At 40.2% G+C, this 461,373-nt stretch carries 396 protein-coding genes, 25 tRNA genes, 4 rRNA genes, 3 pseudogenes, 1 CRISPR repeat array and 1 riboswitch (1 of these 430 only partly in view); of the genes and pseudogenes, 242 read left to right on the plus strand and 186 right to left on the minus strand.

The features are described from left to right. The 3 genes from dnaA to recF are packed head-to-tail and all read left to right on the plus strand — an operon-like array spanning window position 1 to window position 3,564. Window positions 1–1,356 carry a chromosomal replication initiator protein DnaA gene (gene dnaA / locus CKV69_RS00005; protein WP_014325681.1) on the plus strand — a complete coding sequence of 452 codons (1,356 nt, stop codon included), beginning with the start codon at window positions 1–3 and terminating at the stop codon, window positions 1,354–1,356. A gap of 13 nt (window positions 1,357–1,369) precedes the next feature. Continuing rightward, the gene (gene dnaN, locus CKV69_RS00010) at window positions 1,370–2,470 is read left to right on the plus strand and encodes a DNA polymerase III subunit beta (RefSeq protein WP_005723553.1); all 1,101 of its coding nucleotides are present in this window, start codon (window positions 1,370–1,372) and stop codon (window positions 2,468–2,470) included. Window positions 2,471–2,487: 17 nt separating this feature from the next. Beyond that, complete coding sequence (recF, locus tag CKV69_RS00015; RefSeq protein ID WP_005754686.1) at window positions 2,488–3,564, plus strand: DNA replication/repair protein RecF; 1,077 nt, start codon at window positions 2,488–2,490, stop codon at window positions 3,562–3,564. Between the two features lie 5 nt (window positions 3,565–3,569). On the opposite strand, the gene CKV69_RS00020 is transcribed toward recF, so the two are convergent. From CKV69_RS00020 to coaBC, 6 genes are all read right to left on the minus strand, one after another. Beyond that, on the minus strand, window positions 3,570–4,325 hold the full coding sequence (locus tag CKV69_RS00020) for a class I SAM-dependent methyltransferase (RefSeq protein WP_014325682.1): 756 nt from the start codon (window positions 4,323–4,325) through the stop codon (window positions 3,570–3,572). Window positions 4,326–4,456: 131 nt separating this feature from the next. Then, window positions 4,457–5,098, minus strand: a complete 642-nt coding sequence (gene crp / locus CKV69_RS00025; RefSeq protein WP_005723550.1) for a cAMP-activated global transcriptional regulator CRP — start codon at window positions 5,096–5,098, stop codon at window positions 4,457–4,459. A gap of 39 nt (window positions 5,099–5,137) precedes the next feature. Beyond that, window positions 5,138–5,356 carry a YheU family protein gene (locus CKV69_RS00030; RefSeq protein ID WP_005733942.1) on the minus strand — a complete coding sequence of 73 codons (219 nt, stop codon included), beginning with the start codon at window positions 5,354–5,356 and terminating at the stop codon, window positions 5,138–5,140. A 21-nt stretch (window positions 5,357–5,377) separates the two neighbouring features. Then, window positions 5,378–5,977: a nucleoid occlusion factor SlmA gene (slmA, locus tag CKV69_RS00035; protein ID WP_005723548.1), complete on the minus strand. Its 600-nt coding sequence runs from the start codon at window positions 5,975–5,977 to the stop codon at window positions 5,378–5,380. Between the two features lie 3 nt (window positions 5,978–5,980). Further along, window positions 5,981–6,436: a dUTP diphosphatase gene (gene dut, locus CKV69_RS00040; protein WP_014325683.1), complete on the minus strand. Its 456-nt coding sequence runs from the start codon at window positions 6,434–6,436 to the stop codon at window positions 5,981–5,983. 15 nt (window positions 6,437–6,451) lie between these two features. Continuing rightward, entirely contained in the window at window positions 6,452–7,654 is a 1,203-nt protein-coding gene (gene coaBC / locus CKV69_RS00045) for a bifunctional phosphopantothenoylcysteine decarboxylase/phosphopantothenate--cysteine ligase CoaBC (RefSeq protein ID WP_014325684.1), read from the minus strand. Window positions 7,655–7,832: 178 nt separating this feature from the next. On the opposite strand from coaBC, the gene radC reads away from it, so the two are divergent. From radC to mutM, 4 genes are all read left to right on the plus strand, one after another. Further along, window positions 7,833–8,507 carry a RadC family protein gene (gene radC / locus CKV69_RS00050; protein WP_010907047.1) on the plus strand — a complete coding sequence of 225 codons (675 nt, stop codon included), beginning with the start codon at window positions 7,833–7,835 and terminating at the stop codon, window positions 8,505–8,507. Between the two features lie 241 nt (window positions 8,508–8,748). Further along, complete coding sequence (gene rpmB, locus CKV69_RS00055) at window positions 8,749–8,985, plus strand: 50S ribosomal protein L28 (RefSeq protein WP_005717521.1); 237 nt, start codon at window positions 8,749–8,751, stop codon at window positions 8,983–8,985. A gap of 11 nt (window positions 8,986–8,996) precedes the next feature. Continuing rightward, window positions 8,997–9,167, plus strand: coding sequence for a 50S ribosomal protein L33 (gene rpmG / locus CKV69_RS00060; protein ID WP_005733905.1), 171 nt, complete (start codon window positions 8,997–8,999; stop codon window positions 9,165–9,167). 67 nt (window positions 9,168–9,234) lie between these two features. After that, window positions 9,235–10,047, plus strand: a complete 813-nt coding sequence (gene mutM / locus CKV69_RS00065; protein WP_014325685.1) for a bifunctional DNA-formamidopyrimidine glycosylase/DNA-(apurinic or apyrimidinic site) lyase — start codon at window positions 9,235–9,237, stop codon at window positions 10,045–10,047. A gap of 2 nt (window positions 10,048–10,049) precedes the next feature. Here the strand turns inward: mutM and CKV69_RS00070 are convergent, their stop codons facing one another. The 3 genes from CKV69_RS00070 to rpmE form a co-directional block, all read right to left on the minus strand. After that, window positions 10,050–11,081 (minus strand): glycosyltransferase family 9 protein, encoded by a 1,032-nt coding sequence (locus CKV69_RS00070; RefSeq protein WP_014325686.1) that lies wholly within the window; start codon window positions 11,079–11,081, stop codon window positions 10,050–10,052. A gap of 2 nt (window positions 11,082–11,083) precedes the next feature. Further along, entirely contained in the window at window positions 11,084–11,752 is a 669-nt protein-coding gene (locus CKV69_RS00075; protein ID WP_005757279.1) for a glycosyltransferase family 25 protein, read from the minus strand. A gap of 62 nt (window positions 11,753–11,814) precedes the next feature. Further along, window positions 11,815–12,027, minus strand: coding sequence for a 50S ribosomal protein L31 (gene rpmE / locus CKV69_RS00080; protein ID WP_005757276.1), 213 nt, complete (start codon window positions 12,025–12,027; stop codon window positions 11,815–11,817). A 225-nt stretch (window positions 12,028–12,252) separates the two neighbouring features. Between rpmE and CKV69_RS00085 the strand changes: the two genes are divergently transcribed. Genes CKV69_RS00085 through CKV69_RS00095 form a run of 3 tightly spaced genes read left to right on the plus strand, consistent with a single transcriptional unit; the run spans window position 12,253 to window position 15,049 of the window. Then, window positions 12,253–13,089, plus strand: a complete 837-nt coding sequence (locus CKV69_RS00085) for a glycosyltransferase family 25 protein (RefSeq protein WP_223251314.1) — start codon at window positions 12,253–12,255, stop codon at window positions 13,087–13,089. 29 nt (window positions 13,090–13,118) lie between these two features. Next, window positions 13,119–14,132 (plus strand): glycosyltransferase family 2 protein, encoded by a 1,014-nt coding sequence (locus CKV69_RS00090; RefSeq protein ID WP_016504521.1) that lies wholly within the window; start codon window positions 13,119–13,121, stop codon window positions 14,130–14,132. Window positions 14,133–14,140: 8 nt separating this feature from the next. After that, the gene (locus CKV69_RS00095; RefSeq protein ID WP_014325688.1) at window positions 14,141–15,049 is read left to right on the plus strand and encodes a glycosyltransferase family 8 protein; all 909 of its coding nucleotides are present in this window, start codon (window positions 14,141–14,143) and stop codon (window positions 15,047–15,049) included. Here CKV69_RS00095 and CKV69_RS00100 read toward each other — a convergent pair. Both CKV69_RS00100 and CKV69_RS10750 read right to left on the minus strand, forming a co-directional pair. After that, on the minus strand, window positions 15,046–15,996 hold the full coding sequence (locus CKV69_RS00100) for a glycosyltransferase (RefSeq protein ID WP_328286108.1): 951 nt from the start codon (window positions 15,994–15,996) through the stop codon (window positions 15,046–15,048). The genes CKV69_RS00095 and CKV69_RS00100 overlap by 4 nt on opposite strands. Window positions 15,997–16,002: 6 nt before the next feature. After that, window positions 16,003–16,224, minus strand: a complete 222-nt coding sequence (locus CKV69_RS10750) for a hypothetical protein (RefSeq protein ID WP_038641827.1) — start codon at window positions 16,222–16,224, stop codon at window positions 16,003–16,005. A 155-nt stretch (window positions 16,225–16,379) separates the two neighbouring features. On the opposite strand from CKV69_RS10750, the gene priA reads away from it, so the two are divergent. The 6 genes from priA (at window position 16,380) to acrB (ending at window position 25,016) form a co-directional block, all read left to right on the plus strand. Next, window positions 16,380–18,593 carry a primosomal protein N' gene (gene priA, locus CKV69_RS00105; protein WP_014325690.1) on the plus strand — a complete coding sequence of 738 codons (2,214 nt, stop codon included), beginning with the start codon at window positions 16,380–16,382 and terminating at the stop codon, window positions 18,591–18,593. Window positions 18,594–18,670: 77 nt separating this feature from the next. Then, a complete protein-coding gene (gene ftsN / locus CKV69_RS00110; protein ID WP_075266248.1) occupies window positions 18,671–19,480 on the plus strand; it encodes a cell division protein FtsN in 810 nt (269 codons plus the stop codon). Window positions 19,481–19,632: 152 nt separating this feature from the next. Beyond that, entirely contained in the window at window positions 19,633–20,196 is a 564-nt protein-coding gene (locus tag CKV69_RS00115; protein WP_005751845.1) for a TetR/AcrR family transcriptional regulator, read from the plus strand. A gap of 29 nt (window positions 20,197–20,225) precedes the next feature. Further along, entirely contained in the window at window positions 20,226–21,437 is a 1,212-nt protein-coding gene (acrA, locus tag CKV69_RS00120; RefSeq protein WP_005751844.1) for a multidrug efflux RND transporter periplasmic adaptor subunit AcrA, read from the plus strand. 27 nt (window positions 21,438–21,464) lie between these two features. Next, window positions 21,465–21,908, plus strand: a complete 444-nt coding sequence (locus CKV69_RS00125; RefSeq protein WP_005751843.1) for a GAF domain-containing protein — start codon at window positions 21,465–21,467, stop codon at window positions 21,906–21,908. A 9-nt stretch (window positions 21,909–21,917) separates the two neighbouring features. Then, on the plus strand, window positions 21,918–25,016 hold the full coding sequence (gene acrB, locus CKV69_RS00130) for a multidrug efflux RND transporter permease subunit AcrB (protein WP_014325694.1): 3,099 nt from the start codon (window positions 21,918–21,920) through the stop codon (window positions 25,014–25,016). 58 nt (window positions 25,017–25,074) lie between these two features. Here acrB and CKV69_RS00135 read toward each other — a convergent pair whose 3' ends face one another. Beyond that, window positions 25,075–26,139, minus strand: coding sequence for an AI-2E family transporter (locus CKV69_RS00135; protein WP_005751840.1), 1,065 nt, complete (start codon window positions 26,137–26,139; stop codon window positions 25,075–25,077). Between the two features lie 79 nt (window positions 26,140–26,218). Between CKV69_RS00135 and arsC the strand changes: the two genes are divergently transcribed. The 3 genes from arsC (at window position 26,219) to CKV69_RS00150 (ending at window position 27,221) form a co-directional block, all read left to right on the plus strand. Then, on the plus strand, window positions 26,219–26,569 hold the full coding sequence (arsC, locus tag CKV69_RS00140; protein ID WP_005717494.1) for an arsenate reductase (glutaredoxin): 351 nt from the start codon (window positions 26,219–26,221) through the stop codon (window positions 26,567–26,569). A 72-nt stretch (window positions 26,570–26,641) separates the two neighbouring features. Next, entirely contained in the window at window positions 26,642–26,923 is a 282-nt protein-coding gene (locus CKV69_RS00145; protein WP_014325695.1) for an alternative ribosome-rescue factor A, read from the plus strand. 4 nt (window positions 26,924–26,927) lie between these two features. Continuing rightward, entirely contained in the window at window positions 26,928–27,221 is a 294-nt protein-coding gene (locus tag CKV69_RS00150) for a DUF5377 domain-containing protein (protein ID WP_005751839.1), read from the plus strand. Between the two features lie 50 nt (window positions 27,222–27,271). Here CKV69_RS00150 and argH read toward each other — a convergent pair whose 3' ends face one another. From argH to argC, 3 genes are read right to left on the minus strand one after another with little or no spacing between them, the layout of a single operon-like run. Further along, window positions 27,272–28,645: an argininosuccinate lyase gene (argH, locus tag CKV69_RS00155; RefSeq protein ID WP_014325696.1), complete on the minus strand. Its 1,374-nt coding sequence runs from the start codon at window positions 28,643–28,645 to the stop codon at window positions 27,272–27,274. Between the two features lie 15 nt (window positions 28,646–28,660). Next, entirely contained in the window at window positions 28,661–29,434 is a 774-nt protein-coding gene (gene argB / locus CKV69_RS10730) for an acetylglutamate kinase (RefSeq protein WP_005754630.1), read from the minus strand. Next, complete coding sequence (gene argC / locus CKV69_RS10735) at window positions 29,435–30,442, minus strand: N-acetyl-gamma-glutamyl-phosphate reductase (protein ID WP_016504369.1); 1,008 nt, start codon at window positions 30,440–30,442, stop codon at window positions 29,435–29,437. It lies immediately after the preceding gene. Between the two features lie 108 nt (window positions 30,443–30,550). Here argC and argE point away from each other — a divergent pair, with 108 nt between their 5' ends. After that, complete coding sequence (gene argE / locus CKV69_RS00170) at window positions 30,551–31,699, plus strand: acetylornithine deacetylase (protein WP_014325698.1); 1,149 nt, start codon at window positions 30,551–30,553, stop codon at window positions 31,697–31,699. An 85-nt stretch (window positions 31,700–31,784) separates the two neighbouring features. Here the strand turns inward: argE and CKV69_RS00175 are convergent, their stop codons facing one another. The 5 genes from CKV69_RS00175 to CKV69_RS00195 form a co-directional block, all read right to left on the minus strand. Continuing rightward, window positions 31,785–32,573, minus strand: coding sequence for a glycosyltransferase family 32 protein (locus tag CKV69_RS00175; RefSeq protein WP_005723324.1), 789 nt, complete (start codon window positions 32,571–32,573; stop codon window positions 31,785–31,787). Between the two features lie 110 nt (window positions 32,574–32,683). Next, window positions 32,684–32,759 (minus strand) — tRNA-Val (locus CKV69_RS00180). Window positions 32,760–32,822: 63 nt separating this feature from the next. Further along, a tRNA-Val gene (locus CKV69_RS00185) sits at window positions 32,823–32,898 on the minus strand. Between the two features lie 51 nt (window positions 32,899–32,949). Then, window positions 32,950–33,025 (minus strand) — tRNA-Val (locus CKV69_RS00190). A gap of 41 nt (window positions 33,026–33,066) precedes the next feature. Continuing rightward, a tRNA-Val gene (locus CKV69_RS00195) sits at window positions 33,067–33,142 on the minus strand. A 183-nt stretch (window positions 33,143–33,325) separates the two neighbouring features. Between CKV69_RS00195 and gltX the strand changes: the two genes are divergently transcribed. From gltX to CKV69_RS00220, 5 genes are all read left to right on the plus strand, one after another. Beyond that, complete coding sequence (gene gltX / locus CKV69_RS00200) at window positions 33,326–34,768, plus strand: glutamate--tRNA ligase (RefSeq protein WP_014325699.1); 1,443 nt, start codon at window positions 33,326–33,328, stop codon at window positions 34,766–34,768. An 88-nt stretch (window positions 34,769–34,856) separates the two neighbouring features. Further along, window positions 34,857–34,932: transfer RNA gene (locus CKV69_RS00205), tRNA-Ala, on the plus strand. Window positions 34,933–35,216: 284 nt separating this feature from the next. Beyond that, window positions 35,217–37,361, plus strand: a complete 2,145-nt coding sequence (gene pnp / locus CKV69_RS00210) for a polyribonucleotide nucleotidyltransferase (RefSeq protein WP_005723319.1) — start codon at window positions 35,217–35,219, stop codon at window positions 37,359–37,361. 83 nt (window positions 37,362–37,444) lie between these two features. Then, window positions 37,445–38,341 (plus strand): lipoprotein NlpI, encoded by an 897-nt coding sequence (gene nlpI, locus CKV69_RS00215; RefSeq protein ID WP_005723318.1) that lies wholly within the window; start codon window positions 37,445–37,447, stop codon window positions 38,339–38,341. A gap of 107 nt (window positions 38,342–38,448) precedes the next feature. Beyond that, window positions 38,449–40,281: a DEAD/DEAH box helicase gene (locus CKV69_RS00220; protein WP_005754621.1), complete on the plus strand. Its 1,833-nt coding sequence runs from the start codon at window positions 38,449–38,451 to the stop codon at window positions 40,279–40,281. 99 nt (window positions 40,282–40,380) lie between these two features. Here the strand turns inward: CKV69_RS00220 and modD are convergent, their stop codons facing one another. The 8 genes from modD to CKV69_RS00260 all read right to left on the minus strand — a co-directional run bounded on the left by modD (window position 40,381) and on the right by CKV69_RS00260 (window position 47,775). Beyond that, on the minus strand, window positions 40,381–41,229 hold the full coding sequence (modD, locus tag CKV69_RS00225) for a ModD protein (RefSeq protein ID WP_014325701.1): 849 nt from the start codon (window positions 41,227–41,229) through the stop codon (window positions 40,381–40,383). 17 nt (window positions 41,230–41,246) lie between these two features. Beyond that, window positions 41,247–41,846, minus strand: a complete 600-nt coding sequence (locus tag CKV69_RS00230) for an ABC transporter ATP-binding protein (protein WP_014325702.1) — start codon at window positions 41,844–41,846, stop codon at window positions 41,247–41,249. 1 nt (window position 41,847) lies between these two features. Beyond that, entirely contained in the window at window positions 41,848–42,645 is a 798-nt protein-coding gene (locus tag CKV69_RS00235) for an ABC transporter permease (protein WP_016504294.1), read from the minus strand. Continuing rightward, on the minus strand, window positions 42,620–43,357 hold the full coding sequence (gene modA / locus CKV69_RS00240) for a molybdate ABC transporter substrate-binding protein (RefSeq protein ID WP_005723309.1): 738 nt from the start codon (window positions 43,355–43,357) through the stop codon (window positions 42,620–42,622). The genes CKV69_RS00235 and modA overlap by 26 nt, the downstream gene beginning before the upstream one ends. A 136-nt stretch (window positions 43,358–43,493) precedes the next feature. Continuing rightward, window positions 43,494–45,128, minus strand: a complete 1,635-nt coding sequence (gene groL, locus CKV69_RS00245) for a chaperonin GroEL (protein WP_014325704.1) — start codon at window positions 45,126–45,128, stop codon at window positions 43,494–43,496. A gap of 95 nt (window positions 45,129–45,223) precedes the next feature. Further along, complete coding sequence (locus tag CKV69_RS00250) at window positions 45,224–45,514, minus strand: co-chaperone GroES (RefSeq protein WP_005717461.1); 291 nt, start codon at window positions 45,512–45,514, stop codon at window positions 45,224–45,226. 88 nt (window positions 45,515–45,602) lie between these two features. Further along, window positions 45,603–46,073, minus strand: a complete 471-nt coding sequence (locus tag CKV69_RS00255) for an FxsA family protein (RefSeq protein WP_005717460.1) — start codon at window positions 46,071–46,073, stop codon at window positions 45,603–45,605. Window positions 46,074–46,203: 130 nt separating this feature from the next. After that, window positions 46,204–47,775 (minus strand): AbgT family transporter, encoded by a 1,572-nt coding sequence (locus CKV69_RS00260; RefSeq protein ID WP_005723307.1) that lies wholly within the window; start codon window positions 47,773–47,775, stop codon window positions 46,204–46,206. 328 nt (window positions 47,776–48,103) lie between these two features. Here CKV69_RS00260 and aspA point away from each other — a divergent pair, with 328 nt between their 5' ends. Then, on the plus strand, window positions 48,104–49,522 hold the full coding sequence (aspA, locus tag CKV69_RS00265) for an aspartate ammonia-lyase (RefSeq protein WP_025248416.1): 1,419 nt from the start codon (window positions 48,104–48,106) through the stop codon (window positions 49,520–49,522). A 135-nt stretch (window positions 49,523–49,657) separates the two neighbouring features. Here aspA and glyS read toward each other — a convergent pair whose 3' ends face one another. From glyS to glyQ, 5 genes are all read right to left on the minus strand, one after another. Next, window positions 49,658–51,727 carry a glycine--tRNA ligase subunit beta gene (gene glyS / locus CKV69_RS00270; protein WP_014325706.1) on the minus strand — a complete coding sequence of 690 codons (2,070 nt, stop codon included), beginning with the start codon at window positions 51,725–51,727 and terminating at the stop codon, window positions 49,658–49,660. A 29-nt stretch (window positions 51,728–51,756) separates the two neighbouring features. Continuing rightward, window positions 51,757–52,137 (minus strand): hypothetical protein, encoded by a 381-nt coding sequence (locus CKV69_RS00275; protein ID WP_005751822.1) that lies wholly within the window; start codon window positions 52,135–52,137, stop codon window positions 51,757–51,759. Window positions 52,138–52,267: 130 nt separating this feature from the next. After that, window positions 52,268–52,891 (minus strand): glutathione S-transferase N-terminal domain-containing protein, encoded by a 624-nt coding sequence (locus tag CKV69_RS00280; protein ID WP_014325707.1) that lies wholly within the window; start codon window positions 52,889–52,891, stop codon window positions 52,268–52,270. A gap of 17 nt (window positions 52,892–52,908) precedes the next feature. Further along, window positions 52,909–53,172 carry a hypothetical protein gene (locus CKV69_RS00285; RefSeq protein ID WP_014325708.1) on the minus strand — a complete coding sequence of 88 codons (264 nt, stop codon included), beginning with the start codon at window positions 53,170–53,172 and terminating at the stop codon, window positions 52,909–52,911. Window positions 53,173–53,202: 30 nt separating this feature from the next. Continuing rightward, window positions 53,203–54,105: a glycine--tRNA ligase subunit alpha gene (glyQ, locus tag CKV69_RS00290; protein ID WP_005723293.1), complete on the minus strand. Its 903-nt coding sequence runs from the start codon at window positions 54,103–54,105 to the stop codon at window positions 53,203–53,205. Window positions 54,106–54,386: 281 nt separating this feature from the next. Between glyQ and CKV69_RS00295 the strand changes: the two genes are divergently transcribed. The 13 genes from CKV69_RS00295 to purL all read left to right on the plus strand — a co-directional run bounded on the left by CKV69_RS00295 (window position 54,387) and on the right by purL (window position 68,911). Beyond that, the gene (locus tag CKV69_RS00295) at window positions 54,387–55,640 is read left to right on the plus strand and encodes a DUF2254 domain-containing protein (RefSeq protein WP_016504292.1); all 1,254 of its coding nucleotides are present in this window, start codon (window positions 54,387–54,389) and stop codon (window positions 55,638–55,640) included. 110 nt (window positions 55,641–55,750) lie between these two features. Then, window positions 55,751–56,608 (plus strand): 1,4-dihydroxy-2-naphthoyl-CoA synthase, encoded by an 858-nt coding sequence (gene menB, locus CKV69_RS00300; protein WP_005723289.1) that lies wholly within the window; start codon window positions 55,751–55,753, stop codon window positions 56,606–56,608. A gap of 82 nt (window positions 56,609–56,690) precedes the next feature. Beyond that, complete coding sequence (locus CKV69_RS10690) at window positions 56,691–56,864, plus strand: hypothetical protein (protein WP_005717449.1); 174 nt, start codon at window positions 56,691–56,693, stop codon at window positions 56,862–56,864. Then, complete coding sequence (menC, locus tag CKV69_RS00305; RefSeq protein WP_005717448.1) at window positions 56,861–57,874, plus strand: o-succinylbenzoate synthase; 1,014 nt, start codon at window positions 56,861–56,863, stop codon at window positions 57,872–57,874. Before CKV69_RS10690 ends, menC begins: the two co-directional genes overlap by 4 nt. Before the next feature lie 70 nt (window positions 57,875–57,944). Then, a complete protein-coding gene (gene aroQ / locus CKV69_RS00310; RefSeq protein ID WP_005717447.1) occupies window positions 57,945–58,391 on the plus strand; it encodes a type II 3-dehydroquinate dehydratase in 447 nt (148 codons plus the stop codon). A gap of 154 nt (window positions 58,392–58,545) precedes the next feature. Next, window positions 58,546–59,007, plus strand: coding sequence for an acetyl-CoA carboxylase biotin carboxyl carrier protein (gene accB, locus CKV69_RS00315; RefSeq protein ID WP_005717446.1), 462 nt, complete (start codon window positions 58,546–58,548; stop codon window positions 59,005–59,007). 101 nt (window positions 59,008–59,108) lie between these two features. After that, entirely contained in the window at window positions 59,109–60,455 is a 1,347-nt protein-coding gene (gene accC, locus CKV69_RS00320; RefSeq protein WP_005723284.1) for an acetyl-CoA carboxylase biotin carboxylase subunit, read from the plus strand. An 82-nt stretch (window positions 60,456–60,537) separates the two neighbouring features. After that, complete coding sequence (locus CKV69_RS00325) at window positions 60,538–60,789, plus strand: YhdT family protein (protein ID WP_005723282.1); 252 nt, start codon at window positions 60,538–60,540, stop codon at window positions 60,787–60,789. Beyond that, a complete protein-coding gene (panF, locus tag CKV69_RS00330; protein ID WP_014325712.1) occupies window positions 60,779–62,212 on the plus strand; it encodes a sodium/pantothenate symporter in 1,434 nt (477 codons plus the stop codon). The genes CKV69_RS00325 and panF overlap by 11 nt, the downstream gene beginning before the upstream one ends. Before the next feature lie 142 nt (window positions 62,213–62,354). Next, the gene (gene prmA / locus CKV69_RS00335; RefSeq protein WP_005717441.1) at window positions 62,355–63,236 is read left to right on the plus strand and encodes a 50S ribosomal protein L11 methyltransferase; all 882 of its coding nucleotides are present in this window, start codon (window positions 62,355–62,357) and stop codon (window positions 63,234–63,236) included. A 282-nt stretch (window positions 63,237–63,518) separates the two neighbouring features. Continuing rightward, on the plus strand, window positions 63,519–64,517 hold the full coding sequence (gene dusB, locus CKV69_RS00340; protein ID WP_014667812.1) for a tRNA dihydrouridine synthase DusB: 999 nt from the start codon (window positions 63,519–63,521) through the stop codon (window positions 64,515–64,517). Continuing rightward, window positions 64,498–64,806, plus strand: coding sequence for a DNA-binding transcriptional regulator Fis (gene fis / locus CKV69_RS00345; protein WP_038641830.1), 309 nt, complete (start codon window positions 64,498–64,500; stop codon window positions 64,804–64,806). The genes dusB and fis overlap by 20 nt, the downstream gene beginning before the upstream one ends. Window positions 64,807–65,017: 211 nt before the next feature. Further along, window positions 65,018–68,911: a phosphoribosylformylglycinamidine synthase gene (gene purL, locus CKV69_RS00350; protein ID WP_014325715.1), complete on the plus strand. Its 3,894-nt coding sequence runs from the start codon at window positions 65,018–65,020 to the stop codon at window positions 68,909–68,911. A 433-nt stretch (window positions 68,912–69,344) separates the two neighbouring features. On the opposite strand, the gene CKV69_RS00355 is transcribed toward purL, so the two are convergent. After that, the gene (locus CKV69_RS00355) at window positions 69,345–69,917 is read right to left on the minus strand and encodes a hypothetical protein (RefSeq protein ID WP_014325716.1); all 573 of its coding nucleotides are present in this window, start codon (window positions 69,915–69,917) and stop codon (window positions 69,345–69,347) included. 13 nt (window positions 69,918–69,930) lie between these two features. After that, the gene (locus CKV69_RS00360; protein WP_014325717.1) at window positions 69,931–71,169 is read right to left on the minus strand and encodes a DUF262 domain-containing protein; all 1,239 of its coding nucleotides are present in this window, start codon (window positions 71,167–71,169) and stop codon (window positions 69,931–69,933) included. 1,017 nt (window positions 71,170–72,186) lie between these two features. On the opposite strand from CKV69_RS00360, the gene CKV69_RS00365 reads away from it, so the two are divergent. Beyond that, window positions 72,187–73,212 (plus strand): DUF6630 family protein, encoded by a 1,026-nt coding sequence (locus CKV69_RS00365; RefSeq protein WP_014325718.1) that lies wholly within the window; start codon window positions 72,187–72,189, stop codon window positions 73,210–73,212. Between the two features lie 500 nt (window positions 73,213–73,712). Further along, window positions 73,713–76,106 carry a TonB-dependent receptor gene (locus tag CKV69_RS00375; RefSeq protein ID WP_223251324.1) on the plus strand — a complete coding sequence of 798 codons (2,394 nt, stop codon included), beginning with the start codon at window positions 73,713–73,715 and terminating at the stop codon, window positions 76,104–76,106. 145 nt (window positions 76,107–76,251) lie between these two features. Here the strand turns inward: CKV69_RS00375 and CKV69_RS00380 are convergent, their stop codons facing one another. From CKV69_RS00380 to CKV69_RS00395, 4 genes are all read right to left on the minus strand, one after another. Then, window positions 76,252–76,989, minus strand: coding sequence for an ABC transporter ATP-binding protein (locus tag CKV69_RS00380; protein ID WP_005723258.1), 738 nt, complete (start codon window positions 76,987–76,989; stop codon window positions 76,252–76,254). Window positions 76,990–77,000: 11 nt separating this feature from the next. After that, on the minus strand, window positions 77,001–77,945 hold the full coding sequence (locus CKV69_RS00385; protein WP_014325720.1) for a FecCD family ABC transporter permease: 945 nt from the start codon (window positions 77,943–77,945) through the stop codon (window positions 77,001–77,003). Between the two features lie 12 nt (window positions 77,946–77,957). Beyond that, on the minus strand, window positions 77,958–78,746 hold the full coding sequence (locus CKV69_RS00390) for a heme/hemin ABC transporter substrate-binding protein (protein ID WP_005717426.1): 789 nt from the start codon (window positions 78,744–78,746) through the stop codon (window positions 77,958–77,960). Between the two features lie 307 nt (window positions 78,747–79,053). Then, window positions 79,054–79,608: a hypothetical protein gene (locus tag CKV69_RS00395; protein ID WP_014325721.1), complete on the minus strand. Its 555-nt coding sequence runs from the start codon at window positions 79,606–79,608 to the stop codon at window positions 79,054–79,056. Between the two features lie 480 nt (window positions 79,609–80,088). On the opposite strand from CKV69_RS00395, the gene CKV69_RS00400 reads away from it, so the two are divergent. Then, window positions 80,089–81,168 (plus strand): endonuclease/exonuclease/phosphatase family protein, encoded by a 1,080-nt coding sequence (locus tag CKV69_RS00400; RefSeq protein WP_014325722.1) that lies wholly within the window; start codon window positions 80,089–80,091, stop codon window positions 81,166–81,168. Between the two features lie 89 nt (window positions 81,169–81,257). Here CKV69_RS00400 and CKV69_RS00405 read toward each other — a convergent pair whose 3' ends face one another. The 3 genes from CKV69_RS00405 to CKV69_RS00415 form a co-directional block, all read right to left on the minus strand. Continuing rightward, window positions 81,258–82,913, minus strand: a complete 1,656-nt coding sequence (locus tag CKV69_RS00405) for a phospho-sugar mutase (protein WP_010907004.1) — start codon at window positions 82,911–82,913, stop codon at window positions 81,258–81,260. Window positions 82,914–83,130: 217 nt separating this feature from the next. Beyond that, window positions 83,131–83,685, minus strand: a complete 555-nt coding sequence (locus tag CKV69_RS00410) for a DUF5358 domain-containing protein (RefSeq protein ID WP_005723242.1) — start codon at window positions 83,683–83,685, stop codon at window positions 83,131–83,133. 147 nt (window positions 83,686–83,832) lie between these two features. Then, complete coding sequence (locus CKV69_RS00415) at window positions 83,833–85,590, minus strand: ABC transporter ATP-binding protein/permease (RefSeq protein ID WP_025248418.1); 1,758 nt, start codon at window positions 85,588–85,590, stop codon at window positions 83,833–83,835. A 184-nt stretch (window positions 85,591–85,774) separates the two neighbouring features. Here CKV69_RS00415 and CKV69_RS00420 point away from each other — a divergent pair, with 184 nt between their 5' ends. Next, window positions 85,775–87,436: a putative transporter gene (locus CKV69_RS00420; RefSeq protein WP_005723238.1), complete on the plus strand. Its 1,662-nt coding sequence runs from the start codon at window positions 85,775–85,777 to the stop codon at window positions 87,434–87,436. A 47-nt stretch (window positions 87,437–87,483) separates the two neighbouring features. On the opposite strand, the gene CKV69_RS00425 is transcribed toward CKV69_RS00420, so the two are convergent. Next, a complete protein-coding gene (locus CKV69_RS00425; protein WP_005723236.1) occupies window positions 87,484–87,774 on the minus strand; it encodes a YfcZ/YiiS family protein in 291 nt (96 codons plus the stop codon). A gap of 244 nt (window positions 87,775–88,018) precedes the next feature. Here CKV69_RS00425 and CKV69_RS00430 point away from each other — a divergent pair, with 244 nt between their 5' ends. The 5 genes from CKV69_RS00430 (at window position 88,019) to tnpA (ending at window position 92,052) form a co-directional block, all read left to right on the plus strand. After that, the gene (locus CKV69_RS00430) at window positions 88,019–89,329 is read left to right on the plus strand and encodes an outer membrane protein transport protein (protein ID WP_014325723.1); all 1,311 of its coding nucleotides are present in this window, start codon (window positions 88,019–88,021) and stop codon (window positions 89,327–89,329) included. A gap of 62 nt (window positions 89,330–89,391) precedes the next feature. After that, a complete protein-coding gene (locus CKV69_RS00435) occupies window positions 89,392–89,934 on the plus strand; it encodes a methylated-DNA--[protein]-cysteine S-methyltransferase (protein ID WP_014325724.1) in 543 nt (180 codons plus the stop codon). 9 nt (window positions 89,935–89,943) lie between these two features. Further along, the gene (gene mutH, locus CKV69_RS00440; protein WP_005757181.1) at window positions 89,944–90,612 is read left to right on the plus strand and encodes a DNA mismatch repair endonuclease MutH; all 669 of its coding nucleotides are present in this window, start codon (window positions 89,944–89,946) and stop codon (window positions 90,610–90,612) included. A 65-nt stretch (window positions 90,613–90,677) separates the two neighbouring features. Continuing rightward, a complete protein-coding gene (locus tag CKV69_RS00445; RefSeq protein WP_005717387.1) occupies window positions 90,678–91,406 on the plus strand; it encodes a TerC family protein in 729 nt (242 codons plus the stop codon). Window positions 91,407–91,587: 181 nt separating this feature from the next. Next, the gene (gene tnpA, locus CKV69_RS00450; protein WP_014325726.1) at window positions 91,588–92,052 is read left to right on the plus strand and encodes an IS200/IS605 family transposase; all 465 of its coding nucleotides are present in this window, start codon (window positions 91,588–91,590) and stop codon (window positions 92,050–92,052) included. Window positions 92,053–92,177: 125 nt separating this feature from the next. Here tnpA and polA read toward each other — a convergent pair whose 3' ends face one another. Continuing rightward, a complete protein-coding gene (polA, locus tag CKV69_RS00455) occupies window positions 92,178–94,970 on the minus strand; it encodes a DNA polymerase I (protein ID WP_014325727.1) in 2,793 nt (930 codons plus the stop codon). A gap of 246 nt (window positions 94,971–95,216) precedes the next feature. Here polA and CKV69_RS00460 point away from each other — a divergent pair, with 246 nt between their 5' ends. Beyond that, the gene (locus CKV69_RS00460) at window positions 95,217–96,035 is read left to right on the plus strand and encodes a 5'-nucleotidase, lipoprotein e(P4) family (protein ID WP_005717385.1); all 819 of its coding nucleotides are present in this window, start codon (window positions 95,217–95,219) and stop codon (window positions 96,033–96,035) included. 60 nt (window positions 96,036–96,095) lie between these two features. Here CKV69_RS00460 and CKV69_RS00465 read toward each other — a convergent pair whose 3' ends face one another. The 3 genes from CKV69_RS00465 to CKV69_RS00475 form a co-directional block, all read right to left on the minus strand. Further along, window positions 96,096–96,614 carry an MltR family transcriptional regulator gene (locus CKV69_RS00465; protein WP_005723216.1) on the minus strand — a complete coding sequence of 173 codons (519 nt, stop codon included), beginning with the start codon at window positions 96,612–96,614 and terminating at the stop codon, window positions 96,096–96,098. Window positions 96,615–96,656: 42 nt separating this feature from the next. After that, window positions 96,657–97,814 carry a mannitol-1-phosphate 5-dehydrogenase gene (locus tag CKV69_RS00470; protein WP_014325728.1) on the minus strand — a complete coding sequence of 386 codons (1,158 nt, stop codon included), beginning with the start codon at window positions 97,812–97,814 and terminating at the stop codon, window positions 96,657–96,659. Between the two features lie 66 nt (window positions 97,815–97,880). Next, the gene (locus CKV69_RS00475; protein WP_014325729.1) at window positions 97,881–99,755 is read right to left on the minus strand and encodes a PTS mannitol transporter subunit IICBA; all 1,875 of its coding nucleotides are present in this window, start codon (window positions 99,753–99,755) and stop codon (window positions 97,881–97,883) included. A gap of 282 nt (window positions 99,756–100,037) precedes the next feature. Here CKV69_RS00475 and CKV69_RS00480 point away from each other — a divergent pair, with 282 nt between their 5' ends. The 5 genes from CKV69_RS00480 (at window position 100,038) to CKV69_RS00500 (ending at window position 102,762) form a co-directional block, all read left to right on the plus strand. Beyond that, window positions 100,038–100,259 (plus strand): YceK/YidQ family lipoprotein, encoded by a 222-nt coding sequence (locus CKV69_RS00480; protein ID WP_005717374.1) that lies wholly within the window; start codon window positions 100,038–100,040, stop codon window positions 100,257–100,259. A 7-nt stretch (window positions 100,260–100,266) separates the two neighbouring features. Continuing rightward, window positions 100,267–102,282 carry a DNA helicase Rep gene (gene rep, locus CKV69_RS00485; protein WP_025248420.1) on the plus strand — a complete coding sequence of 672 codons (2,016 nt, stop codon included), beginning with the start codon at window positions 100,267–100,269 and terminating at the stop codon, window positions 102,280–102,282. A gap of 118 nt (window positions 102,283–102,400) precedes the next feature. Then, window positions 102,401–102,493 (plus strand) — tRNA-Ser (locus tag CKV69_RS00490). A 50-nt stretch (window positions 102,494–102,543) separates the two neighbouring features. Continuing rightward, window positions 102,544–102,620, plus strand: a tRNA-Arg gene (locus tag CKV69_RS00495). Window positions 102,621–102,685: 65 nt separating this feature from the next. Continuing rightward, window positions 102,686–102,762 (plus strand) — tRNA-Arg (locus tag CKV69_RS00500). Window positions 102,763–102,897: 135 nt separating this feature from the next. Here CKV69_RS00500 and CKV69_RS00505 read toward each other — a convergent pair. Then, window positions 102,898–103,278, minus strand: a complete 381-nt coding sequence (locus CKV69_RS00505; protein ID WP_005717372.1) for a PRD domain-containing protein — start codon at window positions 103,276–103,278, stop codon at window positions 102,898–102,900. Window positions 103,279–103,401: 123 nt separating this feature from the next. Between CKV69_RS00505 and CKV69_RS00510 the strand changes: the two genes are divergently transcribed. The 5 genes from CKV69_RS00510 (at window position 103,402) to purT (ending at window position 106,989) form a co-directional block, all read left to right on the plus strand. Then, window positions 103,402–104,001 carry a beta-phosphoglucomutase family hydrolase gene (locus CKV69_RS00510; RefSeq protein ID WP_014325731.1) on the plus strand — a complete coding sequence of 200 codons (600 nt, stop codon included), beginning with the start codon at window positions 103,402–103,404 and terminating at the stop codon, window positions 103,999–104,001. Between the two features lie 5 nt (window positions 104,002–104,006). Next, window positions 104,007–104,618 carry a sugar O-acetyltransferase gene (locus CKV69_RS00515; RefSeq protein WP_005754552.1) on the plus strand — a complete coding sequence of 204 codons (612 nt, stop codon included), beginning with the start codon at window positions 104,007–104,009 and terminating at the stop codon, window positions 104,616–104,618. Next, window positions 104,611–105,090, plus strand: a complete 480-nt coding sequence (locus CKV69_RS00520; protein WP_005723202.1) for a YqaA family protein — start codon at window positions 104,611–104,613, stop codon at window positions 105,088–105,090. Before CKV69_RS00515 ends, CKV69_RS00520 begins: the two co-directional genes overlap by 8 nt. Before the next feature lie 173 nt (window positions 105,091–105,263). Then, the gene (luxS, locus tag CKV69_RS00525; protein ID WP_025248422.1) at window positions 105,264–105,770 is read left to right on the plus strand and encodes an S-ribosylhomocysteine lyase; all 507 of its coding nucleotides are present in this window, start codon (window positions 105,264–105,266) and stop codon (window positions 105,768–105,770) included. 37 nt (window positions 105,771–105,807) lie between these two features. Next, the gene (gene purT, locus CKV69_RS00530; protein WP_014325732.1) at window positions 105,808–106,989 is read left to right on the plus strand and encodes a formate-dependent phosphoribosylglycinamide formyltransferase; all 1,182 of its coding nucleotides are present in this window, start codon (window positions 105,808–105,810) and stop codon (window positions 106,987–106,989) included. A 50-nt stretch (window positions 106,990–107,039) separates the two neighbouring features. Here the strand turns inward: purT and bcp are convergent, their stop codons facing one another. Beyond that, window positions 107,040–107,507: a thioredoxin-dependent thiol peroxidase gene (gene bcp / locus CKV69_RS00535; RefSeq protein WP_005751784.1), complete on the minus strand. Its 468-nt coding sequence runs from the start codon at window positions 107,505–107,507 to the stop codon at window positions 107,040–107,042. Window positions 107,508–107,681: 174 nt separating this feature from the next. Between bcp and dapA the strand changes: the two genes are divergently transcribed. The 4 genes from dapA (at window position 107,682) to gshAB (ending at window position 113,036) form a co-directional block, all read left to right on the plus strand. Beyond that, the gene (gene dapA, locus CKV69_RS00540; RefSeq protein WP_014325733.1) at window positions 107,682–108,578 is read left to right on the plus strand and encodes a 4-hydroxy-tetrahydrodipicolinate synthase; all 897 of its coding nucleotides are present in this window, start codon (window positions 107,682–107,684) and stop codon (window positions 108,576–108,578) included. Between the two features lie 106 nt (window positions 108,579–108,684). Next, window positions 108,685–109,698 (plus strand): outer membrane protein assembly factor BamC, encoded by a 1,014-nt coding sequence (gene bamC / locus CKV69_RS00545; protein WP_014325734.1) that lies wholly within the window; start codon window positions 108,685–108,687, stop codon window positions 109,696–109,698. Between the two features lie 10 nt (window positions 109,699–109,708). Beyond that, a complete protein-coding gene (locus tag CKV69_RS00550; RefSeq protein WP_014325735.1) occupies window positions 109,709–110,617 on the plus strand; it encodes a DMT family transporter in 909 nt (302 codons plus the stop codon). Window positions 110,618–110,762: 145 nt separating this feature from the next. Then, the gene (gshAB, locus tag CKV69_RS00555; RefSeq protein ID WP_014325736.1) at window positions 110,763–113,036 is read left to right on the plus strand and encodes a bifunctional glutamate--cysteine ligase/glutathione synthetase; all 2,274 of its coding nucleotides are present in this window, start codon (window positions 110,763–110,765) and stop codon (window positions 113,034–113,036) included. A gap of 48 nt (window positions 113,037–113,084) precedes the next feature. Here gshAB and CKV69_RS00560 read toward each other — a convergent pair whose 3' ends face one another. After that, complete coding sequence (locus CKV69_RS00560) at window positions 113,085–113,915, minus strand: HAD-IIB family hydrolase (RefSeq protein ID WP_014325737.1); 831 nt, start codon at window positions 113,913–113,915, stop codon at window positions 113,085–113,087. Window positions 113,916–114,108: 193 nt separating this feature from the next. On the opposite strand from CKV69_RS00560, the gene CKV69_RS00565 reads away from it, so the two are divergent. The 7 genes from CKV69_RS00565 (at window position 114,109) to mfd (ending at window position 124,076) form a co-directional block, all read left to right on the plus strand. Continuing rightward, window positions 114,109–115,227: a PhoH family protein gene (locus CKV69_RS00565; RefSeq protein ID WP_014325738.1), complete on the plus strand. Its 1,119-nt coding sequence runs from the start codon at window positions 114,109–114,111 to the stop codon at window positions 115,225–115,227. Then, complete coding sequence (ybeY, locus tag CKV69_RS00570) at window positions 115,228–115,704, plus strand: rRNA maturation RNase YbeY (protein WP_014325739.1); 477 nt, start codon at window positions 115,228–115,230, stop codon at window positions 115,702–115,704. A gap of 117 nt (window positions 115,705–115,821) precedes the next feature. Then, the gene (locus tag CKV69_RS00575) at window positions 115,822–116,550 is read left to right on the plus strand and encodes a DUF5358 family protein (protein WP_005751774.1); all 729 of its coding nucleotides are present in this window, start codon (window positions 115,822–115,824) and stop codon (window positions 116,548–116,550) included. 18 nt (window positions 116,551–116,568) lie between these two features. After that, entirely contained in the window at window positions 116,569–118,524 is a 1,956-nt protein-coding gene (locus CKV69_RS00580) for a tRNA(Met) cytidine acetyltransferase TmcA (protein WP_014325740.1), read from the plus strand. Between the two features lie 29 nt (window positions 118,525–118,553). Continuing rightward, window positions 118,554–118,745 (plus strand): DUF5363 family protein, encoded by a 192-nt coding sequence (locus tag CKV69_RS00585; protein ID WP_005723177.1) that lies wholly within the window; start codon window positions 118,554–118,556, stop codon window positions 118,743–118,745. Window positions 118,746–118,864: 119 nt separating this feature from the next. Next, window positions 118,865–120,496: a phosphoethanolamine transferase gene (locus CKV69_RS00590; RefSeq protein WP_014325741.1), complete on the plus strand. Its 1,632-nt coding sequence runs from the start codon at window positions 118,865–118,867 to the stop codon at window positions 120,494–120,496. 142 nt (window positions 120,497–120,638) lie between these two features. After that, on the plus strand, window positions 120,639–124,076 hold the full coding sequence (gene mfd, locus CKV69_RS00595) for a transcription-repair coupling factor (RefSeq protein ID WP_014325742.1): 3,438 nt from the start codon (window positions 120,639–120,641) through the stop codon (window positions 124,074–124,076). 100 nt (window positions 124,077–124,176) lie between these two features. Here the strand turns inward: mfd and mglC are convergent, their stop codons facing one another. The 4 genes from mglC to CKV69_RS00615 all read right to left on the minus strand — a co-directional run bounded on the left by mglC (window position 124,177) and on the right by CKV69_RS00615 (window position 129,081). Continuing rightward, the gene (gene mglC, locus CKV69_RS00600; RefSeq protein ID WP_014325743.1) at window positions 124,177–125,187 is read right to left on the minus strand and encodes a galactose/methyl galactoside ABC transporter permease MglC; all 1,011 of its coding nucleotides are present in this window, start codon (window positions 125,185–125,187) and stop codon (window positions 124,177–124,179) included. A gap of 24 nt (window positions 125,188–125,211) precedes the next feature. Continuing rightward, window positions 125,212–126,732 carry a galactose/methyl galactoside ABC transporter ATP-binding protein MglA gene (gene mglA, locus CKV69_RS00605; RefSeq protein ID WP_005717348.1) on the minus strand — a complete coding sequence of 507 codons (1,521 nt, stop codon included), beginning with the start codon at window positions 126,730–126,732 and terminating at the stop codon, window positions 125,212–125,214. A gap of 72 nt (window positions 126,733–126,804) precedes the next feature. After that, window positions 126,805–127,797, minus strand: a complete 993-nt coding sequence (mglB, locus tag CKV69_RS00610; protein ID WP_038641835.1) for a galactose/glucose ABC transporter substrate-binding protein MglB — start codon at window positions 127,795–127,797, stop codon at window positions 126,805–126,807. Between the two features lie 279 nt (window positions 127,798–128,076). After that, on the minus strand, window positions 128,077–129,081 hold the full coding sequence (locus tag CKV69_RS00615) for a substrate-binding domain-containing protein (RefSeq protein WP_014325745.1): 1,005 nt from the start codon (window positions 129,079–129,081) through the stop codon (window positions 128,077–128,079). 223 nt (window positions 129,082–129,304) lie between these two features. On the opposite strand from CKV69_RS00615, the gene galT reads away from it, so the two are divergent. From galT to lnt, 5 genes are all read left to right on the plus strand, one after another. Continuing rightward, the gene (gene galT, locus CKV69_RS00620) at window positions 129,305–130,351 is read left to right on the plus strand and encodes a galactose-1-phosphate uridylyltransferase (protein WP_005754530.1); all 1,047 of its coding nucleotides are present in this window, start codon (window positions 129,305–129,307) and stop codon (window positions 130,349–130,351) included. A 78-nt stretch (window positions 130,352–130,429) separates the two neighbouring features. After that, a complete protein-coding gene (galK, locus tag CKV69_RS00625) occupies window positions 130,430–131,587 on the plus strand; it encodes a galactokinase (RefSeq protein ID WP_014325746.1) in 1,158 nt (385 codons plus the stop codon). Further along, on the plus strand, window positions 131,581–132,612 hold the full coding sequence (galM, locus tag CKV69_RS00630; protein WP_005723159.1) for a galactose-1-epimerase: 1,032 nt from the start codon (window positions 131,581–131,583) through the stop codon (window positions 132,610–132,612). The genes galK and galM overlap by 7 nt, the downstream gene beginning before the upstream one ends. 116 nt (window positions 132,613–132,728) lie before the next feature. Continuing rightward, window positions 132,729–133,631, plus strand: coding sequence for a CNNM family magnesium/cobalt transport protein CorC (corC, locus tag CKV69_RS00635; protein ID WP_005733087.1), 903 nt, complete (start codon window positions 132,729–132,731; stop codon window positions 133,629–133,631). A gap of 58 nt (window positions 133,632–133,689) precedes the next feature. Beyond that, entirely contained in the window at window positions 133,690–135,231 is a 1,542-nt protein-coding gene (gene lnt / locus CKV69_RS00640; protein WP_014667842.1) for an apolipoprotein N-acyltransferase, read from the plus strand. Window positions 135,232–135,284: 53 nt separating this feature from the next. Here the strand turns inward: lnt and infA are convergent, their stop codons facing one another. After that, the gene (infA, locus tag CKV69_RS00645) at window positions 135,285–135,503 is read right to left on the minus strand and encodes a translation initiation factor IF-1 (protein WP_005717339.1); all 219 of its coding nucleotides are present in this window, start codon (window positions 135,501–135,503) and stop codon (window positions 135,285–135,287) included. 132 nt (window positions 135,504–135,635) lie between these two features. Here infA and rfbB point away from each other — a divergent pair, with 132 nt between their 5' ends. The 12 genes from rfbB (at window position 135,636) to cpdA (ending at window position 147,033) form a co-directional block, all read left to right on the plus strand. Then, window positions 135,636–136,673 carry a dTDP-glucose 4,6-dehydratase gene (gene rfbB, locus CKV69_RS00650; RefSeq protein WP_014325748.1) on the plus strand — a complete coding sequence of 346 codons (1,038 nt, stop codon included), beginning with the start codon at window positions 135,636–135,638 and terminating at the stop codon, window positions 136,671–136,673. Window positions 136,674–136,783: 110 nt separating this feature from the next. Continuing rightward, the gene (gene pepB, locus CKV69_RS00655; RefSeq protein WP_016504256.1) at window positions 136,784–138,082 is read left to right on the plus strand and encodes an aminopeptidase PepB; all 1,299 of its coding nucleotides are present in this window, start codon (window positions 136,784–136,786) and stop codon (window positions 138,080–138,082) included. Window positions 138,083–138,091: 9 nt separating this feature from the next. Continuing rightward, complete coding sequence (ndk, locus tag CKV69_RS00660; protein WP_005717335.1) at window positions 138,092–138,511, plus strand: nucleoside-diphosphate kinase; 420 nt, start codon at window positions 138,092–138,094, stop codon at window positions 138,509–138,511. Window positions 138,512–138,662: 151 nt separating this feature from the next. Beyond that, window positions 138,663–139,817 carry a methionine adenosyltransferase gene (gene metK, locus CKV69_RS00665; RefSeq protein ID WP_005751763.1) on the plus strand — a complete coding sequence of 385 codons (1,155 nt, stop codon included), beginning with the start codon at window positions 138,663–138,665 and terminating at the stop codon, window positions 139,815–139,817. Between the two features lie 54 nt (window positions 139,818–139,871). Continuing rightward, window positions 139,872–140,381, plus strand: a complete 510-nt coding sequence (locus CKV69_RS00670) for a SprT family zinc-dependent metalloprotease (protein WP_016504257.1) — start codon at window positions 139,872–139,874, stop codon at window positions 140,379–140,381. Window positions 140,382–140,444: 63 nt separating this feature from the next. Next, a complete protein-coding gene (locus CKV69_RS00675) occupies window positions 140,445–141,038 on the plus strand; it encodes an opacity family porin (RefSeq protein ID WP_014667845.1) in 594 nt (197 codons plus the stop codon). A gap of 168 nt (window positions 141,039–141,206) precedes the next feature. Continuing rightward, window positions 141,207–143,102: a molecular chaperone HtpG gene (htpG, locus tag CKV69_RS00680; RefSeq protein WP_014325753.1), complete on the plus strand. Its 1,896-nt coding sequence runs from the start codon at window positions 141,207–141,209 to the stop codon at window positions 143,100–143,102. A gap of 71 nt (window positions 143,103–143,173) precedes the next feature. After that, window positions 143,174–143,518, plus strand: a complete 345-nt coding sequence (locus tag CKV69_RS00685) for an ArsC family reductase (protein ID WP_005717328.1) — start codon at window positions 143,174–143,176, stop codon at window positions 143,516–143,518. A 79-nt stretch (window positions 143,519–143,597) separates the two neighbouring features. Then, window positions 143,598–144,734, plus strand: a complete 1,137-nt coding sequence (dapE, locus tag CKV69_RS00690; protein ID WP_014325754.1) for a succinyl-diaminopimelate desuccinylase — start codon at window positions 143,598–143,600, stop codon at window positions 144,732–144,734. Then, entirely contained in the window at window positions 144,731–145,417 is a 687-nt protein-coding gene (locus CKV69_RS00695; RefSeq protein ID WP_005757121.1) for a M15 family metallopeptidase, read from the plus strand. The genes dapE and CKV69_RS00695 overlap by 4 nt, the downstream gene beginning before the upstream one ends. 9 nt (window positions 145,418–145,426) lie before the next feature. Next, window positions 145,427–146,035, plus strand: coding sequence for an ADP-ribose diphosphatase (nudF, locus tag CKV69_RS00700; protein ID WP_014325755.1), 609 nt, complete (start codon window positions 145,427–145,429; stop codon window positions 146,033–146,035). A gap of 167 nt (window positions 146,036–146,202) precedes the next feature. Continuing rightward, entirely contained in the window at window positions 146,203–147,033 is an 831-nt protein-coding gene (gene cpdA, locus CKV69_RS00705; protein ID WP_005751755.1) for a 3',5'-cyclic-AMP phosphodiesterase, read from the plus strand. A 102-nt stretch (window positions 147,034–147,135) separates the two neighbouring features. Here cpdA and CKV69_RS00710 read toward each other — a convergent pair whose 3' ends face one another. The 17 genes from CKV69_RS00710 to CKV69_RS00790 all read right to left on the minus strand — a co-directional run bounded on the left by CKV69_RS00710 (window position 147,136) and on the right by CKV69_RS00790 (window position 167,828). After that, window positions 147,136–149,235: a polysaccharide biosynthesis tyrosine autokinase gene (locus tag CKV69_RS00710; protein ID WP_014325757.1), complete on the minus strand. Its 2,100-nt coding sequence runs from the start codon at window positions 149,233–149,235 to the stop codon at window positions 147,136–147,138. Between the two features lie 11 nt (window positions 149,236–149,246). After that, the gene (locus tag CKV69_RS00715) at window positions 149,247–149,690 is read right to left on the minus strand and encodes a low molecular weight protein-tyrosine-phosphatase (RefSeq protein WP_014325758.1); all 444 of its coding nucleotides are present in this window, start codon (window positions 149,688–149,690) and stop codon (window positions 149,247–149,249) included. A 1-nt stretch (window position 149,691) separates the two neighbouring features. Then, a complete protein-coding gene (locus CKV69_RS00720; protein WP_014325759.1) occupies window positions 149,692–150,855 on the minus strand; it encodes a polysaccharide export protein in 1,164 nt (387 codons plus the stop codon). A 101-nt stretch (window positions 150,856–150,956) separates the two neighbouring features. Next, a complete protein-coding gene (locus tag CKV69_RS00725; protein WP_025248425.1) occupies window positions 150,957–152,897 on the minus strand; it encodes a polysaccharide biosynthesis protein in 1,941 nt (646 codons plus the stop codon). A gap of 22 nt (window positions 152,898–152,919) precedes the next feature. Further along, entirely contained in the window at window positions 152,920–154,089 is a 1,170-nt protein-coding gene (locus CKV69_RS00730) for a DegT/DnrJ/EryC1/StrS family aminotransferase (protein ID WP_014325761.1), read from the minus strand. Between the two features lie 24 nt (window positions 154,090–154,113). Further along, complete coding sequence (locus tag CKV69_RS00735; RefSeq protein WP_014325762.1) at window positions 154,114–154,701, minus strand: GNAT family N-acetyltransferase; 588 nt, start codon at window positions 154,699–154,701, stop codon at window positions 154,114–154,116. A gap of 12 nt (window positions 154,702–154,713) precedes the next feature. Then, window positions 154,714–155,757 (minus strand): GNAT family N-acetyltransferase, encoded by a 1,044-nt coding sequence (locus CKV69_RS00740; RefSeq protein ID WP_014325763.1) that lies wholly within the window; start codon window positions 155,755–155,757, stop codon window positions 154,714–154,716. Window position 155,758: 1 nt separating this feature from the next. Beyond that, window positions 155,759–156,361 carry a sugar transferase gene (locus CKV69_RS00745; protein WP_005751751.1) on the minus strand — a complete coding sequence of 201 codons (603 nt, stop codon included), beginning with the start codon at window positions 156,359–156,361 and terminating at the stop codon, window positions 155,759–155,761. A gap of 43 nt (window positions 156,362–156,404) precedes the next feature. Further along, window positions 156,405–157,625 (minus strand): glycosyltransferase family 4 protein, encoded by a 1,221-nt coding sequence (locus tag CKV69_RS00750; protein ID WP_010906969.1) that lies wholly within the window; start codon window positions 157,623–157,625, stop codon window positions 156,405–156,407. Continuing rightward, a complete protein-coding gene (gene wecB, locus CKV69_RS00755; RefSeq protein ID WP_005751750.1) occupies window positions 157,625–158,755 on the minus strand; it encodes a non-hydrolyzing UDP-N-acetylglucosamine 2-epimerase in 1,131 nt (376 codons plus the stop codon). The genes CKV69_RS00750 and wecB overlap by 1 nt, the downstream gene beginning before the upstream one ends. A gap of 12 nt (window positions 158,756–158,767) precedes the next feature. Beyond that, window positions 158,768–159,889: a UDP-2-acetamido-2,6-beta-L-arabino-hexul-4-ose reductase gene (gene wbjC, locus CKV69_RS00760; protein WP_005754491.1), complete on the minus strand. Its 1,122-nt coding sequence runs from the start codon at window positions 159,887–159,889 to the stop codon at window positions 158,768–158,770. Between the two features lie 2 nt (window positions 159,890–159,891). Continuing rightward, complete coding sequence (locus CKV69_RS00765) at window positions 159,892–160,926, minus strand: nucleoside-diphosphate sugar epimerase/dehydratase (RefSeq protein WP_005723086.1); 1,035 nt, start codon at window positions 160,924–160,926, stop codon at window positions 159,892–159,894. A 23-nt stretch (window positions 160,927–160,949) separates the two neighbouring features. Then, entirely contained in the window at window positions 160,950–162,122 is a 1,173-nt protein-coding gene (locus CKV69_RS00770; RefSeq protein ID WP_014325766.1) for a glycosyltransferase family 4 protein, read from the minus strand. Beyond that, window positions 162,122–163,315, minus strand: a complete 1,194-nt coding sequence (locus CKV69_RS00775; RefSeq protein WP_014325767.1) for a hypothetical protein — start codon at window positions 163,313–163,315, stop codon at window positions 162,122–162,124. Before CKV69_RS00775 ends, CKV69_RS00770 begins: the two co-directional genes overlap by 1 nt. Next, a complete protein-coding gene (locus tag CKV69_RS00780; protein ID WP_014325768.1) occupies window positions 163,312–164,550 on the minus strand; it encodes an MATE family efflux transporter in 1,239 nt (412 codons plus the stop codon). The genes CKV69_RS00775 and CKV69_RS00780 overlap by 4 nt, the downstream gene beginning before the upstream one ends. 10 nt (window positions 164,551–164,560) lie before the next feature. Beyond that, window positions 164,561–165,835, minus strand: coding sequence for a Vi polysaccharide biosynthesis UDP-N-acetylglucosamine C-6 dehydrogenase TviB (gene tviB / locus CKV69_RS00785; RefSeq protein ID WP_016533423.1), 1,275 nt, complete (start codon window positions 165,833–165,835; stop codon window positions 164,561–164,563). An 817-nt stretch (window positions 165,836–166,652) separates the two neighbouring features. Then, window positions 166,653–167,828: an FAD-dependent monooxygenase gene (locus CKV69_RS00790; RefSeq protein ID WP_014325770.1), complete on the minus strand. Its 1,176-nt coding sequence runs from the start codon at window positions 167,826–167,828 to the stop codon at window positions 166,653–166,655. Between the two features lie 145 nt (window positions 167,829–167,973). Here CKV69_RS00790 and miaB point away from each other — a divergent pair, with 145 nt between their 5' ends. The 6 genes from miaB to CKV69_RS00820 all read left to right on the plus strand — a co-directional run bounded on the left by miaB (window position 167,974) and on the right by CKV69_RS00820 (window position 179,006). Next, window positions 167,974–169,398: a tRNA (N6-isopentenyl adenosine(37)-C2)-methylthiotransferase MiaB gene (gene miaB, locus CKV69_RS00795; RefSeq protein WP_005717221.1), complete on the plus strand. Its 1,425-nt coding sequence runs from the start codon at window positions 167,974–167,976 to the stop codon at window positions 169,396–169,398. 413 nt (window positions 169,399–169,811) lie between these two features. Then, the gene (locus tag CKV69_RS00800; RefSeq protein WP_014325771.1) at window positions 169,812–172,967 is read left to right on the plus strand and encodes an exo-alpha-sialidase; all 3,156 of its coding nucleotides are present in this window, start codon (window positions 169,812–169,814) and stop codon (window positions 172,965–172,967) included. Between the two features lie 221 nt (window positions 172,968–173,188). Next, on the plus strand, window positions 173,189–174,577 hold the full coding sequence (locus tag CKV69_RS00805) for a nicotinate phosphoribosyltransferase (RefSeq protein WP_014325772.1): 1,389 nt from the start codon (window positions 173,189–173,191) through the stop codon (window positions 174,575–174,577). 493 nt (window positions 174,578–175,070) lie between these two features. Beyond that, window positions 175,071–175,844, plus strand: coding sequence for a MipA/OmpV family protein (locus CKV69_RS00810; protein WP_014325773.1), 774 nt, complete (start codon window positions 175,071–175,073; stop codon window positions 175,842–175,844). 88 nt (window positions 175,845–175,932) lie between these two features. After that, complete coding sequence (locus CKV69_RS00815; RefSeq protein WP_014325774.1) at window positions 175,933–177,060, plus strand: efflux RND transporter periplasmic adaptor subunit; 1,128 nt, start codon at window positions 175,933–175,935, stop codon at window positions 177,058–177,060. Further along, window positions 177,057–179,006: a MacB family efflux pump subunit gene (locus CKV69_RS00820; RefSeq protein WP_023430155.1), complete on the plus strand. Its 1,950-nt coding sequence runs from the start codon at window positions 177,057–177,059 to the stop codon at window positions 179,004–179,006. The genes CKV69_RS00815 and CKV69_RS00820 overlap by 4 nt, the downstream gene beginning before the upstream one ends. 338 nt (window positions 179,007–179,344) lie before the next feature. Here the strand turns inward: CKV69_RS00820 and CKV69_RS00825 are convergent. From CKV69_RS00825 to CKV69_RS00835, 3 genes are all read right to left on the minus strand, one after another. Then, window positions 179,345–179,431 (minus strand) — tRNA-Leu (locus CKV69_RS00825). A gap of 43 nt (window positions 179,432–179,474) precedes the next feature. After that, a tRNA-Cys gene (locus CKV69_RS00830) sits at window positions 179,475–179,548 on the minus strand. Window positions 179,549–179,555: 7 nt separating this feature from the next. After that, window positions 179,556–179,631: transfer RNA gene (locus CKV69_RS00835), tRNA-Gly, on the minus strand. 274 nt (window positions 179,632–179,905) lie between these two features. Here CKV69_RS00835 and CKV69_RS00840 point away from each other — a divergent pair. Then, the gene (locus CKV69_RS00840; RefSeq protein ID WP_014325777.1) at window positions 179,906–181,015 is read left to right on the plus strand and encodes a methionine biosynthesis PLP-dependent protein; all 1,110 of its coding nucleotides are present in this window, start codon (window positions 179,906–179,908) and stop codon (window positions 181,013–181,015) included. A gap of 111 nt (window positions 181,016–181,126) precedes the next feature. Next, complete coding sequence (gene trxA / locus CKV69_RS00845) at window positions 181,127–181,450, plus strand: thioredoxin (protein ID WP_025248426.1); 324 nt, start codon at window positions 181,127–181,129, stop codon at window positions 181,448–181,450. 53 nt (window positions 181,451–181,503) lie between these two features. Here trxA and cobB read toward each other — a convergent pair. Then, a pseudogene (cobB, locus tag CKV69_RS00850) lies at window positions 181,504–182,207 on the minus strand (Sir2 family NAD+-dependent deacetylase). A gap of 80 nt (window positions 182,208–182,287) precedes the next feature. Next, complete coding sequence (gene rluC, locus CKV69_RS00855; protein ID WP_005754466.1) at window positions 182,288–183,268, minus strand: 23S rRNA pseudouridine(955/2504/2580) synthase RluC; 981 nt, start codon at window positions 183,266–183,268, stop codon at window positions 182,288–182,290. A 416-nt stretch (window positions 183,269–183,684) separates the two neighbouring features. Between rluC and rne the strand changes: the two genes are divergently transcribed. Continuing rightward, window positions 183,685–186,705: a ribonuclease E gene (rne, locus tag CKV69_RS00860; protein WP_016533283.1), complete on the plus strand. Its 3,021-nt coding sequence runs from the start codon at window positions 183,685–183,687 to the stop codon at window positions 186,703–186,705. Window positions 186,706–186,845: 140 nt separating this feature from the next. Beyond that, window positions 186,846–186,935 (plus strand) — tRNA-Ser (locus CKV69_RS00865). A gap of 272 nt (window positions 186,936–187,207) precedes the next feature. Here the strand turns inward: CKV69_RS00865 and priC are convergent. The 4 genes from priC to gloA all read right to left on the minus strand — a co-directional run bounded on the left by priC (window position 187,208) and on the right by gloA (window position 190,456). Beyond that, window positions 187,208–187,762, minus strand: coding sequence for a primosomal replication protein PriC (priC, locus tag CKV69_RS00870; RefSeq protein ID WP_005722991.1), 555 nt, complete (start codon window positions 187,760–187,762; stop codon window positions 187,208–187,210). Between the two features lie 50 nt (window positions 187,763–187,812). Continuing rightward, the gene (locus CKV69_RS00875; protein WP_005717191.1) at window positions 187,813–189,171 is read right to left on the minus strand and encodes a Na+/H+ antiporter family protein; all 1,359 of its coding nucleotides are present in this window, start codon (window positions 189,169–189,171) and stop codon (window positions 187,813–187,815) included. A 124-nt stretch (window positions 189,172–189,295) separates the two neighbouring features. Continuing rightward, window positions 189,296–189,958, minus strand: coding sequence for a ribonuclease T (gene rnt / locus CKV69_RS00880; protein ID WP_014325779.1), 663 nt, complete (start codon window positions 189,956–189,958; stop codon window positions 189,296–189,298). Between the two features lie 90 nt (window positions 189,959–190,048). Then, window positions 190,049–190,456, minus strand: a complete 408-nt coding sequence (gene gloA / locus CKV69_RS00885; protein ID WP_005717189.1) for a lactoylglutathione lyase — start codon at window positions 190,454–190,456, stop codon at window positions 190,049–190,051. 113 nt (window positions 190,457–190,569) lie between these two features. On the opposite strand from gloA, the gene CKV69_RS00890 reads away from it, so the two are divergent. Next, window positions 190,570–193,044, plus strand: a complete 2,475-nt coding sequence (locus CKV69_RS00890; protein WP_014325780.1) for a GDYXXLXY domain-containing protein — start codon at window positions 190,570–190,572, stop codon at window positions 193,042–193,044. 41 nt (window positions 193,045–193,085) lie between these two features. On the opposite strand, the gene cmoA is transcribed toward CKV69_RS00890, so the two are convergent. Further along, window positions 193,086–193,811, minus strand: a complete 726-nt coding sequence (cmoA, locus tag CKV69_RS00895) for a carboxy-S-adenosyl-L-methionine synthase CmoA (RefSeq protein ID WP_014325781.1) — start codon at window positions 193,809–193,811, stop codon at window positions 193,086–193,088. Between the two features lie 65 nt (window positions 193,812–193,876). Continuing rightward, on the minus strand, window positions 193,877–194,395 hold the full coding sequence (locus tag CKV69_RS00900; RefSeq protein ID WP_005722973.1) for an isoprenylcysteine carboxyl methyltransferase family protein: 519 nt from the start codon (window positions 194,393–194,395) through the stop codon (window positions 193,877–193,879). A gap of 218 nt (window positions 194,396–194,613) precedes the next feature. Here CKV69_RS00900 and aspS point away from each other — a divergent pair, with 218 nt between their 5' ends. The 8 genes from aspS (at window position 194,614) to ruvB (ending at window position 201,339) form a co-directional block, all read left to right on the plus strand. Continuing rightward, complete coding sequence (gene aspS / locus CKV69_RS00905) at window positions 194,614–196,380, plus strand: aspartate--tRNA ligase (protein ID WP_005757067.1); 1,767 nt, start codon at window positions 194,614–194,616, stop codon at window positions 196,378–196,380. A gap of 63 nt (window positions 196,381–196,443) precedes the next feature. Then, window positions 196,444–197,229, plus strand: a complete 786-nt coding sequence (locus CKV69_RS00910; protein ID WP_014325783.1) for an RsiV family protein — start codon at window positions 196,444–196,446, stop codon at window positions 197,227–197,229. Between the two features lie 4 nt (window positions 197,230–197,233). Further along, window positions 197,234–197,758, plus strand: a complete 525-nt coding sequence (gene nudB / locus CKV69_RS00915) for a dihydroneopterin triphosphate diphosphatase (protein ID WP_023430154.1) — start codon at window positions 197,234–197,236, stop codon at window positions 197,756–197,758. Then, entirely contained in the window at window positions 197,745–198,485 is a 741-nt protein-coding gene (locus CKV69_RS00920) for a YebC/PmpR family DNA-binding transcriptional regulator (protein ID WP_014325785.1), read from the plus strand. The genes nudB and CKV69_RS00920 overlap by 14 nt, the downstream gene beginning before the upstream one ends. 85 nt (window positions 198,486–198,570) lie before the next feature. Next, entirely contained in the window at window positions 198,571–198,981 is a 411-nt protein-coding gene (locus CKV69_RS00925) for a hypothetical protein (protein ID WP_005722963.1), read from the plus strand. An 81-nt stretch (window positions 198,982–199,062) separates the two neighbouring features. Then, complete coding sequence (gene ruvC / locus CKV69_RS00930) at window positions 199,063–199,635, plus strand: crossover junction endodeoxyribonuclease RuvC (protein WP_005751719.1); 573 nt, start codon at window positions 199,063–199,065, stop codon at window positions 199,633–199,635. A gap of 63 nt (window positions 199,636–199,698) precedes the next feature. Beyond that, a complete protein-coding gene (ruvA, locus tag CKV69_RS00935) occupies window positions 199,699–200,313 on the plus strand; it encodes a Holliday junction branch migration protein RuvA (RefSeq protein WP_005754448.1) in 615 nt (204 codons plus the stop codon). A gap of 18 nt (window positions 200,314–200,331) precedes the next feature. Next, window positions 200,332–201,339 (plus strand): Holliday junction branch migration DNA helicase RuvB, encoded by a 1,008-nt coding sequence (gene ruvB / locus CKV69_RS00940; RefSeq protein ID WP_014325786.1) that lies wholly within the window; start codon window positions 200,332–200,334, stop codon window positions 201,337–201,339. Window positions 201,340–201,397: 58 nt separating this feature from the next. Here ruvB and CKV69_RS00945 read toward each other — a convergent pair whose 3' ends face one another. Next, window positions 201,398–201,718 carry a DUF5339 domain-containing protein gene (locus tag CKV69_RS00945; RefSeq protein WP_005754446.1) on the minus strand — a complete coding sequence of 107 codons (321 nt, stop codon included), beginning with the start codon at window positions 201,716–201,718 and terminating at the stop codon, window positions 201,398–201,400. Between the two features lie 459 nt (window positions 201,719–202,177). Here CKV69_RS00945 and CKV69_RS00950 point away from each other — a divergent pair, with 459 nt between their 5' ends. From CKV69_RS00950 to recC, 18 genes are all read left to right on the plus strand, one after another. After that, window positions 202,178–203,740 (plus strand): cytochrome ubiquinol oxidase subunit I, encoded by a 1,563-nt coding sequence (locus CKV69_RS00950; RefSeq protein ID WP_005722953.1) that lies wholly within the window; start codon window positions 202,178–202,180, stop codon window positions 203,738–203,740. 14 nt (window positions 203,741–203,754) lie between these two features. Continuing rightward, complete coding sequence (gene cydB, locus CKV69_RS00955; RefSeq protein ID WP_005717141.1) at window positions 203,755–204,891, plus strand: cytochrome d ubiquinol oxidase subunit II; 1,137 nt, start codon at window positions 203,755–203,757, stop codon at window positions 204,889–204,891. A gap of 11 nt (window positions 204,892–204,902) precedes the next feature. Continuing rightward, window positions 204,903–205,001 carry a cytochrome bd oxidase small subunit, CydX/CbdX family gene (locus tag CKV69_RS00960; RefSeq protein ID WP_005717140.1) on the plus strand — a complete coding sequence of 33 codons (99 nt, stop codon included), beginning with the start codon at window positions 204,903–204,905 and terminating at the stop codon, window positions 204,999–205,001. A 5-nt stretch (window positions 205,002–205,006) separates the two neighbouring features. After that, window positions 205,007–205,294, plus strand: a complete 288-nt coding sequence (gene ybgE, locus CKV69_RS00965; RefSeq protein ID WP_005717137.1) for a cyd operon protein YbgE — start codon at window positions 205,007–205,009, stop codon at window positions 205,292–205,294. 129 nt (window positions 205,295–205,423) lie between these two features. Then, the gene (ybgC, locus tag CKV69_RS00970) at window positions 205,424–205,834 is read left to right on the plus strand and encodes a tol-pal system-associated acyl-CoA thioesterase (RefSeq protein WP_005722941.1); all 411 of its coding nucleotides are present in this window, start codon (window positions 205,424–205,426) and stop codon (window positions 205,832–205,834) included. Between the two features lie 18 nt (window positions 205,835–205,852). Beyond that, window positions 205,853–206,542: a protein TolQ gene (gene tolQ / locus CKV69_RS00975; protein ID WP_005732598.1), complete on the plus strand. Its 690-nt coding sequence runs from the start codon at window positions 205,853–205,855 to the stop codon at window positions 206,540–206,542. Between the two features lie 75 nt (window positions 206,543–206,617). Beyond that, a complete protein-coding gene (tolR, locus tag CKV69_RS00980) occupies window positions 206,618–207,040 on the plus strand; it encodes a colicin uptake protein TolR (protein WP_005722921.1) in 423 nt (140 codons plus the stop codon). Window positions 207,041–207,055: 15 nt separating this feature from the next. Further along, window positions 207,056–208,225 carry a cell envelope integrity protein TolA gene (gene tolA / locus CKV69_RS00985; protein ID WP_005757061.1) on the plus strand — a complete coding sequence of 390 codons (1,170 nt, stop codon included), beginning with the start codon at window positions 207,056–207,058 and terminating at the stop codon, window positions 208,223–208,225. Between the two features lie 73 nt (window positions 208,226–208,298). After that, entirely contained in the window at window positions 208,299–209,597 is a 1,299-nt protein-coding gene (gene tolB, locus CKV69_RS00990; RefSeq protein WP_005722919.1) for a Tol-Pal system beta propeller repeat protein TolB, read from the plus strand. Between the two features lie 20 nt (window positions 209,598–209,617). Continuing rightward, the gene (gene pal, locus CKV69_RS00995; protein WP_014325788.1) at window positions 209,618–210,070 is read left to right on the plus strand and encodes a peptidoglycan-associated lipoprotein Pal; all 453 of its coding nucleotides are present in this window, start codon (window positions 209,618–209,620) and stop codon (window positions 210,068–210,070) included. 194 nt (window positions 210,071–210,264) lie between these two features. Next, window positions 210,265–210,340, plus strand: a tRNA-Lys gene (locus CKV69_RS01000). A gap of 43 nt (window positions 210,341–210,383) precedes the next feature. Beyond that, window positions 210,384–210,459, plus strand: a tRNA-Lys gene (locus tag CKV69_RS01005). 43 nt (window positions 210,460–210,502) lie between these two features. Next, window positions 210,503–210,578 (plus strand) — tRNA-Lys (locus tag CKV69_RS01010). Window positions 210,579–210,749: 171 nt separating this feature from the next. Then, window positions 210,750–211,277, plus strand: a complete 528-nt coding sequence (locus CKV69_RS01015) for a prepilin-type N-terminal cleavage/methylation domain-containing protein (RefSeq protein ID WP_014325789.1) — start codon at window positions 210,750–210,752, stop codon at window positions 211,275–211,277. Between the two features lie 3 nt (window positions 211,278–211,280). Next, on the plus strand, window positions 211,281–211,994 hold the full coding sequence (locus tag CKV69_RS01020; RefSeq protein ID WP_014325790.1) for a PulJ/GspJ family protein: 714 nt from the start codon (window positions 211,281–211,283) through the stop codon (window positions 211,992–211,994). Continuing rightward, entirely contained in the window at window positions 211,991–212,638 is a 648-nt protein-coding gene (locus CKV69_RS01025; protein WP_014325791.1) for a DUF2572 family protein, read from the plus strand. Before CKV69_RS01020 ends, CKV69_RS01025 begins: the two co-directional genes overlap by 4 nt. Next, the gene (locus CKV69_RS01030; protein ID WP_005722908.1) at window positions 212,622–212,912 is read left to right on the plus strand and encodes a DUF5374 domain-containing protein; all 291 of its coding nucleotides are present in this window, start codon (window positions 212,622–212,624) and stop codon (window positions 212,910–212,912) included. Before CKV69_RS01025 ends, CKV69_RS01030 begins: the two co-directional genes overlap by 17 nt. A gap of 71 nt (window positions 212,913–212,983) precedes the next feature. Then, window positions 212,984–216,358, plus strand: coding sequence for an exodeoxyribonuclease V subunit gamma (recC, locus tag CKV69_RS01035; protein ID WP_014325792.1), 3,375 nt, complete (start codon window positions 212,984–212,986; stop codon window positions 216,356–216,358). A gap of 41 nt (window positions 216,359–216,399) precedes the next feature. On the opposite strand, the gene rimI is transcribed toward recC, so the two are convergent. Beyond that, window positions 216,400–216,843, minus strand: coding sequence for a ribosomal protein S18-alanine N-acetyltransferase (rimI, locus tag CKV69_RS01040; protein WP_014325793.1), 444 nt, complete (start codon window positions 216,841–216,843; stop codon window positions 216,400–216,402). Then, window positions 216,840–217,250: a DNA polymerase III subunit psi gene (locus tag CKV69_RS01045; protein ID WP_014325794.1), complete on the minus strand. Its 411-nt coding sequence runs from the start codon at window positions 217,248–217,250 to the stop codon at window positions 216,840–216,842. The genes rimI and CKV69_RS01045 overlap by 4 nt, the downstream gene beginning before the upstream one ends. 74 nt (window positions 217,251–217,324) lie before the next feature. Between CKV69_RS01045 and rsmC the strand changes: the two genes are divergently transcribed. Beyond that, window positions 217,325–218,311 carry a 16S rRNA (guanine(1207)-N(2))-methyltransferase RsmC gene (rsmC, locus tag CKV69_RS01050; RefSeq protein ID WP_014325795.1) on the plus strand — a complete coding sequence of 329 codons (987 nt, stop codon included), beginning with the start codon at window positions 217,325–217,327 and terminating at the stop codon, window positions 218,309–218,311. A gap of 95 nt (window positions 218,312–218,406) precedes the next feature. Here rsmC and fbpC read toward each other — a convergent pair whose 3' ends face one another. The 5 genes from fbpC to CKV69_RS01075 all read right to left on the minus strand — a co-directional run bounded on the left by fbpC (window position 218,407) and on the right by CKV69_RS01075 (window position 224,807). After that, window positions 218,407–219,456 (minus strand): ferric ABC transporter ATP-binding protein, encoded by a 1,050-nt coding sequence (gene fbpC / locus CKV69_RS01055; RefSeq protein WP_014325796.1) that lies wholly within the window; start codon window positions 219,454–219,456, stop codon window positions 218,407–218,409. 17 nt (window positions 219,457–219,473) lie between these two features. Next, the gene (locus CKV69_RS01060; protein WP_025248427.1) at window positions 219,474–221,531 is read right to left on the minus strand and encodes an ABC transporter permease; all 2,058 of its coding nucleotides are present in this window, start codon (window positions 221,529–221,531) and stop codon (window positions 219,474–219,476) included. 145 nt (window positions 221,532–221,676) lie between these two features. Further along, on the minus strand, window positions 221,677–222,711 hold the full coding sequence (locus tag CKV69_RS01065) for an ABC transporter substrate-binding protein (RefSeq protein ID WP_005722892.1): 1,035 nt from the start codon (window positions 222,709–222,711) through the stop codon (window positions 221,677–221,679). A 12-nt stretch (window positions 222,712–222,723) separates the two neighbouring features. Next, the gene (locus tag CKV69_RS01070; protein WP_005722890.1) at window positions 222,724–223,746 is read right to left on the minus strand and encodes an ABC transporter substrate-binding protein; all 1,023 of its coding nucleotides are present in this window, start codon (window positions 223,744–223,746) and stop codon (window positions 222,724–222,726) included. Window positions 223,747–223,769: 23 nt separating this feature from the next. After that, window positions 223,770–224,807 (minus strand): ABC transporter substrate-binding protein, encoded by a 1,038-nt coding sequence (locus CKV69_RS01075; protein ID WP_005717108.1) that lies wholly within the window; start codon window positions 224,805–224,807, stop codon window positions 223,770–223,772. A 254-nt stretch (window positions 224,808–225,061) separates the two neighbouring features. Here CKV69_RS01075 and udk point away from each other — a divergent pair, with 254 nt between their 5' ends. From udk to CKV69_RS01095, 4 genes are read left to right on the plus strand one after another with little or no spacing between them, the layout of a single operon-like run. Further along, on the plus strand, window positions 225,062–225,712 hold the full coding sequence (gene udk / locus CKV69_RS01080; protein WP_005722886.1) for a uridine kinase: 651 nt from the start codon (window positions 225,062–225,064) through the stop codon (window positions 225,710–225,712). 16 nt (window positions 225,713–225,728) lie between these two features. Further along, a complete protein-coding gene (gene dcd, locus CKV69_RS01085; protein WP_005717106.1) occupies window positions 225,729–226,313 on the plus strand; it encodes a dCTP deaminase in 585 nt (194 codons plus the stop codon). Between the two features lies 1 nt (window position 226,314). After that, on the plus strand, window positions 226,315–227,529 hold the full coding sequence (locus CKV69_RS01090; protein WP_014325799.1) for a membrane protein: 1,215 nt from the start codon (window positions 226,315–226,317) through the stop codon (window positions 227,527–227,529). A 3-nt stretch (window positions 227,530–227,532) separates the two neighbouring features. After that, window positions 227,533–228,747: a sugar transporter gene (locus tag CKV69_RS01095; protein WP_016533371.1), complete on the plus strand. Its 1,215-nt coding sequence runs from the start codon at window positions 227,533–227,535 to the stop codon at window positions 228,745–228,747. 19 nt (window positions 228,748–228,766) lie between these two features. Here CKV69_RS01095 and CKV69_RS01100 read toward each other — a convergent pair. Further along, window positions 228,767–228,856 (minus strand) — tRNA-Ser (locus CKV69_RS01100). Window positions 228,857–228,994: 138 nt separating this feature from the next. On the opposite strand from CKV69_RS01100, the gene dauA reads away from it, so the two are divergent. The 3 genes from dauA (at window position 228,995) to CKV69_RS01115 (ending at window position 232,145) form a co-directional block, all read left to right on the plus strand. Continuing rightward, window positions 228,995–230,734, plus strand: coding sequence for a C4-dicarboxylic acid transporter DauA (dauA, locus tag CKV69_RS01105; protein WP_025248428.1), 1,740 nt, complete (start codon window positions 228,995–228,997; stop codon window positions 230,732–230,734). Between the two features lie 21 nt (window positions 230,735–230,755). Further along, window positions 230,756–231,418, plus strand: coding sequence for a bifunctional 4-hydroxy-2-oxoglutarate aldolase/2-dehydro-3-deoxy-phosphogluconate aldolase (locus tag CKV69_RS01110; RefSeq protein WP_014325802.1), 663 nt, complete (start codon window positions 230,756–230,758; stop codon window positions 231,416–231,418). An 88-nt stretch (window positions 231,419–231,506) separates the two neighbouring features. Continuing rightward, window positions 231,507–232,145, plus strand: a complete 639-nt coding sequence (locus CKV69_RS01115) for a tellurite resistance TerB family protein (RefSeq protein ID WP_014325803.1) — start codon at window positions 231,507–231,509, stop codon at window positions 232,143–232,145. A 50-nt stretch (window positions 232,146–232,195) separates the two neighbouring features. On the opposite strand, the gene cysS is transcribed toward CKV69_RS01115, so the two are convergent. Further along, window positions 232,196–233,575 (minus strand): cysteine--tRNA ligase, encoded by a 1,380-nt coding sequence (cysS, locus tag CKV69_RS01120; RefSeq protein ID WP_014325804.1) that lies wholly within the window; start codon window positions 233,573–233,575, stop codon window positions 232,196–232,198. A 136-nt stretch (window positions 233,576–233,711) separates the two neighbouring features. On the opposite strand from cysS, the gene CKV69_RS01125 reads away from it, so the two are divergent. From CKV69_RS01125 to CKV69_RS01140, 4 genes are all read left to right on the plus strand, one after another. Beyond that, window positions 233,712–234,221: a peptidylprolyl isomerase gene (locus tag CKV69_RS01125; protein WP_005717092.1), complete on the plus strand. Its 510-nt coding sequence runs from the start codon at window positions 233,712–233,714 to the stop codon at window positions 234,219–234,221. A 48-nt stretch (window positions 234,222–234,269) separates the two neighbouring features. After that, window positions 234,270–234,821: a peptidylprolyl isomerase gene (locus CKV69_RS01130; protein WP_014325805.1), complete on the plus strand. Its 552-nt coding sequence runs from the start codon at window positions 234,270–234,272 to the stop codon at window positions 234,819–234,821. Between the two features lie 106 nt (window positions 234,822–234,927). After that, complete coding sequence (locus CKV69_RS01135) at window positions 234,928–235,719, plus strand: TatD family hydrolase (protein WP_005751698.1); 792 nt, start codon at window positions 234,928–234,930, stop codon at window positions 235,717–235,719. 38 nt (window positions 235,720–235,757) lie between these two features. Next, on the plus strand, window positions 235,758–236,000 hold the full coding sequence (locus CKV69_RS01140) for a hypothetical protein (protein ID WP_005722869.1): 243 nt from the start codon (window positions 235,758–235,760) through the stop codon (window positions 235,998–236,000). Between the two features lie 24 nt (window positions 236,001–236,024). Here the strand turns inward: CKV69_RS01140 and nrdG are convergent, their stop codons facing one another. The 7 genes from nrdG to CKV69_RS01175 all read right to left on the minus strand — a co-directional run bounded on the left by nrdG (window position 236,025) and on the right by CKV69_RS01175 (window position 245,534). Beyond that, window positions 236,025–236,501 (minus strand): anaerobic ribonucleoside-triphosphate reductase-activating protein, encoded by a 477-nt coding sequence (gene nrdG, locus CKV69_RS01145; protein ID WP_010906934.1) that lies wholly within the window; start codon window positions 236,499–236,501, stop codon window positions 236,025–236,027. 71 nt (window positions 236,502–236,572) lie between these two features. Next, window positions 236,573–238,714: an anaerobic ribonucleoside-triphosphate reductase gene (gene nrdD / locus CKV69_RS01150; protein ID WP_014325807.1), complete on the minus strand. Its 2,142-nt coding sequence runs from the start codon at window positions 238,712–238,714 to the stop codon at window positions 236,573–236,575. A 302-nt stretch (window positions 238,715–239,016) separates the two neighbouring features. Then, window positions 239,017–240,423 carry a cytochrome-c peroxidase gene (locus tag CKV69_RS01155; RefSeq protein WP_005722865.1) on the minus strand — a complete coding sequence of 469 codons (1,407 nt, stop codon included), beginning with the start codon at window positions 240,421–240,423 and terminating at the stop codon, window positions 239,017–239,019. 189 nt (window positions 240,424–240,612) lie between these two features. Next, window positions 240,613–241,911, minus strand: coding sequence for an adenylosuccinate synthase (gene purA, locus CKV69_RS01160; RefSeq protein ID WP_014325808.1), 1,299 nt, complete (start codon window positions 241,909–241,911; stop codon window positions 240,613–240,615). A 179-nt stretch (window positions 241,912–242,090) separates the two neighbouring features. Beyond that, on the minus strand, window positions 242,091–243,443 hold the full coding sequence (gene lysC / locus CKV69_RS01165) for a lysine-sensitive aspartokinase 3 (RefSeq protein WP_005751694.1): 1,353 nt from the start codon (window positions 243,441–243,443) through the stop codon (window positions 242,091–242,093). A gap of 134 nt (window positions 243,444–243,577) precedes the next feature. Next, entirely contained in the window at window positions 243,578–244,840 is a 1,263-nt protein-coding gene (gene proA, locus CKV69_RS01170) for a glutamate-5-semialdehyde dehydrogenase (protein WP_016504366.1), read from the minus strand. 13 nt (window positions 244,841–244,853) lie between these two features. Further along, window positions 244,854–245,534 carry a trimeric intracellular cation channel family protein gene (locus CKV69_RS01175; RefSeq protein WP_005717062.1) on the minus strand — a complete coding sequence of 227 codons (681 nt, stop codon included), beginning with the start codon at window positions 245,532–245,534 and terminating at the stop codon, window positions 244,854–244,856. A 131-nt stretch (window positions 245,535–245,665) separates the two neighbouring features. Between CKV69_RS01175 and CKV69_RS01180 the strand changes: the two genes are divergently transcribed. Beyond that, a complete protein-coding gene (locus tag CKV69_RS01180) occupies window positions 245,666–246,481 on the plus strand; it encodes a hypothetical protein (RefSeq protein WP_016504367.1) in 816 nt (271 codons plus the stop codon). A gap of 84 nt (window positions 246,482–246,565) precedes the next feature. Here the strand turns inward: CKV69_RS01180 and dcuC are convergent, their stop codons facing one another. From dcuC to fbp, 4 genes are all read right to left on the minus strand, one after another. Then, complete coding sequence (dcuC, locus tag CKV69_RS01185; protein WP_005754391.1) at window positions 246,566–247,954, minus strand: C4-dicarboxylate transporter DcuC; 1,389 nt, start codon at window positions 247,952–247,954, stop codon at window positions 246,566–246,568. Continuing rightward, the gene (locus tag CKV69_RS01190) at window positions 247,948–249,087 is read right to left on the minus strand and encodes a M20 family metallopeptidase (RefSeq protein ID WP_014325811.1); all 1,140 of its coding nucleotides are present in this window, start codon (window positions 249,085–249,087) and stop codon (window positions 247,948–247,950) included. Before CKV69_RS01190 ends, dcuC begins: the two co-directional genes overlap by 7 nt. A gap of 281 nt (window positions 249,088–249,368) precedes the next feature. Further along, window positions 249,369–249,860, minus strand: a complete 492-nt coding sequence (locus CKV69_RS01195) for a hypothetical protein (protein ID WP_005722854.1) — start codon at window positions 249,858–249,860, stop codon at window positions 249,369–249,371. Window positions 249,861–249,995: 135 nt separating this feature from the next. Then, the gene (gene fbp, locus CKV69_RS01200) at window positions 249,996–250,997 is read right to left on the minus strand and encodes a class 1 fructose-bisphosphatase (RefSeq protein ID WP_005717048.1); all 1,002 of its coding nucleotides are present in this window, start codon (window positions 250,995–250,997) and stop codon (window positions 249,996–249,998) included. Between the two features lie 145 nt (window positions 250,998–251,142). Here fbp and mpl point away from each other — a divergent pair, with 145 nt between their 5' ends. Next, window positions 251,143–252,516: a UDP-N-acetylmuramate:L-alanyl-gamma-D-glutamyl-meso-diaminopimelate ligase gene (gene mpl / locus CKV69_RS01205; protein ID WP_014325812.1), complete on the plus strand. Its 1,374-nt coding sequence runs from the start codon at window positions 251,143–251,145 to the stop codon at window positions 252,514–252,516. Between the two features lie 156 nt (window positions 252,517–252,672). On the opposite strand, the gene CKV69_RS01210 is transcribed toward mpl, so the two are convergent. Beyond that, window positions 252,673–252,749, minus strand: a tRNA-Met gene (locus CKV69_RS01210). 235 nt (window positions 252,750–252,984) lie between these two features. On the opposite strand from CKV69_RS01210, the gene mltA reads away from it, so the two are divergent. From mltA to znuA, 3 genes are all read left to right on the plus strand, one after another. Further along, on the plus strand, window positions 252,985–254,082 hold the full coding sequence (gene mltA, locus CKV69_RS01215; RefSeq protein ID WP_016504673.1) for a murein transglycosylase A: 1,098 nt from the start codon (window positions 252,985–252,987) through the stop codon (window positions 254,080–254,082). Further along, window positions 254,082–254,843, plus strand: a complete 762-nt coding sequence (gene tcdA, locus CKV69_RS01220) for a tRNA cyclic N6-threonylcarbamoyladenosine(37) synthase TcdA (RefSeq protein ID WP_014325814.1) — start codon at window positions 254,082–254,084, stop codon at window positions 254,841–254,843. Before mltA ends, tcdA begins: the two co-directional genes overlap by 1 nt. Before the next feature lie 146 nt (window positions 254,844–254,989). Then, a complete protein-coding gene (znuA, locus tag CKV69_RS01225) occupies window positions 254,990–256,078 on the plus strand; it encodes a zinc ABC transporter substrate-binding protein ZnuA (RefSeq protein WP_014325815.1) in 1,089 nt (362 codons plus the stop codon). A gap of 64 nt (window positions 256,079–256,142) precedes the next feature. Here znuA and CKV69_RS01230 read toward each other — a convergent pair whose 3' ends face one another. After that, the gene (locus CKV69_RS01230; protein WP_014325816.1) at window positions 256,143–257,963 is read right to left on the minus strand and encodes an AMP-dependent synthetase/ligase; all 1,821 of its coding nucleotides are present in this window, start codon (window positions 257,961–257,963) and stop codon (window positions 256,143–256,145) included. Window positions 257,964–258,215: 252 nt separating this feature from the next. Here CKV69_RS01230 and CKV69_RS01235 point away from each other — a divergent pair, with 252 nt between their 5' ends. Further along, window positions 258,216–258,347, plus strand: coding sequence for an entericidin A/B family lipoprotein (locus CKV69_RS01235; RefSeq protein WP_005717037.1), 132 nt, complete (start codon window positions 258,216–258,218; stop codon window positions 258,345–258,347). A 178-nt stretch (window positions 258,348–258,525) separates the two neighbouring features. Here the strand turns inward: CKV69_RS01235 and gap are convergent, their stop codons facing one another. Next, entirely contained in the window at window positions 258,526–259,530 is a 1,005-nt protein-coding gene (gene gap, locus CKV69_RS01240; RefSeq protein WP_014325817.1) for a type I glyceraldehyde-3-phosphate dehydrogenase, read from the minus strand. Between the two features lie 247 nt (window positions 259,531–259,777). Here gap and msrB point away from each other — a divergent pair, with 247 nt between their 5' ends. From msrB to rrf, 12 genes are all read left to right on the plus strand, one after another. After that, entirely contained in the window at window positions 259,778–260,170 is a 393-nt protein-coding gene (gene msrB / locus CKV69_RS01245; RefSeq protein WP_014325818.1) for a peptide-methionine (R)-S-oxide reductase MsrB, read from the plus strand. A gap of 97 nt (window positions 260,171–260,267) precedes the next feature. Continuing rightward, window positions 260,268–260,894 (plus strand): guanylate kinase, encoded by a 627-nt coding sequence (gene gmk / locus CKV69_RS01250; RefSeq protein WP_014325819.1) that lies wholly within the window; start codon window positions 260,268–260,270, stop codon window positions 260,892–260,894. Window positions 260,895–260,960: 66 nt separating this feature from the next. After that, window positions 260,961–261,230, plus strand: a complete 270-nt coding sequence (gene rpoZ / locus CKV69_RS01255) for a DNA-directed RNA polymerase subunit omega (protein ID WP_005717016.1) — start codon at window positions 260,961–260,963, stop codon at window positions 261,228–261,230. Window positions 261,231–261,290: 60 nt separating this feature from the next. Next, on the plus strand, window positions 261,291–263,414 hold the full coding sequence (gene spoT / locus CKV69_RS01260; RefSeq protein WP_005722820.1) for a bifunctional GTP diphosphokinase/guanosine-3',5'-bis pyrophosphate 3'-pyrophosphohydrolase: 2,124 nt from the start codon (window positions 261,291–261,293) through the stop codon (window positions 263,412–263,414). After that, window positions 263,411–265,492, plus strand: a complete 2,082-nt coding sequence (gene recG / locus CKV69_RS01265; RefSeq protein ID WP_005751676.1) for an ATP-dependent DNA helicase RecG — start codon at window positions 263,411–263,413, stop codon at window positions 265,490–265,492. The genes spoT and recG overlap by 4 nt, the downstream gene beginning before the upstream one ends. Further along, window positions 265,485–265,997: a chorismate lyase gene (locus CKV69_RS01270; protein WP_005757018.1), complete on the plus strand. Its 513-nt coding sequence runs from the start codon at window positions 265,485–265,487 to the stop codon at window positions 265,995–265,997. Before recG ends, CKV69_RS01270 begins: the two co-directional genes overlap by 8 nt. Beyond that, window positions 265,994–266,803, plus strand: coding sequence for a glutamate racemase (gene murI / locus CKV69_RS01275; RefSeq protein ID WP_014325820.1), 810 nt, complete (start codon window positions 265,994–265,996; stop codon window positions 266,801–266,803). The genes CKV69_RS01270 and murI overlap by 4 nt, the downstream gene beginning before the upstream one ends. Before the next feature lie 345 nt (window positions 266,804–267,148). Then, window positions 267,149–268,690 (plus strand): 16S ribosomal RNA (locus tag CKV69_RS01280). An 83-nt stretch (window positions 268,691–268,773) separates the two neighbouring features. Next, a tRNA-Ile gene (locus tag CKV69_RS01285) sits at window positions 268,774–268,850 on the plus strand. Between the two features lie 61 nt (window positions 268,851–268,911). Then, a tRNA-Ala gene (locus tag CKV69_RS01290) sits at window positions 268,912–268,987 on the plus strand. Window positions 268,988–269,308: 321 nt separating this feature from the next. Beyond that, a 23S ribosomal RNA gene (locus tag CKV69_RS01295) occupies window positions 269,309–272,208 on the plus strand. Between the two features lie 152 nt (window positions 272,209–272,360). Further along, window positions 272,361–272,476 (plus strand): 5S ribosomal RNA (gene rrf / locus CKV69_RS01300). The 16S, 23S and 5S rRNA genes sit together here with 2 tRNA genes alongside, the layout of an rRNA operon. Before the next feature lie 167 nt (window positions 272,477–272,643). Here rrf and CKV69_RS10740 read toward each other — a convergent pair. Together CKV69_RS10740 and CKV69_RS01310 are read right to left on the minus strand one after the other, a co-directional pair. Then, window positions 272,644–273,315: a DUF7424 family protein gene (locus tag CKV69_RS10740; protein WP_014325821.1), complete on the minus strand. Its 672-nt coding sequence runs from the start codon at window positions 273,313–273,315 to the stop codon at window positions 272,644–272,646. A gap of 260 nt (window positions 273,316–273,575) precedes the next feature. After that, window positions 273,576–273,660, minus strand: a tRNA-Leu gene (locus tag CKV69_RS01310). A gap of 311 nt (window positions 273,661–273,971) precedes the next feature. Here CKV69_RS01310 and hutX point away from each other — a divergent pair. The 4 genes from hutX (at window position 273,972) to rpsO (ending at window position 278,375) form a co-directional block, all read left to right on the plus strand. After that, the gene (gene hutX, locus CKV69_RS01315) at window positions 273,972–274,463 is read left to right on the plus strand and encodes a heme utilization cystosolic carrier protein HutX (protein ID WP_014325839.1); all 492 of its coding nucleotides are present in this window, start codon (window positions 273,972–273,974) and stop codon (window positions 274,461–274,463) included. A 15-nt stretch (window positions 274,464–274,478) separates the two neighbouring features. After that, on the plus strand, window positions 274,479–274,994 hold the full coding sequence (hutZ, locus tag CKV69_RS01320; RefSeq protein ID WP_005751227.1) for a heme utilization protein HutZ: 516 nt from the start codon (window positions 274,479–274,481) through the stop codon (window positions 274,992–274,994). A 41-nt stretch (window positions 274,995–275,035) separates the two neighbouring features. Then, window positions 275,036–277,939, plus strand: coding sequence for a TonB-dependent hemoglobin/transferrin/lactoferrin family receptor (locus CKV69_RS01325; protein ID WP_025248431.1), 2,904 nt, complete (start codon window positions 275,036–275,038; stop codon window positions 277,937–277,939). A 166-nt stretch (window positions 277,940–278,105) separates the two neighbouring features. Next, complete coding sequence (gene rpsO / locus CKV69_RS01330; protein ID WP_005721273.1) at window positions 278,106–278,375, plus strand: 30S ribosomal protein S15; 270 nt, start codon at window positions 278,106–278,108, stop codon at window positions 278,373–278,375. A 138-nt stretch (window positions 278,376–278,513) separates the two neighbouring features. On the opposite strand, the gene apbC is transcribed toward rpsO, so the two are convergent. Further along, window positions 278,514–279,626, minus strand: coding sequence for an iron-sulfur cluster carrier protein ApbC (apbC, locus tag CKV69_RS01335; protein ID WP_014325841.1), 1,113 nt, complete (start codon window positions 279,624–279,626; stop codon window positions 278,514–278,516). Between the two features lie 181 nt (window positions 279,627–279,807). Between apbC and metG the strand changes: the two genes are divergently transcribed. The 10 genes from metG to CKV69_RS01385 all read left to right on the plus strand — a co-directional run bounded on the left by metG (window position 279,808) and on the right by CKV69_RS01385 (window position 296,445). Further along, window positions 279,808–281,856, plus strand: a complete 2,049-nt coding sequence (gene metG / locus CKV69_RS01340) for a methionine--tRNA ligase (protein WP_014325842.1) — start codon at window positions 279,808–279,810, stop codon at window positions 281,854–281,856. A gap of 133 nt (window positions 281,857–281,989) precedes the next feature. Next, window positions 281,990–284,149, plus strand: coding sequence for a bifunctional 23S rRNA (guanine(2069)-N(7))-methyltransferase RlmK/23S rRNA (guanine(2445)-N(2))-methyltransferase RlmL (gene rlmKL / locus CKV69_RS01345; RefSeq protein ID WP_014325843.1), 2,160 nt, complete (start codon window positions 281,990–281,992; stop codon window positions 284,147–284,149). Window positions 284,150–284,379: 230 nt separating this feature from the next. Next, complete coding sequence (gene csy1 / locus CKV69_RS01350; protein ID WP_016504385.1) at window positions 284,380–285,714, plus strand: type I-F CRISPR-associated protein Csy1; 1,335 nt, start codon at window positions 284,380–284,382, stop codon at window positions 285,712–285,714. A gap of 9 nt (window positions 285,715–285,723) precedes the next feature. Continuing rightward, the gene (gene csy2 / locus CKV69_RS01355; protein ID WP_016504384.1) at window positions 285,724–286,707 is read left to right on the plus strand and encodes a type I-F CRISPR-associated protein Csy2; all 984 of its coding nucleotides are present in this window, start codon (window positions 285,724–285,726) and stop codon (window positions 286,705–286,707) included. A 2-nt stretch (window positions 286,708–286,709) separates the two neighbouring features. After that, window positions 286,710–287,717: a type I-F CRISPR-associated protein Csy3 gene (gene csy3, locus CKV69_RS01360; protein WP_014325846.1), complete on the plus strand. Its 1,008-nt coding sequence runs from the start codon at window positions 286,710–286,712 to the stop codon at window positions 287,715–287,717. A gap of 2 nt (window positions 287,718–287,719) precedes the next feature. Continuing rightward, complete coding sequence (gene cas6f / locus CKV69_RS01365; RefSeq protein WP_014325847.1) at window positions 287,720–288,280, plus strand: type I-F CRISPR-associated endoribonuclease Cas6/Csy4; 561 nt, start codon at window positions 287,720–287,722, stop codon at window positions 288,278–288,280. Window positions 288,281–288,420: 140 nt separating this feature from the next. Continuing rightward, a CRISPR array of direct repeats spans window positions 288,421–289,349; the repeat unit is 28 nt; unit sequence GTTCACCATCGTGTAGATGGCTTAGAAA. 169 nt (window positions 289,350–289,518) lie between these two features. Beyond that, window positions 289,519–290,499 carry a type I-F CRISPR-associated endonuclease Cas1f gene (gene cas1f / locus CKV69_RS01370; RefSeq protein WP_005753659.1) on the plus strand — a complete coding sequence of 327 codons (981 nt, stop codon included), beginning with the start codon at window positions 289,519–289,521 and terminating at the stop codon, window positions 290,497–290,499. Then, window positions 290,480–293,800: a type I-F CRISPR-associated helicase Cas3f gene (gene cas3f / locus CKV69_RS01375; RefSeq protein ID WP_014325848.1), complete on the plus strand. Its 3,321-nt coding sequence runs from the start codon at window positions 290,480–290,482 to the stop codon at window positions 293,798–293,800. Before cas1f ends, cas3f begins: the two co-directional genes overlap by 20 nt. 57 nt (window positions 293,801–293,857) lie before the next feature. Continuing rightward, entirely contained in the window at window positions 293,858–295,714 is a 1,857-nt protein-coding gene (locus CKV69_RS01380; RefSeq protein WP_005753664.1) for an ATP-binding protein, read from the plus strand. A 140-nt stretch (window positions 295,715–295,854) separates the two neighbouring features. Further along, window positions 295,855–296,445 (plus strand): hypothetical protein, encoded by a 591-nt coding sequence (locus CKV69_RS01385; protein WP_005725867.1) that lies wholly within the window; start codon window positions 295,855–295,857, stop codon window positions 296,443–296,445. A gap of 63 nt (window positions 296,446–296,508) precedes the next feature. Here CKV69_RS01385 and suhB read toward each other — a convergent pair whose 3' ends face one another. Further along, window positions 296,509–297,312: an inositol-1-monophosphatase gene (gene suhB, locus CKV69_RS01390; protein WP_014325849.1), complete on the minus strand. Its 804-nt coding sequence runs from the start codon at window positions 297,310–297,312 to the stop codon at window positions 296,509–296,511. 213 nt (window positions 297,313–297,525) lie between these two features. Here suhB and trmJ point away from each other — a divergent pair, with 213 nt between their 5' ends. From trmJ to fdx, 8 genes are all read left to right on the plus strand, one after another. Beyond that, window positions 297,526–298,242, plus strand: a complete 717-nt coding sequence (gene trmJ, locus CKV69_RS01395) for a tRNA (cytosine(32)/uridine(32)-2'-O)-methyltransferase TrmJ (protein WP_014325850.1) — start codon at window positions 297,526–297,528, stop codon at window positions 298,240–298,242. Between the two features lie 78 nt (window positions 298,243–298,320). After that, window positions 298,321–298,785 (plus strand): Fe-S cluster assembly transcriptional regulator IscR, encoded by a 465-nt coding sequence (iscR, locus tag CKV69_RS01400; RefSeq protein WP_005721326.1) that lies wholly within the window; start codon window positions 298,321–298,323, stop codon window positions 298,783–298,785. A 47-nt stretch (window positions 298,786–298,832) separates the two neighbouring features. After that, window positions 298,833–300,047 carry an IscS subfamily cysteine desulfurase gene (locus CKV69_RS01405; RefSeq protein WP_005721328.1) on the plus strand — a complete coding sequence of 405 codons (1,215 nt, stop codon included), beginning with the start codon at window positions 298,833–298,835 and terminating at the stop codon, window positions 300,045–300,047. Window positions 300,048–300,278: 231 nt separating this feature from the next. Continuing rightward, window positions 300,279–300,665, plus strand: coding sequence for a Fe-S cluster assembly scaffold IscU (iscU, locus tag CKV69_RS01410; RefSeq protein WP_005721377.1), 387 nt, complete (start codon window positions 300,279–300,281; stop codon window positions 300,663–300,665). A 69-nt stretch (window positions 300,666–300,734) separates the two neighbouring features. Then, window positions 300,735–301,058, plus strand: a complete 324-nt coding sequence (gene iscA, locus CKV69_RS01415) for an iron-sulfur cluster assembly protein IscA (RefSeq protein ID WP_005721379.1) — start codon at window positions 300,735–300,737, stop codon at window positions 301,056–301,058. A 29-nt stretch (window positions 301,059–301,087) separates the two neighbouring features. After that, window positions 301,088–301,606 (plus strand): Fe-S protein assembly co-chaperone HscB, encoded by a 519-nt coding sequence (gene hscB, locus CKV69_RS01420; protein ID WP_005725914.1) that lies wholly within the window; start codon window positions 301,088–301,090, stop codon window positions 301,604–301,606. Window positions 301,607–301,683: 77 nt separating this feature from the next. Then, window positions 301,684–303,546: a Fe-S protein assembly chaperone HscA gene (gene hscA / locus CKV69_RS01425; RefSeq protein WP_014325851.1), complete on the plus strand. Its 1,863-nt coding sequence runs from the start codon at window positions 301,684–301,686 to the stop codon at window positions 303,544–303,546. Between the two features lie 20 nt (window positions 303,547–303,566). After that, a complete protein-coding gene (fdx, locus tag CKV69_RS01430; protein WP_005721393.1) occupies window positions 303,567–303,902 on the plus strand; it encodes an ISC system 2Fe-2S type ferredoxin in 336 nt (111 codons plus the stop codon). A gap of 72 nt (window positions 303,903–303,974) precedes the next feature. On the opposite strand, the gene mtgA is transcribed toward fdx, so the two are convergent. The 7 genes from mtgA to CKV69_RS01465 all read right to left on the minus strand — a co-directional run bounded on the left by mtgA (window position 303,975) and on the right by CKV69_RS01465 (window position 309,307). After that, on the minus strand, window positions 303,975–304,715 hold the full coding sequence (gene mtgA / locus CKV69_RS01435; protein ID WP_014325852.1) for a monofunctional biosynthetic peptidoglycan transglycosylase: 741 nt from the start codon (window positions 304,713–304,715) through the stop codon (window positions 303,975–303,977). Continuing rightward, entirely contained in the window at window positions 304,693–305,001 is a 309-nt protein-coding gene (gene trpR, locus CKV69_RS01440; RefSeq protein WP_005751246.1) for a trp operon repressor, read from the minus strand. Before trpR ends, mtgA begins: the two co-directional genes overlap by 23 nt. A 26-nt stretch (window positions 305,002–305,027) precedes the next feature. Then, entirely contained in the window at window positions 305,028–307,070 is a 2,043-nt protein-coding gene (locus CKV69_RS01445; protein WP_014325853.1) for a transglycosylase SLT domain-containing protein, read from the minus strand. Window positions 307,071–307,213: 143 nt separating this feature from the next. Then, window positions 307,214–307,510: a YciI family protein gene (locus CKV69_RS01450; RefSeq protein ID WP_005721405.1), complete on the minus strand. Its 297-nt coding sequence runs from the start codon at window positions 307,508–307,510 to the stop codon at window positions 307,214–307,216. A gap of 25 nt (window positions 307,511–307,535) precedes the next feature. Continuing rightward, complete coding sequence (gene yciA, locus CKV69_RS01455; protein ID WP_005721408.1) at window positions 307,536–307,979, minus strand: acyl-CoA thioester hydrolase YciA; 444 nt, start codon at window positions 307,977–307,979, stop codon at window positions 307,536–307,538. Window positions 307,980–307,981: 2 nt separating this feature from the next. Next, on the minus strand, window positions 307,982–308,536 hold the full coding sequence (locus CKV69_RS01460) for a septation protein A (RefSeq protein ID WP_005728920.1): 555 nt from the start codon (window positions 308,534–308,536) through the stop codon (window positions 307,982–307,984). A gap of 6 nt (window positions 308,537–308,542) precedes the next feature. Beyond that, a complete protein-coding gene (locus CKV69_RS01465) occupies window positions 308,543–309,307 on the minus strand; it encodes a hypothetical protein (RefSeq protein ID WP_014325854.1) in 765 nt (254 codons plus the stop codon). Between the two features lie 266 nt (window positions 309,308–309,573). On the opposite strand from CKV69_RS01465, the gene CKV69_RS01470 reads away from it, so the two are divergent. Beyond that, complete coding sequence (locus CKV69_RS01470; RefSeq protein WP_005756163.1) at window positions 309,574–310,188, plus strand: OmpW family outer membrane protein; 615 nt, start codon at window positions 309,574–309,576, stop codon at window positions 310,186–310,188. A gap of 64 nt (window positions 310,189–310,252) precedes the next feature. Here the strand turns inward: CKV69_RS01470 and recN are convergent, their stop codons facing one another. Both recN and CKV69_RS01480 read right to left on the minus strand, forming a co-directional pair. Further along, complete coding sequence (recN, locus tag CKV69_RS01475; protein ID WP_005753685.1) at window positions 310,253–311,929, minus strand: DNA repair protein RecN; 1,677 nt, start codon at window positions 311,927–311,929, stop codon at window positions 310,253–310,255. A gap of 84 nt (window positions 311,930–312,013) precedes the next feature. Next, window positions 312,014–312,931, minus strand: a complete 918-nt coding sequence (locus CKV69_RS01480; protein ID WP_005725925.1) for an NAD(+) kinase — start codon at window positions 312,929–312,931, stop codon at window positions 312,014–312,016. A 162-nt stretch (window positions 312,932–313,093) separates the two neighbouring features. Between CKV69_RS01480 and grpE the strand changes: the two genes are divergently transcribed. Beyond that, window positions 313,094–313,687 (plus strand): nucleotide exchange factor GrpE, encoded by a 594-nt coding sequence (gene grpE / locus CKV69_RS01485; RefSeq protein WP_005721422.1) that lies wholly within the window; start codon window positions 313,094–313,096, stop codon window positions 313,685–313,687. 180 nt (window positions 313,688–313,867) lie between these two features. Beyond that, the gene (locus CKV69_RS01490) at window positions 313,868–315,205 is read left to right on the plus strand and encodes an L-cystine transporter (protein WP_005756167.1); all 1,338 of its coding nucleotides are present in this window, start codon (window positions 313,868–313,870) and stop codon (window positions 315,203–315,205) included. 56 nt (window positions 315,206–315,261) lie between these two features. Here CKV69_RS01490 and CKV69_RS01495 read toward each other — a convergent pair. Both CKV69_RS01495 and mnmC read right to left on the minus strand, forming a co-directional pair. Continuing rightward, window positions 315,262–318,403 (minus strand): annotated as a pseudogene (locus tag CKV69_RS01495) (TonB-dependent hemoglobin/transferrin/lactoferrin family receptor). A gap of 318 nt (window positions 318,404–318,721) precedes the next feature. Beyond that, the gene (gene mnmC, locus CKV69_RS01500; protein WP_014325856.1) at window positions 318,722–320,740 is read right to left on the minus strand and encodes a bifunctional tRNA (5-methylaminomethyl-2-thiouridine)(34)-methyltransferase MnmC2/FAD-dependent 5-carboxymethylaminomethyl-2-thiouridine(34) oxidoreductase MnmC1; all 2,019 of its coding nucleotides are present in this window, start codon (window positions 320,738–320,740) and stop codon (window positions 318,722–318,724) included. Window positions 320,741–320,899: 159 nt separating this feature from the next. On the opposite strand from mnmC, the gene fabB reads away from it, so the two are divergent. Next, window positions 320,900–322,120 (plus strand): beta-ketoacyl-ACP synthase I, encoded by a 1,221-nt coding sequence (fabB, locus tag CKV69_RS01505; protein ID WP_014325857.1) that lies wholly within the window; start codon window positions 320,900–320,902, stop codon window positions 322,118–322,120. A 132-nt stretch (window positions 322,121–322,252) separates the two neighbouring features. Here fabB and cmoB read toward each other — a convergent pair whose 3' ends face one another. Beyond that, a complete protein-coding gene (cmoB, locus tag CKV69_RS01510) occupies window positions 322,253–323,218 on the minus strand; it encodes a tRNA 5-methoxyuridine(34)/uridine 5-oxyacetic acid(34) synthase CmoB (RefSeq protein WP_014325858.1) in 966 nt (321 codons plus the stop codon). Further along, the gene (gene putP / locus CKV69_RS01515) at window positions 323,215–324,729 is read right to left on the minus strand and encodes a sodium/proline symporter PutP (RefSeq protein WP_005753700.1); all 1,515 of its coding nucleotides are present in this window, start codon (window positions 324,727–324,729) and stop codon (window positions 323,215–323,217) included. The genes cmoB and putP overlap by 4 nt, the downstream gene beginning before the upstream one ends. Before the next feature lie 154 nt (window positions 324,730–324,883). On the opposite strand from putP, the gene rng reads away from it, so the two are divergent. The 3 genes from rng to CKV69_RS01535 all read left to right on the plus strand — a co-directional run bounded on the left by rng (window position 324,884) and on the right by CKV69_RS01535 (window position 329,331). Then, a complete protein-coding gene (gene rng / locus CKV69_RS01520) occupies window positions 324,884–326,359 on the plus strand; it encodes a ribonuclease G (RefSeq protein ID WP_005721495.1) in 1,476 nt (491 codons plus the stop codon). Between the two features lie 198 nt (window positions 326,360–326,557). Further along, window positions 326,558–328,006, plus strand: a complete 1,449-nt coding sequence (tldD, locus tag CKV69_RS01530; protein ID WP_005753704.1) for a metalloprotease TldD — start codon at window positions 326,558–326,560, stop codon at window positions 328,004–328,006. Between the two features lie 128 nt (window positions 328,007–328,134). Further along, complete coding sequence (locus CKV69_RS01535; protein WP_014325860.1) at window positions 328,135–329,331, plus strand: aspartate aminotransferase family protein; 1,197 nt, start codon at window positions 328,135–328,137, stop codon at window positions 329,329–329,331. 55 nt (window positions 329,332–329,386) lie between these two features. Here CKV69_RS01535 and CKV69_RS01540 read toward each other — a convergent pair. Together CKV69_RS01540 and ispB are read right to left on the minus strand one after the other, a co-directional pair. Then, window positions 329,387–330,052, minus strand: a pseudogene (locus tag CKV69_RS01540) (epoxyqueuosine reductase QueH); the annotation flags it as partial. Window positions 330,053–330,166: 114 nt separating this feature from the next. Beyond that, entirely contained in the window at window positions 330,167–331,138 is a 972-nt protein-coding gene (gene ispB, locus CKV69_RS01545; RefSeq protein ID WP_005751266.1) for an octaprenyl diphosphate synthase, read from the minus strand. A 239-nt stretch (window positions 331,139–331,377) separates the two neighbouring features. Between ispB and rplU the strand changes: the two genes are divergently transcribed. The 5 genes from rplU (at window position 331,378) to cgtA (ending at window position 335,064) form a co-directional block, all read left to right on the plus strand. Further along, complete coding sequence (rplU, locus tag CKV69_RS01550; RefSeq protein ID WP_005721505.1) at window positions 331,378–331,689, plus strand: 50S ribosomal protein L21; 312 nt, start codon at window positions 331,378–331,380, stop codon at window positions 331,687–331,689. Between the two features lie 20 nt (window positions 331,690–331,709). Then, window positions 331,710–331,967 carry a 50S ribosomal protein L27 gene (rpmA, locus tag CKV69_RS01555; protein ID WP_005721506.1) on the plus strand — a complete coding sequence of 86 codons (258 nt, stop codon included), beginning with the start codon at window positions 331,710–331,712 and terminating at the stop codon, window positions 331,965–331,967. Window positions 331,968–332,031: 64 nt separating this feature from the next. Continuing rightward, the gene (locus CKV69_RS01560) at window positions 332,032–332,964 is read left to right on the plus strand and encodes a DMT family transporter (protein WP_014325862.1); all 933 of its coding nucleotides are present in this window, start codon (window positions 332,032–332,034) and stop codon (window positions 332,962–332,964) included. A 1-nt stretch (window position 332,965) separates the two neighbouring features. Then, entirely contained in the window at window positions 332,966–333,883 is a 918-nt protein-coding gene (locus CKV69_RS01565; protein ID WP_014325863.1) for a DMT family transporter, read from the plus strand. Window positions 333,884–333,891: 8 nt separating this feature from the next. After that, window positions 333,892–335,064, plus strand: coding sequence for an Obg family GTPase CgtA (gene cgtA / locus CKV69_RS01570; protein ID WP_005721510.1), 1,173 nt, complete (start codon window positions 333,892–333,894; stop codon window positions 335,062–335,064). An 84-nt stretch (window positions 335,065–335,148) separates the two neighbouring features. Here cgtA and fur read toward each other — a convergent pair whose 3' ends face one another. From fur to CKV69_RS01590, 4 genes are all read right to left on the minus strand, one after another. Beyond that, a complete protein-coding gene (fur, locus tag CKV69_RS01575) occupies window positions 335,149–335,589 on the minus strand; it encodes a ferric iron uptake transcriptional regulator (RefSeq protein ID WP_005721511.1) in 441 nt (146 codons plus the stop codon). Window positions 335,590–335,613: 24 nt separating this feature from the next. Continuing rightward, window positions 335,614–336,138, minus strand: coding sequence for a flavodoxin FldA (gene fldA, locus CKV69_RS01580; protein ID WP_005721513.1), 525 nt, complete (start codon window positions 336,136–336,138; stop codon window positions 335,614–335,616). Between the two features lie 5 nt (window positions 336,139–336,143). Continuing rightward, window positions 336,144–336,428, minus strand: a complete 285-nt coding sequence (gene ybfE / locus CKV69_RS01585; protein ID WP_005726023.1) for a LexA regulated protein — start codon at window positions 336,426–336,428, stop codon at window positions 336,144–336,146. Window positions 336,429–336,543: 115 nt separating this feature from the next. Beyond that, window positions 336,544–337,332, minus strand: a complete 789-nt coding sequence (locus CKV69_RS01590; protein WP_014325865.1) for an alpha/beta fold hydrolase — start codon at window positions 337,330–337,332, stop codon at window positions 336,544–336,546. Between the two features lie 79 nt (window positions 337,333–337,411). On the opposite strand from CKV69_RS01590, the gene seqA reads away from it, so the two are divergent. From seqA to dnaX, 9 genes are all read left to right on the plus strand, one after another. Further along, window positions 337,412–338,032 (plus strand): replication initiation negative regulator SeqA, encoded by a 621-nt coding sequence (gene seqA, locus CKV69_RS01595; protein WP_016504348.1) that lies wholly within the window; start codon window positions 337,412–337,414, stop codon window positions 338,030–338,032. Between the two features lie 2 nt (window positions 338,033–338,034). Then, window positions 338,035–339,453 (plus strand): o-succinylbenzoate--CoA ligase, encoded by a 1,419-nt coding sequence (gene menE, locus CKV69_RS01600; protein WP_005756188.1) that lies wholly within the window; start codon window positions 338,035–338,037, stop codon window positions 339,451–339,453. After that, entirely contained in the window at window positions 339,450–342,791 is a 3,342-nt protein-coding gene (gene mscK / locus CKV69_RS01605) for a mechanosensitive channel MscK (RefSeq protein ID WP_014325867.1), read from the plus strand. The genes menE and mscK overlap by 4 nt, the downstream gene beginning before the upstream one ends. A 3-nt stretch (window positions 342,792–342,794) precedes the next feature. Then, window positions 342,795–343,868 carry a chorismate synthase gene (gene aroC / locus CKV69_RS01610; protein WP_005753719.1) on the plus strand — a complete coding sequence of 358 codons (1,074 nt, stop codon included), beginning with the start codon at window positions 342,795–342,797 and terminating at the stop codon, window positions 343,866–343,868. Between the two features lie 64 nt (window positions 343,869–343,932). After that, complete coding sequence (gene mepA, locus CKV69_RS01615) at window positions 343,933–344,793, plus strand: penicillin-insensitive murein endopeptidase (RefSeq protein WP_005721537.1); 861 nt, start codon at window positions 343,933–343,935, stop codon at window positions 344,791–344,793. 9 nt (window positions 344,794–344,802) lie between these two features. Further along, a complete protein-coding gene (locus CKV69_RS01620; protein ID WP_014390915.1) occupies window positions 344,803–345,567 on the plus strand; it encodes a TSUP family transporter in 765 nt (254 codons plus the stop codon). Window positions 345,568–345,578: 11 nt separating this feature from the next. Beyond that, complete coding sequence (lpxM, locus tag CKV69_RS01625; protein WP_005721539.1) at window positions 345,579–346,529, plus strand: lauroyl-Kdo(2)-lipid IV(A) myristoyltransferase; 951 nt, start codon at window positions 345,579–345,581, stop codon at window positions 346,527–346,529. A 234-nt stretch (window positions 346,530–346,763) separates the two neighbouring features. Next, the gene (apt, locus tag CKV69_RS01630) at window positions 346,764–347,306 is read left to right on the plus strand and encodes an adenine phosphoribosyltransferase (RefSeq protein WP_005721540.1); all 543 of its coding nucleotides are present in this window, start codon (window positions 346,764–346,766) and stop codon (window positions 347,304–347,306) included. A gap of 34 nt (window positions 347,307–347,340) precedes the next feature. Next, window positions 347,341–349,485 (plus strand): DNA polymerase III subunit gamma/tau, encoded by a 2,145-nt coding sequence (gene dnaX, locus CKV69_RS01635; RefSeq protein WP_014325870.1) that lies wholly within the window; start codon window positions 347,341–347,343, stop codon window positions 349,483–349,485. A 53-nt stretch (window positions 349,486–349,538) separates the two neighbouring features. On the opposite strand, the gene CKV69_RS01640 is transcribed toward dnaX, so the two are convergent. Continuing rightward, on the minus strand, window positions 349,539–350,864 hold the full coding sequence (locus CKV69_RS01640; protein ID WP_014325871.1) for a cation:proton antiporter: 1,326 nt from the start codon (window positions 350,862–350,864) through the stop codon (window positions 349,539–349,541). 125 nt (window positions 350,865–350,989) lie between these two features. Next, window positions 350,990–351,343: a RidA family protein gene (locus tag CKV69_RS01645; protein WP_005721544.1), complete on the minus strand. Its 354-nt coding sequence runs from the start codon at window positions 351,341–351,343 to the stop codon at window positions 350,990–350,992. A gap of 101 nt (window positions 351,344–351,444) precedes the next feature. On the opposite strand from CKV69_RS01645, the gene CKV69_RS01650 reads away from it, so the two are divergent. Next, window positions 351,445–352,161, plus strand: coding sequence for a YwiC-like family protein (locus CKV69_RS01650; protein WP_014325872.1), 717 nt, complete (start codon window positions 351,445–351,447; stop codon window positions 352,159–352,161). 9 nt (window positions 352,162–352,170) lie between these two features. Next, window positions 352,171–352,899 carry a tetratricopeptide repeat protein gene (locus tag CKV69_RS01655; RefSeq protein WP_005753732.1) on the plus strand — a complete coding sequence of 243 codons (729 nt, stop codon included), beginning with the start codon at window positions 352,171–352,173 and terminating at the stop codon, window positions 352,897–352,899. Between the two features lie 31 nt (window positions 352,900–352,930). Here the strand turns inward: CKV69_RS01655 and parC are convergent, their stop codons facing one another. Both parC and parE read right to left on the minus strand, forming a co-directional pair. Next, on the minus strand, window positions 352,931–355,183 hold the full coding sequence (gene parC / locus CKV69_RS01660; RefSeq protein ID WP_005756208.1) for a DNA topoisomerase IV subunit A: 2,253 nt from the start codon (window positions 355,181–355,183) through the stop codon (window positions 352,931–352,933). Between the two features lie 266 nt (window positions 355,184–355,449). Next, on the minus strand, window positions 355,450–357,348 hold the full coding sequence (parE, locus tag CKV69_RS01665) for a DNA topoisomerase IV subunit B (RefSeq protein ID WP_016504284.1): 1,899 nt from the start codon (window positions 357,346–357,348) through the stop codon (window positions 355,450–355,452). Between the two features lie 202 nt (window positions 357,349–357,550). On the opposite strand from parE, the gene nspC reads away from it, so the two are divergent. The 4 genes from nspC (at window position 357,551) to CKV69_RS01685 (ending at window position 362,687) form a co-directional block, all read left to right on the plus strand. Continuing rightward, window positions 357,551–358,666, plus strand: coding sequence for a carboxynorspermidine decarboxylase (gene nspC, locus CKV69_RS01670; RefSeq protein ID WP_014325874.1), 1,116 nt, complete (start codon window positions 357,551–357,553; stop codon window positions 358,664–358,666). A gap of 199 nt (window positions 358,667–358,865) precedes the next feature. Beyond that, window positions 358,866–360,104, plus strand: coding sequence for a saccharopine dehydrogenase family protein (locus tag CKV69_RS01675; RefSeq protein WP_005751285.1), 1,239 nt, complete (start codon window positions 358,866–358,868; stop codon window positions 360,102–360,104). Between the two features lie 155 nt (window positions 360,105–360,259). Next, the gene (locus tag CKV69_RS01680) at window positions 360,260–361,174 is read left to right on the plus strand and encodes a DUF7916 family protein (protein WP_014325875.1); all 915 of its coding nucleotides are present in this window, start codon (window positions 360,260–360,262) and stop codon (window positions 361,172–361,174) included. A gap of 31 nt (window positions 361,175–361,205) precedes the next feature. Further along, window positions 361,206–362,687 carry a class I SAM-dependent methyltransferase gene (locus tag CKV69_RS01685; RefSeq protein ID WP_014325876.1) on the plus strand — a complete coding sequence of 494 codons (1,482 nt, stop codon included), beginning with the start codon at window positions 361,206–361,208 and terminating at the stop codon, window positions 362,685–362,687. A gap of 59 nt (window positions 362,688–362,746) precedes the next feature. Here CKV69_RS01685 and glnE read toward each other — a convergent pair whose 3' ends face one another. Beyond that, window positions 362,747–365,707 (minus strand): bifunctional [glutamate--ammonia ligase]-adenylyl-L-tyrosine phosphorylase/[glutamate--ammonia-ligase] adenylyltransferase, encoded by a 2,961-nt coding sequence (gene glnE, locus CKV69_RS01690; protein ID WP_016533013.1) that lies wholly within the window; start codon window positions 365,705–365,707, stop codon window positions 362,747–362,749. Between the two features lie 165 nt (window positions 365,708–365,872). Next, window positions 365,873–365,965: riboswitch (TPP riboswitch) on the plus strand. Window positions 365,966–366,002: 37 nt separating this feature from the next. On the opposite strand from glnE, the gene thiB reads away from it, so the two are divergent. The 4 genes from thiB to bioB are packed head-to-tail and all read left to right on the plus strand — an operon-like array spanning window position 366,003 to window position 370,345. Then, window positions 366,003–367,007, plus strand: a complete 1,005-nt coding sequence (gene thiB / locus CKV69_RS01695) for a thiamine ABC transporter substrate binding subunit (RefSeq protein WP_016504684.1) — start codon at window positions 366,003–366,005, stop codon at window positions 367,005–367,007. 12 nt (window positions 367,008–367,019) lie between these two features. After that, a complete protein-coding gene (gene thiP / locus CKV69_RS01700) occupies window positions 367,020–368,630 on the plus strand; it encodes a thiamine/thiamine pyrophosphate ABC transporter permease ThiP (RefSeq protein WP_014325879.1) in 1,611 nt (536 codons plus the stop codon). Further along, window positions 368,623–369,300, plus strand: coding sequence for a thiamine ABC transporter ATP-binding protein (thiQ, locus tag CKV69_RS01705; protein WP_005721584.1), 678 nt, complete (start codon window positions 368,623–368,625; stop codon window positions 369,298–369,300). Before thiP ends, thiQ begins: the two co-directional genes overlap by 8 nt. 34 nt (window positions 369,301–369,334) lie before the next feature. Further along, window positions 369,335–370,345 carry a biotin synthase BioB gene (bioB, locus tag CKV69_RS01710; protein ID WP_005751292.1) on the plus strand — a complete coding sequence of 337 codons (1,011 nt, stop codon included), beginning with the start codon at window positions 369,335–369,337 and terminating at the stop codon, window positions 370,343–370,345. 70 nt (window positions 370,346–370,415) lie between these two features. Here bioB and CKV69_RS01715 read toward each other — a convergent pair whose 3' ends face one another. The 8 genes from CKV69_RS01715 to rsxA are packed head-to-tail and all read right to left on the minus strand — an operon-like array spanning window position 370,416 to window position 378,389. Beyond that, window positions 370,416–371,783: a sodium-dependent transporter gene (locus CKV69_RS01715; RefSeq protein ID WP_025248442.1), complete on the minus strand. Its 1,368-nt coding sequence runs from the start codon at window positions 371,781–371,783 to the stop codon at window positions 370,416–370,418. A 24-nt stretch (window positions 371,784–371,807) separates the two neighbouring features. Next, window positions 371,808–372,440 (minus strand): endonuclease III, encoded by a 633-nt coding sequence (gene nth, locus CKV69_RS01720; protein ID WP_005721589.1) that lies wholly within the window; start codon window positions 372,438–372,440, stop codon window positions 371,808–371,810. Then, complete coding sequence (locus CKV69_RS01725; protein WP_005726063.1) at window positions 372,437–373,165, minus strand: electron transport complex subunit E; 729 nt, start codon at window positions 373,163–373,165, stop codon at window positions 372,437–372,439. Before CKV69_RS01725 ends, nth begins: the two co-directional genes overlap by 4 nt. Window positions 373,166–373,167: 2 nt before the next feature. Next, window positions 373,168–373,776, minus strand: coding sequence for an electron transport complex subunit RsxG (gene rsxG / locus CKV69_RS01730; protein ID WP_005721592.1), 609 nt, complete (start codon window positions 373,774–373,776; stop codon window positions 373,168–373,170). Window positions 373,777–373,785: 9 nt separating this feature from the next. Next, window positions 373,786–374,835 (minus strand): electron transport complex subunit RsxD, encoded by a 1,050-nt coding sequence (rsxD, locus tag CKV69_RS01735; protein ID WP_014325881.1) that lies wholly within the window; start codon window positions 374,833–374,835, stop codon window positions 373,786–373,788. A 14-nt stretch (window positions 374,836–374,849) separates the two neighbouring features. Continuing rightward, window positions 374,850–377,213 (minus strand): electron transport complex subunit RsxC, encoded by a 2,364-nt coding sequence (gene rsxC / locus CKV69_RS01740; protein WP_025248444.1) that lies wholly within the window; start codon window positions 377,211–377,213, stop codon window positions 374,850–374,852. 4 nt (window positions 377,214–377,217) lie between these two features. Beyond that, window positions 377,218–377,814 (minus strand): electron transport complex subunit RsxB, encoded by a 597-nt coding sequence (rsxB, locus tag CKV69_RS01745; RefSeq protein WP_014325883.1) that lies wholly within the window; start codon window positions 377,812–377,814, stop codon window positions 377,218–377,220. Then, window positions 377,811–378,389, minus strand: coding sequence for an electron transport complex subunit RsxA (rsxA, locus tag CKV69_RS01750; protein WP_005721600.1), 579 nt, complete (start codon window positions 378,387–378,389; stop codon window positions 377,811–377,813). Before rsxA ends, rsxB begins: the two co-directional genes overlap by 4 nt. Window positions 378,390–379,078: 689 nt before the next feature. Between rsxA and CKV69_RS01755 the strand changes: the two genes are divergently transcribed. Both CKV69_RS01755 and CKV69_RS01760 read left to right on the plus strand, forming a co-directional pair. Then, window positions 379,079–380,125, plus strand: a complete 1,047-nt coding sequence (locus tag CKV69_RS01755; protein WP_025248445.1) for a porin — start codon at window positions 379,079–379,081, stop codon at window positions 380,123–380,125. Window positions 380,126–380,277: 152 nt separating this feature from the next. After that, window positions 380,278–381,330 carry a porin gene (locus CKV69_RS01760; protein ID WP_014325885.1) on the plus strand — a complete coding sequence of 351 codons (1,053 nt, stop codon included), beginning with the start codon at window positions 380,278–380,280 and terminating at the stop codon, window positions 381,328–381,330. Window positions 381,331–381,433: 103 nt separating this feature from the next. Here the strand turns inward: CKV69_RS01760 and prmB are convergent, their stop codons facing one another. After that, window positions 381,434–382,375, minus strand: a complete 942-nt coding sequence (gene prmB / locus CKV69_RS01765; protein ID WP_016504485.1) for a 50S ribosomal protein L3 N(5)-glutamine methyltransferase — start codon at window positions 382,373–382,375, stop codon at window positions 381,434–381,436. Window positions 382,376–382,497: 122 nt separating this feature from the next. On the opposite strand from prmB, the gene smrB reads away from it, so the two are divergent. Continuing rightward, window positions 382,498–383,004, plus strand: a complete 507-nt coding sequence (smrB, locus tag CKV69_RS01770; RefSeq protein ID WP_005721623.1) for an endonuclease SmrB — start codon at window positions 382,498–382,500, stop codon at window positions 383,002–383,004. On the opposite strand, the gene yccS is transcribed toward smrB, so the two are convergent. The 4 genes from yccS to CKV69_RS01790 all read right to left on the minus strand — a co-directional run bounded on the left by yccS (window position 382,984) and on the right by CKV69_RS01790 (window position 386,924). After that, window positions 382,984–385,137, minus strand: coding sequence for a YccS family putative transporter (gene yccS, locus CKV69_RS01775; protein WP_014325887.1), 2,154 nt, complete (start codon window positions 385,135–385,137; stop codon window positions 382,984–382,986). The two genes, smrB and yccS, sit on opposite strands and share 21 nt — an antisense overlap. A 33-nt stretch (window positions 385,138–385,170) precedes the next feature. Beyond that, window positions 385,171–385,623 (minus strand): YccF domain-containing protein, encoded by a 453-nt coding sequence (locus tag CKV69_RS01780; RefSeq protein WP_005726091.1) that lies wholly within the window; start codon window positions 385,621–385,623, stop codon window positions 385,171–385,173. Window positions 385,624–385,750: 127 nt separating this feature from the next. Continuing rightward, a complete protein-coding gene (locus CKV69_RS01785; RefSeq protein ID WP_005721627.1) occupies window positions 385,751–386,209 on the minus strand; it encodes a methylglyoxal synthase in 459 nt (152 codons plus the stop codon). 58 nt (window positions 386,210–386,267) lie between these two features. After that, the gene (locus CKV69_RS01790) at window positions 386,268–386,924 is read right to left on the minus strand and encodes a curli polymerization inhibitor CsgI-related protein (protein WP_014325888.1); all 657 of its coding nucleotides are present in this window, start codon (window positions 386,922–386,924) and stop codon (window positions 386,268–386,270) included. Between the two features lie 175 nt (window positions 386,925–387,099). On the opposite strand from CKV69_RS01790, the gene CKV69_RS01795 reads away from it, so the two are divergent. Continuing rightward, window positions 387,100–387,372 (plus strand): acylphosphatase, encoded by a 273-nt coding sequence (locus CKV69_RS01795; protein ID WP_005721630.1) that lies wholly within the window; start codon window positions 387,100–387,102, stop codon window positions 387,370–387,372. Window position 387,373: 1 nt separating this feature from the next. Here the strand turns inward: CKV69_RS01795 and CKV69_RS01800 are convergent, their stop codons facing one another. The 6 genes from CKV69_RS01800 to CKV69_RS01825 form a co-directional block, all read right to left on the minus strand. After that, window positions 387,374–388,213 (minus strand): metal ABC transporter permease, encoded by an 840-nt coding sequence (locus tag CKV69_RS01800; RefSeq protein ID WP_014325890.1) that lies wholly within the window; start codon window positions 388,211–388,213, stop codon window positions 387,374–387,376. Further along, window positions 388,206–389,075 (minus strand): metal ABC transporter permease, encoded by an 870-nt coding sequence (locus CKV69_RS01805; protein WP_005721634.1) that lies wholly within the window; start codon window positions 389,073–389,075, stop codon window positions 388,206–388,208. Before CKV69_RS01805 ends, CKV69_RS01800 begins: the two co-directional genes overlap by 8 nt. After that, window positions 389,075–389,968 carry an ATP-binding cassette domain-containing protein gene (locus tag CKV69_RS01810; RefSeq protein ID WP_005753777.1) on the minus strand — a complete coding sequence of 298 codons (894 nt, stop codon included), beginning with the start codon at window positions 389,966–389,968 and terminating at the stop codon, window positions 389,075–389,077. The genes CKV69_RS01805 and CKV69_RS01810 overlap by 1 nt, the downstream gene beginning before the upstream one ends. Next, complete coding sequence (locus CKV69_RS01815) at window positions 389,968–390,849, minus strand: metal ABC transporter substrate-binding protein (protein WP_014325891.1); 882 nt, start codon at window positions 390,847–390,849, stop codon at window positions 389,968–389,970. The genes CKV69_RS01810 and CKV69_RS01815 overlap by 1 nt, the downstream gene beginning before the upstream one ends. Window positions 390,850–390,961: 112 nt before the next feature. After that, the gene (locus CKV69_RS01820) at window positions 390,962–391,291 is read right to left on the minus strand and encodes a TusE/DsrC/DsvC family sulfur relay protein (protein WP_014325892.1); all 330 of its coding nucleotides are present in this window, start codon (window positions 391,289–391,291) and stop codon (window positions 390,962–390,964) included. Window positions 391,292–391,389: 98 nt separating this feature from the next. Then, the gene (locus CKV69_RS01825; protein ID WP_016532769.1) at window positions 391,390–392,052 is read right to left on the minus strand and encodes a Bax inhibitor-1 family protein; all 663 of its coding nucleotides are present in this window, start codon (window positions 392,050–392,052) and stop codon (window positions 391,390–391,392) included. A 215-nt stretch (window positions 392,053–392,267) separates the two neighbouring features. Between CKV69_RS01825 and CKV69_RS01830 the strand changes: the two genes are divergently transcribed. Next, window positions 392,268–392,357: transfer RNA gene (locus CKV69_RS01830), tRNA-Ser, on the plus strand. Between the two features lie 157 nt (window positions 392,358–392,514). On the opposite strand, the gene fdhE is transcribed toward CKV69_RS01830, so the two are convergent. From fdhE to fdnG, 4 genes are all read right to left on the minus strand, one after another. Continuing rightward, window positions 392,515–393,444 (minus strand): formate dehydrogenase accessory protein FdhE, encoded by a 930-nt coding sequence (gene fdhE / locus CKV69_RS01835; RefSeq protein ID WP_014325894.1) that lies wholly within the window; start codon window positions 393,442–393,444, stop codon window positions 392,515–392,517. 90 nt (window positions 393,445–393,534) lie between these two features. Then, window positions 393,535–394,221: a formate dehydrogenase subunit gamma gene (locus CKV69_RS01840; RefSeq protein WP_005721669.1), complete on the minus strand. Its 687-nt coding sequence runs from the start codon at window positions 394,219–394,221 to the stop codon at window positions 393,535–393,537. Next, window positions 394,214–395,122: a formate dehydrogenase subunit beta gene (gene fdxH / locus CKV69_RS01845; RefSeq protein ID WP_005753782.1), complete on the minus strand. Its 909-nt coding sequence runs from the start codon at window positions 395,120–395,122 to the stop codon at window positions 394,214–394,216. The genes CKV69_RS01840 and fdxH overlap by 8 nt, the downstream gene beginning before the upstream one ends. Window position 395,123: 1 nt before the next feature. Beyond that, window positions 395,124–398,189, minus strand: a complete 3,066-nt coding sequence (gene fdnG / locus CKV69_RS01850) for a formate dehydrogenase-N subunit alpha (RefSeq protein ID WP_014325895.1) — start codon at window positions 398,187–398,189, stop codon at window positions 395,124–395,126. A 242-nt stretch (window positions 398,190–398,431) separates the two neighbouring features. On the opposite strand from fdnG, the gene fdhD reads away from it, so the two are divergent. From fdhD to alr, 4 genes are all read left to right on the plus strand, one after another. Continuing rightward, window positions 398,432–399,253: a formate dehydrogenase accessory sulfurtransferase FdhD gene (fdhD, locus tag CKV69_RS01860; RefSeq protein ID WP_016504495.1), complete on the plus strand. Its 822-nt coding sequence runs from the start codon at window positions 398,432–398,434 to the stop codon at window positions 399,251–399,253. 160 nt (window positions 399,254–399,413) lie between these two features. Further along, entirely contained in the window at window positions 399,414–401,594 is a 2,181-nt protein-coding gene (uvrD, locus tag CKV69_RS01865) for a DNA helicase II (protein ID WP_014325897.1), read from the plus strand. 160 nt (window positions 401,595–401,754) lie between these two features. After that, a complete protein-coding gene (locus tag CKV69_RS01870) occupies window positions 401,755–403,158 on the plus strand; it encodes a replicative DNA helicase (protein WP_005726119.1) in 1,404 nt (467 codons plus the stop codon). A gap of 5 nt (window positions 403,159–403,163) precedes the next feature. Next, on the plus strand, window positions 403,164–404,240 hold the full coding sequence (alr, locus tag CKV69_RS01875) for an alanine racemase (protein ID WP_016504316.1): 1,077 nt from the start codon (window positions 403,164–403,166) through the stop codon (window positions 404,238–404,240). Window positions 404,241–404,330: 90 nt separating this feature from the next. On the opposite strand, the gene CKV69_RS01880 is transcribed toward alr, so the two are convergent. Further along, window positions 404,331–406,268 (minus strand): glycosyltransferase family 2 protein, encoded by a 1,938-nt coding sequence (locus tag CKV69_RS01880; RefSeq protein ID WP_016504315.1) that lies wholly within the window; start codon window positions 406,266–406,268, stop codon window positions 404,331–404,333. Window positions 406,269–406,555: 287 nt separating this feature from the next. Here CKV69_RS01880 and CKV69_RS01885 point away from each other — a divergent pair, with 287 nt between their 5' ends. Both CKV69_RS01885 and pgi read left to right on the plus strand, forming a co-directional pair. Further along, window positions 406,556–406,765 carry a hypothetical protein gene (locus CKV69_RS01885; protein WP_016504314.1) on the plus strand — a complete coding sequence of 70 codons (210 nt, stop codon included), beginning with the start codon at window positions 406,556–406,558 and terminating at the stop codon, window positions 406,763–406,765. Window positions 406,766–407,319: 554 nt separating this feature from the next. Then, window positions 407,320–408,969: a glucose-6-phosphate isomerase gene (pgi, locus tag CKV69_RS01890; RefSeq protein WP_014325901.1), complete on the plus strand. Its 1,650-nt coding sequence runs from the start codon at window positions 407,320–407,322 to the stop codon at window positions 408,967–408,969. Window positions 408,970–409,052: 83 nt separating this feature from the next. On the opposite strand, the gene CKV69_RS01895 is transcribed toward pgi, so the two are convergent. Further along, window positions 409,053–409,742 carry a helix-turn-helix domain-containing protein gene (locus CKV69_RS01895; protein WP_016504313.1) on the minus strand — a complete coding sequence of 230 codons (690 nt, stop codon included), beginning with the start codon at window positions 409,740–409,742 and terminating at the stop codon, window positions 409,053–409,055. Window positions 409,743–409,939: 197 nt separating this feature from the next. On the opposite strand from CKV69_RS01895, the gene CKV69_RS01900 reads away from it, so the two are divergent. After that, window positions 409,940–410,149 carry a helix-turn-helix domain-containing protein gene (locus tag CKV69_RS01900; RefSeq protein ID WP_005721729.1) on the plus strand — a complete coding sequence of 70 codons (210 nt, stop codon included), beginning with the start codon at window positions 409,940–409,942 and terminating at the stop codon, window positions 410,147–410,149. A 477-nt stretch (window positions 410,150–410,626) separates the two neighbouring features. On the opposite strand, the gene CKV69_RS01905 is transcribed toward CKV69_RS01900, so the two are convergent. Together CKV69_RS01905 and metE are read right to left on the minus strand one after the other, a co-directional pair. Beyond that, window positions 410,627–411,664: a metal-dependent hydrolase gene (locus CKV69_RS01905; RefSeq protein WP_014325903.1), complete on the minus strand. Its 1,038-nt coding sequence runs from the start codon at window positions 411,662–411,664 to the stop codon at window positions 410,627–410,629. Window positions 411,665–411,820: 156 nt separating this feature from the next. Next, window positions 411,821–414,094: a 5-methyltetrahydropteroyltriglutamate--homocysteine S-methyltransferase gene (gene metE, locus CKV69_RS01910; RefSeq protein ID WP_014325904.1), complete on the minus strand. Its 2,274-nt coding sequence runs from the start codon at window positions 414,092–414,094 to the stop codon at window positions 411,821–411,823. A gap of 298 nt (window positions 414,095–414,392) precedes the next feature. Between metE and CKV69_RS01915 the strand changes: the two genes are divergently transcribed. Both CKV69_RS01915 and CKV69_RS01920 read left to right on the plus strand, forming a co-directional pair. Further along, complete coding sequence (locus tag CKV69_RS01915) at window positions 414,393–415,319, plus strand: LysR family transcriptional regulator (RefSeq protein WP_005753794.1); 927 nt, start codon at window positions 414,393–414,395, stop codon at window positions 415,317–415,319. 262 nt (window positions 415,320–415,581) lie between these two features. Beyond that, window positions 415,582–415,824 carry a YgjV family protein gene (locus CKV69_RS01920; protein WP_014325905.1) on the plus strand — a complete coding sequence of 81 codons (243 nt, stop codon included), beginning with the start codon at window positions 415,582–415,584 and terminating at the stop codon, window positions 415,822–415,824. Between the two features lie 39 nt (window positions 415,825–415,863). On the opposite strand, the gene ettA is transcribed toward CKV69_RS01920, so the two are convergent. After that, window positions 415,864–417,534 carry an energy-dependent translational throttle protein EttA gene (gene ettA / locus CKV69_RS01925; RefSeq protein WP_005726143.1) on the minus strand — a complete coding sequence of 557 codons (1,671 nt, stop codon included), beginning with the start codon at window positions 417,532–417,534 and terminating at the stop codon, window positions 415,864–415,866. A 558-nt stretch (window positions 417,535–418,092) separates the two neighbouring features. Between ettA and zevA the strand changes: the two genes are divergently transcribed. Beyond that, window positions 418,093–418,734, plus strand: a complete 642-nt coding sequence (gene zevA / locus CKV69_RS01930; RefSeq protein ID WP_014325906.1) for a zinc transporter binding subunit ZevA — start codon at window positions 418,093–418,095, stop codon at window positions 418,732–418,734. Further along, window positions 418,725–419,732, plus strand: a complete 1,008-nt coding sequence (zevB, locus tag CKV69_RS01935) for a zinc transporter permease subunit ZevB (RefSeq protein ID WP_014325907.1) — start codon at window positions 418,725–418,727, stop codon at window positions 419,730–419,732. The genes zevA and zevB overlap by 10 nt, the downstream gene beginning before the upstream one ends. Here zevB and CKV69_RS01940 read toward each other — a convergent pair whose 3' ends face one another. Together CKV69_RS01940 and CKV69_RS01945 are read right to left on the minus strand one after the other, a co-directional pair. Further along, on the minus strand, window positions 419,733–420,701 hold the full coding sequence (locus CKV69_RS01940; RefSeq protein ID WP_010906639.1) for a calcium/sodium antiporter: 969 nt from the start codon (window positions 420,699–420,701) through the stop codon (window positions 419,733–419,735). 187 nt (window positions 420,702–420,888) lie between these two features. Continuing rightward, window positions 420,889–420,964 (minus strand) — tRNA-Asn (locus tag CKV69_RS01945). Window positions 420,965–421,362: 398 nt separating this feature from the next. Here CKV69_RS01945 and uvrB point away from each other — a divergent pair. Continuing rightward, complete coding sequence (gene uvrB, locus CKV69_RS01950) at window positions 421,363–423,399, plus strand: excinuclease ABC subunit UvrB (RefSeq protein ID WP_014325908.1); 2,037 nt, start codon at window positions 421,363–421,365, stop codon at window positions 423,397–423,399. A gap of 12 nt (window positions 423,400–423,411) precedes the next feature. Beyond that, window positions 423,412–424,191 (plus strand): tetratricopeptide repeat protein, encoded by a 780-nt coding sequence (locus tag CKV69_RS01955; protein ID WP_014325909.1) that lies wholly within the window; start codon window positions 423,412–423,414, stop codon window positions 424,189–424,191. 46 nt (window positions 424,192–424,237) lie between these two features. On the opposite strand, the gene phoR is transcribed toward CKV69_RS01955, so the two are convergent. The 6 genes from phoR to pstS all read right to left on the minus strand — a co-directional run bounded on the left by phoR (window position 424,238) and on the right by pstS (window position 430,050). Beyond that, complete coding sequence (gene phoR / locus CKV69_RS01960; protein WP_014325910.1) at window positions 424,238–425,533, minus strand: phosphate regulon sensor histidine kinase PhoR; 1,296 nt, start codon at window positions 425,531–425,533, stop codon at window positions 424,238–424,240. After that, window positions 425,530–426,225 (minus strand): phosphate regulon transcriptional regulator PhoB, encoded by a 696-nt coding sequence (phoB, locus tag CKV69_RS01965; RefSeq protein ID WP_005753800.1) that lies wholly within the window; start codon window positions 426,223–426,225, stop codon window positions 425,530–425,532. Before phoB ends, phoR begins: the two co-directional genes overlap by 4 nt. A 126-nt stretch (window positions 426,226–426,351) precedes the next feature. Continuing rightward, window positions 426,352–427,131 (minus strand): phosphate ABC transporter ATP-binding protein PstB, encoded by a 780-nt coding sequence (gene pstB / locus CKV69_RS01970; protein WP_014325911.1) that lies wholly within the window; start codon window positions 427,129–427,131, stop codon window positions 426,352–426,354. 17 nt (window positions 427,132–427,148) lie between these two features. Continuing rightward, entirely contained in the window at window positions 427,149–427,991 is an 843-nt protein-coding gene (gene pstA / locus CKV69_RS01975) for a phosphate ABC transporter permease PstA (protein WP_025248447.1), read from the minus strand. Next, complete coding sequence (pstC, locus tag CKV69_RS01980) at window positions 427,992–428,954, minus strand: phosphate ABC transporter permease subunit PstC (protein ID WP_016504424.1); 963 nt, start codon at window positions 428,952–428,954, stop codon at window positions 427,992–427,994. Window positions 428,955–429,015: 61 nt separating this feature from the next. Further along, window positions 429,016–430,050, minus strand: a complete 1,035-nt coding sequence (gene pstS / locus CKV69_RS01985; RefSeq protein WP_016504423.1) for a phosphate ABC transporter substrate-binding protein PstS — start codon at window positions 430,048–430,050, stop codon at window positions 429,016–429,018. Between the two features lie 270 nt (window positions 430,051–430,320). On the opposite strand from pstS, the gene rlmE reads away from it, so the two are divergent. From rlmE to CKV69_RS02015, 6 genes are all read left to right on the plus strand, one after another. After that, complete coding sequence (gene rlmE / locus CKV69_RS01990; protein ID WP_005721753.1) at window positions 430,321–430,950, plus strand: 23S rRNA (uridine(2552)-2'-O)-methyltransferase RlmE; 630 nt, start codon at window positions 430,321–430,323, stop codon at window positions 430,948–430,950. A 131-nt stretch (window positions 430,951–431,081) separates the two neighbouring features. Next, window positions 431,082–433,001: an ATP-dependent zinc metalloprotease FtsH gene (gene ftsH / locus CKV69_RS01995; RefSeq protein ID WP_014325914.1), complete on the plus strand. Its 1,920-nt coding sequence runs from the start codon at window positions 431,082–431,084 to the stop codon at window positions 432,999–433,001. 132 nt (window positions 433,002–433,133) lie between these two features. Continuing rightward, entirely contained in the window at window positions 433,134–433,961 is an 828-nt protein-coding gene (gene folP / locus CKV69_RS02000) for a dihydropteroate synthase (RefSeq protein WP_016504422.1), read from the plus strand. A gap of 19 nt (window positions 433,962–433,980) precedes the next feature. Continuing rightward, window positions 433,981–435,315: a phosphoglucosamine mutase gene (gene glmM, locus CKV69_RS02005; RefSeq protein WP_014325916.1), complete on the plus strand. Its 1,335-nt coding sequence runs from the start codon at window positions 433,981–433,983 to the stop codon at window positions 435,313–435,315. Window positions 435,316–435,378: 63 nt separating this feature from the next. Further along, window positions 435,379–435,837: a phosphohistidine phosphatase SixA gene (gene sixA, locus CKV69_RS02010; RefSeq protein ID WP_005726161.1), complete on the plus strand. Its 459-nt coding sequence runs from the start codon at window positions 435,379–435,381 to the stop codon at window positions 435,835–435,837. A gap of 279 nt (window positions 435,838–436,116) precedes the next feature. Further along, complete coding sequence (locus CKV69_RS02015) at window positions 436,117–436,806, plus strand: Pm0442 family regulator (RefSeq protein WP_005756287.1); 690 nt, start codon at window positions 436,117–436,119, stop codon at window positions 436,804–436,806. A gap of 48 nt (window positions 436,807–436,854) precedes the next feature. Here the strand turns inward: CKV69_RS02015 and minC are convergent, their stop codons facing one another. Continuing rightward, complete coding sequence (gene minC / locus CKV69_RS02020) at window positions 436,855–437,532, minus strand: septum site-determining protein MinC (RefSeq protein WP_005726163.1); 678 nt, start codon at window positions 437,530–437,532, stop codon at window positions 436,855–436,857. Window positions 437,533–437,625: 93 nt separating this feature from the next. On the opposite strand from minC, the gene CKV69_RS02025 reads away from it, so the two are divergent. Next, window positions 437,626–437,877: a YcgL domain-containing protein gene (locus CKV69_RS02025; protein ID WP_005751337.1), complete on the plus strand. Its 252-nt coding sequence runs from the start codon at window positions 437,626–437,628 to the stop codon at window positions 437,875–437,877. Here the strand turns inward: CKV69_RS02025 and CKV69_RS02030 are convergent. The 9 genes from CKV69_RS02030 to CKV69_RS02070 all read right to left on the minus strand — a co-directional run bounded on the left by CKV69_RS02030 (window position 437,867) and on the right by CKV69_RS02070 (window position 446,308). Next, a complete protein-coding gene (locus CKV69_RS02030; protein WP_014325917.1) occupies window positions 437,867–438,256 on the minus strand; it encodes a pyrimidine dimer DNA glycosylase/endonuclease V in 390 nt (129 codons plus the stop codon). The genes CKV69_RS02025 and CKV69_RS02030 overlap by 11 nt on opposite strands. A gap of 59 nt (window positions 438,257–438,315) precedes the next feature. After that, complete coding sequence (locus tag CKV69_RS02035) at window positions 438,316–438,618, minus strand: c-type cytochrome (protein ID WP_005726164.1); 303 nt, start codon at window positions 438,616–438,618, stop codon at window positions 438,316–438,318. 3 nt (window positions 438,619–438,621) lie between these two features. Further along, window positions 438,622–439,122 carry a TlpA family protein disulfide reductase gene (locus tag CKV69_RS02040; RefSeq protein ID WP_014325918.1) on the minus strand — a complete coding sequence of 167 codons (501 nt, stop codon included), beginning with the start codon at window positions 439,120–439,122 and terminating at the stop codon, window positions 438,622–438,624. After that, complete coding sequence (locus CKV69_RS02045; protein WP_005751340.1) at window positions 439,088–439,783, minus strand: ABC transporter ATP-binding protein; 696 nt, start codon at window positions 439,781–439,783, stop codon at window positions 439,088–439,090. The genes CKV69_RS02040 and CKV69_RS02045 overlap by 35 nt, the downstream gene beginning before the upstream one ends. Before the next feature lie 48 nt (window positions 439,784–439,831). Beyond that, a complete protein-coding gene (locus CKV69_RS02050) occupies window positions 439,832–440,971 on the minus strand; it encodes an ABC transporter permease (protein ID WP_005753816.1) in 1,140 nt (379 codons plus the stop codon). Further along, window positions 440,958–442,280, minus strand: a complete 1,323-nt coding sequence (locus CKV69_RS02055) for an ABC transporter permease (RefSeq protein WP_014325919.1) — start codon at window positions 442,278–442,280, stop codon at window positions 440,958–440,960. The genes CKV69_RS02050 and CKV69_RS02055 overlap by 14 nt, the downstream gene beginning before the upstream one ends. Then, window positions 442,280–443,677, minus strand: a complete 1,398-nt coding sequence (locus CKV69_RS02060; RefSeq protein ID WP_014325920.1) for a Fe-S-containing protein — start codon at window positions 443,675–443,677, stop codon at window positions 442,280–442,282. The genes CKV69_RS02055 and CKV69_RS02060 overlap by 1 nt, the downstream gene beginning before the upstream one ends. 165 nt (window positions 443,678–443,842) lie before the next feature. After that, window positions 443,843–444,364 (minus strand): iron transporter, encoded by a 522-nt coding sequence (locus tag CKV69_RS02065; RefSeq protein WP_005726172.1) that lies wholly within the window; start codon window positions 444,362–444,364, stop codon window positions 443,843–443,845. A gap of 39 nt (window positions 444,365–444,403) precedes the next feature. Further along, window positions 444,404–446,308, minus strand: a complete 1,905-nt coding sequence (locus tag CKV69_RS02070; protein WP_016504301.1) for an FTR1 family iron permease — start codon at window positions 446,306–446,308, stop codon at window positions 444,404–444,406. A gap of 266 nt (window positions 446,309–446,574) precedes the next feature. Between CKV69_RS02070 and pepE the strand changes: the two genes are divergently transcribed. Together pepE and CKV69_RS02080 are read left to right on the plus strand one after the other, a co-directional pair. Further along, window positions 446,575–447,279, plus strand: a complete 705-nt coding sequence (pepE, locus tag CKV69_RS02075) for a dipeptidase PepE (protein WP_005721773.1) — start codon at window positions 446,575–446,577, stop codon at window positions 447,277–447,279. Between the two features lie 96 nt (window positions 447,280–447,375). Further along, entirely contained in the window at window positions 447,376–448,266 is an 891-nt protein-coding gene (locus tag CKV69_RS02080; RefSeq protein WP_014325923.1) for a Dyp-type peroxidase, read from the plus strand. A 74-nt stretch (window positions 448,267–448,340) separates the two neighbouring features. Here the strand turns inward: CKV69_RS02080 and mrcB are convergent, their stop codons facing one another. From mrcB to erpA, 3 genes are read right to left on the minus strand one after another with little or no spacing between them, the layout of a single operon-like run. Continuing rightward, a complete protein-coding gene (gene mrcB, locus CKV69_RS02085; protein WP_005753831.1) occupies window positions 448,341–450,668 on the minus strand; it encodes a penicillin-binding protein 1B in 2,328 nt (775 codons plus the stop codon). A 28-nt stretch (window positions 450,669–450,696) separates the two neighbouring features. Further along, a complete protein-coding gene (locus CKV69_RS02090) occupies window positions 450,697–451,053 on the minus strand; it encodes a YacL family protein (protein WP_014668095.1) in 357 nt (118 codons plus the stop codon). Between the two features lies 1 nt (window position 451,054). Then, on the minus strand, window positions 451,055–451,396 hold the full coding sequence (gene erpA / locus CKV69_RS02095; protein WP_005721778.1) for an iron-sulfur cluster insertion protein ErpA: 342 nt from the start codon (window positions 451,394–451,396) through the stop codon (window positions 451,055–451,057). Between the two features lie 138 nt (window positions 451,397–451,534). Here erpA and map point away from each other — a divergent pair, with 138 nt between their 5' ends. Next, the gene (gene map / locus CKV69_RS02100) at window positions 451,535–452,338 is read left to right on the plus strand and encodes a type I methionyl aminopeptidase (protein ID WP_005753833.1); all 804 of its coding nucleotides are present in this window, start codon (window positions 451,535–451,537) and stop codon (window positions 452,336–452,338) included. Between the two features lie 60 nt (window positions 452,339–452,398). After that, window positions 452,399–454,993 carry a bifunctional uridylyltransferase/uridylyl-removing protein GlnD gene (glnD, locus tag CKV69_RS02105; RefSeq protein WP_014325924.1) on the plus strand — a complete coding sequence of 865 codons (2,595 nt, stop codon included), beginning with the start codon at window positions 452,399–452,401 and terminating at the stop codon, window positions 454,991–454,993. Window positions 454,994–455,087: 94 nt separating this feature from the next. Here the strand turns inward: glnD and CKV69_RS02110 are convergent, their stop codons facing one another. Next, window positions 455,088–455,948 carry a DMT family transporter gene (locus CKV69_RS02110; protein ID WP_014325925.1) on the minus strand — a complete coding sequence of 287 codons (861 nt, stop codon included), beginning with the start codon at window positions 455,946–455,948 and terminating at the stop codon, window positions 455,088–455,090. 9 nt (window positions 455,949–455,957) lie between these two features. After that, entirely contained in the window at window positions 455,958–457,241 is a 1,284-nt protein-coding gene (gene hemL / locus CKV69_RS02115; RefSeq protein ID WP_014325926.1) for a glutamate-1-semialdehyde 2,1-aminomutase, read from the minus strand. A gap of 132 nt (window positions 457,242–457,373) precedes the next feature. Here hemL and wecA point away from each other — a divergent pair, with 132 nt between their 5' ends. The 6 genes from wecA to CKV69_RS02145 all read left to right on the plus strand — a co-directional run. Next, complete coding sequence (gene wecA, locus CKV69_RS02120) at window positions 457,374–458,447, plus strand: UDP-N-acetylglucosamine--undecaprenyl-phosphate N-acetylglucosaminephosphotransferase (protein WP_005751351.1); 1,074 nt, start codon at window positions 457,374–457,376, stop codon at window positions 458,445–458,447. Between the two features lie 5 nt (window positions 458,448–458,452). Further along, the gene (locus tag CKV69_RS02125; RefSeq protein WP_014325927.1) at window positions 458,453–459,286 is read left to right on the plus strand and encodes an LPS O-antigen chain length determinant protein WzzB; all 834 of its coding nucleotides are present in this window, start codon (window positions 458,453–458,455) and stop codon (window positions 459,284–459,286) included. Between the two features lie 137 nt (window positions 459,287–459,423). Next, window positions 459,424–459,500, plus strand: a tRNA-Arg gene (locus CKV69_RS02130). 35 nt (window positions 459,501–459,535) lie between these two features. Then, window positions 459,536–459,611: transfer RNA gene (locus tag CKV69_RS02135), tRNA-His, on the plus strand. Between the two features lie 14 nt (window positions 459,612–459,625). Beyond that, a tRNA-Pro gene (locus tag CKV69_RS02140) sits at window positions 459,626–459,702 on the plus strand. A gap of 173 nt (window positions 459,703–459,875) precedes the next feature. After that, window positions 459,876–461,373: ribosomal RNA gene (locus tag CKV69_RS02145) — 16S ribosomal RNA — on the plus strand (it continues 44 nt past the right edge of the window).

The raw sequence follows: 461,373 nt of genomic DNA on the forward strand, positions 1-461,373 counted from the left end.
ATGAAACCAGACCTATCTTCTCTTTGGCAAGAATGCCTTTTACAGCTTCAAGACCAGATTTCACTAACGGATTTTAGCACCTGGTTACGTCCTTTACAGGCCGATTTTAGCGTACAAAATACGATTGTTTTGTATGCCTCTAATGTGTTTATTAAACAAAAAGTGGACGAAAGTTATTTGGCACAATTGACTAAAGTTGCACAAGAGCTCAGTGACAATGCTGAGTTAGTGGTACAGGTCAAAGTTGGGGTGAAACCTGAACCGAAGCCCGCGCAACCTTCTGCTTTGCCAACACATCACAATAAAGAAGAAAATAAACCGCAAACGGTTATTCGTTCTTATTTAAATCCCAAGCATGTGTTTGAAAATTTTGTGGAAGGTAAATCGAATCAACTTGCTCGTGCAGTTGCACAAAAAGTGGCAGATAATCCTGGTGAACCGAGTTCCAATCCGCTTTTTCTGTATGGTGGTACAGGTTTAGGGAAAACCCATTTATTGCATGCTATTGGCAATGGTATTCTATCTCGTAATACAAATGCGAGAGTCCTATATATTCATGCTAATAATTTTATGCAACAAATGGTGAATGCGGTACGTGATAACAAAATGGATGAATTTAAAAAATTCTACCGCTCTTTAGATGCGCTGTTAGTGGATGATATTCAATTCTTTGCAGAAAAAGAAAAAACCCAAGAAGAGTTTTTCCATATTTTCAATAATTTATTTGATACGGGACGTCAAATTATCCTGACATCGGATCGGTATCCAAAAGAAATTGAAAAACTGGAAGAGCGTCTGAAATCGCGTTTCGGTTGGGGATTAACTACCGCGATTGAGCCGCCTGAACTGGAAACGCGCGTAGCGATTTTATTAAAGAAAGCCGAAGAAAAGAACATTTATTTACCTGAAGAAGTGGCGTTTTTTATCGGACAAAAATTACGTACTAACGTGCGTGATCTTGAGGGCGCACTTAATCGAGTAAGTGCGAATGCGGAGTTTATGGGGGCGGCGATTACAATTGATTTTGTACGCGAAACCTTAAAAGACATGTTGGCATTACAGGATAAATTGGTCACAGTAGAGAATATTCAAAAAGTGGTGGCTGAATATTATCGGATTAAAGTTTCGGATTTGAAAGGCAAGAGTCGCTCTCGATCGATTGCACGTCCACGCCAACTCGCGATGGCGTTGTCGAAAGAATTGACAAATCGCAGTCTGCCAGAAATCGGGAAAAATTTTGGTGATAAAGATCATACAACGGTCTTGCATGCCTGTCGTAAAATTGCAGAATTGAGAGAACAAGAACATTCTTTAGAAGAGGATTGGTCAAATTTAATCCGTACACTCTCTGTGTAAAAAGGGGAAAAATATGCAGTTTATTGTTTCAAGAGAAAATTTATTAAAGCCATTACAACAAGTGTGTGGGGTGCTAAGTAGCCGCCCAAATATTCCCGTATTAAATAATGTATTACTACAAATTCGTGGTGAGCGTTTAGTGATTACCGGCACGGACTTAGAAGTTGAGCTCTCCACTGAAACTGCACTATTACGTACAGATGTGCAAGGTAGTTTTACTATTCCTGCCAAGAAATTTTTAGATATTTGCCGCAGTTTACCCGAAGAAGCGGAGATCTCAGTTAGTTTTGAAGAAGATCGTGCCATTGTGAAATCTGGTCGCAGTAAATTTAACTTGTCGACTTTACCAGCTGAAGAGTACCCAAATTTAACTGATTGGCAATCAGAGGTTGATTTTACTCTTGAACAAAGCACATTGCGTCGTCTGATTGAAGCCACGCAATTTTCCATGGCGAACCAAGACGCACGCTATTTCTTAAACGGCATGAAATTTGAAACAGAAGGGAATTTATTGCGTACTGTGGCAACGGATGGTCACCGTTTAGCCGTTTGTACCATTGCATTAGAACAAGACTTACAAACCCATTCAGTGATACTACCGCGCAAAGGGGTATTAGAGTTAGTCCGTTTACTCGAAAACACGGATTTGCCCGCTCGTTTACAAATTGGTACGAATAACTTGCGTATTGATTTAGGCAATATTATTTTCACTTCAAAACTGATCGATGGTCGATTCCCAGATTATCGTCGTGTCTTACCACGCAATGCAACACGTATTTTAGAAGCGGAATGGGATGTGTTAAAACAGGCGTTTGTGCGCGCGGCGATTTTATCTAATGAGCGTTTCCGTAGTGTTCGTTTACAGTTAAGTGAAAATCAATTAAAAATTACGGCAACCAATCCAGAACAAGAAGTGGCAGAAGAAATTATCGATGTTTCTTATGTGGGTGAAGAAATGGAAGTCGGCTTTAATGTAAGCTACATTTTAGATGTATTAAATGCGTTAAAATGTCAGCGAGTGCGTATGCGTCTGACCGATGCCTCGTCAAGTTGCTTAATTGAAGATTGTGACGATGCTAGCGCGGAATATGTCATTATGCCAATGCGTTTATAGTTTTCTTTGCACACTGTATGGCAATTTCACGTTTACTGATTGAAAACTTTCGTAACTTAACAGCCGTGGATCTCGAATTTGATCACGGCTTTAACTTTTTAGTGGGTAACAATGGCAGTGGCAAAACCAGCCTATTAGAAGCGATTTTTTATCTCGGGCATGGTCGCTCCTTCAAAAGTGCGGTCAGTAATCGCATTATTTCTTACGAACAACCGCATTTTATTTTACACGCCAAAATTCAAGAACAAGCCCATCAATGGTCTGTTGGTTTACAGAAATTACGGCAAGGAAATTCAGTTGTAAAAATTAATGGTGAAGATGGCAATAAAATTGCCGATCTTGCCCATTTGCTTCCTATGCAATTAATTACCCCTGAAGGCTTAACCTTGTTAAATGGTGGTCCCGTTTACCGTCGTGCTTTTTTGGACTGGGGACTTTTTCATCATCATAATCACTTTCATTTAGCTTGGATAAATTTAAATCGTTTATTAAAACAACGTAATGCGGCGTTACAACAAGCCACTCATTATCAGGCGCTTGAAATCTGGGATCGTGAACTAGTGAAACTTGCGCATCAAGTCAGTGAATGGCGTGCACAATATGCAGAAGCATTGCGTCCTGAAATTGAACAGACTTGCCGCTTATTTTTACCTGAATTAGAGATCAGTGTGAGCTTTCATCAAGGTTGGGAAAAAGACAGTGACTATGCTGACTTGTTAGTTCGCCATTTTGAACGCGATCGTGCAATAGGTTATACCGTGTCGGGACCACAAAAAGCAGACTTTCGCTTTAAAGCCAATGGCTTGCCAGTGGAAGATGTGCTTTCTCGTGGGCAGTTGAAGTTATTGATGTGTGCACTACGCCTTGCGCAAGGTGAACATTTAATGAAGCAGAAAGAACGACATTGTATTTTTCTGATTGATGATTTTGCTTCGGAACTGGATCAATATAAACGCGCTTTATTAGCTGAGCGTTTGAAACAAAGTGGCTCACAAGTGTTTGTCAGCGCGATTACAGAAACACAACTAAAGCAAATGCAACCACAACAACACCGCACTTTTCGGGTTGAAGAAGGTTGCATTGCACCGCTTTAAATGGCTTATTTTTGACTACAAACCGCAATAAAATTGAGCTTATTTTGTGGGTCATTAAAGGTTTTGAACATTTGTTTAAATTGTTCTCGATTTTCTGACTTAAGGGCATTTTTAATGATTCTAAAAGTGCCTAGAACACCTTCGTCATAAAAGAGTCCTTTAGGGGAAAGTAAGGTCATTTCACCTGAATAAGCATCAATATTGCGGAAACCACATTCACTAAATAAACGTTTCCAGCCGTCTTTAGTTAATGGTGTAACTGTAACATTAATGACATCGCGTAATTTTTCCAAGATCTGTTGATGATCTTCTCCGACTAACATCACATCATGTGTGAGTAGAAAGCCGTTGGGCTTTAACACACGCCAATATTCTGTAATAGCTTTCTTTTTCGCTTCAATTGGCAACATGGTTAGCATGGCTTCATTAATCACAATATCAAAGCTGTTATCTGCAAAAGGTAATTTCATCGCATTGGCACGTTGCACATGAATCAAATCTTGTAAACCTTCATTACAGATATTTTGCTTTGCTTTCTCTAGTGCGCTTTCATCTAAGTCAACCCCTTCAATCTGGCAACCGTATTGTTTGGCTAAGGCAATAGCCGTCGTTCCCATATTACAGGCGACCTCAAGTACCTTTTTATTCACATGAAAATCACCATTGGCAATTAACCAATCTGTCGCGATTTTACCACCCGGGCGTAAGCGTGTTTTGCCTAAACGTGCTAAAAAATTGTGTCCAACTTCTGTTTTACCCATCATGTACTCCTCAATGTGTTGAATTGATTTTAGCTTACCATGTTCAAATCAAAATAAGAATGAGAATTAACAGGTCATTTGAATATAAAAAATGCGATCAAATGGATCGCATTTTAGCAGAGAACCGGGGGTTATCTTGTACCGTAAACGACAATGGTTTTACCATGTGCAGAGATTAAATGCTGATCTTCTAACATTTTGAGGATTCGTCCTACCGTTTCACGCGAACATCCCACCATTTGCCCAATTTCTTGGCGCGTGATTTTAATTTGCATCCCATCTGGATGGGTCATGGCTTCTGGCATTTTAGCCAGATTTAATAAGGTTTGTGCGATACGCCCCGTCACATCTAAAAAGGCTAGATTACTTACTTGTCTTGACGTATTTTGTAAGCGACGTGCTAGCTGAGCTGATAAATGCATTAAAATATCTGGGTTGACCTGAATTAATTGACGAAATTTTTTATAAGAAATTTCGGCAATTTCACATGGGCTTTTTGCCTTAATCCAAGCTGAACGTAATTGTCCCTCTTCGAAAAGACCAGCCTCACCAAAAAAATCACCTTGACTTAAATAAGTCAAAATCATTTCTTTGCCATCTTCATCTTTGACTAAGACTGCAACGGAACCTTTAATCAGATAATACAGCGTCTCGGCTTTTTCACCTGCATGAATCAATGTACTTTTGGAAGGATATTTGTGAATATGGCAGTGAGATAGAAACCACTCTAACGTAGGATCTATCGATGGTGTAGTTTGCATTTGTTCTTGCACGGAAGACCTCCATAAACTAATTTTTCCGACAAAGTAGAATCATTTTAACAAGTCCATTTTGTCTTTTATATCAATTGATTCGTGCAGTTCAGACCAAACTATCACGACAGTACCTTGTTGAATTTGAGAAAGTAAAGCTTGTTTTTTTTGTTCTAAGGAAAGCTCACATTGACCATAGTCTGTCCCTTCTCTTAAAATGAAACTCTCCACAATATTGTTTAACGTTTCTTCTTCCAATTCTTGCCAAGGAATGATCATATTCTTACCTAAATTCAGATTTTATGCAAATAACCTTTCAAGCAATCGCCATTGTTGCTCAAAACTTTGTTGTGTGGAATGGCGGAAATTGGAACGGACATAACGCATAAAGTGCCCTTCACACAGGTTCACCAGATGTGCCGCGATAACGCGCTCTTCATAGTCAAAACCTTTTCCTTCACGTAATTTTCGCATTTGTAAGATGTTGATGAATTGTAACTCAAGGCGATCAAAAAATTGGGCGACGCGTGCTTGTAATTGCGGTTCTTCAAACATTAAGGCGTGTCCCGTTAAAATACGAGTTAAGCCGGGATTTTTGCGCGCAAAATCTAACACCATTTGCATAATATTATGAACACGCGCGGCAGTATGGGTCTCATTTTTAACGGATTGCGTAATACGTGTGAATAAATGTGCTTCCAGATTATCAATCAAGGCTTCAAACATTTTGGTTTTACTTGGATAGTAACGATAAAGCGCGGCTTCTGAAACACCTACTTCGGCAGCAATGCGAGCTGTTGTCATACGTTCCATTCCCCGTTCCGAATGCAACATATGTGTCAGAACGGTCAGCACTTGCTGACGGCGTTCTTTCAGACTGCGTTTTACTGGTTTTTGCATAGCTTATTGTTTACCCGAATGTCCAAATCCACCTTCACCACGCTCAGTTTGTGCAAAATCACTGACGACATTAAACTCAGCTTGCACGACAGGCACAAACACTAATTGGGCAATACGATCACCTACTTCCACTTTAAATGGCTCAGTGCTACGGTTCCACAGCGAAACCATTAATGGACCTTGATAATCCGAGTCAATTAAACCGACTAAATTACCTAAAACGATGCCATGTTTATGACCTAAACCTGAACGAGGCAAAATAACGGCCGCCAGCGTAGGATCGGCAATATAAAGAGATAAACCTGTTGGAATTAACACGGTTTGTCCCGCTTCTACAGTCATTGGCACATCAATTAATGCTCTTAAATCTAAGCCCGCGGACCCTTCGGTTGCATATGTTGGCAAAGGGAATTCTGTTCCAATACGTTGATCGAGAATTTTGACATCAATTTTTTTCATTCTTTGTCCTATTGTTTAAGATTGGCGGTAACGCGCAATAATTTGATTAACTAATTGTTTGGCTAATGTTTTTTTACTCTCTAATGCTAATTTTGTGCTGCCATTGTGCCAAAAGAGATGCAGGCTATTTTGGTCTTGCCCGAAGACTTGTCCATCTGATACATCATTCGCACAAATCATATCCAGCTTTTTACGTTGTCGTTTGTCTTGTGCGTACTGCTCAACATGTTGGGTTTCCGCTGCGAAACCTACCGTAAATGGACGTTGTACCGCTAAATGCCCAACATCTGCAATGATGTCAGGATTTTTAACTAATGTCAGGTTGATTTCATCTCCTGCTTTTTTGATTTTTTGCGTCGCGATCTCAGCAACGCGATAATCTGCTACGGCAGCACAGCCAATAAATATCTGATTTTCGACCGCACTTTTGAGCGCTTGCTGATGCATGTCTTGAGCAGAGATGACATTGATGCGCTGGACTTTCTCGGGTGTCGCTAAATTAACCGGACCTGAGATTAACGTGACTGTTGCTCCACGTTCAGCAAAGGCTTCGGCAATCGCAAAGCCCATTTTTCCAGAACTGTGATTACTAATATAACGAACTGGATCAATGGCTTCTTGCGTTGGACCTGCGGTAATCGCCACTTTTAGTCCCACTAAATCTTGTTGAGTATGGAATAACTCACAAAGTGCGGTATAAATTTCAGAAGGTTCAGACATACGTCCTAAACCAACATCCCCACAAGCTTGCTCGCCTGTATTGGGACCGACAACATGGTAACCACGTTGAACTAGAGCACTCAGATTTTGCTGCGTTATCGCTTGAGCAAACATTTGCTGATTCATCGCTGGAGCGAGTAAAAGGGGGGCTTTGGTTGCTAAACAAAGAGTAGAAAGCAGATCATTTGCCATACCAACGGTTAAACGGGCGAGAAAATCTGCACTTGCTGGCGCAATCACAATGGCTTCTGCCCATTTGGCTAATTCAATGTGTCCCATCGCTAATTCAGCTTGGGGATCCAAGAGAGACTGAGCCACGGCATTGCCTGAGATGGCTTGTAACGTTAAAGGAGTAACGAATTCTGCAGCAGCCGGAGTGAGCACTACGCGTACATCAGCCTGATTTTTGCGTAATAAGCGGATTAATTCGATGGATTTATAAGCAGCAATGCCACCAGTAATACCGACGACGATACGTTTTGATTGAAGGGGTTGCATGATGAATCCTCGCGCTTAATTCTTATTCAAATCAACAAAAGCCTTATTTTACTGTAATTTTTGCCAAGAAAGAATGGTATTTTTGCGATCTTATTTCCAGAGTCGTGTGTGATCGTTTTCCTTGATAAGCGATATCAGTAATTTTAATGCGTTATGTGATAACTAAGAGGATGATATCATGCAGAATCAAGTAGAAAGCCTGAGTTTGATGCCACGTGAAAAATTATTGCGTTTTGGTGCACCGGCTTTAACTGATGAAGAATTGCTAGCGATTTTTTTAAGAACAGGGATAAAAGGCTGCTCCGTTATGCAACTTTCGCGACACGTTTTACAGCATTTCCATTCATTAAGAGGATTAATGTCAGCCACACAAACTGAGTTTTGTCAGCTGAAAGGATTAGGGATAACGCAATTTATTCAATTACAAGCCTGTACTGAAATGAGTAAACGCTATCTACAAGAAGAATTAAAATTAACACAAGCATTTAAGAATTCTGAAAATGTGCGATTTTATTTACAAGCGACATTGGAAAATAAGGAACGAGAAATTTTTCAGGTCCTTTTTTTAGATAATCAGCATCGCTTGATTAAACAAGAAGAAATGTTTTTAGGGACGATTAATTGTACAACGATTCACCCGAGAGAAATTATAAAAAGTGCACTTTTTTGTAATGCGGCGGCGTTAATTTTAGCTCACAATCACCCTTCTGGAAACCCCGAACCAAGTGCCTCGGATAAAATGGTTACCACAAAAATCCAAGCAGCTGCTGAGTTAGTTGAAATCCGAATTTTGGATCATTTTGTGATAGGGAAAGGCTGTTACTATTCGTTTGCAGAAAATAGACTCCTATAAGGTTTTTTGTTACCATTCAATTCCTTGGCGAAAATTTTTACATTTATTTGTTGAAATGTGGTATTTAGGCTTGAGAATAAAAGATAAAGTGAGTATAATTCACCACCTTTAATATAGTATGCGGGTCGGTTACAGCGACCTGACGAGGTTGCGTTTAAAACGCATAAAGTCGATATTGACACCGTTTTAATGTAATCCGAACCCTAAGCTCGAGCTTATATTTGATTTATTGGAGATTAATATGTCTAGAGTCTGTCAAGTAACAGGCAAGCGTCCAGCAGTTGGTAACAACCGTTCACACGCAATGAACGCGACTAAGCGTCGTTTTCTACCAAACCTTCACACTCACCGTTTCTGGGTTGAGAGCGAAAAACGTTTCGTAACTTTACGCTTAACAGCGAAAGGTATGCGTATTATCGATAAAAAAGGCATTGATGCAGTTTTAGCTGATATCCGTGCTCGTGGCGAGAAAATCTAAGGAGCTAAAACATGGCAGCTAAAGGACCTCGTGAGAAAATCAAATTAGTTTCAACTGCAGAAACTGGTCATTTTTACACTACAACAAAAAACAAACGTAATATGCCTGAAAAAATGGAAATCAAAAAATACGATCCAGTTGTGCGTAAACACGTTGTTTATAAAGAAGCTAAAATCAAATAATTTTAGTCCTATTTTGAAAAACCCGACATTGTTCGGGTTTTTTTATAACAGAAATTTGAGGAACGCCATGCCAGAATTACCTGAAGTTGAAACCACAAAAAATGGAATTAGCCCTTATCTTGAAGGGGCTATCATTGAAAAAATTGTTGTTCGCCAACCGAAATTACGCTGGATGGTAAGCGAAGAATTAGCGCAAATTACACAACAAAAAGTCATCGCATTAAGTCGCCGTGCGAAGTATTTAATTATCCAACTTGAAACAGGCTATATGATTGGACATTTAGGGATGTCAGGGTCATTGAGAGTTGTGGAGAAAGAGGATCTTATTGATAAACATGATCATCTTGATATCGTAGTGAATAACGGAAAAGTTGTGCGTTATAACGATCCTCGTCGTTTTGGCGCGTGGTTATGGACAGAGAAGTTGGACGAATTTCCTCTTTTTCTGAAATTAGGTCCAGAGCCTCTGTCTGAGGAATTTGATTCTGATTACTTGTGGCAAAAAAGTCGTAAAAAACAGACCGCACTTAAAACTTTTTTAATGGATAATGCTGTCGTCGTTGGCGTTGGGAATATCTATGCGAATGAAACGTTATTTCTTTGTAACCTACATCCGCAAAAAACAGCAGGGAGTTTAACTAAGGCACAATGTGGGCAGTTAGTAGAACAAATAAAACAAGTGCTGTCTAACGCAATCCAACAAGGTGGTACGACGCTAAAAGATTTTCTCCAACCGGATGGACGTCCAGGCTATTTTGTCCAAGAATTGCGGGTTTATGGTAATAAGGATAAGCCTTGTCCAACATGTGGCACAAAAATAGAAAGTTTAGTGATAGGGCAACGAAATAGTTTCTATTGCCCCAAGTGTCAGAAGAGATAAGACTATTTGATAAGCCATGCTGGGTCAATTTGTTCAGGCGAGAGCTCATTAATATTTTCTTTATAGAAAAGTATGTGCGTTTCTGCCTGACTTTTGGGTTGCCAATGTGTAAACGCAATAGGATCTTCTTTATAAATACCAATAATTGGCTTATTAAAACCTGAAGCAATATGTACAGTAGACGTGTCTGTAGAGATTAATTGATCACAGTGGCGAATCAATTCAATGGTATGAAAGATCTTGGTTGTTGGATGGACAAAAATATGCGGATAATCGGCTGACAATTGTGTTAATTTCTCTGTTACTTCAGGATAGCTTAATAGCACCAGACTTTTTCGCCCGCTGACTTGCGTGAGATAATCTAAATATTTTTTGATGTTGTCATCGTTTACTTTTTTGATTCTTGCAGCACCATAAAAATTAATAGCAATATACTTTTCTAGTTGGTTTTTCTGTAAAAATTCAGAAATTTCGACCGCACTTTGCTCATCAAATGGGACGTCATAGCTTATATCTTGTACCGTAATATTCACTTTTTCTAAGGCGAGTTTATAGAGTTCAGAAAAGTGAAATTGTCCCTCCAGATTAATATTAAATAAACCATAATTGGCTTTTTGATAGCCAATATAATTCTTGGCATTGATTAAGCGTAAAAGTAAAAGATCGCGATTACGAATCATAATCGTCGGATCAATCACTAAATCATATTGTTCTTTTTGAATTGCTAGACCACATTTGATGTAATCCAAAATACTTTTCTTTTTTACATAGTAAAGTTGATCGATATATGGATTTTGTTTAAAAAGATAAGCATTTTGTTTGGTACAAATTACACCAATTTTAATGTGGGGATTAAATTTTTTTATCTCACGGAATACAAATGAGCTCACCACATAATCCCCAATTTTTCCATCTTGGCGGAGGAAGAGGATGCTTCTAGGAACATTTGTTATTCTGTTTAATCCGTTTTTTTTATCAAGGAAATATTTGCCTAGATCCAACCTTAACATTTGTAATTTATTTTTTAATTTCATTGTTAGCGTTGCTCCATTGCATCAATTTCTGAAATTGCTCCTTTAAATACACAAGGTGGTTCAACACCATAAGCCTTTAGTCCAGTTAATTGTAAAGCACCAGTTAAGTAGTCAGCAGGCATACGGATAGGATAGGCTATTTGTAGGAGTTTTTGAGCGCCAGATAAAGTAATTAGATAAGCTGTTGCACACATGATTGCACGTTTAGACGTTTTAGAGGGTTTACGATAGTGAACTAAACGGTAATTTTCGACAAGTGTTTTTTTCCAGCAATAACTTTTTGCTTTACCATGATCATAAAATAAAATTTCAACATTTTTTGAAACTTTCTTCAAACTGTCTTTTACAATTGCTTCGAATTCGTGCGATACAATCGCATCATCTTCAAGAATAATAGCGCGCGCTATCTTTTCATTGCACATCATTTGGTAAATAGATAAATGGCTCATAGCACAACCTATTTCACCGACTGTCAGAGGTTTACGAGCAGCAAATCGTTGTGGGTAAAACGTGTAATCTATGTTATTTAATTCATCCTGAGAAAGTGTTTTGCCATTAATACCATCAATAAACTTAAAGTTGAGTTTTAAACCATTTAACCGTTGAGCGATTATATCTCGTCGAGGAGAGTTTTTGAGGCTGATAACGAAAATTGGGGGGAACTGTTCCATTTGATCCGTCCTTATATGTAATTAAACCCTGTAAAAAACAGGGTTTAACTTAATTTCATATTTTATTTCGTACTTGGAATACTAAAACGTTTGTTAAAGCGTTCTACACGACCACCGGTATCAACAACACGTTGTTTACCTGTATAGAATGGGTGGCAGTTGCCACAGACGTCTAAGTTTAAATCTTTACCCACAGTTGAGCGAGTTTTAATGACATTACCGCAAGAACATGTTGCTGTAACTTCTACATAATTAGGATGAATACCTTGTTTCATAGAAAACCTCGATTTGAAGCCACGCCGCTATCAAGTTCAAGGACTGACACCGCGTGTAATTAATATTACGCCATAAATGGCAGTTTGTATGTAAGGGTGCAGATTGTACAAAAAAAGGGACAGTCTTGCAAGTGTAGGACTATTGGAATGGACAGTAAAAAATGAAAGTGCTATATTTCAAACAATTTATTTGAGTTTTATCCCTTTAATTAATTTGTAATGCCTATGACTAACTATGTAATTAGCCTTTCATCAGCCAGAGAGCGTAGACAACACGTAATGAATGAGTTCTCTAAGCATCATGTACCGTTTCAATTTTTTGATGCAGTTAGTCCTTCTTCTCAATTAGATTTCCTTATTCAAAGATTGGTTCCAAATCTGAATGGAACATCGCTGACTGGTGGTGAAAAAGGCTGTCTAATCAGTCATGTAGCATTGTGGCATAAATGTATTCAAGATAATTTACCTTATATCGCTATTTTTGAAGATGACATCCTTTTAGGAAGAGATGCAAGGGCGTTTTTAGCTGAAGATGAATGGCTATTTTCTCGTTTTAACTGCGATGATATTTTTATTATTCGTTTAGAAACATTTTTGCAAGAAACAATATGTGAAGCGCTTCCTAATCCAGTGTCATATTGTGGAAGAGATTTTCTGGCCTTGAAAGATGAACACTTGGGAACTGCTGGCTATATCATTTCTTTGGGTGCAGCTAAATATTTATTAGAGATATTCAAAAATATGGAAAGTAATAATATCTTTCCTATCGATCATTTGATTTTTAATCGTTTTCTTGCAGGTGAAGAATTGATGGTTTATCAACTCTCGCCTGCACTTTGTATCCAAGAGTTACAATTGAACGAAAATGAATCTCTATTGGACAGTCAGTTAGAATCTGAGCGAAAAAATTATCGATTAGCTGAAAAGGCTAGAAACAAGAAAACTTGGAGAGAAAAAGTATATCATATATTTACTAAGCCACAGAGAATGCTAAAAAAGAGAAAAGAGCGAGCAGAAAAAAATGCAAAAATGAAATTGAAATGTATTGTGAAATTTGAATAAAAATATCTTTTTATTTGAGGGATGTCGTTATGAGCTATTTGGATCAACCATTAGTTTCAGTATTAATCTGTGCTTATAATGCAGATAAATACATAGAAGAGTGTATTGACGCGATTTTAAATCAAACATATAAAAATCTAGAAATAGTTGTTGTGAATGATGGTTCAACAGACACTACTTTGTCAAAGCTTCATTATTTTGCTGAAAAAGATCCTAGAATTAAAATTATTAATAATGAAGAAAATAAGGGTTTCATTGTTTCGCTAAATATAGGGATTTCCTCTATCAATGGTGATTATTTAGCGCGAACAGATGCTGATGATATTACGAAACCTGAATGGATTGAAAAAATTTTAGGATATATGTTGTCTCATCCCCAAATTATTGCAATGGGATCGTATCTAACTATTTTGTCAGAAGATGGGAATGGGAGTAATTTAGCTAATTATTATGAACATGGTGACGAGTGGAGAAATCCTTTAAGTCATAGAGAGATTGTTGAGGCAATGTTATTCCGTAATCCTATTCATAATAACTCGATGATTGTAAAAAGTACTGTCTTTAGAGAGCATGGATTACGCTTTGATCCTGCTTATCAACATACTGAAGATTACCAATTTTGGTTAGAAGTGAGCCGTTTGGGAGAATTGGCAAATTATCCTGAATCTTTAGTTTATTATCGTCTACACAATACACAAACTTCTTCTTTACATAATAAATATCAAAATCTCATGGCAAAGAAAATTAGAAAAAGAGCGATCAATTATTATTTGCAAGATTTGGGTATTATTCATAGGCTAGGTGAAGATATATTTTTCCATGATATTAAAACGATTCAGGCAGAACTGGCTAGCTTATCACTTTTAGATAATTGTATTATTAAAAGAATACTGTATGATTGTTATTTATCATTAGTGGATAATAAATTAATAAATATTCTTTATTTTTTGAGAGATAAAAACAATTCATATTTCAATAGAAAACAGAAAATAAAGATTATCAAAAGAATTATCCGTCCTTATAAATATGAGTCTGTATTGTGAGATGATATATGAATATTTTATTTGTTTCTGATGATGTTTATGCTAAACATCTGGTGGTTGCGATTAAAAGCATTATAAATCATAATGAAAAAGGTATTTCATTTTATATTTTTGATTTGGGTATAAAGGATGAAAATAAGAGAAATATTAATGATATTGTTTCTTCTTATGGAAGTGAAGTCAACTTTATTGCTGTGAATGAGAAAGAATTTGAGAGTTTTCCTGTTCAAATTAGTTATATTTCTTTAGCAACATATGCAAGGCTAAAAGCGGCAGAGTATTTGCCGGATAATTTAAATAAAATTATTTATTTAGATGTTGATGTTTTGGTTTTTAACTCATTAGAAATGTTATGGAATGTTGATGTTAATAATTTTCTTACCGCAGCCTGTTATGATTCTTTCATCGAAAATGAAAAGTCTGAGCATAAAAAATCGATTTCAATGTCAGATAAGGAATATTATTTTAATGCAGGAGTAATGCTATTTAATTTAGATGAATGGCGGAAGATGGATGTATTCTCAAGAGCTTTAGACCTGTTAGCTATGTATCCTAATCAAATGATTTATCAGGATCAAGATATATTGAATATCCTTTTTAGGAATAAAGTCTGTTATTTAGATTGCAGATTTAATTTCATGCCAAATCAACTTGAAAGAATAAAACAATACCATAAAGGAAAATTGAGCAACTTACATTCTTTAGAAAAAACAACGATGCCTGTCGTTATTTCACATTATTGTGGTCCAGAAAAAGCGTGGCATGCGGATTGTAAACATTTTAATGTATATTTCTATCAGAAAATATTAGCAGAAATAACGAGAGGCACGGATAAAGAACGCGTATTATCTATAAAAACTTATCTCAAGGCCTTGATTAGAAGGATTAGATATAAATTCAAATATCAAGTCTATTAACTATTGAATTTTTGCAAATGAGATAAGAGTATAGTGCTGATTTCTTCAAAGCGAAAAGGAGAAATAGCTTGTTCTAATTTATTACAATAATGGTTGTATTCATCTTGATTTTGAAGGAAAGAGAGTGTTTTTTGTATAAAAGCATTTTCGTCACCTAAATTTACTAATCCTCCAAATTCTCCTCCTCGGAGAATTTCTTTCGGACCGGTAGGGCAGTCCATGGATATTACAGGTGTACCGCAAGCCATGCTTTCTAGGATAACTGTCGGTAACCCCTCTTTCAAAGAGGTGTGTAAAAATAGCTTAGCATTTTTTATTAATGGATACGGATTATCTTTATTTCCTAAAAGAAAACAATCTTCTTGTAGATTGAGTGATTCTATTTGTTTCTCTAATTTTTCTCGACACTCACCATCCCAAACAATATATAATTTTTCTTGGATACCTCGTTTTTTTAATTGATAATAAATATTAATCATTTGTTCATGATTCTTATCTATATCTAAACGAGAAACGTTAATTAAGTATTGTTTATGATGAATGTCATGGGTATTTTTGATTGATTGTTCCTGGATAAAATTAATATCAATAGGATTGTATAAGATATGTATTCTTTCTTCTTGGATCCCGTAAGATAGTAAGATTTTTTGAGCATTTTTTTGCATTTCTTTTGTAATTGCAAAGAAATAAGTGTGTTTAGGAAGAATGTTTTGGTACCATTCTCTTCTGTTGCACCAGTCATCTAAATGAGCTTGACCGTGTATCCAACGAATTATCGGGATGTTAATTTGATTGTTTGATAAGAAGAAATCAAGGTGTGAGTTAAAATTAACAATTAAATCAAATTCCTTGTTTTTAATGTATTTTTTTATTCTATTTTCTTCTATCTTATTAATTTTTGATAGTTTGTATTTATATATTTTTCTGAAGATGCTGCGCTGATTTATTTTATTTTAAAATTCAGTATATTTTCTTGACTCACTATTGTCTAGAATAAAATCTATATTAATATTTTTATTGATTTGATTGATGTTTTTGTTATCTTCACCTTTATTTTCTAGTAAAAGTAATGTAACTTTGAATTCATTAAATCCAGATAGAATATTTAAATAGTTAATTAGAATTCTTTCAGCGCCTCCGACGACAAGGCTTTTATGTACAAATAGAATATTCATTTTGAACTTTTTCATTCCTTTTTTGTAATCAACAGGTTTTTTATTGAAGATTTGTTATGAGAAGAATTACTCTATGGCATATAATATAACAAAAATTATTCAATTTGAATGAAATGCATACAGGTTCTGTGTGAATTATTGGCAGAGTAAAAAACATGCAACTCATCCGTGTGGCACTGGCAGTGCCGTTATATCGTTTTTTTGATTATCTTTTACCTCCCGAGCTTGATGCTGTGATTGGGGGACGTGTCGTTGTGCCTTTTGGTAGGCAACAGCGTGTTGGGATTGTGGTGGCATTGCCTGTGGAAACAGAGGTTGAAACGGCGCAATTAAAGTCAGTAATTGAGGTGTTGGATACTCAAAGCGTGTTTAATCAAGATATGTGGCAGTTATTGCATTGGGCTGCTGGCTATTATCAAACTGCATTGGGTGAAGTGTTATTTCAAGCGTTGCCTGTCAAACTTAGACAGGGGGAAAGTGCGGTTGAAAAAGCGAAAATTTTTTGGCAATTGACCGAATGTGGTCTGCAAGCATTGGCACAACACACTGACAGCGGGGAGTTTAAGCGGGCAAAAAAACAGCTTGAGGTTCTCATTGCGTTATCTCAAACCCCACTAGAAAAAGGCAATAATCCGTTTAATAGCGCGATTTTCTCAACTCTTAAACAAAAAGATTACGTAGAAGACGTTGAGGTTCAACCGCAGTTACACGCATGGCAGACCGATTTCACCGATAAACCGATGGTGAATGACGAAAATCGATTGCGGCTAAATAAGCAACAAGCATTAGCTTTCAGTCAATTAGTGTTTCATCAAGGATTTGCGGTGTGGTTACTCGATGGTGTAACAGGGTCAGGAAAAACCGAGATTTATTTGCAACTGATTGAAGAGGTGTTGAAAAAAGGCAAACAAATATTAGTGCTTGTGCCTGAAATTGGCTTAACACCACAAACAGTACAACGTTTTGCCGCTCGTTTTCAGGTGGTGATTGATGTATTGCATTCTAATCTAAATGATACCCAACGTTTGGCAGTATGGCAGCGTGCAAGAACTGGACAAAGTGCGGTTGTCATCGGCACAAGATCCGCATTATTTACGCAATTTGCTGATTTAGGATTGATTGTTATTGATGAAGAGCATGATGCCTCTTTCAAACAACAAGATAATTTCCGTTATCATGCTCGTGACTTGTCGGTTGTATTGGCGAAACAGTTAAATATTCCAGTGTTAATGGGGTCAGCGACACCGAGTTTAGAAAGTCTAAATAATGTTCATAATGGCAAGTATCGCCATATTATTTTATCAAACAGAGCGGGTAATGCTGCATTACTACGTCATTCTGTGATCGACTTAAAGCAACAAGTTGTGCGTAATGGCTTATCTGAAGCGTTGTTACAGCGAATGGAAAAGCACCTACAAAAAGGTAACCAAGTGTTACTTTTTTTAAATCGGCGTGGTTTTGCTCCTGTGATGTTATGCCATGAATGTGGGTGGATTGCCGAATGCCAACATTGTGAGAAACCTTATACTTATCATCAACATCAGCGTGCTTTACGCTGTCATCACTGTGCGGCACAAAAACCGATTCCGCGGCAGTGTGGGCATTGTGGGTCCACACATTTGATCACCACTGGGTTAGGAACTGAGCAATTAGAGCAAACTTTAGCAAGTCGTTTTCCACAATATCAAATTACGCGTATTGATCGTGATAGTACGGCACGAAAAGGCAAATTAGAGGATTATCTCACCGATATTCAACAGGGGAAAAGTCAGATTCTGATTGGTACACAAATGCTCGCAAAAGGACACCATTTTCCTAATGTGACGTTGGTGGCGTTAGTGAACGTGGATAGTGCCTTATTCTCTTTAGATTTTCGTGCAGAAGAGCGCTTGGCACAACTTTATGTACAAGTGGCAGGTCGTGCAGGTCGTGTGGAGAAACAAGGGGAAGTGGTGCTACAAACCCATTACCCAGATCATCCATTATTACAGCGTTTGTTGCAGCAAGGTTATGCAGATTTTGCAGAGTACGCGTTACAATTACGACAAAAAATGGGCTTGCCACCGTTTAGTGCACAAGCATTGTTTAAAGCACAAAGCCGGCATTCAGAAGACGCCGAGCAAGTCTTGCAGCAAGTTGCTGAGTATTTTTACACTTGGAATCAAAGCTCGCAGTGTGCGATACAAATTTTAGGACCGATTGCGGCACCTTTCAGTAAAAAAGCTGGTCAATATCGTTGGCAATTATTGCTACAACATCCTTCCAGAGCCCAGTTACACCATGCCTTATCGGCATTTCAAGCAACATCAACGATTAAATTCGGTTCAGTACGTTGTGTATTAGATGTGGATCCTATTGATTTAAATTAGCTTGTGTTTGAGTTATAAGGGATTTTTCAGTAGAATTGTGCCAATTTTTATGAATGTTTTTAGGAATAGGTTTTAGCGTGGCAAGACGAAATTATGCCGGTCGTGGCAGTAGAAAGAAAAAGAAAGGAACAAGCAAAATGGTATTATTACTGTTAGTTGGGGTAATCATTGCCGTTTTCCTATCTGTGTTGATGTTGATGAAAGAGAAAACGCCAAAGGAAATTGTGGCGTTTCCTAAAAGTGAAAATCAATCAACGAAAAGTGTACTACCAAATCGTCCAGAAGAAGTTTGGAGTTATATTCAAGCATTAGAAACGCGTACTGTACCTGTTACAGATGATCCAAAAATCTTAGATAAGAATATGCGTTTGACAGAAGAACAACGAAAAATTTTATTGGCGATGGAACAAGAACAAAAAGCAACAGAACAGGCGCGTTTAAAACAACAAGAAGAACAGCGTAAAATAGAAGAGAGTAAAAAAGAAGAGAGTAAAAAAGACAATAGCGCAACGCTGATAAAAACAAACGAAACCCAAAATGGGCAAGCTAAGGCAGTCAATAAACCACAGACTACACCTGCTGTGATTGAAGTGAAAAAGGGAGAGCCGGTGAAAGAGGTGGTTAAAGTGGAACCGCCTAAAAAAGTCGAGGTTATCAATGCGACACCGAGTGAGAAAAAATATGGCTTACAATGTGGTGCATTTAAAAACAAAACGCAAGCAGAAAACTTGCAAGCGCGTTTAGCAATGTTAGGGCTCAATGCAAGGGTCAATTCTAATCAAGAATGGAATCGAGTAGTAATCGGACCGGTAGGTGATCGCGCCTCAACCTTGAAAGCTCAAGAAAAAGCGAAAGCAATCGCACAGTGTGTGGTGATTGGTATGTAAATGTGGTGTATGTAAAAAAACGTGGGAGAATCCCACGTTTTTTTGTTTTTACACTTGCTTAAATATTAAAAAGTCTTAAAATGAACGATCGTTCATTTCAGAAATACAGATCTGTTTCTGACTTTTTATTTCATTCATTTAGTGAACTTATTATGCGTCAATCTGATATAGACATGACTGAGCATATTTTTATAGCAATCGATCACCTGATGGCGAAAGAAGGGTTACATAATCTTTCTATGCATAAAATTGCAAAGGCTGCCAAAATTTCACCAGGGACCATTTATATTTATTTTAAGTGTAAAGAGGAACTGCTAGAACAATTTGCTCAGCAAGTATTCGCACGTTTTCAGCGTGCATTAGAAAAGAATCATGACGACCGTCAGCCATTCTTTGAACAATACCGCCAAATGTGGTGGAACATTTGGCATTTTTTGTTGGAAAACCCAAATATTTTGTTAAATATGCACCAATATCAATCCCTACCTGGGTTTGATAAGGTGATTAAATCGTGGGATCGTAGCCACTGGACATTGTTTTGCGAAAGAGCACAGCAAGCCGGTGAGGTATGTGATTTACCCACCAATATTCTTTTTGCACTTGGACTAGAAAGTGCAATAAAAATTGCTTGGAAACAAATTTATTTTAAAGAAACGTTCTCTGTTGAGTTGCTGGAATCTGTGATTCAACGGACATGGTGTGCTATTCAAAAATAATTTATCTTTTAATTTTACGGAGTTTTTGTATGAGTGTGACTCAAGCAAATCAACCAAAACGATCTCATTCGATTGCCATGAAAATCATTCTCGGCGTTATTGTCTTACTTTTTGCTGGGGTCATTATTTTTAATGTGATCAAAGGCAAAATGATTGAAAAATTTATTGCGGGTGCTGGGGAAAAAATTTATCCCGTAACTGCAATGACTATTCAGCCTCAGCAATGGACACCCGTGATTGAAACTACTGGCATTGTGCGTCCTAATCAGGGTGCGATGTTAAGTGCACAAACATCAGGTACTGTACAGCAAGTCTTAGTTCAATCTGGACAGCACGTGAAGAAAGGCGAGGTGTTAGTGGTATTAGACAGTTCAGTAGAACTAGCGAATCTGAAAGCATCCCAAGCTCAACTTTTATCTGTGAAGGCTACATACCAACGTTATTTAAGTTTGTATAAAACCAAGAGCGTGTCGCAACAAGAACTTGATAATGCAAAATCTGCCTATGAAGCATTAGAGTCAAATATCGCTGCTTTAAAAGCGGGCATTGCACGTCGTCAGATTTTGGCGCCTTTTGATGGACAAACCGGTATTGTGAAAGTCAACGTCGGGCAATATGTCAATCCAGGAATGGAAATTGTGCGTGTTGAAGACACCAGTAGTATGAAAATTGATTTCGCCCTTTCACAAACGGAATTGGAACACTTACATGTTGGACAAAAAGTGACAGCGACTGCCGATGCGCGTAGTGGTGAAACCTTTGCGGCAAAGATTACTGCCATTGAACCTGCGATCAGCGCAACAACAGGGTTAATTGATGTACAAGCCACCTTTGAACCAGAAGATGGACGTAAACTCCTTTCTGGTATGTTTACTCGCTTACGGGTTGCTTTGCCGACAAAATATGATCAAGTCGTTGTGCCACAAGTCGCGATTAATTACAACATGTATGGGGAAATTGCTTATATTCTTAGCGAACTTTCTGCAGAAGAGCGTGAAACATTAGTCGCACGACAGGATTTCGACCGCGAAAAAATTGACAATGCCTATCGGGTTAAACAAGTCACTGTATTTACCCAAGATCGCCAAGGGATTTATGCCCAGTTAAAAGGGGAAGAAATTAAACCCGGTGATAAAATTGTAACCGGTGGACAACAAAATTTAAGTAATGGCAGTTTAGTACTCGTCGCTGATAAAGCCGGGGTGGGAACCATGCAACCTGCTGTAAAAAATAACCTATAAAGTGCGGTTCCAAAGAGGAAAAATTTGATGAACTACGCCTTATTATTAAAACAACTTGAACAAATTCTAGAACCTGAAACCTATATCATTTCAAGAATGGCAAATACGTCTGCTTTTTTGTATCAGCACATGCCGGAATTAAACTGGGTCGGATTTTATCTTGTCAAAGACGGGGTACTCAAAGTCGGTCCCTTCCAAGGTAAAGTTGCCTGTTCTGATATTGGCTTTGGTAAAGGAGTATGTGGTTATACTTGGCAAACGGGCACAACGACCGTCGTAGATGATGTACATCAATTTGCGGGGCATATTGCTTGTGATAGCGCATCACAATCAGAAGTTGTAGTACCGATTTTTCAAGGGGGAGAGATGATTGCTGAATTGGATGTCGACTCACCTCGTTTAGCCCGTTTTTCCGCAGAAGATGTAGCCTTTTTAGAAAACTGTGCGGCACTTATCTGTATTAAGGAATAGGAAATTACCATGCGATTTACCGATATTTTTATTCGACGCCCTGTTTTAGCGGTTTCTATTAGCTTGCTGATTATTATTTTAGGATTACAAGCGATTGCGAAGTTAGCGGTGCGCGAATATCCCAAAATGACTACAACGGTGATTAATGTTTCTACGGTGTACCCAGGGGCAGATGCAAGTCTTATCCAAGCGTTTATTACTTCAAAACTAGAAGAAGCTGTTGCACAAGCCGATAACATTGATTACTTATCTTCAAAAAGTAGCCCAAATAACTCGTTAATTACAATTAAAATGAAGCTAAATACCGAACCGAACGGGGCTTTAGCAGACGTGTTAGCGAAAGTGAACTCTGTACGTTCGCAATTACCACGTGGGATTGATGATCCGGTCATTACGTCTTCGACGGGGGGAACGGGGATGATGTACATTCAGTTTAGCTCCACTAAACTGGATGCCAGTCAGGTAACAGACTACATTGAACGTGTGATTAAACCACAATTCTTTACGGTTGAAGGGGTGGCGGAAGTACAAATCTTTGGGGCATCGGATTATGCGCTACGGATTTGGTTAGATCCTGCCAAAATGGCCGCACAGAATTTATCCGCGATGGCAGTCAGAAATGCGTTATCTTCGAATAATGTGCAAACGGCGGCGGGGAATGACAATGGTTTTTATGTCACCTATAAAAATAAAGTGGAGACAACCACCAAATCAGTGGAAGAGCTGGGGAATCTGATTATTTCCTCACAAGGCGATAAGTTAGTGCGTTTACGTGATATCGCTGACGTAGAATTAAATAAATCGAGTGATAGCTCAAGAGCGGTTGCTAATGGTTTTGAATCTGTGGTGTTAGCAATCAATCCAACCTCTTCAGCCAACCCACTCGTTGTAGCAGAAAATGTGCGTCCATTGTATGAGCAAATTAAGCAAAATTTGCCAGATAGCATGCAGGCAGAAATTCTTTATGACACCACGATAGCAATTAATAGCTCAATTGATGAAGTGATCAAAACCATTTTAGAGGCGACAATCATTGTTTTAGTGGTGATCACATTATTTATTGGTTCATTGCGTGCAATTCTCATTCCGGTGATTACGATTCCGATTTCTTTGATCGGCGTAATCATGCTGTTACAGGCGTTTGATTTCTCCATTAATTTAATGACTTTACTTGCCTTAATTTTGGCGATCGGACTTGTTGTGGATGACGCCATCGTGGTGCTTGAGAACGTGGATCGTCACATTAAATTAGGCGAAACACCTTTCCGTGCTGCCATTATTGGTACACGTGAAATCGCCGTGCCCGTGATTTCGATGACCATTGCCCTCATGGCAGTTTACTCGCCAATGGCATTAATGGATGGCATTACAGGTTCTTTGTTTAAAGAGTTCGCCTTAACCTTGGCTGGTGCGGTATTTATTTCTGGGATCGTGGCGTTAACCCTTTCACCGATGATGAGCAGTAAGTTGCTTAAACCGCATACTGACCCAAGTAAGTTGGAACAATGCATCGAAAAAATGCTCACCACCATTAATCAGGGCTATAACTATGCTTTAAATCTGGTGATGGCAAGCCGTCGTTGTATGCTGGCTTTTGCAGCGGTTATTTTTGCTACGCTGCCTTTCTTGTTTAATGGGTTAGCGAGTGAGTTAACCCCAGCAGAAGATAAAGGGGCATTCATGGTGATTGGTCGTGCACCGTCCAATGTCAATGTGGATTATGTACAAGAAGCAATGCATGAGTATGAACAGATTTTGAAAGACACACCGGAAGTGGATTTTTCCATGGTGATTTCAGGGGCAATGGGGAGTAACCAATCCTTTAGTGTGGTGACATTAAAAGATTGGAAAGAACGTACCCGTAGCCAAGCGGAAATCTTAGCGGAGTTAAATAAAAAATCGGCGCATATTCCAGAAGTGGCGTTGACGGGATTTAACTTCCCAGAAATCAACACGGGAGAGCAAGGTCCACCAATTGGTTTTGTGATCAGTACTGCGAGTGGCTATGAAGATTTAGCCAATGTGGCAGAAAACTTCCTACAAGAAATGAAAAAATCCGGTCACTTTGTTTATACCGCGTTGGATTTAAAATTTGATACGGCGCAGATGCGGATTAAAGTCGATAAAGAAAAAGCAGGTACCTATGGTGTCACAATGCAACAAATCAGTGCCACATTAGGGAGTTTCTTGTCTGCCGCCACGATTGAACGAGTTGATATTGATGGACGTGCTTATCGAATCATCATGCAAGTTAAACGGGGTGAACGTTTGTCACCAGAAAGTTTAAACAACTATTATGTGACGGCAAGTAACGGGAAATCAGTACCATTAAGCAGTTTCTTAACCATGACGTTAGAATCACAGCCAACTTCTTTACCTCGTTTTAGCCAGCTTAATTCAGCGGTCATTAGTGCAGTTCCTCTCCCAACCAAAAGTACAGGTGAGGCGATTGCGTGGTTAAAAATGGCAGCGAAAGAGTATTTACCGCAAGGCTATAATTATGACTTTACTGGTGAAGCGCGTCAGTTAGTCCAAGAAGGCAATGCATTAGCTGTTACTTTCGTACTTGCTGTGGTGATTATCTTCTTGGTCTTAGCGATTCAATTTGAGTCAATTCGTGATCCGTTAGTCATTATGATTTCGGTGCCACTTGCCGTGAGTGGGGCGCTATTAATGCTGAATTTCTTAGGCTTCTTCCGTATTCCTGGAACCAGTCTGAATATTTACTCACAGGTTGGTTTAATCACGCTAGTAGGTTTAATTACTAAGCACGGGATTTTGATGTGTGAAGTGGCAAAAGAAGAGCAATTACAGCATGGTAAAAATCGTATTGAAGCGATTACTGAAGCAGCGAAAGTGCGTTTACGCCCGATTCTTATGACGACCGCTGCAATGATTGCAGGTCTTATCCCGCTCTTGTATGCTTCGGGCGCAGGTGCAGTGTCGCGCTTTAGTATTGGGATTGTGATTGTATCAGGTTTAGCGATTGGGACATTATTTACTCTGTTTGTGTTACCTGTGATTTATAGCTATATTGCAACGGAACATAAACCACTACCGGAATTTGATGAAAGTATAAAACCGTTAACGGATAATAGCGCACATTAATTTCAACATAAAAAAATACCGCACAAAAGTGCGGTATTTTTTTGCGTGAAAAACAGAATTAACGTGTATCTTGTTCGGTTGATGGCCATGCATTCACCACAGCTTTGACTAAAGTGGCTAATGGAATAGCGAAGAAAACGCCCCAAAAGCCCCATAATCCACCAAAAATTAATACTGCAATAATAATGGTTAGAGGGTGCAAATTGACGGCTTCAGAAAAAAGGAATGGGACTAATAAGTTACCATCTAAAATTTGGCTGATGACGTAGGCAGTAATGATATACCAAAAAGTAGGAGTGATGCCAAATTGCGCGACGGCAACGAGGGCAATAGGAATCGTGACAAGGACGGCACCAATATAAGGCACGAGTACGGATAGCCCTACCGCAACAGCTAACAATAACGAATAATTTAAGTTAAAGAAGACGAAAATCGCGTAAGTCACGGCGGTGACAATGATGATTTCGAATAATTTACCGCGAATATAATTCGCAATTTGTTGTTGCATTTCTTTCCAAACGCTCGATGCAAGCGTGCGGTTACGCGGAAGGAAACGGCTTACACTGGCGATTAATTCTGTTTTATCTTTTAATAAAAAGAACACCATTAAAGGCACTAAAAACGCATAAATCCCTAGGGTGACCAGGCTTAATAACGAGGTCAGGGAGAATTTGAGGGCGGATTCACCAAAGCCAAGAATTTTGGAGCGGACAGTACTTAATACAGAATCAATGGTTTGGTAATCCACTAGCTCGGGATAATGTTCAGGTAGAGAAAGTAACCACTCATTGAGTTTATTAAACATATGTGGCAAATCAGTCACTAAATTCAAGGTTTGAGTCCATAACGTTGGAATGAAGACCAATACGATAACGAGGATCAACCCTAAAAAACCACCAAAAATAATGGCAGTTGAGAGTAGGCGTGGAAACTTGAGTTTTTCTGTGAGAACGCGAATTGGCCATTCCAATAAATAAGCTAATACAATAGCGATGAGGAGTGGCGCAATGAGGTGACTAAAAAAATAAATGGATATAAAACCAAAGAGTAAGATGGCAAACAACCCCATGGCTTGTGGATCACTAAAACGGTTGTTATACCAGTTTTTCAACATTTCGATCATAAGATATCCTTAATTTAGGCATTTTGAGCGATTATAAGGTAAAATCTAATAAGATCATATCATTAAGCGAGGAAATTCTATGTGCGTGACTATATATCATAACCCACGTTGTTCTAAGAGCCGTGAAACGCTAGCCTTACTCGAAGCGAAATACGGTCAACCGAAAATTGAACTTTATTTAGAACAACAATTCTCTGCCTCACAGTTACAGCAAATTGCGCAAAAATTAGGAGTAACCAGTTTCCGAGAGATGATGCGCACAAAAGATGAACTCTATCGTGATTTAGGCTTAGATAAGCCGGAAGTCAGCGAACAACAATTGTTGGAAGCATTGGTTGCACATAGTAGTTTGTTGGAGCGTCCAATCGTCATTCATGGTGACAAAGCAAAAATTGGTCGTCCACCAGAATCTGTACTTGAGATTCTGTAATTTCGTTTTATAATGACGCCCGTTTGTTTCACACAAATGGGCAATTTTTTATCACAACTTATGAGGAAAAATATGGCTAAAAAGCAAAAACAGTCACTCAGTGCACAGCCTTATCAGCACAGTCGTGGTGTCATTCGCGATAATGCAATTTGTGCATTATTACATGATCCGTTGTTTCGTCAACGTATTGAGAAAAAAAGGAAAGGAAAAGGCAGTTATCAACGCAAAGCCAAGCATGTAGGGAAATATTTTGAAAAGCCCGATTATAAGATTTTTGATTTGAAAGATTTTATAATCGGGTTTTTCTTAACGATATTTTACAACAATGCAACTCATTTAAACTCAGCGAGGTAAATTTATGACTGTGCAAACGGAAGTCCTTTTTAGTAATAATTGGAATGTTAGAATCAGCGATCCGGGCGAAGAAGGGGCACATAGCCATTTCTTTGAAACTATTTATATTACCTTAGTCGCCCATATTGATGGTTCGAATATTTCTTATGAATTTACAAGAAAGGTCGAAGAACAAGTTAAAATTCACCGCACTTTTACTGATTTAAGTGAGCTTTTCAAATTCCTTGGTGATTACCTTGACCCTGTTAGCATGGGATTTTTAGGGATTAAAATTGGGAATTTGGGTGTTAAAGCCTAAATACAGTATAAAAAAACGCAATCTTACGATTGCGTTTTTTGTTACTCAGCTTAACTGAGCCTTGCTTTCGCTTCAGCGATGGCTTCTGCAACACGAAGTGGTGATACGCCACCTTTGGCACAGCGTTTATCTAAACAAGATTGCAGAGATAGGATCTGATACACATCTTCTTCGACAACATCACTAAATTGTTTAAATTCAGCAACGCTGAGTGCTTCAAGCGCTTTGTGCTGTTGGATGGCATAAACAACGGTTTCGCCCACAATATGGTGAGAGTCACGGAATGGTACGCCTTTGGCGACCAAATAGTCGGCCAGTTCAGTGGCATTGGAATAACCTTTTAAAGCGGCTTCTTTGGTACGTTCTACATTGACTTGAATGCCGTCTAACACAAGAGCCGCCATGTCGATACAGTCTTGCCAAGTATCTAGGGCATCAAAAATCCCTTCTTTGTCTTCTTGCATATCTTTATTATAGGCAAGGGGTAAACCTTTTAAGGTCATCAGCATGCCTGTTAAGGCACCCATTACACGACCTGCTTTACCTCGAATTAATTCACAAGCATCGGGGTTTTTTTTCTGTGGCATCAAGGAAGAACCAGAAGTCACGCGATCGGAAAGTTCTACGAAGTTAGATTCACCACTGTTAAAAATGATCATATCTTCCGCAAAACGTGAAAGATGTGCCATGCTTAGTGAGGCAGTAGAAAGCAGTTCGACGATATGATCGCGGTCTGACACACTGTCTAAACTGTTGCGTGTAGCAACGTCAAAGCCGAGATCGAGGGCTAACTGTTCACGATCAATCGCGTAAGCGGTGCCAGCGAGGGCACCACTGCCGAGTGGGCAGCTATTCATGCGTTGGTAAGCATCGGTTAAACGGGAATAATCACGATCAAGCATTTCCACATAAGCCATGCACCAATGGGCAAAAGTAATCGGCTGAGCTCGTTGTAAGTGTGTATAACCCGGCATCACCGCACGTTGGTTATTTTCGGCTGTTTCGACAAGTTTGCATTGTAAGGTGTGAAGCGAGGATTGCAGTTCAATCACACGTTGTTTACACCACATCTTAATGTCCAGTGCAACCTGATCATTACGGCTACGTCCCGTGTGTAATTTTTTACCTAAATTCCCGACTTTATCGATTAATTTACTTTCGACCCAGCTGTGAATATCTTCCGCATCATCTTGCAAAATCGCTTGTGGATTTGATCGCACTTCAATTAAGAGAGTATTCAGTGCACTTTCTAACTGTTGTTGCTCCTGCACGGTCAATACTCCAACGCTGACTAAAGCTTTTGACCAGCCAATGGAACCTTCAATATCTTGTTCTGCGAGACGATAATCGAAACGTAATGAGTCATTAAAATCTTTAAAACGCTTATCTGCGGCTTGTGTAAAACGTCCACCCCAAAGTGCCATAACATCCTCTTATTTTTATGGTTTAATTCTTGTGCCAATGATTTCACCTGCAAAAAGTGCGGTGAGTTTTTCTGGATATTTCCAATTGGCGATATCGACGCCCTGATTTAACATTTTAGCAGCGTCTAATGCGGCATTCACCTTGACAACCATACCATCGGTAATGACGTTGTCTTTAATTAATTGTTCAATTTGCGCACCATTTAATTCTGGTAAGCGCTGTTTGTTGGCATCCAATACGCCATCGACGTCAGATAACATGACTAAATCGGCTTGGATGAGCGCGGCGATAGCTGTGGCAGCTTGATCTGCATTCACATTCATTAATAAGCCCTGTTTATCGACCGCAATTGAGCTAATAATAGGCAAGAATGCCTCACCAAGCAAATTGTTTAATAATGCGGGATTTTTAGGAACCACAGTCGCCACATGTCCAAGTTCTGGATCTAATTGCGTTGCATAGGTTAAATTCCCGTCTGCCAAACATAGTCCGACGGGATTTAAATGAAATTTGGCGGCTTGTGCAACTAAAGTTTTATTGGCAATGCCGGCTAACGCACCCGTAATAATCTCAATGTGATCACTTGGCGTGACACGCAAACCATTTTTCTTTTGTACTGGCAAATGTAAACGTTGCATCAACTCATCAACAATACAGCCACCACCGTGCACAATGACCAACGGGCGATCAAAGTTTTGTTGGTAATTTGCTAACGCCGTAAATAAATTTTCCATTGCTGCAGGTGTATCAAGTAAGACACCACCTAATTTAATCACTAAAGGTTTCATTTAAAGTAATCCTAATGTTTCAGTCAAACCATAACGAATGTTAGCACATTGTACTGCCTGGGCTGCCGCCCCTTTTAATAAGTTGTCTTCTGCGCCGATGATAATGATATGACCATTTTGAGTTGCAAAACCAATATCACAATAAGGAGTAAATTCGACGGCTTTGATACTTGGTAAACCTTGTTCATAAACACGGACTAATGGTTTGTCAGCATAGGCGTGTTGATAAGCTACACGAATCTGTTCGTCACTCACGCCGGTTTTTAGTTTTGCTGTGATTGTCGCTAAAATACCGCGTTTAAAGTTACCTAAGTGTGGTATGAAAATGACCTCTGTCCCCAAATGGGTCGCGATTTCGGGTTGATGACGGTGATTAAACACACCGTAAGCATTTAAACTGACTTCACAGAAACTGCTTGTTAAGGTTGCTTTGCGACCGGCACCACTAACTCCGCTGACGGCATTAATCACGGGTAATTGGGTTAAATCTAATAAATTGTGTGCAATTAAGGGTTTAAGGCTTAATTGAGAGACGGTTGGATAACAACCCGCGACGGCCACTAAATCCGTTTGTTTAATTTGATGTGCATTCCATTCCGCTAAACCATACACCGCTTGTGTGAGCAATTCAGGATGTTGATGCTCAAAACCATAAAACGTGCGATAAAATGCCGCATTATTCACACGAAATGCGCCAGATAAGTCAAAGACTTTGCATTGATGTTGTAAAAAAACAGGTGCAAGATCATGACTGACTTCATGGGCTGTGGCGAGGAACACGAGATCGACTTGTTGTGCGAGGGGACTTAATTGCTCTGGGAGTGGCTGTAAAGGTAAATCCACAAGATGCTTGAGTTGTGGATAAATTTCACTCATGCATTTATTGGCATCTTGGCTTTGGCGAGAGACGTACAGTCCGGTGAGCTCAAACTTGGGGTGTTTGATTAAAATACGGGCAAGTTCAGCCCCCGTATAACCACTTGCACCAATGATAATCGCTTTTTGCATATTGTGTTGTGCCTTATAATAAGATAAATTTTTTAAATGACTAATTATGCTATTATTATGCATAAATATTTAAAAGGCAATGTCTTTCTATTTATCAAGGGAAAAACGATGAAAAAAATTCCTTCTTTTTTGCAAATGTATTCCGCACTGATCGCTTCACCAACGATGAGTAGTATTGATCCACATTTTGATCAATCTAACCGCACCTTAATTGAATTATTAGCGAATTGGCTGAGTTCCCTTGGTTTTAAAACAGAGGTTATTCCTCTAGAGGGGAGTCGTGATAAATTTAATTTATTAGCGACTTATGGTGAAGGGGAAGGCGGTTTACTCTTAGCGGGACATACAGATACTGTGCCTTTTGATGAGGGGCGTTGGCAGTTTGATCCGTTTAAACTTACTGAAAAAGACGGTAAGTTTTATGGTTTAGGCACGGCAGATATGAAAGGGTTTTTTGCTTTTGTCATTGATGCGGTAAGCCAGTTGGATTTAACGAGATTGACAAAACCCTTGCGCATTTTGGCGACGGCGGATGAAGAAACTACCATGTTAGGAGCAAGAACTTTTATTCAACATAGCCATATTCGTCCTGATTGTGCGATTATCGGTGAGCCAACATCATTAAAGCCTATTCGTGCGCATAAAGGGCATGTAGGTGAAGCGTTACGAATTACAGGAAAAAGTGGACATTCGAGCGATCCTAGCAAGGGGATTAATGCGATTGAATTAATGCACGAGGCAACGGGTTATTTAATGCAAATGCGGGATGAATTACGCCAGAAATATCATCATGCTGCATTTAATATCCCTTATCCAACGATGAATTTTGGCGCTATTTCAGGGGGAGATGCGGTGAATCGTATTTGTGCTTGCTGTGAATTGCATTTTGATATTCGCCCTTTGCCGAATTTACGTTTAACGGATCTGAATGAAATGTTACAAGCAAAATTAGCCCCGATGTTTGAAAAATGGGGGGATCGCATTTCGTTACAAGCTTTGCATGACCCTATTCCAGGCTATGAATGTGCGCATTCGGCACAAGTGGTGCAGGTGGTGGAAAAATTATTAGGTGAGCAATGTGAGACGGTGAACTATTGTACGGAGGCGCCTTTTATTCAACAGCTTTGTCCGACCTTGGTATTAGGTCCGGGATCCATTGAGCAGGCACATCAACCAGATGAATTTTTATCTGCTGAATTTATTGATCCAACTCGCGAGTTATTGAGCAAACTGATTGGGCAGTTTTGTACAGGCTAAATGCTAGATCAAGATCGAAAAAGTGCGGTCTGTTTTAAAAAAGTTTTCTCAAACAGACCGCACTTTGGATGCGTATTTTGAGTAGTTATTTTAATAAATCTTCATTTTTCGCATGAATCCATTTACCGCGTTTTTTATCTATATATTGGAAATATTCGTTGGTAAAGGTGCCTTGTGAACAGGTGAGCTTATCTAGACGGGAATTCACCTCTTTATTTTCTAGTGCTTTGATCAGCGTTTCGGGACCTGTTAAGCAAAATACACCGCCCTCAATCCGTTTTTGTTCAATGTTGCTAATAATGATTTCAAGCGTATCTTTTAAGAAAGGATTGCCTTTGGCACTGGCTAAAAAGAAGTTGGTATAACGACCTCGGCGAGAAATGACCACTTCGCTATCCTCTTCATCAATAATGCTGTCAAGGCACCACACTAAGTGTCCATCAATATCCATATAGATACCACCTTCATGATAGAGAGTGAATATACGCCAGAAATCCGCTTGTGCCGCCCCATCGGTCAGCTTGCTATAAGCGTTAAAAGTACGTTCATCTGCATGGGTTTTGATGTAGTCTGCACGGGCTTCCGTACTGACATAGCGATAATCGTAACTTAACGATAATAAACGGTTAAAGAGATAGTTACAGTAAACGGGTAATGTCACTTTATTACTGTAATTGGTTTGCCAAATTACACGATTAATTTTGGTTTTTTTATGGGATTGGCGTTTAGCAGGACTAAATTCGGGAATGGTGAAACGCATTTTAGGAAATAATGCATGAAAAGGATAACTTAAAGTTTTAACGATATTCCCGAGTAGGCGAGTCATACCATTGGTTATCAGAATGAGGTGTTTATTTTTAACAGGTTTATACATGACAAAAGTCCGTTTTCTTTAAATAGAGGGAAATTTGGGATACTTTATCATTTTATGTAAGAAAGAACAAAAGGCTTGTATGAAATGAAAAAAGATTTTTAGAGAAGAAGTGGTGGGCGATACCGGTCTCGAACCAGTGACCCCCTCCTTGTAAGGGAGGTGCTCTCCCAACTGAGCTAATCGCCCTTCAGATTTTGTCTTTTTAACAGGAAAAATGGCAAAGTTATGAAGCGTTATTTCAAGTCTAAGTGGTGGGCGATACCGGTCTCGAACCAGTGACCCCCTCCTTGTAAGGGAGGTGCTCTCCCAACTGAGCTAATCGCCCACTTGAGACTTAAAATATTGGGTGAATTTTATGGATTGGAACACATAAAAGTGGTGGGCGATACCGGTCTCGAACCAGTGACCCCCTCCTTGTAAGGGAGGTGCTCTCCCAACTGAGCTAATCGCCCGCATAAAATTCAATCACAACATTGGACACTTTGTTGAAAAGTGGTGGGCGATACCGGTCTCGAACCAGTGACCCCCTCCTTGTAAGGGAGGTGCTCTCCCAACTGAGCTAATCGCCCAAATGTTGTGAGGTGGCATTATAATTATTACTTCTATTCAGTCAACAAGTTTTTACAAAAAAAGCGTTAATTGTTTTAAAAGTAGGCATAAAATCACATTTTTTATTCGGAAATATGGAAACTCATAGTACAATATGGCACAAATTTTTTGATGTAATTTAAGGTAAGAGAAAAGGTTATAAGATGAAAGCAGAAGCATTATTTGATTTAGATCCTGGTGTGAAAGTGCGCACCCGTTTTGCGCCAAGTCCAACAGGCTATTTACATGTAGGGGGCGCTAGAACGGCACTTTATTCTTGGCTCTATGCAAAACATCACCAAGGCGAATTTGTTTTACGTATTGAAGATACCGACTTAGAGCGCTCAACACCAGAAGCGACTGCCGCCATTTTAGAAGGAATGGCGTGGTTAAATTTAGCTTGGGAATATGGTCCATATTTTCAAACCAAGCGTTTTGATCGTTATAACCAAGTGATTGATCAAATGATCGAACAAGGGTTAGCCTACCGTTGTTATTGTTCAAAAGAACGTTTAGAAGATTTACGCAACACGCAAGAACAGAATAAACAAAAAACCCGCTATGATCGTCATTGTTTAGGTGATCATAAGCACTCACCAGAACAACCGCATGTGGTGCGTTTCAAAAATCCAACGGAAGGCTCCGTGGTGTTTGAAGATGCAGTGCGTGGACGTATTGAGATCAGTAACGCAGAGTTAGATGATTTGATTATTCGCCGTACCGATGGCTCACCAACTTATAATTTCTGTGTGGTGGTGGATGACTGGGATATGGGCATCACGCATGTGGTGCGCGGTGAAGACCATATCAATAATACGCCACGTCAAATTAATATTTTAAAAGCCTTAGGCGCACCCATTCCAACTTACGCCCATGTGTCGATGATTTTAGGTGATGATGGACAAAAATTATCCAAACGTCATGGCGCGGTGAGCGTGATGCAATATCGTGATGATGGTTACTTGCCTGAAGCGTTATTAAATTATTTGGTGCGTTTAGGTTGGGGACATGGCGATCAAGAGATTTTCTCCGTAGAAGAAATGATCAAGTTATTTGAGCTTGAAAGTGTGAGTAAATCAGCCAGTGCGTTTAATACGGAAAAATTATTGTGGTTAAATCATCACTATATACGTGAATTGCCAGCAGAATATGTGGCTAAACATTTAGCATGGCACTATCAGGATCAAGGCATTGATACCTCCAATGGACCTGCATTAGAAGACATCGTAAAAATGTTGGCTGAACGTTGTAAGACACTCAAAGAAATGGCTGCCGCAAGCCGTTATTTCTTCGAAGATTTCGACAGCTTTGATGAAGCCGCAGTGAAAAAACATTTCAAAGCAGCTGCGATTGAACCACTTGAGAAAATCAAAGAAAAATTGACCGCACTTGAAAGCTGGGATTTACACAGTACGCATCAAGCCATTGAACAGACTGCCGCTGAATTAGAATTGGGGATGGGCAAAGTTGGGATGCCATTACGTGTTGCGGTAACTGGTTCTGGTCAATCACCTTCTATGGATGTAACTCTAGTGGGCATTGGCAAGGCACGTACGCTTGTGCGTATTCAAAAAGCGATTGATTTTATTAAAAGTCAAAATGTCTAATATTTAGGCTTCTGTTTAAATATCAGCAATTTGAGGTTGACAGTTTGTGTGGCGGAATTTATTATTACCGCCACGACATTTCTGATGTGGGGATATAGCTCAGTTGGGAGAGCGCTTGCATGGCATGCAAGAGGTCGTCGGTTCGATCCCGATTATCTCCACCAAATCATCTTCTAAGTCTTTAATTCGTCTTTTAAAGCTTATTCTTTGTTTAGTCTGAAAATAAATTACCAATCCTGCACTAAAGCCTGTATAATAGCCGAGCTTTATTTTCTGTATTAACGCGTGCGGCTATCAAAAGTGATTTTACGAACAGTACTGAAAAGCAAAAGTGCGGTTGGAAAGTGAGATTATTTTTGCTAGTCGCAATTGGAAAATAGAGCCATTTTTTTATTCACAAGTTAATGAAATTGTTGATTTCATTAGCCATTTTAAAAGGAACATTCTCGTGAATCCAATTGTTAAACAATTTAAATATGGTCAACATACTGTTACGCTAGAAACGGGTGCAATTGCACGCCAAGCAACGGCAGCAGTGATGGCAAGTATGGATGATACTACTGTGTTTGTCACAGTGGTTGCCAAAAAAGATGTGAAAGAAGGTCAAGACTTCTTCCCATTAACTGTTAACTATCAAGAGCGTACTTATGCTGCAGGCCGTATTCCTGGTGGCTTTTTCAAACGTGAAGGTCGTCCTTCTGAAGGCGAAACTTTAATTGCTCGTTTAATTGACCGTCCAATTCGTCCTCTTTTCCCAGAAGGTTTTTATAACGAAATCCAAATCGTGGCGACAGTGGTGTCTGTTAATCCGCAAATTTGTCCAGATTTAGTGGCAATGATCGGTGCATCTGCGGCACTTTCTTTATCAGGTGTGCCATTTAATGGCCCTATCGGTGCGGCACGTGTTGGTTTTATTGATGATCAATTTGTGTTAAACCCAACCATGAACGAGCAAAAACAAAGCCGTTTAGACTTGGTTGTCGCGGGAACAGATAAAGCGGTGTTAATGGTGGAATCTGAAGCCGATGTATTAACCGAAGAACAAATGTTAGCTGCGGTGGTGTTTGGTCATCAGCAACAACAAGTGGTGATTGACGCGATCAAAGAATTTACCGCAGAAGCCGGTAAACCGCGTTGGGATTGGGTGGCACCTGAACCAAATACCGCGTTAATTGAAAAAGTGAAAGCGATTGCAGAAGCGCGTTTAGGCGAAGCATACCGTATCACTGAAAAACAAGCACGTTATGAACAAATTGATGCGATTAAAGCTGATGTGATTGCACAAATCACAGCTGAAGTAGCAGAAGGCGAAGACATCAGTGAAGGGAAAATTGTCGATATTTTCACCGCACTTGAAAGCCAAATCGTACGTAGCCGTATCATTGCTGGTGAACCACGTATTGATGGTCGTACAGTGGATACTGTTCGTGCATTAGATATTTGTACTGGTGTTTTACCACGTACACACGGTTCTGCGATTTTCACCCGTGGTGAAACACAGGCGTTAGCTGTCGCGACATTAGGTACAGAACGTGATGCACAAATTATTGATGAATTAACAGGTGAGCGTTCAGATCACTTCTTATTCCACTACAACTTCCCGCCATATTCTGTGGGTGAAACCGGTATGATTGGTTCACCAAAACGTCGTGAAATTGGTCATGGTCGTTTAGCGAAACGCGGTGTAGCTGCAGTGATGCCAACACTTGCCGAGTTCCCGTATGTGGTACGTGTTGTCTCTGAAATCACAGAATCAAATGGTTCTTCTTCTATGGCATCGGTTTGTGGTGCGTCTTTAGCATTAATGGATGCGGGTGTACCAATTAAAGCGGCGGTTGCAGGTATTGCAATGGGCTTAGTCAAAGAAGACGAAAAATTTGTGGTGCTTTCAGACATCTTAGGTGATGAAGATCACTTAGGTGACATGGACTTCAAAGTCGCGGGTACACGTACGGGTGTGACGGCATTACAAATGGATATCAAAATCGAAGGTATCACAGCAGAAATCATGCAAATTGCGTTAAACCAAGCGAAAAGCGCACGTTTACACATTTTAGGTGTGATGGAGCAAGCGATCCCAGCGCCACGTGCGGATATTTCTGATTTTGCACCGCGTATTTACACTATGAAAATTGATCCGAAGAAAATCAAAGATGTGATCGGTAAAGGTGGTGCAACCATTCGTGCCTTAACAGAAGAAACAGGTACCTCAATTGATATCGATGATGATGGTACGGTGAAGATTGCTGCGGTTGATGGCAATTCAGCAAAAGAGGTGATGGCGCGTATTGAAGATATTACTGCAGAAGTTGAAGCGGGTGCAGTGTATAAAGGTAAAGTTACTCGTTTAGCTGATTTTGGTGCCTTCGTTTCTATCGTAGGTAACAAAGAAGGCTTAGTGCATATTTCTCAAATCGCGGAAGAGCGTGTTGAGAAAGTGAGTGATTATCTTGCAGTGGGGCAAGAAGTGACTGTTAAAGTGGTTGAGATTGATCGTCAAGGTCGTATTCGTTTAACCATGAAAGAAGTTGCACCAAAGCAAGAACACGTTGATTCTGTTGTCGCAGACGTTGCCGCAGAAGAAAACGCATAAGCAATAAACACCAACGCCCTTCGTGATAAAGGGCGTTGGTGTGCATGTTGATAAGTACAATTTGTGCTTTAAGGCGAAGCGAAATGAAGCAATTTCATCCGTGGTTAAAGTGCCTGCTAATTTTCCCATTTTGGGTATGTTGTTTAACAGCTTGTGTTAATCATGAACAAGTTTTTCTTTCAAAAGAGAAATTAATGTTAGCAGAGCAACATCCGAATGATCATCTTGAGCATGAGGTGATGGTTGCGCAAATTAGCGAATTGTTACTTGTTAAAGGGTTAAAAAAAGAAGAACGTGCGATTTTACATTTTGAGCGAGGCGTGCTGTACGATAGCTTAGGATTGTGGGCATTGGCGCGTTATGATTTTGACCAAACATTAGCGTTGTATCCAAAGTTGGCAGCAGCGTTTAATTATTTAGGTTTATATTTATTGTTAGAGGAAGATTACAGCGCATCTCTAGATATCTTTAATGTGTTGTTTGAACTTGATCCTCAATATGAGTATGCATTCCTAAATAGAGGGCTAAATTTTTATTACGTCGGACGTTATGAATTAGCTCAGCGGGATTTTCTTCAATTTTATCAAGCCGATAAATCAGATCCATACCGCACTTTATGGCTTTATTTAAATGAATTAAAGCATAATCCTCAGGATGCTTCTAAAAATCTTGCTCAACGAGCAATGGGGCTTTCTGATGAATATTGGGGTACGTATTTAGTCCAATATTATTTGGGAAAGTTATCAGTTAAGGCATTATTTGCTCAAGCACAGCAATTTGCACAAACGAATCGTGCAAAATATGCAGAAATTCTAACTGAAACCTACTTTTATTTAGCAAAACTAAAACTCAATTCGGGTCAAATTAATGAGGCGGAAACGCTATTTAAACTGGCCATCGCAAACCAAGTGTATAACTTCGTTGAGTATCGTTTTGCGCTGTTTGAACTCTTGAAATTGAAGCAAAGTTCAAAACCATAGTGGCATGCTTTATGCCATAGGCTGTTGTAAAACGTGAAAACGCGCAACATTGATTACACTGGCTCACCAGCATAGTGAGCATTTCTTTTTTATATTCGAGTACTTTAATGACTGAAACAACAATGACTTTCAATGATTTAGGCTTGCCTGAATTTCTTCTTAACGCCGTCTCTGACTTAGGCTTTGAAACCCCTTCTCCAATTCAACAAAGTTGTATCCCAAACCTGTTAAATGGGCATGATGTGCTAGGTATGGCACAAACTGGAAGTGGTAAAACCGCCGCCTTTTCACTCCCTTTATTAGCACAAATTGATTTAGATAAAAAATATCCACAAATGTTAGTGATGGCACCAACACGTGAGTTAGCCATCCAAGTAGCAGATGCCTGTGAGCACTTTTGCAAATATGCGAAAAATACCAATATTGTTACCCTTTATGGTGGTCAACGCTATGACATTCAATTGCGTGCTTTACGCCAAGGTGCTCAGGTTGTAGTGGGGACACCTGGTCGTATTTTAGATCACATTCGTCGTGGCACTTTAGATTTGTCTAATTTACGTTTTATGGTGTTAGATGAAGCGGACGAAATGTTACGTATGGGCTTTATTGATGATGTTGAAACGGTGATGGCAGAATTACCAGAACAACATCAGACCGCACTTTTCTCAGCCACCATGCCAGATCCAATTCGTCGTATTACTAAGCGTTTTATGAAAGATCCAAAAGAGATCAAGATTAAATCTACCCAGACTACAAATCCAGATATTACACAGAGTTGTTGGTATGTGCATGGTTTCCGTAAAAATGATGCCTTATTACGTTTCTTAGAAGTAGAAAAATTTGATGCCGCGATTATCTTTACTCGTACTAAAACGGGGACATTAGATGTAACGGAATTGTTGGAAAAACATGGTTTCCGTGCCGCAGCATTAAATGGCGATATGACACAACAATTACGTGAACAAACGCTTGATCGTTTAAGAAATGGTAGTTTAGATATTCTTGTGGCAACCGATGTGGCGGCGCGTGGTTTAGATGTGGAACGCATTAGCCTCGTAGTGAACTATGATATTCCATTAGATGCTGAGTCTTATGTCCACCGTATTGGTCGTACAGGGCGTGCCGGACGTACAGGGCGTGCATTGTTATTTGTTGAACCAAGAGAACGTCGTTTATTACGCAATATTGAACAATTAACTAAAAAACCGATTACGGAAGTCGAAGTGCCAAATCATGAGGTACTACAAGCTTGTCGCCGTGAGAAATTTAAAGCCAAAATTACAGTCCAATTAGAGCATCATGATTTAGGGCTTTATCGTAGCTTACTAGAAGATATGTTCACCGCGGATCAAGATCAGGAAGATATTGCGGCGGCGATGCTGATGTTGTTACAAGGTAAACAAAAGCTTATTTTACCAGCCGATCCAATTATTGATCGTAAAACTTCACGCGGTGATCGTGGCGAGCGTCGTGAACGTGGTGGACGTGAAAATCCACGTTCAGCAGAGCGTCGTGGTTACGGTACACCGCAGGCGATGGATTTATATCGTATTGAAGTAGGACGTTTAGATGGCGCGGAAGTCCGTCATATTGTTGGGGCGATTGCCAATGAAGGTGATATCAATAGTCGTTATATTGGTCATATTAAATTATATGATGATTACACCACGATTGAATTACCACAAGGTATGCCGAAAGAATTATTAGGTGTATTTGCGAAAACACGCGTGATGAACAAACAAATGCAGATGTCATTTGTGGGAGCGTCTAACGCAGGTTCAAGCCGTGATCGCGATGATTTCGCTGACCGCCGTGGTGGAAAACGTAAAGGACGCGGCGATGAACCACGTTTTGGGCGTGAAGATCGTAAATTTAAAGAAAAAAGTCAGCGCACTTTTAATGATCGCCCACGCAGAGAAAGACGTGAACGCCAAAAGTAAGTTAAGATGAGTTTAAACGAGGCGGTTGCGTACCTATTCGTTGATAAACAGTATGATTGCGCCTAAGTGTCCCTTAGGCGCAATTTTTTACTGTCTTATTTATACCTGTTTTTCGATAATCACTTTAATATCTTCTGGTGCTGCATAATAAGGTGCTGATGTAATGAAAAGTTGGATCCCGAGTTTCGCATACTCTGCCACATTATGCTTGTTAACACCTCCTGCTACAGATAAGGTAATGTTTTTATTGGCTAACGCTAATAAATGCAAGGCTTGTTTGACTTGTTCCAGCGTGAATTTATCTAATTGAATAATATCAGGATCGGCTGTCAACATTTGTTCAAATTGCACTAAGTTATCGGCTTCCAGTGTAATTTTATTTTCTGGCGCTTGTTGCTTTAGTCTTGTCACGATGCCTTGCCAATCTTCTGGATCAGAGAGGAGATTACGATGATTGGTAAATACCAAGAGGGTTTCGCTCAAGCCTTGACGGTGAATATGTCCGCCTGCGGCTAAGACTGCATTTGTGGCTAATTTGCGCGTATTAGGAATACTTTTACGTGTACAAGCAACAACAGTAGCAGGATTAATGGCTTTCGCATTGCTAATCATTTCAGCGGTATATTGTGCAACCCCACATGACCATTCCAAGACCAATTGAACCACTTTCCACGCTTGATGTAGCTTATCAGCACTGCCTTTGGCGCTTAATAATAAGCTTCCTGCTTCGACAAATTCTCCTTCTTTCACATACACTTGTGGGTGGATGTCGAGTTTTCGGAGCAGTTTTTCCGCAATACTGATACCCGCGACGATGCCGGCATTTTTACGTTTAAAGCAAATCTCAGCGGGGATACTTTCTAATCCTAATGCATGGGTGGTGAGATCACCACGATAGATATCTTCTAATAAAAAGTCATCGAGTTCGTTGTCTGAAAAATAAAGCATAGTGCAGTCCTTATCAATTAAATAAGTTGTCCTTGGTGTAATCGAATTTGCCGATGAGAAAGGTAATCGGCCTCTTTGGGATCGTGTGTGACTAATAACGTGGTCATGTGATATGACTGCATTAAGTCCTTTAAGATTGCCCAAATATGTTGTTTGGTTTCCCAGTCTAACGAGGAAAAAGGCTCATCAAGTAATAACAAGTCTGGAGGATTGATTAATGCACGGGCCAGTGCAGCGCGTTGTTGTTCACCGCCTGAGAGCTGATGAGGATAACGATCACGTAAATGGGCGATTTTGAGCTTAGCCAGTAGCCTATGCTGTGCTTCGCAATCTGCGTTGGGTTGAGCTAAGCGTAAATTGCCAGATACGGTTTTGTGTGGAAATAAATACAAACGTTGATTAAGGTAGCGACAATGACGTTGCCATGGCGCAAGGTTATCAATGGGTTGTTGTGCTAGGGTAATATGACCTTGATAATCAAGATAACCAGCAATGCTATTGAGTAAGGTAGTTTTTCCACTACCAGATTGTCCTACTACAGCGACACATTCTCCTTTACTAACGTGTAAATGGATATGACGTAAAATACCCACAGATAAATTTTCAATCTTGAGCATCCTAGATATTCCTATTGAGTGTACGTAAGACTAACAGTAAGCAAGCAGCAATGAATAAAAGCCATAGTGATGCGCCTACCGCGATCTCAAAATCACCACTGGCAATATTTAAATAGACCGCCATGGGCAAGGTTTCTGTTTTAAAACGCGTAGCACCCGCTAACATCAACGTTGCACCAAATTCCCCAATTGCTCGGGACCAAGCCAAAATCGCGCCACAAAGTAATGGTTTCCAACACATTGGTAATTCTATTTTGAGCAAGGTCTGAAGCGGTGACAAACCTAAATTGTATGCAGCGAGGCGATAGCCTGAATCTAAGCTAGAAAAAGTACCGCGAGCATTACGTAACATAATGGAACTGGCAATATAAGTTTGTGCCACAATTATACCAAGCGGGCTGAATATCCATTGGCTAATAATGGGAATGAATTGGCTCAAGATGCCCTGTGAATTAAATAAAAGCAGTAGGCTTAAACCAGTGACCAACGGCGGTAATACCATGGGCAAATCAAGAAAAGTATCAATCAATTTTTGCAAAGGTAACCGCACTTGGCTCATGACCCATGCTGATGGGATTGCAATAAAAATAGCCAGCAGTAAAGACAGTATGGATGTCGCAAGAGACATCCATAGCGCAAAATGCAGTTCAGGATCAGTGAGAACCAGCAGAAAAAAGGAAAAGTTGAGCTGGCTTATCAGAGCAAGCACAGACCCAATGACGACGAGCAATAAAAGTAGCAAAGGGAGTAGTGCAAGCTTTAAACTCAGACTTTTATTTAATAGGTAAGAAGCCTTCATCGACAAAATATTTCACACCTTGTTCTGAGTTAAAAAGGTCAAGTAACTGTTTGGCTTCTTTCGGATGTTTAGTGGAAGCAAGCAGGGCAATAGTGACTTTTTCTTCTGGCGTACCTGCTGGATTTGGTAATAAATCGACTTTATCACGTACTTTCCACGCACCAGAACGTCCGACTACGGCAGCATCCACATCGCCGTTTAATAAATAGAGCATCAACTGTTTGACCGTCGCCGCTTTGACGACAATTTTGTCATTCAACTGTGCTTGATAACCCGAGAGTTCAAGTATTTTTTCCGCCCCTTTACCGAGCGCCATAGCTTTGCTATCACCAATCCCTAAACGCAGATTGCTTTCGGCAAGGGCTTTAAAGGAATCAATTCCAGCGCTTTTTTCTTTACGAATAGCCATTACGGGAATGTGCAGCACTAATGGCGCCGATTCTTTCACGTCACCTGTTTTTTCCAATTTTTCTACATAATCACTTGAGCCGGGTAAATAGAGATCGCCCGTTTTTACCGTGTTATAGCGTGCCAATAATTGTCCTGAGCCACCGTATTCAATCGTGACGTTGTTGCCAGTTTCTTTTTCAAATTGTTTGACAATTTTTTCAACAGGATCTTTTAAGCCGGCACCAGCATAAAGGTAAAGCTCAGCGGCTTGTGCTGAAAATGTCGCTGTGATAAGAGTTGAAAGTACAATCAATTTTTTCATGGTTATCTCCTTTGCATAAAAATGGGATAACTATAACATAATCATTATATAAAATGTAATATACCGAATTTAACGAATAAAAAAGGATTGAGCGTTATACTCAATCCTTTTTTCGTATGTGAAAAGGGGGGGGAGATTACATCATACCGCCCATACCACCCATACCTGCAGCACCTAAGTCGGCTTTATCCTCTTTTGGTAGGTCAGTGACCATACATTCAGTGGTGATCATTAAGCCAGCAACAGAAGCCGCAAATTGTAATGCAGAACGGGTAACTTTTGTTGGGTCTAAGATACCCATTTCGATCATATCGCCGTACTGTTCTGTACCTGCGTTATAACCGAAGTTACCTTCGCCATTTTTCACTGCACTTGCTACGACAGACGCTTCTTCACCTGCGTTGGCTACGATCTGACGTAATGGGGCTTCCATTGCACGTAAGGCAAGTTTGATTCCCACATTTTGTTCTTCATTATCACCTTGAAGACCAGCGACTTTGCTAGCGGCACGGATTAAGGCAACACCACCACCGGCAACGATACCTTCTTCAACCGCCGCACGTGTTGCGTGGAGTGCGTCTTCTACGCGCGCTTTTTTCTCTTTCATTTCTACTTCGGTTGCTGCACCCACTTTAATGACTGCGACACCGCCAGCGAGTTTAGCCACGCGCTCTTGTAATTTTTCTTTGTCGTAATCAGAGGTGGATTCTTCGATTTGTTGACGAATTTGTGCCACACGACCTTGGATTTGTGCTTCATCACCGATACCATCGATAATCGTGGTGTTGTCTTTGTTGATGACCACGCGTTTTGCTTGACCAAGATCTTCAAGTGTAGCTTTTTCTAATTCCATACCGATTTCTTCAGAAATAACCGTACCAGCCGTTAAGATCGCGATATCTTGTAACATGGCTTTACGACGGTCACCAAAGCCAGGTGCTTTCACTGCTGCGACTTTCACAATTCCACGCATGGTGTTGACGACTAAGGTTGCAAGTGCTTCACCTTCGACATCTTCTGCGATAATTAATAATGGTTTGCCCGCTTTTGCTACACCTTCTAACACAGGTAACAATTCACGAATGTTGGACACTTTTTTGTCCACTAATAAAATAAATGGATTGTCTAATTCAACTGTTGCTGTTTCTGGTTTGTTGATGAAGTAAGGTGATAAATAACCGCGATCGAATTGCATCCCTTCTACAACGGCAAGTTCGTCTTCTAAACCTGTGCCATCTTCAACGGTGATCACGCCTTCTTTACCTACTTTATCCATCGCTTGTGCAATGATTTGACCAACAATACTGTCTGAGTTAGCAGAGATTGTTCCCACTTGTTCGATTTCTTTTGAGGTTTCACAAGGTTTTGAAAGGGCTTTTAATTCAGTAACCACTGCGGTTACCGCTTTGTCGATACCACGTTTTAAATCCATTGGGTTCATACCCGCAGCCACCGCTTTTAAGCCTTCGTTGACGATAGCTTGTGCTAAAACGGTTGCTGTCGTGGTACCGTCACCTGCCGCATCATTCGCTTTTGACGCCACTTCTTTTACCATTTGTGCACCCATATTTTCGAATTTATCTTCTAATTCGATTTCACGCGCCACTGATACACCATCTTTAGTGATAGTCGGTGCACCGAAAGATTTATCTAATACGACATTACGACCTTTAGGACCTAAGGTAACTTTTACTGCATCCGCAAGAATATTGACACCCGCTAACATTTTGACACGTGCATCATTACCAAATTTTACGTCTTTTGCTGCCATTTTTTATCTTCCTCTCATTTCGAATCTTGTTATGTAAATTGCTATTTTAAGTTTGTTTATTTATAGAAATAACGATTTCGTGTTGTTGATAAAAATTATTCAACAATGGCTAAAATATCGTTTTCAGAAATAATTAACACTTCTTCGCCATCAATTTTTTCTGCTTTCACGCCATAACCGTCATTGAAAATCACGGTATCGCCGACTTTCACATCTAAAGGTTGTACTGTACCATTTTCTAAGATGCGACCTTTACCCACGGCTAATACTTTTGCACGTGTTGATTTTGTTGCAGCAGAGCCGGTCAACACAATCCCCCCTGCTGAGCGGGTTTCCACTTCTTCACGTTTGATGATCACACGGTCATGTAATGGACGAATATTCATTGAATTACTCCTTAATTAAATTATGTTTTTGATGAAACGTTTCCCTAATATGAGGGAAAATTTGTCTGTTTCAAGGGGGAAAATAAAATTATTTTATTCTTTTATCTTCATCCACTTGTTTTTCGTATTCGGCTTCAAACACCTCGCCTTCTGACTGGCTGTGATTCGCTTTCTGGCTGTAGCGGAAGAAACGGCTACGCACTATATGGATCTTGTTGGTTATCAGTTTTTCAATCCAGAGGCTAGTGATCGGGATTAATAAAAATAATGCGATTAAATCGGTCAAAAAGCCGGGAATAAAGAAAAGGATACCGGCTACAATCCAAATGCCAGATTTTAATAACGCACGTGTCGGGATTTCGCCTTGGGATAATTGTTTTTGTACATTTAATAAGGTATACCAACCACGAGCTCGGATCATGAAGAGCCCGAAAAGCGATGATAAAATGAGTAACAGAATGAGACTCAATACGCCAATATTCGATCCTATCCAAACTAAAAGTGACAATTCGGTATAGATAAATAAAAAAGCGATAAAAAGAAAGAGAACCAGAGGCATTGTTGTTTCCTCGCTGTATGCACGTTTGTGAGATGTTGTTATAAATGGGAGCAAATTAGCCAAATTTCAACCGCACTTTAGCATAAAAATAAAGCTCACAGGGTTGTGAGCTTTATTTTTAATTTTGCACTTATTGCGCTGGGTAGAACATTGGCGAGTTAGGACCGACCGGTAAGCCTAACACGAAGACCCAAATAAAGAACATCGCAGACCATGCCACTAAGAAGGCAACAGAGTACGGTAACATCATTGACACAAGCGTACCGACCCCCGCATCTTTCTTATATTTCAATACGGTTGCCATGATCAAGCCAAAGTAGCTCATCATTGGGGTGATGATATTGGTTACGGAATCACCGATACGGTAAGCCGCTTGAATGATTTCAGGTGAATAACCGGTTAACATCAGCATTGGCACAAAGATCGGTGCAGTAACAGCCCATTGTGCAGAGGCAGAACCAATCATTAAGTTAATGAAAGCACAGATCAAGATGAAGCCCATAAAGAGGATACCGCCATGTAAGCCTACTTCATTTAGGAAGTTAGCGCCTTTTACCGCGATATATTGACCAATATTGGTCCAGTTAAAGAAGGCGACGAATTGTGACGCGAAGAAGATAATCACAAGGTATAGTCCTAATGTACTCATGGCTTCAGCCATCGCATTGACCACATCTTTTTCGCTACGAATACTTTTTGTCACAATCCCATAAACCGTACCCGGAATAGCAAAGAGAATGAAGATAAAGGCAACGATCGATTTTAAGAATGGTGAACCTGTGACTAAACCTGTTTTTGGATCACGTAAAATGCCATTTTCAGGGACCACAGTCCAAGCTAATAGTGCACATAAAATTAAGAAGACTAAACCCGCGTATCTTAATCCTTTACGCTCTAATGGAGAAACTTCATTCGAGTGCTGTAAATCCAGTTCTTCTTGTGAAAGATGACTGTTATAAGGACCTAATTGTGGTTCCACGATTTTTTCTGTAATGAAATAACCAATAAACGCAATCACAAAGGTACTGGCAGCCATGAAGAACCAGTTGGCTTCAGGACCTACCGTATAAGTTGGATCGATAATTTGTGCAGCTTGTTGCGTGATCCCTGCGAGTAATGGATCAATCGTACCTAATAAGAGGTTGGCGGAGTAACCACCAGATACCCCCGCAAATGCAGCAGCAAGACCCGCTAATGGATGGCGACCTAATGAGTGAAAAATAATGGCAGCTAAAGGAATGAGGACAACATAACCTAATTCAGAGGCGGTGTTCGATAGAATCCCCGCAAAAACAATAGTGAACGTTGTCAATTTACGTGGTGATTTGGTGACCAATAAACGCATGACGGCAGAAAGAAGCCCTGCTTTTTCAGCAATACCGACCCCTAATAATGCCACCAATACTGTGCCTAATGGGGCAAAGTTAGTAAAGTTTTTCACCAAATTAGTCAAAATTCTGCTTAAGCCTTCGGCATTTAGCAAACTGACGACGTAAATCATCCCGTCAGCCGCACGTCCTTTAACGCCTTCCGGACGAGGGTCTGCAACGGCTAGACCAAAATATTCCCCTAATGCAGAAGTAATTAATAATAAAACAATAAAAATCATAAAAAGGGTAACGGGGTGGGGTAACATGTTACCGAGCCATTCCACCGTATGAAGAAATTTACTGCCTTTCTTTTGTTGTTGTGTTGTAGTCATGTGTAGTCCTTCTATATTTTAATGATACAAGGGCTATGCTCATTTTTCGCCCAACTGCAATCTAACACGATATATGTCACATTCAAATAAAATTTTTAACAAAGTGTTAACAGGATCAAATTATTTCTTTTCTATTTCTGTTAACCTATTAACGCCCCACGTATCAATTTTTATTTTGCGAGGCATTTCGGATAAGTAAAACTAATCCGAATGATAAAAATATGTCGTGGGGTCAATCTGTAAAATGTGACGGCGATCAAATATTTAGCAAAGTTATTTCCATTATAATAGGCATTAACTTGTTCATCACTCGAAATGGAGGGTAATAATGACAGTAACAAGAAAAGAAGTGGATTTACTCGGAGAACGTGAAGTACCAGCAGACGTATACTGGGGAATTCATACCTTAAGAGCGGTAGAAAATTTTAATATTTCAAATGCGGTTATCTCAGATGTGCCTGATTTTGTACGCGGTATGGTGATGGTGAAAAAGGCGACCGCCTTAGCAAACGGTGAATTAGGGGCGATTCCTGATAAAATTGCAAAAGCGATTGTAGCTGCTTGTGATGAAATCTTAACCACAGGCAAATGCTTAGATCAATTCCCGTCAGATATTTATCAAGGCGGTGCGGGTACCTCAGTGAATATGAATACGAATGAGGTTGTGGCGAATTTGGCGTTAGAGTTATTAGGACATAAGAAAGGGGAATACCAATATTTAGATCCAATGGATCATGTTAACGCTAGCCAATCAACCAATGACGCCTATCCAACAGGTTTCCGTATTGCTGTCTATAACAGTATTATGAAGCTCGTGGCAAAAGTGCTTTATTTACAACAAGGTTTTGAAAATAAAGCAAAAGAATTTTCGCACATTCTTAAAATGGGACGTACGCAATTACAAGATGCTGTGCCAATGACAGTAGGACAAGAATTTAAAGCCTTCTCTGTTTTATTAGATGAAGAAGTTCGCAATTTAACACGCACAGCAGAATACTTATTAGAAGTTAATTTAGGTGCGACAGCAATTGGTACGGGCTTAAATACACCAAAAGGGTATGCGCCATTAGCGGTCAAATACCTGTCTGAAGTCACAGGATTACCTTGTGTATTAGCTGAAAACTTAATCGAAGCTACCTCGGATTGTGGGGCGTATGTGATGGTGCACGGTGCATTAAAACGTACTGCGGTGAAACTATCAAAAGTATGTAATGACTTACGTCTATTATCTTCGGGTCCGCGTGCAGGGTTAAATGAGATTAATTTGCCTGAATTACAAGCGGGTTCATCGATTATGCCAGCAAAAGTCAACCCAGTGGTACCCGAAGTGGTTAACCAAGTTTGCTATAAAGTGATGGGGAACGATATTACCATTACCTTTGCCGCAGAGGCTGGACAATTACAATTAAACGTCATGGAGCCAGTGATTGCACAAGCGATGTTTGAATCTATTGATATTTTGACCAATGCTTGTGTGAATTTACGCGATAAATGTATTGATGGTATTACGGTGAATAAAGAAACTTGTGAAAACTATGTCTTTAATTCTATCGGTATCGTGACTTATTTAAATCCATTTATTGGACACCATAATGGTGACTTAGTCGGTAAAATCTGTGCGAAAACAGGGCGCGGAGTGAAAGAGGTCGTACTCGAAAAAGGACTCCTCACAGAAGCAGAATTAGATGATATTCTCTCAGTGGAGAACTTAATGAATCCAACCTATAAAGCGAAGTTGAATAAATAACTTGCAAAATAACTGTTAATTTAACCGCACTTTGAGCTTGCTTAAAGTGCGGTTTCTTTTTTGGAAATTTTCTTTGTTATACCTCGACAAGAAAAAATGGCACTTTACCGTGCCATTTCGTGATGCGGTTATCTATTATTGTAAGAGGGAAATATCTGCCACTTGTAAGAATAGATTACGTAGGTTATTTAAGATTGCTAAACGGTTTTGGCGTAATTGTGGATTTTCCGCGTTCACCATGACATTATCGAAGAAAGTATCCACGGGCTCACGCAATGCCGCTAAACGATCCAGTGCCACTTGGTATTCGCCTTTAGCAAATAGTGGCGCAAGCTCAGCTTGTAACGCAATCACCTGTTCAGCTAACACTTTTTCTGTTACTTCTGCACATAATGTGGTGTCAATATTGGCTGGTAATTCCCCTTCAACTTTCGCTAAAATATTGCTTACACGCTTATTGGCTGCCGCTAAAGCCTCTGCCGCCTCTAACGCACGGAAGTGTGACACCGCACGTACACGGGCATCAAAGTCCGATGGTTTGGTTGGACGACGAGCAAGCACCGCTTGAATCACATCTACTGCAATCCCTTCATCTTGATACCAAGCACGGAAACGACCGAGCATAAACTCAACCACATCTTCCACTACATTAGTATTGGTTAACTTATCGCCAAAAAGGGCGCTCGATTTTTTCACAATTTCGGCTAAATCTAACGGCAAGTTTTTCTCCACAATAATGCGTAATGCACCTAATGCGGCACGACGTAGTGCGAATGGGTCTGCACTGCCTTTTGGTTGTTGACCGATCCCGAAAATGCCAGTGAGCGTATCGAATTTATCGGCTAATGCTACCGCACTGGCGACTAAGGATTTTGGTAACTCATCGCCAGCAAAACGTGGCATATATTGTTCATTTAATGCTACTGCTACTTCTTCATCTTCACCATCGTGACGAGCATAATGCATCCCCATGACACCTTGCGTGTCAGTAAATTCAAACACCATGTTGGTCATTAAGTCACATTTTGACAATAAACCAGCGCGTTTGGCTTTGACTTCATCAGCACCGATTTGTTTTGCAATTTCGCCAGCCAGTTGTTCAATACGTGCCGTTTTATCACGTAATGTACCAAGCTGTTGTTGGAATAACACGGTTTCTAAACGTGGTAATTGATCTTCTAAACGTTGTTTTAAGTCGGTTTTAAAGAAAAATTCCGCATCGGTTAAACGTGGACGCACCACTTTTTCATTCCCTTCAATGATCTTGCTTGGATCGTCAGGGTTGATGTTCGACACAAAAATAAAGTGCGGTAATAATTTGCCGTCTTTGTCATAAATTGGGAAATATTTTTGGTCACCTTTCATGGTATAAACCAAGGCTTCCGCTGGGACAGCAAGGAAACGTTCTTCAAATTTCGCCGCTAATACATTTGGATATTCCACCAATGAGGTGACTTCATCAAGTAAATCGTCTTCAATATCCGCTACGCCACCAAGTGCGGTCGCTTTTTCTTGCGATTTCGCCAAAATTAACGCTTTACGCTCATTGAAGTCAGCCACCACTGAGCCTTTTTCTTTTAATAGCGCAGGGTATTGATCCGCGTGTGAAATTTGGAATTCACGCTCACCAAGGAAACGGTGACCACGAAGGGTACGAGCGCTTTCCACGCCTAAAATTTCGCCTTCAATCAGCTCATCGCCTAGTAACATCGTCACTGTGTGAACAGGACGAATAAATTGCACAGTTTTGTCCGCCCAACGCATCGGTTTTGGAATAGGCAACTTCGCCAACGCATTCGCCACCATGTCTTTCAATAAGTTTTTAGTCGGTTGACCTTCGATTGTGGCACGATGCACTAACCACTCACCTTTGTCAGTGGCAACACGCTCAGCTTGCTCAACGCTGATCCCACAACCACGTGCCCAACCTTCAGCCGCTTTAGTTGGTTTGCCTTCTGCATCAAATGCCGCAGACACTGCTGGACCACGCTTTTCAATTTGTTTACTTGGTTGGCTGGTCGCTAAACCTAACACTTTCACCGCTAAACGACGCGGTGCCGCAAACCATTCCACCTTATCAAAGGCTAAACCGGCTTGGTTTAGCTCCAATTCCATATTCTCTGCAAACGCAGTCGCTAATTTTTTGAGCGCCTTCGGTGGCAGCTCTTCAGTGCCGATCTCGGCGAGGAAGTTTTGTGTTGTCATTTTGTTTCTCTTTAAAAAATATCAAGATTCTATTTCTTTATCGTACATTTAATTGTTATTTTTTCTGTTTTAACATCAGTTCCAAATTCCGCATGATAATTTTTATAAAGCATCATTGCTAAAGTCATTCCACCCAAAATAACAGCCAATATAATCGCGATTTCAAATGTTGCGAATATGCCGATAGCTATTAATATTTTGTTCATTATTATTCCAAATAGTCCGTCACTCGTTGATGGGAAGAATGATACAGCAAAGACGAAAGCAAGTGCGCCTAAAATCCATTTGTCAATTGTTGTAATCTTTTGGGCCTTTTTCATTTTTTCGGCTAATTCACCCTTAATAATGAAACTCGGCTCTTTATTCTTCAGCGCTCTTTCAAGGTCTTCCTTCATGTTAATGACTAACATTTATTTGCTCCTTGTCGACATAAATTAATATTTATAGCACTTTGATTTTGCGAAATCTTCAATATAACTAAAAAGAGTGACGTTTCATTTGATTATGTTCGTTTCCCGACGAGCGCTATCTCTCTATCATTCACTTAGGCTGTGTTTCTTTTAGCTCAGGATATTGGTCATTCATCTCCACCGCCCATTGCACTAAGTGCGGTGCGATGTCTTTCAAATTCACGCCGAGCTTTTCACCACGTAAGGCGTACCAGTCGATCAAGCAAACGGCAGAAATGGTGCCTAAATTCAGCTCATCGCCAAATTGTACTAAATAACGTTCTAACTCTTTGAAACTACGGATATTGCGTTCAGTTAATTGCTGATGACGTGCAGTCCACCATTCGTTTTCAGGGCGGAGCAAACGCTCGGAAATAATCGGCAAGGTATTTTCCATAATGCCGTCAGTTAGCGCGTGCAGTTGCAATACCTTCCAGCGTTGGCTGTTACGAGGCAATAAATGACTCTCTGACTGAGTTTGTGCACCAAGATGATCAAGGTATTCACAAATTACATGACTGTTATACAGCCATTCACCGTTATCCAGTTGTAACGCAGGCACTCTTCCAAGCGGATTATCTTGATTGTGCGGTGAATTAGGATCAAAAGAAGATTGAATGGTGTGTAATTCAATTTGATTCTCAAGCTGATGATATTTAATCACCGCCATCACTTTGCGTACATAAGGACTGGTGTTGGAATGCCAGAGTTTCATTTTTTGCTCCTTACTTGTTAGCCGAAAATGTCTTTTAACTGGTTAATATCAAGAACCACTTGCTCGTCTGCTAATAACAACGCAGGAATGCCGATATAGCCATTCTCTTTCGCTTGCTCAAAAGCGAGATGCTGATCACGCAGTGTTAAAAAACGTTTGAAATTTGCCATAGACGACATGATTTCAACGCTTTCATAGTCCACTTCTAAGCGCGCTAATTCTGCCACAAATGGCGCCGTATCAGGGCAGAGGTTGGCGAAGAATAAAACCGGTTTGCTCATCGTAAAAATACCTGAAAAATGAACCGCACTTTATTTACACCCCGGGAACCCCAATGCTTCACGGCTTGCATAGTAAGCTTCCGCCACGCCTTTGGTTAACGCACGAATGCGTAAGATATAACGTTGGCGTTCGGTCACGGAAATCGCTTTGCGTGCATCGAGCAAGTTAAAGCTATGTGCTGCTTTTAAAATGCGTTCGTAAGCCGGTAATGGCAACGGTTTTTCTAAGGCTAACAATTCGCTGGCTTCTTTTTCGTATTGATCGAAACAGTAGAATAAAAAGTCAGTATTGGCGTATTCAAAGTTGTAGGTCGATTGTTCTACTTCGTTTTGGTGGAACACATCGCCATAAGTAGTTTTGCCTAATGGACCATCAGACCAAACGAGGTCGTACACGCTGTCCACACCTTGAATGTACATGGCTAAACGCTCTAAACCGTAAGTAATTTCGCCAGTCACCGGTTTACATTCTAAACCGCCCACTTGTTGGAAATAAGTAAATTGGGTCACTTCCATGCCGTTTAACCACACTTCCCAACCCAAGCCCCATGCACCTAACGTTGGGTTTTCCCAGTTATCTTCCACGAAACGAATATCGTTTTGGGTTGGATCAAAACCGAGCATTTTTAAGCTGTCTAAATACAATTCTTGAATATTATCTGGTGACGGTTTGATCACCACTTGGAATTGGTAGTAGTGCTGTAAACGGTTTGGGTTTTCGCCGTAGCGACCGTCTGTTGGTCGGCGTGATGGCTGAACATAGGCTGCTGCCATTGGCTCAGGACCTAAAGCTTTTAAGCAAGTCATTGGGTGCGATGTGCCGGCACCTACTTCCATATCAAAGGGTTGAACGATGACACAACCTTGGTTTGCCCAGTAATCTTGTAAGGCAAGGATCATGCCTTGGAAGGTTTTTACATTAAATTTTGTCATGATAATGTCTTTATAAAATAAGTTGAAAAAGAGAGAGAAAAATACGCCTTATTATAGGGGAAAGTCAAAGCGGGATAAAGAATAATCTCTGTTTGACTTGATTTTTCATTTTGCGAGAAAAACAGAAAAATAAAAATGCGGATTGGTTATGTGACGCGTGTTAAAGTGCGGTAGTTTTTTCGCAATTTTTTGTTTTTAAATGTGATCTGGCGTACTTACTTTTTTCCCTATTTTGGTTAGACTTGAACGTATTTTAAAGTTAAGTGTAGGGAGCCTGTGGAATGCTATATCAATGGTTATTGGTATTAAAAAAACCAAGTAATAAATTATGGGTTAGCGCTGCGAGCTGGGCATTGCTCACCGTCATTTTTGTGCTTTCGCTCCGTTTAGGGGCAAGAACGTTAGAGGTGGCAAGTTTACCGGATATTAAGCAAGAGACATTAGAAAGTTTATTAAATGTGATTGCTTCCAGTATGTTAGCGGTGACGACGTTTTCGTTGTCGATTATGGTAGCGGCGTTTGCCTCTGCCTCGAATGGGGCAACCCCACGAGCCACGGATTTGGTGATGGGGGACAGTACCACACGCACTGCGATTACCAGTTTTATTTGCGCTTTTATTTACGCCATTATTGCCAAAACGGCGTTAGGTATGGCGTTTTACGCACAAAATGGACGTTTTATTTTATTTATTAGTACGGTAGCCGTTCTGTTGTATTTAATTATTACTCTAATCCGTTGGGTTTATACCTTATCCCAACTCGGACGTTTGGGGAATACGTTAGAAAAAATTGAACAAGTGACAGGCAACGCGTTGCGGCAATACCGTCACTGTCCTCAGATGAACGCGGTATCAACACGACAGCTCAGTTCAGTGGCAAAAAAAATTGAGGCAAGAAAAAGTGGCTATTTAACCCATATTGATATGCAAGGGCTACAAAAAAAGGCACAAGCACTTGAGGGGTATATTCATATTTATGTTCGACCTGGCGAACTGATTTCACCGGATACAGTGATTTGTGCGTTAGAAACTGAACAGGACGTTGAAGAAGAAATATTGCGCCAGTATTTTGTGTTAGCAAAAGGACGGACGTATGAGCAAGATCCTAACTGGGGCTTTATTGTCTTAAGTGAAGCTGCGCAACGCGCTCTTTCCCCCGCGGTGAATGATCCGGGAACGGCGATTAATATTATGGCAATCATGATGAATTTGTTTGTACAAGAGCCTGAACCTCAATCAGAAGCAGATGTAGTGGAATATGATCGGTTATCTATCGCTCAATTAGATTGTGCAGAATGGATACGTGATGCCTTTGCTCCTATTTCCCGTGATGGCGCGGGGATTTTAGAGGTCAACGTGGTGATGCAAAAAGTGCTCGCCAGTATTTGGCGTAATGTACCAGAAAAAGCCGTTTCAAATGCCGCCTTACTTATGGCAGAGCAAGCATTGGCAAGGGCAGAGCAAGCGTTAGTGTTGCAGGCAGAGAGAGAACAATTACGCGAAAAACATAACCAATTATTCCATTCGGTGCGTTAAGTTTGCCCGATGCAATAGGCAGAGCTAAGAATTTATCACCGATTGATAAAACATCCGCTATAATGGACGAACTTTTTAGAACAAGAGAACTCAAATTTAAGGAATTTATCATGCAAAATCCAAAAGATGACGTACTTTATGCGCCGATTGAATGGCAAGACCACAGTGAAGGGTATACCGATATTCTTTATCATAAATCGCTCGATGGGATTGCGAAAATTACCATTAATCGCCCTGAAGTACGTAACGCATTTCGTCCCCAAACCGTGAAAGAAATGATTCAAGCCTTTGCCGATGCGCGTTTTGATGAACAAATTGGTGTGATTGTATTAACGGGACAAGGTGAAAAAGCGTTTTGTTCTGGTGGCGATCAAAAAGTGCGTGGCGATTATGGCGGTTATCAAGATGAGAGCGGTGTACATCATTTAAATGTATTGGATTTTCAACGTGATATTCGTACTTGTCCAAAACCAGTGGTCGCCATGGTGGCGGGTTATGCGATTGGTGGTGGGCATGTATTACATATGATTTGTGATTTAACCATTGCTGCAGACAATGCGATTTTTGGTCAAACAGGACCTAAAGTGGGTTCCTTTGACGGTGGTTGGGGCGCAAGTTATATGGCGCGTATCGTTGGTCAGAAAAAAGCGCGTGAAATTTGGTTCTTATGTCGTCAATATGACGCCAAAGAAGCCTTGGAAATGGGGTTAGTGAATACAGTCGTGCCTTACGCGGAGTTAGAAAAAGAAACCGTGCGTTGGTGCCGTGAAATGTTGCGTAATAGTCCAATTGCATTACGTTGTTTAAAAGCTGCATTAAATGCAGACTGTGATGGACAAGCGGGCTTACAAGAGTTAGCGGGCAATGCGACGATGTTATTCTATATGACAGAAGAAGGCCAAGAAGGGCGCAATGCGTTTAATGAAAAACGTGCGCCTGACTTCAGTAAATTTAAACGTAATCCCTGATCCAAGTATTGTTGTAAGTGGTGAGCTTGTTGCGAGTGAACTGCATTGTTTAACATGAAGTAAATACATAAGGAAGATGTCTATGTTTTCTTGGAAGAAAGTCCTCTTTAAAGGTGTGATAGCGGTATTATCGCTCTTTGTCTTCGCTGTCGCGGTATTTTTTGTCGGTATGGCGCTGTTAACGCTTGATCCGAAAGACCGTTGTTTAGATTATGGTGGACGTTATGACGATGCAACAAAAATATGTGAAAAATGACCATGATAAGAAAATTTAAGTTATATCAATACAGTATTCCCGTCGATAGCCAACTCATTTTACGCAATCGTTTCTTAAAAAAGCGTGAAGGGTTGCTCGTGCAAGTTTGCTGTGATGATGCACAAGGTTGGGGGGAGATTGCCCCCCTACCTGAGTTTAGCCAAGAAACTTTAGAGCAGGCGCGTGAACAAGCATTAGCATGGTTAGAGGAATGGTCTGCCAGTGATGCTTCAGCCGGAAAATTGCCTTTAGAGCATTTATTTCCTTCTGTGGCATTCGGTTTAAGCTGTGCGTTAGCGGAAATGAAGGGGTTACTACATGAAGAAGGCAATTATCAAGTGGCACCACTTTGTTATGGTGATCCTGATGAGTTATATGATCCCCTCAACCAAATGCAAGGTGAAAAAGTCGCCAAAATTAAAGTGGGGATGTATGAAGCTAATCGCGATGGGCTAATTGCGGATATGCTCCTTGAAGCCATTCCTGATTTACATTTACGCCTTGATGCGAACCGCAGTTGGACGCCGAGCAAAGCACAGATGTTTGCGAAATATGTCAAACCAGAACATCGTGCACGCATTCAATTTTTAGAAGAACCGTGTAAAACGCCAGCAGAAAGCCTGCAATTTGCGGAAGAAACTGGTATTGCGATAGCCTGGGATGAAACAGTACGTGACGCAGAATTTCAACAAAATCCACCGCACTTTTTTACGCCTCAAGTGAAAGCCATTGTGATCAAGCCAACGTTAGTGGGTTCTATACAACGCTGTGTTGAATTGATTAAGCAAGCACATGCGCATGGAATACAAGCGGTAATCAGTTCTTCCATTGAAAGTAGCCTAGGTTTAACGCAATTAGCACGTCTTGCGCAACAATATACCCCAAATACGGTGCCGGGACTGGATACGCTAGATTTGATGGATTACCAAGTGATACGCCCGTGGCCAAGCTCAACGTTACCACTGATTGACTTAGATTCAGAATATATTGTTCCCATTAAGCTGGACTGATAAGACCACAAAAAGGCTGTTATTTCAGAAAAAATAGTTATAATTCTCAACTTTTAATGAGGAAGGCATTATGTCGCAACCAAAACGAATTTTGCTATTAAATGGACCGAACTTAAATATGTTAGGTGTAAGAGAGCCTACCCATTATGGCAGCCTGTCTTTAAAAACCATTGAGCAAGATTTACAGTCATTGGCACAACAATATGCTGTTGAATTGAGTTGTTTCCAAGCAAACAGTGAAGAAAAATTAATTGAGAAAATTCACCAAAGTTTTCAACAGATTGATTTTATTATTATCAATCCTGCGGCATTTACTCACACCAGTGTGGCACTACGCGATGCGCTTTTGGCTGTGGCGATTCCGTTTGTGGAAGTGCATTTATCGAATGTGCATAAACGTGAACCTTTCCGTCATCACTCTTATTTTAGTGATGTGGCTGAAGGTGTGATTTGCGGTTTAGGCGCAAAAGGGTATGAATTTGCGCTACAGTTTGCGGTCAGTTTCCTGAAAAAATAGGCATAAATTAAAGAAATTGACAGAATTTTATCGCAAAGTTGTCGATTTTCAGGTAATCTCTCGCACGAGATGTAGAATTAACCAGTTGGCACTTTAACTATCGTGGTTTGATAGCGAAAGGGTCGTTAAGAAATAATATGTTAGGACATAGATTATGGACATTCGTAAAATTAAAAAGCTGATCGAATTAGTAGAAGAATCGGGCATTATGGAATTGGAAATTTCTGAAGGGGAAGAATCCGTTCGTATTAATCGTGGTTCAGCTGCACCAAGTGCGGTGCAATATAGCCTACCTGTACAAGCTGCTCCAGCACCAGTTGCAGCCCCTACTGCACCAGCCGTATCGGCGCCAGCTGCGCCAGTCAATGCAGAAGAAGTGTCTGGTCACTTTATTCGTTCACCAATGGTAGGGACCTTTTATCGTAGTCCAAGTCCAGAAGCCAAACCATTTGTTGAAATTGGGCAGGCAGTAAAAGTGGGTGATGCACTTTGTATCGTTGAAGCGATGAAAATGATGAACCGTATTGAAGCAGATAAAGCCGGCGTGGTGAAGGCAATCTTAGTCAATGACGGTGAAGCCGTTGAGTTTGATCAAAAACTTATCATCATTGAATAATCAACTAAATTTGTAATAAGCGATGTGATATCGCTTATTTTTCATATCAATCTATTGCTAGATAGTGAGCTCACTATTTACTTACAAAGTGGAATTTTCTTATGTTAGAGAAAGTGGTTATTGCCAATCGTGGTGAAATTGCGCTACGTATTTTGCGTGCTTGCAAAGAATTAGGCATAAAAACTGTTGCGGTGCATTCCACAGCAGACCGTGAATTGAAACATGTTTTACTTGCAGATGAAACTGTTTGTATTGGTCCTGCGCCTTCAACGAAAAGTTATCTTAATATTCCGGCTATCATTGCAGCGGCTGAAGTAACAGGTGCGGATGCTATCCACCCTGGTTATGGTTTTTTATCTGAAAATGCAGATTTTGCGGAGCAAGTTGAACGTTCTGGATTTATTTTTATTGGTCCCACTGCAGACGTGATCCGTTTAATGGGTGACAAAGTTTCTGCGATTGAAGCAATGAAGAAATCAGGTGTACCTTGTGTACCGGGCTCTGATGGTCCTGTGGGTAGCGATATGGCAAAAAATAAAGAAATCGCCAAACGTATTGGTTACCCTGTGATTATTAAAGCTTCAGGCGGCGGTGGTGGTCGTGGTATGCGTGTAGTGCGTGATGAGGCCTCTTTAGAAGAATCTATCGCGATGACCAAAGCAGAAGCAAAAGCGGCTTTTAATAACGATATGGTGTATATGGAAAAATACCTAGAAAATCCACGTCATATTGAAATTCAAGTCTTAGCCGATACCCATGGTAATGCCATTTATTTAGCGGAGCGTGATTGCTCAATGCAACGTCGCCATCAAAAAGTGGTAGAAGAAGCCCCAGCACCGGGTATTTCCGATGAAGTTCGTCGTGATATTGGTGAACGTTGTGCCAAAGCATGCGTAGAAATTGGTTATCGTGGGGCAGGTACGTTTGAGTTCTTGTATGAAAATGGGGAGTTCTATTTCATTGAGATGAATACCCGTATTCAAGTAGAACATCCAGTCACAGAAATGATCACGGGTGTGGACTTGGTGAAAGAACAATTGCGTATCGCAGCCGGATTGCCGATCTCCATTAAGCAAGAAGATGTGAAAGTGCGTGGTCATGCGATTGAATGCCGTATTAATGCAGAAGATCCTAAATCCTTCTTGCCTTCACCGGGTAAGGTGGATCATTTACACTCTCCGGGTGGATTAGGTGTGCGTTGGGATTCACATGTTTATGCGGGTTATACCGTCCCACCACATTATGATTCAATGATTGCAAAATTGATTACTTATGGTGATACTCGTGAAGTCGCGATTCGTCGTATGCAAAATGCACTGGGTGAAACGATTTTAACCGGTATTAAAACCAATATTCCTCTGCACGAATTGATTCTGGCAGATGAAAATTTTCAACAGGGTGGCACGAATATCCATTACCTAGAGAAAAAACTTGGCATGCGTGACTAATTAAAATCTGTCACTTAACGAAGGAACGAGAAAAGTGGATTTATCCACTTTTCTTATATCAGTTTTACAAGGAATTTATAAAATGAATCTTAATTCCCGCTATAAGCAAGCAACAAAAGAAGCGCTATGGGCGTTTGGGTTAACCATTTTATATATGGTTGGTTGGTGTGTTTTTGCCTATGGATTACCAAATACAAAAGGATTTTTTGACTTCCCACTCTGGTTTGAATTTTCCTGCTTTTATTTGCCAATCCTCTTCACAGCTATCATTTATATTTGTATTAAATTTGTCTTTTGTGATATCGATTTAGAGGACAATGAAAATGAACTATAGCATTCTTATTCCTTTATTCCTGTATTTATGCTTTGTGTTTGCAGTGGCTTATTATGCCTATGCTAAACGACAAAAGGGGAGCTTTTTAAGTGAATATTATGTTGGAAATCGCTCTATGTCTGGTTTTGTATTGGCGATGACGACGGCTGCAACTTATGTAGGGGCGAGTTCATTTATTGGTGGACCGGGTGCCGCGTATAAATTTGGTTTAGGCTGGGTTTTATTGGCGATGATTCAAGTCCCCGTGGTGCTTTTTACCCTTGGTGTATTGGGGAAAAAATTTGCCATGTGGGCAAGAGAACATAAAAGTTTAACCATTAATGACATTTTATTTTCTCGCTATAAAAGCCCAACCATTGTGTTGTTAGCCAGTTTATCCTTGTTATTTTCCTTCTTTATTATGATGGCAGTACAATTCATTGGTGTTGGACGTTTATTAGAAACCACATTGAATATTGACTACCGTCTTTCTGTACTAATTTTTGCCACAACTGTGGGAATCTATACTTTCATTGGTGGCTTTAGAGCGGTAGTATTAACGGACACGATTCAAGGTCTCATCATGATGATCGGTACGTTCCTACTGTTATTTGGTGTGATTTATGCTGGTGGCGGAGTCAGTCAAATCATAGATACATTAGAAACGATTGATCCACGTTTGATTACGCCTTATGGCATTGAAGCAAGACCGCTTGATTTTACTTTTATGGCGTCTTTCTGGGTGTTGGTGTGTTTTGGATTGTTAGGGCTTCCACATACGGTTATCCGCGCGATGTCATATAAAAACAGTAAAGCATTACATAGTGGAATTGTGATTGGTACTGTGGTGATTGCCTTATTAATGTTAGGGATGCATTTAGCTGGCGCACTAGGACGAGCGGTGGTACCAGAATTATCAGTTACGGATAAAATTATTCCAACTTTGATGATTCAAGTGCTTCCGCCTGTGGTTGCTGGGATTTTCTTAGCGGCGCCGATGGCAGCCATTATGTCATCTATTGACTCGATGCTTATTCAAGCGTCTTCGACGTTAATTAAAGATTTATATCTACGTTTTAAACCTGAGCAAATTCGTAATGAGCGACGGGTCAAAATTTTATCGACAGTCGCTACATTATTCATGACGGTTTTAGTCACTGTCGCGACATTAAATCCGCCTGATATGCTGATTTGGTTAAACTTATTTGCCTTAGGGGGATTAGAAACAACGTTCTTATGGGTGATGTTGCTAGGCTTATATTGGCAGAAAGCGAATGCATATGGTGCGGTATGTTCCATGATAGTTGGTTTTGGCTCTTATGTGACCTTAACTGCGGCTTCAATTAAATTATTGGATTTCCATGCGATTGTGCCTGCTTTATTATTTGGTTTGATCGCTTTCCTAATTGGTAACCAATACGGTGAGCGTAAGATTCAGCACTAAGTGACATTACCATGACATGATTTGAGGGCAGACCTGAGTGTCTGCCCTTATTATTTTGCGTAAAAACCTGCAACAATGTGTCGTGACACGATACAATACACGACAGGTTATGATTTTATTAACAGATTGAGGACAATTGATTATGGCTTGGATCCAAATTCGTATTAATAGTACTAATACACAAGCAGAACAGATGAGCGATTACTTAGCCGAAATTGGTGCGGTGTCGGTGACATTTATGGACAGCCAAGATACTCCTATTTTTGAACCGCTTCCAGGGGAAACTCGTTTGTGGGGGAATACGGATGTGGTGGCGTTATTTGATGCAGAAACAGACATGCAACAGATTGTGGATTTACTCAAAGAAGCGCAATATCTCGTTGAAAGTTCTGTATATAAAATTGAACAAATTGAAGATAAAGATTGGGAGAGAGAATGGATGGATAACTTTCATCCTATGCGATTTGGTAAACGTTTATGGATTTGTCCAAGTTGGCGTGAGGTACCAGATGAAAACGCTACCAATGTAATGCTCGATCCTGGTTTGGCGTTTGGTACAGGTACTCATCCAACGACCGCATTGTGTTTAGAATGGTTAGATAGCCTTGATTTACAAGATAAAACTGTGATTGATTTTGGTTGCGGTTCGGGCATTTTAGCGATTGCCGCCCTAAAACTGGGCGCGAAAAGTGCGGTGGGCATTGATATTGATCCACAAGCGATTTTAGCCAGCCGTAATAATGCGGAGCAAAATGGCGTAGCCGACAGACTGCAATTATTCTTATCTGAAGATAAGCCGGCTGATCTAAAAGCAGATGTGGTGGTAGCCAATATTCTTGCAGGACCATTAAAAGAACTTTATCCAGTGATTCGCCAATTAGTGAAACCAAATGGTGTTCTAGGGCTATCAGGCATTTTAGCAACTCAAGCATCGTCCGTTTGTGATGCCTACGCGCAATCTTTTGTCCTTGAACCCGTAGAAGAACGCGAAGAATGGTGCCGTATTACGGGAAAATTGCAATAGAGGAACCGTGTCATTTAGCGGAAATATAAAAGCGAGAAAAATTATTTTGCTTATTTTATGAGCAAATGGAGTGGATTGAGCAATAAATAAACGATTGTTAAGTAATTTTTGAGCAGGAAACCGTTTGCTTTCTTAATATAAATCAAAAAATGTTCAAAAAGCACTTTGTGTATAAAAAATATGCTTTCCAAATGGCTTAAAAGTGCGTATTATAGCATCCCTTATCGGTCCGGGTATGTTTAACCGATAAAATAGGATTTGGATGTTAAAGGAGTAATGACAGTGCGGATAGGTTCTTATCAGCTTAAAAATCGCATTTTTCTTGCTCCTATGGCTGGCATCACTGACCAACCATTTCGGCGAATCTGCACTCATTATGGGGCAGGTTTAACTTTTTCTGAAATGATGTCAACGAATCCGCAAGTCTGGCATACCGAAAAATCGAAACTGCGCTTGGCTCATCATCAAGAAGCAGGAATTAATGCTGTGCAAATAGCTGGTTGTGATCCCGATGAGATGGCGAAAGCCGCTCAAATCAATGTAGAATATGGGGCAGAAATTATTGATATCAATATGGGCTGCCCAGCCAAAAAAGTGAATCGTAAAATGGCGGGCTCTGCGCTGTTACAATATCCTGATTTGGTCAAACAAATTCTTAATAAAGTTGTGAAATCTGTTACTGTACCAGTGACATTAAAGATAAGAACAGGCTGGGATAAAGACAACCGAAATTGTTTAGAAATCGCTAAAATTGCAGAGCAATGTGGTATTCAAGCACTGACCATCCATGGACGAACAAGGAGTTGTATGTTTGAGGGGGAGGCTGAATATGACAATATCAAGGCGGTCAAAGAGCAACTTTCTATTCCGATTATTGCCAATGGCGATATTACTTCCGCTGAAAAAGCAAAGTATGTTCTTGATTATACCAACGCAGATGCAATAATGATCGGACGTGGTTCATTAGGCAATCCGTGGCTTTTCCGAGTTATGGAAAGCTTAATTGAAAAAGACTCGATTGTTTTAGAGCCAAGTTTAAACGAGAAATGTAATGTGATTTTACAGCATATCCAAGAACTACATCAATTTTATGGTGCGGAGAAAGGATGTCGTATTGCACGTAAACACGTTGCTTGGTATTTACAGGGAATCCAACCTAATCCCGTTTTTAGACAGGCTTTTAATGCAATTACTGATCCCAAAGAACAATTAATTGCTTTAGAAGGTTTTTTTAATTTGATTCTGATGGATAAAGAAAAAAATGTTAGAACAACAACGTAATCCTGCTGATGCACTAACTGTATCAGTGTTAAATTCACAATCTCAAGTCACAAATAAACCATTGCGTGATTCTGTGAAACAAGCATTGAGAAATTATTTGTCGCAGTTAGATGGCCAAGATGTCAATGAGCTTTATGAATTAGTATTAGCAGAAGTTGAGCATCCTATGTTAGATATGGTTATGCAATATACACGTGGAAATCAAACTCGTGCAGCGACAATGTTAGGGATTAACCGTGGCACTTTACGTAAGAAATTAAAAAAGTACGGTATGGGTGGACCATTGTAGTATTTAAACTAGTTTTGGTTATAGAAGGGCGGACTTAGGTTCGCCTTTTTAATTTTCATTTCCTTTCTTTTTCAAAACAATGATTTTTACGCCTCAGATTGCAAAAAAATCAAAGTGTAAATATCAACGCAAACGTTTTCGTTTTTTCTGATTTCCCTTTATAATAGCCCCGTTTTTCGTTTTAATTATTTAACTAAACAGGGCTAATCCTATGTTACAAATTTTTCGTGGTTCTCCCGCACTTTCTGAATTTCGTTTAAATCAACTTGCTGTGCGTTTTCAAAAAGCCAATCTTCCCGTGAGCGCGTGTTATGCGGAATATATTCATTTTGCTGACTTATCTGAACCCTTAACAGAAGATGAAAGCGCAAAATTAGACCAACTATTACACTATGGTCCCACTCTTGCGGAGCATGATCCTGTTGGTCACTGTTTTATCGTGATTCCGCGTATTGGCACTATTTCATCTTGGTCATCTAAAGCAACCGATATTGCGCACAACTGTGGCTTAAACAAAGTGAATCGTTTAGAGCGTGGATTAGCATTTTATTTTGAATTTGACCGCATGTTATTGTCTGAAGAGCAACAACGCTTGGTTTCACACATTCATGACCGAATGTTAGAAGGCATCATTCATACCCCTGAAGAAGCCAAAGTGCTGTTCGACCAACAAGCACCAAAACCATTTACTACTGTTGATATTTTGAGCGGTGGGCGTCAAGCGTTAGAAAATGCAAACGTGGAATTAGGTCTGGCGCTCGCAGAAGATGAAATTGATTATTTAGTCGAAAATTTCACCGCACTAGGTCGCAACCCAAATGACATCGAACTGTATATGTTCGCACAGGCAAACTCTGAACACTGCCGTCATAAAATTTTTAATGCGGATTGGATCATTGATGGCGAAAAACAAGAAAAATCCTTGTTTAAAATGATTAAAAATACCTTTGAGAAAACCCCAGATCACGTACTTTCAGCCTATAAAGATAACGCGGCGGTGATGGAAGGTTCAAAAGTGGGACGATTCTTCCCGGATCAAGATGGGCAATATCGCTATCACAATGAAGATGCGCATATCTTAATGAAAGTGGAAACTCACAACCACCCAACTGCGATTTCGCCCTTCCCAGGCGCGGCAACCGGTTCTGGTGGTGAGATCCGTGATGAGGGCGCAACCGGTCGTGGTGCGAAACCAAAAGCCGGTTTAGTGGGCTTCTCGGTGTCTAACTTAGTGATTCCAGGTTTTGAACAACCTTGGGAAAATCCAGTGTCGAAACCTAATCGTATTGCTTCAGCACTCGATATTATGATCGAAGGACCTTTAGGCGGTGCAGCATTTAACAATGAATTTGGTCGCCCAGCGTTATTAGGTTATTTCCGTACTTATGAAGAAAAAGTCAATAGCTTTGCGGGTGAAGAAGTACGTGGTTACCATAAACCGATCATGTTAGCGGGTGGGATTGGCAATATCCGTGCAGAACATGTACAAAAAGGCGAAATTCCTGTCGGGGCAAAACTGATTGTATTAGGTGGACCTGCCATGAACATCGGTTTAGGCGGTGGAGCAGCTTCTTCTATGGCTTCGGGTAAATCAAAAGAAGATTTAGATTTTGCCTCGGTACAACGGGATAACCCAGAAATGGAACGTCGTTGCCAAGAAGTGATCGACCGTTGCTGGCAGTTAGGTGAGGACAACCCAATTCTCTTTATTCACGATGTGGGGGCAGGTGGTTTATCCAATGCGATGCCAGAACTCGTACATGATGGCGGTCGTGGCGGGAAATTTGAACTACGCAAGATCTTAAGTGATGAGCGTGGTATGAGCCCATTAGAAATTTGGTGTAACGAATCGCAAGAACGTTATGTGTTAGCAGTTGCGCCAGAAAAACTCGAATTATTTACCGCACTTTGTGAACGTGAACGTGCGCCCTTTGCGGTGATTGGTGAAGCCACCGAGCAAAAGCATTTAACCTTACACGATGATCATTTCGACAATAACCCAATCGATTTACCGATGAACGTGTTGTTGGGTAAAACGCCAAAAATGACCCGTGATGTGAAATCAAAAACGGTAGAAGGTAGCGCTTTAGATCACTCTCAAATTGACTTAAAAGAAGCGTTTCACCGTGTGTTACGCTTACCTGTGGTGGCAGAAAAAACCTTCTTAATTACCATTGGTGACCGTTCTGTGACCGGTATGGTGGCACGGGATCAAATGGTCGGTCCATGGCAAATTCCTGTGGCAGACTGTGCAGTCACTACAGCAAGTTTAGACAGCTATCACGGTGAAGCCATGTCAATGGGTGAACGTGCGCCTGTGGCATTATTAGATTTTGCCGCGTCTGCGCGTTTAGCGGTAGCAGAATCGATTACCAATATCGCAGCAACGAACATTGGTGATATTAAACGTATTAAATTATCAGCGAACTGGATGTCAGCAGCAGGTCACGAAGGCGAAGATGCAGGCTTATATCAAGCGGTGAAAGCCGTCGGTGAAGAGCTTTGTCCACAACTTGGCTTAACTATTCCTGTGGGCAAGGACTCCATGTCAATGAAAACCACGTGGCACGAAAACGGTGAACAAAAAACCGTGACGGCGCCATTATCTTTAGTGATTAGTGCTTTTGCACGTGTGGAAGATGTACGCAAAACAGTCACGCCACAATTACGCACCGACAAAGGACACAGTCGCTTATTATTAATTGACTTAGGCGAAGGCAAAAATCGCTTAGGTGCGACCGCACTTGCGCAAGTGTATAAACAACTTGGTGATAAACCTGCGGATGTGGTGAACGTTGAAAACTTGAAAAACTTCTTTAATGCCATGCAAGCCTTGGTAGCAGAGCAAAAACTCTTAGCTTACCACGACCGTTCAGACGGCGGTTTAATTGCCACCCTTGCCGAAATGGCGTTTGCGGGTAACTGTGGTTTATCGATCCATATCAGTGCATTAGGCGATAACGATCTTGCCGTGTTATTCAATGAAGAATTAGGCGCGGTGATTCAAGTGCGTGAGAGCGATTTAAGCTATGTACGTGATGTGTTATCACAACATGGTTTAATCCATTTAACCAAAGAGTTAGGGGAAGTGACCACAGAAGATCGTATCGAAATTTCTCGTGGTACCAAATTATTATTCAGCCAAAAACGTTCTGAATTGCGTGGTATTTGGGCGGAATTAACCCATCAAATGCAACGTTTACGTGATAACCCAGAATGTGCAGACCAAGAGTTTGAAGCGAAGAAAGATCCAGAAAACAAAGGCTTCTCCGCCCATTTAACCTACGACATTAACGAAGATATCGCCGCACCTTACATTGCGACAGGTAAAAAACCGCGCATTGCGATTTTACGTGAACAAGGAGTTAACAGCCATTACGAAATGGCAGCGGCCTTTGACCGTGCGGGCTTTGAAGCGATTGACGTACATATGAGCGATTTACACAACGCTCGCCACCACTTAAAAGACTTCAATGCGTTGGTAGCCTGTGGTGGTTTCTCTTATGGGGACGTGCTTGGCGCGGGTGGCGGTTGGGCGAAATCGATCTTATTTAACCCAATGTTGCGTGAACAGTTTAGCGAGTTCTTTGCTAATCCAAACACTCTTACTTTAGGGGTGTGTAACGGTTGCCAAATGGTTTCTAACCTTGCTGAAATTATCCCAGGTACAGAAGCTTGGCCACGTTTCGTGCGTAATAAATCAGAGCGTTTCGAAGCGCGTGCTGCATTAGTGCGTATTAATGAGACAAATTCACTTTGGTTCCAAAGCATGGCGGGTTCACATATGCCAATTGCGGTGTCGCATGGTGAAGGTCAGGTGGAGTTTAAACATCCTGAACAACTTGCTAACTTACAAGCACAAAACTTAGTTATCGCTCAATATATTGATAACAACCTCAAACCAACAGAGGTGTACCCTGCTAACCCGAACGGCTCAGTATTAGGTATTACCGCCATCGGTAATGCTGACGGACGTGTCGCCATCATGATGCCACACCCAGAACGTGTATTTCGCACGGTTTCTAACTCATGGCACCCAGAAGATTGGAGTGAAGATGGGGCTTGGATGAGATTGTTTAGAAATGCACGTGTTAGTTTGAAATAGTTGTGAATGGGTTTGCCAAGCTATAATAACTCTTGTTATTCGACTTAATAGCACTCGTGTTTTCATGAGTGCTTTTTTATATTGAATTAAGTGAAAATCTTCATGGTAGATGAGAGTTATCTTTGAAGATGCGTGGAGTTTAAAAATAATGATGTGTCTCACAGTTAAAATAATAAGGTCTTGTCATATATCAATATATAGATGAGAATTTATTTCTGATAGTTAAAGTACTTATCCTATCTTAATGGACTTTTAGAAGGAATCAGGGTACTTTCCTATAAAGATAGATGTGTTGCTATTATGATGCGCGTTTACTAACTCATGACCCTTGAGTATTAGGGGATGTTTTTTTACTTAGTTATTAATTTAACTTTTACTAAGAATAGTTTGGTTGATAAGATTAGTTAAATTATTACTACGCTAAAAAGTATATTTATGTATAGGCTTTTTTTATTTCATCACATAAAAAACAATAGTATTGTAGAGCGGATTTATATAATTCAAACACTGAATCCATATCTCTATTGTATTCGGCAAACTTAACTCCTTTATGAGTTATTTGATTTCTTTCATTTCCTAATGTGATGAAATCATTCTCACCTTTTTTGAGGTCATCCTCACGCTCTATTTTATTTCTAATTTCTTTTTTAAAATCTTCACCAAATAAACTATAAAAAGTATTGCAGTTTTTGTGGGTAGTTGATTGTTCCCATTTGAATAGGGTGTGATACTTTCTAGATAGTGCTTGTTTACTAAGAAAATTATGTAATATAGAATTATCTTTTTCTGAAAATACACTCGGTATAAATTTAGTCAAATGTCTTTCAAATGAGTTTGCTGATGAAATTAATAATATTCTTCTTGATATATCATTATATTCACTCAGAAGTGTGGTTAAATAGTAATTTTCATGTAATAGTTTGTTTAGCTCTTTAATATTCTCTTTATAATCATCATAAATTTTATTAATTGCGTTAAACTCTTCGCTATCTAGAATTTTGAGCATAAAATATTACCTCTTAATTTTTAAAGTTATATTTATTGTAAGCAATCTTCAGTCTTTTGATAACATTTGTCTTGGAACTTGTTTTTCCTGTGGAAGCATCTTTGAAATTTTGGTCTTCTTTTAATTCTTCAATAAATCTTCTATTTATTTGAATTAGATTAATATTCTTTTCGTCCCAAGCTTTTCTACAACAACCAAAAAACACGGATTCCAAAAATGTAATGCTGAGTTTAGGGTTTTCTGTGGAAAAACTTATTAGTGGACCAGTGATTTCAGAACATTTACATTCAATCATGAATTTATCCCAGATTTCTTTCAGTAAGGAAATTTCTTCATCTTTTAAGTTTTTAGCTGAGTTAGCTATATTATTTAGAAACCCTATCATTGAGTTTTGATATTCTATTTTTTCATTTTTATTCTTATCTAGAGCGCTATTATATCCTGCTAGTAGCATTCCAAATAGTCTTAAAATTAACTCTATATCTTTTAATCTCAAATCCTCTTGGGATTTTGATAGTAGATTTTCTCTCCAGATAGTATTCTTATTCATTTCAATTAATTCTTTTAAAAACTTTGAATGGTATAGTGACATTCTTATTTCTTGATTATTTAAATTAACCCCGCCACTATTTAATCTATTGAAAATTTCGAACATAGATTGTACGTTATCCTCACTATCAGTAGATGGTTTTATAATCATATTTCTGATTGTGGCCAAGTCTAATGTTGTTTTATCTTCAAATTCTAAAGTTTCATAATTTTTATCATGAAATCTATTTTTCTGAGGATTGTTTTTAGAGTCTAGTTTTAAAGAAAAATTGCTAAATAATTTATTGTTAGATAATAAACTCTTGCTTATAAATTCTCCCGTTTTGGCGCTTTCTCTTATTTTTAATCTAGCATCAGTTTTAGGAAATTTCCCTTTTACGAAAAAATATAAAGACATAAGTCTTTGTTGGCCATCTATAACAAAAAATTCATTTCTAGATTTTTCATATAAAAACATCTGTGGAATTGGTAGACCTATAAGAAGTGATTCAATTAACTTTGATGCTTTATTTATATCCCATACATAATTTCTCTGAAAATCAGGTATCTTAAATACACCAGCATCTAAAAATGATATAATCGTGGATATATTGAAGTCGTTTGGAGTTGTAGTTAATTTAAAAGTCTCAGATGGGTATAAACTAATTTCATCATCGCAATCATCACTTACTAGGTTTATTTCTTGAATATCTGTATTAGCCATAAATGTCTCTTAATTGTAGTTATTAAAATTAAATAGAATCTTATCACATTAAAGCAATTTGTTTATTGGTAAAGTCAAATAATGTGAGTTTGATCAAAATATTATCTCTTGTGATGCCTCCCTACTATGTTGTCCCTACGAATGCTTTTTCATATCTTACTCAGTTAAATCCCCTTCTCAGACAGTCTTGTTTTTAAAAAATCTATCACACTTTTATCATTAAAAAGAGTAGATATTTAGTGATAATTTACGCAATAAAAAAGTTTTGTTATTTATCGATATAGACAATAATTCACTGCTAACTTCAATGTACATTGAGATGTAATATAGTCAGTTTTGGTGAGATACAGTTTAGTTAAGATGGGAGGAGGCAGAGCTCCACAGTGTGAGCGTGTATGCTGGGGAGGAGCTCATCCATGGCATTCAGAAAATTAGTGTGAAGATTAAGCTTGGATATGCATTTATATAACTACAAGCGTTTATTAACTTTTGAAGTTATATGCTTATTTATGAATAAATTTCGTATTTATCACTTTGTGTTATTTTGGGACTTTATAGCCAAATACCCATTACACAAAATAATTTAACTAATACAAGCAATCATATTGAACTTGACACGATACATGTTGATGCACTTGCTAAGAACAGACAGGGTACTCCTTCTATGATGCTAGTTTTTTCACAATTATCTTTTCATCTCTAGTCTAGTTAATGTACTCGTCAAAAATGAGTCTTCTTCTCTGAATACTCTTCACAAACCACAACATTAGTCCCCTATATCAATAAAGTATTCCAGACATAACCGTTTTTTTAATCAATACTACCGTATAATAAACAAGCTATTTTCACTGTAATTAGGATTATTTTTATGAGAAAACGTCAGTACTTCAAATCGCTAGGCGTTGTTCTTTGGAGGAATTCTTGTGATCCCATGACTGATTATGTTGATGTACATTTGTAAGGAAAGTATGCTAGAAATTTCTGTAAATTTGACCGCACTTTTTGACGGAGAACAAAATGACGTTAATTGAAAAGCTAAAAAAGATTGAAGACTATGTTTTACAACATTGCCAATATCGTTTTTATTTCGCCAAATCACTATTTGGTATGGCGTTAAGGGCACAATATTATTATTACCCTGAAGATATTTCAGAAGCGACGAAAAATTTGGCTAATCATTTTTTAACGCAAGCAGGCTATGAAGATTTTTATACGCCGCTTGAAGCGCTGATGAGCAAAGCGAATATCACGCCACCTAGTCCTGCGGAGATGATTGAGGGAGGAAATTGGCGATTTTTTGCGATTAAATTCAATTTTTTTTCTCCGCTAAATCCAGCATTGAAAAAATACTATAATACAGAATATGTCACTTTTATTTGCATACCTTGCCAAGATCATGAAGGTCAGGATAGTATGGAATTGCTTTATACCTCACCGACAACGGGCAATCTGTTTAAAGAAATGGGCAATAGCCAATTACTTGATCCAAACTGTGAAGTTGATCAAGCTTATCTTCAATTACTTGAAGAAGCTGTCGATTTTATGTGCGAAAAATTAGATATTGATGCACCAGAACCAACTGACATTACAGAAGCGTTGCATGACTTCACTACTTTATTAAATATTCATGATAAAGAGGAATTTATAAAACGTTATCAACAAATTCAAGAGGCGCCTGAAAAATGCTTACTGGATTTAGTAGAACAAGGCTATGCAGAGGAAGACGATAAACCTGAATTGGCATTTTTGAGTTATCGTTTTTTATTGCAACCAATGTTAGATTCATTTGATACGGATTGGGGCATTGATAATGAAGAATTAAGCGAATATTTATCAAACATCATTGGCAAGAAATTCAAATTGCCCCAAAAAGCCCTCGAACCTTATGAAATTGTCGAACGCTTAGAGAAAAAGAGCGACTATACTTTGTTAAATATTGAAACAGAACAAGATTCATACAGTTTATTTGTCTGTAAACAAAAAGATAAAAAACGTATTTTACAGCTAGCAAGAATGTTAGATTTTGCTATTGTTCCTTTTTAAATAGAAAGAGAGTGATAAACGTCATCTTATTTTTCATATGTTAAAAAGTTGGCTCAAAATGACCGCACTTACGCTGGCACTCGTGTTCTCATGAGTGCTTTTTCATTTTCTCAAGTTAAAGCACCTGTCCCAGATGAGCACTGTCTTTAGGCTGCAGATGAGCGCTGCCGTTAAAAACCTATCAGCCTTTCTATCGTTAAAAAAAGAGTAAATATCATCATGATAATTTACGCAGTAAAAAAAGACTTGTCATTGATCGATATATAGACAATAATTTAGCGCTAATTTAAATGTACCGCATAGCTTAACCGAGTCAGCTTTAGGTATCGCGCACGATCCTATTACAACGGACAAGTCGTTATTAGGATGCCACACCTAGCGCGTGTATTCCGTACAGTCAGTTACTTATAGCATCTTGCAGACTGACGCAAAGACAGGGCTTGAATGCGTATTTTTAGTAATACATGCCTTTATTAACTTTAAAAATTAATATGTTTTTTATGAGAAAAATTTCGTACTTATCATTGTGTGTTATTTCGGCACTTTATAACCAACTGGCAGTTGCTCAAAGCCCACTAAAAAATACAACTGAGCATATTGAACTTGAACCGATCTTTGTAAATACGCTGATTGAGAGCAGAGAAGGTGCGCCACTTAGCGGGCGTTTAATGGCAAGTGAAAAAATTATTCCAGCGTATAGCCTTAAACAACGCGGGAGTAATCTTGGTGATGCGTTATCGAGTGAGCTGGGTATTCATGCTAGTCAATTTGGTGGTGGGGCGTCTGCGCCAGTGATCCGTGGACAAGAAGGTAAGCGGATTAAAGTGCTGAGCAGTGGTAATGAAACCTTGGATATGTCTGCTATGTCGCCTGATCATGCTGTGGCAGTGGATAGTCTATTAGCTAAAAAAGTTGAAATTTTACGTGGTGCAAATACCTTGTTGTATAGTTCAGGCAATGCGGCAGGTGTAGTCAATGTGGTTGATAATAAAATTCCTACCGCCGAGGTTGTCGGAGTTGAGGGCGAAGTCGGCTTAAGAACGGGCAGTGCGGACAATGAACGTCTGGTGAATGTGGCATTAGATGTGGGATTATCAAAACATTTTGCGTTACACCTTGAAGGTTTGCACAAAAAAGCCGGTGATTATCGCACACCTTCTTATCAGTATCAGGGGAGCACGCATCATAAATTGGCAAATAGCTTTGTGGATAATCGAAGTGGCAGTGTTGGACTTTCTTGGGTGGGTGATAAAGGTTATTTAGGTGTTGCGTATAGCCAACGTAAAGACAAATATGGGTTACCTGCGCATTCACATCTCTACGATGAATATTATATGCATGTTTTATTATCCGATGTACATTGGCGTAAGCCCTATCTAAAACATTATCCATTTTTAATGGAAGAAACTGACATTGATTATAATAATCCCGGTATTGATTGTATAAAAAAAGAGTGGCATAGCCATGGGCATCTGTGTAATCACGGTCATGCTCATCACGGAAATGGGCAACATAGTCACGATCATCACGCGCATGCCGATCCGCATATTGCGTTAAATACGCAACGTTGGGATTTGCGTGGCGAATGGAAAAATCCAGTAAAAGGCTTAGATAAAGTCCGTTTTTCGATTGCCAAAGTTGGTTATCGCCACGATGAAAAATCAGGGGCGATCTCAGACAATTCATTTAAAAATAAAGGCTATTCAGCACGTGTTGAATTCCTCCATCAGCCGATTGCGGGCGTCAGTGGGTTAATTGGTTTAAGTCATGTATATCAAGATAGCTATGCGTTAGATAATCATACACTTGAATATCGTAAACAAAATCTCCTTTCTGATCATACTACGGCTCAGCAAAGCCTCTTTTTAATGGAGCATGTTGAATTAGGTAAATGGCAATTTGATATTGGTTGGCGTGTGGAAAAACAACGCATTGCGATGAAATATCATTTTAATGTGCCAAAAGATGAGCGGCCACCGGAAGAACTGACTCGACCACATAAATCGAAAGCCTATTCTTATGCTTTATCGGCAAATTATCAATTAAATGAACGACATCAGTTTAATATGATTGTTTCGCATCAAGAACGTTTGCCAAATGCGCAAGAGCTATATGCGCATGGAAAACATTTAGCCACCAATTCTTTTGAAGCGGGAAATAAAAATCTGACAAAAGAACGCTCGAATAATGTCGAATTAGGTTGGGGGTATACAGGGGAAAAATTAGGGATCAAATTAAGTGGCTACTATCAACAGTTTTCTAACTATATTTATGCCGCCATTTTAAATAACAAAACAAGCTGTCCGTGGCGACCTAATTCCCGTTGTTTACGTTCATTAAGCGATGATTATCCATTACGCTTATATCGCTACAATCAAGCGAAAGCAAAGATTTATGGGCTGGAAGCTGAAGTGAGCTATCAAATTTCCTCAACACACAGTGTGTCCGTTTTTGGTGATTACGTGCGGGGTAAGTTAAAAGACCTTCCGTCTCTCCCGATTGGATATAAATATATCTATAACGAAAATTATGACATGGTTGGTGTACAACCAACGGGCTGGGAAAAACAACCTGATGGTAATGCACCTCGTATGTCACCAATGCGTTTAGGCATAAAATGGAATGCGTATTTTGACAACGGCATAAGTTTCAATACGCAGCTTTATCGAGTCTTTGCACAAAACAAAGTGGCACGACTAGAAACACCAACGAAGGGGCATACCATGTTGAATCTTGGCATGAGTTATGATGGTAAGATGGGCAATAATGAGTATACCTTATTTGCCAATGTGAATAATGTGCTAAATAGTAGAGTCTATAATCATACTTCGTTCTTATCCTATATTCCGCAAAGTGGTCTAGGTCTTAATGTGGGAATGAATTTTAAATTCTAAGGATGAATACGTAAATAAATCGTCTTACTGTAGAGATGTCAAAAACATCGTTTAATTTTAACTAATCTTTCCATGGCGCTCGTGTTCCCACGAGCGCTTTTTTCAGCATTTAAGCGCTGGTCACAGGCGAGCGCTTTCTCATTTTTTAAACCCGAAAGAAAATCCCACTTTCATCTTTTTTCTGCAAAATTTGCCAGCGGTAGACCGCACTTAAGCGTTCGCTTTGCATCACATCTTCTACCTTACCTTGAGCGATAATTTGACCTTGTTGCATTAAAATAATGTGGTCGGCGTAACTGGCAGCGAGATCTAAATCATGTAATACCATGACGGCATTAAATTGGGTCTTATGCTGTTTTAAAAATTGCATAAGACTTTGTTGGTGACGAATATCCAAGTGATTACAAGGTTCATCTAATAAAATCACAGGCGCATTTTGCATTAACGCACGTACGATATTGGCGCGTTGCTGTTCACCACCGGAAAGTTGATTGATCCGTTTATGGCGTAAATGACTGAGTTCAAATTGATCTAATAATAGTGATAAATGTTGTTGATTCACTTTTCTGGCGGAGAAAAGAGTTGGGTTGAATTGTCCTAATTTGACATATTCTTCCACACTTAACGGCATACCATAGCGCCCATTTTGTGCCACAAAGGCTAATTTTCCTGCTCTGATTTGTTCTTGCACGGGGTGTCCGTTGAGGGTGACCTGTGCATTAAAATAGCCTAATAAGGCACGCAATAAGGTGGATTTGCCTGCGCCATTCGGACCAATAATCGCGGTATGTTTGCCCTGTGGAATGGTTAACTGATCAGTTTGTAAAATTACCCGCTCATTTGCCTTTAGGGATAAGGGGTGTAATTCAAAGAGTGCTTGCATACAACGGTTCCTTACACTTTACGTTGTGTTGACTGGATAAAGATCCAGAAGAAGAAAGGACCACCAAGTAAGGCAATCACAATGCCCACAGGCAGATCAATGGGATAAGTGATAAGACGAGAAGCACTATCCACCGCTAATAAAAATACAGCACCCACCCAAGCGGATAATAAAATCAGTTTACGGCGATGCCCGCCGATGACAGTTGTTAAAATATTCGGGATCATCATGCCTAAAAAACCAATAATACCAGATAAAGAAACAGCAGCACCGGTTAATAAAGCGGCTGCAATGACAGTTTGTAAGCGGAGTTTGGATACGGATATACCCATGGTAAAGGCGGTATCTTCACCAAGCATCAAGCAATCAAGCTGGCGACCTAAAATAGCCATCCAAACTAAGCCAATCAACATAATGGCGAAAGGGTAGTAAATAGGGGTAAAGCCGGCTTCTGATAAGCTACCAGCTAACCAAATGGTGGCGCTGCGTAGTACAAGATCATCGGATAAAAATAGGATAAGCCCTACCACAGCGGAACAAAAGGCACTGAGGATAAACCCCATGATTAACAAACCCAACGTACCGCCCCCGAATACGTGATGAGCGAATAATATCACTAAGCAAACTACTAACGCACCGACAAAGGCGGCAAGAGGTACGCCAATGCCAAGGCTTCCAAATGCCAGTACACAAATGACGCCTAACGCGGCACCGCCAGAGGTGCCAATCAAACTGGGATCGGCTAAGGGATTTTCAAATAAGGCTTGCAGCCCGGCACCCGCTGCCGCGAGTGCTGCGCCAACGAGTAAGGCATTGAGAATACGAGGAATGCGGATATCAAAAACGATGGGAGCAAGGGCGTTTGGTGGCTGCCAACCACCAAAGCCCACGCCAGTTGAAAACCAAATCAGTAATACGGTTCCCAATATGGCCAAAAAGACAGACAGTTTTTTCATTCGGAATGCAGATTACTTCGCTAAATCATGTAAACGTTTTAACACTTCAGGGGTGTTTAATCCATAACGTAAGTAATCATTAGCAGACCAGAAATAAATATGACCTGATTTTGCCGCTGGGCTATTGGCAATTTCAGGGCGTTCTAATAATTTTTCTACTCCACCAATCACTTCTTTTTGGTGTTCTGCCACAATAATGACATCTGGTTGTGCCACTAACCAGGCTTCGCGATTAAGTGGCTTAATCCCTTCTACATCTACTGCTGCGTTTACCCCACCTGCGCGACGAATTAATTCATCTGCTGCAGTATGTTTGCCTGCCACTACGCGACCATCATAGGTTAATAAATAACGTTTGCCTGTGCTTGGTAATGCTTGAATACCGGCTTCCCATTGGCTTGCCACTTGGTTTGCTTTGTCTTGCTTACCGATTAATTGACCCACTTCACGAATCGCTTTACCAAAGGCATCAATATGATCTTCGGGTAAAACATTGACAGCCTTTACACCAAGTTGCGTCAGATTATCGAAAATCGTTGCAGGCATTGCCATATAAGAACCTAAGACTAAATCCGGCTTGCTTTGCACAATCGGCTCAACAGCGAGTTTACGATGAATACCAATCACGGCGACTTTTTCTAAGGCAGGGTTCATCGTAGTTTGATCACGTCCCACAATCTTATCTTGAGCGTCTAATGCCACCACAATGTCAGCCACATCAGGCGTCAAAGTAACAATTTTTTGTGCATAGGCAAACGGGGTTAACGCAGATAAAAACAGAAGCGTAAGAAGTTTTTTCATAATCATGTCCTATAATATGAGTTTGACTGTTAATTTCAGTGTGTATTTGGTTTCGCCAGCGATCCGTCAGTCATGACGAGAGTAGGATTGACTCTATCTGAGCGATGTGCATAAACTTCGCCATTCTATACTGTTAACAAAATAATAACAATTATCATTATAAAATTATCTTGTTTTTTCCTTGTGATTATTTGAGGAAAAACGCAATAAAATAGGGGAAAATAAGGCGATAGAACACAAATGAAATGGCGGTGATAAGAGCGTAAAAATAGCCAAACAAGGCTGTTTGGCTATATTGTTTAAGGGATTATTTTTGTTGGTATTGCTGTTTTAGTTTTTCTTTTTGTGTTTCCATTTCAGCATGTAACTTATCCATTTCATTCAATTTTGCTTCAAGCGAAGCCAAATCTTTTTGCGCTTTTTCAAGTGGATTTGCCGTTGCTTTGACCACGAGTTCAAGCATATCTATTGCTACACTATGTGCTGCTTTCGTTTTTTCAGCTAAGAGTAATACATCAGCATCTTTCAGCTGTAATCCATCGAGTTCTGCACTGCTTGTCTGTATTTGAGTCCGTAAATTTGATATTAATGTGTTAATTTCTTCTGGAGATAATTGTTTACCACTTTCTATTTGTGCGACTTTTTGCTGTAAACCATCGACTTCTTTATTCATTCTCTGATCGGTCGTGCTTTGCCATGTTTCAAAGGCTTCATAATCTTTGCGGAATTGCTCTTGTGGGGAGAGGGTGATTTCTGCTTTGGGGGCGGGCTCGGTCGTTTTTGGCGTGTTGCTGGCATTATCACAGGCGATAAGGCTTAAAGCAAAACAGGTAACTAAGCTAAGTTGTGTGATTTTTTTCATCTTGATTTCCTTTTTGAAACGGCAATTGTTGTTTGATTTGTCGTTGCTTGAATTGATTATAAAATATCAAATTATGTTTTAGTAGTGCTTTTTTCAAAAAGCAAAAGAGGTTACCTGTTTATGATTAAATCAGAGAAGCGATGCTTTCAGCTTATTAAGCATTCTGTATATAAGATACTTCATGCTGTCTTTTATCACATGCTGTTGTTCATCTCTTTACGCTTAGGAAAGTGCCAGTCACAATACGCTCTTTTGTGTAAACAAAATGATAAACAACGCTTTTTACGGCGAGCAAGGTAGTTTGAGTTTGCGATTGTGGCATTAGCATAATACATATGCCTGAGTGCGCTGATCGTGTTTAAGTTGAAAAGAAAATTGATAAAAACGGACCGCACTTTTTGCACTGTGCTGTTTTCCTCCATTGTTAAATAGTGCTACTATTGTTCAACTTTTAACAAATTATTGACATTTACTTGCACAATGGATGGGTTACTTTTTAGTTTTTTAAGCATACCGATTATTGCCACATTATTGCCTTTTTTGCCGTTTAATCATTGGACGGTGCGTATTTTTGATTTTCCGCGTTTACAAATTGCGATCCTCAATTTTCTTTGCCTCGTAATAGGTTGGGTCGCTTTGCCGGAACCACGCTGGTTACTGGTCATCTTACAATTATTGAATTTGACATGCATGGGCTATCAAATTTGGGAAATTTTGGCTTATACGCGTTTAACACGTCCGCAAGTCTTACAATATCAAGGCGAACGCGATCAACGTAGTATCTCGTTACTCACGACCAATGTGCTTACCCCAAATCGTCAGGTGCATAAATTATTATCACTCATTGAACAATGGCAACCCGATGTCGTATTAACGCTCGAAACAGATCTGTGGTGGGAGGAAAAGCTGGCTTCGCTCGAAGCGCATTATATTTACACGGTGAAAATCCCGCTTGATAATTTATACGGTATGCATTTATACAGCCGCTTGCCTTTGCGTAATACAGAGATTCGCCATTGGGTACAAGAGGACATTCCTTCCATTTATACGGAGGCATGTTTACCTTCTGGAGAATGGATTCATTTGTATTGTTTGCACCCAATGCCACCGACGCCAACAGAAAGTGCCACCTCAACCCAACGTGATGCCGAGTTGTTGCTTGTGGGACAAGAGATCAGTAACCATAATCAGTCGGTATTGGTGTTTGGCGATTTAAATGATGTCGCATGGTCGACAACGTCACGCTTATTTCAGAAAACCAGTGGTTTATTAGATCCGCGTGTGGGACGAGGATTATACAGTACCTTTCATGCCAAATATCCTTTCTTACGTTGGCCATTGGATCATATCTATCACAGTAATGACTTCATGATGCGTGATATTCGTGTGCTGTCAGAGATTGGCTCTGATCATTTCCCTGTTTATGGCTGTTTTCAATATCATCCTTGTGTTGAGGTTGCGCAACCTGAGCCTGAGGTAGAGGAGACAGATCATGAATTAGCGCAAGAAAAAATTGCTGAGGCAGATCCAGAGAAAAAGGTGATTGCTGAAAAATATTAAATGTAGAGGAAGGTTGAATTGCTGTTTATCTTAAGCTACGTAAAGAAAAATGGCACAGTGTACTGTGCCATTTTGTAGCTTAAGTCAGATTAGCAATCCTGCTTACCAAATTCATCTTGACGTAAAATGTGACGAACACTTTCATCAAATTGGGCTAACACTTGCTCAGCATCTTTTGGATCTTTCCCTTTCGCATCGAGGTAGAACTTGATTTTTGGTTCTGTACCAGATGGGCGTACGATCAAACGACTACCATTTTCAAGAACGAACACTAAAATGTCACTTTGGCGATCGGTTTTGGTGTGATCCAAGAATTGTGCGACTTTGAAACCGCCGATATCGCTTGGTGGATTTTGACGCAGTGCACTCATTAATTTGCCAATTTCAGATAAGTCATCAACACGAATCGAGATTTGTCCACTTACATAAGCACCAAATTCTTGAGTGAATTCATCGGCATAGTCGGCGAGTGTTTTGCCTTGTTTTTTCAAGTAACGTACTAAATCTAAAAACGAAATAGCGGCAGAAATACCGTCTTTATCACGGACTTTGTCTGGGTCAACTAAATAACCTAATGCTTCTTCAAAGCCGAATAATAACCCATCGACTTTACCAATATATTTAAAGCCAGTGAGTGTTTCTTCTGATTGGAAACCGTATTTTTTCGCAATCTCAGCCAGTGCTGGCGAAGAAACTAATGAACAAGCAAGAATGCCTTTTTGTCCTTGTGCATGATATTGTTTCGCTAAGTACCAACCTAAGAAACAACCAACCACATTACCATGCAACGGTTTCCAGTTGCCTTCTGCATCTGGTACTGCGACGGCTAAGCGGTCAGCATCTGGGTCATTGGCAATGATAAATTCGGCATTTTTCTCTTTCGCTACTTTAATGGCTAAGTCTAATGCGCCTTTTTCTTCTGGATTCGGGAAGTTTACTGTTGGGAACGTGCCATCTGGCCACACTTGCTCCGCCACTAAATGTGGTTGTGGTAAACCTGCTTTAGCTAACGTTTTGCTCAATACTTCATAGCCGACACCGTGCATTGCGGTATAGACATAATTAATGTCTGTTTGGGGTTCTTTGGCAAGGCTAGCTGTTTTCGCAATGTAGGCATCAACGACTTCGTCATCCAGTACGATAAAATCTTGGCTACGTGGTAAATCTTTAATGGAGCCAGCCGCCACTTTATCAATCAGTTTAGCGATGTCTTGGTCTGCTGGAGAAACAATTTGACCGCCACCATTGGCTTTACCTAAATAGACTTTATAGCCATTATCTTCTGGAGGGTTATGACTTGCGGTCACCATGACCCCCGCTGTGGTATCAAAATATTTGATCGCATAAGCAAGGACTGGGGTTGGCAATTTACGTGGTAATAAGTAGGCTTTGATGCCTGCGCCAGCCATAATTTCGGCAGTATCGCGTGCAAATACATCTGAATTTTTACGCCCGTCATAGCCAATGACAATAGAAGGGGTTTTATCATAGTCTTTTAAATAATCGGCTAAGCCCCCCGCTGCTTGTGCAACTAACACGCGGTTCATCCCCATTGGTCCGGCTTGTAAACGACCACGTAAGCCTGCAGTACCAAACTGTAAACGACCATCAAAGCGTGCATTTAATTCTGTGCTTGCTTTCGCATCCCCCGTTTTTGCCGCGTCAAGAAGTGCGGTAAGTTCTGCATGTGTTTCAGGATCAGGATCTTGTGCTAACCAATGTTGAGCAAGGGTAAAGATTGACATAAATTCTCCTTAATTTTATTAAAAATTATGCGGTATATAACATAGTTAGACTAGCCGAAAAAAAGCAGAATGAAAATGATCAAACTCAAATTATTTGAACTGAGTCACTTTGCAATCGATTACGTTTTTATTTGTGTGGAAGAGGTAGGCAAAGAAAAGGAAGCGCAGTATAAGAAAAGGGAGACAGAGAGGAGATGATCCTCTCTGTGATGTCGCCTTATAATAACAAGGCGGCACCCCATTTAATGATGTCAAAGAAGAATTTATTTTGGTTAGTCGCAACACCGTCAGGGTTGTGTTTATCTTGGTTAAGTGGATTTTCTTCAGCCATGCCACTTTTATATTGACCTTTGACGACGGCAAGATCGTCTTTTGCTTGCATTCTCAATACACGACATGGTTCTTCTTCTAACGGTTTTTCTTGTCGTTGCTTAAATTTTTTGTATTGTAATATGGCATAACCCATGGACTTTTCATCTGCTTGGATCATTTTGACATATTGTTCGCCAATGATTTCTTCGAGTGGATAGAAAAAGACATATTGCGAATGGATATAGGCGTCTTCTTTGGAAAAATGTTCGCGTTGGATACGGGTTAAATTTGGGTAAATACATTGTTCTACTTGCGTACTGGCGATTGCCCAACGTCTGGCATCTTGATCAGAAAGCTCATAATCAAGATTGGCAAATTCGGCAGGAAATGTCGTAGGTTTTGTAGATAAACATGCCGAGAGCGAAAGCGTTGTCATGAGTAAAATCAATAGTCTTAACATATTACACCTTAAACAGGATAAAAAATTGCGCGCGATTGTAGCAATAATCAGGCAATTAACAAAGTTTTTCATTTCGATATGAGGGCAAAAGTGCGGTGAGTTTTTGCTTTATTTCATAAGGCGTTGACTCCACAACGCCCTGTCTTGTTATTGAATGTGTAATTGCTGTGAATGGTGCGGAATTAACGTCGAACGGTGTCCAACACTGATCACAGTAATCTGAGGCAGTTCATCTTTCAGTAAGCGGTACATCGCATCTTCCAGTCCTTCATCCATGCTGGCAGTGGCTTCATCTAAGAAAACAACAGTAGGTTTATGCAATAAAATGCGAGCAAACGACAGACGTTGTTGTTCACCTAAAGAGAGTACCCGTGTCCAATCATTTTCTTGTTCTAGTTTATCGCTTAAATGCCCGAGTTGTACTTTCGCGAGTATGTCTATAACTTGTTGCTCATTCACGTCTTCAGGCGCCAGTTCAGGATAAAATAGGGCATCAAGTAGGCGACCTTGTGGCAAATAAGGTTTTTGAGAAAGAAACAGAGTATCTTGTTGTGGACGTTGAATTGTCCCACTAGCATAAGGCCATAGTCCCGCAATGGTTCTTAACAAGGTTGTTTTCCCTACACCAGAATGTCCTTGAATTAATAACCATGTACCGAGAGGAAATTGTAGGTTGAGCTTGTCAATTAAGGTTTTTCCTTGCGGGGTCTCTACGTTGAGATCATGAAAACCAATATCATGACGACTTTCTGTGAGCACTAATTTGCTTGGGCGATTAGCCGCTTTAATCGCGCTATGAAAGCCAGTTAAACGATTTAACACCGCACGATAAGCGGCAAAGTCATCATAGGAATTACGGAAAAAAGACAACGAGGATTGTACTCGACCAAAAGCACTGGAGGTTTGCATTAAATCGCCCAGTGTGATTTGTTGACGAAAATAACGTGTCACTTGAATCACCAGCGGAAAAACCACCGAAATCTGCGTAATGATTAAGTTAAAACCGGATAATTTCAAGGTGCGGTAGATTACTTGCCAAACGTTATCAATCACCTGATTAAATTGTGTGGTCAATAGACGTTTTTCCATTTTTTCACCACGATAAAAAGCAATGCTTTCAGCATATTCTTTCAGACGGATAAGTGAATAACGGTAGTTGGCGTTTAAGCGTTCATTGGCAAAATTGAGCTGAATTAACGGGCGACCGATTTTAAATGCCACAATACTGCTAAACAGCACGTAAATAAAGACCAAAAAGACCATCGCGTGAGGAATTTCAATATTGGCAATGGTCATCGGTCCAGAGAGATTCCATAAAATAATGGTAAACGCAATGATTGAAACGATAGAAGAAATTAACCCCGTCGCAAAATCTAAGCTGGTCGACACAAAGGAACTCACGTCTTGTTGAATACGTTGATCGGGGTTATCTAATTGGGCTTCTACATATTGCGTTTTGTAATACGCCTGATTTTCTGTCCATTTATTGAGCATTCTATTGTTGAGCCACATTCGCCAGTGGATCAAAAAACGTTTACTCAAGTAGTAAGTCAGTAGAGCGTTCGTAATACTTGAACTGGCGATCACGGCAAATACCACCATTTGCTGCCAAAAGACGGTTTCATTCATGTCTTGTAATGATTTGTACAACGCGTTGTACCAGTTTGATACCAAAATATCGATACGCACTGAAAGTAAATTGAAAAACACAATAATCATAAAATAAAACAGTGGTAAGAGATTGTGTTTGGGGTGGAAATAGTCTTCCGCCAAAAGCCAAAACTGGCGACCCCATTGCGTGGTTTTTGCCAAGATATAAACGGTGAGAGGAAAGAGTAACGTTGTCAATGAAAGGCTTTTTAGTAACCAAATAAAAGAATCATATAATTCTTGTGACCAATCCATAGCTGTTCCAAATTGAAATAATGTTTAAAAAACAAGCCAGTATTGTTAAAAATTTTGACATTTTTAGCAAGAAAAATGTGATTACGGTTAAATTTTTAGTATTTCTTCAAGTTTTTAAAAAAAGAGATTGCTATAATTCATTTTAGTTATTTTTGTTAAATTTAAAATTGATATAGAGGTTAATATGAGTGATATCGCCATCACGATAAGCCTCCTTGCACTGGTTGCTGTCATTGGGTTGTGGATAGGACATTGGAAGATTCGAGGCGTGGGGTTAGGTATTGGCGGGGTATTATTTGGCGGGATTATTGTCGCCCATTTTACTAACCAATATGGTTTAAAGCTAGATGCACATACGATGCATTTTATTCAAGAGTTTGGTTTAATTTTATTCGTTTATACGATTGGGATTCAGGTGGGACCCGGTTTTTTCGCCTCATTACGTCAATCTGGTCTTAAGTTAAATGGCTTTGCAGCATTAATTGTTTTGCTGGGTTCACTGGCGGTGATTGTGATCCATAAGCTTGCTGATGTGCCATTGGATATTATTCTCGGGATTTATTCAGGTGCGGTGACGAATACGCCGTCGTTAGGGGCAGGGCAACAAATTCTTTCTGAATTAGGGCTTACGCAAACCACGTCAACCATGGGGATGGCGTATGCGATGGCTTACCCATTCGGCATCTGTGGGATTTTACTGAGTATGTGGTTAATCCGCCTATTTTTCCGCATTAAAATTGATGATGAAGCGAAAAATTTCCTGAAAGAAAGTGGGCAAGATAAAGAAACCCTTGGTTCGATAAATGTCAGAGTCACCAATCCGAATTTAGATGGGCTACGTTTAGTGGATATTCCCGGGTTTGATGAAAAAAGAGATGTGGTGTGTACGCGTTTAAAACGGGACGAGCATATTAGTGTGCCGCAAGCCAATACGATTATCCAGAAAGGTGACTTGTTACATTTGGTGGGTGAAATTCCTTTATTGCGTAAAATCAAATTGGTGTTAGGTGAAGAAGTCGATGTGCCTTTATCCAGTTTTACTGGGGATTTACGCTCCGATCGTATTGTGGTCACCAATGAAAAAGTTTTAGGCAAGAAAATTCGCGCGTTAGGTATTCATCAGAAATATGGCGTCGTGATTTCACGATTAAACCGAGCAGGGGTTGAGTTGGTGCCGACAGCGAATACCGCATTACAGTTTGGTGATGTGTTACATGTTGTTGGGCGCAGTGAAGTATTAAACCAAGCGGTTTCAATTCTCGGCAATGCGCAACAAAAATTACAACAAGTCCAAATGTTGCCTGTGTTTATTGGGATTGGTTTAGGGGTATTACTGGGTTCCATTCCTTTCCATATTCCCGGTTTTCCAGTGCCGCTTAAGCTCGGTTTAGCCGGTGGACCATTAGTGGTTGCGTTGATTTTGGCGCGTATCGGGAGCATTGGTAAACTGTATTGGTTTATGCCACCTAGCGCTAACTTAGCATTGCGTGAAATTGGGATCGTGTTATTCCTTGCAGTAGTGGGCTTAAAATCCGGAGGAAATTTTGTTGATACTTTAGTTAATGGAAGTGGGCTAGAATGGATGGTGTATGGGATTTTTATCACCTTTGTACCATTGATGATTGTTGGTATCGTGGCACGCTTATACGCGAAAATGAACTATTTAAGTTTGTGTGGCTTATTGGCGGGTTCGATGACCGATCCGCCAGCACTAGCCTTTGCAAATGCGATTAAAGAGGAAAGTGGCGCATCTGCGTTATCCTACGCAACGGTTTATCCGCTTGTGATGTTCTTACGGATTATTTCGCCTCAACTGTTAGCTATATTGCTGTGGACGTTACTGTAATCAACAAAAAAACCGCACATCAAAGTGCGGTTTTTTTCGTTTCTTTTTTATCGTGTCGAAAGTTGGAAAATCATGGCTTCTGCTTGGCAGCTAAACACAAATTGTGCTTTAAGCAAGGCTCCTTGTTCTACGGCTGAAATATCACTTGTGATTTCGCAAGGATCGCTTTCTGCGGCTTTTGCTTTTTCAGTTAAATAAGCCAGTGCTTCTTCGGCTTGTGCTTGCGAGGCATATACTTGTTCAAATTCTACCGTACAGTCAGAACCATCAATAATAGTACCCACATCAACACAGCAACAGGCTTTGGCTTCTTCTGGATTGCATTTTAATTTACTCATACCTTTTCCTTCTAATTTTGATGAAATATTTAGCACATTTTATCACTGTTCCGCGGGCTCGTAAAATTTAACCCTTGTTTTTGTAAGGTAAAATCAATCATTCACACATCTATCTGACTGGTCTGAACTCTTACTAAATCGAGCAAATACATTTGCACCCCTCTAGATACTTCTTTAGAATCCAAACGTTTTATTACAAATGTTTTATTATACAAATAACTTAAATAACAAAGGTCTCATAATTATGGCGAAAACTAGCAAATTTACTCAAACTCTTCTTGCTTCCGCGTTAGCGGTGGTCGCGGGTAGCGCTTCTGCTGCCGCTTTCCAACTAGCAGAAGTGTCAACATCCGGTTTAGGGCGTGCTTATGCGGGGGAAGCCGCGATTGCAGATAATGCGGCAGTGGTTGCCACGAACCCAGCATTAATGAGCTTATTGAAACAACCTGAAATTTCTGTTGGGGCAATTTATGTGGACCCAAATATTAATTTAACTTCACCAATGCCAGGGTTCGCCTATAAAAATATTGCGCCGAATGCGTTAGTTCCGACAGTGTATGGTGTGTATCCAATTAACGAAAAATTCGCTGTGGGCGGTGGATTGAATGTCAACTATGGTTTAGCCACCGAGTTTGATGACAAATATGCGGGTGGCTTTTTAGGCGGTAAAACCGATTTAACCGCAATTAACTTTAACTTAAGCGGTGCCTATCGTGTTACTGAAAAATTCAGTGTTGGTCTAGGCTTAAACGCAGTGCATGCGAAAGCGAAACTTGAGCGTTATGCGGGTGTAGCGTTAAAATTAAAAGCGCAAGCATTGGCTCAAGCTGGAGTTCAAGGTGCAGAACAACTTGCGAAATTACCAGCGAATACTGTGATTTCAAAGTTACAGGGTGATAAATGGGGCTTTGGCTGGAATGCAGGATTGGTATATGAATTTAATGAGCGTAACCGCATTGGTATCGCCTATCATTCACAAGTGGATATCAATTTTAAAGGACAGTATTCGAATCAATTTCCTTTAGCTCTTGCACCTGCATTAAGTCCTCAAGGTATTACTGCGACAGGTGGCAAAGAAATCCCGGGTACTTTACATTTACCGCTACCGGCTTATTGGGAAATTTCTGGCTATCATAAAATGACCGATCGTTTTGCAATGCACTATAGCTATAAATATACGCAATGGAGCAAATTTAAAGAGTTACGTGCAAAAGGTACGGACGGTAAGACCTTATTTAGCAAAACAGAAGAGTTTCGTGATTCTTCACGTATTGCCCTTGGTGCGAGCTATGATGTAACCGATGCATTAACGGTACGTACGGGTATTGCGTATGATGAAAGTGCTGCAGATGAGCATAACACCATTTCTATTCCAGATACGGATCGTACTTGGTTTAGTGTGGGGGCCACTTACCGCTTTACGCCAAATGTATCTATTGATGCCGGTTTTGCACACTTAAAAGGCAAGAAGAATACCTTTAAAGAAGAAGGGGTTCCATTTACTAGCAAAGCCAGTGCGAACCTTTATGGTTTAAATGTGAATTACCGTTTCTAATTGACAAAAAATCAAGCATAATAAAGCGTACTTCGGTACGCTTTTCTTTTTTAGAGGATGTTATGTCACCTGTTTATTATTGCTATGAGGATTCTCCGGTTGGGCGTTTATTGATGCTGTGTGAAGCGGAGAAACTTACGCATCTTGATTTTGTTGTCACGCAAGTTGCCCCTCGCCCCGATTGGATTTTAGATGAAAATCGACCGCTCTTTTTACAGGTTAAGCAAGCCTTGCGGGACTATTTTGCTGGGAAACGTGTGTGCTTTGACGCGATTCCTTTTGCCCCTAAAGGTACGGCATTTCAGCAACGCGTTTGGTCTGCATTACAACAGTTAGCTTATGGTGAATGCACGACTTATGGCGAGCTGGCTCAACGAATTGGTCAGCCGAAGGCGGTGCGTGCGGTTGGTGGGGCCGTTGGTCGTAATCCAATTAGCATTCTAATCCCTTGTCATCGTGTTTTAGGTAAACAACGTGAATTGACCGGTTTTGGTGGAGGCTTACCCATCAAACGCCATTTGTTGCAATTAGAACAAATTGACTATGTGGATCACGGGGTAGAGTTTGTAAAACCTAAACACCTCAAAAAATATCAGCAAAAATGACCGCACTTTATGACACCTCAAACTGAGCAAGAATTATTACAACGGGCACAGGCGATTGCAGGCTTACGCTTTGCCGATCTGGCACAAAGCCTGCATATGCCGGTTCCACCTGACTTAAAACGAGATAAAGGCTGGGTGGGTATGTTAATTGAAACCGCTCTCGGTGCAACCGCAGGCAGTAAAGCTGAGCAAGATTTTGCGCACTTGGGGATTGAGTTAAAAACGCTCCCGATTAATGCACAGGGGATGCCGTTAGAAACCACTTTTGTCAGCTTAGCGCCCTTAACGCAGAATGTGGGGGTCAGTTGGGAAAACTCACATGTTAGGCATAAACTCAGTAAGGTACTGTGGATTTTAGTTGAAGGGGAAAGACAGATTCCGTTGTCTGAACGGCGTGTTGGGCAGCCGATTTTATGGCAGCCTTCAGCACAGCAAGAATTGCGTTTAAAGCGAGATTGGGAAGAGCTAATGGAATATATTAGCTTAGGCAAGCTTGAGCAGATTAATGCGACCTTAGGCGAGGTGCTACAGCTTCGTCCGAAAGGGGCAAACAGTAAAGCGTTGACCCGTGGAATTGGCAAACACGGTGAAATGATTGATACGTTACCTTTAGGCTTTTATTTACGTAAAACCTTTACTGCGGAAATTTTACAACAATTTTTGCTTGGCACGGGGTAATTGACTTGGTGTCTTTGCACAAAATGATATGATTTATCTCATTTTTATGAAAAAAGGAACAGACTATGTTTGAATGGCTTGCGAGTCCGGAGGCTTGGGTTGCACTTTTTACCTTAGCTGCTTTAGAAATTGTGTTAGGGATTGATAACATCATTTTCATTAGTATTTTGGTTGGGCGTTTACCCGAACATCAACGCCAATCCGGACGCTTGATTGGGCTCGGTTTGGCAATGGGAATGCGAATTTTATTATTGCTTTCTCTCTCTTGGGTCATGTCGTTGACAGCGACCTTATTTACCGTATTAGGGGAGGCGATCTCTGGGCGTGATTTAATTTTATTGATTGGTGGCTTATTCCTAGTAGCAAAAAGTACCCATGAAATTCACCATGCTATGATGCCAGAAGAAGAAAATGAGGAAGAGAAACCAAAAACAGTAAGCTTTTTAGGCATTTTAACGCAGATTGCGATTTTGGATATTGTGTTCTCATTGGATTCGGTGATTACGGCAGTAGGCATGGTAGATCAAGTGGGCGTGATGATTGTGGCGATTGTGATGGCTGTTGGGGTAATGATGTTTGCAGCGAAACCAATCGGGGATTTTGTTGAAACGCATCCAACTTTGAAAGTCCTTGCTCTGTCTTTCTTAATCTTAATTGGTGTGGCATTGATTGGAGAGAGTTTAGATTTCCACATTCCGAAAGGTTATATTTACTTTGCGATGGGCTTCTCCGTGGTGGTTGAAATGATCAACATTAAAATGCGTAAAAAGCTCATTAAAAAACCGAGTGTGTGAGAGAACACAAAAATGGCAAGCCTGAGTCGCTTGCCATATTATTATAGCTAGACAAAGTCTAGCTATAAAAACCATACGCTTTGCGTATGGAACAGAAAAGCTTAAGCGGTGAGCAGAACAAAACATCCTCCTATAATGAACAAGGCTGACAACCAAAATTCAACATATAGGAGGATAAGTCATGGCAAGTAAATCCAATGACGATTCAAGTCTATCACACACAAGATGGAACTGTAAGTACCACATAGTCTTTATCCCTAAGTATAGGAGAAAAGCAATTTATGGAAAATTGCGAGTTGATATAGGAGGGATACTAAGACAATTATGTCACTACAAGAATGTAGAGATAATAGAGGCATATGCAATGAAAGAGCATATCCATATGCTGTTAAGGATACCTCCGAAACTGGCCGTTTCAAGTTTTATGGGGTATTTAAAAGGTAAGTCATCGCTAATGATATTTGAAAGACATGCAAATTTGAAATATAAGTATGGGAATCGAAATTTTTGGGCGAAAGGCTATTATGTAAGTACAGTAGGTTTAAATACAAAAATTGTAGAGGAATATATCCGAAATCAGGAAAAGGAAGATATGATTCAGGATAATTTATCGAAGAAAGAATATATGGACCCCTTTAAGGGGTAGGCAACAGAGTTATTGAACGGTTGTCAGAATTCACATGCCCCTTGAGGGGCATGTGAAGTACTAGGCCCTTATAGGGTGGCCTAAAAACCGCCCGTTTTACGGGCGGATTGTTATTTGGGGGGAGGCTAATGTGCCTCGTCCCAGTTTTTACCCACACCCACATCTACAATCAGTGGCACCACAAGTTGAGCAGCTTGTTCCATCGTGGTTTTGATGATCGTGCGAAAGTGTTCGATTTTATCTGAGCGTACTTCAAAGACCAATTCATCGTGTACTTGCATGATCATTTTAATGTCAGGTTGTTCTGCGATTTCACGATCTAAAGTAATCATCGCTCGTTTAATGATATCTGCTGCTGTCCCTTGCATTGGCGCGTTGATAGCAACCCGTTCAGCTGCTTTGCGACGAATGGCATTGGAAGATTGGATATCAGGTAAATATAAGCGTCGGTCAAACAAAGTTGTTACATAACCTTGTGCTTTGGCTGTTTCGCGAATGTCATGCATAAAGGCTTGTACACCGGGGTAACGTTGGAAATACAAGTCCATGTATTTTTGTGCTTCATGACGTGGAATGCCTAATTGACGAGAAAGTCCAAATGAACTCATGCCATAAATTAAACCAAAGTTAATGGCTTTGGCGCTACGACGTTGTTCACTGCTAACTTGCGCTAATGGAATGCCAAAGATCTCTGCCGCTGTTGAACGGTGAATATCTTTTCCTTCATTAAATGCGTTAATTAGCCCTTTATCTTGCGATAAGTGAGCCATGATTCGCAGTTCAATTTGGGAATAGTCCGCGGCCATAATTTGATAGCCTTCAGGTGCAATAAAGGCTTGACGAATGCGACGCCCTTCCTCGTTGCGAATCGGAATATTTTGTAAATTGGGATCACTCGATGAAAGACGACCTGTGGCGGTTACCGCCTGATGATAGGAAGTATGTACACGTCCCGTGTCTTTATTCACCATGAGCGGTAATTTGTCAGTATAAGTGGATTTTAATTTACTTAATCCACGATGCTCCACAAGAATTTTTGGCAAGGCATGCTCGTAGGCAAGCTCTTCTAAGACTTCTTCATTCGTTGACGGCGCGCCTTTAGGCGTTTTCTTCAAGACAGGTAAGCTCAATTTATCGAACAGGATCTCTTGCAACTGTTTGGTTGAGGCCAAATTAAATTGTTGTCCAGCCAATTCATACGCCTGTTGTTCAAGTGCGGTCAATCTTACGCCAATTTGTTGCGACTGACTAAACAGTGCATCACTATCAATGAGCACGCCATGACGTTCAATACGCGACAGCACCGAGGCTAAAGGCAGTTCCATGGTTTGATATAACTTCACTAATTCAGGCTGTGCTACTACTTTTTCCCATAAGACCTGCTGTAATTTCATGGTAATATCGGCATCTTCTGCCGCATATTCCGCCGCTTGTTCAAGTGGTATTTGATTAAAGGTGAGCTGAGCTTTGCCTTTACCCGCGATATCTTCAAAGTGAATGGTTTGGTGACCTAAATAACGTTTGGCTAATTCATCCATATTATGGCGCCCAGTACTGTCTAACACATAAGACAGTAACATGGTGTCATAGCTCACGCCTTGTACTTCAATACCGTGACGAGCAAAGATACTTAAATCGTACTTAATATTTTGTCCTACTTTATGGATTTCAGGGTTCTCTAAAACAGGTTTAAGCAAAGAAAGTGCGGTCTGAAAATCTACTTGCTGAGGTGCGCCAAGATAATCATGGCGTAATGGTAAATAAGCAGCTTCACCATTCTCTAACGCAAAAGATACCCCGACTAAATGAGCCACCATATAGTCTAAACTGTCTGTTTCAGTATCAATTGCAATACATTTGGCTTGATTAAGCTTGTCTATCCAGCGCTTCAATTCACTGAGTTCGAGAAGACATTGGTATTGGCTACGGTCAATTTGGACAGAAACGGTATTTTCTCTCTCATTTGCACTTGGAGTGGCTTGGTAAGGATTGAGCTTCACTGCCTGTTCCGAACCATTGGTGACGGAGCTTTCTCCTCCATTCATCACTTCGTTAAGCCAGCGCTTAAATTCATAACGAGCAAAATATTCAATTAACGCATCTTTATTCGCAACACCAAAAGTCAGTTGTTCTGGACTGACATCCAGTGCAACATCGGTTTTAATGGTGGCGAGTAGATAAGATAAATCAGCGAGATCTTTTGCCTCGGCTAATTTTGCTCCTAATGTTTTGGCGCCACGTAGGGATAAACTGGCGACTTTGTCTAAATTTGCATAAATCTCAGCCATGCTACCTATGCCTTGTAGCAGACCTAACGCCGTTTTTTCCCCTACGCCCGGAATTCCCGGAATATTATCTGAGCTATCGCCCATTAACGCGAGGTAATCAATGATTAATTCCGGAGGCAGACCATATTTTTCAAGTACTCCCTCGCGATCTAATAAAGTGTTGTTCATGGTGTTAATGAGCATAATATTCTCATCAACAAGCTGCGCCATGTCTTTGTCACCGGTACTAATTAAGACTTTTTTTCCGGTACGAGAGGCTTGCACCGCAAGGGTACCAATGACGTCATCGGCTTCCACACCTTCTACCACTAACAAGGGAATGCCTAAGGCCCGAATAATATTGTGCAGTGGCAGAATTTGACTGCGTAATTCCTCAGGCATTGGGGGACGATGAGATTTGTATTGTTCAAATATTTCATCACGAAAGGTTTTGCCCTTCGCATCAAAAACCACGGCAATATGGCTTGGTTGTACTTGTGAAATGAGGCTTTTTAACATATTTAATACACCGTACATTGCGCCAGTTGGCTCATTTAATGAGTTCGTTAAAGGCGGAAATGCGTGAAATGCGCGGTATAGATACGAAGAACCATCCACTAAGACTAAAGGGTTTTCTGCGATTTTTGCCATAAATTATCCGTTTATTTAATGAAAAGAGGTTGCCATTATAACGTAAAACAGCAAGAAGGCGTTCAAAAAGCATAAGCTTTTCGATTTCGTGTGGTTGATGTTGCAGTAGCGGATGTAAAAATAATCACATTGAATAAAAAATATGTGATCTTAGTCACATTCAACGCGCTGATTTATGACAATAGGAGAATGAATTTGTTACATTAATAACCTCATCGTCAGAATGGAATTTTCAAGGAGAATACAATGAAGCAATTTAAATTATCAGTTATTGCCGTGAGTTCGCTCGTTTTATTAGCGGCTTGTTCAAATCAACAAGCAGTCGAGCAAGCCAATCAAGCAAAATTACAGCAACAAGTGGCAATGGGGTTAATTTGGACGCAACAGTCGGGCGAATATGCAGCATTAGCACACCAAGCGTTTAACTCTGCCAAAATGGCATTTGACCATGCAAAAGCGAAAAAAGGTAAGAAAAAAGCCGTGGTGGTGGATTTAGATGAAACCATGATTGATAACAGTGCTTATGCGGGGTGGCAAGTACAAAGTGGACAAGGTTTTTCACCGAAAACATGGACAAAATGGGTTGACGCGAGACAATCCGCAGCGATTCCGGGCGCAGTGGAGTTCTCTAATTATGTCAATGCCAATGGCGGTACGATGTTCTTCGTTTCTAACCGTCGTGATGATGTAGAAAAAGCAGGGACAGTGGATGATATGAAACGTCTTGGTTTCACTGGGGTGAATGATAAAACCTTGTTGTTGAAAAAAGATAAATCCAACAAATCTGTACGTTTCAAACAAGTTGAAGATATGGGTTATGACATCGTGTTATTTGTGGGCGATAACTTAAACGACTTTGGTGATGCAACTTACAAAAAATCCAATGCAGAGCGCCGTGATTTCGTAGCGAAAAATAGCAAAGCCTTTGGTAAAAAATTTATCGTGTTACCAAATACCCAATATGGTGACTGGGAAGGTGGCTTAGATAAGAACTACTTCAAAGGTGACTCACAAAGTAAATTAGATGTCCGTGCTAAAGCAATTCATGCTTGGGATGGTAAATAATTTTCATTTCTTTTGAACAAAATGCGATGAATTCATTTCATCGCATTTTTTATGTTTGCTTCACAATGGACTTTCGATTTGGAGTTGCTCGTAAATTTCAGTGATTGCTAAGGTGAGATAAGAACGAATCAATTTTTCTCGACGTAAGGCTTTGACTTGATAGAGCAGTGAGTCGGGGTTTTCGTCTTTTTCCATCGGAAAATTGAGCAAGGATTTATCATTTTGACAGCTTAACTGTTGGATAAAATCAATAATAATAAGATCGGCAAAATCGTATTCTTTTTCATCGTTATTCAGCTTTTCTTTAATCTCAATAAAATGGCTGATATCGCTAAACACATGATGCTCGATAATCCCTAAACCTAATAAGACTTTTAAACGAATCGATAAATCGCAGAGCGGTCCAGAATTAGATAATAATGAGTCAACTACAGATTTGACGGCAAAATCTGTTTTACGAAAAACGCGATTAATAAGTTGATCAACCGCTTCGTCAAAAATCGCGACAGAAGCCGTAATGAAACCACGAATTGAGGTGGCTTCATTGAGTTTTTCATAAATGGGATCGACTGACTGCACTCGTTATCCTTTTCTAGACCGAATTAAGACCGCATTGGCACTTTAGTTTTTTTGCAAGGCATTATAAGCAGTTACGATTTGTTGCACAATGTTTGATTCTGTCAGTTCAGTGATTTTTTTCACCGCACTTTCGAGCGCATCTTGCTGTAAAAGTTGAGCTAATTCAACTGCTTGTGGATCACTCTCATTGCGATAGGCTAAGGCACTAGCAATGGTTTGAATTAAATGTTGATTTGGTAATCCATATTCTAAGGTGCCACGTAATGGTTTGATTAAACGATCGTTATAGCTGAGTTTTCGTAAAGGTTCTCTGCCCACACGATCAACATCATCTTGTAAATACGGATTGGCAAAACGCTTCAGGATTTTTTCAATGTAAGCCGCGTGGGCATGAGGATCAAAACCATAACGTTTAATTAATACGGCACCACTTTCTTGCATCGTGGCTTTAACGGCTTCCCTGATGTCTGGATCATCAATGCTGTCTTTGACAAATTGGTGACCTTTTAATTTGCCTAAATAGGCGGTCGTGGCGTGTCCAGTATTTAATGTAAACAGTTTACGCTCAACAAATGCCATTAAATTATCCGTTTGCTCCATACCATTAATAGCTGGAATTGTACCTTTAAATTGGGTTTTATCTACAATCCATTCACTGAACTCTTCAACTGTCACTAATAACGGGTTGGCGGGATCAAACTGTACTGGTGGCACGATGCGATCAACGGCAGAATCAACAAAGCCAATCTGTGCTTCCGCTTGTTGCTGTTCTTCAGGGGTGAGATAAGAGAACACATTGTCTTTTAAAAAGCTGGTACCTCGCACCATATTTTCACATGCAATAATATTTAATGGGCGGGTATTTCCTGCACGAAAACGTGCGCTTAAGCCTTTTGCAATAGTGCTTGAAATGATTTTTAATACATTAGGTCCCACCGCGGTGGTCACTAAATCAACTTCAGTAAAGCATGCAATAATATCCGCCTCATTTTTAGAATTGACTCCTGTGACGTTTGACACGGTTTCAATTACATTCAGGCGATCGCCAACAATTTTGACTGGATAAGCCCGTTGTGTTTTGAGTTGCTCAATAACATGATCATTGACATCGGCAAAGATGACTTGAATACCACTATCAGCTAATAATTTTCCGATAAATCCACGTCCAATATTACCCGCACCAAAATGTAATGCTTTCATCGCTTACTCCAAAAATAAGAAAAGAGTTTAAATAAACATGGGCAGATAATGATCTGCCCAAGAAGATTATGCTTTTAATAACGCTAAGACTTTTTCGACATCATCCGTTTCCGATAAAATGCGAATGGCATCCTCGTTATCTAGTGCATTGGTAATGGCAGAAACCACTTGCAGATGCTCGTTGTTTTTGGCGGCAATCCCAATCACTAATTTTGCGATACTGTCTTCTTCATCCTCATTAAATTTGACACCTTCTGGATACTGACAGACAACAACACCTGTTTTGAGTACCGCATCTTTAGCTTCGATTGTGCCATGTGGTACCGCAATACCTTCACCTAAATAAGTGGAAACCATTTTTTCACGCTCAAACATCGCATCAACATAACTTGGTAGCACAAAACCTGATTCAACTAAACGTTCACCCGCGAATCGAATGGCTTCTTCTTTATTTGCTGCTTTTAAGCCTAAGAAGACTTGTTTTTCAGTGAGTACAAATGCAGTTTGAGGCGCTTCTTGTGGCTCAAGCGTGCTGACCTTTGCTAAATCAGCCACCTTTGTATTGCTCAAATCTTGAACGAGGTTATCGTAGAAATGGGCATCTAAGAAATTGTTTAAGGAAAAATGCATAGCATTTGGCGTATGTTTTTTGGCACGTAATGTTAAGTCTTGATGCGTAATGACTAATTGCGCGTCTTCCGGTAAATCATTAATTGCACAGTTTGTCACTTCAATGGCTAATCCTGCTTCTTTGACTTTTTTACGTAACATGCTTGCGCCCATTGCACTTGATCCCATACCTGCATCACAAGCAACAAAGATTTTTTGTACACCTTGATAACGGGCTGGTGTATTGAACTGTACACCGGATTTCATCGCTTTTGATGCGGCTTGCATTTTCTCTAATAAATGCCCATTTTCTTCTTTTTGAATTTTTAAGAAGAATGAAGCGATAACGAAAGAGACCGTCGCCGCGATGGCAACAGAAGCGAGAACACCAACGATAGCGTTTTGTGGTGTCATTAATAAAACCGCAATAATCGAACCTGGTGAAGCGGGTGCCACAAGACCTGCATTAAATAATACCAATGTGAATACACCAGATACACCACCTGCAATCACGGCCAGTAAGAGACGCGGATTCATTAAAACATAAGGGAAATAAATCTCGTGGATTCCCCCAAAGAAATGGATGATCGTGGCACCGCCTGCTGTTTGTTTTGCTGTACCTTTCCCAAATATAATATAAGCAAGTAACACCCCTAAGCCCGGACCCGGGTTGGCCTCAATCAAGAAGAAAATGGATTGTCCAAATTCTTGCGATTGTTGAATACCAAGTGGGGAGAAAATTCCATGGTTAATTGCGTTGTTTAAGAAGAGGATTTTGGCTGGCTCAACAAAGATAGAGGTGAGCGGCAGTAAGTGCGCTTTTACTAAAATATCGACACCAGCAGCTAACATAGTGGACAACGCTTTCACCGCTGGACCAATTAGCCAGAAGAATAAAATAGCCAAGATCATACCAATGATACCTGAAGAGAAGTTATTGACTAACATCTCAAAGCCACTTTTAATTTTACCATCAGCCCATTTATCAAAACGTTTAATTGCCCAGCCCCCTGTCGGACCCGCGATCATGGCGCCTAAAAACATTGGGATGTCAGTACCTACAATGACCCCCGCAGTAGCAATCGCGCCGACCACCGCACCGCGCTCACCAGCAATCAATTTACCACCAGAATAACCAATTAAGAGTGGTAATAAGTAGGTGATCATCGGTCCTACTAATTTGGCTAACGTTTCATTGGGTAGCCAACCCGTTGGAATGAAAAGTGCGGTGATAAAACCCCAAGCAATAAATGCACCAATATTGGGCATCACCATGTTGGATAAGAAACGACCAAAATTTTGTACTTTGACTTTTGCATTTGCTGAAAGCATAGTTAACCTCGTCGATAAAATGACCAATTTTCAACTGTCAAAATAGCATAGCGAAACTGAAATCTAAAATTTTTCATATTAAATATGTGATGAGTATCACAATGTTTTTTTCTTTGATTTGTTTAAAAATGTGATATATATCACAAAATATATTTTGTTAATTGTAAAGTGTGATATGTATCACATTTATGTGTGGTTTGGCGTATTCAAAATGTAGAAATGTTTATGGCATTTTTTAATATTGTCGCGAGGATTAGTTAGCTATAATAAACAAGGAAACAAATGCAAAAATTTTGCTTACTTTTAATCGTACTTTTAGGCTTAAATGGCTGTGGTACTGTCGTGAAATTAATTGACCCTACGGAGTCTTATTCTTCGTATGCTGGCACAAAATATGATCTTGAAATGGCAAAGCGCTGGGGACTTCCTATTTTAGATTTGCCTTTCTCTTTTATATTGGATACCGCATTATTGCCTTATGTCTGGACTCAAGAAACCGAATAAATGACCCATGAAATTAAATAAACAGCAACAACAAGCCGTGGAATATGTCACTGGACCTTGCTTAGTGCTCGCTGGGGCGGGCTCGGGTAAAACACGGGTTATCATTAATAAAATTGCTTATCTCGTTGCCAAATGTGGCTATGTTCCGCGCCAGATTGCGGCGGTGACTTTTACGAACAAAGCTGCACGGGAAATGAAAGAGCGTGTTGCCCACTCAATTGGTAAAGAAGCCAGTCGTGGTCTAATTGTATCCACGTTTCACACTTTAGGCTTTGATATGATTAAACGTGAATATAAGCAATTAGGCTTTAAAGCGAATATGACGTTGTTTGATGAACATGATCAATATGCGCTATTAAAAGAGTTAACAGCGGACTTATTGTGTGAGGACAAGGATTTATTACGTGAATTAATTTCGGTCATTTCTCGTTGGAAAAATGATTTAGTTTTGCCACCACAGGCAAAACAGCTTGCACGTGATCACAAACAACAAATGTTTGCAGAGTGTTATGATCGTTATAACCAGCAAATTCGTGCGTACAATGCATTGGATTTTGATGATTTAATTATGTTACCGACCTTATTATTACAACAAAATGATGCGGTTCGCACGAAGTGGCAACAGAAAATCCGCTATTTATTAGTCGATGAATATCAGGATACCAATACCAGTCAGTATGAATTGATCAAATTATTAGTCGGGGAGCGCGCTTGCTTTACGGTAGTCGGAGATGATGATCAATCAATTTATTCTTGGCGTGGCGCGCAGCCACAAAATATGATGCGGTTGAAAACCGATTTTCCTCACTTAAACGTCGTGAAATTAGAACAAAATTATCGTTCAACACAACGCATTTTACATTGTGCCAATATTTTGATCGATAATAATGATCATGTGTTTGCTAAAAAACTGTTTTCAACGCTAGATCAAGGGGAAAAGCTACAAGTTATCGAAGCCAAAAATGAAGAAGAAGAAGCGGAACGTGTGGTAGGAGAATTAATCGCACACCGATTTATGCGCAAAACCAAGTATAAAGATTATGCGATTTTATATCGCGGTAATCATCAATCGCGTTTGTTGGAAAAGGTGTTAATGCAAAACCGTATTCCCTACAAAATTTCAGGGGGTACCTCCTTTTTCTCGCGTGCAGAAATTAAAGACATGATGGCGTATTTACGTTTAGTGGTAAATCAAGATGATGACGCCGCGTTTTTACGTATTGTGAATACGCCTAAGCGCGAAATTGGGACGGTGACGTTACAAAAATTAGGTGAGTTAGCCCATGAAAAACATTGTAGTTTATTTGAAGCAATTTTTGATTTTGAGTTAATTCAACAAATTACACCTAAAGCCTATAATGCGTTGCAACATTTCGGACAGTGGATCGTGCAATTAAGTGATGAGGTAATTTGCTCAGAACCTGAACGCGCGATTCGTAGCATGCTCGCACAACTTCATTACGAAGAATACTTATACGAATATGCGACCAGTCCTAAAGCAGCGGAAATGCAAAGTAAAAATGTGGCGACACTGTTTGATTGGGTCGCGGAGATGTTAAAGGGAAATGACATTGACGAACCAATGACGCTTAATCAAGTAGTGACACGTTTGACATTACGTGACATGTTGGAGCGAGGAGAAGAGGATGATGAAAGTGATCAAGTGCAATTAATGACGCTACATGCTTCCAAAGGCTTAGAATTTCCGCATGTTTTTTTAATTGGGATGGAAGAAGGGATTTTACCGCATCAGACCAGTATTGATGAGGATAATGTAGAAGAAGAACGCCGTTTAGCCTATGTAGGCATTACGCGTGCGCAACAAACATTAACCTTCTCGTTATGCAAAGAAAGACGCCAGTTTGGTGAGTTACTAAAGCCTGAGCCAAGTCGCTTTTTGGCTGAACTGCCCACTGATGATGTGCAGTGGGAGCGCGATAAACCACCTTTAACACAGGAACAAGTTCGCGAGAATACCGCCACACAATTGGCGAACTTACGTGCGATTTTGCGGGGTAAATAGTTTTTAAGTGGGTATTTTATTGAATTTGTAGAGAAATCAGTCAACTGAATAATTTTTTTGTAAAAATGATTTGACTTATTTTTAGAAAAACGTATTATACCGCCCACAAACCGATTGCGGTGAGATGGCCGAGAGGCTGAAGGCGCTCCCCTGCTAAGGGAGTATGGGGTCAAAAACTCCATCGAGGGTTCGAATCCCTCTCTCACCGCCATTTACTCAAGTATTTTACAAAGCCTACTTTGGCGGAAGTAAAATCGTGCTGCACCCGTAGCTCAGCTGGATAGAGTACTCGGCTACGAACCGAGCGGTCAGAGGTTCGAATCCTCTCGGGTGCGCCATTTTAATTAGACTCTACTGATTAAACTGGTTTAAGCAAGTAAATAAAATCAACGCATATCAATACGCACCCGTAGCTCAGCTGGATAGAGTACTCGGCTACGAACCGAGCGGTCAGAGGTTCGAATCCTCTCGGGTGCGCCATTTCATTCTCTTATCAATCTCTTCACTTTATCAAATACAAATAACTTTCCGTTCTCTTTTGAGTTTTAGGCAAAAGCGTTGAAAATCTCAAACGAATAACATCCTATTCTGTTTGTGTGCCTAAAACGACAACAGCTAATTGCATTTTTTTAGAATATCGGGTTGATCTAACAATAACGAATAATAATTTGCTAGAAAATAAGTTTGTTCGTTATCGGGAATAGGGAAAGGAATCAGATCCAAAATATCTTGGTGCATAGCAGAAACAATGGGAAAACAGACCGCACTTTGAATCTTTATCTGAAAATCTTTATGCAAGGGAGAGGCACAGTGTTGTCGTTTAATCCGACCTAACGCATTGGCTAAGTGAACCAGCAGGGTTTGTACTTGCATCGTGTTGACATCAACATGCCAGTGTTGAGCCAAATGATCTTGCGCATTAAATACAATCTCGACAATTTGCTCATCAATTAACTTTCGCACTTGTAACATTTTTAAGTGAGATTGGATATCCATGTTTCCCCCTGCGACACGTTGCTTTGCAGTCTAGCTTACTTTCTTAAAATTAAATAGTGCAGAGATCACAATTTTGTCGCAAAATAATGCCTAGCTTTGAGTTGATAATAGAAAGAGTGACGTATGTTAGATGTGAAGATTTTAGCGCAATATGCTGGGTTGATTTTTGATATGGATGGGACGGTAGTAGACACGATGCCTTGTCATGAGCGTGCATGGCTCAAAGTGGCTGACAAGGTGGGATATCCGTTATCGCCGTCTGTCATGTATGAACTCGCAGGTGCGCCTCTTCGCACTATTGCCCAGGAAATGATGCTGCGTGCGAATATGCCATTAACACAATTACAGGAAGTCATGAAATTAAAACGTCAATTTGGTCATGCTTTAATCATGGCGGAAGCTACATTGTTACCTGCTGCGCAAATTGTGAAAAGCTATCATAATCAAAAACCCATGGCGTTAGGCACTGGGTCGCATCGTGAAATCACACATAAGTTATTAAATAAATTGGAGATCGCACATTGCTTTGATGCAGTGGTTACTTCAGAGGATGTGGCGAAACATAAACCCGAACCCGATACTTTTTTGCGTTGTGCCGAATTAATTGGAGTAAATCCTCAAACTTGTCTGGTATTTGAAGATGCTGATTTAGGTGTGCAAGCAGGACTTGCAGCAGGTATGCATGTTTTTGATGTCAGAACCCATACATTAATCACAGAGTAACAACGATGTTGACAGACAAAGAAAAACGACATTTAGGTTTAGCGCACCAGCCTTATGATCCGGAATTGGCAGAGATGCGCTTACGTAATAAAGAATTATTGCATGAATATAATGTGTTAACTCGCCCTTCAGATAAACAAACAAAAGCCCGTTTGATCTTATCTATTCTTGGTAAAGCTGCGAATACACCTCACATTAATGCGCCTTTTTACTGTGATTACGGGCAATTTATTGAAGTCGGAAAAAACTTTTTTGCGAATTATCACTGTACTATCCTAGATACAGGAGGCGTGAAGATTGGCGATGATGTGTTATTTGCTCCGAATGTGAGTTTATACACCGTAGGGCATCCAATTGATCCTGAATTGCGTAAGGCAGAATGGGAACAAGCACTACCCATTGTGATTGGGAATAATGTGTGGATTGGGGGCAATGTGGTGATTTTAGGTGGCGTTACTATCGGTGACAATACTGTAATTGGGGCGGGTTCTGTGGTTACAAAAGATATTCCGGCAAATTGTGTAGCCGTGGGCAATCCATGTAAAGTACAACGAATGATTAGCCCGCAGGACCGAGAGGATTATTTACAACGTTTTAAACCAGACTGGAATGATTGATTTTTGGACATGGGATTTTTGGCAACAACATAGCTTATGGTTTATGTTTGCTAGTGCCTTTTTGAGTGCCACGCTTTTACCCGGTAATTCAGAAATCGTGTTTGTTACATTACTCGCCCCTTTGCAACTTAATCAGCAAGGGCTTTTCTCTGATGATGTACTGTGGTTATTCCATATGGCAGTATTGGGAAACAGTTTAGGTAGCATGACAACTTATTACTTAGGTTACGGTTTACCTCGTTTATCCGAAAAACAGCAACAGCATCCTCGTTTTAAGTGGGTCATGCAAAAAGTGCAACGCTACGGTGTTTGGAGTCTGCTGTTTAGTTGGCTACCGATAGTTGGTGATTTATTTTGCGCGGTTGCAGGATGGTTAAGATTGAATATACTCGGGGCATGTGTGCTTATTTTTGTTGGAAAATGGGTACGTTATCTTTTTTTACTGTTGCTGACGATGAAAGTGATGTCCTAGTAATATCTCACATGCTAAAAAAAACACCACCCAAGATGGGTGGTGAATAACCTAAGGAACCAATTTTATTAAAAACAACTGCAAGTTGCTGTATCCTAAGACTGATACGTTTAAAAAAAGTTCAAAAAAATTTACCTGCATTTTGCGAAAACTTGAAAATTTAAGGACATATTATGCCATTACTTGATAGCTTTAAAGTTGACCATACCCGTATGAAAGCGCCAGCAGTACGCATTGCGAAAACCATGACTACCCCAAAGGGCGATAACATTACTGTATTTGATTTACGTTTTTGCATACCAAATAAAGAGATTCTTTCCCCAAAAGGGATTCATACTTTAGAACATCTTTTTGCGGGTTTTATGCGCGATCATTTAAATGGGACAGAAGTAGAAATTATTGATATTTCCCCGATGGGCTGTTGTACAGGGTTTTACATGTCATTAATTGGCACACCCAATGAGCAACAGGTGGCAGACGCTTGGTTAGCCTCAATGCGAGATGTGTTATTGGTAAAAGATCAAGCGCAGATCCCAGAATTAAATGCTTTCCAGTGCGGGACTTACACCGAGCACTCATTAGCCGAAGCACAACAAATCGCACACAATGTACTTGAGCGTGGTGTGAGTGTGAATAAAAATGAAGATTTATTACTCGACGAACAATTATTATCTCTTTAAGAATTTATAAAACACAACCGTCCAGAAGGAAATCCATATGACAACAATTGGTACCCCACTTACGCCGAAAGCCACAAAAGTGATGATGCTAGGTTCAGGCGAACTCGGTAAAGAAGTGGTGATTGAGCTACAACGCCTTGGTGTTGAGGTGATTGCTGTTGATCGTTATGCTAATGCGCCAGCACAACAAGTGGCACATCGTGCTTATACGATATCTATGCTTGATGGCGAGGCTTTAAAAGCCTTAGTGGAGAAAGAAAAGCCAGATTACATCGTGCCAGAAGTGGAAGCGATTGCGACGGCAACGCTCGTGGAATTAGAGCAGGCAGGGTTTACTGTGATTCCAACGGCGAAAGCAACCCAATTAACCATGAATCGTGAAGGTATTCGTCGTTTGGCAGCAGAAGAGTTAGGGTTACCAACGTCAAACTACCAATTTGTTGATAATTTTGATGATTTCAAACGCGCAGTGGAAAAAATTGGGATCCCTTGTGTGGTTAAGCCGATTATGTCTTCTTCAGGACATGGACAAAGTATTTTGAAATCAGTCGAACAGATACCGTCCGCGTGGGAATATGCGCAACAAGGTGGGCGTGCGGGGGCAGGACGTGTCATTGTGGAAGGTTTTGTCAAATTTGATTATGAAATTACGTTATTAACAGTACGTCATGTCCATGGCACCTCTTTTCTCGCACCAATCGGTCACATTCAAATTGATGGGGATTATCGCGAATCTTGGCAACCTCAAGCCATGTCAGTGGTGGCATTAGAAAAAGCGCAGGCGATTGCAGAAAAAATTACTGGTGCGTTAGGGGGACGTGGTATTTTTGGCGTGGAAATGTTTGTTTGTGGGGATGAGGTTATTTTCAATGAGGTTTCACCACGCCCTCATGATACTGGCATGGTGACCTTAATTTCACAAGAATTGTCTGAGTTTGCGTTACACGCACGAGCTATTTTAGGTTTGCCAATTCCGGACATTACACTTATTAGCCCGTCAGCGTCCAAAGCGATTGTGGTTGAGGGGAAATCCACGCAAGTCGTATTTGGTCAATTGGCTGAGGTGCTTGCTGAACCGCATACGAATCTTCGTTTATTTGGTAAGGGCGAAGTAGATGGTCACCGTCGTATGGGCGTGATTTTAGCACGTGATATTTCTGTTGAGAAAGCATTAGAAAAAGCACGCCGTGCTTATGATAAGCTTGAGATTACGCTGTAAAGGTTCTGTGATAGCAATGACCGCGCTGTTAAGTGCGGTCGTTTTTGTCTTTATTTTTGAGTTAAATAATCTAACACCACTTGATGATGGTTTGAGGTTTTGAATTGGCGGAAAACCTGCTCAACGTTACCTTGTTCGTCAATTAAAAAACTGATGCGATGAATACCGTCATAGGTTTTGCCTAAAAATTTCTTTTCTCCCCATACACCAAATTGTTCTGCCACCTGATGATCCTCATCTGCTAACAGATGAAAATTAAGGGCTTTTTTTTCACTAAATTTACTTAATTTTTCTGGGCTATCAGGACTAATACCTAAAATCACCACACCATGCTTTTCTAATTCAGTTTTGCTATCTCTTAATCCGCAAGCTTGAGTATTACAGCCCGGTGTGAGGGCTTTAGGATAAAAATAAACAAGGACTTTTTTGCCAGCAAATTGATTTAGACTGATGTTTTCTTTGCATTGATTAAGCAAACTAAATTGTGGCGCACTTTCGCCGATGGATAAGGTTTTCATGAAAATCCTCTGTTGAAAAATAAGTTTATCGAAAAAATTGAAAAAATTACTTGCAAATCCAAGCTATTTTAGCGATCTTAAATCGAAATTTACAAGCAAACTCAACATCAATATAGTGAATTCATTCTAAAAATGACAGCTATTTATAATTAATAAATATTTTCAGGAGGCTGTATGTCAGCAAACAATTATCTCTTCTCGGGCAGTATCGTTGCTATCGTGACCCCAATGGACAGTTCTGGCGAAATTGATTTTGTCAGATTGAAAAGTTTAGTTGAACATCATATCGCAGCGGGTACGGATGCGATTGTCTCAGTAGGCACAACTGGTGAAGCTGCAACATTAAGCATTGATGAGAATGTTAAAACCATTTTAAAAACGGTCGAGTTTGCTGATGGACGTATTCCTGTGATTGCGGGAGCCGGTGCTAATGCCACTAGCGAAGCTATTGTAATGACTAAACTCTTAAATGACAGTGGTGTAGCAGGCTGTCTTTCTGTGGTGCCTTATTATAATAAGCCAACCCAAGAAGGTATGTATCAGCATTTTAAAGCCATTGCAGAATGTACAGATTTGCCACAAATTTTATATAACGTGCCAAGTCGTACTGGAAGCGATTTGTTGCCAGAAACAGTAGCCCGTTTGGCGAAAATCAACAATATTGTTGCTATTAAAGAAGCAACCGGTGATCTTAGTCGTGTCGCCAAAATTAAAGAATTGGCGGGAGAGGATTTCATTTTCTTAAGTGGTGATGATGCAACAGGGTTAGAGTCCATTAAATTAGGGGGGCAAGGTGTAATTTCTGTGACCAATAACGTGGCGACCGCGGACATGGCAAAAATGTGTCATCTTGCACTAAATGGACAATTTGAGGAAGCTGAACAAATTAATCAGCGCTTGATGGCATTACATAAAAATTTATTTGTCGAATCCAATCCAATTCCTGTGAAATGGGCAGCTTACCGTTTAGGTTTGATTGATACACCGACTTTACGCTTACCGTTGACAACGCTGAGTGAACATTTACAACCTAAAGTCGAAGACGCATTAAAAATCGCGGGTTTGTTGTAATAAGATACACTGAGGTTGTACAACAATAAGTCGAGTAAACTTTTGTTTCGCTTTATTGTCAAAGTGCGGTAGCGTTGAAAAAAATTTATTATTAAGGAAAATAGTTATGAAAAAGTGGTTATTCCCTTTTGCTTTCGTTGCAACCTTGGCAGGTTGCTCAGTGAGCAATGAAAGTAAACAGCAAGCCAATGATACTTATCAAAAATCAGATGCGGCCTTACCGCTGTTCGCCCCTTTGAACACCGCTGGCGTGAGCTTGCCAAAGCAGGATACCACTTATCAACTTCCTCAAGTGAAAGTGAAAAAAGCGGATCAGGTGGATATTCGCCCCCCAGAAACGCCTTTAGCGATTATTCAAAATTCTATTGCACAGTTTGATGGTGAACGGGCATTAATTGCTTATCCGATTGATAAAAGAGAGGTTTATAACCTGCAACAAGTCGCACGTTTATTAAAAGAGCAGGGGATTGGTTATCAGTTAACGAATGAGAAAATTGTGACAGATTGGGCTCCAACGGGACGTGCGGATGAGATTGGGGATACGCAAGTACGTTATGAAATTGAGCAGGTGAGTTCTAGCAATTATAGTGCACTGTTTGTCTCCATTTTACAGATGAAACGTAATGAGGTGGTATTTAGTCCACATTTAGCGGATAAACAACGTTATAGTTCTGATCGCTTGAACCAACTTGTTGGTGAATTAGATGCGTCTTATCGTAAACAAGTCCGTGATTTGAATAACAGCGGATTGATGCCAATTCAGTCTGTATTCGGTACGGACAGTAATGGGCGTACTGCTCTCGTGTTAGGCGCACCCTTTAATCATGCGTGGACAAAACTAGGACAAGTTTTACCGCAGCTTGAATTTGATATTAAAGATGAAATTATTGGTCGTGGGGTAAGGGAGTTAAAATACCGTCCAGCTGGAGCAAAAAGTTGGTGGTGGCCATTTGGTCGTGCTGAAGGCAGTAGCGGACTGAAAACAGGTACCTATTTTATGCAGTTAAGCGCCTTAGGGAAGCAAAGTGCGGTGGTGATGACCGATGATGATGGCAATGCGTTATCTGGGGAGCAGGCTCAGGCGCTTTATCAAGCATTACAAAATCTCTTAGCGAAATAATACAGTCAAGATGACTAAACTCAGTATCCAGCGAGATAACTTGATTTGTTTGAGTTATGTCGCATTAATGGGATTCGGCTTTCCCATTATGCGTTATATGAGTATTCATTTTGATACATTAAATAATAACGCTGTTCGCTTTCTCTCAGGGGGCAGCGTTTTTATTTTAGCCTGTTTTTTTTATTATCGCGCTGAGTTAACGCGTGTTTTTCATCAGCCGAAGTTACTTTTATCATTTTTACTTCTAGCCTGTTTTATGACCGCGAATATGTATTTTTTTATCAATGGAATGAAATATACATCAGCTTTGTCTGGCAGTATTTTTGGGGTGCTGGCGATGCCCCTTTCGATTTTCATGGCAGCTATCATTTATCAAGATGAAAGAAAAAAAGTCATGCAGATCCCTTTTGCCGTGGGGAGCAGTATTTTGATTTTGGGTTCGCTGTTGTTTGTGCTTTATGGTCAACACAGCGCATCAGACAGCAATTTCTTGTTAGGTTCGCTTTTTTTAACGCTGGCTATTTTCATCCAATCTATTCAAAATTTAGTGGTGAAGCAGGTCGCGAGAGGAACCAATGTGGTCGTGTTGAGTGCATTCACGGCATTTTTGTCTGGCATGATATACTTGGTTTGGGCGTTGAAAAGTGAGATCATTTTTCGTTTAGCTGAAGTGAGTATTGGCGCACTCGTTGAACTAAGTCTGGCGGGCGTATATGGCATGATGACAGGCATGTTATTGGCTTTTTTTATTGTGAAAACGCAAGGGATTGTGAGATTTAATGTGATTCAATTATTAGTGCCCATTTCCACAGCATTAGTTGGCTATGTTACGTTAGGCGAAGTGATGAACATTTACCAAGGGATGGGCGCACTATGTGTGCTTTTAGGCTGTATTTTATGTTTAAGAATCCGTACTTGACATCGCCTTTTCTATTATGCTTTAGTGCAATTTGTTTCTTCTGCTGCTCGCTTGATTAGGCTACAATGCCAAACCAACCCTTTATTTCACTGATTAAGTTTCATCTGTTCAAGCCGGTTAACCGTATTTATTTGAAGGAAAGCAAATGAAAATTCAACATATCATTCATGAAAACCAATTAGGATTATTGTTTCAACAAGGCTCATTCGGGTTAGAAAAAGAAAGTCAGCGCGTGACTGCCGATGGTGCAATTGTAACGACTCCTCATCCTGCGGTGTTTGGTAATCGCCGTTATCATCCTTATATTCAAACAGATTTTGCTGAGAGCCAACTTGAGCTGATTACCCCGCCAACTAAAAAGTTAGAAGATACGTTTCGTTGGTTGTCTGCTATTCATGAAGTGGTACAACGTTCGCTACCCGAAGAAGAATATATTTTCCCATTGAGTATGCCTGCGGGATTGCCAGCAGAAGAGCAAATTCGTGTGGCACAATTAGATAACCCAGAAGACGTGGCTTATCGTGAATATTTAGTGAAAATATATGGTAAAAATAAGCAGATGGTCAGCGGGATTCACTATAACTTTCAGCTTTCCCCCGACTTGATCACACGTTTATTCCGCTTGCAGAATGAGTATCAAAGTGCGGTCGATTTTCAGAATGATTTATATCTGAAAATGGCAAAAAACTTCTTACGTTATCAATGGATTTTGTTGTATCTATTAGCGGCAACACCAACGGTTGAATCTGCTTATTTTAAAGATGGTTCCCCGTTAGCGAAAGGGCAATTCGTGCGTAGTTTACGTTCAAGTCAATATGGTTATGTGAATGATCCCGAAATTAACGTTTCTTTTGATAGTGTCGAAAAGTATGTTGAAAGCTTAGAACATTGGGTATCAACGGGGAAATTGATTGCAGAAAAAGAATTTTATTCTAATGTGCGTTTGCGTGGTGCAAAGAAAGCGCGCGAATTTTTGACAACGGGTATTCAATATCTGGAGTTCCGTTTATTTGACTTAAATCCGTTTGAAATTTACGGGATTAGCCTAAAAGATGCGAAGTTTATCCACGTGTTCGCCTTATTCATGATTTGGATGGATCATACTGCTGATCAAGAAGAAGTGGAATTAGGTAAAGCGCGTTTGGCAGAAGTGGCTTTTGAGCATCCATTAGAAAAAACCGCTTATGCCGTCGAAGGCGAATTGGTGCTCTTAGAATTATTGTCGATGCTAGAGCAAATTGGCGCAGAGCCGGAATTATTTGAGATTGTGAAAGAGAAGTTAACTCAATTCACGGATCCAAGCAAAACAGTGGCAGGACGTTTAGTACGCGCGATTGAGCAAGCTGGGAGCGATCAACAATTAGGTGCCCAGCTCGCACAGCAATATAAAGCCCAAGCCTTCGAACGTTTTTATGCCTTATCTGCATTCGATAACATGGAGCTTTCTACCCAAGCGTTGTTATTTGATGTGATCCAGAAAGGGATTCATACTGAGATTTTGGATGAAAATGATCAATTCTTGTGCTTAAAACATGGTGATCATATTGAGTATGTGAAAAACGGCAATATGACCTCACACGACAGTTATATTTCACCGCTAATTATGGAAAATAAAGTGGTGACCAAAAAAGTATTGCAAAAAGCGGGCTTTAATGTGCCACAAAGTGTGGAGTTTACTTCTCTTGAGAAAGCGGTAGCAAGTTATGCACTTTTTGAAAACCGTGCGGTAGTGATTAAACCCAAATCCACGAACTATGGCTTGGGTATCACCATTTTCCAACAAGGCGTGCAAAACCGTGAGGATTTTGCTAAGGCGCTAGAAATTGCTTTCCGTGAAGATAAAGAAGTAATGGTGGAAGATTATTTAGTCGGAACAGAATACCGCTTCTTTGTATTAGGTGATGAAACATTGGCCGTATTACTGCGTGTACCAGCCAATGTCGTGGGAGACGGTGTGCATTCTGTGGCAGAACTTGTTGCCATGAAAAATGATCATCCGCTACGAGGTGATGGTAGCCGTACGCCATTGAAAAAAATTGCTTTAGGCGAAATTGAGCAGTTACAGCTCAAGGAGCAAGGCTTAACCATTGATAGCATTCCCGCTAAAGATCAGCTTGTACAACTACGAGCCAATTCCAATATTAGTACAGGTGGTGATTCCATTGATATGACGGATGAAATGCACGAGAGTTATAAACAACTGGCTGTCGGTATCACGAAAGCGATGGGCGCGGCGGTGTGTGGTGTGGATTTAATTATCCCTGACTTGAAGCAACCGGCTACGCCAAACTTAAGTTCTTGGGGCGTGATTGAAGCGAATTTTAATCCGATGATGATGATGCATATTTTCCCTTATGCGGGTAAATCTCGTCGTTTAACTCAGCATGTGATTAAGATGCTCTTTCCTGAACTGGAGTAAGTGCATAAGTCATTATAAAGGCGAACCCTCAGTTCGCCTTTATTATATTTACGGCAATTGACGAAGAGCACTCAAGATGCCGTGACAGTAAGGCTTATCTAGGCACTTGCCATACCGCTCAATCGCATGCTTATCTGCATTAGCTACCAAATAGCCATTCCCAGCCACAGCAAACATAGTAAAATCATTGGCACTGTCACCAAATGCTAAAACCTGCTGTTTGTCGAGTTTCAGTTCTTCCATTAAAAAGAGTACTGCTTGATCTTTACCACAGCATTTTGGAATAAAGTCCACATCATAACTGTTTTCAGGATCACCCGCAGCAGGATTTGCTTTCGTGATGAGTACTCTCAGTTGTGCTTGTTCGGCGAGTGAGCGTATCCAAGCAATGTCTTTTTCCATCTCATCTCTGATCAAATAATAAAAACTGGTTTTATAGGGACCTTGATAATCTTCAGGCTGTCTATCTAATCTGATACCTTGAGCAAGAATTTGTTCAACGATCTGATCAACTTTTTGTTGCTGATAACCAGAAGTAGCAATACGTTGTTGCCAAGTTGTCGATGGCACTAATTCCCCTTGCGTTATCCAATAAAACTCGGTTCCTAAACTACAACATAAAAAGTGTGGACTTTGTGAAATGGTACGCTTTGCTTTGCGTAACGCGGAGGTCTTATTCGTGCCTGTTATCCAACCTAACAGGATGCCTTTTTTCTCCCCTTCTTCTAAAAGGAAATGCTCTAATTCGGTAATCCCGCTTGTCACTTGATTGTCGGGGTGATAAGGAATATAGGTTTCATCCATATCACAACAAACCAAATACTGTACTTCAGTCGGTTGTGGAAAGGTTGCCGGTAGTTTGTCTTTTGCCAATGTCATCATGCCTCCTAAGATCACGTGCTGATCATAAACAATTTCGCTTATCATAACTGAAAAGCTACGATATGAGGTGAAAACCCGCTTGTTTTTTGCACCGCTATGTTTGTGGCGGCTAGACGAAATCTTACCTAGCAAATTTTCCACAATCTCTTTACAATAGCGTAAGTTTTCTTTTCACTTTTGAGGTTTCACATTGACGGAGTTATTCACGGAAACATTTACCCTTGAACCGCAAGATAATGCGCGTTTACAAGCCTTATGTGGTGCGTACGAAGGGAATTTACAACTGATTGAAAAATCATTAAATTTAACCATTTCACGACGTAATTTTACTTTTACGATTCAATCGAATGAGGCAGAAAATAAGCCTCATCACGCCAAATTGTTACAAAGTGCGGTCAAATTAATTCAAATGTTATATTTGGAAACCGCGCCTGTGCGGGGACAAATTCGTGAACTGGATTTAGAAGATGTGCATATCGCCATTCAAGAAAGCCGTATTTTAGTGCAAGAAACAGAAACTGAACGTGATGAAAGCAAGGTATATGCGTCTTCGATCAAAACCAAGCGAGGATTGATTAAACCGCGTGGACCAAATCAAGTGCAGTATTTACACAATATTTTTCGTCATGATATCAGTTTTGGTATTGGTCCGGCGGGAACAGGAAAAACATTTTTGGCGGTAGCTGCCGCGGTGGAAGCACTCGAAAAGCAAGATGTGCGTCGTATTTTGCTGACTCGTCCTGCGGTGGAAGCGGGCGAAAAGTTAGGTTTTTTACCCGGTGATTTAGGACAGAAGATCGAACCTTATTTGCGTCCATTGTATGATGCGCTGTTTGAAATGTTGGGGTTTGAGCGTGTACAAAAATTAATGGAACGCAATGTAATTGAAATCGCCCCCTTAGCATATATGCGTGGACGTACCCTTAATGACAGCTTTATTATTCTTGATGAAAGCCAAAATACAACAGTTGAACAAATGAAAATGTTCTTAACACGTATTGGATTTAATTCGAAAGCGGTAATTACCGGTGACATTACTCAAATTGATTTACCGCGTAGTCAAAAATCTGGCTTACGTCATGCCATTGAAGTGTTAGAAAGTGTACCAGAATTGAGTTTTAACTACTTTGAAAGTAAAGACATTGTTCGGCATCCGGTGGTTGCGAAAGTCGTACAAGCTTATGATGCTTGGGAAGCACAAGATGAAATTCGCCGTGCCGAGATCGCGGCACAACGTCGTCAAGAGCGTGCTGAAAAAGACAATATAGAAAAAGTGCGGTCAGAAAATACAGCGCATGAGAAAGCATAAATGAAACGAGTGATAATTGATTTACAACTGGTCTGCGAAAACACGGATAATTTACCGAGTGAAGCACAAATTCAGGCATGGGCAAATCGTGCGATCCAGCCAGAATTTTCCGATGTTGAAATGACGGTGCGCATTGTGGATGAAGCAGAAAGTCATGACCTGAATTTGACTTATCGCGGCAAAGATAAGCCAACCAATGTCTTATCCTTTCCGTTTGAATGCCCTGATGAAGTGGAATTAAGTTTGCTAGGCGATTTAGTCATTTGCCGTCAAGTGGTGGAAAAAGAAGCCGAAGAACAAGGTAAGCCATTAATGGCACATTGGGCGCATATGGTGGTGCATGGTTGCTTACATTTACTTGGCTATGATCATATTGAGGACGCCGAAGCAGAGGAAATGGAAGGGTTAGAAACGGAAATCATGCAGTCTTTGGGTTTTGAGGATCCTTATCTGAGCGAAAAAGAAATGCACGGATAAAAAGTGCTTTCTTTTTAAACCATTTTATTAAATTGTGGTCAAAGAAGTCTAAAATTTTTGTTAGGGCATATAAGATGCCAAGATGACAGGTTTATCACAGTTGTATAGGAAAAAATCATGTTGAAAAAATTATGTATTGTGTTTGCGCTATTCAGTTTAACGGCTTGTGTAGCGTACTATCCATATCCAGATTATCAACCTCGTAGCAAGCCGATCTCAAAACCAAGCTATGATCCCCCTTTAGCCCCTTCATTCGAAACGCAAACTCAGCGTGGCTATCCAAAGGAGAAAAAGGGCTATTACAAAATATCAACCGAACACATGAATAAATTTATTCAGGCAAAGAATAATGTGGAATATTGTTTATTGCCTGAGTTAGGGCAGCAAGAAGATGCCCGTTTGACAGCGCTAGAAAAGCATTTAGTAAAAGCGATCATTCATGAACAGTTAGAAAACATTGTCGGTAAATCTTCTGCGAAAGTGATTTATGATGATCCTGATGCTTATGGTTATTTTGAGTTCAAATATCAGCAATTAAAACACGATTTAACTAATATTCGTGAGTCAGAGTGCCGCCAATTAAAAGAGCGTTATAACCAACGTTTTAAAGATCTCAAACGGCAACGTGGTTTAGAAAATCGATCCGGTCATCCAATTGAACGTCGTATCCAAGATCAGCAACAGGCGATCGAAGATAAGATTCGTGATCAACAGATGTCTATTGAGCGAAAAATGCGTGAACAACAAGAAGCGATGGAACGCAAAATACTTGGTCAGCCAGAGCCGATGTATAAACCTAAACGCGATATCAGTATTGATTGGTCACACCCGTTAGATCGTTGGTAATAGCACGATGAAAGTGAAATGAATCGGGTAAATAAGCAAAGAAAAGTACAATGTTGGGTGGGGGAGAATGCTACATTATTTTCCCCACTCGCACGCTTATCTGGAATAAAAAGTGCGGTATGGATTGGCGATGATTTACCGCCTTTTTTGTCTTTTGCTCATTTCGATTTCAAGCAAGCAAAAAACATGTTGGGGCAAGAGTTTGCCTTGATTGTCTATGATGCAAGGGGAGGGCTGAATCTTGATGCCTTAGCTATCGCCAGTGGCACTTTGCAACAAGAAGGTGTGTTGCTGATTTTATTACCACAATGGGCGATGCTGAGCACTTGGCAAGATCCTGATTCAGTCCGTTGGTCTGGTGAAAATGATCCTATTTTGACACCGCACTTTCTACATTATTTTCAACAAAAAGTACGAGACTATGGCTTTCCTGTTTATCATACTTTTTTCCCTTCGCTATCATTGCCGGATAAATCAACCAGTGCGGTCGATTTTCAATCAGAACCGACAGTGGAACAAGCACAGTTATTGCACCGTATCAATAAGGCTACTGAAGCGGTATTGATTGTGACGGCGAAGCGGGGTCGAGGAAAATCGGCGCTAGCAGGTTTTTGGGCAAGGCAGTTGAAGCAACAAAACCAAACGTTGATATTAACCGCACCGAATCAAGCGGCTGTCAGGATTTTACAATCGTTTGCTAATACGGCGTTAGATTTCAAGTCACCAGATTTACTTTGTGAGCAAATTGCACAAGATCCCCATGCGTTTGCTGATAAATGGTTATTGATTGATGAAGCGGCTATGCTCCCTTTAAGTTTGTTAGAACAGCTGACATCAACCTTTAAAGGCATACTCTGTACCACTACGGTACAAAGTTATGAAGGGACCGGGCGTGGTTTTTTACTCAAATTTTTAGCCAATTTAGACCGCACTTTTGCGCATTTTGAGCTTCACCAGCCTCTACGTTGGCAAGTTGATGATAAGTTAGAAGCCTTTATGGATGATCTCTTATTGCTACATGCGGAAGATTTGCCTTTTGCCCCATTGGCGTCAGCTGAAGGCGTTCAATTTCAGCGCTATTCACAACATACATTATATCAGCAACAAAAAATTGCTCCGCTTTATGGTTTACTGACGCGTGCCCATTACCGTACGTCACCACTGGATTTACGCCGTTTATTTGATGCGCCAAATCAACATTTTTATTTAGCACAAAAAGACGAACATCTCCTTGGTGCCGCTTGGCTTGTGCAAGAGGGAAGTCTGCAATCAGAACAACTTATTGGTGAGATTGAGCGCGGTTTGCGCCGTCCTCGTGGCAATTTAGTGCCTCAATTACTGTGTTTTCAAGCGCATTTGCCGCAAGCCTGCCGTTTATCCTCATTGCGGATTTCCCGTATTGCTGTTCAGCCAGATTGGCAACAGCAAGGTATTGGGCAACAGTTAGTCAAAAATATTTGCCAAGATGCACAGGTGGATTTTTTGTCCGCCAGTTTTGGTTACACCACTAAGCTGGCTGCATTTTGGCAAAAGTGCGGTTTTTTATTGGTGCATTTAGGTGAACAGAAAGAAGCCAGTAGCGGTTGTTACTCTGTAATCGGCTTAAAACCGTTGTCGTCCGCAGGGATAAGCTTTTGTCAGCAAGCGTACCAACAGTTCCAACGTAATCTCAGTTTATCGCGACATCCCCTCGCGACGGCGTTCCCTTCTTTGCCCACCACATGGCAATTAGATCCGCAAGATTGGCGTGCATTAGTGCATTTTGCTTATTTTCAAGGCTCATTTACAGCCGCCTTACCTGCGATACAACGTTTGTTGGCACAAACTAACAGGTGCATTTGTCCGTTATTGTCTGCCCTGTTACAACCGTCATCAAACGAGATGAAATTTGCGGGAGGCAAGAAAAATGGGATAAAAATATGCCGTGAGGAAGTCAAGAAATTGTTGCAAAATCATACAGCCGTTTTATCATAATCAAGTGGGGTGTTGAGAAGGAGCATAAAATGGAGCAGACAAAAAAGAAAGGTTTATTACGTCGCGTGTGGGACGGTTACAGCAAATTCTGTCAGGACATTGGTGTTGAAAAGGGGGGCGGTCGCGGTTGTTGTTGTGTTCCCGTCGTCAAGTTTGATGAAACATGGAGTGAAGAAGAAAAAGCCGCAATGAAAAAGGCGCAAGAACAACAAAAATCGTAAAAAAACATGCCAAGTCAGTACTTGGCATGTTTGTTATATAAGCAAACAAAATGAAACAGCAGAACTTTTTCATTTTTTTTGTTTCTAACAGAAGTCGATTTTTTTAGGAGTTTTGTTGTATGAAAAAATTACGATTTCGTTGGTCCTTATCGTCCAGCAAATTACTTGCCCTCACCGCTTTCTACTTTAGTGTCATCTTAAATTACCCTTTCTATGCCAAAGTACTGAGTATCCACCCTTTAACCCACACCTCTGCCGATTATTTTATTTACACCATGCCACTGGTGATTTTCGTGATTCTCAATGCGGCTTTTCAAATCATTGCCATACCTGTCATACATAAGATCATCATGCCTTGTTTGATCGTAATCAGTGCAGCCATTTCTTATAACACGTTATTTTTTGATATTTATTTTAATCGTGAGATGTTGCAAAACGTAGTGCAAAGTAATCTGGCAGAAGGTTCACGCTTGATCACATGGACTTATCTAGAATGGCTGTTGGCGTTTGGTTTTGTGCCGGCACTGTTATATTGTCTCACTCGTGTTAACTATCATCATGTCGTGAAAGAAGTGCTTGTTCGCTTGAGCATGATCTTACTTTCAGTTTTGTTATTTGTTGGTGTGGCAGCGTTTTTCTACCAAGATTATTCCGCCTTTTTCCGCAATAACAAAAGCCTGACGCATTTATTAGTACCTTCTAATTTCATTGGCGCGACGATTAATGTGATACAGGATTTACGAGCAGCGAATTTACCTTATGTGCAACTTGATTTGAAAGCAAGCCAAGCGAAAACGGATCAAGATCGTCATGTCACAGTTTTAATCATTGGCGAAACGACACGTGCGAAAAATTGGGGGCTTAACCATTATGAGCGACAAACCACCCCGTTATTAGCAAAGCGGGGTGAGGACGTGATTAACTTTCAGCATATGACGAGCTGTGGAACTTCAACTGCAGTTTCTGTCCCCTGTATGTTTTCTAGCTTAGATCGTAAACACTTCAGCAATGTACAGGCGGATCACCAAGATAATTTACTGGATATTTTGCAACGAGCGGGGATTGCTATTAAATGGTTGAATAATAATTCCGATTGTAAAGGCGTCTGTAAACACATTCCTTATCAGAATGTGACAACATTGAATTTAGCGGAATACTGTCGAAATGGAGAATGTTTAGATAATATTTTACTGACGCAAGTGGATCAGCTCCTTGACAGTACAGACAAGGATACAGTGCTTGTTTTGCATACTATTGGTAATCATGGACCTACCTATTATGAACGTTATACGCCCGAATATCGCCAATTTGTGCCAACCTGTGATACTAACCAAATCAATCGCTGTTCAAAACAACAACTGGTGAATACTTATGACAATGGGATTTTGTATGTAGACCAATTTATTGATCAAGTGATCAGCAAGCTAGAGCAGCGCCAACACTTACAGAGTGCTGTGATTTACGTGTCTGATCATGGCGAATCCTTAGGGGAAAAAGGTGTTTATTTACATGCCGCGCCCTATGTGATTGCCCCAACAGAGCAGACACATATTCCGATGATCATGTGGTTTTCACCACGTTGGAAAGCCTCACAACAAGTGGATTTAACTTGTTTACGCCAAAAAGCGAAAGAAGAAGCCTATTCGCATGATCACTTTTTTAGTACCGTGTTTGGTTTGATGCAGATGTCGGAGGAGAGTGAAACTTACCAACAAGACATGGATATTTTACGTCGTTGTCGCACACGCTAGTATAGGACATTGAATAAAAGCCAAGCAAAGCTTGGCTTTTTTACTGGCTTTTTATACAGACTTTCATTGGAAATGCCGTCGATTTAGGCTAAACTATCGCTCATCTTTTTTGACTTATTTTATCTAACTACACACCGCTGTTATGACAACCACATATTTCGATTTCACGATTCCTACACAAGCTAATGATCATAAAATTCTGGGTAATGTTCTGATGGGCGCAGATTGCCTTGCGATAAGCCAAATTGCGCAGCAATATTCAGGTCTGACCGTAGTTGTCACAGCGGATACGCGAAGTGCGGTACGTTTAGAGAAAGTATTGGCACAATTTAGTTCATTACCCGTGACTTTTTTTCCAGATTGGGAAACATTACCTTACGATGCATTTTCGCCACACCAAGATATTATTTCTTCTCGTTTAAGTGTGCTATCTCAATTACAGCATTGTCAAAAAGGGATTGTCATTTTACCCATTAGCACTTTAATGCAGCATTTATGCCCGCCGACATTTTTACATCATAATCTGCTGTTAGTGAAAAAGGGTGATGGCTTACAGATTAATAAACTGCGTTTGCAGTTAGAAAGTGCGGGTTATCGTGCGGTAGAACAAGTGTTAGAGCATGGGGAATATGCGGTGCGTGGGGCATTATTAGATTTATTCCCAATGGGGAGTGCGGTGCCTTTCCGTTTAGATTTTTTTGATGATGAAATTGACTCGATCCGCACTTTTGATGTGGATACACAACGTACCCTCGAAGAAATTCAAGCCATTAATTTATTGCCCGCGCATGAATTTCCAACTGATGAGAAAGGCATTGAATTTTTCCGTACGCAATTTCGTGAAACTTTTGGTGAAATTCGTCGTGATCCGGAACATATCTACCAGCAAGTGAGTAAAGGTACTTTAATTTCAGGTATTGAATATTGGCAGCCTTTATTTTTTGAACAGATGGCAAGTCTATTTGATTACTTACCAAAGAATACTTTGTGGTTAGATGTAGGCGATATCCAAGAGCAGGGAACGCGTTTTTATCAAGATGCTGAGCAACGCTATGAAAGTCGAAAAGTAGATCCTATGCGCCCGCTTTTACCGCCTGATCGTTTATGGTTACGTCTCGAAGAGATTAATCGGATATTAAAGCAATATCCAAGAATCAGTTTCAAACTGGATAAAGTTCGTTCATCGGCACGTCAAAAGAACCTTGCCGTACAACCTTTACCTGCACTCGCTATTCAATCGCAACACAAAGAACCATTACAGCAATTACGTCAATTTAGTGAGCAATTTAAGGGCAAGATTGTGTTTTCGGTGGAAAGCGAAGGGCGCCGTGAAACCTTATTGGATTTACTCTCGCCACTCAAAATAAAACCACAAAAATTAACCGCACTTTCCAATATCAGTGAGAAGTTTAATGTCTTAATAAGTGGATTAGAAAACGGCTTTATTATTGATAAGGATCAGCCAGTTGCGGTGATGACGGAAACCGAGTTGCTTGGTGAGCGAGTACAGCAGCGCAGTCGAGATAAACGTAAATCAGTTAATCCTGATACTCTAATTCGTAATCTCGCGGAACTCAAAATTGGGCAGCCTGTAGTGCATTTAGATCATGGTGTAGGGCGTTATGCGGGATTAGTGACGCTCGAAAATGGAGGCATTACGGCCGAATATTTGCTGTTAAATTATGCTAATGAATCTAAATTATATGTCCCCGTATCCTCCTTGCATCTGATTAGTCGCTATGTGGGTGGTTCTGATGAAACGGCACCATTACATAAATTAGGGAGTGATGCATGGGTACGTGCACGTCAAAAAGCCGCGGAAAAAATTCGTGATGTGGCGGCGGAATTGTTGGATGTGTATGCCCAACGCGAAGCTCAAAAAGGCTTTGCTTTCCATTATGATCGTGAAGCGTTTCAACAATTTGCAGCGACTTTCCCGTTTGAAGAAACGGTAGATCAAGAAATGGCGATTAACGCGGTGATTGCAGATATGTGCCAAGCAAAAGCCATGGACCGTTTAGTTTGTGGTGATGTGGGCTTTGGAAAAACAGAAGTCGCGATGCGTGCGGCATTTTTGGCGGTAATGAATCATAAGCAAGTGGCGGTATTGGTACCGACGACCTTATTGGCGCAACAACATTTTGAGAATTTTAAAGATCGTTTTGCCAATTTACCGATCAATGTGGAAGTGCTTTCACGTTTTAAAACAGCGAAAGAACAAAAAGTGGTCTTGCAGAATCTGGCGGAAGGGAAAGTCGATATTTTGATTGGCACGCATAAACTGATTCAATCGGATGTGCAATTTAAAGATTTGGGTTTACTTGTGATCGATGAGGAACATCGTTTTGGGGTGCGTCAAAAAGAGCGGATTAAACAGTTACGTGCCAATATTGATATTCTTACCTTAACCGCGACACCTATTCCACGAACCTTAAATATGGCGATGCACGGTATTCGGGACTTGTCGATTATTTCGACACCGCCAGCGCGCCGCCTGACGATCAAAACCTTTGTCAAACAAAGCGATGAATTAGTGATCCGTGAAGCGATTTTGCGTGAAATTTTGCGTGGTGGACAAGTGTATTATCTCCATAACGACGTGGCGAGTATTGAAAATTGTGCTGAAAAATTGCGTACACTGGTACCTGAGGCACGGGTGACCATTGGGCATGGTCAAATGCGTGAACGTGAGCTTGAACGGGTCATGTCGGATTTTTATCATCAGCGTTTTAATGTGTTGGTGTGTTCCACCATTATTGAAACGGGGATTGATGTCCCTACCGCAAATACGATCATTATTGAGCGTGCGGATAACTTTGGTCTAGCCCAATTACATCAATTACGTGGTCGAGTGGGGCGCTCACATCACCAAGCGTATGCCTATTTATTAACCCCACCGATAAAAGCTATGACCAAAGATGCACAAAAACGTCTTGAGGCGTTAGAGAGCTTAGATAATTTAGGGGCGGGCTTTATTCTTGCTACTCACGATTTAGAAATTCGTGGTGCGGGGGAACTCCTTGGTTCTGAACAAAGTGGGCAAATTGAATCGATTGGCTTCTCTTTGTATATGGATTTATTGGAAAGTGCGGTGAATGCCTTAAAAGCTGGGCGTGAGCCGTCCCTAGAAGAACTCACTCAACAACAAGTCGAGATTGATTTACGTTTGCCTGCCTTGTTGCCAGAGGATTACTTGGGGGATGTAAATATTCGTTTATCTTTCTATAAACGGATTGCTGGGGCGGAGAATAAGCCGGAATTAGATGAGTTAAAAGTGGAGTTAATTGACCGTTTTGGTCGTTTACCGGAAGCCACTACATCGCTATTCCGTATCGCAGAATTACGTCAGTTGGCGAAAAAGATTCAAATTCAGAAAATTGATGCGAATGCACAGGGTGGCTTCATTGAGTTTGCCTCTAATGCGGATCTGGATCCAATGAAATTTTTACAATTAATTCAAACTGAACCAAGTGTGTATCGTTTTGATGGACCAACCAAATTCCGCTTTAGCAAAACCTTTGAGGGACATAAAGTGCGGTTGGATTTTGTTGAGAATCTCGTGAAAGGATTGATCCAGTAGTGTGATGAGTTGTGTGGTGTTCGTCTCTTTTACGACGCTTCGATAGAAAATAAAGGCGATTCTGAAAATCGCCTTTTTTGTGCTAGTGCGATACGCCTTTTTATTTTTTCTTCGCGTATTTGAGTGAGTCGATAGCCACCGCAAGAATGATGATGCTACCTTTGATGATATATTGCCAATATGGGTTAACACCGATATAGGTTAAGCCGTAGTTGATGACGGTAAAGATAATTACCCCAGTTACTACACCAATAACCGTACCCACACCACCGGCGAATGAAACGCCCCCTACTACACAGGCTGCAATCGCATCTAATTCATACATGAAACCTAAGTTATTAGTGGCAGAACCGATACGACCGGCTTCTAACATTCCACCAAAACCGTAGAACATACCCGCGATCATATAGATAACCACTAAGTTACGTGCGACGTTAACGCCAGATACACGAGCCGCTTCTGGGTTACCACCGATAGCAAAGATATTTTTACCAAAGCGCGTTTTATTCCACAATACCCACACTAAGAAGGTCGCAACAGCAGCATAAATCGTGATATAGGACAGTTTGAAGGAACCGAATTTAAAGAAACCTTGTGCAAACGTTGAGAAGGTTTCGTTAAAGCCTGCAATTGGCGATCCTCCTACCGCATCATAGTAAAGTGAGTTAATCCCATAAACGATAATCATGGTCCCCATGGTGGCAATAAATGGTGTTACGTTTAAGTAAGCAATAACTAAACCATTTACTAAACCGATGATTGCACCAATCGCACAAACAGTTAAAATTACAACCGGAATTGGGAGCTCAGGTAAATCCGGGAAAACGCGGTTAAAGTTGTCCATGGCTTGTAACAAGGTCGCTGAAATAACCGCCGCTAAACCGACTTGGCGACCGGCAGATAAGTCTGTCCCTTGTGTGACAAGTAAGCCGGCTACACCCAGCGCGATGATTAAGCGTACGGAAGATTGCGTTAAAATGTTACTGAAGTTTCGTAAGTTCAAGAATGTTGGGTCTTGAACAATGATGATCCCGAGTAAAATTAATAATACAAAGTAGATTGCATTTTGTTTAAAGAAATCAAGGGATTTATTTTGTTTTAATGCAGCCATAATTTATTTCCTTAATTCTGTGTTTTATAAATATTTTGCAGCGAGCTGTAAAATTTCTTCTTGTGAGGTTTCAGCAGTATTCACGATACCTGCGACTTTACCGTTACTCATCACAAGAATTCGGTCAGTAACCCCTAATAACTCTGGCATTTCAGATGAAATCATGATGATACCTTTATCTTTTTTGGCTAACTCCATAATCAGCTGATAAATTTCATATTTCGCACCAATGTCGATACCACGTGTTGGTTCGTCTAACATCAAGATTTCAGGTTGGGTTAATAACCAACGACCAATGACCACTTTTTGTTGGTTACCACCAGATAATGAGCCAATATTGGTTTTGTGAGATGGCGTTTTCACATTCATGGAATCAATGACCCATTGCGTGTCGCTTTTCATTTTTGTGTTACTCAATAAACCTAACTTGCTGATATAGGATTTCATGTTAGAAATTAATGAGTTAAACTCAATACTGAGATTCGCATAAATCCCTGTAGAGCGACGTTCTTCCGTGACCAAGGCAAAACCATTGTTAATGGCTTCGAACGCATTCCGGTTTTTCATTTCCTTATCGTGTAGTTTAATCACACCAGATTTACGTTCACGCACCCCGAAGATCGTTTCCACAATATCGGTACGTTTTGCCCCAACCAGTCCCGCAATGCCGAGCACTTCGCCTTTGCGTAATTCAAAACTAACATCTTGAATAGATGGCTGATTAAGTGCGGTCAGATTTTCCACCGTTAAGATGGTTTCTTTTGGGGTATTGGTTTTTGGTGGGAAACGTTGCGTGAGTTCACGCCCAACCATCATGGATACAATCTGATCCATTGTGGTGCCTTTAACAGCGACCGTATTGATCCATTTACCATCGCGTAAAATCGTAATTTCGTCACAAATTTTGAAGATTTCGTCCATTTTGTGCGAAATATAAATAATGCCACAGCCACGTTGTTTTAGCTTCGCGATAATTTTAAATAGGTGTTCAACTTCTTTTTCTGAAAGCGAAGAAGTCGGTTCGTCCATGATTACGATTTTGGCATTGTATGAAAAGGCCTTTGCGATCTCGATCATTTGCATTTGTGACACTGACAATTTGGCCACTTTTTCTTTTGGATCGATATCGATATCTAATTCTTCAAAAATCGCTTTGGTATCACGATACATTTTGCCGTGATCGACAAAGCCTGCTTTTAATGGATAACGTCCTAACCAAAGATTATCCATTACAGTACATTGTTTAACCAAGTTAAGTTCTTGGTGCACCATGGAAATCCCGTTCTCTAAGGCTTCTTTCGACGTTTTAAAGTTGACTGGCTTGCCTAAGAAAAGGATGTCACCTTCATCTTTACTGTAAATACCAAATAAGCATTTTAATAAGGTCGATTTGCCCGCCCCATTTTCGCCCATTAAGGCATGGACAGAATGCGAGCGCACAGTTAGGTTTGCATTGTCTAACGCTTTAACACCGGGAAAGGATTTACAGACGTTGGTCATTGTGAGCAGTATTTCACTGTCTTGATTTGGAATTTGAGTTGTCATATCCAACCTCACATAAAAAGGGGGAGGGTATACCTCCCCGAGAATTACAACTTCTTGTTTTGTTATAGTTTATTATTTTAGGAACTCGTTTAAGTTATCCGCATCCACACCAACATAAGGGATACGTACTACACGATCTTTTAACTGCCATTTTGTGCCTTCAGTGGCAGGTTTTCCTTTTGCAAGATTATTACTTAATTGAACAACGGCTTTACCTTGGTTCACACCGTCATTTAACACCGTACCTGCAATTTCACCTTTTTTGATTAATTGGAGGACTTCTGGTAACGCATCTACACCGAAGATTGGTAATTTTTTACCATGTGCTTTCGTGGCTTCCAATGCCCCCATCGCCATACCATCGTTGTTAGCGATGATCACTTCAATTTGATTTGCTTTAGAGCTAGATAACCATGCATCCATTTTATCTTTCGCTAAAGCGGCATCCCACATCCCCGTGTCGATGAATAATTGCTCAGTTTGAATGCCTTTATTATTTAATTCTTCAATGACGAATTTTGTACGAGCTTCTGCATCTGGGTGTCCTGGTTCACCTTTTAATAAAACGTATTGAATTTTACCGTCTTTATTTAAGTCATATGCAGGGTTAGCTTGCCAGTGTTTAGCAATCAATGAACCTTGAATTAAACCAGGCTCTTTTGGATCGGTACCCACATAGTATGCATGTTCATAGCTACCGATTGCTTTTGCACCAGGATCTTTATTAAAGAACACAACAGGAATATCATCAGGTTTTGCTTTACCGATAATAGTTGGTGCTGCCGCTGGGTCAACGAGGTTAATGGCTAAGGCTTTAACGCCTTTAGAAATCAAACCATCCACTTGGTCATTTTGTACCGCTTGTGCGTTTTGTGAGTCGTTCATTAATAACTCAATATCTTTAAATTGCTCAGCTTCTTTATTGATTTCTTTACGCATGAGTGACATGAAGTTATCATCATATTTATAAATGGTTACACCAATACGATCGGCGGCTTGCGCTGCTGAAGCGGCTACGCCTAGACCGACTGCTAAAGCAACAGCACTTAATACGGTTTTTTTCATAATAACTCTCCTATTTAGAACGAATAGATTTTGTTATCTTTTTGCGTTTAACCCACTTTGCCTAGATAACTGGGGTGAATCATACTGGAAAATATTTTCTAAGACTGTGATCTCACTCACATTTGTGAAAACGATTACAATTGACTCATGAAACTGTTACCTTGATCACACTTTCAAGGTGTTTTTTACTATAAAAAAAGAAAACGTGGCTAAATTTGCACAAATTTAACCACGTTTTTTGTATTGTTAATGGAAAATGTTTACGTTTTCATCATTAGCTCATTGTGAATGCTGCTCGGTTGAGAAACGTCTAACTAATGTGGGATTAAATTGAATGTGTGAAGGTTTTTTCACATCTTGATCCACTAAGCTTAGCGCTAATTTTGCCGCATAATTCGCCATTAAATCGATGGGATAGCGGATTGTAGTGAGTTTAGGAATCAAATAACGTGCAATTGGCATATCATCAAAGCCGATGATCGAACATTGGGCTGGAACACGAATGTTATTTTCATTTAATACAGAAATCGCACCGGCTGCCATAGAATCATTATAAGCGACCACCGCGGTGAGATCGGAATTGTAACTGAGTAGGTTAATCATGGCTTCTTCTCCCCCTTCAAAATCGGGTGAGCTGTGCGTAATCGCATGTTCAATGACGGGGATATGGTATTGCTTTAACGCCGCCAGATAACCACGATGTCTTTCTATTTCATCCATAATATAATGGTTTGAACCAATATAGCCGATTTTTTTGTGCCCGAGCTTAATTAAGGTTTCTGTCGCGATAAAAGTCCCTTTTTCATTATCTAAGCTAACACAACGATGTTCATACCCTTGCACAACACGATTGATAATCACCATACCTGGCACTTTTTCTAAATATTGACATAGGACTCCATCACTGAGTGCCTTTGCATGTACCACAAGACAGCTACAACGTTTGCGTAATAGTGTATCGATCGCTTCTTTTTCTTTTTCTGCATTATGATAGCCAATCCCAATGATAATGGTTTTTTTGTATTCTTCTGCCACTTTATCGACAGCTTTCACTAAGATCGCGAAAAAGGCGTCGGTAACATCTGTTACCACCACTCCAATAGTATCGGTATTTTTCATGGCAAGTGCTTGTGCATTCGCATTGGGTTGGTAACCAAGCTTTTCGATGGCAGCTTGGACGGCGATGCGAGCTTTTTCACTCGCAGAAGGATGATTATTGAGTACGCGAGATACCGTAGCGACAGAAACACCCGCATGTTGTGCAACATCATGAATAGTAACCATAACGAATATGACCTTTCCTGTGAGAAACCCTTGTTTTCATCCTATAAAATTTTGCTAGGTTTGAAAACGTTTAGCACTAAATCTGACACCTTATACACAAAAAACAAAGTAAAATCGTAAGGGATTTCTTGATTTTGTGATCTAGTTAACAGTTTATTTTTGATAATTTGGTATCTTATGCCAAAAATAAAATGTAACCGTTTTCAGTTGTCGGGAGTAAAAGATGCGTCATTCACGATTTGAACCAACCGAACACCCACATCGCCGTTATAATCCGTTAACCGATCAGTGGGTACTTGTATCACCACATAGAGCAAAACGTCCATGGCAAGGGCAACAAGAAAAAGTGGCTGAGGATGAAAAGCCAAGTTATGATCCAACCTGTTATTTATGCCCATCCAATAAGCGTATTACAGGTGAACAAAACCCTGATTATCAAAAGCCTTTCGTGTTCAAAAATGATTTTTCTGCGTTATTAGAAGAAACACCTAATCCAGAAAAGTCGACCGATCCTTTATTCCAAATATCAAAAGCACAAGGCGAAAGTCGCGTGATTTGCTTTTCGCCTGATCATAGCAAAACCTTACCTTTATTAACAGTCGAAGAAATTCATGACGTGATAAAAGTGTGGCAAGAGCAGTTGCTAGAATTGGGGCAAAAATATCAATGGGTCCAAATCTTTGAAAATAAAGGTGCCGCTATGGGCTGTTCTAATCCGCATCCACATGGGCAAATTTGGGCGAATAGCTTTTTGCCAAATGAAGTAGCGCGTGCGGATCAGACTCAGCGCGCTTATCTTGCTAAGCAAGGTTCGGTGATGTTAATGGACTATGCCAAACGTGAAATTGAACTGAAAGAACGCGTGGTGGTTGAAACTGAACATTGGTTAGCGGTGGTGCCTTATTGGGCGGTTTGGCCATTTGAAACGTTATTGATGCCGAAGGCGCATGTGAAACGTTTGACGGACTTAACTGAAGAACAAAGCAAAGACTTAGCGCTAGCATTAAAAAAACTGACGACAAAATACGATAATTTATTTGAAACCTCTTTCCCTTATTCCATGGGGTTTCATGCGGCGCCTTTTAATGAAGAGAGCAATGAACATTGGCAACTTCATGCCCATTTTTATCCACCATTATTACGTTCTGCTACTGTACGTAAATTTATGGTAGGTTATGAAATGTTAGGGGAATCTCAACGTGATTTAACTGCAGAGCAAGCCGCAGAACGTTTACGTGTGCTCAGTGAAGTGCATTATAAGCAAAGATAACCTAAGTGAGATACAACGCGATTTCTATTTGTCATTTGATAAGACGCATATTGTTTGCGATAAGGAAAGGGATATAACATGACTCCACAGCAATCTGCTCAACGCTTATTTCAAGAAAAATTTAATTGTACACCGACCTTAAATGTTTATGCACCAGGTCGAGTCAATATTATTGGTGAACATACGGATTATAATGATGGTTTTGTGATGCCTTGTGCAATTAATTATGGCACCGCCATCAGTGGTCGAAAACGGGATGATAGCCGATTTAAAGTCTATGCTGGCGATTTGCAGCAATGGGATGAATTTGATTTAGCAGAAGAGATTACTCCTGATTCAAGTAAAAAATGGACAGGTTATGTACGTGGCGTGGTGAAATTTGTGCAGGCCCATTGTCCAGACTTTAAGTGCGGTGCAGATTTAGTGATTTCTGGTAATGTGCCGTTATCTGCGGGTTTGAGTTCTTCTGCCTCTTTAGAAGTGGCGGTTGGCAAATTTTGCCAACAATTAGGTAATTTACCTTTAACTAATACGGAAATTGCGCTTATTGGTCAGAAAGCTGAGAACCAGTTTGTCGGTTGCCAATGTGGCAATATGGATCAATTGATTTCAGCCTTAGGACAAAAAGATCATTTACTGATGATCGATTGTCGTTCGTTAGAAACGATTCCAACGCCTATTCCCGCTAATGTAGCGGTGATGATTGTGAGTTCTCATGTGAAACACGATTTGGTGGCGGGGGAGTACAACACTCGTCGTCAGCAATGTGAAGTCGCCGCGAAATTCTTTGGCGTGAAAGCATTACGTGATGTGTCTCTTGCTCAATTTAAACAAAGAGAAGCAGAGTTGACAGCATTGGATCCCGAAGTGGCGAAACGTGCACGTCATGTGGTGACGGAAAACCAACGTGTTTTAGATGCGGTTAAAGCCTTACAAAGTGGCAATCTTGCACTACTGGGAGAACTTATGGCGCAATCGCATGAGTCAATGCGTGATGATTTTGAGATTACGGTACCGCAAATTGACTATTTAGTGGAACTGGCACAGATTGCAATTGGTAAAACCGGTGGCGCTAGAATGACTGGTGGTGGCTTTGGTGGGTGTATTGTGGCGGTTGCACCAGTGGAAAAAGTGGAAGCCGTTCGTCAGATTATTGCTGATAATTACGCCCAACAAACGGGTTTAAAAGAAGATTTTTATGTGTGTACTGCCTCACAAGGAGTAAGCGTATGCTGAGCAAGTGTACACTGGGTGTCGCACCAGATGGACAACCATTTCAATTAGTCACTTTATCCAATGCAAAAGGGATGTCTATCCAAGTGATGGATTGGGGGGCGACATGGTTGTCTTGTAAGGTGCCTGTGCAAAATCAATTACGTGAGGTGTTATTAGGCTGTCAGCTTGAGGATTACCCTAAGCAACAGGTTTATTTAGGTGCGACTATCGGGCGTTATGCGAATCGTATTGCGAATGGACGTTTTGTATTAAATGGGGTGCCGATTCAGTTACAGACGAATCAAGGACAACATCAGTTACATGGCGGCGAAAATGGTTTTGATTGCCAACGTTGGCAATTGGAAAAGTGCGGTGAAAATTTTGTGTGTTTTTCACTTTCTTCGCCAGACGGTGATCAAGGTTTTCCCGGTCATGTGAAAGTACGTGTAACGTACTTACTGAGCGAGCAAAATTGTGTAGAAATTCAATTTGAGGCGGAAAGTGATCAAGACACCCCGCTAAATTTAACCAACCATGCTTATTTTAATCTCAATAACGCGGAGCTTGGTGAGGACATTCGAGAACATTATTTGCAAGTCAATGCTGACCATTACTTACCTGTGAATCCAGAGGGGATCCCTTGTGCAGCGTTGAAATCCGTACAGGGCACCAGTTTTGATTTTCGTGAGATGAAGTCTATTGAGAAAGACTTTTTACAAGATGAACAAGCCCTAGTAAAAGGGTATGATCATGCCTTTCTATTAAATCAAGACAAAGAAAAACTCAGTGCGGTTCTTACGGCAGCAGACGGTTCTTTACGTTTACAGGTCTCCACCTCTCAACCTGCCTTACAAGTATATACTGGGAATTTTCTAGCCGGCACGCCGAATCGTTTCGGCTCATACTATCAGGATTACGTCGGGATTGCGTTAGAAACACAAGCCTTACCTGATACCCCTAATCATCCTGAGTGGTGGACATTGGGTGGCATGAGCCAAGCCGGAGAAAAATATCAACATTGGACCCGTTTTAACTTTTCATCATAACAATAAATGCGAATTGTCGTTTTTTGCCCCACTGTCTAGGGGCTTTTTTTTGCTATTAAGCAGGAAATATGTTACTTTTCAACGGTCAATGTTGACGGAAACGTATTCAAAAATTTATGGCTAACGAAGAACAATCAAATACTTACTCTACTGAATCTCACCAGAAAAAAAGTTTTTTTCAATCGCTGTTTGGGCGCTTTTTCCAAGGTGAATTAAAAAATCGTGAAGAACTGGTCGAAGTGATTCGCGATTCAGAGCAAAATGAGCTGATTGATCAAAATACACGGGAGATGATAGAAGGTGTCATGGAAATCGCGGAATTACGCGTGCGTGACATTATGATCCCCCGCTCACAAATAGTATTTATTCACACGGATCAAAATTTAGATTCTTGTTTGGATACGATCATTGTGTCAGCACACTCGCGTTTCCCGGTGATTACGGATGAGCGTGATAATATCGCAGGGATTCTACATGCGAAAGATTTGCTCCGCTTTTTACGTTCCAATGCGGAAGAATTTGATTTAATGCCTTTATTACGTCCTGCGGTAATTGTGCCGGAAAGTAAGCGAGTTGATCGGATGCTCAAAGATTTCCGTTCAGAACGTTTTCATATGGCGATCGTGGTTGATGAGTTTGGTGCAGTGTCTGGTTTGGTGACAATCGAAGATATTCTTGAGCAAATTGTAGGGGATATTGAAGATGAATTCGATGAAGAAGAAATTGTCAATATTCGTCAGCTTTCTCGCCATACTTATGCGGTACGCGCTTTAACGGATATTGAAGACTTTAATCAACAGTTTAATACTCACTTTGCTGATGAAGAGGTGGATACCATTGGTGGGGTGGTCATGCAAGCCTTTGGTTACTTACCAAAACGCGGTGAAGAAATCACCATTGAGAATATCGGTTTTAAAGTGACTTCTGCGGATAGTCGTCGTTTGATTCAATTACGCATTACTGTCACGGATGAGCAGTTAGCTGAAATTGAAAAAGCCGAAGAACTAAAGGAAGATTAAACACGTCGATACGGAAGACGAGCACGAGTAAAGACTCGTGCTTCATTATTTAAAGAAGATGAAAAAAAAGATTTTTACTTATTTTATTGCGATTTTTTCAGGCATTATCGGGGTGTTAGCCTTTTCCCCTTTTGATTATTGGGGTTGTGCTTACTTATCGCTTTTAGGTCTTATTTTTGTTGCTAAAACAGCGGAAAAAAAGACCGCACTTTGGTCGGCATTTTTGTGGGGATTAGCTTTTTTCACTTTTGGGATAAATTGGGTACACGTTAGTATTCATCAATTTGGTGGTGCCTCTGTCGTGGTGAGCTATGTGTTAGTCCTTGCCTTAGCCGCCTATCTTGCATTGTATCCGATGCTCTTTGCTTATTTGATCCAGCGTTTTCAAGTCAGTAGCTTAGCGATGTTCCCCGTGATTTGGACCTTTACCGAATTTTTACGCGGCTGGCTCTTTACCGGATTTCCGTGGTTACAATTTGGTTATAGTCAAATCGATAGCCCATTTGCTCATCTCGCGCCGATGTTTGGTGTTACTGGCGTCACTTTCTTTGTAATGTGGGTCAGTGCGGTGATTTTTAATTTACTTTCCGTCTTGCTTATTAAACCAAGAAAGTGGAATGTTGTGATAGCTAATCTCCTTTTACTCACACTAGTTGGTGGATTGTCAGCTTATTCTTCCAAGGCTGAGTATGTCAGAAAAATAGAAGACAGGGATTTGCTTGTGACGTTAGCACAGGGCAATATTGAGCAAAATTTAAAATGGGAACCAGAATATCTGTATCAAACTTTAGATATCTATCATAAGTTAATTAGTCAGCATCTCGGTAAAACTGACGTCATTATTTTGCCTGAATCTGCATTGCCAGTGTTAGAAAATCATATTCAGCCTTTTTTCCAAGGACTACAAGCACATGCACAACAAGCTGGAACGGAAATCGTCATGGGGACGATCTATCAAGATGAAACAGCAAATAAGTTATTAAATTCAATTATTACTTTGGGAAATACGGATTTCCCTTATTCATTAGAAACGACAAATCGTTACAGTAAGCATCATCTTGTGCCTTTTGGTGAATATGTTCCTTTAGAGACATTATTGCGTCCATTAGGGAGTGTGTTTAACTTACCCATGTCTGCTTTCCAAAGTGGTGATGAAATTCAATCGCCGTTAGTGGTCAAAAATCGCCAGCTAAGTGCGGCAATTTGTTATGAGATTATTTTGGGTGAACAATTAAGAAAGAATGTGAAACAAGACACGGATTTCATTCTCACAGTCTCAAATGATGCGTGGTTTGGTGACTCTATTGGACCTTGGCAACATTTACAGATGGCAAGAATGCGTGCTTTAGAGTTTGGGAAACCAGTCATTCGTGCCACCAATACTGGCATTAGCGTGTTTATTGATGAGCAAGGTAAAATTGTTGCACAAGCGCCACAATTCATTGAAACGACGTTAACGCATAAAGTGGCGGCTACGGAAGGTCAAACGCCTTACGCTGTGTTTGGTAATACCGCTATCTATGGACTGTCGTTGCTACTGCTCTTAATGCGTGGGTTCGGCGCACTGATTCGTCGTCGTTTATTCATGCCCCGTCTGTAAGTCAGAACAAACAAAAAAGCACTGAAATATCAGTGCTTTTTTGTCAAAATAGGTTAGCGGCTACGGAAAATAATGCGACCTTTGTTTAAGTCGTAAGGTGTCATTTCAATGGTCACTTTATCACCGGTTAAAATACGAATATAGTTTTTACGCATTTTACCTGAAATGTGGGCTGTCACAACGTGACCGTTTTCTAATTCAACACGAAACATCGTGTTTGGCAAGGTTTCTAAAATTGTGCCTTGCATCTCAATGCAATCTTCTTTTGCCATTGGTTCCTCTAAATAAACTACAAATGTTTACAGCATTTTGATTTTAATTGCTGTATATTATACGGTTGTGCTGAATTATACAAGTTTTGTGATGTACGGCAAGTTTTTATTCCATCCGTTTCAAGATAAAAGATGAAAAAGATCCTTATTACTGGTGGGGCAGGTTTTATTGGCTCCGCCGTTATTCGCTACATTTTAAGCCAAACATCAGATCAGATTATAAATCTCGATAAACTCACCTATGCCAGTAATTTGGACGCTTTAGCCTCTGTTGTTGACAACCCACGTTACCATTTTGAACAAGGTGACATTGCAGATGCCACGACCTTGAGCAACATTTTTCAGCGCTATCAACCGGATTGTGTTATGCATTTGGCAGCAGAAAGTCATGTTGATCGCTCAATTGCTGGCGCAGCCGCGTTTATTCAAACAAATATTGTTGGTACCTATACTTTACTTGAGGTGACTCGGCAATATTGGCTCACATTAGACGAAAAAAGCAAAGCGGCTTTTCGTTTTCACCATGTTTCAACAGATGAGGTATTTGGTGACCTTGACTTCACACAACCTGCGTTTACAGAAACTTCCCCCTATCGTCCAAGTAGCCCTTATTCTGCCTCAAAAGCAGCTAGCGATCATTTAGTACGAGCTTGGCATCGAACTTATGGTTTGCCCATTGTGATGAGCAACAGTACGAATAATTATGGTTTTTATCAACATACTGAAAAACTCATTCCTTTTATGTTAAGTCAGGCTTTACAGGGAAAACCGTTGACGCTCTATGGCGATGGGCAGCAAGTGCGAGATTGGTTGTTTGTTGATGATCATGCACAAGCTTTGTATCTTGTACTAACAAAGGGCAAAGTGGGGGAAACCTATAATATTGGTGCACGTTGTGAGTACAGTAATATTCATCTTGTGATGCGGTTATGTGAGATCTTAAATCAGTTAAGACAGGCGGGAGGATTGACAGCGTTTTCGGATCAACTCAGCGAAATAACCGACTTTAAGCAGCTGATCACTTTTGTGAAAGATCGTCCCGGTCATGACTTGCGTTATGCGATAAATGCCTCAAAAATTCAAGACGAATTAGGCTGGGTGGCAAAAACGGATTTTGAGACGGGATTACGAAAAACAGTCGCATGGTATGTGAATTATTTGTCACCATGAAAGAAAAGATATTTTGTGGAAAAGGTACTAAAGTGCGGAAAAACTGGTATAGTGAATCGCACTTTATTTTTATTTAGATAATACAAAAAATAAAAGGATCGTTTATGCCAATGCAAATTATGTTATCGACTCAAGTAGCAGATGAAGCTTGGGGAAAAAATGCACTATTAAGTTTTCATCAGGCGCAAGCCACTATTCATGTTACTGACTATTCCGCGCGTAATACTGTACAAAAAGCAGCGCGTAAATTACGTGGTCAGGGGATTAAAGATGTGGTACTTGCTGGCGAAAATTGGGATTTAGAAACCTGCTGGGCATTTTATCAAGGTTTTTATAGCGCAAAACAAGATTATGCGGTGGAATTTCCAACTTTAGGCGATGCACCGCAAGCGGAATTATTAGCGCGCATTCAATGCGGTGATTTTGTACGTGAAATGATTAATTTGCCCGCGGAAGTGATTACCCCTGTGGAATTGGCGAGCCGTGCAGCCCACTTTATCGAAGAACAAGCAGAAGAATATGGGGATAAAAGTGCGGTCAGTTTTAACATTATTTCGGGCGAAGAATTAAAAGCACAGAATTATCAAGGTATTTGGAATGTGGGACGCGGTTCTGCTAACCCGCCAGCGATGTTGCAATTAGATTTCAACCCAACAGGCAATCCTGATGCGCCGGTATTAGCCTGTTTAGTGGGGAAAGGCATTACTTTTGACAGTGGCGGTTATAGCATTAAACCAAGTGATAATATGAGCACGATGCGTACAGATATGGGCGGCGCGGCATTGTTAACAGGCTCATTAGGGTTAGCCATCGCCCGTGGTTTAACACAACGTGTGAAACTCTATTTATGCTGTGCAGAAAATCTGGTGAGCAGCAATGCGTTTAAATTGGGTGATATTATCACTTACAGCAATGGCGTGACTGCTGAAATTTTAAATACGGATGCGGAAGGGCGTTTGGTACTTGCAGATGGATTAATTGAAGCCGATAAACAACAGCCAAAAATGATCATTGATTGTGCAACGTTAACTGGAGCTGCAAAAATGGCGGTAGGCAATGATTACCACTCAGTATTGTCTATGGATGATGCATTGGTAGCTGCGCTCTTTAAGTCTGCGGAAGCCGAACAAGAACCTTTCTGGCGTTTACCGTTTGCGGAATTACATCGTTCACAAATAAGCACGGCATTTGCCGATATTGCGAATACAGGGACGGTGCCAGTAGGGGCGGGTGCAAGTACAGCCACAGCTTTTTTATCTTACTTTGTGAAAAATTATCAACAACATTGGTTACATATTGATTGTTCAGCCACTTATCGTAAAACAGCAAGCGATTTATGGGCTGTGGGCGCAACGGGGATTGGTGTGCAAACGCTCGCCAACTTATTATTAAATCCAGTCAAGGGATAAGGACCAGATATGGCAGTAGAAAGAACACTCTCATTGATTAAACCTGACGCAGTAAAACGACATTTAATTGGTGCTATTCTAAGCCGTTTTGAACAAGCGGGGTTTCGCGTGGTGGCAGCGAAAATGTTACATCTGACACAAGCGCAAGCTGAAGGGTTTTACGCGGAGCATCAAGATAAAGCGTTTTTTCCTGAGCTTGTCGCGTATATGATCTCTGCACCGGTTTTAGCATTAGTGCTAGAGAAAGAAAATGCGGTGAAAGATTATCGCACCTTAATTGGAGCAACGAACCCTGCCGTAGCCGCAGAGGGGACAATTCGTCGCGATTTTGCGATTGATGGGCGACATAATTCAGTGCATGGGTCGGACAGTCTGGACAGTGCAAAACGCGAAATTGCTTATTTTTTCGTGGAGAGTGAAATTTTTTAATCGTCTTTTCTTGCTTGTCTGAAAACGATTTCCCTTCGTGTGTTTTATCACGAAGGGAAATTTTTTTGCGATAAAGATTGAATTTTCTCAATAAAAGCGTATTATAGCCGTCCAGACGCAGAAACATCTAAAAGAACACAAGAAGGATATTATGTCTCGTTATTTATTCACTTCCGAATCCGTATCAGAAGGACATCCAGATAAAATTGCCGATCAAATTTCCGATGCGGTATTAGACGAAATTTTAAAACAAGATCCCAAAGCCCGCGTTGCTTGTGAAACCTATGTAAAAACAGGGATGGCATTAGTGGGTGGCGAGATCACAACATCGGCTTGGGTAGATATTGAAAACTTAACCCGCCAGGTGATTTGTGATATTGGCTATAAACATTCTGATATGGGCTTTGATGGTCATTCTTGTGCCGTGTTAAATGCGATTGGTAAACAATCTTCCGATATTAATCAAGGTGTGGATCGTGAAAATCCATTAGATCAAGGTGCAGGTGACCAAGGGATTATGTTTGGTTATGCCACTAATGAAACTGAAGTGCTGATGCCTGCAGCCATTACTTATGCGCACCGTTTAATGGAGCGTCAAGCCAAGGTGCGTAAAGAGGGTACCTTGCCATGGTTACGTCCTGATGCAAAAAGCCAAGTCACGCTAAAATATGAAGATCACAAAATTGTTGGGGTCGATGCGGTCGTCCTTTCTACGCAACACTGTGACAGCATTTCACAACATGATTTGCATGAAGCAGTGATGGAAGAAATTATTAAGCCTGTTTTACCTGCAGAGTGGTTATCAAAAGAAACCAAATATTTCATCAACCCAACAGGACGCTTTGTGATTGGTGGTCCGATGGGGGACTGCGGGTTAACAGGGCGTAAAATTATTGTGGATACTTACGGCGGTGCCGCGCGTCATGGTGGCGGTGCATTCTCGGGTAAAGATCCTTCCAAAGTAGACCGCTCAGCTGCTTATGCGGCGCGTTATGTGGCGAAAAATATTGTTGCTGCGGGGCTTGCAGATCGTTGCGAAATTCAACTTTCGTATGCGATTGGGGTTGCTGATCCGACGTCTATCATGGTGGAAACTTTTGGTACCGGTAAAGTTGCTAACGAATTATTAGTAGCATTGGTGCGTGAATTCTTTGATTTACGTCCGTACGGTTTAATTAAAATGCTTGATTTAATTCAGCCTATTTACCGTGAAACGGCGGCTTATGGTCACTTTGGGCGTGAACAATTCCCATGGGAAAAAGTTGATCGTGCAGAAGAATTACGCGCTGCAGCAGGACTTAAATAACCGTTACTCGGACAAGAAACGTAAAGGCGGACAACAACGTTCGCCTTCTTTTTTATGCCAATTATGCAACCACAAACTCAGCTTCGTCATTTAAATAGGCAAGTTCAACGTAAACTCACTCAGTGTTTGCAACTTGCGAGCGGCTATTTCAATCGTACGTTCTCTATGCCAACAGTGCATTATAATGTACGAGGCATGAAAGCTGGTGTGGCATATTTGCAACAAAATGAAATTCGGCTGAATCCGATTCTGTTACTTGAAAATTCAGCAGCATTTATTCAGCAAGTGGTGCCCCATGAACTCGCTCATTTAATTGTTTATCAAGTATTTGGTCGCGTTAAACCACACGGTGAAGAATGGCAGAGCGTAATGCAAGATGTTTTTCATTTAACACCGGAAGTGTGTCATCAATTTGATGTAACGCGAGTAAGAGGACCGACTTTTGCTTACTACTGCCAATGCAAAGTACATCATTTGACACAAAGAAGACACCATAATATACAAAAAAATAACATTGTATATTTATGTAAAAATTGTAAATCTCGGTTGATTAAGAAGACTTAATATGGCTTGATAATATCGTTGCCAAGATTTTATAACTCCATTAACACTAAAGAGGACATGACAATGAAAAAATCAGTATTTGTATTAGCGTTAGGCACATTATGTGCAGCAACAGCAAGCGCTAATTTTTATGTACAGGGTGATTTGGGGTATTCCAAGTTAAAATTTGAAGATGTGAGTAAAAGTAAATTTTCACCAAGTTTAGCAGTGGGTTATAAATTTGATGATTTCCGTTTAGCATTAGATTATAGCCATTATGGAAAATTAACCCATACTGAGCAAGAGAGTGCAACAATTCCAAATGCTGGTGGTCATCAAACTGTTTCTGGACCAGAAAAATATTCGCTCAAAGTGACCTCATGGGGGCTGTCTGCATTATATGATTTCAATTTTGGTACAGAAATTAAGCCTTATGTCGGGATGAGACTCTCTCAAAATCATTTCAAATCCACTTTAGATTTTAAAGCGCCAGGCTATTCAGAATATCGCAGTACAAAAGTACATAAATTGGGCTATGGCTTTTTAGCGGGGGCACAATATGCGTTAGTGAAGAATGTGTCTCTGAACGCGGGTATCGAATATAATCGTTTAGGTAAAATTGATGGCGTTAAAATCAACCAATACGGCGCGAAAGTGGGTTTACGTTACGATTTCTAAGCAGATTGCCTAATTAAACGTTGTTTAAATGGTGCGGTGGAAAAAGTGAAACTTTCTACCGCACTTTTTTTGCGCTTAATAGTAGTATTTTCCCTTGAAATTTCGTTTTTTGCACTTATATCAGGAAGCACTTATTAAGTGTAATAAAGCGTAACAGAAGGAAATATTATGTCAACGAATCAAGAAACGCGTGGTTTTCAATCGGAAGTCAAACAACTTCTTCAACTAATGATCCATTCTCTCTATTCCAATAAAGAAATTTTCTTACGTGAATTAATTTCCAATGCCTCTGATGCGGCAGATAAATTGCGTTTTAAAGCCTTGTCTGCGCCAGAGCTTTATGAAGGTGATGGGGATTTAAAAGTGCGTATTCGTTTTGATGAAGAGAAAGGCACTTTAACCATTAGTGATAATGGCATTGGGATGACGCGTGATGAAGTAATCGATCATTTAGGTACCATTGCCAAATCGGGCACCAAAGAATTTTTAAGTGCATTAGGACAAGATCAAGCCAAAGATAGCCAATTAATTGGTCAGTTTGGGGTCGGTTTTTATTCCGCCTTTATTGTGGCAGATAAAGTCACTGTGAAAACGCGTGCAGCAGGCGTAAGTGCAGATAAAGCGGTGCTTTGGGAATCGGCAGGCGAAGGTGAGTATTCTGTGGCGGATATTGACAAAAAAGAACGCGGTACCGAAATTACCCTTCACTTACGTGAAGATGAAAAAGCCTTTTTAAATGATTGGCGCTTACGTGAAATTATCGGCAAATATTCGGATCATATTGGTTTGCCAGTAGAAATCTTAACCAAAGAATATGACGATGAAGGCAAAGAAACCGGCATTAAATGGGAAAAAATCAATAAAGCGCAAGCCTTGTGGACACGTGCAAAAAATGAGATTTCGGAGGAAGAATATCAAGAGTTCTATAAGCATTTAAGTCATGATTTTACCGATCCGTTACTTTGGGCACACAATAAAGTAGAAGGAAATCAAGAATATACCAGTTTACTTTATGTGCCAGCAAAAGCCCCTTGGGATTTATTTAATCGCGAACATAAACACGGCTTAAAGCTGTATGTACAACGTGTCTTTATTATGGATGATGCGCAAGTCTTTATGCCAAATTATCTGCGTTTTATGCGTGGTTTATTAGATTCCAATGATTTGCCACTGAATGTATCGCGCGAAATTTTACAAGATAACAAAGTCACGAGTGCTTTACGTAAAGCCCTAACGAAACGTGCATTACAAATGCTCGAAAAATTAGCCAAAGACGATGCGGAGAAATACCAACGCTTTTGGCAAGAGTTTGGTTTAGTGTTAAAAGAAGGTCCAGCAGAAGATTTTGCAAATAAAGAAACGATTGCAAAATTATTACGTTTTGCTTCAACACACAATGACAGCAGCCAACAAAGCGTGTCGTTAGAAGACTATGTGGCACGTATGAAAGAAGGACAAAAGGCGATTTATTACATTACGGCAGATACTTATGTCGCCGCGAAAAACTCACCGCACTTAGAATTGTTCAATAAGAAAGGCATTGAAGTATTATTGCTGTCCGATCGTATTGATGAATGGATGTTAAGCTACTTAACGGAATTTGACGGTAAGCCACTGCAAACCATCAGTAAAGCGGATTTAGATCTAGGTGATTTAGCGGATAAAGAGGAAGACAGTCAAAAAGCACAAGATGAGCAATATGCTTCTTTTGTGGAACGTGTGAAAACCTTGCTTGGCGAGCGCGTGAAAGAAGTGCGCTTAACCCACCGTTTAACGGATACGCCAGCGGTTGTTTCGACGGGTGATGACCAGATGACCACCCAAATGGCGAAATTATTCGCTGCGGCGGGTCAAGCGATGCCAGAGGTTAAATACACCTTCGAATTAAATCCAGAACATGGTTTAGTACAAAAAGTAGCAGAAATTGCCGATGAGCAGCAATTTGCCGATTGGATTGAATTGCTACTTGAACAAGCGATGTTGGCTGAGCGTGGTAGCCTTGAAAATCCAGTTGCCTTTATTAAACGCATGAACACCTTGTTAGGTAAACTCACAAGTCATTAACGCCGTATTTTGAAATATGCTAAAATCCCTTGGGTCAAATATCTAAGGGATTTTTATTTTAAGGAGAAATGATGATTACTGTTTATGGCATTAAAAATTGCGATACTGTGAAAAAAGCATTAAGTTGGTTAAGTGCCAATAATATTACACACCAATTGCATGATTATCGTGTAGATGGCTTAGACAAAAGCTGGTTGGCACAAGCTGAAGCCCAGTTTGGCTGGGAAGTGTTAGTCAATAAACGTAGCACTACATGGCGGAATCTGAGTGATGAGGTGAAAGAAAATTTATCAAAACAGACCGCACTTGAGGTGCTTTTTGAGCAGCCTACCTTAATTAAACGTCCAATTATTTTACAAGACGGCAAGGCATTGATTGGCTTTAATGCAAAAGAGTATGCAGCCTGTTTTAAATAAGGCGATCGTGGTATGGTTGCCCTGATCTTTTTTGACAGAAACCCCGTTTTACCTTCTTGAGCAAAAGTGCGGTATAAAAATGAAAAATTCCATTATTGAATTAGCCCGTGAATTGATTCGCCGACCATCCATTAGCCCTGACGATCAAGGTTGTCAACAGATCATCGCTGAGCGTTTAGAACGCTTAGGTTTTCAAATCGAATGGCTCCCTTTTAATGATACGTTAAATTTATGGGCGAAACATGGTTCGGGTTCGCCAGTCATTGCCTTTGCAGGACATACCGATGTGGTGCCTATGGGGGATACAACCCAATGGCAGTATCCGCCTTTTTCCGCACAGCTAGTGGATAATGTGCTGTATGGGCGTGGTGCGGCAGACATGAAAGGATCGCTTGCGGCGATGGTGGTGGCGGCAGAACACTATGTGAAAGCCAATCCAGAGCATTCAGGTACTGTTGCTTTATTAATTACCTCAGATGAAGAAGCCGCCGCTAAAGATGGTACAGTACGTGTAGTCGAGACATTAATGGCAAGAGGTGAGCCGATTGATTATTGTATTGTCGGCGAGCCTTCAAGTGCTCAGCAGTTTGGTGATATTGTCAAAAATGGTCGCCGCGGTTCGATTACAGCAAACCTTTATATTCAAGGGGTACAAGGGCATGTGGCTTATCCGCATTTAGCACAAAATCCAGTGCATAAGGCACTTGGCTTTTTAACAGAATTGACCACTTATCAATGGGATAACGGTAATGACTTTTTTCCACCGACTTCATTGCAAATTGCTAATATTCAGGCGGGAACAGGGAGCAATAATGTGATACCGGGTGAGCTTTATGTGCAATTTAATTTACGCTATTGCACAGAAGTGACCGATGACATCATTAAAAAGAAAGTTGCAGAGATGTTAGCAAAACATCAGTTAAATTATCGTATTGAGTGGCGTCTATCGGGCAAACCGTTTTTAACAGCGAAAGGCAAATTGGTGGATACCTTGCTAGATGTCGTGGAAAAAATCACGCAAAACCGACCGCACTTAGATACCGGTGGTGGCACGTCAGATGCCCGTTTTATTGCGTTAATGGGGGCAGAAGTGGTGGAATTTGGACCGTTGAATAAAACTATTCATAAAGTCGATGAATGTGTCAATGTAGATGATCTGGCAAAATGTGGTGAAGTATATCAGCACGTTTTGTGTAATATGTTGGAACGCGTATGAGCTTTCTCTTTACACCCGAGCAATTAACCGGTAAGGCACGCACACATTTAGTTGCACTCCCTTGCCCATTTTCTGTCCATCATTTCTTACACCAAGATTGCTTAGTGGCTTTTCAATGTTTACAGCAAAGTGCGGCTAAACATGGCTTTAATTTACAGCCAGCCAGTAGCTTTCGTGACTTTCAACGTCAACAAGCCATTTGGAATGCGAAATTTTATGGTGAGCGTAAAGTGCATGATGATCAGGGAAATCCGCTCGATTTGAGCACACTTTCCGACTGGGAAAAAGTACAAGCTATTTTACGTTGGTCTGCTTTGCCGGGTGGTAGTCGTCATCATTGGGGCACGGAAATTGATGTTTTTGATCCGCACTTATTGCCTCCTCATCAAACTTTACAACTTGAACCTTGGGAATATGAACAAGGCGGTTATTTCTTTGAATTAAGTGAGTGGTTGCAACAACATCTCGCTCATTTTGATTTTGCCTTGCCTTTCACGCAGTTACCACAAGATAAAGAAATTGGTTATGAACCTTGGCATATCAGTTATTTACCGATTGCACAACAAGCCCAACAACAGTTTAATGCAGATATATTATGTGAGGCATGGCAGCAGGAAGAAATTGCAGGCAAAGCCTGTTTGCTTGCGAATCTCGCGCAGATTTTTTGTCGTTTTTTTATTTAAGGAGATAACATGGAAATTCAACAGTTTCGTCAGCAAGATATTGACATTCTTAAAGAAGAAACCTTATACCAAGGTTTTTTTCAATTAAAAAAGATTCAATTTAAACACAAGCTGTTTACTGGCGGATACAGTGGGGTAGTCACTCGTGAATTGTTAGTCAAAGGGGCCGCATCTGCGGTGATTGCTTACGATCCGATTAAAGATGCCGTTGTATTGGTTGAGCAAGTGCGTATTGGTGCTTATCAACCTGATTCAGCACAGTCACCTTGGTTGTTAGAGTTGATCGCCGGCATGGTAGAAGAAGGGGAAAAACCAGAAGAGGTTGCGCTACGTGAAAGCGAAGAAGAAGCCGGCGTGCAAGTGCAAGATTTGCAACATTGTTTAAGCGTGTGGGACAGCCCAGGTGGTGTGTTTGAGCGTATCCATTTGTTTGTGGGCAAAGTGGATAGCACAACAGCGAAAGGGCTACACGGTTTGAGCGAAGAGAATGAAGATATCCGTGTCCATGTAGTGAGCCGTGAGCAAGCTTATCAATGGGTTAATGAGGGCAAAATTGATAATAGCATTGCGGTGTTGGGATTACAGTGGTTACAGTTGAATTATAAGACCCTCTCATAATTCAATTTTCTAAATCCACACGATAAAAGTGTGATTTAGGTTTAATTTTCAGAAAATTTTTTATCAATAAATATGACATAGCTAACATTTTTTTATTTTGGTAGGTGCAATTTCTTTGATAAGTCGGTAATTTACAAAGAGTTTTATTTTAGTCGTAGGAGTTCGCTTTGTTCAGCACTTATAGATATGATACATCAGCGGAGGTGTTCAAAATCATTCAAATTACCGATCCTCATTTGTTTAAAGATGAGCATGGGGAATTATTAGGCATCAATACATTTCAAAGCTTTTCTCAAGTTTTACACGAAATTAAAGCCAGTCGTTTTGACTATGATCTGGTGTTAGCTACAGGGGATCTGGTTCAAGATAGTAGTCGTGAAGGCTACTTACATTTTTGTGAACAAGTGAAAAGCTTAGAAAAAACCGTCTTTTGGATTCCCGGAAATCATGATTTTCAACCAAAAATGTTTGAAATCTTGAATCAGGATCAAGGTAATTTAAATCCGAAAAAGCACATTCTTTTAGGCAAATCTTGGCAGATTTTAATGTTAGATAGTCAAGTGTTTGGCGTTCCACATGGTGAATTAAGCCAATATCAAATAGACTGGTTGGTCGCAAAATTAAAAGATCATCCAGAACGTTATACGTTAATTGTCTTACATCACCACATTTTGCCTACCCATTCAACTTGGTTAGATCAGCATAATTTACGTAATGCTCATGAATTGGCGTATGCATTAGCCCCTTTTGATAAAGTGAAAGGGATTTTACATGGTCATATTCACCAAGAAATGGATGCTAACTGGCAAGGTTATAGAGTGATGGCAACACCTGCAACCTGTATCCAATTTAAACCAGATCATAATACGTTTACACTTGATTCAGTTCAGCCAGGTTGGCGAGAGCTTGAATTACACAGTGATGGTCGGATTGAAACACGCGTAAAACGCATTCAAGATAAGACGTTCTTCCCGAATATGCATGAAGATGGCTATTAAGCAAAAACAGCCATGTGGCAACACATGTTTGTTTTTTTAAGTTAGGCTAAATTGATTAGGAAAGTGAGTGACATGACGCACTTTCCTTTTTTTCCTCAAATGCTAGCTGCGGTAATTGTAATAATCATAGTAGCTCAGCGCTTTGCGTTTTGTACCATTTAAAATAAACCCTTTAACGGGGACACCTGCTTGTGCAAAACGTGTTTTAGCGATTTCAATTTCTTTAACCGTTGTTTTCCCAAATAAGCCAACCAGTAGGGTTGTACCAACATAACGTCCAATAATAGCGGCATCTGTTACCGGCAGAATTGGTGGTGTATCAATTACAACAAGATCATAATGACTCGATGCCCATTCAAGAAGTTGCTGAAAACGCGCAGTATAAAAAAGTTCTGATGGATTGGGTGGTGTATTTCCTTTCGTAATAATGGCAAATTCAGCATATTGATGAACGATGTCTTCAAATGGAATATTTTGTGCAATAGCCTCACTTAATCCCTGTTTATTTGCAATACCGAGGAACGGGCGCAAGTAACTGCGACGTAAATCAGCATCAATCAGTAAAACTCGTTTTCCAGTTTTTGCTAACACATTAGCTAAATTACTCGAAATAAAACTTTTTCCTACAGAAGGTAATGTGCCAGAAATCATCACAAGATTATTTGGTGCTTCTAACATGGCAAAATGGAGACTTGTCCTTAAACTACGAATGGCCTCAATCGCATTGTCTTCAGGGTGACTTTCTGACAGGAGACGATATTTTCCTTTATGTACATGTTTGCGGGAAATCGCCGGCTGTTGTTCTGAATGTGGAATGGCGGCGTAAGTCGGTAGTCCCGTTTTGTCAACATCCGCCGTTGATTCAATACCACGTTGGAAATAATTCCTAAACAGCACTAAAAAGGACGATAAAAGTCCGCCTAATAAAAAGGCAAGTATGATAACGAGCGCTTTTTTAGGTGCAACAGGATTTGGAAATACTTGTGCATGATCTAAAATACGAACGTTACCAATAGTGCTTGCTTTTACAACATCTAACTCTTGCATTTTATTTAAGAGTTGGATGTAGATGTGTTGGTTGACTTCTAAATCACGTGTAAAACGAATCATTTCTTTCTGTGTATTTGGCAATTTTTCTAATTGCTTATTTAATCGTTCTTTCTCCGCATTCAAGACATTTCTTTTGTCAATTAAAGCAACATAAGAAGGGTGCTTTAGCGTAAATTTGCGTGAGATTTCACTTTCTTGAATAGACAATTCGCTGAGATCCGCTTCTATTTGGATAATGGTGTCTAATGTGGCTTTTGCTTCAAGGCTGAGATCAACAGATTCATTTTTTAAGCGGAATTCATTCAATCTATTTTCTGAGTCAGACAGTTTCTGACGTACATCTGGCAATTGTTGATTAAGAAACTCTAGACTTTTAGAGGCTTCTGCCGAATTTCTCGCGACATTTTGTAATAAGTAACTTTCAGCAATACTCGAAACGATATCTTGTATGTGTTTTTTATCTTTTCCCTGAATCGCAATATTAATGATACCCGTTTGTTTACCAATTTCATGAACCGACAGTTGTTCCTGTAAGGCTGAAATAACGGTTAATTCTGGTAGCTTGTTGATTAGAAAACGTTGTTTAGGTTTGGCATTTATCTGAGATAAAGAAAATTGAATAAGATCCGTATCATATTTTTCCCCCACTTTGCCTGTTAGCAGTGGCTCTGTAGTTTTTTCCAGAAAAAGGGTATAGCTATCTCGTTGTTCACCAATTTCTAAGATGAGTGTATTGGCTGCTTCATTGAGTGGTGTGAAATGGGAAATGGTGATTTGCGGTGAATAGCCTGTGGCACTTGCGAACAGTTTACCCAAGATAGGAATCGGATAAATTGGCTCAACCTGTGTCGTTAAATTGAGTTTTTCAACCGCATACGAGAGCACCATTCTCGATTTTAAAATCGCGATTTCGGTATGCGAGGAGGATTTTTCCTCAAAGATCCCCGCGAAATCTTTTAATGCACCGCCCGCTGATTTATCTTCAATTTGTATGGAAGCATTCGCAAGATAAACAGGAGGGGCAAGAAAGGCATAGCCTGCTCCAATGAGTGTTGTAAGTAGGGTAAACAGGGCAATCCACCCTTTATGATCTAATAAAATGCCGAGGAATTTCATTACATCAAGTGTTTCTTCATGGTTTTTCTCGTTCATTATTTCATATCCTATAACATTTTTTTCCATTGATATGCTGCGCTATCTAGCATTTGATAAGCATACTCAAACATTTCTTGACTCTTTTTATAGGGATCGGGAATCTCTTTTGACGCAGTTAATCCATGTCCAAACAACATGACTTTACCTTGAGATAAAGGGCATATTTGATGAACTAATTCAATATGCGCTTTTTCCATAACAAGAATCAAATCGGCTTTATGACATAATGCATGTGTCAACTGCTTAGCACGATGAGCCGAAAGATTTAATCCGTGCTGGCTAGCAATTTTTATCATCATATCGTCGGCAGGCTTGTCAACTAAGCAACTACGTTCAGTGACAAGACCTGCAGAGGTAATGTTTTTTTCTGGGAAATGGTGTTGCAGTAATTTTTCCCCTACAGGGGAACGACAGATATTTCCCATACATACGACTAGAATTTGCTCAAACATATTACCAATTTCGGATTCTTAACATACTTTCAGTGATTGAGTCGAACCCTGACAAAGTAGGCACGATCTGACTAATCACACGATTCCAGCGGGCAACTGGAGCTGTTGTGACATAAACCACATCATAAGGTTTTAAATAAAACTCGGTACCAAGAAGATAAGAGGTAGCATCGGTGACATCTAATTGGTAAATATCTGCAATTTTTTCTATATTTTCCTCAGACGATGTCGCTTGTCTTGTTGTAGATGGCGAACGTTGTCCACGAATAACGAAAATCCCCGTTGCATCTGCAGCTAATTTATCAATACCACCACTTGCTGTGATTGCTTCAGTTAATGTCATACCGTAATGCATAATTTTGAGCATTTGCGGTTGAGCAACTTCACCAATAACAAAGACTTTATTCGCATCATTACGAGGAACATGAACAATATCACCATCAACTAATAAGCGGTTCTGGCTTAAATCTCCTCGTTGGATAAGTGCTTCGACTGAGATTTTTTCATCTTTTCCTTTGCTATTGAGTGTGACATTGTGCCAATCCGCATGTTCAGATAAGCCACCAGCATGGTTAATTGCATCTAATAAAGTTAACGGAACATTGGTCAAATATTGTTGCCCCGGACGATTTACTTCCCCTGTAATATAGGCTTTTTTCGATTGGTAAGTGGCGACACTGACCTCAATTTGTGGCTCACTAATATAGTTGGCGAGCCTTTTGGTCAGTTTGTTTCTAATTTGGCTTACGGTCAGTCCAGAGACATGAATAGAACCTACATAAGGGTAGAAAATCGTGCCATTAGCATGAACTTGACTACCGGATTCCGCCGCCGAACGATAAGCCCCCGCTGGTGTTGTTAATTCAGGATGATCCCAAACGGTAATATTTAATACATCACCAGGACCTACACGGTATTGGTAGGCTTTAATTTTTTGATCGAGTGGCGGGTTGGCACGAGCAAAAGGTATAGAAGGCGCGAGTTGCTTAACCAACGAAGGGGTAATTAAGTAGGCATCGACTGCTTTTTGCGTATCAAGAGGTCCGCCTTGCGCATAGACCTTAACACCACTTACGGGTGATTTGGTAGAGGGTAGCATGACGGAGCAGGCAGAGACAGACATGCCAATGCCGATTAGGATGAGAAGTCTAGATAATTTATACATGTCTTTTACTCATTTTAATTAGTGAATAAGTGAAAGGCTTACAGCTACCTCGGTTTTTTGTTCATCTGGATACAGTTTATTTATTGATGTTCACCGTTGCTTTACCCCCATAGATGTATGTGATTATTTTGTTGAGTGTAAATTAAGTCTGCTAATTCTGTGACAGGTTGATATCCTGTCGGTGCATTGCGCAAAATGTCATGAATTTTTTGATAATCTGATTTTTTACATGCACGCTCCAATTCGTCTAAGAGTAAGGACAACTCCGAAAAAGGAAGACATGTTTCTTGCGCGGTTAGGATTCGTGGATGCAACGTTTTTCTGACATTTTCTCCGCCAATGAGGAGTTCTTCATAAAGTTTTTCTCCGGGACGTAAGCCCGTGAATTTAATTTCAATATCACCATTTGGATTGTTTTCATTTTTGATACTGAGACCGGAAAGTAAAATTAATTTCTTCGCTAATTCAAGAATCTTAACGGGTTCGCCCATATCGAGGATAAACACATCTCCTCCTTTTGCCATAGCCCCTGCCTGAATAACAAGCTGTGCAGCTTCAGGGATCGTCATGAAATAACGGATGATACGTTCGTCTGTTACAGTAATCGGTCCCCCTTCTTTAATTTGTTGTTTAAATAAAGGAATAACAGAGCCTGAGGAACCTAATACATTGCCAAAACGGACCATACAAAAAAGGGTTTTATGGACGACGCCGTCTAGGGTTTTACCATAGGTATCGGCACAGGCTTGTAAACACAATTCTGCAACACGTTTTGTTGTGCCCATCACATTTGTGGGTCTTACGGCTTTATCGGTAGAAATTAATACAAAGGCATCGACTTGGCATCGCATCGCCGCTTTAGCTGCGTTATATGTGCCAAAAATGTTGTTGTATACCGCTTGTATGACATTGTATTCAACTAATGGAACATGTTTATACGCAGCAGCATGGTATACCGTATTAACTTCAAAAGTTTGCATGACTTTGATAAGCAGCTTGAGATTTTGTACAGAGCCTAACAGTGGGATAATTTCCACGTGTGTTCCTTTCTCTTGCTGAATATGTAATAACTCAAGATGGATAGAGTAGAGGGCATATTCTGAAACATCAAACAGTACTAATTTCGTCGGATGATTTAACAGAATTTGCCGACATAATTCGGAACCAATTGAACCGCCAGCGCCAGTTACCATAACGGACTTATGTTGGATATTTTTATTTAATAAAGCGGTGATTGGGGGGACTGGATCGCGCCCTAAGAGATCTTCGATAGCAATTTCTTGAATGTCAGAAAGCCCTACTTCGCCATCCACGAGTTGTTGTAAGCTCGGCAATTCTTTTATTTTACAAGGTGTTTTATTCAGCTTTTTAATGAGTTCTCTTCGACGTTCCCGACTGACAGAAGGAAGCGCAATTAAGATTTCATCAACACGATAGTCTTTTAACAAGGTCATGGCAGTTTCGAAAGAATAGACTTTGAAACCACCTAGGGTTCTTCCCCAAAGTTGCTTATTATCATCAATAAAAAATAAAGGTAAGTACTCACAAGAACGTTGTAGTGCGCTGATAATTTGTTGTCCTGATGCGCCTGCACCGTAAACAACAATACGTATTTTGGGGGCTTTTGTAGTTAAGTGTGCTTTTACGATAAAGCGTATAATGCCACGGCTGAGCCAAATCCAAGTGAACATTAAAAAACCATACATTAACGGAATCGATCTCGGTAACATTTCTTCCGCAATGAACGTCACAAGATAAAGATTAAGCACGGTGATAATGGTGGCTAAACCTAAGCGTAAAATTAACGTTTCGCTAAAACTACGGATAATGAAGTCATACACACCAAACAAAAGGAGGCTTCCTACAGTGAGTAACGAAATACCCAATAAAAATGGTAAATTTACTGAAATTTCTATACTCCAATATCTCAGCATATAACATTGCCAAAGCAGAATTGGGCATGCAATGAAATCTAACACCAATAAAAAAATCTTTTTATTCGTTTTAGAAAGCAGTGTTAAGGAAGTGATTAAATAATGCATATTCATAAATTCTAAACGCCATTTAAATTTGTTCAATTACTGTTTTTATCACTTCCACACATCGACTGATGTCTGATTCAGTTAATGTAGGATGGACTAAAAACATTAAACTGGTTTCCCCTAATTGTTTCGCGTTTTCTAAACGTTTATTTGGTCGCCATGTGGTGTGCTCAAATGCTTTTTCTAAATAAACTTCTGAGCAAGAACCGCTATAACAAGGCACGCCTAATGCATTGATATGTTGCATGATACGATCACGATCCCAGCCTTGAGGTAGTGTTTTCGGGTTAACTTGTATGTAACATTTATAGGCAGCATGAACATAATCTGGTGTTAGTGTATGTTGCGTAAAATAAGGTGAATCAGCAAATGCGGTCAAAATACGTTGCATATTTTGATTCCGTTTTTTCGTCCATTCTGGCATTTTTGTAAGTTGAATACGTCCAATCGCCGCTTGAATTTCCATCATGCGCCAGTTGGTGCCAAAAGATTCGTGAAGCCATTTAAAGCCTGCAGGATGTGTTTTATGATAAACCGCGTCAAAACTTTTACCATGATCTTTATAGGACCACATCTTATTCCAAAGGACCGTATCATTCGTAGTCACCATTCCGCCTTCTCCGCCAGTTGTCATGATTTTGTCTTGGCAGAATGACCAGGCACCAATGTGACCTATGGAACCTGCGGAACGTCCTTTATACATTGCGCCATGAGCTTGAGCACAGTCTTCAATGACATACAATCCTCTTTCGTGAGCCAGCGCCATAATCGGATCCATATCACACATTAGCCCGGCTAAATGTACACAGATGATAGCTTTTGTATTCGGCGTTAAAACGGCTTCAATAGTTCGACGAGAGATATTTTGTGAATCAAGCTCAACATCGGCAAACACAGGATTTGCGCCGGCAGTGATAATACAGCTTGCTGAAGCAAGAAAAGTGCGAGAAGTCACAATCACATCATCGCCTGCTTTAATGTCGAGGGCTTTTAAGGCAAGATCCAGTGCAACTGTACCATTCATCAACGCAATGGCATGCTTTGTTTGAGTGTAGTGTGCAAATTCTTTTTCAAATTCTCGGCATACTTGTCCTGTCCAGTAATTGACTTGATTAGACTGAAGTACTTTGACGACGGCATCAATTTCTTGTGCTGAAAAGGATGGCCAAGGTGCAAAAGGTGTATTGAGCATAATAAATTTCTCCAAAGTAAAAAGTTAACGAGTTGGAGTCTTATTATTAGGGCAAACAAAATGAATATATTTTTGTGCCTCGGGTAATTGATCAAACTCTTCTTTTAAAATGGCGATATTATGTACATCTCGCCATTCTCCCGCTTTAAAGATGGCTTCTCGTTGTGTGCCTTCAATTCGCCAGTGACACTTTTTAAGATAAACTGCAAGACTGGGCGCATTCTCAGTGAGAATTTCTGCATAAAGGCGTCTTAAACCAACGGTATAAAATGCCCAAGCCATCATGAGCATAATAGTTTCAGTGCCATAACCTTTTTGGCTTTCGTGAGGAGAAAGCTTAATGGCAGATTCTGCGGATCGATTTTGCCAATGAATATTCCACAATCCAGTCAGACCAATTGCTGCTCGTGTTTGTTTATCAACAACAAGAAAGCGATAATCTTTGTTTGAATTAGATAAAGATTTGATGAAATTCTCTTGGGCATGTAATGACACTGGAAAAGTCCAACCAATCGTCTTACCCGTAATAAGAGGATCATTCATTAAGTGTTGTAATAATTCGCTATCTTTGAGCTCAATTGCTCTTAATACTACTTTTTCACCTGTTAACATATTGCTTTCCCCTTATTTGCGGTAGAGTGGAAAATACTCTGTTAGATTGTGAATCTGTTCTTCTGTACACCCTTTGGCGTGACATAGTTGATGATATACATTTTGATTAATCACAATGCGGTGAGTCTTGAATATATGGCTATTTGAGCTAAAACCTTTCTTATATTCATATAAAGAGTCTTTTTGGGCTCCCAAACCACCACCAAAATGTAAGACCTTATAGTGATTTTCTCTTCCCCATTTACGTGCTTCATGAGTAATCAATTTTGAGGGTTGTAACTCTCGATAATCATCTAATGTCCCACCTAAATGGTGCTGCATAATTCCACTTTTCTGACAATAGGTGTACATTGAAGAGGCTATCGGTTTTTGCTTTTTATTGAATGCTGTAATTAAGATAATGTTGTTATGTAATAACTGTAATAAACTGTCGTAATACTGCTTATGAAAGAAATAGAATGCCGTCGCGCCTAACATACGCATTGTCTCTTCATAGATATGGATAAAGATTTCAAGATTCTGATTATTTAATTGTTCGATTTTTGTTGTTACGCCGACTTTCTGCGCTTTTTTGATGCCTCTTTGATGTCTTAATTGTGTTTCTGCCCAATGTTCTTCTGCTGTTTTTGTTAAATCGGAGGAAAGGGTTGGACCATGCGCTACTAAATGACCAACATGCGAAAACCAATTAGCATTTAAAATAGGATGAAGACGTAGAAACCATGAAACACAATGTTTGTTTTTCAGATAATCTATCGCAGCGGTTAACATCTTATCGATTTCTGTTTCTGTTAAGTTTGTGCCGGCTAATACACCGCTATAACCATAAGTGGAAGTAATATCCCAATATTTGTCATCTAATCGACGAATAATGAGAGGAAACAACAAGGTTTTTTCATTCAGGGTAATAATCAATCCTTTGGGCTCACCTTGATCAATGAGTGCAGACGATTTGATCCAACCAGACATGTGATAAATATCGAAGTCAAAGGCTTGAATCTTGTTATCCCATTCATGATCGATCTCAACAAGCGTACATGTTACAGAAGTATTCATCTTATTTTTTCTCCGTATCACCTAAAAATCTCGGCATCGAATGCCCCGATTGATCGTTAACATTTTTGCGAAAAATGACGACGTTGAGGGTTTTCAAGAGAATCTTGATATCTAGCCACAACGATTGATTTTCTACGTACCAAACATCTAATTTGAATTTTTGTTCCCAACTGATTGCATTACGCCCGTTAACTTGGGCATAACCGGTAATGCCGGGGCGCACGTTATGCCGTTTAGCTTGTTCAGCATTGTATAAGGGGAGATATTCCATTAAGAGAGGACGAGGTCCAACTAAACTCATATCGCCTTTTAAGACATTCCATAATTCCGGTAACTCATCTAGGCTACTTGAACGTAGGAAATGACCAAAGGGTGTTAATCGTTCACTATCAGGTAAAAGTTCGCCTTTTTCATTTCTGCTGTCCTTCATTGTGCGGAATTTGATCATGTTAAACGCTTTACCATATCGCCCAGGGCGCATCTGATGAAATAAAATAGGCGTCCCTAGATTTTTTTTTACTTGATAAGCAATAATTAAAAATAGGGGAGAAAGTAAAATTAGCGCAGTGGCTGAAATCACAATATCGAGAAAACGTTTTAGCATTGTTCCACTCTCCTAAGCTGTTTACGAAGTTGTGAGCTGAATATCAAACTGATTTTTCAGGTTTTATTTTTTTAAACAATTCAATAAATTTCTCAGTACCCTTTTGCAAAGATAATTCATTAAAATAGAAAGTATTCCCATTTTTGCCTAAAAGATGGCGTGTTTGTGCCGGCAAGTGATACATTTTCAAAATGGCACGTTGTATGCTCTCGATATTTTCTGATAGCGCGGTTTCTCCACATTGTGCGAGCCTCACTAAATTGCTCGCATCTCCTGGTACCGCAACTAAAATGGGTTTTCCTATTGCCATATACGCCTGTATTTTTGAGGGAACCGTGATTTCAAATAACGCGTCTTGTTTCAGATGAACTAGTAATAAATCTGCTTGTTGTAATACATGACCGATTTGAGACATCGGTACACGTGGTATAAAAGTCACATTCGTTAAATTTTCATCATCTTTTCTCGTGTTTAAGCGTGTTGTTTCTGTACCAGAACCGATAAAGGTAAAATGAATATCAGGATAAGGATGCATATTAGCTGCGACATCCAGTATCGTATCGAGGGCTTGCGCTTTTCCCATATTGCCAGCAAAAAGAACATTGAATTTTTGGTGACATAAATGAACAGTTTGTGACGTTTCAGTGTTGATTAGCGCAGTTTCGTTACACCAGTTATAGATCACGCTGATTTTATTTGCGGGAACGGATTTTTGGATGAGTTTTTCTTTAAAGCCGGGGCTTAAAACCACAATATGATCAACACATTTATAAACACATTGGCAGACGTAATCGACGATTTTTAGTAATCGATCATGCGTTAGCATGCCAGTGGCTTTTAAAGTATCTGGCCATAAATCTTGAATATCATAGATAACGGGCGTCCGTCTAAAAAGTTTAATCATGATGGCGGCGATGCCTGTTGTTAAAGGAGGGTGATAGGCATAAATAACATCACATTTTTTGGTCGCAAAGATACCGAATAACATTGCCATAAAGGCAAAGCTGACATAATTGAGAATGCGTTTTATGGCTGAGCTATCATGGCTTGGGTAGAGCGCCACCCTTAATACAGGAATGCCTTCAATGCATTCTTTTTGGAAAAATCGAAGTTTATAACCTTCATATATTTTTCCGCCGGGATAATTCGGAAAGCCAGTTAAGACTTGTACGTCATGTCCCTGCGCTTTTAATTCTTTTGCAAATGCCAACCCTTTAATAGCTGGCTCGGGCTCAAACCATTGAGTTAATAGTAAAATCTTCATCAGTATTTTTTCCAAATAACGCGGTTAACATAATCGGTATAACTTAAAAGGATACGTATCACTTTGGCACTTACATTCGGCATACTGTAATCTGCGACTAAGCGTAAATCTCGCTCTTGTCCACGACGTTGCTCATCAAGAATAGCTAAACCTTGTAAAACACGTTCAGCTTGTAGTCCAACTAACATGACAGCCGCTTCCTCCATTCCTTCAGGTCTTTCATGAGCTTGTCGTAGATTTAATGCAGGAAAATTTAAAATAGAGGACTCTTCATTGATCGTTCCACTATCAGATAGAGTGGCTTTTGCCATGAGCTGTAATTTGTTGTAGTCAAGGAAGCCTAACGGTTTTAATAGCTGAATTAATGGATGAAAAGTGATGTTTAACTCCTCGATCCGTTTTCGGGTTCTTGGATGTGTCGAAACGATCACAGGATATTGATATTTTTTCGCAACCGCATTTAATGTATGGATTAAATCCAAAAAGTGCGGTTCTGAATTAATATTTTCTTCGCGGTGTGCACTAACTACAAAATATTGGAAAGGGGTTAATCCTAATTTATCTAATATTTTTGAGTGCTTAATTCGCTCATGATAGAAATGCAGTACTTCAAACATCGGACTCCCTGTCTTGATGATGAGATCTGGACTTAGTCCTTCAGCGAGGAGGTAATCTCTTGCGATAGTGCTGTAAGTCAGGTTAATGTCGGCTGTATGATCTACAATACGACGATTGATTTCTTCTGGCACACGCATATCAAAACAACGATTTCCTGCTTCCATATGGAACGTTGGGATTTTTCGACGCTTGGCGGGTAATACGGCAAGGCAGCTATTGGTATCACCAAGAACTAATAATGCTTCTGGCTGGGTTTCCTCCAGTAATTGATCAACGGCAATAATGACATTTCCGATGGTGGCTGAACTGGTTTTTCCCGCAGCATTAAGGAAGTAGTCAGGTTTGCGAATACCTAAATCATGGAAAAAGACCTCGTTCAATTCGTAGTCATAGTTTTGTCCAGTATGGACAAGAATGTGCTGAAAGTGTTTATCACAAGCCACAATGACTCGAGATAAGCGAATAATTTCTGGTCGAGTACCAACAACCGTCATGACTTTTAGCTTTTTCATTAGTTATTCCTATTAAGATGTAATTGGCATGGCATACGTATCGGGTTTTTCACGGTCAAATATTTCATTTGCCCATAACATGACAAACATCTCATCATGACCAATGTTTGTAATATCATGTGCCCAACCCGGAACCGTTTCGACAATCGTCGGATGTTCCCCATGTGTTTCTAATTGGTAAGTTTCCCCTGTTATGACATGTTTGAATTTGAACAGCGCTTTACCTCGAATCACTAAGAATTTTTCTGTTTTACTATGATGGTAGTGTCCGCCGCGGGTGATTCCGGGTTGTGCTGAAAAATAAGAGAATTGTCCCGCGCTCGGTGTTTTAAGCATTTCGACAAAAACGCCTCTTTCATCTCGATATTGCGGAATCACATAGGTAAATTTTTCAGGGGGTAAGAAACTGAGATAAGTGGCATATAATGCGCGCTTTAACCCCGTGCCAACCTCACTGGTTATCAGGGTATTGCGTGTATTTTTGAATGACATGAGCAGTTGATATAACTCACTTACCGTGATTTTATATTCTGGGTTGATATAAAAAGGCGTAGTTTGAGGTTGGTATTTGCCTGCAATAAGACGGCAAAAGGTGTCAACGACATCATCAATATAAATGAGCCTTATTTCTGCAGTATGATCATGAATTTCGATGGGTAAATCATGAATTAAGTTATGGCAAAATGTGGCGACTACCGAGTTATAGTGAGGTCGTGACCATTTGCCAAAGACATTAGCTAAACGGCAGATATAAATCGGATTACCATTTTCTTTATGTAATTGATGAACATGATATTCACTTTCTAATTTGGTTTGCGAATAAGTACTTATTTTGGGACTTTCTACTTGAATGCTAGAGGAATATAACAAAGGCGTTTTTTTCTGATGACGCTGTAAAATACGGCAAATTTTTTCCGTCAATTGTGTATTTGATGTCATAAATTCTTGTTCTTCAGGTGGACGATTCGCACCCGCAAGATGAATAATCCAATCAGCACTCAATACATGATGAATAAGCGTTTTCTCAGAGGATTGACGGTGATAACATAAAATCTCAATATCTTGTTCCTCAGATAAAGACTGAATCAGATTTTTCGCAATAAAACCATTTGAACCAGTTACTAAGACTTTCATTTTTATACCTCCGGTGAGATGTATTCACCCTCAATCATTTTCTGTATGAATTCAAGTTTAAGCAGTAACTGCTTCATTTCCTTGACAGTCAAACGCTCAGTATTATGTGAGTTGTAGTCGGTGACTTCGGTAATTTTTGGTTCCCCTTTTTCGACATATTTACTGTAATTTAAACTGCGTTGATCGGCTGGGATGCGATAATAATTACCTTCATTAATTGCATGAACCATTTCTTCACGGCTTAATAAAGCTTCGAATGCTTTCTCTCCATGACGCGTACCTATAATGGAAATAGGGTGATTTGGGACAGATAATAATTCGGTAATTGCTTTGGCAAGGGTACCAATGGTTGCTGCGGGGGCTTTTTGTACAAAAACATCACCATTTTGACCATTTTTAAATGCATATAGGACTAAATCCACAGCATCTTCCAATGTCATCATAAAGCGTGTCATCTCAGGATCAGTAATAGTAAAAGGCTTGCCTTGACGTATTTGATCGACAAATAATGGGATAACCGAACCACGCGATGCCATGACATTGCCATAGCGAGTACAACAGATTGTCGTTGGTGTGCCTTCTAGGTTACGCGATTTTGCGATGATGACTTTTTCCATCATTGCTTTAGAAATGCCCATCGCATTAATTGGGTACACCGCTTTATCTGTGCTAAGACAGACGACGCGTTTTATCTGGTTTTGGATGGCGGCTTCTAAGACATTTGCCGTACCTAAAATATTGGTTTTCACTGCCTCTAACGGATAAAACTCGCATGAAGGCACTTGCTTTAATGCGGCAGCATGATAAATATAGTCAACACCTCGCGAGGCATTTAAAATACTATCGTAGTCACGAACATCGCCAATATAAAATTTTAATTTTGCATCATTATATTTTTTCCGCATGTCATCTTGTTTCTTCTCATCACGCGAAAAAACACGAATTTCTCGAATATCTGTTTCTAAGAAACGTTTGAGTACAGCATTACCAAAAGAACCCGTTCCACCTGTAATTAAAAGTGTTTTATTTTTAAACATAATACTTTCCTCAAATGTAAAGATTAGACTAAATCCAAAAATATATTTTTATTGGCATCTAAGACTTCTTTGCTATTAATAATGCTGTCAGCAAAATTGATACATTTTTGTTTAATAATCTGTCTTTTTTCCACGTTGAGATGATTAAACGCCTGTAAAGCATGAATAAAGCGATCTTTTCTTGCTAAAGGAATATCCCAACCAATGCCTTTATCTTTTAAATTTCGCCAAGGTGTTTGGTCGCTTAATAATATTGGGGTGCCAGAAGAAAGGGCTTCTATAAATACGTGACCGTAATTTTCACCTTGAGTCGGCACGAAAAATAAATCATAGTTTGAAATTGTTTCTTGTACTTTTGTATTTTCAACGATGCCATAATATTTCACTTCAATATGAGAAGGGAGCTTGCTAATTAATGATAAACAAGCGTTCCAATATTTTTTGTCTTCTAATGGTCCATAGATACCTAAGAAAACAGGGAAATCTATTTTTTGTAGTATTTCTAATGCGAAATATAAATTTTTTATTTTTGCTATTCTTGATAAGAAACAAATTCTCAACCTTGATTGATTATTTATTCCCTCTTTGGATGTTGTTAATGAAGAGGGGGTTGATAGATTTCTACATTCAATTATTTTTTTATAAGTGATATTATTTTTGACTAAGAATGTATATATATCATTAATTTCATGCGCACTTGACCCTTGCCAGACAATGTCTTGATCATAGAGCCCAATCCATGATGCGAGTTTTGTAAATATCTCTTTCTTGCATTTTTTGAGAGATAATGCACTTGATGACAATTCCCCACGTGGTGCTAAAACAATGGGTTTACTTGTTTTAAAAAAATGAAATTTATTTAAAAATAACGGGATAATAGTAAATCTAAAATTAAAGAAACTATTAAGGTATAGAACGTCATAGTCAATTTGGTTAACGACTTTTATTAATTCTCTTATCTTAAAATTTGGGTTGATATAATAAATCTTTGTGCCATTTTCATCGGCTGTCCATGTATTTGTTGCAATATTTTTATATGGTGAAGGATCGCCAAGATCTCTATCTAAAGTAATAATATAAAAGTTGATGTCATTTTTAAGGCGTGAGGTTAAATTATAAATCGTTCTAATTGGACCACCACCTTTCACACCAGGCAAGTATAATCCTGTGAAAATCAAAACATTTTTCTTTTCCATTATTTTTTACCTTTGATGTATTTAAATAAACATTTTTCAATAAAGAGTAAAATCAATATTGCCATTGCACCAGTACTAAATCTTGCACCGAAAGAAGCCATGCCTCCCCAAATTAATGTAGGGAGATAAATGAGGGCAACATGGTTAATTGATACGAGTTTATGATTTAAAAACCGATAAAACAAAATGATGAAAACAGAAAATAAAATGATACCAATTAACCAATACTCACTCAGAAAGAAATAGTAATCACCGAAAATAAGCGCAGCGATAGAATGACTATCTGAAAAAATTGTCGTATCCATTTCTTTATCTACATAGAGTCTGCCGAATCCAATAGGTTTATCTGTCCATAGTGCTCTTGGTGTAAAAGCGAAGAACATCAGTTGGATTTGTTCTGATAAGCCAGATAAATCAATTTGATAATAATCTTTTGCAGAAAACATACCATAACTCAATATAAAGGGACCCACAGCTGAATCTTTTAATAATAAATCAAGTGTTAGGCTCTCATTTTCAAATCTAAGTAATGACATTAAGGAGCCAATGATGATTGAAAAAATAAATATAATGCTATTGCCTATTTTAAATCTGGAGAATTTTAACCAATATAATAATGGGAAAATAATATTACCAACGAGAACAAGACGACCAAACCCAGACCAGAAAAATATTGAGTAAATAATGATGTAACCTAGGTATGGTATGCTATATATAAATAAGTCTTTATAGCCAAAGTTATTCATATATCTCAGCATGAATAATAATATTATTGCAGCACCAGCGACGAAAAAAGTTGGATCACCGTTGGTTAAAAATAACATTCCTATTAATGATAAACATAAAAAATAGTATTTTATTTTTTTTAACCTTACATTTTCTCTGATTATTTTTTCTTTTGAAAAATCAGTTTCTTTTGTAAAGTAAAGAAAGAAAAAGAAAAAATAAAAATGAACCATATAAAAGAGATAAAGCGTTTCTTCTTGCCAGCCTAGGTAGAAGAGTATGACATAAGGATAAGCGACAAAGGTGACATATCCTATACCTAATAATTGATGGACTAAATTTTTATTTTCTGTTACCAATAATGTTATTAGTGTAAGAGTTATACTTAATACAAAGAACAGATTTCCTGTTGTTGATATAAACAGTAATGAAAATAAGCTTAATATAAGTATAACGAGATATTTCATATTTTTATTTCTTCTTTATGAGGTTTTTTATAAACGAATAAATAAAACAGAGAAAGTGAAAATATAAGAATGTTATTAATTAACATAATGACTGTACCAGTCATGCTGTCGATTTCTTTTATTAAAGCACAAAGTATGTTTAGCAATAGAAAACCAATTGTTACGAAAATTAACCATACCCATTCTTGATTTTGAGAAATCAAAATATTACCTAATATGTTTGTAGATGAATTTATTCCTGCAATGAATAAGAATAAAGGTATTAATATTGCAGGAATCGTGTATCTACTATAAATCCCTTGAATGATGGGTGATGCAATATATGAAACAAATGTGAGCAATAAAAATAGGGAAAGAATCAACGCAATATTTCTTTTCGCTATGACTAAACTATTTGAATGTGTATGAGAGATAAAATAGTTTAGTAATACTCTAGAAAAAACAGAGGGTAAAAAGAGCGCCAGTGAAAACCATTGTAATCCTATTGAAAAGAGATTGAACTCAAGGGCACTTTCTCTGTTTGAAACTAAAATATATTGACTTACTATCCAAGTATTCGATGCGGCAAAGAGAGAAACAAACATCATGGGTCCCATTGTTTTTAAAATTTCTTTTAAGTGGGCTATTTTTATTTTTACTTTCTCTAAAAGCTGTATGCTCGAAAGATATCGGAGTACGAATACTGTATTAAAGATCAGTTGGACTATCACGCCAGAGATTAATCCTAGTATCGCGTAATCGATATTGTTATTTAAAATTGCTATCACCACCATAATAATGTTTATGCAAAAGAAAAGGAGTGATGTAATACATAATTTTATATATTCTCCTAATCCAATGAGCGCATTGCTTGTATAAATATCCAAACATAAAAAAAGAATAACAAGAGAAAAATAATTTTTATTAAAGTTAATTGATTTAGGAATGATTTGTTCTGATAATAGAGTGAATATTACTCCTCCTAAGATTGCTAGGCTAATATTTATAATCCATAGTGTCATCACGGGTGTTTCTAAATTAAGTTCTTTTTTTAATGAGGAAAAAAATTTATTTGTCGTGATTCCTATTCCCAAGGCAGAATAAATAGATATTGTCGTCGTTGTTAATATGAAATAACTGTAGATTGAGAATTGTTCTTTATCCATTAAGCTTGATATGATCACGGAAGAAAAAATTAAGCTTCCTCGAGATAACATATGGCTTATTGTGAGTAATAGCGTATTTCGTATTAACATAATTTCAGATTCATAATCTAATATTGGCTTGAGATTGATCTAACACATATTTCAGGTCATAAAGGACAAAATTTTCTTTCCCTAATGCTTTAAAATCTTTTTCCGTCATACACTTAAATTGTTGATGTGCAACGGCGATAATAATGGCATCATAGTTATGTGAATGAATCTCTGTGATTGGTGTTAAGCCATATTCTGCTTCTGCTTCGTATTTATCTACCCAAGGATCGTAGATATCAATATCAATGTCGTATTCTTTTAATGAATTAACGAGATCAATAATTTTGGTATTACGTATATCTGGACAATTTTCTTTGAAACTCAAACCCATCACTAAAATCTTAGAATTGACCACGGGAATGTCTTTTTTCACCATTTCTTTAATGAGTTGTGTCGCGACATATTCTCCCATACGGTCATTTAAACGGCGTGCAGCAAGAATGATTTCGGGATGTAAGCCCAGTGACTGTGCTTTGTGTGTTAAATAATAAGGATCTACGCCAATACAGTGCCCGCCTACCAAACCGGGTTTAAAAGGTAAAAAATTCCATTTCGTTCCTGCCGCGTTTAACACATCTTCGGTATCAATCCCCATTTTGTTGAAGATTAAGGCAAGTTCATTAATCAGGGCGATATTGACATCTCGTTGTGTATTTTCAATTACTTTAGCGGCTTCAGCCACTTTGATGCTTGGGGCTTGATGTGTTCCCGCTTTTATAATGAGCTTATAAACGAAGTCGATATAATTGGCGACAAGTGGAGTTGAACCGGATGTAATTTTTAAAATATTCGTAACACGATGTTCTTTATCACCAGGATTAATCCGCTCGGGGCTATAACCGACAAAGAAGTCATGGTTAAATTTCAAACCTGACATTTTTTCAAGTACAGGCACACAAATTTCTTCAGTCGCACCAGGATAAACTGTCGATTCATATACAACGACATCCCCCTTTTTCAATACTTCTGCGATAGTTTCTGAGGCTTTTATTAGGGGTTTAAGATCTGGTTGTTTGTAATGATCGATCGGAGTGGGAACTGTCACAATAAAGAAATTACATTCTTCTAACCCTTTGGTTTGGTTTGTATAACGTAATTTGGAGGCATGTTGTAATTCCTCTCCAGACACTTCTAATGTGTAATCTTTACCTGACGCCAGTGATTTGACACGTTTTTCATTAATATCAAAACCCACCGTAGGGACTTTTTTACCGAATTCCACAGCGATAGGTAGTCCAACGTAACCAAGACCAATGATGCCAATTTTTAATTTTTCAATATTCATATTCTGTCCCTTAAAGAAAAAATAGAAATGAAAATGACAGATGGTATAACTTAATAAACTGCTAACGAGGATATAATGTAATACTTACTTTATTTAATTAAGATTGCTATATTTTTGAAAAAAGACACCGAGTATCTAAATATAATTTAGATAGAGATGTAACAATATTTTTAAAAATTATTTTTTATTTTCTTTGTATTGTTATAAATATGCCTTAAAGTTTTAGTGCTATTTGTGTTAAATAAATGAATTTACATTGTTTATGTGATTTGAGTTTGACTTGATTATAGATCTCGTTTTAAAAAAAGCAAACTAGGTCAAGGTGTGGTTTAATTGAGTTAATGGGTTTTCTAGATAAAAAATGAAGTTTTACTCATAAAACAAAGATAATTTGGATTGTTATGTTTTTTATTGTATGAAATATATAAATAAATATAAAGATGTATCAATATAAGTAAAAAATAATCAGAAAAGATATAAATTAAGAAATAATGTTTACTTTATTTAAATAAACATAAAGTAATTCATTTTGTTGTAATAAAGAGTAAAACACTGTAAATATGTTGCGGAGGGGGGATTAATGAAAGCGAATTTTTTAGATGAACGACGAGAAAAGTAAAATACGTTTTATTCCACTCACGTATTCTAAAATAAAACAGTTAAATAATGCAAGCCTTTTCTTAGAAAAGGAATATTGAAATTTAAAATCCCTTTAGTTTGTATTACGACGCATAAATCTAAAGGGATTTTGTATTGGTTTATTGTCTATTGAACGGTTAGCTCGTCAAGTTAAGCCTCACGCCATGAGAAATAAGTGTTATAAACCCAATGCATATTTCAATGCCTGCTTTTTCAATAGTGTTGCTTTGTTGGCGAGGAATAATGAGGCATTACGTACTATTTTGAGCAGTAAGATATCTTCTTTAAACGTTTTATAAAATACATCCATACCTGTTTGCATTAATAGGTTATCAGGTTTACGTTTACGCTGATAGCGTATAAGTACATCATCACTGGCGAGAGGCTCTTTTTTCTGACTCGCCTGCTGTAGTACTTCAAGCAGAATGTTGACATCTTTAAAACCTAGATTCACACCTTGTCCAGCAAGAGGATTAATGGTATGTGCAGCATCACCTACTAGCACAATACCTTGTTTAAAGTAATCTTGCGCATGGGTTCGAGTCAGCTCAAAGCTATTTGCTGCTTGCACTTTGATTTTTCCTAATCGTGCCGGGAACGCTTGCTCAATTTGCGCCGCTAATTTTTCGCGAGAAAGTTGTTTGAGGGTTTGGATACGTTGTGGGGAATCATACCAAACTAAGCAGGCTTGTTTACCTAATAATGGTAGAAAGGCTCTTGGTCCAGAAGGGAAAAATTGTTGCCAGGTGACATCTTGTTGTTCAAGTTCAGTATCTACGGTAATAAGCAAACAGCTTTGACGATATTGCCAACCACTCGTCCCAATATTAGCAATTTGGCGTAACTGTGAATTCGCCCCATCTGCAGCAATGATAAGAGGGGCTTGGTAAGTTGTACCATTAGCTAGCAAAATTTGCCAATTTTCACCGCACTTTTCGACTTTTTGGATAGTACATCCTACACAAGTTTGGATGTTTTCAATGCTTGAAATTGCCTGCCACAAACCAAGTTGTACAACATTATTTTCTATCATAAAACCCAGCTCAGATAAGTTTAATTCTTGGCTATGGAAAGTGGTACCAAATCCTTCGATCTCCCAGGTTTCTAAGGCGCGATACGGGCAAATACGAGTATTTTCGATATACTGCCAAGCACCTAGTTGTTTTAAGAGATTAACGGAAGCAACACTGATCGCAGAAATGCGAAGATCGTAAGGCGAATTAGGTTGAAACTGTGGGAGTGGGGCGTGTTCGATAAGCTGGACTTGATGTCCTTGTTTACCTAAGCCAAGCGCACAGGCTGCACCAACCATGCCACCGCCAACCACGATCATGTCTTTTTGTATGACGTCCATAGGATTTTCCTTTTCTTTTTGTTACGTATTCTACCGTCAATGAGGGAATTTCAAAAGAAATCTCTTTTTTAGCTAGCCAGCATAGGTTCAAGACTGTAAAATAGTCAGTCACATTTTTATAGGTTAACTGAATTTTTTAAACGATATGACGCAAAAATTACATATTAAAACGTGGGGTTGTCAGATGAATGAATATGATTCATCTAAAATGGCAGATCTCTTAAACAGTACTCACGGCTTAGAGTTAACAGAAATTCCGGAAGAAGCGGATGTGTTATTGTTAAACACTTGCTCAATTCGTGAAAAAGCACAAGAAAAAGTTTTCCATCAATTAGGACGTTGGAAAGAATTAAAGAAACATAAGCCGGGACTCGTTATCGGTGTTGGGGGCTGTGTTGCCTCACAAGAAGGAGAACACATTCGTACTCGTGCTCCTTATGTCGATATTATTTTTGGACCACAAACCTTACATCGTTTACCTGAAATGATCAATCAGATCAGAGGTGGTAAAAGCTCAGTAGTCGATGTCAGTTTTCCAGAAATTGAAAAATTCGACCGTTTACCAGAACCGCGTGCAGAAGGTCCAACTGCTTTCGTATCCATTATGGAAGGCTGTAATAAATATTGCTCATTCTGTGTCGTGCCTTATACGCGTGGTGAAGAAGTCAGTCGTCCAGTGGATGATGTATTATTTGAAATTGCACAGTTGGCAGAGCAAGGCGTGCGTGAAGTGAATTTATTAGGACAAAACGTGAACGCTTATCGTGGTGCAACTCATGATGACGGTATTTGTACTTTTGCGGAATTGTTACGTTTAGTAGCCGCTATTGATGGTATTGACCGTTTACGTTTTACCACCAGTCACCCAATTGAGTTCACTGATGACATTATTGATGTGTACCGTGATACGCCAGAGTTGGTGAGTTTCTTACACTTACCTGTACAAAGTGGTTCTGATCGTGTGTTATCTATGATGAAACGCAATCATACGGCATTAGAATATAAATCGATTATTCGGAAGTTAAGAGCGGTGCGTCCAGAGATTCAAATTAGCTCAGATTTTATTGTCGGTTTCCCGGGCGAAACAGCAGAAGATTTCGAGCAAACCATGAATTTAATTGCACAAGTAAATTTTGATATGAGTTTCAGCTTCATTTATTCAGCACGTCCAGGCACGCCAGCAGCAGATATGCCTGATGATGTGACAGAAGAAGAGAAGAAACAACGTTTATATGTGTTGCAACAACGCATTAACAATCAAGCCGCGCAATTTAGTCGAGCAATGTTAGGCACAGAACAGCGCGTGTTAGTGGAAGGACCCTCGAAAAAAGATTTAATGGAACTCACAGGGCGTACAGAAACTAATCGTATCGTCAATTTTGTGGGCACGCCTGATATGATTGGGAAGTTTGTTGATATCAAGATCACGGATGTGTTTACTAACTCACTGCGTGGTGAAGTCGTTAGAACTGAAGAACAAATGGGACTTCGCGTTGTTCAATCGCCACAAATGGTGATTAATCGTACTCGTAAAGAAGATGAACTCGGCGTGGGACGTTATCACGCGTAGTCGTGCTATCCCTTCAAATATTTAACCGCTCTCGAGTTTCTCAAGAGCGGTTATTTTTTATGAAAAATTTTTGATAAATTGACCGCTCTTTTTATTGCTTCATTTTATGATAGACAGCGTGTTTTCTGTTATTCATCGTATTTCTTTTTATTTCACTTCATTAATAAATTATTAAATTTCAATTGCTTATCAAAATTGTTGTTTTTTGCTTTTTTTCTATTTATAGCATGGTTATTTTTTATACACACATGGCGTATTTCTCCATATTTTTACAAAAAACTGTGACTTCACTCTAACTATTGTTCTCTCGTGCTTTACTCCATTTTATAAGGCGGTTAGTTTAGATCATGTTGTTTTTACAACATATTTTGAGGTTGTTTGAAGGTTGAGCTTATTTTATAGTTGAGGTGATGATGAAAAAATTTAATCCTAGTATATTGGCGTTGTCCATATCAAGTCTGCTACTCACATCCACATTGACCTTTGGTCAAATCCAGCAACAAGATAAAGCACTCTTTGGTGTGAAAGAACATCAAGAAAGCCTACTCTTTCATCAGAGCTTAGTAGAACAAGGTAGTGATAATGTGCCAATTTGGCGCATTCCGTCTTTATTAAGAACAAAAGACGGTGTATTAATTGCCGCCGCAGATAAGCGTTGGCAACACCGTGGTGACTGGGGCGATATTGATACCGCAATCCGAATTAGTCATGATGATGGGAAAACATGGGGAAATATTACAACGATTTTGGATTTGCCATCAAAGAATGGGGAAAAATCCCCATCAGCACCAGATCCTGTAACATTCAACGCGTGGGGAGATAGACAAAATTGTACAACTTACTGTAATTCTGCTTTTTTGATCGATGCTCAGATGGTACAAGATAAACGTAATGGTAGAATTTTTTTAGCAGTTGATATGTTTGCCGATGGAGCAGGTTTTTTTGGTGTAAAAGACAGTGGTAATGGGCGCATTAATATTGATGGTAAACAGTATCCTATTTTAAATGAAAAGCAATCGGGTCAACGTTGGACTCTTCGTGAAAATGGAGAGGTTTTCGATCATGAGAATAAGAAAACATCTTATAGAGTTGTTGTAGAAGGGAATCCAAAATTAAACTTTAAAGATTTGGGAGATATTTATAATGAGAGAAATGAGAAAGTTGGAAATATTTATTTGAAAGATAGGAATACACCATTTTTAGCCATTAATACTGCATATGTTTGGTTAATCCATTCGGATGATAATGGAAAAACTTGGTCAAATCCTATTGATTTAAGTGCACAAGTGAAGAAAGATTGGATGAAGTTTTTTGGTACAGGTCCTGGTGTTGGAATCCAAACAAAGAATGGAAGTTTACTTTTTCCTATTTATTACACTAATCAACATGGTAAGCAATCATCAGCATTGGTTATTAGTAAAGATGGTGGTAAAACTTGGGATTTGGGCGCTAGCCCTAATGATAGCCGTCCAGATTTGTATGGGCAAAACTCTCAAACGCTTCGAACAAATCAGCGTGGACATGAGCTAACAGAATCTCAACTTATCGAGCTTGAGAATGGTGATTTGAAACTTTTTATGCGTAATACAAGTGGAAGAGTGATTATGTCCACATCAAAAGATGGTGGATATACTTGGTTAGATACTCATCAGGTCAGTGAATTAAAACATGGTTATTCTCAACTTTCAGTGATTAAATATTCTAAAAAAATTAATGGAAAAGAATATATTGTTTTTTCAGGGCAATCAGAATCAGGACAAAGTGGAGATTCTTTACGCCGTAATGGGAAACTATTTTTAGGTGAAGTCCAAGAAGATGGTTCTATTGTTTGGAAAACTGATAAGTTAGTACGAGAGATTCAAAGTTCTGGAAAAGCAAATAGAACACATCCAAACGGCTATGTTTACAGCTCAATGGCGGAATTAGGTGATGGCAGTATTGGTTTAGCTTATGAAAATACGACAGACTACACCACAATCATGTATCTCCCTATTGAAATGCAAGAATTTTTCTGGCGTGATGGCAAAATATTCAGTGATATCCGCCAAAAAACACCATTAACTGTTACTTATAACGGTGCAGACTCCCTTGAAAAAATAGGTGATGGTATTGCGATTAAGCAAGGTGTAGGAGAAAGTTTAGGCGGTGTGACAGTCAGTGAAGGGACCTTAGTTTTAGCGCAAAAATCAGAACAAGATAAAAATAAAGCTTTTACAGATGTTACGCTCAATAAAACAGGTATTCTACAAGTTGAATCAGTGCAAAATATTGATACATTAACTGTCAATAATGAAGCATCAGGGCATATTCAACTTAGTGTTTCAGATGAGAGCACACCGATGTTAAATATTGCGAAAGGGGTATCTGGTAAAGAAGTTAAGCTGCATGTCAACTTACAGAAAAAACTCAAACCAAATGATAAAGGTTATTACCATGCCCAAGGAGAAGAACTAATCGCATTTAAGGATAATGGACAAGTCAAATGGCGTTTAGTTAACGATGAACTAAAAGATGGCATGTATGTTTATACTTTGGCTTCAGTGGTTAAACCAAGTGTTTTACGTACAACAAGTCAGCCACATTCACTCTATTTAACAAATAAGTTAATTACAGCAGATGGTAAAGCCGTATCCACGGTGGCTCCATTGAAAGCACCATTAACCGTAAATGCTCGCCCACAAGTGAATCCGGTATTAGCTTCTTATTTAACCGCCAATCTTGCGCTTAATAAAATGAGCGAGCAACTTCAGCAAAGTTTTATGCATGAAACGCGTTTATTGCAAGAAAAAGATCGCAGTATTTTTGTTAAGTATCTTAATGGTAAACAAAAATATGGCTCAAACTTAAGCTTTATTGACTATGGGTATGATTTTAATGCGAGTTATAGCGGTGTGATGTTGGGAGGCAAAGTATGGCAGTCTGAACGTGGTAACCATGCCCTGTATACAGCATTGAATAAAACGTCCTATAAAGTGACGCCGAAAGCTGTAGATGGTGAGACGAAAGCGAAATACCAAAGTTGGGGAGGAAGTATAAATTGGCATAGTAACTTGCCTCACAATCTGATAGTAGATTTATCAGCTGGCTATCAAAAACATAAGGGCGACATTGAACATGCAGGTCATGTGAAAGGTTATACTTTTAATATTGGTGCGGATTTAGGTTATCGCTATCAATGGATGAAAAATGCGTTTATTACACCAATGGTCGGTTTGCATTATTTATATGCCTCGCTTTCAGATGTCAATGACCAAGCGAATAAAGCGTTATTGAAATATAATAATTTCAATGCGTTAAAAACGAATTTAGGTGTTGATGTGAACTATCGAATCGGGAAGTTTGAAGTAAAAGGTCTACTTTCTTACGATATGTATCAACAAAAAACACGTCAATTGTATGTTGATGATGTAGCTTATAAGCAAGGTAAACTGGCTGATACACTTCATTTAAATACACAATTCGTTGCCCATTTAACTCCACGTTTTGCATTTTCAACGGAAGTTGGTTTCCAGCATGCGCGGAATAAAGGACAGTCTTCCTTTGCTGTTGGGGCACATTATCAGTTCTAAGGATTGAGTGCTCATTTAACTTGAGTACCTTTTTAAATAAAAGTAATGAAAATTGAACAGAGATGCGATTTTCATTACTTTTTCTATTTTTAATATCTTAATGTTAAGAAAACGTACCGCACTTTTCATTCTTCAAGATTATTAATGCAGTGGATAAAATTTTTTGGTAAAGTGTATGCGTCAAATTTTATATTTTTATTTATTTTTAGTGGTTAAATGAAATGTATACTTCTAATTTTCTTAATCTTATCTTGAATACAGATAGCTATAAAGCCTCTCATTGGCTCCAATATCCTCCTAATACAGAATATATTTCTTACTATATTGAAGCGCGTGGAGGAAACTTTGATGTGCTTGCGTTTGGTTTACAAGCATTTATTAAAGAATATTTACTTAAACCTATCTCGCAAAATGATATTGATGAAGCAGAAGTTGTTTTGATGGCACACGGCTTGCCATTTAATCGTCAAGGTTGGCAACGTTTATTGGAGAAACATCAAGGTTTATTACCAATCAAAATCGAAGCAGTACCAGAAGGCACTGTGTTACCTACTGGAAATGTGGTTTGTCAAATCGTTAATACTGATCCTGAGTTTTTTTGGTTAGTTGGCTATTTAGAAACCGCGTTATTGCGTGCGATTTGGTATCCTTCTACGGTGGCGAGTGTGTCATATTTCTGTAAACAAAAAATTAAAACGGCATTAGAAAAATCGTCAGATAATTTAGCAGGACTCGGTTTTAAATTACACGATTTTGGTGCTCGTGGCGCATCAAGTTTAGAAACTGTGGCATTAGGTGGTTTAGCACATTTAGTGAATTTTATGGGAACCGACAGTGTGTCTGCGCTTGTCGCAGCAAAGCGTTGGTATAACGCGACTAGCATGCCTGCGTTTTCGATTCCTGCGGCGGAACATAGCACGATGACGTCTTGGGGAAAAGAGAGAGAAGTGGATGCTTATCGTAATATGGTTGAGCAATTTGCAGGTGAACATAAAATATATGCAGTCGTGTCAGATAGTTATGACCTTTGGAATGCTTTAGAAAATATTTGGGGCACGCAACTAAAAGATCTGGTGGAGATAAAAGGAGGCACTTTAGTGGTTCGCCCTGATAGTGGTGATCCTGCTGAAGTGGTTTGTCGCACTTTAGCGATCTTGGCTGAGAAATTTGGTACGACTTTAAATAGTAAAGGTTATAAAGTCTTACCTGATTGTGTGCGCCTTATTCAAGGCGATGGTATTAATGTGAATTCTTTAGGTAAAATTTTGGAGGCAATTCTTGCCAGCGGTTTTAGTGTTGAGAATGTCGCCTTTGGTATGGGAGGCGGATTATTGCAGCAAGTGAATCGAGACACAATGAGTTGGGCAATGAAGGCCAGTGCAGTGTGTATTGCAGGCGAATGGCATGATGTGTATAAAGACCCGATTACTAGCCAAGCAAAGCGCTCGAAAAGAGGCGTGCTTGCCTTAGTGAAACAAGAGAACCGGTGGCACACGATTGAACAAAAGGCGCTTGGACAGCAAAAGAACCAGCTCCGCACAGTGTTTCTGAATGGAGAATTACTGATTGATGAACATTTTGATGATATTCGGAGGAGAGCGGGTTTCTAAAATAGTGGCTTTTTACACCGCACTTTATTCGTCTAAGAAGCGACTCAATGATATTATCTTTCATGAAAGGGGCTTATTGTACGATGTTGTTGACTTAAAAGGTTGAGCAAGATAAGTTATTTGCTCAACCTTTTTACCTTTTTCGTTTTTTTCTCTCCCCAATAGATCTCTTTAGATTATTTGGACATTGATACTGAATATCTCTTTTAATATGCAATGTTTATTTCTAAGTCAATTTATTCTCTTCGTGTTTTTATGACTTTCTATTATTTTTATTCATAATGAGATTAATGAATAATAAGATTATTTTTTAATTTATTTTATTTATTATTAATAAAATTTTAAGTGTTTAATTTTTATTTAATTTGATTATTTATTATCTTGTTAAATTTAAGCAAACGTTTGCTTTTATTGAGGTTTGACCAGTTTTTATTGAAATAATATGTATTTAATATCAGAATTCATCTTCCAATTTATTTTATACGAGGTTTGTATGAAAAATAAAAGTAAATTGTTAGCATGTTGTTTAATGGCTCTTCCAATATCCAGTTTTTCAATTGGAAATAACAATTTAATTGGTGTCGGTGTATCTGCTGGAAATAGTATTTATCAGGTAAAAAAGAAGACAGCCGTTGAACCGTTTTTGATGCTTGATTTATCTTTTGGCAATTTTTATATGCGTGGTGCGGCAGGGTTAAGCGAACTAGGTTATCAGCACGTTTTTACCCCGAGTTTTAGCACTTCACTGTTCTTGAGTCCCTTTGATGGTGCACCCATAAAAAGAAAAGATCTTAAGCCTGGTTATGATTCTATTCAAGATCGTAAAACACAAGTTGCTGTAGGGTTAGGTTTAGATTATGGCTTAAGTGATTTGTTTAATTTACCAAATACGAACATTTCACTTGAAATGAAAAAAGGACGTCGGGGGTTCAATAGCGATATTACTTTGACCCGTACTTTTATGTTAACTGATAAATTTAGTATTTCCCCTTCTTTTGGTTTGAGTTATTATTCTGCAAAATATACCAATTACTATTTTGGTGTTAAGAAAGCAGAACTGAATCAAACGAAACTTAAATCTGTGTACCATCCGAAAAAAGCGTATTCAGGACATATTGCATTGAATAGTCATTATGCGATTACTGATCATATTGGTATGGGACTTTCTTTTTCCTGGGAAACTTATTCTAAAGCGATAAAAAAATCACCGATTGTGAAACGAAGTGGTGAAATAAGTTCAGCCTTAAATTTCTACTATATGTTTTAATCTATCTTGAGGGAGGCAAAGTATGCCTCCCTTTTTATTCTTTTCTAGCATGATATTAAGTGAAATTGATAAAGGAGAGTGATTTTACATGAGGAAATACAGTAAATATGCCTTGCTTATTTTATTACTCTGTCTCGTTACTTTTTACTATATAAGCGAAGAGGAAAATAGCAGCGATATTATTTTTCCAGCGATAAGAAGTGATATACAAAAAGTGATTACGGCAAGTGGTATTTTGCAAGCAAAAGAAGAAGTTGAGATTGGTTCACAGGCCTCTGGTCAAGTGAAACAAATCGTGGTGCAAGAAGGGCAGCGTGTCAAGAAAGGGGACTTATTAGCTCTTATTGATCCGCGTATTGCGGAAACCGAGTTGAAGCTTGCAAAAGCAGAGTTAGAAAGTGCTGAAGCAAATTTAGAGGTAAAGCGAGCGAATTTGGTGTTATCTGACGTGAATTTGGCACGTCATTATCAGTTGAATAAAAAAGAGGCTACGACAAAAAAAGATATTGAGGAAGCCGAAAATAAGCGAATTATTGCAAGTGCAGAATTACGTATGGCGCAAAGCCAAGTAGAAAGTGCCAAAGTCAAAGTGGAAAAAGCGAGCACAGAATTAGGTTATACTGAAATCCGTTCTCCGCTTGATGGTGTAGTGATTTCCGTTGTGGCACAGAGTGGACAAACCTTAGCCGCGAGTCAACAAACACCGGTGTTAATGAAATTGGCTGTCATTGACACCATGAAAGTGAATGCTCGGGTTTCTGAAGCGGATGTGATTGATCTACAAATGGGTGCACCAGTTCATTTTACTTTATTAGGGGCACCACATGCACAATTTCATGCCAAATTAGCTGCAATTAAATTATCACCTGTGAAAGTGAGTGAGGCGACGTATTATTATGCAACTTTTGAGGTTCCTAATCCCGACCATAAACTACGTATCGCGATGACAGCAGAAGTGTCTATTTTATTAGATAAACGAGAAAATGTTGTGACGCTCCCGATTTCTGCATTAGGACAAATGCTCAAACCCAATCACTATTCTGTGACTGTTTTAAATCAATCAGGTGAAAAAGAGCAGGTTATCGTGAAAACAGGCTTAAAAGATGGGGCAAGAATAGAAATTGTAGAAGGTTTATCTGAAGGTGATAACGTTGTCCTGTCAGTAAATCCAGCTACCTCCTTGAATGACGAAGAAATATATGATCTTGGATTATGATGAATCAACCTTTAATTGAATTGAAAAATATTGTGCGTCGTTATGGTCATGGCGATACTGAAACGACAGTATTAAAGTCGATCAATCTTAAGATTTATGCTGGCGAAATGGTAGCGATCGTAGGGGCTTCGGGATCGGGGAAATCGACCTTAATGAATATATTAGGTGTACTTGATCAGGCGGATGATGGTGAGTATCTTTTTCGAGGTCGTCAGATCAGCACATTATCCTCTGATGAATTGGCGGATTTACGCTGTTACCACTTTGGCTTTGTTTTCCAGCGTTATCATTTATTGCCTCATCTCACTGCAGTAGAAAATGTCGAAATACCGGCTATTTATTCTGCTATGGAGAAGGAAAAGCGGATTGAACGAGCACAAAAATTATTGTGTCGTTTGGGATTAGAAAATCAGTTAAAGCATAAACCTTCTCAACTTTCCGGTGGGCAGCAACAGCGTGTGAGCATTGCACGGGCATTGATGAATGGCGGTGAGATTATTTTAGCTGATGAGCCTACTGGAGCACTAGACAGTCAAAGCAGTCAGGAAGTTTTATCCGTACTGAAGACCTTGAATCATCAGGGACATACGGTTATTTTGATTACGCATGATATGCAAATTGCATCGCATGCAGACAGAATTATCACAATGAAAGACGGTGAGATTATTGCGGATAGTGGCGTGACTCAAAACCTAATGAAATCATCCGTTCAAGAAGTGACACCTCAGCTCTCTTCAATGCATTATTTGGCTACGCTACGCCGTTATCATGCAGCTTTTTTGATGGCAATGCACATGATGTTTGCGCATAAAATCAGAACATTACTTACGATGCTCGGCATTATTATTGGCATTGCTGCGGTAGTGTGTGTCATTGCGTTAGGGGAAGGCGCAAAAAATAAAGTTTTAGCTGAGTTTAGTGCGTTAGGCAATAATACAATTGATATTTATCCAGGAAAGAATTGGGGTGATCCCGATGCGATAAAAATTCAAACGCTCAATCAGGTTGATTTAGCACTCTTACGCCAACAACCTTACTTAAAAGGGGCTACACCTCAGATTTCAGTCGATCTACCGTTACGTTTCTTAAATAGAACAGTGAATGCGTCAGTTTATGGCGTAAGTGACGCTTTTTTCCAACTCAGAAAGCACAGGTTGCTCAGTGGACGTTGGTTTAATGCTCACGATATGGCAACTCATCAAGCGGTTAGTGTGATTGATAAAAAATCACAGCAGGTCATCTTTGGGACGGAAAGTGCGGTCGGAAAAACGGTTTTTATTGGGCAAATTCCGATTTTGATTGTCGGGGTAGTAGAAACGCCTCCTCAAAATATAGAGGGACAACGTGCCACAATATGGTTACCTTATAACACTGTCGTGAGCCGGTTATACAATCAGTCTTATTTTCAGCAGATTACGGTACAAGTTAAAGAGCATATTGCACCAGAACTGGCAGAAAAAGCTATTATTGATTTATTAACCATACAACATGGTAGGAAAGATTTCTTTACTTTCAGCAGTCGTAAGTTTTTACAATCTCTTCAGCGCACGACCCAAACGTTGACGATGATGATCTCGTCTATTGCGTTTATTTCGTTAGTTGTAGGGGGGATTGGGGTAATGAATATCATGCTAGTTTCTGTTATAGAGAGAACTCGTGAAATCGGTATTCGTGTTGCTGTCGGTGCAAAAGAGAAAGATATTTTACACCAGTTCCTGATTGAGTCAGCGAGTGTGAGCTTACTTGGTGGTATGTTGGGCGTATTACTTTCTTTATTATTGGGGGGACTTTTTTCTGCATTCACTGACAGTATTAAAATGCAATTTACGTTTTCTTCCTTTTTGATTGCTTTTGTTTGTTCGTCAATGATCGGCATGATCTTTGGTTATTTTCCTGCGCGTAATGCCGCAAGATTAAAGCCTGTTGTCGCCTTGTCACAGGAATAAGGACGTATAAATTGATGTGATATAAGTGGAGAAGGAAGAAAGCAGAAAGCGAAAAACACGCTCTATTTGTGATCGCTAAAGTAGACGAGAAATGCCGTCTTTTAGCATGCGTAAGATAAACTAAATACGGATGAAAAGCATATATGAGTGATAGAGAGCATTTGAAGCATGAGCAGGCGGCACGATTGGTCACCATTTGGCTTGTATATAAAATATTAATAAAGAAAATCACGGCTATCAAATAGCGACTAGGTGAAAGATTAAGAAAAACAGGAAATTTTAGATACAAAAAAAGCCGCGTTAAGCGACTGGATTACTGATTTCATTGATATTTTAAATGGTGCCCGAGGCCAGACTTGAACTGGCACGCTTCGAAAAGCGAGGGATTTTAAATCCCTTGTGTCTACCGATTTCACCACTCGGGCGCACAATTTTATATCTTTTTTAAACTAACTTGGTATCAGCGTATGGAGGCGTGTCCCGGAGTCGAACCGAGCTACATGGATTTGCAATCCAGTGCATAACCGCTTTGCTAACACGCCGTTAGTTTGGAGCGGGAAACGAGGCTCGAACTCGCGACCCCAACCTTGGCAAGGTTGTGCTCTACCAACTGAGCTATTCCCGCATTCGCTGTTAGTGCGGTGCATTCTACTGATTTATAAAAATCTGTCAACGGTTGTTTTGAAAAAAAGTGATTAATTGGTGAAAAAAAGTGCATGTTAATTTTTTCTGTTTAAAAAATGTGTTTTTTGCTTAACTTTAAACAACTTGGTGTTTTCTTGTTGATTGAAAATTTTTCTATTTTCTTTTTTTACTTTTATGACATAATATCAAGTCTAGACATCTAGATAGCTAAAATAATAAATTTTTATTCTTTACTTAGGGAATACAGAGGTTCTATGACACAACATTATTTAATTGAAACGTTATTAGCGCAGGCTGGAAATCGAACGGATGAGCGCACTGGTGCAGTTTCTACACCGATCTTTTTATCAACAGCTTATGCCCACCATGGAATTGGTGAAAGTACAGGCTATGACTATACACGTACGAAAAATCCAACACGTAGCGTTTTAGAAGAAACTATTGCCAAATTAGAAGGTGGGGAACGAGGCTTTGCTTGTGCTTCAGGAATGGCGGCAATTCAATTAATCATGTCCTTATTTACGTCCCCTGATGAGTGGATTGTTTCGCGTGATGTGTATGGTGGCACCTATCGTTTATTGGATTTCGCGTACAAAAATACACAAGGCGTTAAACCAGTTTATGTGAATACATCAGAGGTATCCTGTATCGAAGCGGCGATTACGTCTAATACAAAAGCAATTTTTGTAGAAACTCCTTCTAATCCTTTGATGGAGGAATGTGATGTAGCTGCGATTGCAAAAATTGCGAAAAAACATAATCTGCTTTTGATTGTCGATAATACTTTCTTAACACCGGTTTTATTTAGACCAATTGAGGCTGGTGCAGATGTTGTGATTCATAGTGGAACTAAATACTTGGCTGGTCATAACGATGCTTTGGTTGGACTGGTTGTGGCAAAAGGTGAAGAACTCTGCCAACGTTTATTCTATATTCAGAATGGGGCAGGTGCAGTTCTGTCGCCTTTCGATTCATGGTTAACGATTCGAGGCATGAAAACCCTCGCCTTACGTATGGAACGTCATGAACAAAATGCCAAACAGTTGGCTGCGTTTCTGGCTTCTCAGCTACAAGTAAAAAATGTGTTATATCCAAATAAAGGCGGTATGCTTTCTTTCCGCTTACATGAAGCACATTGGGTTAATCCTTTTTTGAAAGCGCTGAAACTAATCACTTTTGCTGAAAGTTTGGGGGGAACAGAGAGCTTTATTACTTATCCAGCGACACAAACCCATATGGATATTCCAGAAGAGGAGCGTATTGCGCGCGGTGTGTGTAATTGTCTTTTGCGTTTTTCTGTTGGTTTAGAAAATGTAGAGGATATTAAAGCGGATTTATTACAAGCGTTTGCACAATTAAACTAAGTTTTCCTCGTGGACGGATTGATTTGCATAATGCTTATGATATTATCATTGCACTTGAAATGATAAAAAATATTCTTATTATAAAGAATGTTATTAACAAAAAAGGAAGAAATAATGGAAGTATTACATTCAACTGATGCAACATTTACGGCAGACGTCGTCAATTCAGATGTACCGGTCTTATTAGATTTTTGGGCACCTTGGTGTGGTCCTTGCCGTATGATCTCTCCAATTTTAGATGAAATTGCAGCAGAATTTTCGGGTAAAGTGAAAGTGGTGAAAATTAATATTGATGAAAACCAAGCGACACCAGCACAATTAGGTGTGCGTAGTATCCCTACTTTAGTCTTATTTAAAAATGGTAAAGCCGTTGCGACACAAGTGGGTGCTTTACCAAAGAACCAATTAGCTAACTTTATTAATCAGAATATCTAGTTAACGAATAGCATAAAAAATCCCAAACACACCTGTTTGGGATTTTTTTATGTTTAAAGAAATTGTGCTAAATAGTGTGGAACCAATTCCGTCGCTTTACCATAATGACATTCGTCAAAACTAGACCGCACTTGGCTAGGTTCTAAATTAAGCTCGACTGTGTGAGCCCCATAAAACAGCGCTTCGCGTACAAACCCTGCTGCGGGATAAACATTGCCAGACGTTCCAATTGAAATAAAATAATCACACTCAGAAAGTGCGGTCTGAATTTTTTCCATTTCTAACGGCACTTCGCCAAACCATACAATATGCGGGCGTAGAATCTGAGTAGGTGTACAGCAAAGACACTTGTCGTGCTCACCAATATCTCCTTGTCAGTCATAAATTTTTCCTGATTCGACACAGCGAACTTTCAATAATTCCCCATGCATATGAATCAAGTTTTTTGACCCCGCACGTTCGTGTAAATTATCTACATTTTGTGTGACGATGAGTAAATTATCGCCGAGTTTTTTTCCAGTTCCGCTAAGGCGAAATGGGCAGCATTGGGTGCAATCTGATCAGAAAATAACTGCTTACGGCGTTCATTGTAAAAGCGCTGCACGAGTTTGGGGTTGCGAGCAAAGCCTTCTGGGGTAGCAACCTCATCAACAGGATGATTCTCCCATAAGCCATCAGTAGCTCGGAAAGTGCGAATACCCGATTCGGCTGAAATGCCAGCACCGGTTAAGACAACAATTCTAACTTGTTTTGTCATGCGTTTTCCTCCTGATGTGTGGTTCTTACCTCTCACAAGATTTCACTCGTATTTCCCCGTCATTTTTTGTTGTTATGATATTAATTGCTTGATTTTTGCTCACGCAATGCGCCCAAGATCTTTTTCATTTCCGGATCTAATGGTGCATTAATGCGTAATGTTTCACCTGTTTTAGGGTGTTCAAAACGAATAGAAAACGCGTGTAAAAATAAGCGTGTTAAGCCTAATTGAGTCATTTGCTCATCAAAGTGTTTATCGCCATACTTATCGTCTAAAGCGATAGGATGACCTGCATATTGAGTGTGTACTCGAATTTGATGGGTTCGTCCTGTGACGGGGGAGGCTTTTACCAAAGTGGCATATTCATAACGTTCTTCGATTGAAAAACGGGTTTCAGACGGTTTACCTTGTTCACTGACTCGTACAATACGTTCGCCACTGGATAACTCATTTTTTAGTAGTGGTGCTTTCACCACTTTGCAATGGGATTGCCATTGCCCACGGACTAAGGCTAAATAATCTTTTTGTACCGTTTTTTCACGTAATTGTTCATGTAAACTGCGTAAGGCGGAACGTTTTTTCGCGACCAATAAAATTCCCGAAGTATCACGGTCTAAACGATGGACAAGCTCAAGAAAACGGGCGTCAGGACGTAAGGTGCGTAAGGCTTCAATCACGCCAAAACTTAATCCACTCCCACCGTGAACAGCAATACCAGAGGGCTTATTTAAGACTAATAAACACTCATCTTCAAATAAAATTTGCTTTTCTAATTGGCTGACTTTATTTAATTTAGTTGAAATAGGCGCTTGTTCTTTTTCTGACACACGGACAGGAGGAACTCGTACAATATCATTGGCTTGCAGTTTGTATTCTGGTTTAATACGCCCTTTATTTACACGGACTTCGCCTTTACGCAAAATACGATAAATTAAACTTTTTGGCACACCTTTGAGTTTAGCTAATAAATAATTATCAATACGTTGCCCTGCTTCATCTTCACTAATCGTCAGCATTTTTACTGCTTGATTGATGACTTTTTCGTCTTTTTTTTGGTTCATTTGATACGTCTATTTGATAGAAATTGGACGGATCATATCATATTTTGCTTTCCTTTAAAGGATTAAAATTACCTTGATAAATAAGAGGGATAAGTACATAATAAGGCGTATTTTTATGCCATTAAATTGGCTTGAAAATGGAGCGTTATTATTGTGGTCATATAATGCAGCGAATGGCATAAGACATTAGTAACCCAATGATTTTATATATTAAAAATCCTATCGCGACTTACAGTATCATTTTGATGAGTCGATGCTGTTTTACGCAAATGTATCTTTCATTTGAGTAACGTTATCAATGCACCCAGCAGCTGACAGTCGAGAGACTGACATTCTGCGACAGACACGAGGTCGATAGCGAAGAAAAGTGCGGTGATTTTTTAATAGAGACAGAATAAAAATTAAGAGAACAAATAATGAAAAGAATGTTAATCAACGCAACTCAAAAGGAAGAGTTGCGCGTTGCTCTAGTGGATGGACAACGTTTATTTGATTTGGATATTGAAAGTCCAGGTCATGAACAGAAAAAAGCAAACATTTACAAAGGCCGTATTACTCGTGTTGAACCTAGTCTTGAAGCCGCGTTTGTGGATTATGGTGCCGAACGTCATGGTTTCTTGCCTTTGAAAGAAATTGCACGTGAGTATTTTCCCTATGATTATGTCTATCAAGGACGCCCAAACATTCGCGATATTTTGAGCGAAGGGCAAGAAGTCATTGTTCAAGTAAATAAAGAAGAACGTGGGAATAAAGGGGCTGCGTTGACAACCTTTGTTTCTTTAGCGGGAAGTTACTTGGTGATCATGCCGAATAACCCGAGAGCAGGCGGCATTTCACGTCGTATTGAGGGAGATGAACGTCTTGAATTAAAAGATGCATTGAGTTCTCTTGAAGTACCAGACGGTGTGGGATTAATTGTGCGTACTGCCGGGGTAGGTAAGTCACCGGAAGAATTACAATGGGACTTAAAAGTTTTACTTCACCATTGGGAAGCAATTAAACAAGCCTCGCAAAGTCGCTCTGCGCCTTTCCTGATTCACCAAGAAAGCGATGTGATTGTACGAGCTATTCGTGATTACTTGCGTCGTGATATCGGTGAAATTTTAATTGATAGCCCTAAAGTGTATGAAAAAGCCAAAGCGCATATTAAATTAGTGCGTCCTGACTTTATTCATCGAGTCAAACTTTATCAGGGCGAAGTACCGTTGTTCAGCCACTATCAAATTGAATCACAAATCGAATCCGCGTTCCAACGTGAAGTGCGCTTACCTTCTGGTGGCTCGATCGTCATTGATGTGACAGAAGCTTTAACGGCGATTGATATCAACTCATCTCGTTCGACGCGAGGTGGCGACATTGAAGAAACTGCGTTAAATACTAACCTTGAAGCGGCAGATGAAATTGCTCGTCAACTACGTTTACGTGACTTAGGTGGCTTGATTGTGATTGATTTCATTGATATGACTCCAGTTCGCCATCAACGCGAAGTAGAAAATCGTATTCGTGATGCTGTACGTCAAGATCGTGCACGTATCCAAATTAGTCGTATTTCTCGTTTTGGTTTGTTGGAAATGTCACGTCAGCGTTTAAGCCCATCGTTAGGGGAGTCATCCCATCATGTATGCCCGCGTTGTCAAGGGACAGGTAAAATCCGTGATAATGAATCACTCTCTCTTTCTATTTTACGTTTAATCGAAGAAGAAGCATTAAAAGAAAATACCAAACAAGTGCATACCCTTGTGCCAGTAGAAATTGCTTCTTATTTATTAAATGAAAAACGTCGTGCGATTCACAGCATTGAAAAACGTCACGATGTGGATGTGATTGTCGTACCAAATGAAGCGATGGAGACCCCACACTTTGGCGTGTTCCGTGTGCGTGAGGGCGAAGAAGTACATGAGCTCAGTTATAATTTAGTTAAATTACATCAAGAGAAAGATGAGCATTTTGTGCCTGAGGAATCTCTTGTGTCACGTAATATTGAAACCGCAGCTTTAACAAGTGAAAACGTTTTAGAAAGTGCGGCTGTTTCAATGGCAATTCCTGCACCTGCACCCGTTCCAGAGAAGAAGGTCGAAAATAAACCGTCTTTATTGACTCGCATACTGGCAAAATTAAAAGCAATTTTTGCTGATAAACCAGTGGTGGAAGAGAAGTCAAAAGGAAATCGTCCTAAGAGTAACCGTAATCGCCGTCAACAAGAACGTCGTAATCAACGTCGTTCACGTGCAGAGAATGTGGAGCGTGATAGCAATACGAAACGTCAAGATGAGGTTGTTGAAGAAGTGATTCGTCCTCGTTCAGAACGTAATACTAAGCGTAATCGTAAGGCAAATCATGCGGTTGATACCGTATCTGTAACGGAAAATACATTAGATACCGCTACCGTTGAGAGCGTTGAAGTGGAAAAAGTGGAGTCCGTTGCACCACGTCGTCAACGTCGCGATCTGCGTAAAAAAGTCCGTATTAGCGATGATGCACATGAAAGTGCACTGCCACTTGTCGAGACAGAAATAAGTATGCCTGAAGCAGAAACCGTGGTTGAGGAGACGGTTGTTGCAACAGAACTTGTGCCAGAAACTGTGCCTGTAGTTGAAGAAGGAGAAACAGAAAAACGCCGTGATAATAATCGTCGCCGTTTACCTCGTCATTTACGTGTGAATAATCAACGCCGTCGTCGTCAGAACCAAGAGTTTAAAGCACCAATGCCATTATTTGCTGCGGTAGCTTCTCCAGAGTTAGCAAGTGGTAAAGTATGGCCTGATTTCCAACCTGTTGTAGTAAAAGAAAACCAATTCTTATCGGTAGATGAGTTATTAGAACAACAACATCAGCCAAAAGAAAGCGTAGCAACGATTCCTGCACTTGATTTGGTGGCGGAAGGCAATGAAAAAGGTGCATCACCATTTAATGGTTTCGTTGTACAGCCTGCGAATGAGTCGGTTGAAAAGAAAGTCAAACAATCGTTACAGCGTTTAGAAGAAGAGCAAGCTTTAGCCATTATGCAACCTTTATCGGTAGCAGATACTAAAATAGGCGAAGCAGAAGGGGAAGGGGAAACCGAGCACAAGCCATTAAACGACGTTTCGACAGAACTCAGTGTGAAGGAGAAGGACGAAAATAGACTTCCACAGTCGCCAGTAGAAGAAGTTGTTGAACAAGTCGAAATGCCTGCTCAGGGGGATGAAGTGAAGTCCATTAGTCGCTTACAACGAAACTATCAGTTTAGTGGACGCTTAGGTACTATTTCGGCAGTGCTGCATACGACATCAGAAATGACGCTAGCTAAAGCAAGTGATGAGCCTCTTGAAATGTGCCAAATTGGCGTGTGGAGTGAGTCGCGTTACTATTTCCATGGCAAAGGTTCAGCAGGGCATCATAGTGCGATTAGCCACGTTTATGCAGGACCGACAAAAGCGGAGAATAAAGGCGAATAAGCACGGAGTTGTGATTTGCTATTAGACAACAAGATAGCAAGTAACGAATTGTTCTAAAATAAAGCAATTGAATAAAAATCCTTATTTAATTGCTTGACTTAGCAAGCTAAAATCCGTATTATTCACCACGCTTAAATCACGGAGGAATGGTCGAGTGGTTGAAGGCACCGGTCTTGAAAACCGGCGAGGGTTTACGCCCTCCGTGAGTTCGAATCTCACTTCCTCCGCCATCAAATTTTGAAAACCGTAAGTCGTTTGGCTTACGGTTTTTTCTTATCTTTACATCTTGTTTTCTTATTGACTATCTGGTTTATGATGTGATGTTGTACGAAAAGTATAATGGTATTATCTTTGAGTGCGATCACAAAAGGTATCGCATAGTTCCTCCTAAATGTTTGGTTGAGGAGGCGTACAATGAGCTATATTTTAGACCGTAAGAAATTTACGGGGGAGAGAAATGATATGCTGAATGATGAGGACAGTGTTTATCTCAGTAGGTTAATTACTTTTTATCTTGTGTATTTTTGAATACTAAATATTCTTCTAACGTTTCAATGGCTGCCAGACACTTTGCTTTTCGTTGCTGAGTTAGTTGGATTTTTTGTCCTAACAGTTTTTTTTCTTGCTCTGCTTGTGTTTTTTGTTGGCTATCTTGTAGTGACATCAATTTTTCATTTAATGCTTGTAATGCCTCATAATATTTTTCTAAACGTTCTCTAGGTGGGAGTTGATGAACATGATGTGTTGCTTTATTGGTCGGAGTGAAGGTTTTTGTTTTGATTTGAGTATGAGTTAAGGCTTCAGATAAAGCAACATACTGTGATAGTAATTTTTCTGCAAAAAAGGCGCAGAGTGCAATGTCCGTTTCCGGTGCATTTTCTAGTTGTGTTAGCGTTTGCTTTAGTTCTTGAAAATAAAAAGAAAAGACTTGGTTATTTTCACTAAATAAATGAGGGGCAAAACGCGTTTTTAATGGCTGTTCTGTCGCTGTACGCTGTTTGTGATCAAGTTGCGTGATCTTGTTTGTTAAGATTCGAATAAGTTCTGTTTTTTTCATAGGTGGTGATAAACAATCAATCCTCCCTAGTAGGAGGATTGATGTGGATATTACAGATACATGGCGGCTAACCAACCGAAAAGAATGAGTGGGATATTATAATGGATAAATGTCGGGACGACAGAATCCCAAATATGATCATGTTTACCATCTGCATTTAAACCCGAGGTTGGTCCTAATGTTGAGTCAGAGGCAGGCGAACCCGCATCACCAAGCGCAGCGGATACCCCAATAAGCGAAACCGTTGCTAAAGGTGAGAAACCAAGAGAAAGACAAAGTGGTACATAAATAGAGGCAATAATAGGTACCGTTGAGAATGATGAGCCAATCCCCATAGTAATAAATAAGCCAACTAACAGCATTAAAAAGGCTGCAATCCCTTTATTTTCTGCGCCAAAACCTTGACTGAAGGTTTCAACTAACGCCGTTACACCACCCGTTGTATTAATAACATTGGCAAAGCCAGAAGCAGCGATCATCACAAAACCAATCATCGCCATTAAACGTAAGCCTTGTTGGAAAATGTCATTACTTTCTTTTAATTTGAAAATACCACAAACAGCAAAAATAATCAGACCGGCTAATCCACCAATAATAGTTGAACTGGTAAAGAGCTGAAGGGCAAAAGTAACAATGATTGCCACTAAACTTGCGCCGACATGGAACGGCTTGATTTGAGCAACATGTGATTCAATATCTTGCGTGCTGATTTCGCTGCGCATCATGGCATATTCTCTCGGTTTACGATAGCTAATAAAGATCGCTGTCAGTAAACCAAGAATCATGCCAATCACTGGGACTGCCATAGCTAATGACACTTCAGCCACAGATGTCTGTAAGCCTAAAGTCGCGCCGGCTTGGTTGATATTCTTAACGAGGATACTTTCAATAAAAATTTTCCCAAATCCTACTGGTAATAACATATAAGTGGCGGTTAAACCAAAAGTTAAAACACAAGCAACGGCACGACGATCCAATTTTAGTTTATTGAAAATCGCAAGAAGCGGTGGAATCACAATAGGAATAAACGCGATATGGACAGGTAATAAGTTTTGCGATGAAACGGCAAACAGCGTGAGGATTGTTAAGATAAAATATTTAAAACCCGCCATTGAGCGACTGCTTGGTGTATTGCCCAAACGTTTAATGACTTTATAGGCAAGTAAATCAGTAATGCCTGATTTTGAAATGGCAACCGCAAATGCGCCTAAAATCGCATAATTCATGGCGACTTCTGCACCTCCGCCTAGTCCATTCGTAAACGTTTTTATTGTTTCACTGACGCCCAAATTGCCAGTTAAACCTGCCACTAATGCGGAAATAACGAGTGCGATGACAACATTAATACGCAATAAACTGAGCGCAAGTAGAACCACAATGGAAATCACGACAGGGTTAGTTAATAACATTGTATGTGTCCTTAGGTTATTAAGTTATGTTTTTTTAAAAGAGTTCTAAATTTACTTAAAAAAAATAATTTGTCTATCTTTTTGCATAAAAATGGTGATAAAACAGATTTTTTATGCAGAATAATCATTTCTTTTCGTTAGCTTGTTGGTGTGGAAAACCACCTAAATGTTTTAAATGATTCACCATATAACAGAATAATTCAGCAGTCCGCTCTGTATCGTATAACGCAGAATGGGCCTGTTTACCATCAAAAGCAATTTGAGCGGCTTGGCAAGCTTTAACCAAGACGGTTTGTCCAAACATAAAACCACTTAACGTTGCGGTATCAAACATACCAAAAGGATGAAATGGATTGCGTTTGACGCCTGTTCGTTCTGCTGCGGCCATTAAGAAACTTTGATCAAAGGCCGCATTGTGTGCCACGATAATAGAGCGTTGGCAGTCTGCTGCTTTTTGTGCTTTACGAACCATTTTGAAGAGCTCTGTGATAGCGACTGTTTCACTGACTGCCCCTCGTAATGGATTGTGAATATCAATCCCATTAAACTGGAGTGACTCGGGGTTAATATTAGCCCCCACAAAAGGTTCAATGTGAAAATGGCAAGTTTGATCGGGGACTAAAAGACCGTCTTCGTTCATTTTGACTGTAATGGCGGCAAGTTCAAGTAATGCGTCAGTTTTCGCATTGAACCCTGCAGTTTCAACATCAATAATAACCGGGAAATAACCGCGAAAACGATGTTTTAATAAATGGGCATTTGTTGCTTCAGCTTGTATTTCTGTCACCTTATTATCCTATTTGAAATAATATAGCGTGGACAAATGCCACGCTATAGAAATTTTTTTAAAATTGACCGCACTTCATGAGCGAGAAACTTAATTACCTAAGCCAGATTGCGCATGTTTATTTTCAATAAATTCGATTTTGTAACCATCAGGATCTTCGACAAACGCAATCACTGTTTTTCCACCTTTCACTGGACCGGGCTCACGGGTGATTTTACCGCCTGCTTGTCGTACCGCATCACAGGTTGCATAAATATCCTCAACGCCAATCGCAATATGACCATAAGCCGTACCCAGTTCGTATTCAGTCACGCCCCAGTTATAGGTTAATTCTAATACGGAGGCATTCTCTTCATCGTCATAACCAAGAAATGCCAACGTATATTTATACTCCGGATTGTCACTTGTACGCAGTAAACGCATACCTAAAACCTGTTGGTAAAACTGGATTGAGCGCTCTAAATTTGTTACGCGCAACATTGTATGTAAAATTCGCATTATCCCCCCATTTTGATTTTTATGAACCTGAAAAATTTTTGCCAAAATTGGAAATGATTATGCCATAATCATCGTGAAAAATCATTATGTTCTCTAACTAGAGGAGCGAGTATATGCAAAATACGACGTTGTTTCATTTATCTTGGCGGAAATATCTTACTCTCTTATTTCTCCTGCTAGGAACCGGCTTTTTTGCAAGTGGCGTGATTACTTGGATTGCGGCAAATTGGGACTATTTTTCTCGCTTTGAAAAGCTTTATGGAGTACAAAGCCTCTTTGGCGTTTCTATCCTTTTAAGTGTCTTTTTTTATTACTATGAAGCGAAAAAAAAGCAGGTTACTTCTGTACTTCCTCTTGTTTTTGCTTTTCTCGCTGCGGTATTGCTTGGGGCAATATTCGCTTTAATTGGGCAAACGTATCAAACGGGCGCTGACCCTTGGGAACTTTTCGCTATTTGGTCTATTTGCCAAATTCCGTTTTTGCTGTTATTTCCTAATGTAGCAAGTGCCTTATTATTATTGGTCACGGCAAATGTGGCTTTATCTTTAGCTATTTCCCTGCTCGGTGATATCGTGCACATGATGATCTTTTTAAATATGCTGTTTCTCGTGTGCTATGAATATTTTGGTGAGCGTTTAAGAGATCAGAATTGGCGCGTTTTACCTAAGATCGCGTTGCTTATCTTAGTGTTTGCCTTTGGTTGGGCGCTGATCGTCAACAATAGCGTGCTGTTGTCGTGGTTATTGAGTGCAGGGCTTGTCTATTATTATAAAGAGCGTCGTTTTGACTTTCTTAATTTAATCGTTTTATTTTTCTATTTAGTCGTCAGTATTTGTACGAAAGTACTATTAAGCTCAGGGGAAGATTTTTTATCAGATATCTTTTTGGTAACGATATTGGCATTTGGTGGCACGATTGGTGCGATTATCACGTTAATTAAGTGGTTTAAGTGGCATAATCCTACTGCCTCTCGAGTCACTTGGCATATTTATCCACTCTTTATTTTATTAATTATATTTTGTACTGGGCTACTCCTTATTACTTTATTTTTCTCATTTGGTTTGGAAGATGAACAAGATCTTATCTATCCGAGTATCCTTTTTCTTATCATTGCCTTAGTAATGCATTTTAATCAAAAAGAAAAGGCAGACTGGTTTGATATTGCCATTGATATGTTCATGGCAACAGGTTTTATTCTGTATTTCATTTTTTTCCTTTTTGATGGAGAAAATGACCTTTATCTTGCGTTAATGGCAATACTATCGGTCTTTTTGTATCAATTACGTTCATCAAATTGGCTACGTTTCTTAATTGCATCACTCTTTATCATCGCGTTTTTAGTTTACATTGGTTTTTTTGATTTGAGATGGTATGCCTATTATGAAGAGCATTTAGGGCAATTTGTGTTATCTGCACAACAGTGGATAATTCTTGGTGGTTTGCTACTTTATTACTTTTTTTCGTTAAGTGAGGAAAGACCGTATACGATAAAGCTATTACCTATTGCTTGGGCAATGTTATTAGTCGGTTTGGCTATGAATCTTGACATATTCAACCGTTGGACATTTCTTGACACTGCACAACAGACACCAGAAATGTCTGATTTAAATGACTGGTTTCATGTCATTACTGGGTATTTTTTTACGGAGGTAACCCCTGATAATTGGTTGATAAAGAGTCTACATTTATTGATATCCATCACCCCGATGATATTTTTTGTGTTAATAAGTCGACGTTTTGAGTTAACTAAGTTTCTGTATGCTAGCGTACTATTGACTCTTCTTGCACTGTGTTTGGGTTTTATTGCGGTGAATGAAACCCTAGCGTGTATTTCTTTGTTATTGTTGGCTTATTTAAGCGTTAGCCGAGTATTATTTGCGCTCGCGTTGTTGGGCGTGATCATGAATTTGAGCTATTACTATTATCTCTTGAGTATCCCTTTATTACATAAATCTTTCTTACTCATGGGAGTAGGCATCGTTCTGGCACTAGTTACGTTTGTTTTATCACGTTATAACAAGGCACCGCAGGCAACATTACAAGCTGAATCGCACAATACGTTTCAACCACAAACAATGTTACGTAAAAAACTAGGATTCACTTTGTTGGCGACATGTTTGATTGCCTTTGCCACGAATTATACTATTCATAAATATGAAGATATTTTAACGAATGGTGAGTCAATTATTTTAAAAACGGCACCCGTTGATCCGCGTTCCTTGATGCAAGGGGATTATATGACGTTGAACTATGAAATCTTGGCAGACATTAGTGAGGAATGGGGAAAAAATTTAGAAGAGGAAAAAACACAGTATTTTGTTTATGCGTTGTTAAAACGAGACAGCCTAGGGATTGCTACCTTGTGTCGTCTTGAAACCAAAGCACCTACAACATTTGACGGGTGTACACCAAATATTTACTTACCGGTGAATGTCGCGATGTGGTGGCCGCGTTTACCAAGTCAAGACTACTTTTTTGCCGAGGGAAAAGGTGAATATTATGCACAAGCTGAATATGCCGAATATCGCTTTAAAGGGGGAAAAGCGTTGTTGTTCCGCTTACTAGATAAAAATTTAAAAGCATTATAAAACAAAAGGCGGTAGTGAACCGCCTTTATGTTGTATGCCACTTACTTCACCGCAATCATTGAGCCAAAATTAAAGCATTGAAACCATAATTCCACTTGTTGAAAACCGACTTCAGCTAAACGCATTTTATGGGCTTGAATGCTGTCTGTACGCATCACATTTTCAAGTGCGGTGCGTTTTTGGCTGACTTCAAGTTCACTGTATCCATTCGCGCGTTTAAATTGATGATGTAAATCAATCAACAAGGCATTCATGTTTTGATCTTCAAAATGAAATTTCTCGGATAGTACCAAGATCCCATTCGGTTGTAAGCCTTGGTAAATCTTACTTAATAAGGCTCGACGATCTTCAGGTGGCAGAAATTGCAAAGTGAAATTTAAAATTACCATGGAGGCATTTTCGATTTCGATATGGCGTATATCATCACAAATAATGTCCACAGGTATTGTACTTTGATAGGCACTAACATGCTGGCGACAACGATCGACCATGGGTTGTGAGTTATCAACACCAATGATCTTGACGCCGGGTTGATTAATATGACGACGTGCAGATAATGTTGCCGCACCGCGCGAGCACCCCAGATCATAGACGTTGCTATTCGCCGTAACAAAGCGTGATGCCAACATCCCAATAGCGGTAATGATGTTGGCATAGCCGGGAATAGAGCGTTGGATCATGTCGGGAAAGACTTCAGCTACGCTTTCATCAAAAGTAAAATCCCCCAATTTAGCAATGGGAGTCGAAAATAGAGTATCTTTTGTCATAATGTATTAAAGACCGAGAAAAAGTGCGGTCATTTTAGAAGAAGTTTCGACCTATCACAAATAAATTATGATTTCGGGAATAAATGCGCCATGGCACTTTCTTCTTGTTTAATACGCACGCCTAGGATAAGCAAATAAATGGGTAATCCAATCAATGCGGTATATTTTGCTTGGCAGAAAAGCGATAAACCAATTAACTCGGGAATAATGTTTAAGAAATAATTCGGGTGACGTACGTATTTAAACAAGAAAGAGCGGTTAATGTGATGTTCCGGTAAAATGTAAAGTTTTACTGTCCAAATCTCTTTCAGTTCATAAATCACGTAAAATAGCATGGCGATCGCAAAGACTAAAATCGCCAGCCCTATTTGTGAGGTGCTATTAAATGCTGTGTTTTGGTTATTAGCTTCAATGATCGCGGCGAGATAAAATACAACATGGGCAATGGATAACAGCGTAGAATTGCGTTTACCATATTGTATTGCACCTTTTGCAATCAATGCTTTTTCATGGCGGATTGAAATAGACAGACTATAAAAACGGATCGCTAAAATACAGGCAAAAGTGATATTGATAAATAACATGTGGTTATCCTTAACATAATTTTATTCCAATAAAGTGGCGTAATATAACAAAAAATCCGATGATATGGCATGGAAATACGCCTTTATTTTGAACGTTCATCGCTTTTCTTTTTCTTATTGGTTGATTTGTAAGCATAAATAACCTTTTTATCTCTCTTGGTTTTCCGCTATAATTGAGTGAATTTTTGAGCATAATTAAGAGTACAAAGGATTTTGAAATGATGCGTACACATTATTGCGGTGCATTAAACCGTGACAATATCGGACAAGAAGTAACATTGAGTGGTTGGGTGCATCGTCGCCGTGATTTAGGTGGGTTAATTTTTATTGATATGCGTGATCGTGAAGGGATTGTACAAGTGTGTTTCGATCCAATATATCAAGAAGCACTCACCACAGCAGCAAGTTTACGTAATGAGTTTTGTATTCAAATTAAAGGCGAAGTGATTGCCCGCCCAGATAATCAAATCAACAAAAATATGGCAACAGGCGAAGTGGAAGTGTTAGCAAAATCCCTGTCTATTTATAACAGCGCAGAGCCATTACCTCTCGACTTTAACCAAAATAATACGGAAGAACAGCGTTTAAAATACCGTTATTTAGACTTACGTCGCCCAGAAATGGCGCAACGTTTAAAAACACGAGCCAAAATTACCAGCTTTGTGCGTCGCTTTATGGACGAACATGGTTTCTTAGATATTGAAACACCGATGTTAACCAAAGCAACGCCGGAAGGAGCTCGTGACTATTTAGTACCAAGCCGAGTACATAAAGGTAAATTCTATGCATTACCGCAATCACCACAGTTATTTAAACAATTGTTAATGATGTCAGGGTTTGACCGTTATTATCAAATTGTGAAATGTTTCCGTGATGAAGATTTGCGTGCGGATCGTCAACCTGAATTCACTCAAATCGATGTAGAAACCTCTTTCTTAACGGCACCAGAAGTGCGTGAGATGATGGAAAAAATGGTACATGGTTTGTGGCGGGAAACCCTTGGGGTAGATTTAGGTAAATTCCCTGTGATGACCTTTGCAGAAGCGATGCGTCGTTTTGGCTCAGATAAACCTGATTTACGTAATCCATTAGAAATGGTGGACGTAGCGGATTTATTAAAAGAGGTTGAATTTAAAGTATTCAATGGTCCAGCGAATGACCCTAATGGTCGTATTGCCGTCATTCGTGTACCAAATGGCACAGACATTACGCGTAAACAAATTGATGAATACACGCAATTTGTTGGGATTTATGGGGCAAAAGGTTTGGCTTGGTTAAAAGTCAATGATCTTGCTGCGGGGATGGATGGCGTACAAAGTCCAATCGCAAAATTTTTATCTGAAGCGGTGTTAAAAGCCCTTTTAGAGCGTGTACAAGCACAAAACGGCGATATTCTTTTCTTTGGTGCGGATAACTATAAAGTAACAACTGATGCAATGGGCGCGTTACGTTTGAAGTTAGGACGTGATTTGGGCTTAACGAAATTAGAAGAATGGCAACCACTTTGGGTGATTGATTTCCCAATGTTTGAGCGTGATGATGAAGGTGATCTTGCCGCTATGCACCACCCATTTACTTCACCAAAAGATTTCAGCCCAGAACAATTAGAAGCGGATCCAACTTCAGCCGTTGCTAATGCTTACGATATGGTGATTAATGGTTATGAAGTGGGCGGGGGATCGGTGCGTATTTTCGATCCGAAAATGCAACAAACGGTATTCCGTATTTTAGGGATTAATGAAGCAGAACAACGTGAAAAATTCGGTTTCTTATTAGATGCGTTAAAATTTGGTACACCACCACATGCAGGCTTGGCTTTTGGTTTAGATCGTTTAACGATGCTATTGACTGGAACGGACAATATCCGTGATGTGATTGCGTTTCCGAAAACCACAGCCGCCGCCTGTTTAATGACAGAGGCGCCGAGTTTTGCAAACCCACAAGCATTGAATGAACTGTCAGTTCAAGTAATTAAATCTGAATAAAGTTTATAAAAGGTGCGGTTATGATAACTGCACCTTTTCATGTAAATTTATTGGGAGGTAATTATGCGTTATGCTATCTTATTGATTCCTATTTTTTTATTAATATCATGCTTTGATAAACTACCATTCCTGAAAGCAAATAATGCCTCTCAAGCCTCGCATGACACGATTGCTATCCAGTCCGATTTTTATATTTTAGCTCAGCGTTTTCAATGTGTTAACGTTAAACTTGATGTTGGTTCAACAGAAGAACATTGCGCGAATTTGAGCTTGATATCTCAAAAAACCAATGTCGATTGGCTCAATACGTTCTTGGATAATCTTACTTTAAGTATATTGATTGAAACCAAGTCCTCTGAGCAAGGTATCGAACAGCTCGTACAAAAGTGGTTTAATGACGTGTTGCCAGAATTAGAACTTAATCAAAGCTGGGATTATTCGCGAGAGATCCATTTTATTGGACAGCGTGAACAATTAGCGACATTTTCTGTGATCACGAGTTACTATACGGGTGGTGCACATGGCATGTATGATACACAGTTTTTAAATATTGATTTAACCAATAAACAAATTTATACACTAGACGATATTCTGGTTTCATCAGATAAACGCTATCAGTTGATTGAATTATTGCGTGAAGCGAATTTAGCTCGTTTAAAAACATTAGGAATATCGGATTTTTCTATGCATGATGAACTCGAGCTGACCGATAATTTTGTCTTTACAATTAATGGATTAACATTCCGTTATCCTGTTTATACATTAGGTTCTTATGCAGATGGTGAAATCGATTTAGTGCTTCCTTATCGCCAGTTAAAGGGCATTATTAAACCTGAATTACTATATTAATGGGATGAAAATGTATAAGAATCCGCATAGTGTCTTAGTGGTCATCTTCTGTTATAGCACACAACGTGTTCTCATGTTACAACGACAAGATGATCCGACATTTTGGCAATCCGTTACCGGTTCTTTAGCCTTAAGTGAGTCACCAAGAGAAACTGCGATAAGGGAAGTGAAAGAAGAAGTCGGAATTGATATTCAGTCAGAGAGCTTAGCGCTTTTTGATTGTGAAGAAAGGATAGCGTTTGAAATTTTTCCCCATTTCCGTTATAAATACGCACCAAATGTCACTCATTGTCTTGAACACTGGTTTTTGCTAGGGCTTGCAGAGGAAAGAATACCCCATTTAACAGAGCATGTTGCTTTTCAATGGCTACCTGCAGATCAGGCAGCGATTTTGACTAAGTCATGGAATAATCGCGCAGTAATCGAAAAGTATTTAGTGAAACAACCATTGGATAATGGCATCTTACAGAGAATATCGAACGAGTATAATTATTTAATAAAGAAGGAAATTGAGAATGGCAGGTCATAGTAAGTGGGCTAACATTAAACACCGTAAAGCCGCACAAGATGCACAACGTGGCAAGATTTTTACTAAATTAATTCGTGAATTGGTGACAGCTGCGAAGTTAGGTGGTGGTGATGTCAATGCAAACCCGCGTTTACGTACTGCGGTGGATAAAGCCTTATCAAGTAATATGACGCGTGATACCATTAACCGTGCAATTGAACGTGGTGTGGGCGGTGGTGATGACACCAATATGGAAACCAAAATCTATGAAGGATATGGTCCTGGTGGTACGGCAGTGATGGTGGAATGCTTAAGTGATAATGCTAACCGTACAATTTCACAAGTTAGACCGAGTTTTACAAAATGTGGCGGGAATCTAGGAACGGAAGGCTCTGTTGGTTATTTGTTCAGCAAAAAAGGGTTAATTTTAATTACTTCTGGTGATGAAGATGTTATTATGGAAGCCGCAATTGAAGCCGGTGCGGATGACGTACAAGTCCAAGAAGATGGGAGTTTCGAAGTGTATACTGCTTGGGAAGAACTTGGTGCTGTCCGTGATGGTATTGAATCCGCAGGGATTAACATTGATAATGCCGAAGTTACCATGATTCCGTCTACGACTGTTGAACTTGACGCAGAAACTGCACCGAAATTGTTAAAGCTGATTGATATGCTAGAAGATTGTGATGATGTACAAAATGTTTATCATAATGGCGAAATCAGTGATGAAATAGCGGCTATGCTATAGGTTATTCTATTAAATGCGATTTATTTAATAGTGATTTTACCGATTGTATCGTGCATACAATTGATCATTTATTTTAGGAGAACTTATGAAATTAACTCAACTTTTTGCAAGCTTAATGGTTGCTGGCGCATTAACTGCCTGTGCACAAAATGGTGCGGACATGAAAAAAGCGATGGAAATGAAATCATCTGAGCCAACATTTGAAACAGCAGCTTATTTTTGTGATGTGAAAGGTAAGAAAAATCAAGTTGTTTCAGCCACGTATACATTTGTTAATGGTAAAGCAGATAGCGCAACAGTAACAATTAATCGTCAAGTTGTTGGTCATGAAATGAAACTCGATAGCACTTATCAAGATGGTGTGCGTTTCGTAGAAGGGAACAAAGTCTGGTCATTAGATAATGGCTTTGCAGCAAGCACAGTCGGCACAACTGCTGCAGTAATGTTTACTGACAACAACAAAATCCTAGCTAAAAATTGTACTAACGCAAAATAATGTGTGTTAACAATTTTTCGGCATAGATGAAAATAATGGATTTACAGTAAAATGTAGATCCATTTATTTTTGGGGCAAGTAATGGCAATTATTTTAGGCATCGATCCTGGCTCTCGCGTAACTGGCTATGGCGTTATACGTCAAGCGGGTAGGCATTTAGAATATTTAGGTAGTGGCGTGATCCGGACGTCTGTTACAGATTTACCAACCCGTTTGAAACGGATCTACATGGGGGTAAATGAAATTATTTTGCAATATCAACCGGATATGTTTGCTATTGAAGAAGTGTTTTTAGCCAAAAATGCCAATTCAGCTTTAAAACTTGGGCAAGCAAGAGGTGCCGCGATTGTTGCCGCAGTTAATCATGATTTGCCCGTTTTCGAATATGCGGCGCGCTTAGTCAAACAAACGGTAGTAGGGATTGGTTCTGCAGATAAAATTCAAGTACAAGATATGGTAACACGGATTTTAACTTTATCTGAAAAACCACAAGCCGATGCGGCGGATGCGTTAGCGATAGCGATTACGCATGCCCATTCTCTTCAACACGCTTTCCATGTTACAAATAGTGCACAAGCGACAGAAAAACCAGAAAAAACGACCGCACTGCTTAAAGCGCGATACAGTCGAGGACGCTTTCGTTTAAAAATTTAACTGGATGTTCATCCAGTTTTATTTTATGCTATACAACAAAATAAATGATGTGATGAGGAAGATATGATTGGTCATTTGACGGGACGTTTAGTTGAAAAACACCCTCCTGAGATTTTGTTAGATGTGCAAGGCGTTGGCTACGAATTATTATTACCGATGACCAGCTTTTATCAGCTTCCCGATATTGGTCAACAGACAGCTCTATTTACTCATCTTGTTGTGCGTGAAGATGCACATTTACTGTTTGGTTTTTCGCAAAAAACCGACCGCACTTTGTTTCGTGAATTAATCAAAACCAATGGTGTAGGACCTAAGCTCGCTCTGGCTATTTTATCAGCCATGTCAGTGGAAGAGTTTGCTTATGCGATTGAACGTGAAGAACTTTCTAAATTAGTGAAGATTCCTGGGGTTGGTAAGAAAACAGCAGAACGTTTATTAGTGGAATTAAAAGGGAAGTTCAAAGGCATTCAACAAGAAGACTTCTTTATTGAGAGTCAACATCTTAAACAGCCTGAACATGCCTTAAATGAACAAGATATCCCTGCCAGTGAAGCTATTTCTGCGCTGATTGCGTTAGGTTATAAAGCCGCAGAAGCTGAAAAACTGGTGAAAAAAATCAGCAAGCCGGCACTTTCTAGTGAGCAACTTATCCGTGAAGCATTAAAAGCCGCCTTATAATCTTTAAGTGAAAAGAACATGATTGAAGCAGATAGAATTATTAGTACAAGTGCGAAAGGCGATGAAGAGTATATTGATCGTGCGATTCGTCCAAAATTGCTAAATGATTATGTTGGACAACCGCATGTCTGCGAACAAATGGCGATTTTTATTCAAGCGGCTAAATTGCGCCAAGATGCTTTGGATCATTTATTGATTTTTGGTCCACCTGGGTTAGGTAAAACCACATTAGCCAATATTGTAGCGCATGAAATGGGTGTGAATATTCGTACTACTTCAGGACCAGTATTAGAAAAAGCGGGCGATCTTGCCGCAATGCTTACGAATTTAGAACCACATGATGTGCTATTTATTGATGAAATTCATCGCTTACCCCCTGCAATTGAAGAAGTGTTATATCCAGCGATGGAAGATTATCAATTAGATATTATGATTGGTGAAGGACCTGCGGCTCGTTCAATCAAGTTAGATCTTCCACCTTTTACATTAATTGGGGCAACAACACGTGCGGGCTCGTTAACATCGCCGTTGCGTGATCGTTTTGGGATTGTACAACGGCTGGAGTTTTATGCAGTGGAAGATTTAACTTCGATCGTAGCGCGTAGTGCAAATTGTTTGAATTTATCTATTTCCGATACCGCGTGTTATGAAATTGCACGTCGTTCAAGGGGGACACCTCGAATTGCTAATCGTTTATTAAGACGCGTGAGAGACTTTGCAGATGTCCGTCATGCCGGCATTATTTCAGAAGAAAGTGCTAAAGCCGCATTGTTAATGTTGGATGTGGATGATGCAGGTTTTGATTATTTGGATCGCAAACTGTTAAATGCTGTGATTGAACGTTTTGACGGGGGACCTGTAGGATTAGATAACCTTGCTGCTGCGATTGGAGAAGAACGAGAAACGATAGAAGATGTGCTAGAGCCTTATTTAATACAGCAAGGTTTTTTACAGCGTACACCTCGAGGACGTATGGCAACCTCAAGAACGTACCGTTATTTTGGGTTAGAGAAATTAATAGAATAAGACGAGCGAAGCATTATTAAAAAAGCGTGTTAATGAAAAATTAACACGCTTTTTTTGTTTATTGCTGTTTGAGAGTATTTAACTTAGTTAAAGCAAAATCGCAACTTTTAATTTGAGTGGCTAATTCCATCTCGAGAATTTGTTGTTTGCTTTGGTTGAGTTTGCTTTTAATTTTACTCACTTGGGTATGTGTACCCGGCTGTTTTTCTGCCTCGGCAATTAAATCCTCGGTTTCTTTGAAAAGTTTTTCACACTGTTGAGGAACTGCAGCATTGGTATTGGTTTTAATTTCTGCAGGTTTGCTTGCATGAACAGGTGAAGTCACCAACGCGCTTGCCGCGAAAAGTGCGGTCAAAATGAACGAAAATCTTCTTTTCATTATAATACCTTTAGATTCTTTTATTTTCTGAGGATCAATCGCTAGGAAAAGTAACAAAATACATAGGATATGTCTAGTGTTTTGTCGTTTTTTTATCCAAACCGTGATTTTTATTTCAGTAAGCGTTGCTAAAATGTTAATAAAATTTATAATTTGACCTGTATCAATTCTTAGAGTTCTACATATTTTTCATTATTTTTGATTTAAGTATAAAAATGTGATCTATGTGTCATTTTTTTATATTTTTAATCCTTATGTTTAGTAGTAGAATAGATACCGAAGTTGGGTTGCCTATATAATGATAAACTATTCAACTGTAAAAATGATTATACATCATAGTGTTATAGTTGTGATTGTGAAGGTAATTCAAGGGGTCTACTTAGGGAATTTCTTTAAGTATTGGGGGTGGTTACTTTGTAATCATTTTGTAGGAACTTGTAGCATTTACAAGGAGTTGAGATGTTGGACGTTGTTGAACTCTCTCGATTGCAGTTTGCATTAACTGCGTTATATCACTTTTTGTTTGTGCCATTAACACTAGGTTTATCGTTCATTCTAGTGATTATGGAAACGCTCTATGTAGCCACAGGCAAAGAAGTTTATAAAGATATGACAAAATTCTGGGGTAAGTTATTTGGTATTAACTTTGCTCTCGGTGTCACAACTGGTATTACAATGGAATTCCAGTTTGGTACGAACTGGTCATATTATTCTCATTATGTGGGAGATATTTTTGGTGCGCCTCTTGCAATTGAAGCATTATTGGCATTCTTCTTAGAGTCGACTTTCGTTGGTTTATTCTTCTTTGGTTGGGACAGATTATCAAAAGGTAAACACTTAATTGCGACATACTGTGTGGCATTTGGTTCAAATTTATCCGCAATGTGGATTCTTGTTGCAAACGGTTGGATGCAATACCCTGTCGCTTCTGAGTTTAATTTTGAAACCATGCGAATGGAAATGACCAGCTTTATGGATTTATGGTTAAACCCAGTTGCACAAAGTAAATTCTTACATACTCTCTCTGCAGGTTATGTGAGTGGTGCAATGTTTGTATTAGGGATTAGCGCTTATTATATCTTGAAAGGTCGTGATCTCGGTTTTGCTAAACGTTCGTTTTCTATTGCTTCCACTTTCGGTGTGATTTCTATTTTCTCGGTGATCATCATGGGTGATGAATCTGGTTATGAAATCGGTCAAACACAGCCTGTGAAATTAGCAGCAATGGAAGGGGAATGGCATACTCAACCTGCACCAGCTGACTGGAATTTACTTGTAGTGCCAAATCAAGCAGAGAAACGTAATGATTTTGCTATTCAAATTCCTTACGCTGCTGGGATTATTGTGACACGTTCTTTAGATAAACAATTTGCGGGTCTTGCTGATTTAGAAGCGTTGAATGTGGAACGTGTACGTAATGGTGTTCAAGCATATGACTTGTTACTTCAATTACAAGCACAGAAAAAAGCAGGTCAAATCAGTGAAGAAACAAAAGCACAATTTAATGCTGTCTCTAAAGATCTCGGTTTTGGTTTATTATTGAAACGTTATACCGACAAAGTGGTTGATGCGACTGAAGAGCAAATTAAACAAGCTGCGGCAGATACAATTCCAAATGTGGGACCTACTTTCTGGTCTTTCCGTATCATGATGGCAGCAGGTGGTTTATTACTTCTTCTTCTGGTTGGTGCATTTGTACAAAATGTGCGTAAAACAGTGGGAACAAAACCTTGGTTCTTAAAAGCGCTTTTATGGTCGATTCCATTACCATGGATTGCAATTGAAAGTGGTTGGTTCTTAGCTGAATATGGTCGTCAACCTTGGGCGATTTATGAAGTGTTACCAGTTGGTGTGGCTAACTCTGCACTCACAACAGGTGATCTTTGGTTCTCCATTGGATTAATCTGTGCACTTTATACCTTATTCCTTGTAGTAGAAATGTATTTAATGTTCAAATACGGTAGATTAGGACCAAGTTCATTAAAAACAGGTCGTTACTACTTTGAACAGTCATCTAAATAAGCAGGAGCCTGATTATGATTGATTATGAAATTCTACGCTTTGTTTGGTGGATCTTGATCGGTGTATTGCTTATTGGTTTTGCAGTAACTGATGGTTTTGATATGGGTGTTCTAACTTTGTTGCCTTTTGCTGGTAAAAAAGAAGTGGAAAAACGTATCATGATTAACTCCATTGCACCACACTGGGACGGTAACCAAGTTTGGTTATTAACAGCCGGTGGCGCAATGTTTGCCGCATGGCCGATTGTGTATGCCACCTCTTTCTCTGGTTTCTATATCGCCATGATTTTAGTTTTAGCGGCATTATTCTTCCGTCCTGTCGGCTTAGAGTATCGTGCTAAAATTGATAATCCAACCTGGCGTACATTATGGGATTGGGGATTATTCATTGGTGGTTTTGTCCCTTCGCTAGTTTTCGGTGTGGCATTTGGTAACTTGTTACAAGGTGTGCCATTTGAATTCAACGAATTATTGCAAGTCAAATACACAGGGTCATTCTTTGCATTATTAAATCCGTTTGCGTTACTTTGTGGTTTAGTGAGCTTAGCAATGTTAACAACACAAGGTAGTGCTTGGTTGCAAATGAAAACAACTAGCGAATTACGTCATCGTGCTCGTAGCATTACACAAGCTGGTGCCGTTGCTACAATCATTACTTTTGTGCTTGCTGGTGTTTGGTTATATTTCAAAGACGGTTTTGTTGTGACATCTGTGATTGATCATAACGCCCCATCAACTCCATTTGGTAAAACTGTGGCGATTGAAGCGGGTGCATGGTTTAATAACTATAAAGACATGCCGATTTTATGGATTTTCCCTTTGCTAGCGGTGGTAAGTGCAGTATTGAACATTTTAGCCTCTAAAGCAGATCGTTCAGGTTTCGCGTTTTTATTCTCATCCTTAACGATGGCGGGTATTATTTTGACTGCGGGCATTTCTATGTTCCCATTCGTGATGCCATCCATTACGCATCCTGAATTAAGCTTATTAATGTGGGATTCTACATCAAGTAAATTGACATTGACCTTAATGCTCGGTTTTGCACTTGTATTTGTTGTAATTTTACTTGCATACACGATTTGGGCGTATTGGAAAATGTTTGGTCGTCTCGATAGTCAATTTATCGAAGAGAACAAAAACTCATTATACTAAGGAGAAATATTATGTTTTATGTCATTTGGGTATTGGGTGTTTTGTTTACGGTGATGTTAGCCGCGGTAATTACTATCGGTATTGAGAAAACCGGTAAATTTGATGAGTAATCTCAATGATTAATTCACTATATCAAATCTTTAATAAGGGTTCGTTAAGAACCCTTTCATTTATATTCGCTATCTTGATCACATTGTTTTTTTTCTTCAATATCAATGATTTTTCTACAAACTTACGTAGTGCACCAGCACCCTTAATTTTATTGATGATTTGGGGGACGGGGATTCTCTGGATTCATGGTATTGGCTTTGAGATCCGTAGCACACTTTGGAAAGGCTTATTTTCGCCTATAATTGGCTATATTGGATTTATTTTGGCTATCGTGGTAAGTTGGGCGGGATAATGATGAGTTGTAAAGCAAAATTTTTGCTCAGAATCGTATGCTAGACTTGCTTATCATTCATACAAGCTCTAAAATACGCCACCAATTTGTCGAGATGTGACGATGTAAATAAACGGAAGGAATAGAACAATGGTCGCCAATGTATTTAATTTTCCTATTCGTGTTTATTATGAGGATACTGACGCGGGTGGTGTCGTTTATCATGCGCGCTATTTGCATTTTTTTGAGCGAGCAAGAACAGAATATTTGCGTTGCGCGGGATTTTCACAGCATACACTGTTAAATGAACAACAGCTCGCTTTTGTTGTCAAAACAATGAATATTGATTATCGCTATCCAGCAAAGCTCGATAATTTATTAATCGTCGAGACGTTAGTCACTGAGTTGAAAGGCGCATCGATTTTCTTCACTCAACGATTAAAGAAAGAGGAACAGATTTTATGCGAGGCTACAGTAAAAGTAGCCTGTGTTGATCTTGGAAAAATGAAACCAATCGCTATTCCTGCAGAGATGAAAGCTGTATTGGTAAATGAGTTATAAAACCTTTTGGAGTATGTAATGACTGCAGATTTGAACTTTTTAGAATTATTTCTAAAAGCCAGTATCGTTGTTCAATTTGTTATTGTAATTTTAATAATTTTCTCAATTATGTCTTGGGCAATTATTATTCAACGTAGTCGTATTTTAACAAAGGCATTGAAAGATTCAGCTGCCTTTGAAGATCGTTTTTGGTCTGGTGAAGATTTAAACCGTCTATTTGATGGTTTAGAAAATAAGCGTGATGGGTTGAGCGGAAGTGAACAAATTTTTTATGTTGGTTTCAAAGAGTTTTCGCGTTTAAAACAAGCTAATCCTAATGCACCAGAGGCTATTATTCAAGGGAGCTCACGAGCAATGAACTTGGCCATGAATCGTGAAGTGGAAGAACTTGAGACGCGCGTGCCATTTTTAGCAACGGTGGCATCTATTAGCCCATATATTGGTTTATTTGGCACAGTCTGGGGGATCATGCATGCATTTATGGCATTGAGTGGTGCTAAGCAAGCCACATTACAAATGGTTGCCCCTGGTATCGCAGAAGCATTAATTGCAACGGCGATTGGTTTATTTGCAGCAATTCCTGCGGTGATGGCCTATAACCGTTTAAGTTTACGTGTCAGTAAATTAGAACAGAATTACGGTAATTTTATTGATGAATTTACCACAATTTTACACCGCCAAGCATTTGGTAAAAATGGTACACACTAATCGCTAAGCGATGTTTAGCGTTCCGTGCCTTTTGAGATAAGTGCGGTTGTTTTTTTAGAATTTTGAGGGGAGATAATGTCTTACCGCCGTAAACGTAGAGATGTGAAATCTGAGATCAACATCGTTCCTTTTTTGGACGTGTTACTCGTGTTGTTGCTGATTTTTATGGCAACAGCGCCAATTATTAGCCAAAGTGTCCAAGTTGAATTGCCTGATGCGGTAGAGAGCCAAAGTGTCAGTAATGAAGATAAAGTGCCGGTTATTTTAGAAGTAGCAGGCATCGGACAATATAGTTTAGCGATTGGTACAGAGCGCTTAGAGGGACTGACTGAAGAGATGGTTACTCAATTGTCTAAACAAGAATTCGATAAAGATAATAATACGTTGTTTTTAGTGGGTGGTGCGAGAGATGTTCCTTATGAAGAAGTGATCAAAGCACTCAACTTGCTTCATCTTGCAGGTATTAAATCTGTTGGATTAATGACAAACCCGATTTAATAAAAAGGCAATATTGTGCAAAGTAAGCAGAACAATAAAGACATCAGTGCGGTTATTCTTTCCGTCATTTTGCACGCGATCTTATTTGGCTTATTGATTTTAGGTTCCCTCTATCATCGGGTTGAAATTATGGGTGGCGGTGAAGGTGACAGCGAGGTGATGGGGGCGGTGATGGTTGATACAGGCGCAGCTGCTCAAGAGTGGGGACGCCTTCAGCAACAGAAAAAAGGTCAAACCGATAAAGCGAAAAAAACGGAACCTGTTATTGAAGAGAAACCTGTACAGCCGGATGAGCAAGAGATCATTCGTCAGCAAGAAATTGAGAAGCAAAAAGCGTTAGAAAAACAGAAAGAAATTGAAAAACAAAAAGAAATTGAACGTCAAAAACAACTTGCTGAGCAGAAAAAGCAAGAAGAACAAGCACGCTTGGCGGCATTAGAAAAACAAAAACAAGCAGAAGAAGCAAAAGCGAAGCAGCTAGCTGAAGCGGCAAAACTAAAGGCAGAAGCAGAAGCTAAACGCTTAGCTGCATTGGCTAAACAAGCAGAAGAAGAGGCAAAAGCGAAAGCAGCAGAAGAAGCCAAACGTAAAGCGGAAAAAGCGAAGGCAGAGGCTGAGGCAAAAGCGAAAGTAGAGAAAGCGAAAGCAGAGGCTGAGGCAAAAGCGAAGGCAGAGAAAGCCAAAGCAGAAGCGGAAGCGAAGGCCAAAGCAGAAAAAGCCAAAGCGGAAGCAAAAGCAAAAGCTGAAAAAGCCAAAGCCGATGCGGAAGCTGCACAACGCAAAGCGAATCAAGCCGCACTGGATGATTTCTTTAGTGGAGGAGATGTTGGTGGTGGCTCTGCAACGAGAGGATCAAATACAGATCGTCAGGGAAGCCAAGGAAGCGGTGCAGCACTGGGGGCTGGTGATGGTGGAAAAACAGGCGATCAATATGCCGGAGTAATTAAACGAGAAATTCAACGCAGATTTTTGAAAGAGCCGAGTTTTGCAAATAAAGTTTGCGTCGTTGAAGTCGAGTTTTTACGGGATGGAACCATTGCAAATTATCGTCGAGTATCAGGACCTGATGATATTTGTCAAGCTGCGGTAAGTGCAGTGGCAAGGACGAAGAAAGTCCCGCCAGCACCAACAGATGATATCTATCAAAGATATAAGAAATCCCCAATTGAATTTAAATTAAGATAAAGTTAGTATTGCCTTTTTGTTTATCGTAAATCAACGATAAAGGATTGGAAATGAAAAATAATAGGTGGTTCCAATGAAATTAGTCACCCGTATGTGGAGTATATTGATCGTATTCTTTCTTGCTGTATTGCAACCTGCACAAGCAGAGGTACGAATTGTCATTGATGAAGGTGTAGATAGTGCCAGACCAATTGCGGTTGTGCCATTTAAGTGGAATGGACCGGGTTCTGCACCAGCGGATATTGCTGATATCATTGCTGCCGATTTACGTCATAGTGGTAAATTTAATCCGATTCCAGTCAATCGGATGCCACAGCACCCAACATCTGTTTCAGAAGTGAATCCAGAAGCTTGGGCTGCGCTTGGTATTGATGCGGTAGTAGTGGGGCATGTAACACCAGCAAATGGCAGTTTTAACATCGCTTATCAGCTTGTTGATACGATTGGTGCAACTGGTACTGCGGGTACTGTGTTAACACAAAACCAATATACAGTAACAGCAAAGTGGTTGCGTTATGGAGCACATACAGTCAGTGACGAAGTTTTTGAAAAATTAACGGGTATCAGAGGGGCGTTTAGAACACGCATTGCTTATATTGTGCAGAAACACGGTGGCTCTCAACCTTATGAAGTCAGAGTATCTGATTACGATGGGTTTAATCAATTTGTCGTTAACCGTAGTGCGCAACCTTTAATGTCACCAGCTTGGTCACATGATGGTAAAAAGTTAGCTTATGTTTCTTTTGAAAATAAAAAATCCCAGCTAGTAGTGCAGGATTTAGGCTCTGGTGCACGTAAAGTGGTCGCGTCGTTTAATGGACATAATGGTGCGCCTGCATTTTCACCAGACGGTTCAAGATTAGCCTTTGCCTCTTCAAAAGACGGTGTATTGAATATTTATGTAATGAATTTAGGTAGTGGACAGATTTCACAGTTGACTAGTGGTACAGGGAATAATACTGAACCATCTTGGTCACCTGATGGACAAACAATTGTGTTCACATCTGATAGAAGCGGTTCACCGCAAGTCTACCAAATGAGTGCATCCGGTGGTGGTGCATCATTAGTAAGCACTGGTGGTCGCAGTTATAGTGGGCAAATGACTGCCGATGGTAGCGCTATAATCATGATCAGTAGAGATAATATTGTGAAAAAGGATTTAGCTTCTGGCTCCACAGAAGTGCTAAGTTCCACTTTCTTAGATGAAAGTCCAAGTATTTCCCCTAACGGTATCATGATCATTTACAGCTCTACTCAAGGGTTAGGAAAAGTGCTACAATTGGTATCCGCTGACGGTCGTTTTAAAGCACGGTTACCAGGAAATGATGGACAAGTTAAATTCCCAGCTTGGTCACCTTATTTAACTAAATAAAAAACTCTAAGGAGAAAACAATGAAAAAACTAACTAAAGTATTATTAGTTGCTGGTTCTGTTGCTGTATTAGCTGCTTGTGGTTCATCTAAAAAAGATGAAAGCGCTGGTCAAATGTTTGGCGGTTATTCAGTACAAGATTTACAACAACGTTATAATACCGTGTATTTCGGCTTCGATAAATACAATATCGAAGGTGAATATGTACAAATTTTAGATGCACATGCGGCGTTCTTAAATGCAACACCAGCAACGACAGTCGTTGTTGAAGGTAACACCGATGAGCGCGGTACACCAGAATATAACATCGCATTAGGTCAACGTCGTGCAGATGCAGTAAAACATTATTTATCAGCGAAAGGTGTACAAGCTGGTCAAGTATCAACAGTTTCTTACGGTGAAGAGAAACCTGCTGTGTTAGGTCACGATGAAGCAGCTTACTCTAAAAACCGTCGTGCTGTGTTAGCATACTAATTTATTTTTCTGTCTAAAAACTGGGTGCATTCGCACCCAGTTTTTTTATGTGTGGAATTTTACTTGTAGTGAGAAAGACGAGAATTACGGTCTTTTGGTGAGTATTCATTCAAATAAACAAAAAAATGAAAATTTTTATTGCTTATTAAAATAAAATCAGTATTATAAGCCTCCGTTACGCAGTGATATGAAGCGGGTCGTTAGCTCAGTCGGTAGAGCAGCGGACTTTTAATCCGTTGGTCGAAGGTTCGAATCCTTCACGACCCACCACTCAACGCAAATCCTGTATAAACGCCAAAGCAATTAATGCAATGGGTCGTTAGCTCAGTCGGTAGAGCAGCGGACTTTTAATCCGTTGGTCGAAGGTTCGAATCCTTCACGACCCACCACTTAATTCAAATCCGATATAAACTCCAAAGCAATTAATGCAATGGGTCGTTAGCTCAGTCGGTAGAGCAGCGGACTTTTAATCCGTTGGTCGAAGGTTCGAATCCTTCACGACCCACCACTTATTTTTCATTCTATATTCTTTTCAACAAGACTATTTTCAGTACAGCATTTCCTTATCCTATTTTTCTATCTATCACTTTATTTTTGCGATCTGCATCTCAAAACATTACTAGTCAATTGATGAGTTAAATCAGTAGCGATATACAGTATATGCAAAAAAAGAGGAGATATGAAAAGAGGCTTTACATTGTTAGAAATGCTCATGGTATTACTGCTGATAAGCAGTATGTTGCTCGTCGTCTTACCGAATTGGACGAGAGTGATTGATTTTATTTCTTTCGAGCAAGAGCAACGCCAATTATGGATTTTTCTTCGGCAATTACAGACACGAGTAGCAACATCAGGACAAGTTTGGTTTTTGATTGCGAATCGTGATGTAAACCGCCAACATTGGTGTTTAACAGCACAATTAAAAAGTGAATATATTTGTGATTGTTTTGCCCCTCAACATTGTCCCCAAAGATTATCTGCACAATTCTATTCCTCGCATTTTACCGGTTATACGATGTTAAAGACGAAACATTATTACCCAAATACGATGACTCGATTGAGTGCTGTCAGAGACACGTTAGAAACAACTTGCTTTGTTTTACAAACCGATTATCAAAAAGCAATTTTTTCTTTATTTAATGTGGGTAGTATTAAATTGAAGAAAGAGGCTTCATTAAGTGCTTGTGAACATAACAAGGAAAATTAAAGTATGTTATTTCGCGGTTATACAGTATTGAGTTTGATGATCTCGTTAAGTCTTTCTTCTCTTTTGTTACTTGTTGCTATCGCTTTTTATGTTGATGTTCAGAGACAAAATAGGGCAATCCATTTCCAAATGCAACTGCAAGCTGAGCTAGAAAGAGTGATTCAATTAATGGGAAAAGATATTCGTCGAGCGGGCTTTCGTGCGCCTCCAGAGACGACGAATAAAGTGAACTTTTCACTGTTTGAATCAGAAACACAGGCTAGTTTACAACTGTTCTCAATACATGGCGGAAATGTATCGGATTGTATTTTATTTTTTTATGATCTGGATATGAACGGTTGTTTAGGGGGAAAGTTCAAAGAGAAAACCTGTATTAAGGATGGACGAAATAATACCAGTCACCTTGAACGTGAGCTGTTTGGTTACCGTTTGAATAATGGGATGCTCGAAACACGCTTAACATATAAAAGTGCGGTAAATTCTCGCTGTAAATTAGCAGAATGTCGTACTTACTTACAACAGTCAGCGTGTCATAGTGGTGGCTGGGTAGATTTATTAGATGATCAAGAATATATCATCAGCGATTTATCATTTCATTGGCTCATGGGAAAGCCTGCGCTTGAAATCTATTTGAAAGGATACTTAAAAAAACAGCCACATTTTCAATATGAAACGACAATGGTTGTACCACTCTTGAATCATGGAGAGAAGCAATGATCTATCATAAAGGTATGGTAACTTTCGTCATTTTAGTGTTATTAAGCAGTGGATTAACTATTTTAATGTTATTGAATGACGATATTTTACATTGGCATTTGTCTGCGCTTCATCAACGGAAATTAGATGTCCAACAAATGTTAGTATTACAACGTCAGAACGAGGAAAAAAAGCAACATCTTTGTAAACATATCTCATCAACATCTTCGGAAAATCGGCAGCAAGTCACTTTTCGTCTTGTTGAAGGTAAAGCGAATTATGTTTGGTGTATTTGTCGGACGTTATTTAAAGCACAACCTCGTCAAGCGCTTAATATCGGGAAATTAGCGTATTTTATTCAACGAGAATATCGAGATCTTTTCTCTCATCAATTTTCTGTCCAACATGCTCCTTATTTTTACTGGTTTGATGCTAAACAAACGAGTTGGACGCTGACACAAAATATCGAGGCGATAATTATTGCTGAAGGCGATTTACATATTCACGGAAAAGGGAAGATAAAAGGAACAATTGTGACGGGAGGGCGATTAACTTTAGAGCCAAGTGTGCAAGTGAGTTACCATAAAGCGACAGTAGCATATTGGGTAACACAATTACGAGATTGGCAATTAGCAGAGAAAAGTTGGCATGATTTTTTATTATGATAAAGGCATGAGTTTACCTGTATTATTAATGGCACTCATGTTGTTTAGTGGTATTTTCCTTTCAACACAGCAGTGGCTAAGTTATCAACGCCAACGTGCAATATATATTTATCAGCATGTTCAAGCTTTACAAATTGCACAGAACCAGAAACAACGTCAATTTTTGGGCTTAGCTTGTGAAAACAATGTAAAACGAAATGACTTAGTGTTTCAGATTCAATGTACATCACAGCATGTAAAAGTCAGTACGTCCTTGGCGGAGATTAGCTTGTAAAAGACTTGCGGTAGAACACAAAGTGGGGAACAATAGTCAAACTGATTGTTTCGATGTGGATAAGGCGACCTGTGTTTACAATTTATTATTCTAATGATCTTGATGTACAAAAAAATATTTTGCTCACGTTAATGCAAGATACACTGGATGATCCCTTTCAGTCAGACGTGATTTTAGTTCAAAGTCCAGGCATGGCACAGTGGTTGCAATGGAAAATTGCGGAGCAGCAAGGGATTTCGAGTAATATTAAGTTTCCTATGCCTGCGAGCTTTATTTGGCAACAATACGTAGACAATTTACCGAATACAGAGGAACAAAGCCAATTTAATAAAGCGTCGATGACATGGCGTTTAATGCGTTTAATTCCTGAGCATCTTGAACAAGTCGAATTTCAATCACTTCGTCATTATTTATCTTCTTCTCATCAAGCAGAACAACAAAAGTTGTATCAATTAGCCTACCAAATTGCTGATTTATTTGACCAATATCTTGTTTACCGCCCAGAATGGATCGCTTGTTGGGAGCGTGGTGATGAAGCCACTATGATGGCACAGTTAGAACGCAAGCTAAAAGATACACGCCTACCAATAGGCAACGCTTTTTCTCAAGATGTTAAATGGCAAGCAATACTATGGCGTGCTCTAGTGGCGGATATTTTGGCTGAAAGCGGTCAGACTGTTCCCTTACATCGTGCTTATTTACAAACACAATTCTTGCAGTTCTTACAGACCCAGCATCCTGTCAATTTACCTCCACGTCTTTTCATTTTTGGTATCTCAGCGTTGCCAAAAGGCTATTTAGAGATTTTTTATGCCATGAGCCGGTATTGTGAAGTACATTTATTTTTCACCAATGGCTGTCGTGAATATTGGGGTGATTTAATTGATCCGCGTTTTATGCAACGCTTAAGCCAAATGCAACGAACTGGCTACCATACCGCTTTACCTATACCTGTTTTTCACCATACAGATAATGCCCGATTTGAATCAAGTTATGATCATGAGCATTTATTTGAGGGGCATCCTTTGCTGTCAAGCTGGGGGAAATTGGGACGAGATTTTTTATATTTATTAACAGAATTAGAACAGCTCGAAGGCGTACGAAGTATTGATGCGTACACCGAGTTAACTTCCCAACATCTTTTATCTCAGGTACAAGCGCGTATTTTACATTTAGAAGGCAAGCAAGGTTTAAATTTGGCTGAAAATGACCGCTCTTTAACGTTCCATTCTTGCCATAGCCCTATGCGTGAAGTTGAAGTTTTACATGACTATTTGCTTCATTTATTTCAGCAAGACTCGACACTTACTCCAAAAGATATTGTGGTGATGGTGGCGGATATTGATAAATATACACCCTATATTCAAGCTGTATTTGGGCAGTACAATCAGGTCGCACAGCGGCAGATTCCTTTTTCTATTTCGGATAACCGTCTTTCTGAAAATGACGTGTTAATAGCAAGTTTTATTCACTTACTTGCTTTAAAAGAGAGTCAGTTTAGCGCAGAAGATATCTTAGCTTTATTAGATATTCCTGCGATTCGGAATAGGTTTCAGATTGAGTTAATGGAGTTAGAGCAGATTCGGCATTGGGTCGCACATGCTGGCATACGTTTTGGTGTAGAAAAAGAACAAGGTAAACAAGAAAAGAACACTAACTCATGGCAAGCTGGGCTGGAGCGGATGCTGCTTGGTTATGCGATGCGTGAGGAAAATGGGATTTGGCAAGGGAATTTAGGCTTTGATCCTTGTTATGGGCTACAAGGGCAATTAGCCGGACGCTTGGCGGAGTTTATTGCAAGATTATCAGCATGGTATCAGTTTTTACAAACGCCTCAGCCTATTGAAAAATGGCAACAGCATTTACTTACGCTTTTAACAGATTTCTTCGCTGAGGATGAAACGAATATTACCACTTTGCTATATATTCAAGAAACGATAGTGCAAATGGTAACAGATATTCAACAAACACATTTTGATCAACCGTTAAGTAGTGAAGTGGTTTCTGATGTCCTGTCGGCATTATTAGAAGATGATCCGAATAGCATGAAGTTTCTGGCAGGGAAAGTGAATTTCTGTACCTTGCTACCGATGCGTTCGATTCCCTTTAAAGTGGTGTGTTTACTGGGGATGAATGAAGGTGATTATCCTCGTCAACAAACGCCAAATAGCTTTGATTTGATGCAATATGATCGACGTAAAGCCGACCGTTTTCGCCGTGACGATGATTGTTATTTGTTCCTTGAAGCGCTGCTGTCAGCACAAGAGGCATTTTATGTGAGTTTTGTGGGACGTTCCATTGTGGATAACCAAAGCAAACCTCCGTCTGTGTTAGTCAGTCAATTGATTGACTATTTAGTAGATAAGTTACCAAGCGCTGGAACACAAGATTGGCAGGCTCGATTAATTGAACAGCATCCGATGACAGCATTTAGTCCAGATAATTTCCGAGGAGAAAACGGATCTTTTGCTAACCAATGGTTACCCCTAGCAAATATTCAGAAACAAGAGAGGGCGGATTTTGTCCAACCTATCGCACAAACAGTGTTAGCCGAGGATCGTGAAATTGCGTTAGCGGATTTAATTGCCTTTATTCAACATCCTGTTGCGTTTTTCTTTAAACGTCATTTAGGCGTTTCTTTTACTAAACAAGAAGAACGTATTGAAGACAGCGAAAATTTTACTTTAGATGGCTTAATGCGCTATCAAATTAATGAGCAATTGCTTTATTGTGATGAGGAAAAAAGCGCGGAGGTTCTCGCTCAATTAAAAGTAAAAGGTATGCTACCGCGTGGTGAATTTGCTCAGATCTTTGCGTTACAACAACAAGAAGACATTGCCGCGTTAAAAACAATCGTTGCCGATTATTTAAAACAAGAGGCGCATGTCGTCGAAGTGGATTTGACTATCCCGAGTGGCTATAGCGATATTCGTCTGATTGGGCAGCTAGATCAGTTGTATGCACAGCGTAGAGTGATGTGGCGAGTGGGACAAATTCAGGAAAAACATTTAATTGAAAATTGGGTGTATTACCTTATTCAATGTGCAATGTTAGCACAGCATGAACCTCCTATTTATTATGGTAAGAATGGGCAAGCGACCTTTCAAGCGTTGTGTGCTAGCGAGTCGTTAAGTGTAAAAGAAATCGCGTTAGCACAATTACAAATCTATGTTGAAAGTTATTTGCAGGGCTATCAGCAGATGCAAATGGTTCCGATGAAAAATATTCAACGTTATTTAGAAGCATATGAACATACTGAGACGCCAGATTTTGAGATGATTCGGACATTGTTACATCATCTAGCGGAAGGGGATTATGCTTCGGATGGGGATATTTATTGGCAACGAGTACTTGCACAACAAGTACTCGATGAGGAGATGCTCAACGCGATAGGTGAACGGACAACATCGTGGTTTAAGCTTATGTTTGAGCAGCTTGAAAAATAGAGCGCATTTTTGTATGTCACTGATAGTGAACGAAATGAGCTTTATAGATAGCGCGCCATCACAATCGCGTTTTCACGTTGACCATGAGGCGTAGGGTAATAGTTCTTGCGCCTATCTACCTCATTAAAACCTAGTTGCTCATATAATTTCTGTGCCGCGATGTTGGATTCTCTCACTTCTAACCATAAGGTAGAAATTCCTTTTTCGGTTAATTGCTGAAGTAAGTGAGTCAGTAACTGTTTACCGAAGCCTTTACCTTGAAAAGAGGGAGCAACGGCAATATTAAGTAGTGTTGCTTCATCAAGAATGTGTTGGCAAATGGCGAAAGCGATAATTTTATCATGGTAAGTGAGTTTTAAATTCAGATAATTTTCGCCTTGTGTATTTTTTAAGATTCCCATAGACCAAGGGACGAGGTGGGCTGATTGCTCAATTTCAAATAAGCGTTCTAAGTCATGTTCTGTAATTTGCGTAATGATCATCATAGCGTTGTTTGCATTTGTTGCCAGAGTTGGCGTTTGGCATGATGGTTGTGTTTAAACTGCGACCATGCGCTACTTTGCCAAATTGCGGTTGCAGGTTGACAGAAAGCCGAAAGGCGTTCGATTTCTTCCTGATTATCGCTGAGTAGCCAATAATGGACAGGATATTGCGTATTTAGATGGGGGATACGTTCAAAATCCAAGCATAAGCACATGCTTTCATCAAGGTCTAAGCTACGTAAAATATCTTTTAATAATGGAGAATCTGTTGTGAGAGCGTGCTCGGCAACGATGATGAGACGTATTTTTTCTTCTACATTAATTTTTACCATCCCTTTCAAACGAGTAGGGGACTTCAGCTGCCATTGTGTGATACCCATTTGTTGTAACAGAAGATCTCGTCTATTCATGCTATTTCTTCATCGTTGCGTGTTTTTCCTTTATAATGCGTCAATTTTAACGAATAACAGATAGGATTAACAGCGTGATTTCTCTTGAAAGCCAAGTTCTACAGCGTCATCTTTCTTTTTTTGAGCATAAATCAGTTTTATTTGCGGGGGGCATTAATGATCAGTTTCCTCAGCAAGTGCCGGCGCGCAGCGTGAAGGTATGGAGTTGGTATTTTGATTATGCCAAAAGCAAAAGTGCGGTCGATTTTTCATTAACTTGTGAAGAAAAAGCGGATCTCATGGTGTTTTACTGGACTAAAAACAAGCAAGAAGTGCAATTCCAACTTATGCAATTACTCGCTCAAGCGCCGATTGGTCAAGAAATGTTGATTGTAGGTGAAAATCGCTGCGGAGTGCGTTCTGTGGAAAAAATGCTCGATGCTTATGGCGATATTGCTAAAATTGACTCGGCAAGGCGTTGTGGGTTATATCATTTTTGTTTAAAAAACACACCGCACTTTGCGTTAGCAGATTATTGGAAAACTTATCAGCATCCTCGCTTAGGTGATTTACGTATTTACAGTTTACCGGGGGTATTTAGTGCGAATGAGTTGGATGTTGGCACAGATTTGTTGCTTTCAACCTTAGATCAACCAGTGAGAGGAAAGGTGTTAGATTTAGGTTGTGGTGCGGGTGTGATTGGTGCTTATATTAAACAGCAATATCCTCAAGTTGAGCTGACTATGGCGGATATTCATGCGCTAGCCTTAGCTTCTAGCCAACGGACTTTAGTTGAGAACCAGTTAGAAGCTGAGGTGATCGCCAGTGACGTTTTTTCTAATGTGACAGGAAAATTCGATCTGATTATTTCAAATCCCCCTTTTCACGATGGCATTGACACGGCTTATCGTGCTGTCAGTGAATTAATTATGCAAGCGAAATGGCATTTAGTACCGGGCGGCGAATTACGCATTGTGGCGAATGCATTCTTGCCTTATCCTGATTTATTGGATCAACATTTTGGCTCACATTGTGTGTTAGCCAAAACCACTAAATTTAAAGTGTATTCTGTCCGCGGCTAAACAAGTACGACTCACTTTAGGGTGAATGCATTAAAGTTTAGATAAATCGGCTTAGAAAAAAGAAGGCAGACGGTAAAGTCTGCCTTTCTTACCTTTTATTCTGGCTTTAATAGAAAGACACCGTGTTCAGCTAAGTGCACATAGGCTTCTTTCAACTCAGGGTTAAATTGCTCTGGGTTGGTGTTGACTAACAGATCTTGTCCTCCCCAATTGGCGACAATCTCCCAATGATTCCCCATATACACCGCACTTTTAATGCTACAACGTTGTGCAGCTTCGCCTGTTTCTTTAAAAGAAATGGCTTCTGGGCGGATACCGACTAAGCATGCTCCGTCTGTTAATCCAAACTGGGTGGCATTATTGAGCTTAAATTGGTAGCCGTTTACGGTGACTTGATCTTGTTGCAATGTACCTTGGAAGATACTGGATTCGCCCATGAAGTTAGCGAGAAACAGCGAGTTTGGACGCAAATACAGTTCTTTGGCCGGTGCTTTTTGCATGATTTTCCCTTTATGCATCACGATAACTTCATCGGATACGGCAAAGGCTTCCGTTTGATCGTGGGTCACATACAGTGAAGTAATGCCTAAACGTTGTTGTAACTCTCGGATTTTTTCACGCATAGAGCGACGTAAATTGGCGTCAAGGTTACTGAGCGGTTCATCAAATAACAGCACTTTCGGCTTAAGCACTAAGGCACGTGCTAGTGCAACACGTTGTTGTTGACCACCAGAAATTTGATCCACATAACGATCTTCAAATCCAGCTAGGTCAACCAGTTCCAGTGCTTCTTTAACACGTTTGGCACGTTCTTCTTTACTGACACCTTGCATTTTTAAACCATAGCCAACGTTATCACCGATGGACATATGAGGGAAAAGCGCATAAGACTGGAAAACAATACAAATATCACGATTTTGGATCGACGATTTTGTGACATCTTCGCCATCAATGAATATTTGCCCTGAAGTTGGGCTTTCTAAGCCTGCCACTAAACGTAATACAGTGGTTTTCCCACAACCAGAAGGACCTAACAGTGTGACCATGGTGCCACGTTTAATGCTGAGATCTAAATTATCAATCACTACGGCTTTACCAAATGCTTTTGTGACATTTTTTAACACTAAGAAATCGTTATTACTCATATTCTACTACCTATCAATTAATTCATTTTTTTCGCTTTAGAACGTGAAATGCGCGTATCGCCCACGATCCAGTCAAAGAATAAGATAATCGCCATCATTACTACGATGAGGATTGAACCATATGCAATTGCAATACCGTATTCACCATCTTCTACACGGTTTAAAATATAGGAGGTTGCCACGCGTGTATCTGCGGTAACCAAGAAAATAATCGCGCTGACTGTGGTCATTGAGCGGACGAAACTGGTTACTAAAGCAGAAAGTAAAGCAGGTTTTAAGAGTGGGAAGACAATATACCAAATGGTTTTGAAGGAGCTACCTTTTAAGGAAAGGGAAGCTTCATCAAGCGATTTGTCTAATTGACCTAAGCCTGCAATAGCAGCACGCATCCCCACAGGCATATTACGCATGACCATTGATAAAATAATGATCATCGCTGTCCCAGTGAGATAAATTGGTGAGCTGTTGAAGGCAATAATATAGGATACCCCTGCTACGGTACCGGGTACAGCGAAACACAGTAAGGTTAAAAATTCCAAGGTTTTCTTGCCTTTGAATTCACGGCGAACCGTAATATAAGCAATCAGTAAACCAAATAAGGCGGTCACTGGCGCTGCACTGGCAGCAAAAATCACGGTTTGAATTAAAGAAGGCCATGCACCGTCACTAAAACCTTGTCCAAACAGGATTTGATAGTTTTTTAAGGTGAGTGTGTAGTCAACTCCCCAGTTCACGGTGAAACTGCCGTAGAAGATACTGCCGTACAGAACAAGGTTAAATAGCGTCCAAAAGCCAAGGAAAAAGACGATAATCCCTTTTAGCCCATTTGGCAATTCTTGCACATCACCGCGGTACGATTTACCAGAAACAGTCACATAGGAACGTTTACCAATCCATAAATATTGAATCACGAAAATCGCCAGTGAGAACATTAAGAGAATCGTACCTAATGTACTGGCTGAAGCATAATCTAATTGTGAACCCGCAATATAGAAGTAAATTTGAGTCGCAATGACATCAAAGCTTCCGCCAAGGACAAGTGGAGTACTGAAGTCCGCGAGGGATTGGATGACGACCACTAAGAAGGAGTTGGCTAATGCAGGTTTGAGCAATGGGAAAATAATATGGAAGAACGCTTGGTAACGATTTGAGCGTAACGTATAAGCTGCCTCTTCAATCGAAGGGTGGATCGATTTTAAGGCACCTTCCAAGATCATAAAAGACATAGGGGTGAGTGCTAAGGTATGGGCAATCACAATACCAGTAAAGCCATATAGCCAGTTACTGCTAAAACCTAAATATTCCACTAAAAAAGCAGTGACATACCCTGAGCGTCCAAGCATTAAAGTAACCCCTAAACCGACCACAAAAGGCGGGGTAACAATTGGCAGAATAGAGAAAATTTTACCAATGAACGCCGTACGTTTAGCGATACGTGTGGTATAGAGGGCAAAGGCTAAACCAAAAATGGTGGATAGCACACCGACCACAGAGGAGACGGCAAGCGAGTTTTCTACAACGCGAATCACATAAGGTTGTTGGATAATTTCGGCGACTTGTTGCGGTTTAAACTCACCATTATCAAAGAACATGGAAAGTAAAATGGCAAAAGTCGGGTAAACGATAAAGAAAAAAATCGTCATCACAATCGCAATGAGCGAGGCGATGACAAATTTATCCCCCTGCATGACTTTTAATTGTGCTAAAGCATTTGTCGCAAGGGCGAGAAGTGCCACCATGAGAATGATGACGGAATACCCTAGGCTAAACTTGGCTACTGTGGCAGAGATAAAGACAAATAAGAAAATCGCTGCAATCAGAGCAAGTTCTATTTTGGCGCGTTTTGTACTTTCTTTTGGAAAAATCAAAGATAAAACGGGAAAAATGAGTACGGCTAAAAACCAAGACCAACTCAAATTGAGATTATACCAGCCCATAGCTTCAAGCATTTCATCGCTGGTAGAGTCCCATAAGCCGTAATCTAAGGCTTTTGATGGTAAAAGGGCAAAGCCTAATAAGGCGAATAACACCCAAATTAATGGTGTGCTAAATGTGAAAGTGTTTTTCTGCTCCATAAAGACCTCTAATTAAGCAGTAATAGACCATTCAATAGGGGCTTGCCCCTATTGAATGAAGAAATAAAAAATCCTCTTTACTTATCAAGAATGATAAATTTTTTGTTGAACAACGTGTGAATCATATTAAATGTATTTCCACCAACTATTTTGCAAGTTTGACTTCATCTACCCATTTTTTGATCAGACGTTTACGTTCTTCTACAGCACCATATTTATCAAAATCGTAATTAATTAAATTAATTGATTTAAAGTCGAGAGAATAAGGTGATTGTTTTGCTTGAGTATTGGTTAAAATCTGGTGCGTTTCCCCTTTTTGCCAAGATAATTCTTGTGCTTCTTTTGATAATGCCCAATCTACAAATAATTTAGCATTATCGAGGTTTCTCGCGCCTTTAATAATACTGACCCCGCCAATTTCGTAACCTGTTCCTTCACAAGGGACGATTAATTCAACAGGCGCCCCTTTTTCTTTTTCAATGGAATGTTCATGTAAGAACCCGATACCAATAGCCGCTTCTCCTCGCGCAGTATTGCGTGTCGCCGTGTTACCGGACTTGGTATATTGCGACACGTTTTTATGTAAATCCGTCAAATAACGAAACGCCTTGTCTTCCCCCCAAAGTTGGATAAAAGTCGCTAATGCTGTGTAGGCTGTTCCTGAGCTTTGTGGATCGGCGGCTTGGATTTCATTTTTCAAGCGTGGATCGGTCAAATCTTGCCAACATTTAGGAACGGGAATATTCAATTTGGCTAAACGTTCTGTGTTTACTCCAAAACCGAGTACCCCTAAATAAATGGCGGAAGTGTAATTCCCTTTGACTTTAGCGGGATCTTTGAGTTCATCCGGAATGTATTGCAAATTAGGTGATTGATAAGCAGAGAGGAGCCCCATTTCTCCAGCTTGTGAATGGGGATCTAGCGTACCGCCATACCAAACATCACCCTGAGGATTGGCTTTTTCTGCCTCTATTCGCGCTAAAATACTGCCTGTTCCCGCACGAATATGGCTGACTTTGACGTCATACTTTTTGCCAAATGCCTCAACTTCTTGCTCACACATCGTGTTTTGTGCACTGCAATAAACAGTTAATCGCCCTTCTGCGAAAGCGAGAGAGGAGAGCAATCCGCCACTGAGTAAAAGTGCGGTGGAAATGGCAGAGATTTTTAATGTTTTCATGCTGACTCCTGACTATTTATTGAGTTTGATTTTATCAACCCATTTTCCGATGAGGTGACTACGCATTTCATTTGAACCAAATTTATCAAAGTCATAATTAATTAAGTTCAATTCACTTGGCTTAAGCGCATAAGGTGACGGTTCGGCGTGAATATTAGTTGGTACATGGTGTGATTGCGCTTCCTTCCAAGACAGTTCCTGTGCTTCTTTTGACATAACCCAATCAGCAAAGAGCTGCGCATTTTTTAAGTTACGCGCATCTTTAATCACACTGATGCCACCCAATTCATACCCTGTCCCTTCACAAGGTACAACCAATTCGATTGGCGCACCATTTTCTTTTTCAAAAGAATAGTTTTGTAGGAAGCCGATGCCAACAGTGGTTTCACCGCGCGCCGTATTGCGTGACGGTGCGGTCCCTGCTTTTGGATATTGCGAAATATGCTGATCAAGTTGTTTTAAATAATCAAATGCTTGTTCTTCTCCCCAAAGTTGCACGAACGTGGCAATAGCCGTATATGCTGTACCTGAACTTTGTGGGTCAGCCATTTGAATTTCATTTTTAAAACGAGGATCAGCTAAATCTTTCCAGCATTTTGGCACGTCCTTGATCCCTAACTTTTTCAAACGTTCCGTATTGACCCCAAAACCGAGTACCCCCATATAGACAATGGAGCTTTTGCCATCACCTAATTTTTGGAATTGTGGCATCACTTCACTGAGTTTAGGGAATGGATAAGGACTTAATAAACCGAGTTCAGCCGCTTGTAAGTGAGTATCAAAAGGTCCACCATACCAAACGTCAGCCTGCGGGTTATTTTTTTCTGCATCGATTTTCGCTAGGGTACTGCCCGAGCTATTACGGATAAAAGAGGTTTTGACATCATATTTTTTTGCAAAACCTTGTACTGCTTTTTCACAAACAACATTTTGTGCACTGCAGTAAACGACTAATCTGCCTTCGCCCTTTGCCACATTAGTGGCAGTTAAACCTGCCACTAACATGCCAAATAGGGCAAGATGTGTTTTTTTCATGGTTTGCCCTCTTTTTTGTCTCACTATTTCGATAATTTGATACTATCTACCCATTTACCAATCAAGCGTTTACGCTCATCCGCGGCACCGTATTTTTCAAAATCATAATCGATTAAGTTTAATTTTGTTGGATCAAAAGCGGTTGGTGATTGTTGGGCTGTGGTATTTGTTAAGATCTGTAGGCTATTGCCTTTTTGCCAAGCAAGCTCTTGTCCTTCTTTCGATAAGACCCAGTCTACGAAGAGTTTAGCGTTATCTAAGTTACGCGCACCTTTGAGGATACTCACCCCACCAAGTTCATAGCCCGTACCTTCACATGGCACGATCATTTCAATTGGCGCACCTTGTTGTTTTTGTAGGGCGTAGTCATGTAAGAAACCAATACCAATGGTCGTTTCGCCACGTGCCGTGTTATTGGACGGTGTGATACCAGATTTTGTGTATTGAGAAATGTTTGGATGTAAGTTTTTGAAGTAATCAAATGCGGCTTCTTCTCCCCAAAGTTGAACGAAGGTAGCGATAGCTGTGTAAGCTGTACCAGAACTTTGTGGATCGGCAATTTGAATTTCCCCTTTTAATCGAGGGTCTGTTAAATCCTTCCAGCATTTTGGTACTTCATTGATGCCTAGTTTTTTGAGGCGTTCTGTATTCACACCAAAACCTAAAATCCCCATGTAAATCGCAGAAGTATAGTTACCTTTCACTTTTGCAGGGTCTTGGAAACGTGGCACAATTTGATCAACATTAGGCGAACGGTAAGGCTGTAATAGACCTAATTCACCGGCTTGTGATTGTGGGTCAAAAGTTCCGCCATACCAAACATCCGCTTGAGGGTTATTTTTTTCAGCTTCAATTTTCGCAAATGTACTGCCTGAGCCGTTGCGAATAAATGAGGTTTTCACATCATATTTTTCACCGAATGCTTTAATTTCTGCCTCACACATTTCATTTGTCGCACTACAATATACGACTAAACGCCCTTTGGCGTAGGCTTGTGAAGCCAGTAACCCAGTAGCTAAAAGTGCGCTTGAAATGGCGAAAGAAAGTTTTTTGAATTTCATAGTGATTGCCCCTTTTCGTATTAGAAAAAAATGATATGTCACAAGTACATAACGTCATAAAGTGATTCTAAATCCTACAGCAAAGTAAAGGAGAATACCGTGAGAGTTATCACAAAATAGAGATTCTTTACTCCAAATTATGGTAAATGAGCAAAATATCTGCTTTATTTTATCTGTCTTGGAATTGTGCTATTAAAAGTGGATTTTTTTCTTTATAATTTGTCGATCAAAACAACGCTTTTTTAGGGATAGCTATGTCAAACTCATCAACACCATCTTGTATTATTATTGCCATCGCTGGGGCTTCAGCATCAGGAAAAAGCTTAATTGCCTCAACTGTTCATCGAGAGTTGTGTGATGAGCTAGGTTGCGAAGAAATTGGCATTATTTCCGAAGACTCTTATTATAAAGATCAAAGTCATTTGGATATGGAAGATCGAATTAAAACCAACTATGATCATCCTAATTCTATGGATAGACACCTTTTAATTGAACACCTCAAAGCACTCAAATCTGGTCAACCTGTTGATATTCCCGTCTATAGCTACGTTGAGCATACTCGAACCAATCAAGTCCAACACTTTGAACCTAAAAAAGTGATCATTCTGGAAGGGATTTTATTGCTTACTGATGAAAAATTGCGTGATGAAGTCAGTGTCTCTGTTTTTGTCGATACACCACTGGATATTTGTTTTATTCGTCGCTTACAACGTGACATGAAAGAACGTGGTCGAAGTTTAGAATCGGTGGTGGAGCAGTATCGTAAAACAGTGCGTCCCATGTTTTTACAGTTTATTGAGCCCTCTAAACAATATGCTGATATCGTGATCCCGCGAGGTGGTAAAAATCGAATTGCCATTAATATGTTAAAAGCACAAATTAGACAACTTTTGGGAAAACGTTAACAGTAAGGAGCTGAGAATGAGATTATGTGATACTGATATTGAACGTTATTTAGATGATGGCATTATCGCGTTAACCCCTCGACCGAGTAATGACAAAATTAATGGTGCAACGATCGATGTTCGTTTAGGGAATTCTTTCCGCGTTTTCCGTGAGCATTCCGCACCTTATATTGATCTCAGTGGTCCAAAAGAACAAGTCTCAGCCCAATTGGAATCGGTGATGAGTGAAGAAATTCTGATTGGTGAAAATGACGCCTTCTTTTTACATCCTGGTGAGTTGGCATTAGCCACAACACTTGAGTCGGTTAAGTTACCGGCAAATATTATTGGGTGGTTAGATGGACGTTCTTCACTTGCGCGTTTAGGTTTAATGGTACATGTGACGGCACACCGTATTGATCCTGGTTGGGAAGGGCGAATTGTATTGGAATTTTTTAATTCAGGTAAGTTACCCTTAGCACTACGTCCCAATATGGTGATTGGTGCGTTAAGTTTTGAAATTTTGAGTGGTTATGCTGCGCGTCCATATAGCAGTCGTAAGAATGCAAAATACAAAAATCAGCAAAGTGCGGTAGCCAGTCGTATTGATGAGGATAAATAAAATGTTGAAAAAGATCGCCATCAGTTTTTGTGCTGTCATTGTGGCGATCTTTGCGCTTGCATATTGGCAAATTGATCGTGTCAATGCTGTCTTAACCAACGTCCTCAATGAAAAACACATTACATTTTCTCAACTCGATTTTACCTTCTTTCCTCAAGTCGAAATCCGATTATCCGATGTCAAATGGCAGGACCAACAAGTGCGGTCTGTTTTTGCGCCAAAAGTTTATTTACAATCTGAGTTTTGGTCGCTGTTGGCGCTAGAAAAGCGAGTGAAGACAGTACGCTTTGAACAAATGGATGTCTGGTATTCAGGTCAACATGAACCAGATCTGGTTGGAATAACAGGGGAAATTGCAGGGGACTTTCTGATTGAACCCAACCAAATTCAGCTGGCGAATATCTTGCTGAAGATGACTTTTGCGAAACCCATTTTATTTAATACACAACAATTGGAGATCGCATTACAGAAAGGTTCTATCAAACAACATTCTGCATTAGATTGGCAAGTGATTTTCGATGATGTGAAAATCAATGGTGAACATTTCGTTCTTTTTACACTTAAGGCAACTCAGCAGCCGACAATGTTGTCAACAGTATCTGAACTGCATTATGCCCATTCACAATCTCAATCACAATTTGATTTACAGCTCTTCAATAAAGTCAATTCAACTCAGCGAGTGCGTTTTGTAGGGAAAAATATTGCGTTAGCACCTTGGCAAAAAATGTTGAACTTGCCTTATTTGCTTACTGGGGAGGCAGATATTTCGGGGGATTTGGTGTTAACCGACACGAAAACAGAAAAAGGCAAAGTGGCAATACGAATGGCTGAAGGGCACTTTAATGGTTTAAATTTATTAGACTTGGTGACGAAATATCTGCCTATTCACTATGATGAAGCGCGTTTTAATCGCAACGATCTCAATACCTCATTTCAACACTTGCAATCCTCCCTTTCTTGGGATGCGACAAAATTAAACCTAGATACATTGACTTTTCATATTGATAAAGTCCGAGTGTCTGGGCAAGGTGCAGTAAATTTGAAAACGATGACTTGTGATGTGACGCTGAATTTAGGGTTGACTTCCCCGCAGTATCAGCATTTTTCCTTACCTATCCGCTTTTTCGACAGTTGTTCTTCTCCGCAATATAAAGTGGAATTTAATCAGAATTTACGTCATCAATTAAAAGATCTTATTAAAGAAAAATTGAGGTAATTTATGTTACCTTTTCAGGCTGCTCGTCAACGTCAATTTGCGCGTGTTATCACCTTTGCGCTTGCTGGGTTTGTGTTTAATACAACAGAGTTTATTCCTGTTGCCTTACTCTCTGATATTGCGCAAAGCTTCGCGATGCCCGTATCACAAACGGGTTTAATAATTACTGTTTATGCTTGGGTAGTGTCATTAATGTCATTGCCCTTTATGTTACTGACTGCAAAAGCAGAGCGTAGAGGGTTATTGATTAAATTACTGGTGTTATTTATTTTAAGTCATCTGTTATCCGTGATCGCTTGGGATTTTTGGGTATTAGTATTAGCCAGAATAGGTGTCGCATTAACCCATTCTATTTTTTGGGCAATTACTGCGTCTTTAGTCATTCGGGTTGCGCCTAAAGATAAAAAATCACAGGCAATTGGACTACTTGCTATAGGTTGTTCTTTGGCAATGATTTTAGGTTTGCCTCTCGGACGTTTGATTGGGCAATTCTTTGGTTGGCGTGTAACCTTTGCCATTATTGCCCTTATTGCGATAGGCATTTTATGCTTGTTTTATCAACTTTTACCGCACTTACCAAGTAAGAATGCGGGTTCTTTAAATAGTCTGCCAACGCTTTTTAAACGTCCATTATTGCTTGGGCTTTATGCGCTTACTATGATTATTATTTCGGCTCATTTTACTGCGTATAGCTATATTGAACCCTTTATGCTCAATATCAGCACAATGAGTCATAGTATGGCAACTTTTGTTCTCTTCGTCTTCGGTCTTTCTGGCATTACCGCCAGTTTGTTATTTAATCGCTATTATAATGCAGGACCGATCCGTTTTATTTTGTTTTCAATGGGACTACTCACCGCCACACTCTTGCTCTTATTCATTGCGAGCCAACAAACGTGGACAATGTTTTTATTAACCTTCTTCTGGGGAATTGGCATAGCAGGCATTGGCTTAGGATTACAAATTCGAGTGTTACACCTTGCACCTGATGCTACAGATGTCGCGATGGCAATCTATTCTGGGATTTATAATATTGGCATTGGGGCTGGCGCATTGCTAGGTAATCAAGTGATGCAACATTATGGGCTAGCCTACATTGGTGTTGCTGGGGCGTTATTTGCAGTATTCGGGCTTGTTTTATTTATTTTAGTCCAGTGGAAATATGGTCACTTAGCGCCAAATAAGCTATCGACTGAAGAGAAGAAAAAGTGCGGTTAATATGAATCATATTATTGAATGGCGGTGAGAGAGGGATTCGAACCCTCGATACACTTTCGCATATACACGCTTTCCAGGCGTGCTCCTTCAACCACTCGGACATCTCACCGTTTTGAATAGGGTGTGAACTATAAGAATTTCATTGAAGTTAGTCAAGTATTTTTTGCGTTAGAACATAAAATGCTGTGCTAAATTGAGATAAAATAAACAGTCTTGTTTTCTTAAATTTTGTAGGTCTTATTTTAATATGTTGAAGAAATGGTTTCTCAGCAAAAATGTGTTCTTAGCCGTTAAGCCTTTTAGTGCGTTAAAAGAGAGTTTTCGCGCAGGTTACACGCGTCAATCTTTAATTAGAGATATTATCGCCGGTTTAACTATTGGGGTGATTGCAATTCCTTTGTCAATGGCACTGGCGATTGCCAGTGGCGTAGCGCCTCAACATGGTTTATATACAGCGATTGTCGCAGGGATGATTATAGCGGTAACAGGGGGATCGCGTTTTAATGTTTCTGGTCCCACGGCGGCATTTGTAGTGATTTTGTACCCGATTACGCAACAGTTTGGTTTGGGTGGCTTGTTAATGGCCACGTTGTTATCGGGCTTGATTTTAGTTCTCATGGCTTTGTTCCGCTTAGGACGTCTCATCGAATACATTCCTTTGCCCGTTACCCTAGGTTTTACCTGTGGAATTGGTATCGTCATTGCCACGTTACAAATTAAAGATTTTTTAGGGCTATCTATTTTGGAAATGCCTGCGCATTATCTTGAAAAAGTGCAAACTATTGTCACTGCATTACCGACGATCAATTGGGCTGATGCTCTTGTTGGGATCGTGACCTTATTGATGTTAACGCAATGGCATAAATTACGTTTACCTATTCCGGGTCATTTACCTGCTGTGATTATTGCCACGTTATTGTCTTTAGGCTTAATTTCTGTAGGTCAAGATGTTGCCACCATTGGTTCAGCCTTTCAATACACTTTATCCGATGGCACACAAGGATTTGGTATTCCAAATGCCTTACCTGAATTTATCTTGCCTTGGCATATTCCGAATGCACAAGGGGAAGTGATTACTTGGAATTTAGAGACCATTCAAGCGTTATTACCGGCAGCGTTTTCTATGGCAGTATTAGGCGCAATTGAATCCTTATTATGTGCGGTGATTTTAGATAATATGACAGACACAAAACACCATTCTAATAATGAATTATTAGCACAAGGATTAGGGAATATTGCCGCACCGTTTTTAGGGGGGATCACAGCGACAGCGGCGATTGCGCGTTCTGTCGCGAATGTAAAAGCAGGTGGCGTGTCACCTATTTCCAGTGTTGTACATGCATTATTGGTTCTGTTTGCGCTCTTGTTTTTTGCAAATGCGTTATCTTATTTACCGCTTTCGTCGATGGCAGCTTTATTGCTCGTTGTGGCATGGAATATGGCAAATGTACCCCAAATTATTCAGCTCATCCGCCGCTCTGGTCGTAATGAAATCGCGGTGTTATTAACGTGCTTAATTTTAACAATCATTTTTGATATGGTGATTGCGATTACTGTTGGCGTCTTATTAGCAAGTTTACTGTTTATTCGTACAATTGCAGAAATGACAAAGTCGATTGAAATTGCCCATCCTGAAGATTTAAATGATGTGCTAGTTTATCGTATTAGTGGACCGTTATTTTTTGCTGCAGCAGATAATTTATTTGCCGATTTACATGATAAAACCGTCAATACCGAGCATGAAATTAAACATATTGTATTGCAATGCGATGCGGTCACGGTGCTCGATACGGGAGGTATTCATGCGTTGACTCGTTTTGTACAACATATGTTGCCACATCAACAGCTTTATATGTGTAATATGCAATTTCAACCGCTACGAATGATTGTCAAATCGAATACGGTAAATGAAATTCAGAAAATTAATTTTGCTTCGGATTTGTCAGATGCTTTTAATAAAATCCGCGTTTTTGAACAACAAGCATAATACGGTTTAGAGGAGAACAACATGGCTTACCGCACCGCAGAGATCGTTGAAAAATTACGCGCTTGGAAAGTCATTCCTGTGATTGCGTTAGATAATCCTGAGATGATTTTACCGCTAGCAGATTGTTTAGCTGAACATGGTTTACCTGTCGTAGAAATCACGTTTCGTTCAAGTGCAGCGGAACAAGCCATTCGTTTACTTAAACAACAACGCCCAGCTATTTTTGTCGCGGCTGGCACGGTGCTTAACCCAGAACAGGTGATGCAAGCCAAGAATGCGGGGGCAGATTGTGTGGTGACACTGGGATTTAATCCAAAAATTGTTGAACTGTGTCAACGTTTATCCTTCCCCATTATCCCCGGCGTGAATAACCCAATGGCAATTGAAGCTGCGCTTGAAATGGGCATTCATGCTGTAAAATTTTTCCCCGCGGAAGCTTCGGGCGGAGTAGCAATGATTAAAGCATTGTTAGGACCTTATCCGATGTTACAAATTATGCCAACAGGGGGCATTCATTTACAAAATATCTGTGATTATTTGGCAATTCCTAATGTGGTCGCTTGTGGTGGTTCTTGGTTTGTAGAAAAACAGCTAATTCAACAACAAAATTGGCAAGAAATTGGGCGTTTGACACAAGCGGTGATAGCACAGATAAACGACGAAAAAGAGCGGTCATTTTTGTGAAAATTTTTTCACTTTGGGTTTGTGTGAATCTTTTATAAGATAAACAGTCTAATGGAGTTCTTATTGGTACTTTATGAGGAAAGCTAACATGAATTTTAATCGTTTATTAAATGAAGTTTTAAATACCGTCACTCAATCTGCGGGTCAGTTGAATAAGCCTAGTCAAAGTACGGCGGATACAATCACGAAAGTGGGTGGTGGTGCGGCTTTGGCGGGGATTTTGTCCATGGTGCTTGGTCGCAAGGGTGGCGCGAAATTGACGAAATTGGGCTCATTGGCTGCTTTGGGCAGTTTAGCTTATCAAGCCTATCAGAATTATCAGAAGAACCAGCCTGTTCAAAATACAGGCGAGCTTTCGCAAGAAGCATTCGTAGCAACTCCGCAAACGGAAGACAGTAGCGCCATTATTCTACGCACGATGATTGCAGCTGCGATTTCGGATGGCGTATTAGAGGAATCGGAACGTGCCTTGATTATGCAAGAAGGCGGGGATGATCCGGCGTTACAACAGTGGTTAGAGCAAGAAATCACGCATCCGATAAGTGTGAGCGAGATTGCGAAAATAGTCGGAAAAGATACCGCACTTGCCACGCAGGTGTACCTTGCTGCACGCATGGTATGCCAAGATTTATCACGTAAAGAAATTGTGTTTCTTGGTCAATTAGCGCAAGCCTTAAATTTAGATGATGCACTTGTGGAACAACTTGAGAAACAGGCTGGATTTTAGTTAAAAAAATGGCAAGGTGAGAGCCTTGCCATTTTTTATGATTTTTTGACTTACTGTTTACGCCAAGTGGTACCATTTACGTTATCTTCTAATACCACACCCATTTCAGCCAGTTTGTTACGTGCGGCATCCGCACTTGCCCAATCTTTTGCTGCCCGGGCATCATTACGCTGTTTGATTAACGCCTCAATCAGCACGACTTCATCATTGTCTGAACCCGATTGTAAGAATTGCTCTGGATCTTGGTAGAGTAAACCTAATATTCCCGCTAATTCACGTAAGCGGGCTGCAAGCGCATTGGCTTTTAATATATCTTCATTTTTCAGTTTGTTGATTTCACGTGCGATTTCGAATAAGACTGAAATGGCTTTCGGAGTATTGAAATCATCATCCATGGCTTCTCTAAAGGCAGCAAGGTAGTTTTGCCCTTCTGTCGCGACTGCAGTTGGGTCTGTTCCTCGTAATGCCGTATATAAACGTTCTAAAGCACTGTGCGCAAGATTGAGGTTTTCTTCGCTGTAATTTAATTGGCTACGGTAATGTGCTGTCAGTAGAAAGTAACGTACACTTTCTGCGTCATAGAGTGATAATACTTCACGTAATGTAAAGAAATTACCCAGTGATTTGGACATTTTTTCTCGATCAACCATAATCATGCCAGAATGTATCCAATAGTTAACGTAGCGTCCACTATGGGCACAGCAAGACTGTGCAATTTCATTTTCATGGTGAGGGAAGGTTAAATCCGAGCCTCCGCCATGAATATCAAAATGCTCACCTAATTCTTTATGGTTCATGGCAGAACACTCAATATGCCAACCGGGACGACCTTCTCCCCAAGGGGATGACCAACTTGGCTCCCCTGGTTTGGACATTTTCCATAACACAAAATCCATCGGATTTTTTTTGACATTGACAATTTCAACACGAGCGCCTGCTTGGAGCTGTTCTAAATTTTGACGAGAAAGCTTTCCGTATTCTTTAAAACTTTCGACATCAAACATCACATCACCATTAGCGGATACATAAGCATGTTGACGAGCTATCAGCTTTTCAATCATTGCGATAATTTCAGGAATATGGTGGGTTGCACGGGGTTCTACATCTGGACGTAATACATTGAGTGCATCAAAGTCTTTGTGCATTTCTGAAATCATTTTTTCAACAAGTTGATTACATGTCTCATTATTTTCTAATGCCCGTTTGATAATTTTATCGTCCACATCTGTGATGTTACGCACATAAGTTAAGTTATAGCCTAAATACCGAAGATAACGAGCAATCACATCAAAACAAACGAATGTACGCCCGTGTCCTACGTGGCATAAATCATAAACCGTAATACCGCAAACATACATACCCACTTTGTTGGCATGAATGGGTTTAAAGATTTCCTTTTCTCTTGTTAATGTATTAAAAATTTTTAGCATGGATTGGTTCTCTTAAGTGTATAGGAGTGTTATAAATTTAGCATAGCGTATTTGCCATAAACAAAGTTACTTTATAGCATTTAATGCGCTTTTATGAAATAATCGAATGATATAAAACTATTAGAGGAAAACAGATATGATTACATTACACACTAACTTGGGTAACATTAAAATTCAATTAGATCATGAAAAAGCACCGAACACAGCACAAAACTTTGTAAATTACTGTAAAAGTGGATTCTATGATAACACAATTTTTCATCGTGTTATTGATGGATTTATGATCCAAGGTGGTGGTATGGATGAGGCGATGCGTGAGAAAAAGACGAATGCGCCGATCCAAAATGAAGCCAACAATGGTTTAAGTAACAAACGTGGCACAATTGCGATGGCGCGAACATCGGATCCTCATTCTGCGACCGCACAATTTTTTATTAATGTAGCAGATAATACTTTTTTAGATCACCGTTCAAAAGAGTTATTTGGTAAAAAGGTGGTACAAGAGTGGGGCTATGCCGTCTTTGGTGAAGTGGTTGAGGGCATGGATGTAGTAGATAAGATCAAAGGCGTGAAAACCGGAAATAAAGGGTTTCACCAAGATGTACCACAAGAAGCCATCGTGATTACTGCAGTGACCGTTGAATAATCAGTCTCTCCCCTCGTAATTGAGGGGATTCTTTTAGGAGAAGAGAAAATGTTAAGAATAATTACCGCACTTTTGCTTGCTGGTGTTGTTTGTGTTGCTCAAGCAAAGAATGTGGTTTTACATACAAATTATGGCGATATTAAAATGGTGTTAGAAGAGGAGAAAGCGCCCATTAGCACTCAGAATTTTCTACGTTATAGCCAAGCGGGATTTTATAACGGTACGATTTTTCATCGTGTTATTCCCAGTTTTATGATTCAAGCTGGGGGATTTGAGGTTGGGATGAAGCAAAAGAAAACCGATGCGCCTATTACAAATGAGGCGAATAATGGTTTGAAAAATTTGCGCGGTACTGTTGCAATGGCACGGACGTCTGATCCGCATTCTGCCACAGCGCAATTCTTTATTAATACAGTTGACAATGATTTTTTGAATTTTAGTGCAGAAACGCAAAAAGGTTGGGGATATGCGGTTTTTGCTAACGTAGTGGCAGGTATGGACGTGGTTGATCGTATTAGCCAAGTAGATACTGAGCGATCAGGATTTCACCGTGATGTACCAAAAGCGCCAGTGATCATTAAAAGTGTCACTATTGAATAGAGCAAGGCTAGCATCACTTTTATGGGCGCGATAGCGGGTCGTTATTTTGATTATTCAGGGAAAATAACTCTCTAGTTCTAATCCATAAGAATGAATAGAAAACGATATGCCATTTTTTGATACACATATCCATTTAGATTATTTACAGCAAGAAACAGGAGAAACGCTGGCACAATTAGTGGAACAAGCACAACAAGCCAATGTGCAAAAAATGCTAATGGTTGGCGTCTCTTCCGAGCATATTGTGACACTTACACAAATGGCTACTGCGTATCCTGAGTCTTTGTATTACGGCGTCGGGCTTCATCCTTTGTATATTCGGCAGCATACTTACGCTGATTTAGAGAAATTGCAACAGACGTTAGACAAACGACTTTCTAATTGTTGTGCTGTGGCAGAAATTGGTCTAGAAAGAGCGGTACCCGATTTGTTAAATGACGGGCTATGGGAAAAACAATGTGCGTTTCTTGAAGCACAGCTAGCATTGGCAAAGCAGTATGGCTTAGCGGTCAGTTTACATTCACGTAAAGCACATGATCAGCTTGTTCCTTTTTTACGGTATATTTCTTCACCAATGTGTGGTATTATCCACGGATTTTCTGGTAGCTATCAACAAGCTGTTCGTTTTGTTGATCTCGGTTATAAAATCGGAGTAGGCGGGACGATTACGTATTTGCGTGCGAATAAAACTCGTGATGTGATTCGCCGTTTGCCTTTAGATTGCCTTGTATTAGAAACAGATGCGCCTGATATGCCTGTATTTGGCTTTCAAGGACAGGTCAATCGACCGGAGAGAATCGTCAATATTTTTGCTCATTTATGTGAGTTAAGAGCGGAAAGACCAGAAGAAATTAAGCAAGTTATTTGGCAAAATAGCTGTAAGCTGTTTTCAATTTAAAGTTCCTATTTACTCTTTTTATGTTGAGAAGATAACTTATGCTCAAAGCAAGGATGTTACTCTTATTACGCATTTATTTATTACTTTCTGAGCGCGTTGCTTGGGTTTCTAAAGACTTGTCTGATGCACAAGTGGTTAAACCAGCATATCAGCGAAATGCAATGCAAAAGAAACCAAGAAAAGGGTGGGCGATCTTGTCGCGTTCGGCAAGATTTAATCTTATTTTAGGTACGATTCTGTTCATATTAGGTAACCTCCTGATCTTTTGGGTACTCATGTAACTCAGCTGCTAGCATCCATATCGCTTAGTATTGTGTGAAACGATAAATAATCTGATTAGCAGAACCGCGCCATACAAGGCTTGGATCCGCTTTATCCTGTTCAAACTTACCATCAATTAAGACATCAATATAAGGCAGTATTTGCCGTTGTAATGTATCGGCTTTGAGCTCTGCTAAGGTATAACCCGTCCAGACCCAAAGATCTTTATCAGGACATTCGTGTTTGACTCGTTTGACAAAGGGAAGAAGTACCGCCAGATTACGTGGATGGAGCGGATCACCACCTGTTAAGGTTAATCCTTGGCGTTTAATACGGGTATCTTTGAGATCTTGAAGGATTTGTGCTTCCATTTTTTCATCGAATGGAAGGCCAGCACAAAAAGACCAACTTTTTTTGTTGTAGCAACCTCGGCAAGCATGCGTACAGCCACTGACAAAAAGTGTACACCTTGTTCCTTCTCCATTCACGATGTCAGTAGGATAATATTGGACGTAATTCATAGCGGGCTTCACCGTGTTTATTTTCTGTGATACTGACGTCCGTGACATATGGTCAAGGACGTCGAACTGGCTTAGAGATGTTTTACTCTGCGCTTGACTTCTTCTTGTTTACCGGCATTAAATGGTCTGGCATCTGGACTGCCAAGATAGCCACAGACACGTCGGGTCACGGAGACTTTCTCACTGTCATGGTTACCACATTTCGGACAAGTAAACCCTTTACTTGTACATTCAAATTCACCACTGAAACCACATTCATAGCATTCATCAATCGGTGTATTGGTCCCATAGTAAGGCACTCTGTCATAGCTATAATCCCAAACGTCCTCCAATGCTTTAAGGTTATGCTGAACATTTGGGTATTCACCATAGCAAATAAACCCGCCGCTTGCGAACGGTGGATAAGGCAATTCAAAATCTATCTTGTCATAAGGATTGACTTTTTTCTCTACGTCTAAGTGGTAGCTATTGGTATAGTAGCCTTTATCTGTGACACCTTCGATAAGCCCAAATTGCTTAGTATCCAAGCGGCAGAAACGGTCACAAAGGTTTTCACTTGGTGTGGAATATAGGCTGAAAGCATAGCCTGTTTCTTGTTTCCAACGTTGCACGGTCTCGTGTAAATATTCGACGATTTCAATCCCTTTTTGGCGGAGTTGTTCATCATCATAAATATGTTTATCGCCGTAGAGAGCATTGATTGTTTCATGGATACCAATATAGCCTAACGAAATAGAGGCACGCCCATTTTTAAAGATTTGTGCCACATTGTCATCAGCCTTTAAGCGTACACCACAAGCGCCCTCCATATAAAGAATTGGGGCAACGCGAGCTTTGGTATGTTCTAAACGTGCAATGCGTGTCATTAAGGCTTTTTTGGCAATCGCAAGACGTTGATCTAAAATTTTATAAAACTTGACCGCTCTTTGAGCTGAATTCGTGGCGTTGGCTTCAATTGCAATACGCGGTAAATTCAAACTCACTACGCCTAAGTTATTACGTCCATCATGGATTTCCTGTCCTTGCTCCTGATAGGCGCCTAAGAAACTACGGCATCCCATTGGTGCTTTAAAAGAACCCGTGACTTTCACCACTTGGTCATAATTGAGAATATCAGGATACATCCGTTTGGAGGCACATTCTAAAGCCAGTTGTTTAATGTCGTAGTTAGGATCACTAGGGCTATGGTTAATGCCTTTTTTAATGGTAAACACCAGTTTTGGGAAGACAGGGGTTTTGTGATTTTTGCCTAAACCACGAATACGATTTTTCAGAATTGAGCGCTGGATAAGTTTCGATTGCCACGTCGTCCCTAAGCCAAAGCCAAAAGTGACAAAAGGGGTTTGCCCATTTGAAGTATGCAGCGTATTGACTTCATATTCTAAGGATTGAAAAGCGTCGAAACATTCTTTTTCAATGAGTGCTTTTGCATAGGCTTCTGGTTCAGGAACTTTCCACTCCGCTGCAGTTTTTAAATGTTTTTCATAACTTAATTGCACATAGGGAGCAAGGATTTCATCTATACGGTTAATCGTGGTACCACCGTAAATATGGCTCGCGACTTGTGCGATAATTTGTGCACTGACTGCGGTTGCTGTTGTGATCGATTTTGGTGGTTCAATTTCGGCATTACCCATTTTGAAACCATTACTTAGCATACCTTTGAGATCGACAAGCATACAGTTAAACATTGGGAAAAATGGGGCATAGTCTAAATCGTGATAATGAATTTCCCCTTTTTCATGTGCGTCCACGACATCGCGTGGCAGAATATAACGTTTAGCGTAATGTTTTGCCACAATACCCGCTAAGAGATCGCGTTGAGTTGGGATAACTTTCGCATCTTTATTGGCATTTTCATTGAGGAGTTCAACATTACTTTGCTGAATTAACCCTTCGATTTCTTTTGTGAGTTGACTGCGTTTTTCTCGCGCAAGATCCCGATCATGGCGGTATTCGATATAAGCTCGCGCTATTTCAGGGTATTTTCCCGCCATTAAGGTATTTTCTACGATTTTTTGAATGTGGCTGATATCAATTTCTTGTTGGTAACGGGTAAAGATGTCATTACATACCTGCTGTCCCATTGTATGACAATAGCGTTCATCTTCAATATTCACTGCTTGTGCCGCTTTTTTAATTGCATTAATAATACGTTGGATTTCAAACCCCGTTCGTGAACCATCGCGTTTAATTACAAAGAAAGTTGCCATTTTTTCACCCTATTTTATCTATATGACCCAAAGAACGAGGATACTATATATAGTTAAAATTTTATTTTCAACCACAAGATATAGTGTTTTTTGTGTTCGTTTAAGGATGAAAAGGCGACGATATTCTCCCTTACTGATTGGTTTTATTAAGAAAATTTCTATTTCATATTGAGTGTTATTCTCAATAATTTTTTGTAAAAATGTGATCTAGATCAATAAAAGTCGGAATAAAGTCCCTGTTGGGCAAGAAAAAAGACCTAGCACGTGCCAGGTCTTTGGTTTGATGAGTACAACGTAAGCCTTTACTGATTTTCTTTGGTTAATAACTTGCCTTGATATTCACCGGTGAGTGATTCTAAGAATGCACTGATATCTTCTACATCTTTGGTCGGTAACGTTTTACCACTTTGATAATGTAACATAATACGCACGGCTTCTTTGAGATCCGATGTGCGAGCATCGTGCATATATGGTGCAGTCAGAGCAATATTACGTAGAGTCGGTACCTTAAATTTATGCATATCAGCAGGATCTTGGGTATGTGCAAAGCGTCCTTGATCAGCTTCTGTTATCGGTGTGCCTCTGGCGGCAAAGTAATCATCAAATAAGCCCATGTATTCAAAGGATTGCCCACCCATTGCGACGCCAACATGGCAAGTATCGCATTTGTGCTGTTTGAAGAGCTCATAACCACGTATTTGTGCGGCTGTGAGTGCATTTTGTTCGCCTTTCAAATAACGGTCAAATGCGCTGTTTGGTGTGATCAATGTTTTTTCAAATTCCGCAATGGCGTGTGTAATTGTGGCTTCATTAATCGCAGGATAAACGGCTAAGAACTTGGCTTTAAATGCTTCATCTTGTTCGAATTTAGCGATAATTTCTTCCCAATTCTTAGAGCCCATTTCAACTGGGTTGAGAGGAGGACCGCCGGCTTGTTCAGCGAGATCTTTTGCTCGTCCATCCCAGAATTGTAAAATATTGAAAACGGAGTTATACACTGTTGGGGCATTAATTCCTCCCTTGAGACCATCAATACCGACAGAAACATCTAGACCATCTACACCACCATTTTTCAACTGATGGCAAGTATGACATTGGATTGTACCATCACCTGAAAGACGTCCATCGTGGTATAGCATGTCACCCAATGCGACTTTCAGTGGATCCGTTGCTACACTATCAGGAATCGGTTGGACTAAACGCGTTGGGTCTGTACCTTGTGTATTTGCCGGTAGAAAATGATTCTGGCGTTGCTCACGTATCCAATTTAATAGCGTTGTTTTTTCCTCTAAATCAGGACGTGATCCCCAGTGTAAATGCACAAATTTTGCGACAGGCATTTCATCATTAATCAGAACTTGTTCTAATTTAGCGAGGCTGACTTCAGACAATTTAGTAGGATCTTTTAACCCATCAAGAATCTCATTTAACAAAAAGACACGTGTGCCTTTTTTAATATCTTCTTGCATAATGCTTTCTGCCACTGGAAACTTAGCATAGAAAGGCAACTCTGCATTAGTACTATGACAATATTGACAGCCATTGTCATACAAGATTTTTGCCACTTGCTGTGCTTGCCCACTTAGTGGCGTTTGCGATAGCAGTTTAGCGGATTGTTCTTTATCAAAGATATGAACATAACCAACTGTGCCTAAAAAGCTGGCGACTGCAATGGCAACAACGGAAAAGAATAGATTTTTAACTCTCATAGATCATCACTCCTTATTGGTTAGGCATCAGCATATTAACACTACAAACAATAAGGATTTTTGATCTAGGATAATAAATTTAATTCGTTAAATCTATTTAATTAATAGTTTAAATCTATTGATTTGGAGGGGAGATGAAAATGGAAAGCTGATTTCGCTTTCCATTTTGATATGATAATAGGGTGTCAATTAGGCAGCAAAAGGATCACGTAAGATCATGGTTTCAACACGGTCTGGACCGGTTGAAAGAATGTCTACTGGCACACCTGTAACTTCTTCAATACGTTTGACATAATTACGGCAGGCTTCTGGTAATTGGTTGACATCCGTTACACCAAAGGTATTTTCTTTCCACCCCGGCATTGTTTCATAAATTGGCTCGACACCTTCCCAGTCTTTTGCTGCTAATGGTGCATAGTCAAGAATATCACTATTTGGCATTTTATAAGCGACACAGATTTTGACTTCATCAAAACCGTCTAAAACGTCTAGTTTGGTCATACAAAAACCGGAAATTGAATTAAGTTGAATGGCGCGACGAATTGCAACCGCATCAAACCAGCCACAACGACGTGGACGACCAGTGACGGCACCAAATTCATTTCCTTTCCGCGCAATTTCTGTACCAACTTCATCAAATAATTCTGTAGTGAATGGTCCACTACCAACACGTGTACAGTACGCTTTGATAATACCTAAGACATAATCTAAGTTGCGAGGACCAAAACCGGCACCGGTTGCTACGCCACCAGCAGTAGTATTTGAACTGGTCACAAACGGATAAGTACCATGGTCAATGTCTAACATCGTGCCTTGTGCACCTTCGAATAAGATATTGTCACCATTTTTGCGAGCTTTATCTAGCATTGTCGTGACATCAGCGACCATACCGGTGATGATATCAGCGACCGCCATAACGTCATCTAACGTTTTTTGGAAGTCAACGGCTTCGGCTTTATAGTAATTGACTAATTGGAAGTTATAGTAATCTAAGATCGTTTTGAGTTTTTCAGCAAAGGCTTCACGATTAAATAAGTCACCTACACGTAAACCACGGCGTGCGACTTTATCTTCATAAGCAGGACCAATACCACGTCCGGTTGTTCCAATTTTGTTTTTACCTAAAGCGGCTTCACGCGCATGATCCATCGCAACATGATAAGGTAGGATTAAAGGACAGGCTTCTGAGATTAATAAACGTTCACGTACATTAATACCACGGCTTTCAAGTTCGCCCATTTCTTGCATTAATGCCGCAGGAGAAAGCACGACGCCGTTACCGATCAAACAAGTTACATTTTCACGTAAAATACCAGATGGAATTAAACGAAGTACGGTTTTTTCACCGTTAATAATAAGGGTGTGACCTGCATTATGACCACCTTGATAGCGCACCACATATTTCACTCGGTCAGTTAATAAGTCAACAATTTTTCCTTTACCTTCGTCGCCCCATTGAGCACCTAAGATAACAACACTTTTTCCCATAGTATTTTCCGCCTTTAAGCTTTGTATATAAATAAAATGAACAACGGATTACTTTACTATTTTCTTACATTAATCTCAATGTAATTTACGTTTTTATTTGAGGATTTATATGAATTGTAGAAGGTAAAAAACGGTTAAGCACCTTTATCTTTTGACTTAACCGCTTTTTTATCAAGGCGTTACTCAAAGAGATTTTTATGTAATGCGGAAACGACAGCATCAGCATGTGCATTGGTGACTAGAAGACAAACATTATTCGTACTCGCACCATAACTGATTGAGCGGATATTATAAGGGGCTAATGTATCAAAAATACGTTTGGCAATACCTGAGGTAATATGCAAATCATTACCGATTAAAGCGACTAAAGCGAGATCACTGTCCACTTTGACACTACAAAGTTGGCTTAATTCGTCAATCAGTGCGCTTGAAAGTAAACTGAGACCAGAAGATGCGGAACCAGTTTTATCTAATGTGAGCGCAATACTGACTTCTGAGGTTGTGACCACGTCCACAGAAATTTTATGTTTGGCTAAGATCGTAAAAACGTTAGCGAGAAAGCCTTGCGCATGCAACATATTTAAGCTAGAGAGGGTGAGTAGAGTTTGATCCCGACGGAGAGCAATGGCTCGGAATATCGGTCGGTGTTGAGGATCTCGGGTTACCCAAGTGCCCCCTGCTTCAGGCGCTTTACTGGAGCCAACATAAACAGGAATATTACTGCGAACTGCAGGCAATAATGTAGCGGGATGTAAGACTTTGGCACCAAAGGTTGCCATTTCAGCCGCTTCAGAAAAACTCATGGTATCAATACGCTTCGCATTCGGCACGATACGAGGATCAGTGGTATAAATACCCGCGACATCAGTCCAAATCAAGACATCTTTCGCGTTGAGTACTTCGGCTAATAATGCCGCAGAATAATCACTCCCACCTCGACCTAATGTAGTGGTTTTGCCTTGTTCATCACGACCAATAAACCCTTGTGTAATGATCAATTCACCGCGATCAATTAAGGGTTTTAAAATATGTGTACTGTTTTCTTGCGTTTTGTGATCGTTTGGTGCTGCTTTGCCAAAATGGCTGTCGGTCGCGATAATATTACGCACATCAATCCAAGTGGATGGTGTGTTGAATTCGCGTAAGATTTCAACAAAGATCAGAGAAGACATCATTTCCCCGTGACTAATCAGCTCATCTGTGAGGGCAGGGGAGGTCGCTAGGCTTGCTGCTTCAGCAAGCGATTCTATATTCGCCAGTAACTTTTCCACTTTATTGCGTACTAAGCTATCATCTTTTAATTCCGAAAGGATATTTTCTTGAATTTGGCGAACTTCATTGATTAATTTAGTGCGTTCTTCGTTGTCACAGCCATTTGCTAACGCAACAAGTAAGTTAGTGACGCCTGCCGAAGCGGAAAGTACGACAACCCGTGTATTGGGATCATTCACGACAATTTTTGCCGAGGCAGACATGGCAGCATAATTAGCGACACTGGTGCCTCCAAATTTGGCAATCGAAAGATGAGACATAGATTGGCTCCTGTTTAAGTTATTTTAATTTTCAGTATGTTGTGTTTGAGGTAAAACAAATAACGATTTATAAAAAACTTGTCAAACATATTTTGTGAACATGGGGTTGACAAGTTGTCACAAAAGGCGCGTTTTTAGCTTCTGACGCAATAGTCGCCAACACAAACCCATTTATAGGTCGTCAATGCTTCTAGTCCCATTGGACCTCGTGCATGCAGTTTTTGTGTACTGACAGCGACTTCTGCACCGAGTCCGAATTGTCCCCCGTCTGTAAAACGTGTGCTAGCATTAACATAAACCGCAGCCGAATCCACCTGTGCAACAAATTGTTGAGCCAACTGCTGTGAGCCGGTCAGAATACCGTCGGAATGTTGGCTTCCATATTCACGAATATGTGCAATAGCTTGTTCAATATCGTCAACAATCACCACGTTTAAATCATAAGAAAGCCATTCTTGGCATAGCTGATGTGCTTGAATAGGTTCAACATCTGCTTGTATCGATTGTAAGATTGCAAGTGCGGTTGGATCCGCGTGAAATTTGACGCGCTTAGCGGAGAGGTGTTGTGCCAACTTGGGTAAGAATTGCGTAGCAATAGTTCGTTGGACAAGCAGTGTTTCCAACGTATTACAGGTACTTGGACGTTGTGTTTTGGCGTTTTCAATTAAAGGCAGGGCTTTATCAAGATCTGCACTTTGTTCTACAAATAGATGACATACCCCAATCCCTCCTACAATGACAGGAATAGTCGAGTGTTGTTTGCAAAGTTCGTGTAACCCTGCTCCACCACGAGGAATGATCATATCGACATAACGATCTAATTTCAGCAATTCCATCACTAAGTGACGATCAGGATCGGTAATTGCTTGCATAGCATATTTCGGTAGTCCGGCTTGGACTAAAGCATGTTGCACGACGTCGACTAAAATTTTATTAGAATATTGTGTTTCTTTGCCTCCGCGTAAGATAACCGCATTACCTGTTTTTAAGCACAAACTTGCCACATCGATCGTGACATTCGGGCGGGCCTCATAAATAGTACCAATGACACCAAGAGGAACACGAACTCGCTCAATTTTTAAACCGCTATCAAGTATGCCGCCATCAATGAGTTGACCAACAGGATCAGCTAAAGAGATGACATGGCGAACATCATTAGCGATGTCATTTAATCGTGATTGCGTGAGTAAAAGACGATCAATGATTGCATCGGATAATCCATTTTGTTTTGCCAATGTGATGTCTTTTTGGTTTTCGGCTAAAATCTTATCGCTTTGTGCTTCAAGTTGCTGTGCAATGTGTTCGAGTGCTTGATTTTTTTGTTGTTGTGAGAGCTGTGCGAGTACCAAGGCAGCTTGTTTAGCCTGTTTTCCCATTTCTTGTAAATTTGTGGTCATTGTTTTTTCCTGATTATTTTTTCCATGTTACTTTTTTGGGTAATTTGTCATCATTATTCTTCTTTGCCATTTCTTGCTCTTGATAGTCAAAAACAGGCAGCCCCCACTCGAAATAAATTGCTAAAAGACGAGCAATAAAGCCACTGATCAAGGTGATAATAATAACAAGATTGTGATCGATATTGAGTTGCTGTAAGCCAATATAAATGGCAGTCGCAATCAATGCAATACTGGCATACAGCTCTTTTTGGAAAACCAGTGGAATACGGTTACATAATAAATCACGGAGTACCCCTCCAAACGCACCAGTAATGATGGCGGCAATCACAGCGATAGTAAAGCCATAGCCCATGTCCAGTGCAACTTGTGCACCGATAATGGAAAACACGATCAAACCAAGGGCATCTAAGACCAAGAAGACGGTATGAAAATAGTGCATAAAGCGACGAATTAGAGGCACAATAAAGACGGTTAATACCGCTGCACCTGCCACAATCAGAAAGTAATGGGGATTTTTCACCCAGCCGATAGGGTAGTGACCGAGTAAGACATCTCTGACTGAGCCACCACCAATCGCCGTCATTGCAGCAATAATAATTACGCCAAAAATATCCATTTTTTCACGTCCAGCAGCCAGAGCACCTGTAATGGCTTCTGCGGTGATACCAATAATGTAGAGGACGCTTAACAGCATAAATTTTCTCTCAAAAAAGTGCGGTTTAAAGTGAGCTTATTTTAGAGGGGAATAGCGGAAAAGAATAGGAAATTTTGACCGTACTTTCAAATTCTTGCATAATGAGCGAATTCATTTTATTGAGGCAAACTATGATTATGTCAGAAGAAAAAACATCGCCGATTTTGACCGCACTTTTCTCGCTTTTTCCGATACTGTTATTGCTCAGTACCGATATTTTTACACTGTTTCTGTCTTCACAAGCCAAGGCAATTTCGCATCTCGCTTTTGCTGTCTTAATTGCACAATTGTGTTGCATTTTGGTCTTCACAAAAGGACAAATTTGTCCCGGACAACGGGGGCGTTTAAGCCAAGTGAATCTTTATTTTGTCATTTTTTGGGGTATTTGGCTTTTATTAAGTCTTTTTTCTAACTACCATTTTATTTTGACTGATATGTTGAGCTTATGTGGTATTGCCGTTGCTATCGCGATTTGGCAACAGCCTGAGGAAGCGAAGTTACGTCGTTCCATGCTTTTTATCGCGAGCTTAATAGGTGGCGTTGGCTGTCTTTGCTATTGCTTGATGTTTATTGAGATTCCGCCACGTTATTGGGGACAATATAGTCTGTTTGCGCAAGTATTAGTCGGGATTATTTTGGCGAACCTTGCTTTAGTGATTTCACGTAATCGTTTACAAGGGTTTATTGGATTATTGCCTTTCTTGATGCTGATTGCGTTGTTACTGAATGCGATCAGTGTGTTGAGCTTGCTACTGTATTTTTCAAGTGCCGTGTATTTTGTCAATCAGCTAGCATTCGTGTTGTATTTTGTATTGCATTTAGTGATCGCTATGTTTATCGCGGTGCATATCTTTAAAAAATGGGTATTTTCTTATACAACGCTGAGCATTTTATTATTTATGTCCGCTTCATTGCCACTTTGGGCTAGCTTTGCTTTTATTCAATAAGAGAGTTAGCCGTGTTTAGATAAAGTAGAGTGCGGTCACAAAAATAACGGGCGTACATTGTACGCCCCGAATGATAAGAGATAATTAGTGGTAGAGTAGGAAAGTACCCAAGAATACCGTAATCAAGGCAAAGGCCATTGGCAATGCGGTACGCTTAATCAAATCAAACGGTGACACATTCGCTACACCTGATACCGCGACAATGACTGCCGTAATTGGCGACATACTTCTTGCAATACCCGCTACCAGTTGCATTGGGAGAACCATCAAGACAGGTGAAATACCTAATCCGCCAGCGACTTTAGGGGCTAAAGCGGCAAAGGCGAAGAAAGGCGCATTCCCCGAACCCATAACAATAGCAGAAAGGGCAATAATTAAGACCATCACCAATGTCATTAAGAAAACACCAAAGCCAAAGGTTTGTGCACCTGAAATAATGGTATCAATCGCGCCGACAGCCGTTAACCCTTTAGCAAAGGTTTCACCCGCCACAATTAGGGTGACTACCGCAGCAAATTGTTTTCCCATACCATCAAAGAACACTTGCATTTCGGCAAACACCTGTTTGACATCTTTTTTGCGCACAAACTCAAATAGCATAGCAATAAATAAGCTGATGATCATTGCGGTGGCAACATTCATTTTAATGCTACTAACCAATAATTTACTAAAGGTTAAGATGAGAACTAAAGGTAGGAGGGGGAGCAGGACATAAACAGCAGGTACCGGCGAGGCTTGCTTGTCTTGTTTGTCAAGGTTAACTTCTAGACTTGCGTCATATTCAGAACCACCACCCGTGAGAGCTTGTCTTTTATCAAACCATTTTTGCACGAAGAAATGCGAGGTTGAAATCACTAACATCGTGATAATGGCTAATTTTAATTGATAACCGACAAAGTATTCCGCAATGTCAATATTGGCAGTTTTGGCAGCTAATACCGCATTACCAGATGCGGGGCCTAAATCCAAACAGGCCGTAGTCGCGATAAGCGCAGCTGCACCTTCTCGACTTACTCCTAAATTGACTAAAATCGGGAAGATAGTGAGCATTAAAAGAAGACCGAGTCCTGATGCACTTGGAATAAAAATATTGAGGATTTGTCCAACAATATAGGCTAAAGCCAAGACTAAATAAGGCGCTTTAATGGCGTTGAGTGGCTTGACTGCAATATTCACTAACGCTTCACTGGCACCGATTTTATCCATATAACGAGCAAATCCGCCGACAGCCATAATCATTAAACCTAAATCGGCAGCACGTGTACTAAATAGGTTTTTGATAAATTCAAAAATATCGAAACCGACCCAACCAGTTGACTTATTGGCAGGCAGAATTTCACCCAGTCCAAATAGCACCGCAAAGCACATCAAGATAATACCACCACACAGTAACACAAATTGTGCTTTGTACTTTTTGACAATGAGATAACCAACAAGAATGGTTACCGCTAATCCAAGCAGTAGTCCTAGCATGACGTGTCTCCTTTATGTTGAGTACAATATTTTATGACTTCAGATACGAGTTTGACTCTCGGTTCGATGGAGTCGATATTTAAGTATTCATCAGGACTGTGCCATTTTCCACCGCTTGGTCCCATACCATCAATGACAGTGACACCGAGTGCTGCAAAGAAATTCCCATCAGAACCACCGGCAGTAGATTCCCATTCAGCTTGTATGCCGAGTTTTTCTTTGATTTTATCGACGGCGGCGCAGAATTGAAGACCGGCTTCAGTACGTCGCCAAGGTGGACGAGTAATACCCCCTGTCACTTTGATTTTGACGCGTTCTTCGGTCACCGTGTCATTTAGGGCGTAAATAAGTTGATTGAGTCGTTGACTTTCCTCAAGACAAGTAAAGCGACAATCAATTTGTGTTTTGACATAGTCAGGTACAGTATTTGGCGTGGTCCCTCCTTCCACAGTACCAATGTTCATCGTGGTACCTTTGTCGGGCGCGGTACTTTTTAGTAAATCTTGCGCGATACGAATAAACGCATTGATGGCATTTGCTCCGTTTTGTGGATCGACTGCCGCATGAGCAGATTTGCCAAAAAATTCAATTACATACTTCCCAATCCCTTTTCTTTCGTTGACTAGGTTACCGTTAATTCTGGCGGCTTCTAGAATAATGGCATAGCGTGTTTTTTTCGCATACTCCTCTAACAATGGGCGAGAGAAGATAGAACTAATTTCTTCATCGGGATTGAAAAGCACACAGACTTTTGCATCTTGTAGTGCATTTTCTTCGGTTAACTGTTTACAAGCGTAAAATCCAGCTAAGAGACCGGCTTTCATATCAGCAATTCCCGGTCCAAAAGCTTTATCTTGCTCAATTCTAAATGGGCGTTCATTGACTGTTCCAGTTTTAAACACGGTATCCATATGTCCTGATAAAACCACATCAAATGTATCAGAAGGCGTATTTTTACAAATCAGCGCAGAGCCCACTTTTTCATCAAGAAAACGTTCTTCTACAAGCCAACCAATGGACTGGAATTTTTCTTTAAAAAATTGGACAACACGTGCTTTACCAACAGGATCATAGCTATAGCTATCAATATTGACGAGAGATTCTAGATCTTTCAGAAAGGCATTTAATATCATAGACTTTTCCTTCTTATTTATGACTTATGTAAAATCAAATTAAAAAGCAAACAGCACAATATTACTCAATAGGCATAGTGACATATTCGGTCAGAAAATAGCAATGTAATCTGTGAAAAAAGACTGATATTTGAGAGTGTGATCACAGAAATGTGTAGAGGAAGCTGAACAAAGTGATACGGTTTGTGTTAGGTCGGAGAGATGAGCATGAAAAAACAAAGAATTAAATGAGATGTTGTGTTTTTATTGAAATAATATTTTATATAAAACGCTGTTTTTTCTTATCTTGATACAATGATTTTACTGCCGTCATCAAAAATAATTTCTCTTGCAATAATAATCACTTTGATTGGGCTTTTAGGGTTTAGCACTAACGGTCGGTTGTTTTTAGGAATATTATTGACGGGCACCGTTTCAGCAATAGTTTGTTCACCATGTGGGACCAATGGTGAGTCAAATGTAATAGGTAAGTCATGCGTATAGAGTGAATTTGAGTCCAAAATATACACACTATTCCAAAGAATCGTTTTGATGGCTTTGTTACTTAAATTTTGAATATGGTAAGTCATTGCCGCAAGATCATTGTTATTCGCATCTTGTGTAATATAACGTTCTGCCGGCATAATTTTGACCGTATTATTAAATAACTTCAGCGATTGTGTTTCTTCTTGGTGTTTGATGATAGTTAAAGGTGAAACATTTTGATCACAGCTCCACAATAAGAGCGGTGGTAGAATCAGTCCCCCTAACATCAGTATTTTTTTTAAATACATAATTAACTTTCCTAAATAAAGCAAAAAAATAAAACAAAAGTAAATCGCCTCTATTCTGATGTGGCGATATAATAGGCAATCAAAAAAAGCCCGTCAAATGAATTGAGGGCTCTTTTAATTTCTTTACATTCGGCGTTAGCCAAATGTTTTCATAAAGTCTTGTGCTTTTTCCACCATCTCTTTCGAACCGAGGAAAAGTGGCACGCGTTGATGTAATTCCGTCGGTTGAATATCTAAAATACGCTGATAACCGTCACTCGCCATACCGCCTGCTTGTTCCGCTAAAAATGCCATTGGATTACCTTCATATAATAAACGAAGTTTGCCGTTCGGGTAGTTCGTTGCACTTGGGTAAATATAGATCCCACCTTTCAGCATGTTACGATGAAAATCGGATACGAGTGAGCCGATATAGCGAGAAGTATAAGGACGATGTGTCGCTTTATCTTCTTCTTGGCAATATTTAATGTATTTTTTTACTCCCTGCGGGAATTTCAAATATTGACCTTCATTGATTGAGTAAATTTTTCCATTCGCAGGAATTTGAATATTTTCATGGGATAAACAGAATACCCCTAATGACGGATCATAAGTAAACCCGTTAACTCCATTACCTGTGGTATACACTAACATGGTTGAAGAACCATAAACGATGTAACCGGCGGCAACTTGTCGATTACCAGGTTGCATAAAATCTTCTAAAGTCACAGGGGTGCCGATAGGTGAAACACGGCGGTAGATAGAGAAGATTGTACCGACTGCAACGTTAACATCAATGTTGGAAGAGCCATCGAGGGGATCGGTTAAAATCACATATTTGGCATTGCGTCCACGTTCTGTATCGAAAGCAACAAAATTTTCTTCTTCTTCAGAGGCAAAACCGGCGACTTCTTCACGGCTGATTAAGGCTTGTTTCATGGTGTTATGCGCGAACAGATCCAATTTCATTTGGGTTTCGCCCTGCACATTTTCAGCCCCTGATGTACCAATAATGTTATTGGTTAACCCTGCTTTATTGATATCTCGATGGATCACTTTTGCGACCAATCGAATGGAGGATAAAATCCCACTAAGTTCCCCTTTTGCATTTGGATATTCTGCTTGTTTTTCAACAATAAATTGCCCCAACGTTTTCATATGTTAATCCTTGTTATTAATAAATTTACTCATTTGATGAGTTGATTTATTATAGCAACCTTAGGTTTATCATAGAAAAGTCGAATGTTAACAATGTGATCTTCGACACATTTTTTATGACAATAGATGACATAGAGATAAAAAAATGACAGTAAAGCATATCCACATCTTAGGTATTTGTGGCACGTTTATGGGCGGTGTCGCCATGATTGCGAAACAACTTGGTTATAAAGTGACAGGCTCCGATACCCATGTTTATCCGCCAATGAGCACATTTTTGATGGAAAATGGAATTGAGATTATTCCACATTTTGATCCGACACAATTACAGCCAGCGCCGGATATGGTGATCATTGGTAACGCAATGAAACGCGGTAATCCTTGCGTAGAATATGTATTGGAACATCATTTACCCTATACCTCAGGTCCACAATGGTTACATGATCATTTGTTGCGTGATCGTTGGGTATTGGCTGTATCGGGTACCCATGGAAAAACTACAACAACTGGCATGTTAAGTTGGATTTTAGATAAGTGCGGTCTTAAACCTGGTTTTTTAATTGGGGGGATCTCGGGCAATTTTGGTATATCCGCTCGACTTGGGGAAAGTGATTATTTCGTGATTGAAGCCGATGAGTATGATACGGCATTTTTTGATAAACGTTCTAAATTTGTCCATTATAATCCTAAGACCTTGATTATTAATAATATCGGGTTTGATCATGCGGATATTTTTGATGATCTGAAAGCCATTCAGCGCCAATTTCATCATATGATTCGTACGATGCCAGCCAGTGGACGCATTCTTTCTGTGGCGAATGAGCCGAATGTGAAAGCAACCTTAGACATGGGTTGTTGGTCGCAACAACAGTTTTTAGGTCAGGATCAAGACTGGTATGCTGAACGGATCAGCCATGATTGCACGCAATTTGGTGTTTTCTACCAAGGCGAGAAAATGGCAGAGGTGCATTGGAATGTCGTTGGTCAACATAATATGCACAATGCATTAATGGCGATTGCTGCGGCACATCATGTCGGGATTTCGATTGCTGAGGCATGTCAGGCACTTGCCACGTTTATTAGCCCGAAACGCCGTTTAGAAGTGAAAGGGCAAGTTAATGGCATTACGGTTTATGATGATTTTGCTCATCATCCGACAGAAATTCTGGCAACATTGACCGCACTTCGCGACAAAGTTGGAGGGGGCGTGCGTATTTTGGCAGTACTTGAGCCACGTTCAAATACTATGAAAATGGGCGTGCATAAAGACGAGATTGCGCCTGCTTTAGGTAGAGCGGATAACGTATTCTTATTTCAGCCTGAAAATATTGGTTGGGATGTGGTGGATATTGTGAGTCAGTGTGTCCAGCCAGCAGTTTGGAATATGAATCTTGATAAGTTGGTGGAGATGATTGCTGATGAAGCGAAACCAACAGATCATATTTTGGTGATGTCAAATGGCAGTTTCGGGGGGATCCATCAAAAACTGTTAGACAAGTTAGCTTTAAAAACAGAATAAAGTACTTGCTTAAATGAAAGTATAAAAGGCAAACGTGAGTTTGCCTTTATTTGTTTGAGAGAGACCTTTCATGCTTGTGATTTGTGAGTCTGTTTTTTTGATAGAAACAAAGCAGAAGAAAGCCGTTAGTATTGAACTAACGGCTTTTCTTGAATCTGGTTGCGGGGGCCGGATTTGAACCGACGACCTTCGGGTTATGAGCCCGACGAGCTACCAAGCTGCTCCACCCCGCGTCTGTGGAGGTGCAATATACGCGCTTAAAAAATTATTGCAACAAAAAAATTAAATAAAGAGTTTCGTTTGTTATAAAAATAAACGATATGTATGTTTTTTATTCTTATTTATCGTTTGGTACTGTAATTTGCGTTCAGTCAGAGAGAAGAAAAAGCACTGCGCTAGGCTATATTTTTAGCCAGTTTTCTGATAGCGTATGCACCTTTAATGCCTCATTATTATTTGGGAAAGAATATGCTATTTCAGACAAAAAATTTAGTCAAACTTACCGCACTTTGTTCGGCAGCATTGTTGGTTGCTTGTAGCTCGCAGCCTAGAGGAAGTGCAGGAAACAATCAGGCTGATCCGCAAAAATTTGGTGCAAAATACGAGGGGCGTCAATATCAACACTCAGTGTTTACTCTGGTCGCGAAAGTAGAAAATCAAAGTGCGGTGATTAATCAAGGTGATTTTTTGACCCAATTATCGCATGTGCGTAGCTATTCGAATAAGCTCGCCAATCAATTCGATCACAGCTATGTCAAAGTGACCAATTGGATCTTAGCGGGTGGTAATATGCATGATTTAGCACAATTTGGTATTCAGCCGCAATTAATGAAAGGGTTTGATGGGTATCAAAATGTTTTAATGACGGGGTATTATTCTCCGGTTATTCATGCTCGCCGTAGTCAACAAGGGAAGTATAATCAACCTATTTACGCGTTACCTAAACAAAAACGTGTAACCCGAGCCCAAGTGTATGCAGGTGCTTTAGCACGAAAAGGGTTGGAGCTGGCTTACAGTGATTCTATGTTAGATAACTTTTTATTAGGCGTTCAAGGAAGTGGCTATGTGGATTTTGGGGACGGTAAGCTAAATTATTTTGCTTATGCTGGACAAAATGGCTTTCCTTATACCAGTGTCGGACGTTTATTAGTAGAAGATGGCGAAATTGCTAAAGAGAAAATGTCGATTCAAGCGATTCGTGATTGGGCAAAAGCGAATCCTTCTCGCTTACAAGCCTTATTAGAACGCAATGAATCTTATGTTTATTTTAAAAATGATCCTTACGGTAAAGTCAAAGGTGCAGCCGGTGTGCCTTTAGTACCGATGGCGTCACTTGCGGCAGATCGAAATGTTGTGCCTTTAGGGAGCTTGCTTTTGGTGGAAGTGCCTCAAATGGATAAACACGGTAATTGGACAGGTGAGCATCAAATGCATTTGATGGTCGCGCTTGATGTGGGTGGGGCAGTGAAAGGGCATCACTTTGATTTATATCGTGGGATTGGCGATGACGCGGGTCATATTGCAGGATTATCAAAACATTATGGACGTGTGTGGGTATTACAATAATGGAGAGAGTGGATAATTATGAACAACGTTTTGGTGGGATCGCACGTTTATACAGTACTGAAGGGCTTACTCGTTTAAAACAGTCTCATGTCTGCGTCATCGGTATTGGTGGCGTCGGTTCATGGTGTGTGGAGGCATTAGCGCGCTCAGGTGTGGGCAAATTGACGTTAATTGATATGGATGATATTTGCGTGACCAACATTAACCGCCAAATCCATGCACTTTCTGGCAACATTGGGCAATTAAAGACAGAAGTGATGAAAGCGCGGGTTGCGTTAATTAATCCTGAATGTGAAGTGGCGATTATTGATGATTTTATTTCCAGCGAAAACTTAGCGGATTATTTATCGAAAGGCTATGATTATGTCATTGATGCAATCGATCATGTCAGAACGAAAGCCGCACTCATTGCTTATTGTAAACGTCATAAAATTAACATGATTACTGTTGGTGGAGCAGGAGGTCAAACCGATCCGACTCAGATCCAAATTACCGATTTAAGTAGGACGATTCAAGATCCGCTCTTAGCAAAAGTACGTTCCTTATTACGTAAGGAATACCATTTTAGCCAAAATCCAAAACGAAAATTTGGTATTGATTGTGTGTTTTCCACACAACCCTTAATTTTTCCCAACGTGGATGGCAATTGTGAAGTATCAGCAAGTATGAACTGTGCCAATGGCTTTGGTGCTGCCACTATGGTGACTGCAACTTTTGGATTCTTTGCGGTTTCTCGTGTTATTAATAAACTGTTACGTTAAGCAGAAAAACCGAAATAGGTGAATGACGTTTCACCTTTTTTTATTTCAACTTATTTTTTAGTTAAAAAAAAGATGGCAATTATCATGAAAAAAGAGTAGGCTAATCCGAAATTTTTGTTGTCAATCTTACAAAAGAAGGAAGAAAAATGGCACGTTTCATTAAGACATTGAAAAAAACCGCATTAGCGGCAAGTATTGCTTCTTTAGCAACTGTGGCAAATGCGACGATTGTGACTTCGATTAAACCATTAGGTTTTATTGCTTCATCGATTGCTGATGGGGTAACAGACACTGAAGTATTAGTTCCTGCGGGTGCTTCACCACATGATTACAGCTTAAAACCCTCAGATATACAAAAATTACAGGGGGCGGAATTAATCCTGTGGGTCGGGGAAGATATTGATGCTTTCCTTGATAAAACATTACGTCCAATGCCTTTTAAAAAGGTGTTAAGTATTGCTGATTTTGCGGAAATTGGTGGTTTGCTTGAAGGTGAAGCACATGATCATAAACATGAGCATGATCATACTCACAAACACGACCACGATCACAAACACGACCACGCTCACAAACATGAGCACGATCACAAACACGACCATGATCGCAAACACGACCATGATCACAAACATGACCATGCTCACAAACATGACCACGATCACAAACACGACCATGAGCATAAACATGACCACGCACATGGACACGATCATGATCATGATCACAGTACTAACTGGCATGTGTGGTATTCGCCGGAGATTAGCAAAATTGTCGCGACACGCTTAGCAACACGTTTAACGGAAGCTTATCCAGAGAAAAAAGAGAAAATTGCGCAAAATTTGGCAGAATTTAACCGCACTTTAGCTGAACAAAGCGAGAAAATTAAACAGCAACTCGCACCAGTTAAAGAAAAAGGGTTTTATGTTTTCCATGATGCGTATAGCTATTTCAATAATGCTTATGGCTTAAAACAAACCGGTTATTTCACAATTAATCCGTTGGTGGCGCCGGGAGCTAAGACGTTAGCGAAAATTAAGCAGGAAATTAAAGAACATAAAGTGAATTGCTTATTTGCAGAGCCACAATTCACACCAAAAGTAATTGAAAGTTTAAGTAAAGGTACCGGTGTACATGTAGGTCGTTTAGATCCGATGGGCGATGCGGTCAAGTTAGGCGTTAATTCTTATGCCAACTTCTTACAATATACGGCGGACAGCTACTTTGCTTGCTTAAGCAAGTAAAAAGTGCGGTCATTTTTAGCAAAAATAAAGGGCTTCTGTTTGGAAGCCCTTTGTGTATTGCAAGTTAGTCTTTTTTATGAGTGTATTCTTTATACATCGCTTCAATTTGTGCTTTATAGCGTTCTAAAATCACTTTACGACGGAGTTTCAATGTCGGAGTAATTTCTTCCATTTTTGTGGTAAATGCCTGAGGTAATAAAGTGAATTTTTTAATTTGCTCAAAGCTAGGCAATTCTTTTTGTAAATCATTAATACGCTGTTCAAACATTTGAAGAATATCAGAATGTTTAATGAGTTCTAAACGATCGTGATATTTTATATTTAATTGTTTGGCGTATTCTTCAAGACTATTGAAGCAAGGTACAATAAGCGCTGAGACATATTTTTTGGCATCCGCAATGACTGCAATTTGTTCAATAAATTTATCTTTACCCACTTTGGTTTCAATATATTGTGGAGCAATATATTTTCCATTGGAGGTTTTCATTAACTCTTTGATACGATCTGTAATATATAAATTACCTTGTGGATCAAATTCCCCAGCATCACCAGTTTTTAAGAATCCGTCTTCTGTAAAACTGTCAGCAGTTTCTTGTGGTTTTTTATAATAACCACGCATGACCATCCCGCCACGCACTAAGATTTCATTATTTTCCCCAATTTTGACTTCTGCACCAGGCATCAATGTACCAATAGAATTTGGTTCAAAATGCCCTTCTTCCCAGCAAGATACGGTAGCCGTGGTTTCTGTCATACCGTAGCCGAGCTTGACATTAATACCAATACTGTGGAAAAACAGTCCAATGTTAGGCTCTAATTTTGCACCGCCACAAGGCATCATGCGGATGCGACCACCGAGTAATTGACGTAATTTAGATAACACTAACTTATCGGCTAGCGCATATTGTTGCCGTAGTACAAAAGGGATAGGTTTCTTTTGTGAAATAAACTGAAAACGTTTTTGTCCAACTGCAATTGCCCAATTGAAGATCATACGACGGAAGAGAGGTGCTTTTTGTACTTTATCCCAAACGGCGGTGTAAATTTTTTCATAAAAACGTGGCACGGCACACATCAGAGTTGGGCGAATTTCGCTAAGAGCTTCACGTACTCTGTTAGTATCTTCAAGATAACAATTGACTGCACCACGGTGTAAAACATAAGCAACCCAGGCTCGTTCAAAGATATGGGATAACGGTAAGAAAGAAAGCGAGCTATCATATTGGCTGACATTGAGTGTAGTAAATGCTTCGTCATGCGCTTTTAATTGGTGAGCAAGATTAGCGTAATCCAACATCACGCCCTTCGGTTCTCCCGTCGTGCCCGAGGTATAGATTAAAGTAAATAAGTCTGTCAGTTGTTTTTGTTCAAGACGCGCTTGCAGAGCTGTTTGTTGGAGTGGGCTTCCCTCGAGCAAAAAAGTTTGCCAATCACAAGCTTTAGGATGATTTTTTAAGTCCAAATTGTCTTTCATGGCGACAATTTTTTGTATTTGTGGACAAGCATCGATGATTTCTAGCGTACAGTTGTACTCTTCTTGATCACCAACAAAGAGGATTTTGACATCTGCGTTGTTAAGGATATATTCGACTTGTTTGGCGGCACTTGTCGCATAGATTGGCACAACAACAGCGCGTACTTGCATTGTCCCTATGTCAGCGATAGTCCAACGTGGCATATTATGTGCAAAAATGGCAATTTTATCTTGTACCCCAATATGATTGGCTAAGAGCGCATAAGAAAAGGTGTCGAGATCCTGTTGAAATTGGTGCCAAGAGATATTTTCCCAACCTGAAGGCGTGTGGTAACGTAGGGCAGTTTCATTTAATAAGAGCTTGGCTTGTTCGCGGATGCGATTAACAAAGTGTAAGTTCAAATTAGTCATGGTGTCCTTAATTAATTAGAATGGAATTTAACCGCTTTAGCTTACACTTGTTAGCTAAAATAAACTAGTTATTTTTCTCGAAATTTGATTAAAAATACCGAAAATGGCAGTAACATGAAACGGTATGTTAAGTCGATATGTGAGTTGACGAAAAATTTAAGCTTTTGCATTTTTGTAAAGCATGGTATAGGATGAAGAGGAGTTCTTATGTTGAGGACTTATTTGATGCTATAGAAAAAATAGGAGCTTACAATGAAAAAAATCATTGCTATTTTCTTATCTGCGACATTTGCTTTCGCTTTAACTGCTTGTGAAACCACGAAAGGTGTCGGTAAAGATATTCAAAACGCGGGTGAAAAATTAGAGCAGGCTGTAAGTAAATAGTGCCTAGCCGTGTAGGCTGAAACGATCACAAGCTAAATGTTCAAAAATCGCATTTAGTGTGATAATAACGATTAAAAAAGCTGGGTTTTCTTATAAAATCCAGCTTTTCGTTTTTGTTGACAGCAAAAAAGAAGCCCCTTGTTCTGACAAGAGGCTTCGTGTTTATTTAGGTTAGTAATTAACCTTTGTAGTTATAAACGTGTGCGACTAAGTCTAATACTTTGTTTGAGTAGCCGGTTTCGTTATCATACCAAGAAACTAATTTCACGAATGTATCGGTTAATGCAATACCTGCTGCTGCATCAAATACAGATGTTAATGCACAACCATTGAAGTCTGTAGAAACAACAGCATCTTCAGTGTAACCTAACACACCTTTCATTTCGTTTTCAGATGCGCATTTGATTTCTGCACAGATTTCAGCATAAGTTGCTGGTTTTTCTAAGTTAACAGTTAAGTCAACAACAGATACGTTTGGTGTAGGAACACGGAACGCCATACCCGTTAATTTACCATTTAATGCAGGGATAACTTTACCTACGGCTTTCGCTGCACCTGTTGATGATGGGATGATGTTTTGTGCCGCACCACGGCCACCACGCCAGTCTTTTGCAGATGGACCATCAACAGTTTTTTGCGTTGCAGTCGTTGCGTGAACTGTTGTCATTAAACCGTCTTTAATACCAAATTTGTCGTTGATCACTTTCGCTAATGGTGCTAAGCAGTTTGTTGTACAAGAGGCGTTAGACACGATATCTTGACCTGCATAAGTGTCAAAGTTTACACCGCTGACAAACATTGGAGTAGCATCTTTAGATGGACCAGTTAATACGACTTTTTTCGCACCGGCAGTGATGTGTTTACGTGCAGTTGCATCATCTAAGAATAAACCAGTCGCTTCAACGGCAATTTCCACACCGATTTCGTTCCATTTTAAGTTAGCTGGATCACGCTCAGCAGTGACACGGATAGTTTTACCATTTACCACTAAGTTGCCATCTTTTACTTCAACAGTACCATCGAAACGACCATGAGTTGAATCGTATTTAAGCATATAAGCCATATATTCAACATCGATTAAGTCGTTGATACCGACTACTTCGATGTCATCACGATGTTGTGCAGCACGAAATACGATACGACCGATACGGCCAAAGCCGTTGATACCAATTTTAATTGCCATAAGATTTTCACCTATATTTAAAGTTAAACAAAACGGTTACAGAGAACAAAAATGGTGTGTTTCATTTTTGTTTTTGTCGCGGAGGATTATAGCACGGTTTTTTTTTAGTTGTGAAACCACACGATGGGGAAAACAATAGCAGATAAACTTTTTGTGATCTATGTCAAAATAATAAAATGTCGGGCTTGTTTAATCTTTTTCTATTTTTTAAAACAGAAGATGAGCTCGTTTTTTATGAGGAAATGACATGAAAAAAAGAGAAGATATGACGGAAATGCAAGTGCATGTTTGTTTAAATCAAGGTACGGAATATCCGTTTACGGGGAAATTATTAGATCAACAAAAGAAAGGATTGTACCGTTGTGTAGTGTGCCATTCACTGTTATTTGTGTCTGATACAAAATTTGATGCAGGCTGTGGGTGGCCTAGCTTTTTTCAAGCGATTTCACCTGAAGCAATACGTTATTTAGATGACTACACATTATCACGCCCTCGCACTGAAATTCGTTGTGGTCAATGTGATGCTCATTTGGGACATGTGTTTGAAGACGGTCCCCCGCCGACAGGATTACGTTATTGTGTTAATTCAGTGTCCATGGCATTTGAAGATAGCGAAACGGGCGAGCTCATTGAAGGCTAAATTTTTTTAAAATCTACCGCACTTTTTTATTTTTAGCTGATTTTCCGTGGATTTATCGGCATAATAGTCATTATCATTCATTATAAAGGAAGACGTTATGACACAAGGTAATTTATATATTCTTTCGGCACCCAGTGGCGCGGGGAAATCCTCATTAATTTCCGCATTATTAAATCAGCAACAAGACAATAAAATGATGGTTTCTGTTTCACATACAACAAGACAACCCCGTCCCGGTGAGCAAGAGGGAGTGCATTATTATTTTGTATCAGTTGAAGCCTTTGAATCATTGATTGAGCAAGATTTATTTCTTGAGTATGCCAAGGTTTTTGGCGGAAATTATTACGGCACTTCATTACCTGCTATCGAAGAAAATTTAGCCAAAGGTATTGATGTTTTTTTAGATATTGATTGGCAGGGTGCGCAGCAAATTCGTCAAAAAGTGCCGAATGTCAAAAGTATTTTTATTTTACCCCCGTCTTTAGCTGAATTAGAACGTCGTTTAATTGGACGTGGGCAAGACAGTACGGAAGTGATTGCCGCACGTATGTCGAAAGCAATCGATGAAATTTCTCATTATAATGAATACGATTATGTGATTGTAAATGATGTCTTTGAACAAGCATTAGCTGATTTTCAAGCGATTCTACGTGCTGAACGTTTAACGTTAGCGCATCAGCAAAAACAAAATCAGGCGTTGATTGAACAATTGCTAGCAAAATAGACCTCACTTTAGTATCATATGACCCCTTTTTAACATTTTTTTGACTAATAAGAGATGGAGTAATATATGGCTCGTGTCACAGTACAAGGTGCGGTAGAAAAAATTGGTAACCGTTTTGATTTAATTTTAACCGCAGCACGTCGCGCAAGACAATTACAGTTACATATTCGTGAACCTCTAGTACCAGAAGATAACGATAAACCAACCGTGATTGCCCTACGTGAAATTGAGAAAGGGTTGATTAATAACGAGATTATGAATGCCCAAGAGCGTTATGATGCGTTGGAAAAAGAAAACTCGGAATTACACGCTGTTTCTTTATTATCTAATCAGTAAAAGTGCGGTCATTTTGCACAACGTTTTCAGAAAATCACATTGAACTAAGTTAGGTGTCCCTTGTATCTTTTTGAAAGTCTAAATCGCATTATTGAGGCGTATTTACCGCCAGAACAGATCGAACTTGTTAAACGTGCGTATATTATTGCTCGTGATGCGCATGAGGGACAATCGCGTTCTAGTGGTGAACCTTATATCACTCATCCTGTCGCAGTTGCATCGATTATTGCTGAAATGCGTTTAGATCATGAAGCTGTGATGGCGGCATTATTGCATGATGTGATTGAAGACACCCCTTATACAGAAGAGCAATTGAAAACAGAGTTTGGTGCCAGTGTGGCAGAAATTGTAGAAGGCGTATCAAAACTCGATAAGTTGAAATTCCGGACACGTAAAGAGGCGGCAGCTGAAAACTTTCGCAAAATGATTTTAGCCATGACACGAGATATTCGTGTGGTGTTAATTAAGCTTGCTGATAGAACGCACAATATGCGTACACTCGGCTCGCTACGTCCAGATAAACGTCGCCGTATTGCAAAAGAAACGCTTGAAATTTATAGTCCTTTGGCTCATCGTTTAGGTATTGAACATATCAAAAACGAGTTGGAAGACTTAGGCTTTGAAGCTATGCACCCACAACGTTATGCGGTGTTGCAAAAAGTGATTCAGGTGGCGCGTGGTAATCGTAAAGACATGATTCAGCGTATTACCAATGAAATTAAAGGACGATTAGAAGATGTGGGTATTAAAGCTCGTGTTTTTGGACGGGAAAAACATCTTTATGCCATTTATCAAAAAATGAAACTGAAAGATCAACAGTTTCATTCTATTATGGATATCTATGCATTCCGTGCTGTCGTTAAAGATATTGATACTTGCTATCGTGTGCTTGGGCAAATGCATGGGTTATATAAACCTCGTCCTGGTCGTGTTAAAGATTACATCGCGGTGCCAAAAGCAAATGGCTACCAGTCATTACATACCTCAATGATCGGTCCACATGGTGTTCCCGTTGAAGTACAAATTCGTACTGAAGAAATGGATCAAATGGCGGAAATGGGGGTGGCAGCTCATTGGGCATATAAAGAAGGTGGCAAAAATGACAGCACGACAGTACAAATTCGAGCTCAACGTTGGTTACAAAGCTTAATTGAATTGCAACAAAGTGTGGGAAATTCTTTTGAGTTTATCGAGAGTGTCAAATCTGAATTTTTCCCAAAAGAGATTTATGTTTTCACACCGAAAGGGCGTATTGTGGAATTGCCAGTTGGTGCAACGCCTGTCGATTTTGCTTATGCGGTACACACGGATATCGGTCATAGCTGTATTGCGGCTAATGTTGATCGTAAATCTTACCCTTTATCACAAGCCTTAACTTCAGGACAAACGGTTGACATCATTACTTTACCAAATTCTCAACCGAGCGCGGGATGGTTAAATTTTGTGGTGACAGCGAAAGCACGAACCAATATTCGTAATTTCCTTAAAAATTTACGTGGCGGTGAGGCGATAACATTAGGTAAACGTCAGTTGACACGTGCGTTGGCACCGACGAAGTTAGAAGATCTTGATAAAAATAGAGTACAAAATTTATTAACTGAGCTGAAATTAGCCACATTCGATGATTTATTAATGGAAATTGGTCTAGGTAATCAAATGAGTGCGGTAATCGCTTATCGCTTGCTAGGAGAAGCCATTGAAATTGATACGGATGGTGATCTCACAAACAATAAAGCGAATTTTGAAATTAAAAGTGCTGGTGGATTACTTACCACCTTTGCCCAATGTTGTCACCCAATTCCAGGCGATCCTATTGTTGCTTATACGAGCTCCGGCAAGGGCTTAGTGATTCATCATGAAGCTTGCGCGAATTTAAAACATCGTAAAGACAATCCTGAACACTATATGCCAGTGGAATGGGAGCAAAGCGATAATATGATCGATTTTGAAGCGGAATTGCGTATTGAACTTATCAATCAGCAAGGCGCTTTACCAAATTTAACGACACTGATTTCGTCTTTAGGTAGTAATATTCAAAGTATTTGGACGGAAGAACAAGAAGGGCGTTTATATCAAATCGTCGTGTTGTTGACCGTAAAAGACACTAAGCATTTAGCGAATATTATTCGTAAAATCAAAGCAATTCCGGGTTTTGTTAATATTGAACGTAATATCAATCAATGACCATACAATTCCTCGATGCAGTCCCTTTAACGACACTTTCTGGTGTTGGGGCTGCCATTTCTGACAAGCTTGGGCGGATTGGTATTCACAATCTCCAAGATTTGTTATTTCATTTACCGATTCGTTATGAAGATCGTACTCGAATTACGCCAATTCATGATCTTCGTCCTGATGCTTATGCTACCATTGAGGGGCTTGTACAAACGTGTGAAGTGCAGTTTGGTAAACGCCCAATTTTAAATGTTTCTCTTTCGGATGGCACATCAAAAATTATGCTACGTTTTTTTAACTTCAATGCAGGCATGAAAAATAGTCTTCAACCGGGTGCAAGAGTAAAAGCCTTTGGTGAGGTTAAACGTGGGCGTTTCATGGCAGAAATTCATCACCCGGAATATCAAATTATTCGCGATAATGCCCCTTTAATTTTAGAAGAAACCTTGACGCCAATTTATTCTACAACAGAGGGATTAAAACAAAATTCATTACGTAAGCTGACTGATCAAGCTTTGGCTGTGCTTGAAAATATCCAAATTGCAGAAATCTTACCTAATGAATTTAATCCGCATCCTTTTAGCTTAAAAGAGGCGATTCGTTTTTTGCATCGCCCACCGCCTGATGTATCCTTAGAAGCCTTAGAAAAAGGAACCCACCCCGCTCAGCAACGCCTGATTTTTGAGGAATTATTGGCGCATAATTTGGCGATGCAAAAAGTACGGATCGGTACACAGCAATTTTTCGCTTACCCTTTATCTTATCAGACTGATTTAAAACAGCGTTTTTTGGCACAATTACCTTTTGCACCAACAGATGCACAAGTTCGTGTTACCCAAGAGATAGAGCAAGATCTTACTCATCCTTTCCCGATGATGCGTTTAGTTCAAGGTGATGTTGGCTCAGGTAAAACCTTGGTGGCTGCGTTAGCTGCCTTACTTGCAATAGATAATGGCAAACAAGTCGCGCTTATGGCACCTACCGAAATTTTAGCGGAACAACATGCTACAAATTTTCGCCGTTGGTTAGCTCCCTTAGGGATTGAAGTTGGTTGGTTGGCAGGTAAAGTCAAAGGAAAGGTGCGTCAAACAGAACTGGAAAAGATTCGAACGGGGCAAGTACAAATGGTCGTGGGAACCCATGCCTTATTTCAAGACGAGGTGGAATTTTCAGATTTGGCATTGGTGATCGTTGATGAACAGCATCGGTTTGGTGTGCATCAGCGTTTAATGCTACGAGAAAAAGGGAAACAGGCTGATCATTATCCGCACCAACTCATTATGACGGCGACACCGATTCCTCGCACTTTAGCCATGACGGTGTATGCGGATTTAGATACCTCGATTATTGATGAACTACCGCCAGGACGAACACCGATTACGACCGTGGCAATTTCTGAAGAAAGACGAGCTGAAGTCATTGCTAGAGTGAATCATGCCTGTGTGAATGAAAAACGTCAGGCATATTGGGTCTGTACATTGATTGATGAATCAGAAGTACTAGAGGCACAAGCGGCTGAGGCTATTGCTGAAGATCTTCGTAAAATTCTACCGCACTTACGCATTGGCTTAGTGCATGGTCGTATGAAACCGGCTGAAAAACAAGACATCATGCAAGCATTTAAACAGGCAGAAATTGATTTGTTAGTCGCAACAACGGTGATTGAGGTCGGTGTTGATGTGCCGAATGCTAGCTTAATGATCATTGAAAATGCAGAACGTTTAGGTTTATCACAATTACATCAGTTACGCGGTCGAGTAGGGCGAGGGACAACCGCTTCTTTTTGTGTACTGATGTATAAGCCCCCACTAGGAAAAATTTCCCAGAAACGTTTACAAGTCCTCAGAGATACGCAAGATGGTTTTGTTATTTCGGAAAAAGATTTAGAAATCAGAGGACCTGGCGAAGTGCTTGGTACAAAACAAACCGGGGTGGCCGAATTTAAGGTGGCAAATTTAATGCGCGATCGCAAAATGATTCCTACGGTGCAGTATTATGCGCGTCGTTTGATTGTTGAGCAACCAGAAGTGGCCACCAAATTAATCCAACGTTGGATTAATCAACGGGAGATTTATACGCATGTCTGATTATTCCCAATTGTTACAAAATGCCACTTGGCAGCCTTCAACGGATATGCAATTACCTCTGTCGATTTCTTCTTGGCTAGAGCTATCCACATCTTTAACTACACAGCTAAAACAAGCTTTTGGCGAAGTGAATGTATGTGTCTTAGCCGAGTCATGGATAACGACGCTTAACGAGAATGAACGTCAATTTTTTCCAAAACAAGCATGCCCGTGTTGGTGTCGAGAAGTGATCTTAAAAAGCCAAGATATACCATTAATTTTTGCGCGTACTTTAATTCCGGCTTCTTTATTGACGCAGCATAGAGAATTACAACAATTGGGCAATCGTGCGTTAGGTGAGTGGCTGTTTATGCAATCTGATCGTATAAGGCAAAAATTAGAATTAACGCATGATAAAAACACCGCACTTTATGCCCGCCGTGCCTTAATGAGTATTGGCGCTGAGAATATGATGGTTGCTGAATTATTTCTAACACCACAAATTTTTACGAGAGTAGTCAAATGAATAGCCCTTATCAACCTACTATCCTATTTTTTGATTCCGGTATGGGCGGCTTTAGTGTTTATAAAGAAACAAAGCAACTTTTACCCGATTGTCACTATCTTTATTGTTTCGATAATGCGTTTTTTCCTTATTCGGAAAAAAGTGAAGAGGAAATTATTCAGCGTACGCTCAAAATTTGTCAAAAAATTGACCGCACTTTCCCTTTAGACTTAATTGTGATTGCGTGTAATACGGCAAGCACGGTGGTATTACCCGCACTAAGAGCGCATTTTGCGATTCCTGTCGTGGGAACTGTGCCTGCAATTAAACCCGCAGCAGAATGTTCAGAAACAAAACATATTGGCTTATTAGCTACAAAAGGCACCGTGAAAAGAGCCTATGTCGCGGATTTAATTGCACAGTATGCTCGCGATTGCACAGTTGAGAAATTGGGTAGTACAAAATTAGTCGAAATTGCTGAACAAAAGTTACATGGCAAAGCGGTTGATTTGCATGCTTTAAAGCAAGAGCTAGCGCCTTGGCAGTCAATTCAGGATCTTGATACCGTCGTATTAGGTTGTACGCACTTTCCTTTAATTAAAGAAGAAATTAAATGGTGTTTACCACAAGTGCGTTTTTTTGTTGATTCTGGTAAAGCGATTGCTTTACGGGTTAAAACGTTATTGTCTAAGATAGACATTCAATCTAAAACTAACGAGAAAAATCTTATTTTTTGTACTCAATTTTTTGAGGATGAAGCACAGTTTCAAAAGGTTATCCATTTTTGGGGATTTGAACAACTCATCAATTTGAACATGAAAGCCTGAAAAGAATACGATTTTTTTATAAATTACGAGCATAACGTTTAAAAAAATAGCGCAAAATAAAAAATTTAATTTTTTTTGTAAAAAGGGGTTGCAAAGGGTTTTAAAATGCCTATAATACGCCCCACACAACGACGCGACGTTGTACGAGATAGTAGATACACCTCGCGTCGTTGTTTTTTGTTCTTTAACAATCTAACAGACAATCTGTGTGGGCACTTGTTGATTGATTTCATTTAAAAAATTTTAAAATTGAAGTCTTAATAGGTGCTTAATACTGAAAATTCATGATACTTTTGAAGTAAATGTAAACTTTTAGCTAAGCAGTTTATTGAGCGATTGAACTTTGAATTGAAGAGTTTGATCATGGCTCAGATTGAACGCTGGCGGCAGGCTTAACACATGCAAGTCGAACGGTAGCAGGAAGAAAGCTTGCTTTCTTTGCTGACGAGTGGCGGACGGGTGAGTAATGCTTGGGAATCTGGCTTATGGAGGGGGATAACTGTGGGAAACTGCAGCTAATACCGCGTATTCTCTGAGGAGGAAAGGGTGGGACCTTAGGGCCACCTGCCATAAGATGAGCCCAAGTGGGATTAGGTAGTTGGTGGGGTAAAGGCCTACCAAGCCTGCGATCTCTAGCTGGTCTGAGAGGATGACCAGCCACACTGGAACTGAGACACGGTCCAGACTCCTACGGGAGGCAGCAGTGGGGAATATTGCGCAATGGGGGGAACCCTGACGCAGCCATGCCGCGTGAATGAAGAAGGCCTTCGGGTTGTAAAGTTCTTTCGGTAATGAGGAAGGGATGTTGTTAAATAGATAGCATCATTGACGTTAATTACAGAAGAAGCACCGGCTAACTCCGTGCCAGCAGCCGCGGTAATACGGAGGGTGCGAGCGTTAATCGGAATAACTGGGCGTAAAGGGCACGCAGGCGGACTTTTAAGTGAGATGTGAAATCCCCGAGCTTAACTTGGGAACTGCATTTCAGACTGGGAGTCTAGAGTACTTTAGGGAGGGGTAGAATTCCACGTGTAGCGGTGAAATGCGTAGAGATGTGGAGGAATACCGAAGGCGAAGGCAGCCCCTTGGGAATGTACTGACGCTCATGTGCGAAAGCGTGGGGAGCAAACAGGATTAGATACCCTGGTAGTCCACGCTGTAAACGCTGTCGATTTGGGGATTGGGCTATATGCTTGGTGCCCGAAGCTAACGTGATAAATCGACCGCCTGGGGAGTACGGCCGCAAGGTTAAAACTCAAATGAATTGACGGGGGCCCGCACAAGCGGTGGAGCATGTGGTTTAATTCGATGCAACGCGAAGAACCTTACCTACTCTTGACATCCTAAGAAGAGCTCAGAGATGAGTTTGTGCCTTCGGGAACTTAGAGACAGGTGCTGCATGGCTGTCGTCAGCTCGTGTTGTGAAATGTTGGGTTAAGTCCCGCAACGAGCGCAACCCTTATCCTTTGTTGCCAGCGATTCGGTCGGGAACTCAAAGGAGACTGCCAGTGACAAACTGGAGGAAGGTGGGGATGACGTCAAGTCATCATGGCCCTTACGAGTAGGGCTACACACGTGCTACAATGGTGCATACAGAGGGCAGCGAGAGTGCGAGCTTGAGCGAATCTCAGAAAGTGCATCTAAGTCCGGATTGGAGTCTGCAACTCGACTCCATGAAGTCGGAATCGCTAGTAATCGCAAATCAGAATGTTGCGGTGAATACGTTCCCGGGCCTTGTACACACCGCCCGTCACACCATGGGAGTGGGTTGTACCAGAAGTAGATAGCTTAACCTTCGGGGGGGCGTTTACCACGGTATGATTCATGACTGGGGTGAAGTCGTAACAAGGTAACCGTAGGGGAACCTGCGGTTGGATCACCTCCTTACCTAAAATGGAACGACTGCAAGTGTTCACACAGATTGTTTGGTAGATTGTGTCAATGAAGAGACAAAAAACCGAAATCCTTTTGGGTCTGTAGCTCAGGTGGTTAGAGCGCACCCCTGATAAGGGTGAGGTCGGTGGTTCAAGTCCACTCAGACCCACCACTCAAGCGAAAGCAAAAGAGTGAAGCGAAAAGGGATGACGGCGCATTGTAATGATGTGAATGGGGATATAGCTCAGCTGGGAGAGCGCCTGCCTTGCACGCAGGAGGTCAGCGGTTCGATCCCGCTTATCTCCACCAAATCATCATTGCTAAGTGTTTTGTGTAAATGGCATTAGTCTGGATAGGTTAATGGTTTTTACATTAAGAATATTTAGCAATGATGAGCGAAAAATGGCGAAGCCATTTTGACTTGTCTTTATTGTTCTTTAAAAAATTGGAAACAAGCTGAAAAACTGAAGAGATTTTCGAAAGAAAGTCTGAGTAGAAAAAATCTTGCATGAAAAAAGGCATGCAAGTGTTTAGCGTTTAAACACAACATCAAGGTGATGAAACTTGATTAATGCATTAGCAAAGGTTAATGGATTAATTGAGATTAAGTAAGAATACTTGAGGTTGTATGGTTAAGTGACTAAGCGTACAGGGCGGATGCCTTGGCAATCAGAGGCGATGAAGGACGTGCTAATCTGCGAAAAGCTTGGATGAGTCGATAAGAGGCGTTTAATCCAAGATGTCCGAATGGGGAAACCCGATGGATGAAGAATCCATCATTTCATGGTGAATACATAGCGATGAAAGGCGAACCGGGAGAACTGAAACATCTAAGTACCCCGAGGAAAAGAAATCAACCGAGATTCTGTGAGTAGCGGCGAGCGAAAGCGGAAGAGCCAGTAAGTTTTAGCTAGCATATTAGAGGAATTGGCTGGGAAGCCAAATCAAAGAGGGTGATAATCCCGTACTCGAAAGTATGTTAGTGGAACTAAGCTTACGATAAGTAAGGCGGGACACGAGAAATCCTGTTTGAAGATGGGGGGACCATCCTCCAAGGCTAAATACTCCTGATTGACCGATAGTGAACCAGTACTGTGAAGGAAAGGCGAAAAGAACCCCGGTGAGGGGAGTGAAATAGAACCTGAAACCCTGTACGTACAAGCAGTAGGAGCGAGGGCAACCTTGTGACTGCGTACCTTTTGTATAATGGGTCAGCGACTTATATTTTGTAGCGAGGTTAACTGAATAAGGGAGCCGAAGGGAAACCGAGTCTTAACTGGGCGTTGAGTTGCAAGGTATAGACCCGAAACCCGGTGATCTAGCCATGGGCAGGTTGAAGGTTGGGTAACACTAACTGGAGGACCGAACCGACTAATGTTGAAAAATTAGCGGATGACTTGTGGCTGGGGGTGAAAGGCCAATCAAACCGGGAGATAGCTGGTTCTCCCCGAAATCTATTTAGGTAGAGCCTTGAGCGGACACCTTCGGGGGTAGAGCACTGTTTCGGCTAGGGGTCCATCCCGGATTACCAACCCGATGCAAACTGCGAATACCGAAGAGTGATACTCAGGAGACACACGGCGGGTGCTAACGTTCGTCGTGGAGAGGGAAACAACCCAGACCGCCAGCTAAGGTCCCGAAGTCTATATTAAGTGGGAAACGAAGTGGGAAGGCTTAGACAGCTAGGATGTTGGCTTAGAAGCAGCCATCATTTAAAGAAAGCGTAATAGCTCACTAGTCGAGTCGGCCTGCGCGGAAGATGTAACGGGGCTCAAATATAGCACCGAAGCTGCGGCATCAGAATTTATTCTGTTGGGTAGGGGAGCGTTGTGTAAGCGGATGAAGGTGGCTCGAGAGGGTTGCTGGACGTATCACAAGTGCGAATGCTGACATAAGTAACGATAAAACGAGTGAAAAACTCGTTCGCCGGAAGACCAAGGGTTCCTGTCCAACGTTAATCGGGGCAGGGTGAGTCGGCCCCTAAGGCGAGGCTGAAAAGCGTAGTCGATGGGAAACGGGTTAATATTCCCGTACTTGGATAAACTGCGATGTGGGGACGGAGAAGGTTAGGTTAGCAGACTGTTGGATGTCTGTTTAAGGTGGTAGGTGGAAGACTTAGGCAAATCCGGGTCTTTATAAACACTGAGAGCTGATGACGAGGTCTTAAGGGACTGAAGTAACTGATACCCTGCTTCCAGGAAAAGCCACTAAGCTTCAGGTTTATCTAAACCGTACTGAAAACCGACACAGGTGGTCAGGTAGAGAATACTCAGGCGCTTGAGAGAACTCGGGTGAAGGAACTAGGCAAAATAGCACCGTAACTTCGGGAGAAGGTGCGCTTACAGTAATTGTAGTCCCTCGCGGATGAAGGTGAAGTAAGTCGAAGATACCAGCTGGCTGCAACTGTTTATTAAAAACACAGCACTCTGCAAACACGAAAGTGGACGTATAGGGTGTGATGCCTGCCCGGTGCTGGAAGGTTAATTGATGGTGTTATCGAAAGAGAAGCTCCTGATCGAAGCCCCAGTAAACGGCGGCCGTAACTATAACGGTCCTAAGGTAGCGAAATTCCTTGTCGGGTAAGTTCCGACCTGCACGAATGGCATAATGATGGCCAGGCTGTCTCCACCCGAGACTCAGTGAAATTGAAATCGCCGTGAAGATGCGGTGTACCCGCGGCTAGACGGAAAGACCCCGTGAACCTTTACTATAGCTTGACACTGAACATTGAATTTTGATGTGTAGGATAGGTGGGAGCCTTTGAAGCAGTGACGCCAGTCATTGTGGAGGCGACCTTGAAATACCACCCTTTAACGTTTGATGTTCTAACGAAGTGCCTGAAACGGGTACTCGGACAGTGTCTGGTGGGTAGTTTGACTGGGGCGGTCTCCTCCCAAAGCGTAACGGAGGAGCACGAAGGTTTGCTAATGACGGTCGGACATCGTCAGGTTAGTGCAATGGTATAAGCAAGCTTAACTGCGAGACAGACAAGTCGAGCAGGTGCGAAAGCAGGTCATAGTGATCCGGTGGTTCTGAATGGAAGGGCCATCGCTCAACGGATAAAAGGTACTCCGGGGATAACAGGCTGATACCGCCCAAGAGTTCATATCGACGGCGGTGTTTGGCACCTCGATGTCGGCTCATCACATCCTGGGGCTGAAGTAGGTCCCAAGGGTATGGCTGTTCGCCATTTAAAGTGGTACGCGAGCTGGGTTTAGAACGTCGTGAGACAGTTCGGTCCCTATCTGCCGTGGGCGTTGGATGATTGATTGGGGCTGCTCCTAGTACGAGAGGACCGGAGTGGACGCATCACTGGTGTTCCAGTTGTCTCGCCAGAGGCATTGCTGGGTAGCTAAATGCGGAAGAGATAAGTGCTGAAAGCATCTAAGCACGAAACTTGCCAAGAGATGAGTCATCCCTGACTTTAAGTCAGTAAGGGTTGTTGTAGACTACGACGTAGATAGGTTGGGTGTGTAAGTGTAGTGATACATTGAGCTAACCAATACTAATTGCCCGAGAGGCTTAACCATACAACGCTCAAGTGTTTTTGGGTGTTGAGTGAGATGTTAGACGAAGACGAAGAAGAGAAAATTACTTTAGACAGCTTGTTTTTGATTAAAGTGCGAGAGTGAAGAAAGCACGAAGGAAGAACAGAAGAATAGAGAAGACATCAACCGAATATCTTGGCGGCGATAGTGCAGTGGACCCACCTAACTCCATGCCGAACTTAGAAGTGAAACGCTGTAACGCCGATGGTAGTGTGGGGCTTCCCCATGTGAGAGTAGGACACCGCCAGGTCTGAATGAGAAGAAACCTCAAGTAGAGATACTTGAGGTTTTTTTTGTGTTTGGAGAGAGTGGGGATATGGGGAGAGTGTCATTTGCATAAAAAGCATGGAAATGAGGAAAGCTCAGGGGCGCCATGCTGTGATTACATGCACGATGACCCATTGATTGCAGCTAGATTTATTTTAGAATGTCATCAAGCTCAAAGCCTTTTGTCATCACACTTACACTTGGTGATGCTTCATATTGCCAGAGCATATCTGATGAAGCATTAGACAATTTCACTTCAATACTTTCCCCTTGTTTAAAGGTGAGGGGTAAGAAATCAACAGGGGAATCATTCACATAGGCGGAAATGAAGGTGACATCCAGAGCTTGATTTGTATCATTATTTATCTTGAGTGTTAGGCTTAATGCGAGGTCAGAGAGATATTCTCTATCCATAAAGTCACGGATATTTTTTGCTAATTTATCGCTTGTTTGAACATTTAAATAGTGATTTTTATAGCTATAAATATTTACGTTATGTTTTATCTCTGAGCTATCATCCAATTTCCCCACAGCAATAGGGATTTCAAAACTTGCAAAAGAATTAAAGTTTTTTTGATAGCATTCTTTATAAACAGCATTATCAAAAACATTAGGAATTTTTTGTTGAATTTGAATAAGGGCATCGGAGGGCTTTCTAGAGTCTTCATGGCTAGAACATGTTGCAATTTCAACATTTAAGATACCACTTTCTACTTTAATTGGCTCATTCAATAAGGCTTTTAATGAGATATCTTTTTCTATTTCTGCTTTACATGCACATAACGCAACGATGCAACAAGAAAGTACAAGCGTTTTTTTCATTTTAGCACTCCTTACTAAGATCCTAGGCTCTGAATTAAGTTATACCTGATTCCAAATTTACTACATATTGTTTTTACGGTAAAGCATTCTTCCGTTGTCAGTTGGTAATGAGAAAAGCAATAGCTCTAACACGATAAACGATGCCGAGATGAATCCAAAAACAGTGTGTTTTTATGAAAGTAGGGGATTTTATATTTGGAATATTAAAGATAAAGAAAAAGCCGACTTAACGTCGGCTTTTTTGTAATGCTATTTATCAATGGTGCCTAGGGCCGGACTCGAACCGGCACACCCGAAGGCGGTTGATTTTGAATCAACTGCGTCTACCAATTTCGCCACCCAGGCTAATATTGATAAAGAGCATCAAATTAGGTCTGTATTATACCTTTTCATTGATAGGTTACAAGCAAAAAATGATTTTAGATATTCAATTGTCTTTATTTTCATCAGTGTGGCTGTTCTCTCTTACTTTATTCAGGTGCAGTGAAGTAACCTTATAAAAATAAAGGTTTTTTGTTTAAATTTTAAATAACTTTTTTGTAAAAAGATCGCAGTTTCTTTTGAAAAAAAGACCGATTACAAATATAATTAAAAACTATTATCAATATTGATAATAATGGGATTTTAACCATGACATTTATAAGGATAAAGTCAAGATGATGCTAAAAGCACAAATTGCAGATTATATTACACAAAATCCACTGGCAATTACTTTGGATATGGCTTCGCACTTTGGCAAACCTGAAGGTGAAATTTTATGTGCTTTACCTGATGAGTTTGTTCGAGTGTTTCCTGCGGAACGTGCGGAGGAAGTGCTTGCTGAGATCAGTAGTTGGGGGATTTTCACGACCATTATTGAAAAAGAAGGATCGATTTTTGAAATTAAAGACCGTTTTCCGACCGGGATGGTTGGGCGTGGTTATTATAATTTGAATATGAAAGATGAAGAAGGCACGCTTCATGGTCACCTTAAATTAGATAACATCAGCAAAATTGCCTTTGTGAGTTTACCGTTTCGCGGTAAAGAAAGTTATAACATCGCATTTATTGCGAATAATGGGCAAACTATTTTTAAAGTTTATTTGGGGCGCGATGCTGAGCGTCAATTATTTCCAGAACAAGTTCAAAAATTTAAAGCATTTATTTAGAAGGTTAAAAAAGTAATGACAACAAATCGTCAAGAAGTATTACAAAATCGTTTAGGTCCAGAAATTCAAGAGTTAAAGGCACAATGTAAAACAGTCATGCTCGCTACTGTCGGTGAAGATGGTAATCCCAATGTGAGTTATGCGCCATTTGCAATTAATAATGGGGAATACCAAGTCTTTATTTCTACTATTGCACGTCATGCACGTAATCTACAAGAAGTACCAAAAGTTTCTTTAATGTTGATCGAAGATGAAAGTCAAAGTCGTCAGATTTTTGCTCGTCGTCGTTTATCTTTTGATGCGGTTGCGCGTGTTGTCGAGAGAGAAAGTGAAGAATGGCATTCTGGTGTTGAGGCACTCAAAGCAAGACATGGTGCATTAATGGATGAATTGTCTCGGATGAAAGATTTTCATTTGTTTAGTTTTAAGCCCTCACAAGGGTTATTTGTAAAAGGTTTTGGTCAAGCTTTCCAAGTGAGTAATGATGATTTAGTGAGCTTTGTTCACTTGGTTGAAGGACACCAAGAATAAATTTTGTCAACTTTTTAGGGTATTTACTTGAGGTTAGGAAAATGCGTACAACAACAATAAAATTTTCTGCAATTACATTGGCATTATTGAGTTATTGTGGGACCATTTTGGCGGATAGTCATCAAGAGGCGACTGAACTTGATACGATTACCGTTTCTTCTCAACAAGATGAGATGAATATTAAAGAGAAAAAAATCGGTGAAACTGTGAAAACGGCGAGTCAATTGAAACGCCAGCAAGTACAGGATAGTCGTGATCTTGTGCGCTATGAAACCGGTGTGACTGTGGTAGAAGCTGGACGTTTTGGTTCGAGCGGTTATGCCATTCGTGGTGTGGATGAGAACCGAGTAGCAATTACAGTAGATGGCTTACATCAAGCAGAAACCCTTTCTTCTCAAGGCTTTAAAGAATTATTCGAAGGTTACGGCAATTTTAACAATACCCGAAATAGTGTGGAAATTGAGACGTTGAAAGTCGCTAAAATCGCGAAAGGTGCTGATTCTGTAAAAGTGGGTAGTGGTTCTTTGGGAGGCGCTGTACTTTTTGAAACAAAAGATGCCAGAGATTTCCTGACTGAAAAAGATTGGCATATCGGCTATAAAGCGGGCTACTCAACGGCAGATAATCAGGGATTAAATGCAGTGACTCTTGCAGGTCGCTATCAAATGTTTGATGCATTGATTATGCATTCTAAGCGACATGGACATGAATTAGAAAATTATGACTATAAAAATGGCAGAGATATTCAAGGGAAAGAAAGAGAGAAAGCGGATCCTTATACGATTACGAAAGAAAGTACATTAGTGAAATTCTCTTTTTCGCCAACAGAAAATCATCGTTTTACAGTCGCTTCTGATACTTATCTTCAGCATTCCCGCGGACATGATCTTTCATATAATCTTGTTGCAACAACACATATTCAGTTAGATGAGAAAGAATCTCGTCATGCAAATGATTTGACAAAACGTAAAAATGTTTCCTTTACTTATGAAAATTATACTGTTACGCCATTTTGGGATACGCTCAAGTTAAGCTATTCACAACAAAGAATTACAACAAGAGCAAGAACAGAAGATTATTGTGATGGAAATGAGTTATGTGATTCTTATAAAAATCCATTAGGTCTCCAATTTAAAGATGGTCAGATTCTTGATCCTGCAGGGAATAAAATTAAACTACAGGGGTCTGGATTGAGCACTCAGATTGTAGATGAAAATGGAAAACCATTTCCTACAACAACAGGTACTAATAATGCTGCTTTTAGTAATAATTTACGACTCAGGCCTACAGGTTTTTGGTTAGATTGCTCGGTTTTTGACTGTAATAAACCATTCACTGTTTATAATATTAGTAATGGAACATATCAAGCAAGAGAGGTTCTACTGTCTGAAGAGATAACTGTGGATGGTAAATTATACAAAACAGCTAAGGAAGAAGGAGGGCTTCCAAATTATTTGATTTTACCTAATTCTAAAGGTTATCTTCCTTATGATTATAAAGAAAGGGATCTTAATACGAATACAAAACAAATTAATTTAGATTTAACTAAAACATTTTTAACTTTCAACATCGAAAATAATCTGTCATATGGTGGAGTTTATTCTCGGATAGAGAAAGAAATGATTAATAAAGCTGGTTATGAGGGGAGAAATCCTACTTGGTGGGCTGATAGAATTTTAGGGCAAAGTAGTTACTGTGGTTATAATGCATTGAAGTGTCCGAAACATGAGCCATTAACGTCATTTTTAATTCCAGTTGAAGCAACGACACAGTCATTATATTTTGCAAATATTCTTAAGGTACATAATATGATTAGCATAGATTTAGGATATCGTTATGATCATATTAAATATAACCCTGAATACACTCCAGGAGTAACTCCAAAAATTCCAGATGATATGGTAAAAGGTTTGTTTATTCCTATGCCAAAAGAGCCACAGCTAAAGGATTTTTATTATAACTATGCTAAATTTGGTGAGGCCTATAAAAAATGGAAAGAATATCTGCCAAAAAATGCGGAAGAAAATATTGCTTACATTGCTCAAGATAAGACATTTAAAAAACATTCTTATTCTCTTGGTGCAACTTTCGATCCTCTGAATTTTTTACGAGTACAAGTAAAATATTCAAAAGGGTTTAGAGCCCCGACTTCGGATGAACTTTATTTTACCTTTAAGCATCCAGATTTTACGATTTTACCGAACCCCGTGTTGAAACCAGAGGAAGCAAAAAATCAAGAGATTGCATTAACAGTGCACGATAATTGGGGATTTGTTAGCACAAGTGTTTTCCAAACAAAGTATCGTCATTTTATTGATTTAGCGTATTTAGGTTCAAGAAATTTATCGAATTCCGTGGGAGGGCAGGCACAAGCAAGAGATTTCCAAGTTTATCAAAATGTCAATGTCGATAATGCCAAAGTTAAAGGACTTGAAATTAATGCACGTTTGAATTTGGGATATTTTTGGCATGTGTTGGATGGATTTAATACGAGCTATAAATTCACTTACCAACGTGGTCGTTTGGATGGCGATCGTCCAATGAATGCGATTCAGCCTAAAGCTTCTGTTTTTGGTTTGGGCTACGATCATAAAGAAAATAAATTTGGCGCTGATTTATATATTACACGTGTGAGTGAGAAAAAAGCGAAAGACACTTATAATATGTTCTATAAAGAACAGGGATATAAAGATAGTGCTGTTCGTTGGAGAAGTGATGACTATACGCTAGTTGATGCGGTTGGTTATATTAAACCGATTAAGAATTTAACGTTACAGTTTGGCGTTTATAATTTGACAGACCGTAAATACTTGACATGGGAATCTGCTCGTTCGATTAAACCATTTGGTACAAGTAATTTAATTAATCAAAAAACAGGCGCAGGAATTAATCGTTTTTACTCACCAGGTCGTAACTTTAAACTCAGTGCCGAAATCACCTTCTAATCCTAAGCCTGCGTATGCAGGCTTTCTTTTTAGGGAAAGTGCGGTGGATTTGACAAAGATTTATTGCTTTTCTGTAAATCAATGCTAAAATTCACACTCCTTTGTCGTAGCTGGATTAGAGATCGGCTAGCGATGTATTTTTAACTTAACTTTTAGGAGTTATCAAATGTCTCTAAGTACAGAAAAAAAAGCAGCAATTGTTGCTGAATTTGGTCGTGATGCAAAAGATACCGGTTCTTCAGAAGTGCAAATCGCATTATTAACTGCACAAATCAACCACTTACAATCTCACTTTGCAACGCACAAAAAAGACCACCACGGTCGTCGTGGTTTATTGCGTATGGTTTCTCGTCGTCGTAAACTTTTAGATTACTTAAAACGTACTAATCTTGAGCTTTACACTTCAACTATCGCTCGTTTAGGTTTACGTCGCTAATTTGTATTAGGATTTATTCCAAACAAAAAACCCTTGATAATTTTATCAAGGGTTTTCTTTTTTCTGCATACTAGGCATGTTTAAATTATCGCAAAACACACCGCACATTTCGTGGAAAAGTGCGGTCATTTTTTTAATTTATTTTACTTCTTTAAACATGATCTCACTTGGGATTACTGAACCTTGCCAGTAAAGCTCAGTAGCGACTTTTTCAGCTAATTGCATAAACGATTGGGCAATGTCGCTTTCAGGTGCGGCGACAACGGTTGGGATACCTTTGTCTAAATCTTCACGTAAGCGAATATGTAATGCCTGTTGTCCTAAAACTTTGACATTATATTTTTGTGCAATGCGCTCAGCACCGCCTGTTCCGAAAATCGTTTCTTGATGACCACAATTGCTACAAATATGCATCGACATATTTTCGATAATGCCTAAAACGGGTACAGAAACACGCTCAAACATCGCCACACCTTTAATCGCATCCAGTAAAGCAATATCTTGTGGTGTTGTCACCACGACCGCCCCCGTCACTGGAATTTGTTGAGAAAGGGTCAGCTGGATATCCCCTGTACCCGGTGGCATATCAATGACTAAATAATCTAAATCAGGCCATAAGGTTTCTTGCAAAAGCTGACTTAAGGCACTGCTTGCCATTGGACCGCGCCAAATCGTAGCATTGTCCGGTTCCATTAAGAAACCAATGGAATTGGCAAAAATATGATGTGCTTGAATTGGGGTAATGTGCTGGTTATCTGGCGAAGTTGGGCGTTGATCAGCAACCCCTAACATGTGTGGAATAGATGGACCATAAATATCGGCATCTAAAATTCCAACACGAGCACCTTGTCTTTGTAAGGCAAGAGCAAGATTGACGGAAATAGTAGATTTTCCTACACCACCTTTACCCGATGTCACGGCAATAATATTTTTTACCCCTTTTACGGCTGGGTGGCTATTAGCGCGTTTTAATGTCGCGATTTGATAATTTAATTGCCATTTGATGTCTTTGCATTCTGCTAATGTGAGAAGTTCTGTGGAGAGAGCGCTCTTGAGTTGTTCGAATGCAGTATTCCAAGCAAACGGCATGCTGATTTCAATACGTAACGTCTCACCGCCTTTTTCAATTTTTTTGATAGCATTTAGGCTGACGAGATCTTTTTGTAAGCTAGGATGTTGAAATTGTTGAAATGTGTTTTGGATAGCTTGTTTTTGACTGTCCGTTAAACTGTCAGAAAATAAAATTCCCATTGATTTTATCCCGTTATTTTTGGTGGCTAATTAAAGCCCTAGTTAATCACTCAACTATATTTAACCACGAAGCTGTAGAACTGTTAAGCAGAAATGTGGAAAAGCGCGGTTAAAGTAGAAAAAATACTGCGAATAAGGTAACATAAGCGCCAATTTTTTGATGAAAAATAGGAATGATAACATGGCAAATTCGGCACGCGATATTTTGGTCACTTGCGCCTTACCTTATGCAAATGGTGCAATTCATTTAGGGCATTTATTAGAACATATTCAAGCAGATATTTGGGTGCGTTTCCAACGTATGCGTGGGCATAAAGTGCATTTTATTTGTGCAGATGATGCCCATGGCACACCAATCATGTTAAATGCGGATAAATTAGGTATTACACCAGAAGCATTAATTGCTCGCTCGAAAGCAGATCATGTGGCGGATTTTGAAGGCTTTAATATTAGCTATGATAATTATCATTCCACTCACAGCCCAGAAAATGAAGCCTTAACAGCAGAAATGTATAAAAAATTACGTGCTAATGGCTTTATTAAAAGTCGTACGATTTCACAATTATTTGATCCAGAAAAAGGCATGTTTTTACCTGATCGTTTTGTGAAAGGCACTTGCCCAAAATGTAAAGCAGAAGATCAATATGGTGATAACTGTGAGGTCTGTTCATCTACTTATAGCCCAACGGAATTAATTAATCCGCGTTCTGTAGTTTCTGGTGCTACTCCTGTATTAAAAGAATCGGAGCATTTCTTCTTTGATTTACCTGCGTTTGAAGGCATGTTAAAAGCGTGGATCAAATCCGGTTCATTACAACCTGAAATTGCCAACAAAATGCAAGAATGGTTTGAGTCGGGTTTACAACAATGGGATATTTCCCGTGATGCGCCGTATTTCGGCTTTAAAATTCCCGATACAGAAGATAAATATTTCTATGTCTGGTTAGATGCCCCAATTGGATATATGGCATCGTTTAAAAATTTGTGTGATAAAACAGGCTTAAATTTTGACGATTTCTGGAAAAAAGACAGCTCGGCAGAGCTTTATCACTTCATCGGTAAAGATATCGTGTATTTCCACAGTTTATTTTGGCCGGCGATGTTAGACGGTTGCGATTTACGCAAACCAACTAACGTGTTTGCCCATGGTTATGTGACTGTAAATGGGGTGAAAATGTCAAAATCTCGTGGCACTTTTATTCAAGCGTCCACCTACTTACGTCATTTAGCGCCAGAATATTTACGTTATTACTATGCGGCAAAATTGAATAACCGTATTGAAGATTTAGACTTAAATTTGGAAGACTTTGTACAACGTTTAAATGCGGATGTGGTGAATAAATTTGTCAATCTGGCTTCACGCAGTGCCGGTTTTATTACTAAGCGTTTTGATGGCAAATTATCAGCTGAGATTGCTGAACCTGAATTATTGGCAGAATTTGTAGAAAAAGCCGCGCAAATTGCGACTTATTATGAAGAACGCGAATTCGGTAAAGTCGTGCGTGAAGTGATGCAATTAGCGGATAAAGCGAATAAATACATTGATGACAAAGCGCCATGGGTAATGGCGAAAGAAGAGGGACGTGAGGCGGAATTACAAGCTGTTTGTTCAATGGCATTGCAATTATTCCGCGTCTTAGCCATTTATTTAAAACCAGTGATTCCACAAATTATTGCGCGTGCGGAAGCCTTCTTACAGGATGAGTTAACGTGGGAAAGCTTAAATCGCCCGCTGTTAAATCACGCAATTTTACCGTTTAAAGCGCTAGCACAGCGTTTAGACCTAAAACAGATTGAGGCAATTGTGAACGAAACCAAAGAACAATTTGTAGCCCAGCAGGCATTAGAGCAAAAAAATTCAGCAAAAGCAGAACCCGCTAGCCAAGTGGAACCAATCGCAGAGACGATCAGCATTGAAGATTTCGCGAAATTAGATTTACGTGTGGCGAAAGTGATGAAATGTGAAGCGGTGCCAGAATCAAACAAACTCTTACGTTTTGAGTTAGACTTAGGTGATCATACGCGTCAAGTGTTCTCTGGGATTAAAGAAGCATATAACAATCCTGCGGAATTAGAAGGGCGTTTTGTGGTGGTGATTGCCAACCTCGCACCACGTAAAATGCGTTTTGGCGTATCAGAAGGGATGATTTTAAGTGCGGGGACAGGTGGAGATGACTTGTTCTTATTGAATGCCGATCAAGGTGTTAAACCCGGTATGCAGGTAAAATAACCTTGAGTTAGTTCTTTCATGCAATAAAGTGCGGTAGAATTTTTGAATTTTTTACCGCACTTTTCCTTTCCTCCGTTTTTGCAGGTGAAAACCTGTTATAATTTCGCCCAGCTTGAATAACCAGAGAACATTTATGAAACAACTTTTTGCCACCACTGCCCGTGGTTTTGAAGAATTACTGAAAGTCGAACTAACCGACCTTGGTGCGATGGATTGCCAAATCACACAAGGCGGTGTGCACTTTCATGCCGATGAGGAAACGCAATATCGCGTGTTGTTATGGACACGTTTAGCCTCGCGGATTTTATTACCCATTGTGACTTGCAAAGTGTATAGCGATTTAGATTTGTATTCTGCGGTGGTGGGGCAAAATTGGTTGGATTATTTTGATGAAAAAGCCCATTTTATGGTGGATTTTAATGGCACAAACCGAGAAATTCGTCACACCCAATTTGGTGCCATGCGAGTCAAAGATGGGATTGTGGATTATTTTGAGCGTGTAGGTAAACCGCGTCCAAATGTAGATAAATCACAGCCCGATATTCGTATTCATGCCTATTTAAATCGCGAAGAATTAGTGATCTCCTTAGATTTAAGTGGTGATGCCTTACATATGCGCGGTTATCGTGAAGATACGGGCAAAGCCCCGTTACGTGAAACCTTAGCGGCAGCGATCGTCTTACGTTCAGGCTGGCAGCTGGGCACACCCTTAGTGGATCCAATGTGCGGTTCGGGTACCTTGCTGATTGAAGCAGCACAAATGCAAGCCAACATTGCCCCGCAATTACACCGTCTGCATTGGGGCTTTGATTTTTGGAAAGGGCACAATCAACAGGCGTGGGACAAAGTGAAAGGCGAGGCGATTGAATTAGCGGAGCAAACGTTTAACCAAAATCAAAAAGCGAATTTTTATGGCTGCGATCTTGATCATCGAGTACTGCAAAAAGCCAAACGCAATGCCCAAAATGCGGGTGTGGCACATCTTATTCAATGGCGACAAGGCGATGTAGCGGCATTAAAAAATCCATTTGTTGAAGCAAAAGGCACCGTGATTTGTAACCCACCTTATGGAGAGCGTTTAGGCACGACACCTGCTTTAATTGCGTTATATTCCGTGTTTGGACAACGTTTAAAACAACAGTTTGCCGATTGGAATGTATCGATTTTCAGTGGCGAGCCGGCGTTATTAGACTGCTTGCGTTTACGTTCACATCGCCAATTTAAAGCCAAAAATGGTCCACTCGACTGCGTGCAAAAAAATTATCATATTAGTGCCCGTGCAACAGCGAGTGACGAGAATACACAAAACTTGCCAGAAATTGACCGCACTTTAAGTGCTACTCAAGTGGCAGTGGATTTTGCCAATCGCTTACAAAAAAATAGCAAAAAAATTGAAAAATGGGCGAGACAACAAGGCATTAATGCCTATCGCTTATACGATGCGGATTTGCCAGAATATAACTTGGCGGTGGATCGCTATGATGATCATATTGTGGTACAAGAATATGCTGCACCCAAAAATATCGATGAAAACAAAGCACGTCAGCGCTTATTGGATGCGGTAACCGCTACCTTACAGGTAACAGGTGTAGAAACCAACAAACTGATTTTAAAAGTGCGCCAAAAACAAAAAGGCACCAATCAGTATGAAAAACTCGCCAACAAAGGTGACTATTTCTATGTCAATGAATATGGCGCCAAATTGTGGGTAAACCTAACGGATTATTTGGATACGGGACTTTTCCTCGATCATCGTTTAACCCGCAAAATGTTGGGGAAAATGGCGAAAGGCAAAGATGTCCTAAATTTATTTGCCTATACGGGATCGGCGACGGTACATATGGCGTTAGGTGGTGCAAAATCAACCACTACAGTGGATATGTCAAACACCTATTTAAACTGGGCGGAACAAAATCTGTTATTAAATGACTTGGAAGGTAAACAGCATAAGTTAATCCAAGCGGATTGCTTACAATGGTTAGCCCGTTGTGACCGTCAGTTTGATCTGATCTTCGTCGATCCACCGACATTTTCTAATTCAAAACGGATGGAAGATAGCTGGGATGTGCAACGTGATCACATTAAGTTAATGACCCAGTTAAAACGCATTTTACGTCCAAATGGCACCATCGTGTTTTCCAACAACAAACGAGGTTTTAAAATGGACGTTGAAGGCTTGGAAACGCTTGGCTTAAGTGCGGTAGATATTACAGCAAAAACCTTGCCATTGGATTTTGAACGCAATAAGCAAATTCATAATTGTTGGGTGGTGAGGTTGAAAGCCGATCTGTAAGCCAGCGAACAGATAACTTACCTTTTGTAAAATTAGCGGTACACTGGTTGTACCGCTGATTTTTTAACGCTATTTAGATGTTTTTTCATTTATTTTCAATATATCATCATCAATTTTAGATTTTTATCATCACTTCCATTTTTTTTATTTCCATTTCTTTACATTTGTTGACATTACTGACAAATCTTGTATGTTTATTAATCATAATAATACAAAGGAGGTATAAGATAATGTCACATACGTTTAGAAAACGAATTGATTTGTTCCTTCAAGAACAAAACCTCAAAAAATCTGAAAGTGACCGTAAAAAGCTCGCTAAAGCCACTGATCCTACTGAAATTGAACAACTCACTCAACTTATTCAAGAATTTGACCAGAAATACCAATTTGATACATGGATAGCCAATGCGGCTAACGTAATGGCGAAACAGCTCAAGTTTGGTACCCATATTGCGAAGGGTATTCATCCTGATACAAAAGGTGATAATGTGAATTTCCAACCAAGTGATTCGTTACCTCCTGAGTATGTGGGTTCGCAAAGTGTCAGTCATTTAGTGCTCGATGCGAATGGGAATGCGGCAGCTTTGCCTCTTGCTTCCTTTTTCAATTTTATTGTGGATGAAGAAAAACAGGTTAAATTAAGGGATTTATTACTTGCCGATGATCCAAGATTAGCAGGCTGTTTTTCTGATGATTTAGCGTTGTCTGACGTCTATAAAAAGCAATTTCAGCAAGCATTAACGGGGGATTTAACTCAACCTGAAACCCATGAAAGAAACAAACAAGTGTTTTGGGCAAATGGGGAAAATCCGATTGAAGATGATGATTACACCTGTTTAATTCCGCTTTATCCTTCCTCTTTGACTCATGCGTTTTACCAAAAAGTGAATAACAATCGCTATTCTGAACAAAATAAACAAGCCAGAGAAAACCGACAGAAAAAAACAGTAGAGCAAACACATTATCTTTCCATTAATCAGCTCGCCACTGTGGTATTAGGGGGAAGTAAGCCCCAGAATATCTCCCAGTTAATGTCTGCCCAAGGCGGTCGTAATTACCTTCTTCCTTCTTTGCCACCGATTATACCATCAAGTCGTTATTTTAGACTTTCCCCTTTGCAAACCACAATTTTCAATGATCGTCTTGCTTATGCTTGCCGTTATGGTTTACGCCAATTATTTGAGGTGGTGGAAGCACGTAAAAATGTCTATCAAGTGCGAGATAGCCGTATTGATGCCTTAAATAATATTTTGCGTACGTTTTTATTTCACGCCAATTTATTACAAAAACAACCCGCCGGTTGGTCGAAAGACTCTCAATTGGAAATGTGCGAGAAATATTGGCTTGATCCAAAGCGTGTACACTTGCCAGACGAAGAGGCATTTCGTGCAGAGTATGAAAAAGGCGAGTGGGTGGCGGAAGTTGAGCGTCGTTTTGCCTTGTGGCTGAATAAACGCTTACAAAAACGTTTTCCTCACATTGCCAAGGATTTTGACGACGTGGAATATCATGAATGGCGCCGTAATATTCGTCGCACCTTACGTTATCGTTTACGCCATCCATAGGAGGGAAAGATGTTTCAAACCGATTTCTATATTTTATTTGATCATATCAAGGTACAAAGTGCCAATGCGATTTCAGGTCCATTGAGCTATGGTTTCCCAGCCTTAACAGGCTTAACGGGAGCGATGCACGCACTCAATCGAAAATTAACACACCACCCCGTGCAGTTTGGTGGTGTGATGGTGGCGTGTCATGATTATGAATTACAAACCTATCAAAACTCGGCATTTTCGGACCGCACTTTTAAACAAACACGCAATCCGATAAAGCGCAATGGTGAGACAGCATCGATTATTGAAGAAGGAAAAATCCATTTAGATCTGTCTTTGGTGGTGGAAGTACATGTACAAGATGACCGTGTATTTGAGGCATTGACCGATAAAACCAGTCAAGCCAGTCAAGATTTTTTACAGACCTGTAAAAATTTACTTTGGCAACAACGCATTGCAGGTGGCTCTGTGCTAGAGATTGGCAATGTCCAGTTATTTAACTTGGAAGAAGATCAAGATATTCCACTGGCATTGATGCCCGCTTTTGTGTTGATGGATGCAAAACAAGAATTAACCAACATTACTGAAGAACTCAAGACGGGCTTACGTATTGGTCAACTCGACGAAGAAGGCAATGTGCAAAAATCCTGTCTTCCAAGTTGCCCTGACGCGACCGCACTGGATGCCCTGTTAGAAATGGCAACGGTGCATCATATTCCTGAACACGCAAATGCGACAGCCTCAGCGTGGCAGACATATAGCGTGAAGAAAGGGCGTGGTTGGCTTGTGCCGCTTCCTGTGGGTTATCAAGCGATTTCCCCACTGTTTGCGCCTGGACAATTGCAGCATTGCCGAACCCAGCAATATCCAAGCCAATATGTCGAAACCCTTTACAGCTTAGGGAAATGGGTCTTTCCACTAAGCTTACCCGAGAATCTGTCCCAATGTTTTTGGCGTTATACCGCCCTACAAAATAACCTTTATCTGATTTCACAAGGAGAATAAGAATGAGCAAATTATCAACCCCAAGCGTTTTAGCCTTTGAGCGTAATTTGGATATTTCTGATGCGATTTTTGCGCAAAAAGACAGTAAAAATGACAAAGATGCGCCTGTGCCTTTGCGTATTCGAGAAAAATCCGTGCGAGGCACGATCTCTAATCGCTTAAAAAATACGATTACTAATGATCCTGCAAAACTTGATGCAGAAACGGAAAAAGCCAATTTACAACGTGTGGATGTGGCGACCCTAGATGATGACAAAGATACCTTAGTGGCGACATTTAGTGTCAAAGTGCTACCTTTTACGGGGCGCCCAAATGTGTGTAATGATCAAGACTATCAACACCAAGTTATGACAACTGTCGCGCAATATTTATCTGAACAAGGTATGGATGAATTGGCTAAGCGTTATGCGACCAATATCGCCAATGCACGTTGGTTATGGCGTAATCGTATGGGCGCAGAAAAAATTAAAATAGAAGTCACATGCGGTGAAAACACCCTCCATTTTGACGATGCAAAACAGTTTTCTTTAAATCATTTTGATCATCAAGATGACAAGATTCATCAGATCGCTAAAGAAATAAAACAAGGTTTATTAGGTGAAAAATTCGTGATTTTGTATGTCACGGCGTATGCCAACATGGGATATGGACAAGAAGTATATCCATCACAAGAATTAGTGTTGGATAACTCAACCAATAATCGTAAAAGCAAAATTTTGTATGAAATCAACCAAAAAGCGGGGATGCATTCACAAAAAGTGGGCAATGCAATTCGCACGATTGATACCTGGTATGCCGAAGAAGTGGCGTTCCCAATCGCTGCAGAACCTTATGGTGCCGTGACGACATTAGGTACGGCTTTCCGTCAACCGAAAACCAAAAAGAATGACTTCTATACCTTGTTTGATAATTGGCTTTTAAAAGGCGAAGTCCCACCCGTGGAGCAACAGCATTATGTGATGAGTGTTTTAATTCGTGGTGGTGTATTTGGTGCAAGTGGTAAGGAATAATGATGACAACCCATTACATTGAACTGAAAGCGATCCCCCAAATGGATATGCTACAAAGTGAGGTGATTGGGCATTGTATGCAGATTTTGCATCAATTCTTACCGCACTTTGAAGGACGAGTTGGGGTGGCATTTCCCGCTTACGGCTTAGGGCGGACTCTCGGTGGCATTGTGCGACTTTTTGCTAATCAGGAAGATTGCAATCAATTACACCAACAATTATTGCGATCTGGCTTATCAGATTATGCTTTAATTAGCGAAGTGAGTAAAACGCCGTTGTCTACCGAGTGCCGCAGTTATAGTCGAGTACATCGTAAAGGGCAAAGTGCCATCCGCCGTACCGAAAAACGCTTGAAAAGTCAGGGAAGATGGGATGAGTCCATCCGTGCAGACATGCAACAACGTCAGCAAAATGTGGCATTTTTCCCACATTGTCATTTAAAAAGTGCGAGCACTGGTCAACGTTTTATTTTGGCAGTGAAAGAGAACAGAATGCCACAATCTTGTGTTGGTGTCTTTAATGCTTATGGATTAAGCAATAGCGCAACTGTGCCTCACTTTTAATCGCATTGTTAACCCTTTTTTCTTATTTGGAATGTTTCCGAATAAGATCAAAGGGTTATTGTTCTACCCTAAAAAAGGGTTTTCTTTTCAGATGTTCTTTAACAAATTGAAATATCCGAAGATATAACAAAATTCATTTAGTTCACCATCGTGTAGATGGCTTAGAAAATTAGCTGAAGACCGATTTATTAGAAATACAGGTTCACCATCGTGTAGATGGCTTAGAAAGTCGTTGAAACGGCACCATGGGCGTTTGCATTTGTTCACCATCGTGTAGATGGCTTAGAAAGAAACACTAGAAGATTTAACGGTCATTGAAAAGTTCACCATCGTGTAGATGGCTTAGAAAATTCGATTTCCAGTGCCGAAAATCCATGCCCTGTTCACCATCGTGTAGATGGCTTAGAAAATAATGACGTGTTCAACTAACGGCTGACAATCGTTCACCATCGTGTAGATGGCTTAGAAACACAACATGTGCTGAAAGTGCGTGAGATTTGAGTTCACCATCGTGTAGATGGCTTAGAAATACCCGATGTTAGAGGCAATCAAAGTGGAGCTGTTCACCATCGTGTAGATGGCTTAGAAAAAAGTCTCATTTAACACCGCGCGACGCTGGAAGTTCACCATCGTGTAGATGGCTTAGAAAAAGCCCACCTTGCGCTTGAACAGATGAATTAAGTTCACCATCGTGTAGATGGCTTAGAAATTTAAGCTACGTTTATCCGCAAGATTCACTACGTTCACCATCGTGTAGATGGCTTAGAAAGTTGGTGCGAATTTCACATCTAAGCTTGAAATGTTCACCATCGTGTAGATGGCTTAGAAAGTTGGTGCGAATTTCACATCTAAGCTTGAAATGTTCACCATCGTGTAGATGGCTTAGAAAGTTGGTGCGAATTTCACATCTAAGCTTGAAATGTTCACCATTGTGTAGATGGCTTAGAAAGTTGGTGCGAATTTCACATCTAAGCTTGAAATGTTCACCATCGTGTAGATGGCTTAGAAAAGTTAAAGCTAAGAAACTAACGGATATTGCGAGTTCACCATCGTGTAGATGGCTTAAAAAACTCATAATCGGAAGAGAGCGAGTTCGAATCGTTCATTATAGACTAGATAGTGTAAACCCTCGCCGGTTTTTAAGACCGGTGTATCCAATACCGTTAAGCAACCTCATTTAAAGAACAGAAAAAGCCCATTATACTTATCAGAGAATGGGCTAGATAAAAGGAGAGATTATGCGCAAGACCCCTTATATTCCGTCTTCGGATTTGAAAACCATTATGCATTCTAAGCGGGCGAATATTTACTATTTAGAACATTGTCGCGTATTACTAAATGGTGGACGAGTGGAATATGTCACCGATGAAGGGCGAGAATCGCTTTATTGGAATATTCCCATCGCTAATACGAGTTGTCTTTTGTTAGGCAGTGGTACGTCGATTACGCAAGCTGCGATGCGAGAATTATCCAAAGCGGGCGTCATGGTGGGGTTTTGTAGCGGAGGTGGTACACCATTGTTTAATGGCACAGAAGCCGAAATTGGCTGTGAGTTTTTTAGCCCACAAAGTGAATATCGACCTGTAATGTATTTGCAACAATGGTGCAAATTTTGGTTTGATGACGAAAAACGTTTAGCGGTAGCAAAAGCGCTACAACAACAGCGTTTAGCGCTACTTGAGCCGATTTGGTCAAAATTAGAATGGGTGTATTCTTGTGAAAAACTGACCGCACTTGTGACACAGTATCAACACGAATTCGCACAGGCGGCGCATAGTCAAGCATTACTGGCGGCAGAAGGGCGATTAACCACTAAACTGTATGCGTTAGCTAATCAAGCAACGATGAATGAACCTGATTTTAAACGCAGTGAGCGAGGAAAAAGTATTGATTTAGTTAATCAGTTTTTAGATCATGGCAATTATTTAGCCTACGGCTTAGGGGCAACCGCATGTTGGGTGCTGGGTTTACCTCATGGTTTGGCAGTGTTACATGGCAAAACGCGCCGAGGAGGGCTGGTTTTTGATGCCGCAGATATCATCAAAGACAGCATGATTTTGCCACAAGCGTTTATTTCTGCTCAAAATGGCGATTCAGAAAAAGAATTTCGCCAAGCCTGTATTCAAAATTTACTGCGTTTTGGTGCCTTAGATATCATCATTGAGCGATTGCAACAACTGGCTTTACAAGGAGCGTCAGATGAATATTTTGCTGGTTAGTCAATGTCAAAAAAATGCGTTAACAGAAACACGTCGCATTTTAGATCAATTTGCTGAACGTTGTGGTGATCGGGTCTGGCAAACAGCAATCACTCAAGCAGGGTTGGAAACGCTGTATAAAATGTTACGTCAAACTGCGCGTAAAAATACGGCGGTGGCGTGTTATTGGACACACCGCAAAAATTCAGCAGAGTTATTATGGATTGTGGGCGATCGACGTCAGTTTAATGATCAAGGACGAGTGCCCACTAACCGCACACAGCGCAATATTTTGCGAGCGGAAGAGGAAATAGCTTGGCAAGATGCGTATTCGTTGCAAATTTTGACCGCACTTTCTGCCTTGTTACATGATGTCGGCAAGTCGAGCGTGGGCTTCCAAACGAAATTAGATAAAACGAAAAATGCACCAAGAGTCGCAGACAGTTATCGACATGAATGGATTTCTGTGCGTTTATTTGAAGCGATGATTGAGGGGTGTCAAACTGATCAAGCTTGGCTTGAACGTCTTGCTAACTGGCAGGTTTTTGAAGAAACAAATCCTACTTGGTTTAGCAAGATTATTCAAGATAGACCTAATGAAAACCATTTTTCTGATTTTGCCTATTTGCCTCCTTTAGCGCGTAGGGTGATTTGGCTGATTACTTCGCATCATCGTTTGCCTTTTACTCATGATATTAGTCGCTCGCAAGACTGTATAAAAAATTTACGCAAATACGCGAAGTTGACTTTTGAGAGTTTATTTAAAGCTTATAAACCCGCAGTAGGCTGGGTTTCGAATGGCGCTGAACATCCGACTCCACAAGCATTTTGGCAATTCCAACGGGTTGCCACGCAAAGCCAAGCATGGCAAAAACACATGGCAAGATGGGCCAAAAAAGCCTTGAATCACCCTGCTTTATTTAGCGTTAGCGAAAACGCGGATCCTTTTTTATTGTTGCTTGCTCGTTTATGTTTGATGACGGGGGATCATTATTATTCCGCCCAAGATCAAAATGAAAAACTGGGGGAGCTGAATTTTCCTTTATTAGCCAATACTTACCGAGAAAACCATCAACCCAAACAGCGTTTGGATGAACACTTGATTGGTGTGTGCCAAACCGCGGTACGTTTCGCCCGTCTATTGCCTAAGTTTCCGCGAGAATTACCGCGTATTAAACAACATAAACCCTTTGTGCAGTTGGCAAAAGATCGGTTTGCTTGGCAAAACAAAGCCGTCAATGTGGCTCGCTTGTTGCAAAAAACAAGTGAGTCACAAGGCTTTTTTGGCGTGAATATGGCGAGTACGGGTTGTGGCAAAACCCTTGCGAATGCCAAGATGATGTATGCTCTGAATGACAGTAAACAAGGGGCAAGATTTACTATCGCATTAGGCTTACGCGTGTTGACTTTGCAAACCGGTAGTGCCTTGAAAAAGCGTTTACATTTATCGGATCAGGATTTGGCTGTGTTGGTAGGCGGTAGCGCAGTGAAAAAGCTATACGCACTACAACAAGAGAAGCAAAACCAGCTTGCTCAACAGGGCAGTGAAAGTGCTGAAGATTGGTTAGAGGACATGCAAGTTGAGGGCGCAACTTATATTGAAAGTGCGGTCGAAAATGAAGCCGTTTTGTCCTTTTTAAGCAAAGATGACAAAACCAAAAAGCTCCTTTATGCACCAATTGTGAGTTGCACTTTAGATCATTTAATTTCTGCCTCCGAAAGTGTGCGAGGTGGGCATCATATTGTGCCCATATTACGTTTATTGACTTCTGATTTAATTCTGGATGAACCAGATGATTTTGCCCAGGAAGATTTGCCAGCATTAAGCCGTTTAGTGTATTTAGCGGGTTTATTTGGTAGTCGAGTGTTGCTTTCTTCTGCTACGCTAACGCCTGATTTTATTACAGGATTGTTTAAAGCATATCAAGCAGGACGAAAAATCTATAATCAGCAAAAAGGGATTGTGGCAGCCTTGCCAATATGTTGTGCATGGGTGGATGAATTCCAACAAGTGCAAGCTAATTGTGGACAAGACGAGCAATTTATCCAACAACATGATGAATTTGTGCGAAAACGGGCGGAAAACTTGGCGAAAAGTCCCGTGCGACGTCAGGCAGAAATTCTGAGTTTACCTTCACTCAAACCAAGAGAAGGGGAAGATTTGCATTATGGCTTGCTGGCAGACACATTGTTACAAAAAGCAATGGCGCTACATGATTTACATGGGCAAACCGATCCCCATAGTCAGAAAAAAGTCAGTGTAGGCTTGATCCGCTTTTCTAATATCGAACCTATGATTCCGTTGGCAAAAGCGTTGTTTGCGTTACAAGCCAGTGAAAAATTTGCCGATTATCAGGTGCATTTATGTTGCTATCATTCAAGGCAATTGTTGTTATTGCGTTCTTATTTAGAAGAAAAACTGGATAAAATTTTGGACCGCCACACGCCCGAGCAATTATTTCAACACGAAGAAATTGCCTTACCGATGAGTCAATATAAAGCAAAAAATCACCTCTTTATTGTGTTGGGTAGCCCTGTGACTGAAGTGGGGCGAGATCATGATTATGATTGGGCGATTGTGGATCCTTCCTCTATGCGTTCCATTATTCAGCTTGCTGGGCGAGTCTGGCGACACCGTGCAGAGAAAGTGGCAGAACAGCCCAATATTGCGCTACTGCCGATAAATTGGCGAGGGTTAAAGGTGCGTTATCAACAGAAAGATGTGATCTATCACCGTCCGGGGTTTGAGAGTCATCAGCATAAATTGGCAACGCATAAACTGGATCAATTAATTTCGCAGCGTGATTTAGCTCATATACAAGCTACGCCTCGCATTGTAAAACCCGAGGTGTTACAGGCAAGTACTCAATTGGCGGATTTAGAGCATCATGCTATTGCTAGCCTGTTAAATCACCCCAGTGAGAATCTGGTTAATCTCTATTGGGATCCTCGCTACTGTAACTACTTACTGGCGAATTTACCTTTGATGAGTGAATTTCGTAAAAGCATGGCAGAACTGGAAGTGGTTTGTGTACCTGATGAGGACTCTCATTGGGGCTTTGGTTTCTATCGTGCGCAAAAACGTGATGAGGAGACATTGAGCGCATTGCCAGAGATTCAATATGAGCCAATACAGCAAGATAAACACGCCGTCGTGCAACCTTGGCTAGCCGCAGCATTAGACACGGTGTTGAGCGACTTGGCTGAACAGTTAAATGTGGTATCGCCAGAATGGATTGCCCCCACTTATCTTTGCGCATCTTTACCACAATATGATGGAAAATTGGATTGGCACTATAACGAAGTCTATGGATTTTGGTGAAGAAGACGTAGTGGTACAATAACCGCAGTTGTTTAGAAAAATAAAGGCAGAAATCAGATGAAAAATATTAAATACTTTACTCAAAAATATGTTGATTGGGTGATTCGTTTGGGACGCTTACGCTTTTCGATTTTAGGCGTGATCGTGTTGGCGATTTTAGCACTCTGTACACAAGCCTTATTAAGTTTGTTTATTATTGGTGAAGTGTATTGGGTTGATATGATCCGATCTGTTGTATTTGGTCTGATTTCTGCTCCCTTTGTCATTTATTTTTTCACGGTGCTGGTGGAAAAATTAGAACGTTCGCGTTTAGGGCTTGCTAAAATGGTTGAGAATTTACGCAAAGAAGTGTCGGAACGGGTTTTAGCTGAGAAAAAACTCTCTATTGCGTTAGATAATATTGAGAAAACCAGTCGGGATAAAACGCGCTTAATGGCAACGATCAGTCATGAATTACGCACCCCATTAAATGGCATTATTGGCTTAAGCCGTATTTTACTCGATGAAAAACTAACGGAAACGCAACAAAATTATTTGAAAACGATTCATGTGAGTGCTATTTCATTAGGACATATTTTTAGTGACATCATTGATTTAGAAAAAATTGATGCCCGCCGTATTGAGCTGAATGCGAAAGCCGTAGAGTTAAATAGTTTTCTCAATGATATTAGTAATGTTGCTCGTTTATTAGCACAGCAAAAAAAACTCGCTTTTCAACTTGTGACAGACAAAAACTTACCAACTTGGTTTATGGTTGATTATGCTCGCTTAAGTCAAATTTTATGGAATTTGATTGGAAATGCGGTGAAATTTACTCAAGAAGGGCGTATCACGCTGAATGTGAAACGTGTGTCGGAATATCAAATTTCCTTTAGTGTCAGTGATACTGGGATTGGCATTCCGGCGAATGAATTACCTCGTGTGTTTGAAATGTATTATCAAGTACAATCGAGTGGGCACAAACCACTTGGTAGTGGCATTGGATTAGCAATTTCTCAAACCATTGCCCAATTAATGGGAGGTGATTTATATGCAACGAGCGAAATGGGGAAAGGATCTTGTTTTACACTGATGTTGCCAGTTAAAGAAGTTGAAAAGCCAGTTCGCGTACAAAATCAAATGCCAAGTACCTTAAATATTCTCTTAGTTGAAGATATTGAGGTAAATGTGGTGGTAGCAAAATCCGTACTTGAAAAACTAGGCTATGTTGTTGATGTTGCGATGACAGGACAGCAAGCCATTGAGAAATTTGAACAGCAGTATTATGATTTGCTATTACTTGATATTCAATTGCCCGATATGTCAGGTTTTGCAGTGGCGAAATACTTACGGGAAGGTTATGAGAATGGGCAGTATGATTTTTTACCACCTTTAATTGCATTAACTGCCAATGTAATGCACGACAAAAAAGAATATCAAGCGCAAGGTATGGACGATGTATTACGTAAACCTTTATCGATCGAGGAATTAACTGCTTGTTTAGTTGAGTATTTTGGTCATGATGTTTCTCTGTGCTTAGAAACACCAACAACACATCAGATTACGCAAGACGCCACTCATTTTGATGTGAAAATGTTGAGCGAATTAGTTGAGATGCTAGGCACAGATTTTGTATTAAAGAATTTAGCTTTATTTAAAGAAACGATGCCGGAATATATGCAAGCATTAATGACTGCATATTCTGTTTATCAACAAGATGAAAGTCAAAAAGCCGATGTCTTGTCTTGTGCGCATAAAATAAAAGGTGCAGCGGCTTCGGTTGGCTTAAAACGAATACAGCAAATTGCGGCACAAGCGCAGGATCCAGAGCAAGGTGAGTGGACAGAGAACATTCACGATTGGGTACAACAGTTAGCACAATATTGGTTATTGGATGTTGAAGCGCTAGAACGTTATTTAAATAAATCGGTATAAATAAAACGATTTTAATTGTGTTGTGTGTTATTAAATTGAATAAAAATAAATTGGTGTAAAATAGAATATTAATTATTTAAACTCATAAGAAATAAATGTTATTCTATTTTTAACTGGAGCATTGTATTTAAGGATTCCCTATGAAAATATTTGCAGTATTATCTGCCTTTTTAATGCCATTCGTTGTCCCAAATACGACGGTCAATGGTTATAAGGATCTGCGTTTTGGTATGACTATTGAACAGGCCAAAGAAACGAAACTATGTGAGGACCAATGGCATTTACCCGCGGATGATGATTGGCGACGGGTTGTAAGAGGTTATTGGGTCTGTGACAAATTCCGTTTTGATGATGGCTATGCGGTGGCAAGACTGCGTTTTATTGGTGGGCAACTCAAGTCGATTGAATTAAAAATGCCAGAATACCCGAAATATCCAGCAGAATTGTTATTACATGTTTTAGAAGAAAAATATGGTAAAACCATAGAAGTTGAGCAACGAGATTTGATCGAAGAAGATATTCTGCAAGGAAAAATAAGAAAACGTAGAAAAAATGAGAGTGCATTGTTAGATACTTATCAGTTTGCGAAAGGAACCGTTTCTTTAACGTTGTTGACTTATAATGGCATTCCTCAGCCTGCAGAAATCATTTATTCTGCGCCAGAGCTATTGCTTTTAGAGAAAAAATTAGAGGACAGACCGCAACGTCGTACATTGCTACGCGATTTATAAACTAAAAAAATCCCTCAATAACGCATTATTGAGGGATTTTTTGATCACTTAAATGTATTAAACCTATTTTTTAAATTCGTCAGACAGACAAGGTTGAATTTTATTTAAGATTTCTTTCACAATACGAGGTGCGGCAGCAACAAGATGACCTGATGTTAAATAGCTATGCCCACCATTAAAATCACAAACTAACCCGCCAGCTTCACGTACGATCAAGTCGCCTGCAGCAATATCCCAAGCTTTAACACCGACTTCAAAATAACCATCAACGCGTCCCGCTGCAACATAGCATAAGTCTAATGCCGCAGAGCCCATGCGACGGAAATCAGCACAATCTTGAATTAAGTTATTCATCATCGCAAATTGCATTGGCATTAAGCGCGTTTGTTTAAAAGGAAAACCTGTTGTTAACACGGTACCAGCTAAGTCGCGTTTATTTTCAACGCGTAAACGCATGTCATTAATTTTAGCGCCTTCACCACGTACTGCGGTGAATAGTTCGTTACGGATAGGATCGTAAACCACACCCACTTCGGTGCGACCTTTGACACGAATAGCAATAGAAACAGAAAAATGCGGTAAACCTTTAACAAAGTTTGTGGTGCCATCTAGTGGATCAATCACCCATTGAATATCGCTATCTTTACCTTCTAACGCACCACTTTCTTCCGTAATAATTGTGTGATCCGGGTACGATTTTCTAATCACCTCAATAATGGCTTCTTCAGAAGCTTTATCAATATTTGTTACATAATCGTTTGTGCTTTTTAGCGTTGTTTGAAGAGCATCACGGCGCTCATAACCTTTAGCAATTACATTGCCCGCTTTTCGTGCCGCACGAATCGCGATATTTAACATTGGATTCATTGTTTCCACCAGATTTTAAAGAACAGAAAAGTGGCGGGTATTATAGGGAATTTCATTAAAAATGGCGAGAGAAATTTTCACCTCTTTTGCTCTTATCGTGATGAGGGGGAGTGAGTAGACTGACGAGATTTCTCAGAAAAATGATAAGTTGTTGACTAAAATTCAGGGTTATTATGCTAGAATAGCGCCTATTTTATACAAAGATATCAGGTTATGTTGGAAAATATCCGAATTGTATTAGTTGAAACTTCGCACAGTGGCAATATTGGCTCTGCTGCTAGGGCGATGAAAACCATGGGCTTAAATCAGTTATATCTTGTGGCACCTAAACAACCTCTTGATGAACATGCCATTGCGTTATCAGCAGGGGCTGAAGATGTGTTGAAACAGGCGAAAATTGTAGCAAGTTTTGATGAGGCAGTGGCAGATTGTGCGTTAGTGATTGGCACCAGTGCAAGATTACGCCACTTACAAAATAGCTTAATTGAGCCGCGTGAGTGTGGTACTCACGCAATAGTGTATGCAAAACAAGCGCCAGTAGCGATTGTATTCGGGCGCGAACGTATTGGGTTGACCAATGAAGAATTGCTTAAGTGCCGTTATCATTTAACGATACCCGCTAATCCTGACTATTCATCTTTGAATCTGGCGATGGCAGTACAATTGATTTGTTATGAACTACGTTTGGCATTTTTGTCACAACAAGCAATGACAGAATCACTTTCAACGATAGATAATACCTATCCAACACACACTGAAATAGAACACTTTTTTCAGCATACAGAGCGACTTTATACGGCATTAGGATTTATTCAAAATCAAGGTGTTATGCCGAAATTAAGGCGTTTATATCAGCGTGTTCAGTTAGAAAAAAACGAGCTCAATATTTTACGTGGGATGTTGACCGCTGTGGAAAAGCGTTTGAAATAGCGCGGAGGAATAGTTGACTAATTTAGTATGATATGTAAATATTCGCCAATTGTTGGATTAAATTAAAGGAAGATAAAGATGAAATTAACTTCTAAAGGACGCTATGCGGTAACAGCTATTCTTGATATTGCATTAAATTCAAACAGAGGCCCAGTTAGTTTATCTGATATTTCTGAGCGACAACATATCTCGCTTTCCTACTTAGAACAATTGTTTGCTAAGTTGCGTCGTCATGGGCTAGTAAAAAGTGTCCGAGGACCGGGTGGTGGATATCAGTTAGGTCTTCCCGCAAATCGAATTTCTGTCGGTATGGTCATCAATGCCGTAAATGAAAATATTGATGTCACACGTTGTTTAGGACGCGGTGATTGTCAAGAAGGCACTGAATGTTTAACCCATTCGCTGTGGAAAGAGTTGAGCCTTCGTATTGAAGCGTTTTTAAATGAAATTACCCTTGAGGAACTGGTTGAGAAAAATCGTCAAAAACGTGCAACCATTGAGTTCCGAGGTGACTTTGATAATCTGATTATTTTAGATAATTAAGCCGACAGCTGTGCGGTAAAAATGAATTGTTAGGAGTAAGGAAAGAAATGAAATTACCTATTTATCTTGATTACGCAGCGACTTGTCCCGTTGATGAGCGTGTTGCCAAAAAAATGATGGAATATTTAACGGTAGAGGGCAACTTTGGTAACCCAGCCTCCCGTTCACATAAATTTGGCTGGCAGGCAGAAGAAGCTGTTGATGTTGCACGTAACCATATTGCGGATTTGATCGGGGCAGATTCACGTGAGATCGTGTTTACGTCTGGTGCAACCGAATCAGACAATTTAGCCATTAAAGGGGCTGCGCACTTTTATCAAAGCAAAGGTAAACATATTATTACCTGTAAAACTGAGCATAAAGCCGTATTAGATACTTGTCGTCAGCTTGAGCGTGAAGGCTTCGAAGTGACCTATTTAAACCCAAAATCAGATGGTTTAATTGATTTAGAGGAATTAAAAAATGCGATGCGTGATGACACTATTTTAGTTTCTATTATGCACGTTAATAATGAAATTGGTGTGATTCAAGACATTGCGGCTATCGGTGAATTATGCCGTGCGCGTAAAATCTTATTCCACGTTGATGCCACACAAAGTGTTGGTAAATTGCCGATTAATTTAGCTGAATTAAAAGTGGATTTGATGTCAATGTCTAGTCACAAACTTTACGGACCAAAAGGGATCGGTGCACTTTATGTTAGCCGTAAACCACGTGTGCGTTTAGAAGCGATCATTCACGGTGGTGGTCATGAGCGTGGTATGCGTTCAGGTACCTTACCGGTACACCAAATCGTTGGTATGGGTGAAGCATATCGTATCTGTAAAGAAGAAATGGCAAGCGAAATGCCACGTTTAAAAGCATTACGCGATCGCTTATACAATGGCTTAAAAGATATTGAAGAAACTTACGTAAACGGTTCGATGGAACACCGTTTAGACAGCAACTTAAATATCAGCTTTAACTATGTTGAAGGTGAATCATTAATGATGGCTTTACGTGATATCGCCGTTTCTTCAGGTTCTGCTTGTACTTCTGCGAGTCTTGAGCCATCTTACGTCTTACGTGCGTTAGGCTTAAACGATGAATTAGCACACAGCTCAATTCGTTTCACGTTAGGTCGTTATACTACGGAAGAAGAAATTGATTACACTATCGAATTAGTGAAAAATGCAGTCGCCAAATTGCGTGAGCTTTCACCACTTTGGGATATGTTTAAAGAAGGGATCGATCTGAATACGATCGAGTGGACGCACCACTAATCGGAGAAACATTGCTACAGTCTTTGCCGATTGTTCGGTTTATTGATGTGATTTACGCCGTCTAGAAAGGTAATAGAGGCAATGTTTTTAGGTTTAATATTAAGCGGTTTAGTCGTCGGACGCGATATTCGCGTTCAATAACATATGATTTAAAGAGAAAGTGCGGTTGTTTTTCAGTGAGTTTTAGCAACATGAAGAATCGGACTTTTATTAAACTGGAAGGAATACAATATGGCATACAGTAATAAAGTAATTGATCATTATGAAAATCCACGTAACGTTGGATCTTTAGATAAGAAAGATGCAAACGTGGGGACTGGCATGGTAGGTGCACCTGCTTGTGGTGATGTGATGCAACTTCAAATTAAAGTCAGTGAAGAAGGCATTATTGAAGATGCAAAATTCAAAACTTACGGTTGTGGTTCAGCGATCGCCTCAAGTTCTTTAATTACAGAATGGGTGAAAGGCAAATCACTTGATGAAGCACAGGCGATTAAAAACAGCCAAATCGCAGAAGAATTAGAATTACCACCTGTGAAAGTTCACTGTTCAATTTTAGCTGAAGATGCAATCAAAGCTGCGATTGCAGACTACAAAGCAAAAAAAGAAGCAAAATAATCATCTAAAATTCAGTTGGGGCAATTTTGCCCCTTTCACATTATAAGACGCAATGGAGTAGAGAATTTCATGGGTATTTCCTTAACTGAAACGGCAGCAGATCGGGTACGAACCTTCCTCGCGAATCGTGGTAAAGGCATTGGATTACGTTTAGGGATCAAAACTTCAGGTTGTTCTGGCTTAGCCTATGTCCTTGAATTTGTAGATGAGTTAAATCCTGAGGATCAGGTGTTTGAACAACATGGTGTCAAAATCATTGTGGATGCCAAAAGTTTGGTCTATTTAGACGGCACTGAATTAGATTTCGCCAAAGAAGGATTAAATGAAGGCTTTAAGTTCAATAATCCGAATGTGAAAGATCAATGTGGTTGCGGAGAAAGTTTCCACGTTTAGCTGTTTTTTATCTGATATTTGAGTGAAAGATGAACCCATTTAATATTTTTGATTTACCAGTTGATTTTCATGTTGATCAAGCGACATTATCGGCACGTTATCTTGCCTTACAGAAATCCTTGCATCCTGACAATTTCACTACGCATTCTGCACAAGAGCAGCGTTTAGCGATGCAACGGTCAGCAGAAGTCAATGATGCGCTACAAATTTTAAAAGATCCGATTTTGCGTGCGGAGACTATCATTGCGATTTATACCGGTGAACAACAAAATATTGAAGAAAATAGCACCCGTGATATGGCATTTTTGATGCAACAAATGCAATGGCGGGAACAGCTAGAAAATATTGAAGCGCAGCAAGACAGTGATCAACTGGTGGCGTTCAGTGCAGATATTGAACAAACGCAACAGGCTTTGTTAAGCGAATTAGCCGATGCATTGTCAAGCCAACAGTGGCAACAAGCAAAAGTCATTAACGACAAATTACGTTTTATTAAAAAATTATTGCTTGAAGTAGAACGTGTCGAAGAAAAGCTATTAGACTTTTAAGTAGATTAAAACAACGACAAAATAAAACTGCTATAATATAAAGTCAATAGGAAATAATAAGAGAATAGAGATAAACAATGGCATTACTTCAAATTGCAGAACCCGGTCAAAGTGCAAGTCCTCATCAACATAAATTAGCGGTAGGGATTGATTTGGGCACCACTAACTCGTTAATCGCGACTGTGCGTAGTGGTCAAGTGGATATTTTATTAGACGAAAAAGAACGCCCTTTACTCCCTTCCGTGGTGCATTTTGAACAAGATAACGTCATTGTCGGTTATGAGGCTGCTGAATTAGCCAGTCAGAGTCCACAAAATACGATTGTTTCAGTTAAGCGTTTAATTGGGCGCAGTCTTGCCGATGTGCAACAACGTTATCCAAGTTTGCCGTATCAATTTGAGGCAAGTGAAAATGGATTACCTTTAATCCGCACCAGTAAGGGCACATTAAGCCCAGTTGAAATTTCGGCAGAAATTTTGAAAAAATTGACCGCACTGGCGGAAAAACGCCTAGCAGGAGAGTTATCTGGCGCGGTCATTACTGTGCCTGCGTATTTTGATGATGCACAGCGCCAAAGTACCAAAGATGCTGCAAAATTAGCGGGCATTAATGTGTTACGCTTATTAAATGAACCCACCGCTGCAGCGATTGCTTATGGCTTAGACAGTGGACAAGAAGGGGTGATTGCTGTTTATGATTTAGGTGGCGGAACCTTTGATATTTCGATCTTACGTTTATCTAAAGGGGTGTTTGAAGTACTTGCAACTGGTGGAGATACCGCGTTGGGTGGTGATGATTTTGATCACCAATTAATGGACTGGATCGTAGCGCAATCTGGTATTGCACCACAGAATGCACAGCAACAACGTCAACTTACAGAGCTTGCCACGCAAATCAAAATTGCCTTAACGGATAAGCTTGAAACATCGATCTCTTATCAAGGCTGGCAAGGCAATATCAGTCGTGAGCAATTCAATCAGCTGATTCAAGGGTTAGTAAAACGCTCATTATTGGCTTGTCGTCGTGCCTTAAAAGATGCCGACGTAAGTGCTGATGAAGTATGCGAAGTGGTGATGGTCGGTGGTTCAACTCGTGTGCCGTTTGTGCGTGAACAAGTGGCGGTATTTTTCCAAAAAGAGCCGTTAACCTCGATTGATCCAGATAAAGTTGTGGCATTAGGTGCGGGGATTCAAGCGGATATTTTAGTGGGGAATAAACCCGATGCGGACATGTTGTTGTTAGATGTGATTCCACTCTCACTTGGCATTGAAACAATGGGGGGATTAGTAGAAAAAATTATTCCACGTAATACCACTATTCCAGTCGCGCGTGCACAGGAGTTTACCACCTTTAAAGATGGACAAACCGCGATGTCTGTTCACGTGGTACAAGGTGAACGTGAAATGGTCGCAGATTGTCGTTCCTTAGCGCGTTTTAGCTTAAGAGGTATTCCAGCGATGGCAGCAGGGGCGGCACATGTTCGTGTCACCTATCAAGTGGATGCGGATGGTTTGTTAAGTGTCACTGCGATGGAAAAATCCACGGGGGTGCAGTCATCCATTCAGGTTAAACCTTCTTATGGGTTAAGTGATGATGAAATTACCAATATGCTAAAAGCCTCCATGCTGAATGCCAAAGAAGATATCCAAGCGCGTTTATTGGCAGAACAACGTGTAGAAGCGCAACGTGTATTAGAAAGTGTAGGTTCAGCATTAAGTGCTGATCAAGATTTATTAAATGACGAAGAATTAAGTGCGGTGAAAAACGCCATTATTTCTTTGCAACGCCTGCAAAAAGAAGGTGATACGCAAGAAATTAAGCAAGGTATTAAACAGCTTGATCTTGCAACACAAGAGTTTGCATCGCGTCGAATGGATAAGTCAATTCGTCAAGCCCTTGCTGGCAAAGCGATTGATGATGTAATGAAAAACGCAAAATAACCTTAAGAGATAGGATTAAAATGCCAAAAGTTGTATTTTTACCCCACGAAGAACTTTGCCCTGAAGGTTTAGCTTTAGAGGTAGCAGAGGGAGAAAACTTATTAGATGCAGCACTAGATGCCGGCATCGACATCGAGCACGCCTGTGATAAATCTTGTGCGTGTACCACCTGTCATGTGATTATTCGCGAGGGCTTTGATAGTTTAAATGAAAGCACGGATATGGAAGATGACATGCTTGATAAAGCGTGGGGGCTCGAAGTGGATAGTCGTTTGAGCTGCCAATGTTTGGTGGGGAAAGAAGATTTAGTGGTTGAAATTCCAAAATACAGTTTAAATCACGCGCGTGAAGAATAAACAAAAGGCTCAACAAAGTTGAGCCTTTCTCTTTAAGAAAACTCTAAAATCGACCGCACTTTCAGCATAGCGCTAATCTAACTGACTTAAATGCTGCTTTCCTAACAACCCCATTTGACGCTGAATATGCTGTTGTCTTTTTTTCACATAAGCACAGGGTTTGTCCACTTTGAAGATAATCGGGTTTGGAAGTACTGCTGCGAGTAATGCGGCTTCAGCATTGCTTAACTGTTTAGCCGGTTTGTGAAAATAATGCTGACTGGCAGCTTCTACACCAAAAATATTCGGTCCAAATTCAGCAATATTAAGATAGACTTCCAGAATGCGTTTTTTAGACCAAAGGGTTTCAAGCACGAGCGTGGTAGGCATTTCAATGGCTTTGCGCAACCAACTTTGCCCATGCCACAAGTATAGATTTTTAGCTGTTTGCTGGCTGATGGTTGAGCCTCCGCGGATTCTTTTTCCGCGTTGATTGTGTTGTAAAGCAGATTGAATGGCGTCCCAATCAAAGCCATAATGGGTCGTAAAGCGTTGATCTTCGCTAGCAATGACGGCTAACTGCATGGATTGACTTATTTGCTCAAGAGGGACCCATTGATAATGGATCGTGCTACTCAAATTCCCTTCAAACAGATAGCCTATTTTTTGCTGTAGCATATAGGCAGAAAACGGAACGGGTACGAAACGAAACAGTACCACACTTGAAAAAAACAGCACGAGAAATAGTGCAAAAGTGCGGTAAAGTTTGCGTTTAAATTGTTGCCAAATACTGAAACAAGGAAAAGGATGCTTAGTCTTTTTTAGCTTGCTCATCTAATTGTTCTTTTACCCACGCCATAAATTCAGGTGGCATGGTTTTAATCATATTTGAGCCACGAGTAATGGTGGCTGCGCTGGTATTGAGATTTTGCTGAATTTCGCGTTGGGGTACGCTTTTATCTAATAATTGAGCGACAATTTGTAAGCGTAGTCCGACGGAGTCTCGTTCGTCAGGGGTGAGCAAGAGAGTTAAGATTTCCTGCTCTTTGCCTTGGGCGAATGCGGTGCGTAACATTTCGACGAAAGCATGCCATTGTTCAAGATTGCGACTTAAGTACATAGTATTTCCTCCCTTTGACTATCGCACTAGTATAATCGATTATATTCATCTTGGCTAAATTTTTGCTGTGGTTGCTGTTGTAGCCACTGATAATACACATCATAAGTCAACACATTTTGTACATAACCTCTTGTTTCATAAAAAGGTATCGAGGCAATGAACTCTGCCATACTTAATTTACCGTCCGCTTTCGCTAACCAACGATCCACTCGGCTTGCCCCCGCATTATAAGCCGCGGCAATTAAAATACGGTTATTACCATATTTATCATACAGTTGCTGCAAATGAGCGGTGCCTAGCATAATGTTATCAAAGGGATCAAACAGTTGCTTTTGATGCGTATAAGGCAAACCTGCTTCTTGGGCTGTTTGTTTTGCGGTACTCGGTAAGAGTTGCATCAGCCCTTGTGCATTGGCATGAGAGGAAACATAGGGTTTCCAAGCACTTTCTTGGCGCGCGATAGCCATCGCAAAAGTGCGCGAAACATTTTTATTATTGAGATGTAAATCGAACCAATCTAAATAGGCATTGGGTAAGCGCAGGGCAAGATAGCCCCATGCTTTGGCCTGAATTGTCGCTTCTACGCCTAAATCAAACCAAGCTTGTTCCGTGGCAAAGTGTGACAAGGCGAGTTTTTGTTCAAAGTTCGCTTTCTCCAATAAGGCTTTCCACTCAAGATTCATATATTGAGTGGCGTTGTGTTCGCGTAGTTCCGCGATCCTACTTAATTCAACGGAGAATTTCTCTTGTATATCTGTGGCAGAAGTCGAGCTAAAAACGTCCATTGCGGGAGCGTAGTCGATATTCAATTCCGCACTGGCTAACAAAGGGTAAAACCCGCGTTGTTTTGCTAATTGTTGAAAGATTTGTTGGGCTTGTTCAGTGGTTTTTTTATTTTGTGCGAAGACTTTTGCTTGCCAATAACGCCATTCTTCTTTCTGTTTGGCGCTATTGGACAACAAATCTAGCCAAGGTGTGAGCTCGGTTTTTTCACGCAGCGCGGTACGTAAACGGCGTTCTGTGAGCGTATCTTCTTTCAGCTCAAATAACTGTGCATCTCGCCATTTTTGCAAGTTGAGGTTTTCACTATCAAAGAGATGGCTAATTAAGTGCTTTTTCCATTGACGTTGTTGTGCTTCAGATAACCTTAGCTTATTTGCCCATTGTGCATAGGGTTCAAAAGGATCATGCTGGTTTTTGATGTCCGTTTCTTTCAGCCGTTTTATCAACGCAGAAAAATGATTTAACAGGATTCGCTGTGCAAACGGATCATCCGCAGAAAGGGTATCAATAAAAAAAGCAGATTGAGGGTGCTGTAAGCGTAACGGATTTTTACTGAGCTGGTGGAGCTCATTTAGCCAGCGTTTCGTGTCTGCTTGGTCAGCTTGTTGTAATAAGGAAGCAAGTAGCGCTTGATTGCCTTGCTCAAAGGCGAGGACGGCACGTTCTTTTAATTCAGTTTCCTCAGGATAACCTTTTTCTTTCCAACGTGCGAAAAGCGTATCACAGGCTTTGGGTAAAGAAGCACCATTGCGCCATATTTGGGCGACTTGTTGTTGCCATTGTTTGAGGGAAAACGCTGGAGAATTAGGCTGCGTTTCATATTCCGCTTGTAACTGTATGCAACGTGAAGCCATATCTTTAGGGCGGAAAGGGGAGTGAATAATCGCTTGCCATTCAGCCTTGTCTTGAGCCTGTTGTAACCATTGTTTTTGCAATTCCGTTGTTAAGGGAAAAGACGGAAAATCGGTTTGGAATGCCTCAATCTGTGCTAAGGATAATTGGTCTTTGAGTGCTTTTAAGTAAGCGTATTGAGCGTAAGGATAAAGAGGATAATCCTCAATTTTTGCTAATAGGGCTTGCACAATCCGTTGCGTGTTTTCGGATTGTGAACGTTGCAGTAATTGATGTATTTTTTGATAAATCTGGCGTGCTTGCACTAAATTGGTCGTGGTAAGCGATGCCTCAGTAGGTTGAGTCTTATCTTCTGGTACGCTAACAGACGCGGCAGCAAGTGACATCGACATCAAGGTCAGTAAATAAGTGAGCGCAATTTTTGTTAGTTTCATTCATTTCTCGAACAGATTAAGGATAAAAATGATACAAATTTAGACCTGATTTGACAGGAAAAGTGCGGTGTGTTTTTAATTTATTTTGAACAAGAAAAAGGGCGAAAGCTTTTTCGCCCTAAGATAAATGACATATAAAGGGATTAAAAAACGCGTTTAAAGGGCTTGATGATGACATCCGCATATACGCCTGCTTCCACATAGGGATCTTCACTCGCCCATTGTTGCGCATCCGCTAAGCTAGCAAATTGAGCAATCACGGTTGAACCAGTAAACCCAGCTTCACCCGGATTTTCACTGTCAATGGCGGGATTAGGACCCGCGACCAATAGACGATCTTCTGCTTGGAGCTGAGTTAAGCGGGCGAGGTGTTTCTCACGCACGGCTAAACGTTGTGCTAAGGTGTTAGGGTTATCCTGTGCAAAAATAACATAGTACATCATCATTTCTTTCCTTCTTTGTGGCTTAAGAGAGTGCTTGAGTTAATTCTGGGTTATTTTCTCGTGGTACCGCGCGAGGTCGTCCTTCTTTATCGACAGCAACAAACGTAAAGACCGCCTCAGTCACACAATAGCGTTCCCCAATCGGTTCACTGGCGACTTTTTTCACCCACACTTCTACTTTAATTTTAATAGATGAACGTCCCACACTTAAACATTTACCGTAACAGCAAACCACATCGCCTACCGCAATAGGACGGATAAAGGTCATGCTGTCGACTGCAATAGTGACGACGCGACCATGTGCGATTTCTTTCGCTAAAATCGCGCCGCCCATATCCATTTGTGACATAATCCAACCACCAAAAATATCACCATTGGCATTCGTATCAGAAGGCATTGCGAGAGTACGTAGTAATAATGTGCCTCGAGTATCACAGCTTTTTGAAGTATCAACGTGAGTTGTCATGATCATTCCTTATTGTTGCTTTTGGTTTGCGGAAGATAGCGGTAAATATAGATGCCGGTGATTATTGTGGCAATGAGAGTCATACCGAGAATACCGAACGTCTTAAAATCCACCCACAAATCGTCCGATAAATATTGGCTAATATAAAGATTAATTAACATGCAGAGTAAGAAGAAAAGTGCCCAACCGAGATTGAGTCGATTCCATACCTGTTCCGGTAACTCAAGCGCATCTTCTTTGCCTAACATTAGTTTTATCAGATTTTTATTAAAGCCATATTGGCTAACAAGTAAAACCAAGGCAAAAATGGCATAGACAATGGTCACTTTCCATTTTAAGTATTCAAGTTGATTAAAATACGCCGTTAATGTACCAAAAAATACCACAGCGATCCCCATAAACAGTTGTTGTTTTTCAACTTTGCCATATTTGATTTTTAGAATCAGTAATTGAATGAGGGTCGCGATGATCAAGGTAATTGCGGCTTCGCGGATGCCCACGAGCTTGTACACCGCAAAGAACAAAATAAGTGGAATAAATTCTAATAATTGTTTCATGTTGGTTTACGCCTTTTGCATAAAAATAGTATAGAAACGGTAAGTGAAAACCAATGAGAAGACGGTTAAAAATGCAATTAACAAGGTAACGGCGATTTCTACGATTAAATTGGTTGCGATTGCTGCGAATTGGCGGATCACTACGGGTAATAAGAAATACACAATCATGGAATATGAAAATAATGGGATAACCCGTTTGATCCCCGCCTTCCATGTTGTTTGGAATGATTGGATTAGACCCTCACGCGTGATTAGGTAATGTGTCGATGTTAAACAAAAACGGATGCACAGATAAAAACCGAATCCCACAGACAGTAAGGAAAACATCGAGGGTTGTGATTTCTTCACAGTTAATGAGAAAAAGATTTCAGATAAACCAATAATAATTGGGGTGATTAATAGGATATTAATGATAAGGGCGCCGAAGAAACGCTGCAATGCTAAGCTAAAACTGGCATTGAGAGAAGGGTTACTTTGACTAATGTGATGGATAGAAATCAAGCACCATGCCGCAATGATAAAATCAATGATTTGGTGAAAAAAATATAAGGATATGCCATTGGGGGCAGGCGTGGAGATGCCTAAAACTTGGGCTAAATCGTCACTACTATTGCCTAGTGACATCACCTCAGTTGATGAAAAGCTACTTATCAATAAACTAATTAGAAAATTACTGAGAAAAAAAGCAAATACAAATGTGACAGTCGTTTGGCGCTGATTGCGCACAAAATTCCAGCTATCTTGAAAAATTTTTGTAAAATTAATGGACATTTATAAACACTCATTTTAGGACAACAGATTGGCGCATTATACCGTTTTTTACGCCAAAATTCATACCAAATGTGCGTTTTTTTATTACGGATTCTTTTTGTTTAGCTTGGATGAAAAAAGAAACAATAAATACTATTTTTTAACAAAAATTTAAAAACTTGATAAAGATCAGTAAATCGCAGTTTGTGACATGGTATGTTAAATAAGCTAAAAAGACGTAATTTTTAGCGGATTTTTGACAATTTATAGACAGATGAGGTTTTGCAATGAAAAAGACAGTATTAGCATTAGGTGTGATGGCAGCATTAGTTGCAGGTTCGGCAGTGGCACATCAAGCAGGTAGTGTGATTGTGCGAGGTGGTCCAATTTTAGTAGTGCCAAACGCGTCGACGAATCATGATGTGTTTAAGTTTGATGTCAATTCCAACGCACAATTAGGATTAACCGCCACTTATATGGCAACAGATAATCTTGGTGTTGAGTTATTAGCGGCGACACCATTCAGCCATGAGATTACATTAGGCAATACCTTAGTTGGTAAAACGAAGCATTTACCGCCAAGTTTATATGCACAATATTATTTCTTAGACAAAGATGCGAAAGCTCGTCCTTATGTGGGGGCGGGTGTTAACTACACCACATTCTTTAGTGAAAAAGCGGTATTAAATGGCGTGACTGATCTGAAATTAAAAGATTCTTGGGGACCTGCGTTCAATGCTGGGGTAGATATCCAAGTCGCAGATAACTTATTTTTAAATACGGCTATTTGGTATGCAAAAATCAAAAGTAAAGCCACATTTAAACTTGGTGATGTAGAGCATAAAGTCAATGTGAAATTAGATCCAACGGTGTTCTTTGTTGGCTTAGGTTATCGTTTTTAAACCTGAAAATGATATAAAAAATAATGGGCAATATGATTTGCCCATTTTTTTGTGGTGAAGTTTGTTAGGAAACGAGATCCAACATCTCTTGTGCATTTGCCAGCGCACTGTCAGTAATCTTACTACCACCCAACAATTTAGCTAATGCTTTTACGCGTTGTGCCGGCGAAAGTGCGGTCATTTTGGTTTCTGTTTTTTCGTCAATAATGTGTTTTTCTACACTAAAGTGTTGATGACCTTGGCAGGCGACTTGTGGTAAATGAGTGATACATAATACTTGGCAACGTTGTCCGAGTTTACGCAGTAATTTTCCGACGACACTGGCGGTGGCACCACTAATGCCTACATCTACTTCATCAAAAATTAAAGTTGGAATAGCGGATTTATCTGAGGTAAGCACTTGGATCGCCAGTGAAATACGGGAGAGTTCTCCACCTGAGGCGATTTTATTCAGCGGTTGCGCACTTTGCCCTAAGTTACTGCGTAAGTTAAATTGTATGCTGTTAATGCCATGGCTTGTTATTTTGTCATGTTCAGGATTGAGTTCAATAAAAAACTCGGCATTTTCCATGGCTAATTGTTTAATGGATTTGCTAACTTGTTGCGCTAATTGATTGGCGCCTTGTTGGCGACTCTGATGTAACGCCAATGCACTCGCTTGGGCTTTCGCATAGGCGATTTGTTCTTGTGCAATTAAACGCTGTTCACTTTCAGAAAAATCGACTAATTGAGTCAATTCTTGCTGTAAAGTGCGGTGTAATTCAACTAAATTTTCAGGTTTGACATGATGCTTACGCGCAAGCTGTAGGGCTTGTCCCATGCGTTGCTCGATATCGTGCAGTAAAGCTGGATCTTGTTCTATATCGCTTGCGAGTTGCTGCATTTCATGACTTGCTTCTTGAATTTGGATCAAGGCGTCTTGCAATAGATGTGCGACATTGCTATAGCGTTGATCTAACTCACAGAGATCTGCAAGGTGTTGTGTTGCTCGATAAAGCAGAGAATCAATATTGACTGTCTCATTTTCACTTAATAGTTGCAGTGTAGATTGTGAAAGCGTGGTTAATTGTTCCGTGTTGGAAAGACGTTTATGTTCTTCTTCTAATTCTACATATTCATTGTCACGCAAATTAAACGCATCCAGTTCTTCAACTTGATATTGCAGTAACTGCTTCTTCGCTTCATTTTCTGCCACTTGTTGTTTAAAAGTTTGTACTTGATATTGTAAGGCTTTCCAAGCTTGATAATCTGTTTGCATTTGGTTCAGAAGGGCAGTATGTCCACAGAATCGATCTAACAACTGTAGCTGGTATTCTGGTTTGAGTAACAATTGGGAGGCATGTTGTCCATTAATATGGACAAGATATTGACCAAATTCTTTCAGCTGAGCTACTGAAACAGGAATCCCATTAATAAAGGCTTTAGAGCGACCGTCATGGTTAATAAGACGACGCAAAATACATTCTTCAGGATTTTCCGTGTCGTGTAATTCCTGTTGTATTAACCATTGACGCGCAGGGGCATTTTTCTCAAGAGCAAACGTCGCGCTAATATCCGCACGTTCTTGCCCTTCGCGTAGCATACTGATATCGGTACGCTGACCAAGACAAACCCCTAATGCATCAAGCGCAATGGATTTTCCTGCACCAGTTTCACCTGTAATGACGGACATACCTTGCGTAAATTCAATATTCAAATGACGAACGATCGCAAAATGATTAATAGTGAGTTGAATAAGCATTGCAAAATCTCCATTACTGTATATTTATCAGTTTATAACTGTTTTTATATACAGTAAAGTGCTTTTGCTAAATTTTAAGCATTTTTAAACAGAATTGCGTAGCCAGCCTAATTTGGAACTCAATACTTTATAGTAATTGTAATTTTTCAAATGTAGCAGACGCAGTTTATCAGGACTTTTTTGAATATGTACAATGTCATCTGGCGAGAATTCTAACGCCACTTGACTATCACAACCGACTTCTAATTGTGAGGTATTATATTCCGCGAAACGAATGGAAATTTTGCTGTCGCCATCAATCACCAGTGGGCGAGAGGATAGGGTGTGAGGGAACATCGGCACCAGTGCAATAGCATTGAGCTGTGGCGTTAAAATAGGTCCCCCAGCAGAGAGTGAGTAGGCAGTCGAGCCTGTTGGTGTAGAAATAATTAAACCGTCTGAACGTTGTGAGAAGGCGAATTTATCATTGATATAAACATGAAAATCGATCATGTGGGCAATTTTAGCTGGGTGAACTACCGCTTCATTGACTGCATTTCCGCGCGCAATGATTTTTCCATTTCGTTCGACACTGGCTTCTAAAATGAAACGTTCTTCTACAAAACAATCCCCGTCTTCTAAACAGGCTTGCAGTTGTGAATAGGCATTTTTCGGGTCGATATCCGTGAGAAAGCCTAAGTTGCCTCTATTGATACCAATTAACGCAATGTCATATTTAGCAAGGGTTCGAGCACGACCTAATACATTACCATCACCGCCAATCACAATGGCCAGTTGAGCCCGTTGTCCAATCTCATCCACAGAGGCTAAATAATTTTCACTCAAACCAAGTTGTTCACCAATTGGGCGCTCAACGAGCACCTGATAGCCTTTCTCAAGTAACCATTGAAAAAGATTTTTATGCATTTGTAAGGTTACATCATGGCGAGGTTTACCAAGTAACCCTATGATCTGAAAAGAAGATTGTAGCGCTTTAATATCAATGGTATTCGGGTGTTTCATGTCTTATTCCATCGGCTAAAAAAGATAACCGCACTTGAATTCAAAAAATTAGTCATTATATTACACACAAATCCTTTTATTTGTCAGCAAGTATCTATAGATAGGCTGACTTTTATATTTTTGTTAGAATGAGCCAACAGGTTTACATGAATGGAGAACGAGATGTCAAACAAAGAGCAACACATTGAAAAAGAAGAGCAACTTCAAGAAGAAAAACATGAGGAACAACAAAAAACCGAAGAAACAGAAGTTGAAGCTGTGAATGGGGTTGATCCTCTTGAAGAAGCCATTTTGCGGGTACAAGAATTAGAAGCACAGCTGACAGAAATGGTCAAAAAAGAACAGGATTTCTTACTGCGTAGTCGTGCTGAAATGGATAATATCCGCCGTCGTGCTGAGCAAGATGTGGAGAAAGCCCATAAGTTTGGATTAGAGAAATTCTCAAAAGATATTTTAAATACCATTGATAATTTAGAGCGTGCTTTAGCGACGCCGGCAAACTTAGAAGATGAAAGTATTAAGTCATTGTTCGATGGCGTCGAATTGACTTTAAAAGAATTACTCGCCACGGTTTCTCGCTTTGGGGTAGAGGCGGTTGGTGTAGTTGGTGAAACTTTCAACCCAGAAGTTCATCAAGCGATTTCGATGCAACCAATGGAAGGTTTTGAAACCAACCAAATTACAGTTGTTTTACAAAAAGGGTATTTATTAAATGGACGAGTGATCCGCCCTGCCATGGTGATGGTTGCCGCTTAAGTTTTTATCCCTCATCGTATGCCCACTGATGAATATTGTTCATCGGTGGGCTTTTTTTATCCATTTTTTCTATTTTATATAGCGAAAAGGTATAAATAATCACTAAAAAAGGGTTGTTATTTATAAAGAATTCTCATTTAATTCATATCCGTCTATTTTATTTTTTGATTAGAGTACTTTATGGTTATTAGCAATCTTATTATTTTCAGTTTACTTTTAGTCTTACTGCGTGTGATTTATACCCGCACCCAAAAACTGGGTATAACAGTTTTGATTGGTCTTTTACTTGGGGTCATTTGCGGGGTGTTATTACAACAGTTTGCAACCCCAATGGTGATTAAACCAACATTAGAATGGATTAATCTGGTTGGCAATGGCTATGTTCGTTTATTACAAATGATCGTGATGCCATTGGTTTTTGTGTCCATTCTGTCTGCGATAACGCGTTTAAATCAGGCTAGTGCTTTAGGAAAAATCAGCTTAAGTGTCATTTCGGTGTTATTGATCACCACCGCGATTGCCGCAGCGATCGGGATTGCAATGACTTATGCATTTGATTTAACGGCAGAAGGCTTGATTGCAGGGGAGAGAGAGCTTGCTGCACAAACGCATGTAGCAGGACGGGTTGAAAAAGTCAGTGAGCTAACGATTCCTTCTATGTTGCTTTCTTTTATTCCGAAAAATCCGTTTTTAGAGCTCACAGGGGCAAATCCAACCTCGATTATTAGTGTCGTGATTTTTGCTGCGTTATTGGGAATAGCGTCGTTAAGTTTAGCAAAAGAAGATCATGCACTTGGCGAACGTATTGCGCAAGGTGTAGATACCTTAAATAAATTGATCATGCGTTTAGTGCGTATGGTGATCCGTTTAACACCTTATGGTGTGTTTGCACTCATGTTGAAAATGGCGACCACCTCAAAATGGGCAGATATTGTAAATCTAGGCACCTTTATTGTTGCTTCGTATGCGGCGATTTTCTTAATGTTTGTCGTACAGGGTCTGTTATTAGCCGTATTCCGTGTGAATCCTTTTACCTATTTTAAGAAAGTCATGCCAACCTTGAGTTTCGCATTTACTTCGCGTTCAAGTGCGGCAACTTTACCGCTAAATATTGAAACGCAAACCAATAAACTAGGTAATAACAATGTGATTGCAAATTTTGCCGCGACTTTTGGTGCGACCATCGGACAAAATGGGTGTGCGGGGATTTACCCTGCCATGCTAGCGGTAATGGTGGCACCGACAGTGGGGATTGACCCTTTTAGTCTAGGTTATTTAGCTACCTTGATTTTAGTCGTCACGATTTCTTCGTTAGGGATTGCCGGTGTTGGCGGTGGTGCCACTTTTGCCGCCATTGTGGTGTTATCGACCTTAAATTTACCTCTTGCCTTAGTGGGTTTATTAATTTCGATTGAGCCATTGATTGATATGGGACGAACTGCTTTAAACGTGAATGGTTCGATGGTGGCGGGTACGATCACGAATCAACTGTTAGATAAAAAGACAGAAAAGGTATAAAACAGAAAGAAAAAAGAGGTGGAAATCAATTCCACCTTCTTTTTTATCTTTATCGATTAAAATGTCAGTTCTGCGTTTAATTTGAAATTACGACCTGGAGCATTAAATCGGTTAATACCTTCGCCGGTTTTTTTATCAATCATGTTACTTGTACCGAATGAGCGAATAGAGCGTGCTGAATCCCAAGTTAAATACTTACGATTAGTTAAATTGTAAACACCAAATTGTAATGTTAAGTTTTTGATCGGTTTTGCGTACATCACCATATCTATCAAGGTGTAAGAATTACTACGCCATTTCATCGAGCTATCAGTAATTGTTATTTCTTTATTGGCAGCAATTTCATCTGCTCGTTCGGTTTCCCAAAACATATTATATGTATCTTTTGCTTTTTTCTCACTCACATGAGTTAAGTAGATATCCAAACCAAATTTTCCACTTTTATGGTCATATCCCGCAGAGAAAACAGAGGTTTTGGGTTGAATGGCATTCATTGGGATATCACCATTAATGCGTCCGCGTTGGTAAGTAAATTTATAACCAAGCTTAAATCCTTCTAGTCTATACGTGAATACATCTAACTTTAACTTAGCATTGATATCAAGCCCTGTCACTTTGGCATGCTGGCGATTGATATTTTGGTAAACACTGAATGGGACAAGTTTTGAATGACCGTGTAATTGTTTGTTCCCTATAAATGCAAGATCAATAAAGTTGTCATATTTAGTATGGAACAAACTGGTGGTAATAAACCCCCACGGATTATGGAACGTCAATGCCACTTCTTTTGTTTTTGCGGTTTCTGCTTCAAGGTTTTTATTTGGGAGGATAGAGAAGTCGGGATGTTTAAAGGTTAAATAAATTTCCTCACCCGTTGGTGCTCTAAAGCCGTTACTGTATTTTGCTTGAATTCTAAACCAAGAGAATGGATCAATGGTTGTTGTTAATGTATAAGAACTTGCTGAATACTTTTTAGGTTGAGCAATATGTTTCATATTGGCATTCGCATTGGCAACGCGAGCCGCTTCATTTTTTTCATCAGAAAAATTAGATGAATCAAATTTAGGTTCTGTTACATATAAATTTGTCACCATATCAGACGGTACTTTAGGCGTTATTCCTGGAATGTATTCAGGTTGGTATTTGATTTGGTCATAGCGGTATGCTAAGCCAAAACCGAAATAATCATTGAGTCGAATATCATCCTCAAAATAGATCGCGTTTGTTGTTGCTTTAACGGGGATTAAGAATGAAAACACATTACTGTGATTACAAAGTGCGTTATAACGCCCATCACTGCCGATTTTTTGTGAACAATCTGTTGGGTAAAGTGCCCACCATTTTACATTTAGTGCGCTTTGACCTGTGGTATTAACCATCGATTTAGTGGTTTTTGACCATAATCCACCGTAGGCGAGATTATGTTGGGTTTTCCCAAGCTCTAGGTATTTGGTTAAATCTAGATTGAGTTGTTTGGTATTTGTGATTAAATCGCGTTGTGTCCAAAGATTTTCAAGGTGACCTTTTACATTTGGTACAAATAAAATGGGTCCTGTTAGTTTGGTTACTGATTTATTATCTATTTCTTTAACTTTATTAATTGTGGCAAATTCTTTATTTGGATCCACGTTAATTGATATATCTATAGGAGTACCATCGGGTTTAAATGCACCGATAGTTTTTTTATTACAATTAATTGCCTTACAACTTAACTTAGTGTTACGTTCGGAAAGATAAATTTTTTGGTTATCTGAGATTAATTCTTTATCTTTGCCTAATAAATCGTATTTAGTATTATTAATAAATAAATGGCGTTGTGGAGGAATTGTTTTCCCTCTTTTTAAGAAGTGTGCTTGGCATTTTGTATTATCTCCGTTTTGTAAGCTATCCCAACGGGAAACTTCGTTTTCACAGCTAATAGAAATAGGTTTTTCATATATAGTTTCTAACGATGAATCCCATGCTTCTTTTGCTCTATTCCAGCGATATTTATGCAGTCTATCTCTATTATTTTCATCGTAAGGTATAACCTCTAAGTCAACTAATTCCTTTTCACCTTGATTTTTTATTTCTGGACTATCATTGTATGTGACTATTTTGTTATCCTCGCCAACTAACTTATTTTCTTCATTATATTTCATCCCCAGCGGGTTTCCCTGATCTGGGCATTTATCATTACCATGACAATAATCATCTGTTCTAGCCCTGGTATTAATATGTTGATTAGAATACGTGAGTTTTAAAGTGTCATAGAAAGGATTGGTTGAATAATTTTCATAGGTGAATGCGTAGTTTTTACGTTCGACTTTATCGTTTGTATGACGTAGTTCAACTTCATCATAGGTACGATATTGAGTATTAGGCTTTAAGGTATAAGAGAAATCATGTCCTTTTGATGTATTGCGATAAATATCTGCCATTACGGAAAAACGATGGTTTTCATTTGGTTGAAAACCGACCTTTACCAAGGTGCTTTCAAGTGTTCGTAAATAAGGATCCGCCTTCTCTCTTTTTCGTCCCTGAATACGTTCGTTATAAGATTTATACCCATACTTCATGCCCTTTTCGTGTTGTATTGACAACAAGCACATCAAGGCTCTTGAGTTTTCCTGCTAGTGTCAGGGTATTTAAATGTTGATTATCTGCAGAGCTATAACCTTTCTTATAAGAAACAAACCAGTTTTTATTGATAAGAAAGTCGCGCGCATCTTTGGTTTGGAAAACGACTGATCCTCCTAATGCACCGCTCCCCGTTTTGATTGAGTTAGCCCCTTTTTGAATATTGACTTGTTTTAAGGTTTCTAGTTCCACACCATTTCGGGTGTTATTGAAATTACCATACCCTTCAAATAATTCTTTGAAACCTTGAGAGGATAGTGTTTCTGCTTGATGAAGACCATCTACCGTAATCGCAACACGGTTTTCATCAACACCACGAACGGCATAACCACTCGCACCAAAGCGTCCTGTTTCCACAACGGTCACCCCCGTTTCATAACGGACTAAATCTCGGCTATCGGACATTTGTTGGCGACGAATGCGCTCAGTACCGATTCGGGTTTCTCCGACTTTTTGAATAGCGATTTCATCATTTTGGCTAGAAACAACAATAGTTTCTAATGTTTCGGTAGGTTGTGCAGATGATAGGCTACAAGTGAGTGTAGTGAGCATCAATATAGACGGCTTGTTTAGTTTCATAGATACCTCATAATTTAAACTAAATAACTAGATTGATATTGATTATAGAAATCGTTCTCAATTATAGGGGCAAATAAATGAAATAAAAAGTAATATGAAGATGTTTAAGTGACTATTTTTATTATAAATTTACGCTTTTATTAGGGGTGTAGTTTAGTTATACAAAAATGAGTTGTTTTTTAAACATAAAGAGAGTTAGTGTGAAATGGCAAGAAGAATAGAAGTCTCATTGTTTGATAATCTGATGAAAGTTGAATGAGACCGAGAGTCAATATGTATTACTAAGAACAGGAGCAGGCGCAAAAGCAAGAGGGCATTTTAGCCCTGTTTTACTTGACTTCCTTTTAATAATTTTCGTATCCAGCTGCGGTTTGCATTCAGTTGGTGGAGGATATCTTCACTGAGAGGCAAGGGCTCGTGATAAATCAGCGAAGCCAGGGTTTCTGCTAACAGCGGTGCGGAGGTCAGTCCTCTAGAACCGAGGGCACCAATTAGAAAGAGATTCGGATGCAGTGCGGCGTTTTTTATGGCGTGTTTGCGACGGCGTAAGTTGTATAGATTGTGATAATCACTTAGCTGTTGTTCAAAATCAGGCACATTCCCTAGCATTGGAATACGATCACGAACGGAGCAACGGATGCCAATTCTGGCTTGATTATTGCGAGTATCAACCTCATTGACCCAATCTACTGAGGCAAGATTCGTTTGGATTTTTTGTTGGTTTTCTTGCTGTTCTTGTAAGCTAAATGTCCGCTCAGCATTATCACGCAAATGGCTGGCACCCAAGCAATGGGTTTGACTCGCTGCTTTTGGGGTTAGATAACCATCATAGCAAATGACTGCCTTGAGTTTGCTTAATTCAGTAGAAGTGGCAATTTCACTCACTTGTCCACGTACAGGATAAACAGGTAAATGTTCTGTTTGACGAAATTGTGTGAGTTTGTGACCATTTGCCAGTACAACAACTTGATGTTTGAAACTGTCGCCTTGTTCTGTTGTTAAGAGCCAATGCGTGGTTTGTCGTTCAAGTGCGGTGATTTTTTGCTGTGTTTTAATGATGACCCCACGTGTTGCTAAAAAATCGAAAGTATTTTGAACAAATTGTTGTGGTGATAACCAAGCGCCTTGTGCGATAAAGCCACCATCACATGGTAGTGGTAGCCCGACTTGTTCGCTAAGTGCTTGTTGTGATAAGGGCTGATACAGGCTAGGGGGCAATTGGAGCGCGGAAATTTTCGCTAATTTGACCGCACTTTTGGCATCATAGGCACAGAGTGCGACGCCACAAAAATCATGCTCAAATGTAATACCCTGTTCAATTGCCCAGTTGAAGCGCTGTTTACCATAGGCAAAGGCATGGATGTAGAAGCGAATATAGCGTAAATCATCATCGCTTAATTGGGGATAAAAAGCCCCTTGTTTATTGCCTGACGCATTGGCGGCAAGTGAGTTGTCTTCGCAATATACAGTTACTTTTGCCCCACGCTCTAATAAGGAAAGCGCGCTAAATACGGAGGCAATCCCTCCACCAATCAGAGCAATATCTGCATTTGCTGTCAGTTCAGCCGGTTGAACAAGAGCCCAAGGGGCATGGATGTCAGCGGGCTGTTGTTGTGCTTTTACACCCTGTAAACATTCTCGTTTTTTGCCATAGCCTTTGCGTTTAGTGACTGTAAAACCCGCATGTATTAGACCTTTTCTTACGGCACTTGCTGCGGTAAAAGTAGAAAAAGTGCCTTGTGTTTTGGTGTAACGATACATGTGTTGGTAAAGGGTATCTTGCCACATTTGTGGATTTTTACTCGGGGCAAAACCGTCTAAAAACCATGCATCAATTTTATTACACATATAATCGCCTAACTGAGGCAGGTTTTCCGCCATATCGCCAAACCAGAGATCAAGTGTGGTTTCAGCAAAGTGAAAACGGTAGCAACCAACAATCGGTTCTAACCAAGATTGTTGTAATTGTTGTGCAAGAGATTGAAACTCAGGGTAGGCTTGATGTGCCCGCTTGAGTTGTGCTAAGGGTAAAGGGTATTTTTCAAAGGAAATAAAAAAGAGCCGTTTTAGCGGTGCGTCAGGATAAGTAAGGCGAAATTCACGAAAACGCTGAGTGACTGCAAAAAAATTCAGCCCTGTACCAAAACCAGTTTCCGCAATCACAAAATGCGCTTCACTTGTTTGTTGCCAGCGTTGCCATAATTGATTGCCTTCCTGAAAAACATAGTGACTTTCCGCAAGACCGTCTTGATTGGAAAAATAAACATCGTCAAATTGGGCAGAAACCGGCGTGTTTTCAGCATTAAAATGGACGTCAGCAAACTGAACTTTATGCATGATTTTTTTATTCCTTTATAGACAACCTGAATCGTAATATAATAGCGAAAATTTATATACTGGTCGAACGATCAAATTAGCACTTGAAATGTTAACGTTTGCTCGTTATTTTATCGACCATATTTTTCACAATTTTGAATAATTGATAAGGAATACTCCATGAAAAGAGCGGTTATTACTGGGTTTGGTATTATTTCGAGTATTGGCAACAATAAAGACGAAGTATTAGCATCGTTAAAAGCTGGAAAATCAGGTATCGAAGTGATGCCCGAGTTTGTTGAGATTGGCATGCGTAGTCATGTGGCCGGCACGGTTAAATTAAATCCAAGTGAGCTGATTGATCGTAAAGTATATCGTTTTATGGGGGATGCGGCAGCTTATGCTTATCTTTCGATGAAAGAGGCGATTGAAGATGCAGGTTTGACAGAAGATCAAGTATCGAACGATCGTACTGGTTTGGTGATTGGTGCGGGAACCGGTTCAGCCCATAACCAATTAATCGCCTGTGATGCGGTGCGTGGTCCTCGTGGTGTGAAAGCGGTAGGACCTTATGCGGTCACCAAAACAATGGCATCCAGTGTTTCAGCTTGTTTAGCAACACCTTACAAAATTCGTGGTGTGAACTACAGTATTAGTTCAGCTTGTGCAACATCAGCCCATTGTATTGGTCATGCGCTTGAGTTAATTCAATTAGGTAAACAAGATATTGTGTTTGCGGGTGGTGCAGAAGAATTGTCTTGGGAATGTGCAACTGAGTTTGATGCGATGGGTGCGGTATCGACAAAATACAACGATACCCCAGAAAAAGCGTCACGCGCTTATGATGCGAACCGCGATGGTTTCGTCATCGCAGGTGGTGGTGCAGTGGTTGTCGTTGAAGAATTAGAGCATGCTCTTGCACGTGGTGCGAAAATTTATGCTGAAATCGTCGGCTATGGCGCTACATCAGACGGTTATGACATGGTGGCGCCAAGTGGTGAAGGCGCGGAGCGTTGTATGAGACAAGCCATGGCGACGGTTGATACACCAATTGATTACATTAACGTCCATGGTACTTCTACACCAGTAGGAGATGTGAAAGAGTTAGGTGCGATTAAAAATGTTTTTGGTGATAAAGTGCCAGCTATCTCATCAACGAAATCGATGACCGGTCACTCTTTAGGTGCAGCGGGTGCGCACGAAGCGATTTACACGTTATTAATGTTAGACAATGATTTTATTGCGCCAAGTATCAATATCGAAACTCTCGATGAGAATGCAAAAGGCTGTAACATTGTGACCGAAACTGTTGAAAATGCCGGCTTGAAAACTGTGATGTCAAATAGCTTTGGTTTTGGTGGAACAAACGCAGCGTTAATTTTCAAAAAGTATCAAGCATAATGGCGTAAAATGACTTGAGATTTAAAGGAAAGCGGTGAGTCTTTTATAGCGTCACCGCTTTTTTTAGGTTAGTAGATGATGGACATTGTTCTGTATTAAATCAAACAATGTCCGTGCAAAGCGTTTTTTGCTTTATTTGTTTGCTAATATTACGGCTCTGGTCGGGGCTTGGTAACCCTCAATCGTTTTTGTATGATCGCAAGGATCTAGGAAATCAATCAAGGATTCGTTCTCTAACCAGTCGGTTTTACGCTGTTCTGCCAAACTCGTTGGGGCGACATCTACACAACGCACGTTTTTAAAGCCGACTTTTTCCAACCAGTTAATCAAGGCGGGTACAGACGGGATAAAATACACGTTTTTCATTTTGGCATAGCGATCTGCGGGTACTAAAACCGTGTTGATATCACCGTCTACCACTAAAGTTTCTAGTACCAATTCCCCGCCTCTTATCAGCTGGTTTTTTAATTGGTTTAAATGATCTAATGGTGATTTACGATGATAAAGCACGCCCATAGAGAAAACCGTATCAAAGGCTGCTAACGGTTGCATTTGTTCAATGCCTAAGGGAATCAAATTAGCACGGCGATCATTGTTTAACAGTTTACGTACGGCTTCAAATTGACATAAAAATAATTCGGTTGGGTCAATGCCGACCACCATTTTTGCCCCTTCACCGACCATGCGCCACATATGATAACCGCTACCACAGCCCACATCTAAAATCGTGCGATCTTTCAGGGGGGCGAGGTGGGGCAGTACGCGATCCCATTTGAAATCAGAACGCCACTCACAATCGATGTGAATCCCGTGCAAATGATAAGGTCCCTTACGCCAAGGCATCAGCTGTTTGAGGTGATACACCAAACGTTGTTGCTCACCAGCAGACAACGGCGAAACACTCTCAGATTTGACCGCACTTTTCAGATCAATATGATCCGCGTCTAAGTGCGGTAAAAAATCCACAATTTTTGCCCATTTCGCATAATCACCGTGGGTTTGTTTTTCCCACTGTTTTAATTGCAGGGGAAGGGTTTCAAGCCACGCGGATAAATGAGTGGTGGCAATGTGTTGATAAAAAGGACGAAAGTCAATCATAGTGCGTTTTTATAAGCCTTTTGCGCTTGTTCAAAAGTGTCAACAATTTGTGCTTCTGGTTTGGCAGAGAGCAATGAAGTGGTGATAATCACCAAACTTGCTAAAGTAAAGCCGGGGATCATTTCATACAACTGGTGTAATTCAGAACCGATTGGTGTCCAGCTTTTCCAACCAAAGACGACGATAGCTCCAGTTAGCATGCCGAGCAATGCTGCCGAAGAAGTCATGCGTTTCCAGAATAAAGAAAATAATACAACAGGACCAAATGCACTGCCAAAACCCGCCCACGCAAATTCCACCAGTTTGAGTACTTTGCTGTGTTCATCTTGCGCAATCCAAATCGCAATCGCAGCAATTGCTAGCACCATGGCACGCCCTAACCAGACTAATTCTTTTTCAGACGCCGTTGGACGGATAAAACCTTTATAAAAATCTTCGGTAATCGCACTGGAAGAAATCAATAATTGACAACTTAGTGTGCTCATCACCGCCGCGAGAATGGCGGACAGTAAAATTCCCGCGATCCACGGATTAAAGAGTAATTTGGCTAATTCAATAAATACTTGTTCTGATTCTTTATTGACTAAACCTGCCACGGTGGGATTAGCATAGAAATAGGCAATACCAAAAAAGCCAATGCCCATTGCTCCGACTAAACAGAGAATCATCCAAGTCATGCTGATTCTACGTGCTTTGTTTAAGGATTTCACCGAATCCGCTGCCATAAAGCGCGCTAGAATGTGCGGTTGACCAAAATAACCTAACCCCCAAGCCGCTAAACTGAGTAAACCTAGCGGTGTCGTGCCACTGAAAATATCGGTAAAGTCTTTATGAGCTTGGCTTTCCGCTTGTGCGAGCACCACGTTAAATTGACTTAATCCTTCTAGGCTAATTAACACAAACACGGGTGTTAGAATCAAGGCGAAAATCATTAATGTGGCTTGAATAGTGTCTGTCCAACTCACGGCTAAAAAGCCACCAATAAAGGTGTAAGCAATGGTGGCTAAAGCACCGTACCAAAGTGCAGTCGCATAATCTACAGAAAAGAGATTTTGGAACAGTTTTGCCCCTGCGACGACGCCTGAGGCACAGTAAATAGTAAAGAAGACCAAAATGATACTGGCGGACACAATTTTTAGGAGATTATGTGACGTACCGAAACGGTGGTGAAAATATTCAGGTAAAGTCAGCGCATTTTGGTTAAATTCAGTGTAAATACGTAAACGTCCTGCCACAAATAACCAATTCAGATAAGCCCCGATAGTTAAGCCAATGGCTATCCAACCTTCAATTAAGCCAGACAGGTAAATCGCACCGGGTAAACCCATTAACAGCCAGCCCGACATATCGGAGGCACCGGCTGACATGGCGGTTACAAAACTGCCTAAACGACGTCCCCCTAAAATGTAATCTGATAAATTATTAGTATAACGATAGGCGAATAAGCCAATCAGCAACATGCCAAAAATATAAATCGTAAATGTAATAAGTGTTGGATCCAATCCAAACATGATGACCTCTCAAACATCTAAAAGTATGATTTTTCTCAGCCAAAATTTGAGAAAGCTCACATTTTACCTTATTTAGCACTATTATTCTATTTCCCTTTTCGTTAGACTAACTGGCAATTGAATGTCTTGAAAAATGATGATGTTAGGTAGAAGTATGGATTCTGTTGAGCTGTTAGTGAATGTCACACCGAGTGAAACACGGATTGCCTTAGTCGATATGGGGATCTTAAAAGAGGTGCATATTGAGCGTCAGGCGAAACGTGGTATTGTGGGTAATATTTATAAAGGGCGTGTTACAAGAGTATTGCCGGGTATGCAATCGGCATTTGTGGATATTGGTTTAGAAAAAGCCGCTTTTTTGCATGCTTCAGATATTGTTTCGCACACTGAATGTGTGGAAGAAAGCGAGCAAAAGCAGTTTGTGGTGAAAGACATTGCGGAACTGGTACGCGAAGGACAAGATATTGTAGTACAAGTGGTGAAAGATCCTTTAGGAACCAAAGGGGCACGGTTAACCACAGATATCACTTTGCCTTCACGTTACTTAGTGTTTATGCCTGAAAATAGCCATGTAGGGGTATCACAACGGATTGAAAGTGAAGAAGAACGCGCCAGATTAAAAGAGTTAGTCCTGCCGCTTTGTGATGAACTTGGTGGTTTTATTATCCGTACCGCAGCCGATGGTGCAACAGAAGAAGAACTTAAACAAGATGCGGATTTTTTAAAACGTTTATGGCGTAAGGTCTTAGAACGTCGGGCAAAATACCCAACAAAATCCATGTTATATGGTGAGCTTGCGTTAACCCAACGCATTTTACGTGATTTTATCGGGGCGGGATTAGAAAAAATTCGTATTGACTCGAAATTATGTTTTACGGAAGTGAAGCAATTTACTGAGGAATTTATGCCGACGTTGGTGGATAAGTTGGTGTTGTATTCGGGGAATCAGCCTTTGTTTGATGTGTATGGCGTGGAGGCAGCGATTCAAACCGCGTTAAATAAACGGGTTAATTTGAAATCTGGTGGCTATTTAATCATTGAGCAAACTGAAGCCATGACCACTATTGATATTAATACGGGGGCATTTGTAGGGCATCGTAACCTCGAGGAAACTATTTTTAATACCAATATTGAAGCGACAAAAGCCATTGCCCAGCAGCTTCAATTACGTAATCTCGGAGGGATTATCATTATTGATTTTATTGATATGCAAACCGATGATCACCGTGTTCGTGTATTAGAATCCCTGCAAGAAGCACTCTCTAAAGACCGTGTCAAAACGAGCGTAAATGGCTTTACACAATTAGGTTTGGTAGAAATGACGCGTAAACGAACACGTGAAAGTTTAGAACATGTGTTATGTGGCGATTGCCCTGCTTGTGAGGGACGTGGACGTATCAAAACAGTGGAAACCGTCTGCTACGAAATTATGCGTGAGATTATTCGTGTACACCATTTATTTGCCAGTGAGCAATTTGTGGTCTATGCCTCAAGGGCTGTGGCAGATTATCTCATCAATGAAGAATCGCATGGGTTATTAGCTGAGTTAGAAGTCTTTATCGGCAAGCAAGTTCAAATCAAAACAGAAGTGTATTATAACCAAGAGCAGTTTGATGTAGTGGTGATGTAATGAAAAAGGAGCAAGGGCAGACTTGCTCCTTTTGCTTTTGGGTATAAAAGTGCGGTCATTTTTAAAAAAGTTTCGCTAAGCCAAGCACTTTCGTCTTTCCTTTCGCTTTGCACACTGCTTGTACATTTCCTTGCTTTCCTCCTGGTCAAAAATAACATAAAATACCCGCCACTTTTTGTTTATTTGAATGCATAATTTATGATTAATACTGTTAGTAATACCTTGCTCACGCCAAGCAATTTAACCCTCAATGACTTGCAAAATACCTTTGATTTGCTTTCGCACCGTCAGATTGATTATGCGGATCTCTATTTTCAATTAAGCCAAGATGAAAACTGGGTGTTAGAAGATGGGATTATCAAAGAAGGTGGATTCCATATTGATCGTGGTGTTGGTGTGCGGGCGGTGAGTGGCGAAAAAACAGGATTTGCCTATTCTGACCAAATTGATTTAGTGAGTATCCAACAATGTGCTGATGCAGTGAAAGGGATTGCGCAGAGCAAACAAGGTAACCGCATTGTGCCACAAGGCTTCCATCAAGTTGATCCTATTTTGCGTTATCAGGCAATTAATCCATTAAACAGTTTAAGTAAAGAAAAGAAAATTGCGTTGTTGTATTTGGTGGATAAAATCGCACGCGCGGAAGATCCCCGAGTGACGCGTGTTTCTGCCAGTTTAAGCGCGGTGTATGAAGAAGTGCTGATAGTGGCTACTGACGGTACCTTAGCGGCAGATATTCGTCCTTTAGTACGTTTATCGATTTCAGTGCTGGTGGAACAAGACGGTAAACGTGAAAGAGGCAGTGCTGGCGCAGGTGGTCGTTTTGGCTTAGATTGGTTCTTAGCGACTGAAAGTGGTGAAGTGCGTGCAGTATATTTCGCGAAAGAAGCGGTGCGCCAAGCGTTGGTGAATTTAAGTGCGATTGCTGCACCGGCGGGCATGATGCCAGTAGTGTTAGGCGCTGGTTGGCCTGGCGTGTTATTGCATGAAGCGGTTGGACATGGTTTAGAAGGGGATTTTAACCGTAAAGAAAGTTCGTTATTTACTGGTAAAATTGGTGAACTTGTGACTTCGCCACTGTGTACTATTGTGGACGATGGCACGCTACAAGATCGCCGAGGTTCAATTACGGTGGACGATGAAGGGGTACCGGGTCAATATAACGTGCTAATTAAAGACGGCATTTTACAAGGCTATATGCAAGATAAAATGAATGCGCGCTTAATGGGCGTTGCACCAACAGGTAACGGGCGTCGTGAATCCTATGCTCATTTGCCGATGCCACGAATGACCAACACCTATATGCTAGCAGGACAAAGCCAATTTGATGATCTGATCGCTTCCGTGGATCGTGGGATTTTTGCACCGCACTTTGGCGGTGGACAAGTGGACATTACCTCCGGCAAATTTGTGTTCTCCACCTCTGAAGCCTATTTAATTGAAAATGGTAAAATTACCAAGCCAGTAAAAGGGGCAACGTTGATTGGAAGTGGGATTGAAGTCATGCAAAACATTTCCATGGTGGCGGATAAGGTCGAAATTGATCATGGTGTGGGCGTTTGCGGGAAAGAGGGACAAAGTGTGCCTGTCGGTGTAGGACAACCGGCGTTGAAGATCGATAAAATTACGGTGGGTGGCACAAATTAATCAAAAAAATCCAGATCAAACGGTCTGGATTTTTTAGGCGCATAAATGAATATTTATTCATTTATGTTGACTAAATATTTTTATCTAATTATGCTGATGACGATAATAATGCAAAAAAGGATAAGGCAATGACACAATATAACAGAGAAATTTTTGACCAAGTCATGATCCAAAACTATGTTCCCGCACAATTTATTCCTGTACGAGGCAAGGGGAGTCATGTCTGGGATCAACAAGGCAAAGACTATATCGATTTTACCAGTGGCATTGCTGTTAACAGTTTGGGGCATTGCGCCGATGAAATCGTTGACGTATTAAAACAACAAAGTGAAAAGTTATGGCATTCGAGTAACTGGTTTACGAGTGAACCTACTTTGGCATTAGCCACAAAATTAGTCGAAAAAACGTTTGCCGAACGGGTGATGTTTGTTAACTCTGGCGCAGAAGCAAATGAAGCTGCTCTCAAATTGGCGCGTCGTTATGCGGTAGATCATTTTGGTTATCAAAAAAGTAAAATCATTGCCTTTAAACAAAGTTTTCATGGACGTACGCTGTTTACCGTGAGCGTGGGGGGACAAGCCAAGTATTCTGACGGCTTTGGTCCAAAGCCTGCGGATATTGTGCATGTGCCGTTTAATGATTTAGCAGCGGTGCAAGCGGTGATGGATGAAAATACTTGTGCGGTGATTGTTGAGCCAATTCAGGGCGAAAGTGGGATTCTGCCAGCGAATCAAGATTTTCTGCAAGGTTTGCGCGAATTGTGTGACCAACATAATGCGTTGCTGATTTTCGATGAAGTCCAAACTGGCGTGGGACGAACTGGCTATTTATATGCTTATATGAAATATGAAGTGGTGCCCGATATTTTGACTTCTGCCAAAGCACTGGGTAATGGGTTTCCAATTGGTGCCATGTTGACAACGCATGAGATCGCCAAAAGTTTTGCACCTGGCGTGCATGGCACCACCTTTGGTGGCAATCCTCTCGCTTGTGCCGTGGCAGAAAAAGTGATTGATATCATTTCAGCACCACCATTCTTGCAAAAAATTCAGCGCACTTCTGAAAAATTTATGCAAAAGCTGCAAGAAATTAATCAGCAATGTGGCTTATTTAAAGAAATCCGTGGCGAAGGTTTGTTAATTGGTGCAGAACTTATCGAGCAATATCACGGAAGAGCGAGCGAATTTGTCAAAAAAGCAGCAGATAATGGCTTAATGATTTTAGTGGCGGGTCCTAATGTATTGCGTTTTGCCCCAGCATTAAATATTAGTGAAGAGGCGTTAGCATTAGGTTTCGAAAGATTGGCGAAAACGTTGCATATATAAAGCCTAAAAAAGTGCCGCCATGTTATATGACGGCACGATGGTTTACTTGGTTGTTTTAATCGGCGGAATAATACAATTTGCCAATTTCAATTTTTTGGCGTCCGTTTGCTTCACGCCATTTATTCGTGTCACGCAAAGAATACACACAACCGCAATATTCTTGCTGGTAAAAACGTTCACGCTTACTGATTTCAATCATACGTTGTGAGCCACCACCTTTACGCCAGTTATAATCCCAATACACTACATCATCATATTTTTCGGCGGCACGGTGTCCACAACCGTTGATTTGGTTCATGTCTTTCCAACGTGAAATACCTAAGCAGCTAGTAAATACGGGGAAACCATTGTTGTGTGCATATTCTGCGGCTTTTTCAAAACGCATATCAAAGCACATAGTGCAACGAATACCACGCTCTGGCTCATCTTCCATGCCTTTGGCACGGTCAAACCATTCTTGACGATCATAATCGGCATCAATAAACGGAATGCCCCATTTTTCCGCAAAACGAATATTTTCTTCTTTACGAATGAGATATTCTTTTAATGGGTGAATGTTTGGGTTGTAGAAGTAAATAGTAAATTCAATACCTGAAGCATGAATTGCCTCCATTACTTCTCCCGAGCAAGGCGCACAACAAGAATGCAATAACAATTTGTTATGCCCATTTGGTAGGGATAATTTTTCGCGTACAAAAGGCGCGTGAGGATCTTTGCCTTTGCGTGTTTTTTTCGTAGGGATGTTTTGTTCTGTCATTGTCGTGTTTAAAATTACTAAATAAATGACCGCACTTTAGGCGGTCGTTACGCTAACATGTCTCGCCTTATTAAGTGGTTAATAAGCGCGATCGACGGATAAGTAAGCTAATGAAATTAACGCTTGTTTATATTCATTTTCAGGCAATAATGCAATCGCATCAACGGCTTTTTGTGCTTCTTGTTTAGCGCGCATCATCGCATAGTCGAGGGATTTATGTTCTGTCATAATTGTCAGTACATCCTCTAAAATATCACGCTTACCCCCTTGCTCAATCGCTTCGCGAATCAATTTTGCTTGTGCTGGATTGCCGTGATGCATGGCGTGTAATAACGGTAATGTTGGTTTACCTTCCGCTAAATCATCACCAATATTTTTGCCGAGTGCTTTTGCATCTGCACTATAATCTAAAATATCATCGACTAATTGAAAAGCTGTGCCTAGATAACAACCATATTCGCGTAAAGCATTTTCTTGGGCTTCCGTCGCATGAGCAAGTATCGCGGCGCAATGCGTCGCAGCTTCGAATAGACGCGCAGTCTTGCCATAAATGACTTGCATATAGTTTTCTTCCGTCGTATTCGGATCGTTGACATTCATTAATTGTTGCACTTCACCTTCTGCAATGACATTGGTTGCATCTGACATCACTTTGAGAATACGTAAAGAATCCAATTGCGTCATTAATTGGAAAGCGCGAGTATAAATAAAATCCCCCACTAACACACTTGCCGCATTACCAAATTCCGCGTTAGCTGTGGGATTGCCTCGTCGTAATGCAGATTCATCTACTACATCATCATGTAATAAAGTCGCGGTATGAATAAATTCAATAAAAGTGGCACAAGTAATCGGTTGTTCACCATGAAATCCCAGTGCACGTGCAGCCAAAATCGCAATCATCGGACGGATACGTTTTCCACCACTTTGGATGATATAATAACCCAATTGATTAATTAACGTGACATCAGAGTTAAGCTGAGCGAGAATTGTTTCATTGGTTTTTTGCATATCACGATGAATGAGTTTTTGGATGTCATCAATACTCATTAAATTATGTTGCTTTGTCATTTGTAATAATGGATTTTTAGACTGAATGTGAAAGGGATTGTACCCAATTTTCTGCGATTTCTGAAATTAAATCACACAAAATCATAATTTTTTTACTTTATTGTAAATAAGCTCTTGCTCTTAAGTTATTTTTTGCGTAGAATTTGCGACCTATTTATATGAATTTTTGAAGTGCTAAATGAACAAAAACATGAAAGCACTAGTATAGCGGAGTATATATGTACGCAGTTTTTCAAAGTGGCGGTAAACAACACCGAGTAAGCGAAGGACAAGTAGTTCGTTTAGAAAAACTTGAAGTTGCAACTGGTGAAACAGTTGAGTTTGACTCAGTGTTAATGATCGTTAACGGTGAAGATGTTAAAATTGGTGCCCCAGTTGTTGCTGGTGGTAAAGTGGTGGCAGAAGTTGTTGCACACGGTCGTGGCGATAAAGTAAAAATCGTTAAGTTCCGTCGTCGTAAACATAGCCGTAAACAACAAGGTCATCGTCAGTGGTTCACAGAAGTGAAAATCACTGGGATTCAAGCATAATTTCAGAGGAGATCAAGTAGATGGCAACTAAAAAAGCTGGTGGTTCAACTCGTAACGGTCGTGATTCTGAAGCTAAACGCCTTGGTGTTAAACGTTTCGGCGGAGAATCTGTATTAGCGGGTAGCATTATCGTTCGTCAACGTGGTACGAAGTTCCACGCAGGTTCAAACGTAGGTATGGGACGTGACCATACTTTATTTGCGACAGCTGACGGTAAAGTCAAATTTGAAGTTAAAGGCGAGAAAAATCGCAAATATGTCAGCATCATCGCTGAATAATTTCAAATTTAGAAATAGAAAAACGCCTCGCACAAGTTGCGGGGCGTTTTCGTAGAAGTCTCTTATGAAACAGCAGCCTCTGCTAGGATTCCTTTTTGCGTTTACTGCCGCATGTATGTGGGGATCTTTACCGATTGCGTTACAGCAATTATTAAACATTATGGATGCACAAACGGTTGTGTGGTTCCGTTTTGCTGTGGCTGCCATTGGATTATTTTTTATCCTCAAACTGACAAAAAGATTACCCCATTGGACAGTACTTCGGTTGCGACATTGGCTTCTCATCTTATTAGGCATTGTTGGATTATCCGCAAACTTTTTCTTATACAATGTTGCATTACAATATATTCCCCCAACCACTAGCCAAGTTTTTAGCCCACTCAGCTCATTTGGTATGTTATTAGTGGGGGTATTGTTATTTAAAGAAACCTTTGCAGTTTATCAAAAAGTCGGTTTAGGTTTACTCATTCTTGGCTTGATCCTCTTTTTTAATCAGCGCGTGGAAGACTTTTTACAGTTTGGCACTTATGTAAAAGGGATTATTATTTGTATTAGTGCAAGTTTAGTTTGGGTCGTCTATGGGAGTGCACAAAAACTGATGTTGCATCGTTTGACAGCACAGCAAGTATTATTGCCCATTTATATAGGATGTACGATACTTTTTCTGCCTACGGCAACCATTTCACAAGTGACGCATTTGAATGCGATGCAAATAGGCTGCTTGATTTATTGTTGTTTGAATACATTAATTGCTTACGGTGCTTATGCGGAAGCGCTGAATCATTGGGATGTGACGAAAGTGAGCGCGATTGTGACACAAATTCCCATATTGACCTTGATTTTCTCGGAAGTATTACTGTTCATTGCACCTGATTATGTGATGACTGAGGAATTAAATTGGATAAGCTATATCGGTGTGTGCTTTGTCGTTTCAGGTGCATTATTTTCCGCCACAGGACATCGAATTTTAGTTAAAATCACAAATAGGAAACCATAAGATGAAGCAACAGCAACCTTTAATGGGATTTTTATTTGCCCTGATTACGGCAATGGCATGGGGTTCCTTGCCGATTGCACTACAGCGCGTCGTCGCGGTAATGAGCCCAGAAACAATCGTCTGGTACCGTTTTTTAGTGGCGGCAATTGGGTTATGGATCATTTTAGGCTGCAGTAAAAAATTACCTAAGATTTCACAGTTTTTACCACGTTATCGCCTTTTAGCGTTAATCGGGGTAGTGGGATTAGCAGCAAACTTTGTCTTGTTTAATACCTCATTAAAATATATTGAACCGTCATTTGCACAAATATTTAGCCAGCTTTCTTCGTTTACCATGATGATTTTTGGTGTGGTTTTCTTTAAAGAGAAATTACGTTTAAATCAGAAAATCGGGTTAGCGTTATTAGTAGTTGGGTTAATTTTATTTTTTAATGATCGTTTTGGTTTATTCTTGAGCGTGAATGCCTATTCAACGGGGATCTTTTTGGCTGCCTCTGCCGCGTTGATTTGGAGTATTTATGGTATTGCGCAAAAATTAATGTTACGTGAATTTAATTCGCAACAGATTTTATTTGTTATTTATATTGGCTGTGCTTTAGTTTTTACCCCCTTTGCAGAGGTTAAGCAAGTGAGCGCACTCAGTGGTTGGACACTATTTTGTTTTATTTATTGCTGTTTAAATACACTTGTGGGGTATGGGGCGTATGCAGAAGCACTCAATCGTTGGGATATTTCTAAAGTGAGTGTCGTGATTACGTTAATGCCACTTTTTACGATTTTATTTTCGTATTTATTATATTTGTTTTACCCACAATACTTTGCAGAACCAGATTTAAATTCAATCAGTTATATTGGTGCGCTGATAGTGGTTTTAGGGGCAATTACATCCGCTATTGGGCACAAATTTATTAAGCGTTAGGAGAAAGAATGAAATTTATTGATGAAGCACTAATTCGTGTTGAAGCGGGTGATGGTGGTAACGGCTGTGTGAGCTTCCGACGTGAAAAATATATCCCTAAAGGCGGACCAGATGGTGGCGATGGAGGGGATGGGGGTGACGTGTATTTAGTTGCCGATGAAAACCTCAATACCTTAATTGACTATCGCTTTGAAAAACGCTTTGCTGCGGGACGTGGCGAAAACGGACGCAGTGCTGGTTGTACTGGACACCGTGGCAATGATATTACTTTAAGAGTGCCTGTGGGTACTCGTGCGATTGATAACGATACGAAAGAAGTCTTAGGTGACTTAACCAAACATGGTGCCAAAATGCTTGTGGCGAAAGGCGGTTACCATGGCTTAGGCAACACACGTTTTAAATCCTCCGTTAACCGTGCACCTAGACAAAAAACCAATGGCACGCCCGGAGAAAAGCGTGATTTGCAATTAGAGTTAATGTTGTTAGCCGATGTCGGTATGCTAGGTTTACCGAATGCTGGTAAATCCACGTTTATTCGTGCGGTTTCAGCGGCGAAACCTAAAGTTGCGGATTATCCGTTTACCACTTTAGTACCGAGTTTAGGCGTCGTGCGTGTTGATGAAAACCACAGTTTTGTGGTGGCAGATATCCCGGGATTAATTGAGGGAGCGGCTGAAGGCGCTGGTTTAGGTGTGCGTTTCTTAAAACATTTAGAGCGCTGTCGCGTCTTAATTCATTTAGTTGATATTGCACCTATTGATGAGAGTGATCCTGCAGAGAATATCTCGATCATTGAATCAGAATTATTTCAATACAGTGAAGCCCTGGCGGATAAGCCACGCTGGTTAGTGTTTAATAAAATTGACACCATGAGTGATGAAGAGGCACACGAGCGTGCGCAAGCGATTACTGAACGCTTAGGCTGGGATGACGACTATTACCTCATTTCTGCAGTAACAGGCAAAAATGTACAGCCACTTTGTCGTGATATTATGGACTTTATTGAAGCAAATCCACGTCACGAAGTTGAGCAAACGGCGGACGAGGCAGAAGTGAAATTTAAATGGGATGATTACCACCAAGCTCAATTAGCGGATCATCAGTTCGAGGATGAAGACGAGGATTGGGATGATTGGTCAGAAGAAGACGAAGAAGGGGTAGAAACCATTTACAAGCCGTAAAGTTGACAATTGACAGGCTACTAAAAAAGTGCGGTATAAACGTTGAAAATTTATACCGCACTTTTTATTTAATTTGCCTTGTTTTTATTTTTTGCCATTCTCATCGCATTTCTTGACATTACTACATTTGCCATAAAGATACAGACTGTGTGTGGCTAATTCAATACCATGTTGTTTAGTAATTTCACGTTGACGTTTTTCAATAATGTCATCATTAAATTCAAACACTTTACCGCAGTCCACGCAAATAATGTGATCGTGGTGTTCAGTTGGGGCAAGTTCAAAGACGGATTTATTGCCTTCAAAATTATGACGAATCAAAATTTTTGCTTCATCAAATTGGTTTAATACACGGTAAACTGTGGCTAAACCAATTTCTTCGCCTCTTTCAAGGAGCATTTTATACACATCTTCTGCAGAGAAGTGTTCTTCTTGATGTTCTTGCATTAATGCCAAAATCGTTAAACGAGGTTCGGTGATTTTCAACCCCGCTTTTTTCAAAAGTTTGATATTTTCTTCAGACATAATAGCCCCTTAATTATTTTGCTATTAAGCAAGTTCTGCTAAACACATTTCGTCAAACACTTGCTTCACCCATTTTTCAACACGTTCAGCAGTTAATTCAGGTTGACGATCTTCATCAATACATAATCCTACAAAAGTATTTTCATCGACTAATGCTTGCGAAACTTCAAAGTGATAGCCTTCTGTTGGCCAGTGACCAACAATGATGGCGCCTTTAGGTTCAATAATGTTACGCACGGTTCCCATAGCATCACAGAAATATTCTGCGTAATCTTCTTGATCTCCACAGCCAAAAATAGCAACCAATTTATCGGTAAAATCAATTTCTTCTAAGGTTGGGAAAAAATCATCCCAGTCACATTGGGCTTCACCGTAATACCAGGTTGGAATCCCAATCATGAGAAAATCATAAGCTTCAATATCTTCTTTTGTACTTTTTGCAATATCGCGTACATCAACTAAGTCACTACCGAGTTGTTTTTGAATCATTTTGGCAATATTTTCGGTATTGCCTGTATCACTGCCATAAAATAAACCAACAACAGCCATTTTTGCTACCTATCTTCTTGAATATTAAAATAATCTTGTAAAATCGTTACAATCAATTCTGATCGACTAACATGCAAATTTGCCGCTAAATCTTCTAGTTGCTCAACTAAATCCGTGTGTAATTTAAGTTCGACCCGTTTTAACCCGATGGATTTATCCCGTTTTAACTGATTACGTTTATTGATACGAATTTGTTGTTCACGACTCAGTGGATTTGTTTTTGGGCGTCCAACTTTGCGAGTATTAGCAAACAGATCCAATGTAATACAATCTGCGTCTTGTTTTGCCATCTATCAAATCACTGAAAATCTGTGGCTAAGTGAGAATGATAAGCCACAACTAAATTAATGCTGAACTATAACACAATTTATGTGGGATTAAAACACGAATTTCTGCGCGCTTTGGCTATTTGTTTGATATTAAAAATCTTTCAATTGCGCGTATGACAAACTCAGGTTTTTCCGCGTGAACCCAGTGTCCACAACCATTTATAGTAAAGGCGGTGGCTTGTGGAAATTGCGCGAGAATAGGTTGTGTGTCTTCTGTTTTGATATAGTTTGATTGTCCGCCACGGATAAAGAGGGTAGGTACGGTACAGTGACAAGGTTGCCAATCCATGATGTGAGGATAATTGGCATGTAATGCGCTGAGGTTAAAACGGAAATATTCTTTGGCATTGGCATCAAAGGATTTCAGCATGAATTGTTGGATCGCTTCCTCAGGAATATATTGTGCTAAATAGTGTTTTGCTTCTTGTCGTGTTTTCGGTTTTGCTTGTTTGGTGGCAAATAGCCCCGTAAAAACAGCGTCATGCTCATGGTGACCATACTTGACTGGTGCAATATCAATGACAATCAATTTTTCGACGAGATGGGGATAAAGTGCGGTCATTTTCATGGCAGTTTTTCCTCCCATGGAATGCCCAATTAAAATGACTTTTTCGAGCTGAAGGGTATGAATGACATTGGCGAGATCTTCTGCCATGAGCGTATAATTCATCTCTTCGTGGTGAAAACTTTGTCCGTGGTTGCGTAAATCGACACGTAAAATGGGATATTTTTCACTAAAGGCTCTGGCGATAATGCCTAAATTATTCATATCACCAAATAAACCATGAATAAAAACGAAAGTCGGCGCATTAATTTCTTGTTTTAACTGATGAAATTGAAAGTGAAGTAAATTGTTCTCAGACATAATTTGTATATAGAGTATTTGTAAAGAAGTCGTTATAATGTTGCAAAATCTGAAAGAGATCAAGCAAGTGGAGGAAAAAATGAAAATTATTGAAGTTGATGAAGAGCTTTATCAATATATTGCGAGTCAAACGCAGTCTATTGGCGAAAGCGCATCGGATATTTTGCGCCGTTTGCTTAATTTTTCTAATAAAGCTGTTGAAAAAACAGAAGTGCCTCCCGTGGCGGTTAAAACGACAGAGCCTGCACCAACAGCACCACAACCAGCTGTCCAAGCAGAAACAGAAGCGGTTTTTGAAAATCCAAAAATCTTACCTAAAAAACAATCTGATGAGTCTATTCAGCAAGTGGTCACCAAAGTTCGTGACTTACTCCGTTCTGATGCATTTCAACAAGAAAGTAAAGCGGTTGTACGTTTTTTAAATATTTTGAAAGTGCTTTATCGTACGAACCCAGAAAGTTTTGCGCAAGCAACTGAATCATTGCAAGGGCGTACCCGTGTTTATTTTGCGCGTGATGAAGGCACGTTATTAATGGCGGGAAATCAAACGAAGCCAAAGCAAATTCCCGATACGCCATATTGGGTGATCACCAATACCAATAGTGGTCGCAAAATGTTGATGCTAGAAGGCGCAATGCAATCGATGCATTTACCGGCGGACTTAATTGAAGACGTGCGTAGCTATTTTGTTGCCAATTAGTTATGTTTCCTTGGCAGCGATTCGCATCTGATCCCATTAAACAAAACCAAATCGCCTTGCGAGATCCGCAAGGCGAGGTTTTTACATGGCGACAGCTTTTTGAGCAAATCAGCCAGTATGCTAAGCTTTTGCAATACCATGGCGTTCAACCTAATTCTGGTGTCGCTTTATGTGGTAAGAATGAACTGGACTTGTTATTACTCTACTTAGCCACTATTCAGATTGGTGCACGAGTCTTTCCGCTTAATCCTGCTTTTCCTGTCGAAAAAATTCAGCAATATTGCCGTGCGGCAGATATTGAGTTTTATTATGCGCCACATGCCTTACTCTTACGTGACTGCCAAGCGATTTCGTTAACAGTGAATGTTCAAGTGGAACAAGTTGAACCAGAAGTGCGGTCAGATTGTGAAAACTTTTTTATTCCCGCTACCATGACTTTAACCTCTGGGTCTAGTGGTGTTCCTAAAGCGGTTGTTCATCACCTACAAGCGCATTTAGATAATGCCAAAGGCGTTTGTGAACTCATGCAATTTGACGCAAATGCGTCATGGTTACTTTCTTTGCCTTTATATCATGTTTCAGGGCAGGGGATCCTTTGGCGTTGGTTACGTGCAGGCGCAGTCTTACATTTTCCACAAGCGGACTTTTATGCGTCTGTCGGGCAAGCGACACATGTTTCTTTAGTCCCGACTCAATTACAACGTTTATTATCTTATTGGCAGGAAAATACGATTTTAGACAGCTCGTTAAAAACCCAGCATATTTTGCTCGGTGGGGCGCAGATTCCGACGTCATTAACTGCACAATTAGCAAAATGGGGCGTGCAAAGTTATTCGGGATATGGCATGACGGAAATGGCGTCGACCGTATTTGCGAAACGAAGTGATGATAAAATGGGCGTTGGTCAACCGTTATGTGGACGTGAATATCGACTCGTTGAGGGCGAAATCTGGCTGAAAGGTGCGGGATTAGCGCTTGGTTATTGGCAACAAGGAACGATTTTACCGCTCACCAATAAACAAGGTTGGTTTGCCACAAAAGATAAAGGGATATGGCGTGATAATGAGTTGGTAATTTTAGGACGAATTGATAATATGTTCATTTCCGGTGGCGAAAACATACAGCCCGAAGAAATCGAACGGATAATTCAGCAATGGCAATATGTCAAACAAGTGTTTGTGTTGCCGAAAGCGGATATTGAGTTTGGACAACGCCCCGTGGCGTTCATCGAATTTTCTGTGCCTTTTTCTGACGCACTTGTTGAGGCATTGACGCTTTGGCTTGCGGATAAATTGGAAAAATTTAAACACCCCGTGGCTTATTTCCCTTTGAATACACAACAATTACAACAAGGTGCAATTAAAATTTCTCGAACAAGATTAAAATTAGCCTTACAGGATTTACTAGGAACTCACGAATGAAAAAAACACATTTAGTTAAAAAGGCCTTTTTTGCCCTGAGCTTATGTTTTATGTTCAACGCATACACATTCGCTCAACTTCCTACACCAAATGATATTCAAGCCCAATTAAAAGTTGCCAAAAGTGCAGAGCAAAATGATACCAATAGTAAAACTGTGGTACAGAATTTGGAAGAAACCTTGGCATTGTTGGCAAAAATTGACAAGCAGAAAGCGGATATTAAAGACTTAGAGGCGCGTATTGATGGGGCTGCAGAGCAAACGACAAAAGCGCAAAAACGTTTAGAAACGCTGAAAAGTACGCCAGCACCTTCCGCAACACAATTTGAGAAATTGTCTTTGGCTGATTTACAAGCCAAGTTATTGAGTACGCAACAAGCATTACAACAAATTCAAGCAGATGCAACAGGACTGAATACTGAATTGGTCACGCTTCGCACTGCGCCTGAGCGTGCCCAAGTGACACTCAATGCGAATTTAACCCGTGTACAAGAAATTAATAAGTTATTAGCGAATGCGGACACCATACCAAGTGGAAAAGTGAAGCTAGAAACGGAATTAGCCTTATTAGAATTGCAAAACAGTTTTAATAAATTGTTATTGCAAGGCAATAATGTCTTAACCACGTTATATACGCTCGAGCTAGAAGATAAGAACTTAGAAGTTGCGCAGTTGCAAGAACAGATTAAGAATTTACAGGATGCGATTAACCAGAAATATTTAAAAGAATCGCAACAGCAAGTGGAGCAACTGACCAAATCGCAATTGGAAAATAAAGGCACTACACATCCTGAAGTAGCAAGCCAATTAGAGCAGAATGTGCGATTAAGCCAGGCGCTAGTGCAACAAACCACCGAAATGAATACGTTATCGCAAGATAATTTACGTATTAAAAATGTGCTGAATAACTTACAACAGACACAACGCAATATTGAAGATCAAATTAGTGCGTTGCAAGGTTCACTGGTGTTGTCACGCATTATTAATAAACAAAAAGAGTTGTTACCACAAGATGAAATGATTGCTGGGTTATCGAAACGCATCACGGATCTGCGTGTCCGTATCTTTGATCTGACTGAGATGCGGGATAATCTTTATGATCCGCAGAGCTATATTTCAGCACTTGAAAAGAAACAACAAGTCGCGTTTAGTGCGCAAGAAAAAGCCAGCTTAGATTCGATTTTACAAGAGCGCCGTAAGTTATTATCTGACATCATTAGTTTGCTTAATAACCAGCTCAATTTGGTGATTAATATTGAGCTTAACCAAAAGCAAGTTGCGTTAATTAGTGATCAACTACAAAGTAAATTGCAGCAACAAAGCTTCTGGGTAAAAAGTAATGCACCGATGGATGTAGATTGGGTCAAACAATTTTTACCTGCGGTTCAAGTGCAAGTAACGGAGATTATTAAGCAAATTGATTTTTCCAATTGGCGTGAGAATTTGGTACCTGCGGCATTAATCATTGCGCTATTACTGGTATTCACTTTCTTGATTCAATTACAGAAAGCAAAAATTAAACAACGTTTAACCAATATTAATCAAAAAATTAATACACTCACTTCGGATAGCCAATGGCACACTCCCGAAGCCATTTTATGGACGTTGGTGCTATGTTTACCTAGCACTTTCATTTTTACTGCATTGCTAGTGTTTATGGTGTATTTGTGTTTTGCAGAACCATTGAATTTAGCAAGTTGGGTTGTCAGCATGGGCGGCTATTGGTGTTTCTTCGCCTTTATGTTATCGCTGTTACGTCCAAATGGGATTGCCTATCGCCATTTTAGTATGCCAAAAGAAAGTGTCGATCGTTTTTATCGTGTTTTTGGTCGCTCTGTTTGGATTTCCGCGTTATGGATTAATGCCTCGCTCTTTACACATTTAGAAACGGGGATTACCAACGATGTGATTGGGCAAGTGATGACAATTTCGGTGTTGTTTATTTCTTTACTGATTATTGGTCCACGTATTCAAGATGCCGTGAAATCGTATGAAAATTCATCGGAAGATAACACTAAATCAATTCATATGGTGTTAAAAATAGGGCGTTTTTTCCTTGTTGCGGCACCGATTATCCTGATTGTGCTTGTTGTGATGGGCTACTACTATACGGCACTGAATTTGATGGAACATTTAATGTCCTCTTATTTTGTGGTTGTCACTTGGTTAGTGTTAAAAAATGTGATTCACCGTGGTTTAACCGTATCCTCGCGTCGTTTATCTTACAATCGTTTGAAAGAAAAAATCGAGCAACAGGCGCAGCCAAAAGTCAATACGGAAGAAGAATTGAATATTGGACTGGAGTTACAGCAAAACGAAAGTTTAGGTATCGCCCAAGTCAAAGATCAAGTATTACGTGTCACTGATTTGCTGTTAACGGTCATTTTATTAGGCATGTTATATTGGGTTTGGTCTGATCTGGTTACTGTCGCCTATTACTTACAGGGTGTCACATTATGGCAACAAAGTGTCACTACCGCAGCGGGAACAGTGATGGAGTCCATTACTTTATTGAATCTGTTGTTGGCAGTAGTGATTTTAATTGCCATGTATGCTTTAGTGCGTAATATTGGCGGTTTGCTTGAAGTATTAGTGTTTTCACGGGTGAGCTTTTCCCAAGGCACGCCTTATACCATTACGACCTTAGCCACTTATTTCATTATTGCGATTGGCGCGGGCGTCGCCTTTTCGACTTTAGGGATGTCATGGTCGAAATTACAATGGTTATTTGCTGCCTTGTCTGTGGGTCTAGGTTTTGGTTTGCAAGAAATCTTTGCTAACTTTGTGTCAGGTTTGATCATTTTATTTGAGCGTCCAGTGCGCATTGGTGATGTGATTACGATTGGTGAATATTCCGGTACCGTATCACGTATTCGTATTCGTTCGACTACGTTAATTGATTTTGACCGTAAAGAAGTGATTGTGCCAAATAAAGCGTTTGTAACAGAACGTTTGGTCAACTGGGCACTTAATGATTCGGTTACGCGTGTGGTGATTCGTGTTGGAGTAGGCTATGGTTCAGATCTGGAGTTAACCAAACGTTTATTACTGCAAGCGGCGACAGAATGTGATCGTGTATTGAAAGATCCAGAACCGGTAGTGTACTTCTTAAACTTTGGGGCAAGCTCATTGGATCATGAGTTACGTTTATACGTAGGCAAATTGGCAGATCGGAATCCGACAGTCGATTGCTTAAACCGTCGTATTAACAGCTTATTTGAAGAAAATAATATTGAAATTTCATTTAACCAGTTGGATGTCTTCATTAAAAATCAGGTAACCAACGAAGAAATTAAACTGAATCAACAATGTTTTCCAACGCAAAAACAGGAAGGATAAAAGATGGCAGGAAATACAATTGGGCAACTTTTTCAGGTAACAACATTTGGTGAATCACATGGGATTGCGCTCGGCTGTATTGTGGATGGTGTACCACCCGGGCTGAGTTTATCTGAGGCAGACATTCAACCTGATTTAGATCGCCGTAAACCCGGTACATCGCGTTATACCACACCGCGTCGTGAAGATGACGAAGTGCAGATTTTATCGGGTGTGTTTGAAGGTAAAACCACGGGGACGAGTATCGGGATGATCATCAAAAATGCGGATCAACGTTCGCAAGATTATGGTGACATTAAAGATCGTTTTCGTCCTGGACACGCTGATTTTACCTACCAACAAAAATACGGGATACGCGATTATCGTGGTGGTGGGCGTTCTTCCGCACGAGAAACAGCCATGCGAGTTGCCGCAGGTGCCATCGCGAAAAAATATTTGCGTGAGCATTTTGGCGTAGAGGTGAGAGGCTTTTTGGCTCAAATTGGTGATGTGGCGATTGCCCCGCAAGTGATTGAGCAAATTGATTGGCAACAAGTCAACAGTAATCCGTTCTTTTGTCCGGATCCGAGTGCGGTGGAAAAATTTGATGAATTAATTCGTCAGCTGAAAAAAGAGGGTGATTCGATTGGGGCAAAATTAACGGTAGTGGCAGAAAATGTGCCAGTTGGCTTGGGTGAACCCGTGTTTGATCGTTTAGATGCGGATCTGGCTCACGCTTTGATGGGCATTAATGCGGTGAAAGCAGTGGAAATTGGTGATGGCTTTGCGGTGGTTAATCAGCGTGGTTCAGCACATCGCGATGAAATGACGCCGGAAGGCTTTTTGTCTAATCATGCGGGTGGTATTCTGGGCGGTATTAGCTCAGGTCAACCGATTGTCGCGACAATTGCTTTAAAACCAACTTCAAGCATCACAATTCCGGGGCGTTCAGTCAATCTTGCCAATGAGCCTGTCGAGGTGGTTACGAAAGGACGTCATGATCCTTGTGTGGGGATTCGTGCCGTACCGATTGCTGAAGCGATGGTTGCGATTGTCTTACTCGATCACTTATTAAGACATAAAGCGCAAAATAGATAATGATGAAGTCATGTGCAAAGGATGGCACCAACACGAGGTTTAATTGAGGATGACATCCACGAATATGATGAAAAAAAGCGTTAATATCGCGGTTATGTTGACCGCACTTTTCAGCCTGTTGTGTAGCCTTGCTTATGCGTCGCCACAAGAATGGCAGAAAATCAAACGCCCGATTCCGGGCAGCCCTGAGCCGATTGGTAGTTATTCCAATGGCTGTATTATTGGCGCGCAAGCTTTACCCTATAAAGGTGATGGCTATCAAGTGATTCGTAAAAATCGCAATCGTTATTATGGTCACCCCGATATGATTGACTATTTGCAACGTTTGGGCAAAAAAGTCAAAGCCGCAGGATTACCTACAATGCTGATCGGCGATATTGCGATGCCTGGTGGGGGACGTTTTTTGACGGGGCATGCCAGTCACCAAATGGGCTTAGATGCGGATATTTGGTTGCGTATGGGCACTATGTCTGATCAAGATGCATTGAATTCTGATGGAAAAGGCTTGTTGGTGGTCGATCGTAAAGCACAGCGTGTAGATGAGCGAGTTTGGAACAACAATCATGCCTTATTAATTAAGCTGGCAGCAGAAGATCCAAAAGTGACGCGTATTTTTGTCAATCCAGCGATTAAACTCAAATTATGTCAGAGCGCGGGAAATCAGCGAGCATGGTTGCATAAAGTGCGTCCTTGGTTCGGACATGATTCTCACTTTCATGTTCGTTTGACTTGTCCAAAGGGGGCAAGTTACTGTGAAAATCAAGCACCAGTGCCTGCAGGGGATGGCTGTGGAAGTGAATTATATTCTTGGTTCGAGCCACCGAAACCTACAAAAACACCAAGTGAACCTAAAGCGGTTCCACAAGCTCCCCCTTTGTGTCAACAGATCTTAAATGCACCCAATCGGAGTGAATGGTTGGAATAAGGAAAATAAATGGAAATTGGAATCAATGTGCTTGTACTTCTCTTTGCTGTAGCATTGGTCGCGGGGTTTATTGATGCGATTGCGGGTGGCGGCGGATTAATTACAATCCCGGCTTTATTAATGACTGGGATGCCACCAGCACTTGCATTGGGAACTAATAAATTACAAGCTTGCGGGGGTTCTTTTTCCGCGAGCTTATATTTTTTGCGTCAAAGAGCGGTCAATTTAGCGGAAGTTTGGCTTATTTTATTGATGACGTTTATTGGTGCCTCATTAGGGACTATTTTAATTCAACTTGTCGATAGCGCCATCATTAAGAAAGTCTTGCCTTTTTTAATTTTAGCCATTGGTTTGTATTTTTTATTTAGTCCTACTTTGGGCAATGAGGATCGCCAAAAACGCATTTCCTACCTAGCCTTTGCCTTCACTGCCGGTCTAGGTATTGGTTTTTATGACGGTTTTTTTGGTCCGGGAACCGGATCCTTACTGAGTTTAGCCTTTGTGATGTTATTAGGATTTAATCTGACAAAAGCCACCGCGCATGCAAAAGTGTTAAATTTCACCTCAAATGTCGCTTCGTTGATCTTCTTTTTAATTGGAGGACAGATTATGTGGAGTGTGGGATTTGCGATGATGGCAGGGCAATTTATTGGGGCAAACTTAGGCGCCAAAATGGTACTCAGTAAAGGGAAAACATTAATTCGCCCAATGGTCGTGGTGATGTCATTTATCATGACAATGAAAATGGCCTATGATCAAGGTTGGTTTAGCTAATAGGAATGGCAATGTCAGAAGAAGATACACGTTTAACGGCTCGCAGTGGTTATCAACCACAGTTTTCATGGTCCTATTTACAGCCAAAATATTGGTTAATTTGGTTAGGCATTTTCGGCTTGATTTTACTTGCCTTTGTGCCGTTTCGTTTACGTGATAAGTTGGCCAGTTACATTGGGAAAATTGTGGCAAGGAAAGCCAAAAAGCAACGTCACCGTGCCAAGATTAATTTACAATATTGTTTTCCTCACTGGACAGAAGCGCAACGTGAACAGACAATCGAAGAAATGTTTGTGATTGTGACGCAAGTCATGTTAGGAATTGGGGAAATTGCGATACGCTCGAAACGACATTTACAACGCCGTAGTTGTTTCACCGGGCTAGAACATATTCATCGCGCCCGTGAGCAGGGCAAAAATATTATTTTATTAGTGCCTCATGCTTGGGCAATCGATGCCTCAGGGATTATTTTACATACCCATGGTATGCCAATGACTTCTATGTATAATCCACACCGTAATCCTTTGGTTGATTGGTTATGGACTTTTGCCCGTCAACGTTTTGGTGGCAAAATGCATGCCCGTCAAAATGGGATTAAACCGTTTTTAAATCATGTGAAGCAAGGTGATATGGGCTATTATTTACCAGATGAAGATTATGGGGCAGAGTTAAGTGTATTCGTGGATTTTTTTGCCACATACAAAGCCACTTTACCGGGCATTAATAAAATTGCACGCTTAGCGAAGGCAGCGGTGATCCCGATGTTTCCTCGCTATAATGCCTTATCGGGAAAATATGAAATAGAGATTCATCCTGCTATGACATTGAGTGATGATCCTGAACAAGCAGCTCGCGCGATGAATCAAGAAATTGAAAGTTTTGTGACGGCTACACCGGCACAATATGTTTGGATTTTACGTTTGCTAAAAACCCGTAAAGACGGCACCGACATTTATGCTTAAGTCAGTGGGCATGTCTGCTTGTCAACGTGATGATCGTCTCCTTTTATCATGATATGACAACGCTGAAGGGGCTGATAGAAAAGGAGTAAGCCTCGTAGAAAGAGTTGAGTTGCTAGGCATTTTTTGCGAAAATGACGAGCAACATTTTGATTGTATTTTTGTGTAAATGGCTGGTGTTATCCATTTGAAATCACAAAATAATTTTTATTTTAACCGCACTTATTAGGCAAAAAAATGAACGATAAACTTGCTTTGATTAAATCTTCCATTAAGTCTATTCCAAATCATCCCAAAGAAGGGATTATTTTTCGCGACATTACCAGTTTGTTAGAAGTTCCTGCTGCTTTTCAGACCGTGGTTGATCTTTTTGTGACACGTTATAAAGAAAAAGGGATCACCAAAGTGTTAGGAACAGAATCACGTGGTTTTATTTTTGGTGCACCTGTGGCTTTAGCATTAAATGTCCCTTTTGTGCTGGTGAGAAAACCGGGCAAATTACCACGTGAAACTATTTCACAAACCTATCAGTTAGAGTATGGACAAGATACGCTTGAAATCCATACTGATGCAATTCATGCACAAGATAAAGTTTTGATTATTGATGATTTGCTCGCCACAGGTGGTACCGTAGAAGCCACGGTGAAATTAGTTCAACGTTTAGGCGGTGATGTGCAAGACGCTGCTTTTGTGATTAACTTGCCTGATTTAGGTGGGGAAGCACGTTTAAATGCATTAGGTATTGATGCTTATACCTTAGTGGACTTTGCTGGGCATTAATCCGCATCTCTGAGTATTGAAGAAAGGAAAATAAATGAGTTATCAAGTCTTGGCACGAAAATGGCGACCAAAAACCTTTAGTGACGTGGTTGGGCAAACCCATATTTTAACCGCGCTTTCTAATGGGTTGAAAGAAAATCGCCTGCATCATGCCTATCTCTTTTCTGGAACGCGTGGTGTAGGGAAAACGTCGATAGCTCGTTTATTTGCGAAAGGCTTAAATTGCGTTCATGGTGTGACAGCTGAACCTTGTGGTGAATGTGAACATTGTAAAGCAATTGAACAGGGAAACTTTATTGATCTGATTGAAATTGACGCAGCATCACGTACGAAAGTCGAAGATACGCGTGAGTTATTGGATAATGTACAATACAAACCAGTACAAGGACGCTATAAGGTTTATCTAATCGACGAAGTCCATATGCTTTCCCGTCATTCGTTTAACGCTTTACTGAAAACCTTAGAAGAACCACCGGAGTATGTCAAATTCTTACTGGCGACCACTGATCCGCAAAAACTGCCTATTACGATTTTATCCCGTTGTATGCAGTTTCATTTAAAGGCGTTGGAACAGCAACAAATCGCACAGCATCTTGAATTTATTCTTACCCAAGAGAAAATCCCCTTTGAGTTTCTTGCGTTAGAAAAATTAGCCAAAGCTGCACAGGGCAGTATTCGTGATAGCTTAAGTTTAACGGATCAAGCGATTGCAATGAGTAATGGCAACATTACCTTAAATGTGGTGCATGAGATGTTAGGCTTGCTTGATGATGATCAAGCTTTAGACATTATCCATGCTTTGCAACAAGGGCAGGGTGAGTCAGTGATGAAAGGGGTACAAGCCGTTGCGGAAAAAGGGGGAGATTGGGACGAATTATTGCGTGATATCGGCGAGAATTTGCATAAAATTGCCATGCAACAGTTATTGCCTAGTTCACAGCTGGATGACACGAGTCGAATCGGTTTTCTAGCCAGTCATATTTCACCAGAAGATGTGCAGTTTTTCTATCAAGTTATGCTCACGGGACGTAAAGAACTGCCGTATGCGCCAAATCGTCGTATTGGGGTTGAAATGACGTTATTGCGGGCATTAGCCTTTCATCCTAAATTCGTTGCTGTGGCACCAACGCATGCAACGCCCATCTTTGAGCAAGATACAGGTGGTTCATCAACGCGTCATATTGAAGTCCCGATCGTTTCACAAAATATAAAATCGCAATATAAAAGCCAAGTGAAATCAACAGTCGCAGCGCCGGCACAGGTTAGCCCTCCTGTTGAGGAAAAGGTGCACACACACACAGAAGAAACGGAAACGTATTCGCCTGCATTTGATGCTTTAGCTCAGATTGATAAATTAGATCATTTAACCATCACACCACAGAAAGAAAAAAAAAAGTATAGTTCATCAACAGAAGCGTTAGCACCACGGGTTTCCTTATCAAGTGATACCTCCTCTTCTACGTTAACATCATTACCGGTGATTGAAAGTAAACCGCGTGATACAAGTTTCATAAAAAATAAGGCTTCCGCTTTATCAACACTATCTGCGCCAGAAACGGCGCTATCCTCAGCCTCTCCTTTAAATACGCCTGTATTACAAGCAACACAGCATACTGAACCTGAAGGAGAAGACGAAGATGACATCATCGATGATACGCTTTTGGCGGAAACTTATCGTTGGGAATGGCGTAATCCAGAATTGGCTAAAACACAAGAAGGGATTAAGCCTTCTGCTTTAAAACAGCGTTTAGAACAAGAAATTACGCCTGAATTGCGCGCGAAAGTGATTGATATCGCGCGTAAACAAGATTTTTGGACAGATTGTGTAGAGTCACTTGATATCCAGAATTTAACCAAAGAATTAGCCTTAAACTGTATTTTACTTTCACATGATGGGGCGGCGTTTCACCTTGGCGTGCGTGACAACAAAGCGCACTTACACACCACGAATGCACAACAGCAGTTACAACAAGCATTGAGCCAGTTACAACAGCAAGCTATGAATGTGCTGATCTCGCCGACGGACTCTGACAACTTGACACCAACAGAATGGTATCGGCAAACCTATAAAGCGTTGCGTGAAAAAGCGCAACAAGCGTTACAGCATGATGAGAAATTGCAGCTTTTTTTACATGAATTTAGTGCAGAAATCGAGCTTTCGACAGTAAAACCCATTTAAGTGCGGTCGATTTTACGAGAATTTTCACGCCCTCAATCTTGAGGGCGTATTTTTTAGTCTTCAGAACTTGTCTTGTTCGGGTGTAATCCGACATAACCTCGTTGATGTAGAATACTTTCTTTGGATTTTTTGATCATCGTTTCAATCGTAGAACCCTGTACTAGAATTGAGAAGGTGACTACCGCATAAGTCATTACCAGTAATAAATCTCGGACATCCATCCCAATATGCTCAAGATATAACATGCCTTTCGGAATCGATAATGCCATAGCAAGTGACAAACCACCACGTAGCCCACCCCATGTCAGAATACGTAGTGTATAAGGATTATACGAGCGAAAACGTTGCATCACTTTGAAAGGCATCCACACGCTGATATAGCGTCCGATTAAACAAATTGGAATCGCGAGTATCAATAAAATAAAGCCTTGAGCACCGAAATCGACTAAAAGCAGTGCTAAGCCGATCAATAAGAACAGGAGGGAATTTAAGAAGTGATCAATCATTTCCCAAAAATGATCAAGGTAGAGTTGGCTTTGTTTGGAAAACCCCGTGTGTCGTGTCCAGTTGCCGATTAAAATACCTGCTACGACCATGGCGAGAGCGCCAGAAACATGCAACATATTCGCGAGCATAAAACCAGCGGTAGGAATCGTCAGAGTCAATAGAATTTCCAAACTTCCATCGTCTGTGGATGAAATCAATAAATGTGCTACGAAGCCAATCACGAGACCAAACAAAATTCCGCCCACGGCTTCTTGTAAGAATAATTCCGTAATGCCCGCTAATGTTGGGGCGTGCCCGCCAAACGCGACAGCAAAAATCGTGGTAAAAATTACTAAACCAACCCCGTCATTAAACAAGGACTCGCCTTCGACTTGCATGGAAAGGCGTTTTGGTGCTTTTAAATTTTTAATAATTGCCAGTACCGCGATAGGGTCTGTTGGCGAAATTAAAGCGCCAAATAAAATGCAATAGATCAGGTCAATTGGTAGACCAATGAGATAAGCAACACCGTAAAGCAAGACGCCGATAATAAAGGTAGAGGCAAGTGTGGAAAAGAGCGCAAACACCGTGATTTCCCATTTTTGGTTTTTTAAAACGGGTAATTTTATACCTAATGCACCGGCAAATAATAAGAAACCGAGGATACCATTGAGCAGAAAACTTTTGAAATCGAGTTGTTCCATGACTTGTGTGGCAATGATATCTAATTTAAACCAAGAAAGGTGACCGAAAATGAGGAAGAGAACAGAAACGATAATGGAGGTGGCGGTGATGGCGATGGTGTATTGGATTTTATCGCTGAGTTTCCGGGTGACAAACCCAATAAAAATGGAGATCGCGGATAAAAAACAAATATAGGTATAAATATTCATAGGTTGCTTTCCAGAGAGTAAAAGAAAAAAGGCTGATTTTTCGTGAAAATCAGCCCGCTAAGTATAAGACAAAATAGGTGCATTTAGAATGGAAAATTGTTTTGTGACATGACTGCGTTTAAAAATTACGCGGCAGCCGTGAGTACGATCTCTACTTTCCAGTCTGGGTGTGCCAGTCTTGCTTCGACAGTGGCACGTGTTGGTGGATTTTCTTTATCGACCCATTCATCCCACGCTTTATTCATTTCGTCATAATAATCCATATCGGCAAGATAAATCTGAGCATGAATAATTTGTGCTTTTTTTGAGCCGGCTTCTGATAAAAGTTGATCAATTAAACCTAACACCTCTTTGGTTTGCTCGTAAGCGGTTTCCGTGGTAGTTTTTTCAGGTACTTGTCCAGCTAAATGGATAATCCCATTATAAATGGCAATTTCAGATAAACGACCGTTTGAGTGAAAGCGATGCACTTTTCCCATCTTTTTGTCCTCTTATTCATGACATAACAAATAAAGATTATATCTATTTTGTATCAAACTCGTTAAAATTAAGCAACTTAATTTTGGCATGGTTCTTAATAATGAAGTTACTTATTTCTAATCAACATGGTGCCATCGTGATGGCATTATTGCCATTCTTATATGGTCTGTTTTCCTCTCAGCCTGTTTGGCAACATCTCTTTTTATTTTTCGCCTGGGCGGCACTTTATCTCATGACATACCCGTTCTTAAATTTGTTTAAAGGGCGCAATATGGCAATGAATATAAAATGGAGCTTGATTTACGGCGGAACAAGTTTGCTGTTTGCTTTACCGGCACTGTATTATAACTGGCACATTTTATATTTTTTACTGGCTATGCTGCCTTTGGTTGCGGTCAATATTTATTATGTGAAGCAGAAAAATGAACGTGCGTTGTTAAATGACTTTGCGGGCATCGCTATTTTTGCGCTTGCTGGAATGGTCTCGTATTATTTTGCGGAACGTGCATTTGATCGGCAAATTTGGCTCGTTGCACTTTATCCAAGCTTATTTTTTATCGCCACTACACTTTATGTGAAGTCGGTATTACGTGAACGGAAAAATCCATTTTATTTAAAAGCGTCTATTATTTTTCATTTTCTTTGTGTTGTGATATTTTTACCTTTCCAACAATATGGGCTCGCATTAGCTTATTTCCCCGCACTGCTCCGTGCGATTTGGCTACCTCGAATGAAACTGAGTGTGAAACAAGTGGGGTTAGCGGAAATGGTTGTGTCATTGCTCTTTTTTGTTTTACTCTTGCTTGCGACGTTATAAGGTATTGGTATGAAGAAAACGATTCTGTTCATATTCAGTGTGTTTTTATCCGGTGTGGTGCACGCACAGTCTGCACCGGTTTCTCCTGAACTGTCAGCTGTCTTGCCACAGACAGCACCAACTGCAACGGGAGCAGAGCAGCACATTTCGGCACTGAATGCATCTGAACTGAGTGATGAAGCTCGTCGCGAATTAATTCGCGAGGCAGCCGATAAAAAAGAGTGGACACGGGCGTTTGAGCTGATTTTACCACTTGCTTTAAAAGGGGATTACCAGGCACAAGCTAATCTTGGTATTTTGTATGCACGTGGTCAAGGTGTTCCACAAGATTTCGAAAAAGCCTATTGGTGGTTTAGCGAAGCAGCCGAAAAGGGTAGCATTAAAGCCATCAATAATTTGGCCGTTTTTTACTTACAAGGTCATGGTGTCAAGCAAGATATTCGCCACAGCATTACGTTATTTGAAAAAACTGCCAATTCAGGATCATTGGATGCGATGCTGGTGCTAGGGCAAATCTATGAAAACGAATTAAATCAAATGACCCAAGCTTTCAAATGGTATAAAAAAGCGGCAGAAGCGGGTAATCACGATGCACAATTTCGTTTAGCGGTGATGTATGAGAATGGTGAAGGAACCAAGAAAAATAAAAAACAAGCTGTTTATTGGTATCAGAAGGTGTCTGTTCAGCAAAATGAATTAGCGGCATTAGCCCAAGAGCGTTTATCTCGCCTACAATAATTAAGAGGGATGTGACCATCCCTCTTTTTTTCTACTCACTGTCTGGTGTGAGCAATTCAATATCTGCATGACTGTGCAAACCACGTGGTAATTGCGTGCCTTTGCGTCCACGCTCTGCACTGAATTTCTGCCAATCTTCAGGCTTTAACGTGATCTTCCGTTTGCCAGCATGGAAAACGAGGCTGGTTTGTTCGTTAATTAAAAATAACCGAACTAATAGCTCCGTTCGTGCCTTCGCATGTGCGGCAGGAATCGTCACAATTTTATTGCCTTTCCCCTTCGCTAAAGAAGGCAAATCTTTCACTGGGAAAATCAACATTCTGCCTGCCGAGGTTAAGGCAACCAAACGGGCATTTTCATTATCTATTCGCAGAGGGGTTAAGACTTTGGCATTCTCAGGTAATGAAATCAGGGCTTTACCGGCTTTATTCCGCGCAATCAGATCATCAAATTGACAAATAAATCCATAGCCAGCATCAGATGCCATCAGGAGTGCTTGCTTGTCTTGTTCCATTAACACATGCTCAACACTAGCACCTGCAGGCAAGCTGAGTTTGCCTGTGAGCGGTTCGCCTTGTGAGCGAGCAGAAGGTAAACTTAACGGATCTAAAGCGTAACTTCGTCCTGTGCTGTCGATAAACACGGCGGCTTGATTACTCTTACCATAAGCATGGGATAAGTATTTGTCACCGGCTTTATAGCTGAGATTTTGCACATCGATATCATGCCCTTTGGCACAACGTACCCAACCCATTTCAGACAGAATAACAGTGACAGGCTCAGCAGGCGTCATGTCGCTTTCGGAGATTGCTTTGGCTTCTGCGCGTTGGACTAATGGTGACAAACGCGGACTCGCATAAGTTTGAGCGTCTTGCTGAATTTCTTTTTTGATTAGCGTATTTAAACGGCGTTCAGACCCTAAGATTAGCTGTAAACTGTCACGTTCTTCTTCTAAACGATCTTTTTCCGCTTGTAATTCATTTTCTTCTAATTTGGCTAAGTGGCGTAAGCGTAAATTCAAAATTGCTTCTGCTTGTGTTTCACTTAATCCGAAACGATCGATTAACGCGGCTTTAGGCTCATCTTCATGACGAATAACGTGGATTACTTCGTCAATATTCAGATAAGCAATCAGTAAACCTTGTAAAATATGCAGACGATCTAATACTTTATTGAGACGATATTGCAAACGACGCGTTACAGTAGTACGACGGAACTGTAGCCATTCCGTCAGAATTTGCACCAGATTTTTCACCGCAGGTTTATTATCTAAACCAATCATGTTCATGTTGACACGATAACTTTTTTCAAGATCGGTAGTAGCAAATAAGTGTGCCATTAAAGCATCCACATCCACACGGTTAGAACGGGGTATCAACACAATCCGAATTGGGTTTTCGTGATCCGCCTCATCGCGAATATCTTCAACCATCGGCAATTTTTTAGCACTCATTTGCTCGGCAATTTGTGCAATGACTTTTGATGGTGAGGCTTGATGTGGTAGAGCAGTAATAATGATTTCGCCGTCTTCTTTTTTCCACACTGCGCGCATTCTTACCGATCCACGACCTTGTTCATAGAGTTTACGAATATCCTCTTTCGATGAGATGATTTCCGCTTCTGTTGGGTAGTCTGGACCTTGTACCACAGTTAACAGATCATCCAAGCTCGCTTTTGGGTTATCAATTAGCATCACAGCGGCTTCAGCAAGCTCATTGATATTATGGGGTGGAATATCGGTCGCCATACCCACAGCAATACCGGTTGTACCATTCAATAAAATATGCGGCAGTCGAGATGGTAAATATTGGGGTTCTTCTAATGTGCCATCAAAATTCGGTTGATAGTCCACTGTCCCTTGCCCTAACTCAGATAATAAAATATCAGCAATTTTAGCGAGCCGCGATTCAGTATAACGCATCGCAGCAAAGGATTTCGGATCATCAGGTGCGCCCCAGTTACCTTGTCCATCCACTAATGGGTAACGATAAGAAAAGGGTTGTGCCATCAAGACCATGGCTTCATAACAAGCTGAATCACCATGTGGGTGAAATTTACCGAGCACATCACCGACAGTCCGCGCCGATTTTTTATATTTTGCCGCAGCATTTAAGCCAAGTTCAGACATGGCATAAATAATACGACGTTGTACCGGTTTTAAGCCGTCGCCAATAAAAGGCAATGCGCGATCCATAATGACGTACATGGAGTAGTTGAGATAGGCTTTTTCAGTAAACTCGCGTAATGGGGTTTGTTCAATGCCTTCGTAGTTGATTATATTCATAATGATGTTTTATTTTTACTTTTAAATCAGATTTTACTAATAGCGGAGAAACTTTTTAAAAAAAGCACCGCACTTTTATTGTTCTATATCTTTATCAAATCGCCTTGTAAGTTGCCTAAACGGAACGATAATTTTTAGGAAAATAACCTTGCGAAATAGCGCGGAGACAAGGTAGTTTCCGTTAAAAAATGTTCTTGATATCAGGAAGCCACTTAATCGGTGTGTGGCTACTTTATTTGCATAAGAAAAGCAAGTCGCCATCATCTTTATACGGCTAAATCCACCTGATCCCCTTTTGTTTGCAACCAATTTTTACGATCTTCTGCGCGCTTTTTGGCGAGGAGCATATCCATCAGTTCAAGGGTTGCGGCTTGTTCTTCTTGTTCAAGATCATAGGTCAATTGCACTAACCGGCGCGTATTGGGATCCATCGTAGTTTCGCGTAATTGTAGTGGGTTCATTTCACCTAACCCTTTAAAACGTTGTACGTTCGGTTTACCTTTTTTGCTTTTTAAGCGATCTAAAATGGCGTCTTTTTCGCTTTCATCAAGGGCGTAAAAGACGTCTTTACCTAAGTCAATACGGTAAAGCGGTGGCATTGCAACATAAACATGTCCCTTTTGTACCAATTTCGGGAAGTGGCGTAAAAATAAGGCACAGAGTAGGGTCGCAATATGTAGCCCATCGGAGTCGGCATCGGCAAGAATGCATACTTTACCATAGCGCAGTTGAGATAAGTCTTCGTTGTCAGGATCAATCCCAAGTGCCACTGCAATATCATGGATTTCACTTGAAGAGAGAACTTGCTCAGAAGAGACTTCCCAAGTATTGAGAATTTTCCCTCGTAACGGCAAAATCGCTTGGTATTCGCGATCACGTGCTTGTTTAGCAGAACCGCCAGCAGAATCCCCTTCCACTAAAAATAATTCGGTTTTGTCTAAATCTTGTTGGCTACAATCCGCTAATTTCCCGGGTAAGGCAGGACCACTCACTAATTTTTTACGTACGACTTTTTTGGCAGCGCGTAAACGACGTTGTGCAGAGCTAATTGCCATTTCAGCCAAAAGTTCGGCTTGTTGTACATGTTGATTCAACCATAAGCTGAAAGCATCTTTAACAACGCCAGCAACAAATACCGCACTTTGGCGCGAAGATAGGCGCTCTTTGGTTTGTCCAGCAAATTGCGGATCTTGCATTTTCAGCGAAAGGACATAGGCACAACGCTCCCAGATATCGTCGGCGCTGAGTTTAACGCCTCTTGGTAGTAGATTACGAAATTCACAGAACTCACGCATGGCGTCTAGTAAGCCTTGACGTAGTCCATTGACGTGGGTACCGCCTTGGATCGTTGGGATTAAGTTGACATAGCTTTCGCTCAATAGGTCACCACCTTCCGGAAGCCATAATAATGCCCAACTGACCGCTTCTGTATCGCCTTTAAAATCACCAATAAATGGCGTTTCCGGTAGGGTTTCAAGACCATTCACTGCTTCACTTAAATAGTCCGCGAGTCCATCTTCGTAACACCAACAGTCTTCGGTTTGATTGATTTTGTCAATGAACTTAATTTCTAAGCCGGAGCAGAGGACTGCTTTAGCACGCAATAAATGGCGTAAACGCGAAACCGAAAATTTATCGCTGTCAAAATACTTCGGATTGGGTTTGAAATGTACCGTTGTCCCTGTGTTACGTCTGCCACAAGTACCAATAACCTCTAATTCTTCGACTTTTCGACCGTTTTCAAAGGCGATTTTATAGACCTCACCATTGCGTTTTACTGTCACATCAACCCGTTCAGAAAGCGCATTGACCACGGAAATCCCTACACCATGCAAACCACCGGAGAATTCATAGTTTTTATTTGAGAATTTTCCACCGGCATGTAATTTGGTCAAAATCACTTCAACACCCGATAGCTTTTCTACGGGATGAATATCCACAGGCATGCCTCGCCCATTATCAATGACTTCTAAAGATTGATCTTTGTGTAGGACCACTTCAATTTTATTTGCATAGCCAGCTAATGCCTCATCAACACTGTTGTCAATGACTTCTTGACCTAAATGGTTGGGACGGGTGGTATCGGTATACATGCCGGGGCGAAGTTGCACTGGCTCCAAATCTTTTAGAACAGTAATTTCTTGTGCGGAATAATTGCTTGTCATCATGCGTTGTTCATTATTTTATTTTTTGTGTCAAAAGTTCCAACGAGTGTAGCAAAAAATGTGTATTTTTGCACTATACTCAAGGGGGCAATCATTCATTTTAGAATCGATTGAAAACGATTGCGCATTCTAATTCCTACGCTATAATACGGCGCTTTGACAAAGATTGAGATGACGTAACGAACGAAAGAGGTAACTGAAAATGACCACATTACAAACACCTTATTATCTGATTGATAAAAGCAAGTTATTACGCAACATGGAAAAAATTGCCTATTTACGTGAAAAATCGGGGGCAAAAGCATTGTTGGCGCTAAAATGTTTTGCAACTTGGGGGGTGTTTGATTTTATGCGTCAATACATGGATGGCACGACCTCTTCCTCACTTTATGAAGTTAAATTAGGTCGCGAGAAGTTTGGTGGCGAAACCCATGCGTATAGCGTGGCATATTCGCCTGAAGAAATTGGCGAAGTGGTGGCAAACGCAGATAAAATTATTTTTAACTCCATTAGTCAATTACAGCGTTTTTGTGATCACACCACGCATTTACCACGTGGTTTACGTGTAAATCCGCGAGTCAGTACATCGAGTTTTTTATTAGCTGATCCTGCGCGTCCACACAGTCGTTTAGGGGAGTGGGATGTCGCCAAAATCCGTGATGTGATGCCATTAATCAATGGGTTTATGTTTCATAATAACTGTGAAAATGAAGATTTTGGTAAGTTTTGTGAGATGTTAGATCGCATTGAACAGGAATTTGGTGAATTATTGCATCAGGTCGATTGGGTCAGTCTCGGCGGTGGTATTCACTTTACGGGTGAAAACTATCCTTTAGAGGCATTTGCAGAACGGTTAAAACAATTTTCTGCAAAATTTGGCGTGCAAGTGTATTTAGAACCCGGTGAAGCCTCGATTACTTTAAGTACAAGTTTAGAAGTCACTGTCTTAGATATTCTCAATAATGGTAAAGAATTGGCGATTGTGGATGCCGCAACAGAAGCACACATGTTAGATCTTTTAATTTATCGTTCTGAAGCTAAATTATTACCAGATGCGTTTCAAGGTAAAGGTGACTATCAATATATGGTTTGTGGTAAATCTTGCTTAGCGGGTGATATTTTTGGCGAATACCGCTTTGAGAAACCATTACAAATTGGTGATCGTATCTCATTTTGTGATGCGGCTGGTTATACTATGGTGAAGAAAAATTGGTTTAATGGCGTGAATATGCCTGCCATTGCGATTAAAGAGCTCGATGGGCGTATTCGCGTTGTGAAAACATTTGGCTATCAAGATTATGTTGAGAGTTTGTCTTAAGCAAGAAAAGTGCGGGACGTTTTATCAAAATATTGAAATGACATTAGGTTGTCATGCCGTTTTTTTGTCTTATTATGCCATATGATAGGGCAAACACCTTGCCTGATATTGACTTTTTAGGTTTTCAAAATGTATCAGGTTTTTATTAACGCCTATGCCGATCCTTTAGCAAGCTCGGCACCTGGGAGGAAAATGCTAAATGAAAAAAAATGTTTTGGTTATTGGTGCTGGTGGTGTATCACAAGTTGTGGTACATAAATGCGCACAACACAATGATGTGCTCGGTAAAATCTCAATTGCGTCACGTAAAATTGAGAAGTGTCGAGCGATTGCGGACTCGGTAGCAGAAAAGGGGAATTTTAAAGTACCCGCAACGATAGATTGTTTTGAAATCGATGTCTTTGATATTGAGGCCACAAAAGCGTTAATTCAAAAAACAGAATCACAAATCGTGATTAACGTCGGTCCATCATTTGTGAATATGTCAGTGTTACAAGCTTGTATCGAAACTGGAGCAGCCTATATTGATACGGCAATGCACGAAGATCCAAGTAAAGTGTGTGAAACGCCACCTTGGTATGCTAACTATGAATGGAAACGTCGTGAGTTATGTAAACAAAATAACATCACTGCCATTTTAAGTGCGGGCTTTGATCCAGGTGTTGTCAATGCGTATGCCGCTTATGCCGTCAATGATGAATTTGATAGCGTAGAAAGTATCGATATTATTGATATTAATGCAGGCAGTCATGGTCGCTACTTTGCCACCAACTTTGATCCAGAAGTGAATTTCCGTGAGTTTACCGGTACCGTATGGAGTTGGCAAAATAGCCAATGGGTGTCAAATAAGATGTTTGAAATCAAACGTACAGATGATTTACCTATTGTGGGCATGCAAAACTCTTATTTAACGGGACATGAAGAATTACATTCTTTATCCACCCACCTAAATGTACCGAATATTCGTTTCTGGATGGGATTTGGTGATCATTACATTAATGTGTTTAATGTCTTGAAAAACTTAGGTCTTTTATCTGTGCATCCGGTCAAAACTGCTGAGGGTGTTGAAGTCATTCCTATTAAAGTGGTCAAAGCGGTGTTACCTGATCCAGCATCACTCGCGCCAAATTACACCGGCAAAACCTGTATTGGTAACTTGGTAAAAGGTAAAAAAGACGGGAAAGACAAAGAAATCTTTATTTATAATGTGGCAGATCATAAAGAAGCCTATGAAGAAGTGGGGAGCCAAGGCATTTCTTATACCGCCGGTGTACCAGCGGTTGCTGCGGCATTGTTGATCGCGACAGGGGAATGGGATGTGGGTGAAATGCGTAATGTGGAACAGCTCGATCCAAAACCATTCTTGAATTTATTAAATAAAATCGGCTTACCAAACCGCATTAAAGATGAACATGGCGATCGTGAATTAGCCTTTTAATTCCTCGCGTCAGTAAACAGAGAAAGCACGAACTGAGTAATCAGACGCGTGCTTTTTTGTTTTCATAGAGAAAAGATAAACGGTGCTTTCTTTAATCAAATTGCCTTGTTACAATGAAAAAATCGTTTTGGTAAAAAAGCTTAGGAATCAAATTGATGAAGAGATTATTGGATTGTACGGCGTCTGATTTTCAGCACATGAATGGACAGCAATTAAAGCAAGCGATTCGTGCGAGCGAAGGACGCGTGATTTTGTCTGAAAATATGGTGGCGGTACAACCGCTTTATCCTAATGTAACCAATTCAGAGTTAGCCGCTGCATTTGGTGCTGACCTTATTCTGCTGAATTTATTTGATGTTTTTTCACCAAAAATACAGGGATTGGAATCAGATCCTGCACATACTGTTGTGCAATTAAAACGTTTAGTTGGGCGCCCAATTGGGATTAATTTAGAGCCAGTGGATGAGCATGCCGTGCAAATCGAAACCTTAGATACTCTCGCAAAAGGGCGTTTGGCGACGACAGAGGCATTACAGCAAGCGAAAAAATTAGGTTTTGATTTTGTTTGTTTAACCGGTAACCCTAAAACCGGTGTAACCAATACGGAAATCGTGCAAGCAATAAAACGAGCAAGAGCGGTATTGGGTGAGGACGGATTAATTATTGCAGGTAAAATGCATGGTGCGGGTGTGGCAAACGAAACGGGAAGTGGTTTGATTTCCGAACAGGATTTAGTCAGCTTTATTGAGGCGGGCGCGGATATTATCTTATTAGCCGCACCGGGTACGATTCCAGGTATGACCGTCGAAAGAGTGGAAAAGTATGTCCAGTTGATCCACGCGAAAGGGGCATTAGCGTTACTCGCTATTGGTACGAGCCAAGAAGGGGCAGATGAGGCAACGATCCGACAAATTGCACTCAACAGCAAAATGGCAGGTGCCGATTTGTATCATATTGGTGATGCCGGATTTTACGGCATTGCAGTGCCTGAAAACATTATGACGTATTCTATCGCCATTCGAGGGCGACGCCATACTTATGTGAGAATGGCATTATCCACCCATCGCTAACTTTTTTTAACTTTTAAAATGTGTAATAAAAATGGAAAAACTCGATTTACTTAAACAAAGCTATAATGAATTGCCCTACGTTTCAAAAGGCTTTTCACATACCTTACCAGAAAGACAACGTGCGGTGTTGTCTTTGCTAGGTTTTCATACGCCTCATATTGAACACGCCAAGGTGCTGGAAATCGGTTGTGGTTTTGGTGGGAACATTATTTCCAGTGCGTTAATTCATCCGAACGCGCATTTTGTTGGTGTGGATTTATCGGAAACACAAATCGAGGGAGGCAAAGCAATCGTTAATCAGCTTGGTTTAAAAAATGTGGAGTTACTTTGCCAAGATATTTCATTTTTCGAAAATTCCAGCATCAAGTTCGATTATATTGTGTGTCACGGTGTATTTAGTTGGGTACCTGAATCCGTTCGTCGCAAAATTCTAACGGTGATCAAATCCCATTTAAGTGAAAACGGGGCAGCAACGATTTCGTATAATACTTATCCCGGTTGGAAGTCTTTAGAAGCGCTAAAAGATATGATGACATTCCGTGTGGATTTGTTAGCTAAACAAAATATTCATTTATCGATGCGAGAAAAAGTGGCGTATGGTAAGGGAACGGCGGATTTTTTAAGTCAGTTTGCCTTAGGCGATAAGCGGATGAAAGACGTGGCTGATGGGATTAAAGATAAAGATGAACATTATATTTATCATGAATATTTTGAAGAATATAATCAGCCACTTTATTTATATGAATTCAATGAATTACTAGAAGAATATGGACTCGCACATATTTGTGATTCTAGCGTGAGTGCGACTTTCCCGATTTTTAAAGATGATCGTATTGAAACGTTATTAGATAACGAATGTGGTGATAATCATCTGCTGAAAGAACAATACTATGATTACATTCTGAATCGTCAATTTAGAACCAGTATTGTGACGCATCTTGAAAATCGTGAGAAATGCAATATTTCGCGTCATATTCAAATTAATGATTTAAAGAACATCTATATTCGCACCAATCTTAATGCGGAATCCTCTTCTAAAGTTGTCCAATCGTTGAAAGCGCATTATCCAAATGCCATGAAAGTCTCGGATTTTGTTGAGCGTTATTTTACGGATAATCGAAATGACGGTTATACCTCGGTCTTGCTGGAAATTTATAATGAGAATATTGATTTTTACGCAAGAAACATTGCCGTCACTAAACAAGATAAAATTAAGTTAAAAACCGTGTACCGTAAGTATTTAGACTATTATTTAAATACGGAAAAACCCGTGATCAGTTTGTCTAACTTCGTGGGGAATACGCTTGTTCTCAATTCTGGGGACATCCATGCTATTTTATCCTTTGATGGTCAACATTCTGATGAAGAATTAGCGGATTTACTGTTTGAAAAAGTTCAATCCGGTATTTTAAGAATGAATCATGCCCACACCGAGCAAGAGCAAAAAGCAACCTTACTCGCTTTTATTAAAGATACACGTGCCTTTGTTGAAGCAAATTTAATGAATGAATAGGGCGTTGTTATCTACGTGATTATATAATTTTAACAGAGAGCAATATTTGCTCTCTTTTTTTATTCTTCGTATTTATCGTTGTGCTCAAAAAGCCTGTGCCAAATAGTTTGAATGAATTGCCGTTCTGTCTGAAATTCCGTTTGTGGAACAATAGACGGTTCACCTAATAAATTCAAATGATGAATACGATTGCGCAAATCAACATAACATTGTTTCAACTGGTCACAAATTTCTTGTGAAATGACCGCACTTTCTGCCATGATCTCAAAAATACGCACGTTATCCGACCATCTTGTTAACGCAGGGTTTTGAGGGGCATGGGCTAAGACTAAATATTGTGCAATAAATTCAATATCGGTAATACCGCCACGATCCGTTTTAATATTAAAGGTATCGTTATAGGGATGGGCTAAATGGGCATACATTTTTTGTCGCATGGCGACAACATCTTGTTGTAACGTCGCTAGATCGCGTGGCGCTGAAAGCACTTCGGCACGGATCGCATTAAATTCCGTTTGTAATCTTGCTTCTCCATAAATAGCACGGCTGCGCACTAAGGCTTGTTTTTCCCAAGTCCAAGCGTCATGAAGTTGATACGCTTTAAATGCAGAAATAGAACTACAAAGAAGCCCGGATTCACCAGAAGGGCGTAACCGCATATCAACTTCATATAACACGCCTGCAAAAGTATTGATGCTGAAAATGCTGATAATTTTTTGTGCGAGGCGAAGATAAAACTGGTTACTCTCAATACTGCGTTTTCCCCCACAGGTTTGACTTTGTTCATTTGATTGATATAAGAAAACCAAATCTAAATCCGATTTATAACCTAATTCAATTCCCCCTAATTTTCCATAACCGATCACGAGAAATCCTTTTTCTCCTTCGGCTAAGTGAGTCGGTGTACCAAATCGAGTTGTGACTTGTTGCCAAGCAAGCTCCACAACCACATGGATAATAGCTTCAGCTAAGAAGGTGAGGTGATCACTGACTTTCATCACAGGGAGCGCACCTAAAATATCAGCGGCAGCAATACGTAATAGGGTTGCTTGTTTGAATTGACGTAATCCATCAATCATCTGTTCTTCATCATCGGGTGTTAAGCGTAACAAATATTGGTGTAATTCACTGGCATAGTGATCATAAGGGGGAGGATTTAATAAGGCATTACGATCTAATAATTCATCTAATAAAATCGGGTGTCTGGCGACTTGTTCGGCAATCATTTTCGATTGGGCACAGAGTTCAATTAATTGCGTTAACGCTTGTGGATTTTCGACTAACAATTCCAGATAGGTCGTACGGGTGAGAATTTTATCCACGATATTGAGCATACGTGGTAATAAATGGAGATAAGCCGTATGCGCAAAAATCTGCGGTAATAAGGTTGGCATCACTTGCGTGAGAGCGATACGACCACGTGTACCAATCGGGCGACGAGTGACTTCGTTGCGAAATTGCATTAACTTTTCGATGATCTCATGAAAATCACGCTCTTCAATATGATGTTCGATTAGCATTTGTTCAATTTCACTTTCCTCAATTTCGTTTTCAAGGAAATCATGCCACAGCGTTTCGGTTTCACTCAGTTCTTCTTTTTCTTCGCCAATTAAATGATCAAACACTGTCCGCACGTTTTGTTGATGTTGCTGTAAGACCTCACAAAAGCTCGCCCAATCATGAATTGGATAAGTGACGGTTTCCAACTTATTTTGTGTGTCCCATTGAGTAAAACGTTGCGTTGCGAGAACCAAGCGCTGCTGGTCTAATGTATTTTCGGGTAATTGTTGCGTTTGTTGATCATGTATGGCTTGTAAGATATTTTCAGTACGGCGTAAAAATAAATACGCTTGGCGCAAGTCTTCTTGTTGTTGTGCAGAAATCAGTTCAAGGGCACTAATTTCTGGTAGAACTTTTAATAAGGCAGGTTGTTGCAGAGTACTTTCTCGTCCGCCCCGAATCAGTTGGAAAACCTGTACAATAAATTCAATCTCACGGATACCACCCGCGCCAAGTTTAATGTTATCCACTAACCCTCTACGACGGACTTCTCGTTCAATTTTGTGCTTCATGTCACGTAAGGCTTGAATCACACTGAAATCAATATAGCGCCGATAAACAAACGGGCGCAAGAGTTGCTGTAAGGTGTTGACATGAGGATCTTGGGCATTGGCACCTAAAATCCGACCTTTGATCATCGCATAGCGTTCCCAATCACGTCCTTGCTCTTGATAATATAATTCCATGGCAGCAAAGCTTAAGGCAAGCGCGCCGTTCTCGCCAAAAGGACGTAAGCGCATGTCGGTACGATAGACAAATCCATCGCCCGTATATTGATCCAGCGCGTTGATCAAACGTTGTCCTAGGCGAGTAAAGAATTTTGCATTATCAATACTGCGACGTGCACCTACAGTTTCGCCGTTGCTTGCATAAGTAAAAATTAAATCAATATCTGAGGAAAAATTGAGCTCAAAACCGCCCAATTTCCCCATGCCTAAAATATAAAGTTGTAGTGGTGTGCCTTGTTCATCTACAGGCGTCCCCATTTCTGCACAGGCGCGCTGATAAAGCCAATCTCTTGCACCAATGATCACACTTTCGGCTAATTGTGATAAGCGAATAAAAATGTCTTCTACACTGCCTAAATTTAAACTTTGGCAGAAACTCAGTTTTGCCATTTCGCGATGACGGAATTGTCTTAACACTTTATACAGTTGTTCTTCGTTTTCTACTTGCGCTAATAGTGGGGTTAAGCGTTCTGCATACTGCTCACAATCTTGCAAGTGAGGACATTGTTGCCAACATTGGTGTAAAAAGTGCGGTTGTTTTTGCAATGTTTCTGCAAAAAAGTCGGACATGGCAATGGCATAGCGGAGTTGCCCAATGTTACTCGTTGGCTTTTCTTTATCCGTTGCAATGTGCTGAAAAATTTGATCTTGATATTGTTCAGGAAAGTGTGCAATCAATTGTTTTGCCAGTTGATTGAGAGTGACATCAACGTGCGCTAAAGGGAAAGACATAAGAGATCCTTATAACAAATCGAAACTGAACAAACTTTAGCATAAAACCTGTTTTTTCGGTGTAGGATTTTTAGTGTTTGTTATCCGTTTTGTGCTTTTATTTTGGAAATTCGAGCTTGCACAGAAATAAGATTGTGCTTTTTTTACAAAATATTATAGACTTAGGACTCTTAGTCGGGGTGCTATTGCGTTAGCTGAGATGATACCCGTGAACCTGATGCAGTTAATACTGACGTAGGAAACTAGCAGTCAATATTGCTGTGTACTTTTTTGCGTAATTACAAGAGAGGACACAATGTCTAGATTAAAAACTTCCTTTTTTTTCACCGCACTTTCCACACTGTCATTATCCGTCTTTGCTCAAACGCAAGCGGTCAATGTGTATACTTATGATTCCTTCACTTCTGAATGGGGGGCAGGTCCGAAAGTAAAAAAAGCATTTGAAACCCACTTCCCACAATGCCAAGTGAATTTTACTGCGTTTGGTGATTCTGGCACCATGTTTAATCGCTTACGTTTAGAAGGGAAAAAAACAAAAGCGGATGTGGTTGTAGGGTTAGATAACTACAACCTTGAGGAGGCAGAAAAAAGCGGCTTATTTGTTCAACATAAAGTCGATTTAACACCGCTGTCACTACCGGTTGAGTGGAAAAATCACACTTTTTTACCTTATGATTTTGGGCAGTTTGCCTTTATTTATGACAAAACCAAAGTGCAACAGCCACCAAAAAGCTTAAAAGAATTGGTAGAACGTGATGATTTAAAAGTCATTTATCAAGATCCACGTACCAGCAGTGTAGGACGTGGCTTACTCATTTGGATGAACCATGTTTATACCGAGAATGAAGTGGCACAAGCTTGGCAAAAATTAGCCAAACATACGGTGACTGTGGGGAAAGGTTGGTCTGATACTTATGGCGCGTTTTTGAAAGGCGAAGCCGATGTTGTCTTGAGCTATAACACCTCTCCGTTATATCACATGGTGTTTGAACAAAAAGATCAGTATCTCGCCACCGAATTCGAGGAAGGGGGCGTATTACAAATTGAAACGGCTGCACGTGTAGCACAACATGATAATGCCTGTGCGGATCATTTCCTTGCCTTTTTACTTCATCCAGAAGCACAAGGGCATTTAGTCAAGAATAATGTGATGTTACCGGTGATTAATACCAATATTGAACCGCACTTTGATGCCCTTAGAGCCACCCAAATGAACACGAAAGTGCTCGATACCTCAAAAGTGAATGCCGAACAAGTCAAAAAATGGATTGCTGTTTGGCAAACGACCCTAACCCAATAATTGTTTGTCTTGATGTTTAAGCGATTTCGTGCATTCACATACCGTCCCGCCAGTTATCTTGGCGGGATGTTGGTGATTGTTTTTCTGAGCGCTTTTTATGCGTTCGCCTTAGGGGCGGTTTTTTCGCTCCCTTTTGCGCGCAGTTGGACAGCGTTGTTGAGTGATCAGTATTTACAACACGTGATCATCTTTAGCTTTTGGCAAGCCTTTCTGTCGGCGGTACTTGCGGTCCTCTTTGGTGGCATTGTAGCACGAGCCTTTTTTTATCAACCGTTTGTGGGCAAGAAACTGATCCTCAAATTATTTTCACTGACTTTTGTGTTACCTGCCTTAGTGGCGATTTTTGGTTTATTAGGCGTGTATGGCGCTTCTGGCTGGTTAGCGATGTTAAGCCAGTTTTTCGCTTGGGATTGGACTCCTAATATTTACGGCTTAACAGGTATTTTACTGGCGCATCTTTTTTTTAATGTCCCATTAGCTTGTCGCCTGTTTTTACAAGGTTTGCAAGCAATTCCGGTGCAACAACGTCAGCTCGCGGCACAACTCAATTTACGTGGTTGGCATTTTATACGTCTGATTGAGTGGCCCTATTTACGCCAGCAATTGTTACCTGCATTTACTTTGATTTTCATGCTGTGTTTTACCAGTTTTGCGATTGTGCTCACTTTAGGTGGCGGACCGAAATATACCACGTTGGAAGTGGCTATCTATCAAGCGATTTTATTTGAGTTTGATGTACCGAAAGCCGGCTTATTTGCGTTATTACAATTTGTTTTTTGTTTTCTGTTATTCACGCTGAGTAGCTTTTTTTCTCCAGCCCCCGCCACGACATTACACAGTCAACCTACTTGGTTTGCGCCCCAATCGTATTGGGTTAAATTATGGCAACGTATGATCATTGTGTGTGCGACAGTATTTATCTTATTACCGCTACTCAATACGCTAGTTTCTGCTTTGCTTTCGTCTCAGTTTTTTACCTTGTGGTTACAACCTCAATTATGGAAAGCATTAGGTTACTCGCTCACCATCGCCCCCACTTCTGCATTGCTCGCTTTAGTACTGTCTTTTGCCTTATTATTGCTTGCCAGAGAATTACATTGGCGACATTATCGCAGCTTATCCCATGTGATTTTAAATATCGGTGCGACCATTTTAGCCATTCCAACGTTAGTGTTAGCTATTGGTTTATTCATTTTATTACGTGAGATCGATTTTTCTCCATACCATCTTTTTGGGGTTGTGGTATGCTGTAACGCGTTAGCTGCTATGCCTTTTGTGTTGCGTATTTTGGCTTTACCGATGCATAACAATATGATTTATTATGAAAAATTATGCCAATCACTTAACCTGCGTGGTTGGCAACGTTTTCGATTGATTGAATGGCACAAGCTTCGTGCGCCAATGAAATACGCCTTTGCACTGGCTTGTGCGTTATCATTAGGCGATTTCACCGCAATCGCGTTATTTGGTCAGGCTGACTTCACATCGTTACCGCATTTGTTGTATCAACAATTGGGGCATTATCGTAGTCAGGAAGCGGCAGTAACAGCGTTTATTTTATTGGTTTTTTGTTTGAGTGTTTTTATGATTATTGAACGACATCAGGAACCGCGTGATGATTAATTTAAACGGTGTTCAGTTTTCCTATAATACCTTTACTTTTGAGCTGGATTTGCAGATTCCTGCTCAACAAAAAGTTGCTATTATTGGCGCCAGTGGCGCAGGGAAGAGTACCTTATTAAATTTGATTGCGGGTTTTGCATTGCCACAGCAAGGGGAAATTTGGTTGAATGGTGAAAATCATAGCCAAACTCAACCTTATGAACGTCCGGTATCTATTTTGTTTCAAGAAAACAACTTGTTTACGCATTTGACTGTGGCAGAGAATATGGCATTAGGGCTGAAACCAAGCCTAAAACTGACCGCACTTGAACAACAACGCGTACAACAAGTGGCAAGTGCAGTGGGTTTGCAGGGTTTTCTTAATCAATTACCCACCCAGTTATCGGGTGGGCAAAAACAGCGTGTGGCGTTGGCGCGTTGTTTATTACGCGATAAGCCAATTTTGTTATTGGATGAACCTTTTTCTGCCTTAGATCCCGATTTACGGGCAGAAATGTTGCATTTATTGTTACAGTTGTGTGATGAAAAAAAATTAACACTCCTGATCGTGACACATCAAGTGAACGAATTACAGCAGAAAATGGATCGTATGATTCGTTTTGAACATGGTAGGATGAGTGAGTCCACCATTTTGAAGGATAATTTTAACGAAAAACAGACCGCACTTTAGGCGGCTTATTAATTAGATAAGGAAAGAGAAAAATATGACAACGGCAACGGCATTTGAGATTCGTACACTTACTCCTCACCCGACCTTAGAATATTGGTCTGTGTGTAAAATTGAAGCCCTGTTTGAGACCCCTTTTTTAGATTTGGTTTATCGGGCTGCGCAAGTGCACCGAGAAAACTTTAATCCTAAAGCCATTCAATTATCCACTTTAATGTCGATTAAAACGGGGGGATGTCCAGAGGATTGTGGCTACTGTCCGCAGTCAGCACGTTATCATACTGGAGTAGAAAAGCAGCAATTACTCGATGTGGAAGAAATTGTTGAAAAAGCCAAAATTGCCAAAGCACGTGGTGCAGGGCGCTTTTGTATGGGGGCTGCATGGCGTGGACCGAAACCGAAAGACATTGAAAAAGTTACCGCAATCATTAAAGCGGTGAAAGAACTGGGCTTAGAAACCTGTGGTACCTTTGGTTTATTGCAAGATGGGATGGCAGAAGATTTAAAAGAAGCGGGTTTGGATTATTATAACCATAATCTCGATACAGCCCCAGAACACTACGGTAATGTGATTGGTACCCGTCAATTTGATGATCGTATTAATACGTTAGGTAAAGTGCGTAAAGCTGGCTTAAAAGTGTGCTGTGGCGGGATTATTGGCATGAATGAAACCCGTAAAGAAAGAGCAGGATTAATTGCTAGCTTAGCTAATTTAGACCCGCAACCCGAATCGGTGCCGATTAATCAATTAGTGAAAGTGGAAGGTACCCCTTTAGCCGATGCGGCAGAATTAGACTGGACAGAATTTGTGCGCACTATTGCGGTGGCGCGTATTACCATGCCGAAAAGCTATGTACGTTTATCAGCAGGGCGTCAAGGCATGTCGGAAGAAATGCAAGCCATGTGCTTTATGGCTGGCGCGAATTCAATCTTCTATGGTGATAAATTACTCGTGACTGGTAACCCAGAAGAAGACGGCGATCAGCTCTTAATGGCGAAATTAGATTTAGAACCAGAAACAGAAGAGAATCGTTACCGTGCGGAATAAGTGCGGTAGCGCTTTTTGCTTTTTTTCGTGATGTAATAAAAAAGTCCACCTTGTTTGGTGGACTTTTTGTTTAAATCAGATTACTGATAAAGATAACTAAAATAATTAACGGCACCACATATTTCACATAATTAAACCAAATTGTCGTGAAGGTGGAGTCTGGGTGTGGCGAGAGTTCTTTCTTCGCATCATCTTTTAACACAAAGCCTACGAATACCGCGCAACCTAAGGCAGTTAGCATAAACAGAATATTGCCACTGACAAAATCAAAAGTATCGAAAAGGCTTTTACCAAAAATGGTTACGTCTTTTAATAGGTTATCACCTAAAATCGACGGAATATTACCCAGCAAGAAAATTCCACCTAAGGTGAAAACAATTGCTTTACTACGACGCATTTTGAGTTTCTCTTGTAATGCGGTAATGATCACTTCATAAATGGTTAAAGAGGTGGTTAAGGCGGCAATCAATAACAAACTAAAGAAAATGATTGCAAAAATTTTGCCTAACCATAAGTGAGAAAATACGATCGGTAAACTTTGGAAGACTAAAGTGGGACCTGAATTCGGTGCAATCCCAAAAGTAAATAACGATGGGAAAATCATGAAACCCGCTAAAACTGCGATAATGGTATTAGTAAAGCCTGTAATCACAGCAGTTTGAATTAAGTTTTCTTCTTTATTTAAATAACTGGATAAGGTGATTAATACACCAAATCCTAAACTCAGCGCAAAGAACACTTGTCCTAATACAAACACAAAGAGCTGTGGCGTGATTTTGGTAAAATCCGGTTTAAGATAGAAACTAATGCCTTCCATTGCACCAGGCAAAGTAACATTACGGATCACCATGCCAATTAAGAATAGAAACAGTAACGGCATTAAGTATTTGACTGCGCGCTCAATCCCACCAATGATGCCTTTTGCTAAAATAAAATAGTTTAATGCCACAAAAAGTAGGGTATATAAGCTAATTTCTAATGGACTGTTGCTGATATGCAGATCATAGAAGTTTTTCGTGACTTCTTTAGTAATCGGGCTTGAGATATCCAATGAGCCAGTCACTAAATGGATAATATAAGTAATTACCCAACCACCTAGCACCATGTAGTAAGCCATGATACCAAATGCACCGAGTAAGCCCATGTAGCCGACAATTTTCCAATATTTTGAAATATTGCGTTTTTCTAATTTATCTCCGAAAGCATCGATTGCATTGACGCGTAAACGGCGACCGATCACATTTTCCACCAGAATCATTGGAATTCCAATTAAGATCATAGCGATGCAAAATAAAAACACATAAGCACCGCCGCCATTTTCCCCGACTAAATAAGGAAAGCGCCAAGTTGCGCCAAAACCAACGGTTGCCCCTGCAACAGTCATAATATAAGTCAGTCGACTTGACCAAGTTTGTCTTTCTTGTTTTGTTGTTGTCATAAAATTACATCCAATATTTTTTAATTATTCTGTTTTTTCTTTAAACTCACAAAGGTCTTCAATGAGACAAGAGCCACAACGGGGCTTGCGAGCAATACAAGTATAACGTCCATGTAAAATCAACCAATGGTGCACATCGACTTTAAATTCATCAGGTACAACTTTGAGTAATTTTTCTTCCACTTTGACTACATCTTTTCCCGGCGCAAAGCCAGTACGATTAGAAACGCGGAAAATATGGGTATCCACCGCGATAGTTGGGTGACCAAATGCGGTATTTAACACCACATTGGCAGTTTTCCGCCCCACACCAGCTAATGCTTCAAGTGCAGAACGGTTTTCAGGAATCTCACCATTGTGCTTTTCGATCAAATCTCGGCACGTTTTGATGATATTTTCGGCTTTACTGTTATAAAGCCCAATGGTTTTGATGTATTCCTTTAGTCCATCTAACCCCAAATCTAAAATGGCTTGTGGGGTATTGGCGACAGGAAACAATTTTTCTGTGGCTTTATTCACGCCTTTATCGGTGGCTTGTGCAGACAAGATCACCGCAATTAACAACTCGAAAGGCGAACTGTAATTGAGTTCGGTGGTTGGATGCGGATTGTGATCACGTAGGCGTGTTAAAATTTCAATTCGTTTTTGTTTATTCATGCTTTGTTACGCTGATCAATGACATTTTTAATGGCTAAAATGAGCCCTAAACCAATAAAGGCGCCCGGTGGTAAAATCGCCAACAAGAAATGGCTATCGAGATGAAATAATTCAATACGCAATCCTTTTGCCCAATCACCAAGTAAATGCTCAATGCCGTCAAACAAGGTGCCATTACCGAGAATTTCGCGGATTGCCCCTAAAAAGACTAAGCTTAAACACATGCCTAACCCCATGGCAAAGCCATCAAACATCGCATGGGAAAGCGGATTTTTTGAAGCAAAGGCTTCAGCACGCCCAATCACAATACAGTTAGTGACGATCAGTGGAATAAAAATACCTAAGGATTGATAGAGTGAATAAGTATAGGCATTCATCAGTAATTGCACCACCGTGACGGTCGTGGCAATAATCATCACATAAATTGGAATACGGATTTCGTGCGGAATTTGTTTGCGGAATAAAGAGACCACTGTGTTACTACAAATCAGCACGAATAGCGTTGCAATGCCTAACCCCAAGGCATTTGTGACACTGTTGGATACAGCTAATAATGGACATAAGCCCAAGAGTTGCACAAGGGTTGAATTATTTTTCCATACTCCTTGCCAGAAAAGTGTTTTCCAGACCGACGGAGTGGATGTATTCGCTAATGTAGATTGCTGGTCCATGACATCGTCTTTAGCGTCAGAAAGTGCGGTCTGTTTTGCGAAAGTGTCGTTCATGATTAATTCTCTCGATTGAGTTCATCTAACAGGCTTAATGCCGATTGTTTTACTTGATTCACTACAGCGCGTGGCGTGATAGTGGCGCCCGCAAACTGGTCAAATTTGCCACCATCTTTTTTCACTGCCCAATCCGCTAAGTTATCTGAACGTAGTTGTTGTTGGCTAAAAGATAAAATCCAATCGGAAATTCGCGTTTCAATTTTATCCCCCAATCCTGGTGTTTCTTGATGTTCAAGCACCCGTACTCCTAAGATCGTGCCTGTCGGTGTTATGCCTACTAGCAAGCGAATGCGACCAGCGTAGCCGTCAGGTGCCACCGTTTCAAAGGCATAAGCCGTTTTTTGATTATTCTTAGTGGCAATACAAAGGCGATCAATACGCTGAGCACGTAATTTTTCACTGTTTGGACGCTGGCAGTTTTCACTCAGTGGATTATCAAAATAGGCTTGTGGTACCACCTCCAGTAGCAGTGCTTGCCGCTGTTTATTGATTTCATCCTCAATTTTGCTTTTGGTTAATAGATAAATGCCCGTTGAAAGTGCGGTACAAATCAACGCAATCAGGGCAAGTAAAATCGCATAATAAGCAGAAATTTTAACGGTTTTCATGCTTGCTCCTTATTGACGATGACCGCTGACACGTGGTCGGGTATAGTGATCAATGAGTGGTACACAGATATTGCCTAATAGCACCGCAAAGGCAACCCCGTCCGGATAATTGCCGTAGAAACGAATGATATACACCAAAAAGCCAACCAGTGCCCCGAATACGAGTTTACCTCGTGGGGTAATCGAGGCAGTGACCGGATCGGTAGCTATAAAGAACGCACCAAACATCATGGCACCACTGAATAAATGCGGTAAAGTTTTCAGATAAGGGATACTTGCCACGAGTTCCGTGATTGCCGCCAAAAGTGTAAAACTGACTAGCATGGCGACGGGGATTTGCCAGTGAATGATCCGTTTCCAAATTAAAAATAGCCCACCTAATAAAAATGCCAAATTAACTTGCCACCAGCCAATCGCAAATCCCGCCTCAAAAATTGGTGATTGAAGCAATGTGTGATAGTTAACACCCTCTTTTAAGATCACTTTGGCACTATCAAGTGGCGTTGCTTGTGTTATCGCATCTACGGACTGCGTAAATTGATGTAGGCTAAAGCCATCTGTGCTAAATCCTGTAAAAATTAACGAATAAGCATCCAGTAAAGTAGGGGGTTCATTAAGCAATTGGATTGGAGGTAACCAAGTGGTCATTTGTAATGGGAACGATATTAGTAACACCACATAACCAACCATCGCTGGATTGAATAAGTTTTGCCCTAAGCCACCATAAACATGTTTACCTAAGATCACCGCGCAAAATGTCCCAATCAGAATCAACCAATAGGGGGCGTAAGGGGGAATGGCCATAGCAAGAATCAGCGCAGTTAAAATCACACTGAAATCTGACAGATAGAACAGCGTCGGTTTTTGGCGTAATACGGTGACAATTCCCTCCAAACATAAGGCGAAGCTGATGGCTAATGCCACTTGAATTAAGACACCAAAGCCAAAATAGTAGAGTTGCACACCCATTGCCGGTAGCATTGCTAAAATGACCCACAACATAATACGCATTGTGAGTTTACCGGAATGAGTATGAGGGGAACTGACCATTTTAAACATGTAATTTCTCGTCCTTATGCGTCATGATTATTGGCTTTAGCGGCTTTCTTAGCTTTAGCGCGCGCAATGGCGGTAGCAATCGCCACTTTGCGTGGATCTTCTGCTACCGGTTCGGCTTCATTTTCTACACTAAGCGTATCACTTGATGAAATTTTGTCTTTTTCTAGCGCACTTCCTTGTTGTGCCGCTTTCTTAGCTTTGGCACGGGCAATGGCGGCGGCAATCGCCACTTTGCGTGGGTCTTCAGCTACCAATTCGGCTTCATTTCCTACACTAAGCGTATCACTTGATGAAATTTCGTCTTTTTCTAGCGCACTGCCTTGCTGTGTTGCTTTTTTAGCTTTAGCGCGCGCAATGGCGGCGGCAATCGCCGCTTTGCGTGGATCTTCTGCTACCGGTTCTGTGTCATTTCCTACACTAAGCGTATCACTTGATGAAATTTCGTCTTGTTCTAGCGCACTTCCTTGCTGTGCCGCTTTCTTGGCTTTCGCGCGCGCAATGGCGGCGGCAATCGCCGCTTTACGCGGATCATCCGCTACCAGTTCTGTGTCATTTCCTACACTAAGCGTATTACTTGATGAAATTTCGTCTTGTTCTAGCGCACTGCCTTGCTGTGCCGCTTTCTTGGCTTTAGCGCGCGCAATGGCAGCGGCAACAGCCGATTTGCTGTCAGTTGATTTATTTTCTTCGTTTGTTTCAATCTGCGAAGCGTCGGTGTTTTGTGTTTGCTGTTGGCGTGCTAAGCGACGTGCTTTACGTTGCGCCATAATATCGCTGTTATCAGGTAAGATGTCGCCTTTTTCTGTCACAATTGTTTTGATTTCCACCTTCGCACTGCTGTCATTATCAGCTTTTTTCGCTTTTAAACGTTCAAGCGCGGCTTGAACAGGGTCTATTCCTTGCGCCGTTTTCATTTCTTGACGGCGCGCTTCCATGGCTTTTTGTGCTCGTGCTTTACGTTCTTGTTCTTCACGTGCTAAACGTGCTTGGCGTGCTTCAAAACGCTGTTTGGCCTCTTCTGCTTGTTTGGCTTTTTGTTGAATTTCCCAAATTTTGGCTTTTTCTTGGCGGAAGTACTGGATTAACGGAATATGACTTGGGCAGACATAAGCGCATAAGCCACATTCAATGCAGTCTTTCAGGGCATATTCTTCGGATTTCTCATGATCTTCACTACGTGCGAACCAGTACAGTTGTTGTGGCATCAAGCTTACCGGGCAGGCATCAGAGCAAGCAGAACAACGGATACAAGATTGTTCTGGGGCAGGTGGGGCATATTCAAAATGATCTGGGGCTAATAAACAGTTGGTCATTTTGGTGACGGGAGCCTGCAAATCTGGCAAGATAAAGCCCATCATCGGTCCTCCCATAAACACAGGAAAACGATCGTCATAATGATAGTCCACTTGCTGTAAGAGCTGATAGATTGGAGTGCCTAAGCGTACCCAATAATTGCCTTTATGACGTACTTTGTCTCCCGTTAATGTGACAACACGTTCAATCAGTGGCTCATCATCCATAATTGCTCGTTTAACAGCAAAGGCCGTAGCAACATTTTGCATCAATACACCAATACTGGAAGAGCGTTGACCGCTGGGGACTTCCATGCCGGTGAGGATTTGAATTAATTGCTTAGCGGCACCAGAAGGATATTTAGTAGGAATGACACGGATCTCGATGTCATTCGCGCCTTGTAAAACTTGACGTAAAGCTGCAACGGCTTCTGGTTTATTGTCCTCGACCGCGATCACGACTTTTTCAGGGCGTAAAATATAGCGTAAAATGCGAGTACCTTCGATGATTTCATCCGCGTAGTCGCGCATTAAACGATCATCACAGGTAATATAAGGTTCACATTCAGCCCCATTAATAATTAATAATTTGACTTGTTTTTCAGCAGAATGCAGTTTAGCTGCGGTTGGGAAAACAGCACCACCTAACCCAGCGACACCCGCTTGATAGAGTTTTTCAATCAGCTTTTCAGGCGTTTGGGTGAGGAAATCGTCAAGGGGGTGTTGTTCACGCCATTGATCTTTACCATCCGCTTCAAGATGCAAACAAAGTGTCGCCAAGCCGGAAGGGTGCGCACTAGCATAAGGTGCAATGGCTCGAATAAAACCCGACGTAGAGGCATGGACAGGTAACACACGTAAGCCATCGCCTTGTGTTAACGGCTGACCTTTGAATACATAATCGCCGACTTTAACTAAAATATTTCCAGCCTCACCAGCATGTTGCACAACGGGAATATAAAAATGCTCAACTAATTTTGCGTGACGAATCGGTTTTTGGTTTGACTGCGATTTCCGTTCAGGCGGATGGACACCACCTTTAAAATCCCACAATTTACCTGAATTAAAACGTGTTAAAACATCCATTCTTTTATTCCCCTTTGATCAATTTTTTCTGTGTTGTTGTGGTATCAACAATGGGAATAACCAGTTTAGGATCGAATTTCCAATTCCAGTTATGAATTGTACTTTCTACCTTAATCATGGAAATACAATCTGTTGGACAAGGTGGTACACAAAGTTCACAGCCCGTACAAAGATCAGGAATAATGGTATGCATGGCTTTATTTGTGCCAATAATGGCATCGACAGGACAGGCTTGAATGCATTTTGTGCAACCTATACACATGTCTTCATCAATAAAGGCAACCATAGGTGCTGGATCACCCTCAATATCCGTTGTGGGTGGCTCAACTCCCATTAATTCGGCAATATTGACGATTACGGTTTGCCCCCCGGGAATACACTTAGTGATATCATCACCATTAGCAATGGCTTCAGCATAGGGTTTACAACCGGGATAACCACATTGACCACATTGGCTTTGTGGTAATAAAGCATCGATTTTTTCCACAATTGGATCGGCTTCTACTTTCAGTTTAACGGAAGCAAAGCCTAAGATTGCACCAAATATCAACGCTAATACAGCGATAGCGACGAGGATAAAATAGACTGTTGTCATTATCATCTCACCAATCCTGTAAAGCCCATAAAGGCAAGTGACATTAACCCTGCTGTGATTAAAGCAATCGAGGCACCTTTAAAAACATGAGGCACGTCTGCCGCGGCTAAGCGTTCACGTAAGGCAGCAAAGAGAACAAGCACTAAGCCAAAACCTAATGATGCACCAAAACCATAAATCACTGATTGGGTCAGGGTGTGTGCTTGATTAATATTTAACAGTGCGACGCCAAGTACAGCACAATTTGTCGTAATGAGTGGGAGAAAAATCCCCAATAAACGATACAGTGTAGGACTGGTTTTATTGATGACCATTTCAGTAAATTGTACCACCACAGCAATTACTAAAATAAAGACGAGAGTACGTAAAAAAGTCGCGCTTAAGGGAGTAAGAATATAGGTATCAATTAAATAAGCAGAGATTGAAGCAACAGTAAGGACAAACATGGTCGCTAAACTCATGCCAATTGCGGTTTCAATTTTTTTAGAAACGCCCATAAAAGGACAAAGCCCTAGAAATTTCACCAGGACAAAGTTATTAATTAAGGCTGTACTAATAATAAGGAGAATGTATTCTGTCATAAGTATGATGTTCTCGGGCGACGATTAAAGGATGCCCTGAAGTTAAGTGGCATATTATCGCTATTTATTGTTTCAAGAACAATAGAAAATTTGGGGTAGGCGCAGGAACAGAAAGCGTATACAACAAAAAGTGCCACACTACACTGATAAAATACGAAAGCACCGCATGGAATAGAGGTGCTTTTCCATGCTTTTTCATAAGGAGAATTGAACGATTTTATGCACGATTAGACCGTGATTTTGTTTAAAAAAGCGTCCATCTAGTAAGAGAGATTTAAAATAATGTGATCTTGATCACAAAATATAAATAAAATTTGAGTGAAGTGAGAAATAGAGGCATTTGCCCGATGTTTTTATCTTTGATTTATACTATTTTTATTTCTAAATCAATGTGTTATGTTTTAAAAGAAAAGTTCTAAAGAAAATAAAATTTTTAATAAATGTGATCCTTTTAACACTTTTTTAACCCTGAAAAAACCGCTGATTTTTTGTAACATGTTGTTTTTAAAGGATAAGGTAAAAAAAAGACAAACTTATTTTGTTTTGACAAGAAAACGGAGCTTTGCTATCTTGCATTTGCAAAAATGTGCAGACGACTTATCGTCTGTTAGTCGATTTTAGGTTGATTGAGTGATTGGCAACAATCATTTAATCGAATTATAAAACTCCAAAAACAAGGTAGTGATACTATGAAAAAGACAATCGTAGCATTAGCAGTCGCAGCAGTAGCAGCAACTTCAGCAAACGCAGCAACAGTTTACAATCAAGACGGTACAAAAGTTGATGTAAACGGTTCTGTACGTTTACTTCTTAAAAAAGAAAAAGATATGCGTGGTGATTTAATTGATAACGGTTCACGCGTTTCTTTCAAAGCATCTCATGACTTAGGTGAAGGCTTAAGCGTATTAGGTTATGCAGAACTTCGTTTTAGTAAAGATGTGAAAGATAAAGAGGGTAAAGTTAACCAACCAATCGGTAACGAAGTTCATGCTAAACGTCTTTATGCGGGTTTTGCGTATGAAGGTTTAGGTACATTAACTTTTGGTAACCAATTAACAATTGGTGATGATGTTGGTGTGTCTGATTACACTTATTTTAACAGTGGTATCAATGGCGTACTTATTACTAGTGGTCAAAAAGCAATTAACTTCAAATCAGCAGAGTTCAACGGTTTCACATTTGGTGGTGCGTATGTGTTCTCAGGCGATGCAAACAAAGATGCATTACGTGATGGTCGCGGTTTCGTAGTAGCAGGTTTATACAACAGACAAATCGGTGATGTTGGTTTTGCATTCGAAGCAGGCTATAGCCAAAAATATGTAAAACAGAAAGTTGAACAACCTCAGCCTTTACCTCCTGGTCAAGTAGAGCGTTTCAAAGATGAAAAAGAAAAAGCTTTCTTGGTCGGTGCAGAATTATCGTACGCTGGTTTAGCGCTTGGTGTTGACTACGCACAATCTAAAGTGACTAACGTAGATGGTAAAAAACGTGCACTTGAAGTGGGTTTAAACTATGACCTTAATGATAAAGCGAAAGTTTATACAGACTTCATCTGGGAAAAAGAAGGTCCTAAAGGTGATGTTGAAAGAACTCGCACTGTAGCTGTAGGTTTTGGTTACAAACTTCACAAACAAGTTGAAACCTTTGTTGAAGGTGCTTGGGGAAGAACAAAAGATGCAGATGGTAAAACAACAAAAGATAATGTAGTTGGTACAGGTTTACGCGTACACTTCTAATTTTTGTTAGAATCTAAAAAAGCCAGTGTTTAGCACTGGCTTTTTATTGGGTTTTATTTGTTTTACTTACAATAAATTAGGATTTTGAAAGTCGTTATGCGGTCATCTTTCTCAAAATAATACATATCAATATGTTGCAAGGAATGGATCTTATGAAAAAAACACTTATTGCATTAGCGATCAGCTCATTTGCAGTGACTTCTGTCAGTGCAGCAACCATTTTCGATAAAGAAGGAACCAAAGTGGATGTAAGCGGTTCTGTTCGTTTACTTTTACAACGTGAAACCAATCATCGTACCGACTTAAAAGATAAAGGATCACGTGTGACCTTTGATGTCACTCATCAGTTAGGTGAGGGATTAAGTGCATTAGGACAAGTTGAAGTGCGTTTTAGCGATAAAGGGATTGGTGATCAGACTAAAATTTCTCGTTTATTTGCTGGGTTTAATCACGAAGCAGTAGGTAAATTAACGTTCGGTAAACAGTTAACAATTGGTGATGATATCGGTTTATCGGATTACACGTACAACTTAGGTGGTGTCAATAAATTAGTCACCAGTGGTGAAAAAGTCATCCATTTCAAATCAGCAGATTTTGCAGGTTTCCGTTTTGGTGCAGACTATGTATTTGATGAAGATCCATCTAAAACAGAAGCAGCAAATAAAAAGAATATTAATAACAACGCTTATGTGTTAGGCGTATTTTATAACCGAACTGTGGGTGATTTGGGTTTTGCTTTAGAAGCCGGATACAGCAGCAAAAAAATCGGTGATGCCATGCTATCTGTTAATCAGAAAGCTTGGACAGTAGGCGGTGAGTTAAGTTACCAAGATTTTGCAGTGGCAGTAGATTACTCCCAAGTTAAAAGCGGTGACGTTAGTACGATTCTATGGCGTGGACAAAAACATCCGGGTCAACCTAATCAAGATGATAGTTTCCACAAAGTTCGCGAAGTCGAATTAGGTTTGAAATATCAATTTATTCCAGAGTCAAAAATCTATACGGACTTTATCTGGGGTAAAGCCGTGACAGCTTATGATCGCACAGTGAGATTACGTGCGTATATCGCGGGTGTGGACTATAAATTCCATAAAAATGTGGTCACTTATTTAGAAGGTGGCGTATTTAGATACAAACATGACAATGATTTAGATCCAACTTTGAGAGATAAAAAATTGGGTGTAGGTTTACGCGTGTTCTTCTAATATGAAGTAATACCTAATAGAAAACCAGTGAATTTTCACTGGTTTTTTGTTGTGATAGGCGATGAAAATGTTGTTAAATCTCACCGCACTTTTGATTCGTTTTTTATTGAAATAGGTGGCGGTATTGCATCAGTTCTGCCTGAGTTAGCGCAAAGACACCGACACCCCCGTTTTTGAGTTCAACCCAATTAAAAGGCACATCAGGATATTGCTCAATTAAATGTACCATGCTATTACCCACTTCACAGACTAACACACCTTGCTCTGTTAAATAATCTGGCGCGGCATAGAGAATTTTTTTGGTAATTTCTAGACCATCGACGCCAGATCCTAATGCCATTTCTGGTTCATGATGAAATTCAGCTGGCATATCAGATAAGTCTTCCAGATCAACATAAGGTGGGTTTGCCACAATCAAATCATACTGATCTTTGGCTAAGTCATGAAATAAATCTGATTGGATAGGGTAAACACGATCGAGCATATTGTGGCGCTCAATGTTAATTTGCGCGACATCAAGCGCATCAGAGGACAGATCGACGGCATCTACTTCTGCTTCAGGGAAACGTTCTGCACAAGCGATAGCAATACAACCACTGCCTGTACACATGTCTAAAATACGTTTAGGTTCCTGCGGTAATAGTGGTGAAAAACCTTCTTGAATGAGGGCGCTGATTGGTGAACGCGGCACAATGACGCGCTCATCTACGTAGAAATTTAAGCCACAGAACCATGCTTGATGGGTCAGATAAGCAACGGGGATACGTTTTTCTAAACGTTGAATAATCAGGCGTAATAATACCTCTTTTTCTGAGCGAGTCAGATGCGCTGCATAACATTCATTAGGAAAATCAATAGGCAAGGCTAAGGTTGTTAAAACAAGCTGTAAGGCTTCATCCCAGGCATTATTATAGCCATGACCATAATAAATATCGGAGCGGTTAAAGGTGCTGTAAGTCCAGCGGAGAAAATCTTGAATAGAATGCAATTCTTGATGAACTTGATCAGCAATGATTGTTTCAATCAGCTCTTGATTATGTGTCATAACGTACCTTTTATCATAAGAGAAAACTGGCGTAGTTATATCATATTCCGCCAAATTTTGGAAATCATGTATCATAAAGATATGTTATTATGAATCTATTTGAATATGGAGAGCAAAAGAATATGTTAGAGCCGGATGATATTGCGTTATTCCGCGGTGCAGTCAAAGGGGTGAAAGCGCTTAAGCAGGATAAGTTTATTGCCCCTCGTCAGAAAATGTCTAAAAAGAAATCAACATTAAGAGATATTCGCGAAAAAGAGGATACCCTCTTTTACTTCTCGGATGAATATGAGCCATTGTTAAATGAAGAAAGTGCGGTGAGATATTTACGTGAAGGCGAAGATTCTCATATTTTAAAGCAATTACGGCGCGGTGATTTTTCGCCAGAACTTTTTTTGGATCTTCATGGGCTGACTAAAGAACAAGCGAAAATAGAACTCGCCAGTTTATTACAAGCCTGCGAAAATGAACATGTGTATTGCGCGAGTGTGATGACCGGTTATGGTTCGTATATTTTAAAGCGCCAAATTCCACGTTGGTTAGTACAACATCCTAAAGTACGCGCCTTACATCAAGCCCCAAAAGCATGGGGCGGTGATGCAGCTATTTTAATTTTGTTTGAGGTTTAAGTTGATTTGTTGAAACGTATGGTAAAGTGAAGGCAAGATCTGACTAATCATATTCAATTGCTGAATCGGCACGCTAAACTGCGGTTGAAATAGATGACCGGCTTGCTCAGTGTTCGCGTGCTTTAAATCATTCTCAATCCTTTCTTGCATTTTTTGGAACACCTCGGGTCTGAGTTTTTCAATATGCTCCAATACATAAATAATTTTCTTGGCAATTGGATAAAAACCTGCCAGAAATTCGGTATTTTGTTGTAATGCCTTCATATTACTACGATAAGCGCCTAATGCGGAAATATAGCTCAATAAAGAATAATTAATCTTCAGTAACTCAAAACCTTTTTGCAAATGTGCTTGGTATTTGTTTGGTTCATTATTCATATTTGAAATGGTGGTACTCAGGGCGGTGGCATTTTCATGGGCGTGGCGACGTACAATACGGTATTTCAGGTTATCTCCTTTACCAAATTGCAGTTGGCTAATCACATAAAGTAAGTATTTGGCATTGCTTTTTACCGCTTGACGGCTGACTTTATCGAGTTGTAAGTAACGCCAATCTGGCCATAAATAAGACACAGCAAACCAAGCAATAAAAGCGCCAATGAACGTATCTATTACCCTTGAATACATCGCTTCATGAATATCAAAACCCATTACATCAAAGCTGATGAGTACTTGTAATGTGATAAAGAAAGTCGAGAAACTGTAGTTATTCGTTCTAAAAAAGAAAAATAAGGTGCTGGTTGCCACAATCAAACCAAGTTGCAATTCCAGTGTTGGATTAATATAAGGTAGTAAGGAACCGATAATGACGCCTAGAATTGTCCCAATAATACGTTGACGAAGGCGCAGTTTAGTGGCGGAATAATTGGGCTGACAGACAAAAACGGAGGTTAATAAAATCCAATAACCTCGCTCTAATTGAAAAAATTCAACAATAGAACAAGCGGTAAAAACGACGATAGATAAGCGCACAGCATGTCGAAACAGTTGAGAATTAAAATGGCAGTGACTTTTCATTGCATACAGGATATTACGTAAACCACGAACTTGTTCTGTATGAATTTTAGCGGTAGATGCACGTTCAGCTTGGTGTGTTTCTTGATCGAGATGACTAAGTTGCCATTCAACAGCTTGCAGGTTTTCAATCAAGGTCTTAAGATTTAGCACCACGTGTTCATTTTCTAGATGGCTTTTTGCATACAATTCAAAAGATTGATTTAGCCCTACAATCGCTTTTTCGACTTTATTATTGTAATGGTACTCTTTATTTTGCTGTAAACTTAAACCGATTTCGCGACAGGCTTGGGCTTGTAATTCGAATAAGCGTTGAATACGAAAAATGAGATCCGTGTTTTTGAGCTGTTCCGCCATAGTATGATAATTAAATAGACTAGAGTTCGCGCGCTCATGAATGTCTTGTGCCGCAAAATAATAACGGATCATTTTTTGTGTGCGGCTATGGCGGTTTTGACCTCGAATACGATAGAACAGGGCAATTCTGGTGGCATTAAATGCCTCAATAAGCGCACTGTCTTTCATGGCTAAATTCACTTCTTTATTCGCCAGTTGTTCAATTTCATCGGGATCAAAAAATTGTGATTTCGCGTCAAGATAGTGTCCCAAGGCTAAGAAGGATTTCGCGATACTTTCTTGTACTGGACGGTTAGGAAAAAACAAATGCACAACTAAAGTGATCATGCTGTAAAGCAATGTCCCACATAAAATCATAATGGGGTTGATAAACCAAATAGTTTCTGGCAAGTAAGAAAGCGTTGTGTAAAGGGCGATAACTAAAGTGCCAAAGGCAATGGTGCTATAGCGTTGTCCTATTGCACCGACCATGGTAAACATAAACGTCATGGCCGTCATCAACAGCGTAAATTGAAAGCCATGACCAATGCTAATTTGCACCACTAGTGAGGAAATAGAGAAGGCAAGTAAGGTATAAAAGATATTTTTTAATCGCCCAGTTAAACGATTATCTAAGTCTACTAATCCGCCAGCAATAATGCCTAAAATAAGCGGCATGCTTTGTTCGGAGATATCCAGAAGCCAAATAGCGAAAGCCGCAATATTTATCGCAATAAAAATGGGGATTGTTGCGATAATTTTTGCATTAAACCAATTATTCATGCGTGTTCTTCTCTCATTCCTTGAGTCCTTTATTTAGTGATGACGGCGCTGATAATATTGTTGTGCTGCTTGTTGTCTTGCGATTTCAGCCACTTCTTTGGGGACAACGCGTTGACCAACAGGCAACAGTGCAATGCCCGCTAATTTAAAATTAGCAAGTCCGACTGGAATGCCTATGATGGTTAAACATTGTGCAATGCCGGAAAAAATATGGCATAAGCAGAGCCACCAACCAAACAAGATAAACCAGAGTACATTCAGTACCGTGCCTAAGGAATTGCTAATAACATGCGTTGGTTCAAGGTATTTCACATGAATAATGTCATTACCAAATGGCATGAGGGACATTTTGCTAATTTCCCAACAACTACGTGTATAAGGTAAGGTGACAATTAAGAGCGCGCTAACCAGCGTTGCGAGCAACCAACCTAAAGTGGTGGCAAAACCACCTAGCACAAAATTCAGGATATTTAAGATTAATGCCATCGTTTATTTATTCTCCATACATGATCAAAACGTGAAGATAAAAAATAGCTCAATATTAAGAGATCAATATTGAGCACCATTATAATGTGATTTCTGCATTTTTGACAAAAATAACCGACAACTGATGTTATTTTAAACGTTCTTTCAAATAGCCGTCATAATCAGGAATTCGTACTTGGGTTTCTTGAGCAAAGCTAGGTGATGTAATGAGAAAATCTGCTGTTGCCATATTCATTGCGACGGGAATATTCCACACCGTTGCGATTCGCATTAATGCTTTGACGTCAGGATCATGGGGGACTGCATTCATCGGATCCCAAAAGAAAATCAATACATCAATTTGTTTTTCTGCAATTAAGCCGCCCAATTGTTGATCGCCGCCCATTGGACCACTGAGTAAACTTTTAATCGGCAAATTTGCTTCTTTTTGAATGAGGTTGCCAGTTGTTCCTGTCGCATAAAGGGTATGTTGTGCTAATAAAGTGCGGTGAGTTTTACACCAATTTATCAAATCTTGTTTACAGTGGTCATGTGCAACCAGTGCAATATGTTTATTAACAGACAAGGTACGTGCGGTACTCTGCATGATATCTCCTTAAACATGCTAAAGAAAAAGTGAGCAAAATGCTCACTTTATGTTGTGTTTATTTTTGACCTTTGGCCCAACTTAAGAAACGTTGCTGTGTTTCTTTATCTGCTTGCTGATACCAGTATTGCAACATTTGTTCGGCTACATTTTCACCTTGAACAGTAATTTTTCCTTTTTGTGCTTTACCAAATCCAGGCATTGCAACAGGCATTGTAGTACTGGCTAAACGCGCCACTGCCGCTGGCGCACCAGAGGCATTATATTCAGATAGATTTTCAATTAGATTAATGCCCGGTAAGAAACCTTCTTGTTTCAGATATTCTTGTTTTGTCGCAATTTCTACGCCTGAGACGGTTTTAACAGTGATCTTAGGCGATTTTTTAAAAGCGTTTGCATCTCTTTCAGTTTCTAAGCGAGGAGCGGAAATAATGATGTCATCTGTTGTACCTTGGAAAGTGACGACAATAGGGTCTGATTCATAAAGTGAGCGGTCAGAGCCTGTACGGATAATTTCAGCCACACGAACAACCACTTGGTGAGGAAGAGTATCACTTACATTAAAAGAGCGTTTTTCTTTTAAAAGTGATTTACTTGGCTTTTGTCCATCAATGGCAAGAAAATCAATGTTTGATGAACTTGTCACAACACCTGCAACGCTTACAGTGCTTGTTAATAGAGCGACGCTAGCTAATGCAGCGAAACGAAATTTCATATTTGCTCCTGTCTTGGTAAAGGAAATAAGTTTGGAACGAAAACACTTTATTCATGAAAGTGCTAGGTTGTATGCTATGCTAAATTCAGTTAAATGGAAATAGAAAAGTTTATTTTAATTGAAAAAAATGTGATGAGCTTAAAACTTTTCAGTGGAAGGGATGGGAGGTAAGAATATGTTGAAAAAACAGTTTATTGTTTATGGTTTAGTACAAGGCGTGGGATTTCGTTATTTTACCTGGAAAACCGCCATGCAAATAGGGGTTAAAGGCTATGTGCGTAATCGTGATGATGGTAGTGTTGAGGTCGTCGCTGTTGGTTCTACGACACAATTAACGCAATTACATACATGGTTAACACAAGGACCGAGAACGGCATCGGTTGAACAAGTGATTGAACAAGAGTATGCCGATTCTCGAGAATTTACTGATTTTTCTGTGCGATATTAGCTTAAATTGGCTTTTGTATGTGCCATTTTACTTTTTGATATCCTAATGCGAGCGTAAAGAACATGGCTTGTAATAAAATAATGCAAGGTCCTGTTGCTGCGTCAATATGATAACTAATAATTGTCCCAAAAATACTGGTGATGACAGACATACAAATTGCAATGAGGAGCATGATGTCGAAACGCTTACTTAATAAAAAAGCAGTGATACCCGGTGAAATTAACATAGCAACCACTAAAATCACCCCGACCACTTGCATCGCCATGATAATGGTTAAGGCAAGTAAGACCAGTAAGCCATAGTGTAATAGCCGAGGTGAAAGCCCTGCGACGCGGGTATGACTTTGATCAAAGCAATAAAGCAAGAAGTCACGACGTTTAAGCATCATGATGACAAAAATGATTGTTGCAATAATAAAAGTTTGCACTAACTCAGCACGACTAACACCCAACAGATTACCAAATAAAATGTGGGTAAGGTGCTGTTCTGTTTCGACTTTCGTAAACAAAACGATACCAAAGGCAAACATCCCAGAAAAAACAATCCCCATTACGGTATCTTCTTTAATACGGCTATTTTCTTTCAGATAACCGACGCTTAATGCACAAAATAAGCCTGCACCAAATGCGCCAAAAGTGAGTGGTAAACCAAGCATAAATGCAATGACAATTCCCGGCAAGACAGCATGTGAAATTGCATCGCCCATTAATGACCAACCTTTTAAGACTAAATAGCAGGAAAGCACCGCACATATAATCGCAACGATCAGTGCGGTGAAGAGGGCATTTTGCATAAAAGGATACAAGAAAGGTTCAACAAACCAATTGATGATATCAGCCATGGTTTGCCTCCTGATTTTTCCCATTTTGTACCGCACTTTGCCGGCGTAAGACACCATATTTCGGTGAAAAACAAAAGGCGAGCAAGAAAATTGCAGTTTGCAGACACACGATTAAACCGCCTGTTGCTCCATCTAGATAATAACTTAGATAAACCCCAACGATGCTAGTTGTTGTTCCTAATATTACTGCAATCGTCGCTAATTTTCCAAATCGGTCAGTTAGCAAATAAGCGGTTGCTCCGGGGGTAATCACCATAGCAATCACTAAAATGGCGCCGACAGTTTGTAACGCAGCCACGACGCAAGCACTGAGTAAAGTGAAAAACAGTACTTTATAGCGCAAGGGGGAAAGCCCAACAGAAGTCGCATGGGTTTCATCAAAAAACACTAAGAGGAGATCTTTCCAAAATAACAGCAGTAAACTTAATGTAATGACAATAATGATGGCGACTTGCGTTACGTCTTCATCTGCAATGCCTAAAATGTTGCCCAAGATGATATCTTGCACATTAACTGATGTTGGGTTAAGCGAGATAATCAATAACCCTAAGGCAAAGAATGTGGTAAAGATAAAACCAATTACCGCATCTTCACGTAATTTAGTAATTGATTTGATCCACAAAATCGAAAGTGCGGCTAAAATACCAGAAAAAAAGGCACCAAGTGCGTAAGGTAAGGAAAGGGCATAGGCAATGGCAACACCGGGGACGACAGAGTGAGAGAGGGCATCACCAATTAAAGACCAGCCTTTTAGCATTAAATAAGAAGACATAAAAGCACAAATTCCGCCTACTGCTGCGGAAAGAAGAATTGCCTTTACCATATAATTATATTGGAAAGGTTCAAGCAATAAATCCCACATTATTGTTCGCCTTTTCGTTGAGGGTGTTTAGTAATAGGTGCGGGCGGATCATTTTTCGTTTCACCATAGAAGACAGCAGGAAGTTCATCATCACTTAATACGGTAACGGAGCGGCTATCCTCATCATCGTGGATATCTTTTCCAAGTAATTTAATATGACGTAACACCCCACCGAAGACTAATTCGAGATTTCGTTGTGTAAAGGTTGTTTCCGTTTTACCTGCCGCTAATACAGTGCGGTTAATCATCACCACTTGATCACAGAAATCAGGTACAGTACCTAAGTTATGGGTAGAAATTAAAATTAAATGCCCTTCACTTCGTAGTTGATCCAACAATGCCATAATCGCATTTTCCGTTTTTACATCAACGCCAGTGAAGGGTTCATCTAACAGAATAATTTTACTTTGTTGGGCAAGGGCACGTGCTAAGAACACCCGTTTTTTTTGACCACCAGATAACTCACCAATTTGGCGATCAGCAAGATGTTCAATATTGACGCGTTGCATAGCTTCTTTTACTTTTTGTTTGTCAATCGCTTTTGGCATACGTAAAAAGTTCATATAACCATAGCGTCCCATCATCACAACATCATAGACGGAAACGGGAAACTGCCAGTCAACATCTTCTGATTGAGGCACATAAGCAACGAGATTTTGTTTCAACGCCGCTGAAATTGGCAAGCCACAAAGTTTAATTTCGCCTTTTTGTGGCTTAACCAATCCCATCAGGCTTTTGAAAATGGTGGATTTTCCACTGCCATTCACACCTACCAAAGCACAAGTTGTACCGCCTTCTAAGTTAAAGGTCGTATCATAAATTGCAAGGTGTCCATTGTTATAACGAACAGTGACATCATTGACTGAAATGGATGCAATGGTAGGAGAGGGCATTATTTTTCAAATCCTTTAACAATAGTGGAAACAGTGGTATTTAATAAATCAATATAGGTTGGTACTGGTCCTTTAGCAGTAGATAAGGAATCTACATAAAGTACACCACCGTATTTTGCTCCCGTTTCTTTGGCAACTTGTTTTGCAGGTTTATCTGAAATGGTACTTTCACTGAACACCACAGGAATATTGTTTTTGCGTACTGTTTCAATTACATGACGCACTTGTTGTGGTGTGCCTTGTTCTTCCGCATTAATTGGCCATAAATACGCTTCTTGTAAGCCATAATCTTTTGCTAAGTAGCTGAAGGCGCCTTCACTGGTCACTAACCAACGTTGACCTTCAGGAATTTTGGCGAGTTTTTCACGTAATGGTTGGTCTAATTGTTTGATTTTATTTGCATAATTTTCTGCATTCTTGACATAGATGTCGGCATTTTTCGGATCATATTTCACCAATGCATTTTTAATATTTTCAATATAAATTAAGGCATTTGATGTTGACATCCAAGCATGTGGATTTGGTGCATCTTTGTAAGGACCTTCATAAATTGAAATTGGCGTGATTCCTTGTGTCACAACGACAGCCGGTTTATCTTTCACGTTTTCGAAGAATTTTTCAAACCAACGCTCAAGATTTAAGCCATTCCATAAGACGAGATCGGCATGTTGTGCTTTGACGATATCTTTTGGTGTCGGTTCATAATCATGAATTTCCGCACCCGGTTTGGTAATTGACTCAACAATGGCTGCATCACCAGCAACATTTTGAGCAATATCTTGAATCACAGTAAACGTAGTGACAACTTTGAATTTTGCAAACGCAGGCGATGTAAAAATACCTAACATAATTGCACTTAAAATAACAGTTAAGCGACGCATATCATTTTCTCCTTAATGTTGTTGGTTAATAAAGTCGCCTCGCTATTCTATGCTTAAAAAATAACTTTGTAAATAAAAATGATTCTCAAATTTAAAAATTTAACTTTTTGATTTATAAACATTTTGCTGGTTTAGGTAAGCCAGCTAGTTTTGTCGCTTGTTTTGCCGGTCCCTCAGGAAATAAACGTTGTAAATAACGACTGTTGCCTTTGTCTTCCCCCAGCTTCTGAGCCATGGCTTTGACTAGCATACGAATGGCTGGTGAGGTTTTATATTCTTGATAAAATGCACGGACAAAATAAATCACTTCCCAATGGGCATCCGTTAAGTCGATATTTTCTTGTTGGGCGATAGCACGCGCGATATCTTCGTCCCATTGTGTTAAGTCGAGTAAATAACCATACGCATCGGTTTCAATTTGTTGTTGATTGACTTCTATCATCTTTTTCTCAATTGACCTTATTTTTACGGCGTCATTATAGCAAAACGCCCCAAAAATGGGGCGCTTAATTTATCTATTAAATGGATTCGTATTTTAGATTAATCTTCATTGGATAAAATCGAGAAGATATTGAGTAAGCTAATAAATAAGTTATACAGTGATACGAAAATACTGACTGTTGCACGAATATAGTTGGTTTCACCGCCATGAATAATATTGCTGGTTTCGTAGAGAATACCCAAAGTAGAGAACACGACGAATAAACCACTGATGACAATGTAAAGCATTGGTGATTGGAAGAAGAAACTGGCAACTATACCGAGTAAGAGGACAATAAATAAAGCGAAAATGGTACCAGAAAGGAAAGACATGTCTTTCTTTGTCGTTAACACATAAGCTGAACAAGCAAAGAACACTGCCGCTGTGCCGGCAAGGGCTAAGACGACAATATCACCTGCACCGTGACTGACATAGACATTTAAAATTGGTCCTAATGTATAGCCTAAAAAGCCGGTAAATGCGAACGTAGAAAGAATCCCTAAACCACTGTTGGATAATTTATAAGTTAAAAATAATAAACCGTAGAAGCCTGCTAGCATCAAAATGAGACCTGGGCGTGGTAAGTTTAGGCTCATTGAGATGTAAGCGACCACTGCTGAAAAAGCGAGGGTTAAACCTAATAAGAAATAAGTATTGCGTAACACTTTGTGGGTGTTAAGTAGAGATGTTTCTCTGCTATCTAGAACAATGCGAGATTCCATGGTATGAAGGCTCCTTTAGCAATGGAATAAAGATAAAACGATGGCGATAAAGTACTGGTTCATCATTGAAAAGTCAATGTTAAAACGTAACAAATTTGTAAAAATTGAATAAATAAAATGCAATATGACTGAAATCTCAGCATTTGTGAACTGGGTCGGTATTTTTTCATTTACTCAATTCATTAACTATATTATAGTGCACCGGTCTACATCACGGAGGAATGGTCGAGTGGTTGAAGGCACCGGTCTTGAAAACCGGCGAGGGTTTACGCCCTCCGTGAGTTCGAATCTCACTTCCTCCGCCATTAACATTGATGAACAAATTATTGCGCCATTGATTGTCAAATCAGTGGCTTTTTTGTATGTGCTGATACAGAAAGAGCTGATATAGAAACGATTGCGTTTAAACAGGAAGATACAAACAAAAGCAAGGATAACCTTGCTTTTGTTTATAGATGAAGATTAGGCTTCTGGGTTTGGGAAGAGGAAAGGATTTAAGCCACTGCGTTGTAAGCCTTTTTCTTCCATTTCCACATCTAGGAAAATACTAGCAAGATCATCGGCTACGGCTTCTACTTTAGGATCACGTTCTTGGTATAGTGCTTTTAAGTAGCTATGACAATCACCGCAACTTTCTGCTTTCACTGCCGCCATTTCAGAATCAAGAGACCAATAATCTAATTTACCCGTTTGGTCACAATTCGTACATTTTGAGCGAACCATATTCCACTCGGTTTCACACAAGGCACAATGTAAGTAACGTAAGCCTTGTTCAGCGCCAAAATGAATCACGCTAGTGACAGGTGCAGAGGCACAAATTGGGCAAACATGAAGGTTCTCTCCGCTTTCTTTATGACTTGAATGCGGAATTTGTTGTACTAATTGAAGCCAGTAAAGGGAAAGTGCCGCCCAAATGAAAACAGCTTGATCACTGCTAATTTGCTCAAATTCTTGAGCTAAGAGTTTATCCGCGATGCTATCTCGTTCCGCTTTTGAGTATTTCTCTAAGGTTTCAATCGTATTGAGAATCGTCTCATTGGCTTTGGGTTTCATTTCCGCCAAAATTGCCATTAATAAGGTTTGCCAAACAGGATCGCGCTGCCAGCGTTGAGCGTTAAGTGGTTGTTTAGCAAGATCTTCGGCAGAGAGTTTTTCTGCGCTTAAACGCGGGTCTTGCGCAATTGGTTGTTGTTGCAAGACAGCTAATTGCGCTTCGGAAACTTGGCTTGCAAAGTGAAGATAGTCTTCCAATGGATGTGCATTTGAAAGCGAAGTGAAACGTGCAATACGACGTTGATAGAGATTTTTCGGGTTTGCAAACAGGAGTGCCGGTGCATGAAATGAACTGGCGGCCGCTTTAATTTCAGAGTCGGGAAGAATTCGGATACTCATCATGTTTCCTTATTTTTGAATAAATAAAGTGCGGTCGCTTTTAGAAAAATTTCTGAAAATTTGACCGCACTTTTATTCACAGAGTCGTGTTTATGGTTGGCTTTGGTTTTGTTGTTTTGCCAATTCTTCTTTTTCTAGTTCAGGTAGGACTTCTTCACGATACCAACGAGGGTGGTGTTTTTTCGCCCAGCGAACCGTCACCCAGCCTTCGACCATACCACGAATAGACCCTTTGACCCAGAATGCCATATAGATGTGTACCATAATACCAGTGAATAACAAGAAGGCGCTGGTAGAATGTAACAAGATCGCAATACGGATAACCGGGATTGAGAAATTATGGGAGAAATATTGACGCCACATAATAATGCCGGTTACAAGTAAGGTGATCATGGCAAGAATCAAGGTCCAGAACAACATTTTCTGACCAAGGTTATATTTGCCATTATCAGAAACCGCATGCTCGTTGCCTTTTAATACTTCACCAATATTTTTTAGCCAAACCCAGTCGTTTTTCTCAGGGAAGTTGTGACGCCAGTAAATACGGCAAAGATTCAGGAACGCGACAAACATGACAATCCCCGTAAATGGGTGTACAAAACGTGCCAGTTGCGGTGTACCTAGAATTTCCGTTAACCAGGAAAAATCCGGGAAGAAGAATGCCAGCCCCGATAAACCGGTAATAAAGAAACAGATAACCAGTAACCAATGGCTAAGGCGAGCTGGCAATTTATGGCGTACGATTTTACGATCGTTACTGATCTGAATCTTACTCATGATTGCCTCCTGTATGCTCTTCGTGCTCCTCGTGTTCATCGAATTCTTCGGTATTTGGACCAATGGTGATGTAGTGAGCAATTTCACTGAGGATAATACCGCCCATTGCAACCGCTGCCACTGGTTTTAACACATCTTTCCAAACTTTGATGCTGAGATCAATTGATGGATCTTTCGGCAGACCAGAATAAAGTTCCGGTTTATCTGCATGATGTAACACATACATGACGTGCGTGCCACCCACACCTTCCGGATCGTAAAGTCCAGCGTTTTCATAGCCACGAGATTTTAAGTCAGCAATGCGTTGCTCTGCATAAATTTTCATCTCTTCTTTGCTACCAAAACGAATCGCACCGGTTGGGCAGGTTTTCACACAAGCGGGTTCTTGACCCACGGTGACACGGTCCACACAAAGTGTACATTTATAGACACGATTATCATCTGGGTTCATGCGTGGTACGTTAAATGGACAACCCGCAATGCAATAGCCACAGCCGATACATTTATCCGATTGGAAATCCACAATACCATTCGCATACTGGATAATGGCACCTGGTGCTGGACAGGATTTTAAACAACCCGGTTCGGCACAATGCATACAACCATCTTTACGGATTAGCCATTCTAAGCGGTCGTTTTCTTCCACTTCGTTGAATTTCATCACCGTCCAAGCTTTGGCATTTAAATCGGTCGGGTTATCGTAAACACCGACACAGGCTTCAGGCTCGGCACGGATATCATTCCACTCTGAACATCCCACCTGACAGGCTTTACAGCCGATACAGGTGGTGACATCGATCAGTTTTGCCACTTCAACTTGATGCTCACGCGCTTGTGGTGGTGGCGTTAAGCTTGATGTTGCAGAGGCTTTAATAATGTTTTGAGATTGTACTACACCCATTTTACGCCCCCACTTTCTCAATATTGACTAACATACATTTAGATTCTGGTGTTTGTGTATTCGCATCACCAGTACGAACAGTTAAGTTGTTGGCGAAGAAACCTTTTTTTGCACCAGTCGTTGCGGCAAAGCCCCAGTGAATAGGAATTCCGACGGTATGAATTGGCTTGCCGTCAGACACTAAAGCACGGATACGTTTGGTCACCACAGCAACGGCTTTAATATAACCGCGTTTTGAGCTGACTTTCACGATATCGCCATGTTTAATGCCTTTTTCAGCCGCCAAGGCTTCACCAATCTCAACAAATTGTTCTGGTTGTGCAATCACGTTCAGTAATACGTTTTTCGTCCAATAATGGAAGTGTTCGGTTAAACGGTAAGTCGTACCCACATATGGGAAATCCGCACTTGTTCCCAGATCTTCTTTATCGCTGGCTAAAATCCGTGCAACTGGACTTGATACCACATTTGGATGAAGTGGGTTAGTACCAATTGGTGTTTCCATTGGTTCATAGTGTTCTGGGAATGGACCATCAGCCATACGTTCACGTACGAACAAACCACTTACCCCTTCTGGTTGCATGATAAATGGCATAACCGGGCTATTAGGTGGGGCAGTACCGTAGTCGGCAACATCCACATAGTTCCAGTTTTTACCGTTCCACTTGATCAATTGACGTTTCGGGTTAAATGGATTACCGGCTAAGTCTGCACCTGCACGGTTATAAAGAATACGGCGGTTTAATGGCCAAGCAAATGCCCAACCTAGCGTATTTCCTAAGTTCGATGGGTCAGCGTTATCACGGTTTGCCATTTGGTTACCTTTTTCGGTCCATTGTCCCGTGTAAATCCAGCAAGCCCCTGATGTCGTACCATCATCACGCATTTGTGCAAAGCTCGACAATAACTGACCTTTTTTCAAGATAATGTTGCCGTCTGCATCTTTGATGTCTTCTAATGCGTAACCATTATTCTCTTTTGCGACTTCTTCCGCTTTTGGCTCAAGTGGGTTTGCATAATCCCAGCTCATTGCTTCTAGCGGCTCAAGTGGAGCTTTTCCGCCTTCTGTTTTATATAGATGGATAAGCTCAGCACGCAATTCAGAAAGAATTTCACCGTCAGTTTTGGCTTCACCCGGTGGCTCCGCGCCTTTCCAGTGCCATTGTAGCCAACGACCAGAGTTCGCAATGGAACCATCTTCTTCGACGAAGCAGGTTGTTGGTAAACGGAATACTTCAGTTTGAATCTCTTCGGTTTTCACATCATTAAATTCACCGTAGTTTTTCCAGAATTCAGAGGTATCGGTGATTAATGGGTCAAAAATCACTAAATATTTTAGTTTACTTAAGGCTTTAATGATTTTTTGTGAGTTAGCGTAAGAGGCAACTGGGTTCATCCCTTGGCAGAAGAAACCATTCACTTTACCGTTATACATGTCTTCGATGTAACGGAATTGGTCGGTACCACCTTTAGGTAATTTTGGTAAATAGTGATAACCAAATTCGTTATCTTGCGTACCTTTATCACCATAGAAGGATTTCAGCATACTGACCATGAATTTTGGTGTATTTTTCCAATAGTTCACCTGATCGTTCATCATGGTTTTTGGTGTGATACGATCCAAGAACGACTGTAAGCTTTTATCAGCTTCTGTTGGTAATGGAATATATGCAGGTAAACGATTTGGGAATAAGCCTAAATCTGTAATCCCTTGTACGTTTGAGTGACCACGTAATGCATTCACACCACCACCCGATACACCAATGTTACCGAGTAATAATTGGATCATCGCCATGGTTCGAATATTTTGTGAACCAACGGTATGTTGAGTCCAACCTAATGCATAAAGGAATGTTGCTGCTTTATCTGGCGCAGAGGTTTTAGCAATTTCTTCACAGAAGATTTGGAAGTCTTTCTGTGGTGTGCCAGTAATACGTTCTACCATTTCTGGTGTATAGCGTTCCACATGTTCACGTAGCATATTGATCACACAGCGTGGATCTTGCATATCCATATCACGTTTTGGCTGACCATTTTCATCAAATTGGTAAGCCCAAGTGGAGCGGTCATACTTGCGTGTGGCTTCGTCATAACCAGAGAATAGCCCGTCTTCAAATTTGAAGTTTTCATTCACGAGGAAGGTGGCATTGGTATAGTGTTTCACATATTCGTGTTGGATTTTATCGTTTTTCAACAAATAGCGAATCACCCCAGATAGGAACGCAATATCCGTACCTGGACGAAGAGGCATATAAATATCAGCGACAGCTGCAGTACGGTTAAAACGAGGATCGACCACCATCAGTTTGGCACCGTTTTGTTTTTTGGCTTCAATCGCCCAACGGAACCCAACAGGGTGTGCTTCTGCTGCGTTACCGCCCATAACAATCACTAAATCTGCGTTTTTAATATCAACCCAGTGGTTGGTCATCGCACCGCGACCAAATGATGGAGCAAGACTTGCTACCGTTGGTCCGTGTCAGATACTCGCTTGGTTGTCGGTAAAGATAATACCGAGAGAACGCACAAATTTTTGTGTAAGGATGCCGGTTTCGTTACTACATGCCGAACCCGCTAAGAAGCCTGCTGTCATCCAACGATTGACCGGCTCACCTGCGTCATTTTTTTCAACGAAGTTAGCATCACGGTCATCTTTGATGTGACGAGCAATACGCTCAATGGCTTCGTGCCATGAAATCCGTTTCCATTCTTTTGAACCGGCTTCACGCACTTCAGGGTATTTAACACGACGGTCACTATTGACATAGTCTAAAGCACCTGCCCCTTTTGGACATAAGGCACCGCGACTAACTGGATGATCGGGGTCGCCCTCGATATGAAAGAGTTTGCCTTTGCTGTTTTTTGAGCCATCACCCAAGCTGTACAACAACATACCACAACCAACAGCGCAATAAGTACAGGTATTACGCGTTTCTTTGGCGCGTAATAATTTGTAATTGCGAGGCGCTGCTAACGCTTCTGTTGGCGCAAAGCCTAACATTGCCGCAGATGTCCCCGCCATTCCCCCTGCACAGATCTTGAAGAACTTTCTTCTACTGACCTGCATAGATAATACTCCTTAGCGTAACAAAAATTTTGTTAGCATTTGATAGTCGTAAACACGTTAAATAGATAATTAAATATTTTGACTTGTTTTTCACTTGTTAAAATTGTATTACAATCGCCACAAGCGTTGAATTGTTGATATGCGTCTTACGAAGTAAATTACCAGCAATTAAAACACCTTTTAGGATACCGATTTTTTAGTGGTAAATCTATAACCAATTACCATTAATAAGGAAAAATATTTTGAACTGGATCACAAAATTTACAGTTAATTTTTTTTGCAAATTAACAAAAAAGCAACAAATAAAAAACAAAACAACAACTTATGAAGCAAAACAAGAAAATCTTGCAACAGAGGTTCCTGTTGCCCTTGTTTATAATGGGATTTCTCATACGGTGATGATGTGTTCACCGGAAAATTTAGCGGATTTTGCCATGGGATTTTCGTTGGCAGAAGGCATTATTGATAAGCCAAGTGATATTTATGGTATTGATGTGGTTCCTGCCTGCCAGGGGATTGAAGTGCAAATTGAACTTGCCACCCGTTGTTTTGTACGCCTCAAAGCACAACGACGTACATTAGCGGGGCGGACTGGTTGCGGTATTTGTGGTACTGAGCAATTACAGCAGGTGCACAAAAATTTACCTCCGTTAGAACGCACTATCCAGTTTGATTTAAACCGCCTAGATGCTTGCTTAATTCAACTGCAACAAGCACAAGTATTAGGGCAACAAACCGGTTCAACGCATGCAGCGGGGTTTTTTGATCTCGCAGGAAATTTGCTGTGCCTACGTGAAGATGTCGGGCGTCATGTGGCATTAGATAAATTATTAGGTTGGCATGCGAAACAGCCTGCCACAAAAGGGTTTGTATTGGTGACCAGTCGAGCTAGTTATGAAATGGTGCAAAAAACAGCAGCCTGTGGCATTGAAATGCTAATTGCCATTTCTGCAGCGACTGAACTCGCAGTGAACATGGCAGAACAATACCAATTAACCTTAGTTGGCTTTGCACGAGAAGGCAGAGCAACAGTCTATACAGGAAAAGAGCGGTTGTTTTTTTGAGAATTTTCTCTATAATCCCACTGTATAAAAAAACAGTTTGGTGAGTCTAAATCGCGTAAGCAAGGTAGGCATAGTCTGCCTTGTTGCTTTTATGGCGGCTGCTAAGCGACAAAAACATAGCATTCCTGAACTGAGATGAAAACAGAAGGCAGATGACAGAATGGATATTTCAGCATTATTAGATGGGTTAAATGATAAACAACGTGATGCGGTTGCCGCGCCACTCGGCAATTACTTGGTGTTGGCGGGGGCCGGGAGTGGTAAAACACGTGTTTTAACACATCGTATTGCTTGGTTAATTGCAGTGGAACAGGTTTCTGAAGGGAGTATCATGGCAGTAACCTTCACCAATAAAGCCGCGGCTGAAATGCGTCATCGTATCGAAAGCACCTTAGCTAATCATGCTTCTCAACGTTTATTTGGTATGTGGGTGGGCACGTTCCACAGCATTGCCCACCGCTTATTGCGTGCCCATCATCTTGATGCCAACTTACCCCAAGATTTCCAAATTCTCGATGCGGATGATCAACTGCGTTTAGTGAAGCGCCTACTCAAATTACATAATTTTGATGAGAAAATTTTTATTCCTAAGCAAGTCTGCTGGTATATCAATAATAAAAAAGATGACGGGTTAAGAGCGCACCAAATTGATGACAATAATGATCGACATGAGCGGGAATGGATAAAAATTTATCAGATTTATCAAGATACTTGTGATCGTGCTGGTTTAGTGGATTTTGCGGAATTGTTATTACGTGCTTACGAATTATGGCTGAAAAAGCCTGTGATTTTACAGCGTTATCAACAACGTTTTCAGCACATTTTGGTCGATGAGTTCCAAGATACTAATAAGATCCAATATGCTTGGGTAAAATTGCTTGCGGGGGAACAAGGCAAGGTGATGATCGTGGGAGATGACGATCAATCGATTTATGGTTGGCGCGGGGCAAAAATTGAAAATATCCAACGCTTTTTAGATGATTTTTCCAATGCGCAAACCATCCGTCTTGAACAAAATTATCGTTCCACGGGGAATATTTTGGCAAGTGCCAACCAGCTTATTTCCAATAACAGCAATCGCCTTGGTAAAAATTTGTGGACGGACGGAGAAAAAGGTGAGCCAGTAGGAATCTATGCGGCTTTTAATGAATTAGATGAAGCCTTATTTGTTTCCTCACAAATTAAACAATGGATAGAAAATGGCGGTAAGCTAAAAGATTGTGCCATTTTATACCGCAGTAATAGCCAATCCCGTGTGATTGAAGAGGCGTTAATTCGTTCTCAATTACCTTATCGTATTTATGGCGGTATGCGTTTCTTCGAGCGTCAAGAGATTAAAGATGCCCTTGCTTATTTACGTCTTATTGCCAATCGTCAAGACGACGCCGCGTTTGAACGCGTGGTCAATACGCCACCTCGTAGTATTGGTGAACGAACGTTAGATATGCTACGTAGTGTGACCCGCGAACGTGAAGTGACTTTGTGGCAAGCCACCCAATTAGCCATTCATGAAAATTTACTGACGGCGAGAGCAGCAACCGCACTACAACGCTTTTTAGAGTTGATTAATTCCTTACAGCAAGATACCAGTGAAATGCCCTTATTTGCGCAAACCGATTTTGTGATTAAGCATTCTGGTTTATATGCCATGTATCAACAGGAAAAGGGGGAAAAGGGTGAAGTGCGGATCGAAAACTTAGAAGAGTTAGTGACTGCCACAAAAGAATTTATTAAGCCAGATGAGGCAGAACAGTTATCTGATTTAACAGCCTTTTTAACTCATGCCTCCTTAGAAGCAGGGGAGGAACAAGCTTCTCCACATCAAGACTATGTTGAAATGATGACATTGCACTCTGCAAAGGGATTGGAATTCCCTCGGGTATTTATGGTGGGGGTTGAAGAAGGGTTATTTCCAAGTTTCCGATCTTTTGAAGAGCCGGGGCGTTTAGAAGAAGAGCGTCGCTTAGCTTATGTTGGGATCACGCGCGCAAAACAAAAGTTGACGATTTGCTATGCGGAAAGTCGCCGTCTATATGCCAAAGAAGAACGTCATCTTCCTTCCCGTTTTATTGCTGAATTACCTACGGAATGTATTCAAGAAATCCGCTTACGTGGTACGGTGACACGTGCCATGAATCAGCAGAAAGTCGGATCGGTTGCACCGAGTTTACAGGAAAATGAATGGAAAATGGGGCAAAAAGTGCTACATAGCAAATTTGGGCAAGGCACGATCATTAATGTGGAAGGGGCGGAGAATAATACTCGCTTACAAATTGCATTCCAAAATCAAGGGATTAAATGGCTGATTGCCCATTTAGCCAAATTAGAAAAAATTCGTTAAAGGGATGTACAACCTCGTGTGGAAGTACGCTAGATAGCTTGCGTTTTTCACATGGGGTGATTTTTATCCCTTCATTTTTGACAGAATTCGCGCTTAAATTAAAAGAAGAATTGGTATATCATATAGGCTAATTTTTGAATTTACGTATAGACCCATTCTTATGGCAAAAAAGAACGCCCAAATTCCAAGTAAACCTCTTGAACAAGGCATTGTTCCGCCACATTCTTTAGAAGCGGAACAGTCTGTTTTAGGCGGTATTTTGATTCACCCAGCTCATTGGGATAGCATTAGTGACATGCTCATTGCCGATGATTTCTATTTAGCTGCCCATCGTGTCATTTTCCAAGAAATGGAAAATTTACTCCGTCAAGGGAAGCCAATTGATCTGATCAACCTCTACGAATTTTTACGCGAAAAGAATCTCAGTGAAGATGTTGGTGGCTTTGCCTATTTAGCTGAATTATCCAAAAACACACCAAGTGTATCCAATATTGTTTCGTATGCCGCTATCGTGCGTGATCGTGCTATTTTGCGTGATTTGATTAGTGTCAGTAATGATGTGGCGCAAAGCTGTTACACGACAAAAGGGATGGAGGTGAAAGATATTCTGGATGAGGCAGAACGAAAAGTCTTTGCCATTTCGGAGAAACGCACCACTTCAAACGAAGGACCGCAAAATATCTGTGCGATTTTAGAAAAAACCATTGATCGTATTGAATTATTGAGTAAAACCGAAGGGCATAATGGTATCACAGGTGTCAGTACCGGTTTTGATGCGCTCGATAAGAAAACCGCCGGTTTACAGCCTTCCGATCTCATCATTGTGGCAGCCCGTCCTTCAATGGGTAAAACGACTTTTGCAATGAATTTATGTGAAAATGCAGCACTCAAAAGTGATAAACCGGTTTTAGTGTTCAGTTTAGAGATGCCAGCAGAACAAATTATGATGCGTTCTCTTGCTTCATTATCGCGTGTGGATCAAACCAAAATTCGTACTGGACAAGGGTTAGATCAAAGTGACTGGTCGAAGATTGGGAGTACAATGGGGCTGTTCGCTAATAAGCCCAACTTATATATTGATGATTCATCGGGCTTAACCCCAACGGAATTACGTTCACGTGCAAGACGAGTATATCGTGAAAACGGCGGCTTAAGTTTGATTATGGTGGACTATTTGCAATTAATGCGGGCACCGGGATTTGCCGATAACCGTACCTTGGAGATAGCTGAAATTTCGCGTTCACTAAAAGCCTTAGCAAAAGAATTAGAAGTGCCAGTGATTGCCTTATCCCAGTTAAACCGTACCCTTGAAAATCGTGCTGATAAACGTCCAGTGAATTCTGATTTGCGTGAATCTGGCTCCATTGAACAAGATGCGGACTTAATTATGTTTATTTATCGTGATGAAGTATATAACGAGAATTCAGAAGATAAAGGCGTGGCAGAAATTATTATTGGCAAACAGCGTAATGGTCCGATTGGACGCGTGAGATTGGCGTTTAGAGGACAATTCTCACGCTTTGATAACTTAGCCGAACAACGAGATATAAGAGACGATTATTAATGAATATGAAACCTGCCACAGCAAAAATCAGTTCTGTGGCATTAAAACACAACATTCAAACGATTAAACAAAAAGCCCCGCAAAGTAAAATTATTGCTGTTGTGAAAGCCAATGCCTATGGTCATGGTGTTGTGTTTGTGTCCGCTGCCGTAGAAGAGTTGGTCGATTGTTTTGGCGTCGCCCGTTTAGAAGAAGCCTTAAGTTTACGCTCAAATGGGATTACGAAACCTATTTTGCTCTTAGAAGGTTTTTTTTGCGATAAAGATTTACCGGTGATTGCGATAAATAATATTCAAACTGTTGTGCATAACGTCGAACAATTGGCAGCGTTAAAAGCAGCTAAAGTTCCTAATCCGATTAAAGTCTGGCTAAAAATTGATACTGGTATGCACCGTTTAGGGGTAGCACTAGAAGACGTTGAGTATTTTTACCAAGCGCTCCGCGATTCAGAGAATGTTGATCCACAAATTGGTTTTGTCAGCCATTTTAGTCGCGCGGATGAATTGGAATGTGACTATACCAAGTTACAATTGACACGTTTTTTAAATGCTACGCAAAATAAAGCGGGCGAAAAAAGTATTGCTGCCTCAGGTGGGATCTTATTTTGGGAAAATTCCCATTTAGACTGGATTCGTCCGGGCATTATTATGTATGGGATTTCACCGATTAATGTACCGGCACAAGAATATGATTTAACCCCTGTGATGACCTTAACCTCCTCTCTTATTGCAATTAAACAGCATAAAAAAGGGGAGCCAGTAGGATATGGCGGGATTTGGGTCAGCGATAAAGACACGAAAATTGGTGTGGTTGCCATTGGTTATGGCGATGGTTATCCGCGTGACATACCAACAGGCACACCGGTTTACCTCAATGGTCGTCGTGTGCCCATTGTGGGACGTGTCTCGATGGATATGTTGACAGTCGATCTCGGTGCAGAAGCACAAGACAAGGTTGGCGATGAAGTCATTCTTTGGGGCAAAGAATTGCCCATTGAAGAAATCGCGGATATTAGTGGCGTGATTAGTTATGAATTGATTACAAAATTAACGCCACGTGTTTTAACGGAATATATTGATTAACTAATTAGCGATGAAAAAGTGCGGTAGAATTTACCGCACTTTTTGTCTTTTTAGTATTATTTATAAAATCAGAGCTAATCTGACGAATCATTATAAAAAATAAAAAGGTAAACAGGGGATAAGGTCAGTAAATTTAGGATGATTTTTGACTAATGGATAAATACTTGAATATCCCCATGGACCGTTTTCCATGATCAGCTGAGTTTGTTGCTCATCATTGTCTCGATATTGATGATAGAGTGTTTCGCTGTCTCTATTATCTTCCGTTAGCCAGTTTGCTGGTCTTGAAATACAAATCTGAAGAATATTATTTTTCTTACACAAGAGAGAGAAATAGATATCAGCCATGCCTGAATGGGTAAAGTCAGAAAGAGAAAATTGATTAAAGAGACTGACTCTAAAGCTAACAGTTCCTGTACCTAATACATTGACCGCTTTGTCTTTTTCCAGAGGTTTATAGAAGCTATATACCAGTCTATCCGCCGAAAAATATTTGGTCATTCTACTTGGAAAGAGAATGCCGTGTAAACCAATAACCGCTTTATCATCGTATTCATTCAGCTTCTTGATCATCGTATTGATGTAATCGCTTGGATAGATAATGTCATCATCACAGGTTATATAATATCCATCTTGATTTTTTTCAATCAACTCTTCCAGTAAAATGAATTTGCCATTATCTCTAATGGAGTTATCTTTATCTTTGCAATGAACAACGGTTGCTTTATTACCTAAATTTTTTATGAAGTCAGGGATTTCTACATAGCCATCAAGATAAATATGAAAATGATCACATTGATTTTTTAGTATGCCGATAATACGTTGTAATTGCGCTATTCTTGAGGGAATAGAACAAATATTGATATAAACAGGAATCTTAGGATTGGACAACTTACTCATTTCTTGTGGTACTGGTAAGGCGTCGTAAATACGAGGGAATTGAAAAAGATTTTTGAAATCATGTGAGGCAGTTTCGTTATGCATCGCTTGAAACAGGGTTGCATAATGTTGTCTGGTATCAGACATTTTCTGTATTATGTTATGATTGTCTATCCATTCAACCATATCAGTAAATAAAGAGTTTTCTCTCATTGTGTTGTAGTATAACGGCAAGAGTAAATTTTTTATTTTTTCTTTTCCATAATATTTCGCAATTCTATGAAAAAACTCATCATCTGAGCCTTTAGTCGTACAATTGAAGAAACCAATTTCTTGAAATACTTTTTTGTGCATACCCAAGGTTATAAAACCTAATCTATAATCCATATTATTGACTTTAATGATATGCTGTGTTTCTGGTGCTAGTCTTGAGTATGCACAACGAACAGCAATAGTTTCTTTATTAGCTAATAATATATTTACACATCTTTCTATTCTTTCATGATGACATACATCATCACTATCTTGAAAGAAAATAATGTCACCTTTAGATTTTAATATGCCTGTATTTTTCGCAAAGTAAGTTCCTAGGTTTGAATTTAATCTAAATACTCTGACTTTGCTTGTTGTATTCGCTATTCTCGAGGCAATTTCAAATGTATTATCCGAGCTATCATCATCTACAATAATAATTTCTATGTTTTTATATGTTTGTAACAATAATGAATTAATAGAAGCTTCGATAAATTGCGCTGTATTGTGAGATGTCATGATAATACTGACTAATGGATTTGCGCTGTTGGTTTCTTTGACTAACCCTAAATCACTTTTAGCGACTTCATTATATAAATCTGTTATTGATGTTGTTTGCTTATCTTTTTCTAGCTTTGCTTCTAATGCTTGATTATAGGTATATATTTTTTTAAATTCTTGCAGAACCAATTGGAGTTGTTTTAATAAAAGTTTATTTTCGTTTTCAAGGGATGCGGATAGCGGATGTTTACTGTCCTGTTTTGCCAATAGAGTTTGTTGAGAAATAATGTCTTTGTTTAAAGTTGTTTTTAGACTATCAATTTTATTTTGAAAGGTGTTGAGTTCATTTTCTTTTTCATGTTGGGGTGGATTTTTAGCTATTTGAATTTGAGTCATCTCTTTTTTTCCCTTCATTTCAATAAATGAGTTTATGTTTTTATTTTTATAAACCTCACTATAGACAGATTCTTAAATATGTATATATCTCTTTGAGTTTATTTGACGTATTTTGAGTTTAAGTGAACAAGAATACACCGATGTAGGTTATTCCCCTACACAGCGTGCGTTATAATTCATTTTTAAGTGTTTTAGCATTGTTCAACGTATTGTTATGGTTTACTTTTATTCTCGCTATAAGTATGACGTTCTCAGCGATAAATCTGCTAATGAGTAAGAAATTCACGATGAAAAACGTTCAGCCAACACGGCTTGATTGGTTTTTCGTCTTGTTACCTTATGTAATCGGTTTGTTCTTTGCGATTTTTGATAGTGCAACAATTGGTCAAGTTTTCTTCTGGGGTCTCATGACACATCTTGTTGCGATATTTTTATATTTTGTGTTTCATTATCCACTTACAGCTATTTGGGGTTTTGTTGTTGGCATAACGGCGTAAAAAATCTGTCAGAAATTGACCGCACTTTTTGCGCGCAATGAGCGCATTTAGCCTTTCATTACTTTCTAAGCATTTATGTCATCTCATCTATATTGTTTTCTATTTTAATGATGAGTATAGTGTTCACCAACGTCGTCCGTCGCAGTAAATCTCGACAACTGCTAACGAATGCATTGCGCAGGGATTGATATGTGGGGAGGTTCGAGTCCCACCGGGCGACACCTTCTTAATATGTTTCCCTTTTTTCATTTAAAAAAATCTATTGTCAATAAAGATGAATGGAGTACCTCTGTGCCAGATAAAGTGCTACATTTTGGCTAGGTCGTATAAACATGGATTGACTTACAAGGGGGAAATTTAATTCAGAATGCGCGAATATAAATGAATCTCAAACGATGATTTATTAACAAAATGATTACATTCATTTTGTATATTATGCAATTAATGAATTTATAAAAGCGAAAGTTGTTCTGCCTCAAAGTTTGCCCCTTAACCTACACGTCAATTTAGTATATTATTTTCCACATTCGATATTATAAAAAAGGAAAACAATAATGAAAAACATCAATCCTACAACAACAAACGCGTGGAAAGCCTTACAACAACATCATAAAACGCAAAGTGCGGTGACAATTCAACAACTTTTTGCGCAAGAAAAAGATCGTTTTACGGATTATTCCTTGTCTTTTAACAATGAAGTGTTAGTGGACTTCTCCAAAAACAATGTGACAAAAGAAACCTTAGGATTATTGCGCCAGTTAGCGCAAGAATGTGCATTGTCTGAAGCAGTGGACGCGATGTTTAGTGGGGCAAAAATCAATAAAACGGAAGATCGCGCCGTATTACATACCGCACTTCGTAATCGTTCTAATTCGCCCGTGTTGGTTGATGGGAAAGATGTGATGCCAGAAGTGAATGCGGTTTTAGCCAAAATGAAAGATTTTTGCCATCGTGTGATTTCTGGTGAATGGAAAGGTTATACTGGTAAAGCGATTACAGATGTGGTGAACATCGGAATTGGTGGGTCTGATTTAGGACCTTATATGGTAACAGAAGCCTTACGTCCTTATAAAAATCATTTGAATCTACATTTCGTGTCTAACGTAGATGGTACACATATTGCGGAGACCTTAAAGAAAGTTAATCCAGAAACCACGCTATTTTTGGTTGCGTCAAAAACCTTTACCACACAAGAAACTATGACCAATGCGCATTCTGCGCGTAATTGGTTCTTAACCACGGCAAAAGACGAAAGTCATGTGGCAAAACACTTTGCAGCACTGTCCACAAACAGTAAAGCCGTTGCTGAATTTGGTATTGATACTAATAATATGTTTGAATTTTGGGATTGGGTAGGGGGTCGTTATTCATTATGGTCAGCGATTGGTTTATCTATTGCCCTTTCAATCGGTTTTGAGCATTTTGAAGCGCTTTTAGCGGGTGCACACGAAATGGATAAACATTTCCGTACCGCCCCAATTGAGCAAAATATTCCGACCACATTAGCGTTAATTGGTTTGTGGAATACCAATTTCTTAGGCGCACAAACCGAAGCGATTTTACCTTACGATCAATATTTACACCGTTTTGCAGCGTATTTCCAACAAGGCAATATGGAATCCAATGGGAAATATGTTGATCGTAATGGCGAAGTGATCGATAACTACCAAACGGGACCAATTATTTGGGGCGAACCTGGTACCAATGGTCAACATGCGTTCTATCAATTAATTCACCAAGGCACTACCTTGATTCCTTGTGATTTCATCGCGCCAGCACAAACCCATAATCCATTAGCGGATCATCATGAAAAATTACTTTCAAACTTCTTTGCGCAAACCGAAGCGTTGGCTTTTGGTAAAACGAAAGAAGAGGTAGAAGCAGAATTCGTGAAAGCAGGTAAATCTTTAGATGAGGTGAAAGAGGTTGTGCCATTTAAAGTGTTTACGGGAAATAAACCAACCAACTCGATTTTGGTCCAAAAAATTACGCCATTTACTTTAGGTGCCCTCATTGCGATGTACGAACACAAGATTTTTGTACAAGGGGTAATGTTTAATATTTATAGCTTTGACCAATGGGGCGTTGAGTTGGGCAAACAACTTGCGAATCGTATTTTGCCAGAGCTAGCAAACCGCGAAACGATTACAACTCATGACAGTTCAACTAATGGCTTAATTAACCAATATAAACAATGGCGTTAAGCGAAAGAACAAGAAGTGCGGTCAAAATGACCGCACTTTTTTTGTGTGTGAGTGTACTATGTCGTATGGTCTCTACAACCTTACTAAATTAAGTGATGACCAATAAAAATCACTTTGCCGATAATCTCAAGGGTATGATATTGCTCAAAGGAGAGATCAATTGGCGGATAAAGTGTCTTATTGTCACTCATTAAGCGAATGCCATTGGGAAGCCCTTGAATACGCTTAATCCAGATTTGTTTACCTGAACGTATCACATAGATGCCTTCCTCTTTTGCACTGTTCACTTCACGATTAATCAGAAGTAAATCACCATGATGAATGGTTGGTAGCATGCTGTCACCGGTAGCGCTGACAAAAACGAGTTTATCTGCTGTTATGCCTCTTCCTGTTAACCTATCTTTCATTAACGTGATGTGTTGGTTTGCTTTTGCAGAAGACGTGAAGGCACTAAAACAGGCATAAAAGGGGATCGGAATGTGATCTTCTGCTTGTGTATTTTCAATAGAACTGACTTCTGTCGTATAGTGACGACGAGGTTCATTCACTTGAGAATGAGGCTGTTCTGCTTGATATAATCCAAGTTGTTGCTGGACCGCAATAGGGAATGACGTATAGTGATATTCAAACGTTTTGCCTTTCACGCCTTGTCTTTGGCGTTTTTGCCAACCTTCTCGGGCGGCTTTTTTGACAATACCTTTATCTGATCCTGGTAAATATAAGTTTTTTTCCATGAGTTCTTTTATTGAAAACCACTCTTGATAGTTCTGCATAAAAAACCTTCTAAGGAACTCGATGTGTTTTACTTTTGTGAGTGTTTAACTTATTGATTTATATTTAATTATAAATAGAAAGTAAATTTTCTTAAAAAGAACTATTGAGTTCCTTTAAAAATAATTGTATAGTTCTTTTTAGTTACTCACATACCTAATGAAAAATGTATTAATCTAAGTAGTAAGGATATCATATTATGAAAAAGAGTAAAAAGAATATGCACCGCGCATATATTATTGCTGCCATTAAGGAAAAAGGTAGCTCACTCGCACAACTTTCTGTTCAAGCGGGACTACACCCCAGAACATTGAATAATGCATTAGATAGGAAGTATCCGAAAGGCGAAAAAATTATCGCTGATTTTATCGGAGTACCTGTTCAGGAGATATGGCCAGAACGTTATTAGGTTTTTGTAATAAAACATGATGAATCTTTCTTTATTCAAAATTGGATAAAAAAGAAATCACTTCATCAGAAAAGTATTGGCGCTCGCAAAGGGCATTTAAACGACATATCACATTTATTTTTTATGTAAAAACATGGATAAGGATGTTTGCGTTTAACGCATGAAAAAATAAAAGAATGTATGTTTTAGGTTGATTTGTATTTAATGGATTAACCTGACACAACATTAGCTCATGCCAATAGTCAACGCATTTCATCCTTTTAATTGATTTGCTAAACGCAATTTGATTTCCCCATTCTTTTTACATGACATCCTGTTTTGGACGAAAGTAAGTGCAAGAAGACTATCATACTCACTTGTTTTGTTAACCCTCATGCATTTATTCGTTACAGGCACGGAAGACACGATGAGCAAGGATGCCTCTCAGTTAAGGGCAAAGCGATGGCTTTGCCCTTGTTTGTTGCCTCGGGTTGAATGTTAGCGTGTTGCCCATTCTGCTAATGGTAAAGGGGCATCATCTGACCAAATCCGTTGCCAGAAGGTGAGCAGAACTTTCTTATTTAGATGACTTTTGATCGTTGGATAAGCCTTCGGCAGTACGGCTTGCCATTCGCCTTGATGTTTTTCTGCCACAATAAAACGGAAATTAAACTGTCCAGCTAAGCCCATTCGGGTATCGCTAGCCACTAATTGATTGCCAATTTGTTCATAATGTACCCAATCGGAAGTAAACCATTCAAAACGTTGTAGTTGTGGTGAGGTGGCAATGACATTCTGTTTCAGTGTTTGGTTTAATGGAATTCTGATAAATTCAGGTGCATTTTTATCTAGCCAACCACTGACCGCATCGTATAAGTTGCCTTGCTTATCCTTCGCAATCACACGCCACAAAATAATATTAAAAGGCGTTGGGGTCGCTAACACGCCATCAACCTCAATCCCTTGCTGTGTTAAAACACTTTCGAACCGATGTTCATGATAAGCGCGACTCATAAAGCCGACTGCAAAATAGACGCAACCAAACAATAAAGCAGTAAAAAGATAACGTATTGCACGAGGATCTAGCTTTCGCCAATATGCCCAAAGGCATGTAAAAATCAGCGGTAACGTATAAATCGGATCGATCACAAAAACCGTGGACCACACCACGGGTGGAGAAGGAATAGGCCAAAAGAGTTGGGTGCCGTAAACTGTCATCGCATCAATCAGAGGATGGGTAATTAATGCTAGCGTCAGAGTAATAAATAACCTTCGAAATGAAAAAGGTAAGTTCGTATGACGTTTAAAGGTCAGCCATGTGATAAAAAACGCCAATGCTGTGAGGACAAAAAGAGAATGACTAAACCCGCGGTGGTAAGTCATGGAGGAAATGGGATCGGCATAGCGGATAAAAACATCCAGATCGGGCAAGGTGCCGAGTAGTCCACCATAAAGCAAGGCTTTTCTTCCTTGATATTTTCCCATGCCAACCCCTTGCACGGCGGCACCAAGTACAAATTGCGTAACTGAATCCATAATGCGTTTGCCTTTTCATTCTTCGAAAATAGCCTGTATTTTGGGCAGAAATGTTGTCAAGGTCAATGAAATTTACTTTGCATAAAAAACGGCACTTGAAATCAAGTGCCGTTGTGTTGTGGTTTGCTATTGTTATAAGAGAAATGAGTGTGAGAATTAGTTTAATTCTGCACGGAGTTTTTTGGTGACTTCCATCATCACTTCTAATTGAGCGATAGTTTCCGGCCAGCCACGGGTTTTTAAACCACAGTCTGGGTTCACCCATAAACGCTCTTTTGGTACTACATTTAATGCTTTACGTAATAAGCGTTCAATTTCTTCTGCTTTTGGCACACGTGGACTGTGAATATCATACACGCCCGGACCAATATCGTTTGGATATTTGAAATCACCGAAGGCGGTTAATAATTCCATATCTGAACGTGAGGTTTCAATGGTAATCACATCCGCATCTAAGCCCGCAATCGCAGGTAAGATGTCGTTAAACTCAGAGTAACACATGTGTGTGTGAATTTGCGTATCATCTTGTACACCCATGTAGCTTAAACGGAAGGCTTCGCCTGCCCATTGTAAGTACGCATCCCAGTCTGCACGTTTCAGTGGTAAACCTTCACGGATCGCCGGTTCGTCAATTTGAATCACTTTGATGCCGGCTTTTTCTAAATCTAACACTTCATCGGACAGTGCCACACCGATTTGTTTACATACCGTTGAACGTGGAATGTCGTTACGTACAAATGACCATTGTAGAATCGTAACCGGTCCTGTCAGCATGCCTTTCATCACTTTGTTGGTGAGGCTTTGTGCATATTGTGACCAACGTACTGTCATTGGTTCTGGGCGTACGACATCACCGTAAATCACTGGTGGCTTCACGCAACGTGAACCGTAGCTTTGTACCCAACCGAATTTTGTGAAAGCGAAACCGTCGAGTAACTCACCGAAGTATTCCACCATGTCGTTACGCTCTGCTTCACCGTGCACTAACACATCTAAATCCAGTTCTTCTTGGCGACGTACCACAAATTCGATTTCTTTCTTCATTGCCGCTTCATAATCTGCCACGCTAAGTTCGCCTTTCTTGAATTTCGCACGGGCTTGGCGAATTTCAACGGTTTGTGGGAAGGAACCGATATTCGTGGTTGGTAATAACGGTAAATTTAACCACGCATTTTGTTTTGCAATACGTTCTGCAAAAGGCGATTTACGTTTGTCCGCATCCGTCGGCAAGTTTGCTAAACGTTCTGCCACTTCTGGACGATGAATTTCTTTGCTGTTTGCACGGGCGTCAGCAGCTGCTTGGCTTGCATCAAGTTCAGCTTGTACTGCGCCACGACCTTGCTCAAGTGCGGTCTTAATGACACGCAATTCTTGCACTTTTTGTAAGGTAAAAGCTAACCAGCTGTATAGCTCCGGTTTATTCGCTTTTAATTGCGTTTCCACTTCTAAATCATACGGGGTGTGAAGCAGTGAACAACTTGGCGCAATCCATAGATTTTCACCGAATTTTGCTTTCAATGGTTCAACTACATCGAGTACTTGGTTTAAGTTGGCACGCCAAATGTTACGACCGTCAATGACACCAACAGAAAGCACTTTGTTGTAATCTTCAAAGGCAGCAAGCTGTGCAGGTGCACGCACTAAATCAATGTGTAAACCATCGACTGGTAAATCTTTAAGCAGTGGCGCGTGTTCTGCAACAGAACCGAAATAAGTCGCTAGTAAGAGTTTTGCTTTTACTTTTTCTTTCAGTGTCGTATAAACAGCCTTGTAAGCTTCAATCCATTCTGTTGGTAGATCCACTGCTAAAGCCGGTTCATCAATTTGGATCCACTCTGCGCCTTCTGCCACTAAGGCATTGAGGATTTCTACATACACAGGTACGAGTTTTGCCAGTAATTCAAAGCGATTAAAGGCCTCGCCTTTTTCTTTACCTAACCAAAGGAACGTTAATGGTCCCACAAGAGTTGGTTTGAAATGTAAACCTAACGCTTTCGCTTCACGGATTTGTTGTACGTAATGTGCTGGGTTAGCTTTAAATTCGGTATTTTTAGTGAATTCTGGTACTAAATAGTGGTAGTTTGTATCAAACCATTTGGTCATTTCAATGGCAAATTGGGTTTGGTTACCGCGTGCAAGTTGGAAATATTCGCTTAAACTTAAGTTTTGGCTATCAAAACCGAAACGGGCTGGAATAGCGCCTGTTGCTACTTGCAGATCCAAAATATGATCGTAGAATGTGAAATCGGCGACTGCCACGAAGTCCGCATTGGCTGCTGCTTGGTGTTTCCAGTTAATTTCACGTAATTTTTGTGCAATCTCTAACAGATCCTGTTCGGCAATTTCGCCACGCCAATAACGCTCTTGGGCAAATTTTAGTTCACGTTTTGCACCCACACGCGGAAAGCCTGCTACATGAAATGTTGTCATAGTTATACCTCACTCAAATTGATGTTGTTATTCTCTGAATAGACGGCTAAACGTCTGTATGGATATAGAATGAAGGATTTTAGACCATTATGCAATATCATAATTTTCACAATAAACATGAAAATTTTTAATACACATAAAGACAGGTCAAGAGAGAAGAGCACATTGGGCTAACGCCTTGTTGTCGTTAGAAATTTTGATAAAACTGAGCGCACTTTTATTTGCTTTTAGTGATCCAATAGCGATTTTGGTATATGATAACGTTCAATTCTTTCCCTTATTTCGATGAATCTTTTTAATGAAACCTATTTTTTTAGAACTCCGTCATTTAAAAACGTTACTGGCGTTAAAAGAAACTGGCAGCGTGTCTTTAGCGGCAAAACGTGTGTATTTAACTCAGTCTGCGCTGTCACACCAGTTGAAATTACTGGAAGAACAATATGGGCTTCCTTTATTTGAACGCAAAACACAACCGTTACATTTTACTCCTGCGGGGGAAAGGTTGATTCAGCTTGCTAATGAAATTTTGCCGAAAGTAGTAGAAGCGGAGCGCGATCTGGCTCGGGTGAAACAAGGGGAGGCAGGGGAGCTACGCATTGCGGTGGAATGTCATACTTGCTTCGACTGGCTGATGCCAGCGATGGATTCCTTACGTCAAAATTGGCCTTTAGTGGAATTAGATATTGTCTCGGGCTTTCATACTGATCCAGTGGGCTTATTATTAACGCACCGTGCCGATTGGGCGGTGGTATCTGAGATTGAAGAAACCGCAGGTATTATCCATAAGCCCTTGTTTTCTTATGAAATGGTGGGATTGTGCGCCAAAGATCACCCTTTAGCAACGAAAGAGATTTGGGAACCTGAAGATTTTATTGATCAAACCTTGATTACTTACCCTGTCCCTGATGATATGTTGGATTTATTACGCAAAGTATTACACCCGAATGGGATTAATCCTCTGCGCCGTACCAGTGAATTAACCATTGCGATTATTCAGCTGGTGGCAAGCAAACGTGGGATTGCAGCGTTGCCATTTTGGGCAGCCAAACCCTATTTAGATCGTGGCTATTTGGTGGCGCGTAAAATTACCAAACAAGGCTTATACAGTAATTTATATGCGGCAATTCGTGAAATTGATGCCAATGTAGCGTTTGTCGATGATTTTTATGAAACCGTAAAATCGCAAAGCTTCTCTACATTACCAGATTTATTAATGCTGGAATGATTTCCTGTTTACTCTTGCCAAGTCGCCAAAAGATGAATCTGTTATGTTATTTTGCGAGATAAGATTGTTGCTTTACTGTGCAATAAAAAAGCAAAATAGGTACCTTACGTCAGTCATGTGATGAGAGAATTTGATTAGTTAAAAAAAATAAATTGCTGGTATTTCTTGCAAACGTTTGCCTGTTTTTTGACCTCTTTTAGTTCATTAAAAAATATTTTATGATGCATTTTCCTGTTAAATAGACGATGTTTAAAGAGGTTATATGGAAGTTAATGCAGTTGAATTATTGGGCTATCTTGCTACATTTTTTGTCGCCATTTCATTTCTATTTAAATCCATTATTCATTTGAGAATAGTCAATAGTATTGGCGCATTTTTATTTGCTATTTATGGGCTGATTATTGTGTCTTACCCGGTAGCGCTACTCAACAGTTTTTTGTTGTGTGTAAATATCTATCAACTATGGCGCTTGAAAAAAGAAGGAGCAAACCTTCGTTCTTTATAAAAAAATAAACCGCACTTCAATGTGCGGTTTGTTTTTTTGTTATTTCGCAATACGTTTGTATTTCATACGGTGTGGTTGGGTGGCTTCTGCGCCAAAGGTTTTCTTCTTCCATTCCTCATAGTCAGAGAAGTTACCTTCGTAGAAGGTGACTTTCCCTTCATCACCGTAATCTAAAATATGTGTGGCGATACGGTCTAAGAACCAACGGTCGTGCGAGATGACCATCGCGCAGCCCGGGAATTCTAAGATCGCATTTTCTAACGCACGTAATGTTTCTACGTCAAGATCGTTAGTTGGTTCGTCTAATAACAACACGTTACCGCCGGCTTGTAACAGTTTAGCAAGGTGTAAACGACCGCGTTCACCCCCAGACAATTCGCCCACACGTTTTTGTTGATCGACACCTTTAAAGTTAAAGCGTCCCACATAAGCACGGCTTGGAATTTCAAAATTACCAATACGTAAAATATCTTGTCCGTTAGAGACTTCTTCCCACACGGTTTTTTTATCGTCCATCGCATCACGGAACTGATCTACCGAAGCCAATACCACGGTTTCCCCTAAGGTAATCGTGCCTGAGTCTGGTTGTTCTTGACCGGATAGCATACGGAATAAAGTGGATTTACCCGCACCGTTTGGACCGATAATCCCCACGATTGCCCCCTTTGGAATGCTAAAGGAAAGATTGTCAATTAAGGTGCGATCGCCGTAAGTTTTAGTGAGGTTTTGTACCTCGATCACTTTATCCCCTAAACGTGGACCCGGTGGAATAAAGAGTTCGTTCGTTTCGTTACGTTTTTGATATTCACCATTGTTTAATTCTTCAAAACGTGCCATACGCGCTTTACTTTTCGCTTGGCGACCTTTTGGATTTTGGCGTACCCATTCTAATTCTTTTTCAATGGATTTTTGACGAGCAGACTCTGCCGCTTGTTCTTGGGCTAAACGTTTTTCTTTTTGTTCTAACCAAGAAGAGTAGTTACCTTCCCAAGGAATCCCTTCACCACGGTCAAGTTCTAAGATCCAGCCTGCCACGTTATCTAAGAAGTAACGGTCGTGAGTAATTGCCACTACGGTGCCTTCATAGTCATGTAAGAAACGTTCTAACCACGCCACTGATTCTGCATCTAAGTGGTTGGTTGGCTCGTCTAATAACAACATATCCGGTTTTTCGAGTAATAAACGGCACAGTGCCACACGGCGACGTTCACCCCCTGATAAATGCTCAATTTTGGCATCCCATTCTGGTAAGCGTAAGGCATCTGCCGCACGTTCGAGTTGGTTATCGAGATTATGACCGTCATGTGCTTGGATAATCGCTTCTAATTCAGCTTGTTCTGCAGCTAGTTTGTCGAAATCCGCATCAGGATCGGCATAAAGGGCATATACTTCATCTAAACGCGTGAGCGCATTTTTCACCTCGCCAACAGCTTCTTCAATGGCTTCTCGCACGGTTTGTTGTGGATCGAGTTTAGGTTCTTGTGGTAAATAACCGATTTTGATCCCCGGTTGTGGACGCGCTTCCCCTTCGATTTCTTTATCGATGCCTGCCATAATGCGTAATAAAGTGGATTTACCCGCACCATTCAGACCTAGTACGCCGATTTTTGCACCCGGGAAAAAGCTCAAGGAAATATCTTTTAGAATATGACGCTTTGGTGGTACGATTTTGCCCACGCGATGCATCGTATAAACAAATTGTGATGACATAATTTCTCTCGTTATGCGATAAATAAAAAAGTGCGGTTATTTTACTTGAAATTTGGTAGATTAGCTAACTAACAAGTAAAAAAATACGCCGAGTGAGTTTGACGTAAAGTGGCGGCTCTTAGGACGACGGTCAGCTAACAAGTCGTGATTGGCTAAATATTCTCGCACGGTCGTCGCCACTAAACAGCCACCAAAGCAAAAAAAAAAGAAGCGGAAATGGCATAACCTATTGAAAAAAACAAAAAAAACCCTCCGAAGTGGAGGGTAGGAAAGTAGTTTAGCTATTTATGATTATTTTATTTAGGAACTTTATGAATATCAAGCAATCACTTGACGCTGCTTATTTTACATAAATTTACATTGAAGAGAAACAATTTTTACATTATTTTTGAAGTAAATCACAAAAAAAAACAAAAATGCACATTTTTCACTCTATTTGGAAGCGGTTTAGTCAGAAAATTGAGCTATTATTTCACTTTGATTATGATTTAAGCACATCTACGTGACCTTGCCTGCTATAAAATGGACAAAAGTATTTTTAAGATTAAGGTTATTAAAATGAAAACGTTTTCTCGCTCTGTTTTGGGGATAGTATGCTTGCTCTTTTCGGTCGCAGCGTCAACGCATCCGCATGCGTTTATTGATATGAAAACCAAAATACTGGTACAAGAGCAACAACTTATTGGGTTTTCGATGGAATGGACGCTAGATGAAGCGAGCTCTGCGACGGTGCTTTATGATATGCGTCAAACACGAGGGGACAAACAAGCGTTACAGGCGTTAGTGGAAGAAGTGATGGGCAACATTGTACATGAACATTATTTTAGTTATCTCTACGATAAAGCTGGAAAGAAAATAAAATACCGCTCAAAACCGCAGAACTATGGCATGAAATCAAATCAGAATCAGGTGCAATATTATTTTGATTTCTTGTTATCGCAACCGAGAACCTTAGCAAAGGATGAATTGACTTTGCTGACCTACGATCCGACCTATTATGTGGCAATGTATTATAATCAAGAAAATCAAAGTGCGCTTGATTTTTCAGCGCTTCCAGCACATTGTCAAGGGCGTGTGATTGAGCCACAAGTCGATGCTAAAATTCGTGAATATGCCAGTTCGTTGGATCAAACACAACGTAATGAAGACGATTCCTTAGGGGTTATTTTTGCACAAAAAGTGATGTTAATATGCGAATAGTGTTTCCTGTCAAATATGTTGTTCTTTTGCTACTACTTGGTATTGGCGCGTATTTTTTATTTCCCTATTTATTTTTTAAGATTGCCCTTTGGCAACGTGATATTAATCAGTTAATGTCTGATTATTTACATCAAATTCAAACGGATAAAACCCATGCGGGCATGTGGTTAATCGCGATAAGTTTTTTATATGGCGTGTTTCATGCTATCGGTCCGGGGCATGGCAAGTTTATTATTGCGACCTATTTATCTACTCACCAAACGCAGCTCAAAACGAGCATGAAACTCACGTTTTTGTCCTCGCTTGTTCAGGGGAGCGTTGCGGTGTGTTTGACGTCATTCGTTGTAGTCATACTGAACCTGTCTTCTGTGTATTTTAAGTTAAGTCAGCTCTGGTTAGAACGTATCGCTTTTTTGTTATTGTTATGTTTAGGTATTACATGGTGTTATCAAAATGGGCGAAAATTATATCTCGATTATGTGAAAACACGGCAAAACTCACCACTAAAAATTTATACCCTTCAGTTTGATCATTCACCCAGCAAAATAGGACAACCTCGCGTTGAACAAATACATACTCATTCAATTGCTTGTGGTTGTGGTCATCAGCATGCGCCCAATCCATCACAGTTAACACAAGCACGAGACTGGAAATCTCAGCTTTTAGTGATTTTCAGCATTGGCATGCGCCCTTGCTCTGGGGCAATTTTTATTTTGTTTTTAGCCTATATGCTTGATCTGTATTTTTGGGGAATTATCGCAACTTTTGCGATGGCAGTGGGGACAGGAATGACGTTATCGGGGTTTGCGCTCATAGTCCTTTATGCACGAAATACAGCGATGAAGGTCGGCAAGTGGTATCAATTTTCACCAACAGTACAACAACGTTGGGGAAGATTATTGAAACTCGTTGCGGGGATACTACTGATCTTTTTTGCAACGAGTTTATTATATGGTACGACGATAGCTGTGCGTGGGGGGGCTGCGCTCTTTGGATAGTTAGAGCGCAGTTTGAATTAAGAATAACGTATAGCCGATGTAGCTGCTGAGAAATAAGAATCCTGTTAAGCGCCCAATTTGGCTTCGTTTTTTGTAAGCAATAAAGCCTAAAATAAAGAGGGCGAGCGTTAATGAGAGCATAACTAGCATGTCACGCGAGAGTACCTCATGTTCGGCTTGAATTGGCATGATTACACCAGCCAGTCCCACAACCGCCAGGGTGTTGTATAAGTTTGAGCCAATAATATTGCCGACCGCTAAATCCACTTCGCCTTTGCGTGCGGCGGCAATTGAGGCGGCAACTTCGGGCAGAGATGTTCCAATAGCCACTACGGTTAATCCAATCACTAAATCACTGACACCCAGATAATGAGCAATTTTTACTGCTCCCCAAATAAGTAACTGCGAACTGACCATCAGTAAAGCTAAGCCCACAATGAGCCAAAATAAGGCAGCTTTAAAAGAAAGACAGGTTTCATGCTTATCTTCTTCATAATTTGCTTGAACAGATGCACGCTGTTTTTTACTTGACCAAATTGTCCAAACTACATAACCAATAAAAAGAGCTAATAGCACGATGGCTTCTAAGCGAGCTATGCGCATATCGAATAGGAAATAAGCGGAGAGAACAGTAACTATCAATAAAATAGGCAATTCTTTTTTGATCACACTGCCATGTACTGTTAAAGGCTTGATCAACGCGGTTAAACCAAGAATCAGGGCAATATTAGTAATATTGGAACCATAAGCATTGCCTAAAGCAATCCCCGGACTGCCATTTAAAGCGGATAAGGCTGAAACCACCATTTCTGGCATTGAAGTACCAAAACCGATAATCAAAATACCAATTAACAGTGGCGACATACCAAGATAACGTGCTAATGCCGCAGCACCATCCACGAAACGATCGGCACTCCATACCAAAATAATCAACCCAACGAGAATCGCGAGTGAGGCTTCTAATAACATCTGAAATCCTATAAACAAATAAGAAGGAAAGAATATGGTCGCGTATAATATATGCAAAAATCAGGAAAGAGAAGAGCGCAAAAGAAAAAATAAAAGCCCATAAGGAGGATATGGGCTTAAAATCTTTTGGTTAAAAAATGAAACTTTTATAAAAGGAGACAAATAAAAGCTCACCAAAAGAAAAAGTTGGCTCCTCCTGCTGGACTTGAACCAGCGACATACGGATTAACAGTCCGCCGTTCTACCGACTGAACTAAGGAGGAAAAATTCTGTATCACAAGGAATTTAGGTCGCGTATGATAATGTGCTTGATCTGTCTTGTCAACCTTAAAAAAGCAAAAAAATTTTCTTTTTTACAACTTATTTTTATATCCACAGCGCCTGTGGATAAGTCTGTGAATGTTTATTAAAAAAAATCGCTAAAGCTAGAGAATAACTGGTATGATCGGACTTCGTTATACAATTGGTTGTAAAATGACATTTCTTTATTTTTCAATTAGTTAATAAAAATCCATAAAAAAATAGGAAATTTTTTTTAAATTTGAGAAGTTTGAATCTTGACAAATATAACTCTGTGTAAAACTTACATTTTTTAAATCCAAAACTGTTACAAAATTGTGATAAAATTGACCGCACTTTGAATAGAATTGAGTATAAGACTATGGCGTATAAAATGCATACTAAATCATTTATTTTGCATTCGGATTTTTCTCCTTCTGGTGATCAACCGCAAGCAATTACGCAGCTGATTGAGGGGCTTGAAAATGGGCTTGCTCATCAAACCTTGTTAGGGGTAACAGGGTCGGGTAAGACCTTTACGATTGCTAATGTGATTGCAAAATTAAATCGTCCCGCTATGGTACTTGCCCCGAATAAAACCCTCGCAGCACAGCTTTATGCTGAAATGAAAGCATTTTTTCCAGAAAATGCAGTTGAATATTTCGTATCTTACTATGATTACTATCAGCCAGAAGCTTATGTGCCAAGTAGCGATACTTTTATTGAGAAAGATGCGTCGATTAATGATCAAATCGAACAAATGCGCTTATCTGCCACTAAATCGTTTTTAGAGCGTCGAGATACTATTGTGGTTGCCTCGGTATCCGCCATTTATGGTTTAGGCGATCCAGATTCTTATTTAAAAATGATGCTCCATTTACAAACAGGTGCGATTATTAATCAACGTCAAATCTTAGCGCAATTGGCTGAATTGCAGTACACACGCAATGATCAGGCGTTTGAGCGTGGTACCTTTCGTGTGCGCGGTGAAATCATTGATATTTTCCCCGCAGAATCTGATGATAAAGCGATACGGATCGAATTATTTGACGATGAAATCGAGCGATTAAGTTTATTTGATCCGCTAACTGGCTCAAGTTTTGGTCCTGTCCCTCGTTATACTATTTATCCGAAAACGCACTATGTCACACCAAGAGAGCGGATTTTAGATGCCATTGAAAAAATCAAACAAGAACTGGCGGAGCGTCGCCAATTCTTATTGGAAAATAACAAATTACTCGAAGAACAGCGCATTACACAACGCACCCAATTCGATATTGAAATGATGAATGAATTGGGATATTGCTCAGGTATCGAAAACTATTCACGCTATTTATCAGGGCGTAACGAAGGCGAGCCACCGCCAACCTTATTTGATTATATGCCTTCAGATGCACTACTTATTATTGATGAATCTCATGTGACGGTGCCGCAAATTGGTGGTATGTATCGTGGTGATCGTTCTCGTAAAGAAACACTGGTGGAATATGGTTTTCGTTTGCCTTCAGCATTGGATAATCGCCCTTTACGTTTTGAGGAATTTGAACGTTTAGCCCCGCAAACGATTTATGTCTCCGCCACACCGGGTCCTTATGAATTAGAAAAATCCGCTGGGGAAATTATTGATCAAGTAGTGCGTCCAACGGGCTTATTGGATCCAGAAATTGAAATTCGTCCTGTCGCGATTCAAGTAGATGATTTATTGTCTGAAGCTCGCCAAAGATCGGATCAAAATGAACGAGTTTTAGTCACTACCTTAACCAAAAAAATGGCGGAAGATCTGACGGATTATTTAGATGAACACGGTATTCGCGTCCGTTATTTACATTCAGATATTGATACGGTTGAGCGGGTAGAAATTATCCGTGATCTGCGTTTAGGGGAATTTGATGTGTTAGTTGGGATCAACTTATTGCGTGAAGGATTGGATATTCCGGAAGTGTCTTTGGTGGCGATTTTAGATGCCGATAAAGAAGGCTTCTTACGTTCAGAACGTTCCTTAATTCAGACAATTGGACGCGCAGCACGTAACTTAAAAGGGAAAGCAATTCTATATGCGGATCGCATCACCAATTCTATGCAAAAAGCCATCACCGAAACCAATCGCCGTCGTGAAAAACAAATGAAATATAATGAAGCACGCGGTATTGTGCCACAAGCATTGAATAAAAAAGTGGGAGAATTATTAGACATCGGTCAAGGGGCGAATCAAAAAGCTAAAGCGAATAGAAACGCGAAAAAAGTGGCAGAACCGACCGCACTTTATGTTGTACCACAAACGGCGAAAGAATATCAGCAACAGATTAAGAAATTAGAACAACAAATGTATAAATATGCACAGGATCTTGAATTTGAAAAAGCAGCGGCTGTGCGGGATCAATTACAACAATTACGTGAACATTTTTTTGAGGTGCAATAAAGCAAATTAATTATGTTAGATGAACAATTAAGTCAACGTTTTTTAGCAGTTGCAGGACCGGCGATTGAATTAGCCAAACAGAAAAAGACCAAAGCAGCGTTATTAACCTTAGAAAAAGTGGACATCGATCAAGCGCTTGAACCAGATTTCTATCATCTTGTCGAAATTCAAAAAGCGGCACTCTTGGAGCTATTGGAAAAAGAGAAACCGGCAAAGATGTTGCGTAATTTTGATACGGTTTTGATGTTGTATCGTGCTGTGCCGATGGACAATAAAACAGTGTATCGTTCTGCGCAAATGCAATTAGCCAATCTGTTGATTAATTTGAAACGCGTTGATGAGCTTGAACAACTTTATCAAGATTTCGTAGCACAACAAAAATTAGATGGCGAAGATAAATTATTTTTAAGTTCTGTGTTGATTAGCCTCAATAAACTCGATGAGGCGCTAAAGATGTTGGATTCAATAACACATCGTGAGGGCGCTACTATTTTTGCTACGGCAAAAACTAATGCGGCACTTATCCTCAAAAACTTAAAACGCTACCAAGAATGTATTCGCACTTGTACGCTGGTTTCCGCTGACGATGATATGCATATGTATGCCAAAGCCCAGCTGATTTGGGCGGAGGCGTTATATCGTCTAGGGCGTAGAGAGGAAGCGTTTGAGGTGTATAAACGATTAAGACCGTTCCATCAGCCTTTTTATTCAGAAGCCAGATGGCAGCTGTTTATTAAATTCCCTGTACGTGCGATTCGGGAGAATATTTTGGCGTTTTTTGGTAAGGCATGATGACATTTTGCTAGAAAAACGATGTGTTTTTCTTATGTTAGTGCTGTTAGGCTGAAGCGCTCTCACACAATAACTTCTTCGGAATAATAAAAGAAAAACAGCTTCCTTCGCCTTCTTTACTTTCAATCTCCAGTTGGGCGTGATGCTGTTCAAGGGCATGTTTAACGATTGCTAAACCTAAACCATGACCGCCAGTTTGGTTACTGCGGGATTCATCCACACGGTAAAAACGCTCAGTTAAATGATATAAATGATGTGTTGCAATACCTATTCCATTATCTGTCACACTGAATTTAGCACCCTCTGCACAAGGTTGCCAACTGACGTTGATTTGACAATTCTCACCAGCATGTTTTATCGCATTATAAATGAGATTGGAAACCGCACTTTGTAGCTGGCTTTCATCGCCGAATACATAAATGTCCGGTGCGATATCAAAATGGATTTGATGGTGATAGTGGTTTAAAAAGTGCGTATTTTCTTTTAAATTTAAGATTAAGCGTGACATATCCACGGGTTCGTGTTCTTGATTAGACGAGCTTTCAATTTTCGCCAACACATTGAGTTGTTGCAGTAAATTTGCCATCCGCTGACTTTGTGCTTGCATGGCGTGAATGGCTTTTTGTGCCAGTGCACTGTGATCTTTTTCTGCTTCTAGCAACTCTAAGTAACCTTGTAATACTGTTAACGGCGTGCGTAGTTCGTGGTTGATATTCGATAAAAAGGTTTGGCGAGAATGTAATAAACGGATCATTTGTGTGACATCGCGCGCAATAATCACACGTGATTCGTTGTCATAATGATTAATGTTGATCTCAATATAGCGGTTTTCATTGGTGAGTAACACCAAAGGGCGTTTTCTCATGGATTGATAAAAGTAGTGCTTAAATTCGTTATAGAAAATGACATTGAAGAGATTTTTACTGTTTATTTTCTTATTCCAATAAAACATGAACATTTCTTGCGAGGCGTTATTGCACCAAGAGATATTGCCTTCATTGTCACAAATGATAATGGCATCGGGGAGGTATTGAATATTTTTATTTAATTTCGAAAGTAAACGTAACGTTTTAATTCTTTCTTTTCGATTTTTACTTTTATAGTAGGCAGTGGTTTGAGAAATATTATCCAGCAGATGTGTTTTTTTCAGTGTGTCAGTCGCATCTGGATGGAGCATTTTCAACAACTTAAATTCATTGTAATGATGAAAAATCAGAAAGCAGAGGAGCACTGCAATAAACCAGAATGCAAAGGATTGAGTAAAATAGGAAAAAAGACTGGCAATCAGTAGGCTTATCGCTAATTCAATAAAAAAATACTTAATTGAAAAGGTTCTTTTCATTTTATCTCGTCCTGAAAATGAGGCGAAAAACGATAGCCCGTCCCACGTACCGTTTGGATATAGCGATCAAAACCATATTGCTCAAGGCTTTTGCGTAAGCGACGAATATAGCTATCCACCGTTCTATCTTCCACATAAATATCATTTCCCCAAATACAATCTAAGAGCTGTTCGCGTGTATAGACTTTTTCAGGGTGAGTCATGAGAAATTTAAGCAGTTTAAATTCAGTCGAACTAAGGTTAATCACATTTTTTTGATAACTCACCCGCAAGGCATTTTGATCTAAAATTAGTCCGTCAATTTCAATGCTATTCTGGCTTTGTTCATAAACACGTCGGAGCATGGCTTCAATTCTGGCAAGTAAGATTTTAGGTGAGAAAGGTTTAGTGATGTAATCATCCGCGCCTGTATTTAAGCCGGTAATACAATCCTCTTCTTCACTACGCGCAGTCAGCATGATGACAGGGATGTTTTCGGTGTCTTCGTGTTTTTTCAAAAACTGAATAAACTGGATACCAGAACGACCGGGCAACATCCAGTCTAATAAAATGAGTTGTGGCTTTTCTACTAATTTTTTGACCGCACTTTGGTAGTCAGCAGCCTCAATAATGTCATAACCTTGTTGAGTTAAAAATAAGCTGATCATTTCGCGAATCGCACTTTCATCTTCAACCACCAGTATTTTGGTCATTTGTACCTCACTTTATACACCGTATAGGAGTAGCGAACTTTCTCCTCATCAGAGCGTGAGGAGAAGTCCATAATTCGTTTGATTTTAATCAAAATGATACGGGATGCAATTTGATTTTGTTTATTTTTATCCCATGCGTCCTTTGATATAGTCTTCTGTGCGTTGCAGACGTGGTTTGTCAAAGATTTTGACGGTTTCATCAAACTCAATCAATTCACCTAAATACATAAACGCGGTGTAATCAGAACAACGCGCGGCTTGTTGCATATTATGAGTAACCATCACCACGGTATAATCGTGCTTGAGTTCTGAGATCAATTCTTCGATTTTGGCTGTTGAAATAGGATCGAGTGCGGAACAAGGTTCATCTAACAGTAACACTTCTGGTTTAATCGCAATGCCACGCGCAATGCATAAGCGTTGTTGTTGACCGCCCGATAAGCTGTCGCCACTTTGATTTAATTTGTCTTTCACCTCATTCCATAACGCCGCTTTGCTTAATGCCCATTCCACGCGAGCATTCAGATCAGCTTTGCTTAATTTCTCGAATAAACGGATCCCAAATGCCACATTGTCATAAATAGACATCGGGAAAGGGGTAGGTTTTTGGAATACCATACCGACTTTGGCGCGAATCAGTGAAATATCCATCGGTGACGTTAATAAATTTTCACCATCTAATTTAATCTCGCCTGTAGCGTATTGATTTGGGTAAAGCTCAAAAATTCGGTTAAAGGAACGAAGCAAGGTCGATTTACCACAGCCAGAAGGACCAATAAACGCCGTCACTTTGTGTTTCGCAATACGCATATTGATATTTTTTAACGCATGGAAATCACCATAGTGAAAATTGAGGTTGTTCACTTCTAATTTTGTATCTTCAAGTTGGATAATTTGAGTATTCATTCAGATTTCTCCCATTTTTATTTGGATTTCTGTGGAAAGAAAATACGTGCAAAAATATTAAGTAGTAAAACAAATAAGGTAATTAAGGTTGCACCAGCCCAAGCAAGCTCGTTCCAATCTTGGAATGGACTTGCCGCAAATTGATAGATCACGATTGGGATATTTGCCATCGGTCCATTCATATCAAAAGAAGTGAATTGATTGGATAGCGCAGTAAAGAGCAACGGCGCCGTTTCCCCCGAAATACGCGCGATTGACAGTAATACTCCGGTTAAAATCCCTGCACGCGCAGAGCGATAACAAATCATCGTAATCACACGCCATTGTGGGCAGCCTAAGGAGGCGGCGGTTTCCCGTAAATTATTCGGCACAAGATTGAGCATATTATCGGTTGTCCGTACCACGACAGGAATAATGATGATGGCTAAAGCAAAGGCACCCGCCCAACCAGAATAATGCTTCACTTGTGACACATAAATGGCGTAGATAAATAAGCCAATCACGATAGATGGTGCGGAAAGTAATACATCATTCAAAAACCGCGTCACTTTGGTTAATTGGCTATAACGTCCGTATTCTGCGAGGTAAGTGCCGGCGAGAATACCAATCGGGGTACCAATTAACGTACTGACAGTAATCATCAGAGTTGAACCAATAATGGCATTCAGTAAGCCGCCTTTTTCACCCGGTCCCGGTGTTTTTTCTAAGAAAAGTTCCAAGGATAACGCGGGAATACCTTTTGTAATTAAGGTAAACAAAATCCAACATAGCCAAAATAAGCCAAAGAAAACCGCTAAAAATGAAAGGGTGAGCATCAGCTTATTTTTAAGTTTACGACAGTGAAAATGGGTGTTACTCATTTATTTCCGTCCTTCTTTTTTCTCAATACGCATAATTAATAAACGTGAAATGGATAGCACGACAGTAGTGATTAAGAAGAGAATTAAGCCTAATTCCATTAAAGCGGATTTTTGCAATCCACTGGCTTCGTTAAACTCATTCGCGATGGCAGAGGCGATCGAAGTGGATGGGGAAAACAAGGATTCCGGTAAATGGAAGGCATTGCCAATCACAAACGTGACCGCCATGGTTTCGCCCAGTGCACGACCTAAACCGAGCATAATGCCGCCAACAACGCCAGTTTTAGTATAAGGTAACACCACTTTCCACATCACTTCCCACGTGGTTGAGCCCAGTCCATAAGCAGACTCTTTCAAAATGGCGGGAACGATAGTGAATACATCGCGCATTACGGCAGCGATGAAGGGAATAATCATAATGGCTAGCACCAGTCCGGCGGTGAATAAACCAATACCAAAAGGCGCACCAGAAAATAAATAACTGAGTACAGGGAGATCGCCAAACCATTCGATCAAAGACGGTTGGATGTGTTCTTGGAAAAGTGGTACAAAAATGAAAAGTCCCCACATGCCGTAAATAATAGACGGAATTGCGGCGAGCATTTCAATGGCAGTACCCACAGGACGTCGTAACCACTCTGGTGCTAATTCAGTTAAGAAAATCGCAATACCGAAAGAAATAGGCACGGCGATAATGAGAGCTAAGAAAGAGGTAATTAAGGTACCTACAATAGGAATAATGGCACCGTAGCTTTCTTGAACAGGATTCCAATCATTGTGCCATAAAAAAGAAAAACCAAATGTTGAGAACGAATCCCAACTGCCAAAGACCAAGGAGGTCATCACTGCAGCAAGCAGTAAAAACACAAATACGGCGAAAAAACGTGTAGTTTGCCTAAAAAGAAGTTCAATAATATGATGATTTAAGCGGTTTGTTTCCGCTTGGGTTTTGCGTCGTAGCATGGTCACCCTCTTGTCATTATTGTATAGAGAGGGCAGCGGTGTTTCTGCCCTCTGCGTTTATTTATTGCCAAAGTGTTTTGCCATCACTGGACTTCACATCGGTTTTCCATTGCGCTTGAATTTTCTGAATGACTTCCTCAGGCAGAGGCACATAATCAAGCTCCGTTGCTGCGACTTTGCCTTGCTTGAATGCCCAATCAAAGAACTCAAAGACAGCTTTGGTGATTTCTGGCTTTTCTGCATGCTTATGTAACAAGATGAAACTTGCTGCGGTGACTGGCCAAGATGTATCGCCTTCTTCATTGGTTAAAATAACGCCCATACCGACCGCACTTTCCCATTGTGCATTGGCAGCAGCTGCCATAAAACTTTCTGCTGAAGGCTGTACAAATTGCCCGGCTTTATTTTGTAATGACGCCCAAGCGAGCTGGTTTTGTTTCGCGTACGCATATTCCACATAACCAATCGAATATTTGATTTTGCTGACATAAGCAGCCACGCCTTCGTTACCTTTGCCGCCTTGTCCCGTAGGCCATTTGACTGATTTACCTTGACCGACTGTTTCTTTCCATTCAGTCGATACTTTAGAAAGATAATTAGTCCAACCGAATGTGGTGCCTGAACCGTCAGAACGATGTACGACGATAATGGCTTTATCGGGTAAATTAGCCCCTTGGTTTAATTTGGCGATAGCGGGATCATTCCACTTTTTAATTTTGCCTAAGAAAATATCGGCGAGAACTTCACCAGAAAGTTTAAGTTGTCCGGCGGTGATTTCTGGTAAATTCACGACAGGCACTGTGCCACCGATAATGGCTGGAAATTGCAATAATTGATGTTGTGCTAAAAGTTCTGCTTTCATCGGATCATCTGAGGCACCAAAATCAACGGTTTTGGCGATAATTTGTTGCTGACCGCCCCCTGAGCCAATTGATTGATAGTTGACTTTGTTACCTGTTTGTTTTTCATACATGGATGCCCATTTGGCATAGATTGGATAAGGAAAAGAAGCGCCCGCGCCAGTAATGGTTTGTGCCTGCGTCGTCAAAGCAAATGTACTGAATAGAATAGCCAAAAGCATTGCACGTTTTGTCATAGATGTTACTCCTTTGAGTGTCTTTTCAATCACTACCATGTGGTAGCGAAAGTGATTGTAATGAACAAATATGACAGTTTGATGACAGGCGAATGACAGTTTGCAGTGCAAAAAGTGCGGTTGTTTTTGTACAGATTTTTTGAAAAAGGCAAGGCGGGTAGATTGTTTTATAGCCAATATTGATTCAATTCATTTTTTCTACCAAATTCGCCTTGAAACTTGTGTATAATGCCCCATATTGAAAAAACATCCAAGCAATAGAAGAAGTTTATGGGAAAGAAAAAACGTTCAGCGAGTTCTTCTCGCTGGCTAAATGAGCATTTTAAAGATCCGTTTGTCCAGAAAGCACATAAACAAAAATTGCGTTCACGTGCCTATTTTAAGTTAGATGAGATCCAACAAACTGATCGTTTATTCAAGCCCGGTATGACCGTGGTCGATTTAGGTGCAGCGCCGGGTGGCTGGTCACAATATGTCGTTAGCCAAATAGGTGGTGCGGGACGCATTATCGCCTGTGATATTTTGGAAATGGATCCGATTGTAGGCGTCGATTTTTTACAAGGCGACTTTCGAGATGAAAAGGTGTTAGCAGCGTTATTAGCGCGTGTTGGTGAAGGTAAAGTGGACGTGGTGATGTCAGATATGGCGCCTAATTTTAGTGGTATGCCGTCGGTAGATATTCCGCGTGCGATGTATTTAGTTGAGCTGGCACTGGATATGTGTAAACAAGTGCTTGCGACAAAAGGCAGTTTTGTCGTAAAAGTTTTTCAGGGTGAAGGTTTTGATGAATACTTGAGAGAAATTCGTTCTCTCTTTAGTGTTGTAAAAGTGCGGAAACCTGAGGCTTCTCGAGGTCGTTCTCGTGAGGTGTATATTGTTGCAACCGGTTATAAAGGATAGGCTTACTTACGTTGAGTAAGTTTATTCGTTAATGACTATTGATGGGATAATTTCCAATTTCATTACAGATATAGTAATCTTTAGCAACAAATTATTAACGTTAAACAAAAAGAGGTCAAACCTTGAACGATATGGTAAAAAATTTAGTCCTTTGGATTGTGGTAGCTGTGGTAATGATGACTGCATACCAAGGCTTTAATTCAAGTTCGTCAGGAAATACCACTGACTATACAACCTTCATTACAGATTTAGGTAACGATCAAATTCGTCAAGCCCGTTTTGATTACAATGAAATTTTTGTTACCAAAACCGATGGCAGCAAATATACGACAGTCATGCCGTTAAATGACGATAAATTACTCAATGATTTGCTCAATAAGAAAGTTAAGGTAGAAGGAACCTTACCAGAAAAACGGGGTTTATTCTCACAAATCTTAATTTCTTGGTTCCCAATGCTTTTACTCATCGGGGTTTGGTTCTTCTTTATGCGTCAGATGCAAGGCGGTGGCAGTAAAGCTATGAGCTTTGGTAAAAGCCGTGCTCGAATGATGACGCAAGAGCAAATTAAAACCACTTTTGCTGATGTTGCGGGTTGTGATGAAGCCAAAGAAGAAGTAGGCGAAATTGTTGATTTCTTACGTGATCCAGGTAAGTTCCAAAAACTTGGCGGTAAAATCCCTAAAGGGATTTTAATGGTAGGACCACCGGGCACGGGTAAAACCTTATTAGCTAAAGCGATCGCAGGTGAAGCTAAAGTACCTTTCTTTACTATTTCAGGTTCAGATTTCGTTGAAATGTTCGTGGGTGTCGGTGCGTCGCGTGTCCGTGATATGTTTGAACAAGCGAAGAAAAATGCACCTTGTTTGATCTTCATTGATGAGATTGATGCCGTTGGTCGCCAACGTGGTGCCGGTTTAGGTGGTGGACACGATGAACGTGAACAAACATTAAACCAAATGTTGGTGGAAATGGATGGCTTTGAAGGGAATGAAGGCGTTATCGTGATTGCGGCGACGAACCGTCCAGATGTCCTTGACCCAGCATTAACCCGTCCAGGACGTTTCGACCGTCAAGTAGTAGTAGGTTTACCTGATGTGCGTGGTCGTGAACAAATCTTAAAAGTACATATGCGTCGTGTTCCGATTGCACCAGACGTCGATGCGATGACACTTGCGCGTGGTACACCAGGTTATTCTGGTGCGGATTTGGCAAACTTAGTCAACGAAGCCGCGTTATTTGCAGCACGTACAAATAAACGTTTGGTCACTATGCTTGAGTTTGAAAAAGCGAAAGATAAAATCAATATGGGACCGGAGCGCCGTACTATGATCATGACGGAGAAGCAGAAAGAATCGACTGCTTATCATGAAGCGGGACACGCCATTGTCGGTTATATCGTGCCAGAACATGATCCCGTACATAAAGTCACGATTATTCCTCGTGGTCGTGCATTGGGAGTGACCTTCTTCTTACCTGAGGGCGATCAAGTCAGTATCAGTCAAAAACAATTAGAAAGTAAACTTTCCACATTGTATGCAGGACGTCTGGCGGAAGATTTGATTTATGGTGAAGAGAATATTTCAACTGGAGCCTCAAACGATATTAAAGTGGCAACTAATATTGCCCGTAACATGGTAACCCAATGGGGATTCTCAGAAAAATTAGGTCCAATTCTTTATTCAGAAGATGATGGTGAAGTATTCTTAGGACGTTCAATGGCAAAAGCAAAACATATGTCAGATGAAACCGCACATCTTATCGATGAGGAAGTCCGTGCCATTGTGACACGTAACTATGAACGTGCAAGACAGATTCTGATTGATAATATGGATATTTTACATGCCATGAAAGATGCGTTAGTGAAATATGAAACCATTGAAGAAGAACAGATTGAGCAGCTGATGAAACGTCAACCTGTTACACCGCCATCGGGCTGGGACGAAAACGAACCGACTACGCAAACTAAAGCGGGGACAAAAGTTTCTCCAGAACCGAAAGGTGCGGTAGAAACGGAACAAGATTCCGAACATCAATCGCCTTCGGATAAATAAGCCTCTCAAAACCCTTTAATCGAATGTTAAAGGGTTTTTTATTTCCCTCTTGACGCGTTTTAACAATAAGTTATTTTTTCTATGACAATCTTTCGCTATAATTAGCCATACCTTTCATCGTGGTAATCATCAATGAAATTATACGCAAACAATAAAGTATTAGACTTATCTACGCCCCAAATCATGGGGATTTTAAATTTCACACCGGATTCCTTTTCAGACAGTGGTCAATTCTTTGCATTAGACAAAGCCCTTTTTCATGTAGAGAGCATGTTAAATGCAGGGGCGGCGATCATCGATATTGGTGGTGAGTCAACGCGCCCTATGGCAGAAGAAGTGACGCTTGAACAAGAATTAGCTCGTGTTATTCCTGTGGTTGAAGCGGTGCGCCAGAACTTTGATTGCTGGATTTCTGTGGACACGTCGAAAGCCGAAGTGATGAAAGAAGCCGCTCAAGTAGGAATGGATCTGATCAATGATATTCGTGCACTACGTGAGCCAAATGCATTACTCACTGCAGCGGAACTGGATTTACCAGTATGTATTATGCATATGCAAGGAGAGCCCCGTACTATGCAGCAGAATCCGTATTATGAGGATGTCGTGGCTGAAGTTTTCGCCTTTTTACAAACGCGTTCTGTAGAATGTATAAGCGCGGGCATTCGGCAAGAAAATATTATTTGGGATATGGGTTTTGGCTTTGGTAAAAACGTTGTACATAACTATAAATTATTGCAAAACTTAGCGCACTTTTGTGCTGCAGGCTTTCCGGTATTAGCGGGCTTATCCCGAAAATCTATGATTGGGAATGTGTTAGATAAAGCGGTAGAAGACCGTGTTGTTGGGAGTGTTGCTGGTGCGTTAATTGCAGTGATGCATGGTGCAGCAATTGTACGTGTGCATGATGTCGAACACACAGCGGATGCGCTCAAAATTTGGCAAGCAACAATGAATGCTTAAATAAAGAAGGATGATAAATATGGCAGAACGTAAGTATTTTGGTACAGATGGTGTCCGTGGCAAAGTGGGAACATTCCCGATTACCCCTGATTTTGCTTTAAAATTGGGTTGGGCTGCCGGCAAAGTCTTGGCGACGCAAGGGTCAAGAACCGTATTAATTGGTAAAGATACACGTATTTCGGGGTATATGTTGGAATCGGCACTTGAAGCGGGTTTAGCGGCGGCAGGGCTTTCAGCAGCGTTCACCGGACCGATGCCAACGCCGGCTATTGCTTATTTAACACGCACATTTCGTGCAGAAGCGGGGATCGTCATCTCGGCATCGCACAACCCTTATTATGATAATGGCATTAAGTTTTTTTCTGCCCAAGGGACAAAATTACCAGATGATGTAGAAGAAGCGATTGAAGCTATGCTGGATGAACCGATGGATTGTGTCGAATCTGCGGAGCTTGGTCGAGCAAGTCGGATTAATGATGCGGTAGGACGTTATATTGAGTTTTGTAAAGGAACGTTTCCCGCTCACCTGAGTTTAGAAAACTATAAAATTGTTGTGGATTGTGCCCATGGTGCAACTTATCACATTGCACCGAATGTAATGCGTGAACTGGGCGCGGAAGTGATAGAAATCGGTGCTAAGCCAAATGGGCTGAATATCAATGAGAAATGTGGTGCCACCGATATCAAAGCACTGCAAGAGAAAGTGCTTGAAGTGAAAGCCGATGTGGGACTCGCCTATGATGGTGATGGAGACCGTTTAATTATGGTTGACCATTTAGGCAATAAAGTCGATGGTGATCAAGTTTTATTTATTATTGCGCGTGAAGCTTTACGTGCAGGTCATTTAAAAGGTGGTGTGGTGGGCACCTTAATGAGTAATATGAGTCTTGAGCTTGCGTTAAAACAGTTAGGCATTCCGTTTGTTCGTGCCAATGTGGGTGACCGTTATGTGTTGGAGAAAATGCAAGAAAAAGGCTGGTTATTGGGTGGGGAAAACTCCGGGCATATTATTATTTTAGATAAAAACACCACTGGAGATGGCATTATTGCTTCCTTAGCCGTATTAAGTGCGATGGTACAGCATAACTTATCTTTAAATGAGTTAGCCAGTGCGGTGCCACTGTTCCCACAAGTGTTAATTAATGTGCGTTTTGCTGGGGGAGATAATCCACTCGAAAGCGCTGCGGTAAAAGTAGTTGCAGCAGAGGTTGAAAAACGTTTGGCAGGTAAAGGGCGTATTTTATTACGTAAGTCGGGGACGGAACCTTTAATTCGAGTCATGGTAGAATGTGAAGATGGTGCATTAGCTCAACAATGTGCAGAACAGATTGCGGATGTTGTGCGAGCTAACTAATGTTTTTTTGAGTAAGCTGAGTCGATAAGGCTCAGTTTATTTTTTTAATATTGAGAGTCAATTATGGATATTTTTGTTATGCGCCATGGCGAAGCCGAAGTGATGGCGAAATCAGACAGAGAACGTCACTTAAATCGTCGTGGTATTCAGCAAGCAATTTCACAAGGTGAGTGGTTAAAATCGACGATGACGGTAGATAAAGTGCTAGTTAGTTCTTATGCACGCGCTCAACAAACATTCGAACAGATTAACGGTGTCTATGCTAATCAATTAGCCGAGAAAGTAGAAACTTGGGATGGGATAACCCCTTACGGTAATTCACATACGGTAGTAGGGTATTTGGATGTTTTGGCGAAACAAGGTATCCAGTCTGTTTTGATTGTTTCACATCTGCCTTTAGTAGGAGAAATTGTGGTAACACTTTGTGGACGGAATTCTGTTAGCTTTTATCCTTCGACGATTGCGCATGTCCAATGGGATGGAAAAATAGGCAATATCGTGCAAGCAAAATATCCAGAGTAAATAAACACGGAAGTAATTTGTGTTAAATTTCATCAAAATGAAAAGTTCAATCATTTACATTAATTCACAAACGCCATCTGATGTAAAAGTATTTTTCGCTTATATTCAATAAGTTAGAATCATACTGTGGCGTTTTTTATGATCCCAAAACACATGATGTTTAGTAAATAATGTAAATAATCATTTCTTTTTCATGGAATTTAATACACACTATATTGAACAAAGTATGATACTTTGTCGGTATTGAGTTTAAAAACCTCGTAAAAGTTAGGAGAAATGATGAAAAAATCAGTATTAGCCGCATTAGTATTAGGGGCGAGTTTAAGCGTCACAGGTTGTTTTGATAAAGAGAGCAAAGCTGGTCAAGAAGTGGAAAAAGCGAAAGCGAGTGTTGTTGAAACCAAAGAAGCTGTTGTTAATGCAGCAAATGAAGTGAAAAACTCTGCTGTTGAAGCAGCGAAAGAAGCAAAAGAAACGGTTGCCACGAAAGTAGAAGAAGTGAAAGAAACAACAGCAGCTAAAGTGGAAGAAGTGAAAGCCGCTACTGCCGCTAAAGTAGAAGAAATGAAAGAAACTACCGCGGCTAAAGTGGAAGAAATGAAAGAAGCCAGCGCAGCGAAAATGGAAGAAGTTAAAGCTGCTACGGCGACAAAGATGGAAGAAATGAAAGCGGCAGTTGCTGACGCGAAAAACGATGTTGCAGAAAAAGCAGCGGAAGTAAAAGACGCTGCAGCAGCCAAAGCGGAAGAAGCCAAAGCTGCCGTTGCAGAGAAAAGTGCTGAAATGAAAGACGCTGCAGCAGCCAAAGTGGAAGACGCGAAAGTTGCTAGCTCAGAAGCCAAAGAAATGGTAACAGAAAAAGCGACAGAGATGAAAGATGCGATGAAAGCGGAAGTGAATAAAGCAGCGGATGCAGTGAGTGAAAAAACAGAAGAAGTAAAAGAAGTGATTGTGCCTAAAGCACAATAATGCATGGATAGAAATAGCGGAGGTATTCTCCGCTATTTTTTTTATCCTTTAGGTTTCTTTTTCTAACAAGAAGTGAAAACGCAATTTGTCTTTGTCGGCAAAGATACGTACGGCTTCATGTTGGTATTCATGAGGCAAGTTGTCTTTATATAAAAAGCGACTACTCACAGCAATGAATTCCGCATCAAGATATTGGGTATAAATTGAACCCACATTGTTATTCACGCCAGCCATGGCACGTCCTAATAGCTTGCCATAAATATGTACATTACCGTCGGCAGCCACTTCAGCACCGGGTTCTACATTACCATGAATAATCAGATCGCTGTTTTTGGCATAAATCACTTGCTTGCTTGCAACATGTTGATGAATGATTTTGACGGGTAAACAGCGTGGTTCTGGCAAAATCTCGGTAAATTCACCGCTCTTACCCAACAAGGCTAAGCCTGATGTCATGATTAATTCTTTTTGCAGATGATTTGTCCAATCTGAAACTCCAATAATATGAATATTAAATTCTTCACAGAGACTTTTTAGTGCTTGTAGATTGACTTTTTCAAGTTCAGGCGTGAATTGGAGAATGACAGCAATATGTTGAAAAATTGAAGGGGAGGATTTGATTTTTTTGCTTAAGGCACGTTTAATCACGCTGAGGCTAGAGCTATGAAGAGTAAGAAAAATTGATGAAAATTGCCCTGTACGAAACGCTACAATATCCTGTGCCATAACTCTATCCAAATAAACAAATTACTTGTTTCAATCATAAAGAATTGTGCTAGGATCGGCAAATCTTTTTTGTTCGAATTGGAAGTTAAAGCAATGTTATGTGCGATTTATAAAAGTACAAGAAAAATGGGGACATACCTTTATGTGGCAAAACGTGATCAATTTGATGCGGTTCCCGAGGTATTAAGAAATGCTTTTGGTCCCCCTATTTTTGTGATGATGTTTAATCTCGCTGGCGAGAAAGCATTAGTTAATGCGGAGAAAGCCGAAGTCCGCAAACAAATTGAAACACAAGGTTTTTATTTACAGATGCCAAAAGAGGATGACTGGCTATTTAAGTTGTAGCTTTACTTGGTGTAAAGCGTGCTTTGACAGGCATTCTTTCTAAAATACGCGCTCTATTGGCGGCTAAGGCATGCTCAGTAGGGATGTAGTCTAACCAGAGGTTATCGTCCTCTGGCAACTTGTCGGGCCAAATATATTGCACATTAAACCCCCGAGCTCGACATTCTTGATGCAATAAGTCATAACGTTTTTTGAGAAACTGGAGCTTGTTAAAGAAAAAGCGTACATGCCCTGTACCTAATTTATAATCTTCTGGCTGACCGAGGAGGCTAAATTTCCTTTTTGCCACAGCATTGGGAATACGTGTCAGTTCTCTGTGTTCTGCTAACAGATGTTGATCACAAAGTTCAGCGGGGGCGATGAGATTAATCCGTGTCATGAAAATCCAAGACTGTATTGTGAAAATGGCATCAATGATGCCATTTCTCTGTGGGTGGTTTATTTCAGTGTTTCGATAAATTTTGCCACACTCTGCATATCTTCTTCAGATAAGCGAGATTTCGCGGCATTTCCGGCACCGATAATTTGTCCTTCTTTACGTGCTTTGAGGGCATTGACAATTTCATTTGCCGGTAAATCTTTTAATGGACGTGATTGGTTTAAAGCGGATTTTTCCGCTTGGTTACCATGACAAAAGGAACAGGGTTTAAAAAGTTGTTGACCGCGTTCAACGCTGACATTTGCTTGTGCGATTGGAGCAAGTGCCAGCAAAATCCATAAAGCAGAGTCGTATTTTTTCATTCGTTAACCTTTAAAAAATAAGTGTAAATCCTGAGCAGGAATTAAGCCCTCGAATTTATAAAGGATTTTGCCCTCGGGGTCAATAACGAAAGAGGTGGGGGTGCCTACTAATTGGTAGCGTTCAGCCGTGATCTTTAATTGATCTTTCACTACCAAAAGGGAAATTTCTCTTTTTTTTACAAGCGCTTGTGTATCTGCTTTGTCTCCATCAACGTTAATCGCAATAATATGTAAATTATTTTGTGGGTAAGACTGGAGAAGTTGTTCAAAGGTTTTTAATTCTGCAATACATACGCCACAGGTTTCTGACCAGAAATTGAGGAGAATGGTTTTTCCTTTCCCTTCATTTAAAGAACGTTGTGTGCCCGCTAAATCAAAAACGGCAATTTCGGGGGCTTGCTTACCAATGATCGCGATGTCTTCTTTACATCCAATACAACTTAGAACGATTGTGCAAAGAAGCAATGGCTTAAAAAGTGCGGTTAACAATACGCTTGTTTTCATTTGAGGCTTCTCGTAGGAATTTACCATGCTGTAAGAAAATAGTGCGGTCGGCCAGTTTACTTAGCTCAGGATTATGGGTGACCATCACGACTGTACGTCCTTGTTGGTTTAATGCGACGAGTAAATCGAGCACCAGTTGCTCATTTTTTTCATCTAGGTTTCCTGTCGGCTCATCGGCAAAAATCACCGGCGGCTGATTAACTAAGGCGCGCGCAATACACACACGTTGTTGTTCTCCGCCAGACAGTTGGCTTGGTCTGTGGTCGAAACGATGCGCCAGACCGACTTGTTGTAACACCGCCTTGGCTGCATCTTCATCAATTACACTGTGATAATGTTGTGCTAACATGACGTTTTCCAAGGCAGTTAAATAAGGGATTAAGTGGAATTGCTGAAAGACCAGACCAATCTTCTCCGCCCGGAATCGTTGTCTGCCGATTTCATCAAGTTGTGCGGCATCGACACCGTCTAGGATCACTTTTCCTTCACTGGCAGTGTCTAAACCAGTGAGAATATTCATTAACGTCGTTTTGCCTGAACCTGAGGCACCCATGATTGCAACAAATTCGCCTTCTTTAATTTGAATGTTGATGTCTTCAAGTGCGGTCACTTGACCGAATCTTTTGTATAAATGTTGTGTTTCAATCACATAATTTGGCATTTTTTCATTTCCTTTTTTAAATCCGCAAAACAAGCTAATGAATTGACCTTATTCGCCTTTTAATACATTGGCAGTTTGGATCGCTAATGCTCGACGTGTTGGGATGATCACGGCAATAAATGCCACCAGTAAGGATAACAATATCGTAATTGGGATAACGGGTAAACGCATATCAATATAGGCTTTAAATACAGTGAGTCCAAGAACTTGTGCCAATAAATAACCAATCACTAAACCCGTGAAAATAGCACAAATCGCAATAATGAAGGCTTCTGTGCCGATTTGCTGGATAATATCTTGCTTTTTTGCTCCCAAAGCTTTTTGTAGTGCAAATTCTTTTGCTCTTTCTCCCACAATGGCGATCAATGTGGTGTTTACACAAAGGGTTGCTAGGATCAGGATTACCACAGAAATTAAGCCCATTAAGCCTTTTATTTTCTCTAAGATTTGCCCCTCTGACGCAGACACCTTACGAATCGGGCGAATTTCTAAATCGGGATATGTTTGTTGCAGTGAGGTGGCAAATTGTTCCACTTGTCCTTGATCATTTTTGACATTGAGTAAAGCATTAGTGGCTTGCCCTTCTTTTTCTAGCCAATGTTGCGCAAATTCTAAATTTACAATCAACATATTATCAGTGGCATCGCCGGCTTCAATGATGGCTTTGATATGGAAACGATGTTTTTCCACCGCATTTTTACTTAAAGTAATGCTATCGCCAACATTGAGTTGTAAGCGTTCTGCTAGGGTTTTGCCAATCATCGCATTTCGATCATCAAAATTGACGCCAATTTGCGATCCTGTGACTTGCCAATAAGGAGAAAGGGTTTTCATGTCTTCAAACCACACACCCATAATCACAATTTTTTCCAATTCACTGCGTGTGACACCATACAAATAAGGGCTTGCTGCGGTGACTAAGCCGGCTGGTGCTTGGGCTAAAATTTGTTGCAGTTGCTGTTCTTGGATCAGTCCGCGGCTATTTGAGCCAATATAAAAATTGGCACCAAAGGTACGTAGCTCTTGGCTCATTTTGGTATTGATATCAAAATAGACAGCGGCCATTGCTGTGACAATACTGGCGCCAACAGTGAGTGCGGCAAAAATAATCAAGACGCGTTGTAAACGTAAGCGTAAGGCACGAAAAACTAAACGCCAGAACATGGACTTGGGTTTATTGGCGACCATACAGCACCTCAACAGGGTAGAGATTGGCAATCCGATGTGCCGGGAACCAGGTACCAATTAAGGCAATCAAGATAGAGAGCACTAATACACAAGGCACCACTATCCAGGTAAAATCTAAAGGGAGACCAAAAAGTGTAATACCAATAAATTTTGCTAGTCCCCAACCCGCTAAACATCCTAATATACCACCAAATAATGCGCTAATAGTGGCTTCACAGTAAAAGAGCAGGACAATCTGCCATTGGTATGCCCCCAACGCTTTCATCAAACCGATCTCTTTACTTCGTTCAATAATTGTACTGGTCATCAAGGAGGCTATCCCCATTGCCGCAGCAATCACTGCCGCTACGGTGACCACCGCCAATAATAATTGGATTTTTTCAATCACTACGCCTTCAGAGGCCGCGACTTGCCAGATAGGGCGAACAATTGCGCCTGAAATCGCCTCTTCTAATTGATGAGCAATAGAGGATACATAAGCCGTACAGTACCAACGATCATATTCTTCAGCATCTAGTCCTTCAACATTGGCGCGTGCTTTGCGCGAAAGTTCATTTTCTGGCACGGTTAAAGCGGACACTTTAATGGCTTGGATTTTACCTTCGAGTCCAAGTAATTGTTGTACCGCACTTAACGGTAGCACCAGTTGTTGTTCTTCGCTGCCACCAGTGGCAAGTATCCCTTTGATTTCTACTGTAAGCTGTTGTTGAAATTCCTCGTCTTGGTAAGCAAGATGAATCTGTTCACCGGGCTGGAGCGACCAGGTTTTGGCAAGTTGTTCTCCGGCTAAGGCAGGCACGATTGTGCTAAATTGATCCTGTAAATCATTGACCCACTCACCTTGTACTTTCCAATATGGACTGATAATCTTTTGTCCCGTATGGTAATCTGCTTCATCAGGAATGGCGATCTGACGATCAAAAAATGTGCCTAAAATCTGAATCGGTTGTAGTGTATTCTGATTAGCTTTTTGTGCTTGTACGTTCGCACTTAGTAACGGCGCAAAGCCGACAATGTTATTTCGCCAAAAAATGTTTTTTACATTAGGTAATTCTTTTTCATCAAGAAAGTCTTGGCTAGTTAATGAACTGGTGCCATTCACATCCTCGGGTAAAATCGCACGGCTAGCGGGTTCAATTAAAATATTGGCACCATAGGATTTTAATTCGCGCGCCATTTTGTCACCGATATCAATGGAAACCGCGAGGAGTGCGGAGACTAAACCTGCGGCAAGAAAAAGAGTTATGATTGCGAGAAGTTTGCGTTTTAAACCAAAGCGCCAAGATTGATATAACATTCTGGCTAACATTACTTGCCTCCTTCTGCATTGAGGTAATTTTCTGGGGCATCTCGGAATAAATGAAGATTTTTTTCCGTAGCAAAGAAATACGTTTTGCCTTCGTAACTGTATTTGTGCTCAGTACGGGTATTCTTCAGCTGACTGTGATCCACAGGATCGATCACGTCAATCTCAACGACAGTTGAAAAATAATGTAAGCCGTCTTCTAAGCTTTTTTTGTGAATAATCACCTGAGTGTCCGTTTGTTGCCAATTTTCAATCGGAACAGGATTACAACCACCGGGTTTACCGATAGACGGAATAAACATTCTGACACCGCAACCTACGCAAATCACTTGATCGCCTTCCATGACATAACCCTGATCGCCACAAAGAATACAGGCATCAAAGACCGCGGCTAGACTTAAACGGTCAGGCAGGCGGTTAATTAAAAAAAAGCGTACTGCTTTTCCGTCATCTGCTATCCATACAAAGCGATGTAATTTGCCGTCTTTTACTTGTTCGATAGGGATATAAACTTGGTTCTTGTCATCCATATGTACAGGGATGGCTTCGGATAAGCGAGGCGGTTGAGAAGCCACTTTATCCCAGTAAAGTTGTGCCGTGAAAATGAACAATACGCAAACGCCTCCCCATTGTAAGAGACGGGATGACGTCAGTAGCGTGGCACGTTTTTTGCGTTTTTCAATTGGGTGTGTTTCTTGTTCTACGGCATGTTGACGAGCTAAATGGACGCGGAACCAGAAACTCAGCATGATAATCAGTAAAATAGCACTTTGGAGATAATTAAAGAAATTGGTGAGGTTGCCAGCTTTCGCAACAAAGCTAAGCCTTGCTTTGGTTAAGTCGAGCAGTTGGAGTTTCATTAAACTTAACAGCAGCTCAGCGCTCTGTGGTATCAGTAATAAAATCACTATCAGGTAAGTGAGGAGAGGAGCAAGTGCGGTCAGTTTGTGTTGAATTTTACTTTGTTGTAATAAAAGACTGAGCCAGCTTGCGACAAAAATGGCAAGTAAAATCGCTAAGATGATCGCACTGCTGTGTAAGATAAAATCGGTATTGATGACGTCGGTGTGTGTGATAGCGGACAGATTGGGATCTTTACCCCATAAAAGTCCTGCGATAAAGCTTAACAGGACGTGCCAAAAAGAGGTTAATGTTTTGTTATGCCAATATTGGCTGAGACAGAATAAAAGTAGGCTAGTGATAATCCACGCACTGAGCACTAAATTAATGCGCTGGCTTTTTGGTAAATAGATGCTCAGAATTGCCCCAGCTACGAAACAAAGTAGCGCTAGCCACAGGCGTGATTTCATGTTCACTTGCGGATGGTAGGACCACGCACAGCCAAGCAAGAGGGCAAAAGGCAGAAGCGTTTGCAGTAAAGACGTAAAAAAGTAATTCATAAGTTGTCCGCAATGCTGTGATAGTTGATTAGATACGATAAGGCATAACTTTTGTTTGCCTTAAAATGCTACTATTTCCAATCGCACTTTGTCAGAAAAGCCACGATTGGAAATAGTGTATCGAAAATTGGTGTAAAGGTGCGTTTTTACGCACCTTAAAGCGACTTAGTTCAAGCCGGTATATTTGAATTCATAACTGACATCAAATGGTTTCCACCAACGACCCACACCAGTTTCTTCATCGGTATGACGGTGCATCCCCGCTTTTGGTGGCGGCTCAATATGGTAAGTTAATTTATAGTTGCCTACGCCCATCATTTTGATATTTAAGCCATAGTGTGGACCATCAGCCGCAACCATCGGCATAAAGGTACCTTCTTGTTTCTCACCAGTATCAGTATTGACTAAAGTATAGTTAATGGTGAGATATGGCATCCATTCTCCTTCACCAAAACCATTCACGTTACCTTTAATCGCATGAATATCTGCTTCTAAGTGAATATCAGATTTGGCTGCTGGCAGCCCCATACCACGCGGTTCCATGTCAACGGGCTGCAAATATACGGCTGCAATTTCCATACCGTTCATTTCAATAGGCTCACCAATTGGATATTCTTTAAATGCCAGCGCGGATGGTGCAGCTAAAATGCTGGCGAGTAAAGTGGTGGCTAAGAGTACTTTTTTCATACTTAATCTCCTCTGACTATTTAAGTATAGATTGTGAAACTAAACTGCTTTGCGGTTCTGATATTTCATATAGAACAGGGCAAAAAGGGCTGCAATAAGTAATATCACTTGTGGTATCAAGGTTTCTAGGTAAGGATAAATACCTAACCAACTGATCTCGGGTGCACCCACAATTAAAGTTGGTTCAAAAAGTTTACCTTCAATTAACTCTAATACGCTCTTGCCGGCAAAAACAAAGGCCATCAGATACATAAAGGTGCCAGTAAACATAAAGAAGGGTTTTAATGGCAGCTTCACCACGGTATAGCGCATAATCAAATAACAGACGGTGAGAATGACTATGCCCACTACCAACCCTGCGAAAAGGTAGAGATAACTGACCGCACTTGTGGCATCAGCAACCAACGCGTAGTAGAACAATACAGTTTCCGCCCCTTCACGATAGACAGCGAGAAAACTGGTGAGCCATAGCCCAATCAATGAACCCGTTGTGAGTGCGCTAGACAATTTGCCTTCTAAATAACGTTGCCAATTTTGCGCTTCTACTTTGGATAATAGCCAGTAGCTCATCATAAATAACATCACTACAGCGATCATCATTGTAAAACCCTCTAGCAGCTCTCGACTGGCGCCTGCATTAGCAAACACGAATTGAAAAATCACGGCGGTAATCAGGCTAGCGATCAAGGCAACATAGACAGATTGGCGAATAACGGGGAGCTTATCTTGATGTTGGTTTTTGATCAGATAAGTCACAATCGCAGCAACAATGAGCAAGGCTTCTAACCCTTCACGTAGAATAATTAACAGGCTATAAAGGAACATTGACCAATGACTTTGTTTTCCTCCTTGTAACATCTCGACACTTTTGCTTAAGCCTTGAGCGAGCTGATTTGCTTGTTGTTGTAGTTGATCGGAGGAGGCATTGGCTTTGATCAAACTTACTAAACGGGTGAAATAGCCTTCGAGTTCAGCTTTCATATTGCTGTCCCGTGCGCCTATTTTGTTTTCCATCCCACTGCTTTCGAAGACATCAAAATAGGTATCTTGTACAGCAAGCATTGCTTTTTTCTGTTCACCTTGTTGATATAAGTTCATCGCTTGTTGAATGCGTTGATTAATCTCATTCGTTACTTTCTGCCAGTCTTGATCGGGCGTATTGTCTGTTGAGTTGACTTGTGCTTGCACCACTTGTGTTTCACGCGTAGTCGGAAGATTTGGTAGCTGTTCTTCAATCTCTTGTAACAACAACGTGATTTGGTAGCCTAAGTTATTGAGCTGATCCGGTTTTTCGCTAAGACGAATGAGATCATAAAATTGTTGATTAATGCTAGCTGAAATGGAGGCAGAACGATTTTGACGAATAGCCATTTCCATTTCAGCATTTTTAAAACCATCGTATTGTGCTTGCTGAACCCATTTTTTCGCTTGAGCAAATTCGCCCTGTTCATAAGCACTGATCGCTTGGGCAAGCAGATCATCAATAATTTTAAAACTTTGTTGCCAGTGTTGGGCAATAGTTTGATTGCTATACACGTCATGTTGGGCAGAGGCATTGAGTTGGTGTCCGTCCGTTAATACAGGTAATACTTCTTGCAGTTCGGATTTGAGACCATTGATTTTTGTTTGTATTGCTTCTAATGAAACACCTTCACCAATCATTTTGCGAATTTCAGCAAACGTCGCTTCCATTTGGTAACTTTTTTGTGCTGAGAAATTAATACGAATCGGACCTTCTAAGTTCTCGAACACTTCAAAATACGCCATTTGCACTTCCGTACGTGCTTCGTCAGCTTGACCTTGTTGATATAGATGCGCCGTTTTGTCTAAACGATGTTCAATGTCTTGAATCCACTCGGCATAATTGTCTTTAGCTTGTGTGAAGGCACAGAAAAACACGCTGAAAATGAGCACTAAATATCGAAGTTGTTTAACGTAAAACATACACTCACCCAAATGATAGTGATTATTATATTCGTTAGTATGATTATCCTCTTATCGTTTTTTTTCGCAACAAGAAATCCTGCTTTGATGATAAAAATGTGATAAAAAGCACAAATTTTATTACAAATATGCAGGGTATTTTTCAAAGTCGTTGGGGTAATGGAATACTGTGATGTGAGTCACGAAATCAACAATGCCAGCTGTTTATTTAGGGCGGTGCATTGCATAATGAGAGAAATATGACCATGAGTTCAGTGAGGAAAACGATGAAAAACATGTTATTAATGAGCGGTTCGAAATATCAAAATACAGACTATTTAGTGCATACGTTGCCTTGGCTACAGGATTTTTTGGCAGACTATCAAGGGAAAACCGTTGCTTTTGTACCTTATGCTGGAGTTCGTCAAAGTTATGATGAGTACGAATTAAAAGTCCAAAAAGCATTAGCTGAATTAAATGTGGCGATTCTTTCGGTTCACCGTGCAGAAAAACATGCAGAAATCATTGAAAAAGCGGATGTTATTGCGATTGGGGGAGGTAATACGTTTTGTTTATTAAAAGGCATGTATGAACATCATTTATTGCCATTGATTCGCGAAAAAGTTCAGTCGGGTACACCGTATTTTGGTTGGAGTGCGGGGGCAAATGTGGCAGGTCGCTCTATTATGACCACCAATGATATGCCGATTACTTATCCGCCATCTTTTGACGCTTTAAATTTATTTCCACACCAACTAAATCCGCATTTTATTTCGGGCAAACCTGCTGGGCATAATGGAGAAAGTCGCGAAGAACGCTTAGCGGAATTCTTAATTGTCAACCCAACTGCCAACGTCTATGCCTTGCCAGAAGGAACCGCACTGCATATTCAAGGTCAGCAAGCGCGTGTATTGGGTCAACATGATGTGTTATTGTTCAGTGAAAATATGCAATTAGCGACCTTGCCGGTGAATAGCGTATTTGATTATTAATCTCGCTTTCTGGTCTTTTTGTGAACTTTGTTTGGTGAAAAGATCAGAAAGACTTATAATCTGTACTGCTTTTTGATTAATAAGAGAGAGAACAAAATGACAGCGCAAAGTGGCGTATTATTAGAGCATTGCAAAGCTGCAATTTATTTAGAAGCAAACATCACGGATCTGACGGTGATTCCTGAAGCAAGTCGTCAATTCTGTGACAAATTAGCACAATTACAACAAACCTATCCTGATGCTAGACTAGGCGCGGTTGTTGCCTTTGGCGATAGGGTGTGGAAACAATTAGCAGGAGAGAACAGTGCAAAAGAGCTCAAACCTTTTGTGACATTAGGTAAAGGTGATGCCTCCGCACCTGCCACCCAATGGGATCTGTTGATTCATATTCAATCTTTACGTCCTGATGTGAATTTTTCTGTCGCCTTAGCCGCGATGAACTGCTTTGGTAAAGCGATTCAGGTTGAGCAAGAAATTCATGGTTTTCGCTGGGTAGAAGAACGTGATTTTACTGGTTTTATTGATGGTACAGAAAATCCACAAGCAACAAAACGCGCAGAGGTCGCACTCATTGCACAAGGTGACGATACGGATGGAAGTTATGTCTTTACACAACGCTATGAGCATAATTTAACCAAATGGGAAAAGCTTACTACTGCGAAGCAGGAAATGGTAATTGGGCGGACTAAGCCGGACAGTATTGAGTTAGAAAATAAAGTGGATACCTCACATGTAGGGCGAACTGATCTAAAAGAAAATGGTGTGGGATTAAAAATTTTACGTCATAGTTTACCTTATGGTAAAGCCAGTGAGAAACACGGTTTATTCTTTGTTGCTTACTGTGCAACCCTGTATAACATTGAGCAACAGTTACTCAATATGTTTGGTGAAAAAGACGGTAAAACCGATCGTTTACTAGGCTTTACTAAAGCAGTAACCGGGAGCTATTATTTTGCGCCGTCATTAGAGAAATTAAAAACTCTCTAATCTTCATATTCACTTAGAAAAGTGCAGTCAAAAAAGCAAAAAAATTGACCGCACTTTTTATTTATGCTGTTTGCTCAGTTAGCAATAGCATCTTCTACTGGTGCCGGTTGGTTTGATGGAGCACCCGGCGATAACACATCCCATACGCTTTCTTGTTTGCTGATTTCAGGTGCTTGGCAAAAAGACTGAGCATGATTTATCCAAACGGGAATTTGACGTGCGCTTGAACAATCCCAACTACCATAATCATTAATCCCCACCCATTGAATACTGTTAAGAGAAGGTAAGTGAAGTACAGTTGCCGGATGACGCTGTAAATAATTTTGATAAATTTGCAAGGCACCAGAAGCGCCAGTTAGTTTGGTTTCGCCATTATCATCACGCCCTAACCAAACCGTCACGATGTTTTCACCATCAATGCCCACAAACCAGGTATCACGTGCATCATTGGTAGTGCCTGTTTTTCCAGCAAGATGTAAGTGACTAAATTGGTTTTGTAAACTGCGCGCAGTGCCTCGCGTTACGGTTTGTTGCATGGCATACAGTGTTTGATAACTGGCTTCAGCCGGTACCACTTGCTCAGGTTCTAAGCGGCGTTGATATAAGAGATTTCCTTGTTGGTCTGTGATGCTGTCAATGGTCGCCAACGGGATTTTTTGTCCTTGATTGGCGATCACTTGATATAAATGCGTGACTTCGTAAGGGGAAATCGCATAAGCGCCCAATAAGGTGGCGGGTACCTTGGGGATTTGTACTTTATCCCAACCCATTTTCTTTTGTGTTTCAATCACTTTCTCTAATCCCACTTGCATCCCAATATTTACTGTTGGGATGTTTAAGGAACGAGCTAAGGCATCCATTAACATCACGGAACCGCTGTATTTGCGATCATAGTTACGCGGTTGCCACGGTGGGCTGCCTTTAATTTGAATGGTAATCGGTTGATTTTGAATCGCTGTATTAAGACGGAACTTGTCAGGTACTGAAAGTGCGGTCAAATAAATGGCGGGTTTTACTAAAGAGCCAATTTGGCGTTTGGCGCTTAAGGCACGATTAAAGCCCGCATATTGTGTTTGTAAACCACCAACAATGGCCCGCACTTCGCCTAAACGATAATCAGCAATTACCATCGCAGATTGTAAATGGGGGTTTTTGTGTTTCGCTTGTAAGGTAGATGTCGCACTGACTACTGCATTTTCTGCATGGGTTTGTTGTTTAGGATCTAAGGTTGAAAAAATCCGTGCTCCTAATAAATTTGTGGCTTTGTTTTCGCCTAATTGCTCACGTAATTCAGCTTGTAAAGTCTGAATGAAGGCAGGGTACTTGCGCGTAATTTGACCACGTTCCTGTACGCCTAATGGGCGCTGGACTAACATTTGATACAGTTCATGACCAATTACTTGATGATCGAGGAGTAAACGCAGTACCACATTACGGCGCTCTAATGCGGTGTTCGGATTCCGCCAAGGATTATAAAGAGAAGGACCTTTGACCATGCCAACTAATAAGGCGATTTGATCCAAACTAATTTCGTTGGTTGAGCGCCCAAAATAAAAGTGGCTAGCCAGTTCAAAACCATGAATTTGAGTATCGCCATTTTGCCCTAAATAAATTTCATTTAAATAGGTTTCTAAAATACGATTTTTATCGTAACGCCAATCTAAAATCACTGCCATCAAGGCTTCATTGACTTTACGGCTTAGGGTTCGTTTGTTGCTTAAAAACAGATTTTTGACTAATTGTTGCGTTAAGGTACTGCCACCTTGTACAGTATGACCTGCTTGAATATTGGTGATCATCGCACGTGCAATGCCGAGTAAACTGATCCCTTCATGTTGGTAAAAGCGACGATCTTCGGTAAGTAATAATGCATCGATTAATAAACGTGGATAGTTATGGAGTGGGATCGCTAAACGCTCTTCTTTCTCTGACTGTAGCATAGCGATTAATTTTGGCGCTAAACGAAACTCAGGAATGGTACGTTGGTTGATTAAATCTTCAATTACTGCCAATTGATTGTGTTTAAAACGTAGGCGAAAGACACGTTGTGCTTCTGGTTGTACAGGAAAGGGAAACGCGCGTCGTAGCAAAACGAGGGTATCACCTTCCACTTTAAAATCGCCAGGGGCTGCTACTAGGGTGGTTTGACGATAATCATTGTCTAATAAACGTTGTTTGACTTGTTCAAAGCTCAGTTGTTCTTCAAGACTGATACGTTCAATACGGCTATAGACTTCTGCGGGGAGTCGCCAGATCTGCCCATCCATTTTAGAGCGTATTTGCCAATCTAAATACAATCCATAAAACGCCAACATACAGATTAATGTAAAACTCACTTTGGCAAATAAGAGGAGCCAAGAAGATTTTTTTCGGCTTACATTGGTTTTGTTGGATTTTGGCATATGACCTACTCAAACTCGCGTAATTTCATTAGGATTGGATGAAAGCTAGTGCAGATTGTAAGAAATGGATAAAGTCATCTGTGCCACAAAAGGCAATACTTTCTTCATCGTAATAGTGGAAATCATCTTCAAGCGGTTGGTCATGTTCAAGCATTAGATTATTAGCGCGAACCATGACTTCTTCTTGATTGATAAATACACTGTATTCTGTCCCAATGAGTGTGATGTCTTGTTGTGCTTTGCCTGTTTGGAGTTGCTGAAGTACTGTTTGAATTTTGGCAGAATCTGACCGCACTTCGCTATTAAACCAGTTTGCAATGGCTTCATGTCCCATAGAACATTTCGCCATTATCGAACCTAAATGAGATGTGAATTGGAAATCCATATCAAATACTGAAAGATGAACCACAACCACAGGTAGTTGAGGCGTTTGGATTATTCACAACGAAACGAGAACCTTCTAAGCCCTCAGTATAGTCCACGGTTCCCCCAATTAAATATTGTAAACTCATGGGATCGATCACTAAGTGCACGCCAGATTTCTCAATAGTTAAATCACCGTCGTTTACTTTTTCATCGAAAGTAAAACCATATTGGAAACCACTACACCCACCGCCGGTAATATAGACGCGTAATTTCAAATTCGGGTTTTCCTCTTCACTGATTAAGGCTTTTACTTTGTTGGCAGCCGCATCAGTAAAGATCAGTGGCACGGAAATCTCTGTCATAATTTATCTCGCTATAATTTCAACTGAATTGACGTATTATCTAATAACCGACTAATTCGTTCAAGAATTTATCAAGGATTTTTATGTTGGATAATGTTATAATTCGCGAACGAATGCATTTTCTGGAGAAATTTTTTTATGGCAATTCCATTAAGAACGGAAGACGAAATTGTGAAGTTACGTGAGGCATGTAAGTTAGCCTCAGATGTCTTAGTGATGATTGAACCTTATGTTAAAGCGGGCGTGAGTACAGGTGAGTTGGATCGTATTTGCCATGAGTATATGGTGAACGAACAAAAAACTATTTCAGCTTGTTTAGGTTATCATGGCTTTCCAAAAGCGACCTGTATTTCTGTTAATGAAGTCGTTTGTCACGGCATTCCCAGTGACGACAAAATATTAAAGCATGGCGATATTGTTAATATTGATGTGACGGTGATTAAAGACGGTTATTTTGGCGATAATTCGAAGATGTATATTGTAGGTGAAACCAATGTGCGTAGCCAAAAATTATGCGAAGCAGCACAAGAAGCTCTCTATGTCGGATTACGTACAGTAAAACCGGGGATCCGTTTAAATGAGATTGGTCGAGCAATACAAACATACACCGAAAATCAAGGGTTTAGCGTAGTACGTGAATATTGTGGACATGGCATCGGTTCAGAATTCCACTGTGAGCCACAAGTGCTACATTACTACGCAGACGATGGCGGTGTCATTTTACAACCGGGTATGGTGTTTACGATTGAACCGATGATTAATGCGGGGAAAAAAGAAGTGCGTTTAATGGGAGATGGCTGGACTGTTAAAACCAAAGATCGTAGCCATTCTGCGCAATATGAACATCAATTAGTCGTCACGGAAACGGGTTGTGAAGTGATGACTATTCGAGAAGAAGAGGTCGCCGCAGGACGCATTCAACGAATCATGGTGAATGTCTAATACAAATTAAATATGGCTGAATTTTTTCAGCCATTTTTTTATTGATATTGAGAGGGCATAATGCTTTTTCCTTATTTTCCCTTAAGTGAGCTTGATGTCAGTGCAGTACGAACTCAGAAAGAAAATTTAAAGCAATTCGAGTTAACGCAATTTGCACACTATGAAATCTATGATCTGATTACTAACCGTACGCAATTTTGTGATCATCTCTTGCGGGATCTTTGGCTACGATTTGGCTTAGTCAAGGATAACACACTCACCTTGATCGCGGTGGGGGGATATGGTCGTGAAGAAATGTTTCCTTTGTCCGATTTGGATTTCTTGATCTTAACAAGCGAGCAGGTAGAGGCGCAAACTGAACAAAAAATTCGTCAATTCGTGCAATTTTTATGGGATTGTGGTTTTGATGTTGGGCATGCGGTGCGGACCTTATCAGAGTGTGAACAAGCTGGACGTGACAATATTACGGTTGCAACGAACTTATTAGAAGCGCGTTATTTAGAGGGGAATTTCTCACAATTTCAGCAGTTGGACAACGTATTGCAAAAAGCTGATTTTTGGCCACGTGAGGCATTTTTCCAAGCCAAATATCAAGAGCGAGTTGAACGTTATCAACGTTATCATAATACTAGCTATAACTTAGAGCCTGATATTAAACACAGCCCAGGCGGATTACGTGATCTTCACTTGTTATATTGGATCGCCTTACGTCATACTGGGGCGAAAAATCTAACGGATATTTTGAATTCGGGCTTTATATATCCTCAAGAATATGCGCAGTTACTGGAAAGTCAGCAATTTTTGTTTAAAGTGCGCTTTGCATTGCATTTAATTTTAAAACGTTATGACAACCGCTTGTTATTTGAACGTCAAATTCGTGTCGCAGAGTTACTTGAATTTGTCGGACCGGGTAATCAAGGTGTGGAAAAAATGATGAAGTCATTTTTCCAAGCGCTACAAACGATCTCCTTACTCAGTGATTTGCTAGTCAAACATTATCGCGAGCACTTTTTACAAACCAACGAACCCGTACAAGTTAGATTATTAGATAAGGAGTTCCAGTGTGTAAATAATGCCATTTGTTTACGCCAAGCAAATTTGTTTGTAGAACAACCCGAACAAATCCTAAGCTTATTTTTTCATTTAACGCAAGATCATCAGCTTGATATCCATTCTTCTACGTTACGTCAGTTACATCTTGCCCTTGAACAGCGCAGCGGTTATTTGTCTGAATTGCCGGCAGCAAGAGAGCGCTTCTTACGTTTATTCAATCAACCTGGTGCAATCGCGAGAGCACTGGTTCCTATGCATAAATACGGTGTATTAAAAGCCTACTTACCCCAGTGGCACCATATTGAAGGTTTAATGCAATTTGATTTATTTCATTGTTATACCGTAGATGAACATATTGTGCGAACTTTGCTGAAACTAGAATATTTTCTTGAGGCAGAAAGTGTGGTCCCCCATCCGATTTGTAGTCAGATTTTTTCGCGCTTAACCGACCGCACATTACTCTATATTGCAGCCTTATTCCATGATATTGCGAAAGGACGTGGCGGTGATCATGCCGAATTAGGGGCTGTTGATGTTGCTCAGTTTGCGCAGCAACATGGTTTTGATCAACGCGAAATTCACACACTGACTTGGTTGGTTGAGCAGCATCTACTCATGTCGGTTACTGCGCAACGGCGCGATATTCATGATCCCGAAGTAGTATTACATTTTGCGGAAGCCGTACAGAATAACGTACGTTTAGATTATTTAATCTGTTTAACGGTAGCGGATATTTGTGCGACAAATGAAACGTTATGGAACAGTTGGAAACGTACATTAATTGCTACCCTCTATCAATTTACCACGCAACAATTTGCACAAGGTATGGATTGCCTCTTGGATCATGCGGAGAAAATTGAAAATCATCGTCAGCAAGCCTTGACATTATTAACGCAAAATAGCCTGTTAAGTGCGGTACAAATTGAAGAAATTTGGCAGCGCTGTCCTGAAGAGTACTTTTTACGTAATACCCCGAAACAAATTGCTTGGCATACAGAATTACTGGCAGATAACCAAACAGAATTATTGGTTAAAATCAGTAATCGTTTTTCAGAAGGGGGAACCGAGATTTTTGTGTATTGCCAAGATCAACCGAACTTGTTTCATAAAGTGGTGACGACGATTGGCGCGAAGAAGTTCAGTATTCATGATGCACAAATCATCACCAGTCATGATGGTTATGTATTTGATAGTTTTATTATTACCGAATTAGATGGCAAGTTAGTGAAATTTGATCGTCGTCGTAGCTTAGAAAAAGCCTTAATGCAGGCACTGAATACGAGCAAATTGCCAACATTTCGTGCGACTCACAACCCTAAATTACAACATTTCCATGTCAAAACAGAGGTGCGCTTTTTAAAAGAACAGCGAACTGATCAAACGGAAATGGAATTGTTTGCTTTAGATCAGACTGGTTTACTTGCCAAAGTGAGTCAGGTGTTTAGTGAGTTAAAACTGAATTTGTTGAATGCCAAAATTACGACTATCGGCGAAAAGGCAGAGGATTTCTTTATTCTGACAAACAGTGAAGATCGCGCCTTAACGGCTGAACAGCGACAATGCCTAACACAGCGTTTACATGAAGTACTCGAACCAAAATAGAAAACGTTTTCCAAAATGACCGCACGTTGAGAGAGGTGTTTATCAAGTGATGTATAAATCCCATGTAAAAGTGCGGTCTGTTTTTTAAGGTTATCTATTTTTTCAAATTGACAATCGCGACGGAGACAATAATTAATGCTCCACCGAGTAACATACGCAGACTCGGTTCTTCGTCTAGCCAAATCCACGCGATCGCAATGGCATATACCGGTTCAAGAGAAATGATCATTGCAGCAGTGCGCGCATTGATCGTATCTAAGCTAGAAACAAATAGGGTATAAGCCAAGGTTGTGCAAAGTAAGCCAATGCAAGCGATCCAAAACCAATCTTGCCAAGACACATCAGGTAACTGGTGTGCAGAAAAGGGCAACAGCATAATGGCGACCACTAAATATTGACACCAACTGGATTGTGAACCTGATATTGTGCTGACGTTTTTGCGATTGATGACCGCTAATATGCCATAACTGAGGGCGGAAAAAATGCCCCACAGTAATCCTTGTGTAGCTTGATGACCAAACTCAAAGGCTGGGGTAATCAAAATCAGCCCAAGCGAAATCGCGATCAGCAAAAAATATTCTTTTGTTTTTAACCGCTCTTTAAAGAACAGCATTTCAAACAAAGCAACGAAGGCGGGGAAACTGGCAAAGCCTAAAGTACCAATCGCCACACCACCTATTTTTATCCCTTGGTAAAAACTCACCCAATGTACACCTAATAACACCCCAGAAAGACACTGGCTGGCGATTTCACGCCCTAGCATGGGGATCAGTTTTTGCCGACGAAGTAAGAAAAAAAGTGAAAGCGCAGCAAAGGCAATTAAGACACGCCCTAAGACAATCATTTCTGCACCTGTGGTGGCTAATGCGCCAAAAACACCAGAGGCACCAAATAACACTGCGGTGCCGTGTACCTTAAGCAATGCTAAGCTGTAATTATCCTTAATTATCGCCATACACTGCCTTTAAGCTAACTGAGAGAAAACTTGATCGGCAGCTTGCAAAGTGCGCTCAATATCTTGATCAGAATGGGCGAGTGACATAAAGCCTGCTTCAAACGCCGAAGGGGCAAGATAAATACCTTGTGCTAACATGGCATGGAAAAAACGGTTGAATTTTTCTGTATCACAAGCCATCACCGCTTGATAAGAAGAAACAGTTTTTTGTTCAGTAAAGAAAATGCCAAACATCCCACCAACATAATTCACTACAAACGGGACATGATGTTTGTCTGCTAAGGCTTTTAAGCCAAGTGCTAATTTCTCGGTCTGTTGGGCTAAACATTGTGCATTTCCCGCTTTTTTCAACTCCGTAAGGCAAGCAAGACCGGCTGCCATGGCAATCGGGTTGCCTGATAATGTTCCCGCTTGATAAACCGGACCTAGCGGAGCAATGTGTTGCATAATGGCTTTTTTACCGCCAAATGCACCAACAGGCATCCCGCCGCCAATCACTTTGCCTAAACAAGTTAAGTCCGGCGTGACGCCATAATAAGTCTGTGCACCACCTAATGCGACACGGAAACCAGTCATCACTTCATCAATAATAAAGACTGCACCATATTGATCACAGAGTGCACGTAAGCCTTGTAAAAAGCCCTCTTGAGGTGGAATACAGTTCATGTTACCGGCCACAGGCTCGACAATCAGACAAGCAATTTCATTAGGATATTGTTCAAAAGCGTGCTTGACTGAATCTAGGTCATTATATGTACAGGTTAAAGTATGTTTGGCAAAATCTGTAGGTACACCGGGTGAGCTTGGTTGCCCTAAAGTTAGCGCACCCGAGCCAGCTTTTACTAGCAAAGAATCAGCATGACCATGGTAACAGCCTTCAAATTTAATGATTTTATCTCGTTTAGTGTATCCACGAGCTAAGCGAATAGCCGACATAGTCGCTTCTGTCCCAGAACTGACCATACGTACCATGTCTATTGAGGGGACTAATGAACAAACTAATTCTGCTAATTCAATTTCTAACGCAGTTGGTGCGCCAAAACTTAACCCATTTTGAGCGGTGCTGATGACCGCATCTAAGATGGTAGGGTGGTTATGCCCTAAAATCATCGGTCCCCAAGATCCCACATAATCAATATATTGATTGCCTTCAGTATCATAAAGATAAGCACCTTGGGCTTTTTCGATAAAAATCGGCGTGCCACCTACTCCCTTAAAGGCACGTACTGGTGAATTTACACCGCCGGGAATTCGATGTTGTGCACGTTGAAAAAGAGATAAAGAGGTTGTCATAATCGTATCCTAATTTTGTGATAGAAATGAGCACCATTCTACTGTAAAAAAGCGGAAATAGATAAAAATATTTATGGAACAAAAAATGCTTTGTGGTATTCTTCGAGCATTCAAATTCAAAGGGAAATTCCAATGCTATTGAGTTTAATTGTGACATTTTTGGGGGCATTTCTGACATTATTATTTATGCGCCCGATTGCCCAAAAAATAGGTTTAGTTGATAAACCGAATTTTCGTAAGCGCCATCAGGGTGCGATTCCTCTAATTGGTGGTGTGTCGTTGTTTGTTGGGAATCTCTGCTTCTATTTATTAGAGTGGGAACAAATGCGCTTACCAACACTTTATTTATTTAGTATTTTTGTGTTGCTTGTGATCGGTATGATTGATGACCGTTTTGACATCAGCCCTTTTTTGCGTGCCGGTATTCAAGCAATATTAGCTATATTAATGATTGATCTCGGTAATCTTTATTTAGATCATTTGGGGCAAATTCTCGGTCCATTTCAGCTGACACTTGGATCCATTGGCTTAATTATTACAGTGCTAGCCACTATAGCTGCAATTAATGCCTTTAATATGATTGATGGGATTGATGGTTTACTAGGCGGATTATCGAGTGTGGCTTTTGTGTCTATTGGCATTTTATTAATTAAGGATAATCAGCTTGACTTGGCTTATTGGAGCTTTGCCTTAATTATTGCTATTCTGCCTTATTTTATGATGAATTTAGGCATTCCTTTTGGGCAGAAATTTAAAGTATTTATGGGCGATGCGGGCAGTACTTTAATTGGCTTTACGATTATTTGGATTTTACTGCTCAGTACGCAAGGTAAAGGGCATCCAATGAATCCTGTGACAGCATTATGGATAATCGCGATCCCACTTATTGATATGATTGCGATTATGTATCGCCGTTTACGTAAAGGCAAAAGCCCATTCCGTCCAGACCGTTTACATGTACATCATTTAATGATGCGTGCCGGTTTAACATCTCGTCAAGCTTTCTTATTAATTACTTTCGCAGCGGCAATTTGTGCCACGATTGGTATTTTAGGGGAGATTTTTTATATTAATGAATGGCTGATGTTTGCCGGATTTATTCTATTATTTTTTATGTATTCTTATTCAATTACACGTGCGTGGCGTATTACACGTTGGATTAGACGAATGAGAAGACGCGCAAAACGTATTCATAATAAGGGTTAAACAGCATGACGCAAGTAGAAAATACACAAAAAACACACCGCACTTTTCTAAGCTCAATCAGTATAATATTGGGGACTACGTTGCTTGGCGCGATAGTGGCTTATGGTGGCAGTTACTTAAAAAGTAAAACTTGGCTTGCAGAAGCACATGTGAGCGCGCCAGATATCGCGTTACTTGGTAATTATTATGCATTATCTTCGACTTACCAATTTATCAAAAATAAAGAGAATCAACACCAAGAGACAGAAATAGTTTATCAAGAATTTTTGAAACAACTGATGTCAGAAGAAATGATTCGCCGTTTTTGGGAAAATACAGAGTATTATAAACAAAAGCAAACAGGGGAAGATCACATTGATCTTGCATTATTAGAAAAGTTAACCAAAGCTATTAAATTTAAATCAGCACAAACGCTTGATGTGGCGGATAGTGTGAGTCTAACACTCGAGAATCCGAAATTAGCCACAGAATTACTTTCTTCTTTTATTGATCAGGTTAACGTTGAAACACGTAAAATTGTTTATAGTAATCTAATTAGCCAATGGAAAGTTTTATTCGAACAAGTAAAGAAAGCGACAGAATTTAACTTAGGTAAGAATGCTCAATCAGCATTGGTATCAGAAGATTGGAACGGGAAACTACAAATGATGCGCTCGGTTTCACCTTTAGATGAACAATTCAGTGCATATCGTTATTTAAAAAAACCAACACAGCCGATTATGCAAAGTTCGCCTAATCGTAAATGTTGGGCTAGCGTGGGGGCATTGATTGGCTTTATCTTGTCTTTTTTCATGTTATCGCTATTTAATTCCCGTAAAAAATTAATTAATACCCTTTAAATCAATAAAAAACAGGCGTATATTTACTACTTTATGTCCAATTTGAACAAAAAACTATCTAATAACTTTTTTTTTCAAAAAAGTACTAGACAAGTTTATGTGAAGTCATTAATATACGCCCCGCAACGACGCGATGAGCGCTCGTAGCTCAGTTGGATAGAGCGTTGGCCTCCGGAGCCAAAGGTCGCAGGTTCAAATCCTGTCGAGCGCGCCAGAGAGTCAATGTGATGTAAACTGAATAAATCAATGGTGGCTATAGCTCAGTTGGTAGAGCCCCGGATTGTGATTCCGGTTGTCGTGGGTTCAAGTCCCATTAGCCACCCCAAATTTTTTTACAGTCGGCGAGTAGCGCAGCTTGGTAGCGCAACTGGTTTGGGACCAGTGGGTCGTAGGTTCAAATCCTATCTCGCCGACCATTTTTTTGTTCTTTAACAATCTAACAGACAATCTGTGTGGGTACTTGTTGATTGATTTCATTTAAAAAATTTTAAAATTGAAGTCTTAATAGGTGCTTAATACTGAAAATTCATGATACTTTTGAAGTAAATGTAAACTTTTAGCTAAGCAGTTTATTGAGCGATTGAACTTTGAATTGAAGAGTTTGATCATGGCTCAGATTGAACGCTGGCGGCAGGCTTAACACATGCAAGTCGAACGGTAGCAGGAAGAAAGCTTGCTTTCTTTGCTGACGAGTGGCGGACGGGTGAGTAATGCTTGGGAATCTGGCTTATGGAGGGGGATAACTGTGGGAAACTGCAGCTAATACCGCGTATTCTCTGAGGAGGAAAGGGTGGGACCTTAGGGCCACCTGCCATAAGATGAGCCCAAGTGGGATTAGGTAGTTGGTGGGGTAAAGGCCTACCAAGCCTGCGATCTCTAGCTGGTCTGAGAGGATGACCAGCCACACTGGAACTGAGACACGGTCCAGACTCCTACGGGAGGCAGCAGTGGGGAATATTGCGCAATGGGGGGAACCCTGACGCAGCCATGCCGCGTGAATGAAGAAGGCCTTCGGGTTGTAAAGTTCTTTCGGTAATGAGGAAGGGATGTTGTTAAATAGATAGCATCATTGACGTTAATTACAGAAGAAGCACCGGCTAACTCCGTGCCAGCAGCCGCGGTAATACGGAGGGTGCGAGCGTTAATCGGAATAACTGGGCGTAAAGGGCACGCAGGCGGACTTTTAAGTGAGATGTGAAATCCCCGAGCTTAACTTGGGAACTGCATTTCAGACTGGGAGTCTAGAGTACTTTAGGGAGGGGTAGAATTCCACGTGTAGCGGTGAAATGCGTAGAGATGTGGAGGAATACCGAAGGCGAAGGCAGCCCCTTGGGAATGTACTGACGCTCATGTGCGAAAGCGTGGGGAGCAAACAGGATTAGATACCCTGGTAGTCCACGCTGTAAACGCTGTCGATTTGGGGATTGGGCTATATGCTTGGTGCCCGAAGCTAACGTGATAAATCGACCGCCTGGGGAGTACGGCCGCAAGGTTAAAACTCAAATGAATTGACGGGGGCCCGCACAAGCGGTGGAGCATGTGGTTTAATTCGATGCAACGCGAAGAACCTTACCTACTCTTGACATCCTAAGAAGAGCTCAGAGATGAGTTTGTGCCTTCGGGAACTTAGAGACAGGTGCTGCATGGCTGTCGTCAGCTCGTGTTGTGAAATGTTGGGTTAAGTCCCGCAACGAGCGCAACCCTTATCCTTTGTTGCCAGCGATTCGGTCGGGAACTCAAAGGAGACTGCCAGTGACAAACTGGAGGAAGGTGGGGATGACGTCAAGTCATCATGGCCCTTACGAGTAGGGCTACACACGTGCTACAATGGTGCATACAGAGGGCAGCGAGAGTGCGAGCTTGAGCGAATCTCAGAAAGTGCATCTAAGTCCGGATTGGAGTCTGCAACTCGACTCCATGAAGTCGGAATCGCTAGTAATCGCAAATCAGAATGTTGCGGTGAATACGTTCCCGGGCCTTGTACACACCGCCCGTCACACCATGGGAGTGGGTTGTACCAGAAGTAGATAGCTTAACCTTCGGGGGGGCGTTTACCACGGTATGATTCATGACTGGGGTGAAGTCGT

Origin of the sequence: Pasteurella multocida, assembly GCF_900187275.1 — a bacterium.
Classification (GTDB): Bacteria; Pseudomonadota; Gammaproteobacteria; order Enterobacterales; family Pasteurellaceae; genus Pasteurella; species Pasteurella multocida.

Excerpts from the sequence above, each read along its gene's own strand:
- dnaA (WP_014325681.1), top strand. The coding sequence starts at position 1 with ATGAAACCAGACCTATCTTCTCTTTGGCAAGAATGCCTTTTACAGCTT.
- dnaN (WP_005723553.1), top strand. The coding sequence starts at position 1,370 with ATGCAGTTTATTGTTTCAAGAGAAAATTTATTAAAGCCATTACAACAA.
- recF (WP_005754686.1), top strand. The coding sequence starts at position 2,488 with ATGGCAATTTCACGTTTACTGATTGAAAACTTTCGTAACTTAACAGCC.
- CKV69_RS00020 (WP_014325682.1), bottom strand. The coding sequence starts at position 4,325 with ATGGGTAAAACAGAAGTTGGACACAATTTTTTAGCACGTTTAGGCAAA.
- CKV69_RS00030 (WP_005733942.1), bottom strand. The coding sequence starts at position 5,356 with ATGATCATTCCTTGGCAAGAATTGGAAGAAGAAACGTTAAACAATATT.
- slmA (WP_005723548.1), bottom strand. The coding sequence starts at position 5,977 with ATGCAAAAACCAGTAAAACGCAGTCTGAAAGAACGCCGTCAGCAAGTG.
- dut (WP_014325683.1), bottom strand. The coding sequence starts at position 6,436 with ATGAAAAAAATTGATGTCAAAATTCTCGATCAACGTATTGGAACAGAA.
- coaBC (WP_014325684.1), bottom strand. The coding sequence starts at position 7,654 with ATGCAACCCCTTCAATCAAAACGTATCGTCGTCGGTATTACTGGTGGC.
- radC (WP_010907047.1), top strand. The coding sequence starts at position 7,833 with ATGCAGAATCAAGTAGAAAGCCTGAGTTTGATGCCACGTGAAAAATTA.
- rpmB (WP_005717521.1), top strand. The coding sequence starts at position 8,749 with ATGTCTAGAGTCTGTCAAGTAACAGGCAAGCGTCCAGCAGTTGGTAAC.
- rpmG (WP_005733905.1), top strand. The coding sequence starts at position 8,997 with ATGGCAGCTAAAGGACCTCGTGAGAAAATCAAATTAGTTTCAACTGCA.
- mutM (WP_014325685.1), top strand. The coding sequence starts at position 9,235 with ATGCCAGAATTACCTGAAGTTGAAACCACAAAAAATGGAATTAGCCCT.
- CKV69_RS00070 (WP_014325686.1), bottom strand. The coding sequence starts at position 11,081 with ATGAAATTAAAAAATAAATTACAAATGTTAAGGTTGGATCTAGGCAAA.
- CKV69_RS00075 (WP_005757279.1), bottom strand. The coding sequence starts at position 11,752 with ATGGAACAGTTCCCCCCAATTTTCGTTATCAGCCTCAAAAACTCTCCT.
- rpmE (WP_005757276.1), bottom strand. The coding sequence starts at position 12,027 with ATGAAACAAGGTATTCATCCTAATTATGTAGAAGTTACAGCAACATGT.
- CKV69_RS00085 (WP_223251314.1), top strand. The coding sequence starts at position 12,253 with ATGACTAACTATGTAATTAGCCTTTCATCAGCCAGAGAGCGTAGACAA.
- CKV69_RS00090 (WP_016504521.1), top strand. The coding sequence starts at position 13,119 with ATGAGCTATTTGGATCAACCATTAGTTTCAGTATTAATCTGTGCTTAT.
- CKV69_RS00095 (WP_014325688.1), top strand. The coding sequence starts at position 14,141 with ATGAATATTTTATTTGTTTCTGATGATGTTTATGCTAAACATCTGGTG.
- CKV69_RS10750 (WP_038641827.1), bottom strand. The coding sequence starts at position 16,224 with ATGAATATTCTATTTGTACATAAAAGCCTTGTCGTCGGAGGCGCTGAA.
- priA (WP_014325690.1), top strand. The coding sequence starts at position 16,380 with ATGCAACTCATCCGTGTGGCACTGGCAGTGCCGTTATATCGTTTTTTT.
- CKV69_RS00115 (WP_005751845.1), top strand. The coding sequence starts at position 19,633 with ATGCGTCAATCTGATATAGACATGACTGAGCATATTTTTATAGCAATC.
- acrA (WP_005751844.1), top strand. The coding sequence starts at position 20,226 with ATGAGTGTGACTCAAGCAAATCAACCAAAACGATCTCATTCGATTGCC.
- CKV69_RS00125 (WP_005751843.1), top strand. The coding sequence starts at position 21,465 with ATGAACTACGCCTTATTATTAAAACAACTTGAACAAATTCTAGAACCT.
- acrB (WP_014325694.1), top strand. The coding sequence starts at position 21,918 with ATGCGATTTACCGATATTTTTATTCGACGCCCTGTTTTAGCGGTTTCT.
- CKV69_RS00135 (WP_005751840.1), bottom strand. The coding sequence starts at position 26,139 with ATGATCGAAATGTTGAAAAACTGGTATAACAACCGTTTTAGTGATCCA.
- arsC (WP_005717494.1), top strand. The coding sequence starts at position 26,219 with ATGTGCGTGACTATATATCATAACCCACGTTGTTCTAAGAGCCGTGAA.
- CKV69_RS00145 (WP_014325695.1), top strand. The coding sequence starts at position 26,642 with ATGGCTAAAAAGCAAAAACAGTCACTCAGTGCACAGCCTTATCAGCAC.
- CKV69_RS00150 (WP_005751839.1), top strand. The coding sequence starts at position 26,928 with ATGACTGTGCAAACGGAAGTCCTTTTTAGTAATAATTGGAATGTTAGA.
- argH (WP_014325696.1), bottom strand. The coding sequence starts at position 28,645 with ATGGCACTTTGGGGTGGACGTTTTACACAAGCCGCAGATAAGCGTTTT.
- argB (WP_005754630.1), bottom strand. The coding sequence starts at position 29,434 with ATGAAACCTTTAGTGATTAAATTAGGTGGTGTCTTACTTGATACACCT.
- argC (WP_016504369.1), bottom strand. The coding sequence starts at position 30,442 with ATGCAAAAAGCGATTATCATTGGTGCAAGTGGTTATACGGGGGCTGAA.
- argE (WP_014325698.1), top strand. The coding sequence starts at position 30,551 with ATGAAAAAAATTCCTTCTTTTTTGCAAATGTATTCCGCACTGATCGCT.
- CKV69_RS00175 (WP_005723324.1), bottom strand. The coding sequence starts at position 32,573 with ATGTATAAACCTGTTAAAAATAAACACCTCATTCTGATAACCAATGGT.
- gltX (WP_014325699.1), top strand. The coding sequence starts at position 33,326 with ATGAAAGCAGAAGCATTATTTGATTTAGATCCTGGTGTGAAAGTGCGC.
- nlpI (WP_005723318.1), top strand. The coding sequence starts at position 37,445 with ATGAAGCAATTTCATCCGTGGTTAAAGTGCCTGCTAATTTTCCCATTT.
- CKV69_RS00220 (WP_005754621.1), top strand. The coding sequence starts at position 38,449 with ATGACTGAAACAACAATGACTTTCAATGATTTAGGCTTGCCTGAATTT.
- modD (WP_014325701.1), bottom strand. The coding sequence starts at position 41,229 with ATGCTTTATTTTTCAGACAACGAACTCGATGACTTTTTATTAGAAGAT.
- CKV69_RS00230 (WP_014325702.1), bottom strand. The coding sequence starts at position 41,846 with ATGCTCAAGATTGAAAATTTATCTGTGGGTATTTTACGTCATATCCAT.
- CKV69_RS00235 (WP_016504294.1), bottom strand. The coding sequence starts at position 42,645 with ATGAAGGCTTCTTACCTATTAAATAAAAGTCTGAGTTTAAAGCTTGCA.
- modA (WP_005723309.1), bottom strand. The coding sequence starts at position 43,357 with ATGAAAAAATTGATTGTACTTTCAACTCTTATCACAGCGACATTTTCA.
- groL (WP_014325704.1), bottom strand. The coding sequence starts at position 45,128 with ATGGCAGCAAAAGACGTAAAATTTGGTAATGATGCACGTGTCAAAATG.
- CKV69_RS00250 (WP_005717461.1), bottom strand. The coding sequence starts at position 45,514 with ATGAATATTCGTCCATTACATGACCGTGTGATCATCAAACGTGAAGAA.
- CKV69_RS00255 (WP_005717460.1), bottom strand. The coding sequence starts at position 46,073 with ATGCCTCTGGTTCTCTTTCTTTTTATCGCTTTTTTATTTATCTATACC.
- CKV69_RS00260 (WP_005723307.1), bottom strand. The coding sequence starts at position 47,775 with ATGACTACAACACAACAACAAAAGAAAGGCAGTAAATTTCTTCATACG.
- aspA (WP_025248416.1), top strand. The coding sequence starts at position 48,104 with ATGACAGTAACAAGAAAAGAAGTGGATTTACTCGGAGAACGTGAAGTA.
- glyS (WP_014325706.1), bottom strand. The coding sequence starts at position 51,727 with ATGACAACACAAAACTTCCTCGCCGAGATCGGCACTGAAGAGCTGCCA.
- CKV69_RS00275 (WP_005751822.1), bottom strand. The coding sequence starts at position 52,137 with ATGTTAGTCATTAACATGAAGGAAGACCTTGAAAGAGCGCTGAAGAAT.
- CKV69_RS00280 (WP_014325707.1), bottom strand. The coding sequence starts at position 52,891 with ATGAAACTCTGGCATTCCAACACCAGTCCTTATGTACGCAAAGTGATG.
- CKV69_RS00285 (WP_014325708.1), bottom strand. The coding sequence starts at position 53,172 with ATGAGCAAACCGGTTTTATTCTTCGCCAACCTCTGCCCTGATACGGCG.
- glyQ (WP_005723293.1), bottom strand. The coding sequence starts at position 54,105 with ATGACAAAATTTAATGTAAAAACCTTCCAAGGCATGATCCTTGCCTTA.
- CKV69_RS00295 (WP_016504292.1), top strand. The coding sequence starts at position 54,387 with ATGCTATATCAATGGTTATTGGTATTAAAAAAACCAAGTAATAAATTA.
- menB (WP_005723289.1), top strand. The coding sequence starts at position 55,751 with ATGCAAAATCCAAAAGATGACGTACTTTATGCGCCGATTGAATGGCAA.
- CKV69_RS10690 (WP_005717449.1), top strand. The coding sequence starts at position 56,691 with ATGTTTTCTTGGAAGAAAGTCCTCTTTAAAGGTGTGATAGCGGTATTA.
- menC (WP_005717448.1), top strand. The coding sequence starts at position 56,861 with ATGACCATGATAAGAAAATTTAAGTTATATCAATACAGTATTCCCGTC.
- aroQ (WP_005717447.1), top strand. The coding sequence starts at position 57,945 with ATGTCGCAACCAAAACGAATTTTGCTATTAAATGGACCGAACTTAAAT.
- accB (WP_005717446.1), top strand. The coding sequence starts at position 58,546 with ATGGACATTCGTAAAATTAAAAAGCTGATCGAATTAGTAGAAGAATCG.
- accC (WP_005723284.1), top strand. The coding sequence starts at position 59,109 with ATGTTAGAGAAAGTGGTTATTGCCAATCGTGGTGAAATTGCGCTACGT.
- CKV69_RS00325 (WP_005723282.1), top strand. The coding sequence starts at position 60,538 with ATGAATCTTAATTCCCGCTATAAGCAAGCAACAAAAGAAGCGCTATGG.
- panF (WP_014325712.1), top strand. The coding sequence starts at position 60,779 with ATGAACTATAGCATTCTTATTCCTTTATTCCTGTATTTATGCTTTGTG.
- prmA (WP_005717441.1), top strand. The coding sequence starts at position 62,355 with ATGGCTTGGATCCAAATTCGTATTAATAGTACTAATACACAAGCAGAA.
- fis (WP_038641830.1), top strand. The coding sequence starts at position 64,498 with ATGTTAGAACAACAACGTAATCCTGCTGATGCACTAACTGTATCAGTG.
- purL (WP_014325715.1), top strand. The coding sequence starts at position 65,018 with ATGTTACAAATTTTTCGTGGTTCTCCCGCACTTTCTGAATTTCGTTTA.
- CKV69_RS00355 (WP_014325716.1), bottom strand. The coding sequence starts at position 69,917 with ATGCTCAAAATTCTAGATAGCGAAGAGTTTAACGCAATTAATAAAATT.
- CKV69_RS00360 (WP_014325717.1), bottom strand. The coding sequence starts at position 71,169 with ATGGCTAATACAGATATTCAAGAAATAAACCTAGTAAGTGATGATTGC.
- CKV69_RS00365 (WP_014325718.1), top strand. The coding sequence starts at position 72,187 with ATGACGTTAATTGAAAAGCTAAAAAAGATTGAAGACTATGTTTTACAA.
- CKV69_RS00375 (WP_223251324.1), top strand. The coding sequence starts at position 73,713 with ATGAGAAAAATTTCGTACTTATCATTGTGTGTTATTTCGGCACTTTAT.
- CKV69_RS00380 (WP_005723258.1), bottom strand. The coding sequence starts at position 76,989 with ATGCAAGCACTCTTTGAATTACACCCCTTATCCCTAAAGGCAAATGAG.
- CKV69_RS00385 (WP_014325720.1), bottom strand. The coding sequence starts at position 77,945 with ATGAAAAAACTGTCTGTCTTTTTGGCCATATTGGGAACCGTATTACTG.
- CKV69_RS00390 (WP_005717426.1), bottom strand. The coding sequence starts at position 78,746 with ATGAAAAAACTTCTTACGCTTCTGTTTTTATCTGCGTTAACCCCGTTT.
- CKV69_RS00395 (WP_014325721.1), bottom strand. The coding sequence starts at position 79,608 with ATGAAAAAAATCACACAACTTAGCTTAGTTACCTGTTTTGCTTTAAGC.
- CKV69_RS00400 (WP_014325722.1), top strand. The coding sequence starts at position 80,089 with ATGGATGGGTTACTTTTTAGTTTTTTAAGCATACCGATTATTGCCACA.
- CKV69_RS00405 (WP_010907004.1), bottom strand. The coding sequence starts at position 82,913 with ATGTCAATCTTTACCCTTGCTCAACATTGGTTAGCACAAGATCCTGAT.
- CKV69_RS00410 (WP_005723242.1), bottom strand. The coding sequence starts at position 83,685 with ATGTTAAGACTATTGATTTTACTCATGACAACGCTTTCGCTCTCGGCA.
- CKV69_RS00415 (WP_025248418.1), bottom strand. The coding sequence starts at position 85,590 with ATGGATTGGTCACAAGAATTATATGATTCTTTTATTTGGTTACTAAAA.
- CKV69_RS00420 (WP_005723238.1), top strand. The coding sequence starts at position 85,775 with ATGAGTGATATCGCCATCACGATAAGCCTCCTTGCACTGGTTGCTGTC.
- CKV69_RS00425 (WP_005723236.1), bottom strand. The coding sequence starts at position 87,774 with ATGAGTAAATTAAAATGCAATCCAGAAGAAGCCAAAGCCTGTTGCTGT.
- CKV69_RS00430 (WP_014325723.1), top strand. The coding sequence starts at position 88,019 with ATGGCGAAAACTAGCAAATTTACTCAAACTCTTCTTGCTTCCGCGTTA.
- CKV69_RS00435 (WP_014325724.1), top strand. The coding sequence starts at position 89,392 with ATGTCACCTGTTTATTATTGCTATGAGGATTCTCCGGTTGGGCGTTTA.
- mutH (WP_005757181.1), top strand. The coding sequence starts at position 89,944 with ATGACACCTCAAACTGAGCAAGAATTATTACAACGGGCACAGGCGATT.
- CKV69_RS00445 (WP_005717387.1), top strand. The coding sequence starts at position 90,678 with ATGTTTGAATGGCTTGCGAGTCCGGAGGCTTGGGTTGCACTTTTTACC.
- tnpA (WP_014325726.1), top strand. The coding sequence starts at position 91,588 with ATGGCAAGTAAATCCAATGACGATTCAAGTCTATCACACACAAGATGG.
- polA (WP_014325727.1), bottom strand. The coding sequence starts at position 94,970 with ATGGCAAAAATCGCAGAAAACCCTTTAGTCTTAGTGGATGGTTCTTCG.
- CKV69_RS00460 (WP_005717385.1), top strand. The coding sequence starts at position 95,217 with ATGAAGCAATTTAAATTATCAGTTATTGCCGTGAGTTCGCTCGTTTTA.
- CKV69_RS00470 (WP_014325728.1), bottom strand. The coding sequence starts at position 97,814 with ATGAAAGCATTACATTTTGGTGCGGGTAATATTGGACGTGGATTTATC.
- CKV69_RS00475 (WP_014325729.1), bottom strand. The coding sequence starts at position 99,755 with ATGCTTTCAGCAAATGCAAAAGTCAAAGTACAAAATTTTGGTCGTTTC.
- CKV69_RS00480 (WP_005717374.1), top strand. The coding sequence starts at position 100,038 with ATGCAAAAATTTTGCTTACTTTTAATCGTACTTTTAGGCTTAAATGGC.
- rep (WP_025248420.1), top strand. The coding sequence starts at position 100,267 with ATGAAATTAAATAAACAGCAACAACAAGCCGTGGAATATGTCACTGGA.
- CKV69_RS00505 (WP_005717372.1), bottom strand. The coding sequence starts at position 103,278 with ATGGATATCCAATCTCACTTAAAAATGTTACAAGTGCGAAAGTTAATT.
- CKV69_RS00510 (WP_014325731.1), top strand. The coding sequence starts at position 103,402 with ATGTTAGATGTGAAGATTTTAGCGCAATATGCTGGGTTGATTTTTGAT.
- CKV69_RS00515 (WP_005754552.1), top strand. The coding sequence starts at position 104,007 with ATGTTGACAGACAAAGAAAAACGACATTTAGGTTTAGCGCACCAGCCT.
- CKV69_RS00520 (WP_005723202.1), top strand. The coding sequence starts at position 104,611 with ATGATTGATTTTTGGACATGGGATTTTTGGCAACAACATAGCTTATGG.
- luxS (WP_025248422.1), top strand. The coding sequence starts at position 105,264 with ATGCCATTACTTGATAGCTTTAAAGTTGACCATACCCGTATGAAAGCG.
- purT (WP_014325732.1), top strand. The coding sequence starts at position 105,808 with ATGACAACAATTGGTACCCCACTTACGCCGAAAGCCACAAAAGTGATG.
- bcp (WP_005751784.1), bottom strand. The coding sequence starts at position 107,507 with ATGAAAACCTTATCCATCGGCGAAAGTGCGCCACAATTTAGTTTGCTT.
- dapA (WP_014325733.1), top strand. The coding sequence starts at position 107,682 with ATGTCAGCAAACAATTATCTCTTCTCGGGCAGTATCGTTGCTATCGTG.
- bamC (WP_014325734.1), top strand. The coding sequence starts at position 108,685 with ATGAAAAAGTGGTTATTCCCTTTTGCTTTCGTTGCAACCTTGGCAGGT.
- CKV69_RS00550 (WP_014325735.1), top strand. The coding sequence starts at position 109,709 with ATGACTAAACTCAGTATCCAGCGAGATAACTTGATTTGTTTGAGTTAT.
- gshAB (WP_014325736.1), top strand. The coding sequence starts at position 110,763 with ATGAAAATTCAACATATCATTCATGAAAACCAATTAGGATTATTGTTT.
- CKV69_RS00560 (WP_014325737.1), bottom strand. The coding sequence starts at position 113,915 with ATGACATTGGCAAAAGACAAACTACCGGCAACCTTTCCACAACCGACT.
- ybeY (WP_014325739.1), top strand. The coding sequence starts at position 115,228 with ATGAAACGAGTGATAATTGATTTACAACTGGTCTGCGAAAACACGGAT.
- CKV69_RS00575 (WP_005751774.1), top strand. The coding sequence starts at position 115,822 with ATGTTGAAAAAATTATGTATTGTGTTTGCGCTATTCAGTTTAACGGCT.
- CKV69_RS00580 (WP_014325740.1), top strand. The coding sequence starts at position 116,569 with ATGAATCGGGTAAATAAGCAAAGAAAAGTACAATGTTGGGTGGGGGAG.
- CKV69_RS00585 (WP_005723177.1), top strand. The coding sequence starts at position 118,554 with ATGGAGCAGACAAAAAAGAAAGGTTTATTACGTCGCGTGTGGGACGGT.
- CKV69_RS00590 (WP_014325741.1), top strand. The coding sequence starts at position 118,865 with ATGAAAAAATTACGATTTCGTTGGTCCTTATCGTCCAGCAAATTACTT.
- mfd (WP_014325742.1), top strand. The coding sequence starts at position 120,639 with ATGACAACCACATATTTCGATTTCACGATTCCTACACAAGCTAATGAT.
- mglC (WP_014325743.1), bottom strand. The coding sequence starts at position 125,187 with ATGGCTGCATTAAAACAAAATAAATCCCTTGATTTCTTTAAACAAAAT.
- mglA (WP_005717348.1), bottom strand. The coding sequence starts at position 126,732 with ATGACAACTCAAATTCCAAATCAAGACAGTGAAATACTGCTCACAATG.
- mglB (WP_038641835.1), bottom strand. The coding sequence starts at position 127,797 with ATGAAAAAAACCGTATTAAGTGCTGTTGCTTTAGCAGTCGGTCTAGGC.
- CKV69_RS00615 (WP_014325745.1), bottom strand. The coding sequence starts at position 129,081 with ATGGTTACTATTCATGATGTTGCACAACATGCGGGTGTTTCTGTCGCT.
- galT (WP_005754530.1), top strand. The coding sequence starts at position 129,305 with ATGCGTCATTCACGATTTGAACCAACCGAACACCCACATCGCCGTTAT.
- galK (WP_014325746.1), top strand. The coding sequence starts at position 130,430 with ATGACTCCACAGCAATCTGCTCAACGCTTATTTCAAGAAAAATTTAAT.
- galM (WP_005723159.1), top strand. The coding sequence starts at position 131,581 with ATGCTGAGCAAGTGTACACTGGGTGTCGCACCAGATGGACAACCATTT.
- corC (WP_005733087.1), top strand. The coding sequence starts at position 132,729 with ATGGCTAACGAAGAACAATCAAATACTTACTCTACTGAATCTCACCAG.
- lnt (WP_014667842.1), top strand. The coding sequence starts at position 133,690 with ATGAAAAAAAAGATTTTTACTTATTTTATTGCGATTTTTTCAGGCATT.
- infA (WP_005717339.1), bottom strand. The coding sequence starts at position 135,503 with ATGGCAAAAGAAGATTGCATTGAGATGCAAGGCACAATTTTAGAAACC.
- rfbB (WP_014325748.1), top strand. The coding sequence starts at position 135,636 with ATGAAAAAGATCCTTATTACTGGTGGGGCAGGTTTTATTGGCTCCGCC.
- pepB (WP_016504256.1), top strand. The coding sequence starts at position 136,784 with ATGCAAATTATGTTATCGACTCAAGTAGCAGATGAAGCTTGGGGAAAA.
- ndk (WP_005717335.1), top strand. The coding sequence starts at position 138,092 with ATGGCAGTAGAAAGAACACTCTCATTGATTAAACCTGACGCAGTAAAA.
- metK (WP_005751763.1), top strand. The coding sequence starts at position 138,663 with ATGTCTCGTTATTTATTCACTTCCGAATCCGTATCAGAAGGACATCCA.
- CKV69_RS00670 (WP_016504257.1), top strand. The coding sequence starts at position 139,872 with ATGCCAATTATGCAACCACAAACTCAGCTTCGTCATTTAAATAGGCAA.
- CKV69_RS00675 (WP_014667845.1), top strand. The coding sequence starts at position 140,445 with ATGAAAAAATCAGTATTTGTATTAGCGTTAGGCACATTATGTGCAGCA.
- htpG (WP_014325753.1), top strand. The coding sequence starts at position 141,207 with ATGTCAACGAATCAAGAAACGCGTGGTTTTCAATCGGAAGTCAAACAA.
- CKV69_RS00685 (WP_005717328.1), top strand. The coding sequence starts at position 143,174 with ATGATTACTGTTTATGGCATTAAAAATTGCGATACTGTGAAAAAAGCA.
- dapE (WP_014325754.1), top strand. The coding sequence starts at position 143,598 with ATGAAAAATTCCATTATTGAATTAGCCCGTGAATTGATTCGCCGACCA.
- CKV69_RS00695 (WP_005757121.1), top strand. The coding sequence starts at position 144,731 with ATGAGCTTTCTCTTTACACCCGAGCAATTAACCGGTAAGGCACGCACA.
- nudF (WP_014325755.1), top strand. The coding sequence starts at position 145,427 with ATGGAAATTCAACAGTTTCGTCAGCAAGATATTGACATTCTTAAAGAA.
- CKV69_RS00710 (WP_014325757.1), bottom strand. The coding sequence starts at position 149,235 with ATGAACGAGAAAAACCATGAAGAAACACTTGATGTAATGAAATTCCTC.
- CKV69_RS00715 (WP_014325758.1), bottom strand. The coding sequence starts at position 149,690 with ATGTTTGAGCAAATTCTAGTCGTATGTATGGGAAATATCTGTCGTTCC.
- CKV69_RS00720 (WP_014325759.1), bottom strand. The coding sequence starts at position 150,855 with ATGTATAAATTATCTAGACTTCTCATCCTAATCGGCATTGGCATGTCT.
- CKV69_RS00725 (WP_025248425.1), bottom strand. The coding sequence starts at position 152,897 with ATGCATTATTTAATCACTTCCTTAACACTGCTTTCTAAAACGAATAAA.
- CKV69_RS00730 (WP_014325761.1), bottom strand. The coding sequence starts at position 154,089 with ATGCTCAATACACCTTTTGCACCTTGGCCATCCTTTTCAGCACAAGAA.
- CKV69_RS00735 (WP_014325762.1), bottom strand. The coding sequence starts at position 154,701 with ATGTTAACAGGTGAAAAAGTAGTATTAAGAGCAATTGAGCTCAAAGAT.
- CKV69_RS00740 (WP_014325763.1), bottom strand. The coding sequence starts at position 155,757 with ATGAATACTTCTGTAACATGTACGCTTGTTGAGATCGATCATGAATGG.
- CKV69_RS00745 (WP_005751751.1), bottom strand. The coding sequence starts at position 156,361 with ATGCTAAAACGTTTTCTCGATATTGTGATTTCAGCCACTGCGCTAATT.
- CKV69_RS00750 (WP_010906969.1), bottom strand. The coding sequence starts at position 157,625 with ATGAAGATTTTACTATTAACTCAATGGTTTGAGCCCGAGCCAGCTATT.
- wecB (WP_005751750.1), bottom strand. The coding sequence starts at position 158,755 with ATGAAAAAGCTAAAAGTCATGACGGTTGTTGGTACTCGACCAGAAATT.
- wbjC (WP_005754491.1), bottom strand. The coding sequence starts at position 159,889 with ATGAAAGTCTTAGTAACTGGTTCAAATGGTTTTATTGCGAAAAATCTG.
- CKV69_RS00765 (WP_005723086.1), bottom strand. The coding sequence starts at position 160,926 with ATGTTTAAAAATAAAACACTTTTAATTACAGGTGGAACGGGTTCTTTT.
- CKV69_RS00770 (WP_014325766.1), bottom strand. The coding sequence starts at position 162,122 with ATGGAAAAGAAAAATGTTTTGATTTTCACAGGATTATACTTGCCTGGT.
- CKV69_RS00775 (WP_014325767.1), bottom strand. The coding sequence starts at position 163,315 with ATGAAATATCTCGTTATACTTATATTAAGCTTATTTTCATTACTGTTT.
- CKV69_RS00780 (WP_014325768.1), bottom strand. The coding sequence starts at position 164,550 with ATGTTAATACGAAATACGCTATTACTCACAATAAGCCATATGTTATCT.
- tviB (WP_016533423.1), bottom strand. The coding sequence starts at position 165,835 with ATGAATATTGAAAAATTAAAAATTGGCATCATTGGTCTTGGTTACGTT.
- CKV69_RS00790 (WP_014325770.1), bottom strand. The coding sequence starts at position 167,828 with ATGGACGTCATACAAAAAGACATGATCGTGGTTGGCGGTGGCATGGTT.
- miaB (WP_005717221.1), top strand. The coding sequence starts at position 167,974 with ATGACGCAAAAATTACATATTAAAACGTGGGGTTGTCAGATGAATGAA.
- CKV69_RS00800 (WP_014325771.1), top strand. The coding sequence starts at position 169,812 with ATGAAAAAATTTAATCCTAGTATATTGGCGTTGTCCATATCAAGTCTG.
- CKV69_RS00805 (WP_014325772.1), top strand. The coding sequence starts at position 173,189 with ATGTATACTTCTAATTTTCTTAATCTTATCTTGAATACAGATAGCTAT.
- CKV69_RS00810 (WP_014325773.1), top strand. The coding sequence starts at position 175,071 with ATGAAAAATAAAAGTAAATTGTTAGCATGTTGTTTAATGGCTCTTCCA.
- CKV69_RS00815 (WP_014325774.1), top strand. The coding sequence starts at position 175,933 with ATGAGGAAATACAGTAAATATGCCTTGCTTATTTTATTACTCTGTCTC.
- CKV69_RS00820 (WP_023430155.1), top strand. The coding sequence starts at position 177,057 with ATGATGAATCAACCTTTAATTGAATTGAAAAATATTGTGCGTCGTTAT.
- CKV69_RS00840 (WP_014325777.1), top strand. The coding sequence starts at position 179,906 with ATGACACAACATTATTTAATTGAAACGTTATTAGCGCAGGCTGGAAAT.
- rluC (WP_005754466.1), bottom strand. The coding sequence starts at position 183,268 with ATGAACCAAAAAAAAGACGAAAAAGTCATCAATCAAGCAGTAAAAATG.
- rne (WP_016533283.1), top strand. The coding sequence starts at position 183,685 with ATGAAAAGAATGTTAATCAACGCAACTCAAAAGGAAGAGTTGCGCGTT.
- priC (WP_005722991.1), bottom strand. The coding sequence starts at position 187,762 with ATGAAAAAAACAGAACTTATTCGAATCTTAACAAACAAGATCACGCAA.
- CKV69_RS00875 (WP_005717191.1), bottom strand. The coding sequence starts at position 189,171 with ATGTTATTAACTAACCCTGTCGTGATTTCCATTGTGGTTCTACTTGCG.
- gloA (WP_005717189.1), bottom strand. The coding sequence starts at position 190,456 with ATGCGAATTTTACATACAATGTTGCGCGTAACAAATTTAGAGCGCTCA.
- CKV69_RS00890 (WP_014325780.1), top strand. The coding sequence starts at position 190,570 with ATGCAAAATACGACGTTGTTTCATTTATCTTGGCGGAAATATCTTACT.
- cmoA (WP_014325781.1), bottom strand. The coding sequence starts at position 193,811 with ATGACAAAAGATACTCTATTTTCGACTCCCATTGCTAAATTGGGGGAT.
- CKV69_RS00900 (WP_005722973.1), bottom strand. The coding sequence starts at position 194,395 with ATGTTATTTATCAATATCACTTTTGCCTGTATTTTAGCGATCCGTTTT.
- aspS (WP_005757067.1), top strand. The coding sequence starts at position 194,614 with ATGATGCGTACACATTATTGCGGTGCATTAAACCGTGACAATATCGGA.
- CKV69_RS00910 (WP_014325783.1), top strand. The coding sequence starts at position 196,444 with ATGCGTTATGCTATCTTATTGATTCCTATTTTTTTATTAATATCATGC.
- nudB (WP_023430154.1), top strand. The coding sequence starts at position 197,234 with ATGAAAATGTATAAGAATCCGCATAGTGTCTTAGTGGTCATCTTCTGT.
- CKV69_RS00920 (WP_014325785.1), top strand. The coding sequence starts at position 197,745 with ATGGCAGGTCATAGTAAGTGGGCTAACATTAAACACCGTAAAGCCGCA.
- CKV69_RS00925 (WP_005722963.1), top strand. The coding sequence starts at position 198,571 with ATGAAATTAACTCAACTTTTTGCAAGCTTAATGGTTGCTGGCGCATTA.
- ruvC (WP_005751719.1), top strand. The coding sequence starts at position 199,063 with ATGGCAATTATTTTAGGCATCGATCCTGGCTCTCGCGTAACTGGCTAT.
- ruvA (WP_005754448.1), top strand. The coding sequence starts at position 199,699 with ATGATTGGTCATTTGACGGGACGTTTAGTTGAAAAACACCCTCCTGAG.
- ruvB (WP_014325786.1), top strand. The coding sequence starts at position 200,332 with ATGATTGAAGCAGATAGAATTATTAGTACAAGTGCGAAAGGCGATGAA.
- CKV69_RS00945 (WP_005754446.1), bottom strand. The coding sequence starts at position 201,718 with ATGAAAAGAAGATTTTCGTTCATTTTGACCGCACTTTTCGCGGCAAGC.
- CKV69_RS00950 (WP_005722953.1), top strand. The coding sequence starts at position 202,178 with ATGTTGGACGTTGTTGAACTCTCTCGATTGCAGTTTGCATTAACTGCG.
- cydB (WP_005717141.1), top strand. The coding sequence starts at position 203,755 with ATGATTGATTATGAAATTCTACGCTTTGTTTGGTGGATCTTGATCGGT.
- CKV69_RS00960 (WP_005717140.1), top strand. The coding sequence starts at position 204,903 with ATGTTTTATGTCATTTGGGTATTGGGTGTTTTGTTTACGGTGATGTTA.
- ybgE (WP_005717137.1), top strand. The coding sequence starts at position 205,007 with ATGATTAATTCACTATATCAAATCTTTAATAAGGGTTCGTTAAGAACC.
- ybgC (WP_005722941.1), top strand. The coding sequence starts at position 205,424 with ATGGTCGCCAATGTATTTAATTTTCCTATTCGTGTTTATTATGAGGAT.
- tolQ (WP_005732598.1), top strand. The coding sequence starts at position 205,853 with ATGACTGCAGATTTGAACTTTTTAGAATTATTTCTAAAAGCCAGTATC.
- tolR (WP_005722921.1), top strand. The coding sequence starts at position 206,618 with ATGTCTTACCGCCGTAAACGTAGAGATGTGAAATCTGAGATCAACATC.
- tolB (WP_005722919.1), top strand. The coding sequence starts at position 208,299 with ATGAAATTAGTCACCCGTATGTGGAGTATATTGATCGTATTCTTTCTT.
- pal (WP_014325788.1), top strand. The coding sequence starts at position 209,618 with ATGAAAAAACTAACTAAAGTATTATTAGTTGCTGGTTCTGTTGCTGTA.
- CKV69_RS01015 (WP_014325789.1), top strand. The coding sequence starts at position 210,750 with ATGAAAAGAGGCTTTACATTGTTAGAAATGCTCATGGTATTACTGCTG.
- CKV69_RS01020 (WP_014325790.1), top strand. The coding sequence starts at position 211,281 with ATGTTATTTCGCGGTTATACAGTATTGAGTTTGATGATCTCGTTAAGT.
- CKV69_RS01025 (WP_014325791.1), top strand. The coding sequence starts at position 211,991 with ATGATCTATCATAAAGGTATGGTAACTTTCGTCATTTTAGTGTTATTA.
- CKV69_RS01030 (WP_005722908.1), top strand. The coding sequence starts at position 212,622 with ATGATTTTTTATTATGATAAAGGCATGAGTTTACCTGTATTATTAATG.
- rimI (WP_014325793.1), bottom strand. The coding sequence starts at position 216,843 with ATGATGATCATTACGCAAATTACAGAACATGACTTAGAACGCTTATTT.
- CKV69_RS01045 (WP_014325794.1), bottom strand. The coding sequence starts at position 217,250 with ATGAATAGACGAGATCTTCTGTTACAACAAATGGGTATCACACAATGG.
- fbpC (WP_014325796.1), bottom strand. The coding sequence starts at position 219,456 with ATGAGTAATAACGATTTCTTAGTGTTAAAAAATGTCACAAAAGCATTT.
- CKV69_RS01060 (WP_025248427.1), bottom strand. The coding sequence starts at position 221,531 with ATGGAGCAGAAAAACACTTTCACATTTAGCACACCATTAATTTGGGTG.
- CKV69_RS01065 (WP_005722892.1), bottom strand. The coding sequence starts at position 222,711 with ATGAAAACATTAAAAATCTCTGCCATTTCCACCGCACTTTTACTCAGT.
- CKV69_RS01070 (WP_005722890.1), bottom strand. The coding sequence starts at position 223,746 with ATGAAAAAAACACATCTTGCCCTATTTGGCATGTTAGTGGCAGGTTTA.
- CKV69_RS01075 (WP_005717108.1), bottom strand. The coding sequence starts at position 224,807 with ATGAAATTCAAAAAACTTTCTTTCGCCATTTCAAGCGCACTTTTAGCT.
- udk (WP_005722886.1), top strand. The coding sequence starts at position 225,062 with ATGTCAAACTCATCAACACCATCTTGTATTATTATTGCCATCGCTGGG.
- dcd (WP_005717106.1), top strand. The coding sequence starts at position 225,729 with ATGAGATTATGTGATACTGATATTGAACGTTATTTAGATGATGGCATT.
- CKV69_RS01090 (WP_014325799.1), top strand. The coding sequence starts at position 226,315 with ATGTTGAAAAAGATCGCCATCAGTTTTTGTGCTGTCATTGTGGCGATC.
- CKV69_RS01095 (WP_016533371.1), top strand. The coding sequence starts at position 227,533 with ATGTTACCTTTTCAGGCTGCTCGTCAACGTCAATTTGCGCGTGTTATC.
- dauA (WP_025248428.1), top strand. The coding sequence starts at position 228,995 with ATGTTGAAGAAATGGTTTCTCAGCAAAAATGTGTTCTTAGCCGTTAAG.
- CKV69_RS01110 (WP_014325802.1), top strand. The coding sequence starts at position 230,756 with ATGGCTTACCGCACCGCAGAGATCGTTGAAAAATTACGCGCTTGGAAA.
- CKV69_RS01115 (WP_014325803.1), top strand. The coding sequence starts at position 231,507 with ATGAATTTTAATCGTTTATTAAATGAAGTTTTAAATACCGTCACTCAA.
- cysS (WP_014325804.1), bottom strand. The coding sequence starts at position 233,575 with ATGCTAAAAATTTTTAATACATTAACAAGAGAAAAGGAAATCTTTAAA.
- CKV69_RS01125 (WP_005717092.1), top strand. The coding sequence starts at position 233,712 with ATGATTACATTACACACTAACTTGGGTAACATTAAAATTCAATTAGAT.
- CKV69_RS01130 (WP_014325805.1), top strand. The coding sequence starts at position 234,270 with ATGTTAAGAATAATTACCGCACTTTTGCTTGCTGGTGTTGTTTGTGTT.
- CKV69_RS01135 (WP_005751698.1), top strand. The coding sequence starts at position 234,928 with ATGCCATTTTTTGATACACATATCCATTTAGATTATTTACAGCAAGAA.
- CKV69_RS01140 (WP_005722869.1), top strand. The coding sequence starts at position 235,758 with ATGCTCAAAGCAAGGATGTTACTCTTATTACGCATTTATTTATTACTT.
- nrdG (WP_010906934.1), bottom strand. The coding sequence starts at position 236,501 with ATGAATTACGTCCAATATTATCCTACTGACATCGTGAATGGAGAAGGA.
- nrdD (WP_014325807.1), bottom strand. The coding sequence starts at position 238,714 with ATGGCAACTTTCTTTGTAATTAAACGCGATGGTTCACGAACGGGGTTT.
- CKV69_RS01155 (WP_005722865.1), bottom strand. The coding sequence starts at position 240,423 with ATGAGAGTTAAAAATCTATTCTTTTCCGTTGTTGCCATTGCAGTCGCC.
- purA (WP_014325808.1), bottom strand. The coding sequence starts at position 241,911 with ATGGGAAAAAGTGTTGTTATCTTAGGTGCTCAATGGGGCGACGAAGGT.
- lysC (WP_005751694.1), bottom strand. The coding sequence starts at position 243,443 with ATGTCTCATCTTTCGATTGCCAAATTTGGAGGCACCAGTGTCGCTAAT.
- proA (WP_016504366.1), bottom strand. The coding sequence starts at position 244,840 with ATGACCACAAATTTACAAGAAATGGGAAAACAGGCTAAACAAGCTGCC.
- CKV69_RS01175 (WP_005717062.1), bottom strand. The coding sequence starts at position 245,534 with ATGCTGTTAAGCGTCCTCTACATTATTGGTATCACCGCAGAAGCCATT.
- CKV69_RS01180 (WP_016504367.1), top strand. The coding sequence starts at position 245,666 with ATGATTATGTCAGAAGAAAAAACATCGCCGATTTTGACCGCACTTTTC.
- dcuC (WP_005754391.1), bottom strand. The coding sequence starts at position 247,954 with ATGCTAGGACTACTGCTTGGATTAGCGGTAACCATTCTTGTTGGTTAT.
- CKV69_RS01190 (WP_014325811.1), bottom strand. The coding sequence starts at position 249,087 with ATGATATTAAATGCCTTTCTGAAAGATCTAGAATCTCTCGTCAATATT.
- CKV69_RS01195 (WP_005722854.1), bottom strand. The coding sequence starts at position 249,860 with ATGTATTTAAAAAAAATACTGATGTTAGGGGGACTGATTCTACCACCG.
- fbp (WP_005717048.1), bottom strand. The coding sequence starts at position 250,997 with ATGAAAACGTTGGGGCAATTTATTGTTGAAAAACAAGCAGAATATCCA.
- mpl (WP_014325812.1), top strand. The coding sequence starts at position 251,143 with ATGACAGTAAAGCATATCCACATCTTAGGTATTTGTGGCACGTTTATG.
- mltA (WP_016504673.1), top strand. The coding sequence starts at position 252,985 with ATGCTATTTCAGACAAAAAATTTAGTCAAACTTACCGCACTTTGTTCG.
- tcdA (WP_014325814.1), top strand. The coding sequence starts at position 254,082 with ATGGAGAGAGTGGATAATTATGAACAACGTTTTGGTGGGATCGCACGT.
- znuA (WP_014325815.1), top strand. The coding sequence starts at position 254,990 with ATGGCACGTTTCATTAAGACATTGAAAAAAACCGCATTAGCGGCAAGT.
- CKV69_RS01230 (WP_014325816.1), bottom strand. The coding sequence starts at position 257,963 with ATGACTAATTTGAACTTACACTTTGTTAATCGCATCCGCGAACAAGCC.
- CKV69_RS01235 (WP_005717037.1), top strand. The coding sequence starts at position 258,216 with ATGAAAAAAATCATTGCTATTTTCTTATCTGCGACATTTGCTTTCGCT.
- gap (WP_014325817.1), bottom strand. The coding sequence starts at position 259,530 with ATGGCAATTAAAATTGGTATCAACGGCTTTGGCCGTATCGGTCGTATC.
- msrB (WP_014325818.1), top strand. The coding sequence starts at position 259,778 with ATGAAAAAAAGAGAAGATATGACGGAAATGCAAGTGCATGTTTGTTTA.
- gmk (WP_014325819.1), top strand. The coding sequence starts at position 260,268 with ATGACACAAGGTAATTTATATATTCTTTCGGCACCCAGTGGCGCGGGG.
- rpoZ (WP_005717016.1), top strand. The coding sequence starts at position 260,961 with ATGGCTCGTGTCACAGTACAAGGTGCGGTAGAAAAAATTGGTAACCGT.
- recG (WP_005751676.1), top strand. The coding sequence starts at position 263,411 with ATGACCATACAATTCCTCGATGCAGTCCCTTTAACGACACTTTCTGGT.
- CKV69_RS01270 (WP_005757018.1), top strand. The coding sequence starts at position 265,485 with ATGTCTGATTATTCCCAATTGTTACAAAATGCCACTTGGCAGCCTTCA.
- murI (WP_014325820.1), top strand. The coding sequence starts at position 265,994 with ATGAATAGCCCTTATCAACCTACTATCCTATTTTTTGATTCCGGTATG.
- CKV69_RS10740 (WP_014325821.1), bottom strand. The coding sequence starts at position 273,315 with ATGAAAAAAACGCTTGTACTTTCTTGTTGCATCGTTGCGTTATGTGCA.
- hutX (WP_014325839.1), top strand. The coding sequence starts at position 273,972 with ATGATGCTAAAAGCACAAATTGCAGATTATATTACACAAAATCCACTG.
- hutZ (WP_005751227.1), top strand. The coding sequence starts at position 274,479 with ATGACAACAAATCGTCAAGAAGTATTACAAAATCGTTTAGGTCCAGAA.
- CKV69_RS01325 (WP_025248431.1), top strand. The coding sequence starts at position 275,036 with ATGCGTACAACAACAATAAAATTTTCTGCAATTACATTGGCATTATTG.
- rpsO (WP_005721273.1), top strand. The coding sequence starts at position 278,106 with ATGTCTCTAAGTACAGAAAAAAAAGCAGCAATTGTTGCTGAATTTGGT.
- apbC (WP_014325841.1), bottom strand. The coding sequence starts at position 279,626 with ATGGGAATTTTATTTTCTGACAGTTTAACGGACAGTCAAAAACAAGCT.
- metG (WP_014325842.1), top strand. The coding sequence starts at position 279,808 with ATGGCAAATTCGGCACGCGATATTTTGGTCACTTGCGCCTTACCTTAT.
- rlmKL (WP_014325843.1), top strand. The coding sequence starts at position 281,990 with ATGAAACAACTTTTTGCCACCACTGCCCGTGGTTTTGAAGAATTACTG.
- csy1 (WP_016504385.1), top strand. The coding sequence starts at position 284,380 with ATGTCACATACGTTTAGAAAACGAATTGATTTGTTCCTTCAAGAACAA.
- csy2 (WP_016504384.1), top strand. The coding sequence starts at position 285,724 with ATGTTTCAAACCGATTTCTATATTTTATTTGATCATATCAAGGTACAA.
- csy3 (WP_014325846.1), top strand. The coding sequence starts at position 286,710 with ATGAGCAAATTATCAACCCCAAGCGTTTTAGCCTTTGAGCGTAATTTG.
- cas6f (WP_014325847.1), top strand. The coding sequence starts at position 287,720 with ATGACAACCCATTACATTGAACTGAAAGCGATCCCCCAAATGGATATG.
- cas1f (WP_005753659.1), top strand. The coding sequence starts at position 289,519 with ATGCGCAAGACCCCTTATATTCCGTCTTCGGATTTGAAAACCATTATG.
- cas3f (WP_014325848.1), top strand. The coding sequence starts at position 290,480 with ATGAATATTTTGCTGGTTAGTCAATGTCAAAAAAATGCGTTAACAGAA.
- CKV69_RS01380 (WP_005753664.1), top strand. The coding sequence starts at position 293,858 with ATGAAAAATATTAAATACTTTACTCAAAAATATGTTGATTGGGTGATT.
- CKV69_RS01385 (WP_005725867.1), top strand. The coding sequence starts at position 295,855 with ATGAAAATATTTGCAGTATTATCTGCCTTTTTAATGCCATTCGTTGTC.
- suhB (WP_014325849.1), bottom strand. The coding sequence starts at position 297,312 with ATGAATCCAATGTTAAATATCGCGATTCGTGCGGCACGAAAAGCGGGC.
- trmJ (WP_014325850.1), top strand. The coding sequence starts at position 297,526 with ATGTTGGAAAATATCCGAATTGTATTAGTTGAAACTTCGCACAGTGGC.
- iscR (WP_005721326.1), top strand. The coding sequence starts at position 298,321 with ATGAAATTAACTTCTAAAGGACGCTATGCGGTAACAGCTATTCTTGAT.
- CKV69_RS01405 (WP_005721328.1), top strand. The coding sequence starts at position 298,833 with ATGAAATTACCTATTTATCTTGATTACGCAGCGACTTGTCCCGTTGAT.
- iscU (WP_005721377.1), top strand. The coding sequence starts at position 300,279 with ATGGCATACAGTAATAAAGTAATTGATCATTATGAAAATCCACGTAAC.
- iscA (WP_005721379.1), top strand. The coding sequence starts at position 300,735 with ATGGGTATTTCCTTAACTGAAACGGCAGCAGATCGGGTACGAACCTTC.
- hscB (WP_005725914.1), top strand. The coding sequence starts at position 301,088 with ATGAACCCATTTAATATTTTTGATTTACCAGTTGATTTTCATGTTGAT.
- hscA (WP_014325851.1), top strand. The coding sequence starts at position 301,684 with ATGGCATTACTTCAAATTGCAGAACCCGGTCAAAGTGCAAGTCCTCAT.
- fdx (WP_005721393.1), top strand. The coding sequence starts at position 303,567 with ATGCCAAAAGTTGTATTTTTACCCCACGAAGAACTTTGCCCTGAAGGT.
- mtgA (WP_014325852.1), bottom strand. The coding sequence starts at position 304,715 with ATGAGCAAGCTAAAAAAGACTAAGCATCCTTTTCCTTGTTTCAGTATT.
- trpR (WP_005751246.1), bottom strand. The coding sequence starts at position 305,001 with ATGTACTTAAGTCGCAATCTTGAACAATGGCATGCTTTCGTCGAAATG.
- CKV69_RS01445 (WP_014325853.1), bottom strand. The coding sequence starts at position 307,070 with ATGAAACTAACAAAAATTGCGCTCACTTATTTACTGACCTTGATGTCG.
- CKV69_RS01450 (WP_005721405.1), bottom strand. The coding sequence starts at position 307,510 with ATGTACTATGTTATTTTTGCACAGGATAACCCTAACACCTTAGCACAA.
- yciA (WP_005721408.1), bottom strand. The coding sequence starts at position 307,979 with ATGACAACTCACGTTGATACTTCAAAAAGCTGTGATACTCGAGGCACA.
- CKV69_RS01460 (WP_005728920.1), bottom strand. The coding sequence starts at position 308,536 with ATGAAACAATTATTAGAATTTATTCCACTTATTTTGTTCTTTGCGGTG.
- CKV69_RS01465 (WP_014325854.1), bottom strand. The coding sequence starts at position 309,307 with ATGTCCATTAATTTTACAAAAATTTTTCAAGATAGCTGGAATTTTGTG.
- CKV69_RS01470 (WP_005756163.1), top strand. The coding sequence starts at position 309,574 with ATGAAAAAGACAGTATTAGCATTAGGTGTGATGGCAGCATTAGTTGCA.
- recN (WP_005753685.1), bottom strand. The coding sequence starts at position 311,929 with ATGCTTATTCAACTCACTATTAATCATTTTGCGATCGTTCGTCATTTG.
- CKV69_RS01480 (WP_005725925.1), bottom strand. The coding sequence starts at position 312,931 with ATGAAACACCCGAATACCATTGATATTAAAGCGCTACAATCTTCTTTT.
- grpE (WP_005721422.1), top strand. The coding sequence starts at position 313,094 with ATGTCAAACAAAGAGCAACACATTGAAAAAGAAGAGCAACTTCAAGAA.
- CKV69_RS01490 (WP_005756167.1), top strand. The coding sequence starts at position 313,868 with ATGGTTATTAGCAATCTTATTATTTTCAGTTTACTTTTAGTCTTACTG.
- mnmC (WP_014325856.1), bottom strand. The coding sequence starts at position 320,740 with ATGCATAAAGTTCAGTTTGCTGACGTCCATTTTAATGCTGAAAACACG.
- fabB (WP_014325857.1), top strand. The coding sequence starts at position 320,900 with ATGAAAAGAGCGGTTATTACTGGGTTTGGTATTATTTCGAGTATTGGC.
- cmoB (WP_014325858.1), bottom strand. The coding sequence starts at position 323,218 with ATGATTGACTTTCGTCCTTTTTATCAACACATTGCCACCACTCATTTA.
- putP (WP_005753700.1), bottom strand. The coding sequence starts at position 324,729 with ATGTTTGGATTGGATCCAACACTTATTACATTTACGATTTATATTTTT.
- rng (WP_005721495.1), top strand. The coding sequence starts at position 324,884 with ATGGATTCTGTTGAGCTGTTAGTGAATGTCACACCGAGTGAAACACGG.
- tldD (WP_005753704.1), top strand. The coding sequence starts at position 326,558 with ATGATTAATACTGTTAGTAATACCTTGCTCACGCCAAGCAATTTAACC.
- CKV69_RS01535 (WP_014325860.1), top strand. The coding sequence starts at position 328,135 with ATGACACAATATAACAGAGAAATTTTTGACCAAGTCATGATCCAAAAC.
- ispB (WP_005751266.1), bottom strand. The coding sequence starts at position 331,138 with ATGAGTATTGATGACATCCAAAAACTCATTCATCGTGATATGCAAAAA.
- rplU (WP_005721505.1), top strand. The coding sequence starts at position 331,378 with ATGTACGCAGTTTTTCAAAGTGGCGGTAAACAACACCGAGTAAGCGAA.
- rpmA (WP_005721506.1), top strand. The coding sequence starts at position 331,710 with ATGGCAACTAAAAAAGCTGGTGGTTCAACTCGTAACGGTCGTGATTCT.
- CKV69_RS01560 (WP_014325862.1), top strand. The coding sequence starts at position 332,032 with ATGAAACAGCAGCCTCTGCTAGGATTCCTTTTTGCGTTTACTGCCGCA.
- CKV69_RS01565 (WP_014325863.1), top strand. The coding sequence starts at position 332,966 with ATGAAGCAACAGCAACCTTTAATGGGATTTTTATTTGCCCTGATTACG.
- cgtA (WP_005721510.1), top strand. The coding sequence starts at position 333,892 with ATGAAATTTATTGATGAAGCACTAATTCGTGTTGAAGCGGGTGATGGT.
- fur (WP_005721511.1), bottom strand. The coding sequence starts at position 335,589 with ATGTCTGAAGAAAATATCAAACTTTTGAAAAAAGCGGGGTTGAAAATC.
- fldA (WP_005721513.1), bottom strand. The coding sequence starts at position 336,138 with ATGGCTGTTGTTGGTTTATTTTATGGCAGTGATACAGGCAATACCGAA.
- ybfE (WP_005726023.1), bottom strand. The coding sequence starts at position 336,428 with ATGGCAAAACAAGACGCAGATTGTATTACATTGGATCTGTTTGCTAAT.
- CKV69_RS01590 (WP_014325865.1), bottom strand. The coding sequence starts at position 337,332 with ATGTCTGAGAACAATTTACTTCACTTTCAATTTCATCAGTTAAAACAA.
- seqA (WP_016504348.1), top strand. The coding sequence starts at position 337,412 with ATGAAAATTATTGAAGTTGATGAAGAGCTTTATCAATATATTGCGAGT.
- menE (WP_005756188.1), top strand. The coding sequence starts at position 338,035 with ATGTTTCCTTGGCAGCGATTCGCATCTGATCCCATTAAACAAAACCAA.
- mscK (WP_014325867.1), top strand. The coding sequence starts at position 339,450 with ATGAAAAAAACACATTTAGTTAAAAAGGCCTTTTTTGCCCTGAGCTTA.
- aroC (WP_005753719.1), top strand. The coding sequence starts at position 342,795 with ATGGCAGGAAATACAATTGGGCAACTTTTTCAGGTAACAACATTTGGT.
- mepA (WP_005721537.1), top strand. The coding sequence starts at position 343,933 with ATGATGAAAAAAAGCGTTAATATCGCGGTTATGTTGACCGCACTTTTC.
- CKV69_RS01620 (WP_014390915.1), top strand. The coding sequence starts at position 344,803 with ATGGAAATTGGAATCAATGTGCTTGTACTTCTCTTTGCTGTAGCATTG.
- lpxM (WP_005721539.1), top strand. The coding sequence starts at position 345,579 with ATGTCAGAAGAAGATACACGTTTAACGGCTCGCAGTGGTTATCAACCA.
- apt (WP_005721540.1), top strand. The coding sequence starts at position 346,764 with ATGAACGATAAACTTGCTTTGATTAAATCTTCCATTAAGTCTATTCCA.
- dnaX (WP_014325870.1), top strand. The coding sequence starts at position 347,341 with ATGAGTTATCAAGTCTTGGCACGAAAATGGCGACCAAAAACCTTTAGT.
- CKV69_RS01640 (WP_014325871.1), bottom strand. The coding sequence starts at position 350,864 with ATGAATATTTATACCTATATTTGTTTTTTATCCGCGATCTCCATTTTT.
- CKV69_RS01645 (WP_005721544.1), bottom strand. The coding sequence starts at position 351,343 with ATGGGAAAAGTGCATCGCTTTCACTCAAACGGTCGTTTATCTGAAATT.
- CKV69_RS01650 (WP_014325872.1), top strand. The coding sequence starts at position 351,445 with ATGAAGTTACTTATTTCTAATCAACATGGTGCCATCGTGATGGCATTA.
- CKV69_RS01655 (WP_005753732.1), top strand. The coding sequence starts at position 352,171 with ATGAAGAAAACGATTCTGTTCATATTCAGTGTGTTTTTATCCGGTGTG.
- parC (WP_005756208.1), bottom strand. The coding sequence starts at position 355,183 with ATGAATATAATCAACTACGAAGGCATTGAACAAACCCCATTACGCGAG.
- parE (WP_016504284.1), bottom strand. The coding sequence starts at position 357,348 with ATGACAAGCAATTATTCCGCACAAGAAATTACTGTTCTAAAAGATTTG.
- nspC (WP_014325874.1), top strand. The coding sequence starts at position 357,551 with ATGACCACATTACAAACACCTTATTATCTGATTGATAAAAGCAAGTTA.
- CKV69_RS01675 (WP_005751285.1), top strand. The coding sequence starts at position 358,866 with ATGAAAAAAAATGTTTTGGTTATTGGTGCTGGTGGTGTATCACAAGTT.
- CKV69_RS01680 (WP_014325875.1), top strand. The coding sequence starts at position 360,260 with ATGAAGAGATTATTGGATTGTACGGCGTCTGATTTTCAGCACATGAAT.
- CKV69_RS01685 (WP_014325876.1), top strand. The coding sequence starts at position 361,206 with ATGGAAAAACTCGATTTACTTAAACAAAGCTATAATGAATTGCCCTAC.
- glnE (WP_016533013.1), bottom strand. The coding sequence starts at position 365,707 with ATGTCTTTCCCTTTAGCGCACGTTGATGTCACTCTCAATCAACTGGCA.
- thiB (WP_016504684.1), top strand. The coding sequence starts at position 366,003 with ATGTCTAGATTAAAAACTTCCTTTTTTTTCACCGCACTTTCCACACTG.
- thiP (WP_014325879.1), top strand. The coding sequence starts at position 367,020 with ATGTTTAAGCGATTTCGTGCATTCACATACCGTCCCGCCAGTTATCTT.
- thiQ (WP_005721584.1), top strand. The coding sequence starts at position 368,623 with ATGATTAATTTAAACGGTGTTCAGTTTTCCTATAATACCTTTACTTTT.
- bioB (WP_005751292.1), top strand. The coding sequence starts at position 369,335 with ATGACAACGGCAACGGCATTTGAGATTCGTACACTTACTCCTCACCCG.
- CKV69_RS01715 (WP_025248442.1), bottom strand. The coding sequence starts at position 371,783 with ATGACAACAACAAAACAAGAAAGACAAACTTGGTCAAGTCGACTGACT.
- nth (WP_005721589.1), bottom strand. The coding sequence starts at position 372,440 with ATGAATAAACAAAAACGAATTGAAATTTTAACACGCCTACGTGATCAC.
- CKV69_RS01725 (WP_005726063.1), bottom strand. The coding sequence starts at position 373,165 with ATGAACGACACTTTCGCAAAACAGACCGCACTTTCTGACGCTAAAGAC.
- rsxG (WP_005721592.1), bottom strand. The coding sequence starts at position 373,776 with ATGAAAACCGTTAAAATTTCTGCTTATTATGCGATTTTACTTGCCCTG.
- rsxD (WP_014325881.1), bottom strand. The coding sequence starts at position 374,835 with ATGTTTAAAATGGTCAGTTCCCCTCATACTCATTCCGGTAAACTCACA.
- rsxC (WP_025248444.1), bottom strand. The coding sequence starts at position 377,213 with ATGGATGTTTTAACACGTTTTAATTCAGGTAAATTGTGGGATTTTAAA.
- rsxB (WP_014325883.1), bottom strand. The coding sequence starts at position 377,814 with ATGATAATGACAACAGTCTATTTTATCCTCGTCGCTATCGCTGTATTA.
- rsxA (WP_005721600.1), bottom strand. The coding sequence starts at position 378,389 with ATGACAGAATACATTCTCCTTATTATTAGTACAGCCTTAATTAATAAC.
- CKV69_RS01755 (WP_025248445.1), top strand. The coding sequence starts at position 379,079 with ATGAAAAAGACAATCGTAGCATTAGCAGTCGCAGCAGTAGCAGCAACT.
- CKV69_RS01760 (WP_014325885.1), top strand. The coding sequence starts at position 380,278 with ATGAAAAAAACACTTATTGCATTAGCGATCAGCTCATTTGCAGTGACT.
- prmB (WP_016504485.1), bottom strand. The coding sequence starts at position 382,375 with ATGACACATAATCAAGAGCTGATTGAAACAATCATTGCTGATCAAGTT.
- smrB (WP_005721623.1), top strand. The coding sequence starts at position 382,498 with ATGTTAGAGCCGGATGATATTGCGTTATTCCGCGGTGCAGTCAAAGGG.
- yccS (WP_014325887.1), bottom strand. The coding sequence starts at position 385,137 with ATGAATAATTGGTTTAATGCAAAAATTATCGCAACAATCCCCATTTTT.
- CKV69_RS01780 (WP_005726091.1), bottom strand. The coding sequence starts at position 385,623 with ATGGCATTAATCTTAAATATCCTGAATTTTGTGCTAGGTGGTTTTGCC.
- CKV69_RS01785 (WP_005721627.1), bottom strand. The coding sequence starts at position 386,209 with ATGCAGAGTACCGCACGTACCTTGTCTGTTAATAAACATATTGCACTG.
- CKV69_RS01790 (WP_014325888.1), bottom strand. The coding sequence starts at position 386,924 with ATGAAATTTCGTTTCGCTGCATTAGCTAGCGTCGCTCTATTAACAAGC.
- CKV69_RS01795 (WP_005721630.1), top strand. The coding sequence starts at position 387,100 with ATGTTGAAAAAACAGTTTATTGTTTATGGTTTAGTACAAGGCGTGGGA.
- CKV69_RS01800 (WP_014325890.1), bottom strand. The coding sequence starts at position 388,213 with ATGGCTGATATCATCAATTGGTTTGTTGAACCTTTCTTGTATCCTTTT.
- CKV69_RS01805 (WP_005721634.1), bottom strand. The coding sequence starts at position 389,075 with ATGTGGGATTTATTGCTTGAACCTTTCCAATATAATTATATGGTAAAG.
- CKV69_RS01810 (WP_005753777.1), bottom strand. The coding sequence starts at position 389,968 with ATGCCCTCTCCTACCATTGCATCCATTTCAGTCAATGATGTCACTGTT.
- CKV69_RS01815 (WP_014325891.1), bottom strand. The coding sequence starts at position 390,849 with ATGCGTCGCTTAACTGTTATTTTAAGTGCAATTATGTTAGGTATTTTT.
- CKV69_RS01820 (WP_014325892.1), bottom strand. The coding sequence starts at position 391,291 with ATGATAGAAGTCAATCAACAACAAATTGAAACCGATGCGTATGGTTAT.
- CKV69_RS01825 (WP_016532769.1), bottom strand. The coding sequence starts at position 392,052 with ATGGAATCTCGCATTGTTCTAGATAGCAGAGAAACATCTCTACTTAAC.
- fdhE (WP_014325894.1), bottom strand. The coding sequence starts at position 393,444 with ATGAGTATCCGAATTCTTCCCGACTCTGAAATTAAAGCGGCCGCCAGT.
- CKV69_RS01840 (WP_005721669.1), bottom strand. The coding sequence starts at position 394,221 with ATGAGTAAGATTCAGATCAGTAACGATCGTAAAATCGTACGCCATAAA.
- fdxH (WP_005753782.1), bottom strand. The coding sequence starts at position 395,122 with ATGGGTGTAGTACAATCTCAAAACATTATTAAAGCCTCTGCAACATCA.
- uvrD (WP_014325897.1), top strand. The coding sequence starts at position 399,414 with ATGGATATTTCAGCATTATTAGATGGGTTAAATGATAAACAACGTGAT.
- CKV69_RS01870 (WP_005726119.1), top strand. The coding sequence starts at position 401,755 with ATGGCAAAAAAGAACGCCCAAATTCCAAGTAAACCTCTTGAACAAGGC.
- alr (WP_016504316.1), top strand. The coding sequence starts at position 403,164 with ATGAAACCTGCCACAGCAAAAATCAGTTCTGTGGCATTAAAACACAAC.
- CKV69_RS01880 (WP_016504315.1), bottom strand. The coding sequence starts at position 406,268 with ATGACTCAAATTCAAATAGCTAAAAATCCACCCCAACATGAAAAAGAA.
- CKV69_RS01885 (WP_016504314.1), top strand. The coding sequence starts at position 406,556 with ATGAAAAACGTTCAGCCAACACGGCTTGATTGGTTTTTCGTCTTGTTA.
- pgi (WP_014325901.1), top strand. The coding sequence starts at position 407,320 with ATGAAAAACATCAATCCTACAACAACAAACGCGTGGAAAGCCTTACAA.
- CKV69_RS01895 (WP_016504313.1), bottom strand. The coding sequence starts at position 409,742 with ATGCAGAACTATCAAGAGTGGTTTTCAATAAAAGAACTCATGGAAAAA.
- CKV69_RS01900 (WP_005721729.1), top strand. The coding sequence starts at position 409,940 with ATGAAAAAGAGTAAAAAGAATATGCACCGCGCATATATTATTGCTGCC.
- CKV69_RS01905 (WP_014325903.1), bottom strand. The coding sequence starts at position 411,664 with ATGGATTCAGTTACGCAATTTGTACTTGGTGCCGCCGTGCAAGGGGTT.
- metE (WP_014325904.1), bottom strand. The coding sequence starts at position 414,094 with ATGACAACATTTCATGTAGCAGGCTTTCCGCGTGTGGGTGCAAAACGT.
- CKV69_RS01915 (WP_005753794.1), top strand. The coding sequence starts at position 414,393 with ATGAAACCTATTTTTTTAGAACTCCGTCATTTAAAAACGTTACTGGCG.
- CKV69_RS01920 (WP_014325905.1), top strand. The coding sequence starts at position 415,582 with ATGGAAGTTAATGCAGTTGAATTATTGGGCTATCTTGCTACATTTTTT.
- ettA (WP_005726143.1), bottom strand. The coding sequence starts at position 417,534 with ATGTCATCACAATTTGTTTATACGATGCATCGCGTGGGCAAAATCGTA.
- zevA (WP_014325906.1), top strand. The coding sequence starts at position 418,093 with ATGAAAACGTTTTCTCGCTCTGTTTTGGGGATAGTATGCTTGCTCTTT.
- zevB (WP_014325907.1), top strand. The coding sequence starts at position 418,725 with ATGCGAATAGTGTTTCCTGTCAAATATGTTGTTCTTTTGCTACTACTT.
- CKV69_RS01940 (WP_010906639.1), bottom strand. The coding sequence starts at position 420,701 with ATGTTATTAGAAGCCTCACTCGCGATTCTCGTTGGGTTGATTATTTTG.
- uvrB (WP_014325908.1), top strand. The coding sequence starts at position 421,363 with ATGGCGTATAAAATGCATACTAAATCATTTATTTTGCATTCGGATTTT.
- CKV69_RS01955 (WP_014325909.1), top strand. The coding sequence starts at position 423,412 with ATGTTAGATGAACAATTAAGTCAACGTTTTTTAGCAGTTGCAGGACCG.
- phoR (WP_014325910.1), bottom strand. The coding sequence starts at position 425,533 with ATGAAAAGAACCTTTTCAATTAAGTATTTTTTTATTGAATTAGCGATA.
- phoB (WP_005753800.1), bottom strand. The coding sequence starts at position 426,225 with ATGACCAAAATACTGGTGGTTGAAGATGAAAGTGCGATTCGCGAAATG.
- pstB (WP_014325911.1), bottom strand. The coding sequence starts at position 427,131 with ATGAATACTCAAATTATCCAACTTGAAGATACAAAATTAGAAGTGAAC.
- pstA (WP_025248447.1), bottom strand. The coding sequence starts at position 427,991 with ATGAGTAACACCCATTTTCACTGTCGTAAACTTAAAAATAAGCTGATG.
- pstC (WP_016504424.1), bottom strand. The coding sequence starts at position 428,954 with ATGCTACGACGCAAAACCCAAGCGGAAACAAACCGCTTAAATCATCAT.
- pstS (WP_016504423.1), bottom strand. The coding sequence starts at position 430,050 with ATGACAAAACGTGCAATGCTTTTGGCTATTCTATTCAGTACATTTGCT.
- rlmE (WP_005721753.1), top strand. The coding sequence starts at position 430,321 with ATGGGAAAGAAAAAACGTTCAGCGAGTTCTTCTCGCTGGCTAAATGAG.
- ftsH (WP_014325914.1), top strand. The coding sequence starts at position 431,082 with ATGGTAAAAAATTTAGTCCTTTGGATTGTGGTAGCTGTGGTAATGATG.
- folP (WP_016504422.1), top strand. The coding sequence starts at position 433,134 with ATGAAATTATACGCAAACAATAAAGTATTAGACTTATCTACGCCCCAA.
- glmM (WP_014325916.1), top strand. The coding sequence starts at position 433,981 with ATGGCAGAACGTAAGTATTTTGGTACAGATGGTGTCCGTGGCAAAGTG.
- sixA (WP_005726161.1), top strand. The coding sequence starts at position 435,379 with ATGGATATTTTTGTTATGCGCCATGGCGAAGCCGAAGTGATGGCGAAA.
- CKV69_RS02015 (WP_005756287.1), top strand. The coding sequence starts at position 436,117 with ATGAAAAAATCAGTATTAGCCGCATTAGTATTAGGGGCGAGTTTAAGC.
- minC (WP_005726163.1), bottom strand. The coding sequence starts at position 437,532 with ATGGCACAGGATATTGTAGCGTTTCGTACAGGGCAATTTTCATCAATT.
- CKV69_RS02025 (WP_005751337.1), top strand. The coding sequence starts at position 437,626 with ATGTTATGTGCGATTTATAAAAGTACAAGAAAAATGGGGACATACCTT.
- CKV69_RS02030 (WP_014325917.1), bottom strand. The coding sequence starts at position 438,256 with ATGACACGGATTAATCTCATCGCCCCCGCTGAACTTTGTGATCAACAT.
- CKV69_RS02035 (WP_005726164.1), bottom strand. The coding sequence starts at position 438,618 with ATGAAAAAATACGACTCTGCTTTATGGATTTTGCTGGCACTTGCTCCA.
- CKV69_RS02040 (WP_014325918.1), bottom strand. The coding sequence starts at position 439,122 with ATGAAAACAAGCGTATTGTTAACCGCACTTTTTAAGCCATTGCTTCTT.
- CKV69_RS02045 (WP_005751340.1), bottom strand. The coding sequence starts at position 439,783 with ATGCCAAATTATGTGATTGAAACACAACATTTATACAAAAGATTCGGT.
- CKV69_RS02050 (WP_005753816.1), bottom strand. The coding sequence starts at position 440,971 with ATGGTCGCCAATAAACCCAAGTCCATGTTCTGGCGTTTAGTTTTTCGT.
- CKV69_RS02055 (WP_014325919.1), bottom strand. The coding sequence starts at position 442,280 with ATGTTAGCCAGAATGTTATATCAATCTTGGCGCTTTGGTTTAAAACGC.
- CKV69_RS02060 (WP_014325920.1), bottom strand. The coding sequence starts at position 443,677 with ATGAATTACTTTTTTACGTCTTTACTGCAAACGCTTCTGCCTTTTGCC.
- CKV69_RS02065 (WP_005726172.1), bottom strand. The coding sequence starts at position 444,364 with ATGAAAAAAGTACTCTTAGCCACCACTTTACTCGCCAGCATTTTAGCT.
- CKV69_RS02070 (WP_016504301.1), bottom strand. The coding sequence starts at position 446,308 with ATGTTTTACGTTAAACAACTTCGATATTTAGTGCTCATTTTCAGCGTG.
- pepE (WP_005721773.1), top strand. The coding sequence starts at position 446,575 with ATGAAAAACATGTTATTAATGAGCGGTTCGAAATATCAAAATACAGAC.
- CKV69_RS02080 (WP_014325923.1), top strand. The coding sequence starts at position 447,376 with ATGACAGCGCAAAGTGGCGTATTATTAGAGCATTGCAAAGCTGCAATT.
- mrcB (WP_005753831.1), bottom strand. The coding sequence starts at position 450,668 with ATGCCAAAATCCAACAAAACCAATGTAAGCCGAAAAAAATCTTCTTGG.
- CKV69_RS02090 (WP_014668095.1), bottom strand. The coding sequence starts at position 451,053 with ATGGATTTCCAATTCACATCTCATTTAGGTTCGATAATGGCGAAATGT.
- erpA (WP_005721778.1), bottom strand. The coding sequence starts at position 451,396 with ATGACAGAGATTTCCGTGCCACTGATCTTTACTGATGCGGCTGCCAAC.
- map (WP_005753833.1), top strand. The coding sequence starts at position 451,535 with ATGGCAATTCCATTAAGAACGGAAGACGAAATTGTGAAGTTACGTGAG.
- glnD (WP_014325924.1), top strand. The coding sequence starts at position 452,399 with ATGCTTTTTCCTTATTTTCCCTTAAGTGAGCTTGATGTCAGTGCAGTA.
- CKV69_RS02110 (WP_014325925.1), bottom strand. The coding sequence starts at position 455,948 with ATGGCGATAATTAAGGATAATTACAGCTTAGCATTGCTTAAGGTACAC.
- hemL (WP_014325926.1), bottom strand. The coding sequence starts at position 457,241 with ATGACAACCTCTTTATCTCTTTTTCAACGTGCACAACATCGAATTCCC.
- wecA (WP_005751351.1), top strand. The coding sequence starts at position 457,374 with ATGCTATTGAGTTTAATTGTGACATTTTTGGGGGCATTTCTGACATTA.
- CKV69_RS02125 (WP_014325927.1), top strand. The coding sequence starts at position 458,453 with ATGACGCAAGTAGAAAATACACAAAAAACACACCGCACTTTTCTAAGC.